The organism is Novosphingobium mathurense (assembly GCF_900168325.1).
Lineage (GTDB): Bacteria > Pseudomonadota > Alphaproteobacteria > Sphingomonadales > Sphingomonadaceae > Novosphingobium > Novosphingobium mathurense.
In genome coordinates this window covers 1-336687 of record NZ_FVZE01000005.1, presented here as the reverse complement: position 1 = coordinate 336687, position 336687 = coordinate 1, and the positions used below count along the sequence as shown (strand labels likewise).

At 64.6% G+C, this 336687-nt stretch carries 288 protein-coding genes, 5 tRNA genes, 1 pseudogene and 1 riboswitch; of the genes and pseudogenes, 139 read left to right on the top strand and 155 right to left on the bottom strand.

What is annotated here, in order from left to right; translation table 11 throughout:
* Nucleotides 1-52: 52 nt before the first annotated feature.
* From B5483_RS16435 to B5483_RS16380, 12 genes are all read right to left on the bottom strand, one after another.
* Nucleotides 53-847, bottom strand: a complete 795-nt coding sequence (locus B5483_RS16435; protein WP_079731166.1) for an ArdC family protein — start codon at nt 845-847, stop codon at nt 53-55.
* Nucleotides 848-1263: 416 nt separating this feature from the next.
* The gene (locus B5483_RS16430; protein WP_176168082.1) at nt 1264-1713 is read right to left on the bottom strand and encodes a DNA -binding domain-containing protein; all 450 of its coding nucleotides are present in this window, start codon (nt 1711-1713) and stop codon (nt 1264-1266) included.
* A 512-nt stretch (nt 1714-2225) separates the two neighbouring features.
* Nucleotides 2226-2882, bottom strand: a complete 657-nt coding sequence (locus B5483_RS16425; protein WP_139384039.1) for a hypothetical protein — start codon at nt 2880-2882, stop codon at nt 2226-2228.
* Complete coding sequence (locus B5483_RS16420) at nt 2879-3736, bottom strand: energy transducer TonB family protein (protein WP_245829318.1); 858 nt, start codon at nt 3734-3736, stop codon at nt 2879-2881. The genes B5483_RS16425 and B5483_RS16420 overlap by 4 nt, the downstream gene beginning before the upstream one ends.
* Nucleotides 3726-4082: a YbaN family protein gene (locus tag B5483_RS16415; RefSeq protein WP_425435052.1), complete on the bottom strand. Its 357-nt coding sequence runs from the start codon at nt 4080-4082 to the stop codon at nt 3726-3728. Before B5483_RS16415 ends, B5483_RS16420 begins: the two co-directional genes overlap by 11 nt.
* Before the next feature lie 79 nt (nt 4083-4161).
* Entirely contained in the window at nt 4162-4755 is a 594-nt protein-coding gene (locus B5483_RS16410) for a biliverdin-producing heme oxygenase (protein ID WP_079731162.1), read from the bottom strand.
* A 79-nt stretch (nt 4756-4834) separates the two neighbouring features.
* Nucleotides 4835-6286, bottom strand: coding sequence for a surface lipoprotein assembly modifier (locus tag B5483_RS16405; RefSeq protein ID WP_079731161.1), 1452 nt, complete (start codon nt 6284-6286; stop codon nt 4835-4837).
* A gap of 146 nt (nt 6287-6432) precedes the next feature.
* Entirely contained in the window at nt 6433-7206 is a 774-nt protein-coding gene (locus B5483_RS16400) for a Slam-dependent surface lipoprotein (RefSeq protein WP_079731160.1), read from the bottom strand.
* Nucleotides 7207-7320: 114 nt separating this feature from the next.
* The gene (locus B5483_RS16395; RefSeq protein ID WP_245829317.1) at nt 7321-10395 is read right to left on the bottom strand and encodes a TonB-dependent receptor; all 3075 of its coding nucleotides are present in this window, start codon (nt 10393-10395) and stop codon (nt 7321-7323) included.
* Between the two features lie 181 nt (nt 10396-10576).
* A complete protein-coding gene (locus B5483_RS16390; protein ID WP_079731159.1) occupies nt 10577-11623 on the bottom strand; it encodes a FecR family protein in 1047 nt (348 codons plus the stop codon).
* A 44-nt stretch (nt 11624-11667) separates the two neighbouring features.
* Nucleotides 11668-12228: a sigma-70 family RNA polymerase sigma factor gene (locus B5483_RS16385; protein WP_245829316.1), complete on the bottom strand. Its 561-nt coding sequence runs from the start codon at nt 12226-12228 to the stop codon at nt 11668-11670.
* Nucleotides 12229-12345: 117 nt separating this feature from the next.
* Nucleotides 12346-12600 carry a helix-turn-helix domain-containing protein gene (locus tag B5483_RS16380; protein ID WP_079731158.1) on the bottom strand — a complete coding sequence of 85 codons (255 nt, stop codon included), beginning with the start codon at nt 12598-12600 and terminating at the stop codon, nt 12346-12348.
* Nucleotides 12601-12703: 103 nt separating this feature from the next.
* Here B5483_RS16380 and B5483_RS16375 point away from each other — a divergent pair, with 103 nt between their 5' ends.
* Nucleotides 12704-12988 carry a DNA -binding domain-containing protein gene (locus tag B5483_RS16375; protein WP_079731157.1) on the top strand — a complete coding sequence of 95 codons (285 nt, stop codon included), beginning with the start codon at nt 12704-12706 and terminating at the stop codon, nt 12986-12988.
* Nucleotides 12989-13126: 138 nt separating this feature from the next.
* Here B5483_RS16375 and B5483_RS16370 read toward each other — a convergent pair whose 3' ends face one another.
* The 3 genes from B5483_RS16370 to B5483_RS16360 are packed head-to-tail and all read right to left on the bottom strand — an operon-like array spanning nt 13127 to nt 18639.
* Complete coding sequence (locus tag B5483_RS16370; RefSeq protein ID WP_079731156.1) at nt 13127-15244, bottom strand: TonB-dependent receptor; 2118 nt, start codon at nt 15242-15244, stop codon at nt 13127-13129.
* 45 nt (nt 15245-15289) lie between these two features.
* Nucleotides 15290-16519 carry a PepSY-associated TM helix domain-containing protein gene (locus tag B5483_RS16365; RefSeq protein WP_079731155.1) on the bottom strand — a complete coding sequence of 410 codons (1230 nt, stop codon included), beginning with the start codon at nt 16517-16519 and terminating at the stop codon, nt 15290-15292.
* Nucleotides 16519-18639 carry a TonB-dependent siderophore receptor gene (locus tag B5483_RS16360; RefSeq protein WP_079731154.1) on the bottom strand — a complete coding sequence of 707 codons (2121 nt, stop codon included), beginning with the start codon at nt 18637-18639 and terminating at the stop codon, nt 16519-16521. The genes B5483_RS16365 and B5483_RS16360 overlap by 1 nt, the downstream gene beginning before the upstream one ends.
* Nucleotides 18640-18883: 244 nt before the next feature.
* Here B5483_RS16360 and B5483_RS16355 point away from each other — a divergent pair, with 244 nt between their 5' ends.
* Genes B5483_RS16355 through B5483_RS16345 form a run of 3 tightly spaced genes read left to right on the top strand, consistent with a single transcriptional unit; the run spans nt 18884 to nt 23219 of the window.
* On the top strand, nt 18884-21145 hold the full coding sequence (locus B5483_RS16355) for a TonB-dependent receptor (protein WP_079731153.1): 2262 nt from the start codon (nt 18884-18886) through the stop codon (nt 21143-21145).
* Entirely contained in the window at nt 21142-21720 is a 579-nt protein-coding gene (locus B5483_RS16350; RefSeq protein WP_245829315.1) for a hypothetical protein, read from the top strand. The genes B5483_RS16355 and B5483_RS16350 overlap by 4 nt, the downstream gene beginning before the upstream one ends.
* On the top strand, nt 21717-23219 hold the full coding sequence (locus B5483_RS16345) for a PepSY-associated TM helix domain-containing protein (RefSeq protein ID WP_079731152.1): 1503 nt from the start codon (nt 21717-21719) through the stop codon (nt 23217-23219). The genes B5483_RS16350 and B5483_RS16345 overlap by 4 nt, the downstream gene beginning before the upstream one ends.
* A 51-nt stretch (nt 23220-23270) precedes the next feature.
* On the opposite strand, the gene cueR is transcribed toward B5483_RS16345, so the two are convergent.
* Nucleotides 23271-23657, bottom strand: a complete 387-nt coding sequence (gene cueR, locus B5483_RS16340; protein WP_079731151.1) for a Cu(I)-responsive transcriptional regulator — start codon at nt 23655-23657, stop codon at nt 23271-23273.
* On the bottom strand, nt 23654-25861 hold the full coding sequence (locus tag B5483_RS16335; RefSeq protein WP_079731150.1) for a copper-transporting P-type ATPase: 2208 nt from the start codon (nt 25859-25861) through the stop codon (nt 23654-23656). The genes cueR and B5483_RS16335 overlap by 4 nt, the downstream gene beginning before the upstream one ends.
* Nucleotides 25862-26036: 175 nt before the next feature.
* Here B5483_RS16335 and B5483_RS16330 point away from each other — a divergent pair, with 175 nt between their 5' ends.
* The 7 genes from B5483_RS16330 (at nt 26037) to B5483_RS16300 (ending at nt 34949) form a co-directional block, all read left to right on the top strand.
* On the top strand, nt 26037-26393 hold the full coding sequence (locus B5483_RS16330) for a hypothetical protein (protein WP_079731149.1): 357 nt from the start codon (nt 26037-26039) through the stop codon (nt 26391-26393).
* A gap of 102 nt (nt 26394-26495) precedes the next feature.
* A complete protein-coding gene (locus B5483_RS16325; protein ID WP_079731195.1) occupies nt 26496-27725 on the top strand; it encodes a TolC family protein in 1230 nt (409 codons plus the stop codon).
* Nucleotides 27722-29194, top strand: a complete 1473-nt coding sequence (locus B5483_RS16320; RefSeq protein WP_079731148.1) for an efflux RND transporter periplasmic adaptor subunit — start codon at nt 27722-27724, stop codon at nt 29192-29194. Before B5483_RS16325 ends, B5483_RS16320 begins: the two co-directional genes overlap by 4 nt.
* Nucleotides 29191-32334 carry an efflux RND transporter permease subunit gene (locus tag B5483_RS16315; protein WP_079731147.1) on the top strand — a complete coding sequence of 1048 codons (3144 nt, stop codon included), beginning with the start codon at nt 29191-29193 and terminating at the stop codon, nt 32332-32334. The genes B5483_RS16320 and B5483_RS16315 overlap by 4 nt, the downstream gene beginning before the upstream one ends.
* Nucleotides 32335-32361: 27 nt before the next feature.
* Nucleotides 32362-32721, top strand: a complete 360-nt coding sequence (locus B5483_RS16310) for a copper-binding protein (RefSeq protein WP_425435051.1) — start codon at nt 32362-32364, stop codon at nt 32719-32721.
* A 166-nt stretch (nt 32722-32887) separates the two neighbouring features.
* On the top strand, nt 32888-34216 hold the full coding sequence (gene chrA / locus B5483_RS16305) for a chromate efflux transporter (protein ID WP_079731145.1): 1329 nt from the start codon (nt 32888-32890) through the stop codon (nt 34214-34216).
* A gap of 13 nt (nt 34217-34229) precedes the next feature.
* Nucleotides 34230-34949: a superoxide dismutase gene (locus B5483_RS16300; RefSeq protein WP_079731144.1), complete on the top strand. Its 720-nt coding sequence runs from the start codon at nt 34230-34232 to the stop codon at nt 34947-34949.
* 56 nt (nt 34950-35005) lie between these two features.
* On the opposite strand, the gene B5483_RS16295 is transcribed toward B5483_RS16300, so the two are convergent.
* Nucleotides 35006-36358, bottom strand: a complete 1353-nt coding sequence (locus tag B5483_RS16295) for a tyrosine-type recombinase/integrase (RefSeq protein ID WP_079731194.1) — start codon at nt 36356-36358, stop codon at nt 35006-35008.
* Nucleotides 36359-36524: 166 nt separating this feature from the next.
* Nucleotides 36525-36615, bottom strand: a tRNA-Ser gene (locus B5483_RS16290).
* A gap of 76 nt (nt 36616-36691) precedes the next feature.
* Here B5483_RS16290 and B5483_RS16285 point away from each other — a divergent pair.
* Together B5483_RS16285 and B5483_RS16280 are read left to right on the top strand one after the other, a co-directional pair.
* Nucleotides 36692-37618 (top strand): peptidylprolyl isomerase, encoded by a 927-nt coding sequence (locus B5483_RS16285; RefSeq protein ID WP_079731143.1) that lies wholly within the window; start codon nt 36692-36694, stop codon nt 37616-37618.
* Complete coding sequence (locus B5483_RS16280; protein WP_054945667.1) at nt 37615-37956, top strand: DUF1905 domain-containing protein; 342 nt, start codon at nt 37615-37617, stop codon at nt 37954-37956. The genes B5483_RS16285 and B5483_RS16280 overlap by 4 nt, the downstream gene beginning before the upstream one ends.
* Nucleotides 37957-37998: 42 nt before the next feature.
* Here B5483_RS16280 and B5483_RS16275 read toward each other — a convergent pair whose 3' ends face one another.
* Complete coding sequence (locus B5483_RS16275) at nt 37999-40092, bottom strand: RelA/SpoT family protein (protein WP_054945666.1); 2094 nt, start codon at nt 40090-40092, stop codon at nt 37999-38001.
* Nucleotides 40093-40399: 307 nt separating this feature from the next.
* Here B5483_RS16275 and B5483_RS16270 point away from each other — a divergent pair, with 307 nt between their 5' ends.
* The gene (locus tag B5483_RS16270) at nt 40400-40729 is read left to right on the top strand and encodes a PilZ domain-containing protein (RefSeq protein ID WP_054945665.1); all 330 of its coding nucleotides are present in this window, start codon (nt 40400-40402) and stop codon (nt 40727-40729) included.
* Between the two features lie 20 nt (nt 40730-40749).
* Here B5483_RS16270 and B5483_RS16265 read toward each other — a convergent pair whose 3' ends face one another.
* Nucleotides 40750-41223 carry a MarR family winged helix-turn-helix transcriptional regulator gene (locus B5483_RS16265; RefSeq protein WP_425435053.1) on the bottom strand — a complete coding sequence of 158 codons (474 nt, stop codon included), beginning with the start codon at nt 41221-41223 and terminating at the stop codon, nt 40750-40752.
* A 325-nt stretch (nt 41224-41548) separates the two neighbouring features.
* Here B5483_RS16265 and B5483_RS16260 point away from each other — a divergent pair, with 325 nt between their 5' ends.
* Nucleotides 41549-42796, top strand: a complete 1248-nt coding sequence (locus tag B5483_RS16260) for an MFS transporter (protein ID WP_079731142.1) — start codon at nt 41549-41551, stop codon at nt 42794-42796.
* Complete coding sequence (locus B5483_RS16255; protein ID WP_054945663.1) at nt 42796-44115, top strand: MFS transporter; 1320 nt, start codon at nt 42796-42798, stop codon at nt 44113-44115. The genes B5483_RS16260 and B5483_RS16255 overlap by 1 nt, the downstream gene beginning before the upstream one ends.
* A gap of 58 nt (nt 44116-44173) precedes the next feature.
* Here B5483_RS16255 and hemF read toward each other — a convergent pair whose 3' ends face one another.
* Nucleotides 44174-45040 (bottom strand): oxygen-dependent coproporphyrinogen oxidase, encoded by an 867-nt coding sequence (gene hemF / locus B5483_RS16250; protein ID WP_079731141.1) that lies wholly within the window; start codon nt 45038-45040, stop codon nt 44174-44176.
* Nucleotides 45041-45099: 59 nt separating this feature from the next.
* Here hemF and pdeM point away from each other — a divergent pair, with 59 nt between their 5' ends.
* The 3 genes from pdeM (at nt 45100) to B5483_RS16235 (ending at nt 48170) form a co-directional block, all read left to right on the top strand.
* Nucleotides 45100-45792 carry a ligase-associated DNA damage response endonuclease PdeM gene (gene pdeM / locus B5483_RS16245; RefSeq protein WP_054945661.1) on the top strand — a complete coding sequence of 231 codons (693 nt, stop codon included), beginning with the start codon at nt 45100-45102 and terminating at the stop codon, nt 45790-45792.
* A 164-nt stretch (nt 45793-45956) separates the two neighbouring features.
* Nucleotides 45957-46478 (top strand): translation initiation factor IF-3, encoded by a 522-nt coding sequence (infC, locus tag B5483_RS16240; protein ID WP_054945660.1) that lies wholly within the window; start codon nt 45957-45959, stop codon nt 46476-46478.
* 276 nt (nt 46479-46754) lie between these two features.
* Nucleotides 46755-48170, top strand: a complete 1416-nt coding sequence (locus B5483_RS16235) for an SLC13 family permease (protein WP_054945659.1) — start codon at nt 46755-46757, stop codon at nt 48168-48170.
* Between the two features lie 116 nt (nt 48171-48286).
* Here the strand turns inward: B5483_RS16235 and B5483_RS16230 are convergent, their stop codons facing one another.
* A complete protein-coding gene (locus tag B5483_RS16230) occupies nt 48287-48820 on the bottom strand; it encodes a J domain-containing protein (protein ID WP_054945658.1) in 534 nt (177 codons plus the stop codon).
* A 140-nt stretch (nt 48821-48960) separates the two neighbouring features.
* Here B5483_RS16230 and B5483_RS16225 point away from each other — a divergent pair, with 140 nt between their 5' ends.
* Nucleotides 48961-49152, top strand: coding sequence for a hypothetical protein (locus B5483_RS16225; protein ID WP_054945657.1), 192 nt, complete (start codon nt 48961-48963; stop codon nt 49150-49152).
* Nucleotides 49153-49157: 5 nt separating this feature from the next.
* Here B5483_RS16225 and pal read toward each other — a convergent pair whose 3' ends face one another.
* The 14 genes from pal to hisB all read right to left on the bottom strand — a co-directional run bounded on the left by pal (nt 49158) and on the right by hisB (nt 58014).
* A complete protein-coding gene (gene pal, locus B5483_RS16220; RefSeq protein ID WP_054945656.1) occupies nt 49158-49646 on the bottom strand; it encodes a peptidoglycan-associated lipoprotein Pal in 489 nt (162 codons plus the stop codon).
* Between the two features lie 162 nt (nt 49647-49808).
* A complete protein-coding gene (tolB, locus tag B5483_RS16215) occupies nt 49809-51191 on the bottom strand; it encodes a Tol-Pal system beta propeller repeat protein TolB (RefSeq protein ID WP_079731140.1) in 1383 nt (460 codons plus the stop codon).
* Nucleotides 51188-52042, bottom strand: a complete 855-nt coding sequence (locus B5483_RS16210) for a hypothetical protein (protein WP_079731139.1) — start codon at nt 52040-52042, stop codon at nt 51188-51190. The genes tolB and B5483_RS16210 overlap by 4 nt, the downstream gene beginning before the upstream one ends.
* Before the next feature lie 15 nt (nt 52043-52057).
* Nucleotides 52058-52513, bottom strand: coding sequence for an ExbD/TolR family protein (locus B5483_RS16205; protein WP_176168081.1), 456 nt, complete (start codon nt 52511-52513; stop codon nt 52058-52060).
* Nucleotides 52514-52525: 12 nt separating this feature from the next.
* Nucleotides 52526-53236 carry a protein TolQ gene (gene tolQ, locus B5483_RS16200; RefSeq protein WP_054945652.1) on the bottom strand — a complete coding sequence of 237 codons (711 nt, stop codon included), beginning with the start codon at nt 53234-53236 and terminating at the stop codon, nt 52526-52528.
* Nucleotides 53233-53745 carry a YbgC/FadM family acyl-CoA thioesterase gene (locus tag B5483_RS16195; protein ID WP_079731192.1) on the bottom strand — a complete coding sequence of 171 codons (513 nt, stop codon included), beginning with the start codon at nt 53743-53745 and terminating at the stop codon, nt 53233-53235. Before B5483_RS16195 ends, tolQ begins: the two co-directional genes overlap by 4 nt.
* 122 nt (nt 53746-53867) lie before the next feature.
* Nucleotides 53868-54245, bottom strand: coding sequence for a histidine triad nucleotide-binding protein (locus B5483_RS16190; RefSeq protein WP_054945651.1), 378 nt, complete (start codon nt 54243-54245; stop codon nt 53868-53870).
* Between the two features lie 44 nt (nt 54246-54289).
* Nucleotides 54290-54646 carry a phosphoribosyl-ATP diphosphatase gene (locus B5483_RS16185; RefSeq protein WP_079731191.1) on the bottom strand — a complete coding sequence of 119 codons (357 nt, stop codon included), beginning with the start codon at nt 54644-54646 and terminating at the stop codon, nt 54290-54292.
* 49 nt (nt 54647-54695) lie between these two features.
* Nucleotides 54696-54869: a PEP-CTERM sorting domain-containing protein gene (locus tag B5483_RS16180; RefSeq protein ID WP_245829313.1), complete on the bottom strand. Its 174-nt coding sequence runs from the start codon at nt 54867-54869 to the stop codon at nt 54696-54698.
* Nucleotides 54870-55002: 133 nt separating this feature from the next.
* Nucleotides 55003-55764: an imidazole glycerol phosphate synthase subunit HisF gene (gene hisF, locus B5483_RS16175; RefSeq protein ID WP_054945650.1), complete on the bottom strand. Its 762-nt coding sequence runs from the start codon at nt 55762-55764 to the stop codon at nt 55003-55005.
* A gap of 4 nt (nt 55765-55768) precedes the next feature.
* Nucleotides 55769-56497 (bottom strand): 1-(5-phosphoribosyl)-5-[(5-phosphoribosylamino)methylideneamino]imidazole-4-carboxamide isomerase, encoded by a 729-nt coding sequence (hisA, locus tag B5483_RS16170; RefSeq protein WP_054945649.1) that lies wholly within the window; start codon nt 56495-56497, stop codon nt 55769-55771.
* A gap of 1 nt (nt 56498) precedes the next feature.
* Entirely contained in the window at nt 56499-57122 is a 624-nt protein-coding gene (gene hisH / locus B5483_RS16165; RefSeq protein ID WP_054945648.1) for an imidazole glycerol phosphate synthase subunit HisH, read from the bottom strand.
* The gene (locus B5483_RS16160) at nt 57119-57412 is read right to left on the bottom strand and encodes a YciI family protein (RefSeq protein ID WP_054945730.1); all 294 of its coding nucleotides are present in this window, start codon (nt 57410-57412) and stop codon (nt 57119-57121) included. The genes hisH and B5483_RS16160 overlap by 4 nt, the downstream gene beginning before the upstream one ends.
* Nucleotides 57412-58014, bottom strand: coding sequence for an imidazoleglycerol-phosphate dehydratase HisB (gene hisB / locus B5483_RS16155; RefSeq protein WP_079731137.1), 603 nt, complete (start codon nt 58012-58014; stop codon nt 57412-57414). The genes B5483_RS16160 and hisB overlap by 1 nt, the downstream gene beginning before the upstream one ends.
* A gap of 176 nt (nt 58015-58190) precedes the next feature.
* Here hisB and B5483_RS16150 point away from each other — a divergent pair, with 176 nt between their 5' ends.
* The 7 genes from B5483_RS16150 (at nt 58191) to B5483_RS16120 (ending at nt 62066) form a co-directional block, all read left to right on the top strand.
* Nucleotides 58191-58694: an SspB family protein gene (locus B5483_RS16150; RefSeq protein WP_054945646.1), complete on the top strand. Its 504-nt coding sequence runs from the start codon at nt 58191-58193 to the stop codon at nt 58692-58694.
* 33 nt (nt 58695-58727) lie between these two features.
* Nucleotides 58728-59219: a hypothetical protein gene (locus B5483_RS16145; protein ID WP_079731136.1), complete on the top strand. Its 492-nt coding sequence runs from the start codon at nt 58728-58730 to the stop codon at nt 59217-59219.
* A gap of 87 nt (nt 59220-59306) precedes the next feature.
* The gene (gmk, locus tag B5483_RS16140) at nt 59307-59975 is read left to right on the top strand and encodes a guanylate kinase (RefSeq protein ID WP_054945644.1); all 669 of its coding nucleotides are present in this window, start codon (nt 59307-59309) and stop codon (nt 59973-59975) included.
* Between the two features lie 90 nt (nt 59976-60065).
* Nucleotides 60066-60902, top strand: a complete 837-nt coding sequence (gene dapD / locus B5483_RS16135) for a 2,3,4,5-tetrahydropyridine-2,6-dicarboxylate N-succinyltransferase (RefSeq protein ID WP_054945643.1) — start codon at nt 60066-60068, stop codon at nt 60900-60902.
* 105 nt (nt 60903-61007) lie between these two features.
* The gene (locus tag B5483_RS16130; protein ID WP_054945642.1) at nt 61008-61223 is read left to right on the top strand and encodes a hypothetical protein; all 216 of its coding nucleotides are present in this window, start codon (nt 61008-61010) and stop codon (nt 61221-61223) included.
* A 91-nt stretch (nt 61224-61314) separates the two neighbouring features.
* Nucleotides 61315-61734, top strand: coding sequence for a DUF1810 domain-containing protein (locus B5483_RS16125; protein WP_079731189.1), 420 nt, complete (start codon nt 61315-61317; stop codon nt 61732-61734).
* 128 nt (nt 61735-61862) lie between these two features.
* The gene (locus B5483_RS16120) at nt 61863-62066 is read left to right on the top strand and encodes a hypothetical protein (RefSeq protein ID WP_054945641.1); all 204 of its coding nucleotides are present in this window, start codon (nt 61863-61865) and stop codon (nt 62064-62066) included.
* A 52-nt stretch (nt 62067-62118) separates the two neighbouring features.
* Here the strand turns inward: B5483_RS16120 and B5483_RS16115 are convergent, their stop codons facing one another.
* Nucleotides 62119-63387 (bottom strand): dipeptidase, encoded by a 1269-nt coding sequence (locus B5483_RS16115; RefSeq protein ID WP_079731188.1) that lies wholly within the window; start codon nt 63385-63387, stop codon nt 62119-62121.
* 468 nt (nt 63388-63855) lie between these two features.
* Here B5483_RS16115 and B5483_RS16110 point away from each other — a divergent pair, with 468 nt between their 5' ends.
* The 3 genes from B5483_RS16110 to B5483_RS16100 all read left to right on the top strand — a co-directional run bounded on the left by B5483_RS16110 (nt 63856) and on the right by B5483_RS16100 (nt 67069).
* Nucleotides 63856-65442 (top strand): GMC family oxidoreductase, encoded by a 1587-nt coding sequence (locus tag B5483_RS16110; RefSeq protein WP_079731135.1) that lies wholly within the window; start codon nt 63856-63858, stop codon nt 65440-65442.
* 18 nt (nt 65443-65460) lie between these two features.
* On the top strand, nt 65461-65901 hold the full coding sequence (locus B5483_RS16105; RefSeq protein WP_079731134.1) for a cupin domain-containing protein: 441 nt from the start codon (nt 65461-65463) through the stop codon (nt 65899-65901).
* A gap of 67 nt (nt 65902-65968) precedes the next feature.
* The gene (locus B5483_RS16100) at nt 65969-67069 is read left to right on the top strand and encodes a potassium channel family protein (protein WP_079731133.1); all 1101 of its coding nucleotides are present in this window, start codon (nt 65969-65971) and stop codon (nt 67067-67069) included.
* Nucleotides 67070-67084: 15 nt separating this feature from the next.
* On the opposite strand, the gene B5483_RS16095 is transcribed toward B5483_RS16100, so the two are convergent.
* Nucleotides 67085-67291: a Rieske (2Fe-2S) protein gene (locus B5483_RS16095; protein WP_139384036.1), complete on the bottom strand. Its 207-nt coding sequence runs from the start codon at nt 67289-67291 to the stop codon at nt 67085-67087.
* A gap of 953 nt (nt 67292-68244) precedes the next feature.
* Here B5483_RS16095 and B5483_RS16090 point away from each other — a divergent pair.
* Complete coding sequence (locus B5483_RS16090; RefSeq protein WP_054945636.1) at nt 68245-68673, top strand: OsmC family protein; 429 nt, start codon at nt 68245-68247, stop codon at nt 68671-68673.
* Nucleotides 68674-68751: 78 nt separating this feature from the next.
* On the top strand, nt 68752-69291 hold the full coding sequence (locus B5483_RS16085; protein ID WP_079731131.1) for a hypothetical protein: 540 nt from the start codon (nt 68752-68754) through the stop codon (nt 69289-69291).
* Here the strand turns inward: B5483_RS16085 and B5483_RS16080 are convergent.
* Nucleotides 69288-69743, bottom strand: coding sequence for a COG3650 family protein (locus tag B5483_RS16080; protein WP_054945634.1), 456 nt, complete (start codon nt 69741-69743; stop codon nt 69288-69290). The two genes, B5483_RS16085 and B5483_RS16080, sit on opposite strands and share 4 nt — an antisense overlap.
* A 314-nt stretch (nt 69744-70057) precedes the next feature.
* Between B5483_RS16080 and B5483_RS16075 the strand changes: the two genes are divergently transcribed.
* On the top strand, nt 70058-70330 hold the full coding sequence (locus tag B5483_RS16075) for a hypothetical protein (protein WP_054945633.1): 273 nt from the start codon (nt 70058-70060) through the stop codon (nt 70328-70330).
* Between the two features lie 121 nt (nt 70331-70451).
* Here B5483_RS16075 and B5483_RS16070 read toward each other — a convergent pair whose 3' ends face one another.
* The 3 genes from B5483_RS16070 to B5483_RS16060 form a co-directional block, all read right to left on the bottom strand.
* The gene (locus B5483_RS16070) at nt 70452-70841 is read right to left on the bottom strand and encodes a hypothetical protein (RefSeq protein WP_245829311.1); all 390 of its coding nucleotides are present in this window, start codon (nt 70839-70841) and stop codon (nt 70452-70454) included.
* Between the two features lie 124 nt (nt 70842-70965).
* Nucleotides 70966-71367, bottom strand: coding sequence for a YybH family protein (locus B5483_RS16065; RefSeq protein WP_054945727.1), 402 nt, complete (start codon nt 71365-71367; stop codon nt 70966-70968).
* 176 nt (nt 71368-71543) lie between these two features.
* Nucleotides 71544-71873, bottom strand: a complete 330-nt coding sequence (locus B5483_RS16060) for a DOPA 4,5-dioxygenase family protein (protein ID WP_054945631.1) — start codon at nt 71871-71873, stop codon at nt 71544-71546.
* A gap of 183 nt (nt 71874-72056) precedes the next feature.
* Here B5483_RS16060 and B5483_RS16055 point away from each other — a divergent pair, with 183 nt between their 5' ends.
* A complete protein-coding gene (locus B5483_RS16055; protein WP_079731129.1) occupies nt 72057-73079 on the top strand; it encodes a sulfotransferase family protein in 1023 nt (340 codons plus the stop codon).
* Nucleotides 73080-73219: 140 nt separating this feature from the next.
* Here B5483_RS16055 and thiC read toward each other — a convergent pair whose 3' ends face one another.
* A complete protein-coding gene (gene thiC / locus B5483_RS16050) occupies nt 73220-75100 on the bottom strand; it encodes a phosphomethylpyrimidine synthase ThiC (RefSeq protein WP_079731128.1) in 1881 nt (626 codons plus the stop codon).
* A 39-nt stretch (nt 75101-75139) separates the two neighbouring features.
* Nucleotides 75140-75247: riboswitch (TPP riboswitch) on the bottom strand.
* Between the two features lie 45 nt (nt 75248-75292).
* Here thiC and B5483_RS16045 point away from each other — a divergent pair.
* On the top strand, nt 75293-75919 hold the full coding sequence (locus B5483_RS16045; RefSeq protein ID WP_245829309.1) for an SOS response-associated peptidase family protein: 627 nt from the start codon (nt 75293-75295) through the stop codon (nt 75917-75919).
* Between the two features lie 6 nt (nt 75920-75925).
* On the opposite strand, the gene B5483_RS16040 is transcribed toward B5483_RS16045, so the two are convergent.
* Nucleotides 75926-76324, bottom strand: a complete 399-nt coding sequence (locus B5483_RS16040) for a hypothetical protein (RefSeq protein WP_054945628.1) — start codon at nt 76322-76324, stop codon at nt 75926-75928.
* Nucleotides 76325-76468: 144 nt separating this feature from the next.
* Nucleotides 76469-78109 (bottom strand): DUF4261 domain-containing protein, encoded by a 1641-nt coding sequence (locus B5483_RS16035; protein ID WP_079731126.1) that lies wholly within the window; start codon nt 78107-78109, stop codon nt 76469-76471.
* Between the two features lie 126 nt (nt 78110-78235).
* On the opposite strand from B5483_RS16035, the gene B5483_RS16030 reads away from it, so the two are divergent.
* On the top strand, nt 78236-78823 hold the full coding sequence (locus B5483_RS16030) for a uracil-DNA glycosylase family protein (protein WP_054945626.1): 588 nt from the start codon (nt 78236-78238) through the stop codon (nt 78821-78823).
* Nucleotides 78824-78826: 3 nt separating this feature from the next.
* Here B5483_RS16030 and B5483_RS16025 read toward each other — a convergent pair whose 3' ends face one another.
* Nucleotides 78827-79672, bottom strand: a complete 846-nt coding sequence (locus tag B5483_RS16025) for a MipA/OmpV family protein (protein WP_079731125.1) — start codon at nt 79670-79672, stop codon at nt 78827-78829.
* 84 nt (nt 79673-79756) lie between these two features.
* Complete coding sequence (locus B5483_RS16020; protein WP_245829307.1) at nt 79757-80314, bottom strand: GNAT family N-acetyltransferase; 558 nt, start codon at nt 80312-80314, stop codon at nt 79757-79759.
* 62 nt (nt 80315-80376) lie between these two features.
* Here B5483_RS16020 and crtY point away from each other — a divergent pair, with 62 nt between their 5' ends.
* Genes crtY through B5483_RS15995 form a run of 5 tightly spaced genes read left to right on the top strand, consistent with a single transcriptional unit; the run spans nt 80377 to nt 85086 of the window.
* A complete protein-coding gene (crtY, locus tag B5483_RS16015; RefSeq protein ID WP_079731124.1) occupies nt 80377-81603 on the top strand; it encodes a lycopene beta-cyclase CrtY in 1227 nt (408 codons plus the stop codon).
* Nucleotides 81600-83078, top strand: coding sequence for a phytoene desaturase (locus B5483_RS16010; protein ID WP_054945623.1), 1479 nt, complete (start codon nt 81600-81602; stop codon nt 83076-83078). The genes crtY and B5483_RS16010 overlap by 4 nt, the downstream gene beginning before the upstream one ends.
* The gene (locus tag B5483_RS16005; RefSeq protein WP_054945622.1) at nt 83075-83512 is read left to right on the top strand and encodes a T6SS immunity protein Tdi1 domain-containing protein; all 438 of its coding nucleotides are present in this window, start codon (nt 83075-83077) and stop codon (nt 83510-83512) included. Before B5483_RS16010 ends, B5483_RS16005 begins: the two co-directional genes overlap by 4 nt.
* Nucleotide 83513: 1 nt before the next feature.
* The gene (locus B5483_RS16000) at nt 83514-84095 is read left to right on the top strand and encodes an LOG family protein (protein ID WP_079731123.1); all 582 of its coding nucleotides are present in this window, start codon (nt 83514-83516) and stop codon (nt 84093-84095) included.
* Nucleotides 84096-84132: 37 nt separating this feature from the next.
* Nucleotides 84133-85086 carry a phytoene/squalene synthase family protein gene (locus B5483_RS15995; protein WP_079731122.1) on the top strand — a complete coding sequence of 318 codons (954 nt, stop codon included), beginning with the start codon at nt 84133-84135 and terminating at the stop codon, nt 85084-85086.
* A 246-nt stretch (nt 85087-85332) separates the two neighbouring features.
* Here B5483_RS15995 and B5483_RS15990 read toward each other — a convergent pair whose 3' ends face one another.
* Nucleotides 85333-86595, bottom strand: coding sequence for a multidrug effflux MFS transporter (locus B5483_RS15990; protein ID WP_176168079.1), 1263 nt, complete (start codon nt 86593-86595; stop codon nt 85333-85335).
* Between the two features lie 92 nt (nt 86596-86687).
* Between B5483_RS15990 and dinB the strand changes: the two genes are divergently transcribed.
* Nucleotides 86688-87812 carry a DNA polymerase IV gene (gene dinB, locus B5483_RS15985; RefSeq protein ID WP_054945618.1) on the top strand — a complete coding sequence of 375 codons (1125 nt, stop codon included), beginning with the start codon at nt 86688-86690 and terminating at the stop codon, nt 87810-87812.
* A 41-nt stretch (nt 87813-87853) separates the two neighbouring features.
* On the opposite strand, the gene B5483_RS15980 is transcribed toward dinB, so the two are convergent.
* The 7 genes from B5483_RS15980 to B5483_RS15950 all read right to left on the bottom strand — a co-directional run bounded on the left by B5483_RS15980 (nt 87854) and on the right by B5483_RS15950 (nt 93595).
* Complete coding sequence (locus B5483_RS15980; RefSeq protein ID WP_245829305.1) at nt 87854-88357, bottom strand: NUDIX domain-containing protein; 504 nt, start codon at nt 88355-88357, stop codon at nt 87854-87856.
* On the bottom strand, nt 88351-88971 hold the full coding sequence (locus tag B5483_RS15975) for a 6-phosphogluconolactonase (RefSeq protein WP_079731121.1): 621 nt from the start codon (nt 88969-88971) through the stop codon (nt 88351-88353). The genes B5483_RS15980 and B5483_RS15975 overlap by 7 nt, the downstream gene beginning before the upstream one ends.
* 116 nt (nt 88972-89087) lie before the next feature.
* Complete coding sequence (locus tag B5483_RS15970; RefSeq protein ID WP_007011987.1) at nt 89088-89546, bottom strand: Dps family protein; 459 nt, start codon at nt 89544-89546, stop codon at nt 89088-89090.
* An 83-nt stretch (nt 89547-89629) separates the two neighbouring features.
* Entirely contained in the window at nt 89630-90187 is a 558-nt protein-coding gene (locus tag B5483_RS15965; protein ID WP_079731120.1) for a hypothetical protein, read from the bottom strand.
* A 57-nt stretch (nt 90188-90244) separates the two neighbouring features.
* The gene (locus B5483_RS15960; RefSeq protein WP_054945614.1) at nt 90245-90997 is read right to left on the bottom strand and encodes an HAD-IIB family hydrolase; all 753 of its coding nucleotides are present in this window, start codon (nt 90995-90997) and stop codon (nt 90245-90247) included.
* Nucleotides 90998-91115: 118 nt separating this feature from the next.
* Nucleotides 91116-92156: a mannose-1-phosphate guanylyltransferase gene (locus tag B5483_RS15955; RefSeq protein WP_079731119.1), complete on the bottom strand. Its 1041-nt coding sequence runs from the start codon at nt 92154-92156 to the stop codon at nt 91116-91118.
* A gap of 140 nt (nt 92157-92296) precedes the next feature.
* Nucleotides 92297-93595, bottom strand: coding sequence for a mechanosensitive ion channel family protein (locus B5483_RS15950; RefSeq protein ID WP_079731185.1), 1299 nt, complete (start codon nt 93593-93595; stop codon nt 92297-92299).
* A gap of 174 nt (nt 93596-93769) precedes the next feature.
* On the opposite strand from B5483_RS15950, the gene otsB reads away from it, so the two are divergent.
* From otsB to B5483_RS15930, 4 genes are all read left to right on the top strand, one after another.
* A complete protein-coding gene (gene otsB, locus B5483_RS15945) occupies nt 93770-94627 on the top strand; it encodes a trehalose-phosphatase (protein ID WP_079731118.1) in 858 nt (285 codons plus the stop codon).
* Complete coding sequence (locus B5483_RS15940; RefSeq protein ID WP_079731117.1) at nt 94624-96438, top strand: glycoside hydrolase family 15 protein; 1815 nt, start codon at nt 94624-94626, stop codon at nt 96436-96438. Before otsB ends, B5483_RS15940 begins: the two co-directional genes overlap by 4 nt.
* A gap of 47 nt (nt 96439-96485) precedes the next feature.
* Nucleotides 96486-97910: an alpha,alpha-trehalose-phosphate synthase (UDP-forming) gene (gene otsA, locus B5483_RS15935; protein WP_079731116.1), complete on the top strand. Its 1425-nt coding sequence runs from the start codon at nt 96486-96488 to the stop codon at nt 97908-97910.
* Between the two features lie 262 nt (nt 97911-98172).
* Nucleotides 98173-98376: a hypothetical protein gene (locus tag B5483_RS15930; RefSeq protein ID WP_079731115.1), complete on the top strand. Its 204-nt coding sequence runs from the start codon at nt 98173-98175 to the stop codon at nt 98374-98376.
* A 66-nt stretch (nt 98377-98442) separates the two neighbouring features.
* Here B5483_RS15930 and B5483_RS15925 read toward each other — a convergent pair whose 3' ends face one another.
* Nucleotides 98443-99456: an SDR family NAD(P)-dependent oxidoreductase gene (locus tag B5483_RS15925; RefSeq protein WP_079731114.1), complete on the bottom strand. Its 1014-nt coding sequence runs from the start codon at nt 99454-99456 to the stop codon at nt 98443-98445.
* Between the two features lie 200 nt (nt 99457-99656).
* Between B5483_RS15925 and galE (B5483_RS15920) the strand changes: the two genes are divergently transcribed.
* Together galE (B5483_RS15920) and B5483_RS15915 are read left to right on the top strand one after the other, a co-directional pair.
* Nucleotides 99657-100658 (top strand): UDP-glucose 4-epimerase GalE, encoded by a 1002-nt coding sequence (gene galE / locus B5483_RS15920; protein ID WP_079731113.1) that lies wholly within the window; start codon nt 99657-99659, stop codon nt 100656-100658.
* A 612-nt stretch (nt 100659-101270) separates the two neighbouring features.
* Nucleotides 101271-101346 (top strand) — tRNA-Thr (locus B5483_RS15915).
* 280 nt (nt 101347-101626) lie between these two features.
* Here B5483_RS15915 and B5483_RS15910 read toward each other — a convergent pair.
* On the bottom strand, nt 101627-102796 hold the full coding sequence (locus B5483_RS15910; protein WP_079731112.1) for a carbohydrate porin: 1170 nt from the start codon (nt 102794-102796) through the stop codon (nt 101627-101629).
* 156 nt (nt 102797-102952) lie between these two features.
* Between B5483_RS15910 and B5483_RS15905 the strand changes: the two genes are divergently transcribed.
* Nucleotides 102953-104746, top strand: a complete 1794-nt coding sequence (locus B5483_RS15905) for a methyl-accepting chemotaxis protein (RefSeq protein WP_079731111.1) — start codon at nt 102953-102955, stop codon at nt 104744-104746.
* A gap of 349 nt (nt 104747-105095) precedes the next feature.
* Here the strand turns inward: B5483_RS15905 and B5483_RS23690 are convergent, their stop codons facing one another.
* Nucleotides 105096-105668 carry a J domain-containing protein gene (locus tag B5483_RS23690; protein WP_079731110.1) on the bottom strand — a complete coding sequence of 191 codons (573 nt, stop codon included), beginning with the start codon at nt 105666-105668 and terminating at the stop codon, nt 105096-105098.
* Nucleotides 105669-106360: 692 nt separating this feature from the next.
* On the bottom strand, nt 106361-107563 hold the full coding sequence (locus B5483_RS15890) for a helix-turn-helix domain-containing protein (protein ID WP_079731108.1): 1203 nt from the start codon (nt 107561-107563) through the stop codon (nt 106361-106363).
* A 479-nt stretch (nt 107564-108042) separates the two neighbouring features.
* On the opposite strand from B5483_RS15890, the gene B5483_RS15885 reads away from it, so the two are divergent.
* The 7 genes from B5483_RS15885 (at nt 108043) to B5483_RS15855 (ending at nt 112287) form a co-directional block, all read left to right on the top strand.
* Nucleotides 108043-109071: a hypothetical protein gene (locus tag B5483_RS15885; RefSeq protein ID WP_176168078.1), complete on the top strand. Its 1029-nt coding sequence runs from the start codon at nt 108043-108045 to the stop codon at nt 109069-109071.
* A 95-nt stretch (nt 109072-109166) separates the two neighbouring features.
* On the top strand, nt 109167-109817 hold the full coding sequence (locus B5483_RS15880; RefSeq protein WP_079731107.1) for a hypothetical protein: 651 nt from the start codon (nt 109167-109169) through the stop codon (nt 109815-109817).
* Nucleotides 109818-109874: 57 nt separating this feature from the next.
* Entirely contained in the window at nt 109875-110696 is an 822-nt protein-coding gene (locus B5483_RS15875) for an META domain-containing protein (protein ID WP_176168077.1), read from the top strand.
* Nucleotides 110697-110718: 22 nt separating this feature from the next.
* The gene (locus tag B5483_RS15870; protein WP_245829303.1) at nt 110719-110991 is read left to right on the top strand and encodes an SCO4225 family membrane protein; all 273 of its coding nucleotides are present in this window, start codon (nt 110719-110721) and stop codon (nt 110989-110991) included.
* A 19-nt stretch (nt 110992-111010) separates the two neighbouring features.
* Nucleotides 111011-111553, top strand: a complete 543-nt coding sequence (locus tag B5483_RS15865) for a hypothetical protein (protein WP_079731105.1) — start codon at nt 111011-111013, stop codon at nt 111551-111553.
* A gap of 34 nt (nt 111554-111587) precedes the next feature.
* Nucleotides 111588-111851: a GlsB/YeaQ/YmgE family stress response membrane protein gene (locus tag B5483_RS15860; RefSeq protein ID WP_054945600.1), complete on the top strand. Its 264-nt coding sequence runs from the start codon at nt 111588-111590 to the stop codon at nt 111849-111851.
* A gap of 226 nt (nt 111852-112077) precedes the next feature.
* Nucleotides 112078-112287 carry a hypothetical protein gene (locus tag B5483_RS15855; RefSeq protein WP_054945599.1) on the top strand — a complete coding sequence of 70 codons (210 nt, stop codon included), beginning with the start codon at nt 112078-112080 and terminating at the stop codon, nt 112285-112287.
* An 8-nt stretch (nt 112288-112295) separates the two neighbouring features.
* Here the strand turns inward: B5483_RS15855 and B5483_RS15850 are convergent, their stop codons facing one another.
* The 3 genes from B5483_RS15850 to B5483_RS15840 all read right to left on the bottom strand — a co-directional run bounded on the left by B5483_RS15850 (nt 112296) and on the right by B5483_RS15840 (nt 114356).
* Nucleotides 112296-113471: an acyltransferase family protein gene (locus tag B5483_RS15850; RefSeq protein ID WP_079731104.1), complete on the bottom strand. Its 1176-nt coding sequence runs from the start codon at nt 113469-113471 to the stop codon at nt 112296-112298.
* Between the two features lie 193 nt (nt 113472-113664).
* Entirely contained in the window at nt 113665-113973 is a 309-nt protein-coding gene (locus B5483_RS15845; RefSeq protein ID WP_079731103.1) for a hypothetical protein, read from the bottom strand.
* Nucleotides 113964-114356, bottom strand: a complete 393-nt coding sequence (locus tag B5483_RS15840) for a hypothetical protein (protein ID WP_231634590.1) — start codon at nt 114354-114356, stop codon at nt 113964-113966. Before B5483_RS15840 ends, B5483_RS15845 begins: the two co-directional genes overlap by 10 nt.
* Nucleotides 114357-114676: 320 nt before the next feature.
* Between B5483_RS15840 and B5483_RS15835 the strand changes: the two genes are divergently transcribed.
* The 10 genes from B5483_RS15835 to galE (B5483_RS15790) all read left to right on the top strand — a co-directional run bounded on the left by B5483_RS15835 (nt 114677) and on the right by galE (B5483_RS15790) (nt 125377).
* Nucleotides 114677-115432, top strand: a complete 756-nt coding sequence (locus B5483_RS15835) for a class I SAM-dependent methyltransferase (protein WP_079731102.1) — start codon at nt 114677-114679, stop codon at nt 115430-115432.
* The gene (locus tag B5483_RS15830) at nt 115432-116424 is read left to right on the top strand and encodes an NAD-dependent epimerase/dehydratase family protein (protein WP_079731101.1); all 993 of its coding nucleotides are present in this window, start codon (nt 115432-115434) and stop codon (nt 116422-116424) included. Before B5483_RS15835 ends, B5483_RS15830 begins: the two co-directional genes overlap by 1 nt.
* Nucleotides 116421-117686: a polysaccharide biosynthesis protein gene (locus B5483_RS15825; RefSeq protein WP_054945593.1), complete on the top strand. Its 1266-nt coding sequence runs from the start codon at nt 116421-116423 to the stop codon at nt 117684-117686. Before B5483_RS15830 ends, B5483_RS15825 begins: the two co-directional genes overlap by 4 nt.
* A 492-nt stretch (nt 117687-118178) precedes the next feature.
* The gene (locus B5483_RS15820; protein WP_054945592.1) at nt 118179-119138 is read left to right on the top strand and encodes a glycosyltransferase family 2 protein; all 960 of its coding nucleotides are present in this window, start codon (nt 118179-118181) and stop codon (nt 119136-119138) included.
* On the top strand, nt 119135-120103 hold the full coding sequence (locus B5483_RS15815) for a glycosyltransferase (RefSeq protein WP_054945591.1): 969 nt from the start codon (nt 119135-119137) through the stop codon (nt 120101-120103). Before B5483_RS15820 ends, B5483_RS15815 begins: the two co-directional genes overlap by 4 nt.
* The gene (locus B5483_RS15810) at nt 120103-121239 is read left to right on the top strand and encodes an FAD-dependent oxidoreductase (RefSeq protein ID WP_079731100.1); all 1137 of its coding nucleotides are present in this window, start codon (nt 120103-120105) and stop codon (nt 121237-121239) included. The genes B5483_RS15815 and B5483_RS15810 overlap by 1 nt, the downstream gene beginning before the upstream one ends.
* A complete protein-coding gene (locus B5483_RS15805) occupies nt 121236-121997 on the top strand; it encodes a hypothetical protein (protein ID WP_245829299.1) in 762 nt (253 codons plus the stop codon). Before B5483_RS15810 ends, B5483_RS15805 begins: the two co-directional genes overlap by 4 nt.
* Nucleotides 121994-123187 carry a glycosyltransferase family 4 protein gene (locus B5483_RS15800; RefSeq protein ID WP_079731099.1) on the top strand — a complete coding sequence of 398 codons (1194 nt, stop codon included), beginning with the start codon at nt 121994-121996 and terminating at the stop codon, nt 123185-123187. Before B5483_RS15805 ends, B5483_RS15800 begins: the two co-directional genes overlap by 4 nt.
* A 187-nt stretch (nt 123188-123374) precedes the next feature.
* Nucleotides 123375-124352: a UDP-glucuronic acid decarboxylase family protein gene (locus tag B5483_RS15795; RefSeq protein ID WP_054945588.1), complete on the top strand. Its 978-nt coding sequence runs from the start codon at nt 123375-123377 to the stop codon at nt 124350-124352.
* Nucleotides 124349-125377, top strand: coding sequence for a UDP-glucose 4-epimerase GalE (galE, locus tag B5483_RS15790; protein ID WP_079731098.1), 1029 nt, complete (start codon nt 124349-124351; stop codon nt 125375-125377). The genes B5483_RS15795 and galE (B5483_RS15790) overlap by 4 nt, the downstream gene beginning before the upstream one ends.
* Here galE (B5483_RS15790) and B5483_RS15785 read toward each other — a convergent pair.
* Genes B5483_RS15785 through B5483_RS15775 form a run of 3 tightly spaced genes read right to left on the bottom strand, consistent with a single transcriptional unit; the run spans nt 125374 to nt 130320 of the window.
* Nucleotides 125374-127167, bottom strand: a complete 1794-nt coding sequence (locus tag B5483_RS15785; RefSeq protein ID WP_079731097.1) for an ABC transporter ATP-binding protein — start codon at nt 127165-127167, stop codon at nt 125374-125376. The two genes, galE (B5483_RS15790) and B5483_RS15785, sit on opposite strands and share 4 nt — an antisense overlap.
* On the bottom strand, nt 127151-129169 hold the full coding sequence (locus B5483_RS15780) for a glycosyltransferase family 2 protein (protein WP_079731096.1): 2019 nt from the start codon (nt 129167-129169) through the stop codon (nt 127151-127153). Before B5483_RS15780 ends, B5483_RS15785 begins: the two co-directional genes overlap by 17 nt.
* Nucleotides 129166-130320, bottom strand: coding sequence for a glycosyltransferase family 2 protein (locus B5483_RS15775; protein ID WP_079731095.1), 1155 nt, complete (start codon nt 130318-130320; stop codon nt 129166-129168). The genes B5483_RS15780 and B5483_RS15775 overlap by 4 nt, the downstream gene beginning before the upstream one ends.
* A 151-nt stretch (nt 130321-130471) precedes the next feature.
* Between B5483_RS15775 and B5483_RS15770 the strand changes: the two genes are divergently transcribed.
* A complete protein-coding gene (locus B5483_RS15770; protein ID WP_245829296.1) occupies nt 130472-131461 on the top strand; it encodes a glycosyltransferase family 2 protein in 990 nt (329 codons plus the stop codon).
* On the opposite strand, the gene B5483_RS15765 is transcribed toward B5483_RS15770, so the two are convergent.
* Entirely contained in the window at nt 131422-132750 is a 1329-nt protein-coding gene (locus tag B5483_RS15765) for a glycosyltransferase family 4 protein (protein WP_079731093.1), read from the bottom strand. The genes B5483_RS15770 and B5483_RS15765 overlap by 40 nt on opposite strands.
* Before the next feature lie 332 nt (nt 132751-133082).
* On the opposite strand from B5483_RS15765, the gene B5483_RS15760 reads away from it, so the two are divergent.
* The 7 genes from B5483_RS15760 (at nt 133083) to B5483_RS15735 (ending at nt 140168) form a co-directional block, all read left to right on the top strand.
* Nucleotides 133083-134393 carry a UDP-glucose dehydrogenase family protein gene (locus B5483_RS15760; RefSeq protein ID WP_054945582.1) on the top strand — a complete coding sequence of 437 codons (1311 nt, stop codon included), beginning with the start codon at nt 133083-133085 and terminating at the stop codon, nt 134391-134393.
* Between the two features lie 242 nt (nt 134394-134635).
* Nucleotides 134636-134830: a hypothetical protein gene (locus B5483_RS22920; protein WP_139384033.1), complete on the top strand. Its 195-nt coding sequence runs from the start codon at nt 134636-134638 to the stop codon at nt 134828-134830.
* Nucleotides 134831-135093: 263 nt separating this feature from the next.
* Nucleotides 135094-136149: a hypothetical protein gene (locus B5483_RS15755; RefSeq protein WP_079731092.1), complete on the top strand. Its 1056-nt coding sequence runs from the start codon at nt 135094-135096 to the stop codon at nt 136147-136149.
* A gap of 368 nt (nt 136150-136517) precedes the next feature.
* Complete coding sequence (locus B5483_RS15750) at nt 136518-137672, top strand: glycosyltransferase family 4 protein (RefSeq protein WP_054945580.1); 1155 nt, start codon at nt 136518-136520, stop codon at nt 137670-137672.
* Between the two features lie 5 nt (nt 137673-137677).
* On the top strand, nt 137678-138877 hold the full coding sequence (locus tag B5483_RS15745; RefSeq protein WP_079731181.1) for a glycosyltransferase: 1200 nt from the start codon (nt 137678-137680) through the stop codon (nt 138875-138877).
* Between the two features lie 41 nt (nt 138878-138918).
* The gene (locus B5483_RS15740) at nt 138919-139482 is read left to right on the top strand and encodes a polysaccharide biosynthesis/export family protein (RefSeq protein WP_054945579.1); all 564 of its coding nucleotides are present in this window, start codon (nt 138919-138921) and stop codon (nt 139480-139482) included.
* A 5-nt stretch (nt 139483-139487) separates the two neighbouring features.
* The gene (locus tag B5483_RS15735; RefSeq protein WP_054945578.1) at nt 139488-140168 is read left to right on the top strand and encodes a serine O-acetyltransferase; all 681 of its coding nucleotides are present in this window, start codon (nt 139488-139490) and stop codon (nt 140166-140168) included.
* A gap of 58 nt (nt 140169-140226) precedes the next feature.
* On the opposite strand, the gene B5483_RS15730 is transcribed toward B5483_RS15735, so the two are convergent.
* Genes B5483_RS15730 through B5483_RS15720 form a run of 3 tightly spaced genes read right to left on the bottom strand, consistent with a single transcriptional unit; the run spans nt 140227 to nt 143470 of the window.
* The gene (locus B5483_RS15730) at nt 140227-141570 is read right to left on the bottom strand and encodes an outer membrane beta-barrel protein (protein WP_231634585.1); all 1344 of its coding nucleotides are present in this window, start codon (nt 141568-141570) and stop codon (nt 140227-140229) included.
* On the bottom strand, nt 141567-142541 hold the full coding sequence (locus B5483_RS15725; RefSeq protein ID WP_079731091.1) for a glycosyltransferase family 2 protein: 975 nt from the start codon (nt 142539-142541) through the stop codon (nt 141567-141569). The genes B5483_RS15730 and B5483_RS15725 overlap by 4 nt, the downstream gene beginning before the upstream one ends.
* 17 nt (nt 142542-142558) lie before the next feature.
* Nucleotides 142559-143470 (bottom strand): glycosyltransferase family 2 protein, encoded by a 912-nt coding sequence (locus tag B5483_RS15720; RefSeq protein WP_054945575.1) that lies wholly within the window; start codon nt 143468-143470, stop codon nt 142559-142561.
* A 136-nt stretch (nt 143471-143606) separates the two neighbouring features.
* Between B5483_RS15720 and B5483_RS23240 the strand changes: the two genes are divergently transcribed.
* From B5483_RS23240 to B5483_RS15705, 4 genes are read left to right on the top strand one after another with little or no spacing between them, the layout of a single operon-like run.
* On the top strand, nt 143607-143765 hold the full coding sequence (locus B5483_RS23240) for a hypothetical protein (protein WP_176168075.1): 159 nt from the start codon (nt 143607-143609) through the stop codon (nt 143763-143765).
* On the top strand, nt 143758-144507 hold the full coding sequence (locus B5483_RS15715) for a glycosyltransferase family 25 protein (RefSeq protein ID WP_079731090.1): 750 nt from the start codon (nt 143758-143760) through the stop codon (nt 144505-144507). Before B5483_RS23240 ends, B5483_RS15715 begins: the two co-directional genes overlap by 8 nt.
* Nucleotides 144497-146023, top strand: coding sequence for a lipopolysaccharide biosynthesis protein (locus B5483_RS15710; protein WP_054945573.1), 1527 nt, complete (start codon nt 144497-144499; stop codon nt 146021-146023). Before B5483_RS15715 ends, B5483_RS15710 begins: the two co-directional genes overlap by 11 nt.
* Nucleotides 146020-147027 (top strand): polysaccharide pyruvyl transferase family protein, encoded by a 1008-nt coding sequence (locus B5483_RS15705; protein WP_054945572.1) that lies wholly within the window; start codon nt 146020-146022, stop codon nt 147025-147027. The genes B5483_RS15710 and B5483_RS15705 overlap by 4 nt, the downstream gene beginning before the upstream one ends.
* On the opposite strand, the gene B5483_RS15700 is transcribed toward B5483_RS15705, so the two are convergent.
* From B5483_RS15700 to B5483_RS15690, 3 genes are all read right to left on the bottom strand, one after another.
* Nucleotides 147020-148417, bottom strand: a complete 1398-nt coding sequence (locus B5483_RS15700; RefSeq protein WP_054945571.1) for an O-antigen ligase family protein — start codon at nt 148415-148417, stop codon at nt 147020-147022. The two genes, B5483_RS15705 and B5483_RS15700, sit on opposite strands and share 8 nt — an antisense overlap.
* Nucleotides 148418-148449: 32 nt before the next feature.
* Nucleotides 148450-150624: a GumC family protein gene (locus B5483_RS15695; protein WP_079731089.1), complete on the bottom strand. Its 2175-nt coding sequence runs from the start codon at nt 150622-150624 to the stop codon at nt 148450-148452.
* A gap of 685 nt (nt 150625-151309) precedes the next feature.
* Nucleotides 151310-152803, bottom strand: coding sequence for a globin-coupled sensor protein (locus B5483_RS15690; RefSeq protein WP_054945721.1), 1494 nt, complete (start codon nt 152801-152803; stop codon nt 151310-151312).
* Nucleotides 152804-153400: 597 nt separating this feature from the next.
* On the opposite strand from B5483_RS15690, the gene B5483_RS15685 reads away from it, so the two are divergent.
* The 5 genes from B5483_RS15685 (at nt 153401) to B5483_RS15665 (ending at nt 159341) form a co-directional block, all read left to right on the top strand.
* Complete coding sequence (locus B5483_RS15685) at nt 153401-155344, top strand: PrkA family serine protein kinase (protein WP_054945569.1); 1944 nt, start codon at nt 153401-153403, stop codon at nt 155342-155344.
* Between the two features lie 35 nt (nt 155345-155379).
* Nucleotides 155380-156690, top strand: a complete 1311-nt coding sequence (locus B5483_RS15680) for a YeaH/YhbH family protein (protein ID WP_079731088.1) — start codon at nt 155380-155382, stop codon at nt 156688-156690.
* Entirely contained in the window at nt 156687-158225 is a 1539-nt protein-coding gene (locus B5483_RS15675; protein ID WP_079731087.1) for a SpoVR family protein, read from the top strand. The genes B5483_RS15680 and B5483_RS15675 overlap by 4 nt, the downstream gene beginning before the upstream one ends.
* A gap of 186 nt (nt 158226-158411) precedes the next feature.
* The gene (locus tag B5483_RS15670; protein WP_054945566.1) at nt 158412-158630 is read left to right on the top strand and encodes a hypothetical protein; all 219 of its coding nucleotides are present in this window, start codon (nt 158412-158414) and stop codon (nt 158628-158630) included.
* Nucleotides 158631-158816: 186 nt separating this feature from the next.
* On the top strand, nt 158817-159341 hold the full coding sequence (locus tag B5483_RS15665; RefSeq protein WP_245829294.1) for an aminoacyl-tRNA deacylase: 525 nt from the start codon (nt 158817-158819) through the stop codon (nt 159339-159341).
* Nucleotides 159342-159462: 121 nt separating this feature from the next.
* Here the strand turns inward: B5483_RS15665 and B5483_RS15660 are convergent, their stop codons facing one another.
* The 32 genes from B5483_RS15660 to ddmB all read right to left on the bottom strand — a co-directional run bounded on the left by B5483_RS15660 (nt 159463) and on the right by ddmB (nt 193321).
* Complete coding sequence (locus B5483_RS15660; protein WP_079731086.1) at nt 159463-161313, bottom strand: methyl-accepting chemotaxis protein; 1851 nt, start codon at nt 161311-161313, stop codon at nt 159463-159465.
* Nucleotides 161314-161744: 431 nt separating this feature from the next.
* Nucleotides 161745-162680 carry an NAD-dependent epimerase/dehydratase family protein gene (locus B5483_RS15655; protein WP_054944271.1) on the bottom strand — a complete coding sequence of 312 codons (936 nt, stop codon included), beginning with the start codon at nt 162678-162680 and terminating at the stop codon, nt 161745-161747.
* Nucleotides 162677-163807 (bottom strand): glutamate 5-kinase, encoded by a 1131-nt coding sequence (proB, locus tag B5483_RS15650; protein WP_054944270.1) that lies wholly within the window; start codon nt 163805-163807, stop codon nt 162677-162679. The genes B5483_RS15655 and proB overlap by 4 nt, the downstream gene beginning before the upstream one ends.
* Before the next feature lie 106 nt (nt 163808-163913).
* Nucleotides 163914-164396, bottom strand: coding sequence for a GNAT family N-acetyltransferase (locus B5483_RS15645; protein ID WP_054944269.1), 483 nt, complete (start codon nt 164394-164396; stop codon nt 163914-163916).
* Nucleotides 164397-164407: 11 nt separating this feature from the next.
* Entirely contained in the window at nt 164408-165463 is a 1056-nt protein-coding gene (gene obgE / locus B5483_RS15640) for a GTPase ObgE (RefSeq protein ID WP_079731085.1), read from the bottom strand.
* A gap of 167 nt (nt 165464-165630) precedes the next feature.
* Nucleotides 165631-165706, bottom strand: a tRNA-Ala gene (locus tag B5483_RS15635).
* A gap of 130 nt (nt 165707-165836) precedes the next feature.
* On the bottom strand, nt 165837-166559 hold the full coding sequence (locus B5483_RS15630) for a hypothetical protein (protein ID WP_054944275.1): 723 nt from the start codon (nt 166557-166559) through the stop codon (nt 165837-165839).
* A 171-nt stretch (nt 166560-166730) separates the two neighbouring features.
* Nucleotides 166731-167471 carry a Bax inhibitor-1/YccA family protein gene (locus B5483_RS15625; RefSeq protein WP_054944267.1) on the bottom strand — a complete coding sequence of 247 codons (741 nt, stop codon included), beginning with the start codon at nt 167469-167471 and terminating at the stop codon, nt 166731-166733.
* Between the two features lie 145 nt (nt 167472-167616).
* Nucleotides 167617-168438: a pyrroline-5-carboxylate reductase family protein gene (locus tag B5483_RS15620; RefSeq protein WP_079731083.1), complete on the bottom strand. Its 822-nt coding sequence runs from the start codon at nt 168436-168438 to the stop codon at nt 167617-167619.
* 120 nt (nt 168439-168558) lie between these two features.
* A complete protein-coding gene (locus tag B5483_RS15615) occupies nt 168559-169077 on the bottom strand; it encodes a type III secretion system chaperone family protein (RefSeq protein ID WP_079731082.1) in 519 nt (172 codons plus the stop codon).
* A 196-nt stretch (nt 169078-169273) separates the two neighbouring features.
* Complete coding sequence (locus B5483_RS15610) at nt 169274-171166, bottom strand: tetratricopeptide repeat protein (protein ID WP_245829289.1); 1893 nt, start codon at nt 171164-171166, stop codon at nt 169274-169276.
* Nucleotides 171167-171365: 199 nt separating this feature from the next.
* Nucleotides 171366-172913, bottom strand: coding sequence for a cell division protein FtsZ (gene ftsZ / locus B5483_RS15605; protein ID WP_079731081.1), 1548 nt, complete (start codon nt 172911-172913; stop codon nt 171366-171368).
* Nucleotides 172914-173072: 159 nt separating this feature from the next.
* A complete protein-coding gene (gene ftsA / locus B5483_RS15600; protein ID WP_054944262.1) occupies nt 173073-174353 on the bottom strand; it encodes a cell division protein FtsA in 1281 nt (426 codons plus the stop codon).
* Nucleotides 174353-175285 carry a cell division protein FtsQ/DivIB gene (locus B5483_RS15595; RefSeq protein ID WP_079731080.1) on the bottom strand — a complete coding sequence of 311 codons (933 nt, stop codon included), beginning with the start codon at nt 175283-175285 and terminating at the stop codon, nt 174353-174355. The genes ftsA and B5483_RS15595 overlap by 1 nt, the downstream gene beginning before the upstream one ends.
* A complete protein-coding gene (locus B5483_RS15590; protein ID WP_054944260.1) occupies nt 175282-176253 on the bottom strand; it encodes a D-alanine--D-alanine ligase in 972 nt (323 codons plus the stop codon). The genes B5483_RS15595 and B5483_RS15590 overlap by 4 nt, the downstream gene beginning before the upstream one ends.
* The gene (gene murB, locus B5483_RS15585) at nt 176250-177176 is read right to left on the bottom strand and encodes a UDP-N-acetylmuramate dehydrogenase (protein ID WP_079731178.1); all 927 of its coding nucleotides are present in this window, start codon (nt 177174-177176) and stop codon (nt 176250-176252) included. Before murB ends, B5483_RS15590 begins: the two co-directional genes overlap by 4 nt.
* Nucleotides 177176-177400 (bottom strand): hypothetical protein, encoded by a 225-nt coding sequence (locus B5483_RS15580; RefSeq protein ID WP_054944258.1) that lies wholly within the window; start codon nt 177398-177400, stop codon nt 177176-177178. The genes murB and B5483_RS15580 overlap by 1 nt, the downstream gene beginning before the upstream one ends.
* The gene (gene murC, locus B5483_RS15575; protein ID WP_054944257.1) at nt 177397-178806 is read right to left on the bottom strand and encodes a UDP-N-acetylmuramate--L-alanine ligase; all 1410 of its coding nucleotides are present in this window, start codon (nt 178804-178806) and stop codon (nt 177397-177399) included. Before murC ends, B5483_RS15580 begins: the two co-directional genes overlap by 4 nt.
* Nucleotides 178803-179987 (bottom strand): undecaprenyldiphospho-muramoylpentapeptide beta-N-acetylglucosaminyltransferase, encoded by a 1185-nt coding sequence (gene murG, locus B5483_RS15570; protein WP_054944256.1) that lies wholly within the window; start codon nt 179985-179987, stop codon nt 178803-178805. The genes murC and murG overlap by 4 nt, the downstream gene beginning before the upstream one ends.
* The gene (locus B5483_RS15565; RefSeq protein WP_054944255.1) at nt 179984-181180 is read right to left on the bottom strand and encodes an FtsW/RodA/SpoVE family cell cycle protein; all 1197 of its coding nucleotides are present in this window, start codon (nt 181178-181180) and stop codon (nt 179984-179986) included. Before B5483_RS15565 ends, murG begins: the two co-directional genes overlap by 4 nt.
* Nucleotides 181180-182514: a UDP-N-acetylmuramoyl-L-alanine--D-glutamate ligase gene (gene murD / locus B5483_RS15560; protein ID WP_079731079.1), complete on the bottom strand. Its 1335-nt coding sequence runs from the start codon at nt 182512-182514 to the stop codon at nt 181180-181182. The genes B5483_RS15565 and murD overlap by 1 nt, the downstream gene beginning before the upstream one ends.
* 10 nt (nt 182515-182524) lie before the next feature.
* The gene (gene mraY, locus B5483_RS15555) at nt 182525-183595 is read right to left on the bottom strand and encodes a phospho-N-acetylmuramoyl-pentapeptide-transferase (protein WP_079731078.1); all 1071 of its coding nucleotides are present in this window, start codon (nt 183593-183595) and stop codon (nt 182525-182527) included.
* A 16-nt stretch (nt 183596-183611) separates the two neighbouring features.
* Entirely contained in the window at nt 183612-185108 is a 1497-nt protein-coding gene (locus tag B5483_RS15550; RefSeq protein WP_054944252.1) for a UDP-N-acetylmuramoyl-tripeptide--D-alanyl-D-alanine ligase, read from the bottom strand.
* A 6-nt stretch (nt 185109-185114) separates the two neighbouring features.
* Entirely contained in the window at nt 185115-186578 is a 1464-nt protein-coding gene (locus B5483_RS15545; RefSeq protein ID WP_079731077.1) for a UDP-N-acetylmuramoyl-L-alanyl-D-glutamate--2,6-diaminopimelate ligase, read from the bottom strand.
* Entirely contained in the window at nt 186575-188350 is a 1776-nt protein-coding gene (locus tag B5483_RS15540) for a peptidoglycan D,D-transpeptidase FtsI family protein (RefSeq protein WP_054944250.1), read from the bottom strand. Before B5483_RS15540 ends, B5483_RS15545 begins: the two co-directional genes overlap by 4 nt.
* Nucleotides 188347-188898, bottom strand: a complete 552-nt coding sequence (locus B5483_RS15535) for a hypothetical protein (RefSeq protein ID WP_054944249.1) — start codon at nt 188896-188898, stop codon at nt 188347-188349. The genes B5483_RS15540 and B5483_RS15535 overlap by 4 nt, the downstream gene beginning before the upstream one ends.
* A complete protein-coding gene (gene rsmH, locus B5483_RS15530) occupies nt 188895-189914 on the bottom strand; it encodes a 16S rRNA (cytosine(1402)-N(4))-methyltransferase RsmH (RefSeq protein WP_079731076.1) in 1020 nt (339 codons plus the stop codon). The genes B5483_RS15535 and rsmH overlap by 4 nt, the downstream gene beginning before the upstream one ends.
* Complete coding sequence (locus tag B5483_RS15525; RefSeq protein WP_054944247.1) at nt 189911-190408, bottom strand: division/cell wall cluster transcriptional repressor MraZ; 498 nt, start codon at nt 190406-190408, stop codon at nt 189911-189913. Before B5483_RS15525 ends, rsmH begins: the two co-directional genes overlap by 4 nt.
* 330 nt (nt 190409-190738) lie before the next feature.
* Complete coding sequence (locus B5483_RS15520; RefSeq protein ID WP_245829287.1) at nt 190739-191524, bottom strand: DUF4350 domain-containing protein; 786 nt, start codon at nt 191522-191524, stop codon at nt 190739-190741.
* Entirely contained in the window at nt 191514-191894 is a 381-nt protein-coding gene (locus B5483_RS15515; protein WP_245829285.1) for a hypothetical protein, read from the bottom strand. Before B5483_RS15515 ends, B5483_RS15520 begins: the two co-directional genes overlap by 11 nt.
* A gap of 16 nt (nt 191895-191910) precedes the next feature.
* Complete coding sequence (locus B5483_RS15510; protein ID WP_079731075.1) at nt 191911-192921, bottom strand: cysteine synthase A; 1011 nt, start codon at nt 192919-192921, stop codon at nt 191911-191913.
* Nucleotides 192922-193003: 82 nt separating this feature from the next.
* A complete protein-coding gene (ddmB, locus tag B5483_RS15505; RefSeq protein WP_054944244.1) occupies nt 193004-193321 on the bottom strand; it encodes a dicamba O-demethylase ferredoxin subunit DdmB in 318 nt (105 codons plus the stop codon).
* A 105-nt stretch (nt 193322-193426) separates the two neighbouring features.
* Between ddmB and B5483_RS15500 the strand changes: the two genes are divergently transcribed.
* Entirely contained in the window at nt 193427-194044 is a 618-nt protein-coding gene (locus B5483_RS15500) for a DNA-3-methyladenine glycosylase family protein (protein ID WP_079731074.1), read from the top strand.
* On the opposite strand, the gene B5483_RS15495 is transcribed toward B5483_RS15500, so the two are convergent.
* Both B5483_RS15495 and B5483_RS15490 read right to left on the bottom strand, forming a co-directional pair.
* Nucleotides 194045-195151 (bottom strand): acyltransferase family protein, encoded by a 1107-nt coding sequence (locus B5483_RS15495; RefSeq protein ID WP_054944242.1) that lies wholly within the window; start codon nt 195149-195151, stop codon nt 194045-194047.
* Nucleotides 195152-195169: 18 nt separating this feature from the next.
* Nucleotides 195170-195502: a 4a-hydroxytetrahydrobiopterin dehydratase gene (locus tag B5483_RS15490; protein WP_255352244.1), complete on the bottom strand. Its 333-nt coding sequence runs from the start codon at nt 195500-195502 to the stop codon at nt 195170-195172.
* 14 nt (nt 195503-195516) lie between these two features.
* On the opposite strand from B5483_RS15490, the gene ccmA reads away from it, so the two are divergent.
* The 3 genes from ccmA to B5483_RS15475 all read left to right on the top strand — a co-directional run bounded on the left by ccmA (nt 195517) and on the right by B5483_RS15475 (nt 197522).
* Entirely contained in the window at nt 195517-196095 is a 579-nt protein-coding gene (ccmA, locus tag B5483_RS15485) for a heme ABC exporter ATP-binding protein CcmA (RefSeq protein ID WP_079731073.1), read from the top strand.
* On the top strand, nt 196092-196751 hold the full coding sequence (locus B5483_RS15480; RefSeq protein ID WP_079731072.1) for a heme exporter protein CcmB: 660 nt from the start codon (nt 196092-196094) through the stop codon (nt 196749-196751). Before ccmA ends, B5483_RS15480 begins: the two co-directional genes overlap by 4 nt.
* Nucleotides 196752-197072: 321 nt before the next feature.
* Complete coding sequence (locus B5483_RS15475; protein ID WP_079731071.1) at nt 197073-197522, top strand: hypothetical protein; 450 nt, start codon at nt 197073-197075, stop codon at nt 197520-197522.
* Between the two features lie 41 nt (nt 197523-197563).
* Here the strand turns inward: B5483_RS15475 and B5483_RS15470 are convergent, their stop codons facing one another.
* Genes B5483_RS15470 through B5483_RS15455 form a run of 4 tightly spaced genes read right to left on the bottom strand, consistent with a single transcriptional unit; the run spans nt 197564 to nt 204611 of the window.
* Nucleotides 197564-197836 carry a DUF1294 domain-containing protein gene (locus tag B5483_RS15470; RefSeq protein ID WP_079731070.1) on the bottom strand — a complete coding sequence of 91 codons (273 nt, stop codon included), beginning with the start codon at nt 197834-197836 and terminating at the stop codon, nt 197564-197566.
* 13 nt (nt 197837-197849) lie between these two features.
* Entirely contained in the window at nt 197850-198731 is an 882-nt protein-coding gene (locus B5483_RS15465) for a transglutaminase family protein (RefSeq protein ID WP_054944236.1), read from the bottom strand.
* The gene (locus B5483_RS15460; RefSeq protein WP_079731069.1) at nt 198731-201220 is read right to left on the bottom strand and encodes a circularly permuted type 2 ATP-grasp protein; all 2490 of its coding nucleotides are present in this window, start codon (nt 201218-201220) and stop codon (nt 198731-198733) included. The genes B5483_RS15465 and B5483_RS15460 overlap by 1 nt, the downstream gene beginning before the upstream one ends.
* On the bottom strand, nt 201210-204611 hold the full coding sequence (locus B5483_RS15455) for a transglutaminase family protein (RefSeq protein WP_079731176.1): 3402 nt from the start codon (nt 204609-204611) through the stop codon (nt 201210-201212). Before B5483_RS15455 ends, B5483_RS15460 begins: the two co-directional genes overlap by 11 nt.
* A gap of 144 nt (nt 204612-204755) precedes the next feature.
* Here B5483_RS15455 and B5483_RS15450 point away from each other — a divergent pair, with 144 nt between their 5' ends.
* Nucleotides 204756-206939: an RNA degradosome polyphosphate kinase gene (locus B5483_RS15450; RefSeq protein WP_079731068.1), complete on the top strand. Its 2184-nt coding sequence runs from the start codon at nt 204756-204758 to the stop codon at nt 206937-206939.
* 45 nt (nt 206940-206984) lie between these two features.
* Nucleotides 206985-208478: a Ppx/GppA family phosphatase gene (locus B5483_RS15445; RefSeq protein WP_054944233.1), complete on the top strand. Its 1494-nt coding sequence runs from the start codon at nt 206985-206987 to the stop codon at nt 208476-208478.
* A 46-nt stretch (nt 208479-208524) separates the two neighbouring features.
* Here the strand turns inward: B5483_RS15445 and virB11 are convergent, their stop codons facing one another.
* The 8 genes from virB11 to B5483_RS15405 all read right to left on the bottom strand — a co-directional run bounded on the left by virB11 (nt 208525) and on the right by B5483_RS15405 (nt 216476).
* The gene (virB11, locus tag B5483_RS15440; RefSeq protein WP_079731067.1) at nt 208525-209568 is read right to left on the bottom strand and encodes a P-type DNA transfer ATPase VirB11; all 1044 of its coding nucleotides are present in this window, start codon (nt 209566-209568) and stop codon (nt 208525-208527) included.
* 6 nt (nt 209569-209574) lie between these two features.
* Nucleotides 209575-210663, bottom strand: a complete 1089-nt coding sequence (locus B5483_RS15435; protein ID WP_054944231.1) for a TrbI/VirB10 family protein — start codon at nt 210661-210663, stop codon at nt 209575-209577.
* A 3-nt stretch (nt 210664-210666) separates the two neighbouring features.
* Nucleotides 210667-211506 (bottom strand): TrbG/VirB9 family P-type conjugative transfer protein, encoded by an 840-nt coding sequence (locus tag B5483_RS15430; protein WP_079731066.1) that lies wholly within the window; start codon nt 211504-211506, stop codon nt 210667-210669.
* Nucleotides 211503-212735, bottom strand: coding sequence for a TrbL/VirB6 family protein (locus tag B5483_RS15425; RefSeq protein WP_079731065.1), 1233 nt, complete (start codon nt 212733-212735; stop codon nt 211503-211505). Before B5483_RS15425 ends, B5483_RS15430 begins: the two co-directional genes overlap by 4 nt.
* 7 nt (nt 212736-212742) lie before the next feature.
* Nucleotides 212743-215175, bottom strand: coding sequence for a VirB4 family type IV secretion/conjugal transfer ATPase (locus B5483_RS15420; protein ID WP_054944228.1), 2433 nt, complete (start codon nt 215173-215175; stop codon nt 212743-212745).
* A gap of 28 nt (nt 215176-215203) precedes the next feature.
* Nucleotides 215204-215485, bottom strand: a complete 282-nt coding sequence (locus B5483_RS15415) for a VirB3 family type IV secretion system protein (RefSeq protein WP_007012094.1) — start codon at nt 215483-215485, stop codon at nt 215204-215206.
* Nucleotides 215486-215496: 11 nt separating this feature from the next.
* Nucleotides 215497-215853: a TrbC/VirB2 family protein gene (locus tag B5483_RS15410; protein WP_079731064.1), complete on the bottom strand. Its 357-nt coding sequence runs from the start codon at nt 215851-215853 to the stop codon at nt 215497-215499.
* 248 nt (nt 215854-216101) lie between these two features.
* A complete protein-coding gene (locus B5483_RS15405; RefSeq protein ID WP_079731063.1) occupies nt 216102-216476 on the bottom strand; it encodes a hypothetical protein in 375 nt (124 codons plus the stop codon).
* 289 nt (nt 216477-216765) lie between these two features.
* Here B5483_RS15405 and B5483_RS15400 point away from each other — a divergent pair, with 289 nt between their 5' ends.
* From B5483_RS15400 to B5483_RS15390, 3 genes are all read left to right on the top strand, one after another.
* Nucleotides 216766-218364 carry a hypothetical protein gene (locus B5483_RS15400; RefSeq protein WP_079731062.1) on the top strand — a complete coding sequence of 533 codons (1599 nt, stop codon included), beginning with the start codon at nt 216766-216768 and terminating at the stop codon, nt 218362-218364.
* An 89-nt stretch (nt 218365-218453) separates the two neighbouring features.
* A complete protein-coding gene (locus B5483_RS15395) occupies nt 218454-221150 on the top strand; it encodes a TonB-dependent receptor domain-containing protein (protein ID WP_079731061.1) in 2697 nt (898 codons plus the stop codon).
* Between the two features lie 367 nt (nt 221151-221517).
* Nucleotides 221518-222093 carry a TMEM165/GDT1 family protein gene (locus B5483_RS15390; RefSeq protein ID WP_054944428.1) on the top strand — a complete coding sequence of 192 codons (576 nt, stop codon included), beginning with the start codon at nt 221518-221520 and terminating at the stop codon, nt 222091-222093.
* A gap of 6 nt (nt 222094-222099) precedes the next feature.
* On the opposite strand, the gene B5483_RS15385 is transcribed toward B5483_RS15390, so the two are convergent.
* Complete coding sequence (locus B5483_RS15385; RefSeq protein WP_054944429.1) at nt 222100-222774, bottom strand: response regulator transcription factor; 675 nt, start codon at nt 222772-222774, stop codon at nt 222100-222102.
* Nucleotides 222775-222951: 177 nt separating this feature from the next.
* Here B5483_RS15385 and B5483_RS15380 point away from each other — a divergent pair, with 177 nt between their 5' ends.
* Together B5483_RS15380 and B5483_RS15375 are read left to right on the top strand one after the other, a co-directional pair.
* On the top strand, nt 222952-223869 hold the full coding sequence (locus tag B5483_RS15380; RefSeq protein ID WP_054944430.1) for a UDP-2,3-diacylglucosamine diphosphatase: 918 nt from the start codon (nt 222952-222954) through the stop codon (nt 223867-223869).
* Nucleotides 223866-224936 carry a glycosyltransferase family 4 protein gene (locus B5483_RS15375; protein ID WP_054944431.1) on the top strand — a complete coding sequence of 357 codons (1071 nt, stop codon included), beginning with the start codon at nt 223866-223868 and terminating at the stop codon, nt 224934-224936. The genes B5483_RS15380 and B5483_RS15375 overlap by 4 nt, the downstream gene beginning before the upstream one ends.
* Nucleotides 224937-225043: 107 nt before the next feature.
* On the opposite strand, the gene phoB is transcribed toward B5483_RS15375, so the two are convergent.
* The 7 genes from phoB to B5483_RS15340 form a co-directional block, all read right to left on the bottom strand.
* Nucleotides 225044-225730, bottom strand: coding sequence for a phosphate regulon transcriptional regulator PhoB (gene phoB / locus B5483_RS15370; RefSeq protein ID WP_054944432.1), 687 nt, complete (start codon nt 225728-225730; stop codon nt 225044-225046).
* Complete coding sequence (gene phoU, locus B5483_RS15365) at nt 225727-226422, bottom strand: phosphate signaling complex protein PhoU (protein ID WP_007012105.1); 696 nt, start codon at nt 226420-226422, stop codon at nt 225727-225729. The genes phoB and phoU overlap by 4 nt, the downstream gene beginning before the upstream one ends.
* A 13-nt stretch (nt 226423-226435) precedes the next feature.
* Nucleotides 226436-227197 (bottom strand): phosphate ABC transporter ATP-binding protein PstB, encoded by a 762-nt coding sequence (gene pstB, locus B5483_RS15360; protein ID WP_054944433.1) that lies wholly within the window; start codon nt 227195-227197, stop codon nt 226436-226438.
* Between the two features lie 4 nt (nt 227198-227201).
* On the bottom strand, nt 227202-228092 hold the full coding sequence (gene pstA / locus B5483_RS15355; protein WP_054944434.1) for a phosphate ABC transporter permease PstA: 891 nt from the start codon (nt 228090-228092) through the stop codon (nt 227202-227204).
* Nucleotides 228085-229458, bottom strand: coding sequence for a phosphate ABC transporter permease subunit PstC (pstC, locus tag B5483_RS15350; RefSeq protein WP_079731059.1), 1374 nt, complete (start codon nt 229456-229458; stop codon nt 228085-228087). Before pstC ends, pstA begins: the two co-directional genes overlap by 8 nt.
* Nucleotides 229459-229476: 18 nt before the next feature.
* Nucleotides 229477-230523 carry a substrate-binding domain-containing protein gene (locus tag B5483_RS15345; protein ID WP_079731058.1) on the bottom strand — a complete coding sequence of 349 codons (1047 nt, stop codon included), beginning with the start codon at nt 230521-230523 and terminating at the stop codon, nt 229477-229479.
* 265 nt (nt 230524-230788) lie between these two features.
* Complete coding sequence (locus B5483_RS15340; protein WP_079731057.1) at nt 230789-232192, bottom strand: porin; 1404 nt, start codon at nt 232190-232192, stop codon at nt 230789-230791.
* Between the two features lie 349 nt (nt 232193-232541).
* On the opposite strand from B5483_RS15340, the gene B5483_RS15335 reads away from it, so the two are divergent.
* Complete coding sequence (locus B5483_RS15335; RefSeq protein WP_054944438.1) at nt 232542-233969, top strand: OprO/OprP family phosphate-selective porin; 1428 nt, start codon at nt 232542-232544, stop codon at nt 233967-233969.
* A 50-nt stretch (nt 233970-234019) separates the two neighbouring features.
* Here the strand turns inward: B5483_RS15335 and B5483_RS15330 are convergent, their stop codons facing one another.
* Nucleotides 234020-235018: a sensor histidine kinase gene (locus tag B5483_RS15330; protein ID WP_054944439.1), complete on the bottom strand. Its 999-nt coding sequence runs from the start codon at nt 235016-235018 to the stop codon at nt 234020-234022.
* A 304-nt stretch (nt 235019-235322) separates the two neighbouring features.
* Here B5483_RS15330 and zwf point away from each other — a divergent pair, with 304 nt between their 5' ends.
* From zwf to B5483_RS15280, 10 genes are all read left to right on the top strand, one after another.
* A complete protein-coding gene (gene zwf / locus B5483_RS15325; protein ID WP_054944440.1) occupies nt 235323-236765 on the top strand; it encodes a glucose-6-phosphate dehydrogenase in 1443 nt (480 codons plus the stop codon).
* Nucleotides 236766-236843: 78 nt separating this feature from the next.
* Nucleotides 236844-238658 carry a phosphogluconate dehydratase gene (edd, locus tag B5483_RS15320; protein WP_054944441.1) on the top strand — a complete coding sequence of 605 codons (1815 nt, stop codon included), beginning with the start codon at nt 236844-236846 and terminating at the stop codon, nt 238656-238658.
* 14 nt (nt 238659-238672) lie between these two features.
* Nucleotides 238673-239647 carry a glucokinase gene (locus tag B5483_RS15315; RefSeq protein ID WP_054944465.1) on the top strand — a complete coding sequence of 325 codons (975 nt, stop codon included), beginning with the start codon at nt 238673-238675 and terminating at the stop codon, nt 239645-239647.
* A complete protein-coding gene (eda, locus tag B5483_RS15310) occupies nt 239644-240270 on the top strand; it encodes a bifunctional 4-hydroxy-2-oxoglutarate aldolase/2-dehydro-3-deoxy-phosphogluconate aldolase (RefSeq protein ID WP_054944442.1) in 627 nt (208 codons plus the stop codon). The genes B5483_RS15315 and eda overlap by 4 nt, the downstream gene beginning before the upstream one ends.
* Complete coding sequence (locus B5483_RS15305) at nt 240267-243053, top strand: phosphoenolpyruvate carboxylase (protein WP_079731056.1); 2787 nt, start codon at nt 240267-240269, stop codon at nt 243051-243053. The genes eda and B5483_RS15305 overlap by 4 nt, the downstream gene beginning before the upstream one ends.
* A gap of 183 nt (nt 243054-243236) precedes the next feature.
* Nucleotides 243237-244268 (top strand): 2-oxoadipate dioxygenase/decarboxylase family protein, encoded by a 1032-nt coding sequence (locus B5483_RS15300; protein ID WP_079731055.1) that lies wholly within the window; start codon nt 243237-243239, stop codon nt 244266-244268.
* The gene (astD, locus tag B5483_RS15295) at nt 244265-245683 is read left to right on the top strand and encodes a succinylglutamate-semialdehyde dehydrogenase (protein WP_079731054.1); all 1419 of its coding nucleotides are present in this window, start codon (nt 244265-244267) and stop codon (nt 245681-245683) included. Before B5483_RS15300 ends, astD begins: the two co-directional genes overlap by 4 nt.
* Nucleotides 245680-246882, top strand: coding sequence for a hydrolase (locus B5483_RS15290; protein ID WP_079731053.1), 1203 nt, complete (start codon nt 245680-245682; stop codon nt 246880-246882). Before astD ends, B5483_RS15290 begins: the two co-directional genes overlap by 4 nt.
* Complete coding sequence (locus B5483_RS15285) at nt 246882-247901, top strand: arginine N-succinyltransferase (protein ID WP_054944447.1); 1020 nt, start codon at nt 246882-246884, stop codon at nt 247899-247901. Before B5483_RS15290 ends, B5483_RS15285 begins: the two co-directional genes overlap by 1 nt.
* A gap of 9 nt (nt 247902-247910) precedes the next feature.
* Nucleotides 247911-249173 carry an N-succinylarginine dihydrolase gene (locus B5483_RS15280; protein ID WP_079731052.1) on the top strand — a complete coding sequence of 421 codons (1263 nt, stop codon included), beginning with the start codon at nt 247911-247913 and terminating at the stop codon, nt 249171-249173.
* An 18-nt stretch (nt 249174-249191) separates the two neighbouring features.
* Here B5483_RS15280 and B5483_RS15275 read toward each other — a convergent pair whose 3' ends face one another.
* From B5483_RS15275 to phhA, 6 genes are all read right to left on the bottom strand, one after another.
* The gene (locus B5483_RS15275; RefSeq protein ID WP_245829283.1) at nt 249192-249758 is read right to left on the bottom strand and encodes a phosphatase PAP2 family protein; all 567 of its coding nucleotides are present in this window, start codon (nt 249756-249758) and stop codon (nt 249192-249194) included.
* 35 nt (nt 249759-249793) lie between these two features.
* Nucleotides 249794-250714 carry a GGDEF domain-containing protein gene (locus B5483_RS15270; RefSeq protein WP_079731174.1) on the bottom strand — a complete coding sequence of 307 codons (921 nt, stop codon included), beginning with the start codon at nt 250712-250714 and terminating at the stop codon, nt 249794-249796.
* 176 nt (nt 250715-250890) lie between these two features.
* The gene (gene maiA / locus B5483_RS15265; RefSeq protein WP_079731051.1) at nt 250891-251526 is read right to left on the bottom strand and encodes a maleylacetoacetate isomerase; all 636 of its coding nucleotides are present in this window, start codon (nt 251524-251526) and stop codon (nt 250891-250893) included.
* Between the two features lie 14 nt (nt 251527-251540).
* Nucleotides 251541-252110, bottom strand: coding sequence for a VOC family protein (locus tag B5483_RS15260; protein WP_054944451.1), 570 nt, complete (start codon nt 252108-252110; stop codon nt 251541-251543).
* Nucleotides 252111-252225: 115 nt separating this feature from the next.
* Entirely contained in the window at nt 252226-253341 is a 1116-nt protein-coding gene (gene hppD / locus B5483_RS15255) for a 4-hydroxyphenylpyruvate dioxygenase (RefSeq protein WP_079731050.1), read from the bottom strand.
* Nucleotides 253338-254204, bottom strand: coding sequence for a phenylalanine 4-monooxygenase (gene phhA / locus B5483_RS15250; RefSeq protein ID WP_054944453.1), 867 nt, complete (start codon nt 254202-254204; stop codon nt 253338-253340). Before phhA ends, hppD begins: the two co-directional genes overlap by 4 nt.
* A 107-nt stretch (nt 254205-254311) precedes the next feature.
* On the opposite strand from phhA, the gene B5483_RS15245 reads away from it, so the two are divergent.
* Nucleotides 254312-254773, top strand: a complete 462-nt coding sequence (locus B5483_RS15245) for an Lrp/AsnC family transcriptional regulator (RefSeq protein WP_054944454.1) — start codon at nt 254312-254314, stop codon at nt 254771-254773.
* A 66-nt stretch (nt 254774-254839) separates the two neighbouring features.
* Here the strand turns inward: B5483_RS15245 and B5483_RS15240 are convergent, their stop codons facing one another.
* Nucleotides 254840-259582, bottom strand: a complete 4743-nt coding sequence (locus tag B5483_RS15240; RefSeq protein ID WP_079731049.1) for an NAD-glutamate dehydrogenase domain-containing protein — start codon at nt 259580-259582, stop codon at nt 254840-254842.
* A gap of 517 nt (nt 259583-260099) precedes the next feature.
* Between B5483_RS15240 and B5483_RS15235 the strand changes: the two genes are divergently transcribed.
* From B5483_RS15235 to B5483_RS15220, 4 genes are all read left to right on the top strand, one after another.
* A complete protein-coding gene (locus B5483_RS15235) occupies nt 260100-261419 on the top strand; it encodes an MFS transporter (RefSeq protein ID WP_079731048.1) in 1320 nt (439 codons plus the stop codon).
* Between the two features lie 87 nt (nt 261420-261506).
* Nucleotides 261507-262553, top strand: coding sequence for a LacI family DNA-binding transcriptional regulator (locus tag B5483_RS15230; RefSeq protein WP_079731047.1), 1047 nt, complete (start codon nt 261507-261509; stop codon nt 262551-262553).
* Nucleotides 262554-262660: 107 nt separating this feature from the next.
* Nucleotides 262661-263335: a peptide-methionine (S)-S-oxide reductase MsrA gene (gene msrA / locus B5483_RS15225; RefSeq protein ID WP_079731046.1), complete on the top strand. Its 675-nt coding sequence runs from the start codon at nt 262661-262663 to the stop codon at nt 263333-263335.
* A gap of 93 nt (nt 263336-263428) precedes the next feature.
* The gene (locus tag B5483_RS15220) at nt 263429-264616 is read left to right on the top strand and encodes a hypothetical protein (RefSeq protein ID WP_139384032.1); all 1188 of its coding nucleotides are present in this window, start codon (nt 263429-263431) and stop codon (nt 264614-264616) included.
* 49 nt (nt 264617-264665) lie between these two features.
* Here B5483_RS15220 and B5483_RS15215 read toward each other — a convergent pair whose 3' ends face one another.
* From B5483_RS15215 to pdxR, 6 genes and pseudogenes are all read right to left on the bottom strand, one after another.
* The gene (locus B5483_RS15215; protein ID WP_079731044.1) at nt 264666-265856 is read right to left on the bottom strand and encodes a BaiN/RdsA family NAD(P)/FAD-dependent oxidoreductase; all 1191 of its coding nucleotides are present in this window, start codon (nt 265854-265856) and stop codon (nt 264666-264668) included.
* A complete protein-coding gene (locus B5483_RS15210; protein ID WP_079731043.1) occupies nt 265853-267487 on the bottom strand; it encodes an NAD(P)/FAD-dependent oxidoreductase in 1635 nt (544 codons plus the stop codon). Before B5483_RS15210 ends, B5483_RS15215 begins: the two co-directional genes overlap by 4 nt.
* Before the next feature lie 61 nt (nt 267488-267548).
* Nucleotides 267549-268502 (bottom strand): alpha/beta hydrolase, encoded by a 954-nt coding sequence (locus B5483_RS15205; protein WP_079731173.1) that lies wholly within the window; start codon nt 268500-268502, stop codon nt 267549-267551.
* Nucleotides 268503-268619: 117 nt separating this feature from the next.
* Nucleotides 268620-270779 (bottom strand): TonB-dependent receptor, encoded by a 2160-nt coding sequence (locus B5483_RS15200; RefSeq protein ID WP_079731042.1) that lies wholly within the window; start codon nt 270777-270779, stop codon nt 268620-268622.
* A gap of 165 nt (nt 270780-270944) precedes the next feature.
* Nucleotides 270945-271109 (bottom strand): annotated as a pseudogene (locus B5483_RS23525) (amidohydrolase family protein); the annotation flags it as partial.
* 392 nt (nt 271110-271501) lie between these two features.
* Nucleotides 271502-272965: a MocR-like pyridoxine biosynthesis transcription factor PdxR gene (pdxR, locus tag B5483_RS15195; protein WP_079731041.1), complete on the bottom strand. Its 1464-nt coding sequence runs from the start codon at nt 272963-272965 to the stop codon at nt 271502-271504.
* A 217-nt stretch (nt 272966-273182) separates the two neighbouring features.
* On the opposite strand from pdxR, the gene B5483_RS15190 reads away from it, so the two are divergent.
* The gene (locus tag B5483_RS15190; protein ID WP_079731040.1) at nt 273183-273791 is read left to right on the top strand and encodes an FMN-binding negative transcriptional regulator; all 609 of its coding nucleotides are present in this window, start codon (nt 273183-273185) and stop codon (nt 273789-273791) included.
* Between the two features lie 94 nt (nt 273792-273885).
* Nucleotides 273886-277110, top strand: coding sequence for an amidohydrolase family protein (locus B5483_RS15185; RefSeq protein WP_079731039.1), 3225 nt, complete (start codon nt 273886-273888; stop codon nt 277108-277110).
* A gap of 39 nt (nt 277111-277149) precedes the next feature.
* On the opposite strand, the gene B5483_RS15180 is transcribed toward B5483_RS15185, so the two are convergent.
* Nucleotides 277150-278367, bottom strand: a complete 1218-nt coding sequence (locus tag B5483_RS15180; RefSeq protein WP_079731038.1) for a carbohydrate porin — start codon at nt 278365-278367, stop codon at nt 277150-277152.
* Between the two features lie 163 nt (nt 278368-278530).
* On the opposite strand from B5483_RS15180, the gene hmuQ reads away from it, so the two are divergent.
* The 11 genes from hmuQ to B5483_RS15125 all read left to right on the top strand — a co-directional run bounded on the left by hmuQ (nt 278531) and on the right by B5483_RS15125 (nt 302035).
* On the top strand, nt 278531-278860 hold the full coding sequence (hmuQ, locus tag B5483_RS15175) for a heme-degrading protein HmuQ (RefSeq protein WP_079731037.1): 330 nt from the start codon (nt 278531-278533) through the stop codon (nt 278858-278860).
* Entirely contained in the window at nt 278749-279252 is a 504-nt protein-coding gene (locus B5483_RS15170) for a group II truncated hemoglobin (protein ID WP_245829319.1), read from the top strand. Before hmuQ ends, B5483_RS15170 begins: the two co-directional genes overlap by 112 nt.
* A 323-nt stretch (nt 279253-279575) precedes the next feature.
* The gene (locus tag B5483_RS15165) at nt 279576-282614 is read left to right on the top strand and encodes a CHAT domain-containing protein (protein WP_245829281.1); all 3039 of its coding nucleotides are present in this window, start codon (nt 279576-279578) and stop codon (nt 282612-282614) included.
* 13 nt (nt 282615-282627) lie between these two features.
* On the top strand, nt 282628-284664 hold the full coding sequence (locus B5483_RS15160; RefSeq protein WP_054946167.1) for an adenylate/guanylate cyclase domain-containing protein: 2037 nt from the start codon (nt 282628-282630) through the stop codon (nt 284662-284664).
* Nucleotides 284651-285394 (top strand): hypothetical protein, encoded by a 744-nt coding sequence (locus tag B5483_RS15155; RefSeq protein ID WP_079731035.1) that lies wholly within the window; start codon nt 284651-284653, stop codon nt 285392-285394. Before B5483_RS15160 ends, B5483_RS15155 begins: the two co-directional genes overlap by 14 nt.
* 155 nt (nt 285395-285549) lie before the next feature.
* The gene (locus B5483_RS15150) at nt 285550-287298 is read left to right on the top strand and encodes a ShlB/FhaC/HecB family hemolysin secretion/activation protein (protein WP_079731171.1); all 1749 of its coding nucleotides are present in this window, start codon (nt 285550-285552) and stop codon (nt 287296-287298) included.
* Nucleotides 287295-292685, top strand: coding sequence for a beta strand repeat-containing protein (locus B5483_RS15145; RefSeq protein WP_079731034.1), 5391 nt, complete (start codon nt 287295-287297; stop codon nt 292683-292685). Before B5483_RS15150 ends, B5483_RS15145 begins: the two co-directional genes overlap by 4 nt.
* Nucleotides 292686-292768: 83 nt before the next feature.
* Entirely contained in the window at nt 292769-294061 is a 1293-nt protein-coding gene (locus tag B5483_RS15140) for a multiheme c-type cytochrome (protein WP_054946186.1), read from the top strand.
* Nucleotides 294061-296058 (top strand): heme-binding protein, encoded by a 1998-nt coding sequence (locus B5483_RS15135; RefSeq protein ID WP_079731033.1) that lies wholly within the window; start codon nt 294061-294063, stop codon nt 296056-296058. The genes B5483_RS15140 and B5483_RS15135 overlap by 1 nt, the downstream gene beginning before the upstream one ends.
* A gap of 2 nt (nt 296059-296060) precedes the next feature.
* The gene (locus B5483_RS15130) at nt 296061-297932 is read left to right on the top strand and encodes a hypothetical protein (RefSeq protein ID WP_079731032.1); all 1872 of its coding nucleotides are present in this window, start codon (nt 296061-296063) and stop codon (nt 297930-297932) included.
* Nucleotides 297932-302035 (top strand): LVIVD repeat-containing protein, encoded by a 4104-nt coding sequence (locus B5483_RS15125; RefSeq protein WP_054946162.1) that lies wholly within the window; start codon nt 297932-297934, stop codon nt 302033-302035. Before B5483_RS15130 ends, B5483_RS15125 begins: the two co-directional genes overlap by 1 nt.
* A 168-nt stretch (nt 302036-302203) precedes the next feature.
* Here the strand turns inward: B5483_RS15125 and B5483_RS15120 are convergent, their stop codons facing one another.
* From B5483_RS15120 to B5483_RS15105, 4 genes are read right to left on the bottom strand one after another with little or no spacing between them, the layout of a single operon-like run.
* Entirely contained in the window at nt 302204-303052 is an 849-nt protein-coding gene (locus B5483_RS15120) for a phosphodiesterase (RefSeq protein ID WP_054946161.1), read from the bottom strand.
* Between the two features lie 43 nt (nt 303053-303095).
* Nucleotides 303096-304865, bottom strand: coding sequence for a cytochrome c3 family protein (locus B5483_RS15115; protein ID WP_079731031.1), 1770 nt, complete (start codon nt 304863-304865; stop codon nt 303096-303098).
* Nucleotides 304866-304872: 7 nt separating this feature from the next.
* The gene (locus tag B5483_RS15110; RefSeq protein ID WP_054946159.1) at nt 304873-305739 is read right to left on the bottom strand and encodes a hypothetical protein; all 867 of its coding nucleotides are present in this window, start codon (nt 305737-305739) and stop codon (nt 304873-304875) included.
* Entirely contained in the window at nt 305739-308213 is a 2475-nt protein-coding gene (locus tag B5483_RS15105) for a cyclic nucleotide-binding domain-containing protein (RefSeq protein WP_079731030.1), read from the bottom strand. Before B5483_RS15105 ends, B5483_RS15110 begins: the two co-directional genes overlap by 1 nt.
* A gap of 90 nt (nt 308214-308303) precedes the next feature.
* Between B5483_RS15105 and B5483_RS15100 the strand changes: the two genes are divergently transcribed.
* Nucleotides 308304-309257 carry a tetratricopeptide repeat protein gene (locus B5483_RS15100; protein ID WP_079731029.1) on the top strand — a complete coding sequence of 318 codons (954 nt, stop codon included), beginning with the start codon at nt 308304-308306 and terminating at the stop codon, nt 309255-309257.
* A 22-nt stretch (nt 309258-309279) separates the two neighbouring features.
* Here the strand turns inward: B5483_RS15100 and B5483_RS15095 are convergent, their stop codons facing one another.
* From B5483_RS15095 to B5483_RS15080, 4 genes are all read right to left on the bottom strand, one after another.
* On the bottom strand, nt 309280-309558 hold the full coding sequence (locus tag B5483_RS15095) for a hypothetical protein (protein ID WP_176168074.1): 279 nt from the start codon (nt 309556-309558) through the stop codon (nt 309280-309282).
* A 64-nt stretch (nt 309559-309622) separates the two neighbouring features.
* Complete coding sequence (locus tag B5483_RS15090; protein WP_079731027.1) at nt 309623-310090, bottom strand: hypothetical protein; 468 nt, start codon at nt 310088-310090, stop codon at nt 309623-309625.
* A 1051-nt stretch (nt 310091-311141) separates the two neighbouring features.
* Nucleotides 311142-311486: a hypothetical protein gene (locus B5483_RS15085; RefSeq protein WP_079731026.1), complete on the bottom strand. Its 345-nt coding sequence runs from the start codon at nt 311484-311486 to the stop codon at nt 311142-311144.
* Nucleotides 311487-311752: 266 nt separating this feature from the next.
* Nucleotides 311753-311829, bottom strand: a tRNA-Arg gene (locus tag B5483_RS15080).
* A gap of 99 nt (nt 311830-311928) precedes the next feature.
* On the opposite strand from B5483_RS15080, the gene B5483_RS15075 reads away from it, so the two are divergent.
* The gene (locus tag B5483_RS15075) at nt 311929-312738 is read left to right on the top strand and encodes a queuosine precursor transporter (protein ID WP_054946153.1); all 810 of its coding nucleotides are present in this window, start codon (nt 311929-311931) and stop codon (nt 312736-312738) included.
* Between the two features lie 51 nt (nt 312739-312789).
* On the top strand, nt 312790-313884 hold the full coding sequence (gene recF, locus B5483_RS15070) for a DNA replication/repair protein RecF (protein WP_079731025.1): 1095 nt from the start codon (nt 312790-312792) through the stop codon (nt 313882-313884).
* 47 nt (nt 313885-313931) lie between these two features.
* On the opposite strand, the gene B5483_RS15065 is transcribed toward recF, so the two are convergent.
* Nucleotides 313932-314714 carry an arylesterase gene (locus tag B5483_RS15065; RefSeq protein WP_079731024.1) on the bottom strand — a complete coding sequence of 261 codons (783 nt, stop codon included), beginning with the start codon at nt 314712-314714 and terminating at the stop codon, nt 313932-313934.
* Nucleotides 314715-314751: 37 nt separating this feature from the next.
* On the opposite strand from B5483_RS15065, the gene B5483_RS15060 reads away from it, so the two are divergent.
* Nucleotides 314752-315465 carry an ABC transporter ATP-binding protein gene (locus B5483_RS15060; protein ID WP_054946150.1) on the top strand — a complete coding sequence of 238 codons (714 nt, stop codon included), beginning with the start codon at nt 314752-314754 and terminating at the stop codon, nt 315463-315465.
* A complete protein-coding gene (locus B5483_RS15055; protein WP_079731023.1) occupies nt 315462-317984 on the top strand; it encodes an ABC transporter permease in 2523 nt (840 codons plus the stop codon). The genes B5483_RS15060 and B5483_RS15055 overlap by 4 nt, the downstream gene beginning before the upstream one ends.
* Here the strand turns inward: B5483_RS15055 and B5483_RS15050 are convergent.
* Both B5483_RS15050 and B5483_RS15045 read right to left on the bottom strand, forming a co-directional pair.
* Nucleotides 317981-318436: a DUF805 domain-containing protein gene (locus B5483_RS15050; RefSeq protein WP_054946148.1), complete on the bottom strand. Its 456-nt coding sequence runs from the start codon at nt 318434-318436 to the stop codon at nt 317981-317983. The two genes, B5483_RS15055 and B5483_RS15050, sit on opposite strands and share 4 nt — an antisense overlap.
* Before the next feature lie 202 nt (nt 318437-318638).
* Nucleotides 318639-321188 carry a TonB-dependent receptor gene (locus tag B5483_RS15045; RefSeq protein ID WP_079731170.1) on the bottom strand — a complete coding sequence of 850 codons (2550 nt, stop codon included), beginning with the start codon at nt 321186-321188 and terminating at the stop codon, nt 318639-318641.
* Between the two features lie 388 nt (nt 321189-321576).
* On the opposite strand from B5483_RS15045, the gene typA reads away from it, so the two are divergent.
* The 3 genes from typA to B5483_RS15030 all read left to right on the top strand — a co-directional run bounded on the left by typA (nt 321577) and on the right by B5483_RS15030 (nt 325462).
* Nucleotides 321577-323409, top strand: coding sequence for a translational GTPase TypA (gene typA, locus B5483_RS15040; protein ID WP_079731022.1), 1833 nt, complete (start codon nt 321577-321579; stop codon nt 323407-323409).
* A 269-nt stretch (nt 323410-323678) separates the two neighbouring features.
* On the top strand, nt 323679-324164 hold the full coding sequence (locus B5483_RS15035) for a hypothetical protein (RefSeq protein ID WP_054946145.1): 486 nt from the start codon (nt 323679-323681) through the stop codon (nt 324162-324164).
* 140 nt (nt 324165-324304) lie between these two features.
* Nucleotides 324305-325462, top strand: coding sequence for a glycosyltransferase family 4 protein (locus B5483_RS15030; protein ID WP_079731169.1), 1158 nt, complete (start codon nt 324305-324307; stop codon nt 325460-325462).
* A gap of 16 nt (nt 325463-325478) precedes the next feature.
* Here B5483_RS15030 and B5483_RS15025 read toward each other — a convergent pair whose 3' ends face one another.
* Nucleotides 325479-325916, bottom strand: coding sequence for a hypothetical protein (locus B5483_RS15025; protein ID WP_079731021.1), 438 nt, complete (start codon nt 325914-325916; stop codon nt 325479-325481).
* 93 nt (nt 325917-326009) lie between these two features.
* Here B5483_RS15025 and B5483_RS15020 point away from each other — a divergent pair, with 93 nt between their 5' ends.
* From B5483_RS15020 to B5483_RS14985, 8 genes are all read left to right on the top strand, one after another.
* A complete protein-coding gene (locus B5483_RS15020; RefSeq protein WP_054946143.1) occupies nt 326010-327329 on the top strand; it encodes a replication-associated recombination protein A in 1320 nt (439 codons plus the stop codon).
* Nucleotides 327326-328234 (top strand): hypothetical protein, encoded by a 909-nt coding sequence (locus B5483_RS15015; protein WP_079731168.1) that lies wholly within the window; start codon nt 327326-327328, stop codon nt 328232-328234. The genes B5483_RS15020 and B5483_RS15015 overlap by 4 nt, the downstream gene beginning before the upstream one ends.
* Nucleotides 328235-328314: 80 nt before the next feature.
* Nucleotides 328315-330045, top strand: a complete 1731-nt coding sequence (locus tag B5483_RS15010; protein ID WP_079731020.1) for a DUF885 domain-containing protein — start codon at nt 328315-328317, stop codon at nt 330043-330045.
* 106 nt (nt 330046-330151) lie between these two features.
* Nucleotides 330152-330227: transfer RNA gene (locus B5483_RS15005), tRNA-Thr, on the top strand.
* 415 nt (nt 330228-330642) lie between these two features.
* Nucleotides 330643-331983: an ImmA/IrrE family metallo-endopeptidase gene (locus B5483_RS15000; protein ID WP_079731019.1), complete on the top strand. Its 1341-nt coding sequence runs from the start codon at nt 330643-330645 to the stop codon at nt 331981-331983.
* Nucleotides 331983-333611 (top strand): adenylosuccinate synthetase, encoded by a 1629-nt coding sequence (locus tag B5483_RS14995; RefSeq protein WP_079731018.1) that lies wholly within the window; start codon nt 331983-331985, stop codon nt 333609-333611. Before B5483_RS15000 ends, B5483_RS14995 begins: the two co-directional genes overlap by 1 nt.
* Nucleotides 333608-334276 (top strand): DUF7002 family protein, encoded by a 669-nt coding sequence (locus B5483_RS14990; protein ID WP_139384030.1) that lies wholly within the window; start codon nt 333608-333610, stop codon nt 334274-334276. Before B5483_RS14995 ends, B5483_RS14990 begins: the two co-directional genes overlap by 4 nt.
* A 192-nt stretch (nt 334277-334468) precedes the next feature.
* A complete protein-coding gene (locus B5483_RS14985; RefSeq protein WP_079731017.1) occupies nt 334469-336187 on the top strand; it encodes a DUF6119 family protein in 1719 nt (572 codons plus the stop codon).
* Nucleotides 336188-336432: 245 nt separating this feature from the next.
* Here the strand turns inward: B5483_RS14985 and B5483_RS14980 are convergent.
* On the bottom strand, nt 336433-336687 hold a 255-nt coding region (locus tag B5483_RS14980), incomplete at its 5' end, for a transposase domain-containing protein (RefSeq protein WP_139384029.1).

The window sequence follows — 336687 nt, the reverse complement described above, 5'->3', positions numbered from 1 at the left end:
CAGCGCTACGGCCAGCCTGATTACTGCCTACCGTGGGCGTCCATCGCCGACCTTACTGCAATGTTGCGGGCGGCGCAGACTGTCCAGATAAGGCGCACAATTCTTCGCGCGCATAGGGTTTGGACCCGAAGCGGCCGGTCTGGTCGCGGTCCAGCCGGGCGCGGTGGCCAGTCCAGTGCGATAGCTCATGGAAGGCCGTCCGATAGAAATTGATCTGATCGCGGAACGCCGGTTGCGGGGGCACCTGAATATAGTCACCAACGGGCGAATAGAATGCTTCCCCGCCGCCAATGCGAATATCCGCGCCCGTGGCGGCAATAAGCGCCTCGGCATGGGGGACGATCTCGCGTTCGGGTAAGCGCGCTTCCTGCGATGCCAGCCCTTCGCGCAGCCCTTCGCATTGCGCCACGTTGAAGACGGTGAACCGCTTAAGGAAGGGAACGGCGCGGGCGTCTTCGCCGGTTTCCTGCGCCTTGGCTTTTTCGGTCTCGGGAATGAAGCGGTCGGCATAGACAACACAAGTTCCGCGCTCGCCCTTGCGGACGCTGCCGCCTGCTTGCCTCGCCTGCTTGAAGGTGAGCCAGTTTTGCGTGGGATAGTCCCCCTCGATGGCCGCACCCCAAAGCAAGAGCACGTTGACCCCGGAATAGCGCCGGGCGGTGAGCGCGTTCATGGGCAGGCCGGGACCGCCTGCAACATGAGAATCCCACGGCTGGACCCACGGGAAGCGTCCTGCCTCCAGTTCGGAAATGATCTTGCGCGTCACCTCGTCATAAAGGTTCGCGCGGGGCTGCGTCTTGTCCTCGCTGCCCTCTCCACGCGCGCGCCGTTTGCCGGAAAAGCCCATGCCTAGCCTCCTTCACTGGCCAAAAACCGACCGCAAACCCGCCGGGCGTGGGGGGTGGGCGGCAGGAGCGACCAGAAAGGCCCGCGCCCAAGCGGCGGGCGGCACCCGAGGCGGGGCGAAACGAAGAGAAGCAGCCAAGCGGAGCGCAGGCTTGCCGCCCGCCGCTGCGGGCCTATCAGGGCGCGGCGACCACCCTCCGCGCCCAAGGGGTTGCAAACCCGAAAACGCCGGCGCGCATCGGCGCGCCGGGCAACCGACCGGGGGCGGGCACGCCCCCGGCACGCGTCAGCGATCGTGACCGAATGGCCGGGACGCGTGGCACGCGGCCCGGTGAAGCCTGGCGACGACAGGAGCCTGGCGGAATAGAGCGCGACCGTCCGCACGCGGACGGGACGCCATGGACATCAGCCTTCGCGTTACCAATTTCCATCCGACAAGAATCTTCGATATCCAATCTCGACACGCTGTTCGGCCAGTTTCAGCAGCCGTCCGATCTTCTTGCGCGAAGAATCGAAGCTCACCGCGTCGGCCATTTTCGGTCCCAGAACGGCGATGACGGTTTCCCGCTGGCCCGCCCCGGCGCGGCGCGCATCGAGCACCTGCAGCGCCTGGACTCTGCGGGCTACGACCGGGTCGGCAGGAAATAGCGGGCGCGGCAAACGTTGAAGGCGCCAGAGAGCGGACAGTCGCCGCAGCCCGAGAATCTGGGGAAGGACGTGACGCAGCGACGGCACCGTGAAGGCGAGCCTCACCGGCCCGTTCAGGATCGTTGCACCGTGCAGTTGCAGCCGCACATGACGAAGTCCATCGGCGATCAGCACATGCTCTGTCCCGCCATCCCGCAGGACAGCGATGCTGAGCGGCAAGTCACGAAAATCGAGCGCGTTGGCGTCACCGGCGACAGCCTTGCGTGCCCTAGCTTCCAGCACTGTCGGATCGCGATCCGCCCGCCAGAAGGCAAGGCCGGTGTCGGCGTCCTCGGCGAAATCGAAGCCCCCGTGACGCGGGCTCGCCGCCGGTCAGAGTCAAAACACGGATCGGCGGATTCGGGCGCAGAATATGTTCATGAACAGGCGATGCCGGCAGATCGGCCATTTCGGCATGGCGGCGGGCAAACGCGAAATCGACGGCTGCGCGGCCGAGCTGGAAGAGCGGGCGATAGGTCGACCCGTCTCTCCAGTCGCGTGCTGGCGCATCCGGCGTTTCTGCCCGCATGTGCGCGGTCCTCCCCTTGCGTCCTTGATGGACGGATCGGATTGAGGGCAGCCATCGTGGTGAACCGCGACTACCTCAAGACACGGCGAGACACCGTGAAGAACAAAGGTGCTCCTCCCCGTAAATCCGGTGATTGTTCAGATAGATTGGCAGTGGAGTACGGCTATCGGCGGAAAGTTTTTTCATGCCGCCAGCCTTCGTTGGTCAATATCAGTGAAGCCTTGTCTTCACCCTGCCGAATACTCACCGCCCTCGCCATTCTGGGAAAGGCCGCGCGCAGGCCGGGGTCGGCGCTCCAGGGCGCAATATCGTCGAGCCGGTAGTTGTAGCGGACCTGCGAAACACGCAGGCCCATCAACTCACCGGGCTGCGTCCAGGACATGACTTCGATAACGTGGCGCCGAGCGAAGCAGAGCTCATTGCGACCAAGAGAGGCGTCGGCCGCCTTGCCGATGAATTTGGCACCTTCACTGGTCGGCCGGTAGACGAGATAGTCGATGAGCCGATTTTTGCCCGAATAGGACGGCTGCTCTTCCCGCCTTTTCTCGATCGTCAGCAAGCCCGCCGCGACCATGGCTTCATAGCCTGTCCTGATGCGGGAATGTGTGCCGACACGGATTTTCGCGGGCATGTCGCCGACGTTCACGCATTCGCCATGCTCGTCGAACCAGCTTTGCAGGGCCGCGCGGAAGTTGCTCTCTGTCGCATCCTGGACGCCGCCACAACTCGTCAGCAGGGCGGTCATCGCGGCCAACCCCCACCGGCGGCCGGTCGATTGATGGAAATTATCCCGCTCCTCGAACCCTTCGCGTAAGTTCATCGCCGTGAACCCAGATAGAATTCGACCGGGATGGTGAGTTCGACTTCGTCGGGCATGTCCTTGGGAATGGCGGGCAAGGGTTGTGCCCGTTTCAATGTGTCGAGAGCCGCCTGATCCAATGTCGTGAAGCCGGAGCTTCGCAGCACCGACGCGGTGAGGACGGAACCGGTCCGGTTCATCCGAAACCGGATCTGCACCGTGCCTTGCTGGCGAGCCGCGCGGGCGCGCGAGGGAAAGCGGCGATAGTGTTCCAGATGCGCCAGCAACCGTGCTTCCCACTTCTGCTTCGTGTCGCTGGAAAGGTTGGTCGCGGCAGGCGCTGCGACACTCTTGGGCGCTGTGGTTTCGGGAACGGGCGGACCGGGGTCGATCACCGCTTCCACTGGCTCGCGTAATTCGCGCATCAACGACGTGGTCTGGGGAAGCTGCACCATCGGCGGCGGTGCCACTATTGCGGGCTCTGGCTTGGGTCGATCTTCCTGTCGTTCAACCTGCTTTGGACCAGTGGCAACCTCACGAGGCGGCTCCGGAGGCGCTGCGAGAGGCTGCAATTCGACGACTAATGGAGCGGACGGCGCAACGACCATCGGATGCACAACCTGCCACGTAAAAAGCGCACATCCCAACACAAGAGCGGCAACCGCCGCAGTGCCGGCGATTCCGAACAGCCGCGTTCGCCAGTCCATCGGCTGATCGCAATAGCGGCTATGGCCTGGAACGGCATAATTGGCCTTGGTCGGATCGTCCTTGTCGCCTTCGGCGGTACGTTGATCAAATCGATAGGAAACCATGGCGATGTTGCTGGCGAGCAATTCGCCTTCATCGTCCGGCACCCGTTGCAGATTATCCCTCATTGCTGATCCCCGGCGTCGGACGGCGGATGATCCATATGGCGGTAGCCAGCATCCCCGCCGCCACCGCGACGGCCAGACCCAAATTCGGCCGCACTTGCAGCCAGAACAGCCCGTAACCAGCCGTCATGCCGATGCAGGCCGCAACCTTGGCGTGACGCGGAACGGCGCCAGTTTCCCGCCACGCGCGAAGGCTGGGGCCGAAGCGTGGGTGACTCAGAAGCCAGGCTTCCAACCGAGGTGAAGACCTCGCAAAACAGGGCAACGCCAGCAGCATGAAGTCAGTGGTGGGGAGGAGCGGCACGAAGATGCCGACAAATCCCACAGCCACCAGCGACAGACCAAGCACCAGCCAGCCGGATCGGACTACACGCCCGCGCCGGAGCAAGGCTTCGGTCGTGGGCTTAGTGCCGGGTTCAGCCCCAGATTCAGCCAATGTGGGCATCGACCAGTGCCTGCACACGTGCGAATGCGGCATTCGCACCTGCCACCGCGCGGGCGTCTTCCTCGGCAGAAAGTTCCGCCGCATCGAGAGCCGCGGTGAACGCGCGCCAGTGCGCCGCGGGGCCCTCGGCGGCAGGCGCGAGATATCGTGCGCCATGTTCGTCGGAAAGGCCAATCCTGGCCGCTTCCTTGCGGAGTAGGGCCGCGCCCATGTTCGACCCTTCGGCCACATAGAGCCAGCCCAGCGCCGCAGAAATATCTATAACATCGGTCGCCGAAAACGCCGGTGGCGTGTCGTCATGAGGAATGGCTAGGCCGAGGTCGGCAAGGTCGGCGGCGATCAGCGGCAGGCGCCGCCGTTCCAACAGGCCGGGCAAAAGCGCCTGCAAGGCTGCATTGTCATACAGCGCGTCGATGTCCCGATGGAAAAGATACTGGACCGTGACGAACCGGCCATAGCCTTCGACGGTAGCGAAGGAAGCGGCCGCCACGATCGACTTGTCGAGCCGGTCATGGGTTTCGTGGGTAAGCGCCTTCAAACGCTTGGCGCGGGAAGGTTCGAGAATATCAGTCGTCATAGATGCTCCTGTTGCGATGAAAGATGAGGGGCTGGGGCAAGCAGCCTGAAAGCAGGACGCGGGGCCGGGTCGGCGAACGTTAGAAGGCATAGTCCATCCTCACTGCCAGGCTGGTTTTTCGGTAAGAGTAAAGCCAGTCGACAGTGCTGCTGACGCGGCTGTGTTGGACAAGAAGACTGGGCGTCAGGCCGGCAAAACGCAGCGCAAGAAACCGGACATTGGCGACATAATTCTGTTCGCGATCGCGGCGCTTGGCCTCCAGCAGTTCACTATAGGCGCGATAATCGCGCTGCCGCAGCGAAGCGAAGGCGAGCAGGTTGACGGCCTGCCCGAACTGCTTGTTCACGCCGAGCCGCAAGCCATATTGGCGGTAGGCATTGACCGGATCATCCGCTTCCTTGGCGGTGAAGTCTGGCCCAGCGAACACCGTCCAGCCGTGCGGGAGCACTTTCCAACCGGTCAGCAAGGCTTCGGTTAGTGCACCATCGTGATCCTGGTAAGACGGCAGACGATAGTTGAACCAGCGACGGCTGAGTTCAATCCGGACTGCAGTCGTCGCGGAAGGATTGACCATCGTTTCCGCCCGGATGCCAACGGCATCGTAGAGGATATCCGGGCCAAGCGATCCGATGTCGAATGAAGGCGACAGCGTGAAACTGGTCCGGGCGGTGCGATAATCATAGCCCAGCTGGGTCGTCAGCGTGGTCTGGCTGTACCTGCCATGGTCGGGATAGATATCACCGTAGAACAGCACGCGCCCGTTAATGCCGCTGTGTCCGCGAAGCGGAATGCGGCGGCTGATGCTGCTCTCGAAGTTGATGCCCGTCGCCTGAATCGGATCGGGCACCTTGCGGTCGATGAGGCAAGTACCGTCCTCTCCTGCGAGCAGGCAGGTATAGCTGGCCGACGACTGGTTGAGATTGCTGCTGTAACCCGGCCCCAAGGCGATCGAGCCCTGCCAGCCGCGCCGCTTGGCGAGAGCTTGCGTAAAGCTGTCGATGGTCCGAAGGACGCCCGTCGCCTTGTCGCCTTCGTTCAAAAGGGCAGCGCGGGCGGCTTCGAACAGATGGCGCGCCTCGCGATCCTTGTGGTTCTCGAACAGCGCGCGCGCCAGCTCAAGTTGGCCAGGCACGAAATCGGGCTGCAGGCCAAGAAGTGTCCGGTACTGGCGTTCTGCTTCAGTCAGCTTGCCGGCAGTCCGCGCAAGCGCCCCCCGCGCATAAGCGACAAGCATCAGGTCACGATCTTCGAATGCCAGATAGGCTTGGAGAAAGCGCCGGACGTCTGGCCATTGCCTGCGTGCAACGGCGACATAGAGCGCCTCGCCGACATCGCTGACCGTATTGGCGACCGCGTACGTCTTGCCATCGATCTCGATGGTCGATGGAACGCCGTCCAGATCGTCGGCATCCTTCAGCAATTGCCGTTCGACCTCGGCGTTCTGATTATCGAGGCTCTGGTCGAGGCGCAGCCGGGTATCGGCATTGCCCGAAGTCTGCGCGGCCGCGGTGCCAGCAAAGGTGCTAGACATGGCAAGGCTCCAGGCAAGCCGGTAAAGAAATTGGGCACGATAAGTCGTCACGAAATGCGGGAGCCCTGATGGAAGAAAGGGGAATGGCCGGGAAACAGAGGCGCCATGCGGCACCCCTGTCCCATTGCCGTGGCGGCTGCGAAGGTTCAGTTCTTCGTGCCACCGAACGCGGTGTTGTATTGGCGCGCGGAAGAGAAGTTCACGATGCCGGCCAGCGCGGCCGCGTTTGCGCCGAAGAAGCGGCCCGAAACGATGCCACTCGACGCCACGGTACTGCCCGACTGCGTCGCTGTTGCGCCGGTGCCCGCGAAGTTGGTGCCAGCGATCGTCGCTGTGCCGATGTTGACGGCATAGCCTGAAACGGAATTGGCAATGCTGCCGGACAGCGTCCCTGATGTACCCGATCCAAAGTTGGCGGTGAAAGTGCCGGTCAGCAGGCCCTTGTTGGCATAATCGCTGACGCCCTTGACGGAATAGGTCGCCGAACCGCTGGTAGGAACGCTGGTGGTGCCGCCGTCATCACCCGCATAATAAACGGTGTGCGTACCGTCCCCGACACTCGACGTCTGCGACCATTCGCCGAAGTAGAGGTTGGCGCTGCCGACCTTGGCGAAATGAAAGACGCCAAGATTGCTGTGATCGGTAGGAACGCTGGTCCCGGCGTTGATAGTGCTGACTCCATTGCCGTCCGTGCCAACCGAGGATTGGAGACCTTGGAAATCAACGATCGCACCAGGCATAGCTGGGACACCGATGCCGGGTCGGCCGGCCACATGCGGTCCAGCATTGACGTTGCTGGTCCCGATCGTGACCTCGCTGGTGTCGCTGGAAGCTCCATATATGCCGGCATGGGCAGTCCCGGCGAAGGATGCCGATGCGACAAGCGCAATAGCAATCCGGTTGAGATTCGAGAGTTTCATGCTAATTCTCCTACGTTCGAGTTGCCTGTAAACAGGCGCTTGCCTCCAGGGTTCGCCGCTGTTTCCCAGCCGTTGCAAGGATCGGGAAACGGTGGCGTCCCTGAATTTCCATGATCAGAATCGCCCTGTGAGACTGAGGCGAACCGTGCGCCCCGGCGCTGGGGTAAGTGAGCGGCTGAGCGGATCGAGATAGTAACGGTCGGTCAGATTCGTTCCGACCAGCTCGGCCGTGAAGCGATCGTTGAGACGAAATGTCGCGTAGGCATCGAGAGTGACGATTTCGTCCCATTTATAGGGCACATTGAGTGCGTAACCGCCGATCCGATCCGCGATGGGGCCGCCTATGAATTCGTCGAGCTGGGGATTGTCGTAGGCGCTGTACCAGATCAGCCGCCCGCCAATTTCGAGCCGGCGATCAAGGAAACGGCCGCCAAACGACCAGTTGATGGTATCTTCGGGGGTGGCTTGGGTCAGCAGATAGCTGGAAACAAAACCATATTTGACGCAGTCCGGCACCCGGCCACGCGAAGGATCCTTGAGGATCGCGAAGCTGGCGTCGCATACTTTGTTCTTGAGCATGTGGGCGGCGCCGATTTCGGTAAAGAAGCGACCGTTGTCGAAGCGTGCCTGCAGCTCCAGCCCTTCGATCACCTGCTTTTCAAGGTTGAAGAACATGAGCTGTGTCGAGCGCTCGATCACATCCCTGGTCGTGTTGCGATACCAGGTCAGCTTCAAGTCGGCATGTTGCCCTGCGCCTAAACCGAAAAAGTCACGGAGGTCCTGAACATAGGCCGCCTCCCAGGAATAGATGTGTTCGGGCTTCAACATTTCGAGCGGGTTGATCGATGCCGAAAAACCGATCGTGCTCTCGAACATGCTCGGAAAGCGGTAAGCTTCGGCATAGCGCAGATAGGCGCGGCTGCCGCCCGAAAGATAGGCGGTCGCCGATACCATCGGCGCCCAGCCATGGCCGGACTTTCGCTTCGACTCGGCTGTCGCCACAATCGACTGCGAATTGACCGAAACAGAGCATGAATCCGCGACATAGTTAGCAACGCCGTTCAGGAATCCGTTGACGCAGATGTTGTCAGCGCGATGATATTTGCCTTGCGCATCGGCTTGCCACAACGGCCCGGCATGGGTGGTGTTGAATGGGTAGGGATTTGCGGCATAAACCTGCGTGTCGGCATCGGCGAAGACTGCCGCCAGGTCGGACGGTAGGCCAAAACCTTCCCAGAACGCGATCTGCTGCGTCCGATAGGCGTCGACGCCGAACTCTTCGGTCTGGTAGCTCGTCCCGTAGTCCGAGGTCACGACATTGTCGATCGATCCACCTCGAATGCCGATTAATTCCTCCAGAAAGTCGTCATGCGCCCAGTATCCCGAATAGGTGAGGCCGGCATTGAACTTGAGAAAGCTTGTCGGCCGCCATTCGCCTTTCAGGCTGATCCGATATTCCTCTCTCCGGCCCGCACGGGGATATTGGCGCCAGCCATTGGCGATAGCATCGCTATACTCGTCATCTGACCGCAGTTTTTCACGGCTCCAGTTTCCTTCCAGCAGCAGGTCGAACCGTGATGACAGCTTCATCTGATTGCTTGCCGTCAGGCCGAAACGATTGTTCCTCGCATTGCCGAGTGCCGTGTTGGTGATGACCGGGGCGTCGCTCGATGCAGCATTGGGAAAACCGCCAGCGCTATAGGTGTCGCTGACCGTATGGGTTGCCCACAATTGGGCTTTCAAATCGATCCACGGACTTTCCGGCTGCCATTTATACTCAGCGTTGTAGGCCTGGGCATGAACCTTGCTCAGCGGCCACTGGATATTGCCAAACCCGAATGAGGAGATGATCCGCGAGGGAATGATCTCACCATATTTCGAGCGGCTGTCACGAAAGCCGAGCTGCAAATACTGATCGTCGGCGATGCGCCAGGTGCCTTTAAGCAACCAGGACTCCAACTCGCTTGACGTATTCGGCACCTCATTGCCAGGTTCGTAGTTGAGCCCAAGCATTCGAACGAAGGTGTCTGGCGCCAATTCAAGATCATCTTGCGAATAATAACCAGCGTTGTGCTCTCCGGAGAAATAGTTGCCCCGTTTGCGCCAAGCGTAGGCGCCGAACAGATCGAAGTCGCCGATACGACCCGCGACCGCTATGCGCGCCGCCTGGTCGCCTAGCGAGACGAATTCGTTGTCGTCGGCCATGCGCGGCGTGATCCGGAGTGTAGGATCGGCGTAAGGGAAATTGGGCAAGCCTGGGGTTCCCAGAGTGCCCGGAAACCCTTCCACGGTTCGATAGTCCTGCCCCGTCAGCAGCGTAGGCAGGCGCGGCGAGGTGGAATTGTTGCCACCCTCCAGCTTCAGTTCGAAACCGAATGTCTGGCCCGGTTGCAATATGTCGTCGGCGTCGAGCGTGTTGATGACGACCGCACCGCCGGTCGATCCATTGACGTCGCGCGTCGAGACCGGACCCTTGAGCACCTGCACGCCCGATATCAGGCTGGGATCGATATAGCTGCGGTTGCTTGCGCCATTATAGCCGCGCCAGACCGTCAGTGCCTGTTCGGTCCCGTCGATGATGACGGGCACGCGCCCCGGCCCCTGGATACCACGGATGCTGGGATCGATCGCCCCACTGTTGCGCGCGTCCCCGCTGAAGACATTGACCATGCCCTTCAGCACGTCGGCGGGATTGGTGCCCTTATAGCGCTCGACTTCCTCCTTGCCCATGTAGGTGGAGGAAAGGTCCTGATCGTAGACGGCGTCCTTTTGTCGTTGGTCACGCTCCGCGCCGGTTTCACCGGCCGGCATGGCGCTGCCTTCCACGCGCAGGGAACCCAGCGCGATCGTGTCGGACGCTATCGGGCCTGATGACGCGATGGATGCGGAGTGCAAAGACACGATGTTGCCGTCGATCCGCGCAACAAGGCCGGTGGAAGCAAGCAGGCGGTCGAGTGCCTGCGAAGCACTCATCGTGCCTTTGACGCCCCGAGAGGACAGCCCCCGGACCTGATCGGCGTCCATGCTGACTTGGAGACCAGATTGCCGGCCAAAATCTGCCAGTGCGTCCGCGACCGATTGCGGCGCGATATCGAACGAGCGCACTTCTTCAGCAACGGTTACCTGCGCCCGTGCAGCCATTGAGGTATTCAAGCCACCAACGGCGACCGAAGCGAGCAGCGCCCGCACCCAGAGCTGACGCCTCCCAAACTCCCGGAAAATACCCCCCGAATTCACCTGACCAATTCCTTCCGTTACAGTTCAATGACTGACTATATTCGCTAATGCGAGTCAGTTGCATAAACTTAACGTTGGAGGGCCGATGAATTCCGGAAAAATCTGAATGACAGAGAAAAAAGTGTCGTCGCGCCTAGCGGACAGTCACGATCCGCAGCCACGGCGAGACATGGGAAACCGAAACCTTATGCGCTCGCGCCAGTGCCTTCAGCGCAAGATCGGGATCGCGCAGGTCATAGATCCCGCTCACATGACGGTCACTCAGCCCCGGGCCTCTGGCGATGATATAACCCTTATACCAGGGACGAATACGATTGATCACGTCGCCAATTGGCAGATCATTGACGATAGCAATCCCATCGCGCCAACTCGCCACGCGGTCGGGACGGACTGTGCCCCGTGTAACCACGGTTCCATCCGTCGACACTGACTGGCCCGCCACCAGTTCCACGCGATCCGATCGCATCCCGTCCGACGCAGTCACGGCGACACGACCGCGCTGAACGGCAACATCCGTACCGCTGTCCGTTTTGCGCACCGAGAAGGCCGTGCCGAGAACGGTGACGGTGTTGTCTCCGGCTATGACTTTGAATGGATGTGCTTCGTCGTGCGTGACGTCAAACCAGGCTTCGCCGCGAAGCAGTTTCAACCTGCGGCCTGCGGCATCGTTGGAAAAGGCAATTGCCGTGGTGGGCGCCAGTTGCACCCTGCTCCCATCGTCAAGCGTCACCTGCCGGAGTTCCCCGGCCTCGGTGGTCGCATCAGATTGAAGCTGAAGCGCGACATAGGGCACTGCAATCCAGACAAAGCAGGCGGCCACGGCAAGCGAGGCGAGCGCACGAGCGGGCCGGGTGTTCCGAAACCAGGTGCGTCTGGCCGATCCCGACGGCAGGGAGGATATGATCTGAGGTGACGGCCCCGCAAGCACTATCAGGTCGGAGACCCTGGCAGTTTCCTCCCAGGCGGCGAGGTGAGCCGGACTGGTCGCGAGCCAATCCATGAATTCCGCGCGCAGTGTATCGTCTTCCGGGGCATCCTCTAGTTGCACCAGCCACGCGGAGGCTTGGCGGCTGAGATCGCCGCCCCGGCAATGATTCTTGTCAGGCCCCGTTTTCATCCCCGCTTCCGCATGCCGTTCTGCACTGCCCCACTGACCAATGTTCTGAATGGCTTCATGCATTGAACGAACGGGACGCCAAGCATTCCGGAAAATTCAGCAGAAGGTCAATCACGGCGCCGCAGAGCCTTCTTGCAATGTTCGACACCATCCATCACTAGTTCCTGTGCTAGGCTTTTCGAGATGCCGAGTTCAGCGGCGATCTCCACAAGCTTCATCTCCTCGAAACGGTGCATTTCGAAAGCCCGCCGGGTCCGAATGGGCAGTTGCGCCATGGCCTTGTGAAGCAGCGCCAATTCGTCCTTCGCTTCCAGATACTTCTGCTGAGAGGGTTCATCGCTCGCTACCAACGCGGCGGCGACGGTCGCATCCGACGCGAAGACCTGATTTTCGCGCACCCGGCGCCTGTGCCGATCCAAAACAAGGTTATGGACGATGCGGAAAAGATAGCCTTTGGGTTCGTCAAGCACGCGCGCACTGGCCGCTGCACGGAAGCGCAGCCAGGCTTCCTGCACCACATCCTCAGCTTCGGTCGAATCCCCCGTAAGTCTTGCCGCGTAACGGAGAAGCTCCGCCTGAGCGGCGACGAAGACCTGGAGGGAATCCATCTTGGACACCCGCACCGGCTCCCCTTGTTCATCAATGACAACCAGCGAGATGCGTAGCACTTCACTTATTGCGAACCAATCGCAAAAATTCTCGCAAGCTCATGAGCCGACGATGTCCAGTGCCATGCACGCCGCAACGGAAGGAAGGGCGTTTGGTCATTTTCGCATGGAATGCGTTCAGATTTCCTCGGCCTGACGCGCGCTCAGATAAGTGCCCAGCAGGTCGCCCGGCTCGAGATCAAGTGCTCTTGCCACCGCTACGAACTCGACCACATCCACCCGGCGCTCGCCCAACTCATATTTGGCGACAAAGGATTGGTGGCGTCCCAGCCGGGTTGCCAATTCGGTCTGCGTCATCTTGGCGTTCTTGCGGGCATCGATCAGGATTTCCCGAAGTTTCTGCTGTTGGGGTGAGCGAAGTGAACTGGGCATCGGGTCCGGCGAGTTGATGGGGCCGGAATTTCCTTTGATCCCAAATTCGGATTATCCCATAACGGGATTAGGAGGGTCTTTGCCCAATATCGGAATGCCAGAAATGGTCGAAATCGAACCTGGGGTCGCCGATCTCGCTCCTACGGCAGATCAGCTCACACAGTATGATGAGGCAAGGCTGTGCTTGTATTTGCGCCTCCTCGACGCCGAAGCCGAAGGCGCAGACTGGCGGGAAGTCGCTCGAATCGTCTTGAAGCGCGATCCCGCCGGAGAACCGGAGCGGAGCCGCCTGTGTTGGTCCACCCATTTGAGCCGTGCGAAATGGATCGCTGCGACCCGCTATATGGAATTGTTCGGTCGCATTGAAACCAAGAGCACCAAGCAATGATCGACATTGCACGAGTTCGGGCGGGAAGCGCTACTGACTGGAAAATCCTTGCCTGACGGGGCAAGCCGATTGAACTTCGAATAGTACCGAGCATTCCGCGAACAGGATGCGCCATTCGGCGCATCCTGTTCGCAGGCTTCAATAATCGATCCCGATCTGCACAAGGATCGTGCGGCCAAGCGCCTTTGAATAGCGCTCGTTCCGGTTAAGCATCTGCGATGTCACCGTATAGTAATCGTTGTTCAACAGGTTGCTGATGCCCAGCGTGATGTCCGTCGGGCCGAGCTTGATGCTGGTTGACGCGTCTATACGCGTGGTGGGCTCGACCTTGCCGGTATAGAAGGTTCCGACCGGACCGTCGGGGAACTTGTCGCGGCCGCCGGTATAAGCGACCTGGAGCCGGGCGTTCCACCTGTCGGTGATGTCATGCTCGATGAAACCGTTCAGCGTTTCCGGGCTGATCCGCCGGCCGCTGAGCGGCGTGTCGACCTTGCCGTCACCGTCCGCGTCCCGCTTGCCTTCGGACCAGGCGAATACCAGACCCCAGCGGGTTGCCTCGCCCAGCTTGCCATCAAGCGTCGCTTCAAAGCCATGAATGCGTTCCTTCTCGCGGATGATCAGCGCTTCGGTGAGCGCGAGCGGATTGATGACGAAATCGGTGCCAAGCTTCGAGGTGCTGATGAAATAGGCAGCGCTTGCCTTGACCCCACCGATGTTCAGCCGCGTGCCGATCTCGTAATTATTGACCATCGCCGCCTTGGGCTTGAGGATATCGATCGAGCTGAACTGCGCATTGCGGAACGGTCCGCCGATGTCAGGCACGGAGAAGCCCTGCGAGAATCCGCCAAAAATCTGGACACCCTCGGTCAGTTCGACGGTGGCGCCGATATTGACGGGGGTCGCGCCATAGGAAAGCTTGCCACCCTCGACCGCGACGCCGGTGAGACCCGCGACGAACGGATCGATCTTCAGGCGAAACTCGTCGTGCCGGATGCCCGCGCGCAGGGTAAACCAGTCGGTGAGCGGCAGATCGGCCTGGACGAACAGGGCAAAGTTGGTCTGCCGCATCGGCGGCGCGAAGGCGCGCCCGTCAATGGCGGTCAATGGCAATAGCGGCTGCTCGGTGATGTCGCGGTTGATATCGAAGCCCCAGAGGATCAGACCCCGATCCAGGCCCAGGCCCAGGCCATCGAGCCTCGTCTTAAAATCGGTCTGCAGCCCGTATTTCTGCGATTCAATGGTGGTCTGGGTGCCGCCCAGCCGCGCGGCTTCGAAGCCGAAGACCGAATAGTTCTTGAGGTAATAGATCTGACTGCGCAGCGAACTGCCCAATATGTCGCTGTTGGTGTAAGCGAAATAGGACACGAAGTTGCGGTTGCGCTGGTCGAGCGCGCGCGGGTCCTGTGCCTGTTTGACCGCCCCTGCCGGGATACCCTGCGCAATATTGCCGGGCACGACGACATAATCGGTGTCCTGCGTCTGCTGATAGTAATTGGCCATCGCCTCGATGCGCTGGGTGCCGCCGAAATCATAGCCGACCTTGCCGTAGAAATTATAGATGTCGGAATCGGCGATGCCGCCAAACAGATTGGGATCGGGCGGCAGGCGCTTGCCGTCGGCATCGAACTGACCGTTCACCCGTTCATAGCTGCCGTTGACGTTGATATCGACGCCGCCGAGCCCGCCACTGGCGCTCTGAAAAATATAGGGCCGCATGCTGTCGCCGAAATGCTCGGTCGAGAAGCTGGTGCCGATTTCGGTGCGGAACTTCCACTGATCTGAGGCCGCGCCGTTTTTGGTGATATAGTTGACGATGCCGCCTGCACCGCCCTGGCCGTAAAGCGCTGATGATCCGCGAATGACTTCGATACCGCCCAATGCGGTGGGCGCGATCAGGCGCACATCGCGCCCGCCGTCGCGCAGCGGATTGGAAACGGGAACGCCGTCGATGAAGATGCGCATCGGGCGGCCGCGAAGGCTTTGCCCCACATTGGCCGCGGTATCGTTACCGGGAGCCACGCCCGGCGCAGAGAAGGACAGGATCTGCGCGATATCACGGGTGGTGGCGAGTTGGCTTTGAATCTCGTCTTCACTCACCACGCTGACCGAGCCCGGAAAGGTCTGCACGGAATCGGACAGGCGCGTGCCGGTGACAATGATGTCAGCCGGGCCGGACTGATCGTCCTCATTTTCCGCTGCCTGGACTGAGACAGGAAAGGCCAGTGCGGCGGCGGTGACGAGAAAGCGCAGTTTCATGAAATCTCCATTTGAAAAGGTGGAAAGGACGGGGCCACATGCCCCTCATTCTCCGATGAGTTTTGTGGGGATCAGCGCGAAAGCGAGAATGAGGAGTGCAAGCGATGGCCAGGCCATGACGCCCATGCCGCGCCACATGGCGGCGAGGACGCCGCCGCTGCTCCGCGCAGTAGCTTCCTGCCGCAATCGCAGCGCGTAGATGAGTACGCCGGTGACAGCGAGACCGGTCAGCGCCGCGCCGCAGAGAAACCAGGCTATTCGCGTGGTTAGCCCGCCCCACGTGCCGAAGTGCAGCGGATCGGCCGCTTCGGAGATGCGCTGGTGAAGCGATAGTTCCTCGCCACGCACGACTTCGACCACGGCCTCACGGTCGGGATCGAGCATCACGGCGTTTGCGCGCTCGCGCACGAGCAGCGCCTTGGCCTGGCCCATGACCACAACGCCGCCCGGCTGGCCTTTCGGAAAACCGATCGAGTTGATGCGTAAATCAGGAAACTCCTGCCGGGCTTTGGTCACCAGCGTGTCGAGCGGTGCCCCGCTGGCCTGCGCAGGCGCAAGCACTTCGGACGGGCGCGGCACCGGCGCGGCCCCACCCATCTTCTCGACGAAGTACCAGACGCCGGTTACGCCGATCAGCGCCACGAACCACAGGCTCCACAAGCCCACAAAACGGTGCAGGTCACCTGTGAAGCGACGCCCGTCATTGCGCCGGTCCTTCCTGCGTCGCGGCACACGGAAAAAGCCGCGCCACCATTTCTTGTAAACCCAGAAGGCGGTCACGATCGAGGCGAGCAGCGGGAAGGCGAGCATGGTGACGATCGGAACGCCGATCGCGGTCGGCAGCATCAAGCTGCGGTGCAGTTCGCGAAACAGACGCTGGGCATTGAACCAGGGTGTCAGGCCACGCACCTGCGCCGTCCAGGGATCGATCTGGATACGGAAGCGTTCGCCATTCGACCGCGCAGCAACGGCTTCGACCGCGAACCATGGTTCCGAAGGCGCATAAATCCATTCGATCCGCGCATCCCCCGCCGCCTCGCGCGCCGAAGCGGCCAGCCTTCCCCAGGATGCTGGCGGCGACTGTTGTGGCGCGACCTGCATGGCAGGCGTCAGCAGCCAATCAATCTCATGCGAAAGCGTCGCGATCGTCCCGGTCGCCAGGATGAAGGCAAGGAACAGGCTGAGTTGCAGCCCCGCCCATTGGTGGACGCGCCACCAGAGCGAGCGCTTGCCCTGGCATTTCGCCTGCGCTCCGGTGACGGCGACCGTCGCCATTAGAGCTTCCAGCGCAGCTCGGCAAAGACGGTGCGCGGTTCTCCGGGGAAATGGCCCGTGCGGTCGATGAAACCGGATGCGGCATAGGTCTTGTCGAATATGTTATCGACGCGCAGCAGAAGGCTCAATTGCGGCGTGATCTGCTGGATCACCGAGGCGTCGAAGATGGCGTAAGGCTTGACCGTCTGCCCTGAAATGCTGACGCGCCTGCCGACATATTCGCCGCCCAACGCCACCGCAGTTCCCGTCGAACGGAACTGATAACGGGTCCAAAGGCCCGCCTGATGATTCGGCGCATTGGCGAACCGATCGCCCACCGCATTGGTCAGCGACTGGCCCGGCACGGTCGCGGTAATGCGCGCATCGTTATAGGCGTAGTTGGCGGTCAGCACCCAATCGGGCGTCACGTCGGCGGATAGTTCGATCTCGAAACCCTTGCTGGTGACTTCACCGATGGGTGCAAGATCGTCGACGCCATCGGAACTGTCCCCGTTCGGATCGGCTTGCAGCATATTGCGGCGCTTGATCTGGTAGACTGCCGCATTTGCCTGAAGCCTGCCGTTCAGAAGCGCCAGCTTGACACCGGCTTCGACCTGCTCGCCGGTGATCGGTGCAAAGGGGCCGCCGGCCAGTGGGTTCTGCGAGTCCACGGACTGGGGCTCGAAGCCTTCCGACCAGCTGGCGTAAAGCGATAGGTCGGGACGCGGCTTGAAGATCAGGCCGCCCCGAAAAGTCCAGTCACCATCCTCATAGTCCGTGCCGCCGAGCAGGTCGGCATCCTTGTAGCGGTCGTAGCGCGCGCCGCCGACGACTATCCACCGGTCCGACAGGCTGAGCTGGTCCTGGATATAGAAGCCGTAGCGCGTGCTACGGGTGTCAGTCGTCCGCTTGGCGATCGCCTCCAGATCGTAGAAGGACGCGCCGGACAGACCATAGCCCGGATTGGAGAGGCTGAGCAGCGGGATGTTCGGGTGGGTCACCGTGCGGCCCCAGAACGCCGCATTCTCGCGGTACCAGTCGGCCCCGATCAGGAAACGATTGTCGAGCCCCGCGATCCGTCGGTCGATGGTCGCATTACCGGAGAAGGTAAGCGCCTCGGTCAAGCGCTCCTGATCGCGCAGTTCACGCCGCGAGGCGTCCACAACCCCATCGGCGTTAGTATCGACCAGACCGCGAGCCTCATGATATTGCTGCCTCTCGCGCGCGTCGAAATAACGGGTCGCCAGCTCGACCGCGATGCCATCGGCCGGTTCGGCCTGAAGGCGCGCCTGATAGACGGTCGCGCTGAGATTGAGGAAGTCGGTCTTCTCGTTGGTGTTCCAGCTTCGGCTGGCGAGGAAATTGCCGTTATCGTCGGTGGGCACACCGCGCAGTCGCGCCGCGCGGTTTTTCTGGTCATAATGCGTCACCTGGCCGATGATCCGGACATCCTCGCCCAGCTTTGCGGTCAGGCCACCGTCGAGGATCAGGGATTTCTCCCGCGTGTTGTTCCGGAACGGGTCCATCCGTTCGTAATAGGCGCCCGCCCTTCCGAGCAGGAGGCCATCGCCTGCGATCGGCCCGGATATTTCGCCCGACGCGCCATAGCGTTCATAGTTGCCCAGTGTCAGATTGGCCTGCGCCGCCAGTTCTTCGGTAGGCGTCTTGGTGACATAGTTGATAAGGCCCCCCGGCTCTCCGGGGCCGTAGAGCATCCCTGACGGCCCTTTCAAAACCTCCACCCGCTGAATGTTGAACAGCTTGGGCACCGAGAAGGCGATGAAGGGATCGCCGCGCAGATTATCGTAGAAGACCCGGTCCTGACGGAAACCGCGAAAGGTCACGCCGGAATAGCTGAAGGTCGTGACACCCGCGATGTTGCGATAGAGATCGGTCGCATCACGCGCACCTTGATCGTCGATCAGCGCTTCGTTGATGACCGTTACCGATTGCGGAATGTCGAGCGGATCGCTCGCGCCGCGCGCCACCGAAGTCGACTCCACCCGGTAGAGCGCCTCAGCGCGGCCGGTGACGATGATCTCCGATCCGGCTTCGCCGGCGTCTGCGGCCCTCACGGCGTAGGGCGCCGTCAACAAACCCAATGCGGTGGAGATGTGGCAAATGCGGATGATTCTGGTCATGCAACCCCCTGTTTGGGGTGCCATTAATAATAATTATTCGCATTAGCAACCCTACAATGGGAAACTGAAATGAATATCCACGGTGCGGCGAGAGATGATTTCCTTTTTTCCGAACGGGTTATGTGACTTCAGGGTAAGGGCGGCCGGTTGTGGCCGGGCAAACTCGCGTGGGCCCAATGTCATTAAATGCGATTGACTCTCAATAGCGTAATAATTAGGTCACCCCCCATTGCATGGGGGAAATATGAAACATCACTGGTTGTCGTCTGTATCATTGTTCGCTGCCCTGGCCATGCCATCGGCTGCGCTCGCTGATGAAGCAGCGCCGGCAAATGAGCAGAACGAGATCATCGTCACCGGCGAAAAGGCATCGCGCAGCCTGCAGGAGACGACGGCATCGGTGAGCGTGACGACCAACAAGCGGCTGGTCGAAGAGAATATCCTGACGATCCAGGACGTCTACAACCGTACCGCCAATGTCTCGGAGACTTACGGCGCTTCCGGCTTCTCGATCCGCGGAATCGACCAGCGCGGCGTTTCGGGCGGCGGCGACGCGGCCACCGCGACGGTGTTCGTCGATGGCGCGCCCGTGCCGCAGGACGTGCTGTCGAACGGCCCAACAGATATGTGGGATGTGGCGCAGGTCGAGATTTTTCGAGGACCGCAATCGACCATCCAGGGTCTCAATGCTCTGGCCGGCGCGGTGCACATTCGCACGCAGGACCCGACCTTCGACTGGGGCCTGAAGGGCCGTGCGCTCATTGCCTCCTTCGACACCACGCAATTCGCCGTCGCCGGTGGTGGACCGCTGGTGCCCGGAGAGCTGGCCTTCCGTGCATCGGCGGAGAAGCGAGACTCTGACGGCTATATCCACAATACCACGCGTGACGAGCCGGAAAGCCCTGTCGATTCCATCTCGATCCGCGGCAAGCTGCTCTGGACGCCGTCCGCCTTACTCGGCTTCGAGGCCCGGCTGGGATACCATCATTTCGAGACGAAGGGCGGCTACCTGTTCACCTATGTCGACCGATCGGTTCCGGATTATTTCGATAACCGAACCAACCCGTCTGATTATCCAAACAGCAGCGATGTCGAGAACGATCAGGTGACGCTGGACCTGCGCTATGATCTGGGTAGCGGCCTGTCGCTCAGTACGCTCGGCACCTGGACGAACACCGACTTCATCCGCAAGTATGACGGAGATTCCTCGGCCGCCAGCAGAGCATACAGCGACATCGCGGGCGGCGCGGAAACCTTCACGCAGGAACTGCGGGTCAACTATGAGGGCGATCGGCTGAGCGGTCTTGTCGGACTGTTCTACTATAATCGCGACCAGTATCGGCGCGCGCATCAGGTGACGCTGGTGCCGACGCCCGGCCCGACGATCGCGAACCTGTTGACTCCCGCGCTGGGTGCCCAGACGGCAGCGCAGGTTGCGGCGCTCTACACGGCCGCGCTTCCCAACATACCGGTCGACTACACATCGGATTTCCCGACCAAAGTGGAGACGATGGCCCTGTTCGCCGACGCGCGCTATCGCCTGACCGACCGGCTCTCGCTGCTGGGCGGTTTCCGTTACGACCGGGAGCGCAACAAGATCGGCGGCGAGGCGATTGCAACGTTCGTTGGTACCTTGCCCGACCCTGCCGCATACGGCGCGCTTGCTCCGGCCTTCGCCGGGGTCAATGCTGCGGTGCTCGGGCTGGTCGATGACGCCAACGGCTCGGCGCCGGCAGGTACACGCACCTTCAATGCCTTTCTGCCCAAGGGCGGCGTGGAGATGGCGTGGACACCCGATATTGCCACCGCCTTCGTCGTGCAGCGCGGCTATCGCTCAGGCGGAAGCGGTTTCAACACAGCCCGCTCGCAGCTCTTCCCATACGATCCCGAGTTCACCTGGAACTATGAATTGTCGCTGCGCTCGGCATGGCTCGACGGCCGCCTGACGGTGAACGCCAACGCCTTCTACATCGACTGGGCCGACCAGCAGACCACCGCCAATTTCGGCAATGGCACCTATGACACCCATACGGTCAACGCCGGCAAGTCGCATCTCTACGGGTTCGAACTGGAACTCGCGCATCGCGTGTCGCCAGTCTTCGACTGGTATGCCAGCTTGGGCCACACGCGCACCAAGTTCGACGAATTCGTCACCGACGTTGGTTCCATCACCGATCTGTCGGGCCTGGAATTTCCCTATGCGCCCAAATGGACGCTGTCGGGCGGGGCCAATGTGCGGTTCGGCGGCGGCTTCAACGCCAATGTCAACGCCAGCTACCGCAGTGCGGTCTATACCGACGTGTCGATCCCGCAATCAAACAGCCGCGTTGGCGGGCGCACGCTGGTCAATGCCCGGATCGGTTATGAGGCCGAACATTGGAGCCTGTCGTTGTTCGCCAACAATCTGTTCGACGAGAAATACGACCAATATGTCAACAGCTTCACCAACTTCGCCATCATTGGTGCGCCGCGCAGCATCGGCGTGATCCTGGAAGCGGGCTTTTGACCGGCGCGGAGCTCCTCGGCGCGATGGTGGTCATCCTCGGTGGCGCCGTCCCCGGAACCTGGATGCTGCGCCGCGCCTGGAGCCTCAAGGCTGGCAAGGCGCCATGGCGCTGGGCGGGACTTACCCTGCTTTCCTTCAGCATCCTCTGGCCGGCATGGCTGCTCGGTGAGGCGCGCGGACCGTTCATCGCGGTGACCCTGCTGTCCGTCGCGGCGTTCGGGGTGATCGCATCGGGCTATACGCTGCGGCCGGCCAAGGCGAGCCGCGCGGCGCGTGAGGGGTTGGCGCCTGAACCGGCGGAACGCGCGCCCAGCGTCTGGCGCACGACGCTGCGCTGGTCGCTCGCCGGCCCCATCGGCATGGTCGCGGCGGTGGCGCTCGGCGTCAGCTATGCCGTCTGGGCGCCGGGCGAACCGCAGACACGCCTGCTGATCGGTGGGCTGATCGTGCCCGTCGCTTGGGGCGGCGCGATGGCGTGGACATTGGCGGACAGCCGCATCCTGCGTGCGACCGCCGTACTCGTTGGAACGGCTATCGCCGGTTTTGGCGCGGCGATGCTGCGGGGGTTCGCATGACGAAGATGAAAAAGCGCGCAGGCTTCCCTTCACCCGATCTCGTGCGCGCGGTGCTCAAGGGACATAGCGGTCTGGGTCTCGCCTTCGCGGCGATCCTCTATCTGGTCTGTCTGACCGGCGCGATCGCGGTCTTCGCCAACGAGTTCCAGCGCTGGGAAAATCCCGGCGCCGAGCGCATGGAGACGATCTCCGCGAACGCCGTGCAGGCCGCCTACCGCACCGCGATGGACCGGGCCGATGGACCGGTCGAACATGTTCTCATCGTGATGCCGAGCGAGGATCGCCCCTGGCCGACGCTGCGGGTCGATGCCGAGGACGGAACCCGGACGACCTGGATCGCCGATAGCGCGGGCCGCATCACGGGCGAAATCCGCGAGGGCTGGACGAAATTCCTGACGCGGCTGCATATCAACCTGCACCTGCCGCAAAGCTGGGGCATCTTCATCGTCGGGCTGGCCGGGGTGGCACTGCTTTCCTCGCTGATTTCGGGGCTGCTTGCCCATCCGCGCATCTTTCGCGATGCTTTCCACCTGCGGCTGGGCGGTTCGCGGCGGTTGCAGGGGGCCGACCTGCACAATCGCATCGGCGTGTGGGCGCTGCCTTTCCACCTCACCGCGTCGCTGACCGGTGCGCTGCTGGGCCTCAGCACCGTCATCATCGGCGCGATCGGCTTTGCGGTGTTCAATGGCGATACCGACAAAGTCTATGCCATCTTCGTTGCGCCGCATCCGGCAGAGGATGCGCGTCCAGCGCCGCCACTCGACCTGAGGTCGCTGTTCTCCAAGGTTGCCGAACGAACATCGGCCCAGACATCGAAACGCATCGATTACCTCATCGTCGAACATCCGATGGAGCAGGGCGCGGCGGCGCTGTTCGAGGTGGAGGACGGCTCCTCGCGGCTCGCCAGTGCGGACAGCTATGCTTTCGATCGTACCGGCAAGCTCTATTACGAACACAAGGCGGCGGACAACAATGTCGGTCAGCAGATACTGGGCTCGCTCGGTCTGCTGCATTTCGGCTGGTTCGGCGGCGGCGCGATCAGGATCGCCTATGGCCTGCTGGGCATCGGACTTGCCTATCTGGCAGCGGGCGGGGTCAATATCTGGCTAGCGCGGAGACGCGACAAGGGGCAGCCCGCACCCGGCCTGGAGCGTGTCTGGGCCGCGACCGTCTGGGGGCAACCGCTCGCGCTGACCTGCGCCGCGCTCGCCGCGCTGTTCACATCGTCGGTCGCGCTGTTGATCTGGACCTGGGCCGCCGTCAGCATCGCGCTGCTTGGCGCGACCGCGCTGCTTCCGCCCGCCATGCTATCGCGGGTCGGGCGCGCCGGCACGGGGCTGCTGTTGATAACCGTTGCCGCCGCTCATCTCGTTGTCATGGGGACCGGCGACAGCGTGACCTTGATCGTCGATGGTGCTCTTGGCATGATCGGTCTCGGCCTGCTCGCGACCTTTGGCAGCCAGATTTCAGTCTTCCGGAGGACGCTGAAGGCTGCGTGATTGCGGTCGTTTGCGGTCGAACGATACGGCGCCCAGGTCTCGTCCAGGCCATCACTGCTGCAATTTTTCGATGATCGGGCAGTCCGGCCGGTCATCGCCATGGCATTGCTCCGCGAGCGCAAGCAGGCTGCGCCGCAGCGCCTGGAGCGCATCGGCCTTGCGCCCCAGCTCATCCGCGCGAGCGATCGCGAGCACCTTCACCTCGGCGCTCGCGCGATGCTTGTCGTTCCACAGGCCAAGCAACTCGCGGATCTCTTCGACCGGGAAACCGAGATCGCGCGCATTGGCGATGAACCGCAGCCGGTGGATGTCGGCCTCGGCATAGTCGCGATAGCCGCTGTCGCGGCGCGGCGGCGCGGGAATGAGGCCGATCTTCTCATAATGGCGGATCATCCGCTGCGAGACGCCGCTGGCGCTGGCGGCCTGGCCGATATTCACAGCGATACCCGGTTCAGGCGCAGAGCGTTGCCCACGACGCTGACCGATGATAGCGCCATCGCCGCCGCCGCGATGATCGGTGATAGCAACAAGCCGAAAAAGGGATAGAGCAGCCCGGCCGCGATCGGCACCCCGGCCGCGTTGTACACGAAAGCGAAGAACAGGTTCTGGCGGATGTTGGACATGGTCGCCTCACTCAATCTGCGCGCCCGGACGATGCCGCCCAAATCGCCCCGGAGCAGGGTGACGCCTGCGCTTTCGATCGCGACATCGGTGCCTGACCCCATCGCGATGCCGACGTCCGCGGCGGCCAGCGCCGGGGCGTCGTTCACCCCGTCGCCCGCCATCGCGACCACGCGGCCGTCACTCTTGAGCCGCGCGACGACTGCGCTTTTCTGATCGGGCAGCACCTCGGCCTCAAGCTCGTCGATGCCCAGCCTGCGCGCCACCGCCTCGGCCGTGGTGCGGTTGTCGCCGGTCAGCATCACGACCCGCACGCCTTCCTTGCGGAGCGCGACGAGCGCATCGGGCGTGCTGTCCTTGACCGGATCGGCGATCGCGAAGATGCCGGCGGCCTTGCCGTCGACGGCGATGAAGATCGCGGTCGCGCCATCCGCGCGCAGCGCTTCGGCTTCGTCCCGCAGCGCGGATGGGTCCACGCCGCGTTCGTCGAGGAAGCGGGCATTGCCGAGCAGGATAGCCCTGCCATCGACCTTGCCCAATGCGCCCTTGCCGGTTGGCGAGTCGAACTCGGCCACGTCCGGGATCACAATATTGCGCCCGGCCGCCGCCGTCACGATCGCCTGCGCCAGCGGATGTTCGGACGCACGCTCGACCCCCGCCGCAAGGCGCAACAATTCCGCCTCGTCCCAGCCTTCGTACGCGACGATCCGTGTCACCGACGGCCTACCTTCGGTCAGCGTGCCGGTCTTGTCGACGATCAGCGTGTCGACCTTCTCCATTCGTTCGAGCGCTTCGGCATTCTTGATGAGAACCCCGGCGCCCGCGCCGCGCCCCACGCCCACCATGATCGACATCGGCGTTGCAAGGCCGAGCGCGCAAGGGCAGGCGATGATCAGCACCGCGACGGCGGCAATCAGGCCATGCGCCATGCGCGGTTCCGGCCCCCACAGGCTCCAGACGATGAACGCGGCGACAGCGACCGCCAGCACGGCGGGCACGAACCAGCCCGCGACCTGATCGGCAAGGCGCTGGATCGGCGCTCGGGAGCGCTGGGCCTCGGCCACCATCTGCACGATCCGGGCCAGCATCGTGTCGCGCCCGACCTTTTCGGCGAGGATGACGAGCGCGCCGCTCTGGTTGAGCGTGCCGCCGATCACCGCGTCTCCCGCCGCCTTGGTGACGGGCATGGATTCGCCGGTCACCATCGACTCGTCTAGCGAGGACCGCCCTTCCTCAACCGAGCCATCGACCGGTACCTTCTCGCCGGGCCGCACGCGCAGCCGGTCGCCGGGGGCGACATCATCCAGCGAAATTTCCTCGTCGCTTCCGTCCTCGCGAATCCGCCGCGCGGTGCGGGGCGCGAGCCCCAGCAGCGCCCTGATCGCGCCCGAGGTGCGCTCACGCGCGCGAAGCTCCAGCATCTGACCCAGCAGCACGAGCACGGTGATGACGGCGGCCGCCTCGAAATAGACCGCGACCGCGCCACCCTCGCCGCGAAAAGCGGCCGGGAACATCTCCGGTGCCAGTGTCGCGACGACGCTATAGGCCCAGGCGACACCCGTCCCCATCGCGATCAGCGTGAACATGTTGAGATTGCGCGTCTGGATCGACACCCAACCCCGCGTGAAGAACGGCCATCCCGCCCACAGCACGACGGGCGTCGCTAGGGCGAGCTGGATCCAGCCCGAAGCGTCCGGCGGGATCAGATGGTGGAGAGAGGGCAAGAGGTGGCCGCCCATCTCCAGCACCAGCACCGGGACCGTCAGCACGAGCGCGATCCAGAAGCGGCGCGTCATGTCCGCCAGTTCGGGGCTTGGACCGGCCTCCGCCGTTGCTGTCTCCGGTTCCAGCGCCATGCCGCAGATCGGGCAGGCGCCGGGATGATCCTGCCTGATCTCGGGGTGCATCGGGCAGGTCCAGATCGTGCCCTCAGGCGTAGCCGCTGCGCCGCCCTGCGCCTTGCCGGTCAGACCGCCGGACGGGGCGTGACCATGATGATGGTGGCAATTCTCATGCGTCATCTCTCAACTCCTCCATGACGCGAGTCCATATGGACCTTGACATGATGTCAGAGTCAAGAGGTGTCCGGGCCGGGAGGTTGCGCCCGCTGTAGGCTCCTTGCAATCTGACTGGATGTGCATCGGTCGCGATCGATGATTGCCGGGCAATATCAGATATTGTAATCCCGCATATGCGATGAAGCGCTTGTTTTCTCTTGCCCTCCTTCTGGGAGCCCTCTTCGGTCTGCTGGCCCAGGAGGCGGCGTTCGCGGCGGGACCGGCAATGGTCGATGCCAAGCCGGCCGTTGCGATGTCCGCCGACTGCATGGAGATGATGCAGGACGAGCGGCCGGAACCGGCACAGAAGCCATGTCACGGCCTCACGCTCGATTGCATTGCGATGATGGGATGCTTCGTACCGATCGCACTCCCATCCGCGCCGGAGGCGGCCGAGGCCATGGCCGTGAAGGCCGCGCACTTTCCGCAAGCGGTCCACGCCCTTTCAGGTCTGTCGAAAGAACCTGAAGCGGAGCCCCCCATCTTCCTGATCTGAACCGATCGGTTCCGGCACGACACGGCCTTGCGCGATGAGCGCGAGGCCCAAGGATGCGTGCTGGACCGCTTATCCGAATGGGTCCAGATCAGGAGCAATTCCGTGCGACTGTCAGTTTACGTGCCGCTGCTGGCGGCAATCCCGAGCCTTGCCTCGGCCGAACCTCTGAGCTTCGATGTAGCGCTGGAGCGCGCGGCCGCGAACGCGCCCGTCCTCGAAGCGAGGAACCGGCAAATCCAGGCGCGCCAGTCATCGGCCATTGCCGCCGGCCGCCTGCCCGATCCGACGCTGGGGGTCGGCATCGACAATTTCCCCGTCTCCGGCCCGCCCGCGTTCAGCCTGACCGAAGAGAACATGACGATGGAACGGGTCGGCATCGAGCAGGCCATTCCCAATCTCGCCAAGCGCCATGCCGAGCAGGGACGCGCCCGTGCCGACATCGGGGCGGCCGAGGCGCAAGGCGCCGGTGCGGCCCTGCAGGTGAAGGTCGCGACGGCCGCCGCCTGGATCGACCTTGCATATGCCCGGAAGCGGCTTGAGACGATGGACGGGATACTGGCGCGCCTCCGCCCGCTGGTGCCTGCGTCCACATCGGCCGTCGCATCGGGTTCCGCGCGGCCGGGCCAGAGCCTGAACGCGGAGCAGGCCCTCATCGAACTGGAGGACCGACGCAGCACCATCGCCGCCGAAGTCGGCAGCGCGCGAGCCGAACTGACGCGATGGACCGGGGACGGCCATCCCGAGCCCATCGGCTCGGTGCCGGACTTCGACCTTGCCCCCGCCGCCTTGCGCGCGCGCCTTGGCGAGCATCCCGACCTGCGCATGGCTTCGGCCGAGGTCGGACAGGCCATGGCCGACGTGGAGATGGCGCGGGCCGGGAAGCGTCCCGATTGGGGGCTTAACATGGCCTTCCAGCGGCGCGATCCGCGTTTCGGCAACATGGTGTCGGTCGGCGCGACCATGTCGCTGCCGATCTTTCCCGGCCGCCGCCAGAATCCGAGGATCGATGCCGCCCTTGCCGAGGTAGCGGCAGCGCGCGCCGAGCAGGAGGATATGCGCCGCGCGCTTGCGGCGCAGCTCGAAGCCGGACTTGCCGAGCACGCCATGCATCATGAGCAGTGGATGCGCGCCCGTGACACGCTGCTCCCACTGGCGCGCCGGAAGGTGGAGCTTGAGAGGGCAAGCTATTCAGCGGGCCGGGCCGGGCTGCTCGACGTAATCGAGGCGGAGGCGGCACTCGCCACAATCGAGCTCGACACGCTGGACCGCGAAGCGGCTGTCGCCCGCCATGCGGCCCGGCTGGCACTGACCTTTGGGGGAGACGGCCAATGACATTCGAACTATCCGCCCGCGCGCGGCTCACACTAACCGCGACCGCCATCGCGCTTGTCACGGGAGGCGCAGGCTATGGCATCGCCACGTTTGGCGACGATGATCCGGCGACCGAGACAGCGCAGGGCGGCCGGGAAGTGCTCTACTGGTACGATCCGATGGTTCCGAACCAGCATTTCGACAAGCCCGGCAAATCGCCGTTCATGGATATGCAGCTTGTCCCCAAATATGCCGATGAAGCGGGCGAAGGGGCCGGCGTGCGGATCGATCCCGCGCTGGTCCAGAATCTCGGACTTCGTACCGCCGAAGCGCGGCTGGGGAGCATAGGCGGCGGCGTCACCGCCACCGGGACGATCGGCTATAACGAGCGCGACGTGGCGATCATCCAGCCGCGCGCCGGCGGCTTCGTCCAGCGCACCTATGGCCGCGCACCCGACGATGTGATCGCCGCCGGGGCGCCGCTCGCCGATCTGCTCATCCCCGACTGGGGCGGCGCGCAGCAGGAATATCTTGCCGTCCTGCGCACCGGCGACAAGGCGCTCGCCAGCGCTGCACGACAGCGGCTGGTGCTACTCGGCATGCCGCAATCGACCATCGCGGCAGTCGAACGAACCGGGCGGCCGCGCACGATCATCACCATCGCCTCGCCCATATCGGGCACGATCAAGTCGCTCAGCGTGCGGCCCGGCATGAGCGTTGCGGCGGGCCAGACGCTTGCCGAAGTGAACGGCCTCGGCACGGTGTGGCTCGACGCCGCCGTGCCCGAAGCGATGGCGGCGCAGGTCCGTCCCGGAGCGCTGGCTTCGGCGACGCTGACAGCCTTTCCGGGCGAGACGTTCCGGGGGCGGGTGCGGGCGATAGTGCCGCAGGCCGACACGGAAAGCCGCACGATCACCGCGCGGATCGAACTTCCCAATCGCGGCGGGCGGCTGCGCCCCGGCATGTACGCCACCGTGGCGTTCGGCGGCGAGGCGCGCTCCGCGCTGCTGATCCCGTCCGAGGCGGTGATCCGTACCGGCAAGCGGTCGCTCGTCATGCTGGCGCTGGACAAGGGCCGTTACCGGCCCGCCGAAGTCAGGACCGGCATCGAGGCGGACGGCCGGACCGAAGTGCTGGTCGGCCTTGCCGAAGGAGAGAAGGTCGTCACTTCGGGCCAGTTCCTGATCGATTCCGAAGCCAGCCTGTCGGGAATGGACGTGCGGCCGGTCGATGGCGTCTCATCGCAAGTGAAGCCGAAGGCCGCGACCCATGAAGCGACGGGCCGGATCGAGAAGATCACGCCGAAGAGCATCACGCTGAGCCACGGCCCGGTGCCCGCCCTCGACTGGCCGCCGATGACGATGATGTTCCGCCTGGAGGAGCCCTCCTTGGCGCGCGGCTTCAAGACGGGCGACAGGGTGCGCTTCACCTTCGATCAGCCGCGCGAGGGTGCGACGGTCCGTTCGATCGCCCGCGAGAACGGCCAATGATCGGGCGGCTCATCCATTGGTCGGTCCATAACCGCTTCTTCGTCGTGCTGGGCGCGCTGGCGCTGCTGTTCGCAGGGCTCTGGGCGGTGCGGTCGACCCCGATCGATGCGCTGCCCGATCTTTCGGACACGCAGGTCATCATCCGCACTTCCTATCCGGGTCAGGCGCCCCGCATCGTCGAGGATCAAGTCACCTATCCGCTGGCGACGACCATGCTTTCGGTGCCCGGCGCGAAGACAGTGCGCGGATATTCCTTCTTCGGTGACAGTTTCGTCTATGTGATTTTCGAGGACGGGACCGACCTGTACTGGGCGCGCAGCCGCGTGCTCGAATATCTCAACCAGGTCCAGGGGCGTCTGCCCGAAGCCGCGCAAAGCGCCATCGGCCCGGATGCGACCGGGGTCGGCTGGGTCTATGAATATGCGTTGGTCGACCGGACCGGGCGGCATGACCTCTCGCAGCTTCGCTCCCTGCAGGACTGGTTCCTACGCTATGAGCTCAAGACCATCCCCGGCGTGGCCGAGGTCGCGAGCGTTGGCGGTATGGTCCGGCAATATCAGGTCGTGCTCGATCCGGTGAAACTCGCCGGCTATGGCGTGACCCATGGCGAGGCCGTCGAGGCGATCCGGCGCGCCAATCAGGAAGCGGGCGGCTCGGTGCTCGAACTGGCCGAGGCCGAATATATGGTCCGCGCCTCGGGCTATCTTAAAACGCTCGGCGACTTCCGGGCGATCCCGCTCAGGACTGCTGCGGGCGGCGTACCGGTGACGCTGGGCGATGTCGCGACGATCCAGATCGGCCCCGAAATGCGGCGCGGCATCGCCGAACTCGATGGCGAGGGAGAAGTGGCGGGCGGTATCATCGTGCTGCGTCAGGGCGCGGACGCCCGCAGCGCGATCAGGGCAGTCGAGACCAAACTTGCCGAACTCAGGCGGGGCCTGCCCAACGGCGTCGAGGTCGTCCCTACCTATGATCGCTCGCACCTGATCGACGCTTCGGTCGAAAACTTGACCCACAAGCTGATCGAGGAATTTATCGTCGTCGCCCTCGTCTGCGCGCTGTTCCTCTGGCACGTCCGCTCGGCGCTGGTGGCGATCGTGACACTCCCCCTCGGCGTGCTGGCGGCATTCCTCGTCATGCGCTTTCAGGGCATCAATGCCAACATCATGTCGCTGGGCGGCATTGCGATCGCCATCGGCGCGATGGTCGATGCGGCGATCGTGATGATCGAGAACGCCCACAAGAAGATCGAGCGCTGGGAGCATGACCATCCCGGCGAGGAACTCCACGGCACGAAGCGGTGGAGCGTCATCACCGAAGCGGCGGTCGAGGTCGGCCCGGCGCTGTTCTATTCGCTGCTCATCATCACGCTTTCGTTCGTGCCGGTGTTCACGCTTCAGGCGCAGGAGGGACGGCTGTTCTCACCGCTCGCCTTCACCAAGACCTATGCGATGGCCGCCGCCGCAATCCTCTCAGTGACGCTGGTGCCGGTTCTCATGGGCTGGCTGATCCGAGGGCGCATTCCTTCCGAACAGGCCAACCCCGTCAATCGCAGCCTCACTCGCGCCTATCGCCCGGCCATCGACTGGGTGCTCGCCCGCCCCAGGGCGACGCTGGTGATCGCGGCCCTCGTCTTCGCCACCACGGCTTGGCCCGCCGCCCGGCTTGGCGGCGAGTTCCTGCCGCCGATGAACGAGGGCGATCTGCTCTACATGCCATCGGCGCTGCCGGGCCTGTCCGCCGCCAAGGCGTCCGAACTGCTCCAGCAGACCGACCGCATGATCAAGAGCGTGCCCGAGGTCGAGCGCGTGTTCGGCAAGGCCGGACGCGCCGAAACCGCCACCGATCCCGCCCCGCTCGAAATGTTCGAAACCACCATCAGGTTCAAACCGCGCGATCAGTGGCGCCCCGGGATGACGCCGGAAAAGCTGGTTGAAGAACTGGACCGCGCGGTAAAGGTGCCGGGCCTCGCCAATATCTGGGTGCCGCCGATCCGCAACCGCATCGACATGCTCGCGACCGGCATCAAGAGCCCCATCGGCGTCAAGGTATCCGGCCCGGACCTTGCCGAACTCGATCGCATCGCGCACGATGTCGAGACGGTCGCGAAGACGGTGCCGGGTGTCAGCTCCGCGCTTGCCGAGCGGCTGACCGGAGGGCGCTACATCGATGTCGAGATCGACCGTACCGCCGCCGCGCGCTTCGGGCTCAACATCGCCGATGTGCAGGAGATCGTCGCGGGGGCGGTCGGCGGCGAAAATGTCGGGCAGACCATCGACGGGCTGGCCCGCTATCCGATCAATGTTCGCTATCCCCGCGAAATCCGCGACAGCCTGGACGAACTGCGCGCCTTGCCTGTACTCACGCCTGCCGGGCAGCAGATCACGCTGGGGACGGTCGCCAACTTACAGGTGAGCGACGGCCCACCGATGCTCAAGACCGAGAATGGCCGACTTTCGACCTGGGTCTATGTCGATGTCCGCGGACGCGATCTTGCCTCGGTCGTGGGCGATCTGAGGCAGGCCGTGGCGAAAGAGGTCAGGCTCTCACTCGGCGTCAGCGTCGCCTGGTCGGGCCAGTTCGAATATCTCCAACGCGCGATCGACCGGCTCAAGATCGTCGTGCCTGCGACGCTCGCGATCATCTTCGTCCTGCTCTTCCTGATCTTCGGCCGGCTTGATGAGGCGGCGCTGATCATGGCGACGCTTCCGTTCGCGCTGACCGGCGGATTCTGGACGCTCTACCTGCTGGGCTATCATCAGTCGGTCGCGACCGGCGTCGGCTTCATCGCACTGGCAGGCGTCGCCGCCGAGTTCGGCGTGGTGATGCTGATCTACCTCAAGAGCGCGCTTGACGAGCGCGGCGAAACTCCCTCGGACGAACAGATATCCGCGGCCGTGCGCGAGGGCGCGCTACTGCGCGTGCGGCCCAAGGCGATGACGGTGGCGGTGATCGTCGCCGGTCTGCTCCCCGTGCTGATCGGCGCGGGCGCAGGGTCGGAGGTCATGAGCCGGATCGCGGCGCCCATGGTCGGCGGCATGCTCACCGCACCATTGCTCTCGATGTTCGTGATCCCCGCCGCTTACCTGCTGATGCGGCGCAAGCGCGCAAGTTCCCACCTGCAACCCATTCAACCGTGAAGGAGACTTGAGATGAAATTGCACCATTTGACCGCGATCGGCTTTGCCGCCCTGCTGGCCGCTTGTGGTCAGCAGCCGGAAAACGACAGCGCACCAAACGCCAGTGCTTCCGCAGGCATGTCCGGCGATATGAGCGATATGGATATACCCGCCGACATGCCTATGAAAATGGCGAAGGGCACCGGCACGGTAACCGCGATCGACAAGACCGAAGGCTCGATCACGATCGATCACGCGCCCATTCCCGAAGCGAACTGGCCGGCCATGACCATGGCGTTCAAGGCGAAGCCCGAACTGCTCGGCGGCGTGAAGGTGGGCGATGAGGTCGCATTCGATCTGGAGATGAAGGATGGAGCAGGCGAGATAGTTGGAATCGGCCCGGAGTAATTTCTCGCGTCCCTTGGTAGCCTCTCGCCGGCTGTAGGGCTCCGCGCATCGACTTGGCCATATTCAAGGCCTATGATAAGGCCAGTTCCATCGGGACAAAGCAACCTCCCGGTCAGGCGGTTCGCCCAAGCGTTGCCTTTGCGTCCGGTTTTCCGGACAAAGGCATATGGATCGTATGGTGGACAAGCTTGGCGTCATTTCTCCATCGTATTCTGAGCTGGTGCGAGTATTCGCGCGCATCGGCTGTCTGAGTTTCGGCGGTCCGGCTGGGCAGATCGCCTTGATGCACCGCGAACTGGTCGATGAGCGCAAATGGGTGAGCGAGGAGCAATATCTCCACGCGCTCAATTTCTGCCACCTGCTGCCCGGACCGGAAGCGCAGCAACTCGCCACATGGATCGGCTGGAAGCTGTACGGATGGCGCGGTGGACTGGCGGCCGGCCTGCTCTTCGTCGTTCCCGGCGCGATCGTCATTCTCGCGCTGTCGATCCTTTATGCCTTCGCGGCGCGCCTCGAATGGTTCGCCGCTCTGTTTCTGGGCATCAAGGCCGCCGTGCTGGCGATCGTCGTTCAAGCGTTGCTGCGTATCGCAGGGCGGGCATTGAACACCGGTTTCAAGAAGGCGCTGGCGGTCTCGGCCTTTGCCGCCCTGTTCTTCTTCAACTTGCCGTTTCCGCTGGTCGTTCTGGGTGCCGGTGCGATCGGCATGATGGTCGCGCATGTGCAACCAGCGTGGCTTGCGATCAAGCCGTCAGAAGGGGAAGCTCCGCCCGCCAGGCGCCCATGGCGGCAATCGATCACCGCGATACTGATCTGGGGCACGATCTGGGCCGCTCCCATGGCGCTTGTCCTGCTCACGCTAGGTCAGGGCCATGTCCTGTGGAAGATCGGCAGCTTCTTCTCGCAACTGGCGGTCGTCACTTTCGGCGGCGCCTACGCGGTGTTGGCCTACATGGCTCAGCAGGCGGTGCAAGGGCACGGCTGGCTTTCCGCTGGCGAAATGGCGGATGGTCTGGGCCTAGCCGAGACCACGCCCGGCCCGCTTATCATGGTGACGCAATTTGTCGGTTATCTCGCCGCCTTTCGCGCTCCGGAGCCCTTCACACCGCTGGTGGCCGGATTGCTGGGGGCAGCGCTGACGACCTGGGTTACATTTGCGCCCTGCTTTCTGTGGATCTTCACCTTCGCGCCGTGGATCGAGCGGATGGAACACGCCCGGCGGCTCAAGGGGGGGCTTGCCGCCCTGACGGCCGCCGTCGTCGGCGTGATCGCGAACCTGACCTTATGGTTCCTGATCCATGTGCTGTTCGCACGCATTGGCGAACTCCATGCCGGTCCGCTCCGCATTTACAATCCGGACTGGTCGAGCGTTGACTGGCGTGCCGCGATCCTGGCCATCCTTTCCACCATCCTCATTTTCCGGTTCAAATGGAATGTCATCAAGGTGCTCGGTTTGTCTGCCATGGGCGGACTGATGCTGGGCTTCGTCGCATGAAGGGAGAGTACTCATGACCGATCTTTCACGCCGGTCCGCGCTCGGCAGCTTCGCGGCTGGCGCCGCAGGGCTTGCTCTGGCGCCAACGGCTTCCGCGCAAAGCCAGCAAGTGTCTGGTGCCGCATCGCCTGCCTTCGCCGGCAAGCACGCGCCAAAACAGCTCCGTTTCGATCCGGCGAAGCTCGATGGCCTGTCGGAGCGCCTCATTCGCTCACACTGGGAGAACAACTATCAGGGTTCGGTGCGCGCGCTCAACATGATTGAAGGCCGGCTGGCGGCGGCCATGGCCGACAAGGACTATCCCGCCGTGGCCTATGGCGATCTCAAACGCGAGGAACTGCATCGCACCGGTTCGGTGGTGCTCCACGAACTCTATTTCGACGGGCTCGGCGGCGACGGCCTAGCAGCGGGCGGCGTCAAAGACGCGCTCATTGCCTCGCACGGTTCGCTGGAAGCGTGGGATGCCGAGTTTCGCCGCACGGCGATGTCGCTCGCGGGTGGCTCAGGCTGGTGCATTCTCGCCTGGAACCATCACACCGCCTCACTCCACAATTACTGGTGCTGGGACCACACCAATAGCCCGGTGACAGGCACGCCGCTTATCGTGCTCGATATGTACGAGCACAGCTTTCACATGGACTACGGTGCGGCTGCGGCCAAGTATGTCGATGCCTTCATGCGCAATCTGGACTGGGAGGTAATCGACGGGCGGTACAGCGCAGCGAAAGCGTGAGCATCCTCGCCGTGCCTTCCCGTTTCACACGTCAGCCATGCTCGTGCTCATGGTGTTCAACGAGATGGAGATATATGCCGATCCAATTGTGGGAATTGAAAGCCGGTCGGTGCTTCAGTCGGAATACGCCGCCGCGAGAACTGGCCTGTTGCCTTCGTTGGCCTCTGGATCAAAGCGACCGGTGAAGGCAGGGTTTCGGTCAACAGACTCGCCCAAATCTCCGCCAGTTCCCGGCGCCGATCCAGATAAGCGGCCCGGTTGTACGCCCCTTCGACCTTTTCCTTCGGGATGTGCGCCAGCATCAGGTCGATGACCTTCCGGTCATGCTTCTTCCCGTGGCGTTCGGCCCATTCGTTCATGATCGTCGAGAATGCCGCTCGGAAGCCATGGGGAACATGATGCCCATGATAGCCCGCGCGATTGAGCAAATAGCCGATGGCATTTTCGCTCATGGGGCGGTGGCCATGACGGTTGCTCGGAAAGACCAATGATCCGCTCCCGGTCAATGGCCATAGCGCGCGCAGAACATCTATGGCTTGCGGGGCCAGTGGAACAAGATGCTCGCCCCCGATTTCGCTCTTGCGGTCCAGGTCTCCCTTCATGCGAGTAGCGGGAATTCGCCACAGAGGCTCTTCACCGTTGAGGTCTTCGAACTCTTCCCAATATGCACCGCGAAGCTCGCTTGGCCGAACCGCCGTCAGGGCGAGCAATCGCAACGCAAGCCGGGTGATGGGACGGGCATAGTCCTGTTCGGCATCGTCGATCATCTGCCGCAGCCGGCCAAGATCGGTGATCGCCGGCTGCCGCCCCTTGCGAAGAGGCTTGAGCACAGCGCCGAGCTTCTCGGCCGGATCCTTCTCTGCGATGCCCTTCGCGATGGCGTGAATGAAAACGGCCGATATGCGCTGCCGCAACCGTTTGGCTGTCTCGATCGCGCCGCGATCCTCCACTGGCTTCAACACTTCCAGAATCTTGGGCGGGGTCAATTCCGAAATCGGCAAGCTGCCGATGGCGGGGAACACATCTCGTTCAAGGCTGCGCAATATGTCGTCGGCGTGAATCCTGGCCCACTGGCTCTTCGCATTCTCATGCCATTCGCGGGCGATGCGCTCGAAGGTGTTGCGTGCGGCCTCCAGATTGGCTTCGATCCGCAGTTTCTTTACGACCGATGGGTCTTTCCCTTCGTCCAACAGTGCGCGGGCATCGTCGCGCTTGGCGCGGGCGTTCACCAGGCTGACCATAGGGTAGATACCAAAGGCCATCGTCTTCTGCTTGCCGTCGTAGACGTAATTCCATTTCCAGAGCTTTGAGCCATTGGGCTTCACCAGCAGGTAAAGCCGGTGGCTATCGGTCAGCTTGTAGGCCTTGTCCCGCGGCTTGGCCGCGCGGATTTTCGCGTCACTCAACATCGTTATCTCCGAGACCACGTTTTTCCAGTGCCGGGACCACGAATCAGAACCACGCCATGAGTGGAGGCGTGCGGACGACTGTGGCCGCATAAGCTTACTAAGCGTCAGATTTCAGAGAAAAATATCAATCCAGATGGACTTTTGCGGACCCCTGTGGAGGGGGTCCTGGCGGAGCGGGAGGGATTCGAACCCTCGATACGGGGTTACCGTATACACACTTTCCAGGCGTGCGCCTTCGACCACTCGGCCACCGCTCCGCATCGCTGGTGAGCGGGCGCCCTAGCGTGGGTTCACGGGTTTCGCAAGACGTCAGGTGATGGCATTAGGCACTTCATGCGCAAATACTTGCTGGCCGGCATCGCGGCCCTCATCCTGCCCGCTTCCGCATTCGGCCGAGATGCCGAAGTTCCGGCCACGCCCAATGGCATCGTCGATGCCGCGCCCGCGGCGGATTGGATCGCGATCGCCCCGCGCGATCTGCTGGTCATGGACCTTGCGCCCGGTTCGTCAGGTATCGCCAGGCGCGTCGTGATCCAGCTTGTCGGGGCGACTTATGCGCAAGGATGGGTGAGCAATATCCGGACGCTTGCAGCGCAGCACTGGTACGACGGCCTCGCCATAGTGCGCACCCAGGACAACTACGTCGTGCAATGGGGCGATCCGGATGGGGAGAACCGGCAGAAAGCCAAGCCCCTGCCCGAGGGGCTGCGAATCATGACCGAGGGCGACTATGCCGTGCCAGCCGCCGCCACAGACATCGGCAAAGGCACGAGGCTGCTCGCCGATGCCTATGCCAGCGGAGCCGGCTTCGACCGCGGCTGGCCGGTGGCGAGCGACGGCTCGAGCGTATGGCCGGTGCACTGCTACGGCTCCGTCGGGGTCGGGCGCAATCTGTCGCCCGATACCGGCACGGGCGGCGAACTCTACGCCGTCATCGGACAGGCCCCGCGCCAGCTGGACCGCAACATCGCCGTTGTCGGCCGGGTGATCGAGGGGATGGAATACCTATCCGCCCTGCCCCGCGGCACCGGCCCCATGGGCTTCTATGCCACGCCGCAGGAGCGCACGCCCATCGTCTCCGCGCGCACGGGCGAAGCCGTCACCGACCTTGCGCGCTACGAGTACCTTTCCACCACCAGCGCCAGCTTCGCCGCCTATCTCGACAAGCGCGCCAATCGCCGGGACGCCTTCTACATCCACCCCGCCGGCGGCGTGGACGTGTGCAATGTGCCCGTGCCGGTCAGGCGCGCAGCGCAGTGAAGGAGCGCAACACCGTCCCGCTCGTCGAAACCCTGACGCATGTCGCGCAACTATGGCGCTGGACCGGTGCATCGGGCGCCGGCACCTGGCATTTCCTGACGATCGACGGCGAGGCCGGCGACGCACTCTCGGGCACGGCGGTCATGCGCAAGCTGGAAGGCACGGCGCGCGGGTTCGGCTCGCTCAAGGTCAAGGCCCGTATCGGGGCGAGCGAGTTTGCGACCTCGGTCTTCCCGTCGAAGAGCGACGGCGGCTGGCTGCTGCCGATCAAGGCAGCCGTGCGCAAGGCAGAGGGCCTTGCCGAAGGCGACAGCGTCGAGGTGATGCTGGAGTACTAGGCGCAGGTGCAGCGCGTCACGCTGCCCCTGCCCACGACGGCTCTAGATGCGCTCGGCTTCGGCGACTGCCTGACTGGCGCGCAGGGTGCCGATGATGCGGGTCAGGTGCGCAAGGTCGGCCACTTCGAGATCGACCTCGTAGGTGCCGAATGGCTCGTCGCGGTGGATCATCTGGATATTGACGACGTTGGCGCGGTTGGTCGCGAACGTCTGGGTCACATCGGCCAGTGTGCCCGGCCGGTTGTAAAGCACGAGCCGCAGGCGACCGACCGCACCGGTAGTTCGCGATCCCCACGAGAGGTCGAGCCAGTCCGCATCCACGCCATTGGCGAGCGTGAGGCAGTCGATGGTGTGGACTTCGACCTTATGGTCGGGACGGCGCAGGCCGACGATACGGTCGCCAGGAACCGGGTGACAGCAATCGGCCAGTTCGAAGCCCATGCCCGGCGTCAGGCCCTTGATCGAAATGGAGACCTCGCTGCGGGACCATTCCGAATCGTCGGGGAGTTCGGCGGTACTGCCGGGGACGAGCGCTTCCATCACCTCGCGGTCGGACAGGCGCGCCGAGCCGATCGCGAACATCAGGTCTTCCTCGTCGCGCAGCTCCAGCCGGCGCACCGCCGCCTCGATTGCCTTCTTGCCGATGCGCGTGGGCAACTGCCCGGCGATCGCATCGAACAGCTTGGAGCCGATCGTGGCGATTTCCTGGTGTTCCTTGGCGCGCACCGCACGGCGGATCGCGGCCCGGGCCTTGCCGGTAACGACGAAGCCCAGCCAGGACAGCTGCGGTTCGGAAGACGTGCTCTTGATCACTTCGACCACGTCGCCATTGGCCAGCTGGGTGCGCAGCGGCACGTGGCGGCCATTGATCTTGGCACCGACCGCGGCATTGCCGAGATCGGTGTGGACGGCATAGGCGAAGTCGACCGCGGTCGATCCCTTGGGCAGCTGGTGAAGCCGTCCTTTCGGGGTGAAGGCGAAGATGCGATCCTGGTAGATCGCCAGCTTCGTATGCTCGAGCAGTTCTTCGGCATCGTGGCTGGCATCGACGATCTCGATCAGGTCGCGCAACCAGCCGACCTGCCCGTCCGGCCGCGTGCCACCCTGCTTGTAGGCCCAGTGCGCGGCAAGGCCGAACTCGTTGAGGCGGTGCATCTCGCGGGTGCGGATCTGCACTTCCATGCGCATCGAGTTTTCATAGATCAGCGCGGTGTGCAGCGACTGATAACCGTTCGACTTGGGCGTCGAGATGTAGTCCTTGAAGCGGCCCGGGATCATCTGCCAGTGCTGGTGCAGCACGCCGAGCGCGCGGTAGCAGTCGTCCGGCGTCTCGGTCAGGACGCGGAAAGCCATGATGTCGGTGATCTGCTCGAAAGTGACGTGGCGTTCGGCCATCTTGCGCCAGATCGAGTAGGGATGCTTTTCGCGGCCGGTCACTTCGACCTGGATGTCCGCCTCGGCGAGCGCCTGCTTGATGGCCAGGGCGATGGCATCGACCTGCCCACCCTCCTGGCTGCGGATCTGCGCGAGGCGGCCTGTGATCGTGGCATAGCCCTCGGGCTCGAGCTGCTCGAACGCCAGCAGCTGCATCTCGCGCATGTACTCGTACATGCCCACGCGCTCGGCGAGCGGGGCATAGATGTCCATCGTCTCGCGGGCGATGCGCTTGCGCTTGTCCGGGTTCTTGATGAAGTGGAGCGTGCGCATGTTGTGCAGCCGGTCGGCCAGCTTGACGAGCAGGACGCGCAGGTCTTCGCTCATCGCCAGCAGGAACTTGCGCAGGTTCTCCGCCGCGCGCTCGTTCTCGGTCATCACCTCGATCTTGGAGAGCTTGGTGACGCCGTCGACCAGCCGGGCGATGTCGGCCCCGAACAGCTTTTCGATCTCGTCGATCGTGGCCAGCGTGTCCTCGACCGTGTCGTGCAGGAGCGCGGTGATGATCGCCTGCTGGTCGAGCTTGAGCTCGGTCATCAGGCCTGCAACCTCGACCGGGTGGCTGAAATAGGGATCGCCGCTTGCCCGCTTCTGCGTACCGTGTTTCTGCACGGTATAGACATAGGCGCGATTGAGCAGGGCCTCGTCGGCCTCCGGTGCGTATTCCTTTACGCGTTCAACGAGTTCATACTGACGCAACATGCCGGAGGATCCTTGTCAGGATTTTGTGTGCTGCGGCAAGTGCCTCGTTAACTTGATGCAATCTTTGCAAGTGATAACTGCGGGTAAACCATGGCAAACAGGCGAGTGTCCGACGCGCCGGTGCAGATCGGGCTCTCCTGTCAGGCCCTGATTTTCCGCGATGCAATGCCCGGCACCGACAATTTCGGAAATGGCGCAATTCAATCGATGACATGCGGCTTCCCACGGGTCGCGCGTTAAGATCTCGGCAACTTCGCTTCCGCACAATCCTCGATAGCGTACCTCGGCCCACCGGGAGGCGATTTCGATGAGCATGCATACCCCCCTGCACGGCGCGGAATTTGCGCCTCGCTCGAAAGTAGAACGTGAACCGCGCCTGCGCACACTGATCGGCGCCAGCATGGATTGTGCCGGCCTGCCCGATCAGGACGTGTTCGTGCGCAATATCTCCGAACACGGCATGGGCCTTGTTTCCCATGCGATGACGCCCCGCTGCGGCGAGGTCGTGCACCTCAGGCTGCGCGGCAGTCATGTCTTGCGCGCGCAAGTGCGCTGGGCCGAGGGTGACGACTTCGGCGTCCTGCTGGCCGATCCGCTGGACATGGCCATGCTGGGCCTGTCCGGAGAGCCGCACTAGGTACGCCCGGACAGGGGGCTTCAGCCCTGCAACTTGCGATCGATCGGCCCCACGTCCAGCAAGGGCGCGGCATCGATGTCCGATGCATCCAGCAGATGGCAGAGCCGCTCCAGCCCGGCGAGGATCATCGCCTGCTCCCAGGCCGGCAACTGCGAATAACGGTCGCGGAAGCGTTCCTGCAGCATGTCCGGCGCGCGTGACATGACAAGACGGCCATCCTCGGTGATCCGCAGGAGCACCTGACGCTTGTCGCGATCGCTGCGCTGGCGGGTCACCAACCCCAGCACGACGAGACGGTCGACCAGCGTCGTGATCGTTGCCTGGCTGAACTGGAGGGCACTGGCGACCGCGCTGGGAATGGCTTCGCCGCGCCGCTCGATCTCCTGAAGGACGAGCAATTGCGATGTCGTCAGGCCGGTCGCGGCGGCGAGCTGCCTGCCGCCGCGTTCCGTGGCGCGCTGAAGGCGCCGGAGCGCACGCAGGGTTGGATTCATGAAATCGGTGTCCACGGCCAATTCCTACTTTCTGATGACGGCCTCGACAATGGATTTTCTCTTCGTAAATCGAAGTATATCTTTAGACGCCTTTGACTGACCGCACCACTGAACAGCCCCATTCGGGTTGATAAATCAGCGATAATGCGCAAATACCCTGCCCTCACGCTCAGGCGCACCCGCACGAGCGCCGGAAACTTTCCTTTAGGAGGCGAATTATTTCCAATCAGGCGACCGAAGCGATCTTCCGGGCGCAAGCGCAAACCTCGACGGCCTGCCCGCAGCGCTGCGTGGCGGCCTGACGACAAGGCTGGAGAAGCGTCACATGCTCACCGCGATCCTTCCGGTCCGCAGCCTGCTGGCCGCCATCTTCGTCCTGATGGCCGGAAGCGGGTTCCTGTCCACCCTGATCAGCATCCGGCTGGAACGCGCCGGAGAAGGCACCCTGCTGATCGGCCTCGTTGCCACCGCCTATTTCGCGGGGCTGGCGATCGGCGCCCTGCGCGCCGGTCCGCTGGTGCGCAGGGTCGGCCACATTCGCGCCTTCGCCGCCTTCGTTTCGGTCTTTTCCGCCAGCACGCTGGCCTACGCCTTCTGGCAGCAACCGCTGTTCTGGGCGCTCCTGCGCCTTGCCGACGGCTTCTGCGTCGCAGGCGTCTACGTCTGCATCGAAAGCTGGCTCAACGAACGGGTGGAACCGCAGACGCGCGGCAGCGTCCTTGCCGGGTACATGATCTGCCTCTACCTCGGGCAGGCCGCCGGACAGTACCTGCTCAACCTCGACGATACCCGCCCGTCGATCCCGTTCCTCGCCTCCTCGGTGCTGGTCTCCCTGGCCTCTATCCCGGTCCTGCTGACCCATATCGCCGCGCCGGAAACCGGCGATGCCCCGCCCTTCTCGCTTCGCCGCCTCTACGATACCTCGCCGCTCGGCGTGATCGGCTCGATCCTGACCGGCATGATGCTGGGGGCGTTCTACGGCCTTGCCGCGGTGAGCGTGCGGCGCATCGGCCTCGACATGGGCGCAACTGCAATGTTCATGTCCGCGGTGATCCTTGGCGGCGTCGCGCTGCAATGGCCTCTCGGCCAGTTATCCGACCGCTATGACCGCCGCCGCGTGATCGTCCTGACATTCGCCGGGGCAACACTGGTCTGTGCCGGACTGACCGTCACCCAGCACAACGGCATCCAGCTCCTCGGCCTGGGCGCCCTGTTCGGCGGCCTGACCTTCGCGCTCTATCCGCTGTGCGTGGCGCACACCAACGACCGCCTCGAAGCCGACGAACGCGTCGGCGCGACCGGCGGACTGGTGCTGCTCTATTCGGCGGGCGCCGCGCTCGGCCCGATCCTCGGCTCGGCAGCGATGACCCTGCCCTTCGAGAGCGGCCTCTTCGCGTTCATCACGCTTTGCGCCGGCGGCGCACTTGCCTTCGGCCTGTGGCGCCAGACCGCCACTCCGCCCGTTCCTTCAGAAACGCAGCACGCCTACCAGATCCTGCCGCGCACCACCCCGGTTGCTGCCATGCTCGATCCGCTCGGCCCCGATGACATTCCAGCCACGGAAGATTCCTGATGCAGACAGACCCAGCAACCCTGCGCCGCGCCATTGCCGCTTCGGCGATCGGCAACGCCACCGAATGGTTCGACTACGGAATCTATTCCTACGGCGTCACGTATATTTCGGCAGCGCTGTTCCCCGGCAACACCGAGGAAGCCGTGCTTTTCGCGCTGGCGACGTTCGCCATCTCGTTCCTGGTGCGTCCGCTGGGCGGAATCTTCTGGGGGCCGCTGGGAGACCGGCTGGGCCGCAAGTCGGTGCTGGCGATCACCATTGTCGTCATGTCGGGGGCGACCTTCTGCGTCGGCCTCTTGCCATCCTATGCCACCGCCGGGTTCTGGGCGCCGCTGCTGCTGATCGTGCTGCGCATGATCCAGGGCTTCTCCACCGGCGGCGAGTACGGCGGTGCGGCGACCTTCATGGCCGAATACGCACCGGACGAGAAGCGCGGCTTCTGCGGCAGCTTCCTCGAATTCGGCACGCTGGCGGGCTTTTCGCTCGGCGCGCTGCTGATGCTGGGCTTCTCGCTGCTGCTGGGTGAGGCGGCGATGCACGACTGGGGCTGGCGCATCCCCTTCCTGGTCGCCGGACCGCTCGGCGCCGTGGGCGTCTACTTGCGTTCGCACATGGAGGACACGCCGGTCTTTCGCGAGGAACACGAGAAGGCCGAGCGCGTCTCGCACGGCCTGCCCTATCTCATGGCCCATTACTGGAGGCCGATGCTGGTGATGGGCGGCATGGTGATCGCGCTCAACGTCGTGAACTACACGCTGCTCAGCTACATGCCCACCTACCTGCAGCGCCGCCTCGGCCTGACCGCCGACGAAGCGCTGGTCGTGCCGATCCTGGGCATGCTGTTCATGATGGTCCTGCTGCCGATCACCGGAGCGCTGTCCGACAGGATCGGGCGCAAGCCGCTCTGGTGGTTCTCGCTGATCGGTCTCTTCATCGGCGTGGTGCCGCTCTACATGCTGATGGGCACGGGCCTGTCCGGGGCCGTGATCGGCTTCCTGGTCCTCGGCCTGCTCTACGTCCCCCAGCTGGCGACGATTTCCGCGACCTTCCCGGCCCTGTTCCCGACCGCGGTGCGCTTTGCCGGCTTCGCGATCTCCTACAACGTGGCAACCTCGATCTTCGGCGGCACGGCACCGGCAATCGGCAGCGGACTGATCTCGGCCACCGGCGACCCGCTGATGCCCGCCTACTACATGATGGCCGCCTGCGCGGTGGGCGCAGTCGCGCTACACTTCATGAAGGAAACGGCCGGCCAGCCCCTGTCCGACGCCCCGCCGGTCAAGGGCGCTTCGCGGGGCGTGAAAGTCGAAGCGATCTAAGGACCCCTGTCGCCTCCCGATAGCTGCTCAACTTCCAGGCGCACACTTTCCCCACAGCCTAGCTCCAGGTCACCTCGGGCGGCAGGCTCATCAGGATCGCGTCGATATTGCCGCCGGTCTTGAGGCCGAACAGCGTGCCGCGGTCATAGACGAGGTTGAATTCGGCATAGCGGCCGCGCCATTCGAGTTGCTGCGCCTTGTCGGCGGGCGTGAAGTCCATGCCCATGCGACGGCGCACGAGGCGCGGAAACACGGCCAGGAACGCTTCGCCAACCGCCATGGTGTAGGCAAAGTTCGCTTCCCACGCAGCCTCGTCCGCGCACTCCAGGTGGTCGTAGAAGATCCCGCCGACACCGCGGTGGACATTGCGGTGGGGGATGAAGAAGTACTCGTCCGCCCAGGCCTTGTAGCGCTCGTAATAGTCGGCGCCGTGGGCATCGCAGGCGGCCTTGAGTTCCGCGTGGAATTCCTCGGTATCCTCGTCGTAGGGCAGCGGCGGATTGAGGTCTGCGCCACCGCCGAACCACGCCTTGGTCGTCGTCAGGAAGCGGGTATTCATGTGCACGGCGGGCACATGCGGATTGGCCATGTGCGCAACAAGGCTGATGCCGGTTGCGGAAAAGGCGTTCTGTTCGGCCGAGGCCCCGTTGATCGAGGCGGCGAAGTCCCTGGACAGCGAGCCGACCACGGTCGAAACGTTGACGCCGACCTTCTCGAAGACCTTGCCCTTCATCAGGCCGCGCGTGCCGCCGCCCGTCTCGCCCTCGGCCCCGCCTTCGACCGCCGAGCGCTTCCACGGGGTATAATCGAAGGCAGCCGACGAGCCGGCCTCGCGTTCGATCGCCTCGAATTCGGCGCAGATCCTGTCACGCAGGGTCTCGAACCAGGTGCGGGCGCGCAGAGTGTAAGGGGTCCAGTCGGTCATGCCTAATCCTTGTTTGCGCGCCGCTTGCCAAATCGAGCCGCCTGCGGCAAGGAAAAGCCATGGTTCCCTTTTCGTTCCAGTCCGAGGAAATGCACCTCGTCGGCGCTGCCGGAACGCGGGGCAGCGCGATCTACTGGCCGCGCGAACAGGCCCTGCTGGTCGCCGATCTCCACCTCGAGAAAGCCAGCTACTACGCGCAGGGCGGGCAGATGCTGCCCCCCTACGACAGCCGCGAAACGCTGGAGCGGCTCGCCCATGCGGTGCGGCAGACAGGTGCCCGGCGCGTCTTCGCGCTGGGCGACAATTTTCACGACAGCGAAGGGACCGGACGGCTCGATCCCCATGCCCGGGGCATGCTCGATGCCCTTACCCGCGCGCTCGACTGGGTGTGGATCATGGGAAATCACGATCCTGAGCTTGGCGCCGAAGCCGGGGGCACCCGCCTTGCGGAAGTCGAAATCGCCGGGCTGGTGCTGCGCCACAAGGCGCAGGGAGCGACGCACCTTCCCGAACTGTCCGGGCACTATCACCCGCGCCTGATCGTGTCCGCACGGGGCCGCAGGATCGCCCGCCCTTGCGCGGTGCGCAGCGACAACCGATTGATTTTGCCTGCTTTCGGCGCCCTCACCGGCGGCATGGACGCAGCCCATCCGGCGATCCTTGCGGCGATGCAACCAGCCTCTGCGATCGATGCGCTGGTGCCCGCCACAGGGCGATTGATTGCATATCCCCTCTGGCGCGCGGCGGCCTGAAGGCCCATATAAGCGGGCATAAGCCGTGCATGCGGCTGGGGCTCTATGTTAATCTTGCGAATTCCCGCTTTGCTTGGCGGGTCAAATCGCACTATTGAGCGCCCCATTCGCACGTAAATCGAAGACGACTCAGGAGAACGCTTATAGCACCCCCACCCCGGCGCATGATGACGCCACCGGTCAAGAGCGGACCGCGCTACAACAATTTCATCCAAGCCGACAAGGTCCGCGTGATCGACGAGAACGGCGAGAACATTGGCGTCATGTACACCCGTGAGGCTATCGAGCAGGCGGCCGAAGTCGGCCTTGACCTGGTAGAAGTCTCGCCCAACGCAGACCCGCCGGTGTGCAAGTTCCTCGACGTCGGCAAGTATCGCTACGAGGCCCAGAAAAAGGCCAATGCAGCGCGCAAGACGCAGAAGACGCAGGAGATCAAAGAGATCAAGATGCGTCCGAACATCGACGATCACGACTACGACGTGAAGATGCGCAACGTGCAGCGCTTCATCGGCGATGGCGACAAGGTGAAGGTCACCCTGCGCTTCCGTGGCCGCGAACTGTCGCACCAGCAGCTGGGCATGGACCTGCTGCGCCGCGTGCAGGCCGATGTGGAAGAGATCGCGAAGATCGAAGCCTATCCGCGCATGGAAGGCCGCCAGATGCTGATGGTGCTGGCGCCCAAGTAAGCGCTGACCGGCATTGCCAAAGAAAAAGGGCGTACCCGCCGGGTGCGCCCTTTGTCTTTGCTGGCAAAAGCGTGTGCCGTCAGTCCTTGGGCACGCGACTGCCTGCCACAGGCCGCCATCCCGAACTTGATCCGGGGTCCACGCGCTCCGGTGATAACCCGAAGCAAATGCGCCGGGTTAACGGCCAGGAAGTACGCCAACCTGCTTCTCCCCCTCGCATCATCCTGAGATTTGTGGCTTAAGTCCCTCAAACGGGAATGGGGGGATGACATCGGCATGGATGCCAAGCGGATCGGACTGATCGCGGGACTGGTGCTGTTCGGGGCAACGCTGATCCTGCCCGAACCGGCAGGAATGCCGCCGCAGGCATGGACCGTCGCGGGCCTCGTCGCCCTGATGGCCTGCTGGTGGATGACCGAGGCCCTGCCGCTGACCGCGACCGCGCTGGCCCCTTTCCTCGTCCTGCCATTTGCCGGGGTCATGACGGCGGGCGAGACGGCCTCCAGCTACTATTCCCCCACCCTGTTCCTGATCCTGGGCGGCGCCTTCATCGCCCTTGCCATCGAGCGCACCGGACTGCACCGGCGATTGGCTCTGTCCCTGCTCGACGGGCTGGGTTCCAAGGGCGGCGCGGGTCGCCTGCTGTTCGCCTTCATGATGGCCGCGGCGATCCTGTCGATGGCAATTTCCAATACGTCCACGGCGCTGATCATGATGCCCATGGCCCTTGCCGTGATCGAGGCCGGCGGCATCGCGGACGACGAACGCCAGGGCCTGGCCGGCGCCCTGCCAATGGGCATCGCTTTTGCCGCATCGATCGGCGGCCTCGGCACGATCGTCGGCTCGCCGACCAATGCCATCGCGGTTGCCCTGCTCGATTCGATGATCGGCCTGCACATCAGCTTTGCCCGGTGGAGCCTTATCGGCATTCCCCTCGTCCTGGTGGGCATTCCACTGGCTGCTTTCATCGTTGCCCGCATGCAGGCGGTCGCCACGCATCCTTTCGACGTTCGCGCCGCGCGCGAGGCGATTGCCGTCCATCACAAGTGGACCGAGCCGGAACGCCGTCTCGTCCCGCTCGTCGCCGTGGCCTTCGCGCTGTGGATGCTGACGCCGTTGATCGCACCGCTTCTGCCCAAGGGTTCGCTGACCGACGGCACGATCGCGGTGGGCGTCGGCCTGCTGCTCTTCGTGGTGCCGGACGGAACCGGACGCCCCCTGCTCAACTGGGATGAAGCCAATCGCGCGCCCTGGGGCGTCATCATGATGTTCGGCGGCGGCCTTGCGCTGGCCGAAGGCATGGGCGCCTCGGGGCTCGCCGACTGGCTGGGCCGGTCGCTCCTGCCGCTGTCCGCCGTCCCATTGCCCGTCGTCGCGCTTGCGATCACCGCCATGGTCATCGTCATCACCGAGTTCGCCAGCAACGTCGCGACGGCCAGTGGCATCATGCCGGTCGTCGCCAGCCTCGCGGTCGCGCTGGGTGCCGATCCGATCCTGCTGGCCATGCCCGCAGCGCTCGCCGCAAGCTGGGGCTTCATGCTGCCCGCAGGCACCGGACCCAACGCCATCGCCTGGGCAACCGGGCGCATCGAACTGCCGCGCATGATCAAGTCGGGCCTGCTGCTCGACATCGCGGGCGCACCGCTGATCGTCGGCGTGGTCTGGCTGGTCTCGCTGCTGATCGGGAGATAGCGGGCCGGACATAGGGGAGTGCCCCCGCCGCCGCCTCAGGCCCCTTCCGCACCTTTCGTCATCCCCGCACAGGCGGGGCTGACGCTTACTCTACGCGCAAATCAGTAGGGACACGATCAACCGTGCCATTCGCGCCGCTCTTCGGCGGCACGCAGGACTTCGTAGGCAAGCTGGTAGGTCTGGAATGCCTTGGCAGCCTCGGCATCGCCCGGCCGGACGTCGGGATGCACTTCCTTGGCTTTCGTGCGCCAGGCCTTGCGCACTGCGTCGAAGTCCGCATCGGGTTCGAGGCCAAGGGCTTCGAGCGCGCGCAGTTCATCGCCGCTGCGGCTGCCGTCACCCGACCCGGCCCAGCCGTAGTGCGCCGATTCCTGGTAGCCTTCGTGGGTCTGGCGCTCCTTCTTTTCACGCGCCGCGGCCTCTTCCTTGGTGAGGCCGGCGAAATAGTCCCAGCCGGCATTGTACTCGGCCGCGTGCTTCTGACAGAAGTACCAGCGGTCCGGGCTGCTGGGGCTTTTCGGCGCGGGGCAATCGCCCGGTTCAGAGCAGCCATGGCGATCGCACAGGCGGACCTGCGCGGCTTCGCGCGCGGACTCGTAGCCGCGCCAGCGCGGGAATCCCCAGTCCATGGATCTGCGTACGCGGCTCATTGACTTAGCGATACGCTGCGACTCGAAATGGATGCAAGTCTTGTAAATCGCAGGAAACCGCCTAACGCTCCCGCCGTCGTTGCATTGCAGCAGTAGCCCGAAGCAATTATACTAACCTGGCTTAGCATTGTGGGGCGCCCATGAGCAAACGCCTGGCCCTATCCGCATGCTTCTCCATCCTGATGATGGCGATCTACGTGCTGTTCGGCGAAAACGTCGCGCGCGAGCCGTTGGGACCGCCCCGGTTCATGACCGGACAGGGCTACGGAGCCAGCGTGAAAACGCCCGAGCTGCTGGGCAGCCCGGGCGATCTTCTCAAGTTTGGTCAGTAAGCCGATCAGTCGATCGTGACAGTGACCGCGCGGCGGTTCTGCGCCCAGGCCTGCTCGTTCGAACCGAGCGCAACCGGGCGTTCCTTGCCATAGCTGACGGTCGAAATACGCGCAGCATCCACGCCGAGGCTCACGAGATAGTTCATCGCGGCATTGGCGCGGCGTTCACCCAGCGCAAGGTTGTACTCGCGCGTGCCGCGCTCGTCGCAGTGGCCTTCGATGGTGGCGCGCTTGTTGGGATACTGGAGCAGCCATTGCGCCTGCTTGGCCAGCGCGTCCTGATCCATCGCGTCGATGTCGTACTTGTCGGTGTCGAAGTAGATCGTGTCCGACCCGCTCATCTTGGCAAGGAAGTCGGCCTGGCTACCCGGAGTCGGGCCAAGATCGGCGGGCGGAGCCTGCGTCGTGGTGGCCGGGCCGGGCTCGGGCGGAAGTTCCTTGGGCGCCTTGGAAGCGCAAGCCGAAATGGCCAATGCCCCGGCAAGGAGAAGCATCGTCGAAGCGGACTTCGAGAAGCGAGGAGTCTGTAAGGTAGAAGACATGGGGCAATCTCCTGTGCTGCACAGCCAAATGAAATGGCTGGCATCGGCTATAGTTCCGATCATTACTTAACAAAGGTTTCCTGAGTGCGCACCCGTAAACGGTGCAAATTACACTCAGGGTCGGACCGGACCCCACGCAGGGTCCGACGCGCCCACTGGCGTGGGCAATTTACGTTCGTTCCGGCCCGTCAGGTCAACTTGCCAGATCGAAGTAATTCCGGAGTTCTTCTCGGTGCGGAAGAACTGGACGATGCGACCGTTGGGAGACCATGTCGGCGCTTCGTCCTGCCACGAATCGGTGAGATAGCGCATGCCCCGCCCGTCCGGGCTCATGACCGCGATACGCAGGTTTCCGGCAATGTGGGTGAAGGCGATCTGGTCGCCGCGCGGGCTCCATTCCGGCGTTGCCGCACGGCCGCCGAAGAAGCTGATGCGGTGCTGGTTGGAACCGTCGGCGTTCATCACGTAGACCTGCTGGCTGCCCGAACGGTCGCTCTCGAACACGATCCGGCTGCCGTCGGGCGAGTAGCTGCCGCCGATGTTGATGCCCGGACCGTTGGTCAGGCGCTGCGGCGTGCCACCCCCTGCCGAGGAAATGCGGTAGATGTCGGTGCGGCCGCCCGTCGACATAGAATAGAGCACCCACTTTCCGTCCGGCGACCAGCGCGGCGCCATCGTCGGATTGCCGGTACGCACGATCAGCTTCTGGCTGTTGGTCGCCAGATCGTAGGAATAGATGCTCGGCTGGCCGTTGAGGTACGAGAGGTAGAGGATCTTGGAATAGTCGGGCGAATAGCGCGGGGTCAGCGCAGTCGCCTGCCCACTCGTCAGATAGCGGTGGTTGGCGCCGTCCGAATCCATCACCGCCAGCCGCTTGATGCGGCGGTCCTTGGGTCCGGTCTCGGCGATGTAGGCGATCTTCGAATCGAAGAACGGGCTTTCGCCCGAAAGGCGCGAATAGACCATGTCGGCGCACTTGTGCGCGGCGCGGCGCCAGTCGGCCGGGCCGACCTGCCAGCCGCCCTTGGCCAGCTGCTGCTTGAGCGCGACGTCGTAAAGGTAACAGCCCACGGTAAGCTGCCCGCTCGCCGCGGCGCGGACATAGCCCTGCACCAGCATGTCGGTACTGCGGACCGACCAGATCGGGAAGTTGGGCGTCTGCACTTCGGAGAAAGCCGGCTGCGGCAGGCCCGCCGGGCCCGAGGGCTTGAACAGGCCGTTGTTCTTGAGGTCCGCCGCGACAACCTGCGACAGGGCCCGGCCCAGCGCCGCGGTGGAGCCCGCATTCGTCTGCGTGGGAACGTCCGCGTCGGTGGCGAACGTGGTGATCGCGATGCCCAGGTCCTGCCAGTCGCTGTCGTCGGAGACGGTGACCTGCAAGCCCGCCTCGGGATCGACGGGGACCTGCGCGAGAGGTGCCTGGGTGGCATCCTGCGCCAGCACCGGCGCCGAGACCGAAAGCATAAGGCCCAGAGCAGCGAGATGGTGGAGTTTCATTGCGATAGCCTTCTGTCGAATTGCGTGTCGATGACCTTCCAGCCATCGTAGAGGTCTTCGGGCAGGTTGAAAGGGGCGGCCAGCTTGACCGCACGGACCGCCTGCTCCTGGTGACGGTCGACCTGGGTGGCATTGGTCGCGGTCTTGCCGCTGGTGCCCAGCACCTGAGGTTCGCCGGCGAGGCTGCCGTCGCGGTTGAGCCTGAAACGAACCCGTGTCACCAGCAGTTCGGCATCGGCCCCCTGCGGCGCGGACCAGTACGGCTTGAGCTGGCGGCTGATCGCGGCATTGAGCGCCGAGACCTGCTTGGGACCGATCGTGGCCGCCGGTGCGCCCTTGCCCTCGGTGGCGGTCGCCCCGGAGACGCCCGAGAGGAAGTCAGCGCCGACACGGCTGCCGCCGGTTTTCTTCGTCGTGGTCGCGCTCGCCTTCGACGGGGAACTGCTCGGGCTGGAGACGATCTTGTCGATCGCGCTGCTCTTGCGGCTGGGCGGAGACTTGGTCTCGGTTTTCTTCTTTTCCGGCGCCTTCTTGGTCTCTACCGGCCTGGCCTTGGGTTCGGGCGGCAGCGGCGATGGCGAGGGCTGGATTTCGGGAACCGGAGCAGGAGCCGGCGCGGGCGCTGCCTCACCGATGGTCGGAGCCACATCGGCCGCGGCCTGGCTGTTGGGATCGGGCGAAGTCGATGTCAGTCCGTAGTCATCGCTGATATTCACTTCGATCCGTTCGGGCGGACGGACGACCTGATCGGTATGCGGGTCGAGAAACATCGCGCCCAGAACCGCGGCATGAAGCGCGATTGCCAGTGCAAGTCCGTATTTCTCATCCCTGCGCAGCCCGAGGATTGCCATGATGCGAACCCTAGCTCAGCCGCCTGAACGGCTGCTGACGCCGGTCACCAGCGAGATCGAGGTGAAGCCGGCATGGTTGAGTTCGCCCATTACGCCCATGACGGTGCCGTAATCGAGCGCCTTGTCCGCGCGCAGGGTCACGAGCGGCTTCTTGCCATCGGGGCCCGCCGTCACTGCGGCGAGGCGATCGGCCAGTTCTCCCGGAGCGAGCGCCTCTTCCTCGAAATAGATCACGCCGTCGCGCTTGATGCTCAGCGTAATCTGCGCGGCTTCCTCCGACATCGCCTTGGCCCGGCTGTCGGGCAGCTCGATCGGCACGGCGGCCTTTAGCAAGGGCGCCGTCACCATGAAGATGATGAGCAGGACGAGCATGACGTCGACCAGCGGCGTGACGTTGATGTCCGCCATCGGCGCACGGGTCCCGCGTCCCCGCCGATTGCGACCACCGCCTCCTGACAGTCCCATTGCCATGTCCGGGCTCCGTCAGCGCTGTTCGAGCTGGCGCGTGAGCGCCGCGTGAAGCTGGTCGGCAAAGCGCTGCATGCGCGCTTCGAACGAATTCACCCGGTGCGAGAAGCGGTTGTAGGCGATGACTGCCGGGATCGCCGCGAACAGGCCGATCGCGGTGGCGAACAGCGCTTCGGAAATGCCGGGCGCGACGACCGCCAGCGAGGAGTTCTGCTGCTGGCCGATCTGGAAGAAGCTGTTCATGATGCCCCAGACGGTACCGAACAGGCCGACGAAGGGCGCGACCGAACCGACGGTGGCGAGGAAGTTGAGACGATCCGAAAGGGCGTCCGCCTCTTCGCCGAGCGAAGATGTCATGGCGAGCGCAATGCGCTGGCGCGCACCTTCGTGGTCCACGTTGCGCGCCTGGGCATTGCGGCGCCATTCGGCCAGCCCGGCTCCGGCCACCTTGCCCAGCGGCACGTTCCGGCGCGCGCGGTCCTTCTGGAACGTCTCAAAGTTCTCGGCCTCCCAGAAGCCGTCCTCGTACTCGTCGCAGCGGCGCTGGATGCCGCCCATGCGCATGGTGAAGGTGATGATGATCATCCAGACCCAGATGCTCGCCAGCAGCAGGCCGAACATGATGGCCTGAACGACGATGTCCGCGTCAAGGAACAGCTTGATCGGGTTGAGCCGATCGGATTCGCCGCTGATCGCTACGGCAGAAGCAAGCAGGTCGAGAGTCATTCTAGTCCTTCCGGGCCGGATTCAAGGCCAGAAACAGGGCCTGTGGCGGGAGATTGAGAAAGCATGCGCCCGTCAACGAGCGAATCGAACGCATGTTGCCAGGCGGCAGGTTGTTTGCGCGGTCGTCCATCAGGACCGATGAACCCTACCTTGACGACGGCTTCGCACAGCCGCGTTTCACCGCGCCGGGCCACCTGCCTGAGCGTGCAGGCGACGCGGCCGACCGTCTCGGGAAATGTCTCGATGACGACGGCATCGCCCAGTCGGGCCGGAGCGCGGTAGCGCAGCGAAGCCTCGGCCACGGTGTAGAGCCCCTCTCCCGATTCCAGCGCGGCGCGCTGGTCGATCCCGAGCAACTCGAGAAGGTCGGAACGGGCGCGCTCGAACCAGCGCAGGTAATTGGCATGGTACACGATCCCGCCCGCGTCGGTGTCTTCATAGTACACGCGCAGGGCATAGCGGTGGACACCGAGGTCGATCGCGCCGCAACTGGGTTCGGGAATGGCCATCATGCAGCGCGGATGTGTAGCGGGGCCTTCCCCCACTGCAAAGGGACAGACGGCAGCTTACCGCCCGTCAGCCACGCCACATCGGCCCGATGGGTGTGGATATCTCTCCGTCGGGCGCCGGTTCAGTCGCAGATCATGTGGAAGAACTGGCGGCCGCCGAAAATGTGGACGTGCAGGTGCGGCACTTCCTGATGGCCGTTGTTGCCCATGTTGACCATCAGGCGATAGCCCGGCCCGTCCAGCTCGAGCTGGCGCGTGACATTGCCGACCGCGCGCATGAAGGCGGCGATCTCGGCATCGTCGGCCTTGGCGGTAAAGTCGTCCCAGGAGACATAGGCGCCCTTGGGGATCACCAGAACATGGATCGGCGCCTGCGGACGGATGTCGTTGAAGGCCAGCGCGTGGTCATCCTCGTAGACCTTCGTGCAGGGCAGCTCGCCGCGCAGGATCTTCGCGAAGATGTTGTTCTCGTCGTAGGGCTGCTTGGGATCGATGGGCATTCTCAGGGCTCCCGCGGAAGGCGTTGATCGTCTTGAGGGAAAGGTCAGTCCTTGGGGCGCGATGCCTTTTCGGCGATGCCCGAGACGCCTTCGCGGCGGTCGAGTTCTGCCAGGACATCGGCGAAGGGTACGCCCTTGGCGCCGAGCAGGACCATGAGGTGGAACAGCAGGTCGGCGGATTCGCCGATCAGTTCCTTGGGGCCCTGCGCCAGTGCGGCGATGATCGTCTCGGTCGCCTCTTCGCCCAGCTTCTGGGACATCTTGCCCAGCCCGCTGGCATTGAGTTTTGCGACATAGCTGGATTCGGGATCGGCCGCGCGGCGCGCCGCGATCGTGGCTTCGAGGCGGGACAGCGTGTCCCCGCTCTGGGATTGCGGACTCGTCATGATGCGCCAAGCCATGCGGCGCGGCGCCTTCGCGGTCAAGCCGCCGTGAAAGTTCCGGGCAAATTCAGTCCTTGGACCGGCGCGATGACAGGCGCCGCCCCAGGGCCAGGCCGGCAAGGCCGATGCCCAGCAGGGCCAGTCCGCTCGGCTCCGGCAACGGCACGCTGGTCGCGGCGAAGACGGGGACCGGAAGGACAATCAGTATGGCAAGCGAAATGCAGTGACCGGTGTAACGCACGGGGGGAAGAGCCTCACGGAGTCGAAGTGTCCTGCGCCCATCCGATCATCCGGAGGGGGCAGCAAGCACCTATCGGCGCCTGTCCCGATGTGGATCACTGCCGGCGCGAAAGCTCAACGCGCGAAGGCCGGTGTCAGGCCCGTGCCGGAAGTCCCGCAGAGCGCAGCGCAGCGTGCGCCTCGGCAATCGAATGCTTGCCGAAGTGGAAGATCGAGGCGGCCAGCACGGCGCTCGCATGGCCGCGCGTCACACCCTGAACAAGGTGATCGAGCGTGCCCACGCCGCCGCTGGCGATGACCGGGACCGAGACCGAGTCGGCAATCGCGCGCGTAAGTTCGAGGTCGTAGCCGCTTTGCGTTCCATCCCCGTCCATCGAGGTGACGAGCAGTTCGCCCGCGCCGAGGTCCGCCAGCTTCAGCGCGTGCTCCAGCGCATCGATGCCGGTCGGGCGGCGACCGCCGTGGGTGAAGATTTCCCAGCGCCCCTCGCCCACCTTGCGCGCATCGACAGAGGCGACGATGCACTGCGAGCCGAACTTGTGGGCGATATCGGCGACCACTTCGGGCCGCGAAACGGCTGCGGAGTTCACTGCGACCTTGTCGGCACCCGCCAGCAGCAGCGCGCGCGCATCCTCGGCGGTGCGTACGCCGCCGCCCACGGTCAGCGGCATGAAGCAGACTTCCGCGGTACGCTGGACGATGTCGAGCAGCGTGCCGCGTCCTTCGTGGCTGGCCGAAATGTCGAGGAAGCACAGCTCGTCCGCACCGGCCGCGTCATAGGCACGCGCCTGTTCGACCGGATCGCCCGCGTCCTTCAGGTCGACGAAGTTGACGCCCTTGACCACGCGGCCATCGGCGACGTCGAGGCAGGGAATGACGCGGACGCGCACGGTCATGGCTTCAGCCTTTCTGCGCCATCTGGATCGCGGTGGCGAGATCGAGGCGGCCGTCATAGAGCGCGCGCCCGGTGATGACGCCCTCGATGCCGTCCTTCTCGTGCAAGGTGAGCATGCGGATGTCGTCGAGGCCCTTGACACCGCCCGATGCGATCACCGGAAGGTCGGTCTGGCGCGCGAGATCGACGGTCGCCTGCACGTTGCAGCCCTTGAGCAGGCCATCGCGGCCGATATCGGTGAACAGCAGCGAGGCGACGCCGGCGTCCTCGAACCGGCGGGCCATGTCGACGATCGAGACATCGGAAACTTCGGCCCAGCCCTCGGTCGCGACCATGCCGTCGCGCGCGTCTACGGCCACGACGATGCCGCCCGGGTATTCCTTCGCCATGTCCTTGACGAACTGCGGGTCCTTGAGCGCGGCAGTGCCCATGACGACGCGGCTGACTCCCAGCTCGAACCAGCCCGCGACCGCCTCGGGCGTGCGGATGCCGCCGCCGAGCTGCACGTGGCCGGGGAACGCTTCGAGAATCGCCTCGACCGCTTCGCGGTTTTCAGCCTTGCCCGCGAAGGATCCGTCGAGATCGACGACATGGAGGAACTGCGAGCCTGCATCGGCGAAGAGCATCGCCTGCGCGGCCGGGTTGTCGCCATAAACGGTGGCGCGCGCCATGTCGCCTTCGGCGAGACGGACGACCTGGCCCTGCTTGAGGTCGATGGCGGGGAATACGATCATTTCAGGGCTTCCAATCGAGGAAACGGGAAAGCAGCGCGAGGCCGAATGCCTGGCTCTTTTCGGGGTGGAACTGCACGCCCACGACATTGTCGCGGGCAACGGCAGCGACAAGTCCGCCGCCATGGTCGGTCATCGCCGCCACGTCTTGCCCTTCATCGGGCACGAAGTGATAGGAGTGCAGGAAGTAGGCCTCGCCCGCCTCGACCAGCCCGTGCGCCGGGTCCTTGCGGCCGAGCGAGACGTCGTTCCAGCCCATGTGCGGGATCTTGATCGCCGGATCGGTGCGCTCGATCAGGCGGACTTCGCCCGCAATCCAGCCCAGCCCCTTGGTGGAGCCATGTTCCAGACCGCGGGTGGCGAGAAGCTGCATGCCTACGCAAATGCCCAGGAACGGCGCGCCACCGACGTGCACCCTCTCGTTCATCGCTTCGACCATGCCGGGGATCGCCCAGAGCCCCTTGGCGCAGGCCTTGAATGAGCCCACGCCAGGCAGGACGATGCGGTCCGCAGCACGAACGACGGCGGGATCGGCAGTGGTCTTGACGTCTTCGGCCCCGGCCGCGCGCAGGGCATTGGCTACCGAATGGAGATTGCCCGCACCGTAATCGATCAGGGCCAGCGTCATGCGGCCAGTCCCTCGAGCCCGGCCGACAGGAAGGTGGGCGCCCATTCGATCACGTCGACTTCGGCAACGCCGCCTTTGACGAAGGGATCGTCCTGGGCCAGCGCAACAATGGACTCGCGGCTTTCGCCCCTTGCGAGAATGACGCCGCCTTCGCGCGGGACCTTGCGGCCCCAGCCGATCAGGTGGCCGGCTTCATGCCCCGCCTTGAGCCAGTCGATATGGTCGGCCAGCAGCGCATCCACGGCCTCGACCGGGGCGATGTAGCGCAGCGAGAGAATGAAGCTCGCCATCACAGCGTGTCCTGTCCGAGGATCCCCTTCGTCGACGGAATCGCCCCGCCCTTGCGCGGGTCCAGTTCCACCGCGCAGCGCATGGCGCGGGCGAAGCCCTTGAACAGCCCCTCGCAGATGTGGTGGTTGTTGGTGCCGTAGAGCAGTTCCATGTGCAGGGTGATACCAACCGCCTGCGAGATCGAGTGGAACCAGTGCTCGACCAGCTCGGTATCGAACTCGCCCAGCTTTTCCTGCGTGAAAGCGGCCTTCCACACGAAATAGGGACGCCCGGAGATGTCGAGCGAAACGCGGCACAGCGCCTCGTCCATCGGCGAGTGAACGTCGCCGTAGCGGCCGATCCCGGCCTTATCGCCCATGGCGCTGGCAATCGCCTGGCCGATCGCGATGGCGCTGTCTTCCGTGGTGTGGTGCTGATCGACGTGCAGATCGCCCGCGATCTTGCAAGTGATGTCGATCAGCGAATGGCGCGAAAACTGCTCGATCATGTGATCGAGAAAGCCAATGCCGGTCGAAACGTCGTAGGAGCCCGTACCGTCGAGGTTCACTTCGACGGCGATGTCGGTCTCGTGAGTCTTGCGATTGATCGAAGCTGTGCGCATGGGATGCGCCTATAGACCTGTATCTGCGGGAATCAATCACGCGCGAACACTCAGGGGCGAGTCCGCAAGATTTCCCTGTGGCGCAGACGGTTTACCTTGGAATAAGTGCGCCGAACAGTTAAAAAGGCGTGTCAACATGCTTGACCGCAAGATGAACGATGCGCACGTAGGGCGCGATGAACGATACGCCACCAGACAGCATGATCCCATACGACGAGATCGTACAGGAAGCCCTGCGCGCCGTAGTCGGACGCGTTCTGGGCCAAGTGGAAGCCTCCAACGGCGTTCTGCCGGGCAGCCATCATTTCTACATCACGTTCAAGACGACAGCCCCCGGCGTCAGCATTCCCGACGACCTGCGCGCGCGTTTTCCGGACGAGATGACGATCGTCCTCCAGAACAAGTTCTGGGACCTGGGCGTGCGCGAAGACGGCTTCACGGTGAGCCTGAGCTTCAACCAGCTTCCCGCGAAGCTGGACATTCCCTTCTCGGCGATCACCGCCTTCGTCGACCCGGCAGTCGATTTCGGCCTGCAGTTCCAGGCCATGGCCGACGACGAGGAAGAAGACGTCCCGGGCATGGCCGGTAACGACGCCGCGGAACGCGACGTCGCCTCGCGCATTACTCCCAGCGAGGATGGATCGAACGTCGTTTCGGTCGATTTCGGCAAGAAGAAGTAAGCGGGGCCAGCGGGCCCCGGGAAAGCAGGCTCGATGGTCACGAAGACTGGGCAGGACGAAGGCGAGGCGGTCGTCGAAGCTGCTGATGCCCCTGTCGTGCCCGCTGCCACCGCTCCTGCCGGTCCCGACGAAGCCGCCGCCAGCGGGAAGAAGCGCAAGCGCAAGCTGCGCCCTTCCCCGCGCGAACTCGTCGGCCCGAGCCCCAACGACCATACCAACCTGGCCATTGCCGACATCGCCCTGCGCGGTGGCACCTTCCTGGCGCGACGCGCAGTGGAGAAAGCCCTGCTCGGCAAGAAGTATGCGCCCAGCAAGGCCAGTGCGATCCTCAAGGGGCGCACGATGGGCGAAACCATGCTCCACCGCACGCTCGCCCGGGTGGCCATGACCTCGGTCCCCGGCGCGATTCTCGTGGGCGGCGGACTGATCGCCAAGACGCTCTACGATCGCAGCAAGGCGCGCACCGCGAAGGCCGCAGGCGACGAAAAGCTCGCCGACATGGCCAAGGACGGCGAAGAGTCCTGATTGCACCGGACGCGCCGCCGGCCCGAGCAACCCGCCGCAAATGCGCAGCCCTCTTGATTTGCAGCGTCGCGCCCGCCATCGGGGGGCATGGACAGCGCATCCCATCCCATCCAAGACGCGGCCGCCGGCGGATCCCTCGCCAGGCGCGGCCTCATGTTCATCATGTCTTCGCCCTCGGGCGCAGGCAAGACGACGATTTCGCGCATGCTGCTCGAACGCGACGCGCACATCTGCATGTCGGTTTCCTGCACGACCCGCCCGCCGCGCCCTGGCGAAGTGGATGGAAAGGACTATCACTTCGTCAGCCAGGCCGAGTTCGACCGCATGGTCGCCGACGAGGAATTCCTCGAGTGGGCGACGGTGTTCGGCAACAGCTACGGCACCCCCAAGGCGCAGGTGAAGGCGGGGCTGAAGGAAGGACAGGACTACCTGTTCGACATCGACTGGCAGGGCACCCAGCAGCTTTACCAGAAGCTTGAGCGCGACGTCGTGCGCGTGTTCCTGCTGCCGCCCAGTATCGACGAACTGCGCCGCCGCCTGACCGGGCGCGGCACCGACAGCGAAGACGTGATCGCCGCGCGCATGGAACGCGCCCGGTCCGAGATCAGCCACTGGGACGGCTACGACTATGTCGTCGTCAACGACGATATCGACGCCTGCTTCGACAAGGTGCGCGAGATCCTCGCCGCCGAGCGGATGCGCCGCGCCCGCCAGACCGGCCTGATCGGCTTCGTGCGCGAGTTGATGACGCCCTGACGACCCACTTTCCGCGCCTCAATCGACTTGTCCTGCGCGCGCGCAGGCTCTAGGCGCGCCTCGAACGTACCCTTGCCGGAGAATACCACGATGTCCGAACTCGAATCCGCGATCGAAGCCGCCTGGGAAGCGCGCGACACCGTCACCCCCAAGAGCGACGACGTTCGCAAGATCGTCGACGAAGCGCTCGGCCTGATCGAATCGGGCGCAGCCCGCGTGGCAGAACCCGACGGCCAGGGCGGCTGGAAGGTCAACCAGTGGCTGAAGAAGGCCGTGCTCCTGAGCTTCCGCCTCAACGACAATGCCCCGGTTCCCGGTGGTGCCGCCGGTTCGCCCGCCTTCGACAAGGTGCCGGTAAAGTTCGACGGATGGGATGAAGCCAGGTTCCGCGAAGCCGGCTTCCGCGTCGTCCCCGGCGCCGTCGCCCGCCGCGGCACCTACATCTCGAAGAACGTCGTGCTCATGCCGAGCTTCGTCAACATCGGCGCCTACGTCGGTGAAGGCACGATGGTCGACACCTGGGCGACCGTCGGTTCGTGCGCCCAGATCGGCAAGAACGTCCACATCTCGGGCGGCGTCGGCATCGGCGGCGTGCTCGAGCCGCTGCAGGCCGGCCCGGTCATCATCGAGGACAACGCCTTCATCGGCGCGCGTTCGGAAGTGGCCGAAGGCGTCATCGTCGGCGAAGGCGCAGTGCTCTCCATGGGTGTGTTCCTGGGCGCCTCGACCAAGATCATCGACCGTGCCACCGGCGAAGTCCACATCGGCAAGGTCCCGCCCTACGCCGTCGTCGTGCCCGGCTCGCTGCCCGGCAAGCCGCTGCCCGATGGCACCCCCGGACCGTCGCTTTACTGCGCCGTGATCGTCAAGACCGTCGACGCCCAGACCCGCTCGAAGACCGGCATCAACGAGCTGCTGCGCGACTGATCCACGCCCCCGGCGCGACAATCGCGCCGGAACGGTGTTCGCCATGGTGCGTTGCCTAGGGAAAGGGCCTCAGGAAAGGCCCCGACCCGATACAGGAGACGCACCATGGAAACCCGTGGCGAAGAAATTCATATCGACAAGGACGAAGCCCGCGCCGGCGATACGCCGAACATCGTGCGCTACGTCCTGCTCATCAGCCTGGCCCTGGCGATCGTCGCACTCTCGGCGATCTGGATTACCGGCGCGCTGACCGACGACAATCCCGAAGGCAACAGCAGCGCAACGGCAGCAGCCTCCGTACAGGGCGACAGCATGAGCTGACATCGCCCGCGACAGATCGGTCCCGATTCAGTATCATGCCCCCGGCTCCCGCGCCCCGTACAAGCGGCGGAGCCATGATGGGGAGATGTGCGTGGCCGACCTTGAACGCTTCGTCGATGCCCAGCGGGCCTTCTATGCCCAGGCGCTCAGTGAATTGCAGAACGGCACCAAGTTGAGCCACTGGATGTGGTTCATCTTCCCCCAGATCGACGGTTTGGGCACCAGCCAGACCGCCCGGCTCTACGCCATATCCGGGATTACAGAGGCCCGCGCCTATCTGGCGCACGAGATTATCGGCCCGCGGCTCGCCACCTGCACCGAAGCGATGCTGACGTGGGCCGGAAAGCGCAGCGCGACTTCGATTCTTGGCGAAGTCGACGCGATGAAATTCTGCAGTTGCATGACCCTGTTCGAAGCAGCCGGCGGCGGCGAATGCTTCGCCCATGCGCTCGACGCCTTCTGCCAGGGCCGCCGCGACGATCGCACGCTGGAATTGCTGAACCTGCGATAGACGCCCCGCCCCGGGACCCGCCCGATTCGCGCCTTGCGGGAACAGGCCTGCAGGCCTACATTCCAGTAGTAGGCCCGATATCCATAAGCGGCGCCAGACAGTCGCCGGGCCTGCGGGAGAGAGCGACTATGCAACGCATTGGCGATGAAGTTCATCTGGACACCGAGGAAGCGCGGGGCGGTTCCACGCCCCATATCGTGCGCTACGTGCTGCTTGCCAGCCTGGCCCTGGCAATCCTGGCCATGTCGGCGATCTGGATCACCCGCGCCGTATCCGAACGCCCCGATCAGGGCTGGCCGGTTACGGCCGAACAGCACGCGCTGGGCGGATAAGTCCGGCACGCGTCCGGCGGACGAGGCCTCGCCCGCCGGATCGCAGGCGCAATCAGAACGTCGTCGGCGATTCGATGGCCGGATCGTCGCGGTGGGCTGACGCGTAAGCTTCGGCTTCCTTCATCACCCGCATCATGTTGCCGCTGGCAATTTTTTCCAGTTCCGCTTTCGACAGGCCCCGCCGCGCCAGTTCGGTGAACAGCGCGGGATAGGTCGAGACGTCTTCCATCCCCTCGACCGTGACGTCGACTCCGTCGAAATCGCCGCCCAGCCCGACATGGTCGATCCCGGCGACCCTGACGATATGCACGATGTGGTCGGCAACGTCGTTCAATGAACCGCGCGGCATCGGGTTTTGCTGTTCCCATGCCTTCAGAGCCGCCTCCGCGCCCGCAGGATCGCCCGGATGCAGGGATTCCTGACGCGCCTTCTCGCCTGCCTGCGCCGCCAGCCACTGACGGGTGGGCTCGACCACGTAAGTCGGGAACACATTGACCATGACGATCCCGCCGTTCTTCGCCAGCAGTCCGAGAACGCCCTCCGGGACATTGCGGGTATGGCCATTGATCGCCCGCGCGTTGGAATGGCTGAACATCACCGGCGCGCGCGCCACTTCGAGCGCATCGCGCATCGTCGCCTCGCTCACGTGGCTGAGATCGACGAGCATTCCGATACGCTGCATCTCACGCACGACATCACGGCCGAAGTCGGTAAGGCCGTCATGCTCGGGCTTGTCGGTGGCGCTGTCGGCCCAGGCGGTGTTCCTGAAATGGGTGAGCGTCATGTAGCGCGCGCCCAGCGCGTACATCTGCCGCAATACGCCCAGCGATCCGCCGATCGAATGGCCGCCCTCCATCCCCAGCAACGAGGCCACCTTGCCCGCCTTCATCGCCCGCGCGACGTCGGCGCTGCTTGTCGCGAACATCAGATCCTTGGGATAGGCGGCGATCAGGCGCCTGGCGACGTCGATCTGCTCCAGCGTCGCCTGCACGGCATGCTGGTCGTCCAGCCTGGCCGAAACGTAGACCGACCAGAACTGCGCGCCGACATGTCCCTTGCGCAGGCGGGTAATGTCGGTCTGCATTGCCTGCAGTTTGCGCTCGGGATCGACGGTAGCGCTCGTGTCGGTAAAGTCGAAACCGCCAAGGATGTCCTTGCGCCTTTCACGCAATTGCTCGGGCACGTCGTTGTGCCCGTCCCACACCGGGGCTTCGCGCAGGGCCGAAAGCGCGACCTGCCGCGGATCGGGCGCGGCCATGGCAACGACGGGCGACAGGGCCAGTGCAAGGAGCAGGCTTGTGCGCAAGGCTTTGTATCGCATGGCTTCCCTCATTCGACCGACGAATGCGCCGAACAGACGCGATCGCGCCGCAAAGCACAAGGCCCCGGCGGAAATTGCAGTCCCGATGTCTGGAAACGGTTGACGAAGAAGCCGCCGGCGGAGGCGGATGCCGAACGCGACCTTACCGGTCGCGATCCCCCCGGACCAAAGCTTTGCCCCCCGACCAAGCTTCGCCCCCGAGCGCCAGCGGCTTCTGTCAAAAATGGCGACAGAGCCGCCATCCCCCTGATGGCTGAAGGATTAGGTACAACCCATTGCTAAAGTGTTAACAAAACCGAAAGTCGAAGAAATGCGCGGGCTTCATGCTTAACATCGACCGCATACTGTTAGTTTTCGCAAGGCGTAAAGAATTCCGACAGCATCGGGCCGGCCTGCATCGACCGAATTGGCGGTGCCTACTCACTTTGCTGGTAGATTGCGGCGATCGGGCGGCTTAACTGCATTGTCATGGGAGAGTTCGACTACATCATCGTCGGCGGCGGCAGCGCCGGTTGCGTGCTTGCCAATCGCCTGAGCGCAGACCCGGGAAACCGGGTCCTCCTGCTCGAGGCAGGCGGCAAGGACGACTACATCTGGATCCGCGTGCCGGTGGGCTACCTCTACTGTATCGGCAATCCGCGAACCGACTGGTGCATGTCGACGCAGGCGGAGGCGGGCCTGAACGGGCGCGCGCTGAAATACCCGCGCGGGCGTGTGCTGGGCGGCTGCTCCTCGATCAACGGCATGATCTACATGCGCGGACAGGCGGCCGACTATGACGGCTGGCGACAGGCCGGAAACCCCGGCTGGGGCTGGGACGACGTACTACCCTACTTCAAGCTGGCCGAAGACCACTTCGAAGGTTCGAGCGGCTTTCACGGCAGCGGCGGGGAAATCCGCGTGGAGAAGCAACGCCTGCGCTGGGAAATCCTCGAGGCGTTCCGGCAGGCCTGCAGCGAATACGGGATCGCTGCCGTGGATGACTTCAACCGGGGCGACAATGAAGGGACAAGCTTCTTTCAGGTCACCCAGCGCAAGGGATGGCGCTGGAGCGCCGCCGATGCCTTCCTGCGCCCGGTCCGCTCACGCGCGAACCTGAAGATCGAGACCGGCGCTCTCGTCGACAAGGTGATCGTCGAGGACGGGCGCGCGGTCGGCATTGCCTATGGCGTCGGCGGCGAACAGCGCACCGCCAGGGCACGCGGCGAAGTCTTGCTGGCGGCGGGTGCAATCGGCTCACCCGCGATACTCGAACGCAGCGGAATCGGCGACGCGGCTCACCTGTCGTCGCTGGGCATCGTCCCGCTCGTGAACCGCCCGGAAGTGGGCGGCAACCTGCAGGACCACCTGCAACTGCGCTGCGCCTGGAAAGTCTCGGGCGTGGCCACGCTCAACCAGCGCGCCGCCAACCTGTTCGGCAAGGCGCTGATCGGGCTGGAATATGTCCTGCGCCGCACCGGGCCCATGGCAATGGCCCCCAGCCAGTTGGGCGTCTTCACGAGAAGCGACGCCCGCTATGCCACGGCCAACCTGGAATATCACGTCCAGCCGCTCAGCCTCGAAGCCTTCGGCGGCGCGCTGGACCCCTTCCCAGCCTTCACCGCCAGCGTATGCAACCTGCGACCGGAGAGCCGCGGCACTACGCGCATCGCCAGCGCCGGTCCGGCTCAGGCGCCGGACATCCGCCCCAACTACCTCTCCGCCGAGGAAGACCGCCGCGTGGCAGCCCAGGCCATCCGCGTGACCCGCAGCATCGTCGCCCAGCCCGCCCTCGCCCGCTACGACCCGCAGGAAGTGCGCCCCGGCGCCGCCTATCAGAGCGAGGAAGACCTGCAGCGCGCGGCAGGCGACATCGGCACGACCATCTTCCACCCGGTCGGTACGGCGGCGATGGGCTCGGTCGTCGATGCCGAGTTGCGCGTAATCGGACTTGATCGCCTGCGGGTGATCGATGCATCGGTCATGCCCACGATCACATCGGGCAACACCAACGCGCCCACGATGATGATTGCCGAAAAGGGCGCCGCCATGATCCTTGCCTCCGCGCGGGCCTGATCGAGGGGAGCACGACAGATGAGTGACGCCGGTAGCGCCGCAGGGCAGATCATCGCACGCCTCGGCCTCGAGCCGCACCCCGAGGGCGGATGGTACCGCGAGACCTGGCGCGCCGACGCCGCGCCCGGGACGCGCGCCTGCGCCACTGCCATCCATTTCCTGCTCGAGGCCGGCCAGCGCTCGCACTGGCACCGCGTCGATGCCGCCGAACTGTGGCTGTGGCATGCCGGAGCCCCGCTGACGCTGGAGATCGCGACCGATCAAGCCGGTCCGGTCAGCCGGACCGTGCTGGGCGGGGATGTCCTGTCAGGCGAAGCCCCGCAGGTGCTGGTGCCACCGGGACACTGGCAGGCCGCGGCCCCGATCGGTGGATGGACACTGGTAAGCTGCGTGGTCGCCCCCGGATTCGAGTTCTCCGGTTTCGAACTGGCCCCGCCCGACTGGTCGCCGCGCAGCTGACGGGCGCTGGACAAGTCCGGCCCGCTCGCGCAGTCTCCCATCCGGGGAATATCGGGGGTCTGGCCGCATGGCAGGCGAGTATGACAGCATCGACGAAGCCGCTCGCCGCGTGCTCGGTTCGCCGCTTCAGAACCTCGTTCGCGCGGCGATCTTCGTGCTCGCCGTCTTCGTGCTCGCCACCGCGGGCTTCGTCGCGTCCGGATGGAGCTTCGGCGACGCCGCCTACATGGTCATCCTCACGATCTTCTCGGTCGGATACGGCGAAGTCCACCCGATCGACACCGGCTGGCTGCGCGCGCTCGATATCGCGACGATCGTGCTGGGCTGTACCGGCATGATCGTGCTGACCGGCGCCCTCGTCCAGGTCTTCGCGCATTACCAGATACGCAACATTCTCGGGATCGACCGCATGCAAAGCCAGATCGACCGCCTCACGAACCACGCCATCGTCTGCGGTTACGGCCGCATCGGCAAGCAGCTTGCCATCGAGCTGCAACGCGCGCGAACCCCGTTCATCGTCGTCGACCGCAATCCGGCCAAGATCGCCGAGGCCGAAGCGGCCGGCCACCTGACACTCAAAGCCGACGCCACCGATGAAGCCTCGCTCAAGACCGCCGGGATCGAACGCGCCCGGGTGCTGGCGACCGTACTGCCCGACGATGCCCTCAACGTGTTCATCACCCTTTCGGCCCGCAACCTCAACCCGCGGCTGGAGATCATCGCGCGCGGCGAATATCCCACGACCGAAGGCAAACTGATCCACGCCGGGGCCAACAAGGTGGTGCTGCCCACCCACATCGGGGCCGAGCGGATCGCCGAGATGATCGTCTACCCCACGACTTCGCGGTTCCTGGGCGAAGCCCCACAGGTGCGCGACCTCAAGCGCGGCCTGCATGAATTCGGGCTGGAGATCGAAGCGGTAACGGTGCCGGAAAAGTCGGCGCTGACAGGGGCAACGGTCGGAGAAGCCGAACGCCGGGCCTGCGGCGCGTTCTTCCTTGTGCAGATCGACCGCCCCAATGGGCAGAGCTACGTCCACCCCGCCGAGGATACGCGGATCGAGGCCGGTGACACGGTCGTCCTCGTTCTGCGCGGCACACGGATGACGGCAGGCTCGATCTTCACCGAACCACGGCAGCCCTTCAAGATGGGGCGGGGTTACGTCTGACGGCAAGCACCGCGATCAGGCGCGGTGCAATTCGCAAGTGAGCTTGCCGTGCTCAAAACTGCCGCGACAGACCCCGAACCCAAGATGCGGGCACTTGCGCTGCGCGCCAAAGCGACTGCCCCGCGACTTCGCCACGGTCAGGCCAAGACCATGCGTCCCCTTGCCTGCAACCGCTGCGCTGCCATGTCCCCGCCCGCTTTCCATCATCGTCACGAATGCCATCGCCACCCCCTGATCGGCTGAAGACCGCCATGTCCGGCCCATCCCGATTTCAACACCGGTATCAGAACAGGCGCCGGAAAACTTTGCGCTAGCGCAACAAGGCGCGGCAGTTTCCTGCCACGCCTTGCGCTTCTCCCCGTTCCTTCGGCCTACGGCGCGACCCGAATGGCTCTGCGGGTTTTCGATCGAACCAGCGTTACCTGCTTGTATCCGACCTATGCATCTGGACTCCCGGTACTCCGCCGCTATGCGCGCGCTGGACTGCCCGATCGACGATCCGCCCCGCCCCCGACGCAAGGGCCGACCGCTGCCTGCCGGTCTGCAATCCGGCAGGTGCGCAAAATGGCCTTGTCGAGAGCAGGACCAGATCGTCTGCTCGGGGAACCGATATGTCGCTGGTAGAAATGGTGCCTGTCATCGTAGCAGGCTCGCTCCCTCAGGCGCCAAGCCGGACACGATGGCCCGAACGCCAGCGCCTGGAGCGAAGCCTTTTTGCCGATCCGTCAAGAATTGCTTCAAGACAACATCCTCTTCCCCGGCAATGCCGTCCTAAGCGGCCTGCCTTATTGGTAAAGATGCACATACCATTGCAATAGGCAATTCCAAAGTCCCCAATGGTATTAAGGCCAGTCCAACCGCGTTTTTGCACTGCAAAGCAGCGGATTGACGCTGGGAGACGCCGTTACTGTCCTGACGCAATCCCCGCCGACCGCAGCAACGCCGCCGATCTTGTGCCGGTTATGGCTCGATTCTCTGGGCTTGCAGGCAAGAGCGCCCTTGCAGCAGGTCACTCGCCCGCCTCCATCGGGCTTTGCAAGCCGGAGCGCCGTTGCGGAGCGATGCTGCGTCGCGCAATGCATTGCAGTGGCCGTTTTCGGGATTTTGCACGGGAACATCCACAGGTTTGTCAACGTTACGTGCCCGTACTTTCCACCCGAACGAAAGGTCCGGCTATGACCACCAACTCCGCATCCGCGCGCTACGAAGGCTTCGGCAAGAACGGCATGGGCGCCATCAGCACCCGTTCCGGGGTCCTGAGCGACCAGCCTTATGGATTCGGCACCCGTTTCGAAGGCCAGCCGGGCACCAATCCCGAAGAACTCATCGCCGCCGCCCATGCCGCCTGCTTCACCATGGCGACGAGTTTCGCGCTGGCATCGGCAGGCCACAGCGACGGCACGCTGGAGACCGACTGCGTGGTCACGCTCGACAAGGAAGATGCCGGATTCAAGGTGACCAAGTCCGCACTTTCGCTGACCGCGACGATCCCCGGCATCAGCGAGGAGGACTTCGCCAGGATCGCCGACGATGCCAAGGCCAACTGCCCGATCTCCAAACTGCTCAATTGCGAAGTGACGCTGGAAAAATCGCTGGCAGGCTAAGCGCGCAGGCCATTGCGCCGGAACGCTCCGGGCAATGGCGCGTTATGGCATTCCGAGGGGGCATCCGGAGTCAGCGAGTTGCCTGGTACGACACAGATCCTTGGCGCCCTGTTCGGCGCCGTCACCTTGGGAACGCTGGCAGGCGCCTCGATCCCCACGACGATGAAGCCGGCCTTCGGCCCCGACTGGCGCGAACGCTACGGCGTGCGCTTCAACCCGTCCGCAGCGACATACTACGTCGAGCCGGGGCCACAGGACCTCAGCCCCCCGTCCGACACCACGCCGCGCTGGGCCGTTTCCTATTACCCGCCGATCCCCGATTCGATGAATGACGATCGCGACTGGCTCGAAGGCCCCGGCGCCGATTTCCTGCAATATGCCTCGTATGCCCGCGATCCGGCTGCGGATTATCGCGATGCCATCTCTTACGCCGATGAACCGGCACCGCAGGACAGCCCGACCCTGGCCGACATCGCAGGAGCACGCGTCATCGAGCCGGTGCGCGCCGCCGTGCGCGAACTCAAGGTAGACACCAAGGCCGAAGCAGCCGTCGCCGCTGCCGTTCGCGCAGCCAGCGCTTCGGCAATCCCCATGCCGCGCGTGAGCGAGGGGCTCTAACCCTGCTCACCGCCTGTCCTGGGATTACCCTTGGTCCAGGCGCAGCCCTGACGGACTTCATTGCCTATGCGCAAGGTCACGCCATAGGGATAGGCAGCGTCGGACATGCCGTCGCTGCATTCGCCCGGTGTGATGGCGAGCGTCATTTCGCCGCCGGACAGATTGCCGCTGAACGAAAGACCGCCGCGACCGGCAAAGCGCGAAACCGTGATCGTTTCGCCTTCCGGATTTTCCGGCGTCGTATAGGTCAGGAGAGTTCCTTCGGCATGACCGCCCCAAAACGGTTCCGTCCCGAGGAAATGGACGACTTCGTCCTTGCCAATACCGCTCCATGGCTTGTGATCGTTGCTGTCGCCCGGAACGTTGGAAGCTCCCGACTGGCATCCGGCGAGAAGCAACGATGCGAGAAGGAAAGCCCGGCGGGCGACGAACGGGGCAAGTGAACCGACCATGACCCGCGCCTACGCTGGCCGTCGCGGTCTAGCAAGCGCCTGCAGCACGACTGATTCGACGCAGAACGTTCGCACCCGCAGCATTAATTTATTCGCCTGGCGAACATTTTGGCCGACTCGTAAAGCGCCTCGATCTTCGGCGATCTGCGAATGATCGCTGCTTTTCAGCCTCTTTTCGGGTAATTGCAAATAGTGCAACTACGGCTGCAGCAATCGAATTTGCCAACCTGAAACCGCCTCGACATGCTGCAATGCAACAGAACACAAGGGTGCCCGAGGCAAACTCCTGCACTCCGACGAATAAGGACTTTGCCATGTTCAAGACTGTTTTCACTGCCGCTGCCGTTCTCCTCGCCGTTCCGGCTGCCGCTCACGCCGAAGATGCCCGCAACTTCTCGCACGAAGGCGTCGACTACGCCTACACCGCCGAACAGAAGGGCGACGTCACCGTGATCAAGGGCACCGCTTCGGGCGGCGTGCCGTTCCGTCTTTACGTTTCGGGCGACCGCGTGACCGGCACCTACAACTACCGCAACGTGAACTTCAAGGTCACCGACGCCGACCAGGCTCTCGCCAAGTTCAAGTAAGGCCTTACGGCCGGCCGCAAGGCCTGCACCACAAGCACGAAAAAGGGCGCCATCCTTCGGGATCGGCGCCCTTTCTATTGGCAGCGGGATGATCGGTGCCCCCCGGCATGGAGGACGAAGGTCAGTGCAGCCGGCGCGTACCGCCCTGCCCTTGCACGAGCCGCACCTCGATTGTGCCTGCTGCTTCCTCGACTTCATGCTTCTCGCAGATATCCGCCAGGAGACCCGCGACCTCCTCGTCGCTGGCGTCACGATCGATGGGATAGCGGGCGATCACCATGTCATCGATGACGTCGACGACGCTGAAGTGGCGGTTGCGGCCAGCCTCGGCAAGGGCATCGAGGTCGAAGCCATCGGCAAGATCCCAGGTCTTGCCACCGCGCGACTTGATCGGCCGCTGGCAATAGCGGCAGGTACAGTGAAGAACCCCGTCTTCCTCGCGATGCTTGCGACCTTCCGGTACGTGTTTGCGCAAGTACCAGCACTGGGCGAGTGGGACCGAAGCGTTCATCTTGCTGAGCATTACCGTACCTGTTTTCGCGATCTTCAACCTGGCACAGCAGCCCTGCAGAGCTGCCGTCCTGAAGATAAAAACGGTCGTTAGCTGTCGAAGTTAAGCGGCTCTGACCGATGCATCAGGCGAGGGTAACGTAGATCTCCGCCACGATAACCCACTCGCCCAGGACCTCGCGCCATTTTGCGGTGTAGTTGCCGCTGCCCAACGACTTGCCGGAACGGTCCTCCACGCCTTGCCAGCGCCCGTACTCCAGTGCGATCGGCTCGACGGCGGAAACGACCACCCGATCAGGCGTGCGCGTGTAGATCGCCCGGGCCGGACTGGCGAATTCGCGCTTCCAGACCTTGAGCTGGGCATTGCGGCCGGAGACCACGGCGCTGTCCGATCCTGTCACCATCACGCAGTCCCGCCCGAGGATGGGCGAAATAGCGGCCAGGTCGCCATTCTCGATCGCATGATTGAAGGCGGCGCGGCGCGTGCGCACGGCAAGTTCGGCGGCGGAATTTGCAAACTGGTTCATGACATCCCTTTGCGGCCCGCTGCGATGCATAACGGTTTGCGCGGCGGGCGCAATTTGCCGCGCGCTGCCTATCCGCGTCTTTTTGCCACCCATGTTGCATGGCCAAGCCCGGCATTCGGCCGCAGCCGTAGGCTGCATGCCATTGCGCGCAGAAGGTCCCGAAGGATTCGCCTGCCTTACCTGAACTGCGAAAGGTTCAGTTCCTCGGACGGGCCGAACCAGATCACGTGGCCGGTGTGATCGATCAGATCGTTGCCGGTTTCAGCATGACCGAATATGGTCAGCGCACCGCGGTTGACGGCGGCCCAAGTGGTGAAGTCGCCGAATATCTCTCCCGGAACGGTCAACTGGCAACTGCCGCGCGGATGCGGCCCAACCGGACGCAGGTGGAAGCGTCCGACCCTGACGCCGAAACGCGCGCGAACGCGCTCGGCAAGCGCCTGGGCCTGCTCCAGTTCGGCAGGATCGAAGTAGATATGGGCGTGAAACACATCGGGCCGGTTCATCGCGCGAAGCTGGGCACTGTATATCCTCCGGTCAAGAGCCGGCCGCATACCGTCCATGCCATTTCGGCCCCGCCCCGGCCGGTCCGCCTGTCCCCGACCGGGACGCACCCCAAGGGATTAATCCGGCCACACTGTTGAAACAGCCGAACTTTCCCGCGAACCTGATAATTTCCCGCATCATCCATGCGGCAAGGGAGGAAGGCCATCAATTCCGAAACACCGATCCTCATTTTCGGCGCCCCACGCTCGGGTACATCCCTTCTCAGCCGGTTGATCGACGCCCATTCGCGCATTTCCATCCCCTTCGAATCCCACCTGTTCAACCAGTGGCTGCCGAGGCTGGAAAGTTATGGCGACCTGTCCGATCCCGCGCGTCAGAAGCGCCTCGTTTCGGACATCGTACGCCTCGGCGTCGTGCGGGACTGGAGCCCCCGCCCAACGCCGGAAGACGTTGCCAGGCACGTCACCGGACCGGGCTTCGGCGCGGTCGCCCATGCCGTCATGGAATGGGCAGCCAGGACGGCGGGCAAACCGCGCTGGGGGGAAAAGACGCCGCAGCACACGATGCTGCACGACGAAGTGCTCTCCACCTGGCCCAAGGCCCAGGTCATCATGATCGAGCGCGATCCGCGGGCGGTCGCCATGTCTTGGAAGCAGGCACGGTTCCACGGCAATCACGTGCTGCCCTTCGCCAAGTCCTGGGTACGCCATTCGCAGGCGCTCGACGCAGTCGAACGCAAGCTACCGCCGCACCAGCGCATCCGGGTCAGCTACGAGGCTCTCGTCCGCGATCCCGAAACCGAACTTCGCCGACTCATGGACTTTCTCGGCGAGGACTTCGAAGCGCAGCAGCTGGAATTCCACCGCAAGGACAGCAGCTACGACACCGACCAGCGCAACCTAAAGCGCCTCAAGACCCCGGTGTCGGCCGACAGCATCGACCGCTGGAAATCGGGTCTTTCGAAATACGAGATCCGGCTGGTTGAAACGATCTGCGGCGAGACGATGGCGCAGCGCGGTTACGATCCCAGCCCGATCGGCGCCAAACCCGTATCCGAAGCGCGCCTCAGTTTTGCACGCCGGGTGGAAGTGCCGGCGCAGCGGGTTGCCGGCGCGTTCAAGAACCTCAAGGGCTTCGTCTATCTCAGCCGCGACCTGCAGTGGACGGTCGAGCAGCTGCTCTCCGGAGTCTTCCCCGAACTCTAGAGCTGGGCGCAAATACGCTTCCGCCGGGATGCAGGCATCGAAAAAGGGGCACGGACTGCGCGCCCATGCCCCTTGTTTCATGACTTGGCCATCTCCAGATCGCGCTGCCGGCAGCACGGACGGGACGCTGTCCGGGCCGATTACTCCGCCGGGTCGGCGGCCCCGTCGGCGGGCAGGTACAGTTCGTTGCCCTTTTCCCTGTAGACCTTGGACATCTCTTCCATGCCCTTTTCCGCTTCGTCGGCCGCGAGGAAGCCGGTACTCGGCTGGTTCTGCCTGGCGGCGAAGTCGCGCACTTCCTGGCTGATCTTCATCGAGCAGAACTTCGGGCCGCACATCGAGCAGAAGTGGGCGGTCTTCGCGCCTTCGGCCGGCAGCGTCTGGTCGTGGTACTGCTCTGCCGTGTCCGGATCGAGACTGAGGTTGAACTGGTCGCGCCAGCGGAACTCGAAACGGGCCTTCGACAGGGCATCGTCGCGCACTTGCGCGGCCGGATGGCCCTTGGCGAGGTCGGCCGCGTGGGCCGCCAGCTTGTAGGTGACAACACCGACCTTCACGTCATCGCGGTCAGGCAGGCCGAGGTGCTCCTTGGGCGTGACATAGCAGAGCATTGCCGTGCCGTACCAGCCGATCTGGGCGGCACCGATGCCGCTGGTGATGTGGTCGTAGCCCGGCGCGATGTCGGTGGTGAGCGGCCCGAGCGTGTAGAACGGAGCTTCGCCGCAGCTTTCCAGCTGCTTTTCCATGTTCTCCTTGATCTTGTGCATCGGCACGTGGCCGGGGCCCTCGATCATGACCTGAACGTCCTGCTCCCAGGCCTTCTTGGTCAGTTCGCCCAGCGTATAGAGCTCGGCGAACTGCGCCTCGTCGTTGGCGTCGTAGATCGAGCCGGGACGCAGGCCATCACCCAGCGAGTAGGCAATGTCGTAGGCCTTCATGATCTCTGTGATCTCGTCGAAGTTCTCGTAAAGGAACGACTCCTTGTGGTGGGCAAGGCACCACTTGGCCATGATCGAACCGCCGCGGCTGACGATGCCGGTCATGCGCTTGGCCGCCAACGGGATATAGGGCAGGCGCACGCCGGCGTGGATGGTGAAGTAGTCGACGCCCTGCTCGGCCTGTTCGATCAGCGTGTCGCGGAAGATCTCCCAGGTCAGTTCCTCGGCAATGCCGCCGACCTTTTCCAGCGCCTGGTAGATCGGCACGGTGCCGATCGGAACCGGGCTGTTGCGGATGATCCATTCGCGCGTGTCGTGGATGTTGCGGCCCGTGGAGAGATCCATCACGGTGTCCGCGCCCCAGCGGATCGACCAGACCATCTTGTCGACTTCGCTGGCAACGTCCGAAGCCACCGCCGAATTGCCGATGTTGGCGTTGATCTTGACGAGGAAGTTGCGGCCGATCGCCATCGGCTCGCTTTCCGGGTGGTTGACGTTCGAAGGGATGATCGCACGGCCGCGCGCCACTTCGTCACGCACGAATTCGGGCGTCACGTAGTCGGGGATCGAGGCACCGAAGCTCTCGCCAGAGCGGTTGTACTCGGCAAGGCGCGCCCGGCCCAGGTTCTCGCGCTCGGCGACGTATTCCATCTCGGGCGTGATGATGCCCTGGCGGGCGTAGTGCATCTGCGAGAGGTTCTTGCCGGCCTTGGCGCGCAGCGGCCTGCGCAGCGCGGTCGGGAACGGGGGCACGCCGCCCGAACGGTCAGGACCGAGCTGGCCGTTGTCTTCCGGCTTCACTTCGCGCGGTTCGTATTCCTCCACGTCGCCGCGGGCGAGCTGCCATTCGCGGCGAAGGGCGGGAAGACCGGCGGCAATGTCGATCACCGCATCGGGATCGGTGTAGGGACCGGACGTGTCGTAAACACGTACCGGTGGCTCGCCGCTCGACGGTTCGAGGTATATCTCGCGCATGGCGACCCTGACCGAAGGGTTCGACTGAGCCGGGACGTAGATCTTCTTCGAGCCGCGGATGGGCCCGGTGGTTACGCCGATTTCCAGTTTGGAATTGATGTCGGCCATAAACGCTTCTCTCCAGTAAGCGGATAGGTCGCGGATGTGCCGATGCGGCTGTCCACTCCCTCCGCCCGTGCTAACGGGTTCAGGTTCAACGGGTCTTGTGGAGCATACCCACAACTCTCAGCCTTGCTGGCTCCCCGGGGGTAGTTGGACAATAGACGGGTGCGGTGCGCCCGTCTAGGGACCGATCGACCGATGCCCATGCTTTATCGTCTCGACGCGCCTGCCCAGGCGGTCGCGCGCCAGTTCGGCGCCCGCGCGAACGACGACCCCTGGGCGGGCGGCCATGTAGCGCCCGGCCAGTTCGCGCCGGTCATCACCGCCGGGCGGGAAACGATCGCCGGGCCGCGCCCTTCGGGCAGGCAGCCACGCCGCATGGTGCCGCGCCTGTGGGGCGTACCGCCCCCGCCTTCGGTCCACGACGCCCCGCGCTACGGCATCCTGTCGGTGCGCAATCCGGAAAGCCCGTTCTGGATCGGCAATCTCAGGAACAGCGAATTTCGCTGCGTCGTTCCCTGCACCGCATTCATGGAATGGGGCAGCACGCGTGACCGCGAAGGCAAGCGCCGCCAGTGCTGGTTCTCCCTGGAGGATCAGCCGATCTTCGCGATGGGAGCTGTTTGGAAGGACAGCGAGATTCCCGGCTTTGCGCTGCTCACCTGCGAGCCCAATGCAGCGCTGCGCTTCGCAGGGCGCGATTCGATGCCGGTGATCCTGCCACCCGACCCGGCCGCCCTCGACCTGTGGCTCAACGGCAGCTGGGACCGGGCAAGGGAACTGGTCGCGCCCTACTCGTCCTCGCTCATGCGCGAACGCGGCTAGTCCCGCTCAGAAGTGTGGAATCGCCACAGCGATTGCCGCGACGCCAATGAGGATCGAGAGCCAGGCCCACAGTTTGGACAGCGGCCCGAACCGCCGCAGCCAGAAGGCCATGTAGACATCCGAGAACGCCAGCACGACAAGGGCCTCGATGATCATCAGCCCGCCCAGCACGCTCATCGCACCGGACAGCCAGTCCGCCGAAGCCCAGGGATTGACGATGTAGATGGCCGCGCCGAGGAACAGTTCCAGCAGCGCCGCGATCAGCTGGAGTGCGGGCGAAGCGCCGATTTCCTCGAGCATCTTCTGCCAGTGGCCGGCCTGCCGCAGCTCACCGATTCCGGCGAAAAGCGCGAACAGCCCCAGGAACAGCGCAGTCCATGCCGGCGCAAGCGATAGATCGGTCATTCAAATCCTCCATCCCAAAAGCCGATCCCGCCAGCACGATGGACCTCGACCGGGGCACAGTAAAGGCGTCAATGACTTGGCCTGTTCCGGCTGGCCCCGGGACGCGTAACCGACGAGGCCGAAACCGCCGCCAGCTGAGGGGCTTCAAAGGCCCTTGCGACCGAAACCGCCGGGCACCCGGCGCGGCGCGGCGAAGCCGATGGGTGGCTGGCGACTGTGGAGGGCTGTGGCGGGCCATGTGCCGGGTACGGCGTCGGGATGGGGCGCATCCGAGACCGGTGGGCCTGCCAGTTCCATCAACAGCACCGGCACCGGATTCTGGCGCGAAGGCTCCCCGCTTTCATCGTGCCAGATCCGCACCGACAGGTCGCCCGCATCGTCGCCAAAAGTATCGCCGTGGCGGATCACCGGCCCCTCGAGCAGCAGGTAGCGCATGACCTCGTTCAGCTTTCCGGCGACGAAATCGAGCGTTCCCGGCGCGTTCCATGCTTCCACTTCACGACCGACAAAAGGCAGCATTCCGGCCGTCGAGAGGGACACGGCATCCGGCTCGGTCGAATGAAAGGCGGTCCAGAGGAACAGGCGAATCGGCACTTCGTCGCTTGCCAGCGGGCTGACGAGAGTCGGCAGGTCACCGAAAGTGTAGGCGCACGAATGAGCCGGCAGATAGACGCCGCAAAAGGCATCCTGCGCCAATGCCCCTTGCGCGACGACAGCCAGCACCATCGCCATGACCTTGGCGCTCTGCCGGATGTCGACGAATTCGCCGATCTCGGTGTCGAGGTCGCAGGCGATGACGCCATGGCCGGCATGGCGGCGCAAGGTTCGCAGCCCCTCGCCCGGCTCGCACCAGAAACTGCGATAGAGCGCACGCTCCACCATCCATGCAGGCAGCGGCACCGATGTGTGCGACACCGATATCGTACAGCCACGACCGGCGATCCGGCCGCGATCCGGGCCTTCCGGAAGGACCTGCCACGCGCCCTCGTCGTCGATCGAGGCGACGCCCTCGACCAGCATGTCCCAGTCGATATCCAGACCCTGCGCAGCGAAGAGCGGGACAATCGTCGGCAGGCGGTCACGCCGGGGCAATTCGCGGAAGAACGGGGGCGGCAGCGACTGGTCGAGCAGGCGCGCCAGGTGCTCGGACGGATCGCCCGACATCGCCTCGGCGATCCCCGCCTCGATCTCGGCCAGCCCGATGATGTCGAACCCGAGCCGTTCCGAACGCTGATAGGGCAGCAAATCGTCATAGGGAAGATCGGCAAGGTCCGCTCTGCCCGCAGCAGCAAGCGCGTCACCGGAGGACGGAGGCCGGCACGGCATGGCAAGGGCTGTGGCCGCCACGGCGATTGCCTGTCCTTCATGTACCTTCCGGTCGAGCCGCGCGATTCCTTCGGCGTCGAGCCAGGGCATGCCTTCACCGAAGCGGGCGACGGCGGTATCGGCCTCGGTCTCGACAAGGGCCAGGGCCACTGCGCAGACGATTCGCTCGCACAGCGCCTGATCCTCGCTCGTCGGCGTTCCGATCATGATGGCACAGCCCTGTCGCGGGGCGCCGGGAATCGGCTCATCGCCGAGCAGGCGCAGCGGCACGATCACGACTTCTCCGGCGCTGCGGCCGATCAGCAGGACTTCGCGTCCGAAGGCGGTCGAGCAATGGGCGCTGCCGTCGTCGTGATCGCCGCAGGTCCAGCCGAACCGGGGCGCGGCCCGCATGAGCTGCGTGCGCAACTCGCCCGCGGGGAGGCTGGGTCGGGCGCTCAGGATGACCGTGACCGTCATGCCGCTCCCTTTCTTCCTGACGTGTCCAGACGGCGAGTCCTACGCCGCATTGGTTAAGACCGGGTACCGCAAATCGACCGGGAAAAATATTGCGCCGCTGCGCAACTCGTCCCATCCCTGTGGGAAATGTCGCAAGCGCTCACAGATCTCCTGTCCGAAATCGCCGCCTGTCGCGTCTGCGAAAAGGCCCTGAACCACGAACCGCGCCCGGTGGTGCAAGCCGGGGAAAGCGCGCGCATCGTGGTGATCGGGCAGGCACCGGGCAGCAAGGTCCACGCCAGCGGCCGGCCATGGGACGACGAGAGCGGCGACCGCCTGCGCGACTGGACGGGGATGACGCGCGAGGTCTTCTACGACCCGGCATGGGTCGCGCACATGCCTTCCGGCTTCTGTTATCCGGGCAAGGCCAGCGGCGGCGACAAGCCCCCGCGTCCGGAGTGCGCGCCGCTATGGCATGCCCGCCTGCTGGCCCGATTGCCGCAGGTGCGCATCATGCTGCTCGTCGGCCAGTACGCGCAGAAGCTCTATCTGCCGCGCGGCTTCGCGCCCAACATGACCGAAGCGGTGCGCCGGTGGCATGACGCCCCGACCGGCGTGTTCCCCTTGCCCCACCCGGCCTGGCGCAGCCGGCTGTGGATGGCGATGCACCCCTGGTTCGAGGATCAGGTCCTGCCGGACCTGCGCCGCCGGATCAGCGACGCCCTTGCCGGCTGAGCATCAGAAACTGTAGGCGACGCCCAGACCCAAGAGCCACTGGTCGGCATCGCCGCGCAGCGAGGTATAGGGCGTATCCTTCGAATCGTTGAGCATGCGCGAGTAGCTGGCGATCGAGAACAGCGCGAAGCCGCCATCGCGCAAGTCGCCGGACAGGTCATAACCGACCAGCATCGTCGCGCTCACGCTTTCCCAGCCGCCCTTGGCCTGGAACTGCGGCAGGCCGCTGGCATCGGACTGGGTCGGGCTGACCGAATAGTAATAGTCGGCATAATCGTCGTCGATGTGCTTGGCGCTGAGCGCCAGCGTCACCAGCGCCGCCTTGCTGACCGGCGTCATGTAGGTGATCGAAGGTGCCCAGGTCATGCCGCCATAGGCGCCTGCCACATCCCACTTCACGTCGGCGCTCAGGCTCAGCGAGTCATAGGGATTGAGCAGGCGATAGGCCGAAACGCCCCCGCTGGCCCCCAGTTCAACCGCTGTATCGAGCTTGCCTGCCGCACGCACGACCGGGTCCTTGATCTGGTTGACGCGGTTGCGCGAGATCGTTGCCACCGGGCCGAGCGCGAAGCCGATCCTGGCATCGGGCGCATCGGGAATGAGGTCGAGCGCAAGGCCCGCCGGACGCGGCGAGATGGTGATGCCCTTCACGCGCCCCTGCACGATCGGGATTGGCGAGACGACATAGTCGTCCGAACCATCGTAGCTCGGCCCGTAGATGGCGCCGACGCCCACCGTGATACGGTCGCGCGTCATGGCATCCCGGTCCTGCGCCTCATCGGCGAAGGCAGGCGTCGCAGGCAGAACGGCGGCGGTGGCCAGAAGCGCGAGGCTTCGCGAAATACTCATGGGTTTCCCTCCAATTTCGCTTTCGCAACGCATAGTTACGCCCGATGTTTCATCCGGGCGTCGATCATGCATCCGAAACCGATGTTACTCTGGCGGGATCTCACCGGGAAGGCTGTCCGCCCCCTCGCCAAGCTGTCGCTGCATCACGAAGACATCGAGCCACTGCCCGTGCTTCCAGCCGGCACCTGCCAGTGTTCCCACCGGCCGATAGCCCGCCCGGGCATGAAGGACAACCGAAGCCGGTTCACTCTCGGCGATAACCGCGAAGGCTTGCCTGAAGCCGCGCCTTTCGCATTCCTCGACAAGCGCGCTCAGCATCCGCCCGCCGACGCCGCGGCCCAGACTGTCAGGGCGCACGAAGATGGTAGTCTCCACACTGTAGCGATAGCCGACGCGCGGCCCGTAGCGGTGGGCGTAACCGACACCCAGCACGCGCCCGGCCGTATCGCGACTGACCAGCACCGGATAGCCGGCATCGACGATCTCTGAGAGACGACGCGCGATCTCGACCTCGTCGGGAGGGTCGGTTTCGAAGGTCGCAGTGCTTTCCAGCACATAGTGCGCATAGATCTCTGCTATGCCCGCGGCGTCGGCCGGCGTCGCTTCGCAGACGTTCAGTTCGTCGTCCATCATGCTGAACATGACGCAAAGCAGCATTCATGCCAAGTTGCGGAAAAGACACGCTGTGCCTAAACGTGCCAGCGATGCAGCAAAGCTCCAGCCATCCGACCGACTGCGATCTGGCGATTCTCGGCGGGGGCCTGGCCGGGGGCCTGATCGCCATGGCCATGGCCGAAAAGCGCCCGGACTTGCGCGTGATCCTGATCGAACAGGGCGAAAGGCTGGGCGGCGAGCACGTATGGTCGTTCTTTTCCAGTGACATAGCCCCGGCGCACGATTTCCTGGTGGAACCGCTGATCGCCGCCAGCTGGCAAGGGTATTCGGTCCATTTCCCGAACCGCTCGCGCAATCTCGGCACGGGGTACAACAGCATTACCAGTGCGAAGCTGGACGCAGCGGTGCGTGCAGCGCTGCCGGCCGAGGCGATCCTGACCGGCACACCCGTACGCGCCGCGGGCCCCGAAATCGTGGAAATGCAGGACCGCCGCACGATTGCCGCAGGCGCGGTGATCGACGCGCGCGGTGCTTCGGGCATGGCGCACCTCGCCGGCGGCTGGCAGAAATTCATGGGTCAGCGCCTGCGCCTGCGCCATCCGCACGGGCTTGACCGGCCGATCGTGATGGACGCGCGGGTGGAGCAGTTCGACGGCTATCGTTTCGTCTATTGCCTGCCCTTCTCCGATACCGAGGTCTTCGTCGAGGATACCTACTATTCCGACACGCCGAACCTAGACCTGCCCTTGCTCCGCGGCCGCATTGCCGACTATGCGGCATCCCAAGGCTGGGAAACGGCCGCTGCCGCTTACGAGGAAACCGGTGTTCTGCCGGTGATCGCAAAGGGGAATTTCGAGGCGTTCTGGCGCGAACACGAAAGCGGATCGGCACCGGACCTCGCCCGCGCCGGCGCCCGTGCCGCCCTTGTCCACCCGCTCACTTCGTATTCCGTTCCCGATGCTGTAGACTTCGCCATGTATCTTACGACACTCGACAATCTCTCCGGCCTGCGCCTAGGAAGGGTCAGTCATGCATGGGCAGCACAGCACTGGCGCAAAGGACGCTTCTACCGGATGTTGACACGCATGCTTTTCGGCGCGGCGCGGCCGCATGAGCGCTGGCGAATGCTGGAGCGCTTCTACGGCCTGCCCGAAAGCCTGGTCGAGCGCTTCTACGCCGGGCGCTCCACGCCCGCGGACATGATCCGCATACTGGCCGGCAAGCCGCCGGTGCCCATCGGCGCGGCGATCGCCAGCCTCGCCGGTGCCGGACGCCCGCTGGCCGACCTTTCCCCCCGTGATGGAGCGCAAGCATGAAGAAAGCCTGCGTTATCGGCGCCGGGTTCGGCGGCCTGGCCCTTGCCGTTCGCCTGCAGAGCGCGGGGATCGAGACGACACTGGTCGAAGGCCGCGACAAGGTAGGCGGCCGCGCCTACGTCTGGGAACGCGAAGGCTTCACGTTCGATGCCGGCCCGACGGTCGTGACCGACCCCGACTGCCTGCGCGAACTGTGGGCGCTGTCGGGCAGCGACATGGCCGACGACGTCGAGCTGATGCCGGTGATGCCCTTCTACCGCCTCAACTGGACCGACGGGACGGTGTTCGACTATTCGAACGACGAAGTGGCCCTGCGCCGCGAGATCGCCCGCGTCTCGCCCCATGACCTGAGCGGCTACGAGGAATTCCTGCGCTACGCCGCAGGCGTCTACCAGGAAGGCTACGTCAGGCTGGGGCACGAGGCATTCCTCGACTTCTCCAGCATGATCAAGGCCGCCCCCGCGCTGGCCCGCTACCAGGCGTGGCGTTCGGTCTATTCGATGGTTTCGGCCTACGTGAAGGACGAACACCTGCGTCAGGCGCTTTCGTTCCACACCCTGCTCGTCGGTGGCAACCCCATGACCACCTCGGCGATCTACGCCCTGATCCACAAGCTGGAGAAGGACGGCGGCGTCTGGTGGACGCGGGGCGGCACCAACAAGCTGGCCCAGGGCATGACGCGACTTTTCGAGCGGCTGGGCGGCAAGGTGCGACTGGGCGACAAGGTCGTGCAGGTCCTGACCGTCGGTGACCAGGCCACTGAAGTCATCACCGAAAGCGGCTGGAAGGAACACTTCGACGCGGTCGCCTCGAACGGCGACATCATGCACACCTACCGCGAGTTGCTGTCCGATTCCATGCGCGGCAAGACCATGGCAAAGAAGCTGTCTACGAAGCGCTTCTCGCCCAGCCTGTTCGTCGTCCATTTCGGGCTCGAGGGGACATGGCCAGGCATTCCGCACCACACGATCCTGTTCGGACCGCGCTACCGCGAACTCCTCGCTGACATCTACGAACACGGCGTACTGCCGCGCGATTTCTCGATCTACCTGCACCACCCGACCGTCACCGATCCCTCGATGGCGCCCGCGGGCAAGAGCACGTTCTACGCGCTGGTGCCGGTCGCGCACATGGGCAAGCTGCCGATCGACTGGGACGAAGTGGGCCCGATCCTCGAACGCCGCATCCTCGACGAAGTCGGCCGCCGCCTGATCCCGGACATCGACGACCGCATCGTCACCAAGTTCCATTATGCGCCCAAGAACTTCGAAACAGACCTTTCCGCGTTCCACGGCAGCGCCTTCAGCCTTGAGCCGATCCTGACCCAGAGCGCGTGGTTCCGCGGCCACAACCGCGACGACCAGCTCAAGAACTTCTATCTCGTCGGCGCCGGAACCCATCCCGGTGCGGGCATTCCCGGCGTCGTCGGCTCTGCCAAGGCGACGGCCAAGCTGATGATCGAGGACCTGCGATGAATCGCGTGATGAACGCCCTGCGCGGGGACTGGGGATGGACCGGCGTCGATTTCGCCGAGATCATCGCCGTCAGCCGCATGGGGCACCTGCTGTTGTCCGACACCTCGGGCACGATCCACTACCTCGACCCGGAAACCCGCGAACTGATCTGTCTGGGCGGTGAGGAACAGGCGCGCCAGTACCTGGCCGATCCCGAAGTCTCGCTGGTCTGGCAGGCAGAGAAACTGGTGCAGGCAGCGCAGGAACGTCTGGGGCCGCCGGAAGCCGAGGAAGTCTATACCCTCACGCCCGATGCGCTGCTGGCCGGAGACTACGACGTCGAGAACCTGACCGTGATGCCGCTGGCCGAGCTGATCTCCTTCGCCGGACAAGTGGCATGGCAGACCCGCGACATGCCGGACAACACCGCGATCAAGCTGAAGAGCAACGACTGACATGAAACGCCTTGCCGTTTACTGCGGCTCCGCTTCCCCCTCCGATCCGCGCTATCTCGCCCTCGCCCACAGCGTCGGCGAGGACCTTGCCCGCCGCAGCATCGGCGTCGTCTATGGCGGCGGGCGGCTCGGCCTGATGGGCGCGCTTGCCTCTTCCGCGCTGGCGGCGGGCGGCGAAGTCATCGGCGTGATCCCCGAGGCGCTCGTCAGCGGCGAAGTCGCGAACTACGACTGCACCGAGCTGCAGGTGGTTTCCACCATGCACGAACGCAAGGCGGCCTTCACCCGCCTGTCCGACGGCTTCCTCGTCCTGCCCGGCGGCGTAGGCACCATGGACGAGTTGTGGGAAGCGGTGAGCTGGGCCCAGCTCGGCTATCATGGCAAGCCGGTCGGCGTGCTCAATGCCTTCGGTTTCTACGACGGCTTGCTCGCCTTCAACCGCCACATGGCCGAAGTCGGCTTCGTGCGGCCCGCGCATCAGGGCATCATCATGGCCGAGAGCGAGCTCGACCTGCTGCTGGAACGCATGCACGCGCATGAGCCGATCACGCCCATCACCAAGATGAACCCGGAAACGCTGTGACCTGCGCTCCGACCGACAACGCCGCCGCCATCCCGGCATGACCGCCACGCGCAGCGAACTCGTCGCGGCGGCGCGCAAGTCGATCCGCAAGGGCTCGAAAAGCTTTGCGGCCGCCAGCCGCCTGTTCGACCGCACCACGCGTGAACGCGTCTGGCTGCTCTACGCCTGGTGCCGCGCCTGCGACGACATTGCCGATAATCAGGACCACGGTCACGCGACTGTCGCCGGCGCCTCCCGGCTCGATCCCGATGCGCGGCTGGCGACGATCCGGACCCTGACCGAACTGGCCATCGCCGGGGAGGAAACCGGCAGCATGCCTTTCGACGCGCTGGCCCAGCTCCTGCGCGAAGTGCCCCTCACCCGCACGATGATCGAGGATGTCATCGCCGGCTTTGCGCTCGACGCAGCCGAATGGCGGCCGCGCAGCGAAGCCGACATGCTGCGCTACTGCTATCACGTTGCGGGCGCCGTCGGGGTGCTGATGGCCGCCGTCATGGGCGTCGCTCCCGATGACGACGACACGCTGGATCGCGCCTGCGACCTGGGAATTGCCTTTCAGCTCGCCAATATCGTGCGCGATGTCTGGGAAGACGATGCCGCCGGGCGCTGCTACCTGCCGGTCGAATGGCTGGCCGAGGCCGACATTCCGCCCGGAGAAGTCACCAAGCCGCACTACCGTCATGCCCTCGTGCCGATGGTTGCACGGGCCTGCAGGCTCGCTCGCGGCTACGAGGCATCGGCCCGCGTCGGCGCTGCCCGCCTCGCCTTTCGCCAACGCTGGGCGGTACTGTCCGCGACCAACATCTACGGCGGGATCGCGCGCAAGGTGGAAGCGCTGGGCGCGCACGCCTGGGACCACCGGGTCACGACTACGCGACCGGAAAAGCTGGGGATGTTGCTCAAGGCGCTCGGCGAAGCGCGGCGCGCTCCGGTTCCAGCCGAGAACCCTGCGCTTTCGCGCAGGGAACTGGCCGCACTGGCACGACGCTAGATCGGCGCGCACCGGTAGCTGTGTACTCGTCGAAGCGTGTACCCTAACGTCCCATCGACCCGTGCCGCCACAAGGTAGCGGAGGGGATTCTTTAAAGGACGAACCCGAAGGGCCGCAGCGCGATTTGCAAAGGGGCAATTCGCAATTGCAGGTGGACAGTGCCTGCCCCGAAGCGGGCCAGCAACCGTGTTGCTGTCGAGCGCTCCTCGTGTGCGATGACCCGCGAGGGCTATCCCAAGGCGCCTGTCAGGGGCGCTTGCCCGGAGAGTAGTAGCCCGGCGGATAGTTGAGCCGGCGGAACAGCTTTCCGCGTTCCGAATAGAGAACGGCCGCGAAGGACACGATGCCGGCCACCAGCATCGAGGCGAAGATCGGCCTCGCCGTCCCGTCGTATGCCTGACCGATCAGGGAGCCGAGCGAGGCTCCGACCAGCAGGCGGATGAAGGACATGATCGATGATGCTGCCCCGGCAGTGCGGGCGAAGGGCTGCAGGCTGATCGACTGGAAGTTGGCGCCGATGAACGACATCATGCAGATGCTGAAGGTCATCAGCGGTACGAAGACCCACAAGGTATCCGAGCCGCTCATCGCAATACCTAGGTGAACCGCCGCGGCGACGATGTAGGCAATCAGCGCGGACTGCGAGACGCGCCGTGCACCGAAACGTTCGACGATGCGGGAATTCGCAAAGTTCGCCACGGCCATCACCAGCGCCATGCCGCCAAAGATCATCGGGAACATCAGGCCTGCCCCGAAATGCTCGCCGACCAACTGTTGGGCGCTGTTGATGTAGCCGAACATCGCCGACTGGACGAGCGCCATGCCAATGACATAGCCGATCGATTCGCGCACGGTCAGTGCCGAGCCCATGTTGCGCAGGATGACGACGGGGCGCAGTTCCTGCCGATGCGCAGGATCGAGCGTCTCGGGCAGGCGCAGCAGCATCCAGATCATCACGGCCGTACCCAGCACCGCCATGATTCCGAAGATCCAGCGCCACCCGGCGAAGATCATGACCGTCTGGCCCAGCATCGGCGCGATCATCGGGATGACCATGAAGGTCATGGCCACCAGCGACTGCATTCGCGCCATCTGGTCGCCTTCGAAGCGGTCGCGGATGATCGTCATCGGCATGACCATCAGGGCAGCGCTCAAGGCGCCCATGAGACCGCGCGCAACCAGCAGCATCGTGAAGTCCGATGCTACCGCACAAGCGAGCGATGCCAGAACGTAGGCGCACAGGGAAAAGGCAAGCACCGGCTTGCGGCCGTAACGGTCGGCCATCGAGCCGGGAATCAGCGAACCCAGGCCGCTGCAAATGAGAAACACGCCGACGATGAGCTGGCGATCGTTGGGATCGGTCAGCTTGAGATCGGAGGAAATCGCCCCGAGCGCCGGCAGCATGACGTCGATCGCAAGCCCCTGCAGCGCCTGGAAGGAGGCGAGCAGCACCACGAATTCCACGCCGGAGATCGGGACCTGATCCGATTTTGCCTTGGGGGTCGACATAGCATTGCGCATTGCAGCAAGAATTTTCTCCTTGCCAGCAAATTCTAACGGACGATGGTATCCTGCCCGTTATCGGGCCTATATCGTCCCCCATGTCATCGCATGAAGGAGAATCGGCAGACGGCGAGGAAGAGGCCGACGGGCTTCGCAAGATCATCCACGTCGACATGGATGCCTTCTATGCCAGCGTCGAACAGCGCGACGACCCGGATCTGCGCGGCAAGCCGGTCGCGGTCGGCGGTTCCTCCGGACGCGGCGTGGTGGCGGCGGCCAGTTACGAGGCCCGCAAGTTCGGGGTACGCTCCGCCATGCCCTCAGCGCGGGCGGCAAGGCAATGCCCCGGCCTGATCTTCCGCAAACCCCGCTTCGAGGTCTATCGCGCGGTAAGCCAGCAGATCCGGGCGATTTTTCACGAGTACACGCCGCATGTCGAACCGCTCTCGCTCGACGAGGCCTATCTGGACGTCACTGCCGACCTCAAGGGCCTGGGCTCGGCCACGCGCATCGCCGAGGAAATCCGCCGCCGCATCAAGGCCGAAACCGGACTGACTGCCAGCGCCGGGGTTTCCTACAACAAGTTCCTCGCCAAGCTCGCCAGCGACCAGAACAAGCCCGACGGCCTGTGCGTGATCCGTCCCGGCGAAGGTGCCGCCTTCGTCGCCATGCTGCCAGTGCGGCGCTTCCATGGCGTGGGGCCGCGCGGGGCCGAGAAGATGGCGCGACTGGGCATCGAAACCGGTGCAGACTTGCGCGAAAAGGACATCCACTTCCTGCGCCAGCATTTCGGCAGCTTTGCCGAATACCTCTACCGCGCCGCCCGCGGCGTCGACCTGCGGCAGGTTCGCGCAAATCGCCCGCGCAAGTCGGTCGGCGGCGAACGCACCTTTTTCGAGGACATAGCCCGGTCTGATGCGCTGCGCGAGACGATGGATTCGATCATCGACATCGTTTGGGATCGCATCGAACGGGCCGAGGCGCGCGGACGCACGGTGACCCTGAAGCTGCGCTACGCGGATTTCCGGACGATCACCCGCGCCCGATCACTGCCCCATTTCGTGACCGGAAAGGAAGAGTTCGGACAGATCGGTCGCGCCCTGCTGGAAGACCTCATGCCCCTGCCCCAGCCGATCCGGCTGATGGGCCTGACCCTCTCCGCCCTCGAACGCGAAGAAGCCGTCGCGAAGGAAGCGAAAGACGGGCAGTTGTCATTTCTCTGAAATCCCGAGGCTGACCTTCTTACCCCGGCCCATCCAGGGAATTACTTTAAGGTCGGTGTGCCCTGACCGGATGCCCGCCTGTAGGTTTCCATCCAGACCTGCAGGCCCTGCCGCAGGTCCTGCGTCATCGGCTCGGGCAGGGCATCGAGGGGGAAGAAACCCGCCTCGATGACTTCGCGACCGTCGGGCACAGGCGTGCTGTCGGTTCGCCCGATCACGACATGGACGATATTCGTGGCGCCGAACAGGTCCTCGACCACCGTCTGGATCTCCAGCGCACCGGTGAGCCTGCAGCCGGTTTCCTCACGAAGCTCTCGTTCGGATGCGGCAAGGGGATGCTCACCCCTGTCCATGCCGCCGCCGGGGAACATCCAGTCGTCCGAGCCATACGAGTGGCGCTGCATCAGCAGGTGCCCCTGGGCATTGAACGCCAGCACGCGAACACCCTCCACCGTCGGTCGGCGAAGCGTCCAGAGCATGCGCCGCACGCCATGCGCCAGCCGGTATAGTCCGCGGTGCAGCGGCGCCGGCAATCGCGTCAGCAAAAGCAGGTCACCTTGTGACGGGCAGCACCCAACAGGCGAGCGACCGGAAGATCGTGCTCCCCCTTTATCGCGCCGTCGAGGACCGCGCGCTTGTCGGCACCGCGGATGACGAACATGATCTCATCGCTGTCGAGCAGCGCGGGGATCGTCAGGCTCACACGATCGAACGGGGCTTCGGGCGGAAGCGGGTCGGGCGTCAGGCGGCGAACGGCATGGCGATCGTTCACCTGCGGATCGGTGTTCGGAAACAGCGAGGCGATATGCCCGTCACCGCCCATGCCAAGCCAGGCGATGGCGAAATGCGGCGGCTGGGCGTCTTCGGTCAGCGGCACGATCTGCGCCCCGACCGGTTCGAGACGGGCGCGGATCTTGCCGATATTCGAAGCGGGGTGTTCCTCCTCGACGATACGGTCGTCCCCCGGCCAAACGGCGATGCGGTGCCAGGGCAGGTCCATCTTCGCCAGCAGGTCGAAGATCGGAAACGGCGTCGATCCGCCCGGCACGGTGATAGCGATTTCATCGGAGGTGAGCGACAGTGCCGCCTGCAAGCGCTGCGCGAACCACTCGGCAATCGCCTTGTCGTCGGCGTTCTCGATAATCTGGATCTTGGGCATGGACGCGCTCTAGCAGCGCGCGAGTAATTTGTCGTGGGGGTAGAGGGAGCTTTTGTGCTTCCCGGAAAAGGACTGCCTGCGGGCGGCGACCTGGCGCGCCGCCCGCCAGCGTTCCGTCAGGCGAGGATTTCGCGCAGGAACCAGGCGCGTTGCTCGGCCTGATCGGTCCAGTCGTCGACGATGCCGTCGGTGGCATTGTCGCCCGCTTCGCCGGCAGCGGCCTTCACTTCGCGCAGTCGCTCGACATAGGCGAGATTGTCGTCACGCAGTTCCCTGACCATCGCCATCGCGTCGAGGTCGGTCGAATCCTGCGGCTTGATGCGGGTCTTTGCCGAGATCGCATCGGGGCTGGTCAGGGTCTTGCCGCCCTGCTTGCGCACGCGTTCGGCCACGAGGTCGGTCAGCGCGAAGATTTCCGTCGCATGTTCGTCGAACAGCAGATGCAGGTCGCGGAACTGGGGACCCTTCACATGCCAGTGGAAGTTCTTGGTCTTCACGTAGAGCGCGAAAGTATCCGCCAGCAGCCCGTTGAGGCTGTCGATGAGAGCGGCCTGTACGTTGTCCTTGGAAGTCATGGTTGTCCCTCGTGCTGGTATGTTGGACACAATGTATAATCCAAAACGCGTATTAAAAGACTTGGTTCAATCGGATATTCCGATCACAGTAGCCCGAATTCCCTCAGGAAAACGACAAGGGCAACAAGCACCAGAACGGCTCCGACTATACGGCGCCCGCGCATCGCCAGTGGTCGATCGAGGGCGCCGGGCGCCGCCCATGCAAGGATGGACAGGACAATGCCGCCAAGCAGGCCGCCGGAGCCTGCCGCCAAGGGGGCGCCCAAGCCTACTGCGAGGCCGAATATCAGGAACCGAACCGCGTCCGTCACTTGCGCAGCGGCCAGCACAAGGCCGAGCGCACCGAGCGAATTGGTCGGTTCTTTCGGCTTGCGACGCGGCGACAGGATCATCGATTCCAGACCGGCGAGACCGATCGCGATCCCCGCAAAGATCGCGCGCGCCGGCGGCGGCAGGACGGGAAGCGTCTTCGAAGCCGCCCATGCCGCCAATGCCGAAGTCAGGCCGGTGCAAACCAGGGTGACCAGCAGGACACCCGGACGTTGCCCCTGCCGTGCCGTGAGCCCGGCGATCGTGACCTGGTCCCGCGCACCGAACCCCGCGAGGAGAACACCCAGGAATGTCAGGTAGAATGCCGGCATCGGGCCTCCGCGTTCACGGCCGCAGCCGCCCTTGACCGGTCATCCTGCCCGGCGCTGTCAGATCGCCTTCTGGCAGGACACGATGGCGGCAATGACATTGGCGGTATCGGCCGGATCGCGCACGCAGATCGTGTCGAGCCCCATGGCCTTGGCCGGATAGTCGTTGCCGCCCGGGAAGATGGCATCGCCGATGAAGAGGATGTCGCGCTCCTCAACGCCGCTATGTTCCGACAGGCGCCGCAGGCCCCAGGCCTTGTCGACGCCCGGCTGGGTTACGTCGACGGATGTCGCGCCGCCGAGATTGATCGAAACGCCGGGCAGGCGTTGGATCAGGTCGGCCTGGATCACCTTGCGCTTGGCGAAATCGGGATCCCAGACTTCCTTGGCCTCTAGCGGAGCCTGCTGGCCGAGCGCGGAAAAGGTAATCTGGCTGCCGCGATCCTCGATCCGCTCACCCCAGGTCTGTTCGGGCACGAATCCGGTCGCTTCGAGTGAGGCATCGAAGGCATCAAGGATGGCCTGCTTCTGCTCGTCGCTGAAGAGTTCGGCATAGACTGCGTTCCAGCCACCTTCGCGATGGACATAGAGCTTGGCACCGCTCGTCGGCAGCATCCACAGGCGCGAGAGGTCGGCATGACCGGGCAGGCGGCTGGCCACCTGCTTGTCGAACTGCGGCCAGTCACCGCCCGAAATCACCGCAACCTGGGCGACCTCGAGAAGATCGGCCATGGCCTGCGCCATCTCGTCGGTAAGCGGCTGCTTGCTGAGGGCCAGAGTCCCGTCGAGATCGAAAGCCACGATTTTCTTCATCTCAAACCTTTCATGGTCCGGCCTTCGCGCAGGCGCGATTGAACGCCATGCCGGAACAGGGTGTCATGTGCATGGCGCAGCGCGATTGCGTCCGCAAGCGCACCATGGGAGTACTCGACTATTGGTTGACCGCGCCCGAAAGCTTGCCGACTTTCTGCACGCCTGCGGCCGTCGTGATCACGATGTCGTCACCATCGACGACGACGATCACATCCTCGAGCCCGATGACCGAGACCCGCGGGCCATCGCTGTCCACCAGGACATTGCGGCAATCGACCAGTTCGGCAACGGCGCCGCGCACGGTGTTGCCGTTGCCGTCACGCTCCAGCGCATCGTGCAGGGCCTGCCAGTTGCCGATGTCCGACCACTCCATGTCGGCCGGGACCATGGCCGCACGGTCGGTGTTTTCCATCACCGCGTAGTCGACGGAATCGCTTTGCGTCGCAGCGAACGTTTCGGCGTCGGGGTGGAAGCGTGCCCCCTCTTCCCGGCCCTTGGCGACGGATTCGCACACTGTCTGCGCGATCTGCGGGCGATGCGCCGCCAGTTCGGCGAGGAAATCACTCACCCGGAAGGCAAAGATGCCTCCATTCCAGGCGTAACTGCCGTCTGCCAGGAAGGCCTTGGCCCGCTCCAGATCCGGCTTTTCGACGAACTGCGCTGTCCTGAAGCCCCTCTCGTCGATCGGTTCGCCCCGCTTCAGATAGCCGAAGCCGGTTTCCGGCGCGGTCGCCTCGATCCCGAAGGAGACCAGCCAGCCCTCTTCCGCCAGCGCCGCGGCCTTGAGCGCCGCTTCGGCAAAGACCTGCGGCCTGCCGATATGATGGTCGCTGGGGCATACCAGCATGATCGCGTCCTGCGGCAGGCGATGGGCCGCGAGCGCGATGGCCGCAGCCGTGTTGCGCGCCGCCGGCTCGACGATGACCCGGGCATCGGCGCGCCCACCGAGCTGCGCCTCGACATGATCGAGGTGCTTCACGCCGGTGACGACGATAGGCCCGGCGAAACCGGCGGCTGCGGGGCATCGCGCGACCGTGGCTTCGAACAGGGTCTGTTCGCCTACCAGCGGCAGGAACGGCTTGGGCTTGGCGGCACGGCTGCGCGGCCACAGTCGCGTACCACTGCCTCCGCACAAAATGACTGGAACGATCGTGGGCATGGGCCTCTGAAATGACGGAAAAGCGTGTGTCGCGAGTAAAGCCGGTCCTAGCAAGGTTGCAACCGGCGCATTGGAATTACACTTGCACCTTGCGCAGGGAAAGATCCGGTAAACTACTCAGCGGCACACTCAAGCGTCATTTATTCCATCGATAATGGCGCCATCCGTTCCCGCAACGGCTCTCCCAGCCCGGCGAGGTCCCGGCCGCTCGGATGCTGGAACAGGCGCAGGCCGAATTGCGGCAGGATTGCAAGGAGATGGTCGAAGATGTCGCCCTGGATGCCTTCGTACTCCGCCCAGTCGACGGTGTCGGTGAAGCAGTAAATTTCCAGCGGCAGGCCCTTCTCGGTCGGCGCGAGCTGACGAACCATCGTCGTCCCCCGCCTGGCAATGCGCGGGTGGGCTTCGAGATAGGCGAGCATATAGGCGCGAAAGGTACCGACATTGGTCGGGCGGCGGCGGTTGACCGGGCGGTCATCCTCCCCATCGCGTACGGCATTCTGCGCGTTCCATTCGGCCAGCTCCCTGTCCTTGGCGGCCATGTAGGGCTCGAGCAGCATGAAGCAGCGCAAGTCCTCCCACTGCTCGCGACCGAGGAAATCGATGGTCGTCTGGTCGATCAGCAGGGAACGCATGATCCGCCGCCCGCCCCATTCGCGCATGAAACGCCAGTTGCGGTAGGAGTCGGAAATCAGCTTGTGCGTCGGGATCGTCGTGACGGTCTTGTCGAAGTTCTGCACCTTTACGGTGTGCAGCGCGATGTCGATCACGTCGCCGTCGGCATTGAGCTGCGGCATCTCTATCCAGTCGCCCACGCGCAGCATGTCGTTCGAACGCAACTGCACCGAGGCGACGAGCGAGAGGATCGTGTCGCGGAAAATCAACATGATCACGGCGGCTAGCGCGCCAAGACCGGACAGCAGCAGCAGTGGCGACTGGCCGATCAGCGCCGCGACGATCAGGATCGAGGCAGCGGCATAGATCAGGATCTTGGCGACCTGCAGATAGCCCTTGATCGGCCGGCTCGCCGCCTCTGGCTTCAGTTCATAGGCATCGTTGGCCAGTTCCAGCAGATCGCACAGCGCCCGCGCCAGGGTGAAGATGATGAAGGCTTGCGACAGGACCTGCACCAGCACGACTGCCTGCTCCGGCAGGCCCGCGATGACCGCGATTCCCTGATGCAGGATGACGGCCGGCACGACATTCGCGAGGTGGGTGACGAGCTTGCGCACGTCGTTTGCCTCGTTGCGCAGCGGGGTGCGCGCTATCATGATCGTCACCGGCCGCACGACCAGCTTCTTGGCCAGCCAGTTGGCGAACCATGCGACAAGAAGCAGTCCGGCCAGCGAGACAAGAGCATAGGCGGCCGGCTGGCCTGCAAAGAACGTACTGATGGTTTCGAGCGTCTGGATCGGTGCCTCCCCGCGTGCCTTTGGCATGAATGGACAGAAGAACCGGATCGGCGCCGCCCGGTTCGCAGCGCGCGGACAATGGCGACCGCGACCGGGCATTTCAACCGGGGAACCGGCCTTTCGCCCGATCGTTGCTGCAAAGCGGCATTTTTGAGGAGCTGGGGGTTGGCCTGTGTGCCAGATGATGCAAAGGTCATAGCGATGACAGACGAAAGCGACAGCCTGAAGCTGGCGCTGCGCGGATCGTCGCCCGACGACCTGTCCCAGCCGCCCCCCTTGCGCCTTTCCTCGAAGGCCGCCCTTTTCCTCGATTTCGACGGAACCCTCGTCGATATCGCTGCCCATCCCGACCATGTCGAGATCGCCAAGGCCCTGCCCACCCTGATCGAGACGCTGGGCGAGAAACTCGAAGGCCGCCTGGCCCTCGTCAGCGGCCGTGCGCTCGAGGCGCTGGACCGCCTGCTGGGCCCGGTCGACGTCGCCATGGCCGGCTCCCACGGCGGCGAGTTCCGTCCTTGCCGCAGTGCCGAAATCCACCCGCTTGCCGATCAGCTGCCCGAAACGATCGCCCGCCCGCTCGGCGCTTTCGCCCGCGACAACGGCGAACTGCTCGTCGAGCGCAAGCCCTTCTCGATGGCTGTGCACTATCGCGGGCGGTCCGATATGCGCACCCCGCTTCTCGCCCTGGCGCGCGAGCTTGCCGAAGCCCATGGCGCCGACGTCAAGGACGGCAAGATGGTCGTCGAAGTGGTCATGCCCGGATCGGACAAGGGCAGCGCCGTCGCCCGCTTCATGGAAATGCCGCGCTTTGCCGGCGCGACGCCCTATTTCATCGGCGACGACGTTACCGATGAAGATGCCTTCAGGGCCGTCACCGCAATGGGCGGCGAAGGCATCCTGGTCGGCCCGATGCGCGAAACGGCGGCCAGTTGGCGGCTCGAGAGCGTAGAGCACGTCCACGCGTGGCTCACCCGCGCCCTCGCCGAAGATCCGGCCGGCACAGCCGGAATGACACCCGATGCCGAAAATGCAGGAAAAGCAGGAGAACGCCCCGCATGAGCTCGCTGGAACTGTGGCCGATCGGCAATTGCCAGGTCAGCGGTCTGATCGACGAATCCGGCGCCATCGTCTGGGGCTGCGTCCCGCGGGTCGACGGCGACCCGACCTTCTGCGCGCTCCTGCGCGGTGACGAGGGGCAGGACGCGGGCACCTGGCGTTTCGAACTGGAGGAGCAGGTCTCCATCAGCCAACACTACATGCGCAATACGCCGATACTGGTGACCCGGCTGGAGGACGTTCACGGCGGCGTCGTCGAAGTGATCGACTTCTGCCCGCGGTTCCAGCGCTCCGGGCGCACCTACCGCCCGGTGGCCTATGCCCGCATCGTGCGTCCGGTCCACGGCTCCCCGCGCATCAAGGTCGTGCTCACGCCGATGAGCGGCTATGGTGCCCAGCTGGCCCAGATCACCCATGGCTCCAACCACATCCGCTATCTGGTCGAACGCAACACCCTGCGCCTCACCACGGATGCGCCGATCGGCTACGTCCTCGACGAACGCTACTTCCGCCTCGAACGGCCGATGCACTTCTTCCTCGGCCCGGACGAACCCTTTGCCGGGAACGTCCAGCACGAGCTGGAAACCATGTGCCAGCTGACCGAGGCCTACTGGGCCAACTGGGTGCGCGGCCTTGCCACCCCGATGGACTGGCAGGATGCGGTGATCCGCGCCGCGATCACCCTCAAGCTGTGCCAGCACGAGGAAACCGGTGCGATCGTCGCGGCTCTCACCACCTCGATCCCCGAAGCGCCGAACAGCCAGCGCAACTGGGACTACCGCTATTGCTGGATCCGCGACGCCTACTACACCGTGCAGGCGCTCAACCACCTGGGCGCGCTCGACGTGCTGGAAAAGTACCTCGCCTACTTGCGCAACATCGTCGACGACGCCGAGGGAGGTGCAATCCAGCCGCTCTATGCCGTGAGCGGCGCCAAGGAAATCATCGAGTGGGAGGCCAAGGACCTCTCCGGCTATCGCGGCATGGGCCCGGTGCGCGTCGGCAACGCCGCCTACTACCAGATCCAGAACGACTGCTACGGCCAGATCGTCCTGCCATCCATCCAGGCCTTCTCCGACCGCCGCCTGCTGCGCATGGCGAACATGGACGATTTCGAAAGCCTCGAGGAAGTGGGCGAGATGGCATGGAAGACCCACGACCAGCCCGACGCGGGCCTGTGGGAGCTGCGCACCCGCACCGCAGTCCATACCTATTCGAGCGTGATGAGCTGGGCCGCCTGCGACCGCCTTGCCAATGCCGCCCAGCACCTTGGACTCGATGAACGGCACAAGCTCTGGCGCGAACGGGCCGACACGATCCGCAAGAACATCGACGAAGGCGCGTGGTACAGGCTGGAAGGCCCCGACCTCGACGATGGCGGCGCGGGTGGGTACTATGTCGCCAGTTTCGGCGGCGACCAGCTCGACGCCAGCCTGTTGCAGATGGTCGAACTGCGCTTCGTGCATGCCAACGACCCCAGGTTCCAGTCGACGCTGCAGGCGGTCCAGAAGTCCCTGCGCCGGGGCGAACACATGTTGCGCTACGCCAACGAGGACGACTTCGGCCTGCCCGAGACGGCGTTCAACATCTGCACGTTCTGGCTGATCGAGGCCCTGCACCGCAGCGGCCAGGACGAGGAAGCCCGGCGCCTGTTCGAGGCCATGCTCGGCCATCGCACCAAGTCAGGCCTTCTGTCGGAGGACATGGATTTCGAGACGAGCGAGCTCTGGGGGAACTTCCCGCAGACCTATTCGCTTGTCGGTATCATAAACTGCGCCGGGCAACTGTCGCGGTCATGGCGGGACTGGCGCTGACGCGTCGCGACCGATCGGCGCCCGGGGGCGTCACAGGGGACTGAAGTATGAGCAGGCTGATTGTCGTATCGAACCGGGTTTCGGTGCCCAAGGCGGCAGGTGCTGCGGGCGCCCAGGGTGGGCTTGCCGTGGCGCTCAATTCGGCGCTGCGCGAACATCGCGGCATCTGGTTCGGCTGGTCCGGGCAGGAGACCGAGGAATTCACCGGTCACCTCAACATGCAGCGGATCAGCGATGTCACGACCGCGACCATCGACCTCGAAACGCAGGACATCGACGAATACTACAACGGCTACGCCAACCGCACGCTCTGGCCCCTGTTCCACTACCGCATCGACCTGACCGAGTACGACCGCAGCTTCGGCGAGGGCTATGAGCGCGTCAACGCCCGCTTCGCCACCAGCGTCTTGCCCCTCATCGAACCGGACGACCTCGTCTGGGTCCATGACTACCACCTGCTCCCGCTCGGCTCGATGCTGCGCCGCAAGGGCATCCGGAACCGCATGGGCCTGTTCCTGCACACGCCCTGGCCGCCCACGCGCCTGCTGGTCTCGCTCCCGTTCCATGAGCGGCTCGTCGCCTCGATGCTCGAGTATGACGTGATCGGCTTCCAGACCCAGGAATGGCTGGAAAGCTTCATGCATTACGTTAGCAAGGAGATGGGTCTGCCGATCACCGACGATGGCACGGTCGAGTACCAGGGCCGCAAGATCCTCGCCAAGGCGTTCCCGATCGGCGTCGACTACGACGAATTCGTCGAAGGGGCCCGCAGCGCCGAAGCACAGGAGGCCTACGAGCGCCTCAAGGCCAGCATCCGCGGCCGCAAGCTGATGATCGGCGTGGACCGGCTCGACTACTCCAAGGGGCTGGGCGAGAGGTTCGAAAGCTTCGGTCGCTTCCTGACGGATCACCCGGACCAGGCCGGCAATGTCGTGCTGCTGCAGATCGCCCCGCCCTCGCGCGGGGATGTCGCCAGCTACCAGCAGATTCGCGAGGATCTGGAGCGCAAGACCGGGCACATCAACGGCGCCCATGCCGATGTCGCCTTCGTGCCGATCCGCTACGTCAACCGCGGCTATCCGCGCAGCCACCTGGCCGGGTTCTACCGCGCTGCCGACATCGGTCTCGTCACGCCGCTGCGCGATGGCATGAACCTTGTCGCCAAGGAATACGTCGCGGCACAGGACCCCGAAGACCCGGGCGTCCTGATCCTCTCGCAGTTCGCCGGCGCGGCCCAGCAGCTTACCGAGGCACTGCTGGTCAATCCGCACTCGATCGAACACGTCAGCGAGGCGATCAAGCGCGCGCTCGACATGCCGCTGAGCGAGCGCAAACAGCGCCATGCCGCGCTGCTCGCTTCGGTCCGCGACGAGGATGTCCTTCGCTGGCGCGAGGATTTCGTCACGGCCCTGTTCGGCCAGATCGACGGCAACGGCACGAACGGCGACAAGGTGCACGACAAGGCCGCCTGACCGCAGACGATCGTAAAGCGGCGGGCTTCGACTTCAGCCTGCCGCCCGCACTGCGGTGCCCATCACGATTTCGACACACCAGTGAAACCGAACTGACCTCAAAAGCGATTATCCTCTCGCAACATCGATGACGGGAATCGGGCAGGCCCAAGCGCCTGACCCGTGACCGGTTTGAAACGAGAGGGCCCGGCTGACGGGCAGAGTGCAGGCAATGAATACGGTTGTTTACGGCGAATGCGTTCACTCTGGCGCATGCGCAAGCGTGCGGATCTCCAGCCTCGCCGATTCGGGCTGCGACCTCGAAATCGACGCTCCCGCGGCCCTGAACGATGGCGATTGCTCCCTGTGGATCGGCGCCATCGGCCCCTTCCCCGCGACCGCCATCCGCAAGACCGCCCGCCAGTTGTTCCTGCGCTTCAAGGAACCGCTGGACCGCAAGATCGTCGCGCACTTCAACTGCGCCTGAGGCACGCGAACACCCCGGAGGGGAATTCCCCGCCGGGGCGTGAGCCTTCGCCCAATGCGCCTGTGATCAGGCGCCCACATACCCCCGATACCACTCCACGAAGCGCGGCACGCCGATTTCGATCGGCGTTGTCGGCGCGTAGCCGGTGTCGCGGGTCAGGGCGTCGATGTTGGCGTATGTAGCGGGGACGTCGCCCGGTTGCATCGGCAGGAGGTTGAGTTCGGCCTTCACGCCGCAGGCATCTTCCAGAACCTCGATGAGGCGCATAAGGCGTTCGCTGCGGTTGTTGCCGATGTTGTAGAGGGCGTGCGGCTTCACGCTGCCGCCGGCCTTTGCCTGCCCGTCGTCGGCAGGCGGACGATCGAGGCAGGCGAGGACGCCGCCGACGATATCGTCGATATAGGTGAAGTCACGCTGCATCTCTCCATGGTTGTAGACGTCGATCGGGCGTCCGGAGAGCATGCGCTCGGTGAACTTCCACATGGCCATGTCGGGCCGACCCCATGGACCGTACACGGTGAAGAAACGCAGGCCGGTCAGCGGAATGCGGAACAGGTGGGCGTAAGTCTCGCTCATCAGCTCGTCGGCCTTCTTGGTCGCGGCGTAGAGCGAAACCGGATGATCCGCGCGGTCTTCCACTGCGAAGGGCAGCTTCTCGTTGCCGCCGTAGACCGAACTGGAGCTGGCATAGACCATGTGCCCGACCTGCCGGGCGCGCGCGATCTCGAGCATGTTGACATGGCCGGCGAGGTTCGAGGCGACGTAGGCCTGCGGGTTTTCCAGCGAGTAGCGCACGCCTGCCTGGGCGCCCAGATGGACGATCGCGCCGAAATCGTGAGGCGCCAGCGCGGCCAGCGTCGCTTCCATGTCGGCGAAGTCGAGCTTGCAGAAGGTGAAGAGATTGCCGAACCGGGCGACAAGGCGATCGCGGCGGGCCTCCTTGAGCGAGACCGGATAGTAGTCGTTCATGGAATCGATGCCGATCACCGGCTGCCCGCGCGCCATCAGCGCTTCCGCGACGGCGGCGCCGATGAAGCCAGCCGCACCGGTGACGAGGACCGTCGGGTATTGCGAAACCATGCTTGCTCCCATTTTGAAAAGCGCAACGGCGCCGGGCCGAGACCTGATCGGGGTGGATGACCGGGACGGAATGCCCCACAGCGGACGCATCTCCCACTCGGTGTTTGACGCGTTGCAACATGGACCATATGCCATGGCCCGCAAGCCATAAAGTTCAATCTCATCGTCTCGACCGACGCCAATCTCCGGACAGCCTGAACATGACCCAGAAACTCCCCGTCCTCGTCACCGGCGGCGCTGGCTACATCGGCAGCCATGCCGTGCTCGCCCTTATCGATGCAGGCTGGCCGGTGGCCGTGATCGACAACCTGACGACGGGTTTCCGCTTCGCCATTCCCGAGGGGGTGGCCTTCTATGAAGGGGATATCGAGGACAGCGAACTGCTTGCCCGAATCTTCGCCGAGCAGGGCACGAAGGCGATCATGCATTTTGCCGGGTCGATCATCGTGCCGGAATCGGTCGAAAATCCGCTCAAGTACTATCACAACAACACAGCCAAGAGCCGCGCACTGATGGATGCGGCGGTCAAGGCCGGCGTACCGCACTTCATCTTCAGCTCCACTGCGGCCACCTATGGGATCCCTGAAGTCTCGCCGGTAACCGAGGACAGCCCCAAGGCGCCGATCAATCCCTACGGCACGTCCAAGCTGATGACCGAGATCATGTTGGGCGATGTCGCCAAGGCGCACCCGTTCAACTACTGCGCGCTGCGTTACTTCAACGTGGCGGGCGCCGATCCGCAGGCCCGCACCGGCCAGTCGACCGCCGGGGCCACGCACCTCATCAAGGTCGCCGTCGAAGCCGCGCTCGGCAAGCGCAGCCACGTCGCCGTCTTCGGGACCGATTTCGACACGCCGGACGGTACGGGCGTGCGCGACTACATTCACGTGTCGGACCTTGCCAATGCCCACGTCCTTGCGCTCGAGGCGCTGATCGCGCAGCCCGGACGCTCGCTGACGATGAACTGCGGCTACGGCAAGGGTTTCTCCGTGCTCGACGTGCTCGATGCCGTCGACCGCGTGACCAACCGGACGATCGAACGGCGCCTGGAAGGCCGCCGCGCCGGCGATCCGGACTCCCTGATTTCGGACAACCGGCGGATCAAGGCCACCCTGCCCTGGCAGCCGCGCTACGCCGACCTGCCCACCATCGTCGAGCACGCCCTCGCCTGGGAACGCCGCCTGACCGAGATCCGCGGCTAACAATCCAGTCTCCCAACGGCCGGTCCGGCCCCGGCCGATGAAGCGGCCATACCGAACAAGCCCGCCCCGCAGACGGTTGTGCGCCCGGACATTTCCATCGGCGAGCATAAGCACCTCGCCGATCCAGTAGTCCTGCATATCATCCGGCTTGGTTAAGAAGGCTCGATCAGTTCCACGGGCTTTGCCCAAGACCGGTCTCGGAACTGTAATATTTCAGTTGTACTTGCCGCCCGAGCAATACTATTACGCGCGACATCGGCGCCCGAGCAGATTCGTTCCTGACCGGGCCCTCCGGGTTCCTGCCCGCGAGATATGTCATTCACGAGGTGACCGTTCCCGTCACTCATCCTGCCGCAAGGCAGGACGCAGAGACGGGAACGCGGAACGGGAACGGGAGGGAAGTGTCCCTCTCTCCCGGTCCCGTTCCGCAATCCATCGCCTCGTCTGGCCGGCCCTTCAGTTCCGGCAGCTAACAGTCGTGACAGGCACCCGTTTGCGCGCTGCAAAGGCAGATGGCGAAACGATATCGCAAACCCTCTTGCACGAACCCATTCGCCCCGGTAAAGGCCGCCCCCTGTCCTCGGTCCGAACCATGATCGGACCGCCAGGCACGCCGCAGTAGCTCAGCTGGTAGAGCACGACATTCGTAATGTTGGGGTCGGGGGTTCGAGTCCCTTCTGCGGCACCACCTTCCTGAAGATACATTGACAAGGAAGCCTGCCAACGGGCGGCGAAACGCCGCGCGCCTTTGGGGCTAACTTGAGAATTGCCTGAAGTACTTTGGGCAGTGTTCTGTAACGAATTGGCAAACACGGGCGCCAACGCCTGCTTGGTATGCTTGCGGAACCGTTCCGTCCCGCATTTGGGCAAATCCAGAGGTGCGCGGCCATCGCCGCGCACGCAATCTCAACGGATCGCCCCATGCATTTCTGCAAAGTGATCCTGAAAGAACTTGAGAACAGCCAGCATCAAAATTCGAACGTGAAACGAAGCCCCGAGACGATCACCAACGGGCGGTTTCGTTCGCCTCCAGCATCAACGATAATCTGCATGTCGGGCTGAATGCCGATCCGCCCGAAAATTACGTCGGTATAAGTAACTTCCAGCTGGGTTTCTGCGCTCGCTGGAGGTATTCCTGTCGCCGCCAGCGCGTCACGGTAGGCGTGCGAAACAAAGGCTTGATTGGCGCCTATCGATAGCGCACCTAACGGGCGGCCTGGGAATGGCGCCTCGAACAGCACGCCGGCCTGCCAACCTCCGCGAAACACGGTTGTATGCCCATCCGATACACCGACACGAACGAAGCCCGTCACCTCGTTGTCCTGGTCTCGGTTGGCAATAGGGTGCTCGAAAATTGCATAAGCCCCCTGTGCGGCACTGCGCCGCAGCGGCCCATCACCTGATGGCGTGACGACCTCGTCCTGATCTCGGGTATAGGTCCAGACCCCCGCCGTCGCCTTGAAGCTCGCTTCCACGCCTGTCTCGGCGATCAGCAACAATCCTTCATCGAAGTCAAAATCCACTCCTCCAGGATCACCTAAGGTGCGCGCATTGGCATTGAGCACTCCCACGCGCATGAACCCGTCCCGACCGAAACGGTGTTCGACGCGCGCGGCAAGAGCCGAGGACGGAAAGATGGACGGACCGTTGGGTCCAGTAGCAGATATTTCCGAGCCTACGCCAAACGCGGGAGCCAGCAGCAATCCCGCCGCATCGTTGGCGTAAAACTCGCTGTTCAAATCATAAAGCCCGGCACGCAATGTCGTGCGCGGCCCGATAGACTGTTCGATCCAGGCTTCGAAGACGCGAAAACGCTGAGTTGCCACTTCGATGTTATCGACACCTTGCAACGTACCGGCCCGGTTATTGGGCATGCCGCCAAGGTTGTTCAGGAAGTGAACATGAACCTGCGCGCCCTGCCAACCGGCCACGCGTCCAAGATCGACATCGACCTGCAGGTTCAGGTTGTCGAGGCCATAGGCTTTATCCTTTGCCCCCTTATCGCTGATCAGGATCGCATCGGCGGTATAATCTCCGCTTACCTCGAAACCGCGCGCCGATGGCTCATCGTTCGCAACTGCAGGCACCGACAGGCATACCCCGAGAGGGGCTAGGCAACTCAGACCAGATTTCCACATGGCTACATTCTCCGTAGAACGGCGGTCTTCTAGGGAACCAGCCGTTTAGAGAACATGGCGGGCAGAGTGTGGCAAAGCCGCCCATAGCAATTAAGATGTCGGCAGTAGAATCCGGGTAACCATGCATTTGCGGACGATGGCACATCTCCCCCCCGGATGATGTCGCGCCCATCGCATCGTTGTTTTCCCGATCTCGGATTGGACTTCATGAAATCGATTAATGGAAAAGTCACCCTTTTCATGGGCGCAATCCTTGCGCTGGTCATGTTTGCTGGCCTCGTGAATGTGTGGATCAGTTACGCCCAGATCAGCAAGGTCAACGCCATCGTTAACGCGTCCGGCCTCCTGCGCAACCACATGGAGGCCGACATGCTGCACGATTCGATCCGCGGAGACGTGGTGACAATCCTAGTCAAGGCGCGCAATGCCGACCCGGACCTGACCGCCGACATCGAGCGGCTTTCGCGCAACAACAAGTTGCTCATGGAGAAATTGCAGCTCGACCTGTCCTATCAGGGGGATCGCACCGTGCGAGACGCCGCAGCCACTGTGGACGCGCCACTCGCGGCGTATACCGGCAAGGCACTTGCCATTGCGGAACAAGCACGCAGCAATCCCGAGACCGCGACGGCCATGCTGCCAGAGTTCCAGTCGGCGTTTGAAGAACTCGAAGGCAGCATGGCTTCGATCTCGGATGCGATCGAGAAGCACGTTGCAGCCGTTGGAACATCGAGCGCATCGTACTTACGCCTGGCGCTGTTTGCCAGTGCTGCGGGAATGGTCTTGACCACACTGGCCATCATCGGAGTAGCCATTGCCTGTCGTCGCCATCTGGTCGCGCCTTTGGTTAGCTTGATCCACGCCATCGGACGGCTTGCCCGGGGTGAAGCCGGAGTCACGCTGCCCTGTCAGGAGCGCGAAGATGAACTGGGCGACCTGGTTCGGGCAACGCAAGACTTCCGGAACCAACTGGACGCGGCCGACAGATCCAAGGCAGAACAGACCCACATGCTTGTTTCAAGCATCGGAGAAGGCCTTTCGGCGCTCGCTTCGGGAGATCTCTCGCGCGAAGTCAACGCTCAGCTTTCACCGCCATTCTCGCAACTGAAGGACGACTTCAACAGCGCCGTCGCCGCATTGCGTGCCGTGATGGGAGAAGTTGTGGCAGGCGCGGAATCGATCCGAATTGGCGTGGGTGAGATCCGCAGCGCCTCGGACGACTTGGCCCATCGAACGGAAACCCAGGCATCTCAGGTCGAAGAGGCAGCCAGTCAGTTGGGCGAAGTCACCGAAGGTCTGGCGCGTACCGCCCACGCTGCAGCCACCGCGAATGAAAGCGTATCACTGGTCCGCGAGGATGCTACCCAGTCTGGCGATGTCGTGCGCCGTGCCATCGGCGCGATGGACGGAATTGCGCGCCAGTCCGAGGAAATCGCCGAAATCATCGGAATGATTGATGGCATTGCCTTTCAGACCAACCTTTTGGCGTTGAATGCTGGCGTCGAGGCCGCTCGTGCCGGGGATGCGGGCAAGGGATTTGCGGTGGTCGCATCCGAAGTACGCGCTCTTGCGCAGCGTACGACCGATGCGGCCAATCAGGTCAAGAGCCGCGTGACATCGGCGGGCGAGCAAATCGCCACGGGTGTTTCGCTAGTCGGCGAAACAGGGACCGTGCTTGAGCGCATAACGGCACGCATTGAGGAAATCGGGGAACTGGTGCAATCCATTGCCGTAAGCTCAGACGGCCAGTCCAACAGCCTGCAACAGATCAACAAGGCAGTAGGCGGCATGGACCGCTCAACCCAGCAGAATGCCGCGATGGTTGAACAGGCCAATGCCGCGACCCGCAGCTTGGGCCAAGAAACCCAAAAGCTGGCCGCTATCGTCGCCAAGTTCAAACTCGGGCATACAGCCGACTCCAATCGGCCCATCGTTATGAGAGCAGCCTAAGAGGCAAGCCCATGCGAGGTATGCACCATACCGGACCAGATCCCGCATGGGCCGCCTTTCCAGAATCATTCCTGTTGACATACTTTCCGCAGAAAGCACCCCTAACAGGGCGATGGCGCAACTTGGGAAGGGCTTGGGCCAAACCCGCGCCCCCCTTCCCCTACCACCATTAAACCCGCACAGATCCCTCCATTCCAGCCGCCTTATCCCTGCTTTCGTAATGTTGGGGTCGGGGGTTCGAGTCCCTTCTGCGCACCATTTTCCCGAAAAGACAGATTCCACAGGAAGCACACCGACTTCCTACCGGAGAGAGCTGCCCTTTGGTCGCACCACGGATGGCGGCGATGCTTCAGCTGTCTCGATCGCTGGCTGGCGCCATCAGATACTTTTCTGACGGTCGGGGTTGGTGCAGGGATATGACGTGGTCGATGCCTTCCACGGTAATGACCAGCATCCCCTGCTCGTTCATGTTTATGAACCCCTTCGCCTTGAGGTACCAGATATGGAAGTCGAGAAGATCGTCGCATAACCCGAACGACGTTTGGATATGGAACCCATAAACCCCGCAGTCGAGAGCGCTGCTTCGTCTTCTCTTGTACAGCAGCAACAAGATATTACGCTGCATCTCTGCGTCGGATAGCGCCACTTTCTCATCGATGCCGATATCAAGGCGCTGGTGTGCCGTTGGAGATCCGACATTGGCCTGGTACACAACATCGTATTCGGCCCGTTTATCGGGTCTTTTCAGGACATTGTAGGCTTCGACAATTTGCTTGAACAAAGCCGCATTTGCGGTTTTCGGATGGTCCGGGTGATACTTCTTGGCCAAGTGCCGGTAGGAAAGAGAGATGACTTCGACGTCACAGCCCGCATTGACTTGCAGCAGCTGATAATAGTCGATGAAATCACCCTCATCCTGCATACCTTACCCCCATTTCGGAACGCGAATTAAGCCAAAGCCCATCCTCTAAGGATGCAAGCAAAGCAACGGCATTGCGATTGTGGAGGAACCGGAAAACCTTGTCATGCCTATTCAGCGAAGATCGACCAAGTTTCTCGTCAGCACCGAACCGCCGATTGCGAGAAGCATAAGGCGATCCGGCAGTCCCGATAGCTTACCTTCGCAAGCCGCAAACCAACCTCGCGTCAGCGAAACGGTCAAAAGCAACAGCCCGGGCAATTCTCGGCGCCCCAAGTGATCGTGCACCTGCGAATAAATTCCGATCCGATGCCATTCGTAATCGAAATCACGACAGGTCATGCAACAAGCATCTTCACCCTGGACTTTTCCCCATATCTGCGGGGGCATAGGGCCCCTTTAATCGGACAGTCCCGGGTCGGAACACCTTGACGGAACAGCCCACACGTAATGCCATCGGCGATGGGCATGTAAACATTACCGCAATTGCGAAATTAAATTACCAATGAAATCAAATATCTTTTTCTTTATTGCTAAGGTTAACCCGTGATGTTAACAGCGGGCTATCCAAAGGGATCGACCCCGCAGTCAGAATCCCAGTTCCGCAGGCCCGGACATCCTCGCCCTACCCCCCGCAAGGATTGCCCGGGCCTTTGGCGTTTTCAGAACGCAGGACGCCGCCGCATTCAGCGAAGTCAGAACAGGTTCAGTGCCGGCTCGTAGATGGGCAGCAAGAGGCTGCACGCGGCGGCGGAGTGGGACACCCGCACTGCCTTCATCGCGGCACGTTCGCGGAAGTAGCCCGGGGGCGTGCCGAACCACTTGCGGAAGGCCCGACCGAAGCTGGACTTGTCGCTGAAGCCCAGCTTGGTCGCCACTGTATCGAGGCTCAGCAAGGGATTGGCGATCAGTTCGGCGGCCAGCTTGCGCCGTTCCTGTTCGACAAGGTCGAAGAATGTCGTCCCCTCGTCCGACAGCGCCCGGATGATCGTTCGTGAGGACAGACCCTGTTCCGCCGCGATCTGTTTGAGGCGCGGCGCCTGCCCTTCGTGGGCCAGCAGGTGCATCACCCGCTTGCGAACGCGGACCGTGAGGGAGCCGCCGGGGTGCGCCTGCGCCTGATGGCGAAAGTTTTCCTGCGCGAGCAACCACATGGTCGGATCGGATTCGGGATTGGGCAGATCGGCCAGTTCCGCCGGAATGTGCAGTCTATTCACCGCCGATCCTGCCGATACCCTGCACCGTATGTTCGACCAGAACGCGGGCGGCACACAGGTGGCGCCAAGGCTCGTGCGCAATTCGACCGCCTCCATCCTTTCCGACGCGATGGATTCAACGACCTTGCAGAGCGTCAACGCGGCCAGCGGCATCAGGAAATCAGCAAGACGCCCCATGTCGACCTTCGGTTCGACATGAACGTCAAGGCCGCGCTGCCCTCGAACGATCTCCAAGTGCATGTACGGATGGTTGGTATTGCTGGCGCAGCACATACCCGCGAGCGCCTCACCCAGATTGGGGGCGCTGACGTATAGCAACGCTGCACGCGGGCCCAGCGCCGGCCTTGCATGCTCGATCACGCGCCGAAGCGGGTCGGCCATTCCCATGCGTTCGACAACATTGGCGGCAACCAGCAGATCGTCCGCTGCGGAAATGGCGGGCGGCAGGTCATCGCGTCCCGTCAGGGTGGTCCCTTCGGTCAACCAGCAGGGCCAGCCTATCCAATGGCCGAGGTGGAGCCAGACCCCGGTCGAGACCAGTGTCCCGGCCGCAGGCCCCATCGTCGCAATTGCGCGGTGCGCATCTTCGTGGAACGGCCTGTCGCGCGCATCGGCATCATCGACCCGATCGCCAGACGATCCATCCGCGCCGGATCCGACCTGTGCCTTCGCCTCGAGCATACGACAACCTCATGCTTGCGGGCAAAGGCCCCGGCACATGACGGAACTTTGCAGCAGTTCGTCCTTCACGGCTCTCAACTTGATGGTGAAAAGACAAGACTACGTAATGTCACCATTTGCACATGCAGTGTCAATATATGTCGATGGCTCAGGACGAGAACTTCCTTCATCCTGTACAACAACGAAAATCTGAAGCCGGGAGATCGGGCGGAGCGATCATTTTCGAGTTTCACAGAAAATCCGGCTGACCGGCTCGACCGATCTTGAACGGCATCAGCCTGCATTGTGCAAATGGCCCTCCTCGACTTGTCGAAGGATCGAATGCTCCGGGTCGGCAATGTTCAGTGGAATCAGATGGAGGCGGGATCCCGCCCGAATTCACGACGGTTGGGCCGCTTGCTCCTCCAACCTTCCCGCCACGCCCCAGGGCCAAGAGCAGGAAGTCACGGGCGATAACGGAAAATGGAAAGGGTGCCATCATGAAGACCTCATTGTCCTACTTCCTGGCGACGGCCATCACTGCATCATCGATCCTGGGCTCCGCCCCTTCCTTCGCAGAGAAGGCTGACAAGCTGCTGTCGATCAACGGAAAGGATGCCTGGGGGGCGGAACAGGCGCTGAAAGACCGAGGCTTCAAGAGCGTCAGCAGCCACAAGAACTCGCAGGGCTACGTCTACAGCTACTGGTGGAACAAGCATGACGACAACTGCGTGCGCGTGGAAGTCTACAACGACACGGTGGAGACGATCACCGACGCGAAAGACAGCGATTGCGGCCATTCGGGAGGAAGTTCGGCAGCCGCTGTCGGGGCTGTTGCCGGGCTGGCAATCCTGGGCGCCGCCCTTGCCAGCAAGTCGCATCATCACGGCGACAAAAATTACTCGCAGCAGGAGCAGGCGGAATTCGACCGGGGCTACAAGGACGGCCTCTACAATGCGAGTTATCACAACTACAATCGTTCGGACCCCTACTCCCGTGGCTATGAAGTGGGCGTGGACGAGCGCAAGGCCAACCTGAGCCACCACCACAATCGCGGTGGCTACAGCCAGGTGGCGCAGTTCCAGGACCTCCAGGGCGCGCGGGCGGCGGGCGCGATGGACGAACTGGGGCGACGCGGCTTCCAACAGGTCGACAATTTCACCTCCGGCAATGGCCGCTACAGCATCCAGTGGCGTGAGCAGTCGAACCAGTGTCTCCAGGTGATTGTCGCCGATGGCCGTATCGAGGATATCCGCGACATCCAGACTCATCCCAAGTGCCGTTCCGGCCACCTGAGCGGCTCCGACGGCAAGACCTGGTACCAGCGCCTCGTCGGCGCAGCGGGCGACGGCGCGGAGAACCAGCTTGGCATCAACGGCTTCAGCAAGGTCGACACATTCGATTCCGGCCGGAACGGCTACGGTACGGTCTGGTACAACCGCTCCAAGCGCCAATGCCTTCAGGTTATTACCGTCAACGGACGCGTGGACTCTGCTTCCGACATCGTTTCGCATCCCCGGTGCCGCTGACGGCATCCGGCCCCCATGTCCTGCACCGGGCGACCACCGGGCGGTGCAGGACATGGGAAACGTCCCAATTCGTGCGAACTTATCGGAGCGATACCATGAGCCTGACGAACAAGACTGCCCTGAAAGCGTCCCTGGCACTCTGCATGACCCTGCCCCTGCTGGCCTGCGGATCATCCGCGGACTCGCCGGAGGCGACCGCCAGCGCCGAGACCCCTGCACCGGCGAGTGAGGTGGCCGTCGTCTTCCCCGACAGCCTCGTCGTCATCGGTGACGGCTACCCCGCCAGCGGCGCACCCTGTCGGCGTCTTGGCGAGAGCGCCGTGACCTCCAACTGGCTGGACGACAGCGCAATCCTCGTCGGTTGCCCCAGCGAGAGCGACGCGAAAGTCCTTGGCGGCAAGATCGCCGGTTCGGTCGGTGCCATCACCATCGTCTCGGTTCCGACCGGCGATGCCAACGCGGGCATGGGTGAGAATGGTCCGGTCGAAAAGACCGTGGCTGCCGCAGCGCCCAAGACCCTGAAGGACCCGATCCGCTCACCCGGCGGCATGGAATCGAAGTGCCTTGCCCGCGTCAACGAGATGACCGGCGGCAAGGTGATCGGCTCGCGCCGCATCGACGAAGCGGAATCGGGCGTGATGATCTATGTCAACGTCGAAGGGGCGCAGGCCCCATGGCAATGCTTCGGCAGCAAGGACGGCAAGATCAGCGAAGTCTACTACGGTGGCGACGAGGGCGCCCTGTAACGGTGATGTATGGCGGTGCCGTGCGGCAACCGCCACGGCGGCGAAGGAGACCCATTCATGCCTGCCCGCATATCAATTGCCGCAAGTATGGCAGCCTGCACTCTCGCCTCATGCGCCCCGGTTTCCATGCCGGATGCCGATGCCGGTAATGTCCTGGCCGGAACGTCGTGGAGGCTCGTCTCGATCGATCGCGGCAATGCCGGACGGGCTGCACTGACTCCCGCACTACAGGCCCGCCATACACTCTCCTTCAATCGCGACGGCAGCTTGAGCCTGACGCTCGACTGCAACAGGGGCAATGCCAACTGGTCCGCCGGGCCCCTGCAGTCGGGCAACGGCAGCCTGACGATCGGGCCCGTTGCGGCCACGAGAGCGCTATGCCCTGCTCCCAGCTTTGGAGAGGAAATGGCGGCGGCTCTGCCCGCCGCGCAGGGTTTCACGCTGCTTCCCGGGGGCAAGGGACTGACCATCATGACGGGGACCGCCGTCTTCGCATTCGTCGCCGGATCCTCGGCACCGCCTTCACCCCAACCCACGACCCTGCCCGGCACGGAAGATGCACTGGTCCCGGGGACCGACTACCATGCCACCGCGCAAGTCCCGTGCGGCATGGCGGGTAAGCCCCCGAATTCACGCTGCTTTGCGGGCGTGAAACGCCATTGGGGACCGGACGGTACAAACCTCGTCGAGGTCACCAGGCCTGATGGCAGGAAGCGCGCCATCTTCTTTCGGGGGACCACGCCTTATGGCGCCGACAGCGCCGAGGCGGATGGCTCTGCCGGCTGGCAATTCACTGTCACGCGGAACGGTGACCGGAACACAATCCAGTTCGGCCCGGAGAGTTATGTGATCGTCGATGCACTCGTCGAGGGAGGTTAGACAAAATGGGCAACCGATGCCGATGGGCAAGCAGGAGCGATCAGGCGTGAGATGGGCATCACGTATTTTCCTGGCACTTTATGCCTTTGCACTGCTGATTTTCCTGATCGGTACTTTCGGCTGGTTCGGCCAGGAGACCGACCCGCTCTCCGGCGTGTTCCTGATCCCATTGGGCTTGCCGTGGAACCTGCTTGGCGATCGATTGGGCCTCGCCGGGGTCGCCGTCGGCCTGCTTTCCCCTGCCATAAACGCAGGCGTTCTCATTTGGCTTGCCAAGCGAAGACGCGCCACATGACGTCAAGCTCGCACAACCGATGAGCCGCCACCCCCTCCCGGGCCGAACCCGCCAATTCGCGCTTGCCGCGGCAGCAGTCCTGTCTGTCGTTCCGGCTTCGTCAGCGCTTTCCAAGACCACATCCGCGAAAGGCGCCGGGAACCCGAACTGGGACATCGTCGCATTCGAAGTAAAATCCTGGGGCCAGGCCCGATCCTCGTGGACCATCGGGCGTGACGGCACCGGCAACTGGGCTGAGCCCGTCGAGACCCCGAGCGAGACCGGCGCTCCAACGCATACGGCCTATCACCTGATCGAGGCAGGAAGTTCCGGTTTCGCCCGCATCGCCGCGATCCTGTCGAACCTTCCCGATCCGGCGCCCGACTCCCGGGACTGCGAACAGTTCATGCCGGACATGGCCTATGGCACCGTGCGCCTGACAAAAGGCGCCACCACCACCGAAATCGCCTGGAACGCGGGCTGCATGGACGAAAGATACCGATCGTTCATGGCAACCTTGCAGCAAGCCGACGAGTTAATGCGCGAATGGGGCAAGGCGGGCAAGATCGTGCGCCGGGAATGATGATCCCCTAAATTGAAACTGACAGGAGGTTCATATGGGATGGATTATAGCACTGATCGTTGGCGGTATTGCCGGCTGGCTGGCCAGCAAGGTCATGAACCGCGATGCCTCGATGGGCATTTTCTGGAACATCGTGGTCGGCTGTGTCGGTTCGGTCATCGGCAATCTCGTTGCCAACCAGTTCGGGATCGTCGGCAGCGTCCAGCAATTCTCGATCGTCGGCCTGCTCGTCGCCTTCGTCGGCGCGGTGATCCTGCTCGGCATCGTCAACCTCATCCAGCGCGGGAAAGTGCGCTAAGCAAGGTCCGGATCCCTGCGGACGGCCGGGCGAAGTCACTCAATAGCTTCGCAATGCCGTCCGTTCAGGCCGAGATGCACCCCTCCGGCTGCGAGAGGGGAACTGCGCAGATTTGAACATAACCACGCAGTCATCTGCATGATTTCTTGCGCGCAATTTTCTTCGGACGCGTCGCAATTGAAGAGAAGACTCCACAAGCGAACGATCCTGAGCATATTACAGAGCGATGGAAGAGATTCGCGATGCGATCTATTACGAACAACTCGCCCGCTATGCGCGCCAGCTGGCCGCCCGCCACGAGGACGCCCTGGCGGCACGCCATCTTCGCGAAACGGCGCTGAAACACGAACGCAAGGCCCGAAAATTGCGCCGCGCCGAAGCCAAGGCGCTCGAAGGCAAACGCCCCCGGTACCGCTGGGCCTTCTGGCGCGATTGAGCCTCCTCCTAGACCGGAAGCCGCAGCCTTTGCCGGAAATGCCGCAAGGCGCGCTCCAGTATTGCACCCAAGGCCGACTGTAGCCGTCGCTCGATTCCGAAGCTGAACGCCCCGGCCAGCAGGTTGCACAAAACGATGGCCGCACCGACTGCAAGCACCGGGCTGTGGGTCGCGCGCTCGATCACACCGAACAGGTAGCCCCCGGTGATCTGGTTCACGAGATAGAGCGGGTAGGTCAGCAGGCCCATGGCCTTGGCCGCACCTGCCCACCGGCGCGTCGTCCAGACGGGGAGCATCACACCGGCACTTGCCACGAGGATCGCTGCTGCCCAGACGATCGAGGCGACGTGCGCGTTCTGGCCGTACTCGACCACGCCAACGCTGGCCCGGGCGAAGAAGTAGACGACAACCATCCCGATCAGGAAATTGATCGCGTAGATAGCCAGGTTGCGCGCGACGTCCTTGCCCGCATGGACCTGATAGAGCGCTATGCCGACAAGGAAGAAGCAGTTCGTCGTCACCAGCGTGACGCTCAGCCGATAGGATGCGGCAAGGTCCGCGATGGCCTGTGCATCCAGCCCGACAAGGCCCGATGCGGCGAGCAATATGCCGCTCCAGAATACGAGGTTGAAACCGGTGATTGCCGAAGTCAGCGCGGTCATGTGCGCCAGCAACCGAAACCTGATGGCGGCAATTATCAAGGCGTAGAACATGGCTTCAGCCACCAGCGTCCATATCGCCCCGTCGATCCACGGCCCGAAGGGGAAAAGCACCATGGAGCGCATCATGCGCCGCATGGCTTCGACCGGCGCCAGTACCCCCGCCATCAGCACCACTGCGGCAGACAGGAGGGAAAAGGTCCATAGCCCGGGAAGAATGCGCTTGGCCCGCCCGATAGCGAATTGGCCTGGGGTCTTGTCGCCGCACGACATGAATATGACGAAGCCGGAAATTACGAAGAAGACCGGTACGCCCAGCCACCCGAGGCTCGCCCAAGCGATGGCGGCTTCGAAGCGTGTCCCCGATCGCGTTACCGCACCGATGCCCCCGGCCGCAGGCGCTTCCACCCAGGACAGGAACAGCAGATGATAGAAAACCACAGCCTGCGCCGCCACAAACCGGAGCAGGTCCAGGGTCGCAAATTCACGAGGACGGGATGAACTCGAAGAATCGCCTGGCCCCATGTGTCTTGCGTGTCCCTTGCAGCATCAAGACTGCAAAGGATCGAGCTGCAGCCAGGCTCGCCCGGGCCCCATAACGGATGGCACCGAACTCAACCGACCAAGACTATGCAATCTTTCCCGCGCCTTGAACGTCAATTCGGTATGAGCCGGAAAGCCATACGATACCGGTTCGACTGACCCGTTCGGCTTGCAACTAAGGGGTATGAACGGGCTTTTCGCGCGCTTCGGGAGCCGGTGCCGGACCGCAGGTAACGGCCTCGCCCAGATCCTTGTAGAACCGGCAAAGGCGCAGACCCGCGGCGTGGATGCGATCGCCCCATGCCTCCACCTCGTGGTTGTACAGGTCGTTGGCCTTGGGATCGGTCAGGATCGCTGCCGTCGGCTTCGGCTTTGCCTGCGCCACGGCTTCGATATCGAGATGCGAAGGAAGAACCTTCGGCGGCTCGGTCGTCTTGCAGGCAGTCAGGAAAAACAGGGCAATGACAATGCTCTTCAGAGGCATAATTGCTGGAATTCCTTCATGCCCTTCAGTTCTTCGGGCGAATAGGCGTCGCGAAGCCGCGAGCAGTTCAGCTTCAGTGTCGTGTCCGGAAGGCGCTCAACTTTCCTGGCGGCACCGGCCACCTGCGGTTTAGGAGCGGCCTTCGGCGGATCCGGCTGACGCTCTTCGATGATCTTCGTAATCACCTGATTGGCGCGATCCTCAGCCGTTTGCTCCACGGGATCGAGGGGCACCACGGTCTTCGTGGGCACCGGCGCAGGCGCGCTGCTCAGCGTGAGGATCGCCCATGCACTTGCCGCGAATGCGATCAGGACCACTCCAATGGCGATCCCTGCAGCAACCCTGGTAAGCAACGTGGACCATCCCTCCTTGGTCTGCGACATGCAGAGCATCACAGCTATCAATTCCTCTTCGGACTCAATGCGCTTGTGCAGGAGCGAATAACCTCAAACAGCTTGCGACGAAACCGTTTTCCCGTCCGGCGTCAGCATGATTTCGACGAACCGCGCCGAAGCGGCCTGCCGCGACCTGGCCCGGTCCCACCGCAATTGCCGACGACTATTGCTTGCAAATCCGTTGCTTGTACCCAAACGTAGTACCGCGTGTTGCAAGATTGCCAATCCGCGAGCCGTCTGATTGAATGCCCTCGCGCATGGGTCACCAAGATCGCAGGTCTTCTCTCCCGCAATCGGATAACACCGTGATGAACAAGGCAGTTGCAGGTCTCGTTGCCCATGTCGGCGAGCCGCCCGACATCGAGACCTCCTCCGATGGCTATGCCTCCCGGTTCCGCGGCAAGGTGGGCGAATACCTGCTCGGCGTACAGGAACGGGGCCTCTTTTCGCTACTGGAACAGCCGCCCGTTCCGCCCGCATCGACCGTCCTCGACGTTGGCGGCGGCCATGCCCAACTGGCTCCTCCACTGGCATCCGCCGGATATCGCGTAACGGTCGCGGGAAGCGATGCCAGCTGCGGGATGCGGCTCGCACGCCATGACGGCGCGCCCGCCATCGATTTCGTGGCCTGCGACCTGCTGCAGATGCCATTCGCGGACCGGAAGTTCGATGTCGTCACGAGCGTGCGGCTGATGGCCCATATCGACGACTGGCCGCGCCTCGTCGCCGAGCTTTGCCGGGTCGCAGACAAGACGGTGATCATCGACTTTCCGGTCTATTCCAGCGTCAACGCGCTATCGCTGCTCACCTTTCCGCTGAAGAAGCGGATCGAGAAGAACACACGCACCTACCGCAGCTTCTTCGGGGGAGAGGTGCGCAAGGCCTTTGCCAGCCATGGCTTCAGGCAGACCCGTGAGTGGCGGCAGTTCGTCCTGCCCATGGCCCTGCACCGCGCCCTGCCCAAGGCGACGTTGACGCAGCAGGCCGAAGGTCTGATGCGAAAGGCGGGCCTGACCGGCCTCGTCGGCAATCCGGTGCTCGCCCGGTTCGATCGCGAGGATTGATGAGCGATCCCCGTACCGTCGCCGTCACTGGCGCAACCGGCTTCACCGGCAAGGCACTCGCCCTGCGCCTCGCTCGGGACGGCCTGCGGGTGCGCGCCCTTGCGCGGCCCGGCTCCACCCTGCCCGACCATCCCGGCATCCTGCGCATCGAAGGCGACCTGCAGGATGAAACCGCGCTCGCCCGCCTTGTCGAGGGCTGCGACACGGTCTTTCACATTGCCGCCATGTACCGCAAGGAAGGCAGCCCGGAGGAATTCGTCGCCGTCAATTTCGAAGGCACCAGGTCCCTGGTCGCAGCCTGTCGGGCCGCCGGCGTGCGCCGGTTCGTCGATTGCTCGACCATCGGCGTGCATGGCAGTGTCGATGACAGTCCCTCGGACGAAACCGCGCCGTTCAGCCCGCGCGACCCGTACCAGGAAAGCAAGCTGCTGTCCGAAGCCTTCTGCCGCGAGGAAATGGGGCGCGGCGGGTTGGAAATCGTGATCATCCGACCCTGCGGCATCTACGGCCCGGGCGATACGCGCATGCTCAAGATGTTCCGGATGGTCCAGCGCGGGACCTTCTTCTTCGTCGGCGACGGGTCGGCCAACTTTCACCCGGTCTACATCGATGACCTCGTCGAAGGTTTCGTCCTTGCCATGGACAGCGAGCAGGCCCCGGGCGAGACTTTCATCATCGGCGGTCCGCGCTTCCTGCCTTTGCGCGACTACGTGGGAGCGGCGGCGCGGGCGATTGGACGCAAGCCTCCTGCCCTGCACATTCCCTACAAGGCCATGCACCAACTGGCCCGACTGGTAGAAGCAATCTGCATGCCGCTGGGCGTCGAGCCACCGCTCCATCGCCGCCGCCTGACCTTCTTCAAGCACAACCGGGCCTTCACCAGCGCCAAGGCGGAACGCCTCATGGGTTACCGGCCCCAGATCGACATCGACGAGGGCTTCAGGCGCACGGTTGCATGGTACCGGGAGACCGGGCTTCTGCCCCCGCGATGACGATCCCGAACGAAGGTCCTGCTCCCCGCTCCGGCCATGCACGGGCGCGCGGAATGATCCATTCGCTGCTGCGCTCCCGGTCTCTGCTCGCCAGTCTCGGCTTCGCCTTCGCCGGGGCCGCATTCACTTTCGGCAACCTGTTGTTGGCAGGCGTCCTGCCCCCTGCCGCGTTCGGACAGCTCTCCCTGTCGATCGCGGTCTACAACGTGTTCATCTGGCTTGCTCCGCTCGGGCTGGATCAGGTGCTGCTGCGCCGCCGGCTGGATCCGGGCGCTCGCCTGCTGTTGCGCGCATTCCTTTCATGCAGCGGCATTGCCGCGATTGCCACGATCGGCACCGTGCAGTTCTATGACCTCCCGGCCCTGTCCGGATTACTGCTGGGCGCGGCGATCGTGGGCGGAGGCCTCGCAATGGCGGCCAGCATGGGTCTGCGCCGTCACGACTGGACCGCCGTTCCGCTCGTGGCCACGAACGTCGCCAGTTGGGCGCTGCTGCTGGCCGGCGGGCTGGGCCTTGTCCTTAGGCTGGGATCGGACCTGCCGGTCCTGCTGATCCTTGCCGCAGGCTGCGCCTTGGCGGCGGCCCTGAGCTGGTACGCCTTCATTCGCTTTTGCGGCCTTGGCGACGAGAAGCCCGACCGGGTGCCGCGCGGCGAAGCCTTTTCGCTGATGGTGACGGCCGGAGCGGGATCGGTTCTCGTCCAGATCGAGCGCTTCGTCATCCCGCAGGCGCTGGACTACCGCGCGCTCGCCATGTTCGCAGTGGTCGCATCGGTCGCGATTTTCCCGTTCCGCCTGCTGCGATCCGGATCCAGCTTTGCCCTGACGCCCCGACTGCGCGCCGCATCGCAGCGGGCAGACCGCTTTGCATTATTCGCACAGGAAACCCGGTCGCTGGGGGTGACCATGGTGCTCGCCACCATTGTCGTCGTCATGCTTGCGCCCCTCGTCGCCACCATCTTCACCGGCGGGCGCTATGAACTTGATCGACTGCTGGTTCTCATGGCCTGCCTCAACGGTGCCGCGAAGCTGATCGAGGGCCTGCCGCGCGCGGCCGTGGTCGCCTGCGGCACCGCCGAGGAAATCCGCAAGCTAAGCTGGATGAACTGGCTGACGATTGCCACTTGCCTGCTGGGCGCCTGGATCGGGGCGCAATGGGGCCTCGCCGGCCTGATCAGCGGAAGCGCGGCCGGCTGCCTCCTCAGCACGATTGCGCCGGCATTGCTGGCCCGGCGAGCGTTGACGCGCGGTTTCGTCGAGTAGGGATCTGCACTGGCCGGCGGCGAGGCCGAGCCTGCAAGAATTCCCCGGTGCCAACCGCCACGGCCACCTTTCCTGCGACCGGAGTTGGCTAATTGATGAATGCGCTGATCCTCACTCCGGGCATAATCTTCGCATGCCCGGATCGACCCTCGTCGGGCAATTTCGAGACGCCGACATAGCCTTGTGGATTAATTGACAGGACTAAAATTCCTACGATATAGAATGACTTCACATCATCAGCGATCATACCGAAAACGTTCTTTATAAAATCGCTAGATCACGATTAATTATATAATGTTAATACTACGCTTTTCACAATCAACATACGTCGCAAGCATAGAATAACCCGAATATGGCTATTACATCTCTCAGGGTATATATCGTTACGTAGGTTTGAAGAAGTCAGAACAACACAATTGTTCGTTAGCCATACGCAAATACCAACTCGGGTCGCAAGTTATTCGCTGTTTCGAGTATTGGTGGGGGTAACGCATGGCTCTAATCTCCGTCATCGTGCCGGTGTACGACGAAGAGGAGAACGTCGAACCGCTCTATCGGGCGGTCGATCACGCATTGAGCGGCCGGGATTTCGATTTCGAGCTGGTGTTGGTCGACGACGGCAGCAAGGACCGGACATACGAACGCGCCGCCGCTCTGGTTGAGCGCGACCCGCGCGTGCGCGTCGTCAAGTTCCGTCGCAACTACGGCCAGACCGCCGCCATGGCAGCGGGCGTCGAAGTCGCGCGCGGGGACGTGCTGGTGACGATGGACGGCGACCTCCAGAACGATCCCGAAGACATCCCCCGCCTGCTCGAAAGGATCGAGGAAGGCTACGACATCGCAATCGGCTGGCGGCGCAAGCGCAAGGACGGTGGCGCCCGCGTCTTCATTTCCAAGATCGCCAATCGCATCATGACCTACATCATGGGCATCGCCGTGCGTGACAGCGGCTGCTCGCTCAAGGCCTACAGGGCGGAGCTGATCAAGGGAATTCCCATGTATGGCGAGATGCACCGCTTCATTCCAGCCCTTTCACAACTCGCGGGCGCGCGCCTGGTAGAGCTGGAAGTCAACCACCGCCCGCGGCAATTCGGTGTTTCGAAGTACGGCTTCTCGCGCATCCAGAAAGTGATGCTGGACATCGTCACGATCCGCGTACTGCTCAGCTACGCCCGTGCGCCGCTGACCTGGCACCTGAAAGTCGTGGGCCTGTCGTTGCTGCTCGACCTGCTGGCCTTCGGCTACGTGATATTCGGCCAGCCGAAGAGCCTTGTCGTGGCCGGCGGCATCGCCATGGTGCTCTTCTCGCTCACCCTGTTCCTTGTCGTCTGGGGCCTGGCCGGAGGGCTTTTCGCCGCAGTCGAACCCAACGTGGGCAGATATGCCGTGATCGCAGCCAAACTCTCGTCGCGGCTCAAGCTGCTCAACCCTGCCCCGCAGGAGGAACTATGAACACGATGGCCCCGCCCGATCTCACCATCGACATCTCCGTCATCATCCCGGTGATCGACCGCACGGAACCGGCCGAGGCCGTATGGCGGGCTTATCACGACGTGCTGATGCGGACGAACAAGTCGTTCGAGTTCATCTACGTCCTCGACGGCCCCTTCGAGGACTATGCCGAGGAACTGGCCGCGGTCGGCGATCGCGGGTTCCCGCTCAACATCGTGCGCTTCAACCGGCCCTTCGGCCAGGTCGCCTGCCTGCTGGAAGGAGTGCGCCACGCCCGCGGCGAGACCATCCTGATCCTACCGGCGTACCTGCAGACCGCGCCTGAAAGCCTGCCGACCCTGCTCGACAAGCTGGAGAACGCGGACGTCGTCTCAGCCTATCGCGACCGCAGCACCGACAACGTGCTCAGCCGCCTGCGCGGCTGGAGCTTCGAAGCCCTCGCCCGCATGGCCGGATCGCGCTTCAAGGATCCCGGCTGCGTCGTGCGCGCCTTCCGCCGCCGCGTCTTCGACGACCTGCAGGTGCACCATGAGCAGCACCCGTTCCTGCCGCTGCTGGCCGAAGGCTTGGGCTACAAGGTCGAACAGGTCTGCATGCCCCAGTCGCGTTCGGACCAGAAGATCCGCATGCACCGCGCGATCACCTATTTCAGCGTGTTTCTCGATCTCATCGCGCTGGGCTTCCTGACCCGCTTCATGCGCAAGCCGTTCCGCTTCTTCGGATCGGTAGGCGCGGGATGCATCGCCATCGGCGTCGCCATGGGCATCTACATCCTCATCCAGCGGCAGACCGCAGGCATGGAACTGGCCGACCGCCCGGCCCTGCTGCTCACCGTGCTGATGATCGTGCTCGGCATCCAGATCGCGGCCGTTGGCCTGATCGCCGAAATCATCATCTTCACTCGCAATCCCAGCCGCAGCGCCTACAAGATAGAGAAGATCGTGACCCACCCGGACGAGGCTTGATGCATCAACCCGATGTCGTGATTGTCGGAGCCGGAATGCAGGGAGCAACGATGGCGCTTGCCGCCGCGCGTTCCGGGCTGACGCCGCTCGTGGTGGAACGCGGCAAGGTTGGCAGCGGTGCGACGGGCAACAGCTACGGCATCATCCATGGCGGCCTGCGCTACCTGCAGGGCCTGAGCATCGGGCGCTGGCGACGCTCCCGGCAGGCGCAGGCGTGGTTTCTCGACAATTACCCCGATCACGTCCGTCCGCTGGCCTGTGCAATGCCGCTCTATCGCCATACCATGCGCTCACCGATGGCATTTCGCGCCGCGTCGGCGCTGGAAGCCTGCCTCTATCGCGGCACCGGCCTTGCGCGCCGACTGCCCGGGCTGCAGCTTCTCGGGGCAGAGGAGATCGCCAGGGCCTATGACCTGCCCCGACGCCATCTCGTGGGTGCGGCCTTGTGGCACGATCTGGTGACGGACGACATGGAAACGCTGCTGCGCACGATCCTTGCCGATGCCGGCGCTAGCGGGGCGTCGCTGCTGGAGGAGACCGTGGCGGGCGACCTGATCGTTGCCGACAACCGCATTGCGGGCCTCAAGGTCACCCGCGCCGATGGGACCGTGCAGGAAATCGCAACGCCCCGCGTGGCGATCTGCGCCGGATCGTGGTCCTCGCGCTGGCCGCAGGAGCCACAGGCCGCCAGCACGGCGGCGCTCGCCTTCAATCTCGTGCTCGACATGCCCTTCCCGGGCGATGCCGCGCTGGCGGTATCCGAAACGCCGGGCAAGGGCCGCAGCTATTTCCTGCGTCCGTACGAGGGCGGCACCTTTGCCGGCACTTACTATCGCCCAGCCCCCGGCGCGCGCGAACCGGAAGTCATGCCTGCCGATATCGACGCCTTCCTCGAAGTGCTGGACAGGGCGCTGCCGGGCTACGGCATTGCCGAAGCAGGCGTGCGCGCGGTGATGCCCGGACTGCTCCCCGATACCGACGGGACCGGCCGGACCCTGAGCGCCGCCGACACGATCTCGGCGCCGGGCCCAGCAGGCCTGTGCCATGTCCTCGGCTCGAAGCTCACGACCGCGCCCCTGCTCAGCATCGATGCCGCACAGCGGCTCTGGCCGGAAGAGGCGCGGCGCGCGGCATGACCCGACCATCGGCGCCCCATCGCATCGCCGTGGACGCCCACGTCCACCTCCATGACGAGGGCGATGCCCTCTCCGCGCTCGAAGCCGCCGCGCGGAACTTCGCACAGGCGGCACCGCAAGCGCAGACGGGCGTATGCATGCTGGTCGAGCGCGAGGGCTTCGCCGTATTCCGGCACTTGCGGGGCAGGCTGGTGCAGACCGGGGAAGCGCATTCGCTCTGGCTCGACGAAGGCCGCCGCCTGCTTGTCGTCGCCGGGCGGCAGATCGTCAGTGCCGAGGGGCTGGAAGTTCTCGGCCTGGGCTTCTCTTCCGCCATGGCGCTGGAACGCAAACCTGCGGGCGAGATCGTCGCGGCCATCCATGCCGCACGGGCCTTACCGGTCCTGCCCTGGGGCGTGGGCAAGTGGCTCGGCGCGCGCGGCCGCCTCGTCGATCGCCTGCTGCAGGACGACCACGCGCTCCTGCTCGGCGACAACGGCGGACGTCCCGGCTTCTGGAAGGTTGCGCGCTTTTCCGGAAAGAGGCGCGTACTCGCCGGGTCCGACCCCCTCCCCCTGCCAGGATCGAGCGGGACCATCGGGCGCTTCGGCTTCTTCCTCGACGGCACCCTTCCGGCCGAACGCCCGGCAGAGGCATTGCTGGAGGCCCTGCGCGATCCCGCGACGGAGCTGACGCCTTACGGCAGCCTCGCCTCCCCCATGCGGTTCCTGCGTGACCAGACACGCCTGCGCCTCGCCCCCCGCAAGGCAGCGCGATGAGGATCCTGTTCCTCGCACCCCACCCCTTCTTTGTCGAACGCGGCACGCCGATCGCCGTGCGCCAGGCCGTCACCGTCCTGTGCGAACAGGGGCATGAGGTCGACCTCCTGACCTACCACGAGGGCGCCGAAGTGGAGATCCCCGGCGCGCGGATCCTGCGCATCCGGCCCGGCTTCGGCATCAGCAATGTGCCCATCGGCTTCTCCGCCAAGAAGCTGGTTTGCGATGCGTGGCTGGCGGCAGCGGCCCTGCGACAGGTGCGGCAAGGCGACTACGATGTCGTCCATGCCGTGGAAGAGGCCGTGTTCATCGCCCTTGCCTGCCGCGCAGCCGGCAAGTTCAGGGTCGTCTACGACATGGACTCGCTGATGCCCGACCAGATCGCGGAAAAGTGGCCAGCCGCCCGCGTCCTGCTACCGCCGCTGCAGTGGTTCGAGCGCCAGGCGATCCGCCGCGCCGATCTCATCCTGCCGGTCTGTCAGGCCATTGCCGAGCGGGCCGAGAAGGCGACCTCCGCGGCAAAAGTCCACCTCCTCCCCGACGTCGCCTTTGCGCCGGACGCGCCGGATGGGTGCGAGATCGAGGACCTGCGCACCCTATTCGTTACGCCTGCCCCCCTCGCGCTCTACGTCGGCAATCTGGAGCGCTATCAGGGGATCGACCTGCTGCTGGAAGCCTTTCGTCGGCTGCCCCCCGAGGAAGCCTGCAACCTGGCGGTCATCGGCGGCACGCCGGAAATGGTCTCAGGCCACCGTGCGAAGACGAGCGGCCTGAAGATTGCCGAGCGCGTGCGATTCCTCGGTCAGCGCAACCTCGACGCGCTGGGAGCTTATCTCGCGCAGGCCGACATCCTGTGCTCGCCGCGTCTCAAGGGCGTCAACACGCCAATGAAGGTCTATGGCTACATGGCATCGGGCCGGGCCATTCTGGCCACCGATATCCTCAGCCACAGTCAGGTTCTCGACTCCGAGTGCGCCGTGCTCGCCCGGCCCGATCCGCAGGCCATTTGCGATGGATTGCGTGTCCTGATCCGGGACGGTGGGCTTCGCGCACGACTGGGTACGAATGCCGCGACACGGGCCCGCGAGCTCTATGGTCCGGCGGCCTTCGCCCGGCGCCTTGAACGCGCCTACGCCACAATTTCGCCGGTTCCGGCAACAAGCGTTCCGGATGCGGCTGCGCTCCAATAGTCGCGCGCAGGCTTCGTTCTGTCGGAGTACCCCCAAGTAACTTGTCTAAGCGCCCGTCATTTAACTTAATTTCACAACCACTTGTCGGGTTGGGCAACATCAGGCGACATCTCTCGTTAAACAGTTGCCCAGCTTGACCTGAGCGGTTCAAATTTGACGCACGCCCGGCGGGCGACGACGGAGGTACATGGCGAAACGTCATTTGGCGCGCAGGAAGCGGGTTCTCGTAACCGGCGGCGCCGGGTTCCTGGGATCTTTTCTGTGCGAGAGGCTTCTGTCGCTCGACCATGAAGTCGTGTGCGTGGACAACTTCTTCACCGGCACGCGCGACAACATCGCCCGGATGTTCGGCAACCACCGCTTCGAGATCCTGCGGCACGACGTCACCTTCCCGCTCTACGTGGAAGTGGACGAGATCTACAATCTCGCCTGCCCGGCCAGTCCGATCCACTACCAGCACGATCCCGTCCAGACGACCAAGACCAGCGTGCACGGCGCAATCAACATGCTTGGCCTCGCCAAGCGCACGGGGGCACGGATCCTCCAGGCTTCGACCTCGGAGATCTACGGTGATCCCGAAGTCCATCCCCAGCGGGAAGATTACTGGGGCCGCGTCAATCCGATCGGCCCGCGCTCCTGCTACGACGAGGGCAAGCGCTGCGCCGAGACGCTGTTCTTCGATTACCGGCGCCAGCACCAGTTGCCGATCAAGGTCGCGCGCATCTTCAATACCTATGGCCCCCGCATGCAGCCCGACGACGGCCGCGTGGTCTCGAACTTCATCCTGCAGGCACTGCGCGACGAGCCGATCACCATCTACGGCGACGGAAAGCAGACGCGCTCGTTCTGCTTCGTCGACGACCTGATCGACGGGTTGATTGCGCTGATGGACACGCCTGACGATTTCACCGGCCCGGTCAATCTGGGCAACCCGGTCGAGTTCACGATGCTCGAACTGGCGCAAAACGTGATCGAGCTGACCGGCAGCGCCTCCGCGCTCGAGTATCGCCCGTTGCCGCAGGACGATCCGCGCCAGCGCCAGCCTGACATCACGGTCGCCCGCGAGAAACTGGGGTGGCAACCATCGGTGCCGCTCCGGGAGGGCCTCGGCCGCACCATCGACTATTTCCGCGAACTCATGGAAGCAGGACTGATACCGGCATGATCACCGGCAAGCCCCCCGCACAACGCACGATCCTCGTCACCGGCGGTGCCGGCTATGTCGGCTCCCATTGCTGCAAGGCTTTTGCCGAGGCGGGTTGGCGGGTCGTGACATACGACAACCTCTCGCGCGGCCATGCCGATGCGGTCCGCTGGGGGCCACTGGTCGTCGGCGACATTCTGGATGGGGATGCGCTCGACGCCGCCTTCGCGCAGTACAAGCCCGATCTGGTCGGCCACTTCGCCGCCTTCGCCTATGTCGAGGAATCGGTCAGGAAGCCCGAACTTTACTATCACAACAACAGCATCGGCAGCTTCACCCTGCTGGACCGGATGCGCGCGGCGGGGATCGACAAGCTGATCTTCTCCAGCACTTGCGCAAGCTATGGCGTGCCGACCCGGGTGCCGATCGACGAATCCCACCCGCAGTCCCCGATCAACCCTTACGGCTGGTCGAAGTTCATGGTCGAACGGATGCTGTCCGACTACGCCTCGGCCCATGGGCTCGACAGTGTTGCGCTGCGCTACTTCAACGCCGCCGGCTGCGATCCCGATGGCGAGATCGGTGAGTGCCACGATCCGGAGACCCACGCGATCCCGCTGGCGATCGAGGGCGCACTGGCGGTGGATCGGCCCTTCACCGTTTTCGGCACCGACTTCGACACACGCGATGGCAGCGCGGTGCGCGACTACATCCACGTCTCCGATCTGGCGTCGGCCCACGTGCTGGCCGGCGAATGGATCATGGACCGCAAGGGCTTCCATCCCTTCAACCTGGGCACCGGCAATGGCACGACCGTGCTGGAAATCGCCGAAGCCGTGGCGCGCATCTGCGAGGTCGACCGCCCCGCGCAACTCGGCCCGCGCCGCGCTGGCGATCCGCCGGTGCTGATCGCCAATGCCGCCAAGGCGCGCGAGGAACTGGGCTGGATTCCCCGGCGCTCGGACATCGACACGATCGTGAGCACGGCCGTCGCCTGGTACCGCAAGTGTGCCGATACGGCGCTCCGGGAAAAAGCTCCGGCCTAGCCCAGCGCGGCAACCGAACCGTCCGCGTGGGGGCCGAAGACTTCGGCAGGCGGCCCCTCGGCCAGAAGCCGGCCATTGCCGATGCGCACCACGTGATCGACATTGCGAACCGTTTCGAGCCGGTGAGTGATGATCAGCACGGTCCGCCCGGCAAAGCGCTGCTCAAGGCAAGTGCGCACTCGCGCTTCGAGCGCCGTGTCCAGCGCGCTGGTCGCCTCGTCGAGGATCAGGATGCCCGGATCGCGCAGGATGGCACGCGCAAGGCCAACGCGCTGGCGCTCGCCACCCGAGAGGTTGAGGCCCTGCTGGCCGATCCAGTCGCGGTCTCCGTACTCCAGCCCTGCCAGCATGTCTGCGAGGCCCGACAGCGCGTAGGCATCGGCCAGTGCTGCACGGTTCGCATCCGAGCGGGCCATCAGCACATTGTCGCGCACCGTGCCTTCGACGAGATCGATGTCCTGCCCGGCCACGGCAATCGCGCGCAGCCATTCTTCGCGCCGGATCGTCGCGATGTCGGTATCGTCGAGCAGGATCTGCCCGGCTTCGGGCCGGTAGAGACGCAAGAGCAGGTTGACGATCGTCGTCTTGCCCGAACCGCTGGCGCCGACCAGCGCCGTCGTGCGGCCGGCAGGAATGGAGAAGCTGACGCGGTCCAGCGCCTCCTTCTCCTCGTAGCCGAACACGACATCGCGAAAGGCGATGGATCGAAACGTCTCGGGCATCGGCCGCATGCCCGGATCGGGGTAGGTCTTGCCCTCCGGCCCGATCATGCGCCGCACCGATTGCAGCTGCGGCGCCGACTGGGCAAGGAAAAGAGAGTTGCTGGCGAATTCCTGCAAGTGCGGCTGGAGGCGGTAGAGCAGCGCGACAATGGTCAGCGTTGCGTGGAAATCGACCTTGAGCGCGCCTGCCCCGCCCACGATCAGGCAGATGATCGCAAGATAGCCGATCTCGGTTGCCGGGCGGATCGCCGCGGACAGCCGTTCCATGCGTGCCAGGCTCTCACGCGCCGAGGCCGAGGATTTGACGAAGGCGGCGTCCTGCGCTTTCTCACGGCCATAGGCGCGAATCGCGCGCATGCCCTGCAGGGTCATCAGCATCAGCCCGCCCATCGACTGGTGCTCTGCCTTCACCGATGCACCCAGCTGCGTCACCGGCCGCGACAGGCGTTCGAGAAAGAACGAGACGGCGCCTGCGCAGATGAAGGCGATCAGGGTGATCCGCCAGGACAGCATGAACAGGAAAAAGGCGAAAACCGCGGTCGCGCAGATGTTGATGATGAGCCGGGTGAAGGCATTGTAGGCCGCGGCAATGCCCCAGCTGTCGGTCCCGAGCACTTCCATCAGCTCGGCCTGTTCATGGCGACGGATGAAGTCGTAGGAGACGCCGAGGTATTCGCCGTGGATCGCGTTGCGGGCTTTTTCGCTGATCCGCGCACCCAAACCTTGCGCGATCCGGTTGTAGAAATAGGCGATCACGCCGCGCATCACGATCAGCGCGAAGATCGCCGTGGCAAGCTCGGCCGGCCCGCCCAGCCATTCGAGGATCGAGGCGGCCGCCTGCCCGAAATCGCGGGCTACCGTACCGGTATCGTCGAGCTGGCCGAACGCGGCGTAGAGAAACACGATGATCAGGCTGATGCCAGCCGTCTCCGCCAGCGAGGCGACCAGCCCCATGATGACGAGCAGGGGCGCGGCCCGCTTCGCCGCAGGGGCAATGGCGAGGAGCGCGTTGAGATCCCTGAGAGCGGCAATCCTGCCGCCGGCCCCGGTGTCAGCTTCCTTGCCCATAGCTCTCCTCGTAGGAGCCGATCGTAAAACGAACCGGACCATGGCCTTGCCTGCGCCGGGGCCGTCCTGCGATCCGCTGACGCAGGCCGCGCACAAGCGCGCGCGGCACTCTCGCCAATAGCACGCCCAGCGCCGCGAAGGGAGCTTGCGCCGCGAATACCGGCAACAATTTCAGCATGGAGCGAAAGTCGCCCCGCTCTGCCGCCGCCAACAGGCTCCATTCGAGATAGAACCTGCGCCCCGTGCGGATCTCCTTGCGGTACTGCGGGTGCCGCGCGACCATTTCGGCCGCGACCAGATCGAAGGAACGCAACATGCGCATCATGTCGCTCGACATATTACCGTCCATGACGCGGTAACCGGTCAGCGGCTCGGGCACGAGCGCGAAGCGGAACTTCTCGGCGATGCGGAAATAGATCGAGAGATCCTCGCAGCCTTGCGCGCCGCGTTCGTGCAACGAGGAATCGAAGCCGCCGACATGTTCCAGCGCCTCTCGGGTCATCAGCGCGGCGCTGCCGTTGCCCACGAAATTGCCGTGCATGATCGCGTGGAGCACGTCCCCTTCCGCATGCGGCCGGTGGCTGAGGCTGGTGACACAACTCTCCCCGTCGATCCGGGCATACCAGGTATAGGCGAGACCAGCCCTCCTTCCCGCTGCCTTGAGCGCCGCGCGCTGCCGCTCGATCTTGGTCGGCGCCCACAGGTCGTCGGCATCGACGAAGGCGATCAGGTCCGAAGCCGCAGCCTGCCACCCGCGATTGCGCGCGGCGGCGACCCCGGCATTGTCCTGCTGCACGAGTGCGATGCGCGGATCCTCGGCCGCGACCTTCAGTACCTGCGCCGCCGTGGAGTCGGGCGAACCGTCATCGACGACCACGATCTCCAGCGCCCGGTGGCTCTGCGTCTGGACGCTCTGCAGAGTCTCCGCGATGAGGCCGTCAGCCTTGTAAGCCGGGATGACGACACTCACGAGTTCGGCATCCCGGCCCGGTACGATGCCCAACATCCGCGCGATGGCATCGACGACAGCGCGTTGCGACTGCGCGGCAATCCTGCCCTCCAGCATGTGCGCCAGATTGGCCGATACCTGCGGCCAGTGCGGCACCAGTTCACCCGGCGTACGGCAGGCACCACTGCAGAAGGCTTCGAGGATCATCCTCGCGGCGGTCGCCACGTATTCCGGTCCGACCGCAATCTGCGGCAAGTCATGCAGGTCGTTGCGCCAGGCGCGGTCCTGTCCGGCGGCAACGGCAGCGCACCATAGCTCGAACCATGCGAAACCGGTGGAGGCATCCTCGGCAGCTGCTCCCGCTTCGAAGCAGCCTCTGGCGATCACCCTTTGCGCATCGCCGAAAAGCTGCACGAGATCGGTCGAGAGCGAACCGGGCCGAAGGCGATAGCGCGCGTGGAGGTCGCGGATCGGCACGAAGGCGCTGCCGGCCAGGGCCAGCCTTTGCCACATGTCCCAATCCTCGCAGGTTCTGAACGCCGTATCGAAGCCGCCCAGGCTTTCCACCGGGTCGCGCCGGAGCAGCACCGCATGCGGGGCCAGCGGATTGCGGTGGGCGAACGTCCCCACCGGATCGGCCGCGATAGCGGGATCGAAGCGGGGCATGAACCCCTTCCCCCGGGGTGTGACCCGCAGATAACCGCAGTAACTGGCATCGGCCGCAGCATCGCCCGCGAGACCGATGGAAAGCCACTTGAGGTGATCGGGCGCAATCCAGTCATCGGAATCGATGAAGAACAGCGACCTGCCGCGCGCATGGCGCAGTCCTTCATTGCGCGCGGCGGCCAGGCCCAGCCCCCCCGCCTCGACCATGGCGAACCGGGGGTCGCTATTGCAGTAGCGCCCGGCAATCGCAGCGGTCGCATCGCTCGAACCGTCGTTGACGATCACCGCGTGCCAATCGTGCATTTCCTGTACGAGCAGGCTGTCGAGCGTTCGGGCCAGCGTGGCCTCGGCGTCGCGGGCAGGAATGATGACGGATATATCGCTCACGGCTGCGGCGCCTTGCGGTGGCGCCAGTAGTAGATCAGCCCCGCAACATAGCCGGATATCTCCTGGCGCAGAAACCGGTTGTCCGGTCGCTGCCCCCGAACCACTCGGTGCAGGGCGCGTCCGGCGTAATAGCGCGGCATGATCGCGAAAGCCCGGCGCAGGTTGCCGCGATTGCCGGTGCGCTCATGCTGGACCATCAGGGCCGCCGCATGACCGCGCATGTAGTGGTATATCTGCGAGGCGAGCCCGGCGATCTCCCGACGGTGGACATGGAAGGCCACTGCAGCCGGATCGTAGACGCATACGCCGCCATGGCTGAGAACCCGGTGCCAATATTCGGAATCGCCCGAGCAGCCCGCCGCGCCGACATCGAGGCGCTCGTCGAAGTAACCGGCGATCTCGAAGGCGCGCCGGTGAAAGGCCATGCTGGCCCCGGCGCCGATCTTCCAGACTTCGCTGCCGGTATGGCGGTCCACCGCGAAGAAGCTCTCGTCGAAGCGGCGGGGCATATAGCCCTGTCCGAAACTCCAGTGCGTCTCGAACAGGATCTGCGCCTCCGTTTCCAGTTCGGCCGGGAGCACGAGCCCGGTTACGGCCATGGCATCGCCGGCTTCCAGCGCGAGCGTCAGGCGTTCCAGCCAGCGCGGATGAAGCCGCACGTCATCGTCGGTATAGGCGATGACCTTCGAACGTGCCCGGCGTGCGCCGCTGTTGCGGGCGATGTCGAGCCCGGGCCGGTCCTCGCGCACATAGACGACACCCGCCTCTTCTGCGACGTGCCGGGTGCGATCGTCCACCGAGGCATTGTCGACGACGATGACCTCGGCGGGCCGGTAAGTCTGGTGCACCAGCGAGGCGAGGCATTCGCGCAGGACATCGGGCCGGTCGCGGGTGCAGATCACCACCGAAGCATCGAGAGTCGGGCGACGGTGATCGCCGACCACCTCCCGCGCACGTGCGAGGGCGGGTGAAGAGGTGAAAGCCTGCCAGTGGCGCTGCAGGTCGATAGGCTCGCCGGGGCGCCCTTCGTCGATGACCTGCCCCACCGGCACGTCCTGCCACCAGAACACGACGAGCGTTCGTGCCGTCTCGCGGACGGGCGCAGGCGGCATGGCCGATGCGTCTATGTGCTCTATGGCGATGCGGGACATTTCAGGCGGACTTTCTGCAGCAATGCGGCGACAATGCTGAAACGCTTCGATCAGACAATCCCGCGAAGCGCCCGCTGGTTCCGAAATCGGGCCGGACAGTGCTTTCGCCCGCGAAGATGTTCGGGCAGACTGGCTTTCGAAGCCAATGGAGATGTGCTTGGAACCTGCCGGCAGCGAAACCGTATCCGTCATCGTACCGGCCTATAACGCGGCCCGGACGATCGACGAGACGCTGCGCAGCGTCGCGGCCCAGACCCATCGCGAACTCGAAATCGTGGTCGTCGACGACGGATCGGCGGACGACACGCCCGCCATCGTGCGGGGACTTGCGGCGCAGGATCCGCGCATCCGTCTTGTGCGCCAGGCCAATGCCGGTGTCGCCGCAGCCCGCAACGCCGGGATCACGGCCTCGACCGGCCGGTTCATCGCCCCGATCGACGCGGACGACCTGTGGCATCCGGCCAAGATCGAACGACAACTGGCCGTGTTTCGCCAGGGCGGTGAGCGGCTGGGGCTCGTCTACACCTGGTTTGCGCTGATCGACGGCAAATCGCAGGTCGTGCAGCTGCGCCACCAGCCGCGCCACGAAGGTGACGTGCTGGCCCGCCTCGCCTTTCACAACTTCATCGGCAATGGCAGCTCTGCGCTGTTCCGGCGCTCCGCGTTCGACAGGACCGGCGGCTACGATCCGACCCTGCGCGCACGTGGCGGGCAAGGGTGCGAGGACTGGAAGCTCTATTTCGAGATCGCCGAGCATCACTGCTTCGGCTTCGTGCCCGAACCGCTCACCGGCTATCGCGACCTTCCCGACAACATGTCGAGCGACGTCCTGCAGATGCTGCGCTCGCGCGACTTGTGCACGGCGGACCTGCTGCCGCGCCACCCGGAGCTTGCAAAGGCATTCCGGTCGGGCCGCAATCGCCTGAGCCGCCTGCTGTTTCACCGCGCCATTCGCCTTGGCCGCACGAAAGACGTCATGCGACTGGCGGTGTCGATCGGCCGCTACGATCCGGCTTTCCTTGCCGTCGTCATCGGTTCTCTGCCGCTCTCCGCCGCGAAAGGCGTGCTCGGACGCCTGCTGCCCGGAGGAGGATACCAGGGTCATTCCAGCACGGCCTTCGCCCTGCTCGACCCACTCTGAAGCGATGCAAGGTCGCGGCCCTGCGCGATCACTTCGGCGAACAGGTCGGTCAGGAGTTCGAGGTGCCTTTCGGCAGAATACTGCGCTTTGGCCTTGAGCGGCCCCGCGGTGCGCAACCGCCGGTCGAGCGCCGGATCTGCCGCGAGGCGCGCGATGCATTCAGCCAGCGCCGTCGCATTGCCGGTCTCGAACAGCAGGCCGTCCTCGCCATCGGTGATCGCTGCCGATAGCGAACCCAGATCGGAGGCGATCACCGGCACCCCCGCACTGATGCTTTCCAGATAGAAGTTCGGCAGGTTTTCGAACCAGACCGAGGGGATGATCGAAGCCGTTGCATTGCCCAGCAGGCCCGCGACATCCTCGGCCGCGACCGGGCGTTCGAAACGGATGCAATCGGCAAGGCCGGCACGCTCGACACGCCGCACCAGCGCCTTTTGATAATCCTCGTATTGCGCTCCGCCGACGATGCGCAGTTTCGGGGGATCGCCCGGACGCCGCTTCAATATCGCCATCGCCTCGATCAGCGTTTCCAGGCCCTTCGACGGGTCGAGGCGTCCGGCATAGAGCAGGTACTTTCCGGGACCGCCCGCGCCCGCCGCAAAGATCTCCTCGTCGGCGAATGTGGGAATGCAGGCCAGCCGCGCGGGATCGAAGCCACCGCGGACCATGAAATCGGTCAGGAACGGGTTGGTCGTGACGAACCGGTCGATCAGGTCGAAATAGCCCTGCCGGCGATGATACCATGTCGCTGCCGCATCGAGAGCCGAGATGACGCGACTGCCATGCACGCAGCCATGCACGACGCCGGGCAGAAGACGGCCACCAAGGCATTGCGTGCAGCTCTCCCCGTTGCGCAGGAAATGGTGCTCGGCACACAGGTACCCATAGTCGGAGACGCGCACCACGATCGGTACCCCGGCGTTGTGCAGCGCGACAAGAACGGACGGCGACAGCTTGCGCAGGAACAGGATCAGGTAGGCAGCGTCGGGCCGGAAATCCTCGATCAGCCGGGCAAGATCCCGTTCCACCTCGCGCGAATAGAACAGGCGGCCAAGGCTGCGCCCGAGCGATCCGGGATCGGAGCGATGCTCGTCGAAGTAGACCTGGTCAGCCTTGCCGATCGGCTTGGTGAAATAAGAAGACCAGGGGCTGCTGCGGTTCTGTTCGTAATCGATCGAAAAGACCGCGGTCTCATGCCCCGCGCGTTGCAGAACCCTCTCGATGTTGAACAGGTAACGCTCCGCCCCGCTTGCCACGAAATAGCGGTGATTGATCAGCAGCAGCCGCAAGTCTTGATCCCAGGCACGACCACGCAGGAGCGATCCTTAACGTAGTGCAAATTACAGTTAACAATACCGAAACCGTGCCTTCGGCAATCCCCCAAAAGGCGGAGGCCGGACACGACCAGCCCCCTTGTCCCAGGTCGGAACAGCAGGGCTGACAATATGTTAACGCATGTTTTGACCCGCCGCGCCTGCGTTCGCCGTTGCTTTGCAACAGGTCGTCCATTCTTTTTCGCAGTTGCGAATTCAGAGGTGGAAATTGCTCGCAGACTTCGCGTAGATAATTAGCGAAGGGTTCACCCCCGATCTCCCGAAAATTTGCAAATGGTGGCACTGACATGAAGATTGCGATGGTTGGATCCGGCTATGTCGGTCTGGTTTCCGGCGCCTGCTTCGCCGATTTCGGACACGACGTGGTCTGCATCGACAAGGATCAGTCGAAGATCGACCGGCTCCATGCCGGTGTCATGCCCATCTATGAGCCGGGCCTCGACGCGCTGGTCGAGAACAACGTGAAGGCAGGCCGCCTCTCCTTCACCACTGACCTGGCCGAGGGGATCAAGGGCGCCAGCGCGATCTTCATCGCCGTCGGCACGCCGTCGCGTCGCGGTGACGGCCATGCCGATCTCTCCTTCGTCTATGCGGTCGCGCGCGAAGTGGGTGAGAGCCTGTCGAACGATGCCGTGATCGTCACCAAGTCGACCGTACCCGTCGGCACCGGTGACGAAGTCGAACGCATTCTCAGGGAGAGCGGCACCACGCACCGCGTCGCTGTCGTCTCCAACCCGGAATTCCTGCGCGAAGGCGCCGCCATCGGCGATTTCAAGCGCCCCGACCGCATCGTCATCGGTGCCGAGGACGATTTCGGCCGTGAGGTCATGCAGGAAGTCTATCGCCCGCTGTTCCTCAACGAATCGCCGATCCTGTTCGTCAGCCGCCGCTCGGCGGAGATCACCAAATACGCCGCCAACGCGTTCCTCGCGACCAAGATCACCTTCATCAACGAGATCGCCGATCTGTGCGAGAAGGTGGGTGGCAACGTTCAGGACGTCGCCCGCGGCATCGGCCTAGACAACCGCATCGGCTCCAAGTTCCTGCATGCCGGCCCCGGCTACGGCGGCTCGTGTTTCCCGAAGGACACCCTCGCACTGCTCAAGACCGCGGAGGACTACGACAGCCCCCTGCGCATCGTGGAAGCAGTCGCCAAGGTCAACGACAGCCGCAAGCGGGCGATGGGCCGCAAGGTCATCGAAGCGCTCGGCGGGCTCGACGCCGCGCGCGGCAAGCGCGTCGCGATGCTCGGCCTGACCTTCAAGCCGAACACCGACGACATGCGCGACAGTCCTTCGATCGCAATAGCCCAGACACTCGCCGATTCCGGGGTCACCGTTACCGCCTACGACCCCGAGGGCATGGAACTGGCCAAGCCGCTGATGCCCGAAGTGCAGATGGTCGACAATTCCTACGAAGCCATCGAAGGCGCCGACGCGGTCGTGATCGTGACCGAATGGGATGCATTCCGCGCGCTTGACCTCAACCGGGTGAAACAGCTCGCCAAGGCCCCGGTGCTGGTCGACCTGCGCAACATCTACAAGCCGGACTTCGCCCAAGCCGCCGGTTTCACGTACTATTCGATCGGCCGGGCCTGATCACCGAAGGGGGCGAGAGCCCCGCAACTTTGAACTGTTTCGGGCACGGTGCGCTGAAGGGCGTGCTGTGCCCGAAGTGCATTGCACCCATGGAAACAGCCGGATCCAACCAGAAAATTCTTGATATCTCCCTCCTTCGGATAGTCCAATGCTAAGAACGTGTTAAGAAGATGAAGGTAGTCCGTTCCCGAGTAAGGCTGAACTGAAGCCTGAACGAGATCACAGGATTGCGGAGGGTCGCGATGAGCAAAGGAACAGGATTGACGAAGGTCAATGGCTCGAAGACGACCGAACAGGTCGTCGGCGAAGCCTTGCACCTGGCAGGATCCGCTGTCGTAACCGCAGGTGTCGCCGCTGCGCTGGTTCTCGTAGCGGTTCCCGCGACTCTCGGCGTGGGCATCGCCGCCGGCTGGAAGGCTCTGCGCAAACGCCGCTGACAAACCCGAGACTTTGCGATCCGGCTCCGTCAGGGAAGGCAATCCTGCCCAATCGCACCTGAACTGACGGCCCGAAGCCCACATCTGGCCGCGCCCCTGCTTCGACTGGTCAGTTTTTAACGTATCTCAACGTAACCCGGGTTGCGCTCCCGGCACGCTATCGTCACTTTCCCGGCTGCACGAGGTCGGGCCCGCAGGTATTGCCTGCACTGCACACGAGCCCCCGGCCTCTCCATCCATCCTTGGCTGCCGGGAAACTGACGATGCAATCGAAGCTCACGCGCCGCTATGTCATCACCACCGCTCTTACCGCCTCCACGGGACTCTCTGCCCTCGTCCTTTCGCGGTCGTTATCGGCCGGGGACACGACCTCCATCAGGAGCAAGACCTTCAAGGGCAATCGCACCGTTGAGGGCGTGAAAGGCGATGGCGGTGAAGGCCTCCTCGCCCAATCGAACTCCCTTATCCAGAACTGCAAGTTCCTCGACTTAGGCAATGGCGCCGTGCGCGTGCGCGCACCCATCGACAATCTCAGGATCGAGAACTGCGAAGCGAACAATCTCTACCGCTTTTTGGAAGTAACCAGTTCGGACAAGAAGGTCCCGGCCGACCTCACCCATTTCGTCGTGCGCCAGGTCACCGCGCGCGAGGTCGACCGAACCATGACCCGCATCCGCTATGGATCGCACAGCGGCACGATCGAGGACGTGAAAGCCTTCGGCAGTTCCCGGTGCGATCTTTACTGCGTGGGCTACCAGCTCGACGGCACCGCCCATGACATTACCTACACCCGGGTGGAGGCCCACGATTTCCGCGAAGCCTCGCGTCCCAAGGACAAGTACTGGAACGGCGATGGCTTCTCAGACGAGCGCGGCAACCACGGCATCCGCTATATCTCGTGCGTCGCCACCGGCTGCAGCGACGGCGGGTTCGACCTCAAATCGGCGGATGTGCGCCTTGAAAACTGCATCGCACGTGCGAACAAGCGCAACTATCGCCTCTGGAACAGTGGCGAACTTTTACGCTGCACCAGCGTTGATCCGCACCATTACGGTGGCACCGGCGGCAAGTCGCACTTCTCCTTCCACGGCGGCGTCAAGCGCTACATCATCGACCAGCCGGTAGTGAAAGCATCGCCGGGAAACTCCGCGCCGGTCTTCTTCTTCGCGACCAAGGAACCGATGCACCTCGAGATCCGCAATGCGACGATCGACGCACCCGATGCTCCTCTCATTCGGGTCGAGGGGCCCGAGCCGGTGATCACCTGGGTCCCGGAGCGGGATGCACAAAAGATAAGGGTGAAGCGGAACCGCGCCTGAAATCGATTGTTATATAATCCGGCAAACCGGGCGGCCGGGCGTCACCCGTTATCGCCTGTTAGCTACCTTGTGAAATTACCTTAACTCGGACGTCGTACGATATAGCGAGGCGAAAACCCGACGAGAAGACTGCTGCAGTGCACAATAGGCGTTCAAGTACCCATTGGGGCAGGCTATCATTCGATTCAACGGACAGCTATCGTCTGCTTAGTATTGAAGCACTTGATACTGAGTCGATCAGAATAAACGTGGAACAATGTCGTCGCATCGGATTGGCCTACCCCTTTCGGGGTAAGTCTTTTGTCTGAGGCTCTAGATCATTGGCAATAGAGCGATGGCGGCGTACGCACTCGAACAGGGCAAGCGCCATGAAGATATTCGTTACCGGCCTTCGAGGGATGCCTCGTGTCATGGGCGGGATTGAGAGTCACTGCGAGGAATTGTTGCCGCGCATCAAATCGGCCAACAATGACTTGGACATCAATGTCCTGTGCCGGGCGCCCTATGTCGACCCGGAGCGGCGCACATTCGAGAGTATCGCGCTCACACCGCTCCCTGCTCCGCGCTCGCGTTCGTTCGAAGCGATCGTCGCCACTTTCGTCGCAACGCTTTACGCCTGGTTTAACAAGGCTAATGTCCTGCACATCCATGGCATAGGCCCGGCGCTCATGACACCGCTTGCGCGCCTCCTCGGCCTCAAGGTGATCGTGACCCACCATGGCGCCGACTACGAGCGCGCGAAGTGGGGCAAGATGGCCAAGATGATCCTGCGCGTCGGCGAACGGTCGGGCCTGATCTGGGCCGATCGCGTAATCGCGATCTCGCCATCCCTGGCCGATCACTTGCGCGAGATCTTTCCATCGCAGGCGCACAAGGTTTCCTACATCCCCAATGGCACGCCCAAACTGCCTTCCGATGGCGTCGATGTGGCCGAAATTCATGCCGCCCTCGGTCTGACCGGCAAGAAGTATGCTGTCGCCGTCGGTCGCCTTGTCCCCGAAAAGGGCCTTCACGACCTGATCAAGGCGTTCCAGTCGGCGGAACTGGGCGATGACTGGGTCCTGGCGATTGCCGGCGATGCAGACCACGATTCCGAATACGCCCGGGAACTGCGTTCGCATGAAAGTGAGCGGATCCGATTCCTCGGTTTCCAGACGCGCCCGGTGCTCAAATGCCTCTACGACAATTGTGCCCTGTTCGTGATGCCCTCGTACCATGAAGGCCTGCCGATCGCGGCGCTGGAAGCCGCGTCCTGCGAAGCGCCCATGCTGCTCAGCGACATCCAGGCCAATCGAGACCTGGGCCTGGGCGATGACTGCTATTTCCCGGTTGGCGATGTCGAGCGGCTTTCGAACCTGCTGGCAACCAATCACAAGGCGCGGAGTTCTGACTCGCGAACAGTCAAGAAGCGGTTCGACTGGGATGCCGCAGCGTTCAAGACCGCTGCGCTTTATCGGTCGGTCGCGGCAATTCCCAACGGTGCAGTAAGCATCGCTCGATCGGCTTCGCGTTCCGCCAAATAATGATGATGTCAGGTTCCGCAAGAAAGAAGAAGGCCGTCTTCGTGATCAATTCCCTCGCCGGTGGCGGGGCGGAGAGGATCATGACGACCCTGCTGCGCGCTTCCGCCCCCTGGCGGGAGCGTTACGATATTACGCTGGTTCTCCTCGACAGGGAGCCGGATGCCTATGCCGTGCCCGACTGGATCGAGGTGATCCAGCTTGACTGCAAGGGCAAGTTCCTGCCCAGCATCGTGGCGCTGCGCCGCCTCTATGCGCGCATAAATCCGGATGTGACGCTCAGCTTCCTGTCGCGAGCCAACGTCGGCAACATCCTCGCCACGCGGGGCCTGCGCACGGCCTGCATTATCAGCGAGCGCGTGAACAGCACCGCCCATTTCGGGGGACACCTGCGCTCGCTGGCCAGCAAGCTGCTGCTGCGCCTTACCTATCCTTCGGCCGATCACGTCATCGCCGTATCCGATGGCGTGGCGCAGGACCTGCACGACAATTTCGCGGTTCCGCAGGACCGGGTGTCGATCGTCTTCAACCCCGTCGACCACGATCTGATCGAGGATCTGGGCGCGGGCGAACCGGCGATCGCCGTCGGGGGCGAATATATCGCTGCGACCGGTCGCCTCGTACCCAACAAGAATTTCTCGATGCTGATCGATGCCTTCGCGCAGTCCGCACTGCCTTGCTCGCTCGTCATCCTGGGCGAAGGCCCGGAACGCGAGAAGCTGGAAGCGCAGGTTGCCGAACTCGGCCTGCAGGACCGCGTCCACCTGCCCGGTTTCATCGACAATCCCTTCGCCGTACTCAAACGGGCAACGCTGTTCGCCCTGCCTTCGAACGCGGAAGGCTTCCCCAATGGTATGGTCGAGGCCATGGCCTGCGGCCTGCCCGTCGTGACCACGAACTGTCCTTCCGGTCCATCGGAGATCCTCCTCAATAGACCGCGAGACGAAAACGAAGGCATGGTACAGTGCGATGCTGGCGTGGTCGTTCCGACCAATGACGCGTCGGCATTCGCCCAGGCCCTGCGCCTGGTTTACGATCCGGCCACGCGCGATGCGAAGGGCGCAACCGCGGCATCCATTACACACAAGTTCGATATTATGCAGACCACGGGCAGATATTGGGAGATCATCGACAGGTTGGCCGCCACCCGGCGCAAATCCGTCACGGCGCACCGCCCCAAGATCGCGGCAAGTGGTCAGACTTCATGAAAAACGGCGTAAACGGCAGAAGACAGAAAATGAGGCGAACGATGGCCAAGAAATGGTTTCAGGCTTTGACACTCACTCTCGCGCTGACCGCTGTCAGTGCACCGCACCCCGTCCTTGCGGGCGAGAAGCCACGCGAAAGCAGGAACGTGGAACTTCAGCTCGCGCCCGGAGATACGATCAAGGTTACCACTTACGGGCTACCGGCCCTGAGCGGCGACTTCGTGATCTCGTCCGAGGGAACCATTGCCTTCCCGCTCGTCGGCAACATCAAGGCCGCAGGCGTCAAGCCATCGGCCATCCAGGAAACGATCACGGCCGGGCTGGCCAGCGGCTACGTGACCGAGCCGAGCGTTGCCGTCGAGGTAGGCAGCTATCGCCCGATCTATATCCTGGGTGAAGTCGGCAAGCCGGGTGAATACCCTTACTCCTTGGGATTAACCATTAGGGATGCTGTCGCGAAGGCCGGTGGCTTCACCTACCGCGCCAATGAAAAGCGCGTCTACATCAAGGGCGCCGGCGAGGATGACGAACATCCCTACAAGTTGACCGCGGGCATTCCCGTGGCACCGGGCGACACGATCCGCATCGGGGAGCGCTACTTTTGAATGATATGTCTCGACTGCAACCGGCAAAGCTGAGTGAAAACCACCAGCGCGGTTGCGCCCGGACGTTCAGGGAACTGCGCCTGCTGCTGACGGCAGACCTCTATCGCTACGGCGGGCGCACCGATGCGAAGGCATTCTGGCGCCATTTTCTGTTTACGCCGGGCTACAAGTACACTGTGCACATGCGCACCTGTGGCTACCTGAAGACACGGCGGTTCAAGGCCTTCGGTCTCTATCCCCTATCCAAGTGGATGCTGCTGCGCTGTCGCTACAAATACGGCATCGCCATTCCCGAATACACGGTGATCGGCCCCGGCCTGTTCATCAACAGGTTCGGCGGCATCTACATCAACGGCGATGCCGTGATTGGTGCCAATGCCAACCTGACCCACGGCATGATGCTCGGCCAGGCCAACCGTGGATCGCGCGCAGGATCGCCGGTTCTGGGCGACCGCGTCTTCATTGGCGCAGGGGCGAAGATCATCGGCCATATCCATCTGGGCGACGACTGCGCCATCGGCGCGAATGCCGTGGTCACCAAGACCGTGCCCGAAAAGGGCGTGGTCGGTGGCAATCCGGGCAAGTTAATTTCGGAAAAGGGATCGGAAGGCTACGTCAACCGACTGGTGCCCGAAGACCTCCTCCGGCGCTGCCGCGAAGCTTCTGCCGCAAAATCGCAAGGCTGACCTGCACGGGACCGCCGCCAACCGGTGGCGGTCCGTCCGGGCAGCTCCGCAGTTTTGCCTAGAGCCCCTTGAAGAGGACGCTGACGAAAGCGCGGTTTTCGCTGAAATCCCGTCCGCTCGAAACGCCCGAACTGTCCTGGCCGCGATGACTGAAGCCGGCCTGCAGCGACCAGCGCGGGCTCAACAGCCAGGTCGCCTTGACCTGCCCGGTGAAGCGATTGTCGGTACGATCGATACCGTTGTAATTGCGGTTTTCGTTGCCCGCCTCGAGATGGAAGATCAGGTTGCGCTTCAATTCGTAATCGGCCTGGAGCGTTGCCGTCGTCTTCACGTACCCCCCCGCCTGCCGCACGCCGGTGTCGCTCGCCGTCCGATCGATCTTGGCCGTCAGTGTCACCAGCGGCGTGACGTAATAGGCCAGTTCCCCGCGCAGCAGCAGACCCTTGTTGTCACTGAAGGTCGGGTCTTTGTAGTTCTGCCGCAGGTAGCCGGCACGCAGCGTTCCGCGCATCAGGTGCCCCACCGCAAAGTTCGCGCCCAGCGCCAGTTCGTATCCGGTGGAATCGCGCGCCGGCACCGGGCCGATCCGTGTCCGGTAATCACGCTTGTTAGCCGAGCCGGCGGCAAATATCGCGAAGCTTGGGCTCATCGTATACTGGGCGATCAAGCCGCCCGTATAGACCTGGCGATCACGAAAACTCTGATCGACCACTTCGCCGAGGTTGTTGAAATTGTCGCGATAGGTCAGTCGCTGGTAATCGGCCGTCGCCTGCAAGCTGACACGGTTGAAGCTGTGCCGGATGTCGGCATAGCCTTCGGTCAGCTTGAAACGGTTCGGCCGGATGATCCCGGTCGGGGAGTCAGGCGAGGAACGTTGCTCCGAATTGCGCGAATGCAGGACGTTGGCCTGGAAGGTGGTCGTGCTTCCGACCTGGTATTGCAAGCCGCCCTTGAAGGCGTAGTCATTGGTGTTTTCGGAAGTCAGCTTGAAAAAGCGTGTGGCCTCGTATTCGCCCGCCAGCGACCAAGCAAAGCCTTCCGATGGCCGCGAGATCGAGAGGCGTGGACGGACAGTGACGTTTACGTCGCTGGTTCGATTGTTCTCCTGCGCATAAACGTTGTCTTCGAATTCGGAGCTTACCGAAACCTGCGGCATGATCTGAAGCGAACCTGCCTGAATCGGGACCGTTGCATATTCGGGCCGCGAGCGCCCGGTCACGCTTTCCGGTTGATCTTCGTCCAGCGGATTGCCGCTGGCGCCCAAGGTTCCGAGCTTGCTGAAGGGGTCATACCTCTGTGCCATGGCCGGTACGGTCGTGACCCCGAAGGCGACCATGGGAATACACGCCCCCGAAATCGCCCGCGCGATCATGTAGGTCGCGGACATCGATGTCCTGTTCATACGGTTTGCCCTGCCCCGATATGTTTCGCACGAACTGATTTGATCAACTGGTAGGCCGACTTGCGCCAGGACACTGGCGTCCAGCGCGTGACGGCCAGCAATGCCAGAGTGCCCCAGCCTTCCGGCAGGGCGACATCGCTCAAGGGAATGCGGATACGATTGTCCAGCTTGAGCGAATAGCGCGCATAATGCGCGATTTCCTGGTTGATGAGGAGGCGCAACAGGTGCTTCTCCCGCGGCCCCGCGCCGGAAAGCATCGCCCGCGCCGTATCGATCAGGCAGGGTGTCGAAAGCGTGTTCGTCGACTTGCTGACCTTGTTCGTGGAATCGCGACTGAAGTCGGCGGTAAACCGGGAATCGTAGGTGAACACCGAATGCCGCATGGCCCTGAGCCAGAGGTCCTTGTCACCGCCGCGCACGGCCCGCCCCTCAGGAAAGAGGCCGGCTTCGAGCAACAGGTCTCGCCGCAAGGCGATCGCACCGGTCCACATCGGGCATTCGCGCACTTCCAGCCAGGCTTCGAGAAACTGCGCAAAGTCGAGCACGGCACCGTTTTCAAGGCGCCGGGCGATGCGTTGGGGCTGGCTATGGGTATCGAATACGTGGTTGAAGCGGGTCGCCGCGACACCGGCCGCGGGCGCCTTGGCGATGGCACCCGCCAGGATCTCCAGATGATCATCGTGCCAGAAATCGTCGGCATCGAGGAACGCGATCCAGTCACCCCGCGCTTCGCGAATGGCGAGGTTTCGCGCGGCATAGCCGCCAGGCCCGGGCTGATCCCGGTCAAAAATGCGCACGCGTTCGTCATCGATGGCCGCCACGATTTCGCGGCTGCCATCGGTTGAGCAGTCGTTGACCACGATCACTTCGAGGGCAGGCAAGCTCTGCTTCAGCGCGCTCTCGATCGAGGCCGCGACATGATCGGCCTTGTTGTAGAGCGGCAATACCACAGAGAACTTGGGAAACGTCATTCAGAACCCCGATCAATTCACTGTCTTGCGGATCGGCGGCCAAGAAATAGCCGCCAGTATTCACGAGTAGCAACGACCGAAAGGTCCATAGTGAGGCGCATCAACGCAACCTTGCGGCCAATAGTGAGACCGGGCGTCATCCATACGCGTCTTATTCGTCTTGCTGTGTCATATAACGTGACTCCCAGAACTCTTGCAAGTCTTCCCGATGGTTGCGTCCTGTCCCATCGGCCACCGCTGAGCCTGCGACGTTTTCGGATTAATTCTTCACGGGTAGCACGAACGGGGTGCCCAACGATCATTTCGGGCACATATACGAGCGGATATCCGGCCCCGCGAATACGCAGCGCCATGGCCCTGTCACCACCCGACTTGAGGTTTTCGTCGAAACCGCCGAGCTTGTCGAAGATCTCGCGCCGGCTCATCCAGTTGGCCGTCGCACAGTTGCCGCGGCGGGCGAGTGCCTGCGGAAAGCTGAAAAGGCGCTCGTAATCGCTGAACAGGGCGCTGGAGAAATCTCCTTCCTCGAACAGGCCGATCTGCCCCGCCAGGACACCGGCCCTGGGGTTGCGCTCAGCCGCTTCCAGCGCCTTTTCCAGCCATTTCGGATCAGGTCGGCAATCGGCATCGGTAAAGGCGATATAATGTCCGCGCGCATGTCTGAGACCGCGGTTTCGCGCGGCGTAGGAGCCGGGGCGATCTTCGGTATAGACCACGACTTCCGGGAAGGTGCACGCCAGTTTGACCGTATTGTCCGTCGACCCGTTGTCGACCACGATAACCTCGAACTGCCCGGCTGGCATCGTCTGTTCGCGCAGCGCGGTCAGGCACCGGCCGATCACGTCGCTGCCGTTCCAGACCGGAATGATTACGCTGATCAATGGTGGAGACATCGTTACCCCTGAAGCAGGACCGGTATTGGCATTCATGAACGCGGACAACGCTTGCCCAGTCACTCCAAGGGGTCAAGCGCATCCCGCAATTGCGAAGACGAACCGGTCCTAATGCTGGCCGAGGCGTGCAAAATGGCGATTCGCAGCAACTTAACCGCTAATTTGGCTCACCATGGCGCGTCAGGCTGACTTTGACGGCCTGATACTGTTGCGTTGCAGCGTGAAATCCGGTTTGCTCCGTCGCGACACCCCCAATGCGCAACTGGACGATGCCCGCCACGGCCAGTTAAATGCGATCCAGCGGATTATCGTGCCTAACCAGAATGGCTGAAAACGCATCACCCTGCCCGGTTGTCGTCATTTCGATGACCGATGACCATCGACGCCGCAATGCGTTCTCGACGCGCGCGCGCGACGCGAAAGTGCCATGGCGCTTTTTCGATGCCCGCACCGAACTGGTCGACGGCCTGATCTATGACGAACAGGCGGTGGAGCGCAACAAGGGCCGACAGCTCACGAAGGGCGAGCGCGGCTGCTATTCCAGCCACTTCGCGGTGTGGCAGGAGATGGTGCGCAACGGCACACGGCAATGCATCGTCCTGGAAGACGACGTCATCGTCGACTGGGCCTTTCTCGAACAGCTGTGCGCAACCGATCTGGAAACCCATTCGATCCCCTATCTGCGCCTCTATGCCAAGGTGCCCACCTTCAACCGCGTGGTGCGGCGCAATTTCCTGCAGCATTCGCGCTCGGTGGTGGAACTGGTGGGCCATCCTTACGGCACGCAGGGCTATGCGATCACACTGGAAGGCGCGCGGCGTTTTCTGGAAGCCTGCGCCACCGTCCGCCGACCGATCGACGACCAGATGGACCGCTCGTGGGATCACGGGGTGCGCAACTACGCCCTGTTTCCAGCCCCGATCGTGGAGGAATTCGTGCCTTCAGGCATTGGCACGGAGCGTTTCAGCGCCGGGCGCGGCGCTGCCTACCATGCCCCGCGCCAGCGCCTTGCGCGCTGGATCGACCGTCAACGCATTCGTGCCAAGAAGCTGAGCGTCCTGAGTGGCAACTGAATCCCTCGCGAAAGATCCCTACGCCTCCTCGCAAGGGGCGCGGTTCGACACGCAGCTGCGCAAGCAGAGCAAGCATTCGATCGGCTGGTCGATCCTGCGCTTCGCATCCGACCAGGTCTTCTCCTTCATCGTCTTCGTGCTGCTGGCGCGTCTGCTCACGCGCGCCGACATCGGCGCCTTCGCGCTCATGGCGATCTTCGCCGAAGTGTTCCGCACCATCAGCATGGCCGGCCTGACCCAAACGGTGGCCCGCGAATCGGAACTGACCGACGCCTTCACGGACACCGTCTATCGCAGCCACATGGGCTTTTCGCTGGCGACGAGCGCCATCATCATCGCGCTGGCCCAGCCCTTCGCCGCCTTCATGAATGCACCGCAGATCGCGCTGCCGCTTCAGGTGCTGAGCGTGGTCCTGCCCATTTCCGCGCTGGGCCAGACGCACATGGCGCTGCGCCTGCGCGAATTCGGGCACAAGACCACGGCGCTGCGCTCGGTCGCCAGCGGCATCGGCGGCGGTGGCACGGCCATCGTTGCCGCCCTGCTCGGCTTCGGGCTGTGGGCACTGGTGATCCAGCGCATCGTTACCGAGATCATCAGCACCGTCCTGTCCCGTCATGCCTATCGCTGGAGGCCGGGCTGGAACTGGCACTGGAATATCCTCAAGCGCAATCTGGGCATCAACGGCAGCCTTACTGCGGTACAGCTCGTCTATATCGCCACAACGCGCCTGCAGGAGCTGGTCATCGGCAACGTCATCGGCGTCGTCGCGGTCGGTATCTACCGGACGGCCTGGCGCACCGTGGATATCATCTCCAACGGCGCGATCCGTCCCTTCACCACGGTGGCAATGCAGACGCTGGCGCGGGTCAAGGACGACCGGGTCGAGCTGGCGCGCGCCTATCAGTGGATGATCTCGAAGGCCGCGATCATATCCTTCCCCGCACTGGTAGGCTTCGGCGTGCTGGCGCCGCTGGCAATCCCCACCGTCTTCGGCGACAAGTGGGCCGCGGCCGGCGACCTGGCGCAAGTCTTCGCCTTCATGGCCATCCCCTTCACGCTCAACCAGTTCGCTTCGCCGTCGCTGGGCGCGCTGGGGGCAAGCAGAAGCCTGCTGGCAATCTCGCTGACCCAGCTCGGCCTCACCGCGCTCTTCACGCTCATCGCCGCACCCTATGGGGTCTTCGCGGTAGCCTGCGCCTATGTCGTGCGCTCGTACCTGACGCTGCCGCTGCAGATCTTCCTGCTGGCACGCGTGTCCGGGATCGGCCTGCGCCATACCTGGGGTGCGATCTGGCAGCCGCTGACGGCTTCGGTGCTGATGGGGCTGGTCCTCCACTTCACCATGCCCGCCACCCGCGCGCTCGTCGCCCACCCCAAGATGCCGGAACTGGCGGGATCGTGGCTGGTTCTCCTCCTCAACATGCTGATCGGAGTGCTAGTCTATGGCGTCGCCGTGATCGCACTCAGCCCGGTCTGGCGAGGACTTGCCCTCAAGACCCTCGGAAAGTTTCGATGAACGAGTTTTCCCGCATGCAGCAAAGGCTCTCCGCCCACGCCCTCATCCGCGCACTCGGTGCGGAACTGGACGATGTCTTCTCGCAGACGATACCGGCCGGGGCCCTCGCGCTGGTGGACTTTCCCGATCACTCCAATGTCGGGGACTCGGCCATCTGGCTCGGCGAGATGGCGTGGCTGCACGCAAGGAACCGGACGCCTGCCTACACCGCCGCGCTGAACAACCTGCATGTCGATGACCTGCGCCAGACCTGCCCCGAAGGGCCGATCCTGATCCACGGCGGCGGCAATTTTGGCACGAGCTGGATGAAGCACGAGGAACTGCGACTGCACCTGCTGGAAAGCTTCCCGGGCCGTCCGATCGTCCAGCTGCCGCAATCGATCCACTATAACGACGAGGCGGCGGCGGCGAAAATGGCGCGTGCGATCGAGGCCCATGGCGCCTTCACATTGCTGACGCGCGATGCCGCTTCGTTCGAATTCGCCCGGCGCCAGTTCGACTGCGACGTTCGGCTCGCACCCGACAGCGCCCTGATGATGGGACCGCAAAGGCGCCGCGCCTCGCAGGAGCCGATCCTGGCCCTGCTGCGCACCGATCACGAGCGTACCGCAGACCCATCGCCGGTTCCGGCCGGGGTGGAACAAGTGGACTGGCTTCATGAGGACGGACGCGAGAAGCTCCAACTCAGGGCCCGGGCGAAGCTGGCCCGCCTGCTGGGACGAGGCGAACAGGACAAGCGCCTGCGCCGCTACCAAACCCTCGCCGAGCGGCGCGTACAGCGCGGTCTTGCCATGCTTTCGCGCGGCCGCGTGGTCGTGACCGACCGGCTCCACGCGCACATCCTGTCGGTACTGCTCGACATTCCGCATGTCGCGCTCGACAACAATTACGGCAAGGTCAGCGGCTTCGCTCGTCAGTGGACCGGCGTCTACGAGGGATACCGAAGCGCGACGACCCGCGCCGAGGCTTTCGAGATCGCCTGCGCAGAGCTGGGCGCTAGCTGAAGCGGTAGGGGCGTCCGTACCGCTCCTCAGCCACCGGGAAGTGCACCGTCACCGGCTCCTCTTCCTCGGCATGGGGATCGGACCAGTCATAGATCCGCGCGCGGGCGCTGAACAGCGTATAGCCGCACAGCACGGCATAGAGTGCCAGACCTTCCAGCTGCCAGAACGGCATCGTGCCCATGTTCAGGATCAGGAAGCTGAGATGGGCCGCGATCAGCATCGGCAGGTCGTGGCGGCGCGCGCGCAGCGCCGTTACCGCCATCGTTGCCCAGAAAAGCAGCATGGCGAACACGCCGACGGCGCCCAGTTCATAGAGCGTGCCGATGATCGTGTTGTGCGGATAGACATCGAAGCCCCTGGACCATGATTCCGGACCGAAGCCGAACAGGTGCTGCAGCGACGTGCCGTCCTTGTAGGCGAAGATGTATTCGCTCCAGATCAGCGGGCGGGCCGAGAGGATCTGCCGTTCGACCTGCGTGAATTCCCGGGGCGGCTTGATCAGCGCATCGGGATTACTGAGGAAAGTGCCGAGGTCGATGAAGCGGTCGTAATTGATTACCGCCATGCCCAGAACTGCCACGAAAGCCACGACCAGTGCCGTTGCCGCGACGACACGGCGCTGGGTCGGGCTGACGTATTGGGTGATCGAGGCCCAGAACACCGTCGCCACCAGCGGAACCGAGGCCATCAGCGTCGTGCGGTAACCGGCAAGGAAGATACCGATGGCGACCAGGGCCAGGTAGCCCAACCGGATAAACGGGTTCAGACGGTGTGCGAAACAGCCCACGAGGAACGCCAGCAAAAGCGACACCGAGAAGGCGGCTTCGTGATTGTAGCCACCGATCCACACCAAGCCGTCCCCCATTTCCGATCCCTTGGGCAAGTGGAGTGCGACCGACAGCCACTGGAACAGCAACAATGGCGAAAAGGCCCAGATCATCAGCGGCATCAGCATCTCGTCACGGTCCTGCCGCAGGGCCTCGAACGTCGCGATCAGCAGCACGACGAAGTAGCCGTACTTGACCGTCACCGTCATTACGCCCGGCATGTCGGAATTGAGCGCACCGCTGATCGCCACAAGAAACATGATCAGGTAGGTCGGCACCAGCACCTTGAGCGCCAGGTGCGATGCCCGGATCACGAGGAAGGCCAGCCCGGTGATGATGATCGAAACCAGCGCATTGCCCGACATTCCTGCGAACATCGGCTTGAACATGTAGACGTGATAGGCGCCCAGGATCATGCGCAGCCAGATGGCCAGGAACAGGAAGCGTCCCGGCAGGCCCTCTATGCGACGGCCCGCCAGAAGCGCGATGATCACCAGTACCAGCGTTGCCGGCACCAGAATGGGCAGTCCGAAATGCGGACCGGTGGCGCCCAGTTCATCCATGCCAATTCACTTCTTTTCGAACCCGATCAGGCTCACGCGTAGTAGGTCTTGTACGCGCCGTAATAGTAGCTGGCATCCTCGTAGCCGATGCTCGCCTGCGCTGAAATGTCGACCATCGACAGGCTTGCGCCGATCACGTTGGCGCCCACCGTCTCGAGCTGGCGCAGGGCCAGTTCGGCGGCGCGGATCGGCGTCTTGCGCCAGCGGACCATCAGGATCGTGCTGTCTGCCTTGGCCGCGATCGAACGGCTGTCGTCGATCGTGAGGACGGGCGGCGTGTCGAGGACGATGAAATCGAACTGCGCGCGCAGGGCTGCGATGATGTTTGCGAATTCCTGCGTATCGGCAAAGGGCTGGATATGCTGCTCGTCATTGCGGCGCGGCAGGATGAACAGGCCCGTTTCCGGATCGACGTAGAGCGCCTGATTGAGCTCTCCCTCGTTTGCCAGCAATGCGCGCAGGCCGATCGAGCCCTCGAAGCCGGAACCCGGGTTGGATACCCGGCGCCGCAAGTCGCAATCGACGAGGACCGCCCGCTTGCCCGACATGGCTGCGGAACGCGCCAGCGATAGCGCAACGGTCGTCTTGCCCTCGCTGGGCAGCGCGGACGTCACGGCGACGACCACCGGCCCACGCTTGGGCTGGTTGATCTGGATCGAGGTCTGCAACCAGCGGAAGGCTTCCGCGAACGATGATTGCGGACGCTCGACCACCAGCTGGGTCGGGTGAATCGGCTCGCTCAGATCCGCCAGTTCGGGCAGGTGCTTGGTGTCCGGGATGGAATTGAGGACGGTGACGCCCAGCCGCTTTTCGAGATTGCTTGTCGTTTCCACACCGCGGTCGAGCAGCTGCATCACGGCCACGACGACAGTCGAGGTGGCGATGGCGCCGATCAGGCCGATCAGGGCGAAAACGATGACGTTCGGGAATGCCGGCATGCCCGGGATGCGTGCCAGGGCGACGATGTAGGAATTGCTGCGCTCCAGCCCCTTTTGCGCCTGGGTCTGCTTGTAACGGTCCAGCAGCGAGAGATAGAGGGTCCGCGCGGATTCGGCCTTGCGCTCCAGCTCAGACAGGCCGACCGAGGCGGCATTGTCGCTCGCCAGTGTGCCTTCCGCACGGCCGAGGGAGCCCTGGATCGATGCCGTGCGCTGATGCGCAGCATTGGCCTCGTTGCTGAGATTCGCAACGATGCGCCTGACCTCGGATTCGATCTGCTCGTCGATATCGGCGAGTTCCTGCTTGGCTGCGGCTAGTTCGGGATACTTCGGACCGAATTGCTGGCGCAGGGACGCGACGCGTCCGCTCAGCTTGGCGCGCTGCGCGCGCAGGTTGCTGACGACCGGGGAATCGAGGGACTCACCCAGTTCCTGTCCGTTGCTGCCGCGGGCAAGCTGGGCCCGGGCGGTCGACAGGCGCGCATCGGCCTCGGCCTGATCGGCACGCAGCTGCGCCAGCTGGCCGTTGAGGCTGGAAAGTTCCGCCTGTGTCACGCTGCTGTTCTGACCGATGTCGAACAGTCCGTGCTGCGCGCGATAGCGGGCAACGTCGGCCTCGGCGCTCTGCACCTGGCCGCGCAGGTTCTCGAGCTGCGTTTCAAGGAAGCTGCTGGCCCGGCTTGTCGCGCCAGCCTTCGATTCCTTCTGGTTGTCGATGTAGGTCTGCGCCAGCGTATTGGCGACCTTGGCCGCGGTGCCCGGCGATTCCGACTGGTAGTCGATGTCGATGGCGTAGGAGAAACCGTTGCGCTTCACGCCCAGGTTGCCGAGCAGATGGGCAATCGCCCAGTTGCGCTGCGTCTCGACCGGCGCATCCTCGCCATCGCGCAAGGCCGGATTGAATTCCGGATCTCTGGTGAGCTGAAGCTTGTCAACGACCTCGCCTGCAAGTTCGGGCGACTTGAGCACTTCCACTTCGGTATCGACCGCTGCGGAGTCCGGAGCCACATTGGGCACGACCTGATCGACCTTGAGGACCTGTTCGGACCCACGCTCGAGCGCCACGGTCGTGGTCGCCACGTAGCGCGGCGGGATCATGAAGTAGATGGCCGCGACGATCGCGAAGACGATCAGGCTGACGATCATGACCAGCTTCTTGCGCCGCCGCAGGACCTGCATGAAGGCGCGCAAATCGATCAATGCACCCTGGTCTACAGGCGCATCGGGGCGAGGCTGATATTTGGCAAGTGGCTGTGGTCTGGCGTACATCAGAGCATTCCCGGGGTCATGCGCAACAGAAAAGTCAAATCTCACGAAGAGGCGAATGGTTCCGCCCCTTCGAAGCTGCAATCTTTGGCTAGTCTGATCGCTTAAGTGCTGGCTGTTTTAAGCGACCCGGCAACGCATTGCCTGACGGCATTAAATCAGCAATTCTGCAGTGCAGCAAGCCGGTGCTCGTTGGGGCGTGCGAAACGCGCGGCCTGCAGTAGGGGCAGGTCCACTCCGTGCTGTGCAGGCTCTAACCCCAAAGGAACATGCAGCCCGGAAGCGACGTCAGGGGCCTTCCATGCGGGTACGGGATGCGCGCGCCGGCAAAGGCGCGCTGTGCAGCGCGCGACACCGGCGATGGCAACTATCCGATATATAACCTACGAAAATATGACAGGAATCCGGGACTGCCTGCGAAGAGTATCCAGCTTCGCGATGGAGCGGGATATGCTTATGACGGCCCGTGCGGCGCAGCCATTGCTGCGCGGGATCGGTCCCGGCCCGGATGCCTCGGGCCATGCTCCAGGAGGTCGCGGCCGATTGGGCACTAAGGCCCTAGGATACCCCGATTAATCCCGATGCTTCGTGCCCCAGCCCCTCGGGGTAATACCGAATTGTCCAGCCACGCACCCTGCCCTCGACTGACGTTAGCGAAGGGCCTTTGAGCGGCGCGTGGCCGATGACATCAGCCGTAGCGACGATGCAGGGCAAGATCCTCGTTCTCGGCGTGCTCCGGCCGTGCGAAAGCCTGCACGGCACTATCGCTTTCATCGCGGACCTTGTTGCGCCTCTCGAGCCGGAAGCGGCCGACAATCTCGGTCAGGCGGCTGGCCTCCTGCGAAAGCGTGCGGGTGGCGGCGTTGGATTCCTCGACCATCGCCGCATTCTGCTGCGTCGAGGTCTCCATGCGCTGCACTTCGTCGTTGATTTCCTGCAGGCTGTCGGCCTGGGTGGAGGCGCTCGTGGCGATGTCGCGGGCCTCGCTACGGGCAACCGCAAGGCGCGAGATGATGACTTCCAGCGCGGACTTGGTCTGCGCCACCAGATCGACGCCGGCCAGAACGTCGCCGTTCGACTTGGAGATGAGTTCCTTGATGCTCTTGGCGGAATCGCTGGTGCGATGCGCAAGGGCGCCGACTTCGCTGGCAACGACCGCAAAGCCCTTGCCGGCTTCTCCGGCGCGCGCTGCCTCGACCCGGGCATTAAGCGCCAGCAGGTTGATCTGGAACGCGATGTTCTCGATCACTTCGCTGATCTGGCCGATCTCTTCCGAGGAATGCTTGATCTTGTCCATCGCGTCGATCGCGTCGGTGACGATTTCTCCACCGGCCGCGGCCTGATTGTCGACCTCGGCAATGGAATCGTTGACGCGTTTCACGCTCGCAACGGTCGACTGGATGCCGAGATTGACCTCGCTCATCACTTCCGCCGTGCGGGAGATGCCGGCGGCAGAACGCTCCGTGCGGTCGGCCAGGTCGTTGGCGGCCGCGCTGATCTCGCGCGAGCCGGTCTCGATGTTGCCGGCCGCATCCGAGATATCGACGATGATCGAGCTCAGCTCCCGCCGCATCTCATGGAAATCGTGGGTGATTTCCTTGTATTCCTCGGGAAGGTCGGAAAGCTGCGCCTGCAGGTTGCCGTCCTTCATCGCCTGCAGGGCCTCGCCCATCGACGCGATGACGGCGCGGCGGGCGCGTTCTTCCTCACGGAAATAGGCCGACATCGCGGCTTCCATGTCGACCAGCGCCACTTTCACGAAGGTGGCGATCATCTTGCCGGTCTTGCGCGCGCTGAGCGGGTTATGCAATCCGGAGGACAGTGCCCGCTCGATCATCTCTTCGAGAACGAGAGCGTAGCCGCCAATGTAGAACGAGGGATCGAGGCCGACTTCGGAGTGAACGCGGCCGATCTTCTCGGAGCGTTGCACCTGCTCGTCGTCGAAGCGGTGCGAGAAAAGCGCGTTCCAGTGCGCAAGCTGGGCACGGGCCGCATGATCTCGGATCTGCTGGGTCGGCAGCAGGCTGCTGGCATGATCGTCCGCCGCGATGCGCGCATAGAGTTTGTCGAGCGCCTTGGGCCCATGCTTCTCCACGATCGTCTTTATCGCAGGGTAGCTCGCGTAGTTCTCGCTATCGAGCTGTGCGAAGTCACGGCACTTGTAAGCCTTCTCGTTCGCCATGGTAAAAGCATCTCCAGTCATCGCTGCGGCACGGTGTCGCGCATCTCGGATGCTTTCCTTGGCGTACATTCGTTAGCATCGCATTGCGCGACCCCCGAGCAATTGACCAGATATGGGCCACGCCAATGCTGAACGCGGGGGACCACCGAGCGCGCCCAATACGCTGTAGCGCTTGGGAAAAAGCCTACCCGAACGTGGTTAAGGAATTCTTCGCAGTAGCCTGAGTGGCAACCGATATCATGGCCTTGGCGTCGCCATTCCCGGTTGTCGAAGCGAGCCTATGAGCGACTCAGCGGCACCTCGCCGCCATTCCGGAGCGACATCTGCCAGCATGGTGATTCGGCGCGAAAACCGTGCTGATTACATCGGCAGAAGATGTATTTGCAGGCCCGTAAAATAGTTTCCACAACTATTTAGACCCTCAAGAATACCCCCGGCTGCCCGCGGGAATGGCCGAGTTTCACTGGCTTGCACCGCCCCCCGAAGGCAGCTCCGCCCCCGCACCGACACCCCGGCACCGCATCTAATTACTGGTAGGCAAAGGCTAAATTTGTTACTCTTCGATTCTGAAAAGCAGAGGCAGGCGAGGTATTCTCGATGGCCACGAACGATCTCTTTTCGAAGTTCATGCGCTCATACGAAGCACACCGGGAAACCGAGTGGACGCTGGAGCAGTACCTGAGCAAGTGTCGCGATGACAGCATGCTCTATGCAGGTGCGGCAGAACGCCTGCTGGCTGCAATCGGCGAACCGGAACTCGTCGATACCGCAAAGGATGCAAGGCTCGGCCGCATCTTCATGAACCGGACGATCCGGGTCTATCCCAGCTTCTCCGAATTCTACGGCATGGAAGACACGATAGAGCGCATCGTCTCGTTCTTCCGCCATGCCTCGCAGGGGCTCGAGGAGCAGAAGCAGATCCTCTACCTGCTCGGCCCCGTCGGCGGCGGCAAGTCCTCCATCGCCGAACGGATCAAGGCGCTGATGGAAGCCCATCCGATCTACGTACTCAAGGCCGGAGACGACGTAAGCCCGGTGTTCGAAAGCCCGCTGGCGATCTTCGATCCCGACGTCGACGGCCCGGAGATCGAGGAAACCTACGGCATTCCGCGCCGCTACCTCTCCCGTCTGATGAGCCCGTGGGCGCGCAAGCGGCTCGACGAGTTCGGCGGGGACGTCTCTCGCTTCACGGTGGCGAAGATGCAACCCTCGCGGGTGCGGCAGATCGCCATTTCCAAGACCGAGCCGGGCGACGAGAACAACCAGGACATTTCGTCGCTGGTCGGCAAGGTCGATATCCGCAAGCTCGAACTGCTCTCGCAGAACGATCCGGACGCCTACAGCTACTCGGGCGGCCTCAATCGCGCCAACCAGGGCGTTCTCGAATTCGTTGAGATGTTCAAGGCGCCGATCAAGATGCTGCACCCGTTGCTGACGGCAACGCAGGAAGGCAACTACATCGGCACCGAAAATATCGGCGCTATCCCCTTCTCCGGCGTGATCCTCGCCCACTCGAACGAGGCCGAGTGGCAGAATTTCAAGAACAATCGCAATAACGAAGCCTTCATCGACCGCATCTACGTGATCCAGGTTCCCTACTGCCTGCGCATCGATGAAGAGCGGAAGATCTACGAAAAGCTGCTCAACAACTCGCAGTTGGCCGAAGCGCCCTGTGCGCCCGGCACGCTCGACATGCTGGCCCGTTTCTCGGTGCTGACCCGGCTCAAGGCGCCGGAGAACAGCAGCATCTATTCGAAGATGCGCATCTACAACGGCGAGATGCTGCGCGACATCGATCCGCACGCCAAGACGATGCAGGAGTACAAGGACAACGCCGGTGTCAACGAAGGCATGAACGGCATGTCCACGCGCTTTGCCTTCAAGGCGCTGGCGGCTACCTTCAACCACGACACCGAAGAGATCGCGGCCGATCCCGTGCACCTGATGTACGTGCTGGAATCGATGGTGCGGCAAGAGCAGCTCCCGGCCGAAACCGAGGCGCAGTACCTGGAATTCATCAAGGGTGAACTGGCACCGCGCTTCGCCGAATTCATCGGCAACGAAATCCAGAAAGCATATCTGGAATCCTACGAGGACTACGGCCAGAACCTGTTCGACCGCTACGTCGCCTATGCCGATGCGTGGATCGAGGATCTCGACTTCAAGGATCCGGACACCGGCCAGATGCTCGACCGCGATGTCATCAACCAGGAACTGACGCGGATCGAGAAGCCAGCCGGGATCGCCAATCCCAAGGACTTCCGCAACGAAGTGGTCAAGTTCGCGCTGCGCATGCGGGCGAACAACAATGGCCGCAATCCGAAGTGGAATTCCTACGAGAAGATCCGCGAGGTCATCGAGAAGCGCATGTTCAGCCAGGTCGAGGACCTGCTGCCGGTCATCGGCTTCTCGTCCAAGCGGGACAGCGAGACGGAACGCAAGCACGACGAGTTCGTCACCCGGCTCGTCGACCGCGGCTACACGCCCCGCCAGGTCCGGCGCCTCGTCGAATGGTACATGCGCGTCAAGCAGGCGGAATAGCAGCAGCGGGAGCGAAGGAGGTGTGCTGACCCGACATGCATATCATAGACAGACGCCTCAACCCACGCGGCAAGAGCCTGGTCAATCGCCAGCGTTTCCTGCGCCGCGCGCGAGATACCGTGCGCGGTGCGGTCCGGGATTCGCTGACATCGCGCAAGATCCGCGAGATTGAGAGCGAAGGCGAAGTCAGCATCAAGACCGGCGGCATCAACGAACCGACCTTCCGCCGGGACAGCCACAGCGGCAATCGCGATCACGTTCTTCCCGGCAACCGGGTCTTCCGCACCGGCGACAGGATCAAGCGCCCCCCGGGCGGCAGCGGTGGCGGCGGCGACGAGGCGGGCACCGGCGAAGGCGAAGACGAGTTCCGCTTCGTGCTCAGCCGCGAGGAATTCCTCGACCTGTTCCTGGAGGACTTGGAACTCCCCGATCTTGCCAAGCGGCGGCTGACCGGCAGCGATTCCTTCGACATCCGCCGGGCCGGCTACACGACTTCGGGCTCCCCCTCCTCGCTCTCGGTTCCGCGCACCATGCGCAACGCGATGTCGCGCCGGCTGGCCCTGCGCCGCCCGACCACTGCGGAGATCGAGGAACTGGAAAAGGAAATCGCCCGGCTGGAGGCCAAGCCCCGCCCGACCGAAAAGGACCGCGCCACGCTCGATGCCCTGCGCGAACGGTTGGCGGTGCTCAACCGGCGCCGCACGCTGATCTCCTACATCGACCCGATCGACTTGCGCTATCGCCGCTTCGAGCAGGAACGCAGGCCGATTTCCCAGGCCGTCATCTTCTGCCTGATGGACGTCTCGGGATCGATGAACGAGCACATGAAGGAACTGGCGAAGATCTTCTTCATCCTCCTCTACCTCTTCGTCACGCGCTGCTACCGCCACGTCGAGATCGTCTTCATCCGCCATACGGATTCGGCGCAGGAAGTGGATGAGGAGACCTTCTTCTACAGCACCGAAACCGGCGGCACGCGGGTTTCTTCCGCGCTCGAGGAGATGCTGGCCGTGGTGAAGGACCGCTATTCGCCGCTCGACTGGAACATCTATCTTGCCCAGGCCTCGGACGGGGACAACTTCACGCGCGACAACCCCCAGACCACGGCCCTGATGCGCAACGAAATCCTGCCGATCGTGCAGTACGCGGCCTATCTCGAGGTTTCCAACCCGCCGTCAGGCGGCGTCACGGGCGAAGAACGGGCCACCAACCTGTGGCAGGCCTATTCCGAAATCGGCGATGCCGGTGGCAAGTTCGCCATGCGCCGGGTCCACTCGCGCAAGGACATCTACCCGGTGTTCCGCGACCTGTTCAGCCGGCGCGGCGTCACGGCGCGCACCTCATGAACGCGCCAGCCTCCACCCTTCTCTACTCCGGCAGCGACTGGAACTTCGACACGCTCCAGCGCATCTACGAAGCCTGCGAGAACATCGCCATCGGCGAGCTGGACCTCAACGTCTATCCCAACCGCATCGAGGTCATCACCTCGGAGCAAATGCTCGATGCCTATGCCTCCACCGGCATGCCGATCTTCTACAAGCACTGGTCGTTCGGAAAGCAGTTCCTCGCCAACGACCTGCTCTACCGCAAGGGTCTGCGCGGGCTGGCATACGAGCTGGTGATCAACTCCGACCCGTGCATCAGCTACGTCATGGAAGAGAACAGCGCGACGATGCAGACGCTCGTGATCGCCCATGCCGCCTTCGGCCACAATCATTTCTTCAAGAACAACTACGTCTTCCGGCAATGGACCGATGCCGAAGGCATTCTCGACTACCTGGAGTTTGCCCGGCACTACATCGCCCGCTGCGAGGAACGCCATGGCCAGGCCGAAGTCGAACGCGTTCTCGATTCCGCCCATGCCCTGATGCAGCAGGGCATCCACCGCTATCCGCGTGCGGCACCGCTCAATCTCAACGCCGAAAGGAGGCGCGAGGAAGAACGGCGCGCCCATGAGGAATCGACCTACAACACCTTGTGGCGCACCCTGCCCAACAAGAAGCCGGCCCAACGCGAATCGCGCGACATGCGCCAGAAGTCACTGGGCCTGCCGCAGGAAAACGTGCTCTATTTCCTGGAGAAAAGCGCACCTCGCCTGCGCGGCTGGCAGCGGGAAATCCTGCGCATCGTCCGCCTGATCGCGCAGTACTTTTACCCCCAGCGCCAGACCAAGGTGATGAACGAGGGTTGCGCGGTCTGGGTCCATTACCGCATCCTCAAGCGGCTCCACGAAACCGGTCAGATTACCGAGGGCGCCTACCTCGAATTCCTGCACTCGCATTCGAACGTGCTCTATCAGCCGACTTACGATTCGGGGCACTATTCCGGCCACAATCCCTATGCGTTGGGGTTCGGGATCATGGAGGACATAGAGCGGATCTGCCGGGATCCTTCGGACGAGGACCGCAGGTGGTTCGCGGATTTCGCGGGCTGCGGCGATCCGCTGGACGTTCTCAAGGACGCCTGGGCCAATTACCGGGACGAAAGCTTCATCGCCCAGTTCCTCAGCCCACACCTGATCCGCAAGTGGCGCCTGTTCAAGCTCGACGACCGCGAAAAGGACGACGAAGTGCAAGTCGCCGCCATTCATGACGAACAGGGCTATCAGGAAATCCGGCGCACCCTGGCGCGGCACCACGACGTCGCCAGCATCGATCCGGACATCCAGATCGTCGACGTCGATTTCGACAGCGATCGCAAGCTGATGCTAGAACACAACGTGCGTGACCGCGTCCTGCTCCAGCGGGAGGAAGCGCGACAGGTCCTGCAGCACCTTGCCGACTTGTGGGGGTATCAGGTGATCCTGACCGAAGTCGACGCCACGGACAGAAAGACACTAAACAGTTATGCAATCGACCCCCGTCCTGGAATATTCTACTAGGTGCGACTTAGAAGCGGTCAAATGCAGCACCAGCGGTTTCCATCGGGGCAATTGTGGCGTAACTTGCCTTTTTTAAGTTGCCGGAAAGATCGGGCAGGCGTAATGCCGCTTGAGTTCCGGCGTGTCCGCCCTCGCTTGACTTGCGAGCGACGCCCGGGCGGCAATGATGGATCCGGAGGATGACGAATGGAAAGTAATCTTTCGTCGGCCGAATATATTGAGCGCGCGCAGATGCATGACGGTCTCGCCAACTCCACGGCAGACCCTGAAGCCCGCCAGATGCACCGCGCCATGGCAGCTGCCTATCGACGCAAGGCTGAACGTTCCGGGATCGATATGGCCGAGACGCCAATCGCGCGCGGCCCCGTTCTCGAAGCGGCGATACCCGTCGGCGCGCGCGCCTGAAGCGCAAGGCCGAAATGCACACATGACCTGACGCCGGCCCGGCCATTGCGACCGGGCTGGCGTGTGCCGTTTTCACGCCGGGCTTCGATTGGCAGAATCGGCGGGCTCTGGTATCGTGCGCCATGGAATGCGCTGGTTCGACCTGGCGCTCCGTACGGCCCCCTGCCCCCGATTGCCGTACCAGCAATGAACAGGCCGCCCCCGCGCTTCCGCGACACGCAGGAGGACGCCATGGCCATTTCACCCAACTTACGCAAATATCTCAGGTCTTGCGGCACGAGCTACGACGAGATCCCCCATTCGCGCACGTTCGCTGCCGCCAGGGCCGCCCATGCAGCCCACGTTTCGGGCAAGAACGTGGCCAAAGGCGTAATGATGCGTGCCGGCGACGATTACGTGCTCGCGGTGCTGCCGTCCTCGCGCCATGTCGATCTCGCCCGCCTTGGCGCCAGCCTCGGTTGCGACGTCAGGCTGCTGAGCGAAGCCGAAGCGGCGATGAGTTTCCCGGACTGCGAGTTCGGCGCGATCCCACCGCTGGGCGAAGCCTATGGGCTGGATTTCGTGGTCGATGACGACCTGCTCGACAGCCGGCTGCATGACGAGGACGAGATCTATTTCGAAGGCGGCGACCATCGCACCCTCATCGCCATCGAGGCCACAGACTGGCGCCGCATGATGAGCGACGCACGGCACTGCGCCTTCGCCGTCTGAACCGAAGCCAGGCCTGTAAAGCGGCGAGGTTACACCGCAAACGAAACGCCCCGCCCTGCCGGGTCGCAGGGCGGGGCGCAGGAGACCGACCGGTGACCGTGTCCGGCCACCGCTCGTAATCCTAGAATTCGGACCAATCCGCGTCGTCGACGACCTGGGCGACAGCAGTGTTGCCGACCGTCATCGGCGCGCTTGCCCGCCGCTGTGCCGGAGCGGCAGTGCGCGAAGGCGTCGACCGGCTTTCCGAAGCCTTGAACGAAACCACGCTGGCATCGCCGATACGGAACGTGCCGACGAGGTCTGCCAGGTTGTCCGCCTCGGTCGCCAGACTGCGCGCGGCGGCGGTCGATTCCTCGACCATTGCCGCGTTCTGCTGGGTAACGACGTCCATCTGGCCAATGGTGTCATTGGTCTGGCGCAGCTTCTCCGACTGTTCGGAGGAAGCGTTGCTGATCCGGGTGACGACATCGGTGGTGTTGTCGATGCGCGCGATGATCGAGTCGAGAGCCTCCCCGGTACGGCGCACCATGTCGACGCCCACCGCAACCTGTGAGGAGCTGGTCTCGATCAGCGTGCGCACGTCCTTGGCCGCCTCGGCAGAGCGCTGGGCCAGCCCGCGCACCTCGTTGGCAACGACCGCGAAGCCCTTGCCGGCATCGCCTGCGCGCGCAGCCTCGACGCCCGCATTGAGGGCGAGAAGGTTCGTCTGGAAGGCAATCGAGTCGATAACGGCGATGATGTTGCCGATCTCGGCCGTCGACTTCTCGATCTGCTCCATGGCGCCGACCGCCTGACCCACGACTTCGCCGCCGCGACGCGCCTCGTTGACCGCGGCATCGACACCGCGATGGGCTTCGGCAGCGCTCTGCGCGGTGTCCTGCAGGGCACGGGACAGTTCGCTGACCGCAGCCGCGGCCGAACCGATCTCGCTGGCATGATGCTCGGTGCGCTGGGCCAGGTCATCCGAAGCCTGGCTGATTTCCATCGAGCCGGTGCGGATTGCATGGGTCGAACGCGAGACCGACTGCATCGCCTCGCGCAGGCGTACGACCGTCTTGTTGAAGTCCGCACGCAGCGCGGCATAGGACGCGCCCAGTTCCGGCACTTCGATGGTCAGGTCGCCGCTGGCGAGACGACCCAGGTTGTCGCCGACATGCTTGATCATGTCACGCGCTTCTGCATCGCTGCGTTCCTTGGCCTTGACCGTATCGCGCAGGCGGGCAGCCGCACGGGCCAGTTCGCCGATTTCGTCCTGACGCTCGAGATGCTCGATGTGGCCGTTGAGGCGACCGGCTTCGATCTCGGCGATGGAATCGCGCACTGTGCCGAGTTCCTCACTGATGCTGGTGCGGATCGCACGGGCCAGCAAGTAGGAGATCAGACCGGCACCGAAAGCGATGAGCGAGGAAATGACCAACACCCAGAACGTGACGGCGCGCTGTTCTTCGTTGAGCAATTCGCTACGCACGATGACCGGCTCGCGAATCTGCTCGATCCCGTCGTCCACGCCGTTGCCCAGCGCGCCGATGCGATCGAGGCCCTCAGGGGTCGGCGGGCCCGCTGCAAAAGTCGCAGCAACCGCGTCGATATAGGCTTCGGCCTTTGCGTCAACGTCACCCGCGTGCTTGGCTTCCTCGCCTTCAAGATTTGCCTGAGCGTTCCTGATCGATGTCTTCAGGTCTTCGGCATTGCTTTCCCAATCCTTGCGCGTCTCATCGCTGCCGATCGCAGCATGACGGAACACGTCGCGTTCAAGCGAGGCAAAGTCCTTTTCCAGGAGGGCCGCGGAAAGCGCCTGCTCGGAAGTCTTGTCGTCCTTCTTGCTGGTGGCGAGCGAAAGCCCCGATCCTACCACTATCGTTGCGATGAGGCAGAGCGAGAGAACGCCCGCCGTGATCGATTGAATCGTCAGCCTGCGGTGGATCGATTGCCGGCGCAACCAACTCGTACCCGGCCCGGAACCGAACGCCATTCCTAAATCCCTTTCTGTGGACCCGTGATCTTTGCTGTCTCTTCGAGAGGACAGCTCACGTTCGGCTCTAGTCCGGGGCCCATGAAAATGGGGCTGTCACAAAACTAGGGGTTAGACCGGATCAGGCATTTCAGATTCGTCACGCCGGCAAATCGAGGTTTTTCAGTGCCGTGCCGCCTACTTACTCACCTGCAAGGCAGAGAATACGAGGATTCCCGAGAGCAGTGACACCATAGAGACGCGCTCCAACAGCTGAACCCCGGATAAACGGAATCCCCGCCCGGATGCCCGCGACTGCCTTGCGAACAGCAATATTTTTTACAGAGTTTGCACAAAGGACATCGTGCAAAGCGGACTTGTGCGAATCGACGCGCACCAGCGACGCGTACCGACAAGGCCCTGCCTCACCGAACTTGTGGCCGCTCAGGCAGTCAGAGCCACTTGTTGTCGCGATACCATTGCGCGGTCGCCTTGAGCCCCTCGCGCGTTTCGATCCGCGGCGACCAGATCGAAGCCGGAACCCGCCCCTTCTTGCCGACCACCCAGTCCGGATGGCTGAAATAGGCAGCACGGTCGGGCGTCATCTTGGCCTTGGTCCCGCGCAGGAAGTGGTCGAACTTCGCCACCCGGTCCAGCGCTGTCCGCGACATGCCCCAGATGCGCGGGCGCTTGCCCATGGCCCAGCCTATGGCGAGCCCCATCTCGTGGTGTTGCCAACCGTCAGGCCTGCCATCGTCTGGTTCGAACAGCTTGCCCGTCACGTGCTCACCACCGGGTACGAGCGCGACGAGCAGGCGGGCAAGATCCTCCACATGGATCATCGAAGCGCGTCCCTCGGACGGCACCGGGATCACGCCCCAGCGCGCTGCCCGGAACAGCTCGAACATTTCCCTGTCGCGCGGCCCGTAAATCGCCGGCGGACGCACGATGGTCCAGTCGAGCGGGCTTGCGCGGACCAGCTTTTCCGCGCGCGCCTTGGAGGCGCCATAAGCGGAAAGTCCGGGCTCGCGCGCACTGAGCGACGAGACATAGACGAAGCGGGGGATGCCCTTGGCAACGACCGTCTCGATCAGGTTCAGCGTACCGGTGACGTTGCCTTCCTCGAAACCGGCGGCATCGGGCGCATTGACGACACCCGCGACATGGATCGTCGCCTCGGCGCCGCGCATCAATTCGGAAAGCGAAGCGGTGTCCGACAGTTCTCCCCTGATCCAGCGGACATGCTGGCGCGGCTCCTGCTCGCGCCGGGTCAGGGCCGCCACTTCATACCCCTCGGCGATCGCGGCATCGAGCACGGCCTGCCCGACGAATCCGGTCGCCCCGGTCAGCGCCACCAGCGGGCGCTGTTCGAATGCGGTAACCGTCATTTCAGCACCAGCTGGTCACGATGAACGACCGAGGACCGGGGCGCATAGCCAAGAATATCGGCCTGCTCGCTGGAATGGTGACCGCGGATCTGCTCACACTCGGCCGCATCGTATTCCGACAGGCCGTGGGCGAGGACACGGCCCTGCCCGTCCTCGATCGCAACCGGATCGCCGCGCAGGAAAGCGCCGCTCACCCCTGTGATGCCCTTGGCAAGCAGGCTCGATCCGCGCAGCAGTGCCGCTGCCGCGCCGTCGTCGACGACGATGCTGCCCTTGAGACGCAGACGACCGCCCAGCCAGGCCTTGCGCGCGCCGGTCTTGCGCCGCGGAAGGAACAGCGTGCCGATGCCTTCGTCGACGATCCGGGCCACCGGACGGTCATGCTGGCCATTGCCGATGACGAGCGCGATCCCGGCCAGTTCGGCGATCTCGGCAGCCTGCAACTTCGAGATCATGCCCCCCGAACCCATGCCGGAATTCGATTCCGCGCTGGCCATCGCGTGGACCTCGGCCGTCACGCCTTCGACAACCGGAATCATGCGCGCGCCCGGCTCCTTGGGATGCCGGTCGTACAGGCCATCGATGTCGGACAGCAGCAGAACCGCGCTTGCCTGCGCGGCCTGCGCAACGCGGGCAGCGAGGCGGTCGTTGTCACCGAAGCGGATTTCATTGGTGGCGACCGAATCGTTCTCGTTGATCACCGGCACCGCCCCGGCATCGAGCAGGCGCGTGAGCGTCGCGGTGACATTGAGATAGCGCCGGCGATCCTCAAGGTCCTCCAGCGTCAACAGCATCTGCGCGGCGGTGAGCCCATGGCTACCGAGCAGTTCGGCCCATAGTCCCGAAAGCGCGATCTGCCCGACCGCAGCTGCAGCCTGCGCATCGGCGAGCGAGCCGCGACCGCCCTTGTCCAGACCCAGCGTCGCGGCGCCCAACGCGATTGCGCCGGAAGAAACGACGATCACCTGCTGGCCGCGCGCACGGGCCGCGGCGATCTCGGCAACGAGGCCGGTCAGCCATTCGCGGCGGACGCCTTCCTTCCCGACGAGCAGCGCCGACCCCACCTTGAGAACAAGGCGAGGCGCATGAGACTTGTCGGAAAGATCGAACAGGCGGGAAATGGGCATCGGAGCCGAGCCTCTAGGAGAATTGCGGCGCCCTGAAAAGCGCCCGCTTGCAATCAGGTACGCGGATCGTCCTGTTTGAGCAACGGATGGAAGTAAAGTCCCATCCTCAAACTTCGCGATACATCACAAGGGCATCGACCAGCCCCTGCTCCGGATGGGCGAAAGCGCGCGGCAGCCGGCCAACCGTCTCGAACCCCAGCGAATGCCACAGGCCCACCGCACGGACATTGGTGCTCACCACGAAATTGAACTGCATCGCCCGGAATCCCTGCTCGTGTGCCTGGACCAGCGAGTGTTCGCACATCCGGCGCGCCACGCCCCTGCCGCTTGCCGAGGCCCGCGTCACGTAGCCGCAATTGCAGACGTGGCTGCCGCCGCCGGCCTGGTTGGCGCGCAGGTAATAGGTCCCGAGGATTTCGCCGCCCTGCTCGGCAACGAAAGTCTGCCGATCCGACCCCATCCAGCAGGCAAGGGCAGCCTCGCGCGTCATGTGCCGGTCGAGCGCGTAAGTCTCGCCCGCAGCGATCATCGGCAGGATGATCTGCGCTATCGCATCCGCATCGCCCGGCGTCGCGCGCCTGAGCGTCAGGCGCGCATCTGTCAGATCGGCGACCAGGGTTTGTCCTCGGAGTCTTCCCGTTCGCCTTCTGGGCGTTCGGTGACGGTCGCGGCAGGCAGGTACTCGATCACCGCGTCGAGCAGCTTGGACATGCCCTTGCCGGTCGCGCCGGAAATCGGGAACACCTCGTCGGCACCGCCCTTGAGCAGTTCCTTGGCATATTCCCGCGCCAGCTCGTCATCGACGAGATCGATCTTGTTGAGCGCCACCAGGCGCGGCTTGTCCTCAAGGCCGCCGCCGTAGGCCTCAAGCTCCTCTTCCACGACCTGCATCGCCTCGACCGGGTCGGTGCTGGAAATGTCGATGAGGTGGACGAGCACGCGGCAGCGCTCGATGTGGCCGAGGAAACGGTCGCCGATCCCCGCACCATCGGCAGCGCCCGCAATCAGGCCCGGAATGTCGGCCAGCACGAACTCGCGGTGCTTGTGGGTCACGACGCCCAACTGCGGGCGCAGCGTGGTGAAGGCGTAGTCGCCAACCTTGGCCTTGGTGTTCGACAGCTTGTTGATGAAAGTCGACTTGCCGGCATTGGGCATGCCGACGAGACCAACGTCAGCCAGCAGCTTGAGTCGCAGCCAAACCCACAGCTCCTCGGCCGGAATGCCCGGCTGGTGCTGGCGCGGAGCGCGGTTGGTGCTGGTCTTGTAGCTGGCATTGCCGCGACCACCCATGCCGCCTTCGAGCAGGGTCACGCGCTGGCCCGCCTCGGTCAGGTCGGCCAGCACCGTTTCGCGGTCCTCGTCGGAAAGGATCTGCGTGCCGACCGGCACCTTGATCACCAGGTCCTTGCCGGCCGCGCCATTGCGGTTCTTGCCCATGCCGTGGCCGCCGCGCGGGGCCTTGAAGTGCTGGGTATAGCGAAAGTCGATCAGCGTGTTGAGGCCGGCAACCGCTTCGAAGATGACGTCGCCGCCCTTGCCGCCGTTTCCGCCGTCGGGTCCGCCGTACTCAACGTACTTCTCGCGACGGAAGCTGACCGCACCCGGGCCGCCTGCGCCCGAACGGATATAGATCTTGGCCTGGTCGAGAAAATGCATCGTGGTTTCCGGCGGTCTCGCTCGTGGGTCCGTTCACGCAAGGACCAGCCCTGCCCGAACAGTGCCGGTGATGGACCAAGCCAATCCGGCACTCAAACAAAAAACCCGGCCGCGCCCGACCGGGTGAGATCCGGAAGCATTCCGGACCAGCGCAAAACTTCAATTACTGGTGGAGCCGAGGGGGATCGAACCCCTGACCTCGTCATTGCGAACGACGCGCTCTCCCAGCTGAGCTACGGCCCCGTTCCAGCAATCGCACGTAGCGGACTCGCCACCACGCGAGCGGCTCCCTTAGCGAAGAGAACCCACCCATGAAAGAGCAAAAATGCGCGAAGCGGACTTTCAGCCCACCTCGCGCATTCCTGCAATCAGGTTACTGCTGCAGCACGCCCGAAGCTGCCTGCGCCTGCTGCTCGAAGGTCGGACGCACGGTGATGTTGGCCTTGCCGTAGCGCGCTTCCCATGCCGCAAGGTCTGCCTTGTACTGCTCATAGCTGTCGAAGAACGACTTGAACGGCGCTTCCATCTTGGCAAGACCGGTGAAGGCGAAAGTCTCGAACTGGCCCGCATTGACCGTTTCCAGCTCCGCAGTCAGGTCCATCGCGGCCTGGCAGAAGTTCGCATCGACCGGCGGCAGCGAGAAGAAGTTATAGACCTGCGTCTGGTAGGTCTCGCGTGCCTTGATCGCCTCACGCCCCTTGTGCTGGGTCTGGAAGCTGCGGTCGATCTCGCGGTTCGCGGCATTGAGCGGCTTGGCATAGACCTTCAGGAAGCGCTTGTAGCCGTCGAGGATCGGCTGATACTGCACTTCCACGCAGTTGAGCGCCGCCACGTTGTAGGCCGAACGCAAGTTCCACACCGCCTGCGAGGTGGATATGCCCGAGTTCACCGTCTGGCGCACGCCGTTCACGTCTGCAGCCGGGACCGTCATGTTCTCGGGTGCACCCATCGGCGGCGTCGGCTTGGGCGGGATCACGACAACCGGCGGCGGCGGCGGCGGCGGCGGTGGCGGGGTCGAGCAGCCGGAAAGAACTGCGATCGTTACGGCCAGGACCGAGCCGGCCAGCAACGGCGCGCGGCGAACAAGCCCTTTCATCTTGTGGTTTTCCACCCTGTATCACTCCATCAGAACGGCCGGAATCCTATCTCCGCCTTGCGGCAAAAGAAATGCCCGGTGCGACGAACCGCACCGGGCATAATAGCAATGCCTGCCTGGACTGTGGATTACTCGCCCCGCGAGCGGGACGAGCCGCCATGTCCGCCCCGATCAGTCCCTCTGGCCGAGGAACGAGAGCAGGAACTGGAACATGTTGATGAAGTCCAGGTAAAGGCTCAGCGCGCCAAGGACGACCGCCTTGCCGACGAACTCCGTACCACGCAGTTGGTAGTACTGGTTCTTCAGCATCTGGGTGTCGTAGGCAGTCAGGCCGGCGAAGATCAGCACGCCGAGGATCGAGATCGCAAGCTGCAGCACCGTCGACCCGACGAACAGGTTGATCACCATCGCAACGAGGATGCCAACCACGCCCATGATCAGGAACGTGCCGAAGCCCGAAAGATCCTTCTTCGTGGTATAGCCGAAGAGGCTGAGACCAGCGAAGGCAGCCGCGGTCGCGAAGAACGTCGTCGCGATCGAGCTGGCGGTGAAGACCAGGAAGATCGCCGAGAGCGACAGACCCATGACAACGCAGAAGCCCCAGTAGAGCATCTGCAGCGTCGAGGTTTTCATCCGGTTCACGCCGAAGTTCATGGCCAGGACGAAGCCGAGCGGTGCCAGCATGACTACCCACTTGAGCGGGCTCGACAGCAATTGCACGGCCATGCCGGACGACGCGAAGAGCATCGCCACGATCCCCGACAGCAGAACGCCGGAAGCCATGTAGTTGTAGATCGAAAGCATGTGACGGCGCAGGCCCATGTCAAAGGTGGCCTGGCCAGCCGTGCGTCCGTCAAGGCTCGGAGACGCACCGAAGCCCGAGCGGGGCTGGGGGTCGTTCCAATTCGCCATTTCTAACTCCCTTTCCCGGCGCGCGCACAATGCCGTGGCCGGTTACACAATGAATATCGGCGCGCGCAGCCCAATATTCAAGAAAAACCGGACGTCGCGGATTGTGTCAAAGTGTAACCAACCGGGGCGAACGCCCCGGCGTCACTCAAGCCTTGCGCGCTTCGGCCGCCATTTCGGCATTGCGATCGCGCGATGCTTCCATGGCCGCGGCAATCACCTTGGCCAGCGCGTGGTCCGCATCGAGCACGTTCATGCCGGCACGGGTCGAACCGCCCGGGCTCGCGACCTTGTCGGCCAGTTCGCCCGGCGAGACCGGCGGCTGAGCCGTGGCCTGCCCGGCGGCAAGTTGTGCGGCGCCCTCGACCATGGCGATTGCGAGGCGCTGGGACTGTCCGGCGTCGAGGCCGAGGGCCGTCGCCCCTGCCGCGAGGGAATCGATGAAGCGATAGACAAAGGCGGGACCGCAGCCGGCTAGCGCCGTCACGGCATCGAACAGCTCTTCACCGGCCAGCCATTCCGGTGTGCCGAGCGGCTGCATGAGTGCCGTCACGGCCCCGCGGCCCTGATCGTCGAGTCCGCGGGAATCGAGGGCGATCGGCGACTTGCCGATGGCCGCAGCAAGGTTCGGCATGATCCGCACAACAGCGCCTGCTTCGGGAAAGCGGGCGGCAAGGCTGTCGAACTCGACGCCGGCAAGGATCGAGAAAAGCACCGTTTCAGCGCCCACCAGCGGCGCCAGCGACGGCGCGAGATCGTCGAGGCCCTGCGGCTTCACGCCCAGCATTATGGCATCGAAGCGCTCTTCGGGCAGTTCGCGCAGCAGGGTCACGCCCTCCGGAACGGCCTTGCGATAGGGGTCGACGACCGTGAAACACGAGGCCGGGATACCGCCTGCCAGCCATCCGTCGAGCATGGCACCAGCCATGTTGCCACAGCCTACGAGCAGGATGTTCTGAAAGCGGTCCATGTCTTCTCCTGTTGGGGGAACGGCTTGAATTGCCGCCCCAATTAGGCGCGCCGCCCTCGCCTGCCAAGGCCCAAAGCGCGGTTTTCAGCCGGACCAGCCCGCTCCGCTCTTATAACAGCGTCAGGCTTCTCCGGCCGCATCGACGAGCGCTGCCGAGAGCGCTTCGGAGGGGGTCTTGTCGCCCCACAGGATGAACTGGAAGACCGGGTAGAAGCGATCGCATTCCTCGATCGCCGCCTCGACTACCATCTGCGCCTGACCGGGGCCGAGCAGGCCGTCTTCGCCCAGCATCAGACCATGGCGATAGAGAACCACGCTGCCGTTGGACCAGACATCGAAATGGCCGACCCAGAGCTGTTCGTTGATCATCGCCAGCGCTTCGTAAACCGCCGGGCGCTTGGCATCGGTGACGCGAATGTCGGGCAGGCACAGGAGCTGGAGCACCCGGTCCTCGCGCCGCCAGACTGCCTGGATCTGGTAGGTCGCCCAGCTTCCCTTCACTTCCGCCGAGATCTCGTCGTCGGACGTGTGTTCGAATGGCCAGTCGCGGGCTTCGAAAAGGCAGGCGAGCATCTCCACCGGAGCGGCATCGTCCTCGCTGGCCATCTCGTCCTGCACCGTTCTCATAAATCCTGACATTCATCCTCCGAGATATCTGGAGCATGGATGTCTTGCTTGCCCGGGGCAGCACAATGCAGGAGACCGAAACGCCTGCGCAAAACTGCACAAGCCTGTTTACAGGATGTGGATAAGACTAAACCAAAGATTAACCGCAGCCACCAGCCATCAGGAAGTTTACTACGCCTGATCGGTGTTTAGTTTGCGCTGGACACCGTCATTTGGTCGGCAATTCGTCCACGACCTGACCTGCCGGGCTGGTCCAGGGCAAGGCGTTCGCAACATCGGCCTTGCGCACTTCGGCGGCAAACTCGTTCGCCGCCTTGCTCGTCTCGAACGGCCCGACGAGGATGCGATTGGTCCGGCCCATCTCGCTGACATAGGGCTTTCGCCCCTTGAACAGCGCCGGGGTCTCACGCAGGTGCCGACGCCAGTCGAAGGCGATGGCTCCCTTGTCGCGGCCCACGCCGATCTGCACCCAGATCCGGCTCGGATGCGCGGGTGGCGGCGGCGGAGCCGGTTTCTCCGGCTTGGGAGCGGGCTTGGGTTCTTCCTTCGGCTTGGGCTTGGCCGGAACGATCTTGCGGATGTCGACTGCACCGGACGCGGGCATTGCCTGCGTCGTCGGCCTGCCGAGGTCGGCAAAGATGTCGCTGAGCGAAAGCTGGTTCGGCCCGGGCTCGGGTGGCGCCTCCGCAACGGGCGTGGACACCGGGGCCTGAACCGGAGCCGCCGAAACCTGGGCATCGGGAGCCCTGACAGGCGTCACCGCCGATGCCGAACCGCCGATACGCGCCAGATCGAAACCGCCGGAAGCCGGAGCAGACGGCCTTGCGGGCGCCTGGGAAGCAGGCGTAGCGGCCACGGCGACAGAGGTTGGCACCGGACGCGTTGACGGCGTGGGCGTGGGCGTGGGCATGGGCGTGGGCGCCATCGGGCGCGAAGGCGCCGGCGTAGGTGTCGGCGCGGCCTGAGCCATACTTGCGGCAGCAGCCGCCTGTCGCGCAGAGCTGGCGTTCACCGGCGGCAGTTCGCCATTGGCATCGCGCGGAGGCAGCTCTCCTGCATTCCGCTCGATCGCAGGCTTGGGATCGGGCGGCGCAACGCGGTCCGCCGAAGCCGAGGCCAGCGCGGCCTTGCGACGGTTCTCGGTGACTTCTGCCTCACGCCTCGCCTGTTCGGCCTGCGCCTTGACTGCCTTCTGCCGGCTCGCCTTGTCCGAAGGCTTGCCGGATGCCGACGACTGCGTATTGGCAGCGCTGGAGGGCAGCGCGGCCGCCAGTTGCACGGGCTTGTAGGAAGCGATGCGTGGATCGTCGCGGCCGATTTCCGATGCCTTGGGGAACTTGCCGAGGTTGGCCGCAGCAGCCTGCTGCGCCTTGGTCAGGCGCGGCATGTAGCGCAAATAGGGCGCCACGTTCTGGGCCAGCGGGGCAGGCAGGATCCGGTTCGCCAGATCGACCGCTTCCTTGGTGTCACCCACGATGGCCAGCGTGAAAGCGCGCGTTCGCCAGCCCGGCTTGTCCTGCTTGCGCAGCAGGGGCAGCAGAGTCTGTTGTGCCGCCTCGACATCGCCCGCGATGGCCTGACTGACGGCATAGCGCATGCGCGCCTCGTCATCGCCCGAACCGTCGAGCGCACCGATGTAGTAACGCTGGGCGGTTGCATTGTCGCCGACAAGGTCGAAGGCCAGGCCGCGGTCAGAAGCGATCTCACTGGCCCTGGCTCCTGCCCGTTCGGCCTCGGCAAAAACGGGAATCGCCGCAACCGGATCGCCGCTCAGCACCAGCGCTTTGGCCAAGCCCGACTTGATTCGCGCATTGTTGGGAGAAAGGTCTTCGGCGCGGCGATAGAAGCCGATCGAGGCGTCATAGTCGCCAAGGGCACGCGCAGCATCCGCAGCGTCCATCAGCGCATTGACGTCGCGCGGATCACGCCCGAGCCGCGTCAGGGCATCGCTGAGCTTCTGCGGATCGACACTGGGAATCGCCTGCACGATAGGCCGCGAGACGACCGGGGCACTCTGGGCCGATGCGGCGGCAGGGACGAACGAAACGGCAGCAAGGCCTACGCCTGCCAGGAACCGCGAAACCCTCAGCTCAAACCGCAAGATTCAGAAACCTCTATCGCAACGGCGACCATCGCACGCGCACGCCGTCAAATGAATTGCCGGGCTCCCCCATGCCGCCCGGTCGATGAACCTGCAGCGAACGGGCCGCCGACGCAATCATGCAGCGCGGCAGACGGTGCCGGGGATGCCACAAGAAGCAGAGGCGGCAACTGCAGTCACCGCCTCTGGCCTTGTACCGTTACTGGTTGTTCTGGCGCCCAAGGAAGCGCGGGATGCTGATCGAGGCGCTGTCCTCATCCTCATCCGACTGCGCGCTGGCTGCCGGCTTGGGCCGGGACAGGCTGGTCATGCGCTCGAACAGGGTGCTGCCACCGCCGGCAGCCGGCTGCGCCGGTGCGGGGCGACGCGGGATCGGCGTGGGGGAAGGCGCCGGAGCGGCCTGTCCGCCATCGAGCATCAGTTCGTCCTGGTTGCGCGCCGGTTCGGAAGCTTCGGCCTCAGCACCGAGGTCCAGCGGCTCCTTGCGCGGCGTGCGCAGTCCGGAAAGGCTGGCATAGCTGCCCGAAGCGGCTTCCTGCTGCTCGTCAGCGCCCTCGATCTCTTCGCTCGCGCCAAGTTCGAGCTCGTCGAACGACTGCGGCGCGGGAGCGGAGGCGACCGGTTCGACCTGCGGCGCAGGCGCCGGCTCGGGCGCGCTCAATTCAATCGGCTCCGGCTCGCTGGGCGTTTCGACGGCAACCGGGCGGGCAACGGCCGGACGGACCGGGCCGCGCGAGGCGCCAAGGCTCATCGGGCGAGAAGCCACTTCGGCCTGCTCGGCGGTCTGCTCGATGCCGGTAGCAACGACCGAGACGCGGATCTTGCCCTGCAGGTCCGGGTTGAACGCCGAACCCCAGATGATGTTGGCATCGGGATCGACCAGTTCACGGATGTGGTTGGCCGCTTCGTCGACTTCGAGCAGCTTCATGTCGTCGCCGCCGATGATCGAGATGATGACGCCCTTGGCGCCCTGCATCGACACGCCGTCGAGCAGCGGGTTGGCGATCGCCTGTTCGGCCGCCTCGAGCGCACGGTTCGGGCCTTCGCCCTCGCCCGTGCCCATCATCGCCTTGCCCATCTCGCCCATGACCGAACGCACGTCGGCGAAGTCGAGGTTGATCAGGCCGGGCATGACCATCAGGTCGGTGATCGAACGCACGCCCTGCTGCAGCACTTCGTCGGCAAGCGAGAACGCTTCCTTGAAGGTCGTCTCCGCCTTGGCGACGAGGAACAGGTTCTGGTTCGGGATGACGATCAGCGTATCGACGTGCTTCTGCAGCTCTTCGATGCCCGCTTCGGCCGAACGCATGCGACGCGTGCCTTCGAACATGAAGGGCTTGGTCACGACGCCGACAGTCAGGACGCCCTTTTCACGCGCGGCCTGCGCGATGATCGGAGCGGCACCCGTGCCTGTGCCACCGCCCATGCCCGCCGCGATGAAGACCATGTGGACGCCGTCCAGCAGACGGTCGATTTCCTCGAGCGTCTCCTCGGCAGCGGCACGGCCCACTTCGGGACGCGAACCGGCACCGAGGCCCTGGGTGATGTCCGGCCCCAGCTGCACGCGGGTTTCGGCGATGGAATTGTTGAGGGCCTGCGCGTCGGTATTGGCCACCACGAAGTCGACACCCTCGATCTGGGCCTCGATCATGTTGGCAATAGCGTTACCGCCGGCACCGCCGACGCCGATCACGACAATCCGCGGGCGAAGTTCGTCAATCGCTGGCGGTCCGATGTTAATGCTCATTTAGCTCTCCTGCAGGCACGTGCGCGAAGAAATCACTTTGACTAGCCTGATTGCACGCTTCGACTCGTCCACGCAAAGCGCTCTTAACCTTTGTCCACAGCCGCTGCAGTGCAAGATGCGACGAATTGCTCCGACGCGAATGCAAGGCGTGCGGCCGCCTCAGAAATATTCCTTCAAGGCACTGACGACGCGACCGACCACACCAAGCCCACTGTACTTGACGGTCTTCTGGTGGCTCTTTCCGAGACTGCGGATGTCCACCGGGTCGTCGGCGGCGTATAACACAAGACCGGCCAAGGTTGAAAACCCGGGCTTTACATGGGCTTCGGCCAACCCGGCAAGCTGCGGGACACGGCCGATACGCACCGGCTTGCCGAGCGCGGCCTGCGCGAAATCGGCAAGGCCGACCAGCTCCGCGCCGCCGCCGGTGAAAACCACCTGCTGGCCGCGCTGACCGCTGAAGCGCATGGCTTTCAACGCCTTGCTGACTTCCTCCATCAACGCGCCGAGCTGACCGGTAATCACGCCGATCAGTTCGGCACGCGGTATGCGGTTCTTCTCGTCGGCATGGCGGGCGATGGGCCCGACGCCCTCCTCGCCCGGGGCATTGACCGGAATCATCTCGCGATGGTCGGTCGGGCTGGCGATGGCCGAGCCGTTAACGCACTTCAGGCGCTCCGCCTGGAAGCGGCGGATACCGAAGGCGGAGGCTATCGCATCGGTGATATCGGCCGAACCCATCGGGATCGGGATCATGTCGGTCAGCATCCCGCCCGAATAGATCGCGACATTGGTGACTTCCGCCCCGAATTCGACGAGCGCGACGCCCAGATCGCGCTCTTCGGGCGAGAGGCAGGCCTGCCCTGCCGCAATCGGCGAACCGACGACCGCCTCGACCTCGAGGTGCGCACTCTGCACCGCCTCGGTGAGGTTGCGGATCGGCGCACCGTCGGCCAGCATGACGTGAATGTCGACACCTAGGCGCTCGGCATGGAGGCCTTTGGGATCGGTGACACCGTGTGCGCCATCGAGCCGGTACTGCGCCGGCTGCGCGTGCAGGACCATGCGCCCGTCGGGCTGGATCACGTCGCGCGCACTGACGAGCAGCTGGTCGATATCCTCCTGCTCGATCCGGCGACCGCCGATTTCGGCGTCGAACTGGTCGATCCGGCTGGCGAGCCCGGCCCCCGAGCAGCCGATCCAGACTTTCTGGACCGAAGTGTTGGCCATGCGCTCGGCGCGGTCGATGGCATCACGCACGGCATAAGTCGCCGCGGTCATGTCCGTGACGTAGCCGCGCTTGATGCCCTGGCTGGCGCGATGGCCTGAGCCCAGGACGATCATGTCTCCGGTTTCCGAAATGCCTGCGACGATCGCGGAAATGCGGAAGGAACCGATATTGACCGCGCCGAAGACGCGGGTGATGCGCGGGCCTGCCATCAGTCTGCCTCCACACTGTGCGGAACCGCGCCCGCCTTGAGCGCGAGTTCCCTGCCTTCCTCGTCGGGCACGCGCAGGTAAATGCGATCGCGTGCCCGCATGTCGAATGCGGCGACCTTGCCACCCAGCAGGCGGTTGGTCCCATCGAGCCGGGCGAACGTGACCAGCGCATTGGCCGAAGGCTTTTCACCCTCGGGTAGCGCGAGCACCTGCCCGGTCTTGAACGTCAGGTTCCAGCGGCGATTGCCGATCCACTCCGCCTCGCGCACGCGCGGCTTGAGCGCAGGCGCGGCCTCGAGAAGATGTGCAAGCTGGGTCACCTGCTGTCCGGCACCGAAGCCCGAAACGATAAGCCGACCCTGCGCATCCTTGCGGCTGATTGCCTCCAGTTCGTGGCCGGATTCGTCGATCAGGACGAAGCGGTCCGCCTTGCGCAGCACCGCATGCGGCTCGCGCTCGACGATGTCGATCACCAGCGTATCGGGCAACTGTCGCGAGACGCGCGCGTCCTTGATCCACGAAAGCTCGAGCAGCTCGCTGCGCAGCCCTTCGAGATCGACGTCGGGCATCGCCCGGTTCCGTTCGGCCAGAGCCTTTTCATAGACCTTGAGCTTGTTGATGTTCTGGGCCCCGCGCACGACCACGGTCTTGACCTCGAAGCCTGAATGCGCGGCGATCTGGGCCATCTGGTCACCAACCATCAACGGAAGACCCGCGGCACTGGCAGCCAGCCACGCCAGCACGCCCGCCCCGGCAAGGATCGCGAAGAGGAAGATGCGGTGGAGCTGGTCTTCCGAGAACGGCAGCCAGCTCATCACGATGTCCATCGCAGAGCCGGTCGTCGCCCGGGCCTGCCGGACCTTGGCCTTGGTGCCCTGCCTTGCGGCGGACTTCCTTGCGCTCTTCGACTTGCGCCGGATCGTCTGGCTCATTCAGCCCCCTTCACTGCCCCCGCAGCTTGCTTCGCCCGCGCATCCTCCAGCGCCTCGGCGATAATCGCCTCGACGAGGTCGGCATATTCCATGCCGCAGGCCCGCGCCTGCTCGGGTACGAGGCTGAGCGGCGTCATGCCCGGCTGGGTGTTGGTTTCCAGCAGGAACAGGCCTTCGACGCCCTGTGTATCGTCCCAGCGGAAGTCCGATCGGCTGGTGCCCTTGCAACCGAGCAGTCGATGCGCGCGCAGGGCAAGGTCCTTGCACGCCTGTGCGATTTCGTCGGGGATTTCGGCCGGGCAGACGTGCTCGGTCAGACCGTCGGTGTACTTGGAATCGAAATCGTAGAAGCCCGACTTCGGCTTCAGTTCGGTCACCAGCAGGGCGCGGTCGCCGATCACCGCCGTCGTCAGTTCGCGACCGCGGATGTAGGGCTCGGCCAGCAGGTTGTCGAATTCTTGCCACGGCCCCTTCGCGTCGCGCCGGATCGGATTGCCGTAATTGCTCTCGTCGGTGACGATGGCGACGCCGACCGACGAACCTTCGTTAACGGGCTTGAGCACGTAGGGCCGCGGCAGCGGATCGCGCTCATACAGCTCCTTGGAGGCAACGATGCGGCCACCCGGCATCGGAACGCCATGCGGCACGAGCGCCTGCTTGGTCAGTTCCTTGTCGATGGCGATGACCGAGGTGGCAAGGCCGGAATGGGTATAGGTAAGCCCCATCAGGTCCATCATCCCCTGGACCGTGCCGTCCTCGCCGGGCGCGCCATGGAGCGCATTGAACACGACATCGGGCCTGGCTTCGGACAGACGCAGCGCGACATCGCGGTCCATGTCGATGCGGGTGACCTTGTGGCCCTTGGACTCCAGCGCCCTGGCCACGCCTTCGCCGCTCATCAGCGAAACGGACCGCTCATGAGACCAACCGCCCATCAGGACCGCGACATGAAGTTTGGGAAGGCTCACTGTGTACCTGCTTGCTGTGTGTTGGACGCATCGGCCGGCGTGCCGACGCGCTGGATTTCCCATTCGAGCTCGACGCCCGAGCTTTCCCTGACCCTGCGGCGCACTTCCTCGCCCAGCGCCTCGATGTCGGCGCTTGTTGCGCCGCCGGTGTTGATCAGGAAATTGGTGTGTTTCTCACTGACCTGCGCGCCGCCGATCTGAAGCCCGCGGCAACCCGCCCGGTCGACCAGCTGCCAGGCCTTGTGCCCTTCGGGGTTCTTGAAGGTGGACCCCCCGGTCTTGGAGCGCAGCGGCTGGCTGGCCTCGCGGCTGGCCGATATCCGGTCCATTTCCGCCTGGATCGCTGCCGGTTCGCCGGGCTGCCCCCTGAAGCGCGCGGCCACGACGATGGCGCCTTCGGGCAGTTCCGAATGGCGATAGGTATAGCCGAGATCGGCATTGCCCAGCGTCACCAGTTCACCCGAACGCAGGACGACGTCGCAATCGACAAGGATGTCCTTGACCTCCCCGCCATAGGCGCCGCCGTTCATGCGCACGAAGCCGCCGACCGTGCCGGGGATCGAGCGCAGGAATTCGACGCCGGAAATCCCGTTGTCGCGCGCAGTGGAGGAAACGAGAATGCCCGAGGCCCCGCCTCCGCAATCCAGTGTCACCTCATCGACCCGCGCGACCTTGGCGAAAGGCTTGCCCAGCCGCACGACAACGCCGCGCACGCCGCCGTCGCGCACGATCATGTTCGAACCCAGACCCAGCGCCATGACCGGCACCGCGGGATCGAGATCGCGCAGGAAAGCCTGCAGGTCGTCGATGTCCTTGGGCTCGAACAGCCACTCGGCCGCGCCGCCCGACTTGAACCAGACGAGCGGGGCCAGCGGCGCATTGGCAGTCAGCTTGCCGGAAACGGAAGGAAACAGGGCTTCCATCAGAACCGCCACATCCCGAGCCACGCCCACTGCGCGCGCGCCAGTCCCTCAGCCGCCTCGCGCGCCTTCTCGTTGGCTTGGCCGAGCAATTCCCCGGCCTCTTCCTTGCGGGCAGGGTCGATCGAGGCCTGACTGGCCTCGACGTACTTCTGCAAGGCTTCGATGTGGTGGCGATGGGATTCTGAAACCAGCTCCAGCCAATCGAGAGGGTTGAACAGGTTCACGCCGTCCTCCGCGATCGGATCTCGTCGGCCAGGCCCGCGGCCCACTTGGTGATGTCGCCGGCGCCCAGACACACGACCATGTCCCCGGGTTGCGCCGTGGCTGCCAGCGCGTCGGCCAGTTCGCCCGGGCCTGCGATGACCTGCGCGGAACGGTGTCCGCGCGACTTCATGCCCTCCACCATGGCGGCGCTGTCGACGCCCTCGATCGGCTGCTCGCCGGCAGCATAGACCGGGCTGGCATAGACCACATCGGCATCGTTGAAGGCGGTCTGGAACTCGTCCATGTGATCGCGCAGGCGCGTGAAGCGGTGCGGCTGGACGACGGCGATGACCCGGCCCTTCACGCCCTCGCGTGCGGCGGCAAGGACAGCGCGGATCTCAACCGGATGATGGCCGTAATCGTCGATGATCGCCACCCCGTCGACTTCGCCGACCTTGGTGAAGCGGCGCTTTACCCCGCCGAACTTGGCGAAGCCGCCCTTGATGCACTCATCCGAGCAGCCCATCTCGACAGCCACGCCGACGGCCGCCAGCGCGTTCTGGACGTTGTGGCGACCGGGCATCGGCAGTTCGATCCCCGCGATCCGGCGGAACGAACCGTCGCGCTGGCGCAGGGCTACGTCGAAGCGGTTGCCGCCCGGGATCGGCATCACGTTCTCGCCGCGGATGTCGGCCTGCGCGGAGAAGCCATAGGTCACCACGCGGCGGTCGCGGACCTTGGAGATCACGCCCTGCACTTCGGGATGATCGATGCACAGCAGCGCCGCGCCGTAGAACGGTACGTTCTCGATGAACTCGACGAAGGCTTCCTTCACACGCTCGAAAGATCCGTAATGGTCGAGGTGTTCGGGATCGATGTTGGTGACAACGGCGAGCGTGCCGTCGAGACGCAGGAACGAGCCGTCGCTTTCGTCGGCTTCCACCACCATCCAGTCCGACGCGCCGAGACGGGCGTTCGAACCGTAGGAATTGATGATGCCGCCGTTGATCACGGTAGGGTCGATGCCGCCCGCGTCGAGCAGGGCCGCGACCATCGAGGTCGTCGTCGTCTTGCCGTGGGTGCCGGCCACGGCGACAGTGTTCTTCAGCCGCATCAGCTCGGCCAGCATCTCGGCGCGGCGCACCACGGGGATGCGGTGTTCGAGCGCATAGACCACTTCGGGATTATCGCGCTTCACCGCCGTGGACGTGACGACGACTGCGGCCCCGGCGACGTTCTCACCGGCATGGCCGATCATCACCTTGATCCCGCGCTTGCGCAGGCCGTCGATTACGTAGCCCTCGGCAATGTCGGAGCCCTGCACCGAATAGCCCAGGTTGTGCATGACTTCGGCAATGCCGGACATGCCGATGCCGCCGATGCCCACGAAGTGAATCGTGCCGATATCCGTGCCGACGCCCTTCACAGCGCAGGCTCCCGGGCCAGTGCCTCGTTGCCGTTGGCAGGGGTTGCCTTCCTGTCCATGCGGATCACGTCCATGATCGGGGCTGCGCCGAAGCTTTCGACCAGATCGGCCAGATCGCGCGCGGCATTGGGATAGCCGCAGTTCCAGGCCGCATGGGCGGCATTGGCAAGAGTCTCGGGATGCTGGGCCATGGCCTGTATCTGCTTGGCGAGCGTGGCGCCGGTGAAGCCTTCCTGCCGGATCGAGCGGGCCCCGCCCGCAGCGACGATCTCACGCGTGTTGGCGGCCTGATGGTCGTCGGTCGCGATCGGCAACGGGATGAGAATGGCGGGACGGCCGACCGCGGTCAGCTCGGCGATGGTCGAAGCTCCTGCCCGTCCGATGAACAGGTGGGCAGAGGCCAGACGCTGGTCCATGTCCTCGAAATAGGTCGCCAGTTCGGCGGGGATGCCGTGGCTGGCATAGCGTTCGCGCACGGCCTCGATATCCTCGGGGCGGCACTGCTGGATGACCTGCAGGCGCGAGCGCAGAGCGGGCGGCAACATGGCCAGGCCATCCGGCACGACCTGCGAAAGCACGCGCGCGCCCTGGCTGCCGCCGGTCACGAGAATGCGGAACAGGCTGTCCTCGGTGAAATCCGGGAACGGCTCGTCGCGAAGCGTGAGCACTTCGCTGCGCACCGGATTGCCGACGAGCGTCACCTTGCCTGCATGCCTGGGATCGAGACGGTCGACTTCCTCGCAGGACGTGGCGATGGCATCGACCTTGCCCGCGAAGTAGCGGTTCACGCGGCCCAGCACGGCGTTCTGTTCATGCAGCACGGTCGGGATCCTGGCAGCCGTGGCGGCCAGCAGCGTCGGCATGGCCGGATAGCCGCCGAAGCCGACGACGGCCGAAGGCTCGAAGCTGTCGAACAGGCGCAGCGCCATCTGGCGGCCATCGAGAATGCCGCGCGCGCCCTTGAGCCAGTTGACCGGGTTCTTGCCGGCAATGCGGCCGGGCGGCAGCACGTGCGCAGGCAGGAAATCCGGCTTTCCGGGAATCGCCGCACCGCGCTCGTCGGTGATGAGCGCAACGTGGTGCCCGCGCCGGTCGAGCTCGGCGGCAAGCGCGAAAGCGGGAATGAGGTGTCCGCCCGTCCCGCCCGCGGCGAGAACGTAGTGGCGGCTGACCTGACTCATGAATTGTCTCCGATGGCGCGAAGCGAAAAGCGTTCGCGCTTGATGTACGGATTTCGCCGGGTAATCGCCAGTAGCAGCCCCATCGCCAGGCAGACGGCGACGGTGGACGAACCACCGTAGCTGATCAGCGGCAGGGTCATGCCCTTGGACGGGAAAAGCTGCAGATTGACGAGGATGTTGATGAAGGCCTGTCCACCGAACTGGGCGGCAAGGCCCGAGGCGGCCAGCACGGTGAAGAGGTCTTCCTCGTCGACGAGGCGCAGCAGGATGCGGGTCAGCACGGCAATATAAAGCAGGACGATCACGATGCACGCGATCAGTCCGAATTCCTCGCCGATGACGGAAAAGATGTAGTCGGTATGCGCTTCGGGCAGCGCGAACTTGCGCGTGCCCATCCAGAAGCCCAGCCCGGACCAGCCCCCGTTCAGCAGGGTACGTTCGGCAAGGTCGACCTGGTCGAAGGCGGTGCCGCCGAACAGGAAGTTGTCGATACGGTTCCGGCCGTTCTCATAGGTGAAGTACATCAGGACGATGCCCACCAGGCCGGCCCCCGCGAAGATACCGATGCGCTTGAGCGGAATGCCCGAAAGCAGGATCAGCACGAAAAAGGTGCCGCCGAACAGCATGGTCGAACCGAAGTCCGGCTGGGCCATGAGCAGTGCGCCGAGCAGCGCCATGACCGCGAAACAGATTCCGACGACGGGAATGTTCGGATCGCGCGCGCGCCACGAAAGGATCCAGGCCAGCAGGATCGGGTAGCCGCACTTGAGGAACTCGGACGGCTGGATCGAGACACCGAGACGGATCCAGCGCCGCGCCCCGTTCACTTCGGAACCGACGAAAGGCACCAGCACCAGCAGGAACAGCATGGCCCCCGCCATCAGGATGCCGATGCGTCGGGCGCTGTCCTTGGTCCGGGTCGAGGCCCAGAACATCGCGGCGAGGCCGATCAACTGCCAGCGCATGTGCAGGTAGAAGAAGTGCAGTTCCGGCAGGCGCTCATGCGCCGTTGACAGCCGCTTGGCGCTGGCCGGCGAGCCTGCGGCCACAGCGACCGCGCCGATGCCCATGAGGATCAGCACGATGGCCAGCACCGCGCGGTCGATTTCCTGCCACCAGATCGCCAGTTCGCTGCGGCGATTGCGGTTGTAGCGGGCGGCGCGCGAATTGGAGCCCGGAGCTGCGGTCGCCATCAGGCTTCCTCCTCTTCCTCGGGCGCAAGCAGCGCCTCGACGATCTGGCGGAAGACTTCGCCGCGCGCCTCATAGTCGCGGAACTGGTCGAAACTGGCGCAGGCCGGGGACAGCATCACCACGTCGCCCGGCTTGGCCGCGGCCATGGCCTCACGGATCGCCTCGGCCATCATCTCGCTGCGATGGACCTGCGTATGGGGGGCGAGAATCTCGGCAAAGCGCGGTCCGGCATCGCCGATGGTATAGGCCGCTGCGAGGTTGCCGAAATAGGGCGCGCACTCGTCAAGGTCGTCGCCCTTGGGCAGACCGCCGACGATCCAGTGGATGCGCGGTTCCGGGTCGGGCGGGAACGCGGCCAGCGCCGGAGCCGCCGAAGCCGGGTTCGTCGCCTTGCTGTCATTGATGTAGAAAACGCCATCGGCCTCGGCGACGCGCTCCATGCGGTGCGGCAGTCCGCGAAAGGTGCGTATGGCGCGCTTCCATTGCTCCGGCTTGATGCCGAGCGCCTCGACGATGGCAACGGCTACGGCCGCATTCTGCAGGTTGTGCGGCCCCTGCAGCGAAGGCCACTTCTTCTGGAGCGTCGTGAGCTTGGCGCCATCGACGACGCGGACATGATCGAGGCCGCGCCGGTCGGCCTCGGCACTGGCGATGGCGGCTGTTTCCGCATCGCCGCTGCCGAAAATCGCGTCATGCCCTGCGCCCTGCATCGTGAAGAGCCGCGCCTTGGACGCCGCGTAGGCCGCAAAGCCGTCGTAGCGGTCGAGGTGGTCGGGCGTGATATTGAGCAGCGCGGCCACTTCGCAATCGAGGTTTTGCGTCAGGTCGATCTGGTAGCTGGAAAGCTCCAGTACATAGACTCCGCCCTCGGGAAGCGGATCGGTGCCGAGGATGGGCACGCCGATGTTGCCGCCCATGCGCACGGGCACACCGGCCTTTTCCAGCAGGTGATGGACCAGTGAGGTAGTGGTCGACTTGCCGTTGGTACCGGTGATGCCGACAACGCGATGGGCAGGCAGGCTGGACCGAGCCAGCGCGAAAAGCTCGATATCGCCGATGACCGGAACCCCGGCACGCTGCGCGGCCGAGGCGATGGGATGGCGGTTGAGAGGAATACCGGGCGAGACGACCACGCCGTCGTAGCCGGAAATATCCGCCGTCACCGGGTCGGCCAGCTCGACGCGGCCGGCCAGCACCTGCCGGGGCTCGTCTCGGTTATCCCAGGCCATCACGTGCGCCCCGCTGGCCAGCAGGGTCTCGACGGCGGTCATCCCCGAGCGGGCAAGCCCAAGGACCGCGTATCGTTTACCGGCAAAGGCGGGGGAGACGATCACGCCTGTCCCCTTATCGCAGCTTCAGCGTGGACAGGCCGATTACGGCAAGCACGATCGAGATGATCCAGAAGCGGATCACGACCGTCGATTCCTTCCAGCCCTTCTGTTCGAAGTGGTGGTGGATCGGTGCCATGCGGAACACGCGCCTTCCGGTCCGCTTGAACCAGAAGACCTGGATGATAACCGAAACCGCTTCGAGGACGAACAGGCCGCCGACGACGGCAAGCACGATCTCGTGGTGCGCGGCAACGGCGATTGCGCCCAGCGCCCCGCCCAGCGCAAGGCTGCCGGTATCGCCCATGAAGACAGCCGCGGGAGGTGCGTTGAACCACAGGAAGGCCAACCCTGCGCCCATGATCCCGGCGCAGAAGATCGCCAGTTCACCGGCACGCGGCACGTGGGGAATGCCAAGGTAGGTCGCATAGTCGACGCGACCGGCCAGGTAGCAGATGATCGCGAACGTGCCTGCAGCGATAATCACCGGCATCGTCGCAAGACCGTCCAGACCGTCCGTCAGATTCACGGCATTGCCTGCGCCGACGATCACGAAGGCGGCGAAGACGTAGTAGAACGGCCCCAGAGGAATGTAGCGACCCGTGAGGAACGGCACATAGAGGTTCGTGTTGAGCTGGCTGACGATAATGTAGGCGGCAATGCCGGCGACCACGAATTCCATCGCCAGACGCACCCTTCCGGGCACGCCCTTGTGGCTGCTCTTCGAGACCTTGTCGTAGTCGTCCATGAAACCGATGGCGCCGAAGCCCACCGTCACGGCCACACAGGCCCAGACGAAGGGGTTGGACATGTCCATGTACAGCAGCATCGACACGATCAGCGCGATCAGGATCATCAGCCCGCCCATCGTGGGCGTGCCGCGCTTGGCGAGGTGCGACTGCGGGCCGTCCTCACGGATCGGCTGCCCCTTGCCCTGGCGGATTCGCAGCATGTTGATGAACTTCGGCCCGATGATCAGGCCGATGACGAGAGCCGTCATCAGCGCCGCGCCGGAGCGGAACGACTGGTAGCGAAAGAGGTTGGCCAGCCCTTCGAAATGGAACCATTCTGCGAAAAGATACAGCATCTTGCGGGGTGACCCCCTACCCTTCCTGCTTGCTGAGCGCCGTTACCAGGGAAGCGAGACCCACCGAATTCGAACCTTTGACAAGGATTGCATCATCCCTCTCAAGTCCGAATGCGCGCAAGGCATCGACAGCTTCCCCTACAGTGGCGCAATGCGCGAAAGCCACGGTTTTGCCAAGTTTCGCGCCTTCCGATTTCCCCAATTCCCCATCGGTGAGGGCCTTCGCGAGCGGCGTCATCTCTTCGCCGACGAGCACGGCATAATCGACTCCGGCCTCGCGGATCGGTTCGGCCAGCGCGGCATGATAGTCCGGACCGTGGCTGCCCAGTTCCTTCATCGCACCCAGGACCGCGATCCGGCGCCGCGCCGGAGTGCGGCCCAGCTGGGCCAGCGTCGCGCGCATGGAAGCCGGGTTGGCGTTGTAGCTCTCGTCGATCAGCAGGGCCTTGCGCTGGCCCTCGTCGTCTGCCTCACCGCCCGGAACGTCGATCTCGACACGCGCGCCGCGGCCCGGAAGACCGCCCATTTCGGCCAGCGCAACCCCGGCTGCGCCAAGGTCTCCCTTGACCGCGCGCACCGCCGCCATGACCGCAAGCGAGTTCATCACCCAGTGTTCGCCCGGCGCGGCAACGGTGTAACACACGCGCCGGTCGCCCATGTCGACCGTCACCAGCGAACCGCCGCCGATGGCCGAAACCGTATCGAGCAGGCGCACGTCCGCATCGCCGGCCTTACCGAAAGAGACGACTTTCGCCCCGCACGCCACTGCCGCATCGCGAAGGCGCAGGAAATGCGGGCTGTCCGCCGGAATGACGGCAGTGCCACCTTCTTCAAGGCCCTGGAAGATCTCGGCCTTGGCATCGGCGATCGCTTCCTCGGAGCCCAGCATCTCGATATGCGCCGGGGCGATGGTCGTGATCACCGCAACGTGCGGGCGCACCTGCCGGGTCAGCGCGGCGATCTCGCCCGCGTGATTCATGCCCATCTCGAAGATGCCGAAGCGCGCGCGACCGGGCATGCGCGCAAGGCTGAGGGGCACCCCGACATGGTTGTTGTAGCTCTTGACCGAACGGTGCGCGTCGCCACGGCTGGAGCGATCGAGCGCTGCGAAAATCGATTCCTTGACACCGGTCTTGCCGACCGACCCGGTCACGCCGATGATCGGGCCGCGCGCGCGCAGGCGGGCGGCCGCGCCCAGCTTCTCCAGCGCCTCGGTCGTGTCCTTCACCAGGATGTGCGGACCGTCCACGGGACGGTCGACGACGACGGCAGCCGCCCCCTTGGCGAAGGCCATCTCAACGAAACGGTGGCCGTCCATGCTTTCGCCCTTCAAGGCAAAGAACAGGTCTCCGGGCTGGACGTCGCGGCTATCGATTTCGACGCCGGAAACGGTAAATTCGGCGTTCGCCGTGCCCTTGACCGCGCGCGCGATCGAAACCGCATCCCACAGCGCAGACGGGTTCTCATCCGACAGTTCAGCAGGCCAGTCGAGAATCCGGGCAACAGCGTTCATCGTCTTCTACCTCCCCAGTGCGCCAGCCATTTCCCTGGCAACCGTGACGTCGTCGAATGGCAGGACGCGCACATCTGCGCCGCTGCCGATTATCTGTCCTTGCTCATGTCCCTTGCCGGCGATCAGGACGATATCGCCGGCTGCGGCGGCCTCGACGGCGGCACCGATCGCCTCCCGTCTGTCGCCGATTTCCCTGCCCTTGCCCTGCATGCCTGCCAGGATCATGGACCGGATCGCGGCGGGATCTTCGCCGCGAGGGTTATCGTCGGTGACGATCGCGAGATCCGCGCCCTGCGCCGCTGCCTTGCCCATTTCCGGGCGCTTGCCCGTGTCGCGGTCGCCGCCCGCGCCGAAGACGACGATCAGGCGCCCGGCGACGTGGGGCCGAAGCGCGGCAATCGCTGCTTCCAGTGCATCGGGCGTATGCGCGTAGTCGACATAGACCGGCGCGCCGGACGGCGTGATCGCCGCGCGCTCGATGCGGCCGCGAACGGTCTGCAGGCGCTTGAGCGCATCGAAAGTGGCATGCGCCTCGCCTCCGGTCGCCAGGACCAGACCCGCCGCGACCAGTGAATTGGCAGCCTGGTATGCGCCGATCAGCGGCAGATCGATGGTATGGTTGGTGCCTGCGTACGCGATCTCCAATTTCTGCCCAAGCCCACCGGGCGTGCGGCCAAGAAGGCGGATATGCTCGCCCTTCGTGCCGACGGTAAACAGCTTCAGTCCGCGCTTGCCGGCATGCTCGATCGCCTTGTCGGACCACGCATCGTCCGCCCAGACGACCGCCGTGCCTCCGTCAACCACCACTTCGTCGAACAGACGCATCTTCGCGGCGAAGTACTCTTCCATCGTCGCATGATAGTCGAGGTGGTCGCGGCTGAGATTGGTGAAGGCGCCGGCTGCGACGCGCGGCCCCTCGATGCGGAACTGCGAAAGGCCGTGGCTCGATGCCTCATAGGCAACGTGCGTTACGCCCTCACGCGCCAGGCCTGAGAGGTTCCCGAGGAAGGTGACGATATCGGGCGTGGTCAGCCCGGTCGAAACCGTCTCTTCGCTGGTGGTTACGCCCAGCGTGCCGATCGACGCCGCACGAATGCCGGCCATGCGCCAGATCTGGCGCGTCAGTTCGACCGTGGAGGTCTTGCCATTGGTGCCGGTCACCGCGACCAGCGTCTGCGGCACGGGCGTGAAGAACTGGGCCGCCAGCCGGGCGAAGAGCCCGCGCGGTTCAGCGTCGGCAAAGTGGATCGCGCCTTCGACCCGCGCATCGGGCGCGGCGACCACCGCAACCGCGCCGGCCTCGATGGCGGCGGCGATGAAATCCTCGCCATTGAACTTCGCGCCGCGGAACGCGCCGAAGACCGTGCCGGGCGCGACCTTGCGATGGTCGATGGCGAACCCGGTTACGGTCGCCTCGCCGCTTTCGGTCAGGGCGATGCCCGCTGCAGTGCAAAGATCGGTCAGTTTCATTCGCCGTCAGCCTCTGACGCACGCACTTCATTCGGGATGAGCGGCTTGAGATCGGAAATGTCGATATCGCGCGTTTCGTCGGGCATGATGCCGAGGATCGGGCCGATGCGCGGGACGACGCGGCCGATGACCGGCGCGGCGTTCCAGGCCGCCGTGCGCTGGAAGGACGTGGCCTGCGTACCCTGCGGCTCGTCGAGCATGGCGATCACGACAAAGCGCGGCTTGTCCATCGGGAAGGCCGAGGCGAAGGTCGAGATCAGCGAGTGATGGCGATAGCCGCCTGCGCCGGGCTTTTCGGCCGAACCGGTCTTGCCGCCGATGCGGAAGCCCGGCGCGTCGGCCTTGCGGCCGGTACCGTAGCGCACGATCATGCGCAGGAGCTGGCGGCTGCGCGCGCTGGTCGACGCCTTGAACACACGGTGCCCTGCCGGAACGTCCGACGGATCGAGCTTCCTGAGCGTCGCCGGACGCCAGATCCCGCCATTGACGAGCGCGGCATAGGCGCTGGCGAGGTGCAACGGGGTAACGGCAATGCCGTGACCGTAGGACACCGTCATCGTGCGCAGGCGCGGCCATTCGCCCTTGGGCCAGATCGGGAAGCCGCGCGCCGGAAGCTCGATGTCGGGACGCCGGTCCATGCCCAGCGCTTCCATCGTCTTCTTGAGACGCACGCCGCCCAGTTCGTCGGCAATCTGCGCGGTCACCACGTTCGAGGAATGGATCAGGGTTTCGGCCACGTTGAGCGAATCGCCCATCGAGTGGCTATCCTTGATCGTGAAGCGACCGAGGTGAAGCGGGTGCGCCGACCAGCGACGGCCGAGATCGGTGATCGTGCCGGCATCCATCGCCGATGCCACAGCCAGCGGCTTGAACGTGGACCCCAGTTCGTAGACCTGGTTGGTCACGCGGTTGAAGCCGTGGGGCACTTCGCCGAGCTTGGCCTGCTCTTCGGAAATGACCATGTCGGTCGGCTTGACGTGGTTCGGGTCGAACGAGGGGAGCGAGGCGAGCGCCAGCACTTCGCCGGTATCGACATCGAGAATCACCCCGCCAGCGCCCTTTGCCTGCGATTCCGCCATGGCGCGGCCGAGTTCGTCTTCCAGTGCGCTCTGCACACGAAAGTCGATCGAGAGCACGGCAGGATGCGTGCGGCCTTCGGGCGAAACGAGCTGGTCGTCGAAAGCTTCTTCCATGCCGACCTTGCCCTTGCCGTAACTGTCGACATAGCCGAGCACGTGTGCGGCCATCGAGCCCTGCGGGTAGTAGCGCGTCGCCTCGAGCGGGAACTCCAGCGCCGGTTCGCCCAGCGCATGGACCTTGTTAGCGTCATCGGGAAGGATCGACTTGCGGATGTAACCCGCCTTGCCGGACTTCAGGCGCTCGAGCACCAGAGCGCGGTCCAGATCGGGGAAGATGCGCAGCAGGCCGTCGGCCACTTCGTCGGGCGTGTGGATCAGCGACGCCCCCTCGGTCATCGCGCGCGGATTGAACCACAGCGAATAGGCCCGGAACTCACGCGCCAGCGGCACGCCGTTGCGATCGACGATTTCACCCCTGTCGGGCACGAGAAGGTCGGAGAGGCTACCGTCGTGCGTGGAAACCCCGGTCATCCCGAGATAGACGATCCTGAGCAACGCGCAGGTGCCCACAAGCACGAAAACGCCCAGAATCCAGAGCGTGCGCAGCTTGGCGACAAGCAGCGAGCGCTGGCGGACGTTGACGAGCTTGCGTCTTCCTGACGATATCGTTGTCGGGATCGCAATCGCGGTCACTGCTGGGCAGCCTCCGCCAGTTCGATGCGGGCCAGGCGCTTGCTCAGGCTGGCTGCGTCATGCTTGAGAGCCTTGAGCTCGGGATCGAGATCCTTGGTCGCCGCTTCCTGCGACTTTTCCGCTTTTTCGGGCACGGCAGCGGTGGCACCGCTGACCGGTGAGACCATCGCCAGCAGCGAACCGCCCGAATCCTTGTCGGCGGGCACTTCGGCGTTGGCGTAACGGATCGGCTCGGGCGCGCCCGGCGCAGCCGCCTTGCCCAGCGCGGCAAGCTGGCGCTCACCCTCGATGTACTGCCCTGCCACCGGCGCCTTGTAGCCGAACTCGAGGTCGTTGAGCTGCTTGAGCGCCTGCTGGTTCGAGCGGGTCTGGAACTCGGTCTCGAGGAAGTCGATGTCGCGCTGCACGTAGACGATGCTCTTCTCGGCATCGTGCACCTGGCTCTTCACCGCGTTGACCCGCAGGGTCAGGCCGATCGTCATCGCACCGCAGACCAGCAGCACCGAGATCCAGCCGATCGAATGTACGCGATCGCGGGTGAGGTTCATGCTGCGCTCCTGTGGGTATCTCTGGCGGGGGCATCGGTGCGCACGGCGCTGCGCAGGGTGGCGGATCGGGATCGGGGGTTGGCGTCGAGTTCGGCCTCGCCAGGCCGGATCGCTTTCGACAGCTTGGTGAAAGTGGCCACCGCACCACCGCCAACCTGTGGCAGGTGGCGGGAGGTGGACGCCCCGCCGCCGCTGGCGTCGCGCAGGAAGCGCTTCACCTTGCGGTCTTCGAGGCTGTGGAAGGTGACGACCGCCAGACGGCCGCCCGGATTGAGCAGGTTTTCTGCGCCCGAAAGGCCTGCATCGAGCTCGTCTAGCTCTCCGTTCACATGGATTCGTATGGCCTGGAAGGTCCGCGTTGCCGGATCCTTCGGGGCATTTGCGCCCTTGTACTTCGGATTGTAGCCAAGCGCCTTGCGCACCACCCGGGCCAGTTCCCCGGTCGTGGTCAGCGGCCGTGCGGCGACGATGGCGCGGGCGATCCGGCGCGACTGACGCTCTTCCCCGTAGAGGTAGAGCACGTCGGCGATCTCGGCCTCGTCCGCCTCGTTCAGGAAGTCGGCAGCCGAAAGCCCCTGCTGCGACATACGCATGTCGAGCGGGCCGTCGGAACCGAAGGCGAAGCCGCGCTCCGCCTGGTCCAGTTGCATCGAGGAAACACCAATGTCCATGACGACGCCATCCACGCCGGAAACGCCGGATTCTCCCAAGCCCTCGACCATTTCCGAGAAGCGGCGCGGGTGCAAGACGAGGCGCGGCGGATCGCTATCCAGCTCGGGCCATTTTCCACGGTTGCGTTCAACGGCGGCAATGGCATCGGGATCGCGATCGAAGGCATGGACCGTCGCCCCGGCGTCGAGCAGCCGCCGGGTGTAGCCGCCCGCACCGAAAGTGGCATCCACGATGACGTCGCCGCCCTGGGGGTTCAGGGCGGCGACGACTTCGTCGAGAAGCACCGGGACATGGGGAACGTGCTCCTCGGAGTGCTCGGGCGTATGGTCTTGGGGCGCCGTCATTTCTTGCGCGCCTTTGCCAGTTCCTTTTCCGCAAGGCTGCGGCAGGCGGTCTTCGCCGCCTTCCAGTCGTCTTCCATCGCGTAGAGCTGTTCGGGCGCCCAAACGGTGAAGAACTTGCCGTTGCCGCGGAAGTAGAGCTGGTCGGAGATTTCGGCGAGCGCGACGAGATCGTCGGGCAGAACGAAGCGACCGCTGCCGTCGAAAGGGACTTCGTAGGAGGAATAGATGTCGCTGGCGCGCTTTTCCGCGTCGAATTCCTTGCCGGCGCGCAGGGCAATGTCCTGCATTTCCTTGAGCTCTTGCTCGAAGTCAGCAATGCGCGAGAGGCCGAAACCCATGAGGCAGGGCCAGCGATCGTGCGGCATCAGGCAGACCAGATCCTTGCCGCTGGATTCGCGCACGGTGCCGCGAAAGACGTTGGGCAGCACGAAACGGTTCTTGTCGCGTTGAAGCGAAAAGCCCTGTCCGTTGTAGATGTATGGCTGCCCAGCCATGCCGCCCCATTTCCCCCTGAGGGTCCAAGTCTCGGAACAATGACTGACCCCGCCCCGACTGCGCGCTCACGCCATCGGGTTCCGTGCTCACGCATGAACACGGCGAGACTCAACCATTCCGATTGGTTGCCTTTGTATCGCGGGAAATTTGGGGAAGAAAGGGAAATTCGGGGATTAGCGGGATTTTTCCGCCGAATTTGCGACGAAATGCGGGGGCAGCACGCGACTTCCGCGCCGGAACACGAAATTACGAACTATTCAACTTATTGTTTTAAATTGATAATTTATCGAACGAGCGGTCCCGCCCGCGCCATCCCCGGTTCACACCGATTATTCCCGTCCAATCCCCACCGAAACCCGGGCCAGCAGCGTTTCCAGAAGCTTGCGGCGTCTTTGCGCATCTCGGGGATCGTGCGCGTCCTCGAACAAGGCGGCATCCGCCAGCGCAATGACCTGTCCTTTCCCCACTCGGCATTCGGCAAGGAAACCCGCCGCTTCCAGTGTGCAGGAACCATCTTCCGGCCTGATCCGGAAGCGACCGGGCAGGTTCACCGGGACCGCGCCCTCCTTGATATCGACAAGGCGCTCACCGGGCTGCTGCGATTCGTCGAACTCGAGCTGAAGGCCCCATCGCCCGAGGATCGGCGAAAGCATCGCGATGTCCTGCGGTCGCCGGGCATCGCCCAGCGCGAAGATCGAATGGGCGGTGAGCATGGGATCGGCAAAGAGCAGCACCCTGCCCCCGGCATTAACCCAATCGTCCAGCGCGACGTTCTCCTGCGGCGTAAGGGGCCGCGGCTGCGCGAGCAACAGGACGTGATCCTTCGCCAGCGGCAGTACCCCCGAAGCGTCGGCCAGATGGTCCAACGGCACGAGCCCGTCCTGAGCCTGGATGAAGGCATGGGCCCAGCCCTGCTCCTGCCCGTCCGACAAAAATCCGCGGATATCGTCGCTTTCACCCCAGAGCAGCGGCAGGCTCGAATAGACACCCAGCCCTGCGGGCTTTTGCGCCTCCCCACTTTTCCCCGCTGCGTCCGAACTGCCCAGCAGGTTGCATCCCGCCAGTGCGAGACACGGCGCCAGCAGCGCAAACAGCACCGTTCGACTATTGATCAACGAGAGGTGCAGCCTCTCCGCTCTGCATCGGCGCGGGTCGGGGGGCGGCCGTTACAGTCGGGGTGGGCGTCGGCGTCGGATCCGACGCCGGGACAACGCCGATGTCGGCCAGCGGATCGGATGCGGCCTTCTTGGGCCTTGCGTCCACCGCCACGACCTCGTGGATCGGATCGGCCTGATCGGTATTGCGGTCCACCCGGTCGGTAATGATGTTGGCAAGGCCGACCAGCAGCAGCATCGCGCACAGCCCAAAGGCGCCCACCTGCAGGCGATGGACCGCCTGCGAGCGCAAATCGCGCGCAGAAGGCGGCACATAGTGCTGCGGGGTCGTGATCGGTTCGACCATAGGAGGCGGATATTGCCCTGCCATCGGCAGGAGTTCTAACTTACCTTGCCAACCAAGGGAAGACCGGCAGACCCTTCGCTTCCAGCCATTCAGGGTTGTAAAGCGTGGACAGATAACGGAAGCCCGTGTCGCACAGGATCGTCGCCACGCGCGCATCGGTCTTGCCCTGGGCCACCAGCTGCTTGCCCAGCGCAACCGCGCCCGCAACGTTGATGCCGGAGGACAGGCCAAGGCACAGGCCCTCTTCGGCCAGCAGGCGCGTCACCCATTCCAGTCCCTCCTCGTCGGAGATGCGGAACTGGGTGTCGATCGGGGCGCCTTCGAGGTTGGCGGTGATGCGACCCTGACCGATGCCTTCGGCAACCGAGGAGCCTTCGGCCTTCAGTTCACCGCAGGCATAATAGTTGTAGAGCGCCGCGCCGTGGGGATCGGTCAGCGCGACCGTCACCTTCTCGTCGAGCGCCTTGAGGCCAAGACCGGTGCCTGCGATCGTGCCGCCGGTGCCTGCCGCGCAAGTGAAGCCGTCGATCCGGCCGCCCATCTGCTCCCACAGCTCGGGCGCGGTCGATTCGATGTGCGCCTTGCGATTGGCGATGTTGTCGAACTGATTGGCCCAGACCGCGTTCTCGGTTTCCTCGGCCAGGCGGCGCGAGGTATGCACGAAGTGCCCGGGGTTGGAGAAAGGCGCCGCCGGTACGAGAACCAGTTCGGCACCCAGCGCACGCAGCGTGTCCATCTTCTCGCGCGACTGCGTCTCGGGCATGACGATCACGGTCTTGTAGCCCAGCGCATTGGCGACGAGCGCAAGGCCGATACCGGTGTTGCCCGCCGTACCTTCGACGATCGTGCCGCCCGGCTGCAGTGTTCCGCGCGCTTCGGCATCGCGCACGATCCAGAGCGCCGCACGGTCCTTCACGGAGGCACCCGGATTGGCGAATTCGCACTTGCCCCAGATCTCGCAACCGGCAGCCTCGCTTGGTCCCTTCAGCAGGACAAGCGGCGTGTTGCCGATAAGATCGAGCGTCGAGCGTTTGGCTTGCGGTGCGGTCATGACGGGGAATTAGGAAGTCGGAGCGCAAGGCGCAAACGAATTGCGCCTTACCCCCCTCAATTCAAACTTCCAGCGCGGCGAATCAGTCTTCCTGCGCGATCGTCACCTTGATGCCTTCGAGGGCGCCGGTGACCGGAATCTGGCACGAGAGACGCGAGTACTCGTTGCGGTGGTCCGAGCTGTCGAGCAGGTCGTTCTCGTCTTCGCTCATCTCCGGCAGCTTGTCCATGAAGGCCGGGTCGATGTGGACGTGGCAGGTCGCGCACGAGCAGCAGCCGCCGCAAAGCGCCAAGAGTTCGTCAAAACCGCTGTCGCGGATGACTTCCATCAGGGTGCGGCCTTCACTCGCCTCGACGCTGGATTCTTCACCCGATTGGTTGACGACGGTAATCTGCGGCATTCTCAGGGGTCCCCTTTAAAACTCGATATATCGCAATCTGGCGTGTTTCAGCACTTGGCCTAGGCTGCTAATCGCGGCGCAGACCATTTGCAAGGCAATCGAAGCATGGGCCTGAACGCCAACGCCATTAAACTTGGACTTGATGCTCTTGCGGCGCGAGAGCCCGGGATTGCGCGGGCACTGGCCCTTGCGGGCTATCCCGAACCGCGGATTCGCCAGCGCGGCTATGCGACACTGCTGCGTACGATCGTCGGCCAGCAGGTCAGCGTGGCGGCGGCCGCTTCGGTCTGGTCCCGGCTCGAGGCGATGCTGGGCACAGACCTGCCGCCCGATGCCCTGCTGGCTGCCGACTTCGACGCCCTGCGCGGCTGCGGCCTTTCGCGCCAGAAGCAGGGTTACGCACGCTCGCTTTGCGAACTGGTCGTAGCCGGCGCGCTCGACCTCGAAAACCTGCCGGAAGACGACGAGGCAGCGATTGCAGAACTGGTGCAGATCAAGGGCATCGGCCGCTGGTCTGCCGAAATCTATCTTCTCTTCGCCGAGGGCCGCCCGGACATCTGGCCGGCCGGTGACCTTGCCGTGCAGGCCGGGCTGCGCCGGATCCTCGGGCTCGACGCGCGTCCGAGCGAAAAGGAAACCCGCGAACTGGCAGAGGCCTGGCGCCCGCACCGCGGCAGCGCAGCCATCTTTACCTGGCACTGCTACAATAACGCCGCCCTCTGATCAGGCCGGCAGGATCGTGACCGGCAGGCTGGCCCGTGCGGGAAACTTTGCCTCGATCCAGCGCCGCAGCCGGGGCGACTGACGCTCGGTAAGAATCGAGATCAAGGCGCAAGTACCGACCACCAGGGCCAGCAGCGCCGCAAACTCCGAAACGCTCTCGGTTCGCCCGAAGCCGTGCGAGAGCAGGAGCTGGATGAGCGGCCAATGGAACAGGTACAGCGTGAAGGAAAACCCGGCGAGGCCCTGAGCCAGCCCGGCAAGCCGCATGACCTGCGGCTCCAGCGCGGTAACGAGAGGCCGCGCAGCCAGAATGCCCAGTACCATGATGAGCGCCATCGCCAGATCGGCAATCGCCCAGACCGACCACTGGATCGCAAACGGCCACCATGACTTGAGAAAGGGAATCAGTACCTCGCGGTCGATCTCGAATAGCTGCAGCGCCAGAAACGGGCACAGGACGAGGAGAATCGGCGCGAGCGCGATCGGCACGCGCCGCACGAGACCGAAATGGGTCAACGCGACACCGACAAGCCACACCGGCATGAGCAGCAGGATCGAAGGCCCAGCCGCGAGACAGGCAACCGCCGTGGCAACATAGCGTGCCCGACCGCGCAGGAAAAAGGCCAGCGCAAAGATCGCGTAATACCAGACTTCGTAGCACAGCGACCAATAAGGCGGATTCCAGACCGGCGCGGGCATGCCCGGCCAGGCGCTGACGAAGGCCAGCGGCGGAATGAAGCGCTCGGCAACTTCGGCCGCTTCGTTGGGGCTGTTGTCGATGGGCACATAGGCCGGTCCCGCCAGCACATAGGCGGCCAGCAGCCCGAACAGCAGCGCCGGGACCGCCACGGGCAGGATCCGCGAGATCCGGGAGATCGCGAAGCGGCGCAGGTCCGATCGCCCACCCAGCACCGAGCTGCTGATTACCAGACCCGACAGGACGAAGAAGACGATGACGCAATAGTGCTGCATGCGCACGCCGAAAGGAAAGTCCCCGGCGTATAGCCCAAGTTGCACCGCATGGCCCAGGGCGACGAGCAGCGCTGCGCCGAAGCGCAGGAAATCGAAGACCACCGAAAGTGGCCGGTTGAGGAAACGCTCATCCATGGAGCGAGACCGGAAGGATCAGGTTGCCGGAGCGAGGCTGTCTATGAACGACGCCAGATCCACGTCGCGCTGGCTCAAGCCGTCGGCATCGTGAGTCGTGAGCGTCACCACGACCCGATTGTAGACGTTGAACCATTCGGGATGGTGATCGACCTTGTCGGCCTGGATCGCGACCCGGGTCATGAACCCGAAAGCCTCGTTGAAATCCGCGAACTTAAGCTCGCGGATAATGGCCAGCCCATCCTCGCGAAGCGACCATCCCGGCAAGCCGGCCAGCACCTCGTCCAACTTCGCACCAGATAGTCGCTCTATTGCCATTATGGTCTCCTTGGCAGTTCGCCGCCTTTCCACTATCGACTGCCTCCATGCAAGAGGCCTTTATCGTCGTCCGGGATCTCGCGTGTCGACGTGGGGACAGGCTATTGTTCCGTAATCTTTCCCTGTCGCTCAACGCGGGGCAGGCGCTGCAGGTTGCAGGCAGCAACGGCATCGGCAAATCGAGCCTGCTGCGCATCGTCGCCGGCCTTGCCCCCGCTTTTGCCGGTTCGGTCGAATCGCAAGGCACCATCGGCCTCGTCGATGAACGCCCGGCGCTCGACCCGCACCTCCCGCTCGGCAAGGCCCTGACCTTCTGGCAGGGGATCGACGGGGCGGCGGGCAACGAACTGTCGCGTTTGGGTCTTGCCGACCTGCTCGACGTGCCGGTGCGCTACCTTTCCACCGGCCAGAAGAAGCGCGCGGCGCTCTCACGCCTGATCGGGCAGAAGGCCCCGATCTGGCTGCTCGACGAACCGCTCAACGGGCTCGACGGCCATGCCGTGGAACTGACCGAGCAGCTGGCGGCGGAACACTGCGCGGCCGGCGGGATCGCCCTGATCGCATCGCACCAGCCCTTTTCCCTGCCCGGCATGGAAAAGCTGGCTCTGGCGGACTTCGCGGCATGAGCGGCCGTTTCTCCGCACTGCTGCGCCGCGACGTCGCACGCCTGCTGCTGGGCGGACGCGGGGGCGGCGCCCTGTTGCCGATCCTGTTCTTCCTGTCGGTAGCGATGCTCTATCCCTTTGCCGTGGGCCCCGATGCCCGCCTGCTCGCCCGCACCGGCGGCGGCGTGATCTGGGTCGCAGCCATGCTCGCCGCGATCCTGCCGCTGGACCGCCTGGTGGAGCCCGACATCGAGCAGGGCATGTTCGACCAGTGGGCCCTGCGCGGCATTTCCGAGGAAATGGTGATTACCGTTCGGGTGCTGGCCCACTGGCTGAGCTTCGGGCCGCCGCTCATGCTGGCTGCCCTGCCCGCCTCGGCGCTGCTGGGCATCGATGCCGAGACGCTGCGGATCGTCGAGATCGGGTTGCTGGCGGGCACACCCGGGCTTGCGGCCCTTGGCGTAACCGTGGCAGCGCTGACGGCAGGGCTGCGCGGAGGCGCGGCGCTCTCCGGACTACTGGTGATCCCGATGGCCGTGCCACTGCTGATCTTCGGCGCGGGCAGCCTGTCGCTGGGCGGCGAAAGCGGCCTTGCGCTCACCGCCGCGGCCAGCCTCGTCCTGCTGGCCATCGCGCCCTTCGCCGGTGGCGCCGCGGTGCGCGCCGCACGCGGCTGACACCCGCCGGGCCCTGCCCCCACTCCACCACTCGAGTCGATCGGGAGCCGGCGAGAGGCAGGCATCGTGCTGCGGCTGGCCATCGCCTGTGGACAACCTTGCGCAAAAACCGGGCAGAACCCCGGGATATCGGACTCATAAGGTGGGAAAAGTTGGCCGGGGCGTTGGGTGGGTCACTGGAGGGCGGCCCCGGCCAAGGTGCAGGATGAGAACGACAACCCATGACAATTGCCGCTCCTGAGGGGCTTGACGAAGCGCGTCAGCCACGTATCACTAGCTAATGATAATCATTCGCATTTGCAACCCCTCGGAGACTGCCTGATGTATCAATATGTCGACCGCCCCCTCAGCACCCTCGATGAAGGTTGCCGCTTCCTCGTCTGGTCGATGCGGGCATGGGTAACGGCCATCGCCAGCAAGCGCTGTCCCGCACAGACGCTGGCGCCGGCTTTCGCGCGCTGGCGGATGATCGGCGGCCTCCAGTCATTCCACCGCGCCATGCTGCTGTTCAACCGCGATGCGCTGGAGACTTTCGCCTTCTGCCCCCTGGCCTGCGATCATGTCTCCGAGCACGAAGCCGTGATTCTCGAACTCGTGACCTCGCTGCGCGATCGCGGACCCGGCGCGACTCGAGAGACGCTGGAACTGCTCGTGCTCGAGGAAAGCGTAGGAGACGTTCTCGAGACGCTCTCGAAGCTCGGCGCCGCGCTCGCAGTAGCCGGGATCTTTCCGCAGGAACCGGCCATCAGCCACACGCCCCGATCCTCATGAACAGGTAGCCGGCTGCCAGTCGCGCCAGAGGCGCAGGGCGCCTAGACGAAGAGCAGCCCGATCAGGGCGCCGACCTGCAGGGCGGCGATCAGGCAAAGCCGCCATGAGAACGGCTGCTTGCGGGTCTTGTGCCGGAAAGCCTTCCGGGCCGCGAAAGCGGCCGGGCTTCCGCCGAGCAGTGCCATCATCAGCAGGTCGAATTCCGGCACCCGTCGCCCGCCACGGCGAGCCCTCGCCTTGTCGAAACCGAAGCTGGCGAAGGTCACGAAGTTGATCAGCGCCAGCCACAAGGCGCCCGCCACGATCCAGTCCATGGAGTGTGAAGGCTCAGTCCAGCGGGGCGACGTCGACGGAAAAATGCATGCTCTGCTGCGCACCGCCGCGGAACGTTCCGTCCAGAGGTGCGACATCGCCATAGTCCCGTCCCATGCCGACGAAAATGTGATCGGTATCCGCCAGCAGGGCATTGGTCGGATCGAAGCCCACCCAGCCCAGATCCTCGCCGCACCACAGGTTGACCCAGGCGTGCATGGCATCGGCCCCGACCAGCCGTGCCTGCCCGGCAGGCGGGATCGTGCGCAGATAACCGCTGACATAGGCTGCCGGAATACCGTGCGCCCGCGCCGCGATGATCATGATGTGGCTGAAATCCTGGCAGACCCCGTGGCGATTGTTGAACGCCTGGATCGGCGGCGTATCGGTTGCGGTGGCCTTGGTATCGTATGCGAACTGCTGGTGGATGGTCTCCATCAGCACGCGCCCGGCTTCCATCACCGGCATCGTCTCGGTCAGGAACCCGCTGGCCCACAGTGCAATGTCGCGCTCCAGCGCGGCGATCGGCGAGGCATAGATGTATGAGGCCGGACCCAGCGGCGAAAGATCGGGCAACTTCATCGCTGTTTCGCGGATCTCGGCCAGATCGGGCCCCGGGGCCCCGGTGACGAAGAACGGCAGCGATTCCTTGTCCACCGTGAAGCGGCTCTCGATCTGCAGGTGACGGATCGGCTGCCGCAGGGTGAAACGCGATTCGTTGATGTAATAGCCGCCGTCGCTGTCAACGATCTGCGCTGGCTGGGGATCGACGCTCAGGGCGAAATCGCTCACCGCCTGCCCGGGCCAGGCGGCCGGACGCAGCCGCACGTTGAACTGCGCAAGACTGACCGGCGCCGCGTAATCCAGCGTCGTGATATGGCTGACGGAATAGCGCATTACAAAAGTCGCGTTCGCTTTTCTGCCTCGTCGCGATCGAATTGCAGGAAATAGCGCAGGGAGATGGCGTCGGAAAGCTCAAGCAGGCGTGCTTCGATGTCGGCCAGCCGCTCCGAGGTCATGTCCTGAGCCGCTGCGGCCTGAAGTTCGCCGAAAAGCGCCCGCGCCGCACGCAAGGGCGGCTCTGGCAGGTTGTCGTCGCTGACGCTGGGCAAGGCTTCGAGATGGGCGACGATTTCGGCCACCTGAAAGACGAGCGCGCGCGGATTGTCCGGATCGAGCAGGACGAGATCGCGGACAGGATTGATCATCGGCTGCGTCAGGTAGCGCGAACCGTAGATGATCTGGCTGTCGCACAAGTCCAGCAGGGCACCCAGCACCTCGCTGTCGTCCCCGTCGCGCACCAGCCAGTTGACCGTGCGACACAGCGCCTGCGCACGCTCCAGCCGCTTGCCGATCTCCAGGAAACGCCAGGCGGCGCTGCGCACCATGTTTTCCGAGACAAGGCCGGCGAGCGCGCTGAAATGCTCCGTCAGCCAGCGCACTGTCGAGAGCATGCTCTGCGGTCGGTGCATGTCGACCATCGGCATCGGCCGGCTGACGATGCGCCAGAAGTCGCGGGCAAAGCGCTCCCGCAAGGACAGCCCCACTTCCTGGCGGCGATGCAGCAGGGCAGCGGCACTGCCCGGTTCGGCAGCATCGGACAGTGCCGCTGCGCAGATGGCCGCGGCGGGCTGGCCGGACATCTTGGGGGTGATCGCTCCGCGCGCGACGAGCATTCCGATCAGCCCCTGCAGCACGTTGCCCTGCGCGGAAAGGCTGCCGTCGATCTCGACAGAGCTGTCGAGGATGGTGCGAACGATCCGCACCGTCATTTCGGCCCGTTCGTTGTAGCGACCGAACCAGAACAGGTTGTCCGCCGCCTGCGATGCAAGGATGCCGCCGCCGCGCGAAACCGGCGGTTCCTCATACAGCATGGACCGCAAATGGGCCTCCATCGGGCGGTCATCGACGATCCAGACGTCGGCGGAGAGATCGCCTGCGCCCATCAGCGTGGTCGGCAATCCGTTCGAGGACGACAGGCGTGCAAAGCCGCCGGGCATGACCGTCCAGCTGCCATCGGCGGTTCGGGCCACGAAGGCGCGCACCGTGAAGGGGCGCGGCACGATCTCGCCATCGATGACCGCTGGCGTGGTGGACAGGTGAACGATCTCCTGCCCGCAATAGTCCATCGGCCGTCGCCACAACGCCTCGAGCAGGGCCGTGCGCTGCCTGTCGCTGAGCGAGCGCCCTTCGACGGCGCGGCGCGAGGGCAGGCCCTCCACCCGCTGGCCGAAGGCCGGGAGGACCGTCAGTTCGTCCAGCCGGGCGGCAACCGCCGAACTTTCCGCCGCCTGCCCACACCACCAGGTAGCGATGTTGGGCAGCAGCGGTTCCTCGCCCAGCAGCACCCGGCACAGGCGCGGCATGAAGGCGGCAAAGGCCGGCGATTCGAGGACTTCGGCACCCGGCCAGTTGACCATTTCCACCCCGCCCGCGTCCCAGGCGTCGTAGAGATTGGCCACACCGATCTGCGACTTGGCATCGAAAGTCAGCGGGTCGAGCGAATTGGTGTTGATCCAGCGCCACACCGCATCGACGCGCTTGGGCCCGGCAATCGTGCCGACGTAGAGCCGCTGGTCGAGCACGGATAGATCGCGTCCCTCGACCAGCGGAAAGCCGAGGTAGCGGGCAAGGTGGGCCTGTTCGGCGTAAGTCTGGTTGAATCGCCCCGGCGTCAGCAGCGCGACGCGCGGATGATCCCGGTTGCAGGCCGCCGCCATGCCCTCGCGCATGTGGGCGAAGAAATCGGCCAGTCGGCGAACACGCGTCTCGACCATCAGGTTGTCGGTCGTACGCCCCATCGCCAGCCGGTTTTCGAGCGCGTAGCCAACGCCACTGGCAATGCGCACCCGGTCGTTGAGGATGCGCCACTGCCCCTTGGGACCGCGAGCGAGATCGGCGGAATAGACATGGATGAAACGGCCCTGCCGCGGGCCCATCGCCATCATCTTGCGGGCAAAGAAAGGACTTCCGGCGATGACGCCGGCAGGCAAATGCCCTTCCCTGACCAGCCGCTGCGGGCCGTAGATGTCCGCGGCCAGCTGCTCCATCAGCGTGGCGCGCTGGACGAGGCCGCGCTCGACTTTCGCCCATTCGTCGGCGGAAATGATCAGCGGCATGACGTTGAGCGGCCAGGCCCGCTCATCCTCGTCGCCGGTTACGCGAAAGGTAACGCCAAGATCCGCAGCATGTCGGGCCGCCGCATCCTGCAGGGTGGACGGATCGCCTTCCGCCTTGGCGGCCAGGCTTGCGACCACGGCCTTCCAGCGCGCGGCGACAGGCTCTGTCGCATCGCGGAACAGGTCACCGCGGGACGCCTCGGCAGGATATCCGTCAAGCCATCCGGGCGGCCTCTCCCCGGCCTCGCTGGGTGGACTAGATGACACGTGGCGGTCGCCTCAGGTCCAGCGAATAGGGGAATTCCCCCGGAGACTCCTCGGGCGGCATCGGCTGCGGCCCCGGAGAGTGGCCATGGTCCTGGAACCGCGCCTTGCGGCGGGCTTCGGCCTCGTAGCCATTGACCGGAACGCTGTCGTAATTGCGCCCCCCGGGATGGGCGACGTGATAGACGCAGCCGCCCAGCGAGCGGTCGTTCCACAAGTCGAGTATGTCGAAAGTCAGCGGCGCATGGGCGGCCATCATCGGGTGCAGGCACTCCGCTGGCGCCCATGCCTTGTAGCGCACCCCGCCCACGCCTTCGCCCGATGCGGTCATCGTCAGGGGCACGCGGCGCCCGTTGCAGGAGATCACGTGGCGACCGGGAACGAGCCCGGTGGCCTTGACCTGCAGGCGCTCGGTCGAGCTGTCGACATAGCGCACCGTCCCGCCGATGGCCCCGGTTTCGCCCAAGACGTTCCATGGCTCGAGCGCGTGGCTGATCTCCAGCGTGACGCCCCCGCCCTCGACTTCGCCGTGGACCGGGAAACGGAACATGCGCTGGGCCTCGAACCAGGCCGGATCGAAATGGTAGCCGGCCTGGGACAGATCATCGAGCACGTCGAGGAAGTCGGCCCAGACGAAATGACCCAGCATGAAGCGGTCGTGCAGCTGCGTTCCCCAGCGCACCAGCGAGCCGTCGAGCGGCTGCTTCCAGAACCACGCGGTCAGCGCCCGCAGGAGGAGCTGCTGCGCCAATGACATGCGCGCGTCCGGCGGCATCTCGAAACCGCGGAACTCGACCAGGCCCAGCCGCCCGGTAGGACCGTCGGGCGAGAACATCTTGTCGATGCATATCTCGGTGCGATGGGTGTTGCCGGTGACGTCGACCAGGAGGTTGCGGAACAGGCGATCGACCACCCAGGGCGCGGGCTGCTCCTGGTCCGGGCCGGGCACTTGCGCCAACGCGATCTCCAGCTCGTAGAGTGCATCGTGGCGCGCCTCGTCGATACGCGGAGCCTGACTGGTGGGGCCGATGAACAGGCCGGAGAACAGGTAGCTCAGCGAAGGGTGGCGCTGCCAGTAGGTGACAAAGCTCTTGAGCAGGTCCGGACGGCGGATGAAGGGGCTATCGAGCAGGCTCGGTCCGCCCAGAACGATGTGATTGCCACCACCGGTGCCGATGGAGCGGCCGTCGACCATGAACTTGTCGGCGGTCAGGCCCACTTCGCGGGCGCAGTCGTAAAGCGTCTCGGTGATCTCCACCGTTTCGCGCCACGATGCCGAAGGATGAATGTTCACCTCGATGACGCCCGGGTCGGGCGTGACCTTGAGCACCTGCAGGCGCGGGTCGGGCGGCGGCGCATATCCTTCGATGCGCACCGGCAGGCTCTTGTCCTCGGCAACGACCTCGACCGCCGCGACGAGTTCGAGATAGTCTTCCAGTCTCTCGGTCGGCGGAATGAAGACGGCAAGGTAATCCCCGCGCGGCTCCACGGTCATGGCCGTGCGCACGGCGCCGTCGATGATCTCCTGCTCGACGATCTCCTGTGCCTGCGGCCCTTCGGCAGCGGCGACGCGCTGAGCCCGCTGGCCTTCGCGGGAAGCGGGCCGGTCGCCGTCGGCAGTGCCCACTTCGCGCATGCCCTGCCCCTTGGCGACCACTTGTGCGCGGAAATCGGCCAGCGGTTCGCGCGGCTCGGCCGTGTCGCGCGGGTGGATATAAGGATAGTCCGAGGGCGGCACGAATGGCAGCGCGCCAAGCGGCAGGCGATAGCCGATCGCGGAATCGCCCGGCACGGCCGTCAGCAGGCCCTTGCGCACTTTCCAACGCTCGCTCTTCCAACGCGGAATCGACTGGTCCGCCGCATTCCAGCGCTGGACCGGCAGGACATAGCCTACCGGCTTGTGCAGGCCGCGCCGGTAAGTCCGCCTGAAGCGGCGCGCCAGTTCCTCGTCGTCTATCTTGGGTTCGAGCGGCGTGACGTTGACCGGCAGTTCCTGTTCCCGGTCGTTCCACGCGGGAATATCCTCGAAGACGGGCTGGACGAAATCGTCCTCCAGCCCCAGCCCCCGGGCAGTTTCCCGCAACAGGGTCTCCGCCGCAGAGACGTCCATCGTCGGCACCGGATCGGGATCCCCGCCCTTTTCCAGCGGCCTCTCACCGGCGATCAGCGACTGGTCCTTCCAGATCGGCACGCCGTCCTTGCGCCAGTAGATCGAAAACCCCCAGCGCGGCAGGCTTTCGCCCGGGTACCACTTGCCCTGCCCGTGGTGGAGCAGCGAACCGGGCGCGAACTTGTCACGCAGGAGGCGGATCAGCTTGTCCGCATAGGCCGCCTTGGTCGGGCCGACCGCGCCACCGTTCCATTCGTCCGCTTCGAAATCGGCAGCGGCAATGAATGTCGGCTCGCCGCCCATCGTCAGGTTGACGCCACCTGCATCGAGGTCTGCATCGACCTTGTCACCCAGTTCGAGCAGCGCGTCCCACCGTTCGTCGGTGAAAGGCCTGGTGATGCGGACCGCCTCGGCAATGCGGCTGACGTCCATCTCGAAGTGGAAATCGACTTCGGCCGGTTCGGCCATGCCCTCGATCGGGGTTGCCGAGCGATAGTGCGGGGTCGCGCAGAGCGGGATATGGCCTTCGCCCGCAAACATGCCCGAAGTCGCGTCGAGCGCGATCCACCCGGCCCCGGGTACATAAGCCTCGGCCCAGGCATGCAGGTCGGTCACGTCCTCAAGAACGCCCTTGGGCCCTTCCTTGGGTATGACATCGGCGACAAGCTGGATTGAATAGCCGGACACGAACCGCGCCGCGAAGCCCAGGCGACGCAGCAGTTGGACCAGCAGCCATGCGGAATCGCGGCACGAACCGGTGCCGACCTGCAGGGTTTCCTCCGGCGTCATGACGCCCGATTCCATGCGGATCACGTAGTTGATCCGCTCCTGCAGCTTGCGGTTGATCTCGACCAGGAAGTCGACCGTGCGGCCTTCATAGCTCGCGTGGCTGGCAACCAGTTCCTCGAACAGCGGGCCCTGCGGCTCGGTTTCGAAATAGGCGGAAAGATCCGCCTTCATCGCCTCGGAATAGGAGAAGGGATATTCTTCCGCGTCCGGCTCGACGAAGAAATCGAAGGGATTGATGACGGCCAGTTCGGCCAACAGATCGACCTCGATCGAGAAGTGATCGACCGGATCGGGAAAGACCACGCGCGCCAGCCAGTTGCCGTGCGGGTCCTGCTGCCAGTTGAGGAAATGTTCGGGCGGACTTATCTTGAGGGAATAGTTCGGCACTTGCGTGCGACTGTGCGGCGCCGGCCTCAGCCGGATCACCTGAGGGCCGAGATGCACCCGCCGCGAGTAGCGGTAGCGCGTGAGATGGTGCAGTGCCGCCTTGATCATCAGGACAACATTGCGGCAAACCATGTTGCACTGCAACGATGTTCGGTGTCCAATGGCACAGAAACGGCAGGATTTCTGGACAAGTGACGTAATTGTCCCGGAACTGTCATCGTGGCATGCTTGTGCACTGCCAGTCAGTACGGGATGAACAAGGAAAACATGCTTCAGGCAAGCGAATCGGTCGAGATTTCGGACAGCTGCGACAATTCGAAGCTGGCGACTTTGCCTGCACGTTACTTCAACCGCGAATTGAGTTGGCTGGCCTTCAACCAACGCGTCCTCGCCGAAGCAACAAACCGGAACTATCCGCTGCTCGAAAGACTGCGTTTCCTCTCGATCTCGGGCAGCAACCTCGACGAATTCCTGATGGTGCGCGTCGCCGGCATCGCCGGACAGGTCCGCCGCCAGATCGAGGAGATCTCCATCGACGGCTCCACGCCTTCACAGGCCCTGACCGCGATCCATGAGAAAGTGCTGCAGCTGGAATCGGTCCAGCAGGAAGCCTGGACCGAACTCAAGCGCCTCCTGGGCGATGCCGGCGTGCGCGTGATCGGCGACGAACGGCTCGACAAGGCGGGCGAGGCCTGGCTGACCGACTACTTCCTCGAACATATCATGGCGGTGATCACCCCGCAGGCGATCGACCCTGCGCACCCCTTCCCCTTCGTCGCCAACCAGGGGATCGGCGTCCTGTTCTCGCTGACGCGCCTTGCAGACGATTCCCCGGTGATGGAGATGGTGCTGATCCCCTCCTCCTTGCCGCGTTTCGTGCGCATTCCCGGTGAGGAAGCGGCCTGGATCTCGATCGAGGACCTGATCTGCCGCAACACCGACCAGATCTTCCCCGGCTTTGCCGTCAACGGCCACGGCGTGTTCCGCATCCTGCGCGACAGCGACATCGAGATCGAGGAAGATGCCGAGGACCTCGTGCGCTACTACCGCACGGCAATCCAGCGGCGCAGGCGCGGCCTCGTCATCGTGCTGCAACTGCAGGGCAAGTTCGATCCCGCCGCGGAAGACCTTTTGCGCAACCAGCTCGGCCTCGACCGTGCGCTGATCATGAAGACCGATGGGATCATCGGATTCTCCGGCCTTTCGGCGATCTGCGACGAAGACCGGCCCGAGCTGAAGTTCGAACCCTATTCGCCGCGCTATCCCGAACGCATTCTCGAACATGACGGCGACATCTTCGCCGCCATTCGCGAGAAGGACATCGTCATCCAGCACCCCTACGAGAGCTTCGAGGTGGTGATCGACTTCCTGCGCCAGGCTGCGGGCGACCCGGATGTCGTGGCGATCAAGCAGACGCTCTACCGTGCAGGCAAGCAGTCGGCGATCATCTCGGCGCTGATCGCCGCAGCCGAGGCAGGCAAGTCGGTCACCGCCGTCGTCGAGCTCAAGGCCCGCTTCGACGAAGAGCAGAACCTGCTCTGGGCAAGCCAGCTGGAGCGCGCCGGGGTCCAGGTGATCTACGGCTTCGTCGACTGGAAGACCCACGCCAAGGTCTCGATGGTCGTGCGCCGCGAAGGCGAAGGCCACCGCACCTACTGCCACTTCGGCACCGGCAACTACCACCCGATCACCGCGCGCATCTATACCGACCTGTCCTACTTCACCGCCGATCCGGCTGCAGGACGCGATGCGGTGCGCCTGTTCAACTTCATCACCGGCTACGTCGAGCCCAAGAGCACCGAGGTGCTTGCGATATCGCCGATCTCGCTGCGCCCGAAACTCTACGAATGCATCGACGCCGAGATCGCCAATGCCGCTGCGGGCAAACCGGCCGCGATCTGGGCGAAGATGAACTCGCTGACCGATCCCGAACTGATCGACCGGCTCTACGATGCCAGCCAGGCCGGAGTGGAGATCATGCTGGTCGTGCGCGGTATCTGCTGCCTTCGTCCCGGCATTCCCGGCCTGTCAGAGCACATCACCGTCAAGTCGGTAATCGGCCGCTTTCTCGAGCATGTGCGGATCTGGGCCTTCGCCAATGGCGCGGAACTGCCCAATCGCAAGGCCCATGTCTTCATCACGTCCGCCGACGCCATGAGCCGCAATCTGGACCGCCGCGTCGAAGTCATGGTGCCGATGCGCAACAAGACCGTCCATGATCAGGTGCTGGACCAGGTCATGCTGGCCAATCTGCTCGATACCGAGCAAAGCTGGATGCTGGCGCCCGACGGGCATTATGAGAGGGTCGGTGAAAGCGACAACCCCTTCAATCTTCACCGCTATTTCATGACCAATCCGTCGCTGTCGGGGCGCGGCGCATCAATTGCCAGTGGACGAAAAGTACCAAAGCTCTCGCTTAGACGCGGTAATATCTGACATAGGTGCCCCTGAACCCGGGGCCATGCGATTCGTCCAGTCAGAATGAACAGCATCAGCCACACGAGCGAGAAACGCGCGATCATCGACATCGGGTCGAATACCGTGCGTCTGGTCGTCTACAACGGCCCGGCGCGCGCACCCGTCGTGATTCTCAACGAAAAGGTCAACGCCCGTCTCGGCAAGGACATGGGCAGGACCGGCGCGATCTCCGAAAAGTCGATGCGAACGGCGCTTTCGGCGCTGGCCCGCTTTGCCGAACTGCTCCGCCTGATGCAGGTCGACAATATCGAATGCGTGGCCACGGCAGCGGCGCGCGATGCCTCCAACGGGCCGGAATTCCTGGCTGAAGTGCAAAGCTATGGCCTCTCCCCGCGCCTGCTTTCGGGCGACGAGGAAGCGCGCACGAGTGCGACCGGCGTGATCGCGGCCTTCCCCGGAGCGAAAGGCATCGCGGCTGACCTTGGCGGCGGCAGTCTTGAACTGGTGGAGATGGACGGCGAGGTCATGCCCGGTGGCATCACCCTGCCCTTCGGCACCCTGCGCCTGCCCGACTTGCGCGCTGCAGGGCCGGATAGTTTTGCCGATACCGTGCGTCATGCCTTGGCCGAGCGGGACTGGAAGCGGGGCAAGGACCTGCCGCTTTACATCGTCGGCGGCTCCTGGCGCGCACTGGCCCTGCAGGCGATGCGCGAGATCGACTGGCCGCTGGACGATCCCCACGATTTCGAGATCTCGGCACAGGAAGCGCTCAAGCTGTGCCGCAAGTTCGAAAAGGGCAAACTCGAGAAAGCCGACCCGCGCATAACCAATTCGCGCATGGCGACCCTCCCCGATGCGGCAGCCCTGCTGGCCCAGCTCATCGACGAAACCGCGCCCTCGCGCCTGATCTTCTCGTCGTGGGGCCTGCGCGAGGGCCTGTTGTTCCAGCACCTGCCGGACAATGTGAAGGCAGAGGACCCGATGCTGGCAAGCGTCAGCGGCTTTGCCCGCACCGCCTTCGCCTCGCCCAAGGCTGCCGCGGCCGTCACCGATTGGACCGCGCAGGTCTGCGAGGATGCCCCCGGCGAAGGCAACTTGCGCAAGGCATCCACCCTGCTCGCGCTGGCAGCCATGCGCACCGAGCCCAACATGCGCACCGAAGAGGCCATGACCTGGGCCCTGCGCAAACGCTGGATCGGCCTAGACAAGCGCGGTCGCGCGATGATGGCGATGACCGTGTTCGCCAATTCGGGCCTGACCGAAGTCCCCGAACAGTTCTGCAAGCTTGCCGACCGCGCCGACCTCGACCGCGGCATCACCTGGGGCCTTGCGGTGCGCCTGTGCCGCCGCCTCACCGGCTGTACGCCACTGGCGCTTGAACACAGCTCGCTCACCCTCGAAAACGGCCGCCTCGTTCTCTCGCTCGATGAAACGGTGCGGGCGCTCTACAGCGCCGGGATCGGCAAGGATCTGCGCGCACTGGCCGAGTGGCTCAAGCTGGAATGGCGCGTCATGGTCTCCGGCCGCAACGAAACGCAGGCGCTCGCCGCCAGCTGAGATTCCGACAGGTCAGGTCAGGTCGCGACCGGTACCGGCCGCACCCTCAGTGTACCAGCGTCCGGCTCTCGGCGATCATGCTGATGCCGCGCTTGCCCTCGCGACGGTCGAGCTGGACGACGATGTCGATCACCGATGCCGCGTATTCCAGTGTCTCGGCGCGGGTCAGGCCGATGCCGGTCTGCATCGACATCAGCGCGATCTGTTCTAGCGCGCCGCGCGGCGAATTGGCGTGGACGGTCGAGAACGAACCGGGGTGGCCGGTATTGATCGCGCGCAGGAAGCTCACTGTCTCGTTGCCGCGCAATTCGCCCAGGACGATGCGGTCCGGGCGCAGGCGCAGCGCGGCCTGCAGCAGGTCGTTGGCCGAAACCTTGGCCTCGCCCAATTCGCCCTTCACGGCGATCAGGCCAACGCCGTTCGCGCCCGGCAGGCGCAGTTCGGCGGTATCCTCGACGAGAACGACGCGCTCATGCGCCGGAATCTCGGACAGCATGGCGTTGAGGAAGGTCGTCTTGCCGGTCGAGGTGCCGCCCGAAATCAGGATCGTGCGGCGGCGGCGGATCGCTTCGCGCAGGAAGGAAATCGGCTCTGCCAGCGGATCGGGCATCGCTTCTTCGACAGGGGCAGGGATCGGGCCGCGATCGTAGGCATCGAGCGGCAGTTCCAGCAGGCGATGGCGGCGGATCGCCAGCGCCCAGTTGGCGCGCGTCGCAGGCGGGCCGACCAACTGGATACGCGCGCCGCTCTGCCCGCCATAGGCCGGCAGCGTTGCCGAAAGCAGCGGGTGCTCGCGATTGATGCCCTGATGGCTGATGCGGGCCACCTGCTCGGCAAGGCGCTGCAGCAGGCGACTGTCCATTTCCGGCAGGGCAATGCGCTGCATACCGGGATGTGCGGCATCTTCCACCCAGACTTCGCCGGGGCGGTTGACGAGGATTTCGGTCACCGTCTCACGGTCGAGCCAGGGGCGCAGCGGCGCCAGGTAGGCGTCGAGATAGACGCTGCGCGGCAGCTGCGGATCGAGTTCGGCTTCGAACTCAGACACGGGCGCCGCGCGGTCCGGCTGCAGGGGAAGAACGTCTGCCATGTGGGATCACTGGACCTCGCTGAAGTCCAGGTCCTTGGCGGTAAAGACGCGGATCGGCTCGCCCTGGCGTACGCGGATCGTCGGGCCGATCGTCGAGCCGGACTGCACCGCGCTGGCCGCGGCGGACTGGCCGCCGGAGATCACGACGCCGGTTCCGCCCGAAGCGATCGTCGTCAGGCCGCCGACGACCGAGAGCAGCATCGCCGAACCGAAGCGTTCGAAGAAGTGGCTGTTGACCTTGCCGGGCAGACCGGTTTCACCGCCGAAGGAAATCGCGGGCGAACCCAGGTTCACGGAGACGCCATCGGGACGGATAAGGCGGCTCCAGATCACGTAGGCGCGCTTCTGGCCTGCAGACAACCCACTCTTGTACTGGCCGATCAGGCGCGAGGAACGGGGCACGAGGACATGCTTGCCATCGAAGCTGCGCACGTCGGTGGAGACGATGGCGCGGACGTAGCCGGGCACATCGGTATCGATGGCGGTTTCCAGCACTGCCGGGATCAGGGTGCCCTGCGTGACCGTGGTCGAGGGATCGAACGAGCGCGCGGCGGCTGCCGTCGTGCCCGTACCGCCGACGCGGGCGGCGAAATCGTCGTTGGCATTGCCGGTACCCTTGCCGTCTGCCGGTCCGGCAACCGGCGCCGCGGCGACGGAGCCGCTCGAATCGAAGACGACGGTCGGGCTGGCGAAGGGATTGGATGCCGTGGCAGCGCCCGGGTTGGCAGCGGGCGGCGCGGCCAGCACGGGCTGCGGCTCCGGGGCGGGTTGCGGCGCGGGCATCGCCGGGGCCGGCCTTTGCGCGACCTGTGCCGGGGTCGGTACCGGAACCTCGTTTGGATTGGCCGCCGGGGCCGGCGCCTGCTGGGGGGCGCCGTTACGGGCCGCGTCCATGGTCCACAGCGTCACACCACCCAGCGCCGCTACGATCAGAACACCCGCAGCCAGGCCAAGGCCGTCGCCCTTCTTGCGCTGGCTGACCTGCGGCAAGACGTTGCGGGTCGCGAGGTCGATGACCTGTGCGCCCTCGCCTTCGCGCGGATCGTCCTGGGCTGCATTGTCGAAGCGTTCGCGCAGGGAAGAATTGGGCGCCATGTCTCAGTTCCCCTTCGAAGAGGCCGGGGTCGAGCCGGCATCGGGCGTGTTCGCGACCACCGCCGCGCTGGTGCGGACTTCTCCGCTGCGTTCCAGCTCGGCCGTGGCCTTGCCTGAGCGCAGGATTATCAGGTTGGGCACTTCGGCCAGGACGATCGTCGACCCGCGCACGGCGTAGTTGACCGGACCTTCATCGCCCTTTTCGTTCTTGATGAGAATGGCCGGAACCGGCGTGCGCTCGGGCCAGAGCAGATAGGTCTGCTCGCCATCGTCGTAGATCCGCGTCGGCTGCAGCTTGGCCGAGCCGGTGCGCTTCCACGAGAAGTTCAGGGCCGCCGGATCGGCCGGCAGCGCCATCGGATCGGCCTCGGCCAGCGCGCGTTCGGCGGGCTGCAGACCCTCGAGCCCCTCGCCGCCGGGCACCGGCGCATCCTGCGGCTCGTCCTTGTAGGTGAAGCGCAGCATGTAGAGCGGCTTCGAGCGGGCCGTCGCGACGAGGTCGAAGAAATAGGTGTGGCGATTGGTCACCACGGTCATGTTGGTGCGCGCGCTGGCCTCCAGCGGCTTCACGAAGAGCAGGTCGGCGCGCTTGTTCGGCGTGATCTGCCACTTCTGCGAATCCCCGACCGCGACGTTCTCGATCGCCTCGTTCTTGCCGAAAGCGATCGTCGCCTGCACCCCGGCCTTGCCATCGATGCGCACGACTTCGTTCTCGTCATAGGGATGATCGACCAGCCGCGAATCCTCGGCCACGGCCGGAGTGGCGACGGCCAGCAGGACCGGCGCGAGCGCTGCGGGGGCCAACAGTGCGGAGGCGAAGCCCCATGCCTTGTGGCGGATCATCGAATCTTCTCCTTTGCCGGCATCCGGCCGGTATCGTTTGATGCGCTGCGAAAGCGGCTGCCGATGCCGCGCGCCCGCGCGTCCCTGCTCGGGCCGAGCGGCTCGACGCCGCCGCCCGTCACTTGCGTCACGACAGTGCGGCGATCGCCCGCCCGGCCCACTTCGGAGCCACCGCCGTGCGCAGATTCGTGCATGGCCGCAGCGCTTGCGGCGGAAACCGCCGGGGTGCGGCTCTGGGCCGGCAGCAGCGGCGCAACAGGTGCAACCGCAGCATAAGTCGGCGCAGCGGCATATCCGGCGTCGCCCCGCGACTTGCCCGAACTGCCCGCTCCGGAAAGACCGAAGACATTCCAGCCGGAAACCAGAGTCCCGGCGACCTTGAGCACCATGCCCATGAGCGCCATATGCACGGCGGCGACGAGGAACAGCGCCATCGCCGCCCGACCGTCGATCTCGCCCAGCTGCGCGCCCTGCACCAGCTTTGCGACGATTGGCACCAGCAGTTCGAGCGAAATGCCCCCGCCCAGCACGACGAAGAGAGGCGTGACCGCGGTCAGCACGACCCCGCGCAGCCAGCCCGCCGTCAATCCGCGGGTGCCGCCGAACAGCGCCATGACAACGAAGATCGGGCCCAGCGCCAGCAGCACCGCAAGGGCGATGCGCGCGGTCAGCAGGATACCGACGGTACCGAGCAACAGGATCAGCGCGCCCAGCCACATCACGCTGGTAGGGGTGAACATGCCCCCCTGCGCGGCAGCCTGCGCCTGCGCGCCGCCGTCACCGCCAGCACCGTTGCTGGCGTTCTGCGAAGCCTCGCCGATGGCCTGGAAGACGATGTCGATGCGGTCGCCGAAGATCTGCGTCGCCGAACCCTTGGCGCCCATCAGGATCGAGGCGATCCAGTCGGGCCCGCCGATGGCGAGGTTCCACACGACGTTCTGGTAGGCGATCCAGCTCGTAGCGAAAGTCAGCACGAGACCGAGCGTGAGCATCCGCGGGGTCAGCGCCGAAATGCCGAGCGTGGAACGGCCGGTGATCAGCGAGAAGGCGAAGAAGGCGATGTAGAGCGTGAGGAGGATCGTCAGCACCGGCGCCAGCGCGCCGTCCGCGCCGAACAGGCGGGCGAAGGCCGAGGAAATCGTCTCGCCGGCCATGCAGTCGACCGCGCGCAGCGCCGGTGCGACGCCCGCCGAGGCCATTTCCGCGAGTTGCTGACAGGTGCCGCTCATCGCCCGCTCACTCGGCCGCCTGGATCCAGGCGGCTCCATCTTCGGCGTCGCCCGGCCAGTTCATGCCGGTCAGCACCGGGTACCAGGCCGCGGGATCGTCACCGTAGCGCTCACGCAAGGTGTCGAGCTTGCGCACCGTGCTCTCGCGGCCTGACAGGACGGTCAGAACTTCCGGCATTCCGGCGAGGTCGAGCCGGACCACGACCGACGCATCGGACTGGCGGATCAGGAAGCAGCGCGAATGCGCGGGCAGCGTGCGGATCACGTCGAGTTCGTGCTGGGTCAGGCCGAAGCCCTCGCAGTAGTCCTCGGCGCGGGCGCGCGCATTGGGCATGAAGATCATCGTCGCGGTCTGCTCGACCAGCGCCGTGGCGATCTTGCTGTCGAGCGCGTCGCGCGCGGACTGGGTCGCGAAACCGACCAGCGCATTGCGCTTGCGCAGGGTCTTGAGCCAGTCGCGGATGCGCGCGGCGAAGACCTCGTCGTCGAGCGCCTTCCAGCCCTCGTCGATCAGGATCATCGTCGGCTCGCCGTCGAGGCGTTCCTCGATGCGGTGGAACAGGTACATCATGACCGGCGTGCGCAGGCGCGGGCTTTCCAGCAGCGCGGTCATGTCAAAGCCCAGTACGCGGGCCGAAAGGTCGAGCCGGTCCTGCTGGTTGTCGAACAGCCAGCCATGTTCGCCCCCGCCGATCCAGGCATCGAGGCGCGACGCGAGATCGCCGGGCTGCGGGCGACGCGAACCGGCCAGCAGTTCGCGGAAATACGAGAGACGGCGCAGGCTCGGATCGTTGGCATAGGCGGCATCGACCGCGCCGGCGATCGTCGCCAATTCCTCGGGACCATTGGCCGAGAGCAGGACGCCCAGCCAGTCGCGCAGGAAAGCCCGATTGGTGGCCGTATCGGGCAGCGAAAGCGGGTTGAACCCGGTGGGATGTCCGGCGGCGACGCGGCTGTAGGTGCCGCCGATTCCACGCAGGAACACTTCGGCGCCGCGGTCCTTGTCGAACAGGATCGTGCGCGGCGCGAACTTCTGCGCCTGGGCGGCGAGGAAGTTCATGACCACCGTCTTGCCGGATCCCGACGGACCGATGACGGTGAAATTACCAAGGTCGCCCTGGTGGAAGTTGAAGAAGAACGGCGTCGAGCTGGTGGTCGACAGCAGCGTCACCGCATCGCCCCAGTGATTCCCGCTCGCCTGCCCCATCGCAAAACCGTGCAGGCTGCCGAAACAGGCCATGTTGGCGCTGGAAATCAGCGCACGGCGGACGATGAAGCCCTCGTTTCCGGGAAGCTGGCCCCAGAAGGCCGGCTCGAGATTGACTTCCTCGCGCACGGCAACAGCCCCGGCATCGGCCAGCGAGGCAGCGCACATCGCGGTCACTTCGTCGAGCCCTTCCAGCGATTCGGCGCGCACCAGCACCGATAGGTGATGATCGCCGAAGCCGACGGCACCGGTACCGAGCGAATCGCGGGCGCTCGCCATCTCGCGGCGTTCGGCCATCGCTTCCTCGTCGGCCGAACGCAGGCGGCGGATCGCGAGGTCGATGCGTTCACGCGCGATCTGGCGGTCGCAGGGGGCGTAAGTCTCGGTCAGGACCAGCTCGCAGGGCAGGCGCAACAGCGCGTCCGTCAGGCCCGGAGCGGTCGAATCGGGATAGTCCTTGAGGCTGACCACCGAAGCGAACGAGGCGTTCGATGCCCCGCGCAGTTCCAGTGCGTCCATGCCGAAGTTGATCCGGCGATAGGGCAGCATGTGTCCGATATCGGTGCCTTCGGCAGGTCGCCGCACGGGCCGCATCTCGCCGTTGTAAAGCGCCGAAAGCAGCTCGAGCACTTCGGAGCACTGGCCCTTGGGCGTGTCGTAATCGCCCAGCATCCTTGCGCCGTACGAACCGAGCGAGGCAACCATGGCGCTGGCCGCGGCACGCAGCGAGCGTACGTCGGCGGGATCGGCCTCTACCGCCTCGCCGCCCTTGCGCTTCATCATGCGGGAAAGCTTGTCGGCCCAGCCCGCCTTGCCGCGCGCGGGGCGGCGGACAAGGGTAATGAACTGGTCGTTCACGAACAGCGCGCCCGAACCGGTGCGGGCCCGCCAGCGCGAATCGATATGCGCGGCAAGCGGATCGTCGAAATGGCCTTCCAGCTCGATCTCGACGCGGCGGCGGATCACGTGGTGGTAAAGCACGAAACGCGCATCGAGCGAGGAGCGCAGCAGCACTTCGCGGGTTGCGACGTGGGCATTCAACTCGTCGGTATCGGCGGTTTCGAAGGCGAGGCCCGGAACCATCAGCGACAGCATTACCGAACCGTCGCGCAGCAGCACGACGTTTTCATCGACCTGGGCCTGGTAGGGCAGCCGGTCACCGACAAGGGCTTCCTTGCCGGCCCAGCCCTTCAGGCCCGGGATTGCGCGTCGCGACTTCGTCTTTGGCGCCATGTCTGTACTCCCCACCCCCGAATCGATCTCAGGGTGCGTAACTGTTGCAACCCCAGCGCTGCCAGTTGGCGACGCGCGGGCACTTGCTCACCTTGGCGATCCAGAGGTCGAATACCCGGGGTTCGCGCAAGCATGCGAGGTATCCGACCCCATGGATCGCGAGCGCCGCTGGCAGCGCCCAGAAACTCTTGGTGATGAGGAAGATCTCCGTCGTCACCGCAGCGTTGATGATGAAGAAGCTGTATGTCACCCCGGCGAACATCTGCGGCCGGGTGAGCGCGCGATGGACGGGATAGCGGGCCAGGCTCATCAGCCGCGCCCTCAGCCCGCCGCCGACTGGATGCCGGAAACGATCGCGCCGGCGCCGAACAGCACGAAGCAACCGATGATGACGGTCGCGCCGAAACGCCAGTTCATGCGGCCGGTCAGCATCATGAAGCCGACCGCGGCCACGGCCATGACCGCAACCGCAGTGGCGACATTGCCGAGCAGCGTGCCCTGCAGCCAGCCCAGTGCCGCGACGATCGGTCCGCTTCCGGCCGGATCCTGTGTATTGACGGTCTGCGCGCTGGCCAGATTCGGCATCAGCGCCATGCCCATGGCCGCAAAAAACGCGGCGAAAGCCTTGGAAATTCCGCGATCAGCGCGGGTACGAATGAAAGAATCTCGAATCACCATGCCCTCCGTGTGAGGGCCAAGTGCGCCACCATGATGACAAGTGTGTGACGATGAGACGGCTAAAGAGACAGTCATATTGCAATCGCCAGTCACTGTTTCAGGTACGTAGCAAGGGCCGCCGGCCCTCCCCGACGGCCCCACTATACTGGCGACCATTATTATAAAGTGTTACCCGAAAGGCCAGCGTGCGATTGCCGGTTGTCGACCGGGGCGCTGCCCCGGCCCGAAAAACAGTAGGCCGGAGCCGGTCAGCGCACTGCCAGGGTCTGGCCGGAAGCGATGCCCTGCATGGCCTTGCGCGCCGCCCAGCGCGAATCCATCCACGAGCCATCCGCCAGTTCTAGATCGTAGCGCTCTGGGCTGGCTGCGGCCGCCTTGTAGTTGACCATGGCCTGCTGGGCCATGCCGACGCGGGCATAGGCGGTTCCCAGGTTGATCAGGGCAGCAGGATCATCGGACTGGGCAGCGCCCATGCGCTGAAGCTTGGCGATGGCCTCTTCATTCTTCCCGGCCGCCAGCTCCTCGTAGGCGACATCGACTTCGTCCTGGGGACGAACTTCGAGCGTCAGCGAAAAGGCCGACTGCCCCATGAGGACACTTGCGACGAGTAAGGATAGCGACATGCAACACTCCCGGACATTCTTGCGATTGAGGCATCTTCTGCGGAAAAACCTGCGACCTCAAGAAAATGACGCAACTGTCATAAAACTGCAATCTGAGCATGAATCCCGCCTCTGAAGGCGAGTCGCACGGACAAGTCGGGCTGTTATCGTCTAATGGTCATATGTCGGTCACATAAGTGCATATTTCTGTCATTGGATCGCCAACAAACTGTCACCCCCCCACCCTAAACGCCCCCTCAACGAAGGCGGATTCGCCGCTTCGTCCGACCTGTAAAACGGGGGAATTCACGTGAAGAAAATTTCTGGTCTGCTGCTCGTTGGCTGCAGCGCACTTGCTCTTGCCGGTTGCGGCGCCGACGACATCTCGTCGCCGGGTGCTGGCGGCATCACGATCAACAACCCGACGCCCGCTCCGACCCCGACCCCGACTTCGGGCACCGGCACCGTCGTCGCGGCTGCCAGCTGCCCGACCTTCAACGCCACCGGCGGCCTGACCGACAGCGGCACGATCACCGGCCCCGAAGGTTCGTGGCGCGTGTGCACCCTTCCCGCCCTGGTTGACGTCAGCTCGAGCCTGCCCAAGGTCGCCGGCGTCGTTTATCGCCTGAACGGCCGCGTCGACGTCGGCTGCGATGGCGGCTTCTCGGCCCCGACTTCGGGTTCGCCCTTCACCACCACGACCGCCAGCTGCAACGGCCGTTCGCTGACCGCGGACACCGACGTCACCCTGACGATCGATCCGGGCGTCATCATCTACGGCGAAAACGGTTCGGAAGCCGCCTGGCTCGCCGTCAACCGTGGCAACAAGATCAATGCTGTCGGCACTGCCTCGCAGCCGATCATCTTCACCAGCCGCCAGAACGTTGTCGGCACCAACGACGACAGCTCGCAGGGCCAGTGGGGCGGCGTCGTGCTGCTCGGCCGTGGCATCGTGACCGACTGCAACTACGGTTCGACCGCCGCGAAGACCTGTGAGCGCGACACCGAAGGCGCGGTCAACAAGGCCGTCTTCGGCGGTCAGGACAACGCCTACAACGCCGGCACCATGAAGTACGTCCAGATCCGCTACTCGGGCTATGTCCTGAGCAACGGCAAGGAACTGCAGTCGCTGACCGCCGAAGGCGTCGGCTCGGGCACCACGCTCGACTACTTCCAGTCGGTCAACAGCTCGGACGACGGCGCCGAATTCTTCGGCGGCAAGGTGCAGTTCAAGCACTACATCTCGGTCAACGCAGACGATGACAGCCTCGACCTCGACACCGGCCTGGAAGGCTACTTCCAGTACGTCATGCTGCTGCAGCGCAACGGCGGTGGCGACGCGCTGATGGAAATCGACTCGAACGGTGCCGAATCCGACACCCCGCGTCAGAAGACCGTGATCGCCAACTTCACCGGCGTTCAGCCCAGCTCGAGCTCGAACAACGAATCGAACGACCAGGCTTCGGTCCTGATCCGCGGCAACTCGGACATCACCTGGGTCAACGGCATCATCAATACGCCCAACAACGAATGCCTCCGTCTGAACGGCTCGGGCACCACCCCGGCGACTCTGAAGGCCTATTCGACCGTCATGTCCTGCGGCTCGACCAAGTACATCGACAGCGGCACGAACGCTGCCGGCTACTCGGCTTCGCAGTTCGCTTCGGGCACCAACCTGAACGACGATGCCTTCACCTCGACCCTGTCCAACACCTTCGTCAACGGTGCCAACGAAGCCGGCAAGGCTGGCTACGCCAACATCAAGACGCTCTCGAGCTTCTTCGACGCCGTCACCTACATCGGTGCGGTAAAGGACGCGAGCGACACCTGGTACAAGGGTTGGACCTGCGACAACGCGACCGCCAACTTCGGATCTGGCAAGAGCTGCACCTCGCTGCCGACCACCTGATCCGGCCGCCCATAACTAACGACAAGGGGGGCGGTCCGAATTCGGCCGTCCCCCTCTTCGCATCGATACTTGTTCCAGGGGGACATCAAATGACCAAGCCGCGGCTTGTTTCGCTGCTGCTGCTTTCCACCGCGATGCTGACGCCTGCCATGGCTTCGGCTCAGGAAAGCGCCTCGACCAGCACAGACGCCAACAGCGCATCGAACGATCAGGCTGACACTTCCACGCAGGAAGACGCGCCCGAAATCTCGATGCCCGGCGGCGCGATCATCGTCACCGGCCACCGCGATCGCAACATCCAGCGCATCGCACCGCAGGTCATTTCGGTGCTCTCTACCCAAGAAATCGCCCGTACCGGCGAAGGCGACATTGCCGGTGCCCTCGGTCGCGTGACCGGCCTCAGCGTCGTCGGCAACGGATATGTCTACGTGCGCGGCCTTGGCGACCGCTATTCGCTGGCCCTGCTCAACGGCTCGCCGCTGCCCAGCCCCGAGCCGCTCAAGCGCGTCGTTCCGCTCGACCTGTTCCCGACCAGCATCGTCGCCTCCTCGCTCGTCCAGAAGAGCTATTCGGTGAACTTCCCCGGCGAGTTCGGCGGCGGTGTCATCAACCTCACCACCAAGGCCATTCCGACCGAGAGCTTCCTCACGGTCAGCGGCGGCCTTGGCTGGGATACCGAGACCACGAACAAGCTGAGCTACAGCTATTACGGCAGCAAGACCGACTGGACGGGCTGGGACAACGGCAACCGCTCCATTCCCAAGTCGCTGCAGAGCTATTTCAACAGCAACACCGTCATCGATCCTACCGGTGACCTCGCCAAGCAGCTTGGCGGCATTCTGGTCAACGGCCGCAATGCCGTCGTCCAGAAGGACACCAAGACCCAGCCGAACTTCTCGGGCGGCATTACCGGCGGCACCGCGATAGAACTCGGCGATGCCACGCTCGGCGTGATCGCCGCTGCCAGCTATTCGAACACGACGCAGACCAAGGACATCATCCGTCAGCGTGCGCAGGGCACCACGGCTGAGCCCAGCCAGCTGTTCGAGAACTTCAACGCAGTCAACACCGACAACCGCATCGTCGGCAATGGCCTGCTCGGCCTTGGCCTCGAGTGGGGCGAGAACAAGATCCGCTGGACCAACGTCTATATCCACGACACGGTCAAGCACACCAGCCTCAGTCTCGGCAAGCGCGAGAACAACATCCAGGCTGACTACATGAACCAGACGACGGCCTGGTACGAACGTCAGCTCATCGACACGCAGTTCGTCGGCGAATTCAAGCCGGCCGACGACACCTCGATCGACGTGCGCGCCGGCTATGCGAACTCGAAGCGCCTCGCACCTTTCGAGATCGAGGCGGAGTACCTGCGCACCAATGTCGATAGCGACAAGTACGGGCAGTATTTCGTCAATCGCCTGGGCAACGGCAACCAGGACCCGACGACGATCACCTTCTCGCGCCTGAACGAGGACGTGTGGTCGGCAGGCGTCGATCTTGCGCATACCTACAGCCCCGGCTGGACCGGCAGCGTCGGCTATGCCTACCAGATCAATTCGCGCACCAACACGCGGCGGTCCTTCACGATCTATGCGAACGGCGACCAGACGCAGATCTCCAACTTCGGCCTGCTTCGCCTCGACGTCCTGCTTCAGCCGGGCACCTGGTACCTGCAGGACTATGGCGTAAACTACGGCCTCGAGCTGCGCGAGCCGGAAGCCAGCACCGCCCAGTTCGATTCCCGCCTGCTCAACCACGCCTTCTACGGCAAGCTCGAAGGCGCGCTGACCGACCAGCTTTCCTTCGATGTCGGCGTGCGCTGGGAATATGCCAAGGAGTCGACGATCCTGCGCCCGATCGGCGCCGATCCCAGCAAGGCTACCGATCTCAAGAACGAGTACTTCCTGCCGGCCCTGACGCTCACCTACGAGATCAATCCGAGCATGCAGGTACGCCTCAACGGTTCGAAGACGATTGCCCGCCCGCAGTTCCGCGAACTGCTGTACCAACCGTACTTCGACCCCGATACGAACCGCACCTATCAGGGCAACCCGTTCCTCGAAGACAGCAAGCTGACCAACATCGAAGGCCGCTACGAATGGTACTTCGATCGCGACCAGCGCATGTCGGTGGGTGCCTTCTACAAGAAGATCGACAAGCCGATCGAATCCTTCCTGACAGGTTCGGAAACCTTCATCACGTCCTATGCCAACGCGCCGAGCGCCGACCTTTACGGCGCCGAGCTGGAGCTGCAGAAGTACTTCTACCTGGATAGCCTGGGCGGCAAGTTCTTCGAGACCCGCAGGCTGATGCTCATGGGCAACTACACTTACACGAAGTCCAAGCTGAAGGTCAGCGACAGCGACCTGTTGCGCATCTATGGTGCGGGTACCGGCACATCGCTGGCGACCGACTACTTCCGCGACGGCGCACCGCTGACCGGTCAGTCGGAACACATCGCCAACCTGCAGATCGGGCTCGAGGACACCGACAGCCTTTCCCAGCAGACGATCCTGATCAACTACGCAAGCAAACGCGCGGTCAGCCGCGGTCTTGCGAACTCGGGCCAGCCGGACATCTTCGAATATCCCGGCCTGACCGTCGACCTGGTCGTTCGCCAGGGCTTCATGGTCGGTAGCAAGGAAATCGAACTGAAGCTCGAAGGCCGCAACCTGACGGGCCGGAAGCACGAGGAATACCAGTCCTTCGTCGATGGCCGGGTGGATTACAACACCTACCGCGTCGGCCGGACCTTCTCCGCGTCGGCCTCATTCAAGTTCTGACCCGAGGATCCTGATCCTCACTGGGAAGGTCCCTGCCCTTCCTACGGCAACCTCGGGGCCCGGTCGCTCAGGCGATCGGGCCCCTTTTTCTGTCTTCGTGCATGTAATCCCGCGCTTCTCTTGCTCAGCAACGCCTTGCCAAGCGGCAGGCCAGCGGTTAGAGGCGCGCTGTCATCTGGGGAGTAGCCAGCTGGCGCCCGCGCAAGCGGACCGTCAGTGGCCTGTCGTCAACATACTTGGTCGAGAGACCATGGCGCACAGGAGAACGGACAACCGTTCGGGCGAGACCAATGGCGTTGCAGCTCCGCTCGGCCGGGCGGGTTCTGCCGCGCTATTGTCTTGTCTGTCGCCCGGCCCGGAGAATACCTTGGAAGCCCTGCTCACATCGACAGCCGTCGTCGCCCTCGCCGAGATCGGTGACAAGACGCAGCTGCTCGCCATCGTCCTGGCCACGCGGTTCAAGCGTCCCTGGCCGATCGTCGCGGGCATTTTCGTCGCGACGCTGGCCAACCACTTCCTGGCCGCGCTTGTCGGCGAACAGGCCGCTGCCTTCCTCGACGGCCTGTGGTTCCGTTATCTGGTTGCCGCCAGCTTCATCCTGATGGCCGCCTGGACGCTGATCCCCGACAAGTTCGACGAGGACGAAGAGGCCAGGCCCAGTCGCTTCGGCCCGTTCCTGGCGACCACGATCGCCTTCTTCATCGTCGAGATGGGCGACAAGACGCAACTTGCCACGATCGCGCTGGGCGCGCGCTTCCAGAGCGTCCTGCCGGTGATGGCCGGAACCACCATCGGCATGATGATCGCCAACGTACCGGCCGTGTTCCTCGGCAACGAGATCATCAAGCGGGTACCGCTCAACGTCGTGCGCACGGTCGCGGCGCTGCTGTTCCTGGTGATTGGCCTGTGGCTGCTGGCGCAGACCGCGGGCTGGCTCGGCTGAGCCGCCTCAGAGCGTGTCGAAGACGTAGCCGAGCGAGCGCACCGTACGCAAAGGATTGCCTGCGCCCACGCCCTTCAGGGCCCGGCGCAGGCGTCCGATCCAGACATCGACGGTGCGTTCGTCCACCGGCGGCTCCTGCTTGCCGAGCGCGGCGATGAGCTGCGTACGGGTGAAGACCCGGCCGGGATGCTCGATGAAATAGCGCAGCAGACGCAGTTCGTTGGGCATCAGCGAGATCGGCTTGCCCTGCCAGCGAGCCTGGAATGCGGCAAGATCGACGGTCAGTTCGCCTTGCGCGACCACCCGGATCCCGGCGCTGTCCTGTTCGCTCACGCTCGCGCCCAGGACCCGGTCAAGCAGCGCGTTGCGGGTGAGCGGGCCGACCATGTAGTCGTCAGCGCCCATGCGCAGCGCGCGCTTGCGGTCCTCGACGTTGTCTTCTTCCAGAACGATCGTGACGTGCGCATGCGACGTGATCGCATCGGCACGCAGCCGCCGACACAGTTCAAGACCCGACATCTCAGGCAGAACCCAGTCGATGAAGATCCAGAGCGCCCCTTCGATCAGCGGCAGTTCGGCAAAATCGGTCCAGCGATGCAGTACAACCTCAAAGTCGTCGTGCCGGAAGGGCGCCAGCCCTCCGGTCAGTTCGCTTGCCAATAGAATGTCGATGCGCCGCATTGCCCCCGCCTTGTCAATACGTTGGGGTTACTGCCGCTGTAGTGTGACGAACGGGTGACATATCGATGACAAGTGCGTGAAAACTGGCACTGTCATCAAACTGACCCGCAAACGTCACGCCCGCGCAACCGGAAAATGCGAAGAAAAACACCGGTAACAACCGGGGGAAGCATTCTGATGCGGACCGATGTCGACAGTCTTCTCGAACGCAGCGGCAAAATTCCGGCCTGGCTGGACTTGCCGGACCCGAAGGGCTTTCGGCCCAAGCGCAAGTATCGCACGATCTGGATTTCCGACGTTCACCTGGGAACGCGCGGCTGCAATGCCGCAATGCTTGTGGACTTCCTGCGCTCGGTGGAATGCCAGACGCTCTATCTGGTCGGCGACATCGTCGACGGCTGGCGCCTGCGTAAGGGCTGGTACTGGCCCGATGCCCACAACGAAGTGATCCGCCGCATCCTCAAGATGGCGCATCGCGGCACACGTGTGGTGTTCATCGCCGGCAATCACGACGAAATGCTGCGCGACTATGCCGGGCTGACCTTCGGCGGCGTCGAACTGGTGCTGGAGGCAGTGCACGAGACGCTCGACGGGCGCCGCCTGCTGGTGACGCACGGCGATGCCTTCGACGGCGTCGTGCTCTACCACAAGTGGCTCGCCTTCCTGGGCGACAAGGCATACGGCATGCTGCTGCGCGCCAACATCGCCTTCAACGCCGTGCGCCGCCGCCTGAAGATGCCGTACTGGTCGCTTTCCGCCTATATGAAGAAGAAGGTGAAGAACGCGGTCCAGTACGTGTGCAGCTACGAGGAAGCGGTGGCAAGCGAAGCGATCAACCGCGGCTTCGACGGCGTCGTGTGCGGCCATATCCACTGCGCCGAGATCCGCCAGTTCGGCGGCATCACCTATTACAACGACGGCGACTGGGTCGAGAGCTGTACGGCGCTGGCCGAAAGCCTTTCCGGCGAGATCGCGATCATCGACTGGGTCGCTGAAACCGGCGGCCACGACCACGCTTCACCGGCTGGCGTGCCCTCCGGAGCGGCAACCCCGGCAGGCACCCCGACAGAAACTCCTGCCAGGGTCGGCGCGTGAGGCTCACCCTCGCGACCGACGCCTGGCTTCCCCAAGTCAACGGCGTCGTCCGCTCGCTCTCGGCCACGCTCGACGAACTGCAGCGCCGGGGGCACGAAGTCGACCGGGTCACGCCGGAGCACTTCCTGACCGTGCCGATGCCCGGCTATGCCTCGATCCGGTTGGCCATGGCACCGCGTTTCGGCGTGCGCCGGATGCTCGACCGGTCCCGGCCCGACATCGTCCACATCGCCACCGAAGGACCGATCGGCTGGGCCGCTCGGGGCTGGTGCCTGTCGCGCGGGGTGCCGTTCACATCGGCGTTCCACACCCGCTTTCCCGAATATGCCGCGGTGCGCACCGGGATCAGCGCCGAGTGCTTCTGGCCGATCATGCAGCGCTTCCATGCGCCGAGCCGCGCCGTGCTCGTCTCCACCCGCAGTTTCGCGCAGGAACTGGCAGGTCGCGGGATCGGCCATACCCGGCGCTGGAGCCGCGGCATCGACCAGCACCTGTTTACGCCCGTAGGCCCACGCCACCCGGCCATGTGCGCCCTGCCCGGCCCGGTCCTGCTCAACGTCGGCCGTGTCGCGCCGGAGAAGAACCTGGAAGCCTTCCTCGATGCGGAGGTACCGGGCAGCAAGGTCGTCGTCGGCGACGGCCCGGCGCTCGAAAGCCTGCGCCGGCGCTATCCGCACGTCCACTTCCTCGGCGCGCTGTCGGGCGAGGAACTGGCGAGCGCCTACCGCGCCGCCGACTGCTTCGTGTTTCCCAGCCTCACCGACACCTTCGGGCTTGTCGTGATCGAAGCGCTCGCCTGCGGCACGCCGGTTGCGGGTTTCCCGGTCACTGGTCCGGTCGACATTCTCGGAACCGATGGATGCGGTGTGGATGCCCGCCTGCCGCGCCCGGCAGGCGCCGTCGATAACGCACTCGACACAGCCATTACGCGTGCCCTGACGGTCAGCCGCGACGATGCGGCGCGGCTCGGAGACCTCTATTCCTGGGAACGCGCCACAGACCAGTTCCTGAGCGCGATCTCCACCGCCGCGGACGACGCCGAACGAGACCTGCTCTCAGCCGCCTAAAGAATCGCACGCGCCGCTCATCCTGAGCGGAATATAACCTGAGAGATGCGCATGATGGCCGGGGCCGCGCGATCACAGCGCAGGCCCCTCGCCTTACCGGATCGGCGTCAGTTGACATCCATCGCGTAGCCCGCGGCGCGGACGGTACGGATCGGGTCGGTTTCACCGGCACGGTTGATCGCCTTGCGCAGGCGGCGGATGTGGACGTCGACGGTGCGTTCGTCGATATCCGAATCCATGCCCCATACGCCATCGAGGATCTGCTGGCGCGACACGACGCGATTGGGTCGTTCCATGAAATAACGCAGCAGGCGAAACTCGGTGGGACCCAGGTGCAGCGGCTCGCCGCCGCGACGCACGCGGTGCGAGGTCGCGTCGAGCTCTATATCGCCCCACTGCAGCACGCTGCCCGCCAGCGATGGCCGCGAGCGGCGCAGCAGCGCCTCGATGCGGGCCAACAGTTCGCGCGGGCTGAACGGCTTGGTGACATAGTCGTCGGCGCCGGTCTTGAGACCGCGGATCATGTCCTCTTCCTCACCGCGCGCGGTCAGCATGAGGATCGGGATCTGCGCGGTTTCCTTATCCTTGCGCAGCTGGCGGCAGACCTCGATGCCCGGCACGTTCTCGATCATCCAGTCGAGGACGATGGCATCGGGTGCCTGCTCCTGCACCAGCAGGAGCGCTTCCTCGCCATCGCCGGTGCTGCGCACCTCATAGCCTTCGGCACTGAGGTTCCAGGTCAACAGTTCGCACAGCGCGCGGTCGTCTTCGACGACAAGGACGTTCGGGTTCATTCCGGAGCCCCCGTATCATCGGTCTGGCTGTCGCGCTCGGTACAGTATTCACCGGTCGCGGCATAGTAGACCATCTCGGCGACGTTGGTCGCATGATCGCCGATGCGTTCGAGGTTACGGGCGATGAAGAGCAGTTGCGTCGCCACGGTAATGGTCGAGGGGCTTTCCATCATGTGCGTCAGCAGCGAGCGGAACAGCGTGTTGTAGAACTGGTCCAGCTTCTGGTCGCGGCGGATGACTTCCACCGCCAGCGCCGCATCGCGTGACCCGTAGGCGTTGAGCACGTCACGGACCATGCCCTCGGCGATCTCGGCCATCGCGGGCACGAGCGTGATCGGCTCGACCTTGTTGCGCCCGTCGAGGGCATTCACGCGCTTGGCGATGTTCTTGGCATAGTCGCCGATACGCTCGATCACGCCGGAGATCTTGAGTGCGGCGATGACGTCGCGAAGATCGTCCGCCATCGGGGCGCGCAGGGCGATGGTGCGCACCGCGAGACGGTCCACTTCGGCCTCGAGCGCGTCGAGCTTGGCGTCGGCGGCAACGACCTGTCCGGCGAGTTCCTCGTCGTGGTTTGTCAGCGCCTGAATCGCGTCGCGGATCGCCACTTCGGCCAGGCCGCCCATTTCGGCGACGAGCCCACGAAGCTGTCCGATCTCGGAGTCAAATGCCTTAACGGTATGGTCAACCATGGCTATTTCCTTGTCAGCCGTAGCGGCCGGTAATGTAGTCCTTGGTCTTTTCCTCGCGCGGATTGGTGAAGACCTGGTCGGTCTCACCATACTCCACAAGGTTGCCAAGGTGGAAGAATGCGGTGCGCTGCGAAACGCGCGCGGCCTGCTGCATCGAGTGGGTGACGATGACGATGGCGTAGTTTTCCTTGAGCTCGTCGATGAGCTCCTCGATCTTCGCAGTCGCGATCGGGTCGAGCGCGGAGCACGGCTCGTCCATCAGGATCACCTCGGGACTGACTGCGATGGCGCGCGCGATGCACAGGCGCTGCTGCTGCCCGCCGGAAAGTGCGGTGCCGGCGTCGTGCAGGCGGTCCTTCACTTCTTCCCAAAGGCCGGCCTTGGTCAGCGAACGCTCGATGACCACATCCATGTCGGCCTTGTTCGAGGCCAGACCGTGGATGCGCGGACCGTAGGCGATGTTCTCGTAGATCGACTTGGGGAACGGGTTCGGCTTCTGGAACACCATGCCGACACGGGCGCGCAGGGCGACCGGGTCCATCGATGCGGCGTAGATGTCCTCGCCGTCGAGCAGGATCTCGCCGGTCACGCGGGCATCGGCAATCGTGTCGTTCATGCGGTTCAGCGAACGCAGGAAGGTCGACTTGCCGCAGCCCGAAGGGCCGATGAATGCCGTGACGAGACCGTTGTCGATATCGATCGAGACGTTGTCGATGGCCTTCTTCTGGCCATAGTAAACGTCGACGTTGCGGGCTGTAAGCTTGGTTTCGGTCATGTCCCTACCAGCGGACTTCGAACTTGTTTCGAAGGTAGATCGCAAGGCCGTTCATCGCCAGCAGGAAGACCAGCAGGACGATGATGGCGGCGGAAGTGTTCTGGACGAAGGCCTTGTCGATTTCGTCCGACCACAGGAAAATCTGCATCGGCAGCACGCTGGAAGGATCGGTGATCCCGCCCGGCGGGGTGGCGACGAAGGCACGCATGCCGATCATCAGCAGCGGCGCGGTTTCACCCAGCGCGCGGGCCATGCCGATGATCGTGCCGGTGAGGATGCCCGGCAGGGCAAGCGGCAGCACGTGGTGGAACACGGTCTGCACCTTGCTTGCGCCGATCGCCAGCGCGGCATCGCGGATCGAGGGCGGCACCGCCTTGATCGCGTTGCGGCCCGAAATGACGATGACCGGCATCGTCATCAGCGCCAGAGTCAGGCCGCCAACGAGCGGCGAAGAGCGCGGAAAGCCCAGCGTGTTGATGAACACGGCAAGGCCGAGCAGGCCGAAGATGATCGACGGCACCGCGGCCAGGTTGTTGATCGAGACTTCGACCCATTCCACCCAGCGGCGGTTCTTGGGCGCGAATTCCTCGAGATAGACGGCAGCCAGCACGCCCATCGGGAACGAGAGCAGCAGCGTGACGAGCATCGTCAGCAGCGAGCCCTTGGTCGCGCCCCACACGCCCGCGACGTTGGCACTGGTCGAATCCGAACCCGACAGAAACTGCCAGTCGATCCCGCCAAGGCCATTGCGCAGCATGATGAAGAGCAGCAGCGCGAGGAAGGCGAGGCTCAGCGCGATGGCACTGAAGCCGAGCCACTTGAACCGGCGCTCTGCGGCATGGCGTTTGGCCAGGCGCCGGGCGAACTCGGGCGATTGCCAGCCTGCGTCAGTCATATGCTTCCCGGAAACGCTTCACGACCCGAAGGGCGATGATGTTGAGAATCAGCGTGACGATGAACAGCACCAGGCCCAGTGCGAAGGCCGAGAGCGTCTTGGGGCTGTTGAATTCCTGGTCGCCCGTCAGCAGCTGGACGATCTGGTAGGTCACGGTCGTCATGGAATCGAACGGATTGACCGAAAGGCGCGCGGCGGCGCCGGCGGCCATGACAACGATCATGGTTTCGCCGATGGCACGGCTGATCGCCAGCATCACGCCGGCGACGATGCCCGGCAGCGCGGCGGGCAGCAGCACCTTCTTGATGGTCTCCGACTTGGTCGCACCCAGCGCGAGCGAGCCGTCGCTCATGGCGCGGGGCACGGCAGCCAGTGCATCGTCCGCCATCGAGGAGACGAAGGGAATGATCATCACGCCCATCACGAGACCCGCGGCCAGCGCGCTCTCGGTCGAGGGATTCGCCATGCCCATGGAGCCGGCGAAATCGCGGATGATCGGGGCCACCGTCAGGGCGGCGAAATAGCCGTAGACGACGGTCGGAATGCCCGCGAGGATTTCGAGGATCGGCTTGAGGATCTTGCGGATGCGGCCCGAGGCATACTGGGTCAGGTAGATCGCGCTCATCAGGCCGAGCGGGATGGCGACCAGCATGGCGATGACAGCGCCGATGTAGATCGTGCCCCAGAACAGCGGCACGGCGCCGAAATTCTCGTCGAGGTCGGCACCAGCCGCATTGCCCGGCGCCCAGTGGGTGCCGGTCAGGAAGGCGATGGGCGAGACGTCCCTGAAGAACAGGCCGGCCTCGAACACCAGCGAGGCGACAATCCCGAACGTGGTGAGAATCGCCATCAGCGATGCGGTCAGCAGGAGGCCGAGCACGGCGCGCTCGACCTGCGTGCGCGCCGGGAAGCCCGCGCGCAGCTTGGTGAAGCCGTAGCCCCCGCCTGCCAGCGCCGCGATGACGACAAGCAGGGACCCGATCAGGCCGAAGCGCTGCTGGGCCGCGCGCATCGGCTCGGCCAGGGCGTTGGACAGCGGATTGAAGGCAACGGCATCGGGATTGGATGCGATGGCATTGGCATCGGCGAGGATCGCCGCGCGGTTCATGGCATCCGGCGGCAACTGGGCCGCGGCCGGATCGGCCAGGACCGCGCTTTCGACGAGGCCCGGCATGATTGCGGACCACACACCCCAGGCAAGCAGCGCCGGGGCCACGATCCACAGCGCCATGTGCCAGCCATGGTAGCCGGGCATCGAATGCATCGATCCCCGGCCGGTATAGAGCAGCCTGGCCCTGGCCCGTGCGGCAAACCAGCCGACGAGGCCAAGGCCGAAAACGGCCAGCAGGACTGCAGTGAAGATCATATCTGGCCGTTTACACGCTTACTTGAGGACCGAGGGGTCGAGCGGGGTCATGTTGGCGATGACTTCGGCATTCTTGGCGCGCACGTCTTCCGGCGCGACAATCAGGCCCTTCGCCTTGAGGTCGCCATCGGGACCCCAGTGCTTCACCCACTCCTCGACGTAGCCCTGAAGGCCCTTGATCGGGGCAAGGTGCTGCTTCTTGACGTAGATGTAGAGCGGACGGGCGCCCGGGTAGGAGAAGTTCGAAATCGTCTCGTAGGTCGGCTCCACATCGGACATCGCGATGCCCTTGATGGTGTCGGCGTTCTCTTCGAGGAACGAGTAGCCGAAGATGCCGATGGCCTTCGGGTTCTGCGAAATCTTCTGAACGATCAGGTTGTCGTTCTCGCCGGCGTCGACGTAGGGACCATCCTCGCGGATGTCGTGGCAGGTCGCCTCGTACTTGTCCTTGTCGCTGTCCTTGAGTGCCTTCATCGCCGGATCGGTCTGGCAGCCGGCTTCAAGGATGAGTTCCTTGAGAGCGTCACGCGTACCCGAGGTCGACGGCGGGCCGTAAACGAGGATCGGCTCGGCCGGGAGCGACGGATTGACGTCCTTCCAGGTCTTGGCGGTGTTGGGCTTGCCGAACGGGTTGGCGGCCAGCGCCTTGTAGATGTCGGTCGGGGTGAGCTTCATGCCAGGGCCGTTCTTGGCTTCGGCGAAGGCGATGCCGTCGATGCCGACCTGGATTTCGACGATGTCGGTCACACCGTTCTTCTGGCACATCTCGTACTCGGACTTCTTCATCCGGCGCGAGGCGTCCTCGATGTCGGGGTGCTGGGCGCCAACGCCGGCGCAGAACAGCTTCATGCCGGCGCCGGTGCCGGTCGATTCGATCACGGGCGACTTTTCGCCGGTGGACTTGGCGTAGGCTTCGGCGACCGCGGTCGCGAAGGGATAGACGGTCGACGAGCCGACAGCCTTGATCTGGTCACGCGCGCCGGAGGACGAACCACCCGAGCCGCCGCAAGCGGACAGCGCCATGGCGGAAACCGCGGCGATGAAGAAAGTCTTGGTCGTATGCATGGCAATACCCCTTGGGCTTCAATTCTGGGACGCCCCTATTGGGGTACAATGACACTTCTATGACGATGAAGTGACATTGTGCTGCATCCCTTCAAATTGCGGAAAGATCTTCCGTTTTCCAGCAAGGGGCGCAATTGTCCGCAAACCGGAAACCCCCGATCGGCAACGTCGGCCGATCGGGGGCTGGTCTATAAGTAGACGCTTGGCCTTGCAAGGGAATCAGCGCCCCCCGAATGCGGGGCGAACCGATTCATCCGGCCCAGGATCAGAAATCGATCTGGGCGCGCATTCCCATGGCATCGACGCCATAGCGATCATCGCCATCCGCGGTGATCGCCGCATCGCGCAGCCACAGGTGCCCGTAGTTTGCCACGAATCGCAGGTAATTTGTCGCCGCCCAGACCACCGACACGCCCGCCGTTTCCTGGCGACCGCCGACGATTTCCGCATCGTTGAGATCCAGGTGATCGTAGCGCAAGTTGACCTGGATCGCGCCGATGCCGCCCACGTCGATGCCCTTGGCGGGACGCAGGCGATCGAAGACCCCGTCCTTGTACGGCGCCTTCTCACCAGTGATGACGTAGCCGACTTCGGCGTAACCGCCCTTGAACGTCGGATCGCTCATGCCGGGGCGCGCCGCCCTGATCATATTGCCCTCGGCAACGGCGTGGAACGGCCCGGTCATGTAGGCCGCTTCAACGCCGTAGCGGCGCTCGCCAGTGGCTGCGATGGTGCCGGTGTCCACGAAGCGCACGCTCGTTGCGTGGAGGAAGGGGCGCGTACGATAGCGGGTGCTCGCGACCGAACCGGCGAAATCGTGATACTGCGCCGACGCACCCAGGTGCAGCGAGCCATTGCCCAGCTTGGGCATGAACACCACGCGTCCATTGACGCTCCAGTTCCTGTTCGTGTCAGTGCTCAGACTGGCGGTGTCATCCGAGAACACGCCCGCTTCGACGAGCACGTCCTTCGTCTTGTAGTTCGCGGCGAGGCCGATCCGCCGCTCGAAGCCGAAAGCCTGGCTGAAGGCGCTGCGTTCCATGAAAGTCGTGTTGAGGACTGCGGTCATGTCCTCAAGGCCGGTGAACGGGCGCTGGTTGCCCAGAACAAAGGTCAGGTTCCGATTCGCCTTGTAACTGATGTAGGCATCTGCAAGCGCGAGGCTGGAATTGGTCAGGTCGGCTTCGAAGCGGTAGCCGAGGCCACCAGGCATCGTGCCTTCGACACCGAGCCACGCGCGGCGCAGCTCCGTCGAAGTGCCGAGCGAGGCATTGGCATTCCTGGAAAGGCCGGAAGGTGCGTCGATACCGCCGACGTCCAGCTGGATTCGACCGCGCGGCTTGAAGCTCCAGCCCTTGTCATTGCTGAACTTGGGCGCCCCCTTCCAGTCGACCTTGACCGGAATTGCCTTCTGCGCGGTTTCCTTGGCCGAAATGGCCGTGGCGCTTGCAGCCTGTGCGGACTGGCTGGCGACTTCGACCTTCGCATTGGCCTGTGCAAGTTCAGATTCGAGACTGTCGATACGTTGCGCCATGGCTTCCATCTTGGCGCGCATGGCCTTCAATTCTTCCAGAACTGCCGCCGAATTGGCCACCTGCGCCTGTGCGGGAAGCGCCCAACCGGCAGACACGGCAACGGCCAGAGCCGAGATTGCCTGAAATTTTCTCACTGAACCTGTCCTTATACTTCCGATATATTTTGTTCGGCGACCCACGAGCGATGTACATGCAACAACGACCGGACATTCGGTTTTGGGGATTGCGACCAAACCACGATTGAACCGATCGAGCAGACCGGCTGGTTCACGCACATAGTTACAAATTGTGTCTGCCGATTTGGGAAGGCCTAGGGGATTGCGCGGATGCACAGCGTCAGATCGGGCAAACCGCCTTCGTTCCGTCAATATTTTGTTACAATGCAGTCATGTTTGTCACCAAACTGTCATTGAGAGGTCATATTGGCCCAACCCCATTGGGCCGAGGACATACCTCGGGGGCACAATGCGGAGTTTGACGAAGATGAGCCGACTTCTGGCCACGACAGCCTTGGCAGCCGTTATCGCTGCTTTCCCCGCGTCTGCGATGGCGCAAGAGATCGGCGATGCCGAAGCGCAGAACATGCGCGAGGAAATCCGAGCACTTCGCGCGCGACTCGAAGCGCTCGAGAGCCGCCTTGCAACCGGCGCCGATCAGACCGGTACGCCCGCACAGACCGGCGCGGCCGCAGTCGCTTCAACCTCTCCGGCCACGCAGGCTGAAGCGCCGGCCGCGAGCGAAAAGCCGGCCGCCAAGCCCGCCACGAAGATTGCATGGAAGGGCAGCCCGCAATTCACTGAGGGCGACAAGCAGTTCAAGGTAAAGGGCCGCATCCAGGCCGACGCCAACTATGTCTCGGCACCCTCGAGCCTTGCCGACAGGGGCCTTGGCTTCTCGAACGAGATGCGCCGCATCCGTCTGGGCGCGCAGGGCAAGCTGGGGGCAGGATTCGGATACAAGCTGGAGCTGGAACTCTCAGACAACTCGGTCGATCTGGTCGATACGTATCTCAGCTATTCCAAGGGCCCCTGGCTGATCACGCTCGGCAACCAGAACAGCTTCCAATCGCTCGACGAACTCACCGGCGACACCACCGGCAGCGTCATGGAGCGCGCGGCATTCACCGATGCGTTCAATTTCGAACGTCGCCTCGGCCTTGGAGCGCAATACTCGCGCGGGCCATTACTGGCACAGGTCGGCGTGTTCACCGACGACATCGGCGCGCTTTCCAACAGCAGCGACGGCGCGAACGGCGGCGATGAGAACAACTCGATCAGCTTCGACGGCCGCCTCGTCTTCGCGCCGAAGATCGGCAAGACCCAGTTGCACTTCGGCGGCTCGGCGCACTGGCGCAAGCTCAACCGCCTGGAGGACAGCACCACGCGCTATCGCCAGCGCCCGTTCGTCCACTCCACGAATACCCGCCTGATCGGGACCCCGGCAATGAACCTGTCGGACGAAACGCACTATGGCCTCGAACTCGCCGCGATCTCAGGCCGTTGGCACGGTGTGGGCGAAGTCCACGCCCAGCGCGCCAATCGCATTGGCCTTCCCGACGTGACGTTCCGCGGCGCTTATGCAGAAGTGGGCTATTTCCTCACCTCGGGCGACAGCCGCGGCTACAAGGACGGCATCTTCTCTTCGTCGGCACCGGCCCATCCGCTGGGCAAGGACGGCATTGGCTCGATCCAGGTCAACCTGCGCTACGACTGGCTCGACCTCAACAGCCGCGACATCCGCGGCGGAACGCAGAACGGCTACATCGTCGGCCTGATCTGGTCGCCGATCGAGAACCTGCGCTTCAACGTGAACTATGCGCTGCTCGACTACAGCGGCGCGACGGCCCTGCCCTCGGGTGATCGGGACTACAACGCGCAGGTCATCGGCACCCGCTTCGAACTCGACTTCTGACGATCGCCGCGGCGGTGGGGACAACCGTCTCTGCCGCCGTGCTGCCAGACTTACTCCGCCGGCTGCTCCTCGCGCAAGGGCAGCATCATCGAGGCAGTCGTCCCGGCACCGGGGCGGCTGTCGATATCGAAGCGGCCGCGGTGACGCTCGACAATGTGCTTGACGATAGAGAGGCCCAGCCCGGTCCCGCCAACGGCCCGGCTGCGGCTGGTGTCGGCGCGGTAGAAGCGCTCGGTCACGCGCGGCAGGTGTTCGGGTGCAATGCCCTCGCCCTCGTCGCGTACGGTAGCAAGGACCCAGCCGGTACTCGCCGCCTCGATCGAGACTTCGACCGGACCTTCGGCCTTGCCGTATTTCAGCGCGTTATCGATGAGATTGCGCAGGACTTGCCCGATCTGCCCGCGATCGCCGGCAATGACGGCCTTCTCGCAGTTCGACCTGACCGTGACGGTCGCCCCGGTGCGGAATTCCCCCGCAATTTCATGCGAGAGCGCGACCATGTCGACGCGATCGGCGGGCACCTCGTGCTTGACCGCTTCGATCCGTGACAGGGACATGAGATCGGAAATCAGCGACTGCATGCGCTGCGCCTCGTGCCGGATCGTCTCGAGGAAGCGTTGGCGAACGCCTTCGTCGCCACCCGCCTTGGGATTCATCAGGGTCTCGACGTAGCCCAGCACATTGGCGAGCGGCGTGCGCAGTTCATGGCTGGCGTTGGCGACGAAGTCGGCATGGGACTTGGCGACGCTGACCCGCTCTGACAGATCGTAGAGGCTGACCAGCCGCTCGTTCGAACCCAGCACCCGGCAATCGACCTGCCAGACGCTGCCGCCCGTGGAAAGCCCGGAGACCTGCGCGGTTCCGCCCTTGTCGCTGAGGATCGCGGCCACCGCCTTGGGATCGCGAATGGCAATGCGCACATCCTGCCCGACGATATGCACGCCCAGCAACGCCTTGGCCGCGGAATTGGCAAAGCGGACCTGCCCTCTCGCCACGACCATGGCGGGCGTCTGCAGATGTTCCAGAAGGCCGACACCCTCCACCGTCATGAATGCGCTCTCCTTGTTGCCCCGGTCGTGGGGCCCGCCAGCGTAGGAAACTCGAAAGACAGTGATATGGCAGCGATCGCCACATGGGAACGGCGCGCACCAAAGCATTGACAGCTTTTACCCGTTTGCTTCCATTTCAGCGGCCTAGAGGGGATCGAAAACAGGGGTGTGCCGGGAATTCGTATGCCGGTAACCTAGCGTTCTCAGGGCACTCTTGATATGCTGCATTTGCGAGGGTCAATGCGCTCGCCATTTCCCATGCGCGTCTGCCCCGGCGCACCTTGTCCATGATGGAAACGTATACGTGACGAAATTCACTTCCGATCGCCTGCTGCTATTCGGTGCCACTGGCGATCTTTCGCGCAGGATGCTGCTGCCGTCATTGTGTGCGCTCGATGCCGAAGAGCTTCTCGATCCCCGCATCGAGATCATCGCCACGGCGCGTTCCGACATGGACGACCAGTCGTTCCGCAATTTCGCACGCCAGTCGCTGGAACAGTTCCTGCCCGCCAACCGCCGCGGCGGCATGGCCACGTTCCTCAACCGCTTGAGCTACCAGGCGCTCGACGCAAACGAGATGGACGGCTTCAAGGCGCTCGCCGAAAAGGTCGGCAAGCCCGAAGAAGGCCTCTCGATCTTCCTGTCGACCGCGCCCAGCCTGTTCGAGCCGACGATTCACGGCCTCCAGAACAGCGGTCTTGCCGGCCCAAAAGTGCGCATCGGCCTTGAAAAGCCGCTGGGCATCGATCTGGCGTCCAGCTGCGTCATCAACGATGCCGTCGCTTCGGCCTTTCCCGAGGACCGGATCTACCGGATCGATCATTACCTGGGCAAGGAAACGGTCCAGAACCTGCTGGCGCTGCGCTTTGCCAACCTGATGTTCGAGCCGCTGTGGAATGCGGCACACATCGATCATGTCCAGATCACCGTCGCCGAGACCGTCGGCCTGGAATCGCGCGTGGCCTACTACGACGATTCCGGCGCGCTGCGCGACATGGTCCAGAACCACATGCTACAGCTTCTCGCGCTCGTCGCGATGGAGCCGCCGGTGTCCTACGACGCGACCAACGTGCGCGACGAGAAGGTCAAGGTCCTGCGCAGCCTGCGCAAGGTCAACGTCAGCGAAACGGTCACCGGCCAGTACCGCGCCGGCGCCATCACCGGCCAGGCCGTGCCCGGCTACGACGAGGAACTGGGCAAGGATTCGAACACCGAGACCTTCGTCGCGATCAAGGCGCATATCGACAACTGGCGCTGGCAGGGCGTGCCCTTCTACTTGCGCACCGGCAAGCGCCTGCCCCGCCGCACGACCGAGATCGTCGTCCAGTTCCGCAACGTGCCGCACTCTATCTTCTCGGGTCGCGGCGCAAAGACGGTGCCCAACCGCCTCGTCATCGGCATCCAGCCCGAAGAGAACATCACCCTCTCGCTGATGGCCAAGATCCCCGGCCTCGACCGCGAAGGCATCGGCCTGCGCAGCGTACCGCTGGCGATCACCATGCCCGATGCCTTTGCCGGCCCGCAGCGGCGCATCGCCTACGAACGCCTGTTGCTCGACCTGATCGAGGGCGACCAGACGCTTTTCGTGCGCCGCGACGAAGTCGAGGCGCAGTGGGACTGGATCGATGCTATCCGCGCCGGTTGGGACGAGCAGGGGCTCGAGCCCAAGACCTACACGGCCGGCAGTTGGGGCCCTTCGGCAGCCATCGCCCTCGCCGAACGCGACGGCGTTACCTGGCACGAATAAACAGAAGCGGTCGCAGGACCGCAAAAGGACCGCGCTCTGAGGGGGAGAGGAGCAAGGCCCGAAAGCAGGAGTGACATAATGACTGATCTCGCCCCGGCAGTGGCTCGGGTTACCGACCGCATCATCGAGCGTTCGAAGGACAGCCGCGCCCGCTACCTCGATCTCGTCGCGCGCGAGGCGGACCGCCATTCGGACCGCAGTTTCCTTTCTTGCTCGAACCTGGCCCACGGCTTTGCCGCGGCCGGCGAGGACAAGTCCGCCATTGCCACCGGCAGCGCCAAAAACCTGGCGATCGTCACCGCCTACAACGACATGCTCTCGGCCCACCAGCCTTATGGCCGCTATCCCGAGCAGATGAAGCTCTGGGCCCGCGAAGTGGGCGCAACGGCGCAAGTCGCCGGCGGCGTGCCCGCCATGTGCGACGGCGTCACCCAGGGCTTCGACGGCATGGAACTCTCGCTGTTCAGCCGCGATACCATCGCCATGTCGACCGGGATCGCCATGAGCCACGCGATGTTCGACGGCATGGCCCTGCTCGGCATCTGCGACAAGATCGTGCCCGGCCTGATGATCGGCGCGCTGCGCTTCGGCCATCTGCCCGCCGTCTTCGTGCCCTCGGGGCCGATGCCCAGCGGCATTTCCAACAAGGAAAAGCAGAAGACCCGCCAGCTCTACGCCGAAGGCAAGGCCACGCGTGAAGACCTGCTCGCCAGCGAGAGCGCCAGCTACCATTCGGCCGGCACCTGCACCTTCTACGGCACTGCCAACTCCAACCAGATGATGATGGAGATGATGGGCCTGCACATGCCGGGCGCGGCCTTCGTCCCGCCGAACACGCCGCTGCGCCAGGCGCTCACCCGAGCCGCCGTCCACCGCCTCGCCGGAATGGGCCGCAAGAGCGAAGACTACCGCCCGATGGCGCAAGTCGTGAACGAAAAGGCCATCGTCAACGCCTGCGTCGGCCTGCTCGCAACCGGCGGCTCGACCAACCACGCCATCCACCTGCCCGCGATGGCCCGCGCGGCCGGCATCGTCCTCGACTGGGACGACCTGTCGGAACTCTCCTCGGCGGTGCCGCTGATCACCCGCGTCTATCCCAACGGCTCGGGCGACGTGAACCACTTCCATGCCGCCGGTGGCATGGCCTGGGTGGTCCGCGAACTGCTCGACGCGGGGCTTGCCCACGAGGACGTGCTGACCGTCTCGCCGGGCGGCATGCGTGACTACGCGCAGGAACCGGTGCTGATGGACGAAGCCCTCGCCTGGACTTCCGCGCCTGCGAAGAGCGGCGACGATACGATGCTGCGCCCGGTCTCCGACCCGTTCCAGCGGGACGGCGGCATGCGCCTTGTTTCCGGCAACCTCGGCCGCGCCACCTTCAAGACGTCCGCGGTCGACAAGGAACGCTGGACGATCGAGGCGCCCTGCCGCGTTTTCGAAACGCAGGAAGCCGTCACCCAGGCGTTCAGGGACGGCGAACTCGACAAGGACGTCGTCGTCGTCGTGCGCTTCCAGGGGCCGCGTGCCAACGGCATGCCCGAACTGCACAAGCTGACCCCGCCGCTTGGCGTGCTGCAGGACCGCGGCCACAAGGTCGCACTGATCACCGACGGACGCATGTCCGGTGCTTCGGGCAAGGTTCCTGCGGCGATCCACGTCACGCCCGAAGCGCTTGGCGGCGGACCGCTCTCCCTGCTGCGCGATGGCGACGTGGTGCGCCTCTCCGCCGAGGACGGGACGCTTGCGACGACGGCCGACCTGTCCGCCCGCGAACCGGCCCCGGCGCCTGCCGCCGAAATGGGCATGGGCCGTGAACTCTTCGCCATGTTCCGGATGAGCGCCGGTGGCGCCGAACAGGGCGGTTCGGCCATGCTCGAAGTGGCAGGTCTGTAACGGTGGCTGCCGAAATGGAACTCGTCACCGTCGACATCGGCGGCACCCACGCCCGCTTCGCCATCGCCAGCGTGAACGCGGACGGAGCGATCACGCTGGGCGAGCCGTCCACGCTGCACACCAAGGATCACGCCAGCTTCCAGCTCGCCTGGCAAGCCTTTCGCGAGATGAACGGCGGCACCCTGCCCGATGCGGTCGCGATGTCGGTGGCCGGACCGGTGGGCGGCGAAGTGATCCACTTCACCAACAACCCGTGGATCATCCGCCCTGCCCTCATCGAGGAGAAACTGGGCGCGACGCGGCACACCATCGTCAATGACTTCGCTGCCGTGGCCCATGCCGTGGCCTGCGCCGCCAAGGACGATTTCCTCGATCTGGCCGGCCCCGAAAACACGCCGCTGCCCGCGTCGGGAACGGTGAGCGTGCTCGGCCCGGGCACGGGCCTTGGCGTCGCCCATCTCTGGCGGGACGGAAAGGGCACCTATCACGTCCAGGCGACCGAGGGCGGCCACATCGACTTCGCCCCGCTCGACCAGATCGAGGACGCCATCCTCGCCCGACTGCGCAAGCGCCACAACCGCGTTTCGGTGGAGCGTGTCGTCTCCGGCCCTGCCATCGTCGACATCTACCAGACGCTTGCCGCGCTCGAAGGGCGCGCGATCCATGAACTGAGCGACGTCGAGATCTGGACCGCCGGGACCTCCGGCGAGGACAGCCTTGCCGCCGCAGCCGTGGACCGCTTCTGCCTCTCGCTCGGTGCGGCAGCGGGCGACTATGCCCTCGCGCAGGGCGCCAGCGGCGTCGTGATCGCCGGCGGGCTCGGCTATCGGATCCGCGAAACCATTCTCAAGTCAGGCTTTTCCGACCGTTTCTGCGCCAAGGGCCGCTTTGCCGGCATGATGGCGAAACTGCCGGTCAAGCTGATCACCCATCCGCAGCCCGGCCTGTTCGGCGCGGCTGCCGCCTTCGTCAGGGAGCATACTGCATGAGCAACCTTTCCGCATCGGTCGAAAAGGTCATGCGCCTCGCACCGGTGATCCCGGTGCTGGTCATCGAAGATATCGAACACGCCCTGCCGATTGCCGAAGCGCTCGTCGCCGGCGGGCTGCCCGCGCTGGAAGTGACGCTGCGCACCGATTGCGCGATCGAAGCGATCAAGGCCATGAAGCAGGTTCCCGGTGCCGTCGTCGGCGCCGGCACCGTGCTCAATCCCGACGATCTCGACAAGGCGCTGGACGCCGGCGCCGAATTCATCGTCTCGCCCGGCCTCACCCCCCGCCTCGGCGAAGCGGCGCTCAAGCGCGAAATCCCGTTCCTGCCCGGGACCGCCAATGCCAGCGACATCATGCTCGCACTCGACATGGGCTTCGACCGGTTGAAGTTCTTCCCGGCGATGGCGGCCGGCGGACCGCCCGCACTCAAGGCGATCTCCGCCCCGCTGGCGCAGGCCAGGTTCTGTCCCACCGGCGGCGTCACTCCTGCCAATGCGCCCGAATGGCTCGCCCTCGATGCCGTAATCTGCGTCGGAGGAAGCTGGATGGTCCCCAAGGGCAAGCCCGATCCCAAGAAGATCGAAGCGGACGCAAGAACTGCAGCGGGGCTCGCACGATGAGCGGGCCGGCGTTGAACACGGTCGAAGACCTCAACGCCCGCCTGCGGGAACTGCACCCCCTGACGGCGCAGACCCCGCTCTACAATCCGGTTTTCCAGCTCGGGCTTGAGCTTTCGCGCAAGCTCGAGAACGGCGAAATGTCGCTCGATGACATCGAGCGGCTGGTCGCCGAGATGGAATGCGAGGGCCTGCGGGCCCGCGCTGCCCGGCTCGACCGCCTGGTCAAACCGGTCCCCGTCGCCGAGAACGACGCGCGGATCGACAGCATCGCGAACGAAGAAGACTTCACCGAGTTCGCCGCCCGCTGGCAGCGCCCGGCGGCTCACGTGGTCTTCACCGCGCACCCCACGTTCCTGCTCACCGCCGGACAGACCGAAGCGGTAACCCACTCGGCCTCAAACGGCGATTTCAGCGAGGCATCGGTCTGCGCCGCCTCGCCCGAACGCGACATGATCACGCTCGACTACGAACACGAAAAGGCGATGGCAGCCCTCAGCCGCGGCCAGAAGGCGCGCGACCGGATCAGCGCCCGCCTGTTCGACATCGCCGCCGCCCGATGGCCCAAGCGCTGGAAGAGCCTGCAGCCGATGCCGGTACGCTTCGCCACCTGGGTCGGCTACGACATGGACGGGCGCACCGATATCTCGTGGTCCACCTCGATCCGCTACCGCCTCGAGGAAAAGGCGATGCGGCTGGCCAGCTATGCGCAGGACCTGAGGTCGATGGAGCCCGCGATTGCCGAGCGGCTCGAACGGGCGGGCCAGCTCGCAACCGAAATGGCCGCGCGCTTTGCCGAGGACCTGTCCCAGCCCGAAGCGCTTTCGGCTGCGGCCAATGCGCTGACCGCCGAACACCCCGACAAGCTCGTCAGCCTCGAAGGCGTGATTGCCGAGCTAGAGGAAGAAGCCCGTCACGCCGATCAGGACATCGGGCGCCAGTTGCTCGTCGTGGCCGCCGCGATGCGCTCCGATGGCCTGGGCATGGGCTGGATCCACTTCCGGGTGAACTCCTCGCAGCTCCAGAACGCGATCCGCCGCCGCATCGATCCGGACGGCAAGCTCAGCCTCGCCAGCCAGGCCGCGCTGGTGCGCATGCGCGAGCTTCTGGCCGAAGTGAAACCGCTGCGCTCCAACTTCGCGGCGCTGGCGATCGAGAACAGCACGGCAGTGCGCCAGTTCCTGGCGATGGCGCAGATCCTGCAGCACATCGATTCCGATACCCCGATCCGCATGCTCGTGGCGGAATGCGAACAGCCGACCACGGTGCTGGCCGCCCTCTACTTCGCACGCATGTTCGGGATCGACGACAAGGTCGACGTCTCGCCCCTGTTCGAGACCGAAAGCGCGCTGGAACACGGCGGTCGCTTCCTCGACGCGGTGCTGTCCGAGCCGGCCTATCGCGAATATGCCCGCAAGCGCGGGCGCGTCTCGATCCAGACCGGCTTTTCCGACGCGGGCCGCTTCGTCGGCCAGATCCCCGCAGCGCTGGCCATCGAACGCCTGCAGGGCCGCCTCGCCGAAGCGATGGCCGCGAATGCGATGACCGACGTTGCCGCGCTGATCTTCAATACCGGCGGCGAATCCATGGGCCGCGGCGCCCATCCTTCCAGCATCGAGGACCGCTTCGACTGGCAGATGTCGCCCTGGGCCCGCCGCCGCTTCCTGCGCGCCGGGATCAGGCTGGAGCCCGAAGTCTCGTTCCAGGGCGGCGATGGTTACCTCTGGTTCGGATCGGACGAACTGGCGCTGGCAACGCTCACCCGCATGGCCGAAAAGCCGCTGTGGGGCGCGGACACCAACACACCGACCGACGTGTTCTATCGCCGCACCGACCTCAGCCTCGACTTCTACCGGGCGATCCGCGGCGTCCAGCACGATCACCTCGAAAGCCACACCTACTCGCGCGCAATCACTGCCTTCGGGCTCGGCCTGCTCAACGATACCGGCAGCCGCAAGTCGCGCCGCCAGTCGGACCTGTCCGGCGACAGGACGATGAGCCTGCGCCAGATCCGCGCCATCCCGCACAACGCAATCCTCCAGCAGCTGGGCTATCCGGTGAACGTGATCGCAGGCATCGGCACGGCGTCGGACGGCAACATCGAGGAAATCGCCAGCCTGCTCATCGAAAGCGAACGCGGACGCCAGCTCATCCGGCTCGCCCGCGCGGCCAATGCGCTCGGCTCGATCAAGACGGTGGCGGCCTATGGCGAACTGTTCAACTCGGCCTACTGGGCCAGCCGCCCCTACCGCGGCGACGAACAGCACATCTCCGACGCCTGCCTCAAGATCGGCGAGTACCTGACCAAGGACGACCGGACCGGCGTGTTCCGCCGCCTCGCCTCGCGCCTGCGGGTCGATGCGATGAAGCTTCACCGCCTGCTCGACCTGATCCCGGACGAATCGCCGCTGCCCGACCGCGAGCATACCCGTCGCAGCCTCGGCGTTCTGCAGTCGCTGCGCATCGCGCTGTTCAAGCACATGTTCCTGCGCGCGGTCATGGTCCCGGCCTTCAGCCGCGCCAACGACATCAGCCGCGAGGATGTGCTGGAGATGTTCTTCACGCTGCGCGTCGACGACGGTCTTGCCCAGCTGCGTCGGGCCTTCCCGATCAGCTTCCCCTCGATCAACGACTTCAGCGTCGACTTGCCCAGCGACTATCCGGACTCGAGCGCCTCGGGCTACTCGCAGATCCACCGCGACTACATCGATCCGATCGCCCGGTCCTATGGCCTGAGCCTGCGGATCACGACCGCCATCGCCAACGAATTCGGCGCACACGGCTGACGTATACCACGGCGCGCCGGGCGGAGAGGTGTTCCGCCCGGCGGCTGCCGCACGGTTCCTTCAAGACATCCTCGAAAAAAGCGGGTTTCCAGCCATTTGCGCGAAGTTTCGCGCGGTGGTGGACTTCGCCCTGCGCGTTACATATATTGCAAGTACGCGCAATAAATAAACAACGAGGATGCCATGGTTGCCGCCCCCAGCACCGCCATCACCAGTCAGTGGACCCTGTTCCGCCTGCTCGCTTCCACCGTCGGTGAAGACCGCGCCGAGTTCGCACTAACGACGCTTTCGATAGACCCGGCGCTGCAGGGCACGGACGAGCGGCCCTCCCGTGCGCAAGTGGCCATGGCGCTCAACGCCGCGCTGTTTCTCGACCTGCTTGAGCGGGTCCCGACGGCCGCCCGCTACGTCGCGCAGATCCGCGCGAAAGGTGAAACGATCGCCTTCGACCATGGCGCGCTGCGCACCATCGACGGAGCGACCGGCGACCTGCCTTCGGGCTGCGAGGCCTTCACCCGCTTCCTCGCGCCGATGGGCTACGAAGTCGGTGGACTCTACCCGCTGCCCAAGCTGAAGATGACCGGCCGCGCCCTCGTCCATCGCGACTTGCCCGAAGCGGTGCCGCAGTTCTTCGTCTCCGAACTTCATGTCCACGAACTGCCCGAGACGGCGCAGGCGGCTGCAGATCGCGTGTTCGGCTATTCCCGCGATCCCCTCGGCACGGCAGCGTGGTCGGCGTTGCAGGCGCTGGAGGCGCAGGGAGACTGCTCGCCCGAACAGGCGGCGACGATCGTTGCCGGAGCCCTGCGCGCCTTCGAACGCCAGCACCCGGCACCGGCTCTCGCCGACTACGAAGCCCTGCTCGAACACAGCAAGGAAGCCGCCTGGATCGCGACCGAAGGCAATGCCTTCAATCACGCCACCACGCGCACCGACGACGTCGTCCAGCTGGCCGAGGACCTGCGCGAGCAAGGCTATCCGATGAAGCCCAGCGTCGAGATTTCGCAGAACGGCCGCGTGCGCCAGACCGCGATCCTTGCCGACAAGGTCGAGCGCCCGTTCCGCCTTGCCGACGGCTCCGAGATCAGGCGCGAGGTGCCCGGCTCGTTCTACGAATTCATCACCCGAGACATCGATCCTGCAACCGGTATGCTGGACCTGACGTTCGACTCCGGGAACGCCACCGGCATCTTCGCAGTCACGAGGCAGCAATGAGCCATATTCAGTCGATCGATCCCGCAACCGGCGCCTTGGTCTGGGAAGGCGCTCCTGCCGGCCGGGCCGAAGTGGACGCCGCGCTGCGCCGCGCGCGCCAGGCCTTTCCGGGTTGGACCGCGCTTCCCGTCGAAGAACGGGTCGCTGCCGTCCAGCGCTTCAGGGCCGTGCTGGAAACGCGCAAGGAAGAGATCGCCGCGATAATCAGCCGCGAAACCGGCAAACCGCGCTGGGAAGGCCTCGCCGAACTGGGATCGATGATCGGCAAGGTCGGCATCTCGATCACCGCGCAAGCCGAACGCGCCGGGGAAAAGCGCAGCGACATGCCCTTCGGCGCAGCTATCCTGCGCCATCGCCCGCATGGCGTGATGGCGGTACTCGGCCCGTTCAACTTCCCCGGACACTTGCCCAACGGCCACATCGTCCCTGCGCTGCTCGCGGGAAACACGGTTGTCTTCAAGCCCTCCGAGATGACACCTGCGACCGGCGCGGCGATGGCCGATGCCTGGGCCGAGGCAAGTCTTCCCGAAGGCGTGTTCCAGTGCATCCAGGGCGCGCGCGAAACCGGCGAGGCGCTGGTTTCCGGTGCGATCGACGGTCTGCTCTTCACCGGCTCGGCCGGTGCGGGCGCGCATTTCCGGCACGTCTTCGCCGACCGGCCCGATGTCATCCTCGCGCTGGAACTGGGCGGCAACAACCCGCTCGTTGCATGGGACGGCGACGTGGACGAAGCCGCGGCCATCGTCGTGCAGTCCGCCTTCGTCACCACCGGACAGCGCTGCTCCTGCGCGCGCCGCCTGATCGTGCCCGATACCGCCTTCGGGAGCGCCCTTGTCGAGGCCGTGGCGAGCCTTTCGCAGCTTCTGCTGATCGGCGCGTGGGACGAGACGCCCGAGCCCTACATCGGCCCGCTGATCTCGGACGGCGCCGCCGCCAAGGCCCGCGCCCAATTCGAGGGACTGGTCGATCGCGGCGCGCAGGTGATCAGGCCCTTCGCGGGCATCGAGGGCCGCAGCGACGCCTTCGTGCGCCCTGCCATGCTCGACGTAACCGGCGTATCGGTTCCGGACGAAGAGATCTTCGCCCCGGTCCTGCAGGTGTGCCGCGTGGCGGACTTCGATGCCGCGATGGCAGCGGCGAACGACACCCGCTTCGGCCTTTCCGCGGGGCTTGTCAGCGCCGATGACGCGCTGTGGCAGCGTTTCGTGCTCGAAAGCCGCGCGGGTGTGGTCAATCGCAACCGGCCGACGACCGGCGCGGCAGGCTCGATGCCCTTCGGCGGTCTGGGCGAGAGCGGCAACCACCGCCCCAGCGCCTATTACGCCGCCGACTACTGCGCTTACCCGATGGCAAGCTTCGAAGCCTCCGACCCGAGCGGCAATATGGGCGCGCTCGACGGAATGCTGCGTCGATGACCGGGCTGACGCACGACGAACGCACCCTGCTGGCGCCGGTCGAGCGCGCGCCGATCCTCGAACGCACGCTGGACTGGGCCGCGATCAACAGCGGCACCGGCAACCTCGAGGGCCTTGCCGCCATGGCCTCGCGCCTTGCCGATGCCTTTGCCGTGCTGCCGGGCGAGGTATCGCTGGTCGAGCCCGCGCCGGTCGAAAAAGTCGATGCCAAGGGCCAGGTGCACGAGGTCGCGCATGGCCGCCATCTCGTCGTCTCCGTGCGGCCCGGGGCCGCGCGCCGGGTGATTCTGACCGGCCATATGGACACGGTCTATGCCAAGGACCACCCCTTCCAGACGTGCGACTGGCTAGACGACAATACGCTCCACGGCCCCGGTACCGCAGACATGAAGGGCGGCCTTTCGCTGATGCTGGCAGGGCTGGATGCTTATGAGCGCGGCGAGCCCACGTTGGGCTACGACGTGATGATCAATGCCGACGAGGAAACCGGCTCGCTGTCTTCGGCGTCGCTGATCGCCCGTCTCGCCGAAGGCAAGCTGGCTGCACTGACATATGAACCAGCCCTTCCCGGCGGCATCATGGCGCGCTCGCGCCCCGGCTCGGGCAATTATGCCGCGGTGATTACGGGCAGGTCCGCCCATGCCGGGCGCAATCCCGAGGACGGGCGCAATGCCATCGTCGCGGCTTCGGAACTTGCCATACGGCTGGCGGCAGGCAAGCGCGAGGGGCTTTCGGTCAACCCGGCGCGGATCGAGGGCGGCGCGCCCAACAATACCGTGCCCGACCTTGCCATCGTTCATTTCAATATCCGCCCGCGCACGCCCGAACTGGCCGAGCACGCCGGGCAGATGATCGAAACGGCAATCGCAGAAGTATCCGCCCGCCACGAAGTGCAGGTCAACCTGCACGGCGGCGTCTCGCGCCCTCCCAAGCAAGTGGGCGAAAGGACCGAGAAGCTGTTCGGCCTCGTCTCGCAGGCCGCTGCCGATCTGGGGCAGGCGATGACGTGGAAAGACACCGGCGGCGTGTGCGACGGCAACAACATTGCCGCCTGCGGGGTGCCGGTGATCGACACGATGGGTGCCTGCGGCGGCGCGATCCACTCGCCGGACGAGTTCCTGCTGGCGGACTCGCTCGATGCCCGCGCGCAATTGACGGCGCTGGTGATGCACCGCCTCGACAGACACGGAGTTGCCTGATGACGTTCCTGCTGCGCACGGCCCGGGAAAAGGATCTCGATGCCCTCTACCGCATGGCCAAGGGCACCGGCGGCGGGTTCACAAATCTGCCGCCCGACAAACCGACGCTGAAAGGGAAACTGGAACGCGCCGCCCGCGCCTTCGCCCGTGACGAGGATACGTTGATCGACGATCTCTTCGTCTTCATCCTCGAGGATACCGAGACCGGCAAGGTCCACGGCACCTGCCAGATCTTCTCGCAGGTCGGCACCGAGTGGCCGTTCTATTCCTACCGCATCGGGCGCATCACCCAGCACTCCAAGGAGCTGGATCGCACTTTCCGGGCCGAGATGCTCACCTTGTGTACCGACCTCGACGGATCGAGCGAGGTGGGCGGGCTCTACCTCGATGCGACCGAGCGTTCCGCGGGCGTGGGCAAGCTGCTGGCGCGCAGCCGCTACCTGTTCATCCGCGCCCACCGCGCCCGGTTCGCCGACCGTACCCTGGCGGAACTGCGCGGAGCGATCGACGATGCCGGAAATTCACCGTTCTGGGACGGGCTGGCCGGCCGCTTCTTCGACATGAGCTTTCGCGATGCCGACGAATTCAACGCCCGTCACGGCAACCAGTTCATCGCCGACCTCATGCCCAAGCACCCGATCTACACCGCGCTGCTGTCCGAAGGCGCGCGGCAGGTCATGGGCCAGCCCCATTTCTCCGGCCGCCCGGCCATGCGCATGCTCGAGAGCGAGGGTTTCGCCTTCCAGAACTACATCGACATCTTCGACGGCGGCCCGTCGATGATGGTCGAGACCGACAGCATCCGCACCATCCGCGAGGCGAAGGATGCCAAGGTCGCGCTGATTACGGCCAATGTCGAGGAAGGCCCCTCGCACCTCGTCTCCACCGGCCACCTTGCCGGCTTTCGCGCCTGCCTCGGGCACCTTGCCGAGACCGAAGGCGGGGTGAGCCTCGACGAACCGGCGGCCAAGCTGCTGGGCGTGGGCATCGGCGACGCCGTGACTTACGCCCCTGCCTGAGGTGATCTGATGCTGACGGAAATCAACTTCGATGGAATTGTCGGGCCCAGCCACAACTATGCCGGCCTGAGCCTCGGCAACCTCGCTTCCGCGAAAAACGCCGGCAAGATCGCGCGGCCCCGCGCCGCGGCGCTGCAGGGCCTGGCCAAGATGCGCGCGAACCTCGACCGCGGACTGGCGCAGGGCTTCTTCCTGCCGCAACGTCGCCCGGACGAAGATTGGTTGCGTCAGCTCGGCACCGACATGGCTTCGGCCAGCGCGCCCTTGCGCGCCAATGCCCTGTCCGCCTCGTCGATGTGGGCGGCGAACGCTGCCACCGTCTCTCCCGGCCCGGACACCGCCGACGGGCGCTGCCACTTGACCGTGGCCAATCTGGTCACGATGCCCCACCGCAGCCACGAATGGCGCGAGACGCTGGCGCAATTGCAGATCGCCTTCGCCGACGAAGCGCACTTTGCGGTTCACGCGCCGGTCCCGGCCCCCTTCGGCGATGAAGGCGCGGCCAATCACATGCGGCTGTGTGCGAGCCATGACCGCCCCGGGATCGAGGTCTTCGTCTATGGCGAAAGCGGCGGCCCCTTCCCGGCGCGCCAACACCGCGAGGCCAGCGCCGCGATCGCGCGTCTGCACGGGCTTTCCCTGGAACGCACGGTGCTGGCGCTCCAGTCGGAGGCTGCGATAGCTGCAGGCGCGTTCCACAACGACGTTGTCGCGGTCGCCAACGAGCGGGTCCTGTTCACCCACGAACAGGCCTTCGCCGATCGTGATGGGCTCTATGCCGAGCTGCGCGACAAGCTCCCCGAAATAGAGATCGTCGAAGTGCCGGCAAGCGCCGTGAGCCTCGCCGATGCGATCACCTCCTACCTGTTCAACGCCCAGCTCGTGACGCTGCCTTCGGGGGAAATGGCTCTGGTCCTGCCCGGCGAGGCGCGCGAAACGCCCGCCGTGTGGCAATGGCTGGAAGCCCATGTCGCGGGCAACGGGCCGATCCGGCACCTCTTCGTGCATGACTTGCGCGAGTCGATGGCCAATGGCGGCGGCCCCGCCTGCCTGCGCCTGCGCGTGGTCGCCGATCCAGCGACGGTCGACCCGCGCTTCATCGCAACGCCGGAAAATCTGACGGCGATAGAGGCGCTCGTCGGCAGGCACTGGCCCGAACAGCTCGCGGTGGAGGATCTGTCCTCACCCGCGCTGTGGGAGGAACTTGTGGCCGCACGCTCTGCCCTATGCGCCGAACTGGGCCTGCAGGAACTGGATCGCGACGGGTTCTGAGCGGGCGGGAAGCCGCGCTCAGAACCGGGCGGAAACGGAAACGCCGGCGCTGCTGGTATCGCCCCAGGGCATGACGCGCACTCGCTCGTCCCGGCGCGAGGTGATCAGGAACCCTGCAGTCTCGCCGATCGCGGCCCCGGCCAGAACGTCATACCAGTGATGCTTGTCCGCCTTCACGCGCGACACGCCGACCATCGCGGCCAGCACTTGCGCGGGCAGGCCGACCTTCCAGCCGTAGCGGTTCTGCAGGGTCGCCGCGCTGGCAAAGGAAATGGCGGTATGACCGGACGGGAAGCTCTTGCGGTCGCTGCCGTCCGGCCGTGTCTCGGGAAAGGCTTCCTTGAGCCCCAGCGATACGATTTCTGCCGAGCCCAGGCTGCCCCCCGCCTGAAGCGCCCCGGCGGTATCGCCCCGGGCAAGGGGAACGCCCAATGCGGCCGCCACCAGCACATCGCGCCCGACATTGCCGATATCGCGCCATGTGCCGTCACCCGCCCACGCCGGTGTTGCGCTCGTTGCCAGTACGGCGACGAAGGCAAGCCCGAGGACATCCGGGGATCTGTGCAGGAGGGCCTGTAGGGTCACCTGTGCAAGACGCCATGCGCGGCGCCGTTCCGCAGTCAGGCGACGGCGTGGGTATCCGGTGTCATGCATGGCTCGCTCGTGTGTGCCCTGTCGGCTTGTCTGACCACGGTGTCGTCGCGAGGCACCTCCTTTGCGATCGGGCACGGTGAAAACTCGATCCTGCCGCCGCTTTCACAGGCTGTCGACACGAGCACGCCGGAGCGCGACTTCTTGGCCATGTACATCAGTTCATCCGCCGCGCGCAGTTCGCCGTCGATGGAGGTCGAACCTTCGGGCAAAAGAAGAATGCCAAGGCTGCAGGACAAGTGGAAGCGGCTCTCGCCGAACTCGGTGTTGAGGGCCGTATCGAGCCGGTTCGCGACGGCGGTACCGGCATCCTTGTCCTTCAGCTTCATGAAGATGACGAACTCGTCACCGCCCATGCGGGCGAAGACGTCGCCCTTGCGGATGGTCTTGCGCACGGTTTCAGCGAAGACCTTGAGGTTCTCGTCCCCTTGCGCGTGGCCTTCCTCGTCGTTGACCCGCTTGAGGCCATCGAGGTCGGCGTAGATCAACGCATGCCAGCCGCCGCGATGCTGGTTCTTGCGCAGGATTTCGAAGAAGGCCGAGCGGTTCCATGCCCCGGTCAGCGAATCGATCCGGGCCGCGCGCCACTCCCGCTCGCAAGCCTTGCGCGCCGCACCGATGACGAGCACCACGATCATGATTCCCAGCACGCGCACCGCCAGATTGGGCGTGCCGGCAGGCCCGGTGCTTGCAGCGACAGCCAATTCACCTGTTGCAAGTCGAGCGCCGAGAATGCCGAGGCCGATGGCAACCGCTACCAGTGAATTGAGCGACCATGCAGCAAAAGCCATGATCGCAAGGTAAATGGGGCCGAACCACATTGCGGGAGAAGAGTTGGCTTCGATGCTCGCGACCAATGCGAGCATCGCGACGACAATCGCCCAGGCCATGCGCGGCGAAACGCGGAAAAGGTAGGAGTGCTGCAGGCCATGCACATCATGGCGGGCCCATCTCCGTTCCGTTTGGCGTCTCGAAGTCATGCGCACTAATGTACACACTATGACTAATTCTAAGTAAACGACCTTAGTGGTCTGACGTCATGGCGCCGAAAAAAAGCCCCACAAGGTCAGGCCGGGCAATCCGGCTGATTGTCGGGATGAGCGGCCACGAAGGCGGGGTGAGCAAGGCACGCCGCCTCGATCCGGGACATATGCGGCATTGCTGTCAGTTCGAAGTCGAACCGGCGCGCATTGTAGAGCTGGGGCACCAGCACGCATTCGAACAGGCCGGGTGCATCGAACAGGAAATCACCCGATCCGCGCGCCGCCAGTTTCGCCTCCAGCGGGACAAGGGTCTTTTCCAGCCAGTGACGGTACCAGGTGTCGATCTCTTCCTGCGAATGGCCGAGTTCGGTCTTGAGGTACCGGAGCACGGGAAGATTGAGCGGGGCGTGCAGCTCGGTCGCGATGGCCATGGCCAGTTCGCGCATGACGAAGCGGTCCTCGACGTCCACCGGCAGCAGGCGCCGGTCTGGATAACGCTCATCGAGCCATTCGAGCACCGCCATCGACTGCGCATAGACCCGGCCATCGGCCTCAAGCGCAGGTACACCGGCAAAGGGATTGATCCTGCGGAAGTCCTCGCCACGCTGCTCTGCCTTGAGCAGGTTTACCGGCACGATTTCGTACTCCAGCCCTTTCAGGTTGAGGGCGATGCGCAGGCGATAGCTCGTCGAACTGCGGTAGTAGGAGTAGAGACGCATCCCGGCTCGCCCCTTCAGCTTTCCTGTGCGATCTTTTCGTGCAGCCAGGCGGCATGACGCGGCGCCTTCTTGGTGCGCGACCATTCCTCCAGCATGTCCTCGGCCACGTCGTTGAGGCGCTTCATCTGATCGGGGGTACCGAACTGCCACGCCAGTTCAAGGCGATGGCCGTTGGGGTCGAAGAAATAGATCGACTTGAAGACACCATGATGCGTCGGCCCGACGACTTCCAGCCCATGGCCCTCGGCCCGTGCCTTGGCGGCCATGAGGTCTTCCTCGCTGTCGACCTTGAAGGCGATGTGCTGCACCCAGGCAGGGGTCGACTCGTCACGGCCCATGTCGGGCGCGTTGGGCAGTTCGAAGAAGGCCAGCACGTTGCCGCCACCGGCATCCATGAAGATGTGCATGTAGGGATCGGGTTCGCCCGTGGAAGGCACGTTGTCCTCGGCGATGGCGAGCATGAAATCCATGCCCATGACATCGCGGTAGAACTCGACCGTCTCCTTCGCGTCCCGGCAACGATAGGCGACGTGGTGGATGCCCCCCAGTCGGGGCGCGCCGTTCGCAATCTGGCCTTCAGTCATCGTCTCGCTCTCCGCATCTTCTTGAACCTGCCGGACCGGCGACCCGGAACGGATTTCGGTCCGGCAGGCCTTGAAGGGCCGCGCATCGGGCGCCGACGCGCTGGCCCCAGGGGTGTTACTCGGCCGGTTCTTCCACCTTGAGCACGCCGCGGCGGACCTGGTCGCGCTCCATGGATTCGAACAGGGCCTTGAAGTTGCCTTCGCCAAAGCCTTCGTCACCCTTGCGCTGGATGAACTCGAAGAAGATCGGTCCGACCTGCGCCTCGGCGAAGATCTGCAGCAAAAGGCGCGGACTGCCGCCTTCGGTGGTACCGTCGAGCAGGATGCCGCGTGCCTTGAGTTCACCGGCGGGCTGACCGTGACCGGGCAGGCGTTCTTCGAGCATCTCGTAATAAGTCTCGGGCGGCGCAGTCATGAACGGTACGCCCAGCGCCTTCAGGCGGTCCCAGGCCTTCACCAGATCATCGGTAATCAGCGCGATGTGCTGGATGCCCTCGCCATTGAACTGGCGCAGGAATTCCTCGATCTGGCCCTTGCCGCCCTCGCCTTCCTCGTTGAGCGGAATGCGGATCTTGCCGTCGGGCGCAGTGAGCGCCTTCGAGGTAAGGCCCGTGTACTCACCCTTGATATCGAAGTAGCGGATTTCGCGGAAGTTGAAGAGCTTCTCGTAATAATCCGCCCAATAGGCCATGCGACCGCCGTAGACGTTGTGCGTCAGGTGGTCGATGCGGTCGAAGCCTGCGCCTTCGGGGTGCCGTTCGACGCCGGGCAGGTATTCGAAGTCGATGTCGTAGATCGACAGCGCGCCATCGCCGTCACGCTCGTAGCGGTCGATGAGATAAATGATCGAGTTGCCGATGCCACGGATGCCGGGAAGGTGCAGTTCCATCGGACCGGTCGCGACCTGCACCGGCTCGGCCGAGCGGGCGAGCAGTTCTTCATAGGCCTTGCGCGCATCGCGCACGCGGAAACCCATGCCGCAGGCGCTCGGGCCATGCTCGCGACTGAAGAACCATGCCGGGCTGTGCGGCTCGTAATTGGTGATGAAGTTGATCTCGCCCTGGCGCCAAAGTTCCACGTCCTTCGAGCGGTGGCGGGCGATCTTGGTGAACCCCATGGCTTCGAACACCGGCTCCAGCACGCCTTTCTCGGGCGCGGAGAATTCGACGAACTCGAAGCCGTCGAGGCCGATGGGATTGTCGAACAGGTCGGTGGGGGACTGGGTCGTCATGGGGTCATCTCGCGTTTCGGATTGTAGGGAGCTTCGCCGGGCAGGCATTCACCCGCCGGCAGCGCAGGCGCATCGCGCCACTGTTCGTAGACGGGCCCGAAATCGAGGCCGACCAGGTCGTTGATGAGCTGGGGCAGGCTTTCGAGCACGAAGTAGGTCTTCTGGAAATCGTCGATCATGTAGCCGGTGCGCATGACCCGGACCGGATCGAACGGCAGGCGCAGGACGCCTTGATCGTCGATCGAATAGACGGTCTCGCTGTGCGACGAGATGATGCCCGCGCCGAACACGCGCAGTTCATCGCCTTCGCGCACGAGGCCGAATTCGATGGTGTACCAGTAGATGCGGGCCAGCATCGGCAGCGCGTTCATCGCCATCGCCCGCTCGCCGGCCTTGCCGTAGAGTTCGAGGAAGTCGGCAATCGCGGGATCGAGCAGCATCGGCACATGGCCGAAGAAATCGTGGAACACGTCCGGCTCGACCAGATAGTCCAGCTCGTGCTCCTCGCGGATCCAGCGCGTTACCGGAAAGCGGCGGTGGGCCAGATGATCGAAGAAGACGGCATCGGGAATGAAGCCGGGTACCGCGACGAGCTGCCAGCCGGTTGCAGGACCGAGGATGGCGTTGGCGTCTTCAAAGCGCGGGATACCGTCGGCGCAATCGAGCCGGGCCAGGCCCTCGCGAAACGAGCGGCAGGCATAGCGGTCGGTCAGGGCCGACTGGCGCGCATGAAGCCGCCGCCAACGCTCGTGCATCTGCGGGGTGTAGGCGTGCCAGTCCTGTCCGACGGTATAATCGTCGCAGGCCCCTTCGTACTCGCCACGAAGGCCGCTGGCGCTGGTATCCGTGCTGGGCTTCTTCATAGCGTGGATAATACCACGGACTTCGCTTCATATTCGTGCGATTGTCATATGGCATAGCTGTGATATTAGTAGATTCCTCCATAAAAATCCACTTTTATAGGTGATTCGTGCCTCTTGACGAATTCGACCGCAAGATCGTCCAGTCGCTCCAGATCGATGCGCGCATGCCCGTGGCGCAAGTCGCGGAACGCACGGCCCTTTCCGCCACCCCGGTCAGCCGCCGGATCAAGCGGCTGGAGGACGACGGGGTGATCGTCGGCTACCAGCCGATCCTCGATGCACGAAAGCTCGGCTTCGAACTCGACGCCTATGTGCTGATCAACCTCGACGCCCATAGCGACGACAACATCTCGCGCTTCGAGCAGGCGATCCAGGACAATCCCTATGTCATTGCCTGCCATGCGGTGACCGGGGACATGGACTACCTCGTTCACGTCATCGCCCGCGACGTGGAGCACCTCTCGCAGATCACGCTCAAGTCGCTGCTGCGCATTCCCGGCGTACGCGACGTGAAGTCGATCATCGTCCTCGAGACGATCAAGGAAACGCGCGCGATGCCGTTGGACTGAGCGGAGTCGATCGATGGCCGCCCCCCGGATCCGATCCGGGGCGACGGCGAACATCGGGACCGCTCTTCAGCGTCCCAGCAGGTTGCGGGCCTGGCTGGCGATCTGGGCCAGCATGGCCGGGGTGATCGGGGCGGTATTCTCCGCCCGCGCCACGGTAGCCCGGAACGTGCCGATCGAGGTCCGGTGGTGGCGGCCCCATTCCTCGACTGCAGCGATCGGATCGGACTTGCCCACCTTGCTGCGCGCCAGCGAGCGCAGGAACTCAAGGCGCATCTGCTGGAAATCGCGGGCGAGCCCGGCAACCAGCAGGCGCTCCCAGGGATCCGAAGGGTTCATGATCGCCGCACTCGACTGCGCCCAGTCGAGGCCGAGGCCGGTACCGATCCGGGTAAAGGCGTTGACCAGCTTGCGCGGATCGATCCGGGTACTGTCGGCCAGTTCGGCAATGCCGACCGCACCGTCGAGATCGAACAGGTGCGCCACGGCCGTGGCCTCCGCCTCCGGTGCGCCGCGTTCCAGCAGCGCGGCACGCAGCCGCTGCGAATGGGCCAGGGTCCGCTCGCCCAGCAGGGCCTGCGTGCCGACGCCAAGCGCGGCGACATGCTTGCCGATGCGGTCGTAGAACTCGTGCGGCGGGACCTGTCCGGCCCCGGCGCGCAGCAGGTCGGCCATATGACCGCGCGTGGCAACCGCGACCCGGTCGAAGAGCAGCAGGCGCGCATCTTCGGACATCGGCGCGATTTCCAGCCGCTCCCAGAGCGTTTCGAGATCGAAGAGCTGGACCGCAAGGGCAAAGGCCGCTGCGATCTGCGCCAGTCCCACCCCTTCCTCTTCGGCCAGTTCGAAGGGATGGACGATGCCGAGGCGATTGACGATGCGGTTGGCCAGCTTGGTCGCGATGATCTCACGCGCCAGGCGATGGCCCTTGATGAAGCGCGCGAACCTGTCCTGCATCGGTTCCGGGAAGGCCCCCAGCAACAGGTCGGTCAGGCTGGGATCGGCGGCCAGGTCGCTCTGCTCGATGGCGTCCTGCAGCACCAGCTTGCCGCTGGAAAGCAGCACGGCCAGCTCGGGGCGGGTGAGCCCCTGCCCATCGAGCGCGCGACGCTGGAGCAGGTCGTTTTCGGCCAGCCCCTCGGTCCGGCGGTCGAGATTACCGCTTTCCTCCAGCATCTCGATCAGGCGGATGTGCGACGGCATGGCCGAGGCCCCGCCGCGCTGGGCGATCGACAGCGCGAGGGCCTGGAGGCGGTTGTCCTCCAGCACCAGCTCGGCCACTTCATCGGTCATCTCGCGCAGCAGTTCGTTGCGCTTCCTTTCCGAGAGCTTGCCCGACCGGCGCGCCGCCGCGAGCGCGATCTTGATGTTGACCTCGTTGTCCGAGCAGTCGACGCCTGCCGAATTGTCGATGAAGTCGGCGTTGATACGCCCGCCGCGCGCCGCGAACTCGATGCGTCCCGCCTGCGTCACGCCGAGGTTGGCGCCCTCGCCGATGACCTTGACGTGCAGGTCGGCCGCATTGACGCGCAGTGTGTCATTGGCCGGATCGCCCACAGCGACGTTGTTTTCGCCTGCAGACTTCACATAGGTACCGATGCCGCCGAACCACAGAAGGTCAGCCTGGCTGGAGAGGATCGCCGTGATCAGCGAATCCGGGTCGAGCGCCTCGGCGTCGACGCCCAGTGCAGCGCGCATTTCGGGCGAGAGGGGAATCGACTTGAGCTTGCGCGGGAAGACCCCTCCACCCTTGGAAATCAGAGACTTGTCATAGTCGTCCCAGCTCGAATGCGGCAGGTCGAACATGCGCTTGCGCTCCGCCCAGCTGCTTGCCGGGTCCGGATCGGGATCGAAGAAGATGTGCCGGTGATCGAAGGCGGCAACCAGCTTGATCGCCCTGGACAGCAGCATGCCGTTGCCGAAGACGTCACCCGACATGTCGCCGCAGCCGATGACGCGCACCGGCTCACTCTGCACGTCGACGCCCATTTCGAGGAAATGGCGGCGCACCGAGAGCCAAGCGCCGCGGGCGGTAATACCCATGGCCTTGTGGTCGTAGCCGTTGGACCCGCCGCTGGCGAAAGCATCGTCGAGCCAAAAGTCGCGTGATTCCGCGATGCCGTTGGCAACGTCGGAGAACTTGGCGGTGCCCTTGTCGGCAGCGACGACGAAGTAGGGGTCTTCGCCGTCGAGGATCACCACATCCTGGGGATGGACGACCTTGTCCCTGACGATGTTGTCGGTCACCGAAAGCAGGGTGGCGATGAACACCTCGTAGCAGCCCTGCCCCTCGGCGGCCCATCCTGCCCGGTCGAGCGCGGGATCGGGAAGCTGCTTGGGATAGAAGCCGCCCTTGGCCCCGGTCGGCACGATAACCGCGTTCTTGACGCGCTGCGCCTTCATCAGCCCGAGGATCTCGGTGCGGTAGTCATCGCGGCGATCGGACCAGCGCAGGCCGCCGCGCGCCACCGGTCCGGCGCGCAAATGGATGCCTTCGACCCGGCGCGAATAGACGAAGATCTCGCGCCACGGCAGCGGCTTGGGCAGGCCGGGAACGAGCGCGGAATCGAACTTGAAGGCCAGCGCGAGTTGCCCGGCATGGGCAAAGGCATTGGTGCGCTGCATCGCCAGCACGAGATCGCGGTAGGCGCGCAGCAACCGGTCATCGTTGATCGCGACGACATCGGCCAAGCCTTCGCGGATCCGGTCTTCCGCCTCCTGCGTCGCCTGCTCCCTGTCGCCTTCGAACTGCGGATCGTGAATGGCGCGGAACAGCGCGATGATCGCCGTCGTCACCCGCGGCGCGCCCTGCAGCGCGTCAACCACGGTGGCGATGCCGAAATGGGTGCCGCCCTGACGCAAGTAGCGATACCAAGCGCGCAGCCAGTTGGTCTCGCGCTTGGACAGGCCGAGCATCGGTACGAGGCGGTTGAACGCATCGTTCTCGCTCTCGTTGTTGAGGACCGCGCACAGCGCATCCTCGATCATCCCGCCAAGGCCGAGAACCTCTTCGGCATTGCGGCCGACCGGTAGCGCCAGCGTGAAATCGTGGATCGTGCCGATGCGCCCGCTTTCCAGCGGCGTGGGGACCTCGGCAAGCACGCGGAAGCCGAAGTTCTCAAGCGCGGGCACCGCATCGGACAGCGGCAGGCTGCCCTCCGCCTGATAGACCTTGAGGCGCAGGTGCGCGGCATCGTCGCTGGCATGGCGATAGAGTCGCGCGTCGCGCATGCCATGGCGATGCTCGCCTTCCGCCGCCTCGCCCACAACCACCTTGCGCATGTGCGAGATGTCCAGCGCGGCTTCGGCAGGGCCGTAATCGGTGCGGTAGGACAGCGGGAAGGCATCGGCATAGCGCCCGGCGACGGCCGCCGCTCGCGCCGGGTCCATGCCCTGCGCGAGAACCGCCTCGACCGCTTCGCCCCAGCCGCGCAGCATGACCTGCAAGTGCTGGTCGAGCGCTTCCTCATCGAGCGCGCCGGCGCCTTCGCGAATGTCGAGCGTGAAGCGCATCATCGCCAGGTTGCCCGCCTCGACCTGCAGGCTCCAGTCGATGGTCGGAGCTTCGGCCGCTTCCTCGATCATCGACTGGATGCGGCGGCGCATCTGAGTCGAGACCATATCGCGCGGTAGCCAGACGAACGCGAAGAGGTGACGCGAAAGCGGTGCGCTGGTGATCAGCAGGCGTGGCCGCGGGCGGTCCACCAGCCCGGTCATCGTGGTCGCCAGCCGCTCCACGTCATAGGCACCAAGCCCGAGGACGAGGTCATGCGGCAGGCTGGTCAGGGCATGGGCAAGCGCCTTGCCGGTATGGCCGATCGGATCGAGGCCGAGCTTGCCGGCAAGGCCCGTCAGCAGCACGCGCAGGCGCGGAACATCGCCCGGAGGGGCCGCGAGCGCGGCGCTCGTCCATATCCCGGCATGAACGGAAAGCGCAGTGACCCTGCCCTCGTCGATGACCGGGACGATGAACAGGTCCATCGGCACGCGGCGGTGCACGGTGGCCATGCGGTTGGCCTTGATCACCATCGGCGACACGATGGAGCCCGCCTCGACCTGTCGGTCGAACTCGGCGAAGGCCTGATCGTAGCTCGAGGCCGACAGGATATCGCGGGTAGCGCGACGGCAGACGCCCAGCAACTGGCCATGGGTGCCGTCGCGCCGGCGCGTGACATGCCCCAGCTGGGTGAGCATCCCGCCGGCGAACCAGCGCAGCAGCGCGGCGCCTTCGGCATCGTCGACCTGCTCGGCATCGATGGTCATGGCTTCGACCATGCGCGGCCAGTCCTTCACCGCGCTGCGCACATCGGCCAGGGTGGATTCGAGCGAGCGAATGAGGGCGCGGCGCTGGCGGGCATCCACGCGCGCGGTCTCGATGTAGATCATCGATTCGCGCACGGTGCCCGGAGCGTCCAGTCCGGGAAGGTCCTCGAGCTTGCCCTTGGCGTTGCGCTTCACCGACAGCACGGGGTGGGCCAGACGATCGATGACAAGTCCGGCATCGGCAATCGCCGCGGCGACCGAGTCCACAAGGAACGGCATGTCGTCGTTGATCAGGGCAATGCGCAAGTAGCGCCGTTCGTCGCTCGCGGAAGTGAGATCGACCACCGGTTCGCCGGTGGGGCGGTTGGCGGCTGCTTCGAGAAGGCTGCGCGCGGCATCCTCGATCCACGAGGCGTCCGCGGGTCCGTCGACCGGTAGCAGCGAGTCGCGAATGCGATCCGCAATCACTTCCTCCAGCTGCCCGAATGCGCCTTTGGAAGACTGCCTCGACCGTCCCTTGCCGGTTACGGCCACTTCGCCTGCACTCATTTCCTTCTCCGCGATTTGCTGTCGGGATCGGAACTTGCCCTCGCCGGAGGGTCCGACTCGACAATCGTTGTTATAGGCCCGGAATTGCTTTCTGGCATCAGCCGCCTTCGCCTTTCCCGCGCGACAGCCTTATTTTTAAATGGTTTTTTATACGCTTGGTTGCGACCCGATGGCTCGTCCACACAGGGAATATCCTCTGTCACGCATGTAACGAAATTACCGCGAAGAACAATAATCATTCTTCAGCATGTAATGTCGAAATTACCGCCCCCGACGCGAGATCATGGGGTTCCACCTCCGCCAGCCATTCGCGCCCGGCACGCCCGAAGCTGCCCTTTTCGATGCATGGTAATCCCGGCGCGGCAGACCGTCGCAATTCGTGGATCCCTGCAGAGCACAAGAAATTTCATGCACTTGGCACACAGATATGCCCAATCGATTTGCAGGACGAGGCCGATTGTGCGAGCCATGGTCCGGTCAAGCGATGTCGAGCGCCTCCAGCAGCGGAGAAAGGCCCATGTCGATCGCGCAGCACAGGCCGCGCCTGCCGCTCGCTCGCATTGTCGAGATGAACGTCGGCTTCTTCGGCCTGCAGTTCAGCTTCGGCCTGCAGCAGGCGAACATGGGGCCCTTCTACGGCATCCTCGGCGCCAGCGAGGCAATCATGCCGCTGCTCTGGCTGGCCGGCCCGATCACCGGCCTTGTCGTCCAGCCGATCATCGGCGCCATGAGCGACCGCACCCAATCGCGCTACGGCCGCCGCACGCCCTATTTCCTGATCGGCGCGGTGATCTGTTCGCTGTGCCTTCTGGCCATGCCCTATTCGCCCACGCTCTGGGTTGCCGCGAGCATGCTGTGGCTGCTGGATGCAGGCAACAACATCGCGATGGAGCCCTATCGCGCCTATGTCGCGGACCGCCTGGCGTCCGACCAGCGACCGACCGGCTTCCTAACCCAGAGCGCCTTCACCGGCCTGGCCCAGACCCTGTCCTATCTCAGTCCTTCGCTGCTGACCGCCGCGATCGACCGCAACGCGCTCGATCCCAACGGCATTCCCATCGTGATCCGCATCGCTTTCGTGATCGGCGCGATCCTGTCGATCACGACGATCGTCTATTCCGTCTGGCGCGTGCCGGAGCTGCCGCTCAGCGAAGAAGAACGCGCGCATATCGAAGAATCCCCGCTCACCGCGGGTGCCACCTTGCGCGAGATCGGCAGTGCCATCCGGCAGATGCCGCGCCCCATGCGCCAGCTCGCGCTGGCCATGCTGTGCCAGTGGTACGCGATGTTCGTATACTGGCAGTACATCGCCTTCGCGCTGTCGCGCTCGCTGTACAATACCACCGATCCCGGTTCGGAAGGTTTCCGTTCGGGCATACTGACCGCGCAGCAATTGGGCGCCTTCTTCAACTTCATCGCCTTCCTTGCCGCCCTCGCCCTGATCCCGATCGTCAACCGCCAGGGCGCACGCAGCGTTCACGCCGCGTGCCTTGCGGCCTCGGGCCTCGCCATGCTGGCAATCCCCAACGTCGGCTCGCCGTCGCTGCTCTACGCGCTCATGCTGGGAATCGGCCTGGGTTGGGCGGGCATGATGGGCAACACTTACGTCATGCTCGCCGATTCCATCCCGCCCGAGCGCTATGGAATCTACATGGGCATCTTCAACATGTTCATCGTCATTCCCATGCTGATCGAAACGCTGACGATGCCCCTGATCTACACGCCCCTGCTCGGTGGGGATTCACGCAATGCGCTGATGCTGGCCGGGATGCTGATGCTGCTCGGCGCGATTGCGACACTGTTCGTTTCGGCAGGTGGCAAGCCAAGGGTTCGTTAATGATTATGAATAAGTAGTCATCTCCATGACAAGCAACTTCCTGCCCGCCCCCCTTGGTGGTAAGAGCCGCGGCCGGAATGGGGACATATGAAGAATAACGAAAATCACCCCGGCAAGAACGGGGAACAGCAGAAAGTCCGCACTCTAGCCGATCTGGCCCGCATCGCCGGCGTCTCGGCCGGCACGGTTTCGCGCGCCCTGGCCGGCAAGTCGCTGGTCAATGCCGAGACCCGCGATCGCATCCAGACACTGGCGCGCGAACACGGCTTCCGACCCAACCAGATGGCAAGCAAGCTGCGCTCGCAGAAGACCGGCCTGATCGGCGTGGTGATCCCCCTCGGCCACGAAAAGCGTCAGCATGTCTCCGATCCGTTTTTCCTCACCCTGCTCGGGCAAATCGCCGACGAACTGACCGAAAGCGGCTACGACGTCATGCTGCGCCGCGTAATCCCCGACGATACGACCGACTGGCTGGAACGGTTGACCGGTTCGGGGATGGTCGACGGCGTCATCGTCATCGGCCAGTCGGACCAGTTCGACGTCATCGAAAGCGTCGCCGAACATTACCATCCGATGACCGTGTGGGGACATCGCACCCCGGGACAGACGCACTGCGTGGTCGGAACCGACAATGCCCTTGGTGGCCGCATGGCCGCAGAACACCTGATCGCGCGCGGCGCGCGCAGCCTTGCCTTCCTCGGCGTCACGACCGGCATCGAGATCAGGGCCCGCTACGAGGCAGCCAAGGCCGTTGCCGAAGCTGCGGGGATCCCTCTGGTCCACCTGCCTATCGACCTTGCAGCGGCCACGATGGGGCCCCAGCTCGAAGCGGCCTTGCCTGACTGCAAGGCCGATGGCCTGTTTGCAGCGTCCGACCTGATCGCGATGTCGGCGCTGCGCGTGCTGCACCAGATCGGGCGCAAGGTACCCGACGACGTGCAGATCGTCGGCTTCGACGATCTGCTGCTCGCCTCGCAGACGATGCCGCCGCTCACGACGATCCGGCAGGAAATCGGTCTGGGGGCAAAAGCGCTGGTCGACAAGCTCAAGGCGCGCATCTCCGGGGAAGATACCGACCACCTCGTCAACGCACCGCAACTGATCGTGCGCGAATCGACCAGAAAGGCCGCCTGACCTTTTTTCGGGTCGCAAGCCGTTGCTTTAGCGCAGGTTCAGGTTCCAGGCGCTAAGGGTGGCGCCGGACTATCGTTCAGCGTTCCCAGATACCGGGAGAAGCAACCATGGCTATTCGCCCCATCCCCGTCGTCCTGCTGGCAGGAGCAGGTGCCCTTGCGTTCGCAGTCGGAACCATGCTGCCCGCCGAAAGCAGCAGCGCGGCAAGCCGCATTCCCCCGCCCCCGGCTGAAAAGGCGGTGCCGGGCAGCGATCAGGTGGCGGTTCTGGCCGGAGGCTGCTTCTGGGGCATCGAGGGGCTTTACGAACATGTGCGCGGGGTGAAGTCCGTCACCTCGGGCTATGCCGGCGGGACAAAGAGCACGGCCAACTACGGCGACGTCTCCTCGGAGAAGACCGGACACGCCGAAGCCGTGCGGATCGTCTACGATCCGGCCAAGGTCAGCTACGGCACCTTGCTGCAGATCTATTTCTCGGTCGCCCACGATCCGACCCAGGTGAACCGCCAATACCCCGATGTCGGCCCCAGCTACCGCTCTGCCATCTTCCCGCAGAACGCCGCCCAGCGTGCCACCGCCGAAGCCTATATCGCCAAGCTAAGCAAGGCGAAGAGCTTCTCGAAACCGATCGCCACCAAGCTGGAAAGCGGGACTTTCTATTCTGCCGAAGCCTATCATCAGGACTTCATGCGCAAGAACCCGCAGCACCCCTACATCGTGCGGTGGGACAAGCCGAAGCTGGCCGCGTTCCGCAAGGAATATCCCAGCCTATACCGCAACTGAACAGGGGCCGTAACGGCCCACTTATCTGACAGCGTGCAGCACACTGCAATCTGCGGTAGAACCCTGGTCGATCAAACCTGCCGGGGGGCCGTCATGATCAGGCGTCTTTGCACCGCTATGCTGCCCTTGTTGTTGGCGGCATGCTTCCAGAGTGAAAATCCGCATTTCGAGCGCTCCGTCCTCGTCCAGCCGGCTGACCTGCTCGGCCAGCGCCTGAATATCGACGATGCGCCCTCATCTATCGCCTACGACCTGTTCCGCCGGGACAAGAACGGCGGCGTCATCTGGGTCACCGACCGCAAGGGCGCGGAAACGACGCACAATCAGGTGATCCCCCTTGCCGGGCCCGACTCCTTCCTCTTCGTGATGAACACGGACGAGGAAACGGTTCAGTACGCAGTGCTTGAACGGTTGAAGTCGCGCGCATGGGGCATGAGTACGATCGAACTGTCCCGCGAGACCCCGTTCGCGGACCAGAACGTGGCTTACGCACGCAGCATTGCCGCACGTCACGGACTGAGCCTGCATGTTGGCGATGGCACCACGATCGAAAGCCCGCTTACGGCCGATGCGGTGCTGGCACTGTTTCGCGATCCCGAGTTCCTTGGCGCCCTGAGCATGCAACGCAGTACGATATTATTGGCGCCGGGCGCGCGCGCAGCGCCGGGCGAGGAACTGCGGCTCGATCCGGACTCGATGCCACCCGCGCTGGTCGGAGTGAACCTGCAACCCGGCACCTTGGGAAGGCTGGACGGACTGGCAAAGCCCGAGGGGCTGGCCGGCCGCTACCTTCAGGCCAACCCCTATCACGAGGATGGGCTCCTCCCGACGACCGTTCGCCTTCTCGACACCGGCCAATTCGAGGTTTCGACCAAGGACAGCCGGCGCGTACTCCTCAGCCTGTTCCCGTTCAATGAAGCCGAAGGCCAGTACCTGGCCATCAAGGACCTGGAATACGCAGACGAGGACAACCCGAGCCACGCAGTGAGCATCGAATATGTCGTTCGCACGAGCGATGGCTGGATTTTCCAGTCCGTCACCGTGCAGGAATGCGTTGCCCGCTCGGCAATCGTCGCCATGCACCGCGATCTAATGAAGCGCGCGGCCCTGCGCCATGGCCTGACCTGGAATGGCTCCGACCTTTCAGGCCTCAAAAGCATCGGCCAACTCGCCGCCCTGTTTGGCGACGGCCAGTTCACTTCCGGCCTGACCGTGGACGACGAGCATGTCGAACGGCTGTTCTCTCACGAGAGTATCCAGAGCAAGTTGCTGGACGAATGAACCAGAAGGCATGGGTCGGGGGAGTCCAAAGGTGCACCTCCCGGCAGAACTAGATCGCCAGCCCGGCCGCCCTCGCGCTCGCCCAGGCCCACTGGAAATTGTAGCCGCCCAGCCAACCGGTGACATCGACGGCCTCGCCGATCGCGTAAAGGCCGGGCACCTTCAGCGCTTCCATGGTCTTGGACGAAATTCCGCGCGTATCGATTCCGCCGGCCGTCACTTCCGCCTTGGCGAAGCCCTCGCTGCCATCGGGCACGAAGGGCCAGCGCGCCAGCTTCGCTTCCGCCGCGCCGAGCGCCTTGTCGGAGAGGTTGCCGAGATCGCCGGAAAGGCCGAGCCTGTCGCACAGCGCCTGGGAAAGGCGATCTGGGAGGTCTTCGCAGAGCAGCTTGCGCAAGGTCGCCTTGGGGCGATCGCGCTTGGCCTGCTTCAGCCAGCCTTCCGCGCGATCCGGCACGAACTGCGTGGTCACGGTATCCCCGCGCTGCCAATAGCTGGAGATCTGCAGGATCGCCGGGCCGGAAAGGCCGCGGTGGGTAAACAGCGCCGCCTCGCGAAAGGCCGGAGCCCCCTTCCCCTTGCCCTCTATCCGGGCGATCACTTCGGTCGACACGCCCGAAAGCTCGCGGAACAGCGTATCTTCGCCCGGCAGGGTCAAGGGCACCAGAGCCGGGCGCGGCTGCACGACCTTGAGGCCGAACTGGCGCGCCAGATCGTAGGCGAAGCCACTTGCCCCCATCTTCGGGATCGACGGACCGCCGGTCGCGATCACGAGAGCGGGCGCGCTGGCCTCGTGATCGCCATAGCGCACGCGGTAGGCGCCGTCGGCATGGTCGACGCCGCCGATGGCGTCGCCACAGTGGACCACGACACCGCCTCTGGCGCATTCCTCCAGCAGCATCGCAACGATCTGCTTGGCGCTCTGGTCGCAAAAGAGCTGGCCCAGCGTCTTTTCATGCCAGGCGATGCCGTAGCTTTCCACCAGCGCCAGGAAATCCTGCGCGGTATAGCGGCTGAGCGCCGACTTCGCGAAATGCGGATTCTGCGACAGGTAACGGTCGGATCCGGTATGGATATTGGTGAAGTTGCAGCGCCCGCCGCCGGAAATCAGGATCTTCTTGCCCACTTGCTCGGCATGGTCGAGCAGCAGCACGCGCCGCCCGCGCTGGCCCGCCGTGGCAGCACAGAACAGCCCGGCCGCGCCTGCGCCGAGCACGATTGCATCGTAGCTGTCGATCACGCGGGAACCGGCTCGGGCACCAGTTCGAGCGCCAGAGCCTCGGCCACGCGAATGCCGTCGACCGCGGCGCTGAGGATGCCGCCCGCATAGCCGGCACCTTCACCTGCCGGGTAGAGACCGCGGGTGTTGAGGCTCTGGTAGTCGCGTCCGCGGGTAATCCGCACCGGCGAGGAGGTCCGCGTTTCAACGCCGGTCATCACGACGTCGGGATGATCGTATCCCGGCACCTGCCGACCGAACACGGGCAGCGCCTCGCGAATGGATTCGATCACATAGTCGGGCAGACACTCGCTGAGGTCGGTCAGGTGCACGCCAGGCTGATAGCTGGGCGTGACGACTCCGAATTCGGTCGAGGACCGTCCGGCGAGGAAGTCGCCCAGTTTCTGGCCTGGTGCCTTGTAGTTGGAGCCGCCCGCCTTGAACGCCAGTTCCTCGAACTTGCGCTGGAAGGCGATGCCCGCCAGCGGATCGCCGGGATAGTCGCGCTCCGGGTTGATATCGACGACGATGCCGGAATTGGCGTTGAACTCGGCACGCGAGTACTGGCTCATGCCGTTGGTGACGACGCGGCCTTCCTCGGACGTGGCGGCCACGACGCGCCCGCCCGGGCACATGCAGAACGAATAGACCACGCGCCCGTTCGAACACTTGTGCGAGATCGAATAGGCCGCTGCACCCAGGATCTTGTTGCCCGCACTCGGTCCGTAGCGCGCGGTATCGATCCAGCCTTGGGGATGCTCGATGCGCACGCCGATGGCGAAGGGCTTCGCCTCGACATGCACGCCGCGCTCATGCAGCTTGTAGAAGGTATCGCGCGCGGAATGGCCGACGGCCATGATCACATGACGCGCGGGAAGGTATTCGCCGGTCGACAGATGCAGGCCAACAAGGCGACGTTCGCCGTCGGCGTCCCGTTCGATCTCGAAGTCCTCGACCCGGGTCTGGAAGCGATATTCCCCGCCCAGCTTCTCGATCGTCTCGCGCATCGACATGACCATCGTCACCAGGCGGAAGGTGCCGATATGGGGATGCGCCTCGGTAAGAATGTCGTCCGGCGCACCCGCCTTGACGAATTCGGACAGAACCTTGCGGCCAAGATGGCGCTGGTCCTTGATGCGGCTGTAGAGCTTGCCGTCCGAGAAGGTCCCCGCACCGCCTTCGCCGAACTGCACGTTGCTTTCCGGGTTCAGCACCGAGCGGCGCCACAGGCCCCAGGTGTCCTTGGTCCGTTCGCGCACAGCCTTGCCGCGTTCGACGATGATCGGCTTGAAGCCCATCTGCGCCAGCACCAGCCCGGCCAGCAACCCGCATGGGCCGGCGCCGATCACGACCGGCCGCGGACCGTCGTAGTTCGCAGGCGCATGGGTCACGAACTTGTAGGACGTGTCCGGCGTCGGGCGCACGTGCTGGTCATCGGCGAAGCGGGCCAGTACCTCGGCCTCGTTGCGCAGGACGACATCGAGCGAATAGACCAGCTTGATCGCGGCCTTGCGGCGGGCATCGTTGCCCCGGCGCACGATGGTCATGCGCTCAAGATCGGCCGGTTCGATGCCAAGGCGGTCGATGACGGCCTGCTCGAGCTCGGCGGAACTGTGATCGAGAGGGAGTGCCAGGTCGGATAGGCGAAGCATGGCGACGCCTTATACGGGATAGCGTCCGCATGCCATGGCCTTGCGACCTGCTCGCAGGATTTTAATCCAGAACCGAGGCAAGCCACTGAGAGGCTTCGGCAAGAGCCTGCTCGGCAATAGAGGAAATCGCCACCGCCTCCAGGAAGCTGTGCGTGGCACCGTCGTAGATCTTCAGGTGCGTCTCGACGCCCGCCGCGGTCAGGCGTTCGGCCATCAGCACGTTCTCGTCGAGGAGAATGTCGCAGCGCGCGACGCACAGCCAGCTCGGCGGCAAATCGTGCAATTCTGCATGGAAAACGCGGGCGCGCGGATCCATCCTGTCGGGCGTGAGCGCATCGGCGCCAAGGTAGCTTTCCCAGAACTCGTCCATCTCGGGCCCGGTCAGCATATAGCGATCGCCGTCGCCGTAACGCCCGTAGCTGGCGCGCCATTCGCCGTCGAAGGCCCCGTAATTCAGGAGCAGTCCGCAGGGCATTGCGGCCCCGGCATCGCGCCGGTCGATGGCCGCGGCAACCGAGAGATTGGCGCCCGCACTGTCACCGCCAAGGGCAAAGCGCGCCGGATCGAGCCCGTGATCGGCACCGTTCGCGGCCAGCCAGTCCAACACTTGCGCAATGTCATCCAGCGCGCGGGGGAAGCGGTGTTCGGGCGCCAGCGCATAATCGATACCGAGAACGGCGCACCCGGAGCGCGCCGCATATTCGCGCATCAGGCGGTCATGCGTATCGATGCTGAACAGGGTCCAGCCGCCGCCGTGGAGATAGACGAGCACCGGCAGGTCCGCTTCCGCCACCGGTCGGTGGATCCGGACGCGGACCTGGGACGGTCCGACGCGCAGCTCTTCGCTGGCATGCATCGCAGGGCCGCCCCGCACCCATGGCTCGCGCTGACGCTCGGCAATCGCACGCCGTTCCGGCGCGGACAGCCCGGGCCGCGAACCGAGCGCGGCCGAGGACGCGAACATGCGGTTCAGGAAATCCCGGATCTGCGGATCGACGTCGTCGTTTTCGAACATGAACTTCTCTTGGAGCACGGCCGGAGCATCCGGCGCTCGCCCTCTCGTATCGGAAGGGATCTGCGGCCCGGCGGGAGGGAGAGGAAAGGCGCCGGGCCGCAGTCTTGGCTGGCTTCGTCAGAAGTCAGCCGAGATCGAAGCCTTGAAGGTCCGCGGCTGGCCTTGCAGCAGGGCCGAGGAGAAGGCGTCGTAGGCGGAGGCCCAGTACCGCTTGTTGGCGACGTTATCGACGTTGAAGCGCAGCGTGACGGGCACGTCGCCAGCGGCGAGCACGTAGCGCGCGCCGAGGTTGAACACGGCCCAGTCCGGCAGGCGCAGCGTGTTGGCCGCGTCGACCCACTGCTTGCCGGTGTAGATCACGCGCCCGGTCAGGGTCAGGCCCTCGATCATCGGGGTATCCCACTCGATGTTCGCATTGGCGGTCCAGTCCGGCACGCCCTTGGCGTCGTTGCCCTCGGTCGCATCGCCGGTCTTGGTCAGCTTGGCGTCGTTGACCGCGAGACCCGAGATCAGGCGCAGGCCATGCGCAATCTCGCCATTGAGCGTAATTTCCATACCGCGGTTGCGCTGCTCGCCGTTGACCGCGAAGACCAGCGTATCGTTATCGATGAAACCGTTGGGCTTCTTGATCTGGTAGAAGGCGAGGCTCACGAACATCGGGCCGATCTTGCCCTTGCCGCCGAACTCGTACTGGGTCGAGACGTAGGGCGGGAAGACCTCGCCGAAGTTGGCCGCACCGAAGCCTGCCGTCGGCCCCTGCTGCAGCGCCTCGATCCGGTTGGCATAGAGCGAGAGCCCCTCGACCGGCTTGACGACCACGCCGACGACGGGCGTCACTTCATCGGCATCATAGGTCGAACCCAGCACACCGCCGTCATAGTAGCCGTAGGACTTGATGTTGAGCGTCTGCAGGCGAAGGCCGCCGGTCACGAGAATGCGATCGTCAAGGAAGCCGACGGTATCGGAAGCAAATGCCGACCACAGCCGCGTGCGCGAGATCGGATAGGGGTCGTCGAGGTCGCCGCCGACCAACGAGGAACTCAGCGGATCGAGCTGCGGCGTATCGTAGAGATTGGTCGGGAAGCCCGCGAAACCGTCACCGTAGAGGAAGTCGAAGGCATTGCGGTTGACCTGCCAGCTGGCATTGCCGCCCACGACGATCTCGTGCGTGACCGCGCTGCCCACCTTCACGCGGGCACCGGCTTCGGCCGCTTCGTTGTTGTCGGTACGCGGCACGTAAAGGGCATTGCCCGATCCGTCGCCGGTGGTCGCATCGAACAGGTTGAAGCCGCCGTAGATGCCGTCCTCACTGCCGTCGCGCGCGCCGGCCTTGGCCCAGAGCGTCGCATTCTCGGCAAAGTCGTACTCGAAGTTGAAGACGCCGAAGATGTCGCGCAGCTTGCTGTAGGTGTACTTCTGCGCGTAGTTCGCGCCGGCCTTGGGCACCCGCGGGATGGTCGCGGTGAAGATCGTCACCTTGGGGCGCAGATCGTCGACCCGTACCTTCTGGTAGCCGAGATCGAGCGAAACGCGGACCGGGCCGTTGGACCAGTCGAAGCCGGCACCCAGCACGCCCGACATGCGATCCTCGCGGTCGATGCCAAGCTGGCCGTCCTGGTAGTTGCCGTTCACGCGCACGCCGAAATCGCCGAAGCGGCGCGATACGTCGAAGCTGCCGCCGAAGTGCGAGTCCGAAGTATAGCCCGCGGTCACGCGGTTGAGCGGCGCGTCGCCGGCGCGCTTGAGCAGCAGGTTGACGCTGCCGCCAAGGCCCGAACCGCCCGGGGCTGCGCCGTTGAGGAAGGCCGAGGAGCCATTGAGCACCTGGACGCTCTCGAACAGTTCCGGCGCAATCAGCTGGCGCGGGGTGATGCCGTAGAGGCCATTGAGGCCGACGTCGTCGCCGAACAGCTCGAAGCCGCGGATGACGAAACTTTCCGCCGCATTGCCGAACCCGTAGGTCGTGCGCACGGTCGGGTCGTTCTCGAGCACTTCGCCAAGCGACTTGGGCTGCTGGTTGAGGATCAGCGTTTCATCGAAGCTGCGCACGTTGAAAGGCAGGTCTTCGGCCGCCTTGTTGCCCAGCACGCCCGCCGAACCGCCATTCTCGACGTGGGTGGCGTTGACCCGCTGTGCGGTAACGACGATTTCCCTGGAGTCCTGGGCGGCGGCCGGGCTGGCGATGGCGCAAAGCGCGGCGGCGAGGACGGTCAGGCTGCCGCGCTGCCGGAGCGCCGCGGAAACACTGGTGCGAGTGACCTCAAAATCATTCTTCATGTTAACCCCCACTGGCAAACGATCTTCGCTCTTGCGATCTGCTCGTGTCGGGCGGTCCTCCCTGCGGGCCGCCACTTCGCCACAATCCCCCCGCCCATAGTCCAGCAAAACATCCAAGTTTTGTGAGTTCAGGGGACCAAGGGATCGGCCGTGGACTTTCTTCCCTCCCAACCGGGTCTCCACGACCCGCGCCTTGTCCAACGCTTCCGGATCGATCCGCGTAAGGTCTCGATCCCAAACGACAAAATCGGCAAATCGGCCCGAAGCAAGGATTCCCGTGTGGGCTTCGTGCCTTGCCGCCCGGGCCGCACCGCACAGGCAACATAACATGACTTCGCGATATTCGAGATGCCGAACCGGCTGCCTAGCCGTGGAAGCCGCAGCCGTTAGTGCTGAGCGGGAATGACCGCGACAGGATGAAAGGACCGGAAGCGAACCGCCCTGGCGCAAACATACCGCTCGGCCGCCACAGATCCCAACGGGAGAAAGATCTGCGGCGGCCGAGTCTCCTGATCAATGCGTACCCGTCGGGCTCTTTGCCAATGTGCCGCAATTAGCGCCCGAAATGGTGTCCAAAACGTCCAGATCGAAAAAAACGATGGGGCCAATTCGATCGCGCGAAATCGAGGATAATCCGCGCCACTCTCGCTCCTGCGCAAGCAAGCGGGCCTCCGGATCGAGGCCGGGATGACGAGCGGTGCGCGCGTTACAGCCCCGGCCGCTCAACCCGCCTTGGTGGCCGTCGCGAGAGCTGCGATCGCGCGTTCGGCTTCCGCTTCGTTGAGACTGGCAAAGCCGAGGCGCATGCCCTTGGCCGCCGTTTCGCGAGCCATGAACGAGCGGTGGCTGGCAAAGCGCAGCCCCTGCTCCCGCGCCCGAACCTCGATCGGGTCGAGATCGCCGGAAAAGCGCAACCAGAAGGCCAGACCGCCATCCGGAACCGCGAACTGGCAATGTTCGCCCAGATGCTCGTGCAGCAGCCGGGCAAAGGACTCGCGCCGCTCGGAATAGACCCGCCAGGCCTTGCGGGCATGGCGCCGCACCTCGCCGCTGCGGATCAACTCAGCGGCGGCATCCTCCGTCACCGTATTGCCCATGCCGTCGGTCAGCGAAACACGGTGGGCGATGGCATCGATGACCTTTTTCGGCGCGGCCATGTAGCCGATGCGCAGGGCAGGCAGAAGCAGCTTGGACATCGATCCGAGGTAGATCACCTGGCCCGGGGCATAGCCTGCCATCGGCAACAGCGGCTGCGACTGGAAGTGGAATTCGTGATCGTAGTCGTCCTCGATGATCGCCACGCCGAACTGGCGGGCAAGATCGAGGATCTGCAGGCGTCGCTCGGGCCGCAGGGCGACCGTCGTCGGGAACTGGTGGTGCGGCGTCAGGAAAATCGCGCGCACCGCGTGGCGGCGGCAGCACTCCTCCACTTCGGCGACGTCGATGCCTTCCTCGTCGAGACCGACCGGGATGACCTTGCCACCCAGCGCCCGGATCGCCGCGACCGCGGGTTCGTAGGTCAGTTCCTCGACGATCACCGTGTCGCCCGGCTCGATCAGGACCTGCAGCGCAAGAAACAGGCCGTTCTGGCTGCCGCGGGTAATGCAGACGTTCTCCATCGAGACCGGCAGGCCGCGCTGGCTGCGCAGCATTTCGGCCACCTGTTCGCGCAGACCCTCCGATCCGCGCGGATCGCGGTATTGCAGGCGGTTCGCGCGCGAGGCCCGGCTGATCGCCGAACGATAGGCTCGGGCGAGCTGGTCGGCGGGAAACAGCCGCCCGTCCGGCGCGCCTTCGTCGAGCTTGATCCCCTTGCCGCCGGGCAGGGCCAGTGCGCGCTCGGGCGGCTCGGCGAAGCGGTAGTGGATCTGGTCGAGCTTCATGCCCGGTTCGGCGCTCGCCTGCGGCGACGGGCTGCTGGGCAGCGAGCGCGAGACCATGGTGCCGCGGGTCCCCTCGGTCGAGAGCCAGCCTTGCGCGATGAGGTCCTCGTAGGCGAGGACCACGGTCTTGCGGTTGACGCCCAGCGCGCCGGCCAGTTCGCGGCTGCTGGGCAGGAACGTGCCGGAGGTCAGGCGCCCGGTCTCGATATCCCGGATCAGGGCGTGGATGATCTGCATGTAGATCGGCGTCCCGCGTTCGGGATCGATCCGTTCACTCAAGGTGACCTGCCAGGGCCGCAGCATATTTTCAGTCTCCCGTGGGCGTCGTTCACGCGCCCTCCACGCCGCCTGCCTAACAGGCCCCAGCGCGTTGGACCATAGAGATATTCAGTATTGGCACTTGTGCTGGACCAGTCCGACGATGATCAAGGACACTCGGGCACGACGACAGGGGCAAGACAATGGGCGCAGACTGGACCGCGCGCGCAAGACAGGACGGCATGAAACGGATCGCAGGCCCATGCTGAACCCGGCATTCGACCATTACAGCCATGAGGACGTGCGGCGGCTGATCGCCGAATATCCGCTCGCCTGGGTGCTTTGCCCGGGTGCGCCCGCGGCATCGGCCAGCCTGCTGCCGATGCTGGGGACATATGGCGAAGACGGCGCGCTCACCGGCCTTGTCGGCCACATGTCGCGCCGCAATCCTCTGCACGCACTGTTCGAACGCGAGGGCAAGGCCCAGTTCCTGTTCACCGGTCCCCAAGGCTATGTCTCGGCCGAACATGCCGGTCGCCGCAAGTGGGGGCCGACGTGGAACTACGCGCAAGCGCGCATCGAAGCCGATGTGCACATCGACGAGACGCTGACCGCGCAGGCCGTCGCGCGCCTTGTCTCCACCTGCGAGCAAGGGCGCGAGCAGCCCTGGAACGTTGCCGAACTGGAAGAGCGCTATACCGGCATGCTCGGCATGATCATCGGCTTCGAGGCGCGCGTCACCGCGCTCGATGCCACGTTCAAGCTGGGGCAGGACGAAAGCCCGGACGTGCTGGAGGCCATCCTTGCCAGCCACCCGGACGCCGATCTGCGGGAGTGGATGGAGGCGTTCAACCGGGACCGGCGCAAGTGAGGGCGTTCGACCTCGCCCATTGCCATGACACCGGACCGGCGGCCATACCGATGCAACACCGCAGCGGCCTGACGGGCCGCCAGCACACGGGGACATGATGCGCAAAGCACTCGCCGCCGCACTGCTTGCCACGGCGCTGGGCCTGCCCGGCGCGGCACTGGCAGATCTTCCGCTGAAGCCCGAGCGGGTGCTTACGCTCCATCCCGATCGCACGACATGGTCCTCGGTGACGGTTTCTCCCGATGGCGGCACGCTGGTTTTCGACGTGCTCGGCGATCTCTACACGATGCCTGCCAGCGGCGGGAAAGCGCTGCAGATCAGCGAGGGCCTGGCCTTCGATACGCAGCCCACCTTCTCGCCCGACGGGCGATGGATCGCCTTCACCAGTGACCGCAGCGGGTCGGAAAACATCTGGATCGCGCATGCTGACGGCTCGCAGGCCCGGCGCATTTCCGCCTTCGACGACGATACCGCGATGGCCTCGCCGACCTGGAGCGCCGACGGCAGGACAGTCTATGCCAGCCGCTACCGGCCCGACCTCAACAACTACGAGTTCTGGCGATTTCCCCTGACCGGCGCGGCCAGCCTGCTCGAACCGATCAAGCCGGCCAAGGACGCGCCACGTTCGGCTTGGCGGTCCACGCTCGGCGCGGCGGCGTCGCCCGACGGGCGATATCTCTACTATGCGCGCCGGATCGACGGGCTTGAATTCGACGTGCCGACAAAATGGACGATCCTGCGCCGTGACCTTGCCACCGGCAAGGAAGTGGAAGTGATCGCCGGATCGGGCGGACGCGGCACCGGGGAAGAGACGTTCTTCGCCCCGCACATCTCACCCGATGGCACCCAACTCGCCTACGTCACGCGGCGCGAGGGCCGCAGCTTCCTGCGCCTGCGCTACCTGAAAACCGGTGAGGACGTGGCCTTGGGCGAAACCGAGCTCGACGCGCTGCAAGCATCGTCATGGCAGGGCATGGTCCCGGGCATGGCCTTCACGCCCATCGGGGATGCCCTGATCCTCAGCCATGGCGGACGTTTCGAACGGCGCGCGATTGCCGACGGCAGCAGTCGGGCGATCGCGCGCAAGCTGACCGCGCGCGTCGCCCTCGGTCCCTCCACGCGCTTTGCGATCCACGAACCGACCGGCCCGGTCGAGGCGAAGCTGGCGATGGCCGCCGTACCCTCACCCGATGGGCAGCAGATCGCCTTTGCCGCGCTGGGATCGCTGTGGGTGCAGGATCTCGGCAGCGAGGTGGCACGGCGCCTGCCTTTCGATGCCGAATGCCCGGCGCAGATGGCATGGTCGCCCGATGGCAGGACCCTGACTTTCGTCACATGGTCCGAAGCCCAGGGCAGCGCGGTGTGGACCGCACCTGCCGATGGCAGCGGCGCGGCCAGACGGCTGACGCGCTTCCCCGCCTACTACCGCTTCCCGGTCTTCACGCCAGACGGGAGGCACCTGCTCGTCCTGCGCTCCTCGCTGGAAGAGCGGCGGCAGACCAACTTCGAATTCGGCTCCCTGCGCGAGAGCGAACTGGTCGAGCTGGACATCGACGGCAGCGGCCTTCGGATCATCGCACAGGGGAACTTCGGGGCGCGGCCGCACTTCGCGCGGACGGCACCGGGCAGCGTCTTCCTGCTCGATGCAGGCGGGCTTGCCCGGGTCGATATCGGCACCGGGAAAGTATCACCCGTCGCCCATGTCACCGGCCCGGCCTACTACTTCGTCGAAGGCAATGCCGACGTCGACGACATGCGCATCAGCCCCGATGGCAGCCATGTCGCGGCGATGATTGCGAACCGCCTGTACGTCCTGCCCACCCCCGCCGATCCGGCAAGGGAAGTGGACCTTACCGCCGCCGACAGCCCCGCGCATGTCCTGCCCGGCATGGGCGTCGACTGGTTCGAATGGAGCGGGGACCGTAGCCTCGACATGGTCAGCGGCACCCTGTTCACCCGCCGCGAGGCAACGGGCGGCAGCGAACTGGCCGCGATGCGCCTTCAAGCCGCATTGCCGCGCGCCGTCCCGCAAGGCTCGATCCTGCTGCGCGGCGCCACCGTCCTCACGATGGCGGACGGCGACAGGGCGATCGAGGATGCCGATGTCCTCGTGAGCGGGGACCGCTTCGTGAAGGTCGGCCCGAGCGGCAGCTTCGGCGTTCCTGCCGGCACCGTCATCCGCGACGTGACGGGCAAGTTCGTCGCCCCCGGGTACATCGACGTCCACGATCACATCGGCTCGATCCGGCGCAACAACCCGGCTCGTGAACTGTGGGGAATGCGCGCAAGGCTGGCCTACGGGGTCACCACCAGCTTCGATCCCTCGACGCTTTCGGTCGACCACCTCGACTACGAAGGCATGGTCGATGCCGGACTGATCCTCGCCCCGCGCATGCGCTCGACCGGCACGGCGGTGTTCTCACGCCAGCGCATCGCCTCACTCGACGATGCCCGGCGCGTTCTTTCGCGCTATTCGCAGGGTTATCGTCTCTCCAATCTCAAGGAATATCGCACCGGGAAGCGCGAAGTGCGCCAGTGGGTGGCCATGGCCGCGCGCGGGCAGCACCTGCTGCCCACCACTGAAGGCGCGCTTTCGCTCAAGTTAGACCTGACGCAGATCCTCGACGGCTATGCAGGCAACGAACACGCCCTGCCCGCCCCGCAGCTGGGCGACGACCTGATCCAGGTTCTCGTCGCCCAGCGTACGAGCTACACGACGACCCTCAGCATCACCAATAGCGGCTCTCCGGCGATGGACTGGTTCATCGCCCACGACGACCCGGTCGTCGATGACAAGATCCGGCGCTTCTGGTCACCCTCTGCCATCCGTCAGAAGCTGACCAGCGGGCGCGACTTCCATCCGCTGGAAGAAACGCGCTTTCGCGAGATCGCGCGCGATGCAGCCACGCTGGCCCAAGCAGGCGGACTGGTCGGCATGGGTTCGCACGGCGAGGCCCCCGGCATCGGCTATCACTGGGAAATGGAAGCGCATGCGCTCGGCGGCATGACGCCCGAAGCCGTGCTGCACGCAGCCACCGCGGGCTCTGCCGAGACGATCGGGCGGCTCGCCGATCTCGGGACGATCGAGCCGGGCAAGCTGGCCGACCTGGTGGTGCTCGACGCCGATCCGCGCCGCGACATCCGCAATGCCCGCGTGATCGATGCAGTCATGCGCGGCGGCTTCCTGTACGATGGAAACACGCTGCGCCCGCTCTGGCCGAATGCCGGGGAGGCGCCCCATGCCTGGTTCGAAGGGATGGACGCCGAACAGTGGCTACCCCTGCCCGAACCCCGGCGCCCCGACGAACCGGAGCACTGAGGCGGCAGCCACCCGTCCTCGACGTGAAGCGAGAAGGCGTCAGATGCTCAGGGTGATGCGCAGGCCCGCCGCCAATGCATCGTCCACCCCGGGCACAGCGCCGGGATCGATGACGTATTGCAGGTCGGGCTGGATGCTGAGCCATGGCGTGAGCGCCTTGGCGACCGTCAGTTCCAAGGCCGTCTCGGCGCGTGTCGACGGGTTGGCCGCGCGGTACTGCGTTGACGTGCGGGCATGGGCCAGGGCCGCTCCCAGTTGCCAGTCGCCGGGCAGGTCCAGCGTCACACCGCCCGAAAGGAAGGTGCCGAAGGGATTGACCGCCCCGCTCGCCACCCCGCCGCGTACGAAGGCACTGAGCTTGTGGTCGGCATTCTCGGACAGGATCATTTCGCCGCGCAGGTAGGCGCCCCGGCTCTTGCCCGAGCCCGTTCCGTCATGCCGGTCGAAATCTGAAGTGTAGCCCCAGGCCCCCGCCAGAATGCGCAGTGGTCCCTTCGACCAGTTCGCCTCGCCGATCAGCAGCGCGCCGTCGCCATGGCCCAGTTCGATCGCAGTGCGTTTGGGATGGTCGGGATCGCCCGGCACGCCGTCGAGCGCGGCAAAGCGCACGGTCAGCCCTTCGCCCAAATCTGCCTGAAGCCGCAGCGCGAGGCTCGTCAGCGGAAAGATCGAGGGACCGCTTTCGCCCGACTGGCTGATGTCGGTGCCGATACCGTGGGCGCTGCCGATGAACAGGGCACCGGCATCGAGCGCATCGAATTCCGAATTGAGATCGTAAAGCCCGACCTTCACCGAAGCACCCGGCGCAATGTCCTGCTCTATCCAGGCTTCGTAGAGGCGCAGGGCGCGCACTCCGGTCTCGATATTGCTGACGACCTGCGCATCGCCCGTCAGTTCGCTGAGCGAGCGGCCATTGTTGTAAAGAACATAGCCGAAGACCCGAGCGCCTTCCCAGCCTGCGGCGGCCTCCAGATCGAGTTCGGCAGTAACGTCCAGATTGTCGAGATACCGCCAGCCGCTGCCGGTCCCGCCCGAATTGTGCCAGACATCGGCAGTGTAAGCAGCGGCTATATCGAGCGGCGCCTCGGTCTGCTTCATTCGCTCGGCTTCACCCTGCCGCCGTTCGGTGGTGGTTTGCACCGGATGACCTGCATCGATCTCCTGCGCCCCGGTCTTTTCGGGCACGGCGAACAGGGCGGCGAACGCTGCGGCGCCAGTCCAGCAGACTCGTCTGTCGAGGAATGAAGTTTCAAGCATCCTGCATTGGCTACCTCGCACGCACTGGATCGTGGAACATCCAAGATTTTCGTAATGCGATGGTCCAATCCATCGACCGCCAGCCCGCAGGCCAAGTCGAGGGCTCGCCTTTTCGATGCCGCTGGCCTAAGCGCGCGGCAGGAACCTGCAGGAGGACGCCCAGATGTTCATCGCGATGAATCGCTTCCAGGTGATCCGGGGCGAGGAAGAAGGCTTCGAGACCATGTGGAAGAGCCGCGAGAGCTTTCTCCACGAGGTGTCCGGCTTCGTCGCCTTTTACCTGCTGCGCGGCCCCGAGGCCGAAGACCACACCCTGTACGCCACGCATACGGTATGGCAATCGAAGGCGGCCTTCGAAGGCTGGACGCGCTCCGAGGCGTTCTGCAAGGCTCATGCCGGAGCCGCATCCGCCAAGCCGCGCTACCTCGGCCCGCCGCGCTTCGAAGGGTTCGAGGCGATCCAGACCGTGAATGCCGATGGAGTGGTCAGCTGAACGAGGCCACCCTATTCCAGCGCATCGGCGGCGGCGACACCATCGACCGCCTTGTCGACGGCTTCTACGACCGCATGGAACGGATCGAGGAGGCGCGCACGATCCGCGCCATGCACCGCGAGGACCTTGAGCCGAGCCGGTCGATCCTCAAGCGCTACCTGACCGAATGGCTCGGAGGCCCGCAGGCCTATTCCAGCGAGCGCGGCCATCCGCGCATGCGCATGCGGCACATGCACGTCCCGATCGACAGCGCCGCGCGCGATGCCTGGCTGCTGTGCATGCGCGGTGCGCTGGACGAGACCGTATCGGGCGAAGCCGAACGCGCGGCGATCTACGAGGCAATGGCCAAGCTGGCCGACTGGATGCGCAATACGGACGATTCGCCGGCTTGACTTCGTTTCGGCCCAAGGCCGGAACTCGCGCAACGATTCCAGAAAATCATCCTTAATGCGCGGATAACGTATCGATTGCGCGCACCTGCGTGCTTTTTGCGCTACTACAACACAGATGCAAGCGCGCACCAGGTGATAAAAATCACTTATTACCGGGCTTTAACAAATAGCGTGTTGCGGTCTACAATGCATCGCACTTATTGGCCACGACGTTCGGCGATGGGGTTTACGCCGCGACTGGTCAAGTTCCGCATCAAGTCGTCGATGCGGGAATACATGACGAATTACTGGGGGGATTTGAGGTGCGCACGTTTCGGTCGATCTTGGCTGTCGCTGCACTTGCCGTCCCGGCAGGTGCCAGTGCGGCTGCGCCCGCCTTGCTTCGCCCTTCGGCGGAGGAAAGCTTCCCGATCGGCAATGCCGGCCCGGCCTGCGAGGTGCAGGGCACCGCGATGGGCGACCAGCGCCGCTCCATATTCGACCGCAGGTGGGTGATCCTGTGCGCCGACGTTTCCCGTGCGGTCGGCACTGCCTACACATTTCGCGACAAGGCCGATGTGCTGCAGCGCGTGGCGGCAGGACGCACCGACATGCTCGATTGCCCCGCAGGCAGCGAGGCGCCGGGCGTGCAGGGACTGACCTGTACCGACAGCAAGTCCGGCCTAGAATGGCGTATCTACGTTCAGGAAACCGAGCGGGGCACGGTCGCTGTAGAAGGGCTGGCAGCCTATGACGACGCACTGCGCCTGACCTTGCGCTCGCTTGTCGCCGACCGCGTCGTCGAGGGACCGATCTCGATCGCCAACCTCGGTGCCAGCGACAGCCTGAGCCTTGCCCGCGCCCGCGCCGAGAACAGCGACCCCGGCCTGCTGCTCGGACAGGGCTATCGCGGCAACAGCGCCGGCTCCTATGCCGAAGCGGCCGAATTCTTCGCCGCCGCCCCTGCGATCCTGGCCGACACCACGCAGGTCGGCGTCGTCTCGCACGAGGCGCAGATCCACGAAGCGCTGGTCAACCGCGCCCTCCAGCTGTCCAATCTCGGCGCTTTCGGCCAGGCCCGGCGCAATTTCGCCGAGGCGGAGGAAATGGGCCTGCGCGATCCGGTCCAGACCCGCCTCGCCCGCAACTATGCCGCGATCGATGCCCTCAACCGGGGCGCCCCGAAAGAGGCGCTGGAAATCCTGTCGCGCGACGTTCCGCCCTTCATCGCGGCCGCCACCGACGACGGTGCGCTCAACATCGACCGGCAGACCGCAGCCAGTCTCAACGGTGCCGCAGGGGCCAGCCTGACCGCCCTGCTCGGGCAGCCGACCCGCCTTTCGCCGCAGGACCGGGCCGCCGTTATCGACGCACAGGCGCTGCAACTGCGCGGCACTGCGCTGCGCCTCGACGGCAAGCCCGACGAAGCGCGCGAGGTGCTCTCGCAAGCCTATGCCAATGCGATGAAGGTGCAGGACGGCCGAATCATCTCGATCACTCGCCTGCGCGCGCAGATCATGTCCGAACTGGCGCTGGGCTACGAGGCGCAGGGTCGCTACGGCGAGGCCGAAAGCAACCTGCGCGGTGCGCTCGAGCTTGTCGAGACGACTTACCCGGACAGCGCCTCGGTCCATGTCGTGAGCGCCCGGCTCGCCGGCTTCCTTGCCCGTCGCGGCAAGGCCGACGAAGCGCTGACGATCTATCGCGGCGTGATTGCCGACGTCGAACGCGACCAGGGGGTGCTGGTCGGCATGGAACACCTCATGCGGCCCTACTTCGACCTGCTGGCAGGCGAAGCCACGCAGGCCCCCGCGCGGGTTGAAGAGCTGTTCACGGCGAGCCAGTTGCTTCAGCAGCCCGGCGCAGCGGAAACGCTGACCCAGCTTTCGCGCCAGCTGGAAGGCGGCTCCGACGACGCCGCGGGGCTCTATCGCCGCTCGCTCGGCATCTCGCGCGAGCTGGAGCGCACCCGCGTCGAGATCGCCCGTCTCTCCGCCGCGCAGCAGCCGGGCGAGAGCGATGCCCAGCTCGACGCGCTGCGTGCCCGGCGCGACCAGCTTGCCGGTGCGCAGCTCGAGGCGATGGACGCGCTCGCCAAGTTCCCGCGCTACCGGGCCGTCGCCCAGCGCACGGCCTCGGTGGAGCAGTTGCGCGCGTCGCTGAAGCCGGGTGAAGGCTACTTCAAGCTCGCCCAGCTGGCCGGTTCGCTTTACGGCGTGCTCATCACGCCGACGCAGGCGCGCGGCTGGAAAGTCGCAATGAGCGCGCGCGAGGCAGAGGACGCGGTCGACACCCTGCGCGATTCCATCTCGCTGACGATCAACGGGGTTCAGTCCACCTACCCCTTCGACATCGACACCGCAGTCACTCTCGACAAGGCACTGCTCGGCCCTGCGCGCAGCGAGATCGAAACGCTCTCGCACCTGATCTTCGAGCCGGCGGGCGCGATGCTCAAGCTACCGATCAACCTGCTGACCGACGATGCCAGGGGCGTTGCCGCCTACCATGCCAGGGTCAAGGCCGGAGGCGACGAGTACGACTTCACCGGGATCGACTGGCTGGGACGCGACCGCGAGGTATCGACCGCGCTTTCCGCCGCCAGCTTCCGCGACGCCCGCGCCGCGCCGCGATCGGTGGCCAAGAAGGAGTACCTGGGCCTGGGCAACAACGTCCCGCTCGGCCCGGTCAGCGTGCGTCCCGGCATCCGCTCGGGCGAGGGCGCGGCGATCGATGCAGACTGCGCCTGGCCGCTTTCAACCTGGAACCAGCCGATTTCTCCGCGCGAGCTGAACGAGGCCGCCAGCCTGCTTTCGGGCGGCACCGATCTGATGACCGGCGCGAACTTCACCGACGAGGCGATCATGGCCCGACCCGACCTCGGCGCCTTCCGGATCGTCCACTTCGCCACCCACGGCCTCGTCACCGCTCCGCGCGTGGGCTGCCCGGTACGCCCGGCCCTGCTCACCTCCTTCGGCGATTCCCGGTCGGACGGCCTGCTGTCCTTCCGAGAGATCTTCGACCTTCGCCTCGACGCCGACCTCGTGATCCTCTCGGCCTGCGACACCGCGGCGGGTGCCGGTCTGGAGGCAACGCGAGAAGCCGGTCTTGCCACCGGCGGCGGCGAGGCGCTGGACGGCCTCGTGCGTGCCTTCATCGCAGCGGGCGGTCGTCAGGTGATCGCCAGCCACTGGCCCGCGCCCGACGATTTCGATGCGACCGAGCGGTTGTTCAACGGCTTCTACAAGGCCAAGAACGCCTCGATCGGCAATGCCCTGCGTGCCTCGCAGACCAGCCTGATGGACGATCCGCTAACCTCGCATCCCTATTACTGGGCAGGCTTCGCCATCGTCGGCGACGCGGCGCGGCCGGTCCCGGCGCACTGAGCGCGGCACGGTCATGGCAAGCACACCGGTCACAACGGCGCAACCACCCACCGCCACCCTGCTGCGCAAGGGCTGGCGCAAGGTGCGCGCTGCCAGCAAGCGGCAGATGGCCGCCACCGTGATGCTGGTTGTGATCGGCGTGATCCTGGCCCGTTTCAGCTGGGACATCCCGGTCGTCGGCGATGCCGAGGACTCGCTCTACGATTTGCGCAGCTTCGTCCTGGCCCCGCAGGTCGACCAGGACCAGCGCATCCAGATCGTCGCCTATACCGACCAGACGCTGATCAACGCCAAGAAGCGCTCGCCGCTCGATCGCGGGATGCTTGCCACAGCGCTGCGCACGCTCGACGCGATGGGCGCCAAGGCCATCGGCATCGACATCCTCTTCGACCAGCCGCAGGACGAGGACGCCGAACTCGTCCAGACGCTGCGCGCAATGCACACGCCCACGTTCGTCGCCTATGCCGATCAGGCGACCAACAAGGATGACATCAACTACGAGCAGCAGCAGTACCTGAAGAGCCTGCTCGACCAGCTCAAGGGCAGCAATGCGCGCCCGGCCAGCATTCGCCTGAGCAACTACCAGGGCGCGACGCGCGTCTGGCCTTCGCTCGAAGCGGGCCTGCCGCCACTGCTCGGGCGCGCCATGGTCGCCGCGGGCGGCACCGGGCAGGAAAGGGCCTTTGCCGGCTATACCGGATCGATCCGCTACCGCCGTGCCGACAGCGACGCTCCGGTCTTCTCGTCGATCCCCATCGACCTGTTCGCCTCGCTCGACGATCCCGAGATGGCCGCCGCCTTCGCCGCGCAGGTCCAAGGCCGCTATGTGCTGATCGGCGGCCAGATCATCGATACCGACCAGGTCACCACCACCCTGACCAGCTATACCGGCACCACTGTCCCCGGGATCGAGGTCCATGCCGCGATGATCGCGCAGATGCTCGACGGCGCACGCCGGACACCGGTTTCAGGCTGGGAGCGCTGGGCGGTCGGGCTCATCTTCATCTTCGCGGCGTCGCTGACCGCCCTGCTGGACGGCCGGACCTGGAAGATCGTTCCGCTGTTCATCCTCCAGCTGGCGATGATGATCGGCCTGCCCTTCTACCTCGAAGCCTCGGGCGTCGAGACTTACGGCACCCCTGCCTTCGGCTGGATCGCCGGCTGGATCCTCGCCTTCATCGGCGTGTCGAGCGCGGTGCGCGCGTCCGGCGCGGTCGAGCGGCGCTTCGCGCAGGACGCGCTGGGCAAGTACCTGCCAACCGACATCGCGCAGGAAATCATCGACAACCCGGAGCGCCTGACCCTCTCGGGCAGCAAGCGCGAACTCTACATCCTGTTCAGCGACCTCGAGGGCTTCACCAAGCTGTCGCACCAGCTTGAGCCGGAAGTCGTCGCCAAGCTGCTCAACGAATATCTCGACAAGCTGACCACGGTGGTCCTCGAGCACGGCGGCATCGTCGACAAGTACGTGGGCGACGCCGTCGTCGCCTTCTGGGGCGCACCTATCGCCCGGCCCGACGACGCCCAGAAGGCTGCGAAATGCGCTTATGCCATGTGGCAGGCCGGCGAGAAATTTCGCCATTCGATCGATCCCTCGCTGCCGCCGATCGGCCGCACCCGCGTCGGCCAGCACTTCGGCGAGGCAGTGGTCGGCAACTTCGGCGGCGAGCGGCGCATCCAGTACACCGCGCTCGGCGATGCAATGAACACCGCGGCCCGCCTCGAATCCGCGAACAAGTCGCTGGGAACCTCGGTCGTCGCCAGCGGCGAGTTCGCCGAGCGCTCGGGCCTCGACTGGTGGCGCCCGCTGGGCCGCGTGGTCCTGCGCGGCCGGGCCAAGCCGGTCGACATCTTCGAGCCCGCTCCCGATTTTCCCGCCGCCGATCGCGAGGCGCTGGCCGATGCCGTCGCCCTGATCGACAGCGACCCGGCCGCCGCCGCCGACCGCATCGATGCGCTTGCCAACGCCCACCCGGACGACCCGGCCTTGCGCAATCTCTCGGAACGAACCCGTAAACTGGAAGGGAACAGGGCCTATGTCCTCGGATAAGCGCCACCGCACCAACCGCGCCGCACTGCGCGGCATGACCGCCATCGTCCTGATGGCCCTGCCCGCCACGGCAATGGCCGGCATCGTCGTCGCGTCCAGCGGCCCCTCGGCGAAGTCCTACCCGCCGGGCACCAAGCTGCCGGACGATGCCGAGATCACGCTCAAGGCATCGGACAGCGTGACCATCCTCGACAAGCGCGGCACCCGTGTCCTGCGCGGGGCCGGTACCTTCCCGGTCGGCTCCAGCACCGGCCCCAGCCGCACAACGACGTTCGTTGCACTGACCACCCAGCGCAGTGCCAGCCGGGTCCGGACCGGGGCCGTTCGCGGCAGCGGCCCGGACGGCAAGCCCCTGCGCCCCAACCTGTGGTACGTCGACGTCACCAGCCCCGGCCCGGTCTGCGTCGTCGATCCGGCCGAAGTGCGCGCCTGGCGGCCCAGCAATGAAGGCAACGAAAGCTACAGCGTCAAACCGGCTGACGGCGGCAGCGCCACGACGCTCGCCTTCCAGACCGGCTCGATGGTCGCGCCATGGGAAGTCGCTACGCCAGTGGCCGACGGGGCTTCCTACGTCATTTCGCGCAGGGGCCAACCGGACGTGAAGGTGACGTTCGAGCTGATGCCGGAAATCGACTACGCGCCCGAAGACCTTGCCGAGGCGCTTCTGGCCAAGGGCTGCGAGAGCCAGGTTTCGCTGCTGGCCAGCTCGCTGGCCCTGCCGACCGACTGAGCGCGCGGCACACAGGGGTAAGGGTTCCGGACGGGCCCTGACATGAAGGATTTGCCGGACAGAGAGGTCCGGCCGGGGGAATGAGAATGAGGGCGATTGCGATCGCGGATCTGAAACGGAATTGCGGCGCGCGAAGCGGTTCGCTGCGGCGGAGCATGATGCTCGGCCCGGCGATCGCGGCGGCCGCGTTCCCGCTGGCGGCACGGGCACAGACTGCCGCGCCGGCGCCCCAGCCACAGACACGCGAATCCCTCGATCCCGGCCGCGTCCTCGACCGGTTGCCCGCGCCGCGTCCGCGCCTCGATGTCGAAAGCCAGATCGAGCGCGGCCCCTGCCCGCTGGCCGACCCGGCCTTCGCCCAGACCCGCGTCACTTTCTCCCGCGTGAACTTCGCGCATCTCGAGGCCGTCGACCCCAGCGTACTGGACGACACCTGGAGTGACATGGCCGGGCAGGACCTGCCCGTTGCCGCCCTGTGCGAAGTGCGCGACCGCGCCGCTACGGCCCTGCGCGAAATGGGCTACCTCGCCGCCGTGCAGATCCCGCCGCAGCGGATCGAAAAGGGCGGCCAGGTTCAGATGGACGTGCTCGTCGCGCGACTGGTCGAAGTGCAGGTTCGCGGCGATGTCGGCGCCAACGACAAGGCAATTGCGGCGCACTTGGCCCACCTGACAGAACAACCCTGGTTCAACACCCACGTCGCCGAACGCCAGCTCCTGCTGCTGGGCGACATGCCCGGTTACCAGGTCCGCCTCACCCTCAAGCCGGCGCGGGGCACGCCCGGCGACGTCATTGGCGACGTCGTCGTGCGCCGCGAGCCCTTCGAACTTGTCGGCGGCATCCAGAACCTGGGTTCCAGGGCGGTCGGGCGCGAAGGCGGCTTTATCCAGGCCACCTTCAACGGCGTGACCGGCCTGGCCGACCGCACCACCGTGAGCCTGTTCAACACGTTCGATTTCAAGGAACAGACGGTCCTGCAGGCGACCCACGACTTCGCGCTGGGGGCCAGCGGGCTGCGCGTGGGCGGCAGCCTGCTGTGGGGCCGCAGCGAGCCGTCGGGCGCCCTGCCCTTCGAAAGCGATACGATCGCCGCCGACATCGGGGTGAGCTATCCCCTGATCCGCAAGCGCGCCGTCTCGCTGAAGGCCGCAGGCGGCCTCGAGATCGTCAATCAGGACATCGATTTCGCGACCACGCCGCTGACCCGCGACCACTTGCGCGTACTCTATGCCCGCCTTGCCGCCGACACCGCAGATGGCGCGAGCCTCGTCGGCCATGGCGGCTATACCGCCGCCGAGCCGCGCTGGCGCCTTGGGGTGCAGGTCGAGGCCCGGCACGGGCTCGACGCGCTGGGCGCCAGCCGCGACTGTTCGCCGCTCAGCAACTGCCTGACGCCGCACGTTCCGATCAGCAACCTGCTGGCCGATCCCAGCGCCTTCGTGCTGCGGGCAGAGGCCACGGCCGAATTCCGCCCCGTGCCCAAGCTGGCCCTCGCCGTCTCGCCCCGCGCGCAATATTCGCCCGACCGTCTGCTGTCCTACGAACAGTTCAGCATCGGCAACTACACCGTAGGGCGCGGCTTCGATCCCGGCACAGTGCTCGGCGACAGCGGCATCGGCTCCTCCTTCGAGCTGCGCTACGGCGGCATCGCCCGTGCAGTCGACAAGGCCCTTGCGGTGCAGCCCTATGCCTTCCTCGATGCCGCGCGCGCCTGGCGCCACGGCAGCGACGGACAGAGCGCCTATTCGGCGGGCGGCGGCCTGCGGGCACGCTGGGGCGGCGCCATCGACGCCAACCTGTCACTCGCAGTTCCATTGAGACGCGCCGGATTCCAACAGGAACGCGGCGATGTACGCGTGCTTTTCACAATTAGGGCACGGCTCTGGCCGCAGGATCCGTCATGACCAAGAAGCCCCTCACCGCCATCGCCCGCCAGCACCGCGCCTCGCTCTCCGGGGCGAGCCTCTCCGCGCTGGTCCTCGCCATCGCCGCCCCGACTCCGGCTCAGGCGCAGTCCTTCCAGGGCACCGGGACGGTCAACTCGGGTATCGCCTCCATCGTCGACGGCGCCGGGACGACCGATGTCTTCATCGGCTCCACCGAAGTCGTGATCGACTGGACGACGAACGATCCGGGCGGTACCGGCAACGTCATCTTCCAGACAGGCGGGACCACCGCCAACTTCACCGATTCCGGCTTCAGCGGCACCGACTACACGGTGCTCAACCGGATCGTGCCCGTCGATGGCACGGGCAATCCCACGAGTTCGACGATCCAGTTCGACGGCACCGTGAACAGCACCCTGGCCGGCGCGACCGGCGGCAATGTCTGGTTCTATTCGCCCAATGGCGTGATCGTCGGCTCGACCGCCACCTTCAACGTCGGCGGGCTGGTGCTCACCACCAATCCGATCGACACGACCGGCGGTCTTTACGGTCCCACCGGCCAGATCCGGTTCGCCGGAGCGGCAGGATCGCTGGCCCCGGTGACGATCCGGAACGGCGCGCAGATCAACGCCCTGCTCAACCCGCAGGCACCGACCAATGCGGCCTACGTCGCCCTCGTCGCCCCCCGCATCGAGCAGGGCGGTACCGTGCGTTCGGACGGTTCGATCGCCTATGTCGCGGCCGAAGTGGCGGACATCACGATCAACGCCGGCCTGTTCGACATCAATGTCACCACCGGCACCACCGATGCCAACGGCGTGGTCCATACCGGATCGACGGGCGGCGCGGCCTCGACCGGCAGCACCGATGTGCAATCGATCTACATGGTCGCGATGGGCAAGAACGACGGCCTGACGATGCTGCTGAGCGGCGGGATCGGCTACGACGCGGCGGCCGTGGCGACCAGCGACGGCAGCTCGGTCGTCCTCTCGGCGGGGCATGGCATCGGTTTCGACGCCGCAAGCCCCTTCACCGCGACCGCCAACATCGCCATCGGCGATGCGCAGTTCACTTCGGTCACGACAGCCTCGGCAACCGACACGATCACCGTCGCGCCGACCACCCTGACGCAGTTCGACCGTTTCACGACGCTCAATGCCATCAACCTCGTCCGGCTCGATGCGCTGGGCGGTGCCCAGATCGTCGCCAACGACACGACCGGCCTGCCTTCGGACCTGCAGTTCCCACCCTTCGGCATTGCCTATGCGCTGGACGTCAATGCGGGCTACGCCGACCAGGGCGGCGCGGTCGCCGTCAATGTCGACGGAGGCGGCGCGCTGACGGCGGCGGGACGCATTCGCCTGCGCGCGATCGGCGATGCCACAAGTACGGCAGCGCTATCCGCCAACGGCACGGGCGGCAGCGTCGCCATCGGCCTGGGTGCCGGGTCGATTACCACGCCCAATCTCGAAATCGACGCCAGTGGCTACGGCCAGAACGTTGCCGTCGGCACAGGCGGTAATGGCACCGGCGGCAGCGTCAGCATCGTCAGCGCCGGAACACTCGCGGCAGACAGCCTGCGTGCCAGCGCCAGCGGCGCGGGCGGCAGCGGCGATACCGGCGGAAACGGTCAGGGCGGCTCGATCCAGCTCACCGCCACCGGCGGCGGCACGGTACCCGCGAGCAATTTCAGCCTCGACGCTTCGGGCGACGGCGGCGACGGCGTGGCGCTGGGCGGCAACGGTATCGGCGGCCAGGTCGGCCTGCTCGTCGCGAGCAGCGGGACGATCGGTTCGGGCACCAGTTTGTTCATCGATTCCGTGGGTTCCGGCGGCTATTCCGACGTGACCGGCGGAGACGGCACCGGCGGCGGCATCACCATGGCCGATACCGGCGGCACCCTGAACTTCGGCAGCATAGGCCTGAACGCTTCGGGCTACGGGTCCGGATCGAGTGGCAATGGCGGCGACGGCTTCGGTGGTTCGATCCTCGTATCGCTTGCGGGCAATGCGCAGAACTGGGACAGCCTTCGCCTTGAAGCCAGCGCGCACAGCGGCGAAAGCTTCGGCGGCGGCGTTTCCGGCAATGCGACGGCCGACCTCGTCAATGGCGCGCGGCTCGACATTCAGGGCGTCGCGCTCAACGTGGCTTTCAACCTCGACGTCACAGCCGATGCCTACACCACCGCAAACAGCGCTTCGGGTGGGTTCGCGCGCGCTGGCAGCGCAGTGGTCAATGTCGGGGCGGGCGGCTCGCTCACAACCGGTTCGGACGCCACCATCAGCGCCAATGCCGGGTTCGAAGTGGAAAGTTCCGCCAGCAGCTCGGTCTTTTCTCCCGACATGTTCGGAGGCAATGCCGCGTTGACGATCGATAACGGCTCGGTGTCGCTGCCCAGCCTCCTGGTCGAGGCGTACGCCACGACGACCGGAGGGACCTCGGGCGCAGGCACCGCCACAGGCGGCACCGCGACCGTCTCGGTAGCCAACAACGGCAGCCTCGTCGTCGATGCAGCACTGGCTTCCTTCTCAACCGCACGGACCGGTCTCACCGTCCTTGCCGGAGCGGACGGCACTTACCTCGACCCGTTCGCCTCGCCCGGCGCCGACCAGTATGGCGCCGCGGCGCAGGGCGGTACGGCCAGCCTCCTGCTCAACGGCGGCACGGTGACCCTGGCCGACCCGGCGCAAGTCGACGCCAGCGCCTTCGGCGGAACATTCACTTCGGTCGGCGGCGCGGATTCGCTGGGCAACGGCACCGGCGGCACCGCGCAGGTCGCGGTCAGTGGCGGCACGATGACGGTAGCCTCGACGCTCTCCGTCCTGGCCGAAGGAACCGGCGGCGGCGTAACCGGCGGCGCCAAGGGCGGGAATGGCACTGGCGGACTTGCCGCAGTCGATGTCTCTGGCGGCGCGCTCATCGTCAACGGCACCGGAATCTCGGTAAACGCCAACGGCTCGAGCCTCGGCGTCGACCCAGCCGCCAACGGCAGCAGTGGCGACGGTACGGGCGGACAGGCACGGCTTGCGGGCTCGGGCGGCACCATCACTGTCGCCGGAGTCACCCAGGTCACTGCCCGCGGTCTTGCCGGCGCGGCCGGACTGGGCGGCATCGGCGGCGACAGCACCGGAGGCCTTGCCGTGCTGTCCGGCAGCGGCGGCGGCACCGTAACCCTCAACGGGCTCGTCTCGGTCCTTGCAGACGGCATCGGCGGCAACGGCTCCGTGGCGGGCGCACTGGGCGGCAATGCCTTCGGCGGCAGCGCCAGTGCCGGGCAACAGGGCACGGGCACGATGACCGTGGGCACCGACCTGCTTGTCGACGGCTCCGCGACCGGCGGCGCCAACAGCGTCGATTCCCTGACACAGGGCCTGGCAACCGGCGGCAGCGCCGGCCTCGCCTCGGAAGGGGGCGCTCTCGACGTGGTGGGCAATGCCGTCCTCACCGCGGATGCAACGGGCGGGACCAATCCCGGCGGCACCGCGCCGCCGACCGTCGCGGGCTTCCTCAAGATCGGAAGCTCGGCAGCCACCCCAAGCGGGGCGCTCACCGTCTTCGGGACCTTCAGCGCAACCGCAACCGGCGACACCGCCCGGTCCGATGGCCAGGGACTCTATCTGCGTACGGCCGACGCGAAGATCTCGGTCGTGGGCGACACGACCTTCACCACCACCGGCGATGCCCTCTTCGACATTCTCGGCACCGGCAGCCTCGATTCCGGCGGCCCGCTGACGATCACCTCGACGCAGGGTCAGATCACCGGCACCGGCCTGATCACCAGCGCCGGCAACATGCTGATCGACGGCGCGACCGGTATCGATCTCGGCAGCCTGACCTCGGGCGGGACCACCGGCCTGTTCTCCGCGCTTGGCCCGGTGAACGTCGCCGACCTGCTCTCGACCGGACCGGTGACTGCAAGCGGCACGTCGCTCGACATTGCCTCAAGCGGCAGCCTTGCCTTCGCCGATGCCACCGCGACGGCTGGAAACCTCGCGATCCAGACACAGGGCGATCTCGATATTGCCACGGCCAGCGCAACTGGCAGCGTCGACCTTGCGAGCGCTGCCGGGGCGTTCTCGAACACCGGCGCCGTCACCGGTGCCGGCATTGCGATTGCCGCCGGACAAGACATCGCGGCAAACGGCGCCCTCACCTCCAGCGCCGACCTGACCGTCGATGCAGGAGCCAATGCATCGATCGCCGGCAATGCAGTTGCAGCCGGTCTGCTGGCCATGAGCGCAGGACAGACCCTGACCATCGACGGTTTTGCCGTCGGCGGCACGATGACGGCGACCTCGCAGGATATCGTCATCGGTCCGACTGCGCAGTTGGGCCAGCGCGGACGGACGACCAGCGTCACTTTCACCAACAGCAACGGCGCCAATACCAGCACGATCGGCGGCGCGGCGGCTGGCGGCTACAGTCTCGACAACACAGAGCTGCAGCAGGTCTTCGCCGACAATGCGATTGCCATTGTCGTCCAGTCCGGCACCGGCGCAGTCCAGGTCGGCGACCTCACGCTGGGCTTCGGCACCGGTCAGGCGATCGGCACGGGCGGGACGCTTTCATTAACGTCGAACGGACGCATTTCGGTAATCGGGAACGTCGCGCTCACCACTTCCGGCGCATTCGATACGTTCGCCCTGATCGCGCCAAGGGTGGACGTCGCGACGGATCTGGGCGCAATCGCCTTGGCAAACGCCAATGGCGGCGCACAGGGCATCCTGCGGGTCACGGCCGACCGGTTCACCGCCGCCACCTCTAGTGTCATCGGCCAGGTCGACACCGCAACGGATATCACCGCGATCGACGGCCTGATGGGTCAACCGGCTGCGAGTTCGGCAGGCGGCCTGCTGGCCGGATCGATCGAGGCGAGCGTCACCGACGGCATCTTCATCCAGAACCTGGGCACCACCACCGCATTTGCCGACCGGCGCGGCTTCACCGCCAATGCCCTTTCGATCACGACCGCGGGAACCGGCACGCGAATCGTCGTGAACGGGGTGCTGATCGATTCGGCCGGAAATGCGCTGACCGGCCTCGATACCGTGTCCCTAGTTACCGTGAACGGCAATGCGGCGGCGCCGGGTGGACCGTTCAACCCGCTCTCGACGGTTAACGGGTGCGTGATCGGGCTACCCTGTACCTTGTTGCAACCCGGCATTGGGCTCGAAACAATCGTCCGCACCAAGACGGATATCGAACATCCGGTAACGCCTGAAAATAATGTCGGCGCACTACTTTCACCGCCGCCAATCCAAATTAACGTGGATTTGCCGGAACTTGTACGTAACCTTACGTTGCCCTTGGTCGATGAGCCGGTTACAGGGGTTGGCAACGAGGATCTATGGGGCGATAGCTGTTCTCCGGACACGGAGGGCTGCGTAGGGGGGCAATCCAAGTGACCCATTCGGGGGTAATCGGAACCGGACTTCGCGCGCGGGCGCGCCTGTACCTGGCCATCGCGGCGATCTTCACCGCGCTCGTCATGGTCTGGTCCAACGCGGCCACGGCCGACAGCTACGAAGGCGTCGCCAGTTGCGCCGGGTCCACGTGCCATGGCCGCAGCGAAGGCGACGGCAAGGTCGTGCGCCAGGACGAACTGCGCATCTGGCAGGAGCCGTCGAGCGAGACCGGCGCGCACAGCCGGGCTACCGCGGTTCTTGCCACTCCGCGCGGCCAGCGCATCGCTGCGGCCCTGGGGCTGGGCAATGCCGCTTCGGCACCCGCCTGCCTTGGCTGCCATGCCACCAATGCGCCCAATGCCGCGCGCGGAGGACGCTACCTGGCCGCCGATGGCGTAGGCTGCGAATCCTGCCATGGCGCAGCTTCGGGCTGGCTCTCCAGTCACTATGCGATGCCGGCCACCCATGCCTCGAACGTCGCGGCAGGCATGATCCCGCTCGAAAAACCGCAAGTGCGCGCCTCGGTCTGTCTCGATTGTCACTTCGGCAGCGACAAGCCGGGCCAGTTCGTCACGCATTCGATGATGGCGGCGGGGCACCCGCGCGTGTCGTTCGAGCTCGACCTCTTTTCCTCGCTGCAGGCCCACTACAACCTCGACGCCGACTACGCGAAGCGCAAGGGAAGGCTGGACAGCCTGCAGCTCTGGGCCGTGGGCCAGGCCGAAGCGGTCAAACGCTCGACGCGCCTGTTCACCAATGCCTCGCTCGCCACCGAAGGCATGTTCCCGCAGTTCTATTTCTACGACTGCCATTCCTGCCATCGCCAGATCACCGACAATCCGGCTGCGAAGCGCACGTTCGAGACCAATCCCGGGCGCCCGATCCCCTTCGGCAACCCGCCCTACAACGACGAGAACATGATCATGCTCTCCGCCGTCGCATCGACGCTCGCGCCCGGTCAGGCCGCCCGCTACGACGCCGCCGCCAAGGCCTTCCACGCCGCCATGGCGCAGGGCCGCCCGCAGGCCGCAGAAGCTGCCAAAGCTTTGTCCTTCGCCGCCGGTACACTGTCTGATGCGTTGGCCGGTCGTCACTATTCGAACGACACCGCGTTCCAGGTCATCGCGACGATTGCCGGCAAGGCGATCACCCCGCGCCTGACCGACTACACAGGTTCGGCGCAGGCGGTCATGGCCGTCGACACCCTGCTCAACGCGCTGGTCCGAGAAGGCCGCATCACAGTGGGTGCCGCCGCCGGCATCCGCACACAGATCAACCGGGCCTATGCCGCCGTTTCCGCGCCCGAGAAATTCGATCCCGGCACTTTCCGCGCCGCACTGGGCAATGCTGCCCGCTCGATCGAGGCCCTGCGCTGATGCGCTGGCGGGGGGGCACCATTGCAGCGCTCGCGGCCACGCTCATGCTGGCGGCCTGCGGCGGAGACGACGGCGGCTCATCGGGCGGCAGTTCCGGCGGTGGCAGTTCTTCGGGCGGCGGCAGCTCGGGCGGCGGTTCCTCGGGCGGCGGAACCACGCTGGAGGACTATGTGGCCCCGGCACAGCTGTCGCTGAGCAGTGCAAACGTCGGCAAGATCGTGGCGCAGGCCGCGGCGCAGGCCAACCAGTCCGGTCATCCCTCGGTCATTGCCGTGGTCGACCGCGTCGGCAATGTCCTTGCCGTATTCCGCATGGCCGGCGCCCCGGCCAATGCCAAAATCCCCGATGCGCCCAATGGCGACAACATCGACATCCAGGGCCTGTCCGTTCCGGCCGAGGCCGCCGCCATCGCCAAGGCGGTGACCGGCGCCTACCTGTCAAGCGCGGGCAACGCCTTCACCAGCCGCACTGCCAGCATGATCGTGCAGGAACACTTCCCGCCCGCCCCCAGCACCGTCGGCCTGGAAAGCGGGCCACTGTTCGGCGTGCAGTTCAGCCAGCTTCCCTGTTCGGACTTCGCATCGCGCTTCAAGGCTTCCGGCACCGATGCGCTGATCGGGCCCAAGCGGTCACCGCTCGGCCTCTCGGCAGACCCAGGGGGCTTTCCTCTCTACATTAACGGCGTGCTCGTGGGCGGCATCGGCGTGAGCGGCGACGGGGTCTACGGCCTCGACGACAACGTGCTCGACACCGACACCGACTTCGAGGAACAGATCGCGCTGGCCGGCACCGTGGGCTTCGAAGCCCCGGAGGCGATCCGCGCCAACCGGATCTACGTGGACGGCACCCAGCTGCGCTACTCGGACGCGACCTATTCCGGCCTGTTCGACGTCGCCGGCGCAACATACGCGCAGACCGCCCCCGCGCTGGGCAGTCTCGTCGCTGTCAAAGGGTACTTCGAAACCGCAGCCCTGCGCGCCGGCACCGCTTATGGCTCAGAAGCCTCGGGCATCCGCGCATCGACGACCTCCGAGTTTTCCGACCGCGACGCGTTCGTCCTGACCAACGGCAGCGGCGCGAACCGCTACCCGATCCGCGCGGGAACCGACGGCGCCGACATCGCCCAGCCGATCACGGCGCAGGAAGCCACGGCGATCCTCGAGGAAGCCTTCAAGGTCATGTCGCGCGCACGCGCGCAGATCCGCCAGCCGCTCGACAGCCGGGCGCAGGTCTCGATCTCGCTCGTCGATACGCGCGGAGAGGTGCTGGGCATCGTGCGCTCTCCCGATGCCCCGATCTTCGGCACCGACGTCTCGCTGCAGAAGGCGCGCACCGCCACCTTCTTCTCCGGCGCGCAGGCCGGGGCGCAGCTTCTGGGCGATCCCAGCAGCGACGTGCAGGCCTTCGTCGGCAAGGTGCGCACCTTCCTCAATGACCAGAGCGCACTGACCGGCACTTTCGCCTTTGCGGACCGCTCGGGCGGCAACCTGTCGCGCCCCTATTTCCCTGACGGCGAAGTCGGCAATCCCAATGGCCCACTCTCGCGCCCGATCGCGCAGTGGAGCCCGTTCTCCACCGGCCTGCAATCGGCGCTGGTCCTGACCAACCTCGCCCAGCACCTGCAGTACGTCACCGGGGCAAGCGCCACCGATACGCAGCAGCGCTGCACTTTCCTGCCCGACGTCGCCACGAACCAGAACCGGCTGCAGAACGGCATCCAGATCTTCCCCGGTTCGGTCCCGGTCTATCGCGGCAACGTGCTGGTCGGCGGCATCGGCGTATCGGGTGACGGTATCGACCAGGACGACATGATCAGCTTCCTGGGCAACCACAATGCCGGCGTGCGCCTGGGCACCACCGGCAATGCCCCGGCAGCGATCCGCGCCGACCGGATCGTCGTCAACGTCAACGGCGCGATGGTGCGCCTGCGTTTCGTCAACTGTCCCTTCGCGCCGTTCCTCGACTCCAGCGAACAGAACGTCTGCGAGGGCCTGTAACGATGGCCCTGCCGGTTCTTCTTGTCCCCATGGTGGCGGCGCAGGCCGCGCCGCAGGAAATCCCCGAGCCCACCTTCGGGCAGGAGGATACGCAGCCCGAGCAGCCGATCCTCGAACCGCCGGGCACCGAGACCGCCCCCGAAGACGTCGATCCCGGCGTGATCGACGGCCGCCGCCGTCCCGGCTACACCCCGCCGCTGCCCGAGCGGGTGACGCAGAACAACGAAGGCGCGGTGCGTGCGCCCCCGCCCGAGGCATTTCCGACCGACCAGGTCCCGATCCCCGACCGCTGGCGCCTGATCGAGACGCTGGGCGTGGTCAAGGAACGCTGGTTCGACCCCTATCACCAGAACACGCTGAAGGGTGACCGTCCGCTCGATCCCAAGAAGGTCAAGTGGCTGCCGATCAAGGGCGACGACTGGTTCTTCGGCCTCAACCTGATTTCCGACACCGTTCTTGAACCGCGCACCTTCCCGATTCCCGTGGGCGTGCAGACGACCGAGCGACCGGGTTCCATCGACGTCTTCGGCAAGGACGCCAGCCTCGTCTTTTCGCAGACCTTCATCCTCGGGCTCGGCCTGACCAAGGGCAATACCGCGTTCAAGCCGCCCGCAGTCGAATACCGCGTCGCGCTGGCGTTCAACTACAACTACGTCAACGTGCCCGAAAAGCGCGTGCTCTTCGTCGAGCCGAGCAAGCCCTCGCACCGCTCCGACCATTTCGTCGGCGTGCAGGAAGCCTTCATCGACTATCACCTGCGCAACACCTCGGACCGCTACGACTTCGATTCGGTGCGCGTGGGCATCCAACCGTTCCAGGCAGACTTTCGCGGCTTCCTGTTCAACGACAACCAGCTTGGCATCCGCTTCTTCGGCAACCGCGACAACAACCGGGTGCAGTACAACCTCGCCGCATTCTGGCGGCTGGAGAAGGACACCAACTCGGGCCTCAACTCGGTCGTCCAGCGCCCGCGCGACGATTTCCTGTTCGTCGCCAACATCTACCGCCAGGACTTCCTGATCCCGGCGCTGACCAGCCAGTTCACCGTCGCGTACAACCGAAACCGCGAGGCAGGCCGGGTCGAAGTGGACGATAACGGCTTTCCGGTGCGCCCGGCCCTGCTCGGCACCCTCAAGGGCCGGGACTACGACGTCGTCTACCTCGGCTACAACGCCGATGGCCGCATCGGCCGGATCAACCTGACGGCATCGGCCTATGGCGCGCTCGGCCAGGACCGCAACAGCTTCTTCACCGACCGCAAGGCCGACATCCGCGCCTTTTTCGGCGCCGCCGAACTGAGCTACGACAAGGACTGGATGCGCTTTCGCCTGTCCGGCCTCTACGCCACCGGCGACGGCGATCCTTACGACAACAAGGAAACCGGCTTCGACGCGGTGTTCGAAAACCCGATCTTCGCGGGTGCCGACACCAGCTACTGGATCCGCCAGACGATCCCCTTCGCCGGCGGCGGCCGCGTCATTGGCGTCAACGGACGCAATGGCATCCTCAATTCGCTGCGCTCGTCCAAGGAACAGGGCCAGTCGAACTTCAACAACCCGGGAGCCGTACTGGTCGGCGCGGGCGCGGACTTCGACCTGACGCCCGAGTTCCGCCTGTCCACCAACGCCAATCACCTGTGGTTCGAGAACACCGCAACGCTGCAGACGCTGCGCAATGAAGGCTCGATCCCCAGGGACATCGGCTGGGACCTTTCCGCCGCCGCGATCTGGCGCCCCAAGGCGACGCAGAACATCGTGGCGCGCCTCAGCGCCGCCGCCCTCGTCCCGGGCAAGGGCTTCCGCGACCTGTTCGACAACGCCGAGGGCAACCGGAACTACTACTCCGTCCTCGCCAACATCATCGTGAGTTACTGATGCAGCGCCTCAGCCGGATATTCCTCGCTTTCGCGCTCCTGCTGGCGCTGGCCATCCCTGCGGGCCGCCTTCTCGCCAGCGAGGAGGAAAAGCCGGTCGAGCGCGACTACTCGCTGGTGCGCGCGCCCGCTGCGCCCGCTGGCCAGTCGGCGGCGGACATGGATGCCAAGTCGGCGGGCTGTCTCACCTGCCACACCGCCAGCGATGCGCCCACGATGCACGCGACGCCTGCAGTCAAGCTGGGCTGCACCGACTGCCATGGCGGCAATGCGCGAATCACCGGGCGGCCGGAGCTGGGCTTCGATCACCCCGACTACATCGCCGCGCGCAACAAGGCGCACGTGCTGCCCAAGTTCCCGGAGAGCTGGCACTGGCCGAGCGCGGCGAACCCGCAGCGCAGCTATACCCTGCTCAACAAGGAAGCCCCGGAATACATCCGCTTCGTCAATCCCGGCGACTACCGCGTCGCGCGCGAGAGCTGCGGCAATTGCCACCTGCCCGCGATCGAAGCGGCGGAACGCTCGCTGATGGCCTCGGGCGCGATGCTGTTCGGCGGCGCGGCCTATAACAACGGCATCGTCCCCTACAAGAACTACATCTTCGGCGAAGCCTATACCCGCGACGGCGAGCCGGCGAAGATCGTATCGGCCGGCAACCCGCCGGGCACCGTCACCGCCGAACAGAAGGCGCGCGGTGCACTGGCCGCGCTCTATCCGCTGCCGCGCTGGAACGTCACGCCTCCGGGCGACGTGTTCCGCGTGTTCGAACGTGGCGGACGCGTCATCAACTCGACATTCGCCGAAGTCGGCCTGCCCAACCCGACCGGATCGATCCAGCGGCTCGAGGAACCGGGCCGCCCGGACATCAAGCAATCGAACCGCGGCCCCGGTACCGGCCTTCGCGTGGCGATCCCCGTGCTCAACCTGCACAAGACGCGCCTCAACGATCCTTACACCTGGTTCATGGGCACCAACGACCAGCCGGGCGACTATCGCTCTTCGGGCTGCACCGCGTGCCACGTGATCTACGCGAACGACCGCGAACCGCGCCACTCGCTGATCTACGCCAAGCTCGGCCGCGACGGGCAGACGGTCACCAGGGACCCGACCATCGCCGCACTCAAGAGCCACGGCAAGGGCTATGGCGAAGACGGGCACGGCTCGCTCAAGACCGGGCACGAGGACGACGGTCACGGCATCGCCAAGCCCGCCGACGACCGCGAGAAGGGGCACCCGCTCCAGCACGTGTTCACCCGGGCGATCCCGACCGCGCAGTGCATGAACTGCCACATGCACCAGCCCAACATCTTCCTGAACAGCTACCTCGGCTACACGATGTGGGACTACGAGGCCGATGCGCCGAAGATGTGGCCGGAGAAGCAGAAGTATCCGAGTGCCGAGGAAGTCCACAAGGTGCTGGAACGCAACCCCGAGGGTGCATCGCCCAAGGGCAAGTGGGCCGACCTCGACTTCCTGCGCAACGTCTACGACCTCAATCCGGAACTGAAGGACACCCAGTTCGCCGACTATCACGGCCACGGCTGGAACTTCCGCGCGATCTTCAAGCGCGACCGTGAGGGCAACCTGCTCGATGCCGGCGGCAACCAGGCGACCTGGGGCACCGACAAGGAACACATCGTCTCGCCCGACGATCCGGAGAAGTGGCGCAAGAAGGGCGAAGGCAAGTTCGTCCCCGTCGGCACCAACCCGGGCAAGAGCGTCCACATGATGGACATCCATGCCGAAAAGGGCATGCAGTGCGCCGACTGCCACTATTCGCAGGACAGCCACGGCAACGGGCTGATCTATGGCGAAGTCGCCAACGCCGTCGAGATCGGCTGCAAGGACTGCCACGGCACCGCCGACGCCTATCCGACGCTGCTGACCAGCGGTCCGGCTGCGCCGCCCAAGGGCACCGACCTCGCCCTGCTGCGCAACCCCGACGGCAAGCGCCGCTTCGAATGGACCGCCGACGCCTCGGGCCGCAAGCACCTGATCCAGCGCTCGATCGTCGATCCGGACCTTTCGTGGGAAGTCTCTCTGGTCAAGGACGCGGTCGACCCCGCCTCGCCCACTTTCAACGCCAAGTCGGCGCGCGCCAAGCTGATGAGCAAGTCCGGCGCGGACGACGGCAGCTTCGGCTTCGGCCCCGGCGTGCCGATGAGCGACCGTGCCCACAAGGACGGCGAGATGGCGTGCTTCACCTGTCACCTCTCGTGGACCACGAGCTGCGGCGGCTGCCACCTGCCGATCGAGGCGAACTGGAAAACCACGCTGCACCACTACGAAGGCGAGGAAACCCGCAACTTCGCGACCTACAACCCGCAGGTCGCACGCGACGAAATGTTCCAGCTGGGCAAGCACATGACGACCAAGGGCTCGCAAGTCGCCCCGATCCGGTCGACCTCGGCGCTCGTCCTGTCCTCGACCAACGTCAACCGTGAGCGCATCTACATCCAGCAGCCGCCGATCAGCGCTGCGGGCTTCTCCAGCCAGGCCTTTGCTCCCCACTTCCCGCACACCGTGCGCCTGACCGAAACCAAAACCTGCACCGACTGCCACCTGTCCGAAAAGGACGACAACAACGCGATCATGGCCCAGACCCTGCTGCTCGGGACCAATTTCGTGAACTTCGTCGGCCTCAATTCGTGGGTCGGACTCGACGGCGGCTTCGAGGCCGTGCGCGTCACCGAATGGGACGAACCGCAGGCCGTGATCGGTTCGTACCTCCAGAAGTACGCCTACCCCGACTACTACAAGCTCCACGTCGAGCAGAACGGGCGCGAGCTGAAGAACTGGACGCGCGGCAAGGCCTTCGACAAGAACCTGTCGGGCGAAACCCATCCCTTCGAGCAGTTCCGCAACGTGACGCAGGGTACCAGCGGCGAAGTCGGCTGCCTCCAGCTTCGCGGCGAATACATGTTCGTGGCCGAGGGCAAGGGCGGCTTCGAGGTCTATGACGTCGCCTCCGTGGCCAACAAGGGCTTCTCCGACGCGGTCGTCTCGGCGCCCTTCTCACCGCTGGGCCACAACACCCACGTGAAGACCAAGAACGCGACCTGCATGGCGCTGGCGACCAACCAGCCGGTTGCCCCCACGCGCAACCGGACGATGGAAGCGACGATCCTGAAGGACGACAAGGGCCAGACGCTCTACAAGGCCGACGGCACACCGTTCACGCTGCGCGACGCCAACCAGGAACAGGCTTTCGAGCCGATCTACAGCTACGCGGTCATCACCGACAGCGAAGAGGGCCTGATCCTCGTCAACATCGACACGATGGCCGATGGCGAGTTCCGCAACAACAAGCTCAAGCGCGCGGTGACCTGGAACCCGGATCACGTGCTCGACGGTGCGCGGCACATCGTCCTGGCGGGCGAAGTGGCCTACATCACCGCCAAGGCCGGACTCGTCGTCGTCGACCTGCACGACCCGCTGCACCCGCAGCTCTCGGCCGTACGCCCGCTTGAGGACGCGCGCGCCAGCGCAGTCCAGTTCCGCTACCTGTGGGTGACCGACAGGGACGGCCTCAAGCTCTTCGACGTCACCAACCTGCGCAACCCGATCGCGGTGCCCCAGGCAACCGTGCCGCTGGCCGATGCCCGCCGCATCTACGTCGCACGCACTTACGCTTATGTCGCGGCCAAGCAGGACGGCCTCGTCATCGTCGACGTACGCAGCCCGCCCAACCCGCGCATCTACCGGAAGGTGACTTTCGACGGGCAGCTCAACGATGCCGAAGACGTCATCGTCGGTTCGACCAATGCCTCGCTCTTCGCCTATGTCGCGGACGGCCGGAACGGCCTCAAGGTCCTGCAGCTCACGTCACCGTCGAGCCAGCCGAACTTCTATGGCTTCTCGCCCGCGCCCAAGCCCGAGCTGATCGCATGGGCCAGGACGCCAAGCCCGGCCCGCGCCCTCTCCAAGGGCCTCGACCGCGACCGCGGTGTCGACGAGACCGGTGGCCAGATGGCCGTTTTCGGTCGCCTGGGCTCACGCCCCTTCACCCGCGAGGAAATGGAGCGCCTGTTCGTCAACCGCCGCGGCGTGCCCTTCAAGGTCACCGACGAGGTCGACATGAGCGTGTGGATACCCAAGCGCTGAGGCAGCCTTGAACTTGGGCTGAGGGCCTTGCGCTCCCGGCCTTCGACAGGCTCGGGGCAAGCGGGGAGCTTGAATCGGGGTGGCTTGCCTCGTCATGGCGAACGGCCGAAGGCAAGGTGGGCATGTCGCCGGTCCCGAAGCGCTTCCGGAACCGCGCCCGAGTCAGTCTCAGTCGGGCCGTTCGCCCACGATCACGCGCACCACTTCCTGGAACGCCTCGTCATACCGCGCCAGAGCATCGAGCGCGCCGACGGGTTCGGTGTGCGAGACGAGACGGCGGCCATCCCAGCGATGCAGGGCATAGACCGGTAACTCGGCGGAGATCATCGCGCGTCCGTCCGGCCTGTCCGGGTCCACCGGGTTCAGGTCGAGCGCAACCGTCGCTGCGGTGGAGCCGACCACGGTGACCGGGATGCCTTCCCACAAGGTGTGGATCGGGCGATGCAGGTGCCCGGCAACGATCCCCTTGATCTGGGCGTGGCCCGAGACGGCTTCGATCAGACGGGCGATCCACGGTTCGCGCTCGTCGCTGTCGAGCCAGTCGATCCCGCTTTCGAACGGCGGGTGATGCATGGCGATGACCGTCGGCCGATCCGGGTACGCCGCCAGTTCCGCGGACAGCCACGCCGCCCGTGCCGCGCAGAAGGCGCCGCCATGACGGCCTTCCTCCAGCGTATCGAGTACCAGTACCCGCAGCGGGCCGAGATCGATCGCGTACTGCACGAAACCGCCATTGTCCGGGCAGTCGGGAAAGGCTTCGAACATCGCCGCGCGCATGTCGTGGTTGCCCACCATCGGTGCCACCGGGAACGGACAGTCGCGCACCATCTCCGCCAGCCGCGTGTAGCTTTGCAGGTCGCCGAACTCGGTCATGTCGCCGGACATGAGCAGAAGATCGGGCCGGTTGGGCCCATCCACCAGGCGGTCCAGCACCGCTTTCAGGCGATGCGTGTTGTAGCCCCCCGTTTCGCTTCCGCTGAAACCGATGTGCAGGTCCGTAATCTGTGCGATCAGCACTTTGGCATCCTTGTGAAGCCTGCGTTGATGCCATTCATGGGCCTTACTCCCTCCGAAGTGCGACCTTCTTAGGAGATGACGGGTTGACGTCCGGTTTCCGGTCCGCCGAACCCGTCTCGGTGATGTGATAACCATGACACATCGCGCAGCTCGATGGCACCTTTGATTTGGGTGCGTCTTCACCGAGATGGCACGTGCGGCAGGTCTTGATCCCCGGCAGCAGCACGTCACTGGCACTGGTCGAAGTGTCCGCCGCATGGCAGGTGGTGCACTTCTCCTGCTTGTGCGCGGCATGGTCGAACCAGCCGTGGTCGAAATAACGCATCGGCTGCGATACCGGCACGACGCCGGGCCGACCGTTGATCCGCGTCGGGCGGTGACACTCGCCGCAGATGCCGTCCTTCGACAACGCCACGTCGAGCTGCAGCCCCGGCCAGGCGCCGCCGGAATATCGGAACTGGTATAGCCCGCCCTCGGCATATTCGCCCGGACGCTTGCGGTTGGAAACCAGCGGCTTGCTGTGATCCCACTTCGCCGCCAGCAGGTCTGCGGTCAGCTGCTCGACATCGCCGTGGCGCAGGCGGCGCACGATGCCGCCGACGCGTTCGTAGGCAAGGCTGTGGCAGCCTTCGCAGTCACGCTCCATGTCGATCGGCTTGAAGCGCACGCCCTCCTCCGTCTTGCGGTGGCAGTCCTTGCACTCCAGCCCGTTCGCACCGTAGCCCCTTTCGGTCCCGATGTTCTTGGCCATGCGCGCAACGCCGCCCATCGGATCGAGGTGAAGCTTGTGCGGGAAAGTCAGGCCGTTGTCTTCGCGCAGCTTCTTGTCGAGCGAGACGAAGGCCGGATGCCGGGTCACCGGATCGGTGATCACCCGCGCAGTGAACTGCGGGTGGAGCTTGCCGAAATCGCCGGCATCGCCCAGCCGCGTGTCGGGCAGGTTGCTCTTGAGCTGACCGTGGCAATCGGCGCAGAACTGCTGGCTGGGCGCGGTCAGGCGGGTCGGGCCCTTGTGCTCCGAGTGGCAGTCCTGACAGGCGCCGGGCCCTTCCTTGCCGAAAGCATGGGCGACCTTCCACAAGGCCGCCTGACCCAACGGCAAGTTGCCCCGCGCCGAGGCCAGACGCGCTGCCGGTGCATGATCGTGCACGTCCTTGTGGCAGCTGCGGCAAGTCTCGTCCCGCACGGATTCGAACGGTTTGACGTGGCAGGCCACGCACTTGTTGGCCAGCGAGTGGTGGGCCAGGCTCAGTTCGCCCGGATTCCAGCTGCCGTCGTTGATGACGGTGCTCTTGTCCGCGACCTGCGGCCCTTTCACGCTCATGAGGTTGGTCACGATCGGCAGGGCCAGGAACGCCAGCACGATAACCACGGCCAGCGCCCATGACATGCGCCGCTTGCCCGGCAACACGCCGCCCAGCGAGAAGCCGCGCTTCTCCTCGAGGTTGCCCGAGCGGGTCGCCGCCGTTTCCGCCTTGCGGATGGTGAGCAGCACTGCGCCGTCCTCGTCCTGCGAGACGGTGATCCGGTAAGTGCCGAAGCCCAGCTCGGCGCCGCCGAGGCTGTCGATCGAGGCGGAGCGCGTTTCCGCGCCGTCGACAACGAAGCCGAGCGTGCCAACCGCCTCGACGCGCAGCCGCCCGCGGGAAACGACGGACACTTCGGCATGGCGCGGCTCGACGGCGAGGTCGGGCAGGTGAATGGTGTTTTCGGCCGAGCGGCCGATGGTGAGTGTTTCGCCGGCAATGTCTCGGTCGCGGACGATTTCGCGTCCGGTCGCGGTCTGCTCGATCTGGCGGATCCTGAAAGTCATGCCGCCCTCACCAGTAGTAGAACACGGAAACGATATGGGCGGTCAGCGCCGCGAGCAACGCCATCGTGGCGGGAACATGGACGTAGAGCCACACCTCCAGCATGGCCTTGAGCCGCATGTGTCGGCGCATCCTTTCGAGCTGGGCCTTGCGCCGTACCAGCAGCTTTTCCACCCGCTCGATCTCCGGATCGGCAGAGCCGGAAAGCGCCAGGCCTTCCAGTGCCTTCTGCGTCGCGCAGCCCGAATAGTGGCCCGAGAGGCGGCGCAGCAGGCCCGGCGAGAACGGGTCCTCTTCCAGTGCGGCCAGCACCAGATCGGAGGGTCCGCGCGCAAGCGGCTGCGCGGCTTCGTGGAGCTGGCGGTCGAGCGCGCGAATGGCGTCGACCATCTGTCCCTGCGTCATCTGTTCACGATTGGTACTGAGCGCGGTGGGCAGCGAGGCATAGGCCCAGATGCCGAACATGCCCGAGACAATCACCAGCATCATCAGCGCATAGGCCAGCGTGTGGACGTTCCAGCCCAGCTGGAAGCCGGTGTGCAGCGTCGCCACGACGATCAGCGAAAGGCCGAGGTAGACGTGGGCCGAAGTCCACGCCTTGAGCGACCAGCGTCCTTCGGTGATGGCGCGCTTGCGAATCCCCAGCAGCGACAGCCAGACGATCAGCAGGGCGCCGATGGTGCCCAGGGTATAGCCGATCCAGGTGCCGCCACCGGGGCGCGGCTTGGGATCGGTCAGGAAATAGGCGGCGATGCACACCACGCAGAGCGCGGTCGCGATCTTCATCCAGCGGAACCCGCGATGACGCAGGAAACCCTCGTGATCGCTGCGATATTCCCGGTTGGCGACGTGGCCGGTTTCGGATGCGCTTGCCATCATTCGCCCTCCGCCAGCTTGGCGACCGAGAGGAATGCCTCCGGCGAAACGCGGATCGCCGCCCCGGTGGGACAGGCGCGAACGCAGGACGGACCGCCCTCGATCCCCGCGCACATGTCGCATTTGATCGCCTGCTTGGGCCGCTCGACGCCATCGGCATGCGCCTTGCGCCAGGCCTTGCTCGGCTCACCCGGCCCCGGCCCCTTGCCGAGGAACAGCCACGAGAGGATCGAGGGCTTCTTCGGCGGGACCGAATCCATGCGGATCACGCCATAGGGGCAATTGCGCTGGCAATTGCCGCAGCCGATGCAGGTCTCGTCGATGAAGACTTCGCCGTCGGGGCCGCGCTGGATCGCATTGGGCGGGCAATCCGCCATGCAATGCGGATGTTCGCAGTGACGGCACGAAGTCGGCACATGGAGGTGCGCATAAGTGGTCCCCGCCTCGCGGTCGAGCCGCGAAAGGCCGTCGTGACTGTCGGCGCAGGCTTTCTCGCAGTTGTCGCAGCCCACGCAGAGCGTCTCGTCGATCAGCAGGACGTCGGTCGCCTCGCCGATGCCGTTGTCGACAAGGAACTGCGCGGTCTGGGAATACATGTCGACGACGCTGGAGAAGTTCTCCTTGCGCCCTTCGACGAAGGTATTGATCTCGCGCCGCCGCTCCATCTCGGCGAAGGCCTTCTGCTTGAGCTGCGGCTTGCGCGCCAAGAGGCGCACGAAGGCTTCACCCGGCAGGCGGATCACTTCGGACTTGATCGCCGATCGCACTGTCGCGGAACGGCGCGAACCATCGATCACCGCCATCTCGCCGACATAGGCGCCGGCCGGAAGATAGCTGAGGAACACCGGCTTGCCGCCGATCTGGCGCTCGACGATCATCGAGCCGCGGCGGATGATGAAGATGTCGGTGCCTTCCTCGCCTTCCTTCATCAGCACTTCGTTGGCGCGCAGTTCCCTGACTTCCGCGCCGTCGACCAGTTCGGCGATGTCTTCCGGCGTGAGGCCCGAACCGAAGATCTGGAGCAACTGGCGCTCGATGGCGATGCGGTTGACGACCTTGGCCGCGGCCGGGGCCGTCGCCATCATCTTCAGCGCGGCGGCGCGCGAGAGTTCGACAACGATCAGGTCCTGCGCCGCACGTACGGTGGACCCGCGGCGACGGCCGGAAATCAGGCCGACTTCGCCGAAGATGGAGCCCTGCCCGATCGGTACGGTAATCGAGGGATCGTCCTTGTTGACCTCGACCGCGACCGAACCGTCGGCGATGGCGAAGAGCGAGGAGCCAGGCTCGTTGCGCTCGAACACCGCCTCGCCCTTGCGGAAGGCGCTGACATCGGAATCGAGCATCAGTTCGCGCAGCTGGAGCGCTGAAATGTCGCGGAAGATCTCGATCCGGCTGCCGAACAGTTCAAGCCATTCGTCAACGCTGCGCTGGCCCGGCAGGGTCGCGAACTTTTCGGCCAGGATCGGTTCGTCGGCAGGCTTGAGATCGGTATTCCCGTTGAGGAACTCGACGACGTCATAGCCCTGGTTCATGCAGTGCTTGATCAGCGGATAGCCCGCCAGTGCGCCGATGACGTGGATGCCCGGGCGCGTCGTCTCGAACACCGGCGACAGCACCGGGAACGCCTCGCGCTCGGGACTGGTGAACTCGATGCCGCAATCCTCGACGAACTTGCGCGGCGGGGCCGAGCCGGTGCGCGCGATGATGCGGTCGCAGCGAATGGTTTCCTGTCCGTCGCGCGTATCGAGAACGAGTTCGCCCGGCCGGACTTCAGCCGGGGTCGTCTCGTTGCGGATGATGATGCGCCCGGCGGCTTCGGCTTCGGTCAGCAGCTTGACGTTGGCTTCCTTGGCACGCGCGAATTCGGTGCCGCGGTTGAGGATCGTGACGACATTGCCCTGCGCCGGATCGGCGGCGAGGCCCAGGGCGTTCTCGATCCCGGCGTCACCGGTACCAACGACCGTGATGTGCTCGTCCACATATTCGGTCGGATCGTCTAGCTGGTACTGGATATGCGGCAGGTCGGCGCCGGCGCAGCGCAGGCGGTTGGGGTTGCCCTGCGTGCCGATGGCCAGGATCACCGCTTCGGCCTCGATGGTGTCGCCGCCCTTGAGCGTCAGGACGAACGCGCCCTTTTCGCCTTCGATCTTAGTCACTTCGGCATTGTAGCGCACGGTGACCGCGTTGCTGGCGGCCTGCTCGTCCCAGATCCCCAGGATCTGCTCACGCTTGCCCGCATCGAACTCGAAATCGGACCGCAGCACCAGCGACGAAGGCGTCGCCATGACGTGCTTGCCCTTCTGGTACTTGAAGATGGTATCGGACAAGTGATCGGTCTTTTCCAGCAGGACATGCGACATGCCCAGCCTGGCCGCCCTGCCCGCCGCGCTCATGCCTGCAGGGCCGGAGCCGATAATTGCGATACGGACGCGATCTTTCACAACTTCCCCCTCGTCGTGCCGACCGAACATTGCAATGCCACACGAAAAACCGCATTTGCCCAAAGCTGATCCGTGGCCTGCCCCCTCAGCCGACAATACTGTAATGAATGGGAAATCGCGATGACACAACCGACGACGACAATATTTCGTCCGCAAAGAATCGCTCTGGTAATTGCAGGACTTGTCGCAGCAGGCGCTGTCGGAACCGCGATACTGCGCGATGACGAGGTTAACACTGCGTCAGGCAACGCGGCCATGGCCGCTTCAGCGTCTTTGCCGGCCAGTGCCTCGATCGACGATCTGGAACAGGCGACCAGGGATTCGCCCAAGGATTCAGCCGCCTGGCAGCGACTGGGGCTGGCGTATTTCGAGGCGGCGCGATTCGCCGAGGCCGCCAATGCCTATGGCAAGGCAACCGAGCTGGCGCCGGGTATTGCCGTCCTGTGGTCTGCGCTTGGCGAGGCACGGGTCATGGCCAGCGATCGCGACCCGATGCCGCCGCAAGCCGTCAGCGCTTTCGAAAAGGCCATCGCCATCGACCCCAAGGACCCGCGCTCGCGCTACTTCATGGCGGTGAAGCGCGACCTGTCCGGAGATCATCAGGGCGCTGTGAACGACTGGCTTGCCCTGCTCGAAGACAGCCCCGCCGATGCGCCGTGGCGCAGCGACCTCATCCGCACGATCGAACAGGTCGGCAAGATTCACAAGATCGACGTTGCCGACAAGCTCGCCGCTGCGGACAGGAAGGCTGCCTCCAGCGCACCGATGGACGCTTCGCTCCCGGTCGCAGCCCGCGGCATTCCCGGGCCCACTGCACAGGATCTCGCCAATGCCTCGCGCCTGGCACCAAGCGAACAACGCAACATGGCCGATGGCATGGTGGCAAGCCTCGAACAGCGGTTGGCAAACGATCCTTCCTACATCGACGGATGGGTCATGCTGATGCGCAGCCGCCGCATGCTCGAGCAACCGGAAAAGGCGCAAAAGGCTCTCGCCGATGCCATCGCCGCCAATCCGGGCAAGGCCGATTATCTGCGCCAGCAGGCCGGAATGCTCGGCATTCGGGAGAAATAGGAGCACCGCGGGGACTGGAGGATCAGCCCTCCCGGCGTTCGTCGCGCGCCCTTTCCGCCGGTGGGAACATCTCCACCAGCAAGCCGAGAATGCCGAGGTTCACGCCGGGCGCCAGAACGGCGGCCGCCAGTGAACCCAGCCCTGCGCGGTCGGCCAGCAGGTTCCACGGCAGGCCCAGCGGCATGAGGAAAGCGCCCGAGAGCGGGTCCTTCTCCTGCCCGAACCAGCCGAACGTGCCCACAGTCAGCGCCAGGAGCGCGAGAATGTAGAGCAACAGAAATATCCCGAAGAGCCATCTCATCTTCGTATTTCTCCATGGCATTGCAACTGGCCGCAAACAGACATCGCAGGGCACGCGCAAGGCTTCAAAGGTTGCCCTCGCTACCGGTGTACATGACCTCGACAATGGTGCCGTCGCGATTGCCCCTGCACAGCCACGGGGCCTGAGCCCCTCGGACATTCACGTATATCTTTACCGTCGGCCCGCTTTCATCGATGCGCCGCGTGCCGATGACGGTCGCGCGGGTCACATCCCCCACGCTGGCAAGGCACTTGGATTCAAGGCCGCTGAGCCCGCCGGCGAGGTCACGAACCGGCGGCGTCTCGGGAATGCGCGGCCCGGCTTGGGCGACTGGCGACGGGGCCGCAGGCGGCTCAAGCATTGCAACCGAGGCTTCGCTGGCGATGGCCATAGGCTCGGCATCGGTCGTGGCCTCCTCGCTTGGCGGCACGAGCGGCTTTTCGCCACTGCCCGTACCGCAGCCTTCCGAGGCGAGCGACAGACCGGCAAGAATAGATATCCCAAGGCCATGACGGGCGACGCGCGCAATCATGGCCGGTACCGCGCCATGGTGACAATTTTCCGCCCCCTGCCCATCTCGGTGGTTATGCAGGCAGGGGACGGAAAGTCATGAGAGGGACGCCGCCCTGCGGGGACGACCTCCATCAGGCCCTGTAAGCCGGGCTCGATCGCCAGAAAGTCTGCCGGAGAAGAAGCGCTCGGTCGCCCGACGAATGACGGCGACGCACTTCGAGCATCGACGCTCCCGAAAAAAGAATAGTCCTGCCGCGTCACTGCTTCTCTCTCCATTCTTCAAGGAAAGGATCGCATAGAGTTCAGAGTCTTGTCAGGTTAATGCGGGCAGTCATCCAGTTCAACGCAAAACAAGTCTGGTAAACCGGGCACTTAAGAAAAGCACCCAGATCAGCTCTTTATTTCTATATTTACTTGGAAAGCACCCGCGACACGCGACAGGCCGACTGCCTTGTCGCAATTATACAATTTTCCGGCGACAACTCACGATCAGCCACCTTCGGGCTTCTGCGGTAATGACGGAAATATGCCGAAATTCGCGATCGGCAATCAGTTTCGCGCCGAGGGAAGTCCCGACGCCAGAAACGAGGAGCTTTGCAGTTGCCTTGATTCCAGCGCCGGGACCAGTGCCGTACCGGCTACGCAATAGCAGGGGGGCTTGTACCGGCCGGCGTTAACGGATGAATCATCAGCGGGTCATGGCGCTAGTCTGACTTGACGATTCCCCTCGTGGCAGAGCGTCGGACAGTTGGTTTTATCCGCGAATGGGGTCTTCACGGCCGTCAAATTCAAGACGAATTGGGAAGCACGTCTCATCAGGCTGCCCCTCACTCTTCCACTAACCATGGAAACTATCATAAGTTATAAGAAGCGGCGAAACGAATTCGTCCCAAAGCAACAACGATTAAACTTATTTAACAGCAGAAAGGCGCCAGTTTCGCGCGCGGGGTCTGCTCGAACTCGCGAAGAACGTCACAATTTCCGGCAGCACAACCGGCGTGGAAGTCGGGATAGCGCAAGGATCGCGAACTTGCCGGAGCACCTATCGCGCGATCCCCGCCCAGGCTCGCTTAACGGTTGGGCAAGGCCTTGAGCACGAACTGCATGCAGACCAGGATCAGCGCCACCGCGAACGTATCGGCGAACAGGTCTCCCCATTCCGCATCGCGATGCAGCGCAGGAATCATTTGCACCACTTCGATCAGGCCACCCACGACCACCAGGCCGAGCGCCAGCAGCAACCGGGGAATACGCGGATAGGCCAGCGTCCCCAGGATCGCCAGACTCGCAAATGCCGCCATGTGCTGGATTTTATCCGGCACGATGCCGTGCAGGTCGTTGGAATTGGGCAGGATCGCCATGAAGATGGCAAAGCCCATCGCCGTCCAGAAGGCTATTTTGAGATATTTTTGCACCGCAACATTATCGACGAGCCCGATACCGACTTCAATAGGATTTCGCTTCAATACGACTGCGATTTATTATCGCTTCGCCTCCGTCCGCGACCTTGCCCCAATCCCTGGCCTGCCGCCCTGCATCCCCATCGACCGGGTCGAAATCATCGACGCGGACATGGCCTGGCGGCGACCGCCGCGGTTCATCGCACGTGGCCTGCAAGCGCATCTTCAGGATCGAAAATTCGCAATCGCCCCACAGCCGAGGACTGAATCTCGCGAGGAAATGGCGCGCCCGGCAGGGTTCGAACCTGCGACCCCAAGCTTAGAAGGCTCGTGCTCTATCCAGCTGAGCTACGGGCGCGCACGCGGGTCCCCATAGCGCGGTTCTTGCGCCGCGCAAACCGCGAGTCCTGTTGAAAGTCCCCTTTGCCTGCACGGCGTTGCAGGTTACGCACAGGAGATGAGCACGCAGCCCGACGCGCACCGCAACCTGACCCGTCTCGACGGACAAACCGGCGCCCGCCGCCATTTCCGCTATTTCGACTACGTGATGACCGCCTTCGTGGTGATCCTGCTGCTGTCGAACCTGATCGGGGCGGCCAAGCAGGCGCAGGTCGCGCTGCCGTTGGTAGGCACGATCACGTTCGGGGCGGGCGTGCTGTTTTTCCCGATTTCCTACATCATCGGCGACGTGATGACCGAGGTCTACGGCTACGCCAATGCACGCCGGTGCATCTGGGCCGGATTCTTCGCGCTGCTGTTCATGGTCGTCATGTCGCTGGTGGTCGTCAACATTCCCGCAGCGCCGGACTGGGCGCTTGCCTCGGCCAGCTACATGGTCGCGGGCAAGGAAGTGACTGCGCCCAACCAGGCGGCCTACTACGCGATTTTCGGGCAAACGCCGCGGATCGTCTTCGCCTCGCTGGTCGCGTTCTGGGCCGGTGAATTCGTCAATTCCTTCGTGCTGGCGCGGATGAAGGTGCTGACCGCGGGCCGCTTCCTGTGGATGCGCACGATCGGCTCGACGATCTTCGGCGAAGGCGTGGACAGCGCGCTGTTCTATCCGCTCGCCTTCCTCGGCGTTCCCGGTTTCACGCCGCACACGGTCGCGATGCTGGCGCTGACGCAATGGATCATCAAGACGCTGTGGGAAGCGGTGCTGACGCCTGCCACCTACCTTGTCGTCGGCTTCCTCAAGCGGCGCGAGGGCGTGGACGTCTATGACGACAACACCGACTTCAACCCCTTCGCCAAGACGGAAGCGGTGTAAGCCTGCAAGCGGGGTCGCAATGACGGCATTGAGCGGCTAGGCACGCGGGCGATGGCCCTGGACCGCATCCTCCTGTCCCGTTTCCGCAACCATCGCGAGACCGCGGTGGAAGGCACGGCGCAGTTCAACCTGCTGGTCGGGGAGAACGGCGCGGGCAAGACCAATGTGCTCGAAGCGATCTCGCTGATGGCCCCGGGGCGCGGCCTGCGCCGGGCTGGCCTTGCCGACATGCCCGCGCAAGGCAGCGAAGGCGGCTTTGCCGTCAGCGCCTCCCTGATGACGCCGGATGGAGAACCGGTCCGGCTCGGCACCGGCGTCTCCGCCGAGCGCCCCGGACGCCGCCTCGTCCAGATCAACGGCGCCGAAGCTCCGGCGGTAAGGCTGGCCGAATGGCTCTCCATAGGCTGGCTGACCCCCGCGATGGACCGCCTTTTCGTCGAAGGAGCCGGGGCGCGGCGGCGGTTCCTCGACCGCTTGGTGCTGGCGGTGCGGCCCGACCATGCCGGGCACGCGACCCGCCTCGAAAATGCCCTGCGCGAACGCAACCGCCTGCTCTGCGACGACATGCCGCCCGATTCGCGCTGGCTCGATGCCATCGAGCTTCAGATCGCCGAAGCCGGCGCGGCCGTCGCCTCTGCCCGTGCGGATCTCGTCGCCCAGCTCGACGCGACGCTGATGGCCCTGGCGGATTCTCCCTTCGCGCGCCCCTCGCTCGCCTACCAGCCGGGCGGTCCGATCGAGGCAGACGCCCTGGCCCGCGCCTTGCGGGAGGGACGGCCGCGCGACCGGGCGGCACAGCGCACCCTGACCGGCCCGCACCGCGACGAAGTGGCGGTGACCATGGCCGGCAAGGGCCAGGCCGCCGCCGAGTGCTCGACCGGTGAACAGAAGGCTATGCTGATCGCAATCACGCTCGCCCACTCGCAGCTGCTGGAAGATACCAGCGGCAGCCGCCCGCGCCTGCTGCTGCTCGACGAAGTTGCCGCCCATCTCGACCCCGTGCGCCGCGAAGCCCTGTTCGACCGCCTGCGCGCGGGCTCAGCGCAGGTCTGGCTGACCGGAACCGAACTCGCTCCCTTCGATGCCATTGCGGCCGAAGCCGCCGTCTGGGAAGTCCGGGCCGGCGCGGTCCGCCGGTTGGGGTAAGAGGAGCGGCTTTACCCGCCCATCCTGCGCAGGGATGATGCCTGAGATCAGGGCGCAATCCTCTCCTCACCGGCAGAGGCGATTGGCGGCACGGCCTTCTCGTCACCCTGCGCCGCTTCGGAAGCTTCGGCTTCCGCGCCGGTCGGCAGGGCATCGGCCACATCGTCCACCGTCGCCGTCACGATGGCATCCACGCCAGGCGCGGTCGGATGCATGTGGTCCTCCTGCATCAGGTCCGGCTTGTCGATCACCGGCTGGAGGAAGAAGGGCACCAGCGCCGCGTCGTACTTTTCCGCGAGTTGGGCATAGATCGGGTTGAACTTCGCCGCGTAGTCCTTGCCCAGGTTCGGCGCGGCAAGCATGCCGAGCAGGACAACCTTGATGTTCTCCTGCTTGAGGCGCTGCAGGATCGCTTCGAGGTTGTTGCGCGTCGTTGCCGGGGGCAGCCCACGCAGCATGTCGTTACCGCCCAGACTGATGATGGCCAGTTCGGGCTTTTCCTTCTGGCTGCTCAGTGTGAAGTCCAGCCGCTCCAGCCCGGCCTCGGTGGTGTCGCCAGAAACCCCGGCATTGATGACCCGCGCATTGATGCCGCGCCCACGCAGCGCCTGCTCGAGCCGGTCGGGATAGCTTTCGCCATCGTTGAGACCGTATCCGGCAAGCAGGGAATCCCCGAAGGCGAGGATCGGGCGCTCCGGTCCCATGACCGGGATGGCCGGCGGCGCTTCGAGCGCACTCATGGTCTCTTCGGCAACCGGCGGCGTCGCGGCCTTGTCGCAGGCGGCGAGCGCCAGCGGGAGCGTGAGCAGGGAAATTGTCAGTGCGCGCAAGGCTTTCTCCTTGTAGGATCGCCCTTTGCTATCCCATATGGGGGCGGTGACAAGCCTTTCCCGACATTCCAACGCCTCTATCGTTGCCCGTGACCTGCGCCTGACGCTGGGCAGCGGAGGCAGCGCCGTCGAAATCCTCAAGGGTGTCGACCTGACCGTGCCGCAAGGCCAGACCCTTGCCCTGCTTGGCCCGTCCGGCTCGGGCAAGTCGTCGCTGATGTCGGTCCTGTCCGGACTGGAACGGGCAAGTTCGGGCAGTTTGTCGGTTGCCGGCGAGGATTTCGCCGGGATGGACGAGGACGCGCTGGCCCGTGCCCGGCGCGGCCGCATCGGCGTGGTCCTGCAGGCCTTCCACCTGCTGCCGACGATGACCGCATTGGAAAACGTGGCGACACCCTTGGAACTTGCCGGGATGTCCTCGGCCCGCCAGCGCGCCGAAGAGGAACTGGCCGCCGTCGGCCTCGACCATCGCCTCACCCACTATCCCGCGCAATTGTCCGGCGGTGAACAGCAGCGCGTGGCCATCGCCCGCGCCCTCGCCGCGCGGCCTTCACTGGTCTTCGCTGACGAGCCGACCGGCAATCTCGATGCTCGAACCGGTTCGACGATCATCGACCTGCTCTTCGCCCGGCGCGAGGAAAGCGGCGCGACACTGCTGATCATCACCCACGACGAAAACCTTGCCAGCCATTGCGAGCGGATCGTCACCATCGCCGACGGGCGCATCGCCAGCGACACGATGCCGGCATGAGCGCAAGCCTGCCCTGGGCAACTGCCTGGACCATCGCGCGGCGCGATCTTTCGGCGCGGTTCAAGGGGCTGCGGCTGCTGCTCGTCTGCCTGTTCCTGGGCGTGGGCGCGATTGCGGCCATCGGCACGCTGACCGGCTCGATCGAGAGCGAACTGGCAACGCGCGGGCGGCAGATCCTGGGCGGTGACGTCGAATTGCGGGTCTGGCAGCGCGGGCTGACCGAGGCCGAACGCAAGGTCCTGCAACCGCTCGGCACGATTTCCAATGGCCTGCGCATGCAGGCGATTGCCCAGAGGGGCGATCTCACCGCCCCGGTGGCCCTCAAGGCAGTCGACGGGGACTGGCCGCTCTACGGCAAACTCACCCTGCGCGACGGACGCAAGGTCGGCGCACCGCCCGAGGGGACGGTCTGGATCGCGCAAGGCACGGCCGAGCGGCTGGGCGTGAAAGTGGGAGACAGCTTCCGGCTGGGCGGCCAGCCGCAGAAAGTCGGGGGGATCATCGCTTCCGATCCCGAACAGCTCGGCGAAGGCTTCTCGCTGGGCGACACCGCGATCTCGGCCATCGGCCTGCCCGAACGCGCCGGACTGACCGCGCCGGGTGCCATGTACCGCAGCGCGATCCGCCTCAAGCTGAAAGGCGGACGCAATCCCGACGCAGTCAAGGGGCAGATCGAGAAGCGCTTCCCCGATGCCGGTTTCGAAATCCGCACCCGCGACCGGGCCGCGCCCTCGACCGAGCGCTTCGTGCGCCACATGGGCGAATTCCTCGTCCTCGTCGGACTGGCCGCGCTCGTCATCGCGGGCATCGGAATCGGTGGCGGGGTTTCCTCCTACCTCGAGGCCCGACGCAACTCGATTGCCACGCTCAAGGTGCTGGGCGCGACCAGCGGCGACATCGCGCGGATCTACCTGCTGCAAGTCGGCGTCGCCGCCTTGGCGGGCAGTCTTGCAGGGCTGCTGGCGGGCGTGCTGGTCACGCCGCTGCTGGCCGAGGCGCTCGGCTCCCTGTTGCCGGTCGACACGGGCTTCACCGTGTCCCCCGTGGCCCTCGCCACGGCTGCGGCCTACGGTCTCCTCGTCGCGCTGGTCTTTGCCGCGCCTCCACTGGCGCGGGCACGTTCCTTCCCGGCGATGGCGCTGATGCGCGCGCGGGTGTCGCCGCTTTCGGCCGACCGCAAGGCCCTGCTGCTGCCGGTCGGCCTTGGCCTTGCCGCGATTGTCGCCCTGGCCCTGCTCAATGCCGCGCAGCCGATGGTAACATCCGGCTTCCTGGCAGGCGCGGCGCTGATGCTGGGCATTCTGGCGCTGCTCGGCCATGGCATCGGATTTCTGGCAAGACGCCTGCCACGGCCTGCCAACCCGATGCTGCGGGCCGGACTGGCGAACCTGCACCGCCCGGGCGCGCAGACCGGCGCACTGGTCACCGCGCTCGGCTTCGGCCTCTCTGCCTTCGTCCTTATCGCCGGGGTCCAGACCAGCCTTGATGCCAATATCCGCCGCACCTTGCCGGCACGCGCGCCGGACTTCTTCGTGCTCGACGTGCCGCAGGACCGCGCTGGCGAATTCCGCAATGCCGTCGAGCAGACCGTCCCTGGCGCCGGATTGAAGCTGGTGCCCAACATGCGCGGACGGATCATCGCCTATGGCCCCAGGGACCACATGACGCGCGTATCCGACCTCGACGAGATTCCCGAGGGCGCCTGGGCCCTGCGCGGCGAACGCGGCCTGACCTATTCGGTGAACGTGCCCGACGGCAGCACGGTGACCTCCGGCAAATGGTGGCCCGAGCTCTATCGCGGCGAGCCGCTCGTCTCGCTCGACGAGGAGTTCGCCAATATCGTCGGCCTCAAGGTGGGCGACTACGTGACCATCGGCCTGCTCGGCGTGGAACGGACCGCGAAGGTCGCCGCGCTGCGCCGGATCGACTGGGACACGATGGGCTTCAACTTCGTGCTGGTCTTCTCACCCAATGCCCTTGCCGATGCGCCGCACAAGCTGGCCGCAACCATCGAAGTGCCACCCGGCACGTCGACCGCAGGATTGCTGCCGAAGCTGGCGCGCGCATTCCCGTCGAGTTCGGTCATCGAGACCGGCAGCATCCTGCGCGAGGCGCGAGATCTGCTCGGCCAGATGTCGGTCGCGATCCTTGCCGCGGCATCGGTTGCAGTGCTGGCGGGGCTGGCAGTGCTGTTCGGCGCCATCGCCGCCGCGCGCGCCAGCCGGACCTATGACAACGTGATCCTGCGTGTGCTGGGCGCGAGCCGGGCCCAGCTTCTGGCCCTGCAAGTGGCGGAATACGGCCTGATCGCGCTGGTCCTCGCCCTCGTCGCGCTGGCAAGCGGCAGCGCCATGGCCTGGGCGGTGATCGTCAAGCTGTTCGAATTCGAATGGCTGCCCGACTGGCCCCGCGTCATCGCAGTGCTGTGCGCCGGGCTTGCCCTCATCCTGACTTTCGCGCTCGCCGGTTCGCTGCCGCTCCTGCGGGCGAAACCGGCGCGCGCGCTCAGGGAGCTTTAGGCGAAGACCTGCGCCCCCGTCGGGTCCTTGGGATCTTCGCCGAAACGGTTCGGGCCGGGCGTGCCGGGCAGGAACATGATCACGATCAGCGCGATGTTCGCGATGAAGCCGACCAGCGGCACCATGCTCAAGACGATGAAGCCCAGGTACCACCAGCCGCTCATGTCGCGGTCATGCAGGCGGCGAACCGTGACCGCGATGCTTGGTACGATCACCGCAAGACCGTAAATGCCGATCAGGGCGAGCGGCAGCATGGTTCCCGCGCTGAACAGGGCCCCGGTGACATCGCCGCCAGCCAAGGCCGAGAACGACAGGCCCATCACGCCGGCCAGAACCCCCAACAGGGCGATGACGATGACGTTGAGCAGGGTGAAAGCCCAGTATTCCATGCGCCGCGAACGGCCGGAGAATTCGGCGTAGCGCCGAAACGGCATGAACATGTATTCGATCATGTAGGGCCCCTCTCGATAGAATTGCCGCACTATAGTCCAGTTCACTCCTCCGGCAAGTTAACGCCCTGGCAGCGGGCGAGACGCAGGAGCAGAAGGCCCGACGCAGAAAAAAGGGATGCAAAACCGCCTGGCTTCGCACCCCTGCATCGGTCAGCCGGTCCCGCGTCTCCTCCCTTGCCGCGGGTCAGCCTGCGCCTTCGCCTCAGAAGCGATAGCGCGCCGCCACGCCGTAAGTGCGCGGCTGGTTCGGGTAGCCGGAAATCGAGCCAGGCTGCGCCGGGCTGTCGAATATCTGCAGGATCGTCCGGTCGTTGAGCAGGTTGCGGCCCCATACCGACAGTTCGACGCCGCTCGCCATCGCATAAGTCAGCGAGGCGCTCAGCTCATTGATGTCCTGCTTGAAGTCGCGCGCCGCCTGGATCGCGGCGGTGGCATCGACGATGGCTCCGCTCGTATCCGTCACAGTCAGCCCGGGCAGGCCCTCCACCAGCATGAACGGCGCTTCGTAGTGATAATCGCTGCGCAGGATCAGAGCATCGCCGTTGCCGATCTCCTGCGTGTACTGGCCGCCGAAGGTGACCGAGAGCGGCGAATATCCCGGCGGCGTCGAACCGCTGATATCGCCCACGCCCGACGCCACGAAGCTGTTGTACTTGCCGTCGAGGTAGGTCATCGACAGGCTCAGGAGGAGCGGCTCGACCGGCTTTGCCGTGCCTTCGAACTCAATGCCGAAGACCGACTGCTTGCCTGCATTGGCGAGCAGGAATCCCGAACCGGTAAAGATGTTCGACTGGAAGTTCCTGATGGTCTGCTTGAACACCGCAAGGTTGGCGGTAACGAGGCCCCAGTCCCCCTTCAGGCCGGCTTCGTAGACCGTCGAATCCTCCGGGTTGGCATAGCGACTGCCAGCCCGCAGGTTGGTGACGGCCAGCCCCTGCTGTCGCAAAGCGGCGAGATCGGTCGCGGTCGGACGGCTGTCGCGCGAGAGATTGACCGAGGCCGCCTTGTAGCCCGTCGCAAAGCTGGCATAGACGTTCACCGAAGGCGTCAGGTCATAGGCAACGCGAGCGGTGAAGCTGAAATCGCCGTCGCCGACCTTGCCGGCTTCCACGGCATTGGGCACGTTCATGAACGGCGGGAAGTACTGCAGATCCCGCAGCGGGGCGAGCGGATTGGCAGCCGGGTTGTTGGCATTGGCTGCCGCGTAATTGGCGGCGTCGCTCGCCGAAAAACCCTGCTGGAGCGCCCCTTGATACAGCAGCACCTGACGGAAAGGCGCGTAAGCCGCGGCATCCAGATCAATGCTCGCGAAAGTATCGTCCGATGTCGTTCCGGTCGCGAAGCGCTTCTTGTCGTGGGTATAGTTGAGCCCGCCCGTCACGGTCAGGCCCGGGGCGACCTCGAAGTCGAGCTGGCCGAAGAACGAATAGGCCTCGTTCTTGAGCTTGTAGGCTTCGGTCAGGCCGGTGCCCGGCGTATAGAACGTGCCGACATACTTCGTCGGATCGCCTTCCAGCGCACCGAAGGTCGTCTCCAGCGTCGGGATGCTCAGCGCACCGCCCGAAAGGCTTTGGACGAGGAAATTGGCATAGCCGCGTGCGTCGGTGCCCCAGAAGACTTCGTTGTTCTGGTCGATTTTCTCGTTGAAGTAGTAGGCGCCGAGAAGGCCGTGGACCCGCTCCCCAAGGTCGAAGTTCGCCCGCAGTTCCTGGGTGAAGGTCTTGATCCGCAGGTCCTGGAAATTGCGCTCCAGAAGGTCCGCGCTCGAAAAGTCGGAATCCTGGTCGGTCACGATGTTAGAGCGACGATAGGAGGTGATCGAGGTCAGCTGGACATCGCCAAGGTCATAGTCGACCTGCCCGGAAAGGCCCCAGTTCTCGATGTCGTTGGTCGAGAGCCGGTTGTTGTAGGTGAAGTTGTCGAATTTCTCGTCCGGCTGGTTCACCGCGCCGCCCAGCGCGAAGATCGCCGCCGTCGGCAGGGCCTGACGCAGATTGACCGCGGCACAGCAGTTCTCGTCGATCTTGCCGTAGTCGCCGATCAGGCGAACCTGCAGATTGTCGTGGTTGTCGAACAGCAACTGACCGCGGGTGAACCAGCGGTCGCGGTCGTTGGTGCGTTTGCCGGTGCCAAGGTCGCGGACCATGCCGTCGCGCCTGTTGAGCCCGCCGGCCAGGCTCACCGCGATCGTGTCGCTGATCGGCCCGGTGACGCGGCCCTTGAAGGTCACGGCATCGTAGTTGCCGTAAGTCGCCTCGAAATTGCCACCGAGTTCGAACCGGGGCTTCATCGTGACGATGGAGATCACGCCGGCCGAAGCATTCTTGCCGAACAGCGTCGATTGCGGCCCGCGCAACACTTCGATCCGCTCCACGTCCGGGAAGTCGGCGATCATCGAGGCGGAGCGAGACCGATAGACACCGTCGACGAAGAGGCCCACCGAAGGCTCGATCCCGGCATTGTTGGCGCCATTGCCGAAGCCGCGGATGTAGAAGTTCGTGTTGGCCGAGCTTTGCAGCTGGTTCACGCGCAGCGAGGGCACGAGTGTCTGCAGATCCTTCAGATCGCGCACCTGCGCCCGCTCGATGGTCGCGCCACTGGTTACCGCAACGGAGACCGGCACATCCTGCAAGGTCTGCTCGCGCTTGGTCGCGGTCACGATGATTTCGTCGGCGGAAAGCGTGGAGCCTTCAGCGTCCTGGGCCATGGCGGCGGGCGTCAAGACACAAGCCGCCGCGGCAACGCCAGTCATCAGGCCAACACGTTCGAATTGACGGCGACGCGCCGTGGTCGCTCCGCGCGCGCGGAAGAACTCCGCGGCGGCGGTTGCAGAAAAGCCTTTCATGCCATCCTCGCTGTACAAACCCGTCGGGCGGCCTGCGTCTATCGCTGCACAGTACGCGCCGCATTCAGTGCTTCGACAATTACGAGGGAATTCAACGCGACACAATTAAGTCGTTGCCATCTTCGACAAATAGGCGATGCTTGTGGCACGCGCGCCACAGCAATTGTTCAATTGTCCGCACAAGCAGTACCGCTTGCCGGAATCACTCGCATCGGCTAAGGGCGCGGCAATTTTGCGGTGCAGCAAACAGCACCGCGATGATGCCATTTGGCCCCCTCGAATTGTAAGGCTAACGATGTCCGCCCCGCTTCCCTTGCGCAATATCGCGATCATTGCGCACGTCGACCACGGCAAGACCACGCTTGTGGACCAGCTTTTCCGCCAGTCCGGCACCTTCCGCGACAACCAGCGCGTGGAAGAGCGCGCGATGGACTCCAACGACCTCGAGAAGGAACGCGGGATCACCATTCTCGCGAAGCCGACCTCGATCGAGTGGAACGGCTACCGCATCAACATCGTCGACACGCCGGGCCACGCCGACTTCGGCGCCGAGGTGGAGCGCATCCTCTCGATGGTCGACGGCGTGATCCTTCTGGTCGACAGCTCGGAAGGCGCGATGCCGCAGACCAAGTTCGTCACCGGCAAGGCGCTCGGCCTCGGCCTCAAGCCGATCGTCGTCGTCAACAAGATCGACCGCCCCGACGGCCGTCATGACGAAGTTCTCGACGAAGTGTTCGACCTCTTCGTCAGCCTCGACGCCAATGACGAGCAGCTCGACTTCCCGACTCTCTACGCCTCGGGCCGCAACGGCTACGCCAGCTACGACCCGCTCGCCCGCGAGGGTACGCTGACCCCGCTGTTCGAGAAGATCGTCGAACACGTCCCCGCGCCGAACCTCGACGTGGACGCGCCGTTCTCGTTCCTCGCGACGCTGCTCGACCGCGACAACTTCATGGGCCGCGTGCTGACCGGCCGCGTCCAGTCGGGCACACTCAAGGTCAACGACCCGATCCGCGCCATCGACATGGACGGCAAGGTGATCGAGACCGGCCGCGCCACCAAGGTCCTGACCTTCCGCGGCCTCGACCGCGTGCCGGTGGACGAAGCCCGCGCCGGTGACATCATCGCCCTCGCCGGCCTCGAAAAGGCCACCGTTTCGAACACGATCGCCGATCCCTCGGTCACCGATGCGATCCAGGCCCAGCCGATCGATCCGCCGACGCTGGCCATGCGCTTTGCCGTCAACGACTCGCCGCTCGCGGGCCGTGAAGGCGACAAGGTCACCAGCCGCATGATCCGCGACCGCCTGATGCGCGAAGCGGAAACCAACGTCGCCATCCGCGTCACCGAATCCGCCGACAAGGACAGCTTCGAAGTTGCCGGCCGCGGCGAACTCCAGCTCGGCGTCCTGATCGAGACGATGCGCCGCGAAGGCTTCGAGCTCGGCATCAGCCGTCCGCGCGTGCTGTTCGGCACCGACGAGGCAGGCAGCCGCACCGAACCGTATGAAACTGTCGTGATCGACGTCGATGACGAATACTCTGGCACCGTCGTCGAGAAGATGCAGCGCCGCAAGGCCGAGCTGACCGACATGCGTCCCTCGGGTGCCGGCAAGACCCGCATCACCTTCTCGGCCCCGTCGCGCGGCCTGATCGGCTACCACGGCGAGTTCCTTTCGGACACCCGCGGCACCGGCATCATGAACCGCCTGTTCGAGAAGTACGACGCGCACAAGGGCGCCATCGAGGGCCGCCTCAACGGCGTGCTGATCTCGAACGGCACCGGCGAAGCGGTTGGCTATGCGCTCAACTCGCTGGAAGACCGCGGCGTGCTCTTCGTTAAGCCGCAGGAAAAGATCTACGAGGGCATGATCATCGGCGAAAACGCCAAGCCCGACGATCTCGAAGTCAACCCGATGAAGTCGAAGCAGCTGACGAACTTCCGTTCGACCGGCAAGGACGACGCCATCCGCCTGACCCCGCCGCGGGTCATGACGCTCGAGCAGGCGATCGCCTACATCGACGACGACGAAATGGTCGAAGTCACGCCGCAGTCGATCCGTCTGCGCAAGGCGATCCTCGATCCGCACGAGCGCAAGAAGGCCAGCCGCAAGAAGGAAGCGGCGTAAACCGATCCAAAAAGCCTCCCCGGGCCATCTCGGGGAGGCTTTTTTCTTGGTGCGGGTCAGGCCGATTCGCCCGCAGACCTCGGCTCGCCCTGAGCCTGCCGAAGCGTACAGTGCGTCACTGCACAATCGGCTTGCCGCGTGCGCGGCACGGCCTGTTACAAATTGCGACAGGTTCAGTGCCGGTTCAGTCCCGGCCGGCCATGGTCTCCCTCTAACGTGCCCACCGATACCGCCGTCACCCGGTTGGCCATCCGAAGGGAGACGCCCACATGAAATCCAGACTGAAATCCCTCGCCACCAAACTCGGCCTCGGTGCCGTGCTGGCGGCCTCGACGCTTGCCATGGCCGCACCGGTCGAGGCGCATGACCGTCGACACGGCGGCGACGACGCAGCCATTGCGATCGGTGCGGGCCTGATCGGCCTCGCGGTCGGCGCAGCGCTGGCCGACGATGGCGACCGTTATTACTACGACCGCGATTACTACCCCTCGCGCCGCTATGTGACCGTGCGTGACCATCCGGGGTATTACTATTACTACGAGGGTCGTCCGAACCGTTATTACCGCGACCGCTACTACGATCGTTATTACGGACGCTATTATCGGGAACGCTGGAGCCGTGGCCACGACTGGGGTCGGGACCGCCACGACTGGCGCCACGACCGCCGTGACTGGCGCCATGATCGCCGCGACTGGCGCCGTGATCGCCGTTATCATGACCGGGATGACCGCTACGAACGGCGCTATCGTCACTGATCGGCCCATGCGGCACATCCGGGCGGGCGTCCCTGCGTGACATAAACGCAAGCCGCGCCCTATTTCGTTCATCTTCGGATGCCATCCAGAACCTCTCCCCCTCGCCAAGCGAGGCGGGGGAGGCTATGGCGCTCGCCACCATGGACACCGCCGACCTGCGCATCGCCCTGTTTTCGGGCAACTACAATTACGTTCGTGACGGGGCCAACCAGGCCCTCAACCGTCTCGCCGAGTATCTCCTGCGCCAGGGCGCCAAGGTGCGCGTCTATGCGCCGGTGGTGCCCCAACCCGCATTCGAACCGACTGGCGACCTGATCGGCGTGCACTCCATGCCCATTCCCTCGCGCTCGGAATATCGCATCCCGCTTTCGATCCTCGGCAAGGCGCGCAAGGATCTCAAGGCCTTCGCGCCCAACATCGTCCACGTCTCCTCACCCGACCCGGTAGGCCACCAGGCCGTGACCTGGGCGCGCAAGCGCGACCTGCCGGTGCTGGCCTCGGTCCATACCCGCTTCGAAACCTACTTGCGCTACTACAACATGGCCTGGGGCGAACCGGTCGTCGAAGCGATCCTGCGCCGCTTCTATCGCCGCTGCGACGCTCTGGTCGCGCCGTCCGAATCGATGGCGCAACTCCTGCGCGAACAGCGCATGAACTATGACGTCTCCATCTGGTCGCGCGGTGTCGACCGCGAGATCTTCCACCCGGGCCGCCGCGACCTCGACTGGCGCCGCGCCCACGGTATTGCGGACGACGAAGTGGCGATCGGCTTCCTTGGCCGGCTGGTGATGGAAAAGGGCCTCGACGTCTTTTCCGACACGCTCGACGAACTGCGCCGCCGCAACGTCAAGTACAAGGTCCTCGTAATTGGCGAAGGCCCGGCCCGCGAATGGTTCGAAGCGCGCCTGCCCGGCGCCGCTTTCGTCGGCTTCCAGCAGGGTGCCGACCTGGGCCGTGCCGTCGCCTGCATGGACCTGCTGTTCAATCCCTCGGTCACCGAGACCTTCGGCAATGTCACGCTGGAGGCGATGGCCTGCGGCCTGCCCGTCGTCGCCGCCGCCGCGACCGGCAGCCAGAGCCTCGTCGATGATCGCGTTTCCGGCCGCCTGCTGCCGCCCGGCGCAATCCACCAGTTCGCCGAGGCGCTCAAGTCCTACATCGAGGACCCGGCTCTGCGGCTCGCCCACGGCAGGGCCGGCGAGGATCGCGCCGCCGAGTTCAGCTGGGACAAGATCAACCAGGCCGTCGCCGACACCTACATCCGCCTGATCCGCCAGAAGCCCGGCACCCGGGCCTGACCGCGCGCCGGCGCTCTCAGCTCAGCACGCCGCGCGCCCGCATGCGCACGGCGAACCACAGCAGGGCAATGGCGACGATCCAGATCAGCGCGGTCATCGCAAGTCCGCCCGCTCCGGTGACGGTCGCGGGCGCCTCGCCGGTCCACTGGTAGACCGTTGTCAGCGCAAGACCCAGCAGCGAAGCGGCAAAAGCCGCGATAGTCCAGCGTGAACGCATGACCAGCAGGACCGAACCGAGCAGCGCGCCCCAGGCCCCCAGCGCCCATGCAACGATCGCCCAGCCGGGAAAAGAGTCGACATAGTCGATCATTTCGGGCGGAAACTGCGCAAGGTAGGTCGGGCTGCGCGTCACCGTCAGGGTGAAGTCGAGGCAGCCGAAGGCATTCCATGGGATCGACAGCAGCGCTGCCGCCCAGAAGTACCACGGGGTCCTGACGTTGGGCCGCTCGTCCATCGCATCCCCCTTTTTCGCATTTCCTTGTGGGCGCAAGCCTATCGCGCTCGGCAGGCCGGTGCAATTGCGCGCGACTCTCGCTAGATAAGCCCCATGGCCGACCTGTTTGCCGACGATATTCCAGCCACGCCTCGCGACGAACCGCGCGAGGATGCTCCGCTCGCCGATCGGCTGCGGCCGCGCACCCTGGCCGATGTGGTCGGACAGGAGCACCTGACCGGGCCGGAAGGCGCGATCGGGCGCATGGTCGCTGCCGGGCGCCTGTCCTCGATGATCCTGTGGGGGCCGCCGGGCACCGGCAAGACCAGCACAGCGCGCCTGCTGGCAGATGCCGTGGGGATGCGCTTTGCCGCGGTCTCCGCCGTTTTTTCGGGCGTCGCGGATCTCAAGAAGGCGTTCGCAGAGGCCGAAGTGGCGGCCAGGGCCGGGCAGCGGACCCTGCTCTTCGTGGACGAGATCCACCGCTTCAACCGGGCCCAGCAGGATGGCTTCCTGCCCTTCGTCGAGCGCGGCACCGTAACCCTGGTCGGGGCGACCACCGAGAACCCCAGCTTCGCGCTCAACGCCGCTTTGCTCAGCCGGGCGCAAGTGCTGATCCTGCACCGCCTCGACGCAGATGCCCTGGGCGCCCTGCTCGACAAGGCCGAAGCGCTTGAAGGCCCCCTGCCCCTCGATGCCGACGCGCGCGAGGCGCTGATCGCCTCGGCAGATGGCGACGGCCGCTTCCTGCTCAACCAGGCCGAAACGCTCTATGCCGCCAAGATCGCGGAAAAGCTCGATCCGGCCGGGCTCGGCCAGTTCCTGCAACGGCGCATGGCCGTCTACGACAAGGACCGCGACGGCCACTACAACCTGATCTCGGCTCTGCACAAAAGCCTGCGCGGTTCCGATCCGCAGGCCGCGCTCTATTACCTTGCCCGGATGCTGACGGCAGGCGAGGAACCGCTCTACGTCCTGCGCCGGCTGGTACGCTTCGCCTCGGAAGACGTCGGACTGGCCGACCCGCAAGCACTGGTCCAGTGCCTTGCCGCGAAAGACGCCTACGAATTCCTCGGCTCGCCCGAAGGCGAACTGGCGATCGTGCAGGCCTGCCTCTACCTCGCCACCGCGCCCAAGTCGAACGCAGCTTACATGGCCTTCAAGTCCTCGTTCCGCAGCGCGAAGGAAACCGGCTCGCTCAGCCCGCCCGCCAATATCCTCAACGCGCCGACCAAGCTGATGAAGGACATCGGCTACGGCAAGGACTACGCCTACGACCACGACGCGCCAGACGGCTTTTCCGGCGACAACTACTGGCCCGAAGAGATGGATCCGCAAACCTACTATGCGCCGGTCGAGCGCGGCTTCGAACGCGAGATCCTCAAGCGCATCGACTGGTGGAACCGCAAGCGCGCCGAGCGGCGCGAGCAGTGAGCGCGGCAGCGCAAGACGCGCCGCGCTTCCGGCACTTCGTGGCGATCGACTGGTCCGGCGCCATCGGCACCCGGCAGAAAGGGATCGCCGTGGGCCTGTGCGACCTGACCGGCGCCGCGCCGCAAGCCCTGCACCCTGCCCATCACCCCGTATGGTCGCGCCGCGACGTGCTCGACTTCCTGCGCAACGACCTTCCCGATGACACGCTGGTCGGGCTGGACCTCGGCATCTCGCTGCCTTTCGCCGATGCCGGGGCCTTCTTCCCGGGCTGGGCCGAAAGCCCGGATCATGCGCGTGGCCTGTGGGCCCTGATCGATGCAGTCTGCGAAAGGGATGCAGACCTGTGCGCCACCAGCTTCGTCGATCACGCGCAGGCCAGCGCCTATTTTCGCCGCCATGGCGGGCGCGAGGGTGCGCAGTTCCACCTGCCCGACGCCGCGCACCGGCGCGGACGCATGCGCGTGACCGAAGAGGCGCAGGCCCGGGCAGGCTGCAAGCCCTATTCGAACTTCAACCTCGTCGGCGCGGCGCAAGTCGGCAAGTCCAGCCTGACCGGGATGCGCATGCTCCATCGCCTTGGCGGCACGGTGCCGGTCTGGCCCATCGACCCGCTGCCGGCGCACGGCTCCGTCATCGTCGAGATCTACACGACGCTCGCTGCGGTAGCCGCGGGCCGCTCGGCCTCGCGCGCCAAGATGACGACGTTCGAAGCGCTGTCAGATGCCCTTGCAGCGCTGGCTTCGCCGCCTGTTGCAGGTAGCGGCCCGATCGACGACCACACCACCGACGCGCTGCTCACCGCCGCCTGGTTGCGCCGCGCCGCCTTCGATCCGGCGCTCTGGCAACCGGCTGAACTGACGCCGGAATTGGCCCGCACAGAAGGCTGGACCTTCGGCGCGGCATAGACCACAACCTGTCGCATCGAGGGCGCCCCTCCCCCCGGTCCGGGCGTCGCTCCACCAAACCGATAGGGACACACTATCTCATGAAACACAGACTGCTGGCAGGCCTCGCCTGCCTTGCAATGGGAGGCTGTGCAACCGCCGCGCCCCCACCTGAAACGCCAATGGCTGCCGCGCCTGCGGCCGAAGCCCCCGCAAGTGCATGGAAGGCCTTCGTCCAGAAGACCATCGAGGGCTGGATGGCCGAAGACCCGGCCTTCGCCGTCTATCAGGGCGCGCACCAGTTCGACGGCAGGCTGCCCGACTGGAGCGAGGCAGGTCTCGCCAAGCGCGCGGCCTTCCTCCACTCGGTGATAGATCAGGCCAATGCCTTCACCGGCCTGTCCGAGGCCGACCGGTTCGAGCGCGATTACCTCGTGCAGGTAGCCAAGGGCAGCCTGTTCTGGATCGAAGACGCGGACCAGCCGCACACCAACCCGACCTGGTACATCAACGGCGGGCTCGACCCGAATGTCTATGTCAGCCGCAACTATGCCGACAAGGCGACGCGGATGAAGGCGATGATCAGCTTCTTCAAGGCCGTGCCGATGGCCGCGAAGAATATCCGCGCCAACCTAAAGTCGCAGATGCCCGCCAGCTTCATCAGGCTGGGCGTCGCCGGCTTCGGCGGCTTCGCGGAATACTATCGCGGCGATGCCCGCGCCGCCTTTGCCGACGTGCAGGACCCGGCGCTGCAGGCCGAGTTCAAGGCCACGTCCGAAGCCGCGGCGAATGCGATGCAGCAGCTTGCGGACTGGCTTGCCACGGCCACGCCGACGCAGGACTACGCATTGGGCGCCGCGCGTTTCTCGCGCATGCTGGCCGCGACCGAAGCGGTCGACGCCCCGCTGGACACGCTCGAGGCCGTTGGCCGGGCCGATCTCAAGCGCAACCAGGAAGCGTTGCAGAAGGCTTGCGCCGCCTATGCTCCGGACAAGGACATTCAAGGCTGCTTCGACAAGATGCGGGCCGACAAGCCCGAAGGCGGACCGGTCACCGCCGCGCGCAAGCAGATCCCCGATCTCACCGCCTTCGTGCGCGCGCACGACCTCGTCACGATTCCCGGCACCGAGCAGGCGCTGGTCGAGGAAAGTCCGCCCTACAACCGGCAGAACTCCGCCTACATCGACCCGCCCGGTCCGTTCGAGAAGGGCATCCCCTCAATCTATTACATCTCGCCGCCCGACCCTTCGTGGTCGAAGCAGATACAGCAGGACTACATTCCGGGGAAGAACGACCTGATGTTCACCTCGGTGCATGAAGTCATGCCCGGCCACTTCCTGCAGTTCCTCCACTCCAACCGCTCGCCGTCATGGGTGGGCCGCCTGTGGGTTGGCTATGCCTTCGCCGAAGGCTGGGCGCACTATGCCGAGGAAATGATGTGGGATGCCGGCCTTGGCGACGGCGATCCCGGTGTCCACGTCGGTGAGCTCTCCAACGCCCTGCTGCGCAATTGCCGCTATCTGTCGGCAATCGGGCTGCACGCACGCGGCATGACGCAGGAGCAATCCAAGCGCATGTTCATGACCGAGTGCTACCAGGACGAAGGCACAGCCGAACAGCAGGCCGCGCGCGGAACCTATGATCCGGCCTACCTCAACTACACGCTGGGCAAGCTGATGATTCGCAAGCTGCGCGACGACTGGACCGCCAGCCGCGGCGGCCGCGGCGCATGGAAGCAGTTCCACGACACTTTCCTGAGCTACGGCGGCCCGCCAATCCCGCTGGTGCGGAAGGCCATGATGCACGAAGACGCGCCCCACGCCGTCTTCTGATCCAAAAGCGTTCGCACCGAACGCACAAAACTCTGGACCGGCGCCCCTGCCTCGCGGTAAGGGCGCCGGACTTGTTTCGTGCAGCCGTCATCGCGCGGCGCACCGGGCCGGCTTAGCTCAGTTGGTAGAGCACCTGATTTGTAATCAGGGGGCCACGGGTTCGAATCCTGTAGCCGGCACCATTTTTTCAATGACTTAGATGAATACGGCGAACCTGTGTCCCTCCGCTGGGTCCCATTGGGGGAACAGAGCGGCACTAGATGCTCACGGCTGCAGCTGGGACGTTGGCGACTGATCGGAATCGGGTGACGAATACGGCAAGCTGCCGATCATTCACGCGCTGCTTCGCGAGTTCGGGAACGACCGGGAGGTTGGACGTGAACGAGCCCGCTGGCGCGGGAATGGCGCTGGACCTGATGTTTTGAGTGCGCCGCCGATAACGCGCTGTGGTTGAGCCTCGCGACCGAGAGGCAGACGCTTTCGGCTCCTTCAACCGAGGAGTCGAAGATGACAAACACCACAATGCCATCCCGCAGCCGTCACTTTCGCGCGGCGTTCACTCTGGTCCTACGAGCTAGCTTGGTTTAGCAGTTGGAGATGGTAACCGCTGTCGGCATAACTTGGACGAACAAATCCGCATTAGCCCTCGCACCGGGGACCGACCCGATTTCCGCAATCCAAGAAGCAGCACGCAATCTCGTCTTGAAGGCGCGGGAAGCGGGATGGGAGGGGCCGCCGTTTAATCCCGTCAAAATCGTCGAACTGCTTGGCGCGAGGATGTCAGCCAACGCGAATATCGCCGACGCGCGGCTTCTTGCTACATCCGACACCGCAACTATCGAGTTCAACCCCCAGCAGCCCCGCGAACGGGTGCGTTTTTCGATCGCGCACGAACTAGCGCATATGCTGTTCCCGGATTGGCGCGAGGAAGTCCGCAACAGGAGTGCCCACGACCCCGCATCGGATAATTGGCAACTTGAAATGCTGTGCAATATTGCGGCGTCGGAATTCGTGTTGCCGATCGGTAGCCTACCTGCAGCGATGGAAGTGGCGCCCATTGAAGAGCTTATGCGTGAGCGCCGGCGCTACGATGTCTCCGCAGAAGCTTTTCTCATCCGTTTGGCAAAGGTCGCCGAGACCCCGATTTCCGTCTTCTTTGCATCTCCGATCGGCGATTTGGAGCCCGACCGTCGATATCGTATCGATTACGCGGTGCCGTCGCCCCTAGCGCCGTTCCTGCACGTCGAAGGCACCGTGCTTCCCGCCGAAAGCGCTGCTCGCAACTGTACAGCGATCGGCCACACCGATCGTGCGGTGGAAAACTGGTTTGCCGGAAGCGACACGGCGATCGAATTCGTAGGCATTCCGGGATATCCCGGAACAAGATATCCGAGGGTCGCGGGTGTAGTTCGCTTTGGATCGAGGCAATTCGGCAAGAGCCCCATAAGATATGTTCATGGGAACATACTTGATCCGCTTGGCAACGATCCAAAGATCATTTGTCAGCTGGTCAATAACCGCGCTATCAAATGGGGCGGCGGAGTAGCAAGGAAGTTTGGACGGAAGTATCCTCAGGCGGAGCTGCAGTATACACAGCGTTTCATTCATTTGACCGCAGACGAGCGCCTGGGGCGGGCGCTGATCATCGAACTGGACGAGGGGGTGTCGTTGGCAAGCATAGTGGCGCAGGAGGGTTTCGGGCCATCACTGTTTCCACGGGTGCGCTATAGGGCGCTGCAGGCAGGTCTGCGTGAAGTGGTGGCGCACGCGAAACGGATTGGCGCCAGCGTCCATATGCCGAAGATCGGGACCGGGTCTGCGGGCGGCGATTGGGGGGTTATCGAGGAGATAATCGAAGACGAGTTGGTCAGGGCGGGCCTAGCGGTGACAGTCTATGATCTTCCTCCCAAGCGTGAGCAATTCGAGCTTTTCAGCTGATGAACGACCAAGCGTCGTTTAGAGTGGTGCTTGTGTCCGGGGCGATCTGCTCCGGTAAATCTGCCTTGGTTGAACAGTTGCGCGAGAAACATGGCGCGATGGTGATCAAAACCAAGGACCTCATCCTCCGCAAGCTTCCGAAGATTACGATAGAACGGCGATCGCTTCAGCGCGCCGGCGAGAAGCTTGACAAGGACGATGGCGGCCAATGGGTTGCGGAAGCCCTGCAGCGGGAAATCGACGCCAATTCGCAGCGTCCGACGCCGAGCGGGCTCTACGTAGTCGATTGTGTCCGCATTGAGGGGCAGGTGAACGCCATCCGTCGGGCGTACGGTCCCGAGGTTTTCCATATCCACGTGAAGGCTGATCCGAAGGTACTGAAGCAGCGTTATCTCGATCGCTCGCGTGCGGACGATGCCGTCCACGAATATGAAGCGTTAAAGAAGAACAGGACCGAACGGAATATCGAGTCTCTAGCCGAGCTCGCGGACGTGGTCGTCGACACAGGCCGATGTTCAGCCGCGAGTGTGCTCGTTCGAGCGACTGCCCTCCTTAATCTCTATCCCCGAGGCGCCGAGAAGTTGGTCGACGTGTTGATTGGCGGCCAATACGGCAGCGAGGGAAAAGGCAATATTGTCGGGCACATCGCACCGGAATATGATCTGCTCGTTCGGGTCGGTGGCCCTAACGCCGGGCATCAGGTTTTTGCGGAGCCCGAGCCAGAAAAATACTTTCACCTGCCCTCGGGGACGCAACGGGCGCCCAATGCCAAGCTCCTGCTTGGCCCAGGTGCGGTGATCAATCCGACGAAACTGCTGGACGAGATCGCCAAGCACGGCATTTCCAGCGAGCGCTTAGTCATCGATCGGCAGGCCATCGTCATCAGCAGCGACGACATCGAGGAGGAGAAGGCCCGTTTCGGCAACATCAGCTCCACCGCCCAAGGCGTCGGGATCGCGTCAGCGCGCAAATTGACCGGCAGGTCGGACTATAAGGCTGGGACCGAGTTGTTTCTCGCCCGGGACTGCAGCGACCTCCAGCCCTTTCTGGGGAGTGCGCGCAAGGTTCTTGCGGATGCCTTTGTAAAAGGGCACCGGATCCTTCTTGAAGGTACCCAAGGCACCTCGCTCAGTCTCCACCACGGGCAGTATCCCCATGTCACCAGCCGCGATACGACGGTCGCAGGATGCTTGGCGGATGCCGGCATTGCACCTTCGAACGTGCGCAGGGTTATCATGGTATGCAGGACCTACCCTATTCGCGTGGGTGGGCCATCGGGTCCGATGGAATATGAAGTGGATATGGAAGAGATCCACTACCGTAGCCGAATCCCACTCGATCCTTTAAAGAACGCCGAGCGCACTACCACCACGAATAAGGAGCGCCGCATCGCGGAGTTTGATTGGGAGCAGTTCAAGGATTCGGTGCAGTTGAACGGGCCGACGGACATAGCGCTGACCTTCGTGGACTATTTTGGGATCGAAAACCGCAAGGCCTTCCGGTTCGAGCAACTTACTGACGAAACGATCAGATTTGTTGAAGAGGTTGAGAGGGTTTCGGGGCGGCCTGTTTCCTTGCTCTCGACCGACTTCAACTGGCGCAACGTAATTGACAGGAGATCTTGGTGACCGATGCCGAGCTGGACGAGCTCATTTCGAATTGCCCCACGCTCTACCATATGGCGGAGCGTGGATCGTGGCCGGCCATTGAACGATACGGGTTGCTAAGCACCTCGGCGCTCATGGACCTGTACGAAATCGACGGCGCTCAGCGAGCGCAGATCGAGCTCGCGCACCGGCCCAAAAGCGTCTCCATCGCCGCTGACGGTCTGCCCGGCGCTGTCATACGCGACCAGATACCGATGAGCGATTCCGGTCTGAAGCGGGCTTTGCCATCGCGGCTCCAGCCGAGCGACTGGTACGCACTGCTTAATTCCAAGGTCTTTTTCTGGCTGTCGGTGGAGCGGCTTCACAAGCTCACCCAGGCGGGGGCCTATAGGGATCATGAGCACGATGTTCTGGAGGTCGATACGCGCTTGCTGGTGGACGCCCATCGCGACAAAATCTGGCTTTGCCCTATAAACAGTGGCTGCACCAAGCCGATGCCGCACCCGCGCGACGAAGGTATTTTTTCGCGCATACCGCAGTATCCCTACGCCCACTGGCGATCGCGGCGAGGTCGAACGGAGCGCGCGGTTGAGCTGGCGATCGATTACTCCGTTCCAGATATTGCCCGCTATGTGAGAAGGGTCGTCGTTAAACGCGGTAGCGAAGTAATGTCGATAATAGAGTAGTCGAAAGCCGATATGCCTTAGGCAAAGGGATGGCGCATCCTCGTTGGTATCAATGCAGAGCGTCAATTATCCCCATTTCGACCAAATTCATTACTTTGTTCTTGCCCAATCATCCCCACTTTTGTCGAGCTGGCCTTCGAACTTACAGCGCGGTGTGATAGATGCGGCGTTACTAGGTATGGGGCGGATTCTATGTCGGACATGAAGCGAATTACGCTTTTCAGAATCAAGGGCGGCAAGGGTTTCGAGGACTTTCTAAAGGGCGATCTGATAACCTACACCCACATAGAGCCGAACGATGAATTCGAGGGGTACATCAAATACGAGCGCGGGGGCGGCGGTCAGAAGACCGAAGATCAAATCCCTTGGCTCCGGTTCCTCAACTCCGGTTTCGCCGAGAAAAAATACACTTATGAGGCGTTCAATAAATATCCACGCGCCCTCATGGCACTACGAGTCATCGGCAAGGAGGGCACTGACGATGTGTTCTACGCGGCTGCCTTTGGCCAGCATGGCGATAGCTACCTTGATAAGGAGCAGATCGTCTACGACTTCGGGATCAAGGTTGGGATGAACATCTGCGACGCCGAGAAACTCCGGCGGATTCAGACGGCCGCACATGAGGCAATCAGCCGACAGACCGAGCGGCAGGCCAGCACGGGGGCAAGCCTCGGCGTGTTTGGCATCAACACCGAGTCCGAATTCCTCCGCACGATCTCCGGCCATGTGAAGACAGAGTACAAGGAGCTGGTCGACTCCTTCCGCGGCAAGGACAGCATCCTGATCAAGTTCCCGAAGGATCAGGAAGTGACCTGGACTTATCTCGCGCAGCTCTGCCGGAAGCTCGAAGAACGATATGGATCAGACGACTACACCAAGACCGACCTGAAGGTGTACGACATCCTCCGGCACGAGAGCGACCCGGTCGTCATAGCGGAGCTGAACCGCCTGCTCTGCGCAGCAATCGAAGCCAAGAATTTCAATGCTGTTCACCTCGCTCCGCCGGACTTTCTCGCCGACGACGACAGCTCGTTTGCCTACGTCGAGAAGGATGGCGTCGAAGAGATCGAGACGTTCGACGATCTGCGCATCGCAGACCTGATCGCCGTCAAGCGTCGCCGGCTGAAGGATCTCGACGAGACCCGCATCAAGGGGTGGAAGATATTCGAGTACAATCCCGAGCTCGATCGAACCTTCGTTCGCTGGGATGCCTATCGATGCCTGGTGGCCGAGGTCGAATGGAATGGGCGGACATTTGTTCTCTCATCGGGGCAATGGCGGGAGGTATCCGAGCAACTGAAGGCGTCGGTCGAACAGTACCTCGACGATCATGATCTCCTGCTTGATCCCGCCTATCTCCCGCACGGTATCAACATCTACAAGGCCGACCGGAAGGAAAACCGCGAGGAGGTTTTCAACCGTCGTGCGGCGGAAGATTGTGCGGACCTCTATCTCCTCGACAAGGCCAAGCTCGAGATCGCCGGACAGCGTCGATACGAAGTGTGCGACCTGCTGCATGCCGATCGCTCGATAATTCACGTCAAACGCTACTCCTCCGGCGCGGCATCGATCAGCCACCTATTCACGCAGGGCAGGTTCTATGCCCACGCCTTTTCGACAGATACCGCCTGCCGCACCGGAATGGCGGCATGGATCGATGCCGATGTTGACCCCGTCAATGTTGCGAAAGACAAGCCCGGCTTCCTTGCACTGATCCCGGAGAAGAAAGCGGAACTCAACGAAAAGGACTATTGCGTCGTGTTTTGCGTGCTCCACGATGATGACGATTTCTCGCTGGAGAAGCTTCCGTTCATGTCGCGCTACGAGCTTATGCAGAGCCACCGCTTTCTGACTGAGGATCGCAGCTTCAAGGTAGGAATCGTGTTCCGGCAAATCATTCTCGGCCCCTGAGTCAGCTGCTCTGACCTCGGCCCGTAACGCCCGATTTTCCGCCTTTTCGTTCAAAAGCTGCCGTTCCACTTGGGCAATTGAAGTCATTGAGCGGGACGTGGACGTACGACCGGTTTCGAGGACCGCATTTCGACCTCGAGAGTACGTATCCGATAGCGGCCGCCTTGCAGCGAGGTAGTAGTCGCGCGAGTTAGCGGCGGTGCAAGCTCATTGGCTAGCGCCGGAGTTAGCGACGGTTGAGAAGGTCAGGCGGCTAATTCCGCCGGGTTGGAGTTCTGGAGGGCTTTCCAGTTCCATGGGAGCAGTTCGTGCAGCCGGTTTTGTGGGATTTCGGCGATGCGGCTAAGGACATCGGTGAGCCATGCGAGCGGATCAACGTCGTTCAGCCGACAGGTGCCGATGAGGCCGAACATCATCGCGGCGCGCTCTCCACCCCGATCCGAACCGACGAACAGCCATGCTTTCCTGCCCCGAGCTACGCTGCGCAGCGGCCGCTCCGC

Excerpts from the sequence above, each read along its gene's own strand:
- B5483_RS16435 (WP_079731166.1), bottom strand. The coding sequence starts at position 847 with ATGGGCTTTTCCGGCAAACGGCGCGCGCGTGGAGAGGGCAGCGAGGAC.
- B5483_RS16425 (WP_139384039.1), bottom strand. The coding sequence starts at position 2,882 with ATGAACTTACGCGAAGGGTTCGAGGAGCGGGATAATTTCCATCAATCG.
- B5483_RS16420 (WP_245829318.1), bottom strand. The coding sequence starts at position 3,736 with ATGAGGGATAATCTGCAACGGGTGCCGGACGATGAAGGCGAATTGCTC.
- B5483_RS16410 (WP_079731162.1), bottom strand. The coding sequence starts at position 4,755 with ATGACGACTGATATTCTCGAACCTTCCCGCGCCAAGCGTTTGAAGGCG.
- B5483_RS16405 (WP_079731161.1), bottom strand. The coding sequence starts at position 6,286 with ATGTCTAGCACCTTTGCTGGCACCGCGGCCGCGCAGACTTCGGGCAAT.
- B5483_RS16400 (WP_079731160.1), bottom strand. The coding sequence starts at position 7,206 with ATGAAACTCTCGAATCTCAACCGGATTGCTATTGCGCTTGTCGCATCG.
- B5483_RS16390 (WP_079731159.1), bottom strand. The coding sequence starts at position 11,623 with ATGCATGAAGCCATTCAGAACATTGGTCAGTGGGGCAGTGCAGAACGG.
- B5483_RS16380 (WP_079731158.1), bottom strand. The coding sequence starts at position 12,600 with ATGCCCAGTTCACTTCGCTCACCCCAACAGCAGAAACTTCGGGAAATC.
- B5483_RS16375 (WP_079731157.1), top strand. The coding sequence starts at position 12,704 with ATGGTCGAAATCGAACCTGGGGTCGCCGATCTCGCTCCTACGGCAGAT.
- B5483_RS16370 (WP_079731156.1), bottom strand. The coding sequence starts at position 15,244 with ATGAAACTGCGCTTTCTCGTCACCGCCGCCGCACTGGCCTTTCCTGTC.
- B5483_RS16365 (WP_079731155.1), bottom strand. The coding sequence starts at position 16,519 with ATGGCGACGGTCGCCGTCACCGGAGCGCAGGCGAAATGCCAGGGCAAG.
- B5483_RS16360 (WP_079731154.1), bottom strand. The coding sequence starts at position 18,639 with ATGACCAGAATCATCCGCATTTGCCACATCTCCACCGCATTGGGTTTG.
- B5483_RS16355 (WP_079731153.1), top strand. The coding sequence starts at position 18,884 with ATGAAACATCACTGGTTGTCGTCTGTATCATTGTTCGCTGCCCTGGCC.
- B5483_RS16345 (WP_079731152.1), top strand. The coding sequence starts at position 21,717 with ATGACGAAGATGAAAAAGCGCGCAGGCTTCCCTTCACCCGATCTCGTG.
- B5483_RS16335 (WP_079731150.1), bottom strand. The coding sequence starts at position 25,861 with ATGACGCATGAGAATTGCCACCATCATCATGGTCACGCCCCGTCCGGC.
- B5483_RS16330 (WP_079731149.1), top strand. The coding sequence starts at position 26,037 with ATGAAGCGCTTGTTTTCTCTTGCCCTCCTTCTGGGAGCCCTCTTCGGT.
- B5483_RS16320 (WP_079731148.1), top strand. The coding sequence starts at position 27,722 with ATGACATTCGAACTATCCGCCCGCGCGCGGCTCACACTAACCGCGACC.
- B5483_RS16315 (WP_079731147.1), top strand. The coding sequence starts at position 29,191 with ATGATCGGGCGGCTCATCCATTGGTCGGTCCATAACCGCTTCTTCGTC.
- chrA (WP_079731145.1), top strand. The coding sequence starts at position 32,888 with ATGGATCGTATGGTGGACAAGCTTGGCGTCATTTCTCCATCGTATTCT.
- B5483_RS16300 (WP_079731144.1), top strand. The coding sequence starts at position 34,230 with ATGACCGATCTTTCACGCCGGTCCGCGCTCGGCAGCTTCGCGGCTGGC.
- B5483_RS16295 (WP_079731194.1), bottom strand. The coding sequence starts at position 36,358 with ATGTTGAGTGACGCGAAAATCCGCGCGGCCAAGCCGCGGGACAAGGCC.
- B5483_RS16285 (WP_079731143.1), top strand. The coding sequence starts at position 36,692 with ATGCGCAAATACTTGCTGGCCGGCATCGCGGCCCTCATCCTGCCCGCT.
- B5483_RS16275 (WP_054945666.1), bottom strand. The coding sequence starts at position 40,092 with ATGTTGCGTCAGTATGAACTCGTTGAACGCGTAAAGGAATACGCACCG.
- B5483_RS16270 (WP_054945665.1), top strand. The coding sequence starts at position 40,400 with ATGAGCATGCATACCCCCCTGCACGGCGCGGAATTTGCGCCTCGCTCG.
- B5483_RS16265 (WP_425435053.1), bottom strand. The coding sequence starts at position 41,223 with ATGAATCCAACCCTGCGTGCGCTCCGGCGCCTTCAGCGCGCCACGGAA.
- B5483_RS16260 (WP_079731142.1), top strand. The coding sequence starts at position 41,549 with ATGCTCACCGCGATCCTTCCGGTCCGCAGCCTGCTGGCCGCCATCTTC.
- B5483_RS16255 (WP_054945663.1), top strand. The coding sequence starts at position 42,796 with ATGCAGACAGACCCAGCAACCCTGCGCCGCGCCATTGCCGCTTCGGCG.
- hemF (WP_079731141.1), bottom strand. The coding sequence starts at position 45,040 with ATGACCGACTGGACCCCTTACACTCTGCGCGCCCGCACCTGGTTCGAG.
- pdeM (WP_054945661.1), top strand. The coding sequence starts at position 45,100 with ATGGTTCCCTTTTCGTTCCAGTCCGAGGAAATGCACCTCGTCGGCGCT.
- infC (WP_054945660.1), top strand. The coding sequence starts at position 45,957 with ATGATGACGCCACCGGTCAAGAGCGGACCGCGCTACAACAATTTCATC.
- B5483_RS16235 (WP_054945659.1), top strand. The coding sequence starts at position 46,755 with ATGGATGCCAAGCGGATCGGACTGATCGCGGGACTGGTGCTGTTCGGG.
- B5483_RS16230 (WP_054945658.1), bottom strand. The coding sequence starts at position 48,820 with ATGAGCCGCGTACGCAGATCCATGGACTGGGGATTCCCGCGCTGGCGC.
- B5483_RS16225 (WP_054945657.1), top strand. The coding sequence starts at position 48,961 with ATGAGCAAACGCCTGGCCCTATCCGCATGCTTCTCCATCCTGATGATG.
- pal (WP_054945656.1), bottom strand. The coding sequence starts at position 49,646 with ATGCTTCTCCTTGCCGGGGCATTGGCCATTTCGGCTTGCGCTTCCAAG.
- tolB (WP_079731140.1), bottom strand. The coding sequence starts at position 51,191 with ATGAAACTCCACCATCTCGCTGCTCTGGGCCTTATGCTTTCGGTCTCG.
- B5483_RS16210 (WP_079731139.1), bottom strand. The coding sequence starts at position 52,042 with ATGGCAATCCTCGGGCTGCGCAGGGATGAGAAATACGGACTTGCACTG.
- B5483_RS16205 (WP_176168081.1), bottom strand. The coding sequence starts at position 52,513 with ATGGCAATGGGACTGTCAGGAGGCGGTGGTCGCAATCGGCGGGGACGC.
- tolQ (WP_054945652.1), bottom strand. The coding sequence starts at position 53,236 with ATGACTCTCGACCTGCTTGCTTCTGCCGTAGCGATCAGCGGCGAATCC.
- B5483_RS16195 (WP_079731192.1), bottom strand. The coding sequence starts at position 53,745 with ATGGCCATTCCCGAACCCAGTTGCGGCGCGATCGACCTCGGTGTCCAC.
- B5483_RS16190 (WP_054945651.1), bottom strand. The coding sequence starts at position 54,245 with ATGCCCATCGATCCCAAGCAGCCCTACGACGAGAACAACATCTTCGCG.
- B5483_RS16185 (WP_079731191.1), bottom strand. The coding sequence starts at position 54,646 with ATGGCTTGGCGCATCATGACGAGTCCGCAATCCCAGAGCGGGGACACG.
- hisF (WP_054945650.1), bottom strand. The coding sequence starts at position 55,764 with ATGACCGTGCGCGTCCGCGTCATTCCCTGCCTCGACGTCGCCGATGGC.
- hisA (WP_054945649.1), bottom strand. The coding sequence starts at position 56,497 with ATGATCGTATTCCCCGCCATCGACCTCAAGCAGGGCCAGGTCGTCCGT.
- hisH (WP_054945648.1), bottom strand. The coding sequence starts at position 57,122 with ATGACGCTGGCCCTGATCGATTACGGTGCGGGCAATCTCCATTCGGTA.
- B5483_RS16160 (WP_054945730.1), bottom strand. The coding sequence starts at position 57,412 with ATGGCGAGCTTCATTCTCTCGCTGCGCTACATCGCCCCGGTCGAGGCC.
- hisB (WP_079731137.1), bottom strand. The coding sequence starts at position 58,014 with ATGCGCACAGCTTCGATCAATCGCAAGACTCACGAGACCGACATCGCC.
- B5483_RS16150 (WP_054945646.1), top strand. The coding sequence starts at position 58,191 with ATGAACGATACGCCACCAGACAGCATGATCCCATACGACGAGATCGTA.
- B5483_RS16145 (WP_079731136.1), top strand. The coding sequence starts at position 58,728 with ATGGTCACGAAGACTGGGCAGGACGAAGGCGAGGCGGTCGTCGAAGCT.
- gmk (WP_054945644.1), top strand. The coding sequence starts at position 59,307 with ATGGACAGCGCATCCCATCCCATCCAAGACGCGGCCGCCGGCGGATCC.
- dapD (WP_054945643.1), top strand. The coding sequence starts at position 60,066 with ATGTCCGAACTCGAATCCGCGATCGAAGCCGCCTGGGAAGCGCGCGAC.
- B5483_RS16130 (WP_054945642.1), top strand. The coding sequence starts at position 61,008 with ATGGAAACCCGTGGCGAAGAAATTCATATCGACAAGGACGAAGCCCGC.
- B5483_RS16120 (WP_054945641.1), top strand. The coding sequence starts at position 61,863 with ATGCAACGCATTGGCGATGAAGTTCATCTGGACACCGAGGAAGCGCGG.
- B5483_RS16115 (WP_079731188.1), bottom strand. The coding sequence starts at position 63,387 with ATGCGATACAAAGCCTTGCGCACAAGCCTGCTCCTTGCACTGGCCCTG.
- B5483_RS16110 (WP_079731135.1), top strand. The coding sequence starts at position 63,856 with ATGGGAGAGTTCGACTACATCATCGTCGGCGGCGGCAGCGCCGGTTGC.
- B5483_RS16105 (WP_079731134.1), top strand. The coding sequence starts at position 65,461 with ATGAGTGACGCCGGTAGCGCCGCAGGGCAGATCATCGCACGCCTCGGC.
- B5483_RS16100 (WP_079731133.1), top strand. The coding sequence starts at position 65,969 with ATGGCAGGCGAGTATGACAGCATCGACGAAGCCGCTCGCCGCGTGCTC.
- B5483_RS16095 (WP_139384036.1), bottom strand. The coding sequence starts at position 67,291 with ATGGCATTCGTGACGATGATGGAAAGCGGGCGGGGACATGGCAGCGCA.
- B5483_RS16090 (WP_054945636.1), top strand. The coding sequence starts at position 68,245 with ATGACCACCAACTCCGCATCCGCGCGCTACGAAGGCTTCGGCAAGAAC.
- B5483_RS16080 (WP_054945634.1), bottom strand. The coding sequence starts at position 69,743 with ATGGTCGGTTCACTTGCCCCGTTCGTCGCCCGCCGGGCTTTCCTTCTC.
- B5483_RS16075 (WP_054945633.1), top strand. The coding sequence starts at position 70,058 with ATGTTCAAGACTGTTTTCACTGCCGCTGCCGTTCTCCTCGCCGTTCCG.
- B5483_RS16070 (WP_245829311.1), bottom strand. The coding sequence starts at position 70,841 with ATGAACGCTTCGGTCCCACTCGCCCAGTGCTGGTACTTGCGCAAACAC.
- B5483_RS16065 (WP_054945727.1), bottom strand. The coding sequence starts at position 71,367 with ATGAACCAGTTTGCAAATTCCGCCGCCGAACTTGCCGTGCGCACGCGC.
- B5483_RS16060 (WP_054945631.1), bottom strand. The coding sequence starts at position 71,873 with ATGAACCGGCCCGATGTGTTTCACGCCCATATCTACTTCGATCCTGCC.
- B5483_RS16055 (WP_079731129.1), top strand. The coding sequence starts at position 72,057 with ATGCGGCAAGGGAGGAAGGCCATCAATTCCGAAACACCGATCCTCATT.
- thiC (WP_079731128.1), bottom strand. The coding sequence starts at position 75,100 with ATGGCCGACATCAATTCCAAACTGGAAATCGGCGTAACCACCGGGCCC.
- B5483_RS16045 (WP_245829309.1), top strand. The coding sequence starts at position 75,293 with ATGCCCATGCTTTATCGTCTCGACGCGCCTGCCCAGGCGGTCGCGCGC.
- B5483_RS16040 (WP_054945628.1), bottom strand. The coding sequence starts at position 76,324 with ATGACCGATCTATCGCTTGCGCCGGCATGGACTGCGCTGTTCCTGGGG.
- B5483_RS16035 (WP_079731126.1), bottom strand. The coding sequence starts at position 78,109 with ATGACGGTCACGGTCATCCTGAGCGCCCGACCCAGCCTCCCCGCGGGC.
- B5483_RS16030 (WP_054945626.1), top strand. The coding sequence starts at position 78,236 with ATGTCGCAAGCGCTCACAGATCTCCTGTCCGAAATCGCCGCCTGTCGC.
- B5483_RS16025 (WP_079731125.1), bottom strand. The coding sequence starts at position 79,672 with ATGAGTATTTCGCGAAGCCTCGCGCTTCTGGCCACCGCCGCCGTTCTG.
- B5483_RS16020 (WP_245829307.1), bottom strand. The coding sequence starts at position 80,314 with ATGTTCAGCATGATGGACGACGAACTGAACGTCTGCGAAGCGACGCCG.
- crtY (WP_079731124.1), top strand. The coding sequence starts at position 80,377 with ATGCAGCAAAGCTCCAGCCATCCGACCGACTGCGATCTGGCGATTCTC.
- B5483_RS16010 (WP_054945623.1), top strand. The coding sequence starts at position 81,600 with ATGAAGAAAGCCTGCGTTATCGGCGCCGGGTTCGGCGGCCTGGCCCTT.
- B5483_RS16005 (WP_054945622.1), top strand. The coding sequence starts at position 83,075 with ATGAATCGCGTGATGAACGCCCTGCGCGGGGACTGGGGATGGACCGGC.
- B5483_RS16000 (WP_079731123.1), top strand. The coding sequence starts at position 83,514 with ATGAAACGCCTTGCCGTTTACTGCGGCTCCGCTTCCCCCTCCGATCCG.
- B5483_RS15995 (WP_079731122.1), top strand. The coding sequence starts at position 84,133 with ATGACCGCCACGCGCAGCGAACTCGTCGCGGCGGCGCGCAAGTCGATC.
- B5483_RS15990 (WP_176168079.1), bottom strand. The coding sequence starts at position 86,595 with ATGTCGACCCCCAAGGCAAAATCGGATCAGGTCCCGATCTCCGGCGTG.
- dinB (WP_054945618.1), top strand. The coding sequence starts at position 86,688 with ATGTCATCGCATGAAGGAGAATCGGCAGACGGCGAGGAAGAGGCCGAC.
- B5483_RS15975 (WP_079731121.1), bottom strand. The coding sequence starts at position 88,971 with ATGCCCAAGATCCAGATTATCGAGAACGCCGACGACAAGGCGATTGCC.
- B5483_RS15970 (WP_007011987.1), bottom strand. The coding sequence starts at position 89,546 with ATGACTTCCAAGGACAACGTACAGGCCGCTCTCATCGACAGCCTCAAC.
- B5483_RS15965 (WP_079731120.1), bottom strand. The coding sequence starts at position 90,187 with ATGCCGGCATTCTACCTGACATTCCTGGGTGTTCTCCTCGCGGGGTTC.
- B5483_RS15960 (WP_054945614.1), bottom strand. The coding sequence starts at position 90,997 with ATGAAGAAAATCGTGGCTTTCGATCTCGACGGGACTCTGGCCCTCAGC.
- B5483_RS15955 (WP_079731119.1), bottom strand. The coding sequence starts at position 92,156 with ATGCCCACGATCGTTCCAGTCATTTTGTGCGGAGGCAGTGGTACGCGA.
- B5483_RS15950 (WP_079731185.1), bottom strand. The coding sequence starts at position 93,595 with ATGCCAAAGGCACGCGGGGAGGCACCGATCCAGACGCTCGAAACCATC.
- otsB (WP_079731118.1), top strand. The coding sequence starts at position 93,770 with ATGACAGACGAAAGCGACAGCCTGAAGCTGGCGCTGCGCGGATCGTCG.
- B5483_RS15940 (WP_079731117.1), top strand. The coding sequence starts at position 94,624 with ATGAGCTCGCTGGAACTGTGGCCGATCGGCAATTGCCAGGTCAGCGGT.
- otsA (WP_079731116.1), top strand. The coding sequence starts at position 96,486 with ATGAGCAGGCTGATTGTCGTATCGAACCGGGTTTCGGTGCCCAAGGCG.
- B5483_RS15925 (WP_079731114.1), bottom strand. The coding sequence starts at position 99,456 with ATGGTTTCGCAATACCCGACGGTCCTCGTCACCGGTGCGGCTGGCTTC.
- galE (WP_079731113.1), top strand. The coding sequence starts at position 99,657 with ATGACCCAGAAACTCCCCGTCCTCGTCACCGGCGGCGCTGGCTACATC.
- B5483_RS15910 (WP_079731112.1), bottom strand. The coding sequence starts at position 102,796 with ATGTGGAAATCTGGTCTGAGTTGCCTAGCCCCTCTCGGGGTATGCCTG.
- B5483_RS15905 (WP_079731111.1), top strand. The coding sequence starts at position 102,953 with ATGATGTCGCGCCCATCGCATCGTTGTTTTCCCGATCTCGGATTGGAC.
- B5483_RS23690 (WP_079731110.1), bottom strand. The coding sequence starts at position 105,668 with ATGCAGGATGAGGGTGATTTCATCGACTATTATCAGCTGCTGCAAGTC.
- B5483_RS15890 (WP_079731108.1), bottom strand. The coding sequence starts at position 107,563 with ATGCTCGAGGCGAAGGCACAGGTCGGATCCGGCGCGGATGGATCGTCT.
- B5483_RS15885 (WP_176168078.1), top strand. The coding sequence starts at position 108,043 with ATGAAGACCTCATTGTCCTACTTCCTGGCGACGGCCATCACTGCATCA.
- B5483_RS15880 (WP_079731107.1), top strand. The coding sequence starts at position 109,167 with ATGAGCCTGACGAACAAGACTGCCCTGAAAGCGTCCCTGGCACTCTGC.
- B5483_RS15875 (WP_176168077.1), top strand. The coding sequence starts at position 109,875 with ATGCCTGCCCGCATATCAATTGCCGCAAGTATGGCAGCCTGCACTCTC.
- B5483_RS15870 (WP_245829303.1), top strand. The coding sequence starts at position 110,719 with ATGGGCAAGCAGGAGCGATCAGGCGTGAGATGGGCATCACGTATTTTC.
- B5483_RS15865 (WP_079731105.1), top strand. The coding sequence starts at position 111,011 with ATGAGCCGCCACCCCCTCCCGGGCCGAACCCGCCAATTCGCGCTTGCC.
- B5483_RS15860 (WP_054945600.1), top strand. The coding sequence starts at position 111,588 with ATGGGATGGATTATAGCACTGATCGTTGGCGGTATTGCCGGCTGGCTG.
- B5483_RS15855 (WP_054945599.1), top strand. The coding sequence starts at position 112,078 with ATGGAAGAGATTCGCGATGCGATCTATTACGAACAACTCGCCCGCTAT.
- B5483_RS15850 (WP_079731104.1), bottom strand. The coding sequence starts at position 113,471 with ATGGGGCCAGGCGATTCTTCGAGTTCATCCCGTCCTCGTGAATTTGCG.
- B5483_RS15845 (WP_079731103.1), bottom strand. The coding sequence starts at position 113,973 with ATGCCTCTGAAGAGCATTGTCATTGCCCTGTTTTTCCTGACTGCCTGC.
- B5483_RS15840 (WP_231634590.1), bottom strand. The coding sequence starts at position 114,356 with ATGTCGCAGACCAAGGAGGGATGGTCCACGTTGCTTACCAGGGTTGCT.
- B5483_RS15835 (WP_079731102.1), top strand. The coding sequence starts at position 114,677 with ATGAACAAGGCAGTTGCAGGTCTCGTTGCCCATGTCGGCGAGCCGCCC.
- B5483_RS15830 (WP_079731101.1), top strand. The coding sequence starts at position 115,432 with ATGAGCGATCCCCGTACCGTCGCCGTCACTGGCGCAACCGGCTTCACC.
- B5483_RS15825 (WP_054945593.1), top strand. The coding sequence starts at position 116,421 with ATGACGATCCCGAACGAAGGTCCTGCTCCCCGCTCCGGCCATGCACGG.
- B5483_RS15820 (WP_054945592.1), top strand. The coding sequence starts at position 118,179 with ATGGCTCTAATCTCCGTCATCGTGCCGGTGTACGACGAAGAGGAGAAC.
- B5483_RS15815 (WP_054945591.1), top strand. The coding sequence starts at position 119,135 with ATGAACACGATGGCCCCGCCCGATCTCACCATCGACATCTCCGTCATC.
- B5483_RS15810 (WP_079731100.1), top strand. The coding sequence starts at position 120,103 with ATGCATCAACCCGATGTCGTGATTGTCGGAGCCGGAATGCAGGGAGCA.
- B5483_RS15805 (WP_245829299.1), top strand. The coding sequence starts at position 121,236 with ATGACCCGACCATCGGCGCCCCATCGCATCGCCGTGGACGCCCACGTC.
- B5483_RS15800 (WP_079731099.1), top strand. The coding sequence starts at position 121,994 with ATGAGGATCCTGTTCCTCGCACCCCACCCCTTCTTTGTCGAACGCGGC.
- B5483_RS15795 (WP_054945588.1), top strand. The coding sequence starts at position 123,375 with ATGGCGAAACGTCATTTGGCGCGCAGGAAGCGGGTTCTCGTAACCGGC.
- galE (WP_079731098.1), top strand. The coding sequence starts at position 124,349 with ATGATCACCGGCAAGCCCCCCGCACAACGCACGATCCTCGTCACCGGC.
- B5483_RS15785 (WP_079731097.1), bottom strand. The coding sequence starts at position 127,167 with ATGGGCAAGGAAGCTGACACCGGGGCCGGCGGCAGGATTGCCGCTCTC.
- B5483_RS15775 (WP_079731095.1), bottom strand. The coding sequence starts at position 130,320 with ATGTCCCGCATCGCCATAGAGCACATAGACGCATCGGCCATGCCGCCT.
- B5483_RS15770 (WP_245829296.1), top strand. The coding sequence starts at position 130,472 with ATGTGCTTGGAACCTGCCGGCAGCGAAACCGTATCCGTCATCGTACCG.
- B5483_RS15760 (WP_054945582.1), top strand. The coding sequence starts at position 133,083 with ATGAAGATTGCGATGGTTGGATCCGGCTATGTCGGTCTGGTTTCCGGC.
- B5483_RS22920 (WP_139384033.1), top strand. The coding sequence starts at position 134,636 with ATGAGCAAAGGAACAGGATTGACGAAGGTCAATGGCTCGAAGACGACC.
- B5483_RS15755 (WP_079731092.1), top strand. The coding sequence starts at position 135,094 with ATGCAATCGAAGCTCACGCGCCGCTATGTCATCACCACCGCTCTTACC.
- B5483_RS15750 (WP_054945580.1), top strand. The coding sequence starts at position 136,518 with ATGAAGATATTCGTTACCGGCCTTCGAGGGATGCCTCGTGTCATGGGC.
- B5483_RS15745 (WP_079731181.1), top strand. The coding sequence starts at position 137,678 with ATGTCAGGTTCCGCAAGAAAGAAGAAGGCCGTCTTCGTGATCAATTCC.
- B5483_RS15740 (WP_054945579.1), top strand. The coding sequence starts at position 138,919 with ATGGCCAAGAAATGGTTTCAGGCTTTGACACTCACTCTCGCGCTGACC.
- B5483_RS15735 (WP_054945578.1), top strand. The coding sequence starts at position 139,488 with ATGTCTCGACTGCAACCGGCAAAGCTGAGTGAAAACCACCAGCGCGGT.
- B5483_RS15730 (WP_231634585.1), bottom strand. The coding sequence starts at position 141,570 with ATGAACAGGACATCGATGTCCGCGACCTACATGATCGCGCGGGCGATT.
- B5483_RS15725 (WP_079731091.1), bottom strand. The coding sequence starts at position 142,541 with ATGACGTTTCCCAAGTTCTCTGTGGTATTGCCGCTCTACAACAAGGCC.
- B5483_RS15720 (WP_054945575.1), bottom strand. The coding sequence starts at position 143,470 with ATGAATGCCAATACCGGTCCTGCTTCAGGGGTAACGATGTCTCCACCA.
- B5483_RS23240 (WP_176168075.1), top strand. The coding sequence starts at position 143,607 with ATGGCGCGTCAGGCTGACTTTGACGGCCTGATACTGTTGCGTTGCAGC.
- B5483_RS15715 (WP_079731090.1), top strand. The coding sequence starts at position 143,758 with ATGGCTGAAAACGCATCACCCTGCCCGGTTGTCGTCATTTCGATGACC.
- B5483_RS15705 (WP_054945572.1), top strand. The coding sequence starts at position 146,020 with ATGAACGAGTTTTCCCGCATGCAGCAAAGGCTCTCCGCCCACGCCCTC.
- B5483_RS15700 (WP_054945571.1), bottom strand. The coding sequence starts at position 148,417 with ATGGATGAACTGGGCGCCACCGGTCCGCATTTCGGACTGCCCATTCTG.
- B5483_RS15695 (WP_079731089.1), bottom strand. The coding sequence starts at position 150,624 with ATGTACGCCAGACCACAGCCACTTGCCAAATATCAGCCTCGCCCCGAT.
- B5483_RS15690 (WP_054945721.1), bottom strand. The coding sequence starts at position 152,803 with ATGGCGAACGAGAAGGCTTACAAGTGCCGTGACTTCGCACAGCTCGAT.
- B5483_RS15685 (WP_054945569.1), top strand. The coding sequence starts at position 153,401 with ATGGCCACGAACGATCTCTTTTCGAAGTTCATGCGCTCATACGAAGCA.
- B5483_RS15680 (WP_079731088.1), top strand. The coding sequence starts at position 155,380 with ATGCATATCATAGACAGACGCCTCAACCCACGCGGCAAGAGCCTGGTC.
- B5483_RS15675 (WP_079731087.1), top strand. The coding sequence starts at position 156,687 with ATGAACGCGCCAGCCTCCACCCTTCTCTACTCCGGCAGCGACTGGAAC.
- B5483_RS15670 (WP_054945566.1), top strand. The coding sequence starts at position 158,412 with ATGGAAAGTAATCTTTCGTCGGCCGAATATATTGAGCGCGCGCAGATG.
- B5483_RS15665 (WP_245829294.1), top strand. The coding sequence starts at position 158,817 with ATGAACAGGCCGCCCCCGCGCTTCCGCGACACGCAGGAGGACGCCATG.
- B5483_RS15660 (WP_079731086.1), bottom strand. The coding sequence starts at position 161,313 with ATGGCGTTCGGTTCCGGGCCGGGTACGAGTTGGTTGCGCCGGCAATCG.
- B5483_RS15655 (WP_054944271.1), bottom strand. The coding sequence starts at position 162,680 with ATGACGGTTACCGCATTCGAACAGCGCCCGCTGGTGGCGCTGACCGGG.
- proB (WP_054944270.1), bottom strand. The coding sequence starts at position 163,807 with ATGCCCATTTCCCGCCTGTTCGATCTTTCCGACAAGTCTCATGCGCCT.
- obgE (WP_079731085.1), bottom strand. The coding sequence starts at position 165,463 with ATGCATTTTCTCGACCAGGCCAAGATCTATATCCGTTCGGGCGCAGGC.
- B5483_RS15630 (WP_054944275.1), bottom strand. The coding sequence starts at position 166,559 with ATGAAAGGGCTTGTTCGCCGCGCGCCGTTGCTGGCCGGCTCGGTCCTG.
- B5483_RS15625 (WP_054944267.1), bottom strand. The coding sequence starts at position 167,471 with ATGGCGAATTGGAACGACCCCCAGCCCCGCTCGGGCTTCGGTGCGTCT.
- B5483_RS15620 (WP_079731083.1), bottom strand. The coding sequence starts at position 168,438 with ATGGACCGCTTTCAGAACATCCTGCTCGTAGGCTGTGGCAACATGGCT.
- B5483_RS15615 (WP_079731082.1), bottom strand. The coding sequence starts at position 169,077 with ATGTCAGGATTTATGAGAACGGTGCAGGACGAGATGGCCAGCGAGGAC.
- ftsZ (WP_079731081.1), bottom strand. The coding sequence starts at position 172,913 with ATGAGCATTAACATCGGACCGCCAGCGATTGACGAACTTCGCCCGCGG.
- ftsA (WP_054944262.1), bottom strand. The coding sequence starts at position 174,353 with ATGGCAGGCCCGCGCATCACCCGCGTCTTCGGCGCGGTCAATATCGGT.
- B5483_RS15595 (WP_079731080.1), bottom strand. The coding sequence starts at position 175,285 with ATGAGCCAGACGATCCGGCGCAAGTCGAAGAGCGCAAGGAAGTCCGCC.
- murB (WP_079731178.1), bottom strand. The coding sequence starts at position 177,176 with ATGGAAGCCCTGTTTCCTTCCGTTTCCGGCAAGCTGACTGCCAATGCG.
- murG (WP_054944256.1), bottom strand. The coding sequence starts at position 179,987 with ATGAGTCAGGTCAGCCGCCACTACGTTCTCGCCGCGGGCGGGACGGGC.
- B5483_RS15565 (WP_054944255.1), bottom strand. The coding sequence starts at position 181,180 with ATGGCGACCGCAGCTCCGGGCTCCAATTCGCGCGCCGCCCGCTACAAC.
- mraY (WP_079731078.1), bottom strand. The coding sequence starts at position 183,595 with ATGCTGTATCTTTTCGCAGAATGGTTCCATTTCGAAGGGCTGGCCAAC.
- B5483_RS15550 (WP_054944252.1), bottom strand. The coding sequence starts at position 185,108 with ATGAACGCTGTTGCCCGGATTCTCGACTGGCCTGCTGAACTGTCGGAT.
- B5483_RS15545 (WP_079731077.1), bottom strand. The coding sequence starts at position 186,578 with ATGAAACTGACCGATCTTTGCACTGCAGCGGGCATCGCCCTGACCGAA.
- B5483_RS15535 (WP_054944249.1), bottom strand. The coding sequence starts at position 188,898 with ATGAACCTCACCCGCGATCGCGTACATTCGATCGGCTGGATCTCGGTG.
- rsmH (WP_079731076.1), bottom strand. The coding sequence starts at position 189,914 with ATGACGGCGCCCCAAGACCATACGCCCGAGCACTCCGAGGAGCACGTT.
- B5483_RS15525 (WP_054944247.1), bottom strand. The coding sequence starts at position 190,408 with ATGGCTGGGCAGCCATACATCTACAACGGACAGGGCTTTTCGCTTCAA.
- B5483_RS15515 (WP_245829285.1), bottom strand. The coding sequence starts at position 191,894 with ATGGCAGGGCAATATCCGCCTCCTATGGTCGAACCGATCACGACCCCG.
- B5483_RS15510 (WP_079731075.1), bottom strand. The coding sequence starts at position 192,921 with ATGACCGCACCGCAAGCCAAACGCTCGACGCTCGATCTTATCGGCAAC.
- ddmB (WP_054944244.1), bottom strand. The coding sequence starts at position 193,321 with ATGCCGCAGATTACCGTCGTCAACCAATCGGGTGAAGAATCCAGCGTC.
- B5483_RS15500 (WP_079731074.1), top strand. The coding sequence starts at position 193,427 with ATGGGCCTGAACGCCAACGCCATTAAACTTGGACTTGATGCTCTTGCG.
- B5483_RS15495 (WP_054944242.1), bottom strand. The coding sequence starts at position 195,151 with ATGGATGAGCGTTTCCTCAACCGGCCACTTTCGGTGGTCTTCGATTTC.
- ccmA (WP_079731073.1), top strand. The coding sequence starts at position 195,517 with ATGCAAGAGGCCTTTATCGTCGTCCGGGATCTCGCGTGTCGACGTGGG.
- B5483_RS15480 (WP_079731072.1), top strand. The coding sequence starts at position 196,092 with ATGAGCGGCCGTTTCTCCGCACTGCTGCGCCGCGACGTCGCACGCCTG.
- B5483_RS15475 (WP_079731071.1), top strand. The coding sequence starts at position 197,073 with ATGTATCAATATGTCGACCGCCCCCTCAGCACCCTCGATGAAGGTTGC.
- B5483_RS15470 (WP_079731070.1), bottom strand. The coding sequence starts at position 197,836 with ATGGACTGGATCGTGGCGGGCGCCTTGTGGCTGGCGCTGATCAACTTC.
- B5483_RS15465 (WP_054944236.1), bottom strand. The coding sequence starts at position 198,731 with ATGCGCTATTCCGTCAGCCATATCACGACGCTGGATTACGCGGCGCCG.
- B5483_RS15455 (WP_079731176.1), bottom strand. The coding sequence starts at position 204,611 with ATGATCAAGGCGGCACTGCACCATCTCACGCGCTACCGCTACTCGCGG.
- B5483_RS15450 (WP_079731068.1), top strand. The coding sequence starts at position 204,756 with ATGAACAAGGAAAACATGCTTCAGGCAAGCGAATCGGTCGAGATTTCG.
- B5483_RS15445 (WP_054944233.1), top strand. The coding sequence starts at position 206,985 with ATGAACAGCATCAGCCACACGAGCGAGAAACGCGCGATCATCGACATC.
- virB11 (WP_079731067.1), bottom strand. The coding sequence starts at position 209,568 with ATGGCAGACGTTCTTCCCCTGCAGCCGGACCGCGCGGCGCCCGTGTCT.
- B5483_RS15435 (WP_054944231.1), bottom strand. The coding sequence starts at position 210,663 with ATGGCGCCCAATTCTTCCCTGCGCGAACGCTTCGACAATGCAGCCCAG.
- B5483_RS15430 (WP_079731066.1), bottom strand. The coding sequence starts at position 211,506 with ATGATCCGCCACAAGGCATGGGGCTTCGCCTCCGCACTGTTGGCCCCC.
- B5483_RS15425 (WP_079731065.1), bottom strand. The coding sequence starts at position 212,735 with ATGAGCGGCACCTGTCAGCAACTCGCGGAAATGGCCTCGGCGGGCGTC.
- B5483_RS15420 (WP_054944228.1), bottom strand. The coding sequence starts at position 215,175 with ATGGCGCCAAAGACGAAGTCGCGACGCGCAATCCCGGGCCTGAAGGGC.
- B5483_RS15415 (WP_007012094.1), bottom strand. The coding sequence starts at position 215,485 with ATGAGCCTGGCCCGCTATCCCGTCCATCGCGCGCTCACCCGGCCGCAG.
- B5483_RS15410 (WP_079731064.1), bottom strand. The coding sequence starts at position 215,853 with ATGGTGATTCGAGATTCTTTCATTCGTACCCGCGCTGATCGCGGAATT.
- B5483_RS15405 (WP_079731063.1), bottom strand. The coding sequence starts at position 216,476 with ATGTCGCTATCCTTACTCGTCGCAAGTGTCCTCATGGGGCAGTCGGCC.
- B5483_RS15395 (WP_079731061.1), top strand. The coding sequence starts at position 218,454 with ATGACCAAGCCGCGGCTTGTTTCGCTGCTGCTGCTTTCCACCGCGATG.
- B5483_RS15385 (WP_054944429.1), bottom strand. The coding sequence starts at position 222,774 with ATGCGGCGCATCGACATTCTATTGGCAAGCGAACTGACCGGAGGGCTG.
- B5483_RS15380 (WP_054944430.1), top strand. The coding sequence starts at position 222,952 with ATGCGGACCGATGTCGACAGTCTTCTCGAACGCAGCGGCAAAATTCCG.
- phoB (WP_054944432.1), bottom strand. The coding sequence starts at position 225,730 with ATGAACCCGAACGTCCTTGTCGTCGAAGACGACCGCGCGCTGTGCGAA.
- phoU (WP_007012105.1), bottom strand. The coding sequence starts at position 226,422 with ATGGTTGACCATACCGTTAAGGCATTTGACTCCGAGATCGGACAGCTT.
- pstB (WP_054944433.1), bottom strand. The coding sequence starts at position 227,197 with ATGACCGAAACCAAGCTTACAGCCCGCAACGTCGACGTTTACTATGGC.
- pstA (WP_054944434.1), bottom strand. The coding sequence starts at position 228,092 with ATGACTGACGCAGGCTGGCAATCGCCCGAGTTCGCCCGGCGCCTGGCC.
- pstC (WP_079731059.1), bottom strand. The coding sequence starts at position 229,458 with ATGATCTTCACTGCAGTCCTGCTGGCCGTTTTCGGCCTTGGCCTCGTC.
- B5483_RS15345 (WP_079731058.1), bottom strand. The coding sequence starts at position 230,523 with ATGCATACGACCAAGACTTTCTTCATCGCCGCGGTTTCCGCCATGGCG.
- B5483_RS15335 (WP_054944438.1), top strand. The coding sequence starts at position 232,542 with ATGAGCCGACTTCTGGCCACGACAGCCTTGGCAGCCGTTATCGCTGCT.
- B5483_RS15330 (WP_054944439.1), bottom strand. The coding sequence starts at position 235,018 with ATGACGGTGGAGGGTGTCGGCCTTCTGGAACATCTGCAGACGCCCGCC.
- edd (WP_054944441.1), top strand. The coding sequence starts at position 236,844 with ATGACTGATCTCGCCCCGGCAGTGGCTCGGGTTACCGACCGCATCATC.
- B5483_RS15315 (WP_054944465.1), top strand. The coding sequence starts at position 238,673 with ATGGAACTCGTCACCGTCGACATCGGCGGCACCCACGCCCGCTTCGCC.
- eda (WP_054944442.1), top strand. The coding sequence starts at position 239,644 with ATGAGCAACCTTTCCGCATCGGTCGAAAAGGTCATGCGCCTCGCACCG.
- B5483_RS15305 (WP_079731056.1), top strand. The coding sequence starts at position 240,267 with ATGAGCGGGCCGGCGTTGAACACGGTCGAAGACCTCAACGCCCGCCTG.
- B5483_RS15300 (WP_079731055.1), top strand. The coding sequence starts at position 243,237 with ATGGTTGCCGCCCCCAGCACCGCCATCACCAGTCAGTGGACCCTGTTC.
- astD (WP_079731054.1), top strand. The coding sequence starts at position 244,265 with ATGAGCCATATTCAGTCGATCGATCCCGCAACCGGCGCCTTGGTCTGG.
- B5483_RS15290 (WP_079731053.1), top strand. The coding sequence starts at position 245,680 with ATGACCGGGCTGACGCACGACGAACGCACCCTGCTGGCGCCGGTCGAG.
- B5483_RS15285 (WP_054944447.1), top strand. The coding sequence starts at position 246,882 with ATGACGTTCCTGCTGCGCACGGCCCGGGAAAAGGATCTCGATGCCCTC.
- B5483_RS15280 (WP_079731052.1), top strand. The coding sequence starts at position 247,911 with ATGCTGACGGAAATCAACTTCGATGGAATTGTCGGGCCCAGCCACAAC.
- B5483_RS15270 (WP_079731174.1), bottom strand. The coding sequence starts at position 250,714 with ATGGCCTGGGCGATTGTCGTCGCGATGCTCGCATTGGTCGCGAGCATC.
- maiA (WP_079731051.1), bottom strand. The coding sequence starts at position 251,526 with ATGCGTCTCTACTCCTACTACCGCAGTTCGACGAGCTATCGCCTGCGC.
- B5483_RS15260 (WP_054944451.1), bottom strand. The coding sequence starts at position 252,110 with ATGACTGAAGGCCAGATTGCGAACGGCGCGCCCCGACTGGGGGGCATC.
- hppD (WP_079731050.1), bottom strand. The coding sequence starts at position 253,341 with ATGACGACCCAGTCCCCCACCGACCTGTTCGACAATCCCATCGGCCTC.
- phhA (WP_054944453.1), bottom strand. The coding sequence starts at position 254,204 with ATGAAGAAGCCCAGCACGGATACCAGCGCCAGCGGCCTTCGTGGCGAG.
- B5483_RS15240 (WP_079731049.1), bottom strand. The coding sequence starts at position 259,582 with ATGAGTGCAGGCGAAGTGGCCGTAACCGGCAAGGGACGGTCGAGGCAG.
- B5483_RS15235 (WP_079731048.1), top strand. The coding sequence starts at position 260,100 with ATGTCGATCGCGCAGCACAGGCCGCGCCTGCCGCTCGCTCGCATTGTC.
- B5483_RS15230 (WP_079731047.1), top strand. The coding sequence starts at position 261,507 with ATGAAGAATAACGAAAATCACCCCGGCAAGAACGGGGAACAGCAGAAA.
- msrA (WP_079731046.1), top strand. The coding sequence starts at position 262,661 with ATGGCTATTCGCCCCATCCCCGTCGTCCTGCTGGCAGGAGCAGGTGCC.
- B5483_RS15220 (WP_139384032.1), top strand. The coding sequence starts at position 263,429 with ATGATCAGGCGTCTTTGCACCGCTATGCTGCCCTTGTTGTTGGCGGCA.
- B5483_RS15210 (WP_079731043.1), bottom strand. The coding sequence starts at position 267,487 with ATGCTTCGCCTATCCGACCTGGCACTCCCTCTCGATCACAGTTCCGCC.
- B5483_RS15205 (WP_079731173.1), bottom strand. The coding sequence starts at position 268,502 with ATGTTCGAAAACGACGACGTCGATCCGCAGATCCGGGATTTCCTGAAC.
- B5483_RS15200 (WP_079731042.1), bottom strand. The coding sequence starts at position 270,779 with ATGAAGAATGATTTTGAGGTCACTCGCACCAGTGTTTCCGCGGCGCTC.
- pdxR (WP_079731041.1), bottom strand. The coding sequence starts at position 272,965 with ATGCTGCGGCCCTGGCAGGTCACCTTGAGTGAACGGATCGATCCCGAA.
- B5483_RS15190 (WP_079731040.1), top strand. The coding sequence starts at position 273,183 with ATGCTGAACCCGGCATTCGACCATTACAGCCATGAGGACGTGCGGCGG.
- B5483_RS15185 (WP_079731039.1), top strand. The coding sequence starts at position 273,886 with ATGATGCGCAAAGCACTCGCCGCCGCACTGCTTGCCACGGCGCTGGGC.
- B5483_RS15180 (WP_079731038.1), bottom strand. The coding sequence starts at position 278,367 with ATGCTTGAAACTTCATTCCTCGACAGACGAGTCTGCTGGACTGGCGCC.
- hmuQ (WP_079731037.1), top strand. The coding sequence starts at position 278,531 with ATGTTCATCGCGATGAATCGCTTCCAGGTGATCCGGGGCGAGGAAGAA.
- B5483_RS15160 (WP_054946167.1), top strand. The coding sequence starts at position 282,628 with ATGGCAAGCACACCGGTCACAACGGCGCAACCACCCACCGCCACCCTG.
- B5483_RS15155 (WP_079731035.1), top strand. The coding sequence starts at position 284,651 with ATGTCCTCGGATAAGCGCCACCGCACCAACCGCGCCGCACTGCGCGGC.
- B5483_RS15150 (WP_079731171.1), top strand. The coding sequence starts at position 285,550 with ATGATGCTCGGCCCGGCGATCGCGGCGGCCGCGTTCCCGCTGGCGGCA.
- B5483_RS15145 (WP_079731034.1), top strand. The coding sequence starts at position 287,295 with ATGACCAAGAAGCCCCTCACCGCCATCGCCCGCCAGCACCGCGCCTCG.
- B5483_RS15140 (WP_054946186.1), top strand. The coding sequence starts at position 292,769 with ATGGTCTGGTCCAACGCGGCCACGGCCGACAGCTACGAAGGCGTCGCC.
- B5483_RS15135 (WP_079731033.1), top strand. The coding sequence starts at position 294,061 with ATGCGCTGGCGGGGGGGCACCATTGCAGCGCTCGCGGCCACGCTCATG.
- B5483_RS15130 (WP_079731032.1), top strand. The coding sequence starts at position 296,061 with ATGGCCCTGCCGGTTCTTCTTGTCCCCATGGTGGCGGCGCAGGCCGCG.
- B5483_RS15125 (WP_054946162.1), top strand. The coding sequence starts at position 297,932 with ATGCAGCGCCTCAGCCGGATATTCCTCGCTTTCGCGCTCCTGCTGGCG.
- B5483_RS15115 (WP_079731031.1), bottom strand. The coding sequence starts at position 304,865 with ATGACTTTCAGGATCCGCCAGATCGAGCAGACCGCGACCGGACGCGAA.
- B5483_RS15110 (WP_054946159.1), bottom strand. The coding sequence starts at position 305,739 with ATGGCAAGCGCATCCGAAACCGGCCACGTCGCCAACCGGGAATATCGC.
- B5483_RS15105 (WP_079731030.1), bottom strand. The coding sequence starts at position 308,213 with ATGTTCGGTCGGCACGACGAGGGGGAAGTTGTGAAAGATCGCGTCCGT.
- B5483_RS15100 (WP_079731029.1), top strand. The coding sequence starts at position 308,304 with ATGACACAACCGACGACGACAATATTTCGTCCGCAAAGAATCGCTCTG.
- B5483_RS15095 (WP_176168074.1), bottom strand. The coding sequence starts at position 309,558 with ATGAGATGGCTCTTCGGGATATTTCTGTTGCTCTACATTCTCGCGCTC.
- B5483_RS15090 (WP_079731027.1), bottom strand. The coding sequence starts at position 310,090 with ATGATTGCGCGCGTCGCCCGTCATGGCCTTGGGATATCTATTCTTGCC.
- B5483_RS15075 (WP_054946153.1), top strand. The coding sequence starts at position 311,929 with ATGAGCACGCAGCCCGACGCGCACCGCAACCTGACCCGTCTCGACGGA.
- recF (WP_079731025.1), top strand. The coding sequence starts at position 312,790 with ATGGCCCTGGACCGCATCCTCCTGTCCCGTTTCCGCAACCATCGCGAG.
- B5483_RS15060 (WP_054946150.1), top strand. The coding sequence starts at position 314,752 with ATGGGGGCGGTGACAAGCCTTTCCCGACATTCCAACGCCTCTATCGTT.
- B5483_RS15055 (WP_079731023.1), top strand. The coding sequence starts at position 315,462 with ATGAGCGCAAGCCTGCCCTGGGCAACTGCCTGGACCATCGCGCGGCGC.
- B5483_RS15050 (WP_054946148.1), bottom strand. The coding sequence starts at position 318,436 with ATGATCGAATACATGTTCATGCCGTTTCGGCGCTACGCCGAATTCTCC.
- B5483_RS15045 (WP_079731170.1), bottom strand. The coding sequence starts at position 321,188 with ATGACTGGCGTTGCCGCGGCGGCTTGTGTCTTGACGCCCGCCGCCATG.
- typA (WP_079731022.1), top strand. The coding sequence starts at position 321,577 with ATGTCCGCCCCGCTTCCCTTGCGCAATATCGCGATCATTGCGCACGTC.
- B5483_RS15035 (WP_054946145.1), top strand. The coding sequence starts at position 323,679 with ATGAAATCCAGACTGAAATCCCTCGCCACCAAACTCGGCCTCGGTGCC.
- B5483_RS15030 (WP_079731169.1), top strand. The coding sequence starts at position 324,305 with ATGGACACCGCCGACCTGCGCATCGCCCTGTTTTCGGGCAACTACAAT.
- B5483_RS15025 (WP_079731021.1), bottom strand. The coding sequence starts at position 325,916 with ATGGACGAGCGGCCCAACGTCAGGACCCCGTGGTACTTCTGGGCGGCA.
- B5483_RS15020 (WP_054946143.1), top strand. The coding sequence starts at position 326,010 with ATGGCCGACCTGTTTGCCGACGATATTCCAGCCACGCCTCGCGACGAA.
- B5483_RS15010 (WP_079731020.1), top strand. The coding sequence starts at position 328,315 with ATGAAACACAGACTGCTGGCAGGCCTCGCCTGCCTTGCAATGGGAGGC.
- B5483_RS15000 (WP_079731019.1), top strand. The coding sequence starts at position 330,643 with ATGGTAACCGCTGTCGGCATAACTTGGACGAACAAATCCGCATTAGCC.
- B5483_RS14995 (WP_079731018.1), top strand. The coding sequence starts at position 331,983 with ATGAACGACCAAGCGTCGTTTAGAGTGGTGCTTGTGTCCGGGGCGATC.
- B5483_RS14985 (WP_079731017.1), top strand. The coding sequence starts at position 334,469 with ATGTCGGACATGAAGCGAATTACGCTTTTCAGAATCAAGGGCGGCAAG.